General features: G+C 42.3%; 308 protein-coding genes, 4 tRNA genes and 10 pseudogenes (1 of these 322 only partly in view). 191 read left to right on the top strand and 131 right to left on the bottom strand.

Features of this window, described 5'->3' with window-relative positions; all coding sequences use genetic code 11:
* From CJF29_RS22555 to CJF29_RS22510, 10 genes and pseudogenes are all read left to right on the top strand, one after another.
* Positions 1 to 587, top strand: partial view of an MAC/perforin domain-containing protein gene (locus CJF29_RS22555; protein WP_099147225.1) — the 3' end only. Its footprint begins 703 nt before the window's first position; 587 of the gene's 1,290 nt are visible here — the last part of the coding sequence; the start codon falls outside the window, past its left edge; its stop codon occupies positions 585 to 587.
* A gap of 74 nt (positions 588 to 661) precedes the next feature.
* Positions 662 to 1,030: a hypothetical protein gene (locus CJF29_RS22550; protein WP_176817105.1), complete on the top strand. Its 369-nt coding sequence runs from the start codon at positions 662 to 664 to the stop codon at positions 1,028 to 1,030.
* A 1-nt stretch (position 1,031) separates the two neighbouring features.
* Positions 1,032 to 1,376, top strand: coding sequence for an IS66 family insertion sequence element accessory protein TnpB (gene tnpB / locus CJF29_RS22545; RefSeq protein ID WP_004297053.1), 345 nt, complete (start codon positions 1,032 to 1,034; stop codon positions 1,374 to 1,376).
* 87 nt (positions 1,377 to 1,463) lie between these two features.
* Positions 1,464 to 2,090, top strand: coding sequence for a hypothetical protein (locus tag CJF29_RS22540; protein ID WP_413544493.1), 627 nt, complete (start codon positions 1,464 to 1,466; stop codon positions 2,088 to 2,090).
* Positions 2,090 to 2,443 (top strand): hypothetical protein, encoded by a 354-nt coding sequence (locus CJF29_RS22535; RefSeq protein ID WP_141561043.1) that lies wholly within the window; start codon positions 2,090 to 2,092, stop codon positions 2,441 to 2,443. Before CJF29_RS22540 ends, CJF29_RS22535 begins: the two co-directional genes overlap by 1 nt.
* A gap of 10 nt (positions 2,444 to 2,453) precedes the next feature.
* Positions 2,454 to 3,719 (top strand): group II intron reverse transcriptase/maturase, encoded by a 1,266-nt coding sequence (ltrA, locus tag CJF29_RS22530; RefSeq protein ID WP_099147667.1) that lies wholly within the window; start codon positions 2,454 to 2,456, stop codon positions 3,717 to 3,719.
* On the top strand, positions 3,700 to 5,142 hold the full coding sequence (tnpC, locus tag CJF29_RS22525; protein WP_413544513.1) for an IS66 family transposase: 1,443 nt from the start codon (positions 3,700 to 3,702) through the stop codon (positions 5,140 to 5,142). The genes ltrA (CJF29_RS22530) and tnpC (CJF29_RS22525) overlap by 20 nt, the downstream gene beginning before the upstream one ends.
* Positions 5,143 to 5,221: 79 nt before the next feature.
* Complete coding sequence (locus CJF29_RS22520) at positions 5,222 to 5,437, top strand: hypothetical protein (protein WP_176553148.1); 216 nt, start codon at positions 5,222 to 5,224, stop codon at positions 5,435 to 5,437.
* A gap of 1,468 nt (positions 5,438 to 6,905) precedes the next feature.
* A complete protein-coding gene (locus CJF29_RS22515) occupies positions 6,906 to 8,105 on the top strand; it encodes an ATP-binding protein (protein WP_074558232.1) in 1,200 nt (399 codons plus the stop codon).
* A gap of 90 nt (positions 8,106 to 8,195) precedes the next feature.
* A pseudogene (locus CJF29_RS22510) lies at positions 8,196 to 8,498 on the top strand (AAA family ATPase); the annotation flags it as partial.
* A 157-nt stretch (positions 8,499 to 8,655) separates the two neighbouring features.
* On the opposite strand, the gene CJF29_RS22505 reads toward CJF29_RS22510, so the two are convergent.
* Positions 8,656 to 9,267, bottom strand: a complete 612-nt coding sequence (locus CJF29_RS22505; protein ID WP_099146876.1) for an HU family DNA-binding protein — start codon at positions 9,265 to 9,267, stop codon at positions 8,656 to 8,658.
* Positions 9,268 to 9,869: 602 nt separating this feature from the next.
* Between CJF29_RS22505 and CJF29_RS22500 the strand changes: the two genes are divergently transcribed.
* The 7 genes from CJF29_RS22500 (at position 9,870) to CJF29_RS22470 (ending at position 19,316) form a co-directional block, all read left to right on the top strand.
* Complete coding sequence (locus CJF29_RS22500) at positions 9,870 to 11,954, top strand: BT4734/BF3469 family protein (RefSeq protein WP_099146875.1); 2,085 nt, start codon at positions 9,870 to 9,872, stop codon at positions 11,952 to 11,954.
* Between the two features lie 72 nt (positions 11,955 to 12,026).
* Complete coding sequence (locus tag CJF29_RS22495) at positions 12,027 to 13,160, top strand: AAA family ATPase (RefSeq protein ID WP_008649155.1); 1,134 nt, start codon at positions 12,027 to 12,029, stop codon at positions 13,158 to 13,160.
* A gap of 120 nt (positions 13,161 to 13,280) precedes the next feature.
* Complete coding sequence (locus tag CJF29_RS22490; protein ID WP_008024069.1) at positions 13,281 to 15,116, top strand: ABC transporter ATP-binding protein; 1,836 nt, start codon at positions 13,281 to 13,283, stop codon at positions 15,114 to 15,116.
* 14 nt (positions 15,117 to 15,130) lie between these two features.
* A complete protein-coding gene (locus CJF29_RS22485) occupies positions 15,131 to 15,934 on the top strand; it encodes a polysaccharide deacetylase family protein (protein WP_074558238.1) in 804 nt (267 codons plus the stop codon).
* A complete protein-coding gene (locus CJF29_RS22480) occupies positions 15,931 to 16,887 on the top strand; it encodes a glycosyltransferase family 2 protein (protein ID WP_004309442.1) in 957 nt (318 codons plus the stop codon). Before CJF29_RS22485 ends, CJF29_RS22480 begins: the two co-directional genes overlap by 4 nt.
* Positions 16,871 to 17,290, top strand: coding sequence for a GtrA family protein (locus CJF29_RS22475; RefSeq protein ID WP_074558239.1), 420 nt, complete (start codon positions 16,871 to 16,873; stop codon positions 17,288 to 17,290). The genes CJF29_RS22480 and CJF29_RS22475 overlap by 17 nt, the downstream gene beginning before the upstream one ends.
* A gap of 46 nt (positions 17,291 to 17,336) precedes the next feature.
* Positions 17,337 to 19,316 (top strand): LTA synthase family protein, encoded by a 1,980-nt coding sequence (locus CJF29_RS22470; protein ID WP_099146874.1) that lies wholly within the window; start codon positions 17,337 to 17,339, stop codon positions 19,314 to 19,316.
* On the opposite strand, the gene CJF29_RS22465 is transcribed toward CJF29_RS22470, so the two are convergent.
* Positions 19,303 to 21,078, bottom strand: coding sequence for an ArnT family glycosyltransferase (locus CJF29_RS22465; protein ID WP_074558243.1), 1,776 nt, complete (start codon positions 21,076 to 21,078; stop codon positions 19,303 to 19,305). The two genes, CJF29_RS22470 and CJF29_RS22465, sit on opposite strands and share 14 nt — an antisense overlap.
* A gap of 29 nt (positions 21,079 to 21,107) precedes the next feature.
* The gene (locus tag CJF29_RS22460) at positions 21,108 to 21,743 is read right to left on the bottom strand and encodes a viroplasmin family protein (protein ID WP_004324363.1); all 636 of its coding nucleotides are present in this window, start codon (positions 21,741 to 21,743) and stop codon (positions 21,108 to 21,110) included.
* 140 nt (positions 21,744 to 21,883) lie between these two features.
* Between CJF29_RS22460 and CJF29_RS22455 the strand changes: the two genes are divergently transcribed.
* From CJF29_RS22455 to CJF29_RS22415, 9 genes are all read left to right on the top strand, one after another.
* Entirely contained in the window at positions 21,884 to 22,486 is a 603-nt protein-coding gene (locus CJF29_RS22455) for a nitroreductase family protein (RefSeq protein ID WP_032842880.1), read from the top strand.
* Between the two features lie 115 nt (positions 22,487 to 22,601).
* Complete coding sequence (locus CJF29_RS22450; protein WP_099146873.1) at positions 22,602 to 23,129, top strand: shikimate kinase; 528 nt, start codon at positions 22,602 to 22,604, stop codon at positions 23,127 to 23,129.
* Positions 23,130 to 23,385: 256 nt separating this feature from the next.
* A complete protein-coding gene (locus CJF29_RS22445) occupies positions 23,386 to 25,884 on the top strand; it encodes a tetratricopeptide repeat protein (protein WP_099146872.1) in 2,499 nt (832 codons plus the stop codon).
* Positions 25,885 to 25,893: 9 nt separating this feature from the next.
* Complete coding sequence (locus CJF29_RS22440; protein ID WP_074638726.1) at positions 25,894 to 27,660, top strand: HSP90 family protein; 1,767 nt, start codon at positions 25,894 to 25,896, stop codon at positions 27,658 to 27,660.
* Between the two features lie 9 nt (positions 27,661 to 27,669).
* Positions 27,670 to 28,740 carry a hypothetical protein gene (locus CJF29_RS22435; protein WP_074638725.1) on the top strand — a complete coding sequence of 357 codons (1,071 nt, stop codon included), beginning with the start codon at positions 27,670 to 27,672 and terminating at the stop codon, positions 28,738 to 28,740.
* Positions 28,741 to 28,809: 69 nt separating this feature from the next.
* Entirely contained in the window at positions 28,810 to 30,702 is a 1,893-nt protein-coding gene (gene speA / locus CJF29_RS22430; protein WP_074558252.1) for a biosynthetic arginine decarboxylase, read from the top strand.
* A gap of 56 nt (positions 30,703 to 30,758) precedes the next feature.
* The gene (gene argB, locus CJF29_RS22425; RefSeq protein WP_032852239.1) at positions 30,759 to 31,532 is read left to right on the top strand and encodes an acetylglutamate kinase; all 774 of its coding nucleotides are present in this window, start codon (positions 30,759 to 30,761) and stop codon (positions 31,530 to 31,532) included.
* Between the two features lie 61 nt (positions 31,533 to 31,593).
* Positions 31,594 to 32,103 carry an RNA polymerase sigma factor gene (locus CJF29_RS22420; protein WP_004309451.1) on the top strand — a complete coding sequence of 170 codons (510 nt, stop codon included), beginning with the start codon at positions 31,594 to 31,596 and terminating at the stop codon, positions 32,101 to 32,103.
* The gene (locus CJF29_RS22415) at positions 32,093 to 32,572 is read left to right on the top strand and encodes a hypothetical protein (RefSeq protein WP_074558254.1); all 480 of its coding nucleotides are present in this window, start codon (positions 32,093 to 32,095) and stop codon (positions 32,570 to 32,572) included. The genes CJF29_RS22420 and CJF29_RS22415 overlap by 11 nt, the downstream gene beginning before the upstream one ends.
* 182 nt (positions 32,573 to 32,754) lie before the next feature.
* Here the strand turns inward: CJF29_RS22415 and CJF29_RS22410 are convergent, their stop codons facing one another.
* The gene (locus CJF29_RS22410) at positions 32,755 to 33,537 is read right to left on the bottom strand and encodes a head GIN domain-containing protein (RefSeq protein WP_004298259.1); all 783 of its coding nucleotides are present in this window, start codon (positions 33,535 to 33,537) and stop codon (positions 32,755 to 32,757) included.
* A 129-nt stretch (positions 33,538 to 33,666) separates the two neighbouring features.
* On the opposite strand from CJF29_RS22410, the gene CJF29_RS22405 reads away from it, so the two are divergent.
* Positions 33,667 to 34,365: a SprT family zinc-dependent metalloprotease gene (locus CJF29_RS22405; RefSeq protein WP_004298258.1), complete on the top strand. Its 699-nt coding sequence runs from the start codon at positions 33,667 to 33,669 to the stop codon at positions 34,363 to 34,365.
* A 124-nt stretch (positions 34,366 to 34,489) separates the two neighbouring features.
* Here CJF29_RS22405 and CJF29_RS22400 read toward each other — a convergent pair whose 3' ends face one another.
* Entirely contained in the window at positions 34,490 to 34,885 is a 396-nt protein-coding gene (locus CJF29_RS22400; RefSeq protein ID WP_004298257.1) for a hypothetical protein, read from the bottom strand.
* Between the two features lie 172 nt (positions 34,886 to 35,057).
* On the opposite strand from CJF29_RS22400, the gene rimP reads away from it, so the two are divergent.
* From rimP to CJF29_RS22360, 8 genes are all read left to right on the top strand, one after another.
* Positions 35,058 to 35,525, top strand: coding sequence for a ribosome assembly cofactor RimP (gene rimP / locus CJF29_RS22395; protein ID WP_004298256.1), 468 nt, complete (start codon positions 35,058 to 35,060; stop codon positions 35,523 to 35,525).
* A 2-nt stretch (positions 35,526 to 35,527) separates the two neighbouring features.
* Positions 35,528 to 36,823, top strand: a complete 1,296-nt coding sequence (gene nusA, locus CJF29_RS22390; RefSeq protein ID WP_004298255.1) for a transcription termination factor NusA — start codon at positions 35,528 to 35,530, stop codon at positions 36,821 to 36,823.
* A 91-nt stretch (positions 36,824 to 36,914) separates the two neighbouring features.
* Positions 36,915 to 40,013, top strand: a complete 3,099-nt coding sequence (gene infB / locus CJF29_RS22385; RefSeq protein WP_099146871.1) for a translation initiation factor IF-2 — start codon at positions 36,915 to 36,917, stop codon at positions 40,011 to 40,013.
* Positions 40,014 to 40,116: 103 nt separating this feature from the next.
* The gene (locus tag CJF29_RS22380; protein WP_008776068.1) at positions 40,117 to 40,650 is read left to right on the top strand and encodes a CvpA family protein; all 534 of its coding nucleotides are present in this window, start codon (positions 40,117 to 40,119) and stop codon (positions 40,648 to 40,650) included.
* 1 nt (position 40,651) lies between these two features.
* The gene (gene sufB / locus CJF29_RS22375; protein ID WP_004307399.1) at positions 40,652 to 42,130 is read left to right on the top strand and encodes a Fe-S cluster assembly protein SufB; all 1,479 of its coding nucleotides are present in this window, start codon (positions 40,652 to 40,654) and stop codon (positions 42,128 to 42,130) included.
* Between the two features lie 115 nt (positions 42,131 to 42,245).
* Positions 42,246 to 42,998 (top strand): Fe-S cluster assembly ATPase SufC, encoded by a 753-nt coding sequence (sufC, locus tag CJF29_RS22370; RefSeq protein WP_004298251.1) that lies wholly within the window; start codon positions 42,246 to 42,248, stop codon positions 42,996 to 42,998.
* A gap of 97 nt (positions 42,999 to 43,095) precedes the next feature.
* Complete coding sequence (gene sufD / locus CJF29_RS22365; RefSeq protein ID WP_004298250.1) at positions 43,096 to 44,439, top strand: Fe-S cluster assembly protein SufD; 1,344 nt, start codon at positions 43,096 to 43,098, stop codon at positions 44,437 to 44,439.
* 19 nt (positions 44,440 to 44,458) lie between these two features.
* Entirely contained in the window at positions 44,459 to 45,670 is a 1,212-nt protein-coding gene (locus CJF29_RS22360; protein ID WP_099146879.1) for an aminotransferase class V-fold PLP-dependent enzyme, read from the top strand.
* 375 nt (positions 45,671 to 46,045) lie between these two features.
* Here CJF29_RS22360 and CJF29_RS22355 read toward each other — a convergent pair whose 3' ends face one another.
* Positions 46,046 to 48,235 carry an alpha-galactosidase gene (locus CJF29_RS22355; protein ID WP_099146870.1) on the bottom strand — a complete coding sequence of 730 codons (2,190 nt, stop codon included), beginning with the start codon at positions 48,233 to 48,235 and terminating at the stop codon, positions 46,046 to 46,048.
* 323 nt (positions 48,236 to 48,558) lie between these two features.
* Between CJF29_RS22355 and CJF29_RS22350 the strand changes: the two genes are divergently transcribed.
* The 3 genes from CJF29_RS22350 to CJF29_RS22340 all read left to right on the top strand — a co-directional run bounded on the left by CJF29_RS22350 (position 48,559) and on the right by CJF29_RS22340 (position 53,178).
* Complete coding sequence (locus CJF29_RS22350) at positions 48,559 to 50,763, top strand: sodium-translocating pyrophosphatase (RefSeq protein ID WP_074558258.1); 2,205 nt, start codon at positions 48,559 to 48,561, stop codon at positions 50,761 to 50,763.
* Positions 50,764 to 50,853: 90 nt separating this feature from the next.
* Entirely contained in the window at positions 50,854 to 51,456 is a 603-nt protein-coding gene (locus tag CJF29_RS22345; protein ID WP_074558286.1) for a ribonuclease HII, read from the top strand.
* A 180-nt stretch (positions 51,457 to 51,636) separates the two neighbouring features.
* Positions 51,637 to 53,178: a DUF5723 family protein gene (locus CJF29_RS22340; RefSeq protein WP_008649185.1), complete on the top strand. Its 1,542-nt coding sequence runs from the start codon at positions 51,637 to 51,639 to the stop codon at positions 53,176 to 53,178.
* A gap of 127 nt (positions 53,179 to 53,305) precedes the next feature.
* Here the strand turns inward: CJF29_RS22340 and CJF29_RS22335 are convergent, their stop codons facing one another.
* A complete protein-coding gene (locus CJF29_RS22335) occupies positions 53,306 to 54,235 on the bottom strand; it encodes a magnesium transporter CorA family protein (protein ID WP_008649186.1) in 930 nt (309 codons plus the stop codon).
* Positions 54,236 to 54,582: 347 nt separating this feature from the next.
* Between CJF29_RS22335 and gpmI the strand changes: the two genes are divergently transcribed.
* The 3 genes and pseudogenes from gpmI to CJF29_RS22320 all read left to right on the top strand — a co-directional run bounded on the left by gpmI (position 54,583) and on the right by CJF29_RS22320 (position 56,848).
* Positions 54,583 to 56,097 (top strand): 2,3-bisphosphoglycerate-independent phosphoglycerate mutase, encoded by a 1,515-nt coding sequence (gene gpmI / locus CJF29_RS22330; protein ID WP_099146869.1) that lies wholly within the window; start codon positions 54,583 to 54,585, stop codon positions 56,095 to 56,097.
* 24 nt (positions 56,098 to 56,121) lie between these two features.
* Positions 56,122 to 56,238 (top strand): annotated as a pseudogene (locus CJF29_RS22325) (four helix bundle protein); the annotation flags it as partial.
* Positions 56,239 to 56,266: 28 nt separating this feature from the next.
* Entirely contained in the window at positions 56,267 to 56,848 is a 582-nt protein-coding gene (locus CJF29_RS22320) for a DUF3109 family protein (RefSeq protein ID WP_008649198.1), read from the top strand.
* Between the two features lie 417 nt (positions 56,849 to 57,265).
* Here the strand turns inward: CJF29_RS22320 and gyrB are convergent, their stop codons facing one another.
* The 3 genes from gyrB to CJF29_RS22305 all read right to left on the bottom strand — a co-directional run bounded on the left by gyrB (position 57,266) and on the right by CJF29_RS22305 (position 59,791).
* Positions 57,266 to 59,224, bottom strand: a complete 1,959-nt coding sequence (gene gyrB / locus CJF29_RS22315) for a DNA topoisomerase (ATP-hydrolyzing) subunit B (protein WP_074558273.1) — start codon at positions 59,222 to 59,224, stop codon at positions 57,266 to 57,268.
* Between the two features lie 198 nt (positions 59,225 to 59,422).
* Positions 59,423 to 59,677, bottom strand: a complete 255-nt coding sequence (gene rpsT / locus CJF29_RS22310; RefSeq protein ID WP_004298235.1) for a 30S ribosomal protein S20 — start codon at positions 59,675 to 59,677, stop codon at positions 59,423 to 59,425.
* Positions 59,678 to 59,719: 42 nt separating this feature from the next.
* A tRNA-Glu gene (locus CJF29_RS22305) sits at positions 59,720 to 59,791 on the bottom strand.
* 421 nt (positions 59,792 to 60,212) lie between these two features.
* Here CJF29_RS22305 and recO point away from each other — a divergent pair.
* The 3 genes from recO to CJF29_RS22290 all read left to right on the top strand — a co-directional run bounded on the left by recO (position 60,213) and on the right by CJF29_RS22290 (position 63,314).
* Entirely contained in the window at positions 60,213 to 60,941 is a 729-nt protein-coding gene (recO, locus tag CJF29_RS22300; RefSeq protein ID WP_004298226.1) for a DNA repair protein RecO, read from the top strand.
* 185 nt (positions 60,942 to 61,126) lie between these two features.
* Entirely contained in the window at positions 61,127 to 62,080 is a 954-nt protein-coding gene (locus tag CJF29_RS22295) for a hypothetical protein (RefSeq protein WP_099146878.1), read from the top strand.
* Between the two features lie 7 nt (positions 62,081 to 62,087).
* Positions 62,088 to 63,314, top strand: coding sequence for an acyloxyacyl hydrolase (locus CJF29_RS22290; RefSeq protein ID WP_099146868.1), 1,227 nt, complete (start codon positions 62,088 to 62,090; stop codon positions 63,312 to 63,314).
* 43 nt (positions 63,315 to 63,357) lie between these two features.
* Here CJF29_RS22290 and CJF29_RS22285 read toward each other — a convergent pair whose 3' ends face one another.
* The 3 genes from CJF29_RS22285 to CJF29_RS22275 all read right to left on the bottom strand — a co-directional run bounded on the left by CJF29_RS22285 (position 63,358) and on the right by CJF29_RS22275 (position 65,537).
* Positions 63,358 to 64,113 (bottom strand): hypothetical protein, encoded by a 756-nt coding sequence (locus CJF29_RS22285; RefSeq protein WP_074558277.1) that lies wholly within the window; start codon positions 64,111 to 64,113, stop codon positions 63,358 to 63,360.
* Between the two features lie 80 nt (positions 64,114 to 64,193).
* Positions 64,194 to 64,919 (bottom strand): DUF5036 family protein, encoded by a 726-nt coding sequence (locus tag CJF29_RS22280; RefSeq protein ID WP_074558278.1) that lies wholly within the window; start codon positions 64,917 to 64,919, stop codon positions 64,194 to 64,196.
* 30 nt (positions 64,920 to 64,949) lie between these two features.
* A complete protein-coding gene (locus CJF29_RS22275) occupies positions 64,950 to 65,537 on the bottom strand; it encodes a hypothetical protein (protein WP_074558280.1) in 588 nt (195 codons plus the stop codon).
* Between the two features lie 346 nt (positions 65,538 to 65,883).
* Between CJF29_RS22275 and tnpC (CJF29_RS22270) the strand changes: the two genes are divergently transcribed.
* Entirely contained in the window at positions 65,884 to 67,296 is a 1,413-nt protein-coding gene (gene tnpC, locus CJF29_RS22270) for an IS66 family transposase (RefSeq protein ID WP_229112578.1), read from the top strand.
* A gap of 213 nt (positions 67,297 to 67,509) precedes the next feature.
* Here the strand turns inward: tnpC (CJF29_RS22270) and CJF29_RS22265 are convergent.
* The 16 genes and pseudogenes from CJF29_RS22265 to CJF29_RS22190 all read right to left on the bottom strand — a co-directional run bounded on the left by CJF29_RS22265 (position 67,510) and on the right by CJF29_RS22190 (position 87,398).
* Positions 67,510 to 69,206: pseudogene (locus CJF29_RS22265) on the bottom strand (tetratricopeptide repeat protein).
* Between the two features lie 751 nt (positions 69,207 to 69,957).
* Positions 69,958 to 70,407: a GatB/YqeY domain-containing protein gene (locus CJF29_RS22260; protein WP_004298215.1), complete on the bottom strand. Its 450-nt coding sequence runs from the start codon at positions 70,405 to 70,407 to the stop codon at positions 69,958 to 69,960.
* Positions 70,408 to 70,492: 85 nt separating this feature from the next.
* Positions 70,493 to 71,803: a cell division protein FtsZ gene (gene ftsZ / locus CJF29_RS22255; RefSeq protein ID WP_004307359.1), complete on the bottom strand. Its 1,311-nt coding sequence runs from the start codon at positions 71,801 to 71,803 to the stop codon at positions 70,493 to 70,495.
* A gap of 57 nt (positions 71,804 to 71,860) precedes the next feature.
* Positions 71,861 to 73,312: a cell division protein FtsA gene (ftsA, locus tag CJF29_RS22250; RefSeq protein WP_008998126.1), complete on the bottom strand. Its 1,452-nt coding sequence runs from the start codon at positions 73,310 to 73,312 to the stop codon at positions 71,861 to 71,863.
* An 80-nt stretch (positions 73,313 to 73,392) separates the two neighbouring features.
* Entirely contained in the window at positions 73,393 to 74,130 is a 738-nt protein-coding gene (locus CJF29_RS22245) for a cell division protein FtsQ/DivIB (RefSeq protein WP_099146447.1), read from the bottom strand.
* 70 nt (positions 74,131 to 74,200) lie between these two features.
* Entirely contained in the window at positions 74,201 to 75,577 is a 1,377-nt protein-coding gene (gene murC, locus CJF29_RS22240) for a UDP-N-acetylmuramate--L-alanine ligase (RefSeq protein ID WP_099146425.1), read from the bottom strand.
* Between the two features lie 88 nt (positions 75,578 to 75,665).
* Positions 75,666 to 76,787, bottom strand: a complete 1,122-nt coding sequence (gene murG / locus CJF29_RS22235) for an undecaprenyldiphospho-muramoylpentapeptide beta-N-acetylglucosaminyltransferase (RefSeq protein ID WP_004307349.1) — start codon at positions 76,785 to 76,787, stop codon at positions 75,666 to 75,668.
* 31 nt (positions 76,788 to 76,818) lie between these two features.
* A complete protein-coding gene (locus CJF29_RS22230) occupies positions 76,819 to 78,147 on the bottom strand; it encodes an FtsW/RodA/SpoVE family cell cycle protein (RefSeq protein ID WP_004298209.1) in 1,329 nt (442 codons plus the stop codon).
* Positions 78,148 to 78,179: 32 nt separating this feature from the next.
* Entirely contained in the window at positions 78,180 to 79,514 is a 1,335-nt protein-coding gene (gene murD, locus CJF29_RS22225) for a UDP-N-acetylmuramoyl-L-alanine--D-glutamate ligase (RefSeq protein ID WP_004298208.1), read from the bottom strand.
* Between the two features lie 141 nt (positions 79,515 to 79,655).
* Entirely contained in the window at positions 79,656 to 80,924 is a 1,269-nt protein-coding gene (locus tag CJF29_RS22220) for a phospho-N-acetylmuramoyl-pentapeptide-transferase (RefSeq protein WP_004298207.1), read from the bottom strand.
* Positions 80,925 to 81,014: 90 nt separating this feature from the next.
* The gene (locus CJF29_RS22215; protein ID WP_099146426.1) at positions 81,015 to 82,463 is read right to left on the bottom strand and encodes a UDP-N-acetylmuramoyl-L-alanyl-D-glutamate--2,6-diaminopimelate ligase; all 1,449 of its coding nucleotides are present in this window, start codon (positions 82,461 to 82,463) and stop codon (positions 81,015 to 81,017) included.
* A gap of 29 nt (positions 82,464 to 82,492) precedes the next feature.
* Positions 82,493 to 84,619 carry a penicillin-binding protein gene (locus CJF29_RS22210; RefSeq protein WP_074638594.1) on the bottom strand — a complete coding sequence of 709 codons (2,127 nt, stop codon included), beginning with the start codon at positions 84,617 to 84,619 and terminating at the stop codon, positions 82,493 to 82,495.
* 76 nt (positions 84,620 to 84,695) lie between these two features.
* Complete coding sequence (locus CJF29_RS22205) at positions 84,696 to 85,052, bottom strand: FtsL-like putative cell division protein (RefSeq protein ID WP_004298204.1); 357 nt, start codon at positions 85,050 to 85,052, stop codon at positions 84,696 to 84,698.
* A gap of 6 nt (positions 85,053 to 85,058) precedes the next feature.
* Entirely contained in the window at positions 85,059 to 85,973 is a 915-nt protein-coding gene (gene rsmH, locus CJF29_RS22200) for a 16S rRNA (cytosine(1402)-N(4))-methyltransferase RsmH (protein ID WP_004309512.1), read from the bottom strand.
* Complete coding sequence (gene mraZ, locus CJF29_RS22195) at positions 85,960 to 86,430, bottom strand: division/cell wall cluster transcriptional repressor MraZ (RefSeq protein WP_099146448.1); 471 nt, start codon at positions 86,428 to 86,430, stop codon at positions 85,960 to 85,962. The genes rsmH and mraZ overlap by 14 nt, the downstream gene beginning before the upstream one ends.
* Positions 86,431 to 86,894: 464 nt before the next feature.
* Entirely contained in the window at positions 86,895 to 87,398 is a 504-nt protein-coding gene (locus CJF29_RS22190; RefSeq protein WP_004298201.1) for an RNA polymerase sigma factor, read from the bottom strand.
* Positions 87,399 to 87,657: 259 nt separating this feature from the next.
* Between CJF29_RS22190 and CJF29_RS22185 the strand changes: the two genes are divergently transcribed.
* Both CJF29_RS22185 and CJF29_RS22180 read left to right on the top strand, forming a co-directional pair.
* Positions 87,658 to 88,476 (top strand): 1-acyl-sn-glycerol-3-phosphate acyltransferase, encoded by an 819-nt coding sequence (locus tag CJF29_RS22185; RefSeq protein ID WP_099146427.1) that lies wholly within the window; start codon positions 87,658 to 87,660, stop codon positions 88,474 to 88,476.
* A gap of 26 nt (positions 88,477 to 88,502) precedes the next feature.
* Positions 88,503 to 89,519, top strand: coding sequence for a GNAT family N-acetyltransferase (locus tag CJF29_RS22180; protein WP_099146428.1), 1,017 nt, complete (start codon positions 88,503 to 88,505; stop codon positions 89,517 to 89,519).
* On the opposite strand, the gene CJF29_RS22175 is transcribed toward CJF29_RS22180, so the two are convergent.
* The gene (locus tag CJF29_RS22175; protein WP_099146429.1) at positions 89,491 to 90,837 is read right to left on the bottom strand and encodes a deoxyguanosinetriphosphate triphosphohydrolase; all 1,347 of its coding nucleotides are present in this window, start codon (positions 90,835 to 90,837) and stop codon (positions 89,491 to 89,493) included. The two genes, CJF29_RS22180 and CJF29_RS22175, sit on opposite strands and share 29 nt — an antisense overlap.
* A gap of 259 nt (positions 90,838 to 91,096) precedes the next feature.
* Here CJF29_RS22175 and CJF29_RS22170 point away from each other — a divergent pair, with 259 nt between their 5' ends.
* Positions 91,097 to 95,080: a two-component regulator propeller domain-containing protein gene (locus CJF29_RS22170; protein WP_099146430.1), complete on the top strand. Its 3,984-nt coding sequence runs from the start codon at positions 91,097 to 91,099 to the stop codon at positions 95,078 to 95,080.
* Between the two features lie 3 nt (positions 95,081 to 95,083).
* Here CJF29_RS22170 and CJF29_RS22165 read toward each other — a convergent pair whose 3' ends face one another.
* Positions 95,084 to 96,187 carry a family 43 glycosylhydrolase gene (locus tag CJF29_RS22165; protein ID WP_099146431.1) on the bottom strand — a complete coding sequence of 368 codons (1,104 nt, stop codon included), beginning with the start codon at positions 96,185 to 96,187 and terminating at the stop codon, positions 95,084 to 95,086.
* 187 nt (positions 96,188 to 96,374) lie between these two features.
* On the opposite strand from CJF29_RS22165, the gene CJF29_RS22160 reads away from it, so the two are divergent.
* The 12 genes from CJF29_RS22160 (at position 96,375) to CJF29_RS22105 (ending at position 118,364) form a co-directional block, all read left to right on the top strand.
* Positions 96,375 to 97,766, top strand: coding sequence for an IPT/TIG domain-containing protein (locus CJF29_RS22160; protein WP_099146432.1), 1,392 nt, complete (start codon positions 96,375 to 96,377; stop codon positions 97,764 to 97,766).
* 18 nt (positions 97,767 to 97,784) lie between these two features.
* Positions 97,785 to 100,952 (top strand): SusC/RagA family TonB-linked outer membrane protein, encoded by a 3,168-nt coding sequence (locus CJF29_RS22155; protein WP_099146433.1) that lies wholly within the window; start codon positions 97,785 to 97,787, stop codon positions 100,950 to 100,952.
* A gap of 13 nt (positions 100,953 to 100,965) precedes the next feature.
* A complete protein-coding gene (locus CJF29_RS22150) occupies positions 100,966 to 103,071 on the top strand; it encodes a RagB/SusD family nutrient uptake outer membrane protein (protein WP_099146450.1) in 2,106 nt (701 codons plus the stop codon).
* A 19-nt stretch (positions 103,072 to 103,090) separates the two neighbouring features.
* Positions 103,091 to 104,077: a DUF4973 domain-containing protein gene (locus CJF29_RS22145; RefSeq protein ID WP_099146449.1), complete on the top strand. Its 987-nt coding sequence runs from the start codon at positions 103,091 to 103,093 to the stop codon at positions 104,075 to 104,077.
* Between the two features lie 42 nt (positions 104,078 to 104,119).
* Positions 104,120 to 106,021 (top strand): sialate O-acetylesterase, encoded by a 1,902-nt coding sequence (locus tag CJF29_RS22140; RefSeq protein WP_255299345.1) that lies wholly within the window; start codon positions 104,120 to 104,122, stop codon positions 106,019 to 106,021.
* Between the two features lie 19 nt (positions 106,022 to 106,040).
* A complete protein-coding gene (locus CJF29_RS22135) occupies positions 106,041 to 107,609 on the top strand; it encodes a hypothetical protein (protein WP_032845068.1) in 1,569 nt (522 codons plus the stop codon).
* A gap of 45 nt (positions 107,610 to 107,654) precedes the next feature.
* Complete coding sequence (gene bglX, locus CJF29_RS22130; protein WP_004309526.1) at positions 107,655 to 109,934, top strand: beta-glucosidase BglX; 2,280 nt, start codon at positions 107,655 to 107,657, stop codon at positions 109,932 to 109,934.
* Between the two features lie 294 nt (positions 109,935 to 110,228).
* Complete coding sequence (gene dut, locus CJF29_RS22125; RefSeq protein WP_004309527.1) at positions 110,229 to 110,660, top strand: dUTP diphosphatase; 432 nt, start codon at positions 110,229 to 110,231, stop codon at positions 110,658 to 110,660.
* A gap of 24 nt (positions 110,661 to 110,684) precedes the next feature.
* Positions 110,685 to 112,457: a tetratricopeptide repeat protein gene (locus tag CJF29_RS22120; protein ID WP_099146435.1), complete on the top strand. Its 1,773-nt coding sequence runs from the start codon at positions 110,685 to 110,687 to the stop codon at positions 112,455 to 112,457.
* Entirely contained in the window at positions 112,454 to 113,032 is a 579-nt protein-coding gene (locus CJF29_RS22115) for a DUF4292 domain-containing protein (RefSeq protein ID WP_004298193.1), read from the top strand. The genes CJF29_RS22120 and CJF29_RS22115 overlap by 4 nt, the downstream gene beginning before the upstream one ends.
* Positions 113,029 to 114,330, top strand: a complete 1,302-nt coding sequence (locus tag CJF29_RS22110; protein WP_099146436.1) for a murein hydrolase activator EnvC family protein — start codon at positions 113,029 to 113,031, stop codon at positions 114,328 to 114,330. The genes CJF29_RS22115 and CJF29_RS22110 overlap by 4 nt, the downstream gene beginning before the upstream one ends.
* A 20-nt stretch (positions 114,331 to 114,350) precedes the next feature.
* Positions 114,351 to 118,364 carry a two-component regulator propeller domain-containing protein gene (locus CJF29_RS22105; protein WP_099146437.1) on the top strand — a complete coding sequence of 1,338 codons (4,014 nt, stop codon included), beginning with the start codon at positions 114,351 to 114,353 and terminating at the stop codon, positions 118,362 to 118,364.
* 120 nt (positions 118,365 to 118,484) lie between these two features.
* Here CJF29_RS22105 and CJF29_RS22100 read toward each other — a convergent pair whose 3' ends face one another.
* The 6 genes from CJF29_RS22100 to CJF29_RS22075 form a co-directional block, all read right to left on the bottom strand.
* Positions 118,485 to 120,170, bottom strand: coding sequence for an arylsulfatase (locus tag CJF29_RS22100; protein WP_099146438.1), 1,686 nt, complete (start codon positions 120,168 to 120,170; stop codon positions 118,485 to 118,487).
* 37 nt (positions 120,171 to 120,207) lie between these two features.
* Positions 120,208 to 121,560, bottom strand: a complete 1,353-nt coding sequence (locus CJF29_RS22095; protein ID WP_074558431.1) for a sulfatase-like hydrolase/transferase — start codon at positions 121,558 to 121,560, stop codon at positions 120,208 to 120,210.
* A 240-nt stretch (positions 121,561 to 121,800) separates the two neighbouring features.
* Positions 121,801 to 122,742 (bottom strand): hypothetical protein, encoded by a 942-nt coding sequence (locus tag CJF29_RS22090; RefSeq protein WP_074638146.1) that lies wholly within the window; start codon positions 122,740 to 122,742, stop codon positions 121,801 to 121,803.
* Positions 122,743 to 122,777: 35 nt separating this feature from the next.
* A complete protein-coding gene (locus tag CJF29_RS22085) occupies positions 122,778 to 124,487 on the bottom strand; it encodes a RagB/SusD family nutrient uptake outer membrane protein (RefSeq protein WP_074558427.1) in 1,710 nt (569 codons plus the stop codon).
* Positions 124,488 to 124,506: 19 nt separating this feature from the next.
* Positions 124,507 to 127,623: a SusC/RagA family TonB-linked outer membrane protein gene (locus tag CJF29_RS22080; RefSeq protein ID WP_074558425.1), complete on the bottom strand. Its 3,117-nt coding sequence runs from the start codon at positions 127,621 to 127,623 to the stop codon at positions 124,507 to 124,509.
* Between the two features lie 32 nt (positions 127,624 to 127,655).
* On the bottom strand, positions 127,656 to 129,410 hold the full coding sequence (locus CJF29_RS22075; protein ID WP_099146439.1) for a RagB/SusD family nutrient uptake outer membrane protein: 1,755 nt from the start codon (positions 129,408 to 129,410) through the stop codon (positions 127,656 to 127,658).
* A gap of 142 nt (positions 129,411 to 129,552) precedes the next feature.
* Between CJF29_RS22075 and CJF29_RS22070 the strand changes: the two genes are divergently transcribed.
* From CJF29_RS22070 to CJF29_RS22015, 12 genes and pseudogenes are all read left to right on the top strand, one after another.
* The gene (locus tag CJF29_RS22070) at positions 129,553 to 130,200 is read left to right on the top strand and encodes a hypothetical protein (protein WP_371126733.1); all 648 of its coding nucleotides are present in this window, start codon (positions 129,553 to 129,555) and stop codon (positions 130,198 to 130,200) included.
* 20 nt (positions 130,201 to 130,220) lie between these two features.
* Positions 130,221 to 133,334: pseudogene (locus tag CJF29_RS22065) on the top strand (SusC/RagA family TonB-linked outer membrane protein).
* 14 nt (positions 133,335 to 133,348) lie between these two features.
* Positions 133,349 to 135,388 (top strand): annotated as a pseudogene (locus CJF29_RS22060) (RagB/SusD family nutrient uptake outer membrane protein).
* Positions 135,389 to 135,406: 18 nt separating this feature from the next.
* A complete protein-coding gene (locus tag CJF29_RS22055) occupies positions 135,407 to 136,408 on the top strand; it encodes a DUF4973 domain-containing protein (protein WP_074558422.1) in 1,002 nt (333 codons plus the stop codon).
* Positions 136,409 to 136,681: 273 nt separating this feature from the next.
* Positions 136,682 to 137,839 (top strand): ATP-binding protein, encoded by a 1,158-nt coding sequence (locus CJF29_RS22050; RefSeq protein ID WP_074558445.1) that lies wholly within the window; start codon positions 136,682 to 136,684, stop codon positions 137,837 to 137,839.
* Between the two features lie 271 nt (positions 137,840 to 138,110).
* Positions 138,111 to 138,722, top strand: a pseudogene (locus CJF29_RS22045) (glutaminase domain-containing protein); the annotation flags it as partial.
* 17 nt (positions 138,723 to 138,739) lie between these two features.
* Positions 138,740 to 140,239 carry an IPT/TIG domain-containing protein gene (locus CJF29_RS22040; RefSeq protein WP_099146440.1) on the top strand — a complete coding sequence of 500 codons (1,500 nt, stop codon included), beginning with the start codon at positions 138,740 to 138,742 and terminating at the stop codon, positions 140,237 to 140,239.
* A gap of 12 nt (positions 140,240 to 140,251) precedes the next feature.
* Positions 140,252 to 143,341 carry a SusC/RagA family TonB-linked outer membrane protein gene (locus CJF29_RS22035; protein ID WP_099146441.1) on the top strand — a complete coding sequence of 1,030 codons (3,090 nt, stop codon included), beginning with the start codon at positions 140,252 to 140,254 and terminating at the stop codon, positions 143,339 to 143,341.
* 15 nt (positions 143,342 to 143,356) lie between these two features.
* Positions 143,357 to 145,405, top strand: coding sequence for a RagB/SusD family nutrient uptake outer membrane protein (locus CJF29_RS22030; RefSeq protein WP_099146442.1), 2,049 nt, complete (start codon positions 143,357 to 143,359; stop codon positions 145,403 to 145,405).
* A gap of 20 nt (positions 145,406 to 145,425) precedes the next feature.
* The gene (locus tag CJF29_RS22025; RefSeq protein WP_099146443.1) at positions 145,426 to 146,445 is read left to right on the top strand and encodes a DUF4973 domain-containing protein; all 1,020 of its coding nucleotides are present in this window, start codon (positions 145,426 to 145,428) and stop codon (positions 146,443 to 146,445) included.
* Positions 146,446 to 146,663: 218 nt separating this feature from the next.
* On the top strand, positions 146,664 to 148,016 hold the full coding sequence (locus CJF29_RS22020) for a sulfatase (RefSeq protein WP_074558412.1): 1,353 nt from the start codon (positions 146,664 to 146,666) through the stop codon (positions 148,014 to 148,016).
* A gap of 37 nt (positions 148,017 to 148,053) precedes the next feature.
* Complete coding sequence (locus tag CJF29_RS22015) at positions 148,054 to 149,748, top strand: sulfatase-like hydrolase/transferase (RefSeq protein ID WP_099146451.1); 1,695 nt, start codon at positions 148,054 to 148,056, stop codon at positions 149,746 to 149,748.
* A gap of 135 nt (positions 149,749 to 149,883) precedes the next feature.
* Here CJF29_RS22015 and CJF29_RS22010 read toward each other — a convergent pair whose 3' ends face one another.
* Positions 149,884 to 152,448 (bottom strand): hypothetical protein, encoded by a 2,565-nt coding sequence (locus CJF29_RS22010; protein ID WP_413544512.1) that lies wholly within the window; start codon positions 152,446 to 152,448, stop codon positions 149,884 to 149,886.
* Positions 152,449 to 152,454: 6 nt separating this feature from the next.
* Positions 152,455 to 154,257 (bottom strand): glycoside hydrolase family 2 protein, encoded by a 1,803-nt coding sequence (locus tag CJF29_RS22005; RefSeq protein WP_099146444.1) that lies wholly within the window; start codon positions 154,255 to 154,257, stop codon positions 152,455 to 152,457.
* Positions 154,258 to 154,517: 260 nt separating this feature from the next.
* Between CJF29_RS22005 and CJF29_RS22000 the strand changes: the two genes are divergently transcribed.
* The 7 genes from CJF29_RS22000 to CJF29_RS21970 all read left to right on the top strand — a co-directional run bounded on the left by CJF29_RS22000 (position 154,518) and on the right by CJF29_RS21970 (position 163,529).
* Positions 154,518 to 156,110: an arylsulfatase gene (locus tag CJF29_RS22000; protein WP_176553125.1), complete on the top strand. Its 1,593-nt coding sequence runs from the start codon at positions 154,518 to 154,520 to the stop codon at positions 156,108 to 156,110.
* Between the two features lie 18 nt (positions 156,111 to 156,128).
* Positions 156,129 to 157,499, top strand: coding sequence for a sulfatase (locus tag CJF29_RS21995; protein ID WP_008998092.1), 1,371 nt, complete (start codon positions 156,129 to 156,131; stop codon positions 157,497 to 157,499).
* Between the two features lie 54 nt (positions 157,500 to 157,553).
* Positions 157,554 to 158,930 carry an arylsulfatase B gene (locus tag CJF29_RS21990; protein ID WP_008998091.1) on the top strand — a complete coding sequence of 459 codons (1,377 nt, stop codon included), beginning with the start codon at positions 157,554 to 157,556 and terminating at the stop codon, positions 158,928 to 158,930.
* A 34-nt stretch (positions 158,931 to 158,964) separates the two neighbouring features.
* Positions 158,965 to 160,344 carry a sulfatase gene (locus CJF29_RS21985; RefSeq protein WP_099146446.1) on the top strand — a complete coding sequence of 460 codons (1,380 nt, stop codon included), beginning with the start codon at positions 158,965 to 158,967 and terminating at the stop codon, positions 160,342 to 160,344.
* Positions 160,345 to 160,977: 633 nt separating this feature from the next.
* Complete coding sequence (locus tag CJF29_RS21980; protein WP_099147678.1) at positions 160,978 to 161,391, top strand: helix-turn-helix domain-containing protein; 414 nt, start codon at positions 160,978 to 160,980, stop codon at positions 161,389 to 161,391.
* Positions 161,307 to 161,990, top strand: a complete 684-nt coding sequence (locus CJF29_RS21975) for an IS630 family transposase (RefSeq protein ID WP_141561047.1) — start codon at positions 161,307 to 161,309, stop codon at positions 161,988 to 161,990. Before CJF29_RS21980 ends, CJF29_RS21975 begins: the two co-directional genes overlap by 85 nt.
* Before the next feature lie 18 nt (positions 161,991 to 162,008).
* The gene (locus CJF29_RS21970; RefSeq protein ID WP_081353400.1) at positions 162,009 to 163,529 is read left to right on the top strand and encodes a sulfatase family protein; all 1,521 of its coding nucleotides are present in this window, start codon (positions 162,009 to 162,011) and stop codon (positions 163,527 to 163,529) included.
* 98 nt (positions 163,530 to 163,627) lie between these two features.
* Here the strand turns inward: CJF29_RS21970 and CJF29_RS21965 are convergent, their stop codons facing one another.
* The gene (locus tag CJF29_RS21965) at positions 163,628 to 165,445 is read right to left on the bottom strand and encodes a glycoside hydrolase family 2 protein (protein ID WP_074559449.1); all 1,818 of its coding nucleotides are present in this window, start codon (positions 165,443 to 165,445) and stop codon (positions 163,628 to 163,630) included.
* Between the two features lie 216 nt (positions 165,446 to 165,661).
* Complete coding sequence (locus CJF29_RS21960) at positions 165,662 to 166,771, bottom strand: family 43 glycosylhydrolase (protein ID WP_176553115.1); 1,110 nt, start codon at positions 166,769 to 166,771, stop codon at positions 165,662 to 165,664.
* A gap of 166 nt (positions 166,772 to 166,937) precedes the next feature.
* On the opposite strand from CJF29_RS21960, the gene CJF29_RS21955 reads away from it, so the two are divergent.
* The 15 genes and pseudogenes from CJF29_RS21955 (at position 166,938) to CJF29_RS21885 (ending at position 191,824) form a co-directional block, all read left to right on the top strand.
* Positions 166,938 to 167,927 carry a glycoside hydrolase family 43 protein gene (locus tag CJF29_RS21955; RefSeq protein ID WP_099146301.1) on the top strand — a complete coding sequence of 330 codons (990 nt, stop codon included), beginning with the start codon at positions 166,938 to 166,940 and terminating at the stop codon, positions 167,925 to 167,927.
* 105 nt (positions 167,928 to 168,032) lie between these two features.
* Complete coding sequence (locus tag CJF29_RS21950) at positions 168,033 to 168,605, top strand: RNA polymerase sigma factor (RefSeq protein WP_099146302.1); 573 nt, start codon at positions 168,033 to 168,035, stop codon at positions 168,603 to 168,605.
* 112 nt (positions 168,606 to 168,717) lie between these two features.
* Positions 168,718 to 169,920, top strand: coding sequence for a FecR family protein (locus CJF29_RS21945; RefSeq protein WP_099146342.1), 1,203 nt, complete (start codon positions 168,718 to 168,720; stop codon positions 169,918 to 169,920).
* Between the two features lie 158 nt (positions 169,921 to 170,078).
* The gene (locus tag CJF29_RS21940; protein WP_099146343.1) at positions 170,079 to 173,510 is read left to right on the top strand and encodes a TonB-dependent receptor; all 3,432 of its coding nucleotides are present in this window, start codon (positions 170,079 to 170,081) and stop codon (positions 173,508 to 173,510) included.
* A gap of 11 nt (positions 173,511 to 173,521) precedes the next feature.
* A complete protein-coding gene (locus CJF29_RS21935) occupies positions 173,522 to 175,441 on the top strand; it encodes a RagB/SusD family nutrient uptake outer membrane protein (RefSeq protein WP_004299532.1) in 1,920 nt (639 codons plus the stop codon).
* A 23-nt stretch (positions 175,442 to 175,464) separates the two neighbouring features.
* Positions 175,465 to 176,787, top strand: coding sequence for a glycoside hydrolase family 76 protein (locus tag CJF29_RS21930; RefSeq protein ID WP_099146303.1), 1,323 nt, complete (start codon positions 175,465 to 175,467; stop codon positions 176,785 to 176,787).
* 25 nt (positions 176,788 to 176,812) lie between these two features.
* The gene (locus tag CJF29_RS21925; RefSeq protein WP_008642816.1) at positions 176,813 to 177,955 is read left to right on the top strand and encodes a DUF4972 domain-containing protein; all 1,143 of its coding nucleotides are present in this window, start codon (positions 176,813 to 176,815) and stop codon (positions 177,953 to 177,955) included.
* A gap of 22 nt (positions 177,956 to 177,977) precedes the next feature.
* The gene (locus CJF29_RS21920) at positions 177,978 to 179,444 is read left to right on the top strand and encodes a DUF4972 domain-containing protein (RefSeq protein WP_099146344.1); all 1,467 of its coding nucleotides are present in this window, start codon (positions 177,978 to 177,980) and stop codon (positions 179,442 to 179,444) included.
* Between the two features lie 232 nt (positions 179,445 to 179,676).
* Entirely contained in the window at positions 179,677 to 180,936 is a 1,260-nt protein-coding gene (locus CJF29_RS21915) for a glycoside hydrolase family 76 protein (RefSeq protein WP_099146304.1), read from the top strand.
* A gap of 55 nt (positions 180,937 to 180,991) precedes the next feature.
* Positions 180,992 to 183,469, top strand: a complete 2,478-nt coding sequence (locus tag CJF29_RS21910) for a glutaminase domain-containing protein (protein WP_099146305.1) — start codon at positions 180,992 to 180,994, stop codon at positions 183,467 to 183,469.
* 12 nt (positions 183,470 to 183,481) lie between these two features.
* Positions 183,482 to 185,773, top strand: a complete 2,292-nt coding sequence (locus CJF29_RS21905; RefSeq protein WP_099146306.1) for a GH92 family glycosyl hydrolase — start codon at positions 183,482 to 183,484, stop codon at positions 185,771 to 185,773.
* A 104-nt stretch (positions 185,774 to 185,877) separates the two neighbouring features.
* Positions 185,878 to 187,239, top strand: a pseudogene (locus CJF29_RS21900) (glycoside hydrolase family 125 protein); the annotation flags it as partial.
* Positions 187,240 to 187,382: 143 nt separating this feature from the next.
* Entirely contained in the window at positions 187,383 to 188,513 is a 1,131-nt protein-coding gene (locus tag CJF29_RS21895) for an aldose epimerase family protein (RefSeq protein WP_087322835.1), read from the top strand.
* A 141-nt stretch (positions 188,514 to 188,654) separates the two neighbouring features.
* Positions 188,655 to 190,709 (top strand): beta-L-arabinofuranosidase domain-containing protein, encoded by a 2,055-nt coding sequence (locus CJF29_RS21890; RefSeq protein WP_099146308.1) that lies wholly within the window; start codon positions 188,655 to 188,657, stop codon positions 190,707 to 190,709.
* A gap of 26 nt (positions 190,710 to 190,735) precedes the next feature.
* Complete coding sequence (locus CJF29_RS21885; RefSeq protein ID WP_074559408.1) at positions 190,736 to 191,824, top strand: acyltransferase; 1,089 nt, start codon at positions 190,736 to 190,738, stop codon at positions 191,822 to 191,824.
* Between the two features lie 231 nt (positions 191,825 to 192,055).
* On the opposite strand, the gene CJF29_RS21880 is transcribed toward CJF29_RS21885, so the two are convergent.
* Positions 192,056 to 193,399 (bottom strand): VapE domain-containing protein, encoded by a 1,344-nt coding sequence (locus tag CJF29_RS21880; RefSeq protein ID WP_099146309.1) that lies wholly within the window; start codon positions 193,397 to 193,399, stop codon positions 192,056 to 192,058.
* A gap of 333 nt (positions 193,400 to 193,732) precedes the next feature.
* On the opposite strand from CJF29_RS21880, the gene CJF29_RS21875 reads away from it, so the two are divergent.
* Positions 193,733 to 194,368 carry an HU family DNA-binding protein gene (locus CJF29_RS21875; protein ID WP_099146310.1) on the top strand — a complete coding sequence of 212 codons (636 nt, stop codon included), beginning with the start codon at positions 193,733 to 193,735 and terminating at the stop codon, positions 194,366 to 194,368.
* Between the two features lie 221 nt (positions 194,369 to 194,589).
* On the opposite strand, the gene CJF29_RS21870 is transcribed toward CJF29_RS21875, so the two are convergent.
* The gene (locus CJF29_RS21870) at positions 194,590 to 195,057 is read right to left on the bottom strand and encodes a hypothetical protein (RefSeq protein WP_004299546.1); all 468 of its coding nucleotides are present in this window, start codon (positions 195,055 to 195,057) and stop codon (positions 194,590 to 194,592) included.
* Positions 195,058 to 195,394: 337 nt separating this feature from the next.
* Here CJF29_RS21870 and CJF29_RS21865 point away from each other — a divergent pair, with 337 nt between their 5' ends.
* Positions 195,395 to 196,414 (top strand): DUF2059 domain-containing protein, encoded by a 1,020-nt coding sequence (locus tag CJF29_RS21865; RefSeq protein WP_099146311.1) that lies wholly within the window; start codon positions 195,395 to 195,397, stop codon positions 196,412 to 196,414.
* 85 nt (positions 196,415 to 196,499) lie between these two features.
* Positions 196,500 to 197,690 carry a TlpA disulfide reductase family protein gene (locus tag CJF29_RS21860; RefSeq protein ID WP_255299337.1) on the top strand — a complete coding sequence of 397 codons (1,191 nt, stop codon included), beginning with the start codon at positions 196,500 to 196,502 and terminating at the stop codon, positions 197,688 to 197,690.
* An 87-nt stretch (positions 197,691 to 197,777) separates the two neighbouring features.
* Here the strand turns inward: CJF29_RS21860 and CJF29_RS21855 are convergent, their stop codons facing one another.
* Entirely contained in the window at positions 197,778 to 198,845 is a 1,068-nt protein-coding gene (locus CJF29_RS21855; RefSeq protein ID WP_099146313.1) for a M20 family metallo-hydrolase, read from the bottom strand.
* 109 nt (positions 198,846 to 198,954) lie between these two features.
* On the opposite strand from CJF29_RS21855, the gene CJF29_RS21850 reads away from it, so the two are divergent.
* Positions 198,955 to 200,769 (top strand): AMP-dependent synthetase/ligase, encoded by a 1,815-nt coding sequence (locus tag CJF29_RS21850; RefSeq protein ID WP_004305211.1) that lies wholly within the window; start codon positions 198,955 to 198,957, stop codon positions 200,767 to 200,769.
* Between the two features lie 189 nt (positions 200,770 to 200,958).
* Here CJF29_RS21850 and CJF29_RS21845 read toward each other — a convergent pair whose 3' ends face one another.
* Positions 200,959 to 203,877, bottom strand: a complete 2,919-nt coding sequence (locus tag CJF29_RS21845; RefSeq protein ID WP_176553116.1) for a M16 family metallopeptidase — start codon at positions 203,875 to 203,877, stop codon at positions 200,959 to 200,961.
* Between the two features lie 99 nt (positions 203,878 to 203,976).
* On the opposite strand from CJF29_RS21845, the gene prfB reads away from it, so the two are divergent.
* From prfB to CJF29_RS21825, 4 genes are all read left to right on the top strand, one after another.
* A protein-coding gene (prfB, locus tag CJF29_RS21840) for a peptide chain release factor 2 (RefSeq protein WP_143256892.1) occupies positions 203,977 to 205,093 on the top strand; the annotation gives its coding sequence in 2 pieces (ribosomal slippage) (positions 203,977 to 204,039 and positions 204,041 to 205,093; 1,116 coding nt in all).
* A 454-nt stretch (positions 205,094 to 205,547) separates the two neighbouring features.
* Positions 205,548 to 206,600, top strand: a complete 1,053-nt coding sequence (locus tag CJF29_RS21835; RefSeq protein WP_099146316.1) for a porin — start codon at positions 205,548 to 205,550, stop codon at positions 206,598 to 206,600.
* A gap of 78 nt (positions 206,601 to 206,678) precedes the next feature.
* Entirely contained in the window at positions 206,679 to 207,146 is a 468-nt protein-coding gene (locus tag CJF29_RS21830) for a CYTH domain-containing protein (RefSeq protein ID WP_099146317.1), read from the top strand.
* A 59-nt stretch (positions 207,147 to 207,205) separates the two neighbouring features.
* Entirely contained in the window at positions 207,206 to 208,498 is a 1,293-nt protein-coding gene (locus CJF29_RS21825) for an MgtC/SapB family protein (RefSeq protein WP_032853303.1), read from the top strand.
* Between the two features lie 156 nt (positions 208,499 to 208,654).
* Here CJF29_RS21825 and CJF29_RS21820 read toward each other — a convergent pair whose 3' ends face one another.
* Both CJF29_RS21820 and CJF29_RS21815 read right to left on the bottom strand, forming a co-directional pair.
* A complete protein-coding gene (locus CJF29_RS21820) occupies positions 208,655 to 209,800 on the bottom strand; it encodes a DNA/RNA non-specific endonuclease (protein ID WP_009039757.1) in 1,146 nt (381 codons plus the stop codon).
* Positions 209,797 to 210,822, bottom strand: coding sequence for an endonuclease/exonuclease/phosphatase family protein (locus CJF29_RS21815; protein WP_004299560.1), 1,026 nt, complete (start codon positions 210,820 to 210,822; stop codon positions 209,797 to 209,799). The genes CJF29_RS21820 and CJF29_RS21815 overlap by 4 nt, the downstream gene beginning before the upstream one ends.
* Before the next feature lie 200 nt (positions 210,823 to 211,022).
* Here CJF29_RS21815 and CJF29_RS21810 point away from each other — a divergent pair, with 200 nt between their 5' ends.
* From CJF29_RS21810 to CJF29_RS21795, 4 genes are all read left to right on the top strand, one after another.
* Entirely contained in the window at positions 211,023 to 213,551 is a 2,529-nt protein-coding gene (locus CJF29_RS21810; RefSeq protein WP_004299561.1) for a TonB-dependent receptor, read from the top strand.
* Between the two features lie 47 nt (positions 213,552 to 213,598).
* On the top strand, positions 213,599 to 214,441 hold the full coding sequence (locus CJF29_RS21805; RefSeq protein ID WP_008776004.1) for a DUF5689 domain-containing protein: 843 nt from the start codon (positions 213,599 to 213,601) through the stop codon (positions 214,439 to 214,441).
* A gap of 20 nt (positions 214,442 to 214,461) precedes the next feature.
* Positions 214,462 to 216,453 carry a DUF6359 domain-containing protein gene (locus CJF29_RS21800; RefSeq protein ID WP_099146318.1) on the top strand — a complete coding sequence of 664 codons (1,992 nt, stop codon included), beginning with the start codon at positions 214,462 to 214,464 and terminating at the stop codon, positions 216,451 to 216,453.
* A 97-nt stretch (positions 216,454 to 216,550) separates the two neighbouring features.
* Positions 216,551 to 217,402: a DNA/RNA non-specific endonuclease gene (locus tag CJF29_RS21795; RefSeq protein ID WP_099146319.1), complete on the top strand. Its 852-nt coding sequence runs from the start codon at positions 216,551 to 216,553 to the stop codon at positions 217,400 to 217,402.
* 47 nt (positions 217,403 to 217,449) lie between these two features.
* Here the strand turns inward: CJF29_RS21795 and CJF29_RS21790 are convergent, their stop codons facing one another.
* A complete protein-coding gene (locus CJF29_RS21790; protein WP_004322320.1) occupies positions 217,450 to 219,003 on the bottom strand; it encodes an ATP-binding protein in 1,554 nt (517 codons plus the stop codon).
* A gap of 978 nt (positions 219,004 to 219,981) precedes the next feature.
* Here CJF29_RS21790 and CJF29_RS21785 point away from each other — a divergent pair.
* Positions 219,982 to 220,431, top strand: coding sequence for a hypothetical protein (locus CJF29_RS21785; protein ID WP_099146320.1), 450 nt, complete (start codon positions 219,982 to 219,984; stop codon positions 220,429 to 220,431).
* A 233-nt stretch (positions 220,432 to 220,664) separates the two neighbouring features.
* Complete coding sequence (locus tag CJF29_RS21780; protein WP_099146321.1) at positions 220,665 to 223,223, top strand: outer membrane beta-barrel family protein; 2,559 nt, start codon at positions 220,665 to 220,667, stop codon at positions 223,221 to 223,223.
* Between the two features lie 27 nt (positions 223,224 to 223,250).
* On the opposite strand, the gene CJF29_RS21775 is transcribed toward CJF29_RS21780, so the two are convergent.
* The 25 genes from CJF29_RS21775 to CJF29_RS21655 form a co-directional block, all read right to left on the bottom strand.
* Positions 223,251 to 224,654, bottom strand: a complete 1,404-nt coding sequence (locus CJF29_RS21775; protein ID WP_099146345.1) for a glucoamylase family protein — start codon at positions 224,652 to 224,654, stop codon at positions 223,251 to 223,253.
* Positions 224,655 to 224,765: 111 nt separating this feature from the next.
* Positions 224,766 to 227,075 (bottom strand): beta-glucosidase BglX, encoded by a 2,310-nt coding sequence (gene bglX, locus CJF29_RS21770; RefSeq protein WP_099146322.1) that lies wholly within the window; start codon positions 227,073 to 227,075, stop codon positions 224,766 to 224,768.
* 142 nt (positions 227,076 to 227,217) lie between these two features.
* Positions 227,218 to 228,750, bottom strand: a complete 1,533-nt coding sequence (locus CJF29_RS21765; protein WP_099146323.1) for a RagB/SusD family nutrient uptake outer membrane protein — start codon at positions 228,748 to 228,750, stop codon at positions 227,218 to 227,220.
* Positions 228,751 to 228,814: 64 nt separating this feature from the next.
* Positions 228,815 to 231,880: a SusC/RagA family TonB-linked outer membrane protein gene (locus tag CJF29_RS21760; protein WP_099146324.1), complete on the bottom strand. Its 3,066-nt coding sequence runs from the start codon at positions 231,878 to 231,880 to the stop codon at positions 228,815 to 228,817.
* Positions 231,881 to 232,127: 247 nt separating this feature from the next.
* Positions 232,128 to 233,018 (bottom strand): carbohydrate kinase family protein, encoded by an 891-nt coding sequence (locus tag CJF29_RS21755; protein WP_099146325.1) that lies wholly within the window; start codon positions 233,016 to 233,018, stop codon positions 232,128 to 232,130.
* Positions 233,019 to 233,077: 59 nt separating this feature from the next.
* Positions 233,078 to 233,159 (bottom strand) — tRNA-Leu (locus CJF29_RS21750).
* A 73-nt stretch (positions 233,160 to 233,232) separates the two neighbouring features.
* A complete protein-coding gene (locus CJF29_RS21745; protein WP_176553117.1) occupies positions 233,233 to 234,327 on the bottom strand; it encodes a S41 family peptidase in 1,095 nt (364 codons plus the stop codon).
* A 14-nt stretch (positions 234,328 to 234,341) separates the two neighbouring features.
* Positions 234,342 to 235,202 (bottom strand): DUF3316 domain-containing protein, encoded by an 861-nt coding sequence (locus CJF29_RS21740; RefSeq protein WP_004299583.1) that lies wholly within the window; start codon positions 235,200 to 235,202, stop codon positions 234,342 to 234,344.
* A complete protein-coding gene (locus tag CJF29_RS21735; RefSeq protein WP_004299586.1) occupies positions 235,202 to 237,847 on the bottom strand; it encodes a DNA gyrase/topoisomerase IV subunit A in 2,646 nt (881 codons plus the stop codon). Before CJF29_RS21735 ends, CJF29_RS21740 begins: the two co-directional genes overlap by 1 nt.
* Positions 237,848 to 238,053: 206 nt before the next feature.
* Entirely contained in the window at positions 238,054 to 239,397 is a 1,344-nt protein-coding gene (locus tag CJF29_RS21730) for a Gfo/Idh/MocA family protein (RefSeq protein ID WP_099146326.1), read from the bottom strand.
* An 87-nt stretch (positions 239,398 to 239,484) separates the two neighbouring features.
* A complete protein-coding gene (locus CJF29_RS21725) occupies positions 239,485 to 239,724 on the bottom strand; it encodes a hypothetical protein (RefSeq protein ID WP_099146327.1) in 240 nt (79 codons plus the stop codon).
* Between the two features lie 3 nt (positions 239,725 to 239,727).
* A complete protein-coding gene (locus CJF29_RS21720; protein WP_099146328.1) occupies positions 239,728 to 241,053 on the bottom strand; it encodes a Gfo/Idh/MocA family protein in 1,326 nt (441 codons plus the stop codon).
* Position 241,054: 1 nt separating this feature from the next.
* A complete protein-coding gene (locus CJF29_RS21715; RefSeq protein ID WP_099146329.1) occupies positions 241,055 to 241,825 on the bottom strand; it encodes an FAD:protein FMN transferase in 771 nt (256 codons plus the stop codon).
* Between the two features lie 51 nt (positions 241,826 to 241,876).
* A complete protein-coding gene (locus CJF29_RS21710) occupies positions 241,877 to 243,286 on the bottom strand; it encodes a putative oxidoreductase C-terminal domain-containing protein (RefSeq protein WP_099146330.1) in 1,410 nt (469 codons plus the stop codon).
* 4 nt (positions 243,287 to 243,290) lie between these two features.
* Positions 243,291 to 244,298: a Gfo/Idh/MocA family protein gene (locus CJF29_RS21705; protein WP_008642906.1), complete on the bottom strand. Its 1,008-nt coding sequence runs from the start codon at positions 244,296 to 244,298 to the stop codon at positions 243,291 to 243,293.
* A gap of 6 nt (positions 244,299 to 244,304) precedes the next feature.
* Entirely contained in the window at positions 244,305 to 245,096 is a 792-nt protein-coding gene (locus tag CJF29_RS21700) for a glucosamine-6-phosphate deaminase (RefSeq protein WP_099146331.1), read from the bottom strand.
* Entirely contained in the window at positions 245,077 to 246,264 is a 1,188-nt protein-coding gene (nagA, locus tag CJF29_RS21695) for an N-acetylglucosamine-6-phosphate deacetylase (RefSeq protein ID WP_099146332.1), read from the bottom strand. The genes CJF29_RS21700 and nagA overlap by 20 nt, the downstream gene beginning before the upstream one ends.
* Positions 246,265 to 246,281: 17 nt before the next feature.
* Positions 246,282 to 247,598: a sugar MFS transporter gene (locus tag CJF29_RS21690; RefSeq protein ID WP_099146333.1), complete on the bottom strand. Its 1,317-nt coding sequence runs from the start codon at positions 247,596 to 247,598 to the stop codon at positions 246,282 to 246,284.
* A gap of 7 nt (positions 247,599 to 247,605) precedes the next feature.
* On the bottom strand, positions 247,606 to 249,810 hold the full coding sequence (locus CJF29_RS21685; protein ID WP_099146334.1) for a beta-glucosidase family protein: 2,205 nt from the start codon (positions 249,808 to 249,810) through the stop codon (positions 247,606 to 247,608).
* Positions 249,811 to 249,833: 23 nt separating this feature from the next.
* Entirely contained in the window at positions 249,834 to 251,402 is a 1,569-nt protein-coding gene (locus CJF29_RS21680; protein ID WP_008998012.1) for a glycoside hydrolase family 26 protein, read from the bottom strand.
* Positions 251,403 to 251,443: 41 nt separating this feature from the next.
* A complete protein-coding gene (locus CJF29_RS21675) occupies positions 251,444 to 253,141 on the bottom strand; it encodes a DUF5018 domain-containing protein (protein WP_099146347.1) in 1,698 nt (565 codons plus the stop codon).
* A 19-nt stretch (positions 253,142 to 253,160) separates the two neighbouring features.
* The gene (locus CJF29_RS21670; RefSeq protein WP_004299618.1) at positions 253,161 to 254,795 is read right to left on the bottom strand and encodes a RagB/SusD family nutrient uptake outer membrane protein; all 1,635 of its coding nucleotides are present in this window, start codon (positions 254,793 to 254,795) and stop codon (positions 253,161 to 253,163) included.
* Positions 254,796 to 254,807: 12 nt separating this feature from the next.
* Complete coding sequence (locus CJF29_RS21665; RefSeq protein WP_099146335.1) at positions 254,808 to 257,957, bottom strand: SusC/RagA family TonB-linked outer membrane protein; 3,150 nt, start codon at positions 257,955 to 257,957, stop codon at positions 254,808 to 254,810.
* A gap of 168 nt (positions 257,958 to 258,125) precedes the next feature.
* Complete coding sequence (locus CJF29_RS21660) at positions 258,126 to 259,313, bottom strand: alpha/beta hydrolase family protein (RefSeq protein ID WP_099146336.1); 1,188 nt, start codon at positions 259,311 to 259,313, stop codon at positions 258,126 to 258,128.
* 108 nt (positions 259,314 to 259,421) lie between these two features.
* The gene (locus CJF29_RS21655; protein WP_099146337.1) at positions 259,422 to 260,567 is read right to left on the bottom strand and encodes a xylose operon transcription regulator XylR; all 1,146 of its coding nucleotides are present in this window, start codon (positions 260,565 to 260,567) and stop codon (positions 259,422 to 259,424) included.
* A 232-nt stretch (positions 260,568 to 260,799) separates the two neighbouring features.
* Here CJF29_RS21655 and CJF29_RS21650 point away from each other — a divergent pair, with 232 nt between their 5' ends.
* The 3 genes from CJF29_RS21650 to CJF29_RS21640 all read left to right on the top strand — a co-directional run bounded on the left by CJF29_RS21650 (position 260,800) and on the right by CJF29_RS21640 (position 263,580).
* Positions 260,800 to 261,306 carry an HU family DNA-binding protein gene (locus tag CJF29_RS21650; protein ID WP_004299627.1) on the top strand — a complete coding sequence of 169 codons (507 nt, stop codon included), beginning with the start codon at positions 260,800 to 260,802 and terminating at the stop codon, positions 261,304 to 261,306.
* A 103-nt stretch (positions 261,307 to 261,409) separates the two neighbouring features.
* Positions 261,410 to 262,951 carry a glycine--tRNA ligase gene (locus CJF29_RS21645; RefSeq protein ID WP_074559048.1) on the top strand — a complete coding sequence of 514 codons (1,542 nt, stop codon included), beginning with the start codon at positions 261,410 to 261,412 and terminating at the stop codon, positions 262,949 to 262,951.
* Positions 262,952 to 262,962: 11 nt separating this feature from the next.
* Positions 262,963 to 263,580 carry an FKBP-type peptidyl-prolyl cis-trans isomerase gene (locus CJF29_RS21640; RefSeq protein WP_099146338.1) on the top strand — a complete coding sequence of 206 codons (618 nt, stop codon included), beginning with the start codon at positions 262,963 to 262,965 and terminating at the stop codon, positions 263,578 to 263,580.
* A 67-nt stretch (positions 263,581 to 263,647) separates the two neighbouring features.
* Here CJF29_RS21640 and CJF29_RS21635 read toward each other — a convergent pair whose 3' ends face one another.
* A complete protein-coding gene (locus CJF29_RS21635) occupies positions 263,648 to 264,700 on the bottom strand; it encodes a LacI family DNA-binding transcriptional regulator (RefSeq protein WP_099146339.1) in 1,053 nt (350 codons plus the stop codon).
* A gap of 179 nt (positions 264,701 to 264,879) precedes the next feature.
* Here CJF29_RS21635 and CJF29_RS21630 point away from each other — a divergent pair, with 179 nt between their 5' ends.
* From CJF29_RS21630 to xyl3A, 6 genes are all read left to right on the top strand, one after another.
* Positions 264,880 to 265,812 (top strand): aldo/keto reductase, encoded by a 933-nt coding sequence (locus CJF29_RS21630; protein ID WP_099146340.1) that lies wholly within the window; start codon positions 264,880 to 264,882, stop codon positions 265,810 to 265,812.
* A 15-nt stretch (positions 265,813 to 265,827) separates the two neighbouring features.
* Positions 265,828 to 266,751, top strand: coding sequence for an amidohydrolase family protein (locus tag CJF29_RS21625; RefSeq protein ID WP_004314064.1), 924 nt, complete (start codon positions 265,828 to 265,830; stop codon positions 266,749 to 266,751).
* Between the two features lie 38 nt (positions 266,752 to 266,789).
* Entirely contained in the window at positions 266,790 to 268,082 is a 1,293-nt protein-coding gene (fucP, locus tag CJF29_RS21620) for an L-fucose:H+ symporter permease (RefSeq protein ID WP_074559045.1), read from the top strand.
* A gap of 24 nt (positions 268,083 to 268,106) precedes the next feature.
* Positions 268,107 to 269,123: a zinc-binding alcohol dehydrogenase family protein gene (locus tag CJF29_RS21615; RefSeq protein WP_074559044.1), complete on the top strand. Its 1,017-nt coding sequence runs from the start codon at positions 268,107 to 268,109 to the stop codon at positions 269,121 to 269,123.
* Between the two features lie 297 nt (positions 269,124 to 269,420).
* Positions 269,421 to 271,019 carry a glycoside hydrolase 43 family protein gene (locus tag CJF29_RS21610; protein ID WP_074559068.1) on the top strand — a complete coding sequence of 533 codons (1,599 nt, stop codon included), beginning with the start codon at positions 269,421 to 269,423 and terminating at the stop codon, positions 271,017 to 271,019.
* A 96-nt stretch (positions 271,020 to 271,115) separates the two neighbouring features.
* Positions 271,116 to 273,701, top strand: coding sequence for a xylan 1,4-beta-xylosidase (xyl3A, locus tag CJF29_RS21605; protein ID WP_099146341.1), 2,586 nt, complete (start codon positions 271,116 to 271,118; stop codon positions 273,699 to 273,701).
* Between the two features lie 373 nt (positions 273,702 to 274,074).
* On the opposite strand, the gene CJF29_RS21600 is transcribed toward xyl3A, so the two are convergent.
* Both CJF29_RS21600 and CJF29_RS21595 read right to left on the bottom strand, forming a co-directional pair.
* Positions 274,075 to 275,223, bottom strand: coding sequence for an IS91 family transposase (locus CJF29_RS21600; protein ID WP_413544511.1), 1,149 nt, complete (start codon positions 275,221 to 275,223; stop codon positions 274,075 to 274,077).
* The gene (locus CJF29_RS21595) at positions 275,220 to 276,122 is read right to left on the bottom strand and encodes a tyrosine-type recombinase/integrase (RefSeq protein ID WP_413544495.1); all 903 of its coding nucleotides are present in this window, start codon (positions 276,120 to 276,122) and stop codon (positions 275,220 to 275,222) included. The genes CJF29_RS21600 and CJF29_RS21595 overlap by 4 nt, the downstream gene beginning before the upstream one ends.
* A gap of 410 nt (positions 276,123 to 276,532) precedes the next feature.
* Between CJF29_RS21595 and CJF29_RS21590 the strand changes: the two genes are divergently transcribed.
* The 15 genes from CJF29_RS21590 to CJF29_RS21520 all read left to right on the top strand — a co-directional run bounded on the left by CJF29_RS21590 (position 276,533) and on the right by CJF29_RS21520 (position 305,420).
* A complete protein-coding gene (locus tag CJF29_RS21590; protein WP_099146525.1) occupies positions 276,533 to 278,260 on the top strand; it encodes a glycoside hydrolase family 43 protein in 1,728 nt (575 codons plus the stop codon).
* Positions 278,261 to 278,284: 24 nt separating this feature from the next.
* Positions 278,285 to 280,729, top strand: coding sequence for a TIM-barrel domain-containing protein (locus CJF29_RS21585; protein WP_099146526.1), 2,445 nt, complete (start codon positions 278,285 to 278,287; stop codon positions 280,727 to 280,729).
* A 20-nt stretch (positions 280,730 to 280,749) separates the two neighbouring features.
* Positions 280,750 to 282,726, top strand: coding sequence for a glycoside hydrolase family 97 protein (locus CJF29_RS21580; protein ID WP_099146550.1), 1,977 nt, complete (start codon positions 280,750 to 280,752; stop codon positions 282,724 to 282,726).
* Positions 282,727 to 282,745: 19 nt separating this feature from the next.
* On the top strand, positions 282,746 to 284,077 hold the full coding sequence (locus CJF29_RS21575; protein ID WP_099146527.1) for a glycoside hydrolase family 43 protein: 1,332 nt from the start codon (positions 282,746 to 282,748) through the stop codon (positions 284,075 to 284,077).
* A gap of 217 nt (positions 284,078 to 284,294) precedes the next feature.
* Positions 284,295 to 286,028, top strand: coding sequence for a glycoside hydrolase family 43 protein (locus CJF29_RS21570; RefSeq protein WP_099146551.1), 1,734 nt, complete (start codon positions 284,295 to 284,297; stop codon positions 286,026 to 286,028).
* A 120-nt stretch (positions 286,029 to 286,148) separates the two neighbouring features.
* The gene (locus CJF29_RS21565; protein ID WP_099146528.1) at positions 286,149 to 289,292 is read left to right on the top strand and encodes a SusC/RagA family TonB-linked outer membrane protein; all 3,144 of its coding nucleotides are present in this window, start codon (positions 286,149 to 286,151) and stop codon (positions 289,290 to 289,292) included.
* A 14-nt stretch (positions 289,293 to 289,306) separates the two neighbouring features.
* Entirely contained in the window at positions 289,307 to 291,208 is a 1,902-nt protein-coding gene (locus CJF29_RS21560) for a RagB/SusD family nutrient uptake outer membrane protein (RefSeq protein ID WP_004309631.1), read from the top strand.
* Between the two features lie 31 nt (positions 291,209 to 291,239).
* Positions 291,240 to 294,050, top strand: a complete 2,811-nt coding sequence (locus CJF29_RS21555) for a SusC/RagA family TonB-linked outer membrane protein (protein WP_004309632.1) — start codon at positions 291,240 to 291,242, stop codon at positions 294,048 to 294,050.
* A gap of 44 nt (positions 294,051 to 294,094) precedes the next feature.
* On the top strand, positions 294,095 to 295,852 hold the full coding sequence (locus tag CJF29_RS21550; protein ID WP_099146529.1) for a RagB/SusD family nutrient uptake outer membrane protein: 1,758 nt from the start codon (positions 294,095 to 294,097) through the stop codon (positions 295,850 to 295,852).
* Positions 295,853 to 295,896: 44 nt separating this feature from the next.
* Positions 295,897 to 296,964: a DUF5627 domain-containing protein gene (locus CJF29_RS21545; protein ID WP_234116451.1), complete on the top strand. Its 1,068-nt coding sequence runs from the start codon at positions 295,897 to 295,899 to the stop codon at positions 296,962 to 296,964.
* 30 nt (positions 296,965 to 296,994) lie between these two features.
* Positions 296,995 to 299,259 carry an endo-1,4-beta-xylanase gene (locus tag CJF29_RS21540; protein ID WP_255299354.1) on the top strand — a complete coding sequence of 755 codons (2,265 nt, stop codon included), beginning with the start codon at positions 296,995 to 296,997 and terminating at the stop codon, positions 299,257 to 299,259.
* 79 nt (positions 299,260 to 299,338) lie between these two features.
* Positions 299,339 to 300,076, top strand: a complete 738-nt coding sequence (locus CJF29_RS21535; RefSeq protein ID WP_008776484.1) for a hypothetical protein — start codon at positions 299,339 to 299,341, stop codon at positions 300,074 to 300,076.
* Positions 300,077 to 300,120: 44 nt separating this feature from the next.
* Entirely contained in the window at positions 300,121 to 302,079 is a 1,959-nt protein-coding gene (locus tag CJF29_RS21530; protein WP_099146530.1) for a cellulase family glycosylhydrolase, read from the top strand.
* A gap of 22 nt (positions 302,080 to 302,101) precedes the next feature.
* Positions 302,102 to 304,027 carry a sialate O-acetylesterase gene (locus CJF29_RS21525; protein ID WP_099146531.1) on the top strand — a complete coding sequence of 642 codons (1,926 nt, stop codon included), beginning with the start codon at positions 302,102 to 302,104 and terminating at the stop codon, positions 304,025 to 304,027.
* 7 nt (positions 304,028 to 304,034) lie between these two features.
* Positions 304,035 to 305,420, top strand: coding sequence for a glycoside hydrolase family 43 protein (locus tag CJF29_RS21520; protein WP_099146532.1), 1,386 nt, complete (start codon positions 304,035 to 304,037; stop codon positions 305,418 to 305,420).
* A gap of 21 nt (positions 305,421 to 305,441) precedes the next feature.
* On the opposite strand, the gene CJF29_RS21515 is transcribed toward CJF29_RS21520, so the two are convergent.
* The 20 genes from CJF29_RS21515 to CJF29_RS21420 form a co-directional block, all read right to left on the bottom strand.
* Entirely contained in the window at positions 305,442 to 309,461 is a 4,020-nt protein-coding gene (locus CJF29_RS21515) for a two-component regulator propeller domain-containing protein (RefSeq protein WP_099146533.1), read from the bottom strand.
* A 158-nt stretch (positions 309,462 to 309,619) separates the two neighbouring features.
* Positions 309,620 to 312,055, bottom strand: a complete 2,436-nt coding sequence (locus CJF29_RS21510; protein WP_099146534.1) for a glycosyl hydrolase family 95 catalytic domain-containing protein — start codon at positions 312,053 to 312,055, stop codon at positions 309,620 to 309,622.
* A gap of 565 nt (positions 312,056 to 312,620) precedes the next feature.
* Positions 312,621 to 312,854 (bottom strand): hypothetical protein, encoded by a 234-nt coding sequence (locus CJF29_RS21505; protein WP_099146535.1) that lies wholly within the window; start codon positions 312,852 to 312,854, stop codon positions 312,621 to 312,623.
* Between the two features lie 372 nt (positions 312,855 to 313,226).
* On the bottom strand, positions 313,227 to 314,042 hold the full coding sequence (gene murQ / locus CJF29_RS21500; RefSeq protein WP_099146536.1) for an N-acetylmuramic acid 6-phosphate etherase: 816 nt from the start codon (positions 314,040 to 314,042) through the stop codon (positions 313,227 to 313,229).
* A 40-nt stretch (positions 314,043 to 314,082) separates the two neighbouring features.
* On the bottom strand, positions 314,083 to 314,919 hold the full coding sequence (locus CJF29_RS21495) for an ATPase (RefSeq protein ID WP_099146537.1): 837 nt from the start codon (positions 314,917 to 314,919) through the stop codon (positions 314,083 to 314,085).
* Positions 314,920 to 314,932: 13 nt separating this feature from the next.
* Positions 314,933 to 316,216 carry an MFS transporter gene (locus tag CJF29_RS21490; protein ID WP_004309646.1) on the bottom strand — a complete coding sequence of 428 codons (1,284 nt, stop codon included), beginning with the start codon at positions 316,214 to 316,216 and terminating at the stop codon, positions 314,933 to 314,935.
* A gap of 15 nt (positions 316,217 to 316,231) precedes the next feature.
* The gene (locus CJF29_RS21485) at positions 316,232 to 317,581 is read right to left on the bottom strand and encodes a SpoIID/LytB domain-containing protein (protein WP_099146538.1); all 1,350 of its coding nucleotides are present in this window, start codon (positions 317,579 to 317,581) and stop codon (positions 316,232 to 316,234) included.
* Entirely contained in the window at positions 317,578 to 320,043 is a 2,466-nt protein-coding gene (locus tag CJF29_RS21480; RefSeq protein WP_099146539.1) for a DUF4922 domain-containing protein, read from the bottom strand. The genes CJF29_RS21485 and CJF29_RS21480 overlap by 4 nt, the downstream gene beginning before the upstream one ends.
* Complete coding sequence (locus CJF29_RS21475) at positions 320,043 to 321,536, bottom strand: sodium:solute symporter (RefSeq protein WP_074635898.1); 1,494 nt, start codon at positions 321,534 to 321,536, stop codon at positions 320,043 to 320,045. Before CJF29_RS21475 ends, CJF29_RS21480 begins: the two co-directional genes overlap by 1 nt.
* 91 nt (positions 321,537 to 321,627) lie before the next feature.
* Complete coding sequence (locus tag CJF29_RS21470; protein ID WP_099146540.1) at positions 321,628 to 322,902, bottom strand: hypothetical protein; 1,275 nt, start codon at positions 322,900 to 322,902, stop codon at positions 321,628 to 321,630.
* Positions 322,903 to 323,163: 261 nt separating this feature from the next.
* Positions 323,164 to 324,198, bottom strand: a complete 1,035-nt coding sequence (locus CJF29_RS21465; RefSeq protein ID WP_074556678.1) for a DUF4857 domain-containing protein — start codon at positions 324,196 to 324,198, stop codon at positions 323,164 to 323,166.
* 40 nt (positions 324,199 to 324,238) lie between these two features.
* Positions 324,239 to 324,907 (bottom strand): hypothetical protein, encoded by a 669-nt coding sequence (locus CJF29_RS21460; protein WP_004299700.1) that lies wholly within the window; start codon positions 324,905 to 324,907, stop codon positions 324,239 to 324,241.
* A gap of 70 nt (positions 324,908 to 324,977) precedes the next feature.
* Positions 324,978 to 325,865 (bottom strand): ABC transporter ATP-binding protein, encoded by an 888-nt coding sequence (locus CJF29_RS21455; protein WP_074635891.1) that lies wholly within the window; start codon positions 325,863 to 325,865, stop codon positions 324,978 to 324,980.
* Positions 325,866 to 325,887: 22 nt separating this feature from the next.
* Positions 325,888 to 326,454, bottom strand: coding sequence for a PepSY-associated TM helix domain-containing protein (locus tag CJF29_RS21450; protein WP_074635889.1), 567 nt, complete (start codon positions 326,452 to 326,454; stop codon positions 325,888 to 325,890).
* Positions 326,441 to 327,028 carry a hypothetical protein gene (locus CJF29_RS21445; RefSeq protein WP_074635887.1) on the bottom strand — a complete coding sequence of 196 codons (588 nt, stop codon included), beginning with the start codon at positions 327,026 to 327,028 and terminating at the stop codon, positions 326,441 to 326,443. Before CJF29_RS21445 ends, CJF29_RS21450 begins: the two co-directional genes overlap by 14 nt.
* Positions 327,029 to 327,230: 202 nt before the next feature.
* Positions 327,231 to 328,856, bottom strand: a complete 1,626-nt coding sequence (locus CJF29_RS21440; RefSeq protein ID WP_099146541.1) for a fimbrillin family protein — start codon at positions 328,854 to 328,856, stop codon at positions 327,231 to 327,233.
* Between the two features lie 35 nt (positions 328,857 to 328,891).
* On the bottom strand, positions 328,892 to 330,403 hold the full coding sequence (locus CJF29_RS21435; RefSeq protein WP_099146542.1) for a DUF6850 family outer membrane beta-barrel protein: 1,512 nt from the start codon (positions 330,401 to 330,403) through the stop codon (positions 328,892 to 328,894).
* Positions 330,396 to 331,628 carry a DUF4876 domain-containing protein gene (locus CJF29_RS21430; protein ID WP_099146553.1) on the bottom strand — a complete coding sequence of 411 codons (1,233 nt, stop codon included), beginning with the start codon at positions 331,626 to 331,628 and terminating at the stop codon, positions 330,396 to 330,398. Before CJF29_RS21430 ends, CJF29_RS21435 begins: the two co-directional genes overlap by 8 nt.
* A gap of 4 nt (positions 331,629 to 331,632) precedes the next feature.
* Complete coding sequence (locus CJF29_RS21425; RefSeq protein WP_099146543.1) at positions 331,633 to 334,470, bottom strand: TonB-dependent receptor; 2,838 nt, start codon at positions 334,468 to 334,470, stop codon at positions 331,633 to 331,635.
* A gap of 241 nt (positions 334,471 to 334,711) precedes the next feature.
* Positions 334,712 to 335,719: an aspartate-semialdehyde dehydrogenase gene (locus tag CJF29_RS21420; protein ID WP_004299708.1), complete on the bottom strand. Its 1,008-nt coding sequence runs from the start codon at positions 335,717 to 335,719 to the stop codon at positions 334,712 to 334,714.
* Positions 335,720 to 335,971: 252 nt separating this feature from the next.
* Between CJF29_RS21420 and CJF29_RS21415 the strand changes: the two genes are divergently transcribed.
* From CJF29_RS21415 to CJF29_RS21405, 3 genes are read left to right on the top strand one after another with little or no spacing between them, the layout of a single operon-like run.
* Positions 335,972 to 338,107, top strand: coding sequence for a cation:proton antiporter (locus CJF29_RS21415; protein WP_004299709.1), 2,136 nt, complete (start codon positions 335,972 to 335,974; stop codon positions 338,105 to 338,107).
* Positions 338,089 to 338,823, top strand: a complete 735-nt coding sequence (locus CJF29_RS21410; protein WP_032842925.1) for a ThiF family adenylyltransferase — start codon at positions 338,089 to 338,091, stop codon at positions 338,821 to 338,823. The genes CJF29_RS21415 and CJF29_RS21410 overlap by 19 nt, the downstream gene beginning before the upstream one ends.
* A 7-nt stretch (positions 338,824 to 338,830) precedes the next feature.
* Positions 338,831 to 339,487: an ABC transporter ATP-binding protein gene (locus CJF29_RS21405; protein ID WP_004322218.1), complete on the top strand. Its 657-nt coding sequence runs from the start codon at positions 338,831 to 338,833 to the stop codon at positions 339,485 to 339,487.
* 182 nt (positions 339,488 to 339,669) lie between these two features.
* Here the strand turns inward: CJF29_RS21405 and CJF29_RS21400 are convergent, their stop codons facing one another.
* A complete protein-coding gene (locus tag CJF29_RS21400) occupies positions 339,670 to 340,587 on the bottom strand; it encodes a helix-hairpin-helix domain-containing protein (RefSeq protein ID WP_074556682.1) in 918 nt (305 codons plus the stop codon).
* Positions 340,587 to 341,957, bottom strand: coding sequence for a sodium-dependent transporter (locus CJF29_RS21395; protein ID WP_099146544.1), 1,371 nt, complete (start codon positions 341,955 to 341,957; stop codon positions 340,587 to 340,589). The genes CJF29_RS21400 and CJF29_RS21395 overlap by 1 nt, the downstream gene beginning before the upstream one ends.
* A 103-nt stretch (positions 341,958 to 342,060) precedes the next feature.
* Here CJF29_RS21395 and CJF29_RS21390 point away from each other — a divergent pair, with 103 nt between their 5' ends.
* Positions 342,061 to 342,453, top strand: coding sequence for a VanZ family protein (locus CJF29_RS21390; RefSeq protein WP_004305084.1), 393 nt, complete (start codon positions 342,061 to 342,063; stop codon positions 342,451 to 342,453).
* 81 nt (positions 342,454 to 342,534) lie between these two features.
* Here CJF29_RS21390 and CJF29_RS21385 read toward each other — a convergent pair whose 3' ends face one another.
* Together CJF29_RS21385 and CJF29_RS21380 are read right to left on the bottom strand one after the other, a co-directional pair.
* Positions 342,535 to 343,830 carry a UDP-N-acetylmuramoyl-tripeptide--D-alanyl-D-alanine ligase gene (locus CJF29_RS21385; RefSeq protein ID WP_099146545.1) on the bottom strand — a complete coding sequence of 432 codons (1,296 nt, stop codon included), beginning with the start codon at positions 343,828 to 343,830 and terminating at the stop codon, positions 342,535 to 342,537.
* A gap of 77 nt (positions 343,831 to 343,907) precedes the next feature.
* A complete protein-coding gene (locus CJF29_RS21380) occupies positions 343,908 to 345,923 on the bottom strand; it encodes a sensor histidine kinase (RefSeq protein ID WP_099146546.1) in 2,016 nt (671 codons plus the stop codon).
* A gap of 117 nt (positions 345,924 to 346,040) precedes the next feature.
* On the opposite strand from CJF29_RS21380, the gene folP reads away from it, so the two are divergent.
* The 7 genes from folP (at position 346,041) to CJF29_RS21345 (ending at position 357,282) form a co-directional block, all read left to right on the top strand.
* Positions 346,041 to 346,907, top strand: coding sequence for a dihydropteroate synthase (gene folP, locus CJF29_RS21375; protein WP_176553129.1), 867 nt, complete (start codon positions 346,041 to 346,043; stop codon positions 346,905 to 346,907).
* A gap of 11 nt (positions 346,908 to 346,918) precedes the next feature.
* The gene (gene cdaA / locus CJF29_RS21370) at positions 346,919 to 347,683 is read left to right on the top strand and encodes a diadenylate cyclase CdaA (protein ID WP_004309664.1); all 765 of its coding nucleotides are present in this window, start codon (positions 346,919 to 346,921) and stop codon (positions 347,681 to 347,683) included.
* Positions 347,684 to 347,888: 205 nt separating this feature from the next.
* Positions 347,889 to 350,225, top strand: a complete 2,337-nt coding sequence (locus tag CJF29_RS21365) for a beta-galactosidase (RefSeq protein ID WP_055167523.1) — start codon at positions 347,889 to 347,891, stop codon at positions 350,223 to 350,225.
* 45 nt (positions 350,226 to 350,270) lie between these two features.
* The gene (locus CJF29_RS21360; protein WP_099146547.1) at positions 350,271 to 351,248 is read left to right on the top strand and encodes a glycoside hydrolase family 43 protein; all 978 of its coding nucleotides are present in this window, start codon (positions 350,271 to 350,273) and stop codon (positions 351,246 to 351,248) included.
* Positions 351,249 to 351,568: 320 nt separating this feature from the next.
* Positions 351,569 to 354,034 carry an alpha-L-arabinofuranosidase C-terminal domain-containing protein gene (locus CJF29_RS21355; protein WP_099146548.1) on the top strand — a complete coding sequence of 822 codons (2,466 nt, stop codon included), beginning with the start codon at positions 351,569 to 351,571 and terminating at the stop codon, positions 354,032 to 354,034.
* A 35-nt stretch (positions 354,035 to 354,069) separates the two neighbouring features.
* Entirely contained in the window at positions 354,070 to 356,040 is a 1,971-nt protein-coding gene (locus CJF29_RS21350; protein ID WP_074635875.1) for a glycoside hydrolase family 97 protein, read from the top strand.
* A 96-nt stretch (positions 356,041 to 356,136) separates the two neighbouring features.
* On the top strand, positions 356,137 to 357,282 hold the full coding sequence (locus CJF29_RS21345) for an AAA family ATPase (protein ID WP_074556753.1): 1,146 nt from the start codon (positions 356,137 to 356,139) through the stop codon (positions 357,280 to 357,282).
* A gap of 677 nt (positions 357,283 to 357,959) precedes the next feature.
* Here the strand turns inward: CJF29_RS21345 and CJF29_RS21340 are convergent.
* Positions 357,960 to 360,440 carry a glycoside hydrolase family 31 protein gene (locus CJF29_RS21340; RefSeq protein WP_099146549.1) on the bottom strand — a complete coding sequence of 827 codons (2,481 nt, stop codon included), beginning with the start codon at positions 360,438 to 360,440 and terminating at the stop codon, positions 357,960 to 357,962.
* Positions 360,441 to 360,710: 270 nt separating this feature from the next.
* Here CJF29_RS21340 and CJF29_RS21335 point away from each other — a divergent pair, with 270 nt between their 5' ends.
* Together CJF29_RS21335 and ltrA (CJF29_RS21330) are read left to right on the top strand one after the other, a co-directional pair.
* Positions 360,711 to 361,064 carry a hypothetical protein gene (locus tag CJF29_RS21335; protein ID WP_195402226.1) on the top strand — a complete coding sequence of 118 codons (354 nt, stop codon included), beginning with the start codon at positions 360,711 to 360,713 and terminating at the stop codon, positions 361,062 to 361,064.
* 10 nt (positions 361,065 to 361,074) lie between these two features.
* Positions 361,075 to 362,340 carry a group II intron reverse transcriptase/maturase gene (gene ltrA / locus CJF29_RS21330; protein WP_099147667.1) on the top strand — a complete coding sequence of 422 codons (1,266 nt, stop codon included), beginning with the start codon at positions 361,075 to 361,077 and terminating at the stop codon, positions 362,338 to 362,340.
* Between the two features lie 99 nt (positions 362,341 to 362,439).
* Here the strand turns inward: ltrA (CJF29_RS21330) and CJF29_RS21325 are convergent, their stop codons facing one another.
* Entirely contained in the window at positions 362,440 to 365,031 is a 2,592-nt protein-coding gene (locus CJF29_RS21325; protein ID WP_099147463.1) for a helix-turn-helix domain-containing protein, read from the bottom strand.
* Between the two features lie 205 nt (positions 365,032 to 365,236).
* Here CJF29_RS21325 and CJF29_RS21320 point away from each other — a divergent pair, with 205 nt between their 5' ends.
* The 5 genes from CJF29_RS21320 (at position 365,237) to CJF29_RS21300 (ending at position 372,726) form a co-directional block, all read left to right on the top strand.
* Positions 365,237 to 367,237, top strand: coding sequence for a DUF2264 domain-containing protein (locus CJF29_RS21320; RefSeq protein WP_099147462.1), 2,001 nt, complete (start codon positions 365,237 to 365,239; stop codon positions 367,235 to 367,237).
* A gap of 49 nt (positions 367,238 to 367,286) precedes the next feature.
* Positions 367,287 to 369,020, top strand: a complete 1,734-nt coding sequence (locus CJF29_RS21315; RefSeq protein ID WP_099147461.1) for a BNR repeat-containing protein — start codon at positions 367,287 to 367,289, stop codon at positions 369,018 to 369,020.
* Positions 369,021 to 369,242: 222 nt separating this feature from the next.
* The gene (locus CJF29_RS21310; protein WP_052587982.1) at positions 369,243 to 370,283 is read left to right on the top strand and encodes a glycoside hydrolase family 43 protein; all 1,041 of its coding nucleotides are present in this window, start codon (positions 369,243 to 369,245) and stop codon (positions 370,281 to 370,283) included.
* 9 nt (positions 370,284 to 370,292) lie between these two features.
* A complete protein-coding gene (locus CJF29_RS21305) occupies positions 370,293 to 371,588 on the top strand; it encodes a BNR repeat-containing protein (protein WP_099147460.1) in 1,296 nt (431 codons plus the stop codon).
* 4 nt (positions 371,589 to 371,592) lie between these two features.
* Positions 371,593 to 372,726, top strand: a complete 1,134-nt coding sequence (locus CJF29_RS21300; RefSeq protein WP_099147464.1) for a glycoside hydrolase family 88 protein — start codon at positions 371,593 to 371,595, stop codon at positions 372,724 to 372,726.
* A 91-nt stretch (positions 372,727 to 372,817) separates the two neighbouring features.
* Here the strand turns inward: CJF29_RS21300 and CJF29_RS21295 are convergent, their stop codons facing one another.
* Genes CJF29_RS21295 through CJF29_RS21280 form a run of 4 tightly spaced genes read right to left on the bottom strand, consistent with a single transcriptional unit; the run spans position 372,818 to position 375,957 of the window.
* The gene (locus CJF29_RS21295) at positions 372,818 to 373,834 is read right to left on the bottom strand and encodes a GNAT family N-acetyltransferase (protein ID WP_099147459.1); all 1,017 of its coding nucleotides are present in this window, start codon (positions 373,832 to 373,834) and stop codon (positions 372,818 to 372,820) included.
* Positions 373,835 to 373,847: 13 nt separating this feature from the next.
* Positions 373,848 to 374,765: a DUF2156 domain-containing protein gene (locus CJF29_RS21290; RefSeq protein WP_004324570.1), complete on the bottom strand. Its 918-nt coding sequence runs from the start codon at positions 374,763 to 374,765 to the stop codon at positions 373,848 to 373,850.
* 56 nt (positions 374,766 to 374,821) lie between these two features.
* On the bottom strand, positions 374,822 to 375,517 hold the full coding sequence (locus tag CJF29_RS21285; RefSeq protein WP_004305057.1) for an LrgB family protein: 696 nt from the start codon (positions 375,515 to 375,517) through the stop codon (positions 374,822 to 374,824).
* Positions 375,514 to 375,957 carry a CidA/LrgA family protein gene (locus CJF29_RS21280; protein WP_004305056.1) on the bottom strand — a complete coding sequence of 148 codons (444 nt, stop codon included), beginning with the start codon at positions 375,955 to 375,957 and terminating at the stop codon, positions 375,514 to 375,516. The genes CJF29_RS21285 and CJF29_RS21280 overlap by 4 nt, the downstream gene beginning before the upstream one ends.
* Before the next feature lie 196 nt (positions 375,958 to 376,153).
* On the opposite strand from CJF29_RS21280, the gene pta reads away from it, so the two are divergent.
* The 3 genes from pta (at position 376,154) to CJF29_RS21265 (ending at position 379,503) form a co-directional block, all read left to right on the top strand.
* On the top strand, positions 376,154 to 377,173 hold the full coding sequence (gene pta, locus CJF29_RS21275; RefSeq protein WP_099147458.1) for a phosphate acetyltransferase: 1,020 nt from the start codon (positions 376,154 to 376,156) through the stop codon (positions 377,171 to 377,173).
* Between the two features lie 39 nt (positions 377,174 to 377,212).
* Positions 377,213 to 378,412: an acetate kinase gene (locus CJF29_RS21270; RefSeq protein ID WP_099147457.1), complete on the top strand. Its 1,200-nt coding sequence runs from the start codon at positions 377,213 to 377,215 to the stop codon at positions 378,410 to 378,412.
* A 101-nt stretch (positions 378,413 to 378,513) separates the two neighbouring features.
* Positions 378,514 to 379,503, top strand: a complete 990-nt coding sequence (locus tag CJF29_RS21265) for a glycosyltransferase (RefSeq protein ID WP_099147456.1) — start codon at positions 378,514 to 378,516, stop codon at positions 379,501 to 379,503.
* 123 nt (positions 379,504 to 379,626) lie between these two features.
* Here CJF29_RS21265 and CJF29_RS21260 read toward each other — a convergent pair whose 3' ends face one another.
* A complete protein-coding gene (locus tag CJF29_RS21260) occupies positions 379,627 to 381,642 on the bottom strand; it encodes a family 20 glycosylhydrolase (protein WP_004310642.1) in 2,016 nt (671 codons plus the stop codon).
* Positions 381,643 to 381,786: 144 nt separating this feature from the next.
* On the opposite strand from CJF29_RS21260, the gene radC reads away from it, so the two are divergent.
* Positions 381,787 to 382,482 (top strand): RadC family protein, encoded by a 696-nt coding sequence (gene radC, locus CJF29_RS21255; protein ID WP_004299741.1) that lies wholly within the window; start codon positions 381,787 to 381,789, stop codon positions 382,480 to 382,482.
* Between the two features lie 33 nt (positions 382,483 to 382,515).
* Here the strand turns inward: radC and CJF29_RS21250 are convergent, their stop codons facing one another.
* On the bottom strand, positions 382,516 to 386,451 hold the full coding sequence (locus CJF29_RS21250) for a response regulator (protein ID WP_004305050.1): 3,936 nt from the start codon (positions 386,449 to 386,451) through the stop codon (positions 382,516 to 382,518).
* Positions 386,452 to 386,708: 257 nt separating this feature from the next.
* Here CJF29_RS21250 and CJF29_RS21245 point away from each other — a divergent pair, with 257 nt between their 5' ends.
* On the top strand, positions 386,709 to 390,035 hold the full coding sequence (locus tag CJF29_RS21245; RefSeq protein ID WP_099147455.1) for a SusC/RagA family TonB-linked outer membrane protein: 3,327 nt from the start codon (positions 386,709 to 386,711) through the stop codon (positions 390,033 to 390,035).
* A 10-nt stretch (positions 390,036 to 390,045) separates the two neighbouring features.
* Positions 390,046 to 390,672 (top strand): annotated as a pseudogene (locus CJF29_RS21240) (RagB/SusD family nutrient uptake outer membrane protein); the annotation flags it as partial.
* On the opposite strand, the gene CJF29_RS21235 reads toward CJF29_RS21240, so the two are convergent.
* Entirely contained in the window at positions 390,671 to 391,822 is a 1,152-nt protein-coding gene (locus CJF29_RS21235; RefSeq protein ID WP_099147672.1) for an ISAs1 family transposase, read from the bottom strand. The pseudogene CJF29_RS21240 and the gene CJF29_RS21235 sit on opposite strands and share 2 nt — an antisense overlap.
* Before the next feature lie 124 nt (positions 391,823 to 391,946).
* Between CJF29_RS21235 and CJF29_RS21230 the strand changes: the two genes are divergently transcribed.
* The 10 genes and pseudogenes from CJF29_RS21230 (at position 391,947) to CJF29_RS21185 (ending at position 405,476) form a co-directional block, all read left to right on the top strand.
* The gene (locus CJF29_RS21230; RefSeq protein WP_413544510.1) at positions 391,947 to 393,227 is read left to right on the top strand and encodes a RagB/SusD family nutrient uptake outer membrane protein; all 1,281 of its coding nucleotides are present in this window, start codon (positions 391,947 to 391,949) and stop codon (positions 393,225 to 393,227) included.
* Complete coding sequence (locus CJF29_RS21225; protein WP_141561043.1) at positions 393,227 to 393,580, top strand: hypothetical protein; 354 nt, start codon at positions 393,227 to 393,229, stop codon at positions 393,578 to 393,580. The genes CJF29_RS21230 and CJF29_RS21225 overlap by 1 nt, the downstream gene beginning before the upstream one ends.
* Positions 393,581 to 393,590: 10 nt before the next feature.
* On the top strand, positions 393,591 to 394,856 hold the full coding sequence (gene ltrA, locus CJF29_RS21220) for a group II intron reverse transcriptase/maturase (RefSeq protein ID WP_195359667.1): 1,266 nt from the start codon (positions 393,591 to 393,593) through the stop codon (positions 394,854 to 394,856).
* 88 nt (positions 394,857 to 394,944) lie between these two features.
* Positions 394,945 to 395,064: pseudogene (locus CJF29_RS21215) on the top strand (RagB/SusD family nutrient uptake outer membrane protein); the annotation flags it as partial.
* Between the two features lie 29 nt (positions 395,065 to 395,093).
* The gene (locus CJF29_RS21210) at positions 395,094 to 397,046 is read left to right on the top strand and encodes a DUF5006 domain-containing protein (RefSeq protein ID WP_008649571.1); all 1,953 of its coding nucleotides are present in this window, start codon (positions 395,094 to 395,096) and stop codon (positions 397,044 to 397,046) included.
* Positions 397,047 to 397,093: 47 nt separating this feature from the next.
* Positions 397,094 to 399,289, top strand: coding sequence for a peptidase M26 (locus tag CJF29_RS21205; protein WP_229092025.1), 2,196 nt, complete (start codon positions 397,094 to 397,096; stop codon positions 399,287 to 399,289).
* Positions 399,290 to 399,316: 27 nt separating this feature from the next.
* Complete coding sequence (locus CJF29_RS21200) at positions 399,317 to 401,356, top strand: GLUG motif-containing protein (RefSeq protein WP_099146971.1); 2,040 nt, start codon at positions 399,317 to 399,319, stop codon at positions 401,354 to 401,356.
* 165 nt (positions 401,357 to 401,521) lie between these two features.
* Complete coding sequence (locus tag CJF29_RS21195; protein WP_099146970.1) at positions 401,522 to 404,161, top strand: glycoside hydrolase family 2 protein; 2,640 nt, start codon at positions 401,522 to 401,524, stop codon at positions 404,159 to 404,161.
* Between the two features lie 166 nt (positions 404,162 to 404,327).
* Complete coding sequence (locus CJF29_RS21190; protein ID WP_074556709.1) at positions 404,328 to 404,639, top strand: metal-sulfur cluster assembly factor; 312 nt, start codon at positions 404,328 to 404,330, stop codon at positions 404,637 to 404,639.
* A gap of 72 nt (positions 404,640 to 404,711) precedes the next feature.
* Positions 404,712 to 405,476, top strand: a complete 765-nt coding sequence (locus CJF29_RS21185) for a UDP-2,3-diacylglucosamine diphosphatase (RefSeq protein ID WP_004299751.1) — start codon at positions 404,712 to 404,714, stop codon at positions 405,474 to 405,476.
* A gap of 165 nt (positions 405,477 to 405,641) precedes the next feature.
* On the opposite strand, the gene CJF29_RS21180 is transcribed toward CJF29_RS21185, so the two are convergent.
* From CJF29_RS21180 to CJF29_RS21150, 7 genes are all read right to left on the bottom strand, one after another.
* Positions 405,642 to 407,918: an alpha-amylase family glycosyl hydrolase gene (locus tag CJF29_RS21180; protein ID WP_099146969.1), complete on the bottom strand. Its 2,277-nt coding sequence runs from the start codon at positions 407,916 to 407,918 to the stop codon at positions 405,642 to 405,644.
* Between the two features lie 163 nt (positions 407,919 to 408,081).
* Entirely contained in the window at positions 408,082 to 409,566 is a 1,485-nt protein-coding gene (locus tag CJF29_RS21175; RefSeq protein WP_099146968.1) for a DUF5115 domain-containing protein, read from the bottom strand.
* 25 nt (positions 409,567 to 409,591) lie between these two features.
* Positions 409,592 to 410,764, bottom strand: coding sequence for a SusF/SusE family outer membrane protein (locus CJF29_RS21170; RefSeq protein WP_074556712.1), 1,173 nt, complete (start codon positions 410,762 to 410,764; stop codon positions 409,592 to 409,594).
* A 35-nt stretch (positions 410,765 to 410,799) separates the two neighbouring features.
* Positions 410,800 to 412,410: a starch-binding outer membrane lipoprotein SusD gene (susD, locus tag CJF29_RS21165; RefSeq protein WP_074637306.1), complete on the bottom strand. Its 1,611-nt coding sequence runs from the start codon at positions 412,408 to 412,410 to the stop codon at positions 410,800 to 410,802.
* 29 nt (positions 412,411 to 412,439) lie between these two features.
* Positions 412,440 to 415,487, bottom strand: a complete 3,048-nt coding sequence (locus tag CJF29_RS21160; protein ID WP_074556713.1) for a SusC/RagA family TonB-linked outer membrane protein — start codon at positions 415,485 to 415,487, stop codon at positions 412,440 to 412,442.
* 105 nt (positions 415,488 to 415,592) lie between these two features.
* Positions 415,593 to 417,809, bottom strand: coding sequence for a glycoside hydrolase family 97 protein (locus CJF29_RS21155; protein WP_074556714.1), 2,217 nt, complete (start codon positions 417,807 to 417,809; stop codon positions 415,593 to 415,595).
* A gap of 198 nt (positions 417,810 to 418,007) precedes the next feature.
* Entirely contained in the window at positions 418,008 to 419,861 is a 1,854-nt protein-coding gene (locus CJF29_RS21150) for a glycoside hydrolase family 13 protein (protein ID WP_074556715.1), read from the bottom strand.
* A gap of 244 nt (positions 419,862 to 420,105) precedes the next feature.
* Between CJF29_RS21150 and CJF29_RS21145 the strand changes: the two genes are divergently transcribed.
* Positions 420,106 to 421,701 carry a DUF6377 domain-containing protein gene (locus CJF29_RS21145; RefSeq protein WP_074556716.1) on the top strand — a complete coding sequence of 532 codons (1,596 nt, stop codon included), beginning with the start codon at positions 420,106 to 420,108 and terminating at the stop codon, positions 421,699 to 421,701.
* 162 nt (positions 421,702 to 421,863) lie between these two features.
* Positions 421,864 to 423,264, top strand: coding sequence for an alkaline phosphatase (locus tag CJF29_RS21140; protein ID WP_074556717.1), 1,401 nt, complete (start codon positions 421,864 to 421,866; stop codon positions 423,262 to 423,264).
* Between the two features lie 72 nt (positions 423,265 to 423,336).
* On the opposite strand, the gene efp is transcribed toward CJF29_RS21140, so the two are convergent.
* Entirely contained in the window at positions 423,337 to 423,903 is a 567-nt protein-coding gene (gene efp / locus CJF29_RS21135; protein ID WP_004299761.1) for an elongation factor P, read from the bottom strand.
* Between the two features lie 192 nt (positions 423,904 to 424,095).
* Here efp and rpmH point away from each other — a divergent pair, with 192 nt between their 5' ends.
* From rpmH to CJF29_RS21100, 7 genes are all read left to right on the top strand, one after another.
* Entirely contained in the window at positions 424,096 to 424,254 is a 159-nt protein-coding gene (gene rpmH, locus CJF29_RS21130) for a 50S ribosomal protein L34 (RefSeq protein ID WP_004299762.1), read from the top strand.
* Between the two features lie 370 nt (positions 424,255 to 424,624).
* The gene (locus tag CJF29_RS21125) at positions 424,625 to 425,278 is read left to right on the top strand and encodes a PASTA domain-containing protein (RefSeq protein WP_008776429.1); all 654 of its coding nucleotides are present in this window, start codon (positions 424,625 to 424,627) and stop codon (positions 425,276 to 425,278) included.
* A gap of 26 nt (positions 425,279 to 425,304) precedes the next feature.
* Positions 425,305 to 426,378: an RluA family pseudouridine synthase gene (locus tag CJF29_RS21120; RefSeq protein WP_004299766.1), complete on the top strand. Its 1,074-nt coding sequence runs from the start codon at positions 425,305 to 425,307 to the stop codon at positions 426,376 to 426,378.
* Positions 426,375 to 427,349, top strand: coding sequence for a D-alanine--D-alanine ligase (locus CJF29_RS21115; protein ID WP_004299767.1), 975 nt, complete (start codon positions 426,375 to 426,377; stop codon positions 427,347 to 427,349). The genes CJF29_RS21120 and CJF29_RS21115 overlap by 4 nt, the downstream gene beginning before the upstream one ends.
* Before the next feature lie 100 nt (positions 427,350 to 427,449).
* Positions 427,450 to 428,598 (top strand): 1-acyl-sn-glycerol-3-phosphate acyltransferase, encoded by a 1,149-nt coding sequence (locus tag CJF29_RS21110; protein ID WP_004299768.1) that lies wholly within the window; start codon positions 427,450 to 427,452, stop codon positions 428,596 to 428,598.
* Entirely contained in the window at positions 428,595 to 429,296 is a 702-nt protein-coding gene (locus CJF29_RS21105; RefSeq protein WP_074637320.1) for a hypothetical protein, read from the top strand. Before CJF29_RS21110 ends, CJF29_RS21105 begins: the two co-directional genes overlap by 4 nt.
* 14 nt (positions 429,297 to 429,310) lie before the next feature.
* Positions 429,311 to 429,703, top strand: a complete 393-nt coding sequence (locus CJF29_RS21100; RefSeq protein ID WP_074637323.1) for a rhodanese-like domain-containing protein — start codon at positions 429,311 to 429,313, stop codon at positions 429,701 to 429,703.
* A 33-nt stretch (positions 429,704 to 429,736) separates the two neighbouring features.
* Here CJF29_RS21100 and CJF29_RS21095 read toward each other — a convergent pair whose 3' ends face one another.
* The 5 genes from CJF29_RS21095 to proB form a co-directional block, all read right to left on the bottom strand.
* A complete protein-coding gene (locus CJF29_RS21095; RefSeq protein ID WP_004324587.1) occupies positions 429,737 to 430,693 on the bottom strand; it encodes an acetylornithine carbamoyltransferase in 957 nt (318 codons plus the stop codon).
* A gap of 33 nt (positions 430,694 to 430,726) precedes the next feature.
* Complete coding sequence (locus CJF29_RS21090) at positions 430,727 to 431,983, bottom strand: glutamate-5-semialdehyde dehydrogenase (protein WP_074637325.1); 1,257 nt, start codon at positions 431,981 to 431,983, stop codon at positions 430,727 to 430,729.
* Between the two features lie 226 nt (positions 431,984 to 432,209).
* Positions 432,210 to 433,256, bottom strand: coding sequence for a hypothetical protein (locus CJF29_RS21085; protein ID WP_074637327.1), 1,047 nt, complete (start codon positions 433,254 to 433,256; stop codon positions 432,210 to 432,212).
* 34 nt (positions 433,257 to 433,290) lie between these two features.
* A complete protein-coding gene (locus CJF29_RS21080) occupies positions 433,291 to 434,316 on the bottom strand; it encodes a hypothetical protein (RefSeq protein WP_074637329.1) in 1,026 nt (341 codons plus the stop codon).
* 470 nt (positions 434,317 to 434,786) lie between these two features.
* Entirely contained in the window at positions 434,787 to 435,869 is a 1,083-nt protein-coding gene (gene proB, locus CJF29_RS21075; protein WP_004305033.1) for a glutamate 5-kinase, read from the bottom strand.
* Positions 435,870 to 435,974: 105 nt separating this feature from the next.
* Between proB and CJF29_RS21070 the strand changes: the two genes are divergently transcribed.
* Positions 435,975 to 437,123, top strand: a complete 1,149-nt coding sequence (locus tag CJF29_RS21070) for a pyridoxal phosphate-dependent aminotransferase (RefSeq protein ID WP_004305032.1) — start codon at positions 435,975 to 435,977, stop codon at positions 437,121 to 437,123.
* Here the strand turns inward: CJF29_RS21070 and CJF29_RS21065 are convergent.
* The 8 genes from CJF29_RS21065 to ribD all read right to left on the bottom strand — a co-directional run bounded on the left by CJF29_RS21065 (position 437,092) and on the right by ribD (position 445,616).
* Positions 437,092 to 437,325 carry a DUF2007-related protein gene (locus CJF29_RS21065; RefSeq protein ID WP_004299777.1) on the bottom strand — a complete coding sequence of 78 codons (234 nt, stop codon included), beginning with the start codon at positions 437,323 to 437,325 and terminating at the stop codon, positions 437,092 to 437,094. The genes CJF29_RS21070 and CJF29_RS21065 overlap by 32 nt on opposite strands.
* 76 nt (positions 437,326 to 437,401) lie before the next feature.
* Positions 437,402 to 438,244 (bottom strand): glutamate racemase, encoded by an 843-nt coding sequence (gene murI, locus CJF29_RS21060; RefSeq protein WP_004310502.1) that lies wholly within the window; start codon positions 438,242 to 438,244, stop codon positions 437,402 to 437,404.
* A gap of 108 nt (positions 438,245 to 438,352) precedes the next feature.
* Positions 438,353 to 438,868 carry an OmpH family outer membrane protein gene (locus tag CJF29_RS21055; RefSeq protein WP_008997929.1) on the bottom strand — a complete coding sequence of 172 codons (516 nt, stop codon included), beginning with the start codon at positions 438,866 to 438,868 and terminating at the stop codon, positions 438,353 to 438,355.
* Positions 438,869 to 438,924: 56 nt separating this feature from the next.
* Complete coding sequence (locus tag CJF29_RS21050) at positions 438,925 to 439,440, bottom strand: OmpH family outer membrane protein (protein WP_004310500.1); 516 nt, start codon at positions 439,438 to 439,440, stop codon at positions 438,925 to 438,927.
* 23 nt (positions 439,441 to 439,463) lie between these two features.
* The gene (gene bamA / locus CJF29_RS21045) at positions 439,464 to 442,118 is read right to left on the bottom strand and encodes an outer membrane protein assembly factor BamA (RefSeq protein WP_008997928.1); all 2,655 of its coding nucleotides are present in this window, start codon (positions 442,116 to 442,118) and stop codon (positions 439,464 to 439,466) included.
* A 30-nt stretch (positions 442,119 to 442,148) separates the two neighbouring features.
* Positions 442,149 to 442,883, bottom strand: coding sequence for an isoprenyl transferase (locus CJF29_RS21040; RefSeq protein ID WP_004299782.1), 735 nt, complete (start codon positions 442,881 to 442,883; stop codon positions 442,149 to 442,151).
* Positions 442,884 to 442,909: 26 nt separating this feature from the next.
* Positions 442,910 to 444,418, bottom strand: a complete 1,509-nt coding sequence (locus CJF29_RS21035; protein ID WP_099146967.1) for a DUF6242 domain-containing protein — start codon at positions 444,416 to 444,418, stop codon at positions 442,910 to 442,912.
* A gap of 142 nt (positions 444,419 to 444,560) precedes the next feature.
* Positions 444,561 to 445,616 carry a bifunctional diaminohydroxyphosphoribosylaminopyrimidine deaminase/5-amino-6-(5-phosphoribosylamino)uracil reductase RibD gene (gene ribD, locus CJF29_RS21030; protein WP_099146966.1) on the bottom strand — a complete coding sequence of 352 codons (1,056 nt, stop codon included), beginning with the start codon at positions 445,614 to 445,616 and terminating at the stop codon, positions 444,561 to 444,563.
* A gap of 36 nt (positions 445,617 to 445,652) precedes the next feature.
* Between ribD and prmC the strand changes: the two genes are divergently transcribed.
* The 10 genes and pseudogenes from prmC to CJF29_RS20980 all read left to right on the top strand — a co-directional run.
* The gene (gene prmC, locus CJF29_RS21025) at positions 445,653 to 446,489 is read left to right on the top strand and encodes a peptide chain release factor N(5)-glutamine methyltransferase (protein WP_008997924.1); all 837 of its coding nucleotides are present in this window, start codon (positions 445,653 to 445,655) and stop codon (positions 446,487 to 446,489) included.
* Positions 446,486 to 446,968 (top strand): regulatory protein RecX, encoded by a 483-nt coding sequence (locus tag CJF29_RS21020; protein ID WP_099146965.1) that lies wholly within the window; start codon positions 446,486 to 446,488, stop codon positions 446,966 to 446,968. The genes prmC and CJF29_RS21020 overlap by 4 nt, the downstream gene beginning before the upstream one ends.
* Positions 446,969 to 447,046: 78 nt before the next feature.
* Positions 447,047 to 447,685, top strand: coding sequence for an orotate phosphoribosyltransferase (pyrE, locus tag CJF29_RS21015; protein WP_004299787.1), 639 nt, complete (start codon positions 447,047 to 447,049; stop codon positions 447,683 to 447,685).
* Positions 447,686 to 447,780: 95 nt separating this feature from the next.
* Positions 447,781 to 448,191 (top strand): SRPBCC family protein, encoded by a 411-nt coding sequence (locus CJF29_RS21010; protein ID WP_099146964.1) that lies wholly within the window; start codon positions 447,781 to 447,783, stop codon positions 448,189 to 448,191.
* Positions 448,192 to 448,200: 9 nt separating this feature from the next.
* Positions 448,201 to 449,541, top strand: a complete 1,341-nt coding sequence (gene argH, locus CJF29_RS21005; RefSeq protein WP_099146963.1) for an argininosuccinate lyase — start codon at positions 448,201 to 448,203, stop codon at positions 449,539 to 449,541.
* Between the two features lie 93 nt (positions 449,542 to 449,634).
* Positions 449,635 to 449,707 (top strand) — tRNA-Gly (locus tag CJF29_RS21000).
* Positions 449,708 to 449,723: 16 nt separating this feature from the next.
* Positions 449,724 to 449,807: transfer RNA gene (locus CJF29_RS20995), tRNA-Leu, on the top strand.
* Between the two features lie 258 nt (positions 449,808 to 450,065).
* Positions 450,066 to 450,608 (top strand): RNA polymerase sigma-70 factor, encoded by a 543-nt coding sequence (locus CJF29_RS20990; RefSeq protein ID WP_099146973.1) that lies wholly within the window; start codon positions 450,066 to 450,068, stop codon positions 450,606 to 450,608.
* Between the two features lie 224 nt (positions 450,609 to 450,832).
* Positions 450,833 to 451,807, top strand: a complete 975-nt coding sequence (locus CJF29_RS20985) for a FecR family protein (protein WP_099146962.1) — start codon at positions 450,833 to 450,835, stop codon at positions 451,805 to 451,807.
* A gap of 188 nt (positions 451,808 to 451,995) precedes the next feature.
* Positions 451,996 to 452,358 (top strand): annotated as a pseudogene (locus CJF29_RS20980) (STN domain-containing protein); the annotation flags it as partial.
* 6 nt (positions 452,359 to 452,364) lie between these two features.
* Here the strand turns inward: CJF29_RS20980 and CJF29_RS20975 are convergent.
* On the bottom strand, positions 452,365 to 453,297 hold the full coding sequence (locus CJF29_RS20975) for an IS982 family transposase (RefSeq protein ID WP_175486891.1): 933 nt from the start codon (positions 453,295 to 453,297) through the stop codon (positions 452,365 to 452,367).
* A 109-nt stretch (positions 453,298 to 453,406) separates the two neighbouring features.
* Between CJF29_RS20975 and CJF29_RS20970 the strand changes: the two genes are divergently transcribed.
* The 5 genes from CJF29_RS20970 (at position 453,407) to CJF29_RS20950 (ending at position 461,313) form a co-directional block, all read left to right on the top strand.
* Positions 453,407 to 456,391, top strand: a complete 2,985-nt coding sequence (locus CJF29_RS20970) for a SusC/RagA family TonB-linked outer membrane protein (protein ID WP_099145971.1) — start codon at positions 453,407 to 453,409, stop codon at positions 456,389 to 456,391.
* A gap of 11 nt (positions 456,392 to 456,402) precedes the next feature.
* Complete coding sequence (locus tag CJF29_RS20965; protein ID WP_099145972.1) at positions 456,403 to 458,007, top strand: SusD/RagB family nutrient-binding outer membrane lipoprotein; 1,605 nt, start codon at positions 456,403 to 456,405, stop codon at positions 458,005 to 458,007.
* A 26-nt stretch (positions 458,008 to 458,033) separates the two neighbouring features.
* On the top strand, positions 458,034 to 459,032 hold the full coding sequence (locus CJF29_RS20960; protein ID WP_099145942.1) for a glycoside hydrolase family 18: 999 nt from the start codon (positions 458,034 to 458,036) through the stop codon (positions 459,030 to 459,032).
* Positions 459,033 to 459,143: 111 nt separating this feature from the next.
* The gene (locus tag CJF29_RS20955; protein WP_099145943.1) at positions 459,144 to 460,256 is read left to right on the top strand and encodes a DUF1735 and LamG domain-containing protein; all 1,113 of its coding nucleotides are present in this window, start codon (positions 459,144 to 459,146) and stop codon (positions 460,254 to 460,256) included.
* 34 nt (positions 460,257 to 460,290) lie between these two features.
* Positions 460,291 to 461,313 (top strand): BT_3987 domain-containing protein, encoded by a 1,023-nt coding sequence (locus tag CJF29_RS20950; protein WP_099145944.1) that lies wholly within the window; start codon positions 460,291 to 460,293, stop codon positions 461,311 to 461,313.
* Positions 461,314 to 461,373 lie beyond the last annotated feature (60 nt).

The following is a 461,373-nucleotide window of genomic DNA, read 5'->3' as shown; positions in this document are numbered from 1 at the left end:
CAAAAACGAGTATAGGAATCTTTGGTGCCAGTGGAAATGGTTCACATGAAACAACGGAAGTTAAAAATCTTAATAAAAAAAACTCAAATTGGGATGTTCAAATCAGTTATCATGGAGGTACTAATAGTGGACTTAATTATTCGTTAACTTCAACTGAAGGTTTGACGAGCATACAATTTAACAAGACACAATGGGAAGAATCTGTAAATGATAAAAATGCAGCATTAGTAGATATTAATTGGAATAAAACATTTCCTATATATGAATTTATATCAGATGTCACAAAGAAGCAGCAAATAAAAAAGGCGGTTGAAAACTACTTGGAAGGTAAAAAACTTCAGACAATGAATCTCATTCCAATGTATACACTATATGACATGAATGTATATGACTGTCTTTATACAACAAATCTAAAAGAATATATTAGCTATTCAACTAATAATGTGGCTAAAAACGGAGCTTGCTTTTATGTACATAAGACTCAAGAACCTAATACAATTCCAATTTATAGAGTTTATGACTCGAATGGACACAATCATATATATTTGGCTAGAGGAGGAGAAGCTGAACTTAATCAATATTTGTAACCATTCTATTTTCCGCCTTGACATAAGTTGTTAGCCGCCATATCTTTGCGCCGTAACCTTTAACAAAAATGATTATGGCAAAAGAAAAAGTAAACTATCAGGAGGTATATGACCTCTACCAGTTATGCAGCGAGACCAAGGATCTTCGGGAGTTCTGTGCTGATTATGGGGTAAATTACGACAAGTTCATGAACTGGCAGCGTCACCAACTGTGGAGTGAGAAGTTAGGCAAGACAGTCCAGGTTGAGCAGCCCAAGGTTGCCAAAGTCCAGATAACCGGGAAACCATGCAATAGTCCAACTGTGAAGTTGGAAGTGAAACAGCCTGAAGGTGAACCACCAATAAAATGGATTAAGTTACAGTTGGTGTCTGGCGCAACACTGTTCCTGAGAAACACCACCGTTCTTGATTTGAGCCTGTTGCTTAATAAAATGATAGGATGATATGCTTGGTCTGAGTGCTAACCTGAACTATTACCTGTTTAACGGTAATGTTGATTTGCGGAAAGGCATTTTCCGTCTGTGTGAGAGTATAAGGGAAGAAATGTCACTTGACCCGAGCGATGCGTCCAATGTATATATGTTCATGTCCCGGAACCGAAAGGTCGTGAAGATACTTCATTACGAACGCGGTTTTTATGTGCTTTACGAAAAACGTCCTGTTATGGGCAAATTCAAGAAACCTGTATTTGATGAAGTCTCCAGATGCTACCGGATACAATGGTCGGACATGGCTTATCTTACGGAAAGCATTGTAGTTGACAAGATGTACGTTAGTCCGAAAGGTTAATATTAACATGTTGATTATCAATAGAATAGTATAAAAATAAACGATAAAAAGTTTGCGTAACTGCCTGATTTTTCGTACCTTTATATCATGATTGATGAAAGAGCATACGAGTTACTTTGCTGTCAGCTGGGTCTGGCGAATGAGGAAAAGGCAGGGCTTCGCAAACAGGTAAACGAACTGATTGCGAGGCTTAAAGCAATTGAAGAATCCAACAAGGAGAACTCCAAGGCTCTGATGGAGACAATCAATGAGTTATCCGCAACAGTCGAGAACTATCGAAAGGAAATGGAACTTATGAGAAAGCAGCTTGGGGCAAAAGACGAGGTGAACAGAATGCTGGCAAACGAGATTTCCAATCTCAAGCTACAGCTTGATGACAGCAGGAAACACCGTTTCGGCCGTACCTCCGAGCAAAGAAGGCTGCTGAACAACCGTAACCTTGACAAGTCTGCAATGGAGAAGTCCGAGTATGACGGTTATGACAAGAAGGATGATGATAATAATAAGGCCGGTGTGTCACGAGGGCATTATAACATGATGCTATTGGCTGGTATCATGGAAATTTTGTCTGCAACTATCAAAGAGATGAGGGTAGGTCCCTCGCAATCGGTTTACAGGAACAGGTTGCAAACCATCACAAGCTGCGTTTTGAGCAATCAAAAAGTGGTGAACGTTGTGTGTAATAAGTCAGAAGATATGGTAAGGTATGTATAATGGAGTTGAATGTAAATGAACCGTTGATGAAGCATCGTTATTGTTATCAGATTACATCAGAAATAGGGCTTCTGCTACGCTCTATGATAAGAAGGGAGGTTACCTGTTTACTGTCCCTTTGGTGTACGGTGTGTAGGCGGCAAGACCATTATATAGGCTCTTTGATGGAACGTGAGAAGCAGATTGAGAATGTCAAGAGAAAATGCCAAAGACGCATGACACGTAAGGCAGAAAGTATCAAAGTCTCAATTTGTGGCGGATTTCTCCGTAGTAGTGTTGAAGTTCTTGTAATGAGAAGGGAGCGAAGGGGGAAACGTATTCAGCGGACTGTATTGTGCAACTTGATAAACTAAGGAGGACACAATGCAAGAAGCAAAACCATTTCAAATAGACAAAAGAATAATCTTTGAATCCTTTAAGAAAGTAAAGTTTAATAGAGGTAGTTCAGGCATTGATGGTATAGAGATGACCACTTATGAGCAAAACCTAGGTTCCAACCTTTATCGTCTATGGAATCGCATGAGCTCCGGCAGTTATATGCCTAAAGCAGTAAAACTTGTAGAAATACCGAAATCAAATGGTGGTAAAAGACCTTTAGGGATTCCCACTATTGAAGACCGTATTGCACAAATGGCTGTTGTTAATGTAATTGAGCCTCTCATCGAACCCTGTTTTCATGAAGATTCATTTGGTTATCGTCCGCATCGCTCTGCTCATGATGCCATAGCCAAGGCAGAAAGACGGTGTTGGAAGTATGCATGGGTTTTAGATATAGATATATCCAAATTCTTTGATACAATCGACCATGGCTTATTAATGAAAGCGGTGGAGAAGCATATCAATATAAAATGGATACTTCTCTATATAAAACGTTGGTTGACTGTCCCTTATCAGAGAAGTGATGGAGAAATTGTAAAGAGGGACATGGGAGTACCGCAGGGTTCAGTCATAGGTCCAATTTTAGCAAACCTGTTCCTACACTATACCTTTGATAAATGGATGTCTTATAAATATCCTCACATACCTTTTGAGAGATATGCTGATGATTGTGTTTGTCATTGCAGTACATTGGCTCAAGCTGAATACATAAAGGAAAGGCTTGGAGAACGCTTTACTGAATGTAAATTGAAATTTAATGAGGAAAAGACAAAAATAGTATTCTGTAAAATGAGCAGTCGTTCATCAAAGCACTATCATTGTACTTCTTTTGATTATTTAGGCTTTACTTTTAGATCAAGAGCAGCAAAAGATAAACGCAACAACGTCTTATTCACAAGTTATTTGCCTGCTATAAGCAAGAAATCGGTAAGCAGAATACATGAAACAATAAAATCATGGAATCTCAAACGTCTCCATAATCGAAGTCTACGATTTGTGGCAGCATATATTAATGATGTCGTAAGAGGATGGATAAACTATTATGAGAAATTTGGTAAAACAGAATTTTGGAAAGTTATGTGCCATCTGAATCGCTCTATTGCTTATTGGGCAAAGACGAAATATAAAAGACTTCGTCGTCGAGGTGTCATATCTGCTCATTATTGGTTAGCCTATATAGCTCAGAAAGAACCCAATCTGTTTTATCATTGGCAAGTAGGATATGTACCCTATGCACGTCAAAAGAAATGATTTGAATGCGAAGAGCCGTATGAAGGGAGACTTTCACGTACGGTTCCGAGAGAGGCTGAGGGTGAAATTCCCTTGGTCTACTCGACATGGTAACGAAACCAGTGGCAATACCTCTTCCGATAACGTGCCTGAACAGAACAGCAAACCTTCAAGAAGAAAGGAAACCGCCCCACGTGCAGAAAAGAGCAGGCTGAAGGTGGATAAGGTAGTTGTTCATGAAATAGAAGACTATTACCAACTCCCGGATGGTGCAAGGTTTATGAACCGTAACGGTATGCCTGATGTTTGGGAATACAGGGTCATAGAACATGTAAGGGCTCATAACGTGGAGCATGTTTACAAGGTGGCAAGGGTAAAGCTTACAGACGGCACTTTCACAAGCACCATGGAGCATCCGCTGAAAAATCTTGGAGGTATCTTCTCTCCTGAACTGCTTGCCCGCCTGCTCTGCCTAAAATATGACTTCAGCATGCCAGAAAACAGAGAGATAAGACTGCTTGCAAGAGAGGGCATCCACATAAGCAATACCACGCTGAACAGCTATATACATAACGGAATCGCCAAGCTAAAGGAGTTCATAGAAGATGTATTCAAGGAGTTTGTACAGAGAGCTAAATACCTTATGGTTGATGAGACCACCGAACTCGTAGGAGTGGAGACAAAGGAAGGGAAGGCTTACAGGAGAAAGTACTTATGGGCTTTCTTTGCCAAGCATATTAAGATGGTCTATTATCACTATAATAACGGCAGCAGGTCATCCGATGCGGCAAAGTCATTCCTGGAATATTTTATGGGAACCATATCCACTGACGGATATACGGTTTACAGGATGTACGATGGTGAAGACTCAAAGGTGCTTCATATAGGATGCTGGACGCACTGTAGAAGGTTGTGGGTTGATGCCCTGCCTTCAGACAGAACAGCGATGGACATAATAGATCCTATTGGTGAGATGTTCAGAAATGAAGACCTGTTCCGTATGATGAAACTCAGCGGTGAGCAGATTAAGGAAAGAAGGCTTAAGCTTACAGGACCGATTCTTGAACGTATCCATCATAAGGTGGTCATTATGATGCAGGATGCGAAGATTATGGCTAACGAACTGATGAGAAAGGCCGTGAACTATACGATACACCAGTGGAAATCCTTGAGAAATATCCTCAAGGACGGTTCAGCGGAAATCTCGAACAACCTCTGTGAGCAAAGGATGAAACCTGTAAAGCTGCTGCTCAAGAACTGTATGAACATAGGCAGTGAGGATGCGGCAGAAAACTCAGCATTCATCTTCTCTTTGATAGAGAGTTGTAAGTTAAATGACATAGCCTCTCAGGACTACCTGAAACACTTGTTTGAATGTATTCTTTATGGTAAGGACTGCGACAAGAAGGCGCTTCTGCCATGTTTCTATAAACCGGAATGTTAAAACAAAAATATTTTCTTACGGGCATTTTTATTTTATCGGCTGAAAGACAGCCGATAAAATTGTCGTGGCGGAAAATAGTATGGTTACTCAATATTTATCATGGACTCAGTATGAAGGAATTGAAGGATATGTATATAGCCCTTATCAAACACCTCCTGCTGGTACAATTCCTATTTATGCTTTCTATGCTGAAGAAAGTATAAACTGTATATTGGTAATGAATGAAAAAGAAGTGCCATCTTATTCAGAGTGGTGCACATATAATGGCATTGCATTCTATGCATATCCGCAGTAGGTAAAAGAAAGGGCTCGATTTCGAGCCCTTTCTTTTTATCATAAAAATAGAGGTTTACAAAATTGGCAATAAATTTGCTACTTATTAGATGTCATAATTAGGGATATTCTCAAAATAAAAAATATAAGGCAACTACTTCATTGCGAATTAGGGACATTTACAGAATATTTCTAAAAAATATAGCAGATGTAGGCTTGATTGCCGAATGAAAATTGGGTCCATGTAGTGTTGGAAAAACAACCATGTTCTTGCAACATACATATCTAGTTGTATGGTAATATGGACGAAGTCTTGTTTGTGATAGTTGATGACTTGTGTTTTGTAGAACATAAACTGACTGATCTGGCAATGGACTTCTATCAGTACGGTGGAAAGAAACTCTCATATTGGATTGGGAAATTCTTTTCAGCTTATATAAATGTTCAATGTTAAATAATCGCTACTATTTCTTTTTTGCATATACTGTTCCAATTCTGATAAGAAATAGCTGCATCATATAAATATCCAAATCGCTCATTTTCCTTCTATTGTTATTTCTAGAGGTAAAAGCGCATAAAAAGCTTCCATATCCTTCAAATTGCCATTAAGTTTGATTGAGAAACAGCTTCTATCCATGTTCTTTGCGATCATTTTCATATACAAATTCCGTGGTTGGGTTTCTTGTCGATTCTAAAGTCAAAATCATAGCTGTCGTGTTTTTACAGCTCATCTTCCATGTCGATGACAGACCAGAAGTAGTCGTTACCGGCATTAAATAAATCCAAAGGAAACCATCTTTTTTGAAAGTTCTCATCTAAGGAAGCGATTGGTGTTTGTTTTAGTAAATATCTGTTTACTTTATAGTATTTACTAAATGTATTAAGCTGTTTTTCATCTAGTGTTTTAGTAAAATCCAGTATAATATCGAAATGGATGGATTTAGTGAAATTGTAGGAGACAATATGACTTTTCTCTGTTTTAACAGTTAACAACAAAGATAAGTTATCACTGGATAAAGCATATGGTATCTTGATAAAAGACAAGCTGCTCCCGATATTTCCGTTTTTTTCTGCAACATAGTAAAAACTGATAGGATATTCTGTAAAATTAGCGAACTCACGCCGGATGGTACAAAATGGCGGAGTAAGTAAATGAATGTCGGATAATTTCAGTCTCTGTGTGGAGGGGCTGTTTAATCCGAATATAATGCCGTTGGCTATGGGATTTGTTTCCTTTCTTGATCCTTTAACGATTTGAGAGTTGTAAGACTCTTACATCCCCATTCCATTATGGAACGAAAGGTTTCAGGAATTCTCCGTGAGTATTGTATCAGCAGGTAGAATATTATATGGTAGATATAGGCTTGAGACACCTTTTGTTGAGAACGTGTTCATTTGCTGTTTGCAAACAGCAAAAAGTACGAGAAAATGCTGTTTGCAAACAGCAAATGATTATCTTTGTATCTCATAATACTAAGATATAGGAATATATGGAAACTCTTTTTGCAAAACAAGACCGTTTGTTGTCATTGACATCGACTGAGATTATAAGGACATTGATGCATCGAATCAATTGGGATGCTCAGTTGGTGGCTATTAGAGGACCTCGAGGAGTGGGGAAAACAACTTTAATGTTACAGTATATGAAACTGCATTATGAGGTTTATAGTAGGGACGTGCTCTATTGTACATTGGATTCTGTTTATTTCTCTAATCATACTTTGCTGGAATTGGCGGATGTATTCGTAAAGAATGGAGGAAAGCATCTCTTTCTGGATGAGGTACATAAATATCCGACTTGGAGTAAGGAGATAAAAGAAGTATATGACATGTATCCCGATTTGAAGGTTGTGTTCAGCGCGTCCTCTTTACTCAATATATTAAATGCTGATGCCGACTTATCCAGACGCTGTATCCCTTATGAGATGCAGGGGCTCTCTTTCCGAGAATTTTTATTGTTCTATAAACAAATGAGCTTTCCCGTATGTACGCTGGAAGAAGTCTTGACCTCGCCCGAAAAGATTTGTTCGGAAGTGAATAAAGTGTGTCGCCCTTTACCTCTTTTTAAGGAATATCTGCAATATGGATATTATCCGTTTTATTTGAAAAATCAGATAGATTATTATACAAGTATAGAACAGGTTGTTAATTTTATTGTAGAAACGGAATTGCCCCAGTTGTGTGGAATTGATGTGGGTAATGTGCGTAAGATAAAGGCCTTGTTGGGCATTCTTGCAACTTCTGTTCCTTTTGAGGTAGATATTTCCAAATTGTCAACAACTATAGGCGTTCATCGTAATACTGTCATCGAATATCTGAATAGCTTGGAAAAGGCGAAATTGCTCCATTTGCTATACGCGGATCTGTTGTCTGTCAAGAAGATGCAAAAGCCGGATAAGATTTTCCTGGATAATCCTAATCTGCTATATGCTTTAGCTTCTCATCCTGTGAAAATAGGAACGGCACGTGAAACGTTTGTGGTCAATCAACTTTCGTGTGACAATGAAGTGGAGTACGGGAAGAAAACCGGAGATTTTAGGGTCAATGGAAGATATATTTTGGAAGTTGGTGGTGAAGGTAAAACGTATGATCAGATTGCAGATGTGCCTGATTCTTATATTTTAGCTGATGGAATAGAAACGCCTTACAGGTGTAAATTGCCGATTTGGATTGTCGGCTTCCTGTATTGACGGGGAACCTGCAGGAAATATTCTTTCTTATAATGTCTGGGGCGTAAATAAGCGTGCATAAGCGGTTGATGGTAAGGTTAGAGTAGAGTTGCCGAATCTACCAATCCTATCCCGGTGATTTATCAGAGCGGATACCTCACCATTAAGGGGTATGATGAGCGTTTTGGAATATATCGTTTAGGTTTTCCTAATCGTGAAGTGGAGGAAGGATTTATCCGTTTTCTCCTTCCTTATTATGCGAATGTCAATAAGGTGGAGTCTCCTTTTGAAATTCTGAAATTTGTTCGTGAAGTGCGTGCCGGTGATTATGAATCTTTTTTCCGTCGCTTGCAAAGTTTCTTTTCGGATATTCCCTATGAGCTTGCACGCGAGCTGGAGTTACATTGTCAGAATGGATATAAAATATTTGTTTCTCATATTCTCATAAATATGATCTAAGTGTCAGATAATTAATAGAATAGACTATGAGAAATGTTTTGAAAATCGGTATTTATCATAGTTTTATTCACGAATTAGCCTTCATTTGGCTTATTTCTCATACCCGTTGAACTCATTTCTCATAATGCCCCGGGGTCGGTATATAAATAGGCTGTGTGGGCTTGCTTATATTCTGTAAGTAGCCCTGTGCCTTTAAGCGACGGATTTGTCTGCTGGCCATACTTTGAGTGAAACAGCAGAGTGACTGCATATTGGAACGGGTCAATACGGGGTGATTTGCAAAATATCCAGTGAGCTTCTTGTCGATCTCTTCTTCAGAAAGAGAAGCGGAATGTGGTTTGTATTTCGAACGTCGTAAATGAGTACTCATGCACAAACTTTTTAAATCTCTGTCAGCTTGGAAGTTAATGGACTTTAATCTTACTTTGTCTGCACGGGTGGTAAGTGAGTGCACGGGTTCGGTAGCCTGTAATGTAACCTGGAAATAGCCGATCCCATCCAGGTGTACTCGTTCTCCCTCGCACAGATGGTTGCCCATGCATCTGCTCAATTCCATTAGCATGGCTTCTACTTCCGCTTTCCCGAAAGTAGTTGCCATGTGGATTTCTCTCGCCAGCTTTTGAGTGGTTACATGTTGAAAATTAACCACCCGTGGGTGATAACTAGGTTCTTCCCCTTCTTTTTCCGGTTGGGGATTCTTATAAAACTCGAATTGTATTGCCATCTTTGTTTTAATTTAATGGTTATTTATATGTTATGTATTGATGCTCTTGGTGTATCTCGCTTTTATTCTTTTATTATTCAACCGCTATCCTGATTGTTCCACTACAGTGAACGGTCCTTTTCACTCTAGTAGACAGAACTTTTTACTGTAGTGAACAGGCCTATGTACTGTAGTGGAACGATTGGGATGCTCTTTCAAAGATACGACATTATTAGGTGAAAAACAAGTAATTAACTAGTTGTTTACATGAAAGAAATAGCTAGATGTTTTGTAAGATAAGCTTGGTGGGTAAATAGGAGAATAGCTGTATCTGACTATGAGAAATAACCTGAAAGAGTATGAGAAATAGCGGTTTTTTGAAGGAAATTGATGAGGAAAGTATGAGAAATACCTGTTTTAAAAATGTTTCTCATAATGTAATTATTTGATTACGCGTGCTTTATCTGGAATCTATGAGAATATGAGAAATGAAATTGAAAAATCTTTTCTAGTAGAGAGATTGAATAAGTATCCCCGGAAAAGTTGCTTGTCTGTAATATTTACAGTATATTTGTATCGTAATAATCGCCCTACAAACACATGCAGGACAAATAAATGAAGTAATGAGAATAACACTGGTGAGAGACGATGGCAAGGTGAACACTATGCGTACGTTGAGAATTGAACAGCTCGTGGAGCAAATGAAAGTGGAAACCAAAACACAGCCTGTCTCAAAAATGAGAGAAGTCCTGCCTTTTATGCTTCCGGGTGATAAAAATGACTATGTACAGAAAGTGCCGAAGCTGATACCTGCAGCTGCTTTTTTTCGCAAAGGCGGCATAACGACGATGAGTGAATACAACGGAATTGTGATGATTCAGGTCAACAACTTGTCCGGACACATGGAAGCGGATGAGGTGAAAGAACGGGTAAAGGAGCTTCCGCAGACTTACTTAGCTTTCACCGGTTCTTCCGGAAAGTCTGTGAAAGTATGGGTACGCTTTACTTATCCCAATGATCGTTTGCCGACAACTACTGAAGAAGCGGAGCTTTTTCATGCGCATGCCTATCGGTTGGCGGTGAAATTTTATCAGCCACAACTTCCTTATGATATCGAGCTGAAAGTACCTTCGTTGGAGCAATATTGTCGTTTAACTTTTGACCCGCACTTGTATTTTAATCCCGAAGCAATGCCTATTTATATGAAGCAGCCTGCCGCTATGCCGGGTGAGGTGACTTATCGCGAACGGGTACAAACGGAAACTTCGCCGTTGCAACGGCTTGCGCCGGGATATGAAAAGTGTAATGCACTTTCTGTTCTTTTCGAAGCTGCTTTTGCACGTGCGTTGGATGAAGAGACTGATTATCAACCGGAAGGAGACAAACAATCGCTGTTGATTAACCTAGCAGGACATTGTTTCCGTGCCGGTATTCCGGAGGAAGATACAGTGCGATGGTCTCGTGCTCATTATCGCTTGCCGAAGGACGATACATTGGTTCGGGGAACCGTGCGGAATGTATACCGCACTTGTGAGGGATTTGCGAGTAAAAGTAGTCTGTTGCCGGAACAATTATTTGTCATGCAGATGGATGAGTTTATGAAACGGCGTTATGATTTTCGTTTCAACCAGTTGACATCACAAGTGGAATGTCGCGAACGGAACAGCTTTAATTTTTATTTTCGTCCGGTGGATAAGCGGTTGATGGCAAGTATTGCAATGAATGCACATTATGAAGGGCTTAAGTTGTGGGATAAAGACGTGGTACGTTACTTGAATTCGGATCATGTGCCGGTTTATCAGCCTATCGAGGAATTCCTTTATGACCTTCCTCATTGGGATGGTAAGGATCATATTGGCGATCTTGCCAAACGAGTTCCTTGTGATCATCCTCATTGGGCGCAATTGTTTCGTCGTTGGTTTCTTAGTATGATAGCGCATTGGCGTGGAATGGGAAAGAATCATGCAAATAGCACTTCTCCTATATTGATAGGTCCACAGGCTTATCGTAAGTCTACATTTTGCCGGTTGATTTTGCCTCCATGCTTGCAGGCTTATTATACGGATAGTATTGATTTCAGCCGGAAGCGGGATGCCGAGCTATACTTGAATCGTTTTTTATTGATTAATATGGATGAGTTCGATCAGATTGGCATCAATCAGCAGTCTTTCCTCAAGCATATTCTGCAAAAGCCCGTTGTCAACACACGACGTCCGAATGCTTCGGCTGTGGAGGAACTTCGTCGGTATGCCTCTTTTATAGGAACGAGTAATCATAAGGATCTGTTGACGGATACTTCCGGCAGTCGCCGTTTTATCGGTGTTGAGGTGACTGGAGTGATTGATGTGGTCTGCCCTATTGACTATGAGCAATTGTATGCGCAGGCAATGGCACTGCTGCGTAGTAATGAACGTTACTGGTTTGATGAGAAGGAAGAGGCTATTATGACGGAGGCGAACCGGGAGTTTGAGCAGTCGCCGGCAATCGAGCAGTTGTTCCAGGTGTATTACCGGGTAGCGGAAGAGGAAGAAGAGGGAGAATGGTTACTTGCTGCAGATATACTTCAGCGGATACAAAAGGCAAGTAAAATGAAGATTTCTTCCGGACAGGTTAATTATTTCGGGCGTATTTTGCAGAAGCTGGGAGTAAAGTCATTCAGGAAAACACGTGGAGTTTATTATCATGTGGTGGCTGTTGGGCAAGGGTGATGATGAAATAATGCATGAGATGTGCATTTTATTATTTTATAATAATTATCTTTGCGTAATAACGTGAGATATATGAAGGCTATGATAAGAAATCCTTTTATAACAAGTGGATATGTGTCTGCTGATTATTTTTGCGATCGCCGTTTTGAGAGCGAACAGTTGGTACGCGAAGTGATGAATGGGAATAACCTGGCTCTTGTCTCTACCCGACGAATGGGAAAGACGGGGCTGATCCGTCATTGTTTTCAGTTTCCTGAAATTAAGCAGGGCTATTACACCTTCTTTATTGATATATATGACAGTCGGTCATTGCGCGACTTGGTATTTGCACTTAGTAAAGAGATTCTGGAAGTACTGAAACCTGTGGGGAAGAAAGCTTTGCAGAGCTTTTGGGAATGTGTGAAATCTTTGCAAGCCAGTATCTCTTTTGATGTGAATGGTATGCCTTCTTTGAATTTGGGATTAGGAGATATACAAGCTCCGGCTACTACGCTCGATGAAATCTTCCGGTATTTAGAGCAAGCGGATAAGCCTTGTTTGATTGCCATTGATGAATTTCAGCAGATTACCGGGTATGCAGAGAAAAATGTAGAGGCTACTCTCCGGACTTATGTGCAGCATTGTAATAATGCGCATTTCATTTTTGCCGGGAGCCAGCGGCATGTGATGGGGAATATGTTTTTGACGCCTTCCAGACCTTTTTATCAAAGTGTGTCAATGATGCATTTGGAAAGTATTCCTTTAGAAGAATACATTCGTTTTGCAGGTATGCATTTCAAACGTGCAGGCAAAGAAATAGAGGAAAGTGCTGTTATCACAGTTTATCAACAGTTTGAAGGAATCACATGGTATATACAAAAAGTGTTGAATACACTTTATGATATGACCCCGGAGTACGGAGTCTGTAAAGTGGAAATGGTGTCAGAGGCTATTCGGCAGATTATTGATTCATTCAGATATACTTATTCGGAAATCCTTTTTCGTTTGCCGGAAAAGCAAAAGGAGTTACTGATTGCTATCACTAAAGAGGGAAAGGCTAAAGCTGTTACTTCCGGTGCTTTCATTAGAAAATACAGACTGGCTTCTGCTAGTTCAGTCCAGGCAGCACTAAAAGGGTTACTGGAAAAGGATTTCGTGACTCAGGAAATGGGAATCTGTCAGATATATGATCGTTTTTTGGGGATTTGGCTGAAAGAGAATTATTAAGTCATTTTTCATTTATTGAAGAACGCTTTTCGATAAATCGCGTTAATAATTAGCTGAAACTACTGTCTGTTAATCAGTTTTATTGTATCTTTGCGGTCTTAACTTTTTTAATGGTAAATAATGAAGGAATTTCTACAACTAATGCGACGTTTCGTGTCGCCTTATAAGAAGTATATCGGCTGGGCTATTTTGCTGAATATTTTGTCTGCTGTATTCAACGTATTTTCGTTCACTTTCTTGATTCCTATTCTGAGTATTCTGTTTAAAACAGAAGGAGCGGATAAAGTATACCATTTTATGGAATGGGGTAGTGGTGATTTAGCAGATGTTGCCAAGAATAACTTCTATTATTACATATCTCAAATGATAATGGATAATGGTCCTACTATAGCCCTTATCTTTTTAGGATTGTTCCTGATGATAATGACATTGTTTAAAACAGGTTGTTACTTTGCTTCTTCAGCTGTAATGATTCCATTGCGTACGGGAGTGGTACGTGATATTCGTATTATGGTATATGCAAAAGTAATGCGCTTGCCAATGTCTTTTTTCTCTGAAGAAAGAAAGGGAGATATCATAGCTCGCATGAGTGGTGACGTGGGAGAGGTTGAAAACTCCATTACTAGTTCGTTGGATATGTTGATGAAGAGTCCGATTCTGATTCTTCTTTATTTTATCACTTTGGTTATAACTAGTTGGCAGTTGACGCTTTTTACCATCGTCGTATTGCCGGGAATGGGCTGGCTGATGGGAGCGGTCGGAAGAAAACTGAAACGCCAGTCATTGGAGGCACAGAGCAAATGGAGTGATACGATGTCGCAATTGGAAGAAACATTGGGTGGATTGCGTATTATCAAAGCTTTTATTGCAGAAGATAAGATGATTAATCGTTTTACCAAATGTAGTAATGAATTGCGTGATGCTTCGAATAAAGTTGCTATACGTCAGGCATTAGCACATCCGATGAGTGAGTTTTTGGGAACTATTCTGATTGTAGCCGTACTGTGGTTTGGTGGTACATTGATTTTGGGACAGAATGCAACCATCGATGCTCCGACATTTATCTTCTATATGGTTATCCTGTATAGTGTAATCAATCCGTTGAAAGACTTTGCTAAAGCGGGATACAACATTCCGAAAGGTTTGGCTTCTATGGAACGTGTGGATAAAATCCTGAAAGCAGAGAATAAGATTAAGGAGATTCCGAATCCGAAACCGTTGAAAGGTTTGAATGACAAGATTGAATTTAAAGATATTTCTTTCAGCTACGATGGTAAGAGAGAGGTGCTGAAACATGTAAATCTGACAGTTCCTAAAGGAAAAACGATTGCACTGGTTGGACAGTCAGGTTCCGGTAAATCTACCTTAGTCGATTTGTTGCCACGTTACCATGATGTACAGGAAGGTGATATTACCATTGACGGAACGAGTATCCGCGACGTCCGTATTGCTGATTTGCGTAGCCTGATTGGTAATGTAAACCAGGAGGCTATTCTGTTTAATGATACATTCTTCAATAACATTGCTTTTGGTGTGGAGAATGCGACAATGGAACAAGTAGTAGAGGCGGCGAAGATTGCCAATGCGCATGATTTCATTATGGAGAAACCTGAAGGATATAATATGAATATCGGTGACCGTGGCGGAAAATTGTCCGGTGGTCAGCGTCAGCGTATCAGTATTGCGCGTGCTATTTTGAAGAATCCTCCGATTCTGATTCTTGATGAGGCTACTTCTGCTTTGGATACCGAATCAGAACGTCTTGTACAGGAAGCGTTGGAACGTTTGATGAAAACACGTACGACGATTGCTATTGCCCACCGTCTTTCTACGATTAAGAATGCAGATGAAATCTGTGTACTGTATGAGGGTGAGATTGTGGAACGTGGTAAGCATGAAGAACTCATTGAGTTAAACGGTTACTATAAACGTCTGCATGATATGCAGCAGTTGTAATTCTTGATATTGCAATGATATTATTAAGTTTTGATACAGAAGAATTTGATGTACCTCGCGAGCATGGTGTAGACTTTCCGCTGGATGAAGCAATGAAAGTATCAGTCTATGGTACGAACAAGATACTGGACTGCCTGAAAAAAAACGGGGTGAAAGCTACTTTCTTCTGTACAAGCAATTTTGCAGAAAATGCGCCGGAGGTGATGCGGCGCATTATGGACGAAGGACATGAAGTTGCTGCGCATGGATGTGACCATTGGCAGCCACAGGCTTCGGACGTCAGTCGTTCAAAAGAAATTCTGGAACGCCTTACCGGCAGGACGATACAAGGTTATCGCCAACCGCGTATGTTCCCCGTATCAGATACGGGACTTGAACGGATGGGGTATGTATATAACTCCTCATTGAATCCCGCATTTATCCCCGGAAGATATATGCATTTGTCGGAGCCCCGTACCTGCTTTATGACGGGTAAGTTACTTCAGATTCCGGCTTCTGTAACTCCGTGGATTCGTTTCCCGCTATTCTGGTTGTCTTGTCATAATCTGCCGATGTGGCTGTATCAACTCCTGGTAAACCGGGTATTGAAGCATGACGGATATTTTGTGACTTATTTCCACCCGTGGGAATTCTACCCGTTGGGTGAACATCCTGAATTTAAGATGCCTTTTATTATCCGCAATCATTCCGGTAAAGGAATGGAGGAACGTCTGGATATGCTTATCCGCAAACTGAAAGAAAAAGGATATGCTTTTATGACTTACTCGGAATTTGCACAGATAAAACTGGCTGAACTAAATAAACCGGACGAAAAATGATAAAATTGGCTATTGTATCCCCCTGCTATAATGAGGAGGAAGTGTTGGAAGATTCGGCCGCCCGTTTGACAGCCTTGTTTGATGAGTTGGTGGCGAAAGAAAAGATCAGTGCCGACAGCTTTGTGCTCTTTGTGAATGATGGCAGCAAAGATCGTACATGGAGCATCATTAAGAAACTGCACGGAACGAATCCTTATATAAAAGGAATGAATCTGGCAAGAAACGTGGGACATCAGTATGCAATCATGGCCGGTATGATGACCGCTAAAGACTGGAGTGATGCCGTTATTACCATTGATGCCGATTTGCAGGATGATCTGAATGCGATTGAGGAGATGATCGATGCCTATACGCAAGGATATGATGTTGTATATGGAGTGAAAGTATCTCGTCAGGCAGACCCCGTGTTGAAACGTCTTTCTGCAACAGCCTTTTATAAATTACAGCACAGGATGGGAGTGGAGACTATCTACAATCATGCGGATTTTCGTTTTCTAAGCCGGAGAGTGCTGGAACAGTTGTCTCATTATCAGGAACGTAATGTCTATCTGCGTGGTATTATCCCGTTGCTGGGTTTCCCTTCTACTACGGTAGATGATGTGATCCGGGAACGGACAGCCGGAACTTCCAAATATACAGTGAGAAAGATGTTCAGTCTGGCTTTGGACGGAATAACCTCTTTCTCGGTAAAGCCCATTTACGGAATCGTTTATCTGGGAGGTATCTTTGTTTTTATCAGTATTTTGATTGGAATCTATGTTCTTTACGCATTGATTTCGGGTACTGCGGAACATGGCTGGGCCTCTTTGATGTTGTCTATCTGGTTTGTTGGCGGGGTTGTTTTATTATCCATAGGAGCTGTCGGACTGTATATTGGCAAGATTTATAAAGAGGTAAAACGTCGTCCGCTCTATAATGTGGAAGAAGTGTTGTACGATGATCAGAATAAGTAAGGCTATACTTGAGAAGCACCCGGATTGGCGGGATAAGTTCTGGCAGTTTGTTCGTTTTGGAGTTGTCGGCACTATATCTTCAGCCATTCACTACGGCGTATATTGCCTGGTCTTGTTGGTTGCGAATGCCAATATCTCCTTTACGACCGGTTATGCTGTGGGATTTGTCTGCAACTACTTCCTGACTACTTTCTTTACCTTTCGTTCCAAGCCATCCTCGCATAATGCGATTGGCTTTGGTTTTAGTCATCTGATTAATTACCTGCTTGAGATCGGTTTGCTGAATCTCTTCCTTTGGATAGGCGCGGGTGAACTGCTTGCACCGATACTGGTAATGATTATCGTGGTGCCTGTCAATTTCCTGATTCTTCATTTCGTTTATATCTATAAAGGGAGGAAATAACACTATTCAACCTCTTTTATTTAATTCATAAAAAGAAAAGGCTATTATGAAACGTTTTCTAAATCTTGTTGTATATATACTTACCATACATGTTTCGGCTTTGCTGGTCGCAGGACTGTTTCGCCTGGTACTTTTCATCTCATCTTATCATCAGTTGACCTCTGAAGCCTTGTCGGATAAGACACTTCCGATGCTTGCTTTTGTGCATGGTGTCTGGTTTGACAATGTGATAGGCTGTTACATCCTTCTGTTGCCTCTGGTGGTTGCGGTAGTGTGTGGAGTTTGCAACTATTATGGGAAAGCGTTGTTTCGTTTCTTTACGTTCTTTTTCAGTGTCTTTTATGGATTGGTTTATTTAATCAGTGCGTCGGACATTCCTTATTTTGCCTATTTCTTTAAACATATCAACTCTTCCATATTCGAATGGTTCGGTTATGCGGGAACTACCGCCGGAATGATATTGGGGGAAAGTGCCTATTATCTGTCCATCGGATTATTCCTTCTCTTTCTGGCCGGATTCGTAGTTTGGCTTATCTATCTGGCGCGTTATTTCCATCATCGTAGCCTTGCCATTTCCGCTCCGTTTCCATCTTGGAAGCGAGGAGGGGCGGTTCTGATCGGTGCTTGCTTAATCGGACTCTGCATCTTTGGAATCCGGGGGCGTACAGGCTATAACCCGATCAAAGTAAGTGCGGCATATTTCTGTCAGGATGCTTTTCTCAATCAACTGGGAGTAAGTCCTACTTTTAACCTGCTGACGAGTGTGATGGATGATATGAGACCTGAAAATAAATACTTGCATCTGATGGATGAACAGGAAGCCATCACCAAGGCGCAAGCTCTGCTCAACCGGCCGGGGGAAGCGAATGTGTCACCGCTGGCTGTTTATAGGCATCCTTCGATGACGGATAGCGTACAACGGCACCGTCCTAATGTTGTATTGATTATGATGGAGTCTATGTCCTGCAAGTTTATGAAGCATTTCGGGCAATCGGAGACCTTGACTCCTTTCCTGGATAGCCTGTATACCCGTTCTATCAGTTTCCGCAATTTCTATTCCGCAGGAATCCATACGAACCACGGTTTGTATGCTACCTTGTATTCTTTTCCCGCTATGATGAAACGGAACCTGATGAAAGGCTCTGTCATTCCCCGCTATTCGGGACTGCCTACCGTATTGAAAGAAAACGGCTATTACAACCTTTTCTTTATGACGCATGAAGGGCAGTATGATAATATGAACGCTTTCTTCCGGACAAACGGCTATGATGAAGTGTTCTCACAAGAAAACTATCCGGCTGATAAGGTGGTGAATAGCTTTGGAGTGCAGGATGATTTCTTGTATGACTACGCAATTCCGGTATTGAATCAGCGGGCTGCCACCGGACAACCGTTTTTTGCTACGTTACTGTCCATCAGTAATCATCCGCCGTATGTGATACCTCCTTTCTTCCATCCGAAAACAAGTGAACCGGAGACACAGATCGTTGAGTATGCGGATTGGGCTTTGCGCCAGTTCTTTGAAGAGGCGCGTAAACAACCCTGGTTTGATAATACGATATTCGTATTGGAAGGGGATCATGGCAAACTGGTGGGAGACGCCGAATGTGAATTGCCGGAGTCTTATAACCATATTCCGCTGATGATTTACTCCAGCCGTATTCAGCCGGAAGAGAAAACTACATTTGGCGGTCAGGTAGATATACAGCCAACGATATTAGGGTTGTTGAATATTGATTATTTACAGAATAATTTTGGGGTAGACTTGTTGAAGGAAGAACGTCCCTGTATGTTCTATACTGCTGACAATATGGTGGTGGGACGCAATGATACGTTACTCTATCTTTATAATTACGAGACTCAGCAGGAACTTACTTATCATATAGGTAACGGCAAATTGAATGCTGTTCCGATGGATGATAGCTTTTTGCCTTTGAAAGAATATAGTTTTTCCATGCTCCAATCGGCGGAGTTCCTTGTGAAGCATGGAAAAACGCTTAATTCTATACCTTTCACTCAACAATAGGAGTAGTCGTTTCGGTATTTTCAGGCTGTTGTTTTTTAACGAACTTGTATATCTTGGCTATTTGCCGGAGTACTCGTTTAGGGGATTCATATACCTCCTCAAACTGATACCCTTCTTTCTCGAATTCGGGAAGATATTTCTCTGCATCATTCGTGCCGATTAACAAGAAACCTTCCGAAGGACGTTTCTCATAGAAGTTGTCGAGACGATTGTGCAGATAGAAATTGAGTTCGAAATAATGTACGGGGTCACCTGCTGCATGCAGACTTTCTTCAATGAATTCGTACATCGTTCCTTCGCTTTCCGGCGCAACCTTTTCTATTTCTGTAGCGATGAATTTGACCGACTTCGAATTTAATGCTGCCGGCTGATAAGCACCGTCCAATGCAAGGTATAATCCCATTGTAAGCACAACGAGAGCGTATAGGAAACGGTTGTTCAATGCATTTTTCCGTTGATAGAACCACCAGTAGATACCGAGAATGGTAGGAATGGCAATCAGGAATAAGGCCCCTGCTCCGCTGATATTCTGTATTGCACGCATGAAATTAATATTGTCCTGCGCGTGACGACCCTGGAAAATAGTTTCAGGGATGAGTCCGCATTTTAATACGATGAAGCAGGTGAACAGTAGCAGGCTGATTACTGCAAGAATACTTCCGTATACCTTGATGACTTTAGATTGCTTCTTGACCAGATAGAATAGATATTTGGCAAGGAAATAAGCAATGAAAGGATAGATCGGCATCAGATATACACTACGTTTGCTCTGCGGAATACAGTAGAAGACGAAGATTACAACGATACTGGTGAAAGAGAATAAATCCACCGGGTCCATATTCTTTATCCATGTGGTGAAGCGTTTCCACCAGGCTGCCGGTTGGATGCTGAATTTATGGTAAGTCAGGCTGAACAGGGAGAGCACGACTAACAGTGTCCAGGGAACGTATCCGGCAAATAGGGTCACAAAATTATAATGCCAGGGGTTCACGCATGAATTGTAACTCATGGTATTAGTCATACGACCGAAGTTTTCTTCCATAACTAATGCCAGGAACTCTTCTCCACCTTGTTGGTAAGCAGCGACATACCAGCAGAAAGGCAGGATGAGTGAAAGAATGGCCCAGGCGGAAAGTAACAAGAATGCTTTGAAGAAGTTGACACCCCGGAGTAACAAGAAGATGCCTACCACTAAACATGGAATGATAGTACCTACCGGTCCTTTAGTCAGTGTTCCGCAACTCATCAGGAGAATGGCCAGCCAGGGAATACCTTTGAGTCCCTTCTCATACCATTTGTAGAGACAATACAGAGCGCCAACGGTGAGTGCTGTCAATACCATATCCACCCGGCAGTTTGCTCCGGCCCGGTGCAACTCAAAATTAGTCAGGGTAATAAAGGCGGCCAACAACGCCAGTTCCACTCCTTTTCTTTTGGCAAAGAACAGAAAGCCGCAGAGGGTCATGGCGATCAGGGCGATGGCAGACGGCAAGCGGGAGGTCATTTCTGTGACTTGCCCTCCGTTTACTGCTGCCGAAACAGCGGCTATGCTCCAGTGGAAGAAAGGCGGTTTGTAAGCCATTTCTCCTCCGTTGTTTCTGGGTAAAATCCAGTTTCCGCTATCCAGCATGGAGTAGGAGACAATAGATTCGCGAGGCTCCCCTTTGGTGTGGTACTCCGATAAACCGAGGAAAGGCAGGATAGTAACTACGCAAATGACTAGTAACAGCCAGAAAGCTTTGTTTGAAGTCAATGTTTTCATCTTTATCTTATATTGAAATTTATGTTCTTTTATTTTCTGCCGAAGTCGGCCGGAATTTCTCCCCATTCTTTCGTTTCCCATTTCAGAATAGGGGTGGTATAGGTGTTTCCCTGCAACCATTTTTCTGCCCGTTCAATCAACAGAAAGAGTTCTTCTGTTTCCGGGGTCCGGGGGAGCTTGGTCTTGCACTTCTTCTGTCGTACCCAGCTGATGGCATTCGCGCTGTCACTGTAAATGGGCATATCGAAACCTTTCTTTTTCAACAACGCCAACCCGTGTACGATGGCTAGAAACTCGCCGATATTATTCGTGCCTTTCATCGGGCCGAAATGAAAAATCTCCTGACGGCTGGCAATGTGTACGCCGCGATATTCCATTGGTCCCGGATTACCGCTACAGGCTGCATCGACAGCCAGGCTATTGTCGATCACACAAGAGGGTAAAGTATCCGAAGAAGGTTTGGGACCTCCTGATTTAGCCTTTGCATTCTTGCCGATATAAGCATAGGGAGACATTGTCAACGCGCGTTCCGCTTCTTCGCGCGTGTCAAATGATTTGTATTTGGCAGCTTCATATCCTTTGATTTGAAGCTGGCAGTCTGTCCAGGAAGTATAAACTCCGGGGGTGACGCCTTCCCATACTACATAAAATTTCTGTTTAGCCATTTTTTCTGACGATAATTTTAGATAGTCAATGAATTGACGCTGCGAAGGTACAAATATATTCTCTAACTGAACAAGTTAGGGGGGCTACTTGTTATAAAAAAAAGAGAGTTTTAAGAATATAAAATAAGAAAGGAACTATGATGGAAAGATCTTTTAGTGAAGCTTTGAAACAACGTCGAACTTACTATTCAATTACTAATCAGTCACCTATATCCGATCAGGAAATCGAATGTATCGTTAATATGACCGTGCGCCATGTGCCGTCGGCATTCAATTCGCAATCTACCCGTGTGGTACTTCTATTGGGAGAATCGCATAAGAAATTGTGGCAGATTGTGAAGGACGCATTAAAGAAGATTGTACCGGCTGAAGCGTTTGTCAAGACAGAAGAGAAGATAGATCATTCCTTTGCCTGTGGTTATGGAACTGTACTGTTCTTTGAGGATCAAAAAGTGGTGAAAGGACTTCAGGAGGCTTTCCCGTCTTATCAGGAGAATTTCCCGGGATGGTCATTGCAGACTTCTGCCATGCACCAGTTAGCTATCTGGGTGATGCTCGAAGATGTAGGTTTCGGAGCGTCGCTGCAACACTATAACCCGTTGATTGATGAAGAAGTGCGCCGTGCATGGGATTTGCCGGAACATTGGCATCTGATTGCGGAAATGCCGTTCGGACTTCCTGTCGGCAAACCGGGTGAAAAAGAATTCCAGCCGCTTGAAGAACGGGTGAGAATCTTTAAATAAATCGGGAATGAAGAATGAATAATGAAGAATTGGATGGCATAATGGCTAAAATTCTTTATTCTTCATTCTTCATTCTTCATTAAATGATTAATTTTGTGAGCAAAATTAATCATTTATGGTTCGTATCTTCCTTACCGGCTATATGGGTGCCGGAAAAACGACGTTGGGTAAGGCTTTTGCCCGGCATATGAATATACCGTTCATCGATCTGGACTGGTATATTGAAGAGCGTTTTCACAAAACCGTTGGAGAATTATTCATTGAACGAGGCGAAACAGGATTCAGGGAGCTGGAGAGAAATATGCTCCATGAAGTAGCCGAGTTTGAGAATGTGGTAATTTCGACGGGGGGGGGAGCGCCTTGTTTTTATGATAATATGGATTTTATGAACCGGACCGGAAAGACTGTTTTTCTGGAGGTGCATCCGGATGTGTTGTTCAGGCGCTTGCGTGTGGCTAAACAACAACGTCCTATTCTTCAGGGTAAAGAGGATGAAGAACTGAAAGCGTTCATTGTTCAGGCACTCGAGAAGCGTGCTCCTTTTTATCATCAGGCACAATATATCTTTAATGCAGACGAATTGGAAGATCGTTGGCAGATTGAAACATCGGTGCAATGTTTGCGACAACTTTTGGGATTGTAGAAGTAACAGTCGTTATATTTTGTGTAATCGTTATTTGGAAAGCTGTGGAATGTGTGTAATTTGTGCCTGATAATGAATGATTATTGGGAGGAATTTTGCTGTATTCAGAAATCAGGTAGTTGTGATGTTCTCTTTTTGTTGGAACTTCGTTTTTTTTGAGACTCTTGTTTGTGCATTCGGTCAATATTTGTACCTTGCACTCGTTATGAGATTTTTTATTGACTAGTAACACAAAATTAAGGTAAAGTTCTATATCATGAAAACTTTAAAAGAGAAATTTGGGGAGTTATCCGCTAAAATTAAAGCATCCGGACAGCCTGCAAGGGTATGGTTTCCGCAGTATACACCGGCTTCATTGTTAAGTGCGGAAAACTGGTGGGAAGCATTGGCTGTATGTGAATATGCTTTGGACACAAAAGAAGACGAGAAATTAACAGAAGATTTTTTTGAACTGATATTCAGTGCTTTTGACTGTAACGTAGAGGTGGAACTCAACGCGGAAGAATATGAATTCTGGTGGGAAAAGGTGATGCAGGTATGCGACCGTGTGGCAGAGTTTAGCGGTGCGGGATGGGCGCAGAAGGGTGCACAATATTCCGAAGCCCGTTATGGAAAGCGGGACATGAGTTATTTGTTTCCATACTACGAGAAGGCCGCCGATATGGGTTGGGCTGAAGCGGAAGCAACTGTTGCCTATTGGCGATACATGGGATTCTATTGTGAACAAGATAAAGAAGAGGGTGAACGGCGTTTTGCAGCTCTCACTTCTCCCGAAGCTATTTTATGGGGAAAGCATTATCGTGCTTTTGCCGAAGAATTTACAGGGGATAAAGCAAAGGCATTACAGATACGGAATGAACTGCTTGCCGAACTGCCTGAAGGAGAGCGTTTGCGTGCTCATGTATATGCAGCGTTGGGGGATGCACTCGACAGGGCGGAAGGTAACGTGGCAGAGGAAGCTGCTTATTACGAAAAAGCCCTGGAAATAGTTCCCAATCTTTATAGTCTTAAAAATCTGGCTACGCTTTATTTCCGTTATCCGGAACTGAATAAACCGAAAGAACTGTGCTTTGAACTTTGGGAAAAGGCTTGGCATGCCGGTGTGTGGTCTGCCGCCAATTTCCTGGGATATAACTATCAGGAGGAGGAATGGCTGGATATGCCTAAGGCGATTGAATGGCTGGAAAAGGGCATGCTTTATTGTGAACCATACAGTGCGTATGAACTGGCATTGATCTACCTGTATAATGATGAATATAAGAACGTGGAACGTGGACTGATGTGTCTGAACCGTTGCGTGGAAGATAACTATATACAAGGTATCGAAGGACTGGCCAATGTCTATTTCAACGGTGACTTGGTGCCGGAAGACATGAATCGCGCGAAGGAGTTGCTGGAGAAAGCCATTGAGTTGGGTTCGGGAAGTGCAGCTTATCGTTTGGGCTGGATGTATGAACGTGGCTTCTTGTCTGAAGAACCGGATTATGTGAAGGCTTTAGAGTTTTATGAAAAAGCGGCTTCACTGAATAATGCCGATGGGTATTGCCGTGTAGCTCTTTATCTGGCTAATGGATATAGCGGTGTGAAGGACCCTGTAAAATCAAGGGAATATTATGAAAAAGCGGCCGAACTGGGTGCTTGCTTTGCCCTTGTGGAACTGGCATTCTTATATGAGAATGGCGATGTAGTGGAGAAGAATTATGAAAAGTCATTTGAACTGATTAGCAAGGCGGCCGAACAGGGTTATCCTTATGCAATGTTCCGTGTAGGACTTTATATGGAAAAGGGTGTTCTTGGCGAAGTGAAACCGGAAGAGGCTTTCGCTTGGTATACAAAGGCGGCTGAAGCGGACGATAATGATGCGATCTTTGCTTTGGGACGTTGCTATAGAGAAGGTATCGGAACGGAAGAAAACTGGGATAAGGCACTCGAATGGTTTAGTAAAGGGGCGGAAAAGAATGAAGCCCGTTGTCTGACGGAACTGGGGATGGCTTATGAGAACGGCAATGGCGTGGAAGAGAATCCTCAAAAGGCAGTGGAATATATGATGAAGGCTGCCGAGCAGGACTATGGTTATGCGCAGTTTAAGATGGGAGATTATTATTTCTTCGGTTGCGGTCCCTGTCTGGAAGATAATAAAACGGCTGTGGAATGGTATGACAAGGCGGTGGCTAATGAGATTCCGATGGCTATGTTGCGTATGGGTGAGTATTATCTGTATGATTATGACAGCCTGAATGAGTCGGAAAAGGCTTTTGCTTATTTCAAGAAAGCTGCCGAGTATGAATGGTACAGTGAAGGACTGGGTATCTGTTATGAAATGGGTATCGGAGTGGAAGATAATGAAACGGAGGCTTTTAAATATTATACACTGGCTGCGGATAATGGGAATACGATGAGTATGTATCGTACCGGACTTTGCTATTATAACGGAGTAGGTGTGAAGCAGAATTATGCCGAAGCTTATCGCTGGTTTACGGATGCGGCGGGGCATGAGAATATCGCTGCGACTTATTATCTGGGTAAGATGATGATGTATGGCGAAGGTTGTAACCCTGATCCGGAAGCTGCGGTGCAATGGTTGCTGAAAGCTGCCGAGAAAAACAACGATAAAGCGCAATTTGAACTTGGAAATGCCTATCTGACAGGAAATGGTGTGGAAGAAAACGATGAAATAGCCATGGAGTGGTTCGAAAAGGCCGCAGAGAATGGCAATGAGAAAGCTCTTAAAATCACCGGAAGGAGGAGGAAGTAGAAGAGGAACATGGAAAAAGAAGGAAATAATCTGTTTCAGGTCAATCTTAAAGGTATGATTGCCCTGTTGTCAGAGCACATTTATAGTAACCCGAATACTTTTGTTCGCGAACTGTTGCAGAATTGCGTAGATGCCATCACGGCACTACGCAATATTGACGAGAATTACAAAGGTCGCATCGATGTCTTTCTGAATGAGGACAAGACAGTGGTATTCCGGGATAATGGTATCGGACTGAAAGAGGAGGAAGTTTATCGTTTTCTGACTGTTATCGGGGAGAGTTCAAAGCGGGATACTCCCGATGCGGACGATTTTATCGGAAGGTTCGGTATCGGATTGTTGTCTTGTTTTGTGGTGACTAATGAAATCACCGTAGAGAGCCGTTCGGCAATGGGCGGACAACCTGTTTGCTGGTGTGGAAAAGTGGATGGGACGTATCAGCTGACTTTATCAGACGAAGAACGGCCCATCGGGTCGCAGGTGGTATTGCACCCGAAAGGAGACTGGATGCATCTTTTTGAATATGAAACGTTTAAGAAGATACTGGTGAGTTACGGGGAAGTGTTGCCGTATCCTATCTATCTGCATTATCAGGGGGAGGAGGAGTTGGTAAATACGCCTTCACCTGTATGGCTTGACCCGAAGGCGACTCGTAAGGAGTTGCTGGATTATGGGGCGAAAGTGTTTCAGTCGTCTGCTCTCGATGCTTTCCGGATCTATACTGAAAGCGGCAAAGTGGAAGGGGTGCTTTATGTCCTGCCTTTCCGTACGCAATTTTCAGTGCGCAACTCTCATAAGGTCTATCTCAAGCGTATGCTGTTGAGCGAGGATGATTGCAATCTGTTGCCGTCGTGGGCTTTCTTTATCCGTTGTCTGGTGAATGCGGACGGGTTGCTGTCTACTGCTTCCCGGGAGTCTTTGGTGAGTAATGACCAGCTGAAGGATGCCCGAAAAGAAATCGGGGTGGCTATCAAGGATTATCTGCGGGGATTGGTGCAGAATGACCGTGCCATGTTCAACCGGATTCTGGATGTTCATCACTTTCATATCAAGGCGATTGCTTCGGAGGATAATGAATTGCTCCGTTTGTTTATGGATTACCTTCCTTTTGAAACCAATAAGGGGTTGCGTAGCTTTGGAAATATTCGTTCGGCAAGCAATGTGATATGCTATACCAAGAATCTGGAGGATTTCCGGCAAGTGCGGCGTATAGCCGGAGCACAGGGTTGGCTGGTCGTGAATGCTGCTTATACGTTTGATGAAACTTTGTTGAAAAAGTATGTCCGTCTGAATCCGGAACTTACTTTGGATGAAATATCTCCTTCACGGTTGCTGGAGCAGTTTGGTGAAGTGGAGGCGAACCAGGAATCTCAGGCTTTTGAGGTGAAAGCGAACGAACTGTTGAAACGGTTTGGCTGTATCTGTCGTCTGAAGCATTTTACTCCGGTAGATATTCCGGTTATTTTTGTGGCGGAGGAAAAGGAGAATGCCGCTAAAAGTGCTAATAACCCGTTGGCGGCTGTGTTGGGGGCTGTGAATACTGCAAAGCTGATTCCGCCGACACTCACTTTCAATGCGGATAATGAAATGGTGCAGACCTTATTGCAAATACAAGGAGACAATAAACTGTTTCGGCATGTGGTGCATATATTGTATGTACAGTCGCTTCTGCAAGGTAAATATCCGGTAAACAGCGAAGAAATGGAGCTTTTCAACCATTCGCTAAGTGAACTGATGACTTCGAAAATGAATGATTTTATAAATTTCCTGAATTAAAGAAAGAGAATGAGATACACACTTGAAATACAAAAATTGCTGTTGCAGACACAGAATAAGAACCTGCATCCCCGCGAAAAAGCCAATCTGTTGAAAGAAGCCATCCGTATCGCTGATGAGAACGAGGATGTGGAATGGGCTACGGAGATGAGACTGGATCTTATTTATGAACTGAATCTTCTCTCGGCGGATGCTGAGGAGATTACCGTGTTCTCTAAAATTCTGGATGATTACGAGAATCACAAGGATGTGATCAAGGAAGATGACTTGTTGTGGAAATATAAGTGGATATGGGCTTGTACGTTCGATCTTCCGGAGATTCCGATGGAACAGGTGCAGGCAGTCGGGGAGGATTATAAAAAACGTATCCTCCGGAACGGATATTCTTTGCGGAGCTATTATCACCGCTGGTCTGTGGAATGTGTCTGGATGCGGCAGTATGACAAGGCGAAAGAATACATTGATAAAATGTTGAATGAGAAGATAGACGATCAGTCGTGTGAGGCTTGTGAATTGAACTTTATGCTGGATTATTATCTGGAAACAGGACAGTTTGATGAGGCTTACAGCCGCGCGCAACCGTTGATTAATAAGCAGGTCACTTGTTATGAGGCTAATCTGCGGGCCTACTTGAAACTTTCTTATTATGCGCAGAAAGCAGGTAAACCGGAAATTGCCGCTGATATGTGTGCACGTGCCGAAGAAGCGTTGGTAGGAAGGGAGAAGGATGAATATCTTTTGCTCTATCTGGGATTGTTTATTGCCTATTATATGATGACGAAGCCGGAAAGGGCTTGGGAATATGTCGAACGGTGTATCGGTTGGAGTTTGCGTACGAATACGTTGAAGAGTTATCGTTTCTCCTGTGATATGGTAGAGGCTTTGAAGTATGAAACTCGTCCGGAAGTCTCGTTGTCTTTGCCGGAAGAGTTTCCTCTTTATCGTCCGGATGGAATTTATCAGGTAAACGAACTTCGCAATTATTTCTATCAACAGGCAGAGGAGCTGGCACATCGCTATGACGCCCGTAACGGAAATAGTGGTTATCTGGACCGTTTGAAAGATTTAATGTCTAATTAATTGCCAACATGTAGATTAATCCGTATTTTTGCCGTCCAATTATTTACTAAAAACACTGAATAACAGAAAATGAGAAAGTGGCGTATTGAAGATTCTGAGGAACTCTACAACATCACAGGTTGGGGCACCTCGTACTTTGGTATTAATGACAAGGGTCATGTTGTTGTTACACCTCGTAGAGACGGGGTGTCTGTCGATTTGAAAGAACTGGTCGATGAGTTACAATTGCGTGATGTGGCAGCTCCCATGCTGGTGCGTTTTCCGGATATTTTGGACAACCGTATTGAGAAGATGTCGTCCTGCTTTAAACAGGCAGCCGAGGAGTATGGTTATAAAGCCGAGAACTTTATTATCTATCCGATTAAAGTCAACCAGATGCGCCCCGTGGTGGAAGAGATTATCAGCCATGGAAAGAAGTTCAATCTCGGACTGGAAGCCGGTTCCAAACCGGAACTCCATGCGGTGATTGCTGTCAATACGGATTCTGACTCATTAATTGTATGTAACGGATATAAAGACGAAAGCTATATTGAACTGGCTTTGCTTGCCCAGAAAATGGGTAAACGTATTTTCCTCGTTGTAGAGAAGATGAACGAACTGAAGCTGATTGCAAAGATGGCAAAACAGCTGAATGTGCAGCCTAACATCGGCATACGTATCAAACTCGCTTCTTCCGGGAGCGGAAAGTGGGAAGAGTCGGGAGGGGATGCCAGCAAATTCGGTTTGACTTCCAGTGAACTTCTCGAAGCGCTCGACTTTCTGGATAGCAAAGGGTTGAAGGATTGTCTGAAACTGATTCATTTCCATATCGGCAGTCAAGTGACAAAGATACGTCGTATCAAAACGGCTTTGCGTGAGGCTTCACAATTCTATGTGCAGCTGCATTCGATGGGATTCAACGTCGAATTTGTCGATATTGGTGGTGGACTGGGAGTGGATTATGACGGAACCCGTTCGTCTAATAGTGAAGGTAGCGTGAATTATTCCATTCAGGAATATGTAAACGACTCTATTTCTACTCTGGTGGACGTGAGCGATAAAAATGGCATCCCACACCCGAATATCATAACGGAGAGTGGACGTGCACTGACGGCACATCATTCCGTTCTTATCTTTGAGGTACTTGAAACTGCTACCTTGCCCGAATGGGATGACGAGGAAGAGATTGCTCCGGATGCTCATGAACTGGTGCAGGAACTGTATGGTATCTGGGATACACTGAATCAGAACAAGATGTTGGAAGCATGGCATGATGCGCAGCAGATCAGGGAGGAAGCGCTGGACTTGTTCAGTCATGGAATCGTAGATCTGAAAACCCGTGCACAAATTGAGCGTCTGTATTGGTCTATTACGCGTGAGATTAATCAGATTGCCGGTGGTTTGAAGCACGCGCCCGATGAATTCCGCGGACTGTCTAAATTGCTTGCCGATAAATATTTCTGTAACTTCTCGCTCTTTCAGTCGCTTCCCGACTCTTGGGCGATCGACCAGATATTCCCGATCATGCCTATCCAGCGACTGGATGAGAAACCGGAACGTTCGGCTACTTTGCAGGATATTACCTGTGATTCGGACGGTAAAATTGCTAATTTTATTTCTACCCGTAACGTTTCCCATTATCTGCCCGTACATACACTGAAAAAAACGGAGCCCTACTATGTAGCTGTGTTCCTGGTCGGTGCTTATCAGGAGATTCTGGGAGATATGCACAATTTGTTCGGTGATACGAATGCCGTGCATGTTTCGGTGAACGAGAAAGGATATAATATCGAACAGATTATTGATGGAGAAACGGTAGCGGAGGTGTTGGACTATGTACAGTACAATCCGAAGAAGCTGGTACGTACACTCGAAACCTGGGTGACGAAGTCGGTGAAAGAAGGAAAGATCTCTTTGGAAGAAGGAAAAGAATTCCTTTCCAACTATCGTTCAGGGCTTTACGGATATACTTATTTGGAATAACCGGCAAGGTGCCGGAGCCGGATTCTCCATTCGGTGAACTTATTAGAAATCAAGAAATGAGAGAAAAACTAACAGTTATTAAGGTGGGTGGCAAAATCGTAGAAGAGGAAGCCACCCTTCGTCAGTTGTTAAATGACTTTGCCGCTATCGCCGGACATAAAGTATTGGTTCACGGTGGTGGTCGTTCGGCTACAAAGATTGCCGCGCAACTGGGTATTGAAAGCAAAATGGTAAATGGTCGTCGGATTACCGATGCCGAAACTTTGAAGGTCGTAACGATGGTATACGGCGGATTAGTGAATAAAAATATTGTGGCAGGTCTGCAAGCACGCGGAGTCAATGCACTCGGATTGACCGGGGCGGATATGAACGTGATCCGTTCGGTGAAACGTCCGGTGAAAGAGGTAGACTACGGTTTTGTGGGTGATGTGGAAAAGGTGGACGCTACTTTGTTATCCGATTTGATACATAAGGGAGTGGTTCCGGTAATGGCTCCATTGACGCATGACGGACACGGCAATATGCTGAACACGAATGCAGATACCATTGCCGGAGAAACGGCGAAAGCGTTGTCGGCCCTGTTTGATGTGACATTGGTATATTGTTTTGAGAAGAAAGGCGTGTTGCGTGACGAGAATGATGACGACAGTGTGATTCCCCAAATCACCCGTGCCGAATTTGAACAATATGTAGCTGATGGCGTTATTCAGGGAGGTATGATTCCCAAGTTGGAGAATTCTTTTGAAGCAATAAATGCAGGAGTATCTGAAGTGGTAATCACCTTAGCATCAGCGATTAATAACTCTGGTGGAACAAGAATAAAAAAATAATTCAAAAAAAAGTAGTGGGCGACTGTAACTTTTCATATCCTAGCCCGTCATTATTATAGAGATGCAAGAAATCAGCTTCCGAAACGATATTTTGCCGTTGAAGGATAAACTCTTTCGATTGGCTCTCAGAATCACCCTGGATAGGGCCGAAGCCGAGGATGTCGTTCAGGACACCATGATAAGAGTGTGGAATAAGCGTGATGAGTGGTCTCAATTTGAATCGGTCGAAGCCTATTGCCTGACAGTGGCAAAGAATCTGGCGATAGATCGAAGTCAAAAGAAAGAAGCTCAAAACGTGGAACTCACCCCCGAAATGGAGGAAGAACCTGATGCAAACAGTCCGTATGACCAGATGATTCATGATGAAAGAATGAACATTATTAATAGACTGGTAAACGAACTTCCCGAAAAACAGCGGCTTATCATGCAACTGAGGGACATTGAAGGTGAAAGCTATAAGAAAATTGCAGGGTTGCTGAATCTGACAGAGGAACAAGTGAAAGTGAACCTCTTCAGAGCCAGACAAAAAGTAAAACAAAGGTATTTAAAAATTGACGAATATGGATTATAAGGATATAGAACAGCTTCTGGAGCGATACTGGCAATGCGAAACTTCCGTTGAGGAGGAAGCAACATTGCGCGACTTCTTCGCAAAGGAGGAAGTTCCGGCTCATTTGCTTCGCTATAAAAACCTGTTTGTTTATCAACAGGTTCAGCAGGAAGTAGGACTGGGCGAAGACTTTGATACACGTATTCTGGCAGAGGTGGAGCCTACGGTCGTAAAAGCGAAACGCTTGACACTGATCGGTCGTTTTATTCCTCTATTCAAAGCCGCTGCCGTGATTGCAATCATCCTTTCTTTGGGGAATGTGGCACAACATTCTTTCTCCGGAGATGACGGAAGTGTATTGGCAACGGATACCATTGGTAAACAAGTAACAGCACCATCGGTCGCTATCTCAAATGATGTGAAAGCGGAACAGGTTCTGGCTGATAGCCTGGCGAAGATCAACCATAAGGTGCAAGTTATAAACGAATAGACATTTTCATTTGCTTTAAACATATAATATAGTTAGTGTGCTTAATTAAAACAACAACGAAGGCGAAACTGTGAAGTTTTCAATTCTCTCAAATTTTTATAATGAAACTAACTAAATAAATGGGCTACCGCGTGATGCAGTAGCCCTTTTATGCTTTTAGACTGTATTTGTTCAAATTGTCTTTATTTGATCTGCCGTATGTTTTTCCGTGGAGCATCCACTTCTTGTGGATTGCCTTTATAAGCAATATCGCCACTTCCTTTCACGCGGGCAACCAGTTTTTGACTTGCATAACAACTGATGTTTCCGGATCCACTGATACTTGCATCCGTATTCTCTGCTTCTAAATCTGCGGCCTGAATGTTTCCCGATCCGGCAATAGCATATTTTGCTTGAATGGCTTTACCTTTAAGATTAATATTACCCGAACCTGAAATTCCTGCCTGACATTCCTGGCTCTCTATTTGTTGCAGTCTAACATCTCCCGATCCGTTAATTGAAACAGCCATTCTTCGGCAATTAAGCCCTTCTCCCTGAATGTTCCCCGAACCATTTATATGGAACTCGATATCTTTAGAGGTTTGTATTCCATTGATTAATTTTATATTTCCCGATCCGTTGATTGACAGCTTATTCAGTTCCGGAGCAAAAACTTTTATTTCCAGTTTTCCTTTCCATATACTGACATTCTTCTTGAATTTTATCATTAATGTATTACCGTCTACATACGTTTCTACAAGTGGTATAATGTTGTCGGAACCATGTATCTCCACGTGACTGCGTGTGTCTTGGTGATAACTGATATTGGCACTTCCCAATAGTTTGATTTCATTGAAATGATCGGCTTTTACTTCTTGGGAGATGTAGTTTTTGCTGCCTACTACGTGTTTTCCCTGCAAGCAAGAGCCGGCAGTAAGTACTAGAGACAATCCGGTGACTAATACGAGCAATAAACTTGTTTTCATAATTATGTTTTTCTATGATTGATATGACAGTTAGACGGAAGAAACTGATATAAAGTTGCATCTTCCGCGAAGTTTTTCATTGGAATCTTCTTTTTTATTACTTTTGTGGCTGTTGATAGGAGGATTATAATGGATAAGATCGTAGAAGATGACGAATTAGGACGTCTGATAGTGCGTGTCAATTCACGTGCGAGGAGTCTTGTGTTTCGTACAAAGAGTGATGCTGTTTATGTTTCAGTTCCTCCCGGCACTACATTGAAAGAAGTGAAGCAGGCAATCGAGAATCTGCGTGGTAAACTTCTGGCCTCCCGTCAAAAATTAGCCCGGCCATTGATTGATTTGGACTATAAAATTGATGCGGAACACTTTAAGTTGTCCTTGGTGTCCGGTGAAAAGGATCAGTTTCTGGCTAATTCCCGGTTGGGGGTTATGGAAATTGTTTGTCCGCCTCATGCGGATTTTACGGACGAGAAACTGCAAAGCTGGTTGCATAAGGTGATTGAAGAATCGTTGAGGCGGAATGCGAAAAGTATCCTTCCTTCACGTTTGGCTTCCTTGTCCAAGCAATGCGGACTTCCTTATTCGAGTGTGAAAATAAACTCCAGTCAGGGCAGATGGGGCAGTTGCTCGGCTCGAAAGGATATTAATTTGTCCTATTACCTGGTTCTGTTACCTTCTCATTTGATAGACTACGTGTTGCTGCACGAATTATGTCATACTCGCGAGATGAATCATAGCGAACGATTTTGGGTATTGCTCAATCAATTTACAGAAGGAAAAGCATTGGCTTTGCGGGGGGAATTGAGAAAGTATCGTACGGAGATTTAGAATACTTTATTGCCAGGATAGTGCTATCGTGTTGGCACACTTGTGTCAACACGCTGGCACAGTCGTGACAATGCGATGGCATGGTTGTGCCAATATGGTGGCACAGACTTAGTTAATACCTTTATTACTTGGCTAATTGTTTAATCCCGTCTGATTCTTTTTCGAACTGATAAGTTCCTCCTTTTTCACTAAGATCAAACGTAGACACTAATTCTGTGTTATTATCTACAATCAACAAGGCGCTCTGTTCGGCAAAACGTCCTATTTCTACAGTGTAAGGTTCTTCCGACATGGTTTTGTTGGAGATCAGACTGTCGTTGACAAATAAAGAGATAGAATCTCCGGCAAAACCTTTTACCAGACTGATCGTATAGCTTTCGATGAAATGACGTTCTTCCTGCTTTTCCCGTTGTAGCCGCATGCTCATATAGACAAAAATAACCACGACAAAAATGACGGCAAAAGCAAGAATTCCGTTACCTACCATAAACTGTTTATTTGTGTTGAGACGATGTGCCATAGTCGTTATTTTTTGAATTACGGCGTAAAGATACGAATATAGCACTGTTAATTCATACTTTTTTTCTTTAATGTTTTGTAGTCGAACAGATTATTTATATCTTTGCAACCGAAAACGGATGAAAGGTGGAGGGGCAATTAAGCTCCTTTTTTTGTTCTTATATAGCTAATAAATGATAGAAAAGAAAACTGTTTGTCAGATTGTAGAAGAGTGGCTGGAAGGAAAAGACTACTTTTTAGTAGAGGTAACCGTGAGCCCGGATGACAAGATTGTGGTTGAAATAGACCATGCAGAAGGTGTTTGGATTGAAGATTGCGTGGAGCTTAGCCGCTTCATAGAGTCGAAACTGAACCGCGAAGAGGAAGATTATGAACTGGAAGTAGGGTCGGCTGGGATCGGACAACCCTTTAAAGTTCTGCAACAGTATTATATCCACATCGGACAAGAGGTGGAAGTGCTGACCGGAGACGGACGGAAGCTGGCCGGTATACTGAAAGATGCCGATGAAGAGAAGTTTACGGTAGGCGTACAAAAGAAAGTAAAAACCGAAGGATCAAAGCGCCCGAAATTGGTAGAAGAGGACGAAACCTTCACTTATGAGCAAATAAAATATACTAAATACTTAATTAGCTTTAAATAGTTATGGCCAAAAAAGAAGAAACAATCAGCTTGATTGATACATTTTCGGAATTTAAGGAACTGAAGAATATCGATAGAACGACGATGGTTAGCGTACTCGAAGAGTCGTTCCGTAGCGTAATCGCGAAAATGTTTGGCACCGATGAAAATTACGACGTAATCGTGAACCCGGACAAGGGTGACTTCGAGATATGGCGTAACCGTGAAGTTGTGGCCGATGAAGATTTGACTAACCCGAATATGCAGATTTCGTTGAGCGAAGCACAGAAAATTGATGCTTCTTACGAAGAAGGTGAAGAGGTGACTGACGAGGTTATCTTTGCCAAGTTCGGACGTCGTGCGATCCTGAATCTTCGCCAGACACTGGCTTCCAAGATTCTGGAACTCGAAAAAGACAGTATTTATAATAAATATATAGATAAGGTAGGTACTATCATCAATGCAGAAGTATATCAGATCTGGAAAAAAGAGATGTTGCTTTTAGACGATGAAGGAAACGAATTGCTGTTACCTAAGACCGAACAAATCCCGAGCGACTTTTATCGTAAAGGTGAAACGGCTCGTGCAGTAGTTGCCCGCGTGGATAACAAGAATAATAATCCTAAGATTATCTTGTCACGTACTTCTCCCGTTTTCCTGCAACGCCTGTTCGAGATGGAAGTACCCGAAATTAATGATGGTTTGATTACCATCAAGAAGATTGCCCGTATCCCCGGCGAACGTGCCAAGATCGCGGTGGAATCTTACGATGACAGAATCGACCCTGTAGGAGCCTGTGTAGGTGTAAAGGGAAGTCGTATTCATGGCATTGTTCGTGAACTTCGCAATGAGAACATCGACGTAATCAATTATACATCGAACATCTCATTGTTTATACAGCGCGCTTTAAGCCCGGCTAAGATTTCTTCTATTCGTCTGAACGAGGAAGAGAAGAAAGCAGAGGTATTCCTCAAACCGGAAGAAGTTTCGCTGGCTATCGGTAAAGGCGGTTTGAATATCAAACTGGCCAGTATGTTAACTGAGTACACTATCGACGTGTTCCGTGAGTTGGATGAGAATGTAGCTGACGAAGATATCTATCTCGACGAGTTTAGAGACGAAATCGACGGATGGGTGATCGACGCTATCAAAGCTATCGGCATCGATACAGCGAAGGCTGTGTTGAATGCTCCTCGTGAGATGTTGATTGAAAAGACGGACTTGGAAGAAGAGACAGTGGACGAGGTAATACGCATTTTGAAATCGGAGTTTGAAGAAGAAGATCCTTCAATTGAAAATAAAGATGAAATTAAAGATTAAAAGTTGCGATACAATATAATGCAGCAGACTTTTATTTCTTAATTCTCAATTTTCAATTAAACAAGCTCCATTTATTCATTAATTTTAAAATATGACGATAAGGTTAAACAAAGTTACAAGAGATTTGAACGTAGGAATCGCGACGGTAGTTGAGTTCCTGCAAAAGAAAGGGCATACCGTTGAGGCTAATCCTAATACTAAAATTAGCGAGGAGCAATATGCTATACTCGTAAAGGAGTTTAGTACAGATAAGAACCTTAGACTTGAATCGGAGCGTTTCATACAGGAACGTCAGAATAAGGAACGTAATAAGGCATCGGTATCGATTGAGGGCTTCGAAAAGCAGCCCGAAAAACCGAAGTCGGAAGATGTGATTAAGACAGTCGTACCTGAGGATGCACGTCCGAAGTTTAAACCTGTCGGAAAAATAGATTTGGATAAATTGAACGGTCGTAAACCTGAAAAGGTAGAGAAAGAACCGGAACAGAAACAGGAAGAACCGGTTGTGGAACGGCCTGTCGTTAAACCCGAAGTGAAAAAGGAGCCCGAGAAGAGAGAACCCGAGGTGAAGAAGGAAGAGGTGGTGACACCTCCTGTTTCTGTAGTAGAGCCTACTCCAGTGGTGGTTGAACCCGTAGTAGTGCCGGAACCTGTAGTGGAGACGAAGCCGGTAGAAGTTGAAAAAGTAGTAGAAGAAGTGAAAAAAGAAGAGCCGAAGGTAGTAGTAGCTGCACCTGTGAAGGCGGAAGAACATAAAGAAGAAGAAAAGGTGGAAACTGCACAGGCTGAAGTAACCCCGGTAGCGGAAAAGGCTCCGGAGGATGATGGTGTTTTCAAAATCCGTCAACCGGAATTAGGCGCAAAGATTAATGTGATCGGTCAGATCGACTTGGCTGCATTGAATCAGTCTACTCGTCCCAAGAAGAAATCGAAGGAAGAGAAACGTCGCGAACGTGAAGAAAAGGAAAAAATCCGTCAGGATCAGAAGAAGTTGATGAAGGAAGCTATCATCAAGGAAATCCGTAAGGATGATTCTAAATTGGCGAAGAGCGGACCTAAGGACAGTGCGGAAGCGGCTGCTAACAAGAAGAAACGTAACCGTATCAATAAAGAGAAGGTGGACGTTAACAATGTTGCAACTTCCAACTTTGCTGCTCCAAGACCTAATGTACAGGGTAAAGGCGGCAATGGTAACGGTCAGGGCGGTCAGGCCAACGGACAGGGAAATAACAACAGAAGAAATAACAACAATAAAGATCGCTTCAAGAAGCCGGTTATCAAACAGGAAGTGAGCGAGGAAGACGTAGCAAAACAGGTAAAAGAAACCCTTGCACGTCTGACAACCAAAGGTAAGAATAAAACGTCCAAATACCGTAAAGAGAAACGTGAAATGGCTTCCAACCGTATGCAGGAACTGGAAGATCAGGAAATGGCAGACAGCAAGGTATTGAAGTTGACCGAGTTCGTTACGGCTAACGAATTGGCAACGATGATGGATGTTTCGGTTAATCAGGTTATCGCTACTTGTATGAGTATTGGTATCATGGTTTCCATCAACCAGCGTTTGGATGCGGAAACCATCAATCTGGTGGCTGAAGAATTCGGATTCAAGACTGAATATGTAAGTGCGGAAGTGGCACAAGCTATTGTTGAAGAAGAAGATGCTCCGGAAGATTTGCAACCGCGTGCTCCGATTGTAACGGTGATGGGACACGTTGACCACGGTAAGACTTCTTTGCTCGACTATATCCGTAAGGCGAATGTAATTGCCGGTGAGGCTGGAGGTATTACCCAGCATATCGGTGCTTATAACGTGCAACTGGAAGACGGTCGTCGTATTACATTCCTCGATACTCCGGGTCACGAAGCGTTTACCGCTATGCGTGCTCGTGGTGCCAAAGTAACGGATATTGCTATCATTATTGTGGCTGCCGATGATAACGTGATGCCACAAACGAAAGAAGCGATCAATCACGCGATGGCTGCCGGTGTACCTATTGTATTTGCAATCAATAAGGTCGATAAACCGACTGCAAATCCGGATAAGATTAAAGAAGAACTGGCTGCGATGAATTACCTTGTTGAAGAATGGGGTGGTAAATATCAGTCACAAGATATCTCTGCCAAGAAAGGTATGGGTGTGGAAGACTTGCTGGAAAAAGTATTGCTCGAAGCAGAAATGCTCGACCTGAAGGCAAATCCGAACCGTAATGCTACGGGGTCCATCATCGAATCTTCACTGGATAAGGGACGTGGATATGTAGCTACTGTATTGGTATCTAACGGTACTCTGAAAGTGGGAGACATCGTATTGGCGGGAACCAGCTATGGACGTGTGAAGGCTATGTTCAACGAACGTAACCAACGCGTCAAGGAAGCAGGACCTTCCGAACCGGCATTGATCCTGGGATTGAATGGTGCTCCTGCTGCAGGTGATACATTCCATGTAGTCGAAAGCGATCAGGAAGCTCGTGAAATCACTAATAAACGTGAGCAGCTGGCTCGTGAACAAGGTTTGCGTACGCAGAAGATCCTTACATTGGATGAGTTGGGTCGTCGTATTGCTTTGGGTAACTTCCAGGAATTGAACATCATCGTTAAGGGTGACGTGGATGGTTCTGTGGAAGCGTTGAGCGATTCGTTGATTAAGTTGTCTACGGAACAAATTCAGGTAAATGTTATCCATAAGGGTGTGGGAGCAATTTCTGAATCTGATGTTTCTCTGGCTGCTGCTTCGGATGCGATTATTGTCGGATTCCAGGTACGTCCTTCGGGTGCTGCCGGTAAGATGGCCGACCAAGAGGGCGTTGACATCCGTAAGTATTCTGTCATCTACGATGCAATCGAAGAGGTAAAGGCTGCTATGGAAGGTATGTTGGCTCCGGAAGTAAAGGAACAGATTACTGCAACCATCGAAATCCGCGAAGTATTCAATATTACGAAAGTCGGTCTTGTAGCCGGAGCAATGGTGAAGACCGGAAAGGTGAAACGCAGCGACAAGGCTCGTTTGATCCGCGATGGTATCGTAATCTTTACCGGAAACATCAACGCATTGAAACGTTTCAAGGACGATGTGAAGGAAGTAGGTACAAACTTCGAGTGTGGTATCAGTCTGGTGAACTGCAACGACATGAAGGTAGGCGATATGATCGAGACATTCGAAGAAATAGAAGTGAAACAGACACTGTAATAGGCAGTGCTGAATCAATATCAGGCACGGATTACGCGGATTTCACGGTTCTTTAATAAATCCGTGAAATCCGTGCCTGAATTATATCATAGAATAGAAGAATGTGGCAACGATTGATATAATTATCCTTATTGTAATAGGCGCCGGAGCGATTGTAGGTTTTGTAAAAGGCTTCATTCGTCAGTTGGCTTCTATTTTGGGATTGATAGTCGGTCTGTTGGCAGCGAAAGCTTTGTATGCCTCTTTGGCGGAAAAGCTTTGCCCGACGGTGACGGATTCAATGACAGTTGCGCAAGTGTTGGCTTTTATCATGATCTGGATTGCCGTACCATTGATCTTTGTATTAATTGCCTCGCTATTGACAAAAGCAATGCAGGCTATTTCGCTGAACTGGCTGAACCGCTGGTTAGGAAGTGGGCTGGGAGCACTTAAGTTTCTGTTGTTAACGAGTGTAGTGATTGGTGCGATAGAGTTTGTGGACAGCGATAATAAGTTAATTAGTGCAACAAAAAAGGAAGAATCTTTGTTATATTATCCGATGGAAACGTTTGCGGGGATCTTTTTCCCTGCTGCGAAGAATATGACGCAACAATATATATTAGAGAATAAAGATAAAGATGCAACAAGAACCCAATAAAATGAAACCCAATCAGAAAGACGAACTTGAAAAGAAGACTGATAATGAGTTTGTCCGGAAATTTGCGGAGGAGAAATATAAATACGGTTTCACCACAGAGGTGCATACGGACATCATTGAGCGTGGACTTAATGAAGATGTCATTCGTCTGATTTCATCGAAAAAGGACGAACCGGAGTGGTTGCTGGAGTTTCGACTGAAAGCGTATCGCCATTGGCTGACGCTGGAAATGCCTACCTGGGCACATCTCCGTATCCCTGAAATTGATTATCAGGCAATTTCTTATTATGCCGATCCGACAAAGAAGAAAGAAGGACCGAAGAGCATGGAGGAAGTCGATCCTGAACTGATAAAGACGTTTAATAAACTGGGAATTCCTTTGGAAGAGCAAATGGCTCTTAGTGGAATGGCAGTGGATGCCGTTATGGATTCTGTTTCCGTAAAGACTACCTTCAAGGAAACGCTGATGGAGAAAGGAATTATATTCTGTTCGTTCAGTGAAGCCGTGCGGGAGCATCCGGATCTGGTGAAGAAATATATGGGCTCGGTAGTAGGTTATCGGGACAATTTCTTTGCAGCGTTGAATTCCGCAGTGTTCTCTGACGGCTCTTTCGTGTATATTCCGAAAGGAGTGCGTTGCCCGATGGAGCTTTCCACTTATTTCCGTATCAATGCCCGTAATACGGGACAGTTTGAGCGTACGCTGATTGTAGCGGATGATGATTCGTATGTTTCTTATCTGGAAGGATGTACGGCTCCGATGCGGGATGAAAATCAGTTGCATGCCGCTATCGTTGAGATCATTGTGCACGACCGTGCAGAGGTAAAATACAGTACCGTTCAGAACTGGTATCCGGGAGATGCGGAAGGCAAGGGCGGTGTATACAACTTTGTGACCAAACGCGGTAACTGTAAAGGAGTGGACAGTAAATTATCCTGGACACAAGTGGAAACCGGTTCGGCAATCACCTGGAAATATCCTTCCTGTATCCTGACGGGCGATAACTCGACTGCTGAATTCTATTCCGTAGCTGTAACGAATAACTATCAGCAGGCAGATACCGGAACGAAGATGATTCATCTGGGTAAGAACACCCGTAGTACGATTGTAAGTAAAGGTATTTCTGCCGGACATAGTGAGAACTCCTATCGTGGGTTGGTACGCGTGGCCGAGAAAGCGGATAATGCCCGTAATTATAGCCAGTGTGACTCTCTGTTGCTGGGAGATAAGTGTGGTGCACATACCTTCCCGTATATGGATATTCACAATGAGACGGCAGTGGTAGAGCATGAAGCTACGACGAGCAAGATCAGTGAAGACCAGATATTCTATTGCAACCAGCGCGGTATTCCGACAGAAGATGCTATCGGACTTATTGTGAACGGATATGCAAAGGAAGTGTTGAATAAACTTCCGATGGAGTTTGCGGTAGAAGCACAGAAGCTGCTTACCATCTCATTGGAAGGAAGCGTGGGGTGATTTACTATTTGACAATTTACGATTTACTATTTGGCTGTGTGCTTATTGGAGGTAAATTGTCGGTAGTATAGGTTTTTAATAGTAAATAGTAAATGAAAAAATAGTAAATATAATCATGTTAGAAATAAAAGACCTGCATGCCAGTATTAATGGCAAAGAGATATTGAAAGGTATTAACCTGACGGTGAATCCCGGTGAGGTGCACGCTATTATGGGACCGAATGGTTCCGGTAAAAGTACGCTTTCCTCCGTATTGGTGGGTAATCCGGCTTTTGAGGTAACAAAAGGTTCGGTCACTTTTTATGGAAAGGATCTATTGGAGTTGAGCCCCGAAGATCGTAGCCATGAAGGAATCTTCCTTAGTTTCCAGTATCCCGTAGAAATTCCGGGTGTGAGCATGGTGAACTTTATGCGTGCTGCTGTGAATGAGCAACGCAAATATAAAGGTCTGCCTGCACTGACCGCCAGTGAGTTCCTGAAGCTGATGCGTGAGAAACGTGCGGTGGTGGAGTTGGATAATAAACTGGCTAATCGTTCGGTGAATGAAGGCTTTTCCGGTGGTGAGAAGAAACGGAACGAGATTTTCCAGATGGCTATGCTGGAACCGCGTTTGAGCATCCTCGATGAGACAGATTCCGGTTTGGATATTGATGCACTCCGTATTGTTGCGGAAGGGGTGAACAAGCTGAAAACTCCTGAAACAAGTACAATCGTTATTACCCACTACCAACGTTTGCTCGATTATATCAAGCCTGATATTGTGCATGTCCTTTATAAAGGTCGTATCGTAAAAACTGCCGGACCGGAACTTGCTCTGGAATTGGAAGAAAAAGGATATGATTGGATCAAGAAAGAAGTAGGAGAATAATTTTAGGCACGGATTACACGGATAACGCGGTTTTGCTCATGTATTTTAAACTGTGAAATCCGTGTAATCCGTGCCTGTAAATAAAAAAATATAAGCTATGATGGTTGAACAACAATATATAGAACTTTTCTCACAGACGGAAGCGATGATCTGCAAGCATAGTGCCGAAGTGCTGAATGCGCCTCGTGCATCAGCATTTGCCGATTTTGAGCGACTCGGATTTCCGACCCGTAAGATGGAGAAGTACAAATATACGGATGTGAGCAAGTACTTTGAACCGGATTTCGGTTTGAACTTGAATCGTTTGGCTATTCCGGTCAATCCGTATGAGGTGTTTAAGTGTGATGTGCCGAATATGAGTACCTCCTTGTATTTTGTGGTAAATGACACATTTTATAATAGAGCACTTCCCACAGGAAATCTGCCGGAAGGTGTGATTTTCGGCAGCCTGAAAGAAGTGGCCGAGCAACATCCGGAGTTGGTGAAGAAGTATTACGGTCAACTGGCAGATACCTCCAAGGATGGTGTGACTGCTTTCAATACCGCTTTTGCACAAGATGGCGTTGTCTTCTATGTGCCGAAGAACGTGGTGGTGGAAAAAACAATCCAGTTGGTAAATATCCTGCGTGCAGATGTTAACTTTATGGTGAACCGTCGCGTACTGATTATTCTGGAGGATGGCGCGCAAGCCCGTTTGCTGATTTGTGACCATGCAATGGATAATGTGAACTTCCTGGCGACACAAGTCATTGAAGTGTTTGCAGGTGAGAATGCGGTATTCGATATGTATGAACTGGAAGAAACACATACAAGCACAGTTCGTATCAGTAACCTGTATGTAAAGCAAGAGGCCAACAGCAATGTATTGCTCAACGGAATGACTTTGCATAATGGTACTACCCGCAACACGACCGAAGTGTTGTTGGCAGGAGAAGGAGCCGAAATAAATCTTTGTGGTATGGCGATTGCCGACAAGAACCAGCACGTAGACAATCATACAAGTATTGACCATGCCGTACCGAACTGTACCAGCAATGAGCTGTTCAAGTATGTGCTCGACGACCAGTCGGTAGGTGCGTTTGCCGGATTGGTACTCGTGCGTCCCGATGCACAACATACGAATTCCCAACAGACTAACCGGAATCTGTGTGCTACGCGTGATGCAAGAATGTATACACAACCTCAATTGGAGATTTATGCGGATGATGTGAAATGTTCGCATGGAGCAACAGTAGGCCAGTTGGATGAAGGTGCATTATTCTACATGCGTTCGCGTGGTATTGCAGAGAAAGAAGCCCGTCTGCTGCTGATGTTCGCATTTGTCAACGAAGTGATCGATACCATCCGTCTGGAAGCGCTGAAAGATCGTTTGCATCTATTGGTAGAGAAACGTTTCCGTGGCGAGTTGAATAGATGTCAGGGTTGTGCTATTTGTAAGTAACCACTAAAAAATAATGAACGTGGATATTCAAAAGATACGTGAAGATTTTCCGATATTGAGCCGTACGGTTTACGGTAAACCTTTGGTTTATTTCGACAACGGTGCGACGACACAGAAACCCCGTTTGGTGGTTGATGCGTTGGTGGATGAATATTATTCCGTCAATGCCAATGTGCATCGCGGCGTACATTATCTTTCCCAGCAAGCTACGGAACTGCATGAAGCTTCCCGTGAAACGGTACGTCAGTTCATCAATGCCCGTAGCACGAATGAAGTTGTCTTCACACGCGGAACAACAGAAAGTATCAACCTGCTTGTTTCCAGCTTTGGCGACGAGTTTATGGAAGAAGGGGATGAAGTGATTGTTTCCGTGATGGAACATCATAGTAACATCGTTCCCTGGCAACTGTTGGCTGCCCGCAAAGGAATTGCCATTAAAGTGATTCCGATGAACGACAAAGGTGAACTTCTGCTGGATGAATATGAAAAACTATTTTCCGAACGTACGAAAATAGTCAGTGTGGTTCATGTATCGAACGTACTGGGTACAGTGAATCCGGTGAAGGAGATGATCGCAACAGCTCATGCGCATGGTGTACCTTGCCTGATAGATGCTGCACAGTCTATTCCTCACATGAAAGTAGATGTACAGGAGTTGGATGCCGATTTTCTGGTATTCTCCGCCCATAAGATATATGGTCCGACAGGTGTCGGAGTGCTTTATGGAAAAGAAGAATGGTTAGATCGCCTTCCACCTTATCAGGGAGGAGGAGAGATGATTCAGCATGTCTCTTTCGAGAAGACCACTTTTAATGAACTTCCTTTCAAGTTTGAAGCCGGTACGCCCGACTATATTGGAACTACCGGACTGGCAAAAGCCCTTGATTATGTGAACGGACATGGCATTGAACAGATAGCCGCCCATGAGCATGAACTGACAACTTACGCTTTGCAACGCTTGAAAGAAATCCCCCATATGCGTATATTCGGTGAAGCAGCCGAACGGGGAGCGGTCATTTCCTTTCTGGTGGGAGATATCCATCATTTCGATCTTGGCACGTTGCTGGATCGTTTAGGTATTGCCGTGAGAACGGGGCATCATTGTGCACAACCTCTCATGCAACGTCTTGGCATAGAGGGAACTGTACGTGCTTCGTTTGCCATGTACAATACCAAATCGGAAATAGACACATTGGTGGCAGGGATTGAACGTGTCAGCAAGATGTTTTAAAGATATGAGCTGCTATTCCTGCGGAGTAGCGGCTTTTTTATTCTTTAACTAAAAAAAGATGCAGTCAAGTGCAGTGATTGGGACTTTCGTGCGTCTAATAAGTAAAGAAACAAAATGTTCATTGAATATCAGGAGGGTCGTGAGACCATGCTTATATTATATAAATTCTCTCTCTTTAACATTAATCGCAGCTATATCGTAAAAAATACGGTGTAGCTGCAACTTTTTTAGGGGACTTCCCCGTCTAATGGAATAGTTGTAACCATTGAAACAGCTGTTACGATTGAAGATGAATTGAATATTATTGTGTGTAAAAAGAAAGGGGAAACGCTCATAACAGCGAATCCCCTTTTTTATTGATTACTTCATTTCTTTTTATTCGGCAGTCAGCTCAATTACGCGGCTGAAAGCCTGATTTGTCGTGAAAGCATTGATCCCCACTTTCATCAGATAATCTCCTGAATAAGTATTCTCATTGGCAGCCAGATTCGATTTGGAATTCGGCATCAGGTTGATTTCTTTCACCTTATACATTTTCTTCACATCCAGTCCCTGAAGTTTTACCGGGAGCAGTTTCTCACCGAAACGTGGGTGGATATCATAGGTATAAAGTACAGCTTTGTTCTTATCCGGTGAGGTATACATGAGGGACATGTGGTTGCCATCGTAGGGAGAAACCAGTCTGTATTGATCGCCGTCCAGAATCACTTTTTTCAGACGCGTCCAGTTGGCAACCGCATTCTGGCAATAAGTCTGTTCATCTGCATTCAGTTCCTTCAGTCCGAGGTCAAAGCCCAGTTTGCACATACTTGCCACATCCGTACGGAACTTCACGCTTGTCTTCTTGTTCCAGCTGGTTACGTGTGCACACATGGCCTTTGCCGGGAAGATTTGTGAGAATCCCCACTGGATAAACAGACGTTCTATCGGGTCTGTGTTGTCGCTGCACCAGAATTCTGTGTAATATTTCAGAGCTTCGTAGTCGCAACGGGCGCCACCGCCGGAGCAGAGCATCATTGGCACGTTCGGATATTTGTCTTTGACACGTTTCAATACATTGTATATACCACGTACATGGTCGATATAAAGTTGTCCCTGTTTATTTTTTAAATATGGAGAATAAACATTCGTAATTGGAGAGTTACAGTCCCATTTAAAGAAAGCCACTTCCGGATTCTCTGTCAGGATCTTATCCACTACGCCATATACAAAGTCCTGTACTTTCGGATTGCTAAGATCGAGTACCAGCTGGTTACGGTAATAGTATGTTTCGCGGTTAGGCAGCTGGATAGCCCAGTCGGGATGCTTTTCGAACAACTCACTTTTAGGGTTGACCATTTCGGGCTCAATCCAGATACCAAATTTCACTCCGGCTTTTTTGGCAGACTGTACAAGGGCAGGAATACCGCCCGGCAGTTTGGATCTCATCACTTCCCAGTCACCCAGTCCGGCATTGTCACTGTTGCGTGGGTGCTTGTTGCCAAACCAGCCGTCATCCAACAAGAACATATCTACACCAAGATGTTTAGCTTCTTTCATCAATTCGGCAAGCAGTTCCTCATTGAATTTGAAGTAAGTATTTTCCCAGTTGTTTAATAAAGTCATACGGTCGCCTTGTCCGTCTTTCAGCTGATAGTTGCGTGCCCATGCGTGAAGGTTGCGGCTGGCTTCGCCCGTACCGTTGTTGCTGAAAGTAAAGATGAATTCAGGAGTTGTAAACACTTCATTCGGCTTCAGTTCATAATCAGATGCATAAGGATTGATGGCGGGGATTACACGGAGGTTACCTACGTTGTCCACTTCGAAAGTGAACTGGAAGTTTCCTGTCCATCCGATAGTACCTAGCATGGCACGTCCCTGCCCTTCCTGTGCCGGTTGTTCAAAACCAAGCTCAAAGAACGGGTGGGTGTGCATGGCAGCACGGCTTCCCAGTTTGGTGTCGATCACCTTTTTACCGAACAACAGAGGTTGTGTGCTCATTTGTGCTTCTTTTGCCCAATCGCTGCTGAATTCTGTCAGGTAATATTCGTTTCCGGAGAAATAAAGCATGGTGGAAGCATAACGCCATAAGGTCACAGGCTTCTTTTCAGCATGTTTGATTTCACTCCACGTCTTGATGACGTTTTCTTTCGGATAAGCGATGTAATGCAGTGTGACTTCCACCGGGTATTGATCGTCTTTTAGTTGAATGATCGTTTCCGTTCCGCCCGCCACTGCCTTCTGCTCGGATGATATATAGCGGAGAATCGTACTCGGGTTCCCGTCATTGTGCGTGATGGCTACAGCCGGTTCAAAATAATCTTCGGCGCCGGAGCCCGGATATACTTCCCATCCGCGGGTGGATACGCTACCGTCACTTCCTCCTTTTACGTAAGGAGAAAAGTTGTTGATGTCTTTCTCGTTCAGTAACTTATCGCCCAGATAAGCCTGATAGAGTCGTCCGTTAGGAGCTACTTGGAGAATTAAGTCAGTGTTGTCCGTTGCGATGCGGATAACGTTCTTTTCTTGGGCGTCCACTTGCGCCAGGGTAAACAATGCCATAAGTAATACGAAAAGTTTCTTCATGGTTTTTTAATAATTAATTAGGTATTAGTTAGTTTGTGGGCATAGAATGCCGCAAAGATAATTATAATGGCATAGAAATGAATCATTTCACCACAGATTATTTCTTTCCTCTGTATACTCGGTGTCCTCTGTGGTGAAATAGAAATGTTCATAACCAGTGCAGAAATAAGGGATAAAGTAAATAACCACAGCATGTTCATTTGTTTAAAGAGATGTATAAAAGATAGAATGATTCAGCTTTATAAATTCTTTCTTTTTTTACTTGCTTATTTCGTTTGATTTCCATACTTTTAGCCTTCGTAAACCCTTTAAAAATTGATCCTATGGACAACATTCTTTTCTGGCTGGTTCCAGTCGCTTCCGTGTTAGCCCTCTGCTTTGCTTGTTACTTTCATAAGCAAATGATGAAAGAGAGCGAAGGTACACCCCAAATGATAAAGATAGCTGCTGCTGTGCGCAAAGGAGCTATGTCTTATCTGAAACAGCAATACAAAATAGTAGGCTGGGTATTCTTGGGGTTGGTTATTCTGTTTTCAATTATGGCCTATGGCTTTCATGTACAGAATGCATGGGTTCCCATTGCTTTTCTTACAGGCGGATTTTTCTCCGGACTTTCCGGATTTCTAGGGATGAAGACGGCGACTTATGCATCGGCTCGTACCGCTAATGCTGCCCGCACTTCTCTGAATGCAGGGTTGAGGATTGCTTTCCGAAGCGGCGCGGTGATGGGATTAGTTGTAGTTGGTCTGGGATTGCTCGATATATCTTTCTGGTATCTGTTGTTGAATGCAGTGATTCCTGCTGATGCGCTGACACCTACTCATAAACTCTGTGTAATTACTACTACCATGCTGACTTTCGGTATGGGTGCTTCTACGCAAGCACTCTTTGCCCGTGTAGGTGGTGGTATCTATACGAAGGCAGCCGATGTTGGAGCCGACTTGGTAGGTAAAGTAGAAGCCGGAATTCCGGAAGATGACCCTCGTAATCCTGCCACCATTGCCGATAATGTCGGTGACAATGTCGGTGACGTAGCCGGTATGGGAGCCGACTTATATGAATCTTACTGTGGCTCGATTCTGGCAACAGCTGCACTGGGTGCTGCTGCTTTTATCCATTCGGCAGATACAGTGATGCAATTCAAGGCGGTTATTGCTCCGATGTTGATTGCAGCTGTTGGTATTATCCTTTCTATTATAGGTATATTTGCTGTCCGTACTAAAGAGAATGCAACTATGAAAGATTTGCTCGGTTCGTTGGCTTTCGGTACGAACCTTAGCTCCGTGCTTATTGTTGCAGCTACATTCTTAATCCTGTGGTTCTTGCAGCTTGATAACTGGATTTTGATTTCTTGTGCCGTAGTAGTCGGATTGTTGGTAGGTATTGTCATCGGACGTTCTACGGAATATTACACTTCCCAATCCTATCGCCCTACCCAAAAACTAAGTGAAAGCGGTAAGACTGGACCTGCTACCGTTATTATTTCCGGTATTGGTTTGGGTATGCTTTCAACGGCTATTCCTGTGATCGCAGTGGTTGTCGGTATCATAGCTTCCTATTTGTTAGCTTCCGCAGGTGATTTTGCCAATGTCGGTATGGGACTGTATGGCATCGGTATTGCAGCTGTTGGTATGCTTTCTACCTTAGGTATCACATTGGCAACGGATGCTTACGGTCCGATTGCGGATAATGCGGGAGGTAATGCGGAAATGTCCGGCCTGGGTGCTGAAGTTCGCAAACGTACTGATGCGCTCGATTCATTGGGTAACACAACTGCCGCCACGGGAAAAGGTTTTGCTATAGGTTCCGCTGCACTGACAGGTTTGGCTTTGCTGGCTTCTTATATTGAAGAAATCCGAATCGGTCTGACACGTCTTGGTAATGTGGACCTGACTTTTGCAGATGGAAGTTCTATCAGCGTAGCAAATGCCACTTTTATCGACTTCATGGATTATTACGAAGTACACTTGATGAATCCGAAAGTACTTTCGGGCATGTTCCTCGGTTCAATGATGGCTTTCCTGTTTTGTGGTTTGACAATGAATGCAGTAGGGCGTGCGGCAGGACACATGGTTGACGAAGTGCGCCGCCAGTTCCGTGACATAAAGGGTATTCTGACTGGAGAAGCCGAGCCGGATTACGAACGTTGTGTTGAAATATCGACAAAGGGTGCGCAGCGTGAGATGGTTATTCCTTCCTTGATTGCTATTGTTGCTCCGATTCTTACAGGATTTATCTTTGGTGTTCCCGGCGTACTCGGTCTGCTGATTGGTGGCTTGAGCAGTGGTTTCGTATTGGCTATCTTTATGGCTAACGCCGGAGGTGCATGGGATAACGCAAAGAAATATGTGGAAGAAGGTAACTTTGGTGGAAAAGGCGGTGAAGTGCATAAAGCAACCGTAGTAGGAGATACAGTAGGTGATCCGTTTAAAGATACCTCCGGTCCGAGCTTGAATATTTTGATAAAGCTTATGAGTATGGTCGCCATTGTGATGGCAGGACTTACTGTTGCTTGGAGTTTATTCTAAAAAAGCAGAAGAGAAATAAGAAAAAGGAGACAAAACAAGTCTCCTTTTTCTTATTTGAATTACCTTTGTGTCAAAATAGAAGCAATAAATATGTTATTACCTTATTTGAACGAGAATCTGATTGAGGCCGGATGTGATGAGGCCGGTCGTGGGTGTTTGGCGGGAGCGGTATATGCTGCTGCAGTTATTCTTCCGAAGGATTTTAAGAATGAACTGTTGAATGATTCCAAACAACTGACGGAAAAGCAACGTTATGCATTACGTGAGGTAATAGAGAAAGAAGCGATTGCTTGGGCGGTTGGCATTGTGTCACCGGAAGAAATTGATGAAATAAATATCCTGCGGGCTTCTTTTCTGGCGATGCATCGTGCAGTGGACCAGTTGTCCACCCGTCCCCAACATTTACTGATCGACGGTAATCGTTTCACTAAATACCCCGGTGTTCCTCATACTACAGTAGTGAAAGGAGACGGGAAATATCTTTCAATAGCAGCAGCTTCTATTTTAGCCAAAACATATCGAGACGATTATATGAACCGCCTTCACGAAGAATTTCCGTATTATGATTGGGACCACAATAAAGGTTATCCAACTAAGAAACATCGTGCCGCCATTGCCGAACGTGGCACTACTCCTTACCATCGCATGACGTTCAACCTGTTGGGAGATGGACAGTTGACTTTGAACTTCTAAGGTCGCTTTATTTCATTTTGCACATATTTTCTACATTTTTTTGCAGAATAAGCACGATTTTGTTACGGATAACCGTGAAATTGTTCCGTTTAGGCTAAAAAAGTGTTGCCTAGTGCTTTTATTTGTTATTGAAATGCTATATCTTTGCGAACAATAATAAGAATTAAAAAGTTTAAAATCATGGCAACGAACAAGCTATTATGGTCTTCTAAGCTCATTGGGGTATTTTTTATTATGTTGGTTTGCACTCTTTCTGCAAATGCACAGTTTTTACGTACTTCCTATTTCATGGAAGGTACTCACTATCGTCAACAACTGAATCCGGCTTTAACACCGACTAAAGGTTACTTCAATCTTCCGGTGATCGGTGCTGTCAATGCAACGGTTGGTTCTACTTCGTTAGGTTATCAGGATATCATTGACATTATTGATGATGGCGATGATTTCTACACTAAACCGGATTTCATGAATCGTCTGAAAGATAATAATAAACTGAATGTAAACTTCAGTACAGAAATTCTTTCTGCAGGATGGTATAAAGGAAAAAACTTCTGGTCATTCAATATTGGTCTTCGTACAGATATTGGTGCTAACCTGACAAAGAATATGTTTACCTTCTTGAATGAGATGGAAACAGTTGAAGAAAACTGGAGAAATAGTAACTATGATATTAGTGGTCAGCAATTGAATATCAATGCTTATACTGAAGTTGGTTTAGGACTTTCACGTCAGATTAATAACCGTTTGACGGTTGGTGCTAGAGTGAAAGCTTTATTGGGTATTGGCAACATGGAGTTGAAACTTAATAAAGTTGCGATGAATGCTAATTTGCCTAGTGATGCCCGTATTAATCAATTACAGGATCCAGCATATTTATCTAGTTTGGGTGTTGACGATATTACGAAGTTAAGAAGTGAAATTGAGGGCTACCATGCTAATCTGGCAGTAGATGCTCATTTGGAAAGTTCTTTCAAAGGATTGAATTTGAAAAAGGAAGATGGACAGGATTATATTAGTGATTTCGAATTTGAGAGCAAAGACATGGGAATCGCAGGTTACGGCTTCGGTATTGACTTGGGAGCGTCTTACAAGATTATGGATAATCTGACTGTATCTGCTTCTATTTTGGACTTGGGGTTTATATCATGGTCGAAAAGTAGCACTCAAATAGCTAATGCTAAAGCAGCAGGCATTGATATGAAGGGAAGTGACTACACATCAGGTATTGATCCTAATAATATCCCTGGAAGTATTACTGCTATTGAAAATAACATAAAGGATTTGCAGACGGATGCTAATGGATATATGGAGCGTGTTAGTGGCGGTGACGTACTTGACTATGAAATGTTGCAACTTAGAACGGAAGAAGCAAGCAAGTCCCGTAAATCTCGTCTTGCTTCTACCCTAGTATTAGGTGCAGAATATGGATTCTTCAATAACAAATTAGCAGTAGGTGTATTGTCAACAACTCGTTTTGTACAGCCTGATGCTCTTACAGAATTAACATTCTCTGCAAACTACCGTCCGAAAAGCTGGTTCAATGTAGCACTTAGCTACTCAGCTATCCAGTCAGCAGGTAAATCTTTCGGTCTGGGTCTGAAATTAGGTCCTCTGTTTGTCGGAACTGACTATATGTTCTTAGGTAAGAACTCTAACTCTGTGAACGGATTCGTTGGAGTTTCTATTCCGTTGGGCGGAAGAAAAGCAAATAAAGAAGGATAAGATATTTTAATTTCTCTCTCTAAACATTCTCTTTTAATTAATTCTCTATCGAATAAAAAACGTATAATTTACAGTTTACCGTCTTAGAGTCCTCTAAAGGATCACAGATGGTGAGCTGTTTTTTGTATTAGAACCATTTTATCTTCCGGAATATCACAAATGCAAGAGTTGACAATCCAATGGAGAAGAGTACAATCAAAGAGAAAGCGAAGGGTACCTCTTCCAGATGAATATCCACATTCATACCATAGAAACTGGCAATCAATGTCGGGAGCATCAGGACGATGGATAAACTTGTCATACGTTTCATGATCGTATTCACGTTATTGGAGATAATAGAGGCAAAAGCATCCATTGTTCCCGTGAGAATATCACTGTAAATATTCACCGTGTTAAGTGCCTGTTTCAATTCGATAATAACATCCTCCACAAGTTCTGTGTCCAGATAATCCGTATCCTGGAAGATAGTTCTTAACTTTCCTATCATTACTTCATTTCCGCGGATGGAAGTGTTGAAGTAGACAAGTGTTTTCTGCAGTCTCATCAGCCGGAGCAGGTCCTCGTTGCGGATGCTTCGCTCCAGTTCCTTTTCTGCGGCGCTGATGTCTATGTTTATCTGCTTTAGATACTTCAGGAACCACACGGCAGAAGAATAGATGATCCGGAGAATCAGATCCAGTTTGTTGCGCACAACAATCCCTTTTCGGCGGGTGTGTTCAATAAAATCCGGTAATAGATCAGTGTTATGATAACAGACGGACACAATGATCTCATTGTTGGTGATGATACCAATTGGTACGGTGCTGAAAGGCAGAGTGCTGTTTTGCGCAATCTGTACAGGGATACGAAGAATGGTCAATAGCCAGTTACCTTCCGTATCCGTACGCGGACGTTCGTCCGTATCGGCTATGTCATTAAGAAATGATTCGGGTACGTTGAGAGTTTGAGTTAGAAATTCAAAGTCATCGTTATTCGGGCATACTACATTTACCCAGCTGTTAGGAAGCCATTGAGCTTTTTCCACAAAGCCAGCTTCACAATAAAGATACGTTCTCATCTTATTGCCTCCTTTCGTTTGTTTGACACGAGCAGAGGCATCAGGTTTCAATGACTCTGTTCGCTTTAATTAATACTAGTTGTGCACGTTCGCGGGTTTGAATCGTCCATATTTCTATGATTTTATTTTTAAAGCGATGCAAAGGTACGGAAAAATGAAGTAGGTTCCGCCTTTTGTATCGTGTTTTTCGATCAATATATTGAAAGTACTTTTACAAAGTAAGAAAAACATCCATAGCCTGGTGCACTTCTGCCCTGTAACTTAACATAGATTAAACGTTTACGTAACCATCTTTTTTGTACCTTTGCGCCCGAAAATCAGAGTGATAATTTAAATATTGAAATATTATGAGTAAGAAAGCCCTTTTAATGATCCTCGATGGTTGGGGATTAGGTGACCAAAAGAAAGACGACGTAATCTTCAACACGCCCACTCCTTACTGGGATTATCTGATGACTACTTATCCTCACTCTCAACTTCAGGCAAGCGGTGAAAACGTAGGTTTGCCCGACGGACAGATGGGTAACTCGGAAGTAGGTCACTTGAATATCGGTGCCGGACGCGTGGTTTATCAGGATTTGGTAAAAATCAATCGTGCATGTGCTGATAATAGCATCCTGAAAAATCCTGAAGTCGTTTCTGCTTTCTCTTATGCAAAAGAAAACGGAAAGAGTGTTCACTTTATGGGGCTGACTTCTAACGGTGGCGTACACAGCTCACTCGTTCATCTCTTCAAACTTTGCGATATCGCTAAAGAATATAACATCGACAATACATTTATCCACTGCTTCATGGATGGTCGTGACACTGACCCGAAGAGCGGTAAAGGCTTTATCGAAGAACTTTCTTCACACTGTGAGAAATCTGCAGGCAAGATTGCTTCTATCATCGGCCGTTATTACGCTATGGACCGTGACAAACGCTGGGAACGTGTAAAAGAAGCTTATGACCTGCTTGTAAACGGCATAGGTGAGAAAGCTACCGATATGGTTCAGGCCATGCAGGACTCTTATAATGCAGGTGTTACAGATGAATTCATCAAACCGATTGTGAATGCCAACTGCGACGGAACAATCAAAGAAGGTGATGTGGTTATCTTCTTCAACTACCGTAATGACCGTGCCAAAGAGTTGACTGTTGTATTGACTCAACAAGATATGCCGGAAGCCGGTATGCACACTATCCCGGGCCTGCAATATTACTGTATGACTCCGTACGATGCTTCTTTCAAGGGTGTTCATATCCTGTTTGACAAAGATAATGTATCTAATACATTGGGCGAATATCTTGCTTCTAAAGGCTTGAGCCAACTTCATATCGCTGAAACAGAAAAGTATGCACACGTAACATTCTTCTTCAATGGTGGACGTGAAACTCCGTTTGACAAAGAAGATCGTATTCTTGTTCCTTCTCCCAAAGTGGCTACTTATGACTTGAAGCCGGAAATGAGCGCTTTCGAAGTAAAAGACAAACTGGTGGCTGCCATCAACGAGAACAAATATGATTTCATCGTAGTGAACTTCGCTAATGGTGACATGGTAGGTCATACCGGTATTTATGAAGCAATCGAGAAAGCTGTTATTGCTGTAGATGCTTGCGTGAAAGATGTAATTGAAGCTGCCAAAGCACAGGATTACGAAGCAATTATCATTGCTGATCATGGTAACGCTGACCACGCTTTGAACGAAGACGGCACTCCGAACACTGCTCACTCTTTGAACCCTGTTCCTTGTGTTTACGTAACTGAGAACAAAGCTGCGAAAGTAGAAAACGGTCGTCTGGCAGATGTTGCTCCGACTATTCTCAAGATTATGGGGCTGGCTGTTCCGGCTGAAATGGACGGAAAAGTGTTGATAAATTGAGAATTGAGAATTAAAAATTAAAAAATGATAGCTAAGAATAATGCTATTCATGTTAAATCGTATGCGTTTGCTATTCGTATAGTAAACGCATACAAGTTTTTAGTAGGATCTGAAAAAGAGTTTGTTTTATCAAAACAATTATTTCTCAATTTTTAATTCTCAATTTAAGATGATACAAATAGGTGATGTAGTAGTATCTCTTGATGTATTTCAGGAGAAGTTTCTTTGCGATCTGGGTGCCTGTAAGGGTGCTTGTTGCATTGAAGGTGATGCCGGTGCTCCGGTAGAGCTGGATGAGGTGATGGAGTTGGAAGAAGTTTTGCCGGTTATCTGGGACGAACTGGCTCCGGAGGCACGTGCGGTGATTGAAAAGCAAGGGGTGGTATATACGGATCAGGAAGGTGATTTGGTGACTTCTATTGTCAATAATAAGGACTGTGTGTTTACTTGTTATGATGAGAACGGTTGTTGTTATTGCGCAATCGAAAAGGCCTATCGAGCGGGAAAGACTGCTTTCTATAAACCGGTGTCCTGCCATCTTTACCCTATCCGGATTGGAGATTACGGACCTTATAAAGCGGTGAATTATAATCGTTGGGACATATGCAAAGCAGCGGTTTTGCTGGGAAAAAAAGAGAATCTTCCCGTATATCAGTTTCTGAAAGAGCCTTTAATCCGTAAGTTCGGTGAAGAATGGTACAAAGAACTGGTTACTGTTGCCGAAGAACTGAAAAAGCAACAATATATTTAAATTCTCTTCCGGTTCTTGCGTATGCAATATACTTGATATAGTAAAATACACAATGCGATTATTATTCCGCATGCCGGTATCATCCATACTTCCGGATGAATAATAATCAAGAAGATACAAGTGGCGATCACACAGGAAGTCAATACAATAAGAAACAACCTGATCTTTGCAAATAACGGATTAGGAGCAGTAGTTTTCATTTTCATAGTTATGTTTTCTTTGCTTTTTATGCAAGATAGTGATTTTGTATGGAAAACGTTTCTGCTGTTAGCTTTTATTAAGAGATAGGCAGTTGAACTATTCGAGCATAAAGACCCTTTGGGCAAAAGAAAAACGCCGATCGAAGGATGTTCCTTCGCCATCGGCGTTTCCTCGTTGTAAGATGTGAGGTTGGTTTATAAAACGTAATTATTTAAATTATGTGTCGATATTTGCATACGTTGCATTTTCTTCAATAAACTCGCGGCGTGGTCCTACATCTTCACCCATTAACATAGAGAAGATATAATCGGCTTCTGCAGCGTTGTCAATATTTACTTGTTTCAACATACGGTTTTCGGGGTCCATAGTTGTTTCCCACAATTGCTGTGCGTTCATTTCACCCAAACCTTTGTAGCGCTGTGTATGAACAGCACTTTCCGAACCGCCACCGTAAGTATCGATAAACTTCTGGCGTTGTGCATCTGTCCAGCAATACTCTTCTACTTTACCTTTTTTGCAGAGGTAGAGCGGGGGAGTAGCGATGTACAAATAGCCATTCTGAATAATCTGTGGCATATAGCGGAAGAAGAACGTCATGATCAGTGTGTCGATGTGAGAACCATCGACGTCGGCATCGGTCATGATGATGATCTTGTGATAGCGCAGCTTTTGGATATTCGCTTCTTTGCTGTCCTCGTCAGTTCCGATAGTAACACCGAGGGCTGTGTAGATGTTACGGATTTCATCACTTTCCAAAGCCTTGTGATACATGGCTTTCTCTACGTTCAGAATCTTACCGCGCAATGGGAGGATAGCCTGGAACATACGGTTACGTCCCTGCTTGGCAGTACCACCTGCCGAATCTCCCTCGACGAGGAATAATTCACATTTCGTTGCATCCTTATCCGAACAGTCGGCCAATTTACCTGGTAGACCGCCTCCTGACATTGGGGACTTGCGTTGTACCATTTCACGGGCTTTTCTTGCTGCATGACGTGCGGTAGCGGCGAGAATCACCTTGTCTACAATCGTTTTTGCTTCCTTCGGATGCTCTTCCAGATAATATGCCAATACTTCCCCCACTGCCTGGTCGACAGCGCCCATCACTTCGTTGTTACCCAACTTCGTTTTAGTCTGTCCTTCAAACTGTGGTTCTTGCACTTTTACGGAGATAACGGCAGTCAAACCCTCGCGGAAGTCATCTCCCGAGATTTCAACCTTCACTTTTTCCAGCATCTTGCTGTCTTCGGCATATTTCTTCAACGTACGGGTCAGCGCACGGCGGAAACCTGCCAGGTGTGTACCACCTTCAATGGTGTTGATATTGTTAACGTATGAGTGAACGTTTTCGGAGAATCCGGTATTGTACATGATAGCCACTTCAATAGGGATTCCCTGTTTTTCCGAGTTCAGATAGATAACGTCGTTAATCAAGTGCTCGCGTGAAGACTCGATAAAACGTACAAACTCTCTCAAGCCTTCTTCTGAATAGAACTGCTCACCCTTGAAGCTTCCGTCTTCGTTCACAACTCGACGGTCGGTCAGGGAAATACGGAGACCAGCGTTCAGATAAGCTAATTCACGCAGGCGTGAAGCCAGAATCTTGTAATCGTATACCGTTTCTGTAAAGATGGTATTGTCCGGCCAGAATTGTTGGCGGGTTCCCGTGATGTCGGCTGTACCGACTTCTTTTACAGAGTAAAGCGGTTTACCGATCTCGTACTCCTGCTGGTAGATTTTGCCATTACGGAATACTTGCGTAGTCATGTGGGTAGACAGCGCATTTACGCAAGACATACCTACACCGTGCAAACCTCCGGATACCTTGTAAGATCCTTTGTCGAATTTACCTCCGGCGTGCAGTACAGTCATGGCAACTTCCAGTGCCGACTTCTTTTCTTTCTCGTGATAGTCCACCGGAATACCGCGTCCGTTGTCCTGTACTGTGATTGAATTGTCTTCGTTGATTATTACTTCGATATGGTCGCAATATCCGGCCAATGCTTCGTCGATAGAGTTGTCAACGATTTCGTATACCAAATGGTGAAGTCCCTTGACGCTGATGTCACCAATGTACATCGCAGGGCGTTTTCTTACTGCTTCAAGACCTTCCAATACCTGGATACTATCCGCAGAATAAGACCCGTTATTGGGAGTGATTTGTTCTTCGCTCATAATTGCCTTTCTAACTTTAATAACAGAGCAAATATAGTGAAAATTGTCGACTTGACGAAGAATAATCAGTGAAAAATAAAGAATGTGAGTGGATTCTCCGCTATCTTGATAAGTTTGATATTCAATGGGTTATAAACAAGAAAGGCCGAACTTAAAAGTTCAGCCTGGATGCTATGTAGAATTATAAAATTCTTTCTATTAAGCGAGCTTGTTGATGTAAAGAGCTAACTTAGATTTCAGATTGCTAGCTTTGTTCTTGTGAATAATATTCACCTTAGCCAACTTATCCAACATCTTTGTAATGCCTGGGTACATTGCAACTGCTTCTGCTTTATCAGTAGTTGCACGAAGCTTTCTAACAGCATTTCTCATGGTCTTGCCATAATATCTGTTGTGAAGTCTTCTAGTCTCTTCTTGTCTGATTCTTTTCAGTGATGATTTATGATTTGCCATCTCGACTAATCTATTTTTTTAGTTCTTTATTCTTTTAACTTGTAGCCCGTGGGGGAATCGAACCCCCCTTTCAAGAATGAAAATCTTGCGTCCTAACCGATAGACGAACGGGCCATCCTATTGTTGCATTTCTGCGTTTTGCTTTCTCGAATCTGTGTTTGTTTCTCGATTGCGGATGCAAAGGTAGGAACTTTTTTGAAACTGACAAATGATTCATGGGAAAATTTTCGTGGAATATGTATTTTTTTTCAAAGTAACCTTCGTTTTGCGTTGATATTCAATGGGATATAAGCTTTTGCTTTTTGTAAAAAAGCGTCTTTATTATGTAAAACCTTCGAGGAACTGTTTTTGAATATACCTTATTATATATAATGAAATACAATCTATGTGCTTATGACTCTTTTTATAGCTGGCTATAATAATGTATTGTTGAAGCATGATTTCTTTTTTTTTGTTGTTAATGCCTTTAAAAACTCTCTGATTACTATCTATTTTTTGTAGTTTTGCTTCGGATTGGAAACGAGGTTATTTGGTTATGTTGCAAAAAACGAAAGGAATAGTTCTTCATACATTAAAATACAATGATACTTCTATCATTGTAGATATGTATACAGAGTTGTCCGGCAGGGCTTCTTTCCTTGTAACAGTACCCCGTTCACGGAAGGCGGCTGTAAAATCCGTACTTTTCCAACCGTTGTCTTTTATCGAGTTCGAGGCCGACTATCGGCCCAATGCAACACTCTATCGTGTGAAGGAAGCGAAATCCTTTTATCCATTTTCTTCCATACCTTATGATCCGTATAAGTCTTCGATGGCACTTTTCTTGTCGGAGTTTCTTTACAGGGCTATCCGGGAGGAGGCGGAGAACCGTCCGTTATTCGCCTATCTGCAACATTCTATCATTTGGCTGGACGAGTGTGGAGAGGGATTTGCCAATTTCCATCTGGTTTTCCTGATGCGTCTTTCGCGTTTTCTGGGGCTTTACCCGAATCTGGAAGATTATCATACCGGCGATTACTTCGATTTATTGAATGCCTGTTTCACTTCCATTCGTCCCCAGCTACATTCTTCTTATATCAATCCTGAAGAGGCCGCCCGTCTCCGTCAGTTGATGCGCATGAACTATGAGACCATGCATCTTTTCGGTATGAGCCGTGCGGAGCGTACTCGCTGCCTGACGATCATGAATGATTATTATCGTTTGCATCTGCCGGACTTTCCGGCATTGAAATCACTGGAGGTATTGAAAGAACTGTTTGATTAATTAGTAACTTCTCTCCATCTGCTTGCTATATATTGTTTTAGCTCCGTTTTAGCGTCCGCCACTGTATATGGTAATTAATCAGGTGATAATAACACTTCTTAATGTGGGTTTGTATGCTGTTCCTGAAAATATATGTTACTTTTGTCCGTAGAGAATAAAAGAGCATGAACAAGAGAGAAAACAATATGAAAAGATTCCTATACCTGACAATCTGTCTTCTCATCCTGGGGGAGTTTTATGGTTGTAACGGAGACGTGTTTGTCGATGACTTCCGTCCTTCCGATTCCGAACTGATGCTGGACGGGAACGGGGATGTTGCCACTATTCAATTTGCAGCTGCCAATTGGGATTGGTTAGCAATGTATACAGCTTCCGGTCTTCCCATTCAATATAAAGTATATGATGCGGACAATCGCCTGGTAACAAATGATCAAGGTCCATTGCTGAACGGATTAGGCAAGATTGTGTGTGTCGGGGAGATGATTGATTTCACCATCGAACGTGTTCATCCCGAAGAAGTGAAGATAACGGTGGGCGAGAATGCCCTTTCCGCTCCTTTTCAATTTCAGCTCACGGCAAGCAACGAGTATGAGTGGCAGGAGATACACGTCGAGATCTCTCCGGCAGACAGATATGTAATGGATAGTATTATTTATTCTTTGGATGCATATTCCTACGATCCGGAAAACAAGATAGAGAAAAAAGAAGGTGTCTCCTTTCATAACTTAACAGATGTTTCGTCTACATACACGTTTTTTCCTTTCGAGTCTTTTTACCATTTTATGAGATTCAAAAGCGATGTGCCCGAAGCTTTTCAACTACTGGGTGAAGCTGGTCTGACAGTGGAAATACCAAGCATGAAAGAGGGGTATTTAGTGATGAACGGCAAACGGGTGCCATTTATTTCTGAGCAACAAATGTTGCCTTGCCCCAATACAGAACAGAAAGAAGACATAATTCCTCCCCGAACTTCTCGATATTACACCTTATCGATGGTGTATGATTGGCTGGAAACGAGATATACCCTCTATGTTTCTCACTCCAAAACCAAGAAACAACGAATCATAACCGGCACGTTACAAAGCAGAATGCCTGTAAAATATAACATAACACACAAGGATATCCCTTTCAATAACTAGCATATCAATGATTAGAAATAGGAACTCCGTACGGTTGCTGTGCATCCTTTGCCTCCTGGTACATCCGGCAATCAACGCAAATCTGGAAGCCCAGACAATCATCGGACAACGGAACGATAGCGTCAGCCATCCCCTGATCCGCCATCAACTCGGCTTCGACATTCGCCCGGGCTATATCGTCTCCACCCATAGTTTTCTGCAAGGAGACAATGTGCAACAAAAGAAAATCGACCAATCGCTTTCCTTCCATTTCAAGTACGCTTTCAGATTCAGCAAAGAATCCAATCTCGGCAGGCTCTTTCCTCATACTTATCAGGGTATTGGCGTTTCCTACCATACCTTCTTTAGTCCCGTTGAATTGGGAAATCCGGTGTCGGTATACGCTTTTCAAGGGTCACGTATCGCGCAACTGTTGCCCCGCCTATCGCTCGATTATGAATGGAACTTCGGAGCTTCTTTTGGCTGGAAGAAATATGACGAACTATCCAATCCGCAAAACGTGTTGGTTGGCTCCAAGATCAATGCATACATCAATCTCGGCTTTTTGCTGAACTGGCAAGTTCACAGGTATTGGAAACTGGCGGCAGGCGTAGATCTCACCCATTTCTCCAATGGAAACACGCATTATCCTAATGGCGGTCTTAATGTTATTGGAGGAAGAATCGGCATCGTACGTGCTTTGGGCGCGGATGAGGCGCCCGGTTCCATCACTCCCGGATGGCTCTTTATAAAGCCTCACGTCAGCTATGACTTGGTGATTTACGGAGCCACCCGCAAAAGAGGACTGATTGGAGACGATGTGTCGAGTCTGATTCCCGGTTCGTTCGGAGTGGCGGGCGTCAATTTCGCCCCGATGTATAATTTCAATAACTATTTTCGGGCAGGGCTTTCTGCAGATGCGCAATATGATGAGAGTGCCAATCTTAAGGAGTATAGAGTGGGCGAGTTCTACTCGGGTGATTTGAAGTTTCATCGTCCTCCTTTCCGTAAGCAATTTGCCATGGGGTTATCTCTTCGGGCAGAACTGGTGATGCCTGTTTTCTCTATCAATGTCGGCGTCGGTCGGAACCTGATATACAGTGGGGATGATACAAAAGGGTTCTACCAGATTCTGGCTCTCAAAACTTATGTCACCCGGCATTTGTTTTTGCACGTGGGATATCAGTTGAGCAAGTTTAAAGACCCCAGCAATCTGATGCTGGGACTTGGATATAGATTCCATGACAAACGATGAAAGGGCAATCTTCGTTTGTTAATAACCTCCTTTTTCAATTTGATTAAAATGTAAGTCCTCCTAATTGGATTATTCCATTATCTTTCCAAATATAATTAACTTTTACTTCTGTGATACCGGCGTCAGGATATCGTTGCTGATATTCTGCTGTTTTATCACTCTGTAGGATATATCCGTATCCCAATGATATTCCTGTAGCAAATTTAAAACCGAACTTCTCTGCTTTATCGTCATACATTAAGGTTAAAAAGGTAATATTCCATTCGTATGTGCCTTCTCTGAATATTCCCGAATCAGTTTTCATTGTGAACTTTTTGGTTTCCTGGTTGAATGTATAAGTAGCACCAATGAATGGTTTATCTTTTTCTCGTAACTCAATTTCTATCTCTGGGGGGATTCTTAGATCCACTGCTTTTATTATTACTCCCGGATAATCAGGGTTACCTTTTAGCGGAATTCCCCAGTTGACAATTTCCGGACTGTTGAAGTATTTGACATATACGGAGATTTCACATGCTATCTTATTATTGTCGGTATCGATAAGTCGTATCATGGTGTTCCCACTTTTGTAGGTAGTGATATATACGCTCATTTCGTCAAGAGTTGCAGTCGCAATTTCTTGATTTTCTGATTCTAACCTATAGTTGTGCTCTGTTAAGTCTGTTTCTATAATGACATGCCATGTGTCTCCTTCCCATATAGAGACTGATTTCTTTTCGACTTCGTATGGCTCCTCTTCAGAGCAACCATACGAAGATGCCAGTAATAATACAATTAGCAAAAGTCTATTGATTCTCATACTTTTAAATATTTTTTATAAATATATGCTAATATGGGAGATAATCCCTTTGTTTTACCGGGTAATAAAGTCTTTATTGCTTATTCCACGTAGACTTCTACGACCGTAAAGACATTGTTTGAACGGATATAAAGGTCAAATGTTCCATAAGGTCCGTTGACTATGTCAGGTGCTTTAGTTAGGGTTATTCTTAATTTGTTATTGGCAGATGTTACATTTAAGCCTTTTTTCCCTGCGCTATGTTCTTTCAAGAAAAACTCAATATTTTGGGGTAATGCTAATTCAACCGTTTCACCTATACGGTGAAGACTTCCAATACCATACCTATATGCAGGCAACCCATTATTGTTAGGGAAAACAGATATATATTTTACAATTGCACCGATAGTCATGTCACTATTTACTATTTTAGATACAACATAGGCTTGATAATAACTTGCTTCTACTTGAATAGCGTGATTGCCTGACGGGAAATCTATAAGTGTATTTTTATCAAAAATCTGATAAATATGTCCGGGCGTAACCGCTACTTCGTGTGTGAGGTTGGTTAATGAGGGTAGAATATCTGCTCCAACTCCTGCGCCATTTCCTACGTCAGAAATGAAATTAGAAGATGTGACGAAGTTATTAGCTTCATTGATATAAGTTTTTGATTCACCTAAATCGGTTTTTCCATTATGCTCATTAAGCATATTGAGTGTGATGGTATCTGCCGGATCATCTGGCGTGTCATCATCACTACAATTAACGAAACACATAGTACAAAGGGATAACAAGAAAATCCCAACTATTTTTTTTGTATTCATTTCTTTTTAATTTTTTGATTTATCAGGAACTTAGTTTGACTTGGTGCTTACAAATATTTTATCGATATAATAGTCAATACTCTTTGAAGCATTGCGGAATAATAGTTGAAGCTTGTATTTCCCTTTAGGATATTCTTCTTGAGAAGGTAAAAAGAATCTTATTTTGACACTTTCATGAGAAGGTATTAAATATCCAAGATCATTTTTTACATAATTATCCGGATAAACTAAAGGAATCCATGAATTATTACTTTCTCTATAGTGCAAGAAAGTATTGCTAATATAGATAATTGTATCGTTTGTATTATTAGTAATTTCTGTTTTCAAGAATCCGTCTTTTGAGCAGGGGTCTTTTAATAAAAAGCACACTTTTATATGCTCATTTTCTCTTGTAATAAATTCTTTCCCTTGCATTTGTTTTTCTTCTACAATCGTTTCTCCTGGCTCGATGGAATTAATGAAATGTGATATATCCATTTTATATGAATTAAGAGAGTCGATACTATTCTCATAATCAAGGTTCACAGTATTTCTTGAATTACTTGTTTTATTATGACAACTGATTAACATGAATAAAACGATTCCATTGGTTATCAAAATAGATATTAATTTGAGCATAAGTTAAATATGAAATGAACTAGATAAGTTACTTATCCAACCCATTTGTGAATATTATTTAAAATGGGCGTTTAATTTTGATGCTATATTATCAACCTTAACAAATATAGATGTAAAAGTTATACTTCCTTTAGATCTATACTCTGATAGATTGTTAGCTTTCATTGTCATGAATGAAATACTAATTAATACTAATTAACAATAGTGCAATACTTAGTAACTACTCAGGTATCTTTTCCTGAAAATTGAAAAAGTAATCCAAACTCTCTTACCTGTTGAAATGTATCTGATAACTTTATGCCAATCCCCTTTCTCTATTATCCCCTAGATATTACTTTTGCATTCAATGATTGAGCAGGTAACAGACATATCTAAGTTCTTATCGGAGATGAACGAGAAATTCTCTTCGATGGAGCAAACTATATCTGAGCAAGGTGCTGATATTAGCCGTCTTTATCGTATTATTGATCAGAAGGATAAAGAGATTCATGTATTAAAGAAACGTTTATCCAAATATGAAGGACCTGATAAGGATAGTCATAATAGTAGTATTCCTCCTTCCCAAGAATCGCTTCCTGCCAAAGTCCTCCGTCGGACACAGTCTTTGCGCAAGAAGTCAGACCGTAAGAACGGTGGTCAATTTGGTCATCCCGGCTCTACTTTAGAAACGAGCACTTCTCCTGATTTTATCGAAGAACATAAATCTGACTATTGTGAATGTTGCGGCAGTTCTTTGACTGGGGCTGAGTCTATTTGTAGCGGAGTCTCCCAAGTGGTTGATATACCTTTACCCCGTCCCCAAGTAAAAGAACATCGCTCTTTTGATGTGACTTGTTCTTGCGGCCACATTAATAAATGCCCGCTCCCCAAAGAATGTAGTAAACGGATTTCATACGGCAAGACTATTCAGTCTCTGGTGTCTTTTCTTAGCCATGTTCAATGTGTTTCATTTGAACGTATCTGTGAAATACTCAAAGAAATTTTCTCTTTGTCTATTAGTCAAGGTACAGTGCGGAACATGCTTACTAAAATAGGGACTAAATCAAAAACTGTTTGTGACCAAATTCGCAGGCGCATAGCCGAATCCACAGTTGTTGGCGCTGATGAAACGGGACTATATGTCAATAGTGCACTTAATTGGGCATGGATATTCCAAACGGATCAGTTAACCTATGTATACCAAGACAAGTCCAGAGGAATGAAGGCTATAAACAACCATTTTCCTGATGGATTGCCCAATGCTGTATTAGTCACAGATCGACATGGTAGCTATTTCAATATGGAAGTAAAGAATCATCAGGTATGCATTGCACATCTGTTAAGGAACATTCAATACCTTACTGAACTTGACCCTAAGCAGAACTGGTCTAAAAAAGTGAGTACACTTCTTAGAGAGGCGATACACATCCGTAAGACTACAAGCTTTGAAGTAATACCAATAACCACTATAAAAGACAGATTGGACCGATTGCTAAATGAAAGCGTAGCACATCTGCATGAGGATTTCCAGAAGTTCAAAAATGGTCTCTTCAAATGTAAGGATTATCTTTTTACCTTCCTGCAAAACCCAGATGTTCCTTATGATAATAATGCCAGCGAAAGAGGTATTCGAAAAATAAAGGTAAAGCAAAAAGTCAGCGGATGTTTTCGTACAGAAAAAGGGGCTAACACTTTTATGAACGTCCACTCCGTTGCTGAAACCGCTAAGAAAAACGGAAATTCTAAATACAAGGCTATTCTTGCTGTTCTTGAACAGTGAGAAGTATCAATATGACTTTATACCTGAGTAGTTACAATACTTAGTTTTCTCATATCTTTAATTGTTTTTTGCAAATTTACGGAGAAATGAGGGGGGAAGCAAGTAAAGTACGTTTTTGAACGTGGACAAACAGACTTTGATAATCAGTTGTTTATGGCTTTTTACGTGGACATTATCTTATGCTATAGATTGTTTCTACTGAAAACATGATTATTAGTGTATATTTTCGATTAAGTATTCATATAATGTAGCATTATTATCCGGTAATGTGATATCTAGTTTTCTTCTAAGTCTAAGACGTCTTTTTCTTACTGAATCAACTGTTATATTTAATAATTTTGCTTCAGTGTTAGTGTCGAACCCATACATGTAAAGACAGCAATATTGAAAGTCTTGTTCTGATAAATCCGGACATAGACTATATATGTATTTATAAAGACTTGGATAGATCTGTGTTATTTCATCTGTGATAAGTTTCCATTGTTTTTCTGTTATTAATGGCTTATCATTTCTTGGTTTATTTTTATTTGCCAGGTATGTTAGCTCCTTGAATAGTGGTGAGTTCTCTAGAGATTTATTTTGTAATTCCTTGTAATTGGCACTTAGAAGATTTATTTCTTCCTGCATTTTATTATAGTTCTCATTTTTCTCTTTGAGTGTGTCTGACAATCTTTTTTTCTTTTCCAATTCTAATGACACATAGAACAAATTCTCTTTTATCTGGTTTAATTCATCCCGTTGTCTTTGAATTTTTTCTTTTGCTTTTTTGCGATATAATAGGTATCCTACCATTATAAACAGTAACGTTACAATGCAGATAATTGAAATTATAATGTAGCTTTGTTGCTTAATTTTTAATCTATCGACTTCTTTGCTGATTTTTAGGTGATTATATTTGGATTCTATATCTAGTATTTTGGATTGGCTATCTGCATATACAATAGAATCTACCATATTAACATATTCTTCCAGATTGACAAGAGCTTCTTTATCGTTTTCTTCTGCATTATAAATTTGATAATATAGATATTTAATGCTACATGTATATTGGGGGTTATCCTGTGGAATCTTGGATAATAATTCTTTAGCTTTATTAATGGAACCTGATGTCGTATATAAGTCAATCAATGCTACATAGTCGGGCATTTTCTCTCTTCCTGTCAATAATGCTTTGAGGAGATATTTTTCGGCTTTATCATATTTATTTTGCATTGCATAGATGTTTCCTAAAGCATTGTTGATTGATGCAGTAACTTCGATATTTTTAGTTTTATTTGCTACAGAATCAGCTATAATTAGAATATGTAGAGCATGTGATAATGAATCCATTTCTGCATATTCACGTCCTACATCTCTTAATGCGCAAGCATAGCTATCTGTATTCTTTTCTTTTTTGAAGCATTCGGCAGCAGCCTTATATTTTTTGATAGCTTCTGTCCGCATGAATTTTTCTCTGTACAAATCGCCTATATAGTCGTATATATATCCGGTGAGGTTATTAAGCTTATTCTTTTCTGCAATATCCAAAGCATTAGTATATATTGACATTGCTTTATCATAATCTCCATCAGCAAAATAGGAACGACCTAAATAAATCAAAATTTGCACTTGTTCGTCAGGGCTACCATATGAGGAATACCATTCATAGGCTCTTTCTAATTGGTAAGTTGGTAGGATGCTATTAAAAATTTCGTCTGTAATCTTTCCTGACAACATACACCAGCGTGCAAAAGTTTTGTCGTCTAGTTTTCAGGAGATGATATGCTGTTTAGTAGGTTGGATGCGCTGTCAGGATTTATGGCAATGGCTTTTTCTACTTCATTTAGCAGTCTGTCAAATACGGATTGTTGTTTATTGCATCCTGATAGCACTAATATAGATGTTATAATTATAGCAATACTCTTTCTCATTTGTCTGTCGTGGTTTAGTTTCGTTGTAAAAGTAATCTTTATTTTCTATATTATGCTCTTTTATAGGGAGATTATTTTAGTTCGGGAAATAATAATTAGTACTGTCTATATCATACATTATATTAATTTCAAATGTGCTTTTACTTTATTAAGTTCATGTGATCTAATTTGATTATTTTCCAGCTGTTAATAGACTCTTTCTTATTTATAGTGAGAAAAGTTCCTTTCTATTAATACCTAAATTACTTTACTATAATTCTAAACTTGTTTTTCATTAATCGCAATCTATAATTGCAACTTGCAATTATATAAATGAAGCTTTTGATTTTATAAATGAAAGCTTTGTTTATAAAAACAAAAGCTTCATTTAGAGATTGCCTTTAATGTTAGTAATCTTTTCTATTAGTGAAAAGGAAGTTTGGCATCAATAGAGAATAAGTTTATATCTAATAGATTGGAATCAGTCTATTAATCAAAATTCGGCAGAAAGGTATAGTGAATCGGGTGAAACCTATGTGAAAGGCAGCCCTTCACCCGAAATCCCTTTATTCATCGATGTTTCAGAGTGGTGAAGGAGGTGAATGTCGTATTTAAAGAAAAGTTGCAGATGTGTGTAAGATAAAACATCTTGCACGCATCTGCAACGGTATCTTGCACAGGTTTATACTGCTATTAATCAAATAGATAAACTCTGGTTATTGTAGGGTGCAAGATAAAATCGAAATAAAATCTTCTGTGGAAATCCCGGAAGTTATCCCAAAAGCTCTTTCACTTTTGCAGAAATGGCACGCCCTTCTGCAAGACCAGCTAATTTCTTGGAGGCAACTCCCATTACTTTACCCATATCTTTACCGCTTGTAGCACCTGTTTCAGCGATAATTTCCTTCAATGCAGCTTCCAGTTCTTCGGCGGTCATTTGTTTCGGCAGGTATTTCTCCATAACGGCTACCTGGCCTAATTCTACGTCAGCCAAATCCTGACGACCCTGTCCGATATAGATTTCAGCAGAATCTTTTCCTTGTTTCACAAGTTTCTGGATAATCTTCAGAGCAGCATCATCTGTCAATATATCGTTAGCTCCCGGGGCAGTCTTAGCTTCCAGGAAGAACTTCTTTATATTTCTCAAAGTTTCAAGGGCTACTTTGTCTTTCGCCTTCATTGCGGTTTTAATGTCTTCGCTGACTTGATCGAATAAATCCATACTATTATAGTTAAAAATTAAAGATTAAAAATTAGATCTGAAGCCTGATTTTGCGAGTTTATAATTTTCGTTCTTAGTTCTTTGTTTAGAACGTAATCACGCCGTTGTCATCTGTAGCTTCTTCCGTGGCTACTTCCTCTTCCAGAGCGGCTTTCGTCCGGATTTTGGTAAGAGTAGTCTTATCACGCATATAAGTGGGAGAATCTTCTACCATGGCGATGATGTCGTCGTTGTCCAGATCTTCCGTGTTGAAAAGATAGATGTGGCGGCGTTTGCGGAGGCTCTTGCTTCCGATATTGCTGGCGCTTTCGCCGTATGCCTTGCGGATACGTTCTTTGTTCTTCTCTTTCTCTTCTTCCAGTTGCAGTTGACGTTCTTCCTCTTCCTGGCTGCGTGCAGCATGCAAGCTGTCCATTCCGGGAACGTCTTCCACACCGAATCCGGTTGCCAATACGGTGATTTTTACTCTTGTTTCCAGTGAGTTGTCGATGGCAACACCCCAAATCACTTCCACCCCTTCGCGGAATTTGCTCATGAACTCGTGTATCTCGTTCATTTCCTCCATCATCAGTTCCGACGACGGGCAGAAAGATACGTTCAACATTACTTTCTTGGCATTGAAGATATCATTGTTGTTGAGCAACGGAGAATGCAGGGCATCGTCGATTGCTTTCGTCACACGATTTTCTCCTTCGCCGAATCCGGTACTCATGATTGCTACTCCACCATCTTTCAGGATGGTTTTCACATCGGCAAAGTCAAGATTGACTGTACCCCGCATGGTAATAATCTCGGCAATGCTCTTGGCAGCAATGGAAAGAGTATCATCGGCTTTGCCGAAGGCGTTCATAAAAGTAAGGTCGGCGTATATTTCGCGCAGGCGTTCGTTGTTGATAACCAGCAAGGCATCAACATGCTGGGCGATACGCTCTACGCCGTCCAGTGCCTGGATAATTTTCTTTTCTCCTTCGAAGATAAAGGGGATGGTGACGATACCGACAGTCAGAATATCCATTTCCTTCGCAATGCGGGCGATGACCGGTGCAGCTCCTGTTCCGGTTCCTCCTCCCATTCCGGCGGTGATGAATACCATCTTGGTGCCGTCGTTCAGCTGGTTTCTGATATCTTCTATACTTTCTTCGGCGGCGTCGCGTGCCCGTTCGGGACGGTTGCCGGCTCCAAGCCCTTGCGTGATGCTACGGCCCAGTTGCAGTTTCACCGGGACAGGTGATTCGGCTAATGCCTGGTTGTCCGTGTTACAAAGAACGAACGTTACATCATGGATGCCTTCCCGGTACATGTGGTTTACAGCGTTACCACCACCACCACCTACACCAATCACTTTGATGATCTTCGGTGAATCTGTCGGGAAATCGAATTGTACTATCTCGTCCATATCTTGATTGAATTATGAATTACGAATTATGAATATTGATTAACAAGCTGCTGAAGGTTACTTCATATCGTCGTCGGAAAAGATTTCTTTCGTCAACGAATCGATCTTGCGTTGAATCCAACTCGGACCTGCTTCTCTTTTCCGTCTTTCTTTCTCTTCCTTTTCCTTTTGCTTGCGAAGTTTTTCCGCTTCTTTGGCGGCTAGCTTGGCTTCCCGCTCTTCTTCTTCTTTCTTGAGACGGGCGATGCGGGCCTGTTCTTTCAGTTCCTGATCGTCCTCAAACATATCCACTGTCTTATGCACTTCCGGCTCCGGTTTGGAGACTGATGGTGCAGGAGCAGCTTGCGGAGCAGTTTCCGTCAGGCAGCAGTTCTGGTTACCTTCAAACAGGAGCCCGAACAAAGTGTTCTGCGAACCGTCTTTCTTCAGTATGTTGTTGGGCGCATGAACCGTATTGCGTGGGAGTTTCGCCATCCGTATCTTTTCTATCTTGCTGCGTTTGCGCAAGGTTTCGTCCAGATTCTTCAGGTTGGCGGCCCCTCCTGTCAAGATGATTCCTGCCAGCAATTTGTCCTCGTAGCTCGATAGTTGTATCTGGTTCCATACGTTGGCAACGATTTCCTCGGCACGGGCTTCGATGATATTGTTAAGATCCGCCACTTTGATGATACGGTTGTCATCATCCAGTTTGCAGGTTGCTTCTTCCTGTTCGGGGTCCTCTTCATAGAGGGCGTCACCGTAGGCTTTTTTCAGGCGTTCGGCTTCTTCCTCCTCCATTTGCAGGGTGGTGATGTCACGCGTGATGCTGTTGCCTCCCAAAGGCAATACAGTCAGGAAACGGAGAATGTTATTCTTATATACAGAGATGGTAGTTGTGTCTGCTCCGAAGTCGATCAGTGCACAACCCGAACGGCGTTCGCTTTCTGTCAGTACGGCATTTGCGGTTACTAACGGAGCGATCAGTTGGTCGGCAATATCAATTTTAGCCTGTTGGAAACAGTGCTCCAAGTTCTTACGTACGGAAGCACGGGCAACGATATTGAGGAAACGTCCTTCGATGTGGCTTCCTACCAGACCTACCGGATTGGCTTGCAGGTTATTACCTACCTTATATTCTTGCGGAGCTACGTCCAATATATCCATATCAACCACCGGGATGGCAATGTTCTCATCACCGATAGCGCTTACAAGTTCTTCGGATATGATAGCTTCTTCCTCCAGATCGCGGCTTACTACATTGCGAACTGTGCGGAGTGATTGTCCGCCGATGCCTACATATACCTTGGCAATTGAGTTTTTCAACTCACCTTCCAGTCTGTTGATGATCGAGGTCAGGCTTTGCGCTGTCTTGTCCAGGTTGAAGATGACTCCTTTACGAATGAACGTAGAAGAGTCTTCCTGAGCATACGCTAACACCTGCATGCTTCCGTCACTGTTCTTTCTTCCGGCCACACCGGTTATCTTCGATGAACCAAGTTCAATAGCGGCGATAAATTCTGTTGTTGCCATAGGGTTATTTAATTTACTATTTTACTATTTACAATTTACTATATAGAGAGACTGTTTACTTATCATCTATCACTTATCAACTACTCTCGTTTTGTGCAGATAATCTGGTTGCTGAATTCGAGATTGATACGTGAATATTTGTTCCAGCCTACCCGGTTGAGTCCTTTTTTGTAGAACTCCTTCAAACGTGCCAGTTTATCTTCAAAGTTCTCCAGTTTTCCGAGATAGACCAGATGGTCTCCCACACGCGGCACCAATTCGATGTTCTGGTCGGGCAACACATGGATCTGCTCTATCTGGGCGTCCCAGAATTTATTATTATGCAAAAATACACCAAACTTATATAAATCCTTCATTGCAAACGACTTTTCTACGTTTCCGGTGACAATTACCCGGTGAGCGACGCATTTTGCTTCCGGTGGCATGACGGTTCCTTTGTTGTCAAGGTAGTAGTTTTGGCCGTTGGCGCTCATGACCCGGAGGATAGGAATACGTTGTGTCACTTCCACGCACACTTTGCCGCTGGGTGTTTTGTAGCATTCGGCTTCGTCAATCAACGGATGTTTGCTTAGTTCCCGTTCCAGTGACTTGGTGGAGATGCGTTCCATCTTCTTCCCGATGGGGTAGATCCCTTTCTGCTGAAGGATACCTTTCAGCTCTTCTTTGGTGATGAAGCCAGCGTATGCGGTATCCTTGATAACCAATTCCATGTCACGGCAGGTCTGGTCGGCAGGCTTGCGGTTGAAAGCGGTGATAGCTACGGCAAGGTAAGCTATGAGCACCAGCATGACGATGGATAGAAGGATTCTTTTAATCATAATCAAAAATTAAAGATTAAAAATTAAAATGCTTGCACTGTTTCGGACAGGCTGCCGGATGATTATTCATTTATCTTTTTTCTAATAGTTCCTTTATTTCGGGGACATAGTTATCGATGTCTCCGGCTCCTAAAGTAATTAATACTTCAATGTTTTTATCTTTCAGAATGTTCAGTATCTCTTCCTTTTTGCACATACTTTTTTCGATACCCGGACGGAGATTATCATAAATCAGTTTGCTGGTGACACCCGGAATTGGTGCTTCGCGTGCCGGGTAGATGTCTACCAGAATCACTTCGTCGAGTAACGACAGACTATCGGCAAAATCCTGATAGAAGTCGCGGGTGCGGGTATAGAGATGAGGCTGGAAGATGGCTGTGATCTTCTTGTCCTTGTAAAGTTCGCGCATAGACAACACGCTCTGTTTGATTTCAGAGGGGTGGTGTGCGTAGTCACTTAGAAAGACAATCCGGTCGTTCTTGAGTTTGAAGTCGAACCGGCGGTCTACTCCTCGGAAACTTGCCATACCTCTTTTAATTTCTTCATCGGTCACCCCGTTGAGGTGTGCCAATGCCATGGCGGCTACGCCGTTCTCTATGTTGATGCTTACCGGAATTCCCAGTTGGATGTCGTTGATACGGGTGTCCGGAGCAACAAAGTCGATGAATATCTCCCCGTTTCCGATACGGATGTTTTCTGCATGGAAGTCGCCTTCGTCACGTGAGTAAGTGTAGACACGAACGTCCGGCTGCACTTTGGGTTGCAGAGAGATGCCTTTACGGATAATCAGTGCGCCACCCGGTTGGATTAGCGTGGTGTAATGTTCGAAACTTTCCAGGTAGGCTTGCTCTGTTCCGTAGATGTCCAGATGATCGGGGTCGGTAGACGTGATTACGGTCATATAGGGTGACAGCCAGTGGAAAGAACGGTCGAATTCATCCGCTTCAATCACAGTGTAAGGGCTTGCTTGAGAGAGTAGCAGGTTGGTGCCGTAATTCTTTGAGATTCCTCCGAGAAAAGCGGTACATTCCACGTGCGACTGGTGGAACAGATGAGCTGTCATAGTCGATGTGGTTGTTTTCCCGTGGGTACCTGCCACACACAGACCTTTACTCGAGTGGGTAATCGTTCCCAATACTTGGGCGCGTTTCTGTATTTCGAATCCGTTGTTGCAGAAATAAACGAGTTCTTCGTGTTCCTGCGGAACGGCCGGAGTGTATATGACTAACGTACTTTCCTTGTCTTTGCAGGCTTCGGGAATCAGGTCGACGTTTTCTTCATAATGTATTTGTGCGCCTTCGGAGATTAGCGTTTCAGTCAATGGAGTAGGAGTACGGTCATATCCTGCCACTACCTTTCCTTTGAAAAGGAAGTAGCGTACAAGTGCGCTCATGCCGATGCCGCCGGCACCTACGAAATAGACTGATTTTATCGTTTCTATATTCATTTCTTCTGTCTTTTTATTTTAGTGCAGATTACGTTGTTTGATACGGGCATTGTGTCGTTACTTCAATCTGCGTAATCCGATCGTCCATTTATCTGTTCTTTGCTTCCGCCAGCTTAATGACCTCTTGTGCGATGATTCTCGCTGAATCGGGTAAAGCCAGTTTGGCGATATTCTCTGTTAGTTCTTTCAGTTTCTGCTCGTCGTTGACAGTGGACAGGGCTACGTCCATCAAAGTGGTTTCCGCTTCACTGTCTTTGACGTAGATAGCTGCCTGCTTGTTTACCAACGCCAAGGCGTTCTTGGTCTGGTGGTCTTCCGCCACGTTGGGCGAGGGCACTAAGATAACAGGCTTGTGCAGCAAACAGAATTCAGAAATGGAACCTGCTCCCGCACGGGAAATAACCAGATCGGCTGCTGCATAAGCGGCTGCCATATCTTTGATGAAATCCGTTACATATAAATTCGGAAGTGCTCCTGCCGCTTTTACGGCTTCTGTCACTTGCGGATAATAGTATTTGCCCGTTTGCCAGATAAACTGCACGTCCGTGTTTTCCTTGATGGTTGTCAGACTGGCTGTCAGCGTGTTGTTGATGGTGCGTGCACCCAAGCTGCCACCTACAATCAGGATTGTCTTTTTGCCGGGCTGTAAGTGGAAAGAACCTAGCGCTTCTTCTTTTGACGGCATATCCTTTGTCAGGTTCTGGCGGACGGGATTACCCGTCATGATAATCTTGTCGGCAGGGAAGAACTTTTCCATTCCGTCATAAGCTACACAAATCTTACGAGCTTTCTGTGCCAGGAGTTTATTGGTAACTCCGGCATACGAGTTTTGTTCCTGGATTAATGTGGGGACTCCCATCATTCCGGCAGTCTTTAGTGTCGGCCCGCTTGCATATCCGCCTACACCTACCGCCACTTGCGGGCGGAAGTTTTTGATTACTTTGCGCGCTTTCCATTGGCTGCGCATCAGTTTAATCAATACGGATACATTTTTCCATAAATGTTTGCGGTCGAATCCGGCTATCGGAAGTCCGATAATCCGGTAGCCTGCATCGGGAACCCGTTGCATTTCCATACGTCCTTCAGCGCCTACAAAGAGAATTTCTGCGTCGGGGCGTAGCTCTATTATAGCGTTTGCGATAGAGACGGCAGGAAAGATATGTCCTCCTGTTCCTCCACCGCTGATGATAATTCTAAGTTCTTTTTCCATCATACTGTTTTCTTCTGTCCTTTCTCAACATTTACCGTTCGTTGTTTCTGCTATCATGCTCATCTTCAAATTTGGCGTCGCTGTTCAGAATCTGCGCTGTCGGTTCGGCTGCGGCCTGTGCTTCGGAATTGGCTGCGGCATCCGCCTCTATTTGCAGTTGGATCTGTGCATCGTGCGCTTTCTGTTCTTCCAGATGAGCGGTATATCGGCTTACGCTTAATATCATTCCGATATAAGCGCAGTTGATTAACGTACTTGTACCTCCTTTGCTGACCAGAGGCAGGGGCTGTCCTGTGACGGGGAATAACCCGACGGCAACCATCATATTCAGTATTGCCTGTGATACCAACAACAGCGCAATACCCATGACGAGAAAGGCGGGGAAGGTTCGCTCGCACTTCTGGGCGATTCGTCCGGCTCGCATCAGCAACCATAAATAGAGGAACACCACAAATATTCCTCCTACCAGTCCCATTTCTTCAATCACAATCGCGAAGATAAAATCGGAGAATGCCTGGCTAAGGAAGTCACGTTGTATCGAGTTTCCCGGACCTTTGCCTACTACATGGCTGGTTGCAATGGCGATTCGCGCGTGTGCAATCTGTGCGTCTTTGTCAATATCAAATTTGGCTGCCGGCACTTCTTCTTTCTCAAAGAAACCGGAAACACGATTCTGCCACGTTTCGAAACGGTGAAGTCCCGGAGTGTTGTGCAGTGTTTTGGCGGGAATAGCCATCAGTATGCCTACGGCAACACCGCCTACAAGCCCCAATATCCCCAACATCCCGAACAGTTTCTTGGAAGATACCCGTCCGATGAACATCATCATACATACCACTCCGAACAGCAGCATTGCTGTTGAAAGGTTTTCCGGTGCGATGAGCAGGAATACCAGTCCGGTGAGGATCATGATATATTTAAATGCATTCGGATTGGCCCCATATTCGTCCTGCCTTTTGGACAGGATGAATGAGACGGCAATGATTACCGCCATCTTTGCCAATTCCGATGGCTGGAATTGCAATCCCATAAAGGTCATCCAGCGGGCTGCCCCGTTGACACGGTCGCCTGTGATGATACCCATCAGCGTGACAAACGCCAGTAGGACCAGAGATACCGGATATAGAAAGACCGGAAATACCTGGAACCATTTGTAGGGAACATTATGCAGAAATACGACTACCACAGCTCCCACCATCAGGATGATGGAGTGTTGCGTAATCGGCCCCCAATGGTCGCCACTTTTGTAAGTCAGCGTCGACGCTGCCGAAAACACCTCGATGATCGAGATGAGGCAGAGACAGAGGAAGATAATCCAGATTACCTTGTCACCTTTGAATATGTTCTTTAATAAATCCAATCTTGCAGAATTTAAAAATTAATAATTAGAAATTAAAGGGCACGGACACATTCTTTAAATTGGTCGCCACGGTCTTCGTAACTCTTGAAGAGGTCGAAAGAAGCGCAGCAAGGGCTTAATAATACCGTTTCACCTTTCTTTGCCAGTTTATAGGCTGCTTCTACGGCATCTTTCATGCCGGTTTGCACATCGGCTACCGGCAGACCGAAACGGTCGAAGAATTCGTGAAGCTTTTCGTTATGAAGTCCCAGATATACCAGTGCTGAACACTTTTCGCGTACCAGGTCTTCAATTTCAGTATAGTCGTTTCCTTTATCTTTACCACCGAGAATCAATACCGTTTTGGTAGTCATGCTTTGCAGGGCATACCAGCAGGAGTTGACATTCGTGGCTTTAGAGTCGTTAATAAAATCAATTCCGCGCACACGTGCCACCTTTTCCAACCGATGTTCCACTCCCTTGAAATCGGAGAGGGCTTTCCGGATGTTTTCTTTGGCGATGCCGGCAAGGTTTGCCGAGATACCGGCGGCTAAAGAGTTGTACAGGTTGTGTTGTCCTGTCAGGGCCAGTTCCTCTTGCTCCATGTTGAAGGCAATCGGTTCGGTGATTTTCACTTCGTGATCTTCTACGTATGCAATCGCTCCATCCTCTTTTACAGCGGCAAAAGGATACAAGTGAGCTTTCAGACCATGTTTTGCCAGTTCCTGTCTGATGATAGGGTCATCGTTCCAGAAGATGAAAGCATCGTCCGGTGTTTGGTTTTGGGTGATGCGGAATTTAGCGTCGATGTAATTCTGCATACAATGGTCGTAGCGATCAAGATGGTCCGGAGTGATGTTCATCAATACGGCGATGTTCGCACGGAAGTTATACATATTATCCAGCTGGAAAGAGCTAAGTTCGATAATATAGTAATCGTGGTAATCTTCGGCTACCTGCAAAGCAAGGCTTTTGCCGATGTTGCCTGCCAAACCTACGTTCAGACCTGCGCTTTTGAAAATATGGTAGATCAGGGAAGTCGTTGTGGTCTTCCCGTTAGAACCTGTAATACAGATCATTTTGGCATCAGTATAGCGTCCGGCAAACTCTATCTCGGAGATCACCGGTGTACCTTGAGCTTTCAGTTTCAGGATGATCGGGGCGTCATTCGGGATACCGGGGCTTTTGATTACCTCGTCGGCATTCAGAATGAGTTCTTCGGTATGGTGTCCTTCTTCCCAGGCAATCTGATGGCTGTCGAGAAGTTCCTTATACTTGTCCTTGATAGCGGACATGTCCGAAACAAACGTCTCAAATCCTTTGACTTTAGCGAGTACGGCTGCACCTGCGCCGCTTTCGCCAGCTCCTAAAATTACTATTCTTTTCATCTACAATAATGTGCCCTTATTTTCTAATTGATTGATTTATCTATTAGCTGTGCACATCTTTAAAAGTTAATAATCGGGTTAATACTCTCTATCTATAAAACTTGTTTTCCGTATGGAAACTTGGCTCCGGCACCTTGCCGGTTATCTTATTTTAAGCGTTATAATCGTTATTGCTGCCAATACAATCGTTACAATCCAGAACCGGACGGTAATCTTTGATTCATGAAACAGTTGGTCGGGTTTGGTGAATTTCACCGTGCATCCCGGTTCAATCAGGCTCATCGAAGTGCGGAAGTGATCGTGAATCGGTGTACGCTTGAACAATCGCTGTTTCACACCTTTTCGTTTTCCCGCCTTATAATAAGCCCGTTGCAGGATTACCGACAGGTTTTCTACCAGGAATACACCGCAAAGAATCGGTATCAGCAACTCTTTGTGGATGATGATGGCAAACACTGCGATAATACCGCCAATAGTAAGACTGCCTGTATCTCCCATAAATACTTGTGCCGGATAGGCGTTGTACCATAAGAAACCTATCAGTGCACCGATAAAGGCGCAGATATAGATTACGAGTTCTTCCGAGCCCGGAATATACATGATGTTCAGGTAGCCTGCAAATTCGATATGCGATGATACATAGGCCAGTACCCCCAACGTTGCACCGATAATTGCCGAGTTCCCGGCTGCCATTCCGTCCATACCGTCATTCAGATTGGCGCCGTTTGATACGGCGGTAACCACAATGATTGTGACAATGACGAACAATATCCATCCGGCTGTTTGCGCATGTTCTCCCATGAACGAAACCAGATCAGCATAATCAAGGTTGTTGCTCTTGAAAAAAGGAATCGTTGTCTGGGTAGATTTCAGATCATTCGTTCCGTGTATCACTTCCATCTCCCGTCCCGGATTATGCACTTCGATATTCTCACGGATCACTACGTCCGGACTTAAATACAAGGTCATTCCGACAATTAAACCTAAACCGACCTGACCGATAATCTTGAACTTGCCATGCAAACCCTCTTTGTCTCTTTTGAAGATTTTGATATAGTCGTCTGCGAATCCGAGCGATCCCAACCATACGGTAGTGATCAGCATCAGTATCATGTATATGTTATGCAGTTTACCTAACAATAAACATGGGATCAGGATGGCTACAATGATGATGACACCTCCCATGCTCGGCACGCCTACTTTATTGACGCCGAACGGGTCGGTTTTAGCATCACGCTGCGTTTCTGTGATTTGTTTCCTTTTGAGTAGGTTGATGAACTTATCTCCCCAGATACTTGAAATAAGTAATGCGAGGATAACCGCCATCAAAGCACGGAATGAAGTATATCCGAACATTCCCGCTCCTGGAAAATTGAGCTTATGTAGCCATTCAAATAGATAGTATAACATAAATAATTTGCCAATTTATTGATGTGTTGTTATGCCGGTTGCTGTCGGATAGATAACGAAGCCGGTCGGCATATTAGCACAGTCTATTCATTATTTAAAAATTTCTTTGAGTACTTCTTTGTCATCAAAATGATGTTTCACTCCTTTTATCTCCTGGTAATTCTCATGTCCTTTTCCGGCAACGAGAATTACATCTCCTTTCTCCGCCAGCATGCAAGCCGTGCGAATCGCTTCTTTACGGTCGGCAATGCTTAGTGTTTTCTTCATATCTTCCGCATCCAGTCCGGCAAGCATGTCATTGATGATGTCTTGCGGCTCTTCAAAGCGCGGATTGTCGGAAGTGATGATGACGCGGTCACTCGCTTTGGCAGCTTCCTTTGCCATGATGGGGCGTTTGCCCTTGTCGCGGTTACCGCCGGCGCCTACCACGGTAATCACTTTTCCTTTTCCTTCAAGCACTCCATGAATAGCGTTCAGTACATTAATGAGAGCATCCGGGGTATGTGCATAATCAACAATCGCCGTAATTCCCTGCGGTGAGCGGACCGCATCGAAGCGTCCGGTTACCGGATGAAGTGTGCTAAGAGCTACAAGCACCTCTTCCTCTTTCTTGCCTAACAGAACTGCCGCCCCGAATACCGCCAACAAATTGGAAGCATTGAACTTTCCGATAAACTGAACTGCCAGTTCATGATTGTTGAAGTCGAGCAGCATCCCTTCGAAATGAGACTCTAATACCCGTCCTTTAAAGTCGCTGAGACTTCTCAATGAATAAGTATAGACCTTCGAACGTGTGTTCTGCGTCATTACCAGTCCGTTTTTATCGTCCAGATTGGTCAGGCTGAATGCATTTTTCGGCAGATCGTCAAAGAATTTCTTCTTCGCTTTCAGATAATTCTCTACTGTTTTATGATAGTCGAGATGGTCGCGGGTCAGATTGGTAAAGATCCCTCCTGCAAACTTTAGTCCACTGATACGTTTCTGTGCAATCGAGTGGGAGCTGACTTCCATGAACACATATTTGCATCCTTCATCTGCCATCCGTCCCAACAGACAGTTCAACGTGATTGGATCAGGAGTAGTATGTTCTGTCGGAATCGGTTCATCATCGATGTAATTGCAAACGGTAGAAATCAATCCCACCTTATAGCCGAAATAACGGAATGTATTATATAATAAGGTAGCGATCGTTGTTTTTCCGTTCGTTCCGGTAACGCCGACCAGTTCCAACTTGGAAGTCGGGTCTCCGTAGAAGGTAGTGGCAATTTTTCCTACCGCATCTTCGCTGTCTTTTACTCGTACATAGGTGATCCCCGCTACAGGTTCTTCCGGCATATCCTCGCAAAGGATGGCGATTGCTCCTTTTGCGATGGCAGCAGGTATATAAGCATGGCCGTCGGCTTGTGTGCCACGCATTGCCATGAATAGCTGTCCGGCTTCCACTAGACGGGAGTCTATGTTGACACCGGTGATTTCTATGTTTGAATCTCCGGCTACCTCTACCGGTTGGATTGCTTTCAGTAACTCATTTAATAACATCACTCTATTCAATTTTTAATCTTTAATTTTTAATTAAGCGTAAGCGTCACCGTCTGTCCCTTCTTGACAATCGTTCCGTTGGCTATCGACTGGCTTTTTACTTTGCCTACGCCGACCAGATTGACTTTCAATCCTTTGCTTTCCAACAAGTACACAGCGTCTTTCGCTCCCATACCTATCACACTCGGTACAAAATTCTGCATATTGCTCCGGCTCTCAAGAACCACAGCTTGTGGGGCAGAATGGGTATTTCCCCAAACCTCTTTGCCCGAATCAGCGATTTTGCCTTGTACGTTAATCTGCAGCTCTTCCAATACTCGTTGCGCTTCGCGCATCTCTCCGGCTTTTACATTCGGAATGACTACGGAATTAGTATCAATCGCATTGGTCAGCGGTAACCGCAAGTCTTTGGCATACACCCTTTCTGCAATCTTGCTGAACACACTACCTGCCATTAAACCTCCCGAAGCCGGTAATCCCGGTTTCTGGATAGAGACAATCATGCTATATTTAGGTGCTTCTGACGGGAAATACCCGCAGAAACTAACCAGATAATTTGTTCTTCCCGTTTTGTATCCGGCTGCTCCCTGTGAAATCTGCGCCGTTCCTGTTTTTCCTGAAACGTGGAACTGCTTGCTTCCCGCAGGTTTGGCAAGTCCTTCACCAACCACTTTTCGGAGAATCTCACGGATCTGTGCCAAAGTCTTATCCGAACAAATCTTGGGATTGATTACCTCTGTCGGATATTCTTTCACTACTTCCCCGTCCTTCATGGCAGCTTTGACAAACTTCGGACGCACGGTGACTCCGTTGTTGGCTATCCCATTATAGAATGTGAGAATATTGATCGGTGGAACCTGTGTCTCGTAGCCGATACTCATCCACGGCAATGTTGTCTTTGCAAAATAACGTTCTTTCGGGCCGCGTATATTCGGTTTTCCTTCTCCCGCAATCTGCAGGTGTAACGGCTGGTCGATGCTCATCCGTTTCAACCCGTCTACAAATTTCTGCGGGTTGCTGCTGTAGAAATGGTCTATAATATAAGAGGTACCCACATTGGACGAAACCCCTAGAATTTCTGTAACAGTCAGCTTTCCATATCCTCCGCGATGCCAGTTATGGTCTTTCATGACACGTCCATACATCGGCATCTGGCCGTTGCCGGTATCTACCACATAGTCCGGCGTGATCTTTCCGTCTTCAAGAGCTACCATGATAGAGGCCGTTTTGAAAGTAGACCCCGGCTCGAGCATATCACTAATAGCATTGTTGCGCATTTCGTAGTACTCACCGTCTTTGCCTTGCATCATGTTGACGATGGCTTTCACTTCTCCGGTACTTACCTCCATCAATACCACCACACCCACGCTCGCATTCAGCTCTTTCAGCTTATCCACCAACGCCTTCTCGCAAATATCCTGCATACCTACATCGATAGTACTAATCAGATCGCAACCATCAACTGGTGGCACATCGACAATGTTCAGGTATTTGTTCATCACCTTCTGACGGTGTGTCAATCCGTCCCGTCCTTTCAGGATGGTGTCGAAAGCAAGCTCGATACCATTTCTCGCTCCTTTGGCTGTGTCTGCATACACATCTCCCAGTGTACGGGCAGCCAGTGAACCGAACGGTTTCTTACGCTGATTGTAAGCCTGTTCTTTGAATCCGCCTTTATAACGGTTCAAACAGAACACAGGCAATCTCTTTACCTCTTTATATTGTATATAGGAGATACGTTTCGGATAAATCAGATAATTGCGGCTTTTTGCCTGGCGTCCTTTTTTGAGATGTGCCTTGAATTGTGCCGCGCTCTTGTCCGGGAATATCTTGTGAAGTCCGATACAGATAGAATCCATGTTTGCATTGAGGATAGAATCTCGTCGTGCCTGATCTTTCTGCCTGCGTTTTTCGTCCTTTTCACCGGACATAAAGTCCATATATATTCTGTACTCGGGCAGAGAGCTGGCCATCAGTTTACCGTCAGAAGAAATAATGTTTCCACGATTAGGTTTCACCGTCACATTTTCTTTTACGAAACGATCAGCCACATCCTGCCAGTATTGTCGTTCGGCAAACATGGTGATGCCTGCTTTTACAACAATAGCTACTCCTATCAACGCCATCAACAGGATGACGAAGAAGTAACGGGTCATTATGTTCTTTTTATTAACTGCCACAGTATTTGTCTTTTAAACGCTTAACTATCATTTATCAACTATCCACTATCATCTATTTAATAAGGTAAGGAGGATTGGTTGATGTTTGCAAATCGCTTTCCTTACTCGATATATAATCTTCAATGCGTGACTGGCGGCTCTTTTCCATCAGCTCTGAGCTGCGAGTCAGTGCATCGTATTTAATGTCTGTCAATTCCTTTTTCAGCCGGTCTATTTCGATCTGTTGCTGTTGACTGGCATAACGATTGTGAATGTAGAAGATGATGAATACCATGATAAGTACCAGCAACTTCGTTTGACGGCGGAAAAAATCGGTAGCCAGAATGTCTCCACCCAGAATACTCTTCAGAGAGGTGCGTTTTTTCTTCTTGTCCTCTTCTGCTTTCTTGTTTACTACTTCTTCTTCCATATCTTTTTATTTCTTTTCTGCAATTCGTAATTTGGCGCTTCTCGACCGCGGGTTTCGTTCTATTTCTGCCTCGTCGGGAACGATTACCTTATTGTTGACAAGGCGGAAAGGCGTTTGCAGATTGCCGAAGAAGTCGGTTTCCGCTTTTCCTTCTACATTGCCTGTCTTCATGATGTTTTTCACCATTCGGTCTTCCAGCGAATGATAGGTGATAACTACCAGTCTGCCGCCCGGCTTTAATGCCTCCGTAGCAGCCAGCAACATCTCCTTCAACGCCTCCATCTCTTGGTTTACTTCAATTCGTAGTGCCTGGAACACCTTTGCCAGCTCTTTCTTTTCGCGTTCACGACCGAAAAGCGGTTTGATGATTTCCAAAAACTCACCGATGGTCCGGATATTCTGTCCGCTTCTGGCTTTAACGATGACAGAAGCCAGTTTGCGGCTATTCTTTAGTTCCCCGTACAGGTAGAGGATGTTTGCAAGACGTTCTTCATCATAAGTATTCACGATATCTGCTGCTGTCATACCGGCACGCTTGTTCATACGCATATCCAGTGCCCCGTCAAAACGGAAGGAGAAGCCACGTTCGCTATCATCGAAATGATGGGAAGATACGCCGAGGTCGGCCAGGATCGCGTCTACCTGTTCGATGTCGTGATAACGCAGGAAGTTGTGCAGATAGCGGAAGTTACTGCGCACGAAGATGAAATGAGTATCGTTGACAATGTTCCGTTCAGCATCCTCGTCCTGGTCGAATCCCAGCAGACGTCCGCCTTCTCCGAGCCGTGAAAGGATCTCGCGCGAATGTCCCGCTCCTCCGAATGTAACGTCTACATACGTTCCATCCGGTTGGATATTCATACCGTCAACGCTTTCTTTCAGCAATACAGGTACGTGATATGTCAATTCATCTTTCTCCATCTTGTCTATTATCATCGTTCATAATTTCTTCTAATGCTGCACCGAACTCTTCGGGTGACATGAAAGGCTGTTCTGTCCGTTCTTTCGCCCAGATCTCTATCTTGTTATCGATGCCGATAAAGCGAATATCCCCATGGATACTGCAAATCTGTAAATACCGTTTCGGAATTAATATGCGCCCGTTGCTATCAGGTGTCACTATTTCAACGTCGCTCACGAATTGCCTGAAAATAAGTTGGTGTTTGCTATTCCATTTGTTAAGTCTACTACGTAGCTCGTTCAACTCCTCGTTCCACACGCTCTCGGGGTATAGGGTTAAACAGTCTTGAAATACGTCTTTACGCATAATAAGCCTCTCTTCGGAAGCGGCTTGTAATTGCTTCCTGAAGGTGGCGGGTATGAACACCCTTCCTTTGGCGTCCGCCCTGGCTTCAATATTTCCTAAAAAACGTATCATTACCTTATTATAATAAGCGACCGTAAAAGTATGAAATTCCCCACAATTCCCCACAACTTTCCATAAAAAACTTTCAGAGAAGTTTTCAACAGAATGTTAAATGTCTATTTGCTTGAAAATGATATGCCTTCGAGAATGCTTTACTGGTGGGGAGCCCGTGGGCGTAGAACGGAAAAAATGTCTGTATAGGTAAAATTTAAATAATGTGGTGGGAGAGATTCTTTTTCATGCAATAGAGGTTTATCTGACACCCGGGTCTCAGTGCACCCGACACCCGGGTGTCAGATAGGTTGAGACCCGGGTGTTGTATGTGCTGACACCCGGGTGTCGGACAACTAATCTTCGCAATAAAAGAAAAGGCAGAATATACCGGAGTATTTCTGCCTTTTAATCATTATCAAAACTAAAAATCTGCATTAAAGAAATATGTGATTCAAAATCACTAAGTTTTATATAGTTAAGGTCTAGCGGAAGTCTTTCAATTCTTCCTGTAATTTCTGGCGCGTGAAGAAAATACGGCTTTTTACTGTACCCAACGGAAGGTTCAGCTTTTCCGCAATTTCACGGTATTTGAATCCTGAAACGTGCATCGCAAACGGAACTCTGTATTCTTTGGGGAGTTTGTTGACTACACGGTGCATCTCTTTCAGGTCGTATGCTCTTTCTGTATTTTCAGAACTTCCGTCCTGTGGCAAATTCAGATGATAAAGGTTATCAGTCTGGTCGATGAATGTCTGGTCGCGGACTACCTTGCGGTAGTTGTTTATGAATATATTACGCATGATGGTATACATCCATCCTTTGAAATTTGTATCAGGGGTATATTTATCTTCATTATCTAATGCTTTTAATGATGTCTCCTGCAACAAATCGTTTGCTTCTTCACGGTCAGTTGTCAGTTTATAAGCGAAGCGTAGTAATTCATCCTGTACTCCTACTAAATCTTTTCTGAAGCTTAAACTTTTCATAATGTGTTGCTTTTTAAAGGTGAATATTCGTTTGTTATTTTCGATGCTGCAAGTTTACGTGAAATTAAGAAATCCGGTAGGGGGAAATCAGACGTTTTTTGTCCGAAAACTATCCGCGGATAGTTTTTAGGTCATTTTTGATAGTTTTTGGGTGGTGTTTTTTATATGTTCTGAACTTAAATCCTGCATTTTCTACCAAATTATTGCGATTAATAAAAAAGAACCGTTAATTTTGTGCCATCATTTTTATTTGAAAAGAATGACTGATGACTCTTTATTTTTGATCGATGTCGATAAGATACTTCGGGCAAAGGCTCCGAAGCATTATAAGTACATCCCTAAGTTCGTGATTTCTTATCTGAAGAAAATTGTTCATCAGGATGAAATTAATGTATTCCTGAATGAGTCGAAGGATAAACTGGGAGTGGACTTTCTGGAGGCGTGTATGGATTTTCTGGATGCGAAAGTGGACGTGAAAGGCATTGAGAATTTGCCAAAGGATGGTCTGTACACTTTTGTTTCCAATCATCCGTTGGGCGGACAGGATGGTGTTGCGCTTGGTTATGTGTTAGGAAAGCACTATGAGGGGAAGGTGAAATACCTGGTGAATGATCTATTGATGAATCTACGCGGGTTGGCTCCCCTTTGCATACCTATTAATAAAACCGGCAAGCAGGCAAAGGACTTCCCGAAGATGGTGGAAGCCGGATTCCAGTCCGACGATCAGCTGATTATGTTTCCTGCCGGACTGTGCTCGCGCCGTCGGAATGGAGTGATTCGCGATCTGGAATGGAAAAAGACATTTGTAGTAAAGAGCATACAAGCAAAACGTGATGTAATACCCGTGCATTTTGGGGGCAGGAATTCTGATTTCTTTTACAATCTGGCAAATGTTTGCAAGGCACTGGGTATCAAGTTTAACATTGCTATGTTGTATCTTGCGGATGAAATGTTTAAGAATCGCCACAAAACTTTTACTGTCACTTTTGGCAAACCCATACCCTGGCAGACTTTTGATAAATCGAAAACTCCTGCGCAGTGGGCTGAATACGTAAAGGATATTGTTTATAAACTGTAACTGATAGAACAACTATAACAAGGAATATGGAAGAGATTATTAAACCGGTAAGCAAAGAACTGCTAAAAGCAGAATTGACGGAAGACAGACGCTTACGAATGACGAATAAGAGTAATAATCAGATTTATATTATTACTCATCAGAATGCTCCTAATGTGATGAGAGAGATTGGTCGTTTGCGTGAGATAGCTTTCCGTGCTGCTGGTGGAGGTACAGGTTTGTCAATGGATATTGATGAATACGACACGATGGAAAACCCCTACAAGCAGTTGATCGTATGGAATCCGGAAGCGGAAGAAATTCTGGGCGGTTACCGGTATCTGCTTGGTACGGACGTGCGTTTTGATGAAAAAGGCGCGCCAATTCTGGCTACTTCCCACATGTTTCATTTTTCTGATGCTTTTATTAAAGAATACCTGCCGCAGACAATTGAGCTGGGGCGTTCGTTTGTTACGCTTGAATATCAGTCTACCCGTGCCGGAAGCAAAGGATTGTTCGCTTTGGATAATCTGTGGGATGGGTTGGGAGCGTTGACCGTGGTTATGCCGAATGTGAAGTATTTCTTTGGCAAGGTGACCATGTATCCTAGCTACCATCGTCGTGGCCGTGATATGATTCTTCATTTCCTCAAGAAACATTTTTATGACCAAGAGAAGCTTGTTACTCCGATTGAACCTCTGCAACTTGAGACTTCCGAAGAAGAGTTGAACGCATTGTTCTGCAAGAATACTTTTAAAGAGGACTATAAGATATTGAATTGTGAAATCCGTAAGTTGGGCTATAATATTCCTCCGTTGGTAAATGCGTATATGAGCTTAAGCCCTACGATGCGTATGTTCGGAACAGCTGTCAATTACGAGTTCGGTGATGTGGAAGAAACCGGTATCCTGATTGCTGTAGACGAAATTCTTGAAGATAAACGAATTCGACACATCCAGACGTTTATTGAAAGCCATCCGGATGCGTTGAGATTGTCTTCTTGTGAAGGGGAAGAAGTGTTTACTCCTAAAGTGGTTACACCGCAGGCAGACTGTTCCCGTTAATTTTACGATAAAGATCAAGAGCAAAGACGTCGGTCATTCCCGATATATAGTCAAGTACCGCCTGTATTCTTTTATAGAGTACGGGCGCTTTTATATTGTATTGACTGGAAACCCGGTCGATCAGGAGTTTGGAATAAGTCTTTTCGGGTGAGGTTACGGCATCTATCATCAATTCGAGCAGGGTGCTGATGATGCGGAATCCCGCCAGTTCAACATCCAGTACGTCCCGTGAACGGTAGATTTTATTGATAGATACTTCGACGCTGTGTTTATAGGCTGCTGCCGGACGCTCGGCTATGCGCTTGATTAGTGATCCTTCGAACGTGCCGGACAGTATTTCTTGTTCATGATCTAAAAAGACACGGGTACACTCCCGGATCAATAAACCGATGACGGAAGAACGCAGGTAAGCGATTTGCTCGTTGACATCGTTGACGATCAGGAATGTTTTCCGGAGATGTCCTTGCCGTTCTTCGCTGAAATAGGCCATTAATAGCTCCTTAGTCTCTTCTATGGTGAGGATTTTCAGTTTATATGCATCCTCAATATCCATCATCTGATAGCAGATGTCGTCTGCCGCTTCAACCAAATAAACTAACGGGTGGCGTGCATACTTCAAAGGATGTTCGTTGAGCAATATCAGTCCTAATTCTGTTGCAATTTTGCGGAAGCTTTCTTCTTCGCTGACGAAAAAACCAAACTTGGATTTTGTTCCTGCAAGGCTCGATGAAAAGGGGTATTTTACGATAGAAGCCAGGGTGGTGTATGTTAGAACGAATCCGCCTTTGCGACGTCCCTCGAACTGATGTGTAAGTATCCGGAAGGCATTTGCATTTCCTTCGAAATGTGTCAAATCTTCCCATTCCATCGGAGAAAGTTGCTCTCCGTTGGGCTGTTTCTCTTTCAGACGAACTCCTTTCCCTTCAGAGAAAAAAGTGGAAATGGCCTTTTCGCCTGAATGACCGAAAGGCGGATTACCCAAATCGTGTGCCAGGCAAGCAGCCGAAACGATAGAACCGATCTCCGGCAGGAAAGAATCCTGAAGTTCCGGATGACGTTCCAGAAGTGCTTTGGCAACATCGTCCCCGAGTGAACGGCCAACGCTGGCGACTTCGAGACTGTGCGTAAGTCGGTTGTGTACAAAAACGCTGCCCGGTAGAGGGAATACTTGCGTTTTGTTCTGTAATCTGCGGAAAGGAGCCGAAAAAATAAGACGGTCATAGTCCCGTTGGAATTCGGATCGGTTTTCCTGTCGTTCCTCATGGAATTCTTCCATTCCGAAACGTTTCGCTGATATTAATTGGTTCCAATTCATCATTTTTATTTACGATTTAACGATTTGCGATTTGATGATTGATGAATGTGTCAATTGACAGTTGGTACATTAGCACCTTGCCTTATTAGCACATTATTTATTATTTAACTGCAAACTTAACTATTTTTCAGTTCAAAATGTGTATTTTCGCTTGTTAAATCTGCTGTCCGAGATATTTGTCGTTAAAGATAAAATAGGTTCGGGGGTTTGACTGAATCGGCGGTAGACTTGATCTGTATTAATCTTTTTACTTCTTATTTATATGAAAAAACAGGTTACAGCCTTTATCTGTATAATCGTTTTCAATTTTGAAGCCATATTCGCTTCTACTGATTTCTCTTTTAAAAGGTATCAGGTGGAAGACGGACTTTCGCACAATACGACTTGGTGTTCGATTCAAGATAGCTATGGCTTTTTGTGGATTGGCACAAGTGATGGACTGAATTGTTATGATGGTTGTGGCAACAGGGTGTATCGGAATGCTTTGAATAATAAATATTCTTTGGGTAATAATTTCGTCAGTTCCCTTTTGGAAGAAGGGGAAAATATCTGGGTAGGAACAAATTCGGGACTTTATATCTATGACCGTTCTACTGACCGCTTTTCTTATTTTAATGAAACAACACGGTATGGCGTATTTGTCAGTAGTGAGGTGAAGAAAATCATAAAAACTCAAAGCGGTTTGATTTGGATTGCTACGTTGGGGCAAGGTGTGTTTATTTATGAACCAGTGACAGGTGTGCTGACACAGAATAGTATTCATACTTCTTTTGTTTGGGATATCTGTCAGAGTTCAGATTCCCGTATTTATGTTTCTTCAATGCAGGAAGGACTATTTTGTTTTGATGAGAAGGGAACCTTTCTGCAAAATTATCCGGTTCTGTCAGATTCAAACATAGGCAGTCAGAGAATCAATTGTCTCTATAGTATTAAGAATGAAATATGGTTTGGCGTAGGTACTAATTTATTAGGTTGTTATCAGGAAGGAAGCTCGGATTTGAAAACTTATGATACGTCTGCACAGAATTTTGGTGCTATTCTCTGTTTGATGGATTATAACGAAAAAGAATTGTTAGTTGGTACGGATAATGGATTGTATCTGTTCAATCGCGACCTTAAAACATTTCGTAGAGTCGATTCTCCCTTTGGCTTGCGGGCATTGGGCGATCCAACTGTTAATGCAATGATGTGGGATGCCGAAGGTACACTTTGGGTGATGACTAACTCCGGCGGAGTGAGTTACATGACTAAGCAATTGAAGCGTTTTGATTACTATTCCCCTATCTCATTATCAGGTACATTAGAGTCTGGCAGGGAGATCGGTCCTCTTTGTGAAGACCAGAATGGAAATATCTGGGTGGGGACCCGGAACGGGTTATGTTTTTTCAATACACAAACTTGTTCACTTTCGGAGTATACTTTAAAGACTGTGGATGCGAGATATGACATTCGTAGCTTGCTGCTAGATGGCGACCGCCTTTGGATAGGAACCTATGCGGAAGGGTTGCATGTGCTAAACCTGAAAACTGGAGCAGTAAAGAGTTATGTCCATTCTCGCGATATTCCCTATACAATTTGTAGTAATGATGTCTTGAGTCTCTTTAAAGACCGAAAAGGAGATGTTTTTGTTGGAACAAGTTGGGGGTTATGTCGTTACAATTCGCAATTGGATAATTTTGTGACAATCATTCATGTCGGCTCTATGGCTTCTGTAACTGATATTTATGAGGATATGTACAATAGTCTTTGGGTTGCGACCTCAAATAGTGGTGTCTTTCGTTATAATACAGTGAACGATCGTTGGGAACATTTTGAACATATACGTGAAGATACAACAACTATTACCAGTAATTCTGTGATTACATTGTTTGAAGATATGAAAGGAACAATGTGGTTTGGAACCAATGGAGGAGGATTATGCTCATTCTCCAAAGATACGGAGACTTTCATTGACTTCGACCCGGAAAATACATTGTTGCCTAATAAGGTTATTTTCTCTATAGAACAGGATCGGACCGGTGATTTTTGGATTTCCTGTAATGCCGGATTATGCCGCATTAATCCCGTGTCTCAAAAGAACTTTCACTTATTTACCGTAAATGATGGTTTGCAAGGTAATCAGTTTACTGCACAGTCTTCATTGAGATCGTCCACAGGGAAGTTCTATTTTGGAGGAATCAATGGTTTCAATGTATTTGAACCGGGGCAGTTTACGGATAATACCTATCTTCCCCCTGTTTATGTTACTGATATTAGTTTCCCTTATTTGACAGATGAACAAGAAGTGAAACGGCTGCTTCGTTTAGATAAGCCCTTCTATAAAGCAGATAAGATCCAATTACCCTATACAAATAATAGTTTTACAGTACGTTTTGTAGCACTTAGTTATGAAGATCCACACAGAAATCGTTATACTTATATGTTGAAAGGTATTGATAAGGAGTGGATACATTCATCTAATAATACGGCCTCATACACCAATCTTCCAGCTGGGGAATATGAGTTTTTAGTTTGTGGCTCTAACAATGACCATCACTGGAATGAGAAAGCGGCTTCCTTATGGATTGTGATAACTCCGCCCTGGTGGCGGACTAGTGTCGCTTATTTTATGTATATACTATTATTTCTGTGTACAGCTTGCTATATTGGTTGGCGTTGGAATCTCTATGTCAAGCGTAAATATAAACGTCGTATGGAGGATTATCAGGTTGCCAAGGAAAAAGAGATGTATAAATCGAAAATCAATTTTTTTATCAGTCTGGTACATGAAATACGTACTCCTCTTAGTCTGATTCGGATCCCTCTGGAAAAGTTGAGGGAAGAGGAAAAAGAAGAAAGAAAAGAAAAATACCTTTCGGTGATGGATAAGAATGTAAATTATCTGTTGGGAATAACGAATCAGTTACTTGATTTTCAGAAGATGGAGAGTGGAGCATTGCAACTTAGCATGAAGGAGTGTAGTATTAATGCGTTGGTGAGTGATATATTCAATCAGTTCAATGGTTCTGCAGATTTGCAAGAGTTAACAATCTGTCTTAGTTTACCTCCTGAAGAAATTAGTATGATGATTGATTCGGAGAAAGTTAGTAAAATTTTGGTAAACTTGGTAGGAAATGCTATTAAATATGCAAAATCTCAAGTCGAGATGCGGCTAATATTATTGGGCGATAGGGTAAATATAATAGTGAGTGATGATGGCCCCGGAGTCCCTGAAGGTCAGCAAAATAAGATATTTCAGGCTTTCTATCAATTGCCGGATGATCCGGTGGCAACGTCTACAGGTACAGGGATTGGTTTGGCATTTGCCAGATCTTTGGCAGAAGCTCATCATGGAACTTTATCATTAGAAAATAGGATGGAAGGTGGTTCCTCATTTATATTGTCTTTGCCGTTGGAAACAGTAGTAACGGAAAGTATTCCGAATGAATTTGCTGAAATGCAGATGATAGATGTGGAAGGAAAAAAAATGCCGGATTCGGAGTTTGGAAATAAGAGATTCATTGTTTTGTTGGTGGAAGATAATGTCGAGTTATTAAATTTGACCAGAGAATCTCTAAGTGATTGGTTTAAAGTTTTTTCTGCCTGCAATGGAAAAGAAGCACTGGAAATACTTTCACGTGAGAGTATTGATGTCATTGTAAGTGATATTATGATGCCCGAAATGAATGGTCTTGAACTATGCAACTATATAAAATCAGATCTAGTTTACTCTCATATTCCCGTTATCTTGTTGACAGCGAAGACAACGTTAGACTCAAAAGCGGAAGGTTTTGAAAATGGTGCTGATGCATATATTGAGAAACCATTCTCTATTAAGCAGCTCCATAAACAAATCGAAAACTTATTAAAACTGCGACTGGCCTTCCATAAGTTGATGATTAATCTTTCTGGAAGTCCGACTTCTTCATTGGCGGATTTTGCTCTTTCACAAAAAGATGTAGAATTTATAGAGAGGGTAAATACGATTTTGTCGGAACTGCTTGCTGATGAGAGTTGCTCGATAGATTTGTTAGCAGAGCAGATGAATATGAGTCGTTCTAATTTTTCCCGGAAGATAAAGGCTCTGTCTGGTATGCCGCCTCATGATTATATAAAGAACTTTCGGTTGAATAAGTCGACTGAACTAATCATGAGTGGTATACGAATAGCTGAAGTTGCCGAACAGTTAGGGTTTACTACTTCTTCGTATTTTGCAAAGTGTTTTAAAGAAAAGTTTGGGGTATTACCGAAAGATTATAAAGGATAACAGCTAGTTCCTATCACTCGTGGGGGTGCCAGACGGCTTTTGAAGCAGGGTGCTTTCCTTTTGGGGGATTCCTAAAATGGGAATTCCATTTTCATCCCATTCTATCTTTTGTATGCGTGTTGTCCGACCGTCCAAAACGAACATGTCACGAAGGGCGTTTCGAGCGTGGTAAAGTATATACCATTCTTTCTTGTCGGGTGAAGGTATGAAACACAGGCTACCGGGGCCATACACATGATTCTCTGGTGCTTGTTTGAATACAGGTTCCAGAGATTTCTTCCATGAATTCGGGTTGAGAAGATCGCTGTTAGCATCAGCTGTTAATAACCCTACACAATAATAAGGTGTCCAGTTACCGCTTGCAGAGTAATATATTAATAATTTGTCTTTGTTTTTGGAACGGAAAAATTGTGGAGCTTCATTCACATGAATAGGATAACCGGTTTTATTGCCATCTATACTGATCCATTGACATTCCCATTCGTATTCAGGTTTGGATATTAATATACGGTCTGAGGCTAGTGTCCATGGATTTTTCATTTCAGCGATATAGATACATTGGGTTTCTTGATAAATTCTTCTGGTTTCCCATCCGCACCAGATTAGATAACGTTTGCCATTATGCTCGAAAGGATTAGCATGAATAGCCAAGTTATTATTTTTATCGGTCGATATTCTTCCTTTCATGACAAACTCTCCTTTCATGGGATCGGGAGATTCATTTTCTAGCACATATATCTGACGATTGTCTATATTACCATCATCAGCAGCGCAATAGATATACCATTTATTGTCCATATAGTGTATCTCTGGTCCCCAAAGATGAGATATACCCGAGGCATTTTGGGGCGAATATACGTTTTTTTTTGCTGCTTTTGCCAGTTGTGTAATATCGTCAGTTTCCCATAATATGATACAGTCTGCTAAACTTTGAGTATAGTAATATTTTCCTTCATGAAAGATGGCCCATGGCTCGGATCCTCCACCTATGACAGGATTTGTGTAGAAAAGTGTAGAGTCAATGCCTGTTTGTTTATCAGTCTTTTTGCTTTGGCATGATAGACAAACGATAAGCAATATTAAAAATAAGCAATTTTGAAATTTCATAGTGCTTTCTTTACTAAGATACTTGCAAAGAAAGCACAAATTATTTAATTCTGGAGCTGTTTGATTAGTTTTTATTGTTTGTTAGTTAGGAATTAGCCTATAATTAATACCCTCCTTTCTATATTTGCAATTAATAAACCTTTGGATCCATTGGCTATTAAATCTTATATTAACTAAATTTATTATTATGATGAACAGGAAAGGAAAAAGAATGAATGTTGTTAAGGCATTTTGTTTATTTACTTTGCTTGGGTGCTTCATTGGCTGTAAAGACGATGAAAAGAAGAAAGAGCAAGCTTTTAATAACGATTTGCCTATTGAAATTGTGGGTTTTGAACCTCAAGAAGTTACTTCGCGCACGCAACTCCTTATCTATGGAAAAAATTTCGGAAATGACCCCTCTTTGATTCACTTGAAATTAGGAGGTGTGGATACAAAAGTGGTGGGTTGTAACAATGAATGTCTATATTGTATGATTCCTCGTAATTCGAATAAGGGAACTATCGAGATTTCTATTGGTGATCAGACCGCTATGGCTAACGATCGATTTACTTATATCTCGAATACACAGGTTACTACATTGTGTGGCTATGTAGACGAGACTGGACGTTATGAAGTAAAAGACGGTTCGTTCGACGAATGTGGCTTGAAGTGCCCGGCTTGGCTAAGTATTGATCCTCAAAATCCGAACCATATTTATATGATTGAAGAGAATAATAGTATCCGTTTGATAGATGTGGAAGCGGAAAAAATGTCTACTGTTATAACGGTAGGGCAGATGAATATAACGAGTCCGCGTACTTTGAGTTGGAGTCTGACCGGTGATACTCTATTTGTGAATAACTGGGCAAATTCGGAAGCAGCTCCGGCTATTGTTATGCTTTTGAGAAAAGACGAATTTAAGAAGCCACATGTACTTCTTTCTGGTCGTAAATTTATTATTGCGGCAATTACCCATCCAAAAACTGGTGATATATACTTTACTCAAGAATCTAATGGTAGCGTTTATCAGTATAGTATATCAACGGGAGAGGTGAAACAAATGTTTACGGTAGGAGGATCTTGGAAATGGATATATCCTTATTTTCATCCGTCGGGCGACTTTGCCTATATCGTTCGGCCGCGTGAAGGTACTATTTTAAAATCTAAGTTTGATAAAGAAACCAATCAGTTGGAAGCTCCCTCTGTTTTTGCGGGAAACTGGCATTGGGGGCATAGAGAAGGGGTAGGAACCAATGCTAATATGGGAGTTTTGTGGCAAGGAGCTTTTGTGAAAAATGAGGAATATGCGAATCAACATAAGGAGGACATATATGACTTTTATGTAGCTGACGGAGAGTTATGGGGCACACATCCGGGTGATTTGATATGGCGGGTCACTCCTACAGCTGAAGTTATCCGCTATGCCGGTCGTGGAAGCACGGCCATGGATGGTAACCATTGGGGCTATGTGGACGGTGATTTGCTTAAGGAAGTTCGGTTCAATGGTCCGCACAGTATTGCATTCGATGAAGAAAATAAAATCTTTTATATAGGTGATCAGTATAACCACCGTATTCGTCAGATTATTGTTGAATAATAAAATATCCTGTAAATTATGAAACAAAAACTATGGGCTATCATAGCTTTTCTATATTGTTTTATGTTAGGAATAACTGCCCAGCAGAATAACCAAAAACAAATTGTGGTGTCCGGTGTAGTGACCGATGCCAATAATGAACCGTTGATTGGTGCTAATGTGACGGTGAAGAATGTGCCGGGATTAGGTGTTATCACTAATATTGATGGAAAATATACCATTAAGATGCAACCCTACAACCGCTTGGTGTTCTCCTACATCGGTTATGAGACTCAAGAGATTTTAGTGAAAGAGGAACATACTGTCAATGTGGTGATGAAAGAGAATAAGGAGACAGCCTTGGATGAGGTAGTCATCACTGCTACCGGTGCGCAGAAGAAGTTGACAGTGACGGGTGCAGTTACTACCGTCAATGTAGACCGGTTGAAGGCGTCACCTTCGGGTAGCATTTCCAACTCACTGGCAGGAAACGTAGCGGGTGTGATAGCCCGTCAGACTACTGGCCAGCCGGGAAAGAATGTTTCTGAATTTTGGATTCGCGGTATCTCTACCTTTGGGGCTGGGGCAGGTGCATTAGTTCTGGTGGACGGATTTGAACGTGACATGAATGAACTGAACTACGAAGATATTGAATCGTTCACCGTGTTGAAAGATGCTTCCGAAACTGCCATTTACGGTTCGCGCGGTGCTAACGGTGTGGTATTGATTACCACTCGCCGTGGTAAGGTAGACAAGATTACCATTGATGCCAAGGTAGAGACCATGTACAACACCCGTACTTTTACGCCTGACTTTGTGGATGGCATTACCTACGCCTATATGGCGAACGAGGCACGCCGTACGCGCAATCTCGAACCTATCTACACCGGCAACGAGCTGCAAATCTTGAAACAGGGTCTCGACCCCGACTTGCTACCCAATGTAGACTGGATGGACGAATTGCTGAAGAAAGGCGCTATGAGTTATCGTGCCTCGTTGAATTTGAGTGGTGGTGGACAGAATGCACGCTATTTCGTTTCTGCCAGTTATCTCGATGAAGGCGGTATGTATAAGGTGGACAAGTCTTTGAAAGACTATAACACCAACAGTAACGCCAAACGTTGGAACTATCGTATGAATGCGGATATCAATATTACCAAGACTACCCTTTTGCAGGTGGGTATCGGTGGTGCGTTGAAGAAGATGAACGAATCGGGCTTGACTTCGGATCAAATTTGGACCAGTCTGTTGTTTCAGACTCCCACTAGTATGCCCAAAATGTATTCCAACGGTTACGTGCCAACTGATGCGGGTGGTAACCTTAATCCTTGGGTGGCATCTACTCAATGTGGATACAACGAACAGTGGTGGAACAATATTCAGACCAACGTCACTTTGAATCAAAAATTGGACTTCATCACCAAAGGATTGAATTTTGTGGGACGTTTCGGCTTTGATACAGATAACTACAATTATATCCGCCGTTTCAAATGTCCTGAGTTATGGAGTGCTGACCGTTATAGAAAGGATGACGGTTCCATCAACTTCACCCGCCAAAAGAAAGAGCAGGTGATGGATCAGACTTCAGGCAATAGTGGAGAGCGCAAAGAATATTTTGAAGCGGAACTTCAGTATGCCCGCAATTTCAAGGGACATATGCTGAACGGAACATTGAAATACTCGCAAGACTCCAAAGTGAGAACACAGGAAATCGGTAAAGAAATCGTCAATTCGCTTCCTTTCCGTCATCAAGGGTTGGCCGGTCGTATTGCCTACAACTGGAACTATCGTTATTTCTTGAACTTTAACTTTGGCTATACTGGTTCAGAAAACTTTGCTTCTGGTCATCAGTTTGGTTTCTTTCCCGCCTATTCGACTGCCTGGAACATCGCCGAAGAACCTTTTGTCAAGAAGAACCTGAAGTGGATGAATATGTTTAAAGTGCGCTATTCGTGGGGTAAAGTAGGCAACGATAAAATGTATGAGCCCAATGGTGTACAGATACGTTTCCCTTATCTCTACACAATAGGTTATGGCGGTGCCCCTGCTAATTTTTGGGGAGATCATAACGGATATTATTCTGCGTTTGGAGGATATAACTGGGCGGATTATGGTTATGGAAGTCCTGGTACTACTATTTTTCAAGGTTTGCGCTATACATCGTATGCTAACCCGGGTGTGACTTGGGAGATCGCCACCAAACATGATGTAGGTTTGGACATGAGCATCTTTGATGACAAATTCATGCTGACTGTGGATTATTTCCAGGAAAAGCGTAAAGGCATCTTTATGTATCGTAAATTCTTGCCTGCTACCGCCGGTATTGAGGGCGGGATGACCAATCCGAGAGCTAATGTGGGCGCAGTATCCTCTAAAGGTGTCGACGGTAACATGACCTACAAGCAACAAATTGGCAAAGTGCTTTTGACTGCACGTGCTAATGCCACGCTCTCAAAGAACGAAGTGAAGGAAAAAGATGAACAAGAGAACATTTATCCTTATAGGATGGAGCGTGGCTACCGTGTCAACCAGGCTAAGGGATTTGTTGCATTGGGCTTGTTCAAGGATTACGATGACATCCGTAATAGCCCCAAACAGACTTTTGGCAATTATATGCCGGGCGACATCAAGTATAAGGATGTCAATGGCGATGGTATCATCGACAATCAAGATCAAGTGGCTGTGGGGGCTACTACCGTACCCAACTTGGTATATGGTATAGGTGTCTCCGCACAGTGGAAAGGTTTGGATGTGAATGTCCATTTCCAAGGAGCCGGGAAGTCTTCTTTCTTTATTGATGGAGAGGGGGTGCGTCCTTTTGCTAGTGGCAACCGGGGTAATTTCTATCAGGAAGTAATAGGCGGACGTTGGATTTCAAAAGAAGAATCGGGTACAATAGCTACGGAAAATCCGCATGCCAAATATCCTCGCTTGAGCTATGGCTACAACGGCAACAACAACCGCAACTCATCTTACTGGTTGCGCAATGGGTCTTATCTGCGTTTGAAAACGCTGGAAGTGGGCTACACACTGCCCAAAAAGATCGTAAATAGAATCCACTTCAACAACATTCGTATCTACATGATTGGCACCAACCTGATTACGTGGTCGAAGTTCAAGATGTGGGATCCGGAAATGAACAGCAGTAATGGTGCAACCTATCCGTTGGCCAAGTCTGTCACTGTGGGATTAAATGTTAACTTATAACAAAATGAAAGATATGAAATGGTTATATAATATGGTTATCACGTTTTTTGCTGCTGGCTGTTTGACGGCATGTAGTGATTATTTGGAGGTAGATTCCAATTTCAAAGACCGCTTGACAATTGAAAAAGTATTTACTGATAAGGATTATACGGATGCGTGGCTTTCCAATACTTATTCTTATTTGCGAGGCCAAAATCAAGATGTGGGTGGAAAAGAGAGCGTGCCTACGAATTTTGCCGATGACATTTATTGGGCGGATTGGAATAATGCGGGAAATGGTAAAAATACCAATGGTAGTTATTATTCTTTTTTCAGAAATGTGGAATACAATGAAAATTGGTATCAGGATTCTTATAAAGCGAGTTATTTAGGAATCAACAAGGCCTGTGTTTTCTTGAATAATATCCACATGAACCAACAACTCACAGACGAAGAACGGGCTGATTATGCGGCACAGGCGCGTTTTGTCCGCGCCTATTACTATTGGTTGCTGTTACGCAAATACGGTCCAATCCCTTTGATTCCTGATGAAGGTGAAGACTATATGCAGGACTATGATGGCTTGGCTCGTCCGCGCAACACCTACGATGAGTGTGTGGAATATATCACTTCCGAATTGGTGAAAGCGGCACAAGATCTTCCGTTGGAACGTGGAACCAACAACATCGCACGTCCCACCCGGGGCGCTGCTTTGGCTGCTCGTGCTAAAGTCCTCTTGTATGCCGCCAGTCCGCTAATGAATGGCAATACTGGCTCTTATGCGCAGCAAATGGTAGATGACAAAGGTAACAGACTTCTTGCTGCTGAATACGATGAATCGAAATGGGCTAAAGCTGCCGCTGCCGCCCGAGACGTAATGGAATTACCGGGAAATAATGATGGTCATCGCTACCAATTGTATGTAAAGAGCCGCATTACAAGTGGAACCGAAGATTATCCGGAAACAATAGAACCGTTTAAGGATAGAAATTTCTCGGAAAACAACTGGCCATACGGATATGCGGACATTGATCCGTTTGAGTCATATCGTTCCGTCTTCAATGGCGAACTCTCTGCTTCTGAAAATCCGGAGTTGATCTTTTCGCGTGTGGATAATATAGCTGTTAATAATACATCAGCAGGAATCACTTCACCGGATGCTATTGCAAATATGGTGCTTCACCAATTGCCTACACTGGCCGGAGGTTGGGGTGTTCACGGAATGACTCAAAAGCAGTGTGACGCGTATTATATGAATGATGGTACGGATTGTCCGGGTAAGGATAAAGAGATTGGAAGAGGAGATGGAAGCAGCCGGCTAACCGGTTACGTGACTTCTGATGATGTGGATGCCGGTCGTTTCAAACCGCTGCGTGCAGGTGTGTCTTTGCAATATGCTAACCGTGAGCCTCGTTTCTATGCGTCAGTTGGTTTTAATGGCAGTGTATGGAATATGACTTCATTCGGTGGCAAGCAAGGAGCTCCCCAGCCTAATCAGCAAGTCTGGTACTATCGAGGGACTTCAGAAGGATATAATGGTGGTAATCGTATATTTACAGGTATCGGCATCAAGAAATATGTGAATCCTTATGATGCCAAATATCAGAATGAGCTTTTGTACAGACAAAAAGCAGAACCGGCTATTCGTTATGCAGAAATTTTATTGATTTATGCCGAAGCGTTGAATGAATTGGGAGAGGGAGCAAGCTACGACATCCCTTCTTGGGATGGAAGTATTACCTATACAGTTAGACGTGATGTGGAAGAGATGAAGAAAGGTATTCAGCCTGTTCGTATTCGGGCCGGTGTTCCTGATTATTCACCTACAGAATATCAGAATCAGGATGTTTTCCGAAAGAAGCTGAAACGCGAACGTCAGATTGAGTTGATGGGCGAGAATCATCGTTATTATGATTTGAGACGCTGGAAGATAGACACTCCTTTAGAGGAAGAAACGTTGATTTACGGATGTAATATGCTGATGGATGACGGTCATAAAGATCTATTCCATACACCTGTGGCTATTATGTCATTGCCTGTTCGCTTTGTGGAGAAAAGCTATTTCTGGCCATTTAGTCATGAACAGTTGCAACGTAACAAGCGTCTGACGCAAAACCCGGGATGGACTTATTATGATTAATCTTTATATGACAATGAATATGAAAGAAAAAATATATTATCTGTTATTTGCCGTGTTGATGGCTTTGTTTTGCACGGCTTGTAATGAAGAATGGACCGATGAACAATATGAGCATTATGTTTCGTTTAAGGCACCGATGGATTATACGAGAGGTGTAACTGATATTTATGTGAAATACAAGCTGAATGGTGCGGTGACTTATCAACTGCCGGTTATTATGAGTGGCTCTACATTGCCCGGACACGATACAGAAGTGCAGATAGCGATAGACTCGGACACGTTGAAAAGTATCAATTGGGAGTATTTTCACAATCGGACAGATCTATATTATAAGGAGCTTACCTCCGATTATTATGAGGTGGAGAACATGAATGTGGTAATTCCGGCAGATGATTGTATGGGATTGTTGAATGTCAATTTTAAATTAGGTGGGATAGACTTGGTAGATAAGTGGGTATTGCCGTTTACGATTAGAGAAAGTCCTACCGGCAGTTATACTCCTCATCCTAGAAAGAACTACAAGAAAGCATTGTTGCGTGTTGTTCCTTTTAATGAATATTCCGGTATTTATTCAACAACCACAATGGAAGTCGGTTTTACTGATTCGGGGACTAAAATGACTACTAATACGCGTACGGCATTTGTAGTGGACGAACATTCTGTTTTCTTCTATGCAGGCTTGATGAATGAAGAAGAACTGGAACGTGGAAAGTATAAGATAATCTTCAGGTTTAACGATGACGGGACGGTTACGCTTTCTGCACCTGATCCGGACATTCGTTTCAATCCGATAAAAAATCCAACTTGGAAATTGGCGGAAAAAATGGACGTTTCGTTGCCATATCTAAAACATAAAACGATTACTATAGAAGGATTTAAATATGAATTTGATGATGTCACATCTGTTCCTGGTACTCCTATAAGATATGTAGTTGAAGGGACTGTGAATATGGAACGTAAAATTAATATTCAGATTCCGGATGAAGATCAAGCAATCGAATGGTAATAATTTGTAAGTCGGAGTGATATGTATAAATGGATTATATTAATGTTGGGATTATTTGCGTCACTGACCGCTTGTGCCAAAGTTAAGTTATCTCCTTTATTTTCCGATAATATGGTACTTCAGCAAGAGGCTGAAGTACCTGTTTGGGGAAAAGCATCTCCAGAAATGCGAGTTATAGTGATTCCTTCATGGAGTGGGGAGAAATATGAGAATATAGCTGACAGGACGGGTAATTGGAAAGTAAACATCAAAACCCCAAAAGCCGGGGGACCTTATCATTTAGAAATAACGGATGGAGAAAAAGTAAGATTGGAGAATGTAATGATTGGTGAAGTATGGCTTTGTTCCGGTCAGTCGAATATGCAAATGCCAGTAGAAGGATGGGGCAAAGTGAAAAACTATCAACAAGAGGTGGCACAGGCCAATTACCCGGATATACGCTTGATGACTGTGAGTAATACTATTAGTCTAAGTCCGTCGCAGGAGTTTACTGCTGTCGGAGGAGGATGGCAAGTGTGTTCATCGGTTACTATCCGGGAGTTTTCAGCAACAGCCTATTTTTTCGGTAGGGAAATAGCACGCACGCAGCAGGTACCGGTAGGACTTATCTGTGCCCATTGGGGCGGTACTAATATAGAGTCGTGGATAAGTGCTCAAGCATTGGGCGAAGTTCCCGATTTTGTTGAGCAATTGAAGCTTATCCGAAGGTTGGGAAACAAGGATTGTGATTTACAGGCGGAGGAAGAACAAAGGCAGGCAAAGATTTTGTCGTTAGATAAAGGAATGAGAAATGGAAAGCCTTTTTGGAATACTCTTTCTTATAATGATGAAGGATGGATATCTCATTCTTTCCCCGGAAATATCGAAAAGACTTTTTCAGATTTTGATGGTATTGTTTGGGGGCGAAAGACGGTGGATATTCCAGAACAATGGGAGGGAAAAACGTTGAGTTTACACATGGGGTATGTGGATGACGAGGATATTACTTATTTTAACGGAATCGAGATAGGGAGCACGAAAGGATATACTCGTTCCCGTACTTATGAAATACCGGGTAATTTAGTAAAAGCGGGCAAAGCTGTAATTACTGTTCGTATCGTGGATACTGGAGGAGGGTGTGGCATCGGAGGTGAAATGAAGTTGAGCAAAGATGTCGGAGACTGGATTCTTATATCTGGTGAATGGAAGTGTAAAGTTGCCGCTCAATCTCATATTGACCCAGTGTTTGAGATGAATCCGAATGTGCAAACTGTGCTTTATAATGGGATGATTCATCCATTGGCACCTTACAAATTTCGTGGGGTTATTTGGTATCAGGGAGAGAATAATGTAGGGCGTGCTACACAATATAGGATATTGCTTCCATTACTTATTCAGAGCTGGCGTGAGGAATGGGGGAATGATTTTCCTTTCTACCTTGTGCAATTGGCTAATTATTTAGAGAGAGCAGATGAACCGGGAGACTCACAGTGGGCTGAATTACGAGAAGCGCAGCGTCAGACAGCTTTGTATTATGACAATGTGGGTATGGCCGTTACCATAGACATCGGCGATATGAATGATATTCATCCCAAAAACAAACAGGAAGTAGGGCGTAGACTTGCCTTATTAGCACGTGCCGATACCTATGGTGAGCGGATTGTTTGTAGTGGTCCGGTTTATCAGACTTACCGTGTGAAAGGAGACAGGGTTATTCTCTCTTTTGAGTGTGCAGACGGAGGATTAAAAACGTCTGATGGAAAAAAAATGACAGGGTTTGCCATAGCAGGGATAGACGGAAAATATCATTGGGCGGAAGCTGAAATCTGTGGAAATGAAATCATTGTATCATCGGAAATGGTAAAACATCCTTTGACTGTTCGCTATGGATGGGGAGATAATCCTACATGTAACTTAATTAACGGTGCAGGATTACCGGCCTCTTCATTTCAAACTTTACGTTAAACTTAAAAAAACAAGAAAAATGAAGAAACTTAACTTTTTATTTTTAGGCTTATTATCTTTTATGCCAATCTGGGGATGTAACGATGATGATTCATTACCGGAGGCTGTTGTTGAAGTCAAGGAAGGGCATAATGAAGATATTGTATCAGTCATTGATTATGATATTAAGAATGATGGAACACTGATTGGTTCTCAACTTAATAATTTGGTCGGTCAGTCTTATGGGAAAACGCTTTATTTTCCTGCCGGAACTTATAACTTGACGGAGCCTATCGTTCTGCCATTGGAATATACCAAAAATGTAAACCTTATTTTTGATAAGAATGCAACGGTTAAAAGTGATGTCCATTTGGAAGCATTGATTAAAGTAGGTTATTCAGAAACCTATTTTACCGATGTTTCACATCGGCGATTCTCTTATATCGAAGGAGGAATACTAGACTGTTATAATGCAGATAATGGAATTCTAGTAAACGGAAGGAAGCAGTTGGTGCAGATACGTACGATGAGTCTGGTGCGAGGACGTAATACACATATCCGCATACACGTTCCTGAAGGTATTGGAACTGGTGGAACGGGTAGCTCGGATACAAAGATAGATAATGTAACAATTCAAGGCATCTCTTCGAATGATAATGTATACGGTATCTATATAGATGAATCTTGTTGTGATTGTAAGATATCTGACACTTTTATTTATTGTACAAAAGAAGCTTTAGTTACGAAATCTGCCGGTCATATATTGAACAATGTACATATTCTTTCTTGGGATACTACCGGAGGGACCCATCTTGAGGATGGTAAGAATTACCGTTCAACAGTCGGAATACGTATAGCTAGTGGCGGATTTTTTGTTTTCAATCAAGTCTATTATGATACGATTGATAGAGGAATCGTCGTGAATGAGGGTTATAGTCCGGATTTGATGCTGGACCAACAGATTTCTTTTTCATATTTGAATAATTTTGGAACCAGCTTTATTCAGGCAGAAGGGAATAACCCCAATTTGAAAGTGAAGTTGTCCAATTCTACTTTTACTGTATTAAATGATAATTTTAAGATTCTAGATTGTCCTGTTGATTTGGTGGGATGGGATATTGCGGATAAGTTTTCTTTCCTGAATTGTGTAGTTGCTAATTCACAGCGTTTGTATCCTTACGAAACGACTTTGATGCAGAAGCTTAGAGGGGTAAGTTCTGACGGGATAATATGGACAACTTTAGCTAATTATGATATGAATTGGAATGTATTAGGGGCTGTCATTTCTTCTCCAATGCGGAATACCCTTGAGATAGATTTAGCCGATAATTTGACTGTAAAACTTAATTTTATGTTTAAAGGCGTTGAACCTCTCTTGCAAGGTTATGAAGTGCTGGGAGAGGGAGTAGAGGATATTGAATTTGGATATGCTGTTTCCGGTCAGTTCTGTGTGTTGCTGTTCAGGGCAAAAAGGAATGCTTCTTTCAATCCAATCATTTACGATACATTAGGTTCCGGGCGGTTTATGCCGACTCCGTATAAAGGCAAAAAATATACGCTTGTTGATTATGGGTTAAGTGATTCGGATATTAAGATTTTATCTCATTAATGTAAGTATCTAAATAATGAAGTGATTATATAATAAGTAATAAACATGAAATATCAATACTTGTTATTAGGCGTTCTATATGGGTTGTTATTGTCTTCCTGTTCATTGTCGGCTGAAGAAGGAGATAAAGAGATGGATCGATATATTGCCAATCTGATGGGAAAGATGACACTGCACGAGAAGTTGGGCCAATTGAATCTTCCTTCCGGGGGTGATTTGGTTACTGGTAATGTAAATAGTGCCGAACTTACGAAAATGGTTCGTAACCAGGAGATTGGAGGATTTTTTAATGTGAAAGGAATAAGAAAAATTGTTGATTTGCAGCGTATAGCCATTGATTCTACCCGTTTGGGAATTCCTTTGCTGGTAGGAGCTGATGTTATCCACGGTTATGAAACCATTTTCCCGATTCCTTTAGCGCTTTCTTGTAGCTGGGACACACTAGCTGTTGAACGTATGGCACGCATTTCTGCTGTAGAAGCCAGTGCGGATGGTATTTGCTGGACATTCAGCCCGATGGTTGACATTTGTCGTGACAGTCGTTGGGGGCGTATTGCAGAAGGTAGTGGTGAAGACCCTTATTTGGGTTCCCTGTTAGCAAAAGCCTATGTACGCGGTTATCAGGGAAATAATATGCAGGGAAAAAACGAAATTCTTTCCTGTGTAAAACACTTTGCATTATATGGCGCATCCGAATCAGGGAAGGACTATAATGTGGTTGATATGAGTCGCCAACGTATGTATAATGAATATCTTGCCCCATACAAGGCAGCTGTTGAGGCAGGTGTGGGTAGTGTGATGAGTTCTTTCAATTTGGTGGACGGCATTCCGGCTACGGCTAATAAATGGTTACTGACCGATTTGCTCCGGAATGAATGGGGCTTTTGTGGGTTGTTAGTGACGGATTATAATTCTATCGCCGAAATGTCCTCACATGGGGTTGCTCCTTTGAAAGAGGCTTCTGTACGTGCTTTACAGGCGGGTACGGATATGGATATGGTTTCTTGCGGTTTTCTGAATACATTGGAAGAATCTCTGAAAGAAGGGAAAGTTACGGAAGAACAGATTAATGCCGCTTGTCGCCGTGTATTGGAAGCAAAATATAAATTGGGCTTGTTCTCTGACCCGTATAAATACTGTGATACCCTGCGTGTGGAAAAAGAACTTTATACGACTGCTCATCGCGCGGTGGCGCGTGAAATCGCAGCTGAAACATTTGTTCTGTTGAAGAATGAGGATCATCTGCTTCCGCTCGAACGGAAAGGTAAGATTGCTTTAATTGGTCCTATGGCTGATGCCCGTAATAATATGTGTGGGATGTGGAGTATGACATGTACTCCTTCCTGTCACGGGACATTATTGGAGGGAATTCGTTCGGCAGCAGGTGATAAGGCTGAAATACTGTATGCGAGAGGTAGTAATATATATCATGATGCGGAACTTGAAAAAGGAGGAGCTGGTATCCGTCCGTTAGAACGCGGCAATGAACTGCAATTGTTGGATGAAGCTTTGCATACGGCTGCCCGTGCAGATGTGATTGTTGCGGCTTTGGGAGAATGTGCTGAAATGAGTGGTGAATCGGCTTCACGTACGGAACTAGGGATTCCTGATGCTCAACAGGATTTGTTGAAGGCGCTGGTGAAGACGGGTAAACCCGTAGTGTTGCTTCTTTTTACAGGGCGTCCGTTAGTTCTGAACTGGGAGGATGCCAATGTTCATTCTATCTTGAATGTCTGGTTCGGTGGAAGTGAAACAGGCGATGCTATTGCTGATGTATTGTTCGGTAAAGTGACTCCGGGCGGCAAGCTGACTACGACTTTTCCCCGTTCAGTGGGACAGCTTCCTCTGTACTATAATCATTTGAATACAGGTCGTCCCGATCCTGACAGTCATTCTTTTAACCGTTACTCCAGTAACTATCTGGATATGAGTAACGAACCTCTTTATCCTTTTGGGTACGGTTTGAGTTATACAAATTTCTCTTATGGGAATTTACAACTTAGTTCGGATGTACTGTCCAGAAATGGGGAGTTGACAGTGTCTGTGACTGTAACCAATGACGGAGATTTTGACGGATATGAGATCGTACAAATGTATCTGCATGATATTTACGCTGAAATATCTCGTCCAGTGAAAGAGCTGAAAGGCTTTGAACGTATCTTCTTGAAAAAAGGAGAGAGTCGTGAAGTTAAGTTTGTTATCACGGAAGACGATTTGAGATTTTATAATTCAGGATTACAATACGTTTATGAACCGGGAGAATTTGATGTCATGGTAGGAGCAAACTCTCGTGATGTGCAGACTGAACGTTTTAGGGCAGATTGATCGTATATAAACTTTCTTTTTCTAAGATGTAAATATTCTTTTGATTATAACTAAATTATGGTTGCCGCTTTGGACTACAAAACAGAAACTTTCGGTTGTAGCTAAAGGCGGCAACGTTGTGATTGGAAGTTCCGTTTATCATTTGAACTTAAAGATGCTTGACTTATCTTTTTATTTAGGATTTAGTTGTTTACCATTCGCAATTTGGTTGCAGGTACATTATTTAACTGCAAACTTAACTATTTTTCAGTTCAAAATGTGTATTTTCGCCCGTTAAATAGTAAACATGCATTTATGAATATTCAAGTTATCAATAAATCGAAGCATCCGCTTCCGGCTTATGCCACCGAATTGTCCGCAGGAATGGATATCCGTGCTAATCTTTCTGAACCTATCACACTGGAACCGTTGCAACGTTGTCTGGTGCCGACAGGATTGTATATCGCTCTGCCGAAGGGATTTGAGGCGCAAGTTCGTCCACGTAGCGGGCTGGCGATAAAGAAAGGTATCACGGTACTTAATTCTCCGGGTACGATTGATGCGGATTATCGTGGAGAAGTTTGTGTCATTTTAGTCAATCTCTCGTCCGAGGCTTTTGTTATTGAAGATGGCGAACGTATCGCGCAGATGGTGATAGCAAAGCACGAACAGCCTGTATGGCAGGAAGTGGAGGTGCTGGATGAAACAGAACGGGGAGCCGGTGGTTTCGGACATACCGGAGTATGATGAATGCTTAATGGAGAAAATAGAATGAAGATAAAAATAGGATGGCTGTTCGTGACGGTATTGATGCTCACTTCATGTGGGGGAATCCAGTCTGTGCGTACAGCAAAAACAACAGCGAAAGCAGATGGAGCTTCTTTAATGAAGGAAACATTGCTTTCTGCTGAACAACAGCGTAAATATGACTACTTCTTCTTGGAAGCCATGCGGATGAAAGGAAAGAATGAGTATGATGCGGCATTTGGATTGCTACAGCATTGTCTGGATATCAACCCCACTGCTTCTTCTGCGCTTTATGAAATATCGCAATATTATATGTTCCTTCGCCAGGTGCCGCAAGGTCAGGTTGCTTTGGAGCAGGCAGTGGCTTTTGCGCCTGATAACTATTGGTATAGTCAGGGATTGGTCAGTTTGTACCAGCAACAAAATGAATTGGATAAGGCTGCGGCTTTGCTTGAGAAGATGGTGACCCGTTTCCCGTCGAAACAGGACCCTTTGTTCAGCCTTCTTGATATTTACAGTCGCCAGGAGAAGTATAATGATGTCATTTCTACATTGAATCGTTTAGAGAAACGTTTGGGTAAGAATGAGCAGCTGTCTATGGAGAAATTCCGGATTTATCTTCAGATGAAAGATGATAAGAAGGCATTTCAGGAAATAGAAAGTCTGGTACAGGAATATCCGATGGATATGCGTTATCAGGTGATACTGGGAGATGTATATCTTCAGAACGGGAAAAAGCAGGAAGCTTATGATGCATACCAGAAGGTACTGGCTGTAGAGCCTGATAATCCGATGGCTCTCTTCTCGATGGCTTCTTACTATGAACAGACCGGGCAGAAAGAATTGTATCAACAGCAACTGGATACGTTGTTATTGAACAAAAAGGTGACTTCTGATACTAAAATCAGTGTCATGAGACAGGTGATTGCGGAAAATGAACAGTCGTCCGCTAAAGATAGCACTCAGGTGATTGCCTTGTTTGACCGGATGATGAAGCAGGATATGGATGATCCGCAGATACCGATGCTTTATTCTCAATACCTGTTGTCGAAGAATATGGAACAAGAGGCTGTGCCGGTATTGGAGCAGGTGGTTGATCTGGATCCTACCAATAAGGCGGCCCGTTTGATGCTGGTTAGTGCGGCGGTGAAGAAGGAAGATTACAAGCAAATTATCAAGGTCTGCGAACCGGGCATTGAAGCTACTCCGGATGCGTTGGAACTTTATTATTATCTGGCTATCGCTTATCATCAGGCAGAACAGGGAGATAGTGTATTGAGTGTTTGTAATAGAGCATTGGAACATATAACTCCCGATACCAGAAAAGAAGTCATTTCAGATTTTTATTCTATCATGGGGGATATTTATCATACCAAGAAACAAATGACGGAGGCTTATGCTGCTTACGATTCGGCTTTGGTATATAATCCTTCCAATATTGGCGCATTAAATAATTATGCTTATTATCTGTCTGTGGAACGTCGTGACTTGGACAAGGCGGAGGAGATGAGTTACAAAACGGTGAAAGCCGAACCTAATAATTCGACCTATCTCGATACTTATGCATGGATTCTTTTTGAAAAGGGAAACTATGCCGAAGCCCGTATCTATATTGACAATGCAATGAAGAACGACGGCGAGAAGAGTGATGTGATTGTGGAGCATTGCGGAGATATTTATTTTATGACCGGCGATGCGGAAGGTGCGTTGAAATATTGGAAGAAGGCACTGGAAATGGGTAGCGAGTCGAAAACGTTGAAACAGAAAATAGAGAAGAAGAAATATATTGCGGAATGAAAAGAATCATTTATCTACTGTTGTTGGTGGTAGTGGTGTTGGCCGGCTGTAAGAGTTCGAAGCACTTGGCAACTTCGGAAACTAAGACTTCGACAAAGGCTCCGACATCCAGTTACCTGGCTTCCAAGCTTCAGTTGACTATTCCCGGCAAGAAAGGAAGTATGTCTGTAGGGGGAACCATGAAGATGAAAACTCATGAGCGGGTACAAATCTCCTTATTGATGCCTATTCTGCGTACGGAAGTGGCACGTATAGAAGTTACTCCCGACGAAGTTTTATTGGTAGACAGGATGAATAAACGCTTTGTTCGTGCCACTAAAGCTGAATTGAAAAATGTATTGTCGAAGAATGTGGAGTTTTCCCGTTTGGAAAAGATATTGATGGATGCCTCTCTTCCTGGTGGAAAGACAGAGCTGACAGGAAAAGATATAGGAATTCCTTCATTAGAAAAGGCAAAAGTCCAACTTTATGAGTTCTCCACACAAGAGTTTTCGATAACTCCGACGGAACTGACGTCCAAATACAACCAGATTCCCTTGGAAGAATTAGTAAAAATGCTGGTAGCTTTATTATGATGAAACGTTTCTTTGTTATTCTAATCAGTTGCCTTTGGTTGGCAGTTCCTCTTTTCGCTCAATCGAACAAGTTGATTCGTGAGCTGGAAAGTAAACGCGGTGCGCTGCAAAAACAGATTGCCGAATCGGAATCTATATTGAAGGATACAAAGAAAGATGTGGGAAGCCAGTTGAATAGTCTGGCTGTGTTGACCGGACAGATTGAAGAGCGGAAACGCTATATCATGGCTATCAACAATGATGTGGAGGCTATCCAGCGTGAGTTGGCTTCATTGGAGCGCCAGTTGCACGGGTTGGAGAAGGATTTGAAAGATAAAAAGAAGAAATATGAAGCTTCTGTCCAGTACTTGTATAAGAATAAGTCGATAGAGGAGAAGCTCATGTTTATTTTTTCGGCAAAGAATTTGGGGCAGACTTATCGGCGTATGCGATATGTCCGTGAATATGCCACTTATCAACGTCTGCAAGGGGAAGAAATCCTAAAGAAACAGGAGCAGATACGCAAGAAGAAAGCGGAACGTCAGCAAGTGAAAGCCGCCAAAGAGAACCTGCTGCAAGAACGTGAGAGCGAAAAGGTGAAGTTGGAAGAGCAGGAAAAAGAGAAGCGTACGTTGGTGACTAATCTGCAAAAGAAGCAGAAAGGATTGCAGAATGAGATAAATAAAAAACGCAGGGAAGCCAATCAGCTGAATGCCCGCATCGATAAATTAATTGCGGAAGAAATAGAGCGTGCCCGTAAGCGTGCGCAGGAAGAGGCTCGTCGTGAAGCGGCTGCCCGTAAGAAAGAAGAAAGCAAGGAGGGAAAATCTGTTGCAACGGAAACGACCGCTAAATCGAAACCTCTTGAGGCTTATACCATGAGTAAGGCGGATCGGGAATTGTCGGGTAACTTTGCCGCGAATCGCGGGAAATTGCCAATGCCTATATCCGGCGCTTATATTATCACCAGCCGTTACGGACAATATGCCGTAGAGGGTTTGCGCAACGTGAAACTGGATAACAAGGGTATTGATATTCAGGGAAAACCGAGTGCACAGGCACGTGCCATTTTTGATGGAAAGGTGGCGGCTGTATTCCAATTGAACGGATTATTTAATGTCCTCATTCGTCATGGCAATTATATTTCTGTTTATTGCAATCTTTCTTCTGCATCCGTCAAAGCCGGTGACACGGTGAAGACGAAGCAATCCATCGGTCAGGTCTTTTCTGACGGTACGGATAATGGACGGACGGTATTGCACTTCCAGTTGCGTAGGGAGAAAGAAAAGTTGAATCCTGAACCTTGGCTGAACCGATAATTGAATAAAAAACACGTAGAATGAAGTTAACTAAAATACTAATATGCTTGCTGATCTTCTGGACCGGAACACTATCCGCGTCTCCTTATTTTTCGTTCAAGAAATATCAGGTAGAAGATGGATTGTCTCATAATACCGTGTGGTGCGCCCTTCAAGATAGTTATGGCTTTATCTGGTTGGGTACCAGTGACGGACTGAACCGTTATGACGGGCGGGGCAATAAAGTGTACCGGAATGTTCTCAACGAAAAGTTCTCATTAGAAAACAATTTTGTAGAAGCCTTGATAGAGGTGGACAAGAATCTCTGGGTTGGAACAAACTCCGGACTTTATATTTATGACCGGGATACCGATCGTTTCTCTTACTTTGATAAAACGACACAGTATAATGTGTATATCAGCAGTGAGATTAAAAAGATTATCAAGACGGAAAATGGTCTTATCTGGATTGCGACTTTGGGACAGGGATTTTTTATTTATGATCCGAAAACAGAGGTGTTGACTCAAAATAGTGTTCAGACATCTTTTGTATGGGACCTCTGTCAGAGTGCTGATCGGAAGAGGGTCTATATATCTTCCTTACAGGAAGGACTTTTGTGCTTTGACGAAAACGGCAAGTTTCTCCGGACGTATGAAATCTCATTAGATATAAATGCTTCCGATAGTTATAAAGTGAACTGTATTCAGAATATCGATGGAGATATTTGGATTGGTGCGGGAAGTAATCTATTGAGCCGTTTGGATGAACGAACTGAAGCTATAGACAATTACAGTGGTTCGGCATTTAATTTCGGAGCTGTTCATTGTTTGTTGAAGTATACGGATAAAGAGCTGTTGGTAGGAACGGATAACGGGCTTTATCTGTTCGATCAAAATACAAACACATTCCAGCGGGCGGATAATCCCGCCGATCCGAGAAGTTTGAGCGACCAGACTATCAATGGAATGATGTGGGATGCCGAAGGAGCTCTTTGGGTGTTGACCAATTTGGGTGGAATCAACTATATGTCCAAGCAGACTAAACGTTTTGATTATTATTCGCCTGCCTATCTGTCCGGAGTGCCGGGAGCGGGGGAGGTCGTTGCTCCTTTCTGTGAGAATAAAGATGGGAATATCTGGATTGGAACTCAAAGCGGTTTGTATTTCTTCAATGTTGCCACCCGGGAACTTTCTCCTTATGCAATAGGAACTAAAAATCAAAAGTATGACATTCGTTCTCTAATGCTGGATGGTGACTATTTATGGATCGGTACTTATGCCGGGGGAATACGAGTTATCAATTTACGCACAGGGGCAGTGAAAGCCTATACTCATTCTCGTGGAATCCCCAATACGATTTGTAGCAACGATGTGTTGTGTATTTATAAAGGACGAAAAGGAGAAATTTATGTAGGAACGAGTTGGGGATTGTGTCGTTATGACGCTGCTCGAGATAACTTTATGACCATCACCAGTGTTGGTTCAATGGTTTCTGTTGTCGATATCTATGAGGATATGTACAATCATCTCTGGATTGCGACTTCCAATAGTGGTGTGTTTTCTTACAATACAATGAATGCTCATTGGAAACATTATCAGCATGAACGGGAAGATTCGACTACGATCACCAGTAATTCGGTCATTACTTTATTTGAAGATGCGAAAGGAACCATGTGGTTTGGAACGAATGGGGGAGGACTGTGTTCTTTTGATGCTAAAGAGAAAAGATTCATTGAGTTTGACCCGCATAATACTTTATTACCTAACAAGGTTATTTATGCGATTGAGCAAGATCAGGGAGGTGATTTCTGGGTATCCAGCAATGCCGGAATCTTTAAGATTAATCCTGTTACCAAAGATCATTTCCGCCAGTTCACGATTAATGACGGCTTGCAAGGGAATCAGTTTATAGCTCGATCTTCATTGAAATCATCCGAAGGAAAATTGTATTTTGGTGGGATCAATGGCTTTAATGTATTCCAGCCGGAACAGTTTGTAGATAACAAATATATTCCTCCGGTTTATGTGACCGATATTCGGTTACCTTATCAAACCGATGAGCAGGAGGTGAAGAAACTGCTTCAGTTGGATAAACCGCTTTATATGGCTGATAAGGTGACTTTATCTTATGAAAACAATAGCTTCTCTATTCGTTTTGTCGCTCTTAGTTTTGAAGACCCGGGGAAGAACCGGTATTCTTACATACTTCGGGGAGTGGACAAGGAGTGGATTCTGAATACCGATAACAATATGGCTTCTTACACCAATTTGCCTCCCGGTGAGTATTTGTTCGAAGTCAGAGGCTCTAATAATGATCGTCAGTGGAACGAGAATACTACCACTTTAAAGGTGGTGATTACTCCTCCCTGGTGGCGTAGTACCTTTGCTTACTTCGTTTATGTGCTCATGCTGTTGGGATGGATCGGCTGGATGGCTTGGCGATGGAACCTCCGTGTTAAACGCAAATATAAACGGCGGATGGAAAAATACCAGACTGCCAAGGAACAGGAAGTTTATAAGTCGAAGATTAGCTTTTTCATCAATCTGGTACATGAGATACGTACTCCGCTTAGTTTGATACGGCTTCCTTTGGAGAAATTATTAGAGAAAGAGCATGAAGGAAAAGATCTCAAGTATTTGTCTGTGATAGATAAAAATGTAAATTATCTGTTGGGGATTACTAATGAATTGCTTGATTTTCAGAAAATGGAGAGTGGTACGCTGCATCTGAATTTGAAAAAGAGTGATATTAAAGAACTTGTCAGTGACGTTTATAATCAGTTTACAAGTCCTGCTGAATTAAAAGGTATTGATTTGCAACTGACTGTGCCTGAACAAGAACTGGTGTCTACGGTGGATAGGGACAAATTAAGTAAGATTCTTGTCAATTTGATGGGAAATGCCATCAAATATGCACATGCGCGTATTGACTTGAAGCTGCTTGTCACTGATGGGGGATATGAGATACAAGTGAACGATGATGGTCCCGGAATACCAAATGAACAGAAACAAAAGATATTTGAGGCTTTCTATCAACTGCCTGACGATAAGGTGGCCACAGCAGTAGGCACTGGCATCGGGTTGGCTTTTGCGAAGTCTTTGGCAGAAGCTCATCAGGGAGATTTGCGTCTGGAAGATAATGTTGGAGGTGGTTCTTCGTTTATACTGTCTCTTCCGGTCAAAGAGTGGGAGACGGAAAAAACGAGTGATATTGTAGAAATATCCCCGGAGCATGCGGATGCTTCTGAAACGATTTCTTCGGAGTATTCAGGGAAGAAGTTTACAGTTCTGTTGGTTGAGGATAATGTTGATTTGCTGAATCTGACTCGTGAGTCATTGGCAGAGTGGTTCCGTGTGTTGAGGGCTTCCAACGGTCGTGAAGCGCTTGAAGTGCTTGCGCAGGAAAACGTGGATGTTATAGTGAGTGACGTTATGATGCCGGAGATGGATGGGCTGGAACTTTGCAGTAAGGTGAAGTCTGAAATCTCTTATTCACATATTCCGGTTATTTTGTTGACGGCGAAAACCACTTTGGAGTCTAAAGTCGAAGGACTTGAATGTGGAGCGGATGTATATGTTGAGAAACCATTCTCTGTTAAACAGCTCCATATGCAGATCGAGAATCTGTTGAAGTTGAGGCAGTCTTTCCATAAATTGATGGTGAGCTTGGCAGGAGATACGGTTGCTGTTTCGACAACGGATTTTGCGATGTCTCAAAAGGATTGTGAGTTTATAGCTAAGATACAGGGAGTAATAGCCGAACAGTTGGCGGATGAGAACTTCTCGATAGATACTTTGGCGGAACAGATGAATATGAGCCGTTCTAATTTCTATCGGAAGATAAAGGCTTTGTCCGGAATGTCTCCTAATGATTATTTGAAGACACTTCGTATGAATAGAGCTGCTGAACTGATTGTGAGCGGTACCCGGATTTCTGAAGTGGCAGCGCAGGTAGGATTTACTTCTTCCTCTTATTTTGCGAAATGTTTTAAAGCGCAATATGGTGTACTGCCTAAGGAATATACAGGTCAGCCTCCGATTTCAGGTGAGGCTTGATAAAGAAGGGATAAAAGCATATAAAAAAACTCCTGTCGTGCAATATCATTGGATATTTTCCGACAGGAGTCAAATATAAAATAATTAATCGAGTACTCTTTCTAATTAATTGAGTAGGCTTTATTTCTTTTTTTGTCCCGGGTAAGGTTCTACCATGCAACGTTTAGCCCATGCTTCGTAAGCCTTTGTCATTTCAGCTACTTTTTCAGGGTATTGTGCTGCCAGATTATGCATTTCGCTCCGGTCCTCATTCAGGTTGTATAATTCCCATTTAGCGTTTTCTCCCGGACGAACCAGTTTCCAACCGTCATTAGAGAGGAATGCACGTTCATTGTAATGTTCGAATCCAAGGTAGTCATGTCCTTCACGATGTCCGGTCTTGAAGATAGGAACCAGACTCTTGCCTTCCAATGGAATGATGTCATTTCCTTTATATTTGGTAGGATAAGTGGCGCCTGCCATATCGATACAAGTAGCCATGATGTCCATCACATGTCCGATTTCAGGGGTCATCTTGCCGACATTCTTCTTGATACCTTTCGGCCAATGAGCAATCATCGGAGTACAGATACCTCCTTCATAAGATTTGGCTTTCCAAAAACGGAACGGTGTGTTGGCTACGTTTGCCCAGCGTGCTCCCAATGAAGCATAAGTTGTTTCCGGTCCAGGCAGTACTTCTTTGTTATGAGGGTAAACCATTTTCTCTCCTTTACGTGTCATATCAGGACGGTCATTTTCTCCTGGAGAGTAGTTCTGGCAATCTTCATTACTGCATCCGTTATCGGAAAGAAATAGAATCAGCGTATTTTCAAGTTGTCCTGTCTTTTCCAGGGCGTCGATAACTTGTCCTATTCCCTGGTCCATACGGTCGATCATGGCAGCATGAACAGCCATGGCACGAGCATCCCATTCAGCATGTGGGTTATCTTCCCATTTATCTTTGAACTGTCTATCAGACAGGAAATTATCCATGTTAGGGAATATACCAAGCTGTTTCTGACGTTCGTAACGTGCATTACGAATGGCTTCCCAACCTACTTTATAGGTATCCTTGTATTTTTCAATATCTTCCGGCAGTGCATGCAACGGCCAGTGTGGTGCTGTGTAAGCCAGGTACATAAAGAATGGTTTATCGTCTTTGGCATACTCTTTCACTTCTTTCACTGCACGGTCTGAAAGCGCCTGTGTGATGTAATATCCGTCGGGTACTTCTTTCACGGGTACTTCACCTTCTACCAGACTGAATGGGTCAAAATAGTCTACTACTCCGTAGATAGTACCATAGTGGGTATCAAATCCGCGATTCACCGGATAATGACAAAGATCAGAATAGGTTTCGTGGTATACGTGATGTGCGAGCCATTCGCGTTGGTCTTTGCGTAGTGGAGTTTCTGCGATGTGCCATTTACCTACCATGCTGGTAGCATATCCTGATTCTTTCAATACCTCTGCGATAGTAACGGCATTGCGTGAGAGTGTTCCCCGGTAACCCGGCAGGTGGTCATCGAAGGTCATACGTCCGATTCCTGCCTGATGTTGATAAAGTCCTGTCAACAGGGAAGCACGCGTCGGACAACTCCGGCTGGTGTTATAGAAATGATTGAAACGTACTCCTTGTTTTGCCAGTTTGTCCAGATTAGGTGTGTGAATTTCACTACCGTAGCATCCCAGGTCGGAATAGCCTAGGTCATCTGCAAGAATTACCAGGATATTGGGTCTTTGATCGGACTTTTTTCCTTTGGCCTCTGCTGCAGAATGTCCTGCAACCATCAAGGCGGTTGGTAATAGTAAAAAATTAGAATTCATAAGTTTAATGTTGGTTTATAATTTGTTTTTCACTGTATTACTCTTTTCCTTTGTCTTTGTTTTCCTCATACCATTTACATACTTTCTTGCTCAACTTGGCAACCAAATCAGGATGCTCATTTGCGATATTATTCTTTTCGAACTTATCCTTTTCCATATCATATAATTGCGCATCGCTTCCGTCACCGTTCACTAATAATTTCCATTTTCCACTGCGTATAGCTAAATGGGGGCTTCTGTCATAAGGGTTCCCTGGAAAGCCAAAATGTTTGTTTCGTCCGAAGTCCCACATTAAATCGGTCTTGCGTTTGGCTTCCGATTTACCGAGAAGAACTTTTGAATAGTTCTGTCCATCGCCTTTGTAACCTTTTTCTGTTTTGATTCCGGCTATAGAACACAAAGTCGGATATAAATCTACTGCGCATAATACAGACTCGTTATTTACTTGTCCGGCTTTAATTTTCTTTGGATATCTAACGATGAACGGCATGCGGATTCCCCCTTCATAAAGACTATTTTTAGTTCCTCTCAAATAAGCGGAACGTACAGATTTAAAGCTGGGTGCAGGACCATTGTCGCTAGTGAAAATAATGATTGTATTTTCTCCCACTCCCAACTCATCCAGGGTTTTGATGAAACGTCCGAGTTGTTTGTCCATCTCCGCTAGTACAGGAGCAAATGCTTCTTGTGTTTCCCAGCTTTTTCTTTCCTTTTGTTTGAATTCCGGTACCCAAGGGGTATGCATATCATCCGGCCATAGATTCAGGAAAAAGGGTTCGTCTTTATGCTTTTTTACAAACTCAATACTTTTATCTACAAAGTATTCGGTACGTCTCCAACGTTTTACACTGTCTTTATCCGACCATATCCACTTGGTTGCAGTGATTGTTGGATCCGGATCCGGACTTTCGTAGGTTGATATGTATTCGTCAAAACCGTAATTCTTAATAGAAGGAGCGTTATGTACGTCACGTCCGCCTCCCATGTGCCATTTTCCGATGTGTCCTGTTGAGTAACCTGCATTTTGGAAAGCACGCGCCATTGAAGGCAACTTATCATCCAGGAAATTACGTTGTTCGCATCTCTTATTAGCAGCTTTGTCATTCAGAAAAGTGTTGATTCCCACTTCAAGAGGAAAGAGACCTGTGGTTAATCCACAGCGGGATGGAGAGCTAACCGGCGCAGAAGAGTAATATTGGTTGAATAATAGTCCGTCCTGTGCCAACTTGTCAATATTGGGGGTAGGGACGAATTTACCTCCATAACAACCTATGTCACCGATACCCATATCATCGATATAAATAATTACTACATTAGGTTTTGTTTCTGCTTGTGTATTAGCAATGGGGAGTAGGGCTCCCAGCCAGGGTAAATGTTTTTTCAGATTCATAATTATTGTGATTTAATTAACTTCAGTTTTTCATGATGACTTTTCGCAAAAGTAGGGAAGATATCAGAGAAGGAAGGAAAAATACTAATCAATAAAGGAAAAAAAATGGTAGAATGATAGATTTCTTCTTTCTTCTATTGAGAAAACAGGAATAGAGAAGCTCGTAGAAACCGAGAACTTCTCTATTCTTCTAATTATTCTATGATACGATCATTGGAGAAGGTATCTTGAATGGGAGCTTTACTTCGCCACGGTTTTAGTCAGTAATTGTACCCATGAGTATTTAGTGTTTTCTACCCAATTATCCGGTGAGACTTCGATAGTACCAGTTTTTGCTGTTATTTTTTGTATGCAAATCAATCCTTTCTTTCCATTGGCAGTTTTGAACAGGTAAACTTTATCTGCCTGAATAGCTAAGACTTCGGAGGTTGGATCTGCCAGATTTTCTATCGGGGTTGCATCTACTTGGGAGATTGCATTAAATTCTGATTGTGATAAAGAGGTTTCAGCAAATAATGTGTGTTGTAAACCATTAATTGTCATCAAGCCATAATCACTTCTTTTAGCAGGTGAAACAAGAGCTGGTACAGCTTCGCTTCCTGAAGGCAAGATAATATCTCCGAGTGAGAAATCGACTTCGTTTGTATATTTCATGGCATCAGCAGCCATATAGGTGCGTCCAAGAAGCCATGTTGCATAATAACAACCATAATAAGCTGAAGCTGTCTCTACTATTTCTCCATCTTTTCCGTAATCCGGATCGGAGAATAAAACAGAAGGAGTAATCTCTACCAATAAGTTACGTTGGTACGTATGGCCGTCGGTACCTAGAACGACTACTGTAATACAGGCATTCTCTTTTAAAGAAGTAAACTTGTAAGTTGTTTCGTAATTAGTCGTTCCGTCTGCAAATGACTGGGCAGTTTCTTCTATCAGACTTCCCTGCATTCCGGTTTTGGAGTCTGCCTGATAAATTTCAAAACTCATGATTTCTCCCTGTACTTTGACGGTTGCCGTGTATTCAGCAATCCCTTTCGTTAATGATATTCTATTATTCTGATCGACACCCGCAAATTCGATTTTGACAGGTGCTTCATAATCAACTTCATATTTATCTGCACAACCGAATAATCCAAATAAACTGATTGACAGAATTAATGCAATTATACTATTTGTTTTCATGACTTTATTTTTTTTAAGTAAACATTCTATTTAGATTAGTATCCTGGATTCTGGTAGATATTCGGGCAGTTATTAACTTCATCCTGTGGTATTGGAGCCAAGTTCATGCGCTCGTTATAGTTTCGTGTATCTAAAGTTACCCGTTGATATTCACCGTTAATTTTCTTTATTCCGACAGCCGGTAATCTCATTACATCTTTTGCTATCAGCCATCTTCTTATATCAAAGAATCGATGATCTTCAAAACAAAGTTCTACACGGCGTTCTTTGCGTATGCGTTCCCGAAGGGTTGCCTGATTATAATCTGCGGCCAGTAAGTCTGTCGTGATACCGGCACGGCGACGTATCCTGTTAAGCTGGGCTATTGCTTTTTCTCTGGCTGTATTCGTATCTTCAGCCTCATTCTCGGCTTCTGCATAATCGAGCAGGATTTCTGCATATCTCATCATTGGAAAGTCCATGTAAGTGGTACCACCTTTTCGATGATCGATACGGTCATCCAGGAACTTTGTCAGGAAGTATCCGCTTCCCCATCTATATGATTTTGACAGGTCTATTGCAGCTGGCTTACCGTTGACTAAAGGCCAGGTAGCACCATCACATAGAATACTCTGCGCCAAACGAGGATCCCTGTTAGCATAAGGAGAATTTACATTGTAACCGGAGTTTGGGTTGATGATGGCTTTCGTATTTGATTCGTAACCGAGAATGGGCTGTGATCCGTCGAGCATATCATAACAGTCTACCAGCCATTGGTTCGGGCAAGTCAGTAACTCTTTATTTACATTCCAGGGGTCAAAGGCAGGCATCATTCCGTAAAGGTCATTTGCCGGTGCACGGAGAAATCCCATGATTACCTCACCATTGGCACGGGTATTGAATAATCGTGTGTAGCTCTTTTCAGGAGTGGTCGGATCTTCATATAAACGATAGAAATCTCCATTGTCAGCATATTCAATCATATCGTAGGCAGCATCAGCCGCTTCTCTCCAAGTTACTCCGGACGCATTGTGTAAGGGACTTGCTGCATAAAGTAATGTGCGTGCCAGATAGCCTAGGGCTGCTCCCCGGGTAGCTCTTCCGTAATCTGCTGCATCGTATTTGTCGGGCAATACTCCCGGCTCTGCAAGTTCTTTGAATTCATTAGCAATCCAACGGACTGTGGTTTCTAACGATTCACGTTTGATTTCGTCATAAAGTAACGGATCGAGTTCTTTGTCTCCGATTACTAATGCTCCGTAGAAACTAAACAGCTCGTGGTGATACAATGCACGCAGAAAGCGTACTTGGTTTTTCAGGGAAATCTTCTCTGCATCCTCCAATGGTGAACGGTCTACGTTGTTCAGGAATGTGTTTGCAGAACGGATGGCCTTATAGTAGAATATCCATGGATGGTCACCGCCAATCAAACCTTTGGAAGCATCAATTCCCCCTTTGATAAATTTCTCGAGTTCGGGAATAACTGCCCCTCCGGCACGGGTTGTATTTCCGGCTCCATCGTCTGTTGCGTTGTCAAGCATACAAGGCGAACCACCAATGTTTGCCAAAAAAACAAAACTGCCAAGGCGGTCTCTCCCCATGCGCATACGTGCATACAAGTCGTATGCAACTTTGCGGGTCAATGTAATGTCCGAATAAACTTTCTCTGTATCCGTCAGATCCAGTTCGGTTTCTTTCATCAGGCTATCTGCACTACAACTTGCAAGCAGGACAGCCGTTACAAAGGATATAAATAGTTTTCTCATAAATTATTCATTTCAAACATTAGAAATTCAGGTTGATACCAAAATTTATTACTTTTTGTTGTGGATAGAATTGTCCATTACTATTGTTCGATGATTCAGGGTCTACCTTCTTTACGTTGTCCCATGTAAAGAGATTGTAGGCATTCGCATATACTCTAAGTGAACGTACTCCGAATTTTTTCAATAGTTTGCGAGGTATAGTGTAACCTAACTGAATGTTTTTCAAACGTAAGTATTTGGAGTCTTTCAACCAATAGTCAGATTTATAATAATTAGGATGCGCGGCAGTGGCTGCCTTAGTGAAACGTGGGTACGTTGCTGTTGCTGCTGTTTCCGGTGTCCATCTTCCGATATGCTCTTCGTAATAATTACCCCAGAAATTATCCCATGCAATATCCTGTTGCAGATAGATGGATGAACGGGCAGCTCCCTGAAGCAATATACTAAAATCAATTCCTTTCCAGTTCAAACCGGCAGCAAGAGAGAAAGTCATTTCGGGTACCGGATTATAGCCGATAGGAGCTTGGTCGTTAGAATCGATCACTCCATCATGATTCAAGTCTTTATATTTAATATCTCCAGGTCGGCTTACTTGTCCGAATTGAACGGGAGAACTTGCTATATCTTCATAAGAGCTAAAGAAACCGTCGGAAATATAGCCGATAAACTGTCCGATAGGATTTCCCGTTTGTGACATATAGGCATAGGGCTTTACAGATTCACTTTTCTCTACAATTTCATTGTGTGCATATCCATAAATCCCTTTTATGGAATATCCAAAATCTCCTTTTTGATCTTGATAGCCTATTTCCAGATCATATCCCTGATTTGTTACGACACCATAGTTTATGGGAGCCAATCCGTTTGAACCGGCTGCTTGAGAATATCTTTCCGGTTCACATAGGATATTACTACGACGTTCTTTAAAAAAGTCGATACTGGCAGATATTTTGTCTTTCAACCATTTGGTCTCAAGTCCTAAGTTGTATTTCCGTGCAACTTCCCATGTGATATTTTCATTGGCGCTTTTTCCTTGAATCAGACCTTTAATCGCAGGATTATGTGTCTCTCCAAAAGTGTAGCCTAGTCCTTCATCGTATCCTGAACGATAATAGTAAGAGAAACCTCCCAGCTTGTCATTACCAACTTCACCATAAGAGAAGCGTAGTTTAGTAAAACTTAAGATAGGGTTTTCTTTAAAGAAAGGTTCGTTAGTCAGTACCCATCCCACTGATGCTGCAGGAAAGAGCTGATAACGGTGTCCTTCCGCGAAACGGTTTGAGCCGTTATAGCCTGCGTTAACTTCGAATAGATAGCGATTCTCATAATCATAGTTAACACGTCCTACTAAAGCCTGATAGATATGAGGTACATAAGAATAGCGTCCACCGGGAGTGGAAGTGTAACTCATATTATAAAGTACCAATCCAGATATATTATGTCCGGAGAAGGATTGCTTATAACGAACTGCCGCTTCAGCATACTTCCGATGTGTAGCTGCCGTTTTATTGGTGGCTTTTGTTGGCAACACCATTTCAAGTCCTTGTTTATAAGTCCCGTTTACAGGATTATATTGATAGATATTGGGACGCTGCTGTATGCTTCGGTTATTGCTCCAGCCTGCATCGTAAGAGAATTTTCCGTCTATACTTAATCCTTTTAACAGTTTCCTTAGGTTATATTTAAAAGCAAAATCTGTCTCAAGTTTGTTATTGAAATTAAGAAAAAATCCTGAATAGCATAATGTCACGAGTGGATTCTGTCTCCATATACCATCGGCGGCGGCATAAGTTCCATTCGCATTTAAGATTGGGAATGCTTGAGGAGAATTGCGGTAGAACATGCCGAACAGACGCAGTGCTTCCTGTCCGTCAGCATCATAGCCATAGGGGCGGTTCTGACTTCCGAAACGATAAGCAAGATTCACGGATACCTTGAAATCTTCAGTTAGGTTGATATCGATATTCGAACGAGTGGTGAGCCTACTGTACTTATATTCCGAATTAGAACCTTCTTTGTATAAGCCTTTTGCTACATCGGGTGAGGCTGCTAAAAGAGCTTGTATTGTCTCATGTTCTTTAATTTTGTCTACGTCTGTCTCAAACATACCGGTTTGAGTGAAGTATCCAACGGAAACGAAGTAACGTACTGTTTTATTTCCGCCGGATAGGTTTACATTGTATTTCTGTTGGAGACCATTTTTCGTAAACATATCTACAAAGTCATTGTCCGGGTGTGTAAACGGGCTTTTCTTGGTACGATAGAGATAGTTGTCATATTCTGACAGGAAAAGACCGCGAGTATTACCTGTATCGGAAGGGTCAAAGCCATCATTGATAGCCCCCTCACGCATGAATCTTGAAACGGATTCTGCATTTAGGGTTTGAGATATACGATTGAAGGAAGTGACACCGAATTCAGATGAGAAGGATATTCGAGTCTCTCCTTCACGACCTCGGCGGGTAGTTACCAATATCACACCATTTGCTCCTCGTACACCGTATACGGCAGTTGCAGAAGCGTCTTTTAATACAGAAATGGTTTCAATATCATCAGGGTCGATTTGCGCCATAGGTCGTTCTACCCCGTCAATCAATACTAAAGGGCTAGAGTCGTTCAATGAAGCACGACCACGAACGAACATCGTAGCCTGATCACCGCCGGGACGTCCGCTCTCTTGTCGGGTTACTAGTCCCGGGATGCGGCCACCTAAAGCGTTTGTGACACTTGATACAGGCATACTTTTCAAATCTTCGGTCCCGACATTAGAAATAGAACCGGTCAGAGATACTTTTTTCTGTGTTCCATATCCCACCACAACAACTTCATCTAATTGTGCAATGTCTTCTTCCAAAGTGATATTGATAAAAGGATGATTCTTTTTTATGGCAATAGATTGTTCTATAAAGCCGATCATTGAGATAAGAAGTGTTTGCTCTGCTTTGTTGGACAATGTAAGAGTAAATTTGCCATCCAAACCAGTCACTATTCCATTATTAGTCCCTTTCTGAAGGACAGTAGCGCCAATCATCTCCATTCCTTGGGCATCTTTAACAATTCCGCTAACTTTGGTTTGGGTACAGACATGCCAGATGGAGGAGGTTAAGCATATGAATAATATTATTATCTTTTTCATGTTTTCTATCTATTAAATAGTTTTGATGCCCGTTACCAACCTGGATTCTGTTGGATGGAAGGGCTTTCCTTGATTACTTTCAGAGGAATAGGATGATAATACATGTAATCTTTAAAATTGCGTGCTTCATCTACTGTAATGCGTGTATAATGAAGCCCGGAAGCATTTTCTTCTACTTTCATTCCGATAATAGGTTCTCTAAGTTGATTGCCATCCATCCAACGTCGCAAATCGAAGTAACGATGTTCTTCAAAACAGAGTTCGATACGGCGTTCTTGCTTCACTTTTTCCATAAAGTTGTTATCTGTCACCCCATTAAGAAATTTATCATTTGTTCCGAATCCTGCTCTGGTACGTATTTTTTGTACGGCTTCTATTGCTGTCAAACCATAGCCTTCTGGATCCGCACTCATGCCGTAAGCGTGATGCATGGCTTCTGCGTAGGAAAGTAGGATATCAGATAAGCGAATCATCGGGAATAAGTGGAAAACGGTACCCACATTGGCCTGTCCGAAGTTCAGTGTTTTGTCCAGGAATTTAGCTAAATAATATCCCGTATTGGTCGAACGGTTCTTCACTTGGTTGAGTCCGTCTATGGTTGTGTTATCACTAATTCGCGTATAAATGGTATTCTTTCCATAAACCGAACCGTCATATCCGATAATTGCTGCCAAACGCGGGTCTCTGTTAGTATACATGCTTGCACCGTCAGAAGAATGGGTATAATCGCTTCCATCTTTCATGGTAAATGCATCGATCAATTGCTGTGAAGGTACTGTACCTCCTCCCTGATCTTTTGAGATTGTAGGGGGATAATGTCTGTTTTCCAGACCATTGTCCTTAGCAGCCGTATAGAATAGGATATATTCCGGATTAGGATTGGCATTGATAAAGATCTTGTCGTACGTTTTAGCAGCAGTAAGAGCTATCAGATTATATTTTTTATTTCCATTCGGAGATATTGTTCCGTCTGCATTTAGATTGATTACATCTGCACAAGCTTTGGCTGCAAGTTTCCAACGTTCCGTCACATCCGAGCCGTCAGTATAGCCTAGTAGTGGATCGTTATTATCCGTTCTGTTGTAGAGTGGGCTTGCGGCATAGAGTAATGTCTTGGCTTTAATAGCAAGTGCCATTCCTTTAGTCATACGGCCATAAGAACCATTTCCACCTTCCGGATCAACTTTCAACACAGCGGCAGCACTCTCACATAACTGTACGATGTGATTGACGCAGTCTTTGAAAGAGTCTCTTGCCTTTGTCTGCAGTTCAGGATCGTCGACTTCGTAAATACGATCGACAATAGGAAAGCCTCCGTAGTGTCTTAACAGGTTAAACTCGAATAAGGCTTGTAAACATTCAGTTTCCGCACAATAGGTATCTTTAAATGTCTGGATGTCTTCTTCTGTCTTATTTTGTAACACCAAGTCAGCCTCACGCAAATATTTGCGGGCAAAAATGGCCTGTTGAATTCCCTTGTATGACTTATTCCAACATTCTTCAATCGGATTTGAAGAAGTGACATACCCACGAGACAACTTATGAATATCCGAATCTATGATTGTACTTATTCCATCATTGGTGGCTGCATCTAAAAAGGCATTTCTTACGTGGTTGAAGCCTTCGGGAATATATGCATACACCTGATTAATCGGTTTCAGATAGTTCTGTTCATTCGTAAAAATATCATCAGGCTGGGCCCAGTCATAGGGCATGTCATCCAGATAATCACAACCGGAAAATGTTAGTGTTGCGCTTATTGCCAAATAAATTATCGATTTTTTCATGCTATCAGAATTTTAAGGAACAACCTATACTCATGTTTCTCGTCAAAGGAGCTGCCAGTGAAGGAGCTTCAGGATCAACCCATTTATATTTTGTCCAGGTAATCAGATTCGTTCCGCTAAGGAAAAGTCTCAATCACTTAAGATGGATTTTCTGTATCATTTTTGTAACCAATGGGGGGCAAATGATAATAAAGCTCATGCAGAAGAACTGTTTACGATTCAGGATGCCAACTGGGAATTTAACTTTATCGTTCATCCATCTGGTGATTATGTTTATATGATGGTACAGAATCAGCACTATATTCTCCGTTCAAATTATGACAGAGTTAACAAGCGGCTTACAACTCCGTATATCGTTTGTGGACAACCCGGACAAGCGGATTATAAAGATTTGGCAGGAACAAAAGCACGCTTGAATAAACCCGGACAGGGAGTCTTCGTATTTAACAAAGAGTATGAGGATGCGAATAAAGAGGATTGTTATGACTTCTATTTTACAGATCGTAATAATCACTGTATACGTAAATTGACTCCGGATGGAGTAGTCTCTACTTTTGCCGGAAGAGGAAGCACAGGAATGAATGTACATGCTAATGGATATGTGGATGGCCATTTACGTGATGAAGCACGTTTTAATTATCCTTATGCTTTAGCTTATGATGAAGATACAGAAACTTTTTATGTGGGTGATGTGAACAATCATCGTATCCGGAAGATAGCATTAGAAAAGATTCCTGAAGCGACAGAAGAACATCCGAAAGAGAGTCAACCGGAAGAGGGAGAACAATAACCGAATAAAAGAAAAAACACATGAAAATAAAGAATTTTATCACCATTTGTTTGTTACTGGTTTCTGTTGCCACTTTTGCGCAGAAAAAAATTGAAGTAACGGGAGTAGTGACGGATACGAATAAAGAGCCACTGGTCGGTGTCAATGTAACAGTAAAAGATCAGGCTGGCTTAGGAGCAATTACGGATATTAACGGACGTTATAAAATTAGTATTGAAGAGTTTTCAAGACTAGTATTCTCGTACATAGGTTTTGATAAACAGGAAGTATTAGTGAAAAGGCAGTAGGTAGTCAATGTAATTATGAAGGAATCTGAAGCAAGTGAGCTTGATGAAGTCGTTATTACAGGAACCGGTGCACAAAAGAAGTTAACTGTGACTGGAGCGGTGACTACCGTTAATGTAAATGATCTGAAAGCAAATCCGACAGCAAATCTTTCAAATGCTTTGGCTGGTAATGTGGCAGGTGTTTTAGCTATGCAGACATCCGGTCAGCCTGGAAAAAATACTTCGGAATTCTGGATTCGTGGTATTTCCACTTTCGGAGCTGATAACTCGGCTTTAGTGTTAGTAGATGGATTTGAGCGTAGTCTCGATGAAATTAATATTGAGGATGTTGAATCGTTTACTGTTTTAAAGGATGCTTCTACTACAGCAATTTACGGTCCTCGTGGTGCTAATGGTGTAGTATTGATTACAACAAAACATGGTAAAGCTGGTAAAACCAATATCAGTGCTAAAGTGGAAACATCTTATAACACACGGACTATCACACCGGAATTTGTAGATGGGTACACTCATGCTAGAATGATGAATGAAGCACGTATTACTCGTAATCAAGAACCGATCTATCAGAATGATGAATTGGAAATTCTACGTTTAGGACTTGACCCGGATTTATATCCGAATGTAGACTGGAAAGATGTATTATTGAAAGATGGAGCAATGACTTATCGTGCTAATGTGAATATGAATGGTGGTGGTAGTACAGCACGTTATTTTGTTTCGCTTAGCTATATTAGTGAAGAAGGTATGTATAAGACAGATGAAGCAGTTCGTAAAGATTATAATACCAATCCCGGTAGTCAACGATGGAATTATCGTTTGAATACCGATATTGACATCACAAAAACAACTCTTGTGAAAGTCGGTGTTTCCGGTTCTTTAAAGAAACGTAATGCCCCTGGACAAGGTGGAAATGTATGGGCATCGTTAATAAATCAAAGTCCGATTAGTATTCCAGTAATGTATTCCAATGGTTATGTACCAGCATTTGGAAAAGAAGATGATCGTTCCAATCCATGGGTATTGGCAACACAAACTGGATATTTTGAAATCTGGGAAAATAAGGTTCAGACTAATATTTCTTTAGAACAGAAGCTGGATTTTATTACTAAAGGCTTGCGTTTTGAAGGTCGTTTTGGTTTCGACACTAACAACACAAACGAAATTAGCCGTAAAAAAATGCCTCAAACATGGCGCGCAGAACGTTTTCGAAATACTGATGGGGAAATTACTTTTAAAGAACAGCGAACCGAAGAAAAAATGACTCAAAGCTCTATTTCAACAGGTAACCGGACTGAATTCTTAGAAGCAATTTTACACTACAATCGTGCATTCAAAGCGCATCACGTAGGTGGTACTTTAAAATATAGCCAAGATGCTTATCGAACCACAGTAGATATTGGTACAGATATAAAGAATGGCATTGCCAAACGTCATATGGGCTTGGCAGGACGTGCTAGTTATAACTGGAATTATCGTTACTTCATAGATTTTAACTTTGGTTATAACGGATCAGAAAACTTTGCCGATGGACATCGATTCGGATTCTTCCCCGCTTTTTCTCTGGCTTGGAATATTGCAGAAGAGAAATTCATTAAGAAACATCTGGAATGGATGAATATGTTCAAGCTACGTTACTCTTATGGTAAAGTTGGTAATGATAAATTAGGTGAACGTTTTCCTTATCTATATACAATTGCTAAGTCATATAAAGAAAATAATAAAGACGTGAACTTTCTTGGATGGAATTGGGGTGATTATGGTTATGGCAATTCTTATGATGGTATGGCATATACTCAATTAGCTTCTGAAAACGTTACTTGGGAAATTGCGACAAAGCACGATATAGGTGTAGACCTTTCTTTGTTTAATGATAAGTTTACAGCCACTGTAGACTATTTCCATGAACAACGCGATGGTATCTATATGGAACGTAAATATCTACCTGGCATAGTAGGAATTGTGAGAAGTAACCCCAAAGCAAATGTGGGTAGCGTACGTTCCCAAGGCTTTGATGGTCATTTTGCCTACAAACAGAAAATAAACAGAGTGAACCTCACGGTTCGTGGTAATTTTACTTATAGTAAAAATGAGATATTGGAGAAGGATGAAGAAAATACTGTTTATCCTTACCAGACAGAAGCGGGTTACCGTGTAAACCAAGCTAAAGGTTTGATTGCATTAGGTCTTTTTAAAGATTATGATGATATTCGTAACAGTCCTCAACAGACAGCATGGGGAAAAGTACAACCGGGTGATATTAAATATAAAGATGTTAATGGAGATGGTGTAATCAATGATGGTGACAAAGTAGCTATCGGTGCGACTACCAAACCGAATCTGATTTACGGATTTGGTATCTCTGCACAATGGAAAGGATTTGATTTCAATGTCCATTTTCAAGGAGCAGGAAAGTCTTCATTCTTCATTAATGGTTCTACGGTATTTGCCTTCAAGGATAGTCAGTGGGGAAATGTTTTGGGAAATTTAGTAGCTAATCGTTGGGTTGATGCAGACACAGCAGCTAAACTTGGAATTCCTGCTAATGAAGATCCGAATGCTTCTTATCCACGTCTTAGCTATGGTGGAAATGATAATAATCAACAAAAGTCCACTTTCTGGCTAAAAAATGGTTCATATTTACGTTTGAAGACTTTAGAAGTAGGGTATACATTGCCTAAATCAATTGTAAATAAGATTAAGTTCAATAATATACGTGTATTCTTTATTGGTACCAATTTATTGACATTCGCTAAATTTAAAGAATGGGATCCGGAATTAGGAAGTTCCACAGGGGCGGAATACCCACTGTCTAGGGTAATGACTTTAGGATTGACTGTTAATATCTAATCAATATGTGTGAAATGAAAAAGATATATAAGTTTTGTATAGGTGCCCTGTTAGGGGCAATCACCGTTTCGTGTGTAGACCAGCTGGATTCGGATAAAAATTTTAAAGACCGTATGACGCTGGAAGATGTATTTACTAATGAAAAATACTCGGAAGAATGGTTAGCTCATGCTTATTCCTATCTTAAAGGAGAGAATATGGATGTTGGAACCAAAGATAATATACTGTGGTGTTTTGCCGATGATATTTATTTTGGTGACCGTGATATTTATAACACCTTTAAAACAGGGACTTATAGTGAAGGAGACCGACAATCATGGGGAGCCAGTTATAAAGGCATTCGTCAGGCATCCATTTTCATTCAAAATATCGACATGAATATGGAGTTTACAGAAGCTGAAAGAGCTGACCTGAAAGCACAAGCCCGTTTTGTACGCGCTTACTATTATTGGTTATTACTCCGTAAATATGGCCCTGTTCCTTTATTGCCGGAGGAAGGACTCGATTATACAGCCAGCTATGATGATTTGGCTTGTCAACGCAATTCCTATGATGAATGCGTAGAATATATCGAATCAGAAATGCGCTTGGCGGCTAAGGACTTACCTTTGGACAGGGGAGCGAATCATACCTCTCGTCCTACTAGAGGAGCCGCATTAGCAGCACGCGCAAAAGTTCTATTATACGCGGCGAGTCCTATTAATAACCCTCGTCCTGAAGATACCGAAAGATTTACAGATTTGGTAGATCATGACGGAAGATGTTTGTTAGCACAGGAATATAATGAATACAAATGGGCCAAAGCCGCTGCAGCAGCAAGAGACGTTATGGAACTCCCGGGAAGCAATTATGGACACCGTTATGTGTTACACACTGTGAAGAAAAGAGATGAAGCCGCTGCAGGTTATCCGAAGACACTTCCTCCTTATTCTGATAATGATTTTGAAAATGCTGATTGGCCAAATGGATATCGGGACATTGACCCCTTTGAATCCTATCGACAAGTTTTTAATGGAGCCCTGTCTATGTTTGATAATCCTGAACTTATTTTTAGTCGTGGACAAAATCAGGGTGACCGCAATCTTGCAGATATGGTATTACATCAATTGCCTACCAGTGCCAATGGCTGGAATACACATGGTATGACACAAAAGATGTGTGATGCTTACTATATGTATAATGGCTCTGAGTTTAACAGACAGACATTTTTGGACACTTGCCAAGTTGAGAACCGTTTTGTGTCTGAAAAGGAAGGGAAGGCAGGAACATATCCTTATTTAAAGAAAGGAGTATGGAAAGAGTATGCATGGCGTGAACCACGCTTCTATGCTTCAGTTGCTTTTAATGGTTGTGTATGGCCTCTATTGAATAATTCAACGCTTAAAGATCCTAAACCCGTAGAGCAACAGGTATTTTATTATCGTGGTAATGGTAATGGATATACTAACTCCAATTTTTGGCTTCGCACTGGTATTGGAATCATGAAATTTGTTCATCCGGACGATACCTCTGCGGCAAAAGGTAATAAGGACTATGTCAAACTAAAAACGGAACCTGCTATTCGTTTTGCTGAAATCTTATTGATTTACGCTGAAGCTTTGAATGAGTTGGAAGATGGCTCTTCATACGACATTCCATCTTGGGATGGCTCTGCCAGTTATTCTGTCAAACGTGACATAAATGAAATGAAAAAAGGTATTCGTCCTGTTCGTTGCCGTGCAGGGGTTCCCGATTATACATTGCCAGAGTATCAAGACCGGAATGTATTCCGTAAGAAATTGAAGCATGAGCGACAGATAGAGCTCATGGGAGAAGGACATCGTTATTTTGATCTCCGCAGATGAAAAGACGCTCCGATTGAAGAGTCAATGGAAATATATGGTTGTGATGCTCTTATGACTGAAGAAAATAGAGCAGCGTTTCATTCACCAATTGTAGTCAATGAACTTCCAACTGCTTTTTCTCGCAAATTATATTTCTGGCCTATCAGTCATGAGGAGTTGAAACGCAATAAGCTGTTGACACAAAATCCGGGTTGGACATACAATGATTAATTTTAAAATGATATAAGTATGAAAATTATATATAATTGTTGGTTTGCATTATGTATGTTGCTCTTGATCACTTCTTGTAATGATGAGTGGAAAGATGAGCAGTATCGGCAATATATTTCTTTTAAAGCACCTATAAAAGATAAAGATAATGGGGTAACTCCAATATATGTGAGATACAACCCTGATGGAAAAGTACGCTATCAGTTACCGGTTATAGTTAGTGGGTCAACTACGAACGAACAAGATATAGATGTCCATGTAGCACTATATGAGGATACCTTGGAAATATTAAATAGAGAACGTTTCAGCGGGCGTACAGATTTATGGTATACGCTATTGGAGGAAGATAAATATGAATTCCCGGAAATAGTTCATATTCCTGCAGGAACATGTGTGGAACAACTAAATATTGATTTTGATTTGAGAGGAATCAATATGACAGATAAATGGGTGTTGCCTCTAACTATCGTTGATGATGCTTCTTATAATTATCAAGGTCATCCACGTAAAAACTATGCAAAAGCATTATTGCGTGTAATTCCTTTTAACGATTATTCCGGTTCATATAGTACAAGTACAATGGAAGTGTATATTCGAAATGCAAATGGAAGTACTGATAATAAACCGATGGTAACCAATAATCGTACAGCATATGTGGTAGATAATAATACTATTTTCTTTTATGCCGGTTTAATGAGCGAAGATTTATCAAGAGATGAACGGGAGCTCTATAAAATATATATACGCTTCAATGAAGACAAATCATTGAGTATGTGGGCAGATGATGAAGAAAAGATTGGATTTAAGCTATACGGTACTCCTGCTTACAGTATAACGGAAACTATGGATGCTACACGACCTTATCTAAAACATCGTTATGTTTCATTTACTATTGAATATGATTTTAAAGATGTAACTTCTCGAAATCAAGAAGTTCTTTACAAAGTTAAAGGTACAATGCTACTTGAACGAAACCTTAATACCCAGATTCCTGATGAGGATCAACAAATTGAATGGTAAACAATAAAAATTGTCTAACAATGAAATTGTAATCGACTTACAGATTAAATCACCACAATAATTTATATTCAATATAAGATCAATAATAAACAGCCTGCCATTGTCTGAATCCAGTTCAATGACAGGCTGTTTAAATTATAATTACTTACAGCATGTTGCGGATATGATTATAAAGAATCTGATATAAATAAAAGAATTCAAGTTAAAAGAAAAAGGAATTTTGCAAATTCACTTTTAAAGATTAAATTTGCAAATAATAAAATGAAAGCAGCAATGATAGAACGAATATTGAAATCCAAGCTAATTGAAATGGCAAATAAATATCCGATTGTCACATTGACAGGACCTAGACAGTCTGGAAAATCAACATTATTGAAGAATTCCTTTCAGGACTATGAGTATGTGTCTTTGGAAGATCCTGATATGAGATTATTTGCTACAGATGATCCGAGAGGATTTCTTTCCACCTATCCGGATAAAACAATTATCGACGAAGTTCAAAGAGTTCCGTCACTTTTCTCTTATATCCAAACGCATACCGATAAAGAGAATAAAGAAGGTATGTATATGCTAGCTGGATCTCATAACTTCTTATTAATGGAAAGCGTGAATCAATCATTAGCTGGACGTACGGCAGTACTCAAGCTACTACCGTTTTCGCATTATGAAATGGAAAAAGGAGGAATATTGTCATCCAGTGTAAATGAAGAAATTTTTAAGGGAGCTTATCCACGTATTTATGACAAAGCTATAAATCCGGATGATTATTATCCTTTCTATATACAAACATATGTAGAAAGAGATGTGAGATTATTACGTAATATTGGGGATCTAAGTAAATTTATTAAATTCCTCAAATTATGTGCAGGTCGCATAGGGCAATTATTAAATCTTTCATCATTAGCAAATGAATGTGGAATTTCTGTCACAGCAGCTACTAACTGGTTATCTATATTAGAAGCAAGTTATATCTGTTATTTACTGAAACCAGATTATAACAATTATGCCAAACGATTGGTAAAAACTCCTAAGTTATATTTTTATGATACAGGGCTAGCCTGTTCTTTACTCGACATACAAAATGCAGAACAAATAACTACTCATTTTTTACGTGGAGGATTGTTTGAAAATCTTGTCATCAATGAATTTGTAAAAGAATCCTATAATAGAGGCGTCGAACCGGGATTATCATTTTGGCGTGATAGTACTGGCAACGAGGTTGATTTATTAAGAATGGTTGGCGGAAAACAGTATGCATATGAAATCAAATCAGGAGCAACCTATTCACCTGATTTCTTTAAAGGTGTTTCAAAATGGGCTAAACTATCCAATACTCCAACGGAACAATGTTTCGCGATTTATAATGGGGATAGGGATATAAAAACATCTGTCGGTCAAGTGAATAGATGGAATCATTTTAGTCTGTTTTAAATCGCCACTAATATACCATGTTCTTATTCCATCTTATTTAAAATTCCTGAAACTACATTTGGGGGTATATCATTTTTTATCATACATGAATTGTTGATATTTTATTCTAGAATTAGAATTCGTTGAAACAATCTGGGATACCTCAAATACAAGAAATAAATCATTTTTATAGACTACAAAAACACTTGAAAAACCAACTAATTACAACACAAAAACAAGACATGTTAGCTATACACATCTGATAATAAGCAAAATAACTAAAAAGTCTTAGTTTGGACAGGACCCAGAGAATCAACTTTGCACAGATGACTTCGCCGGACATTGGGCTCATAATGCCAATCTTTCAGTGAAAGCTATCATGGGCGTAGCCGGATACAGCGAAATGGCTCGTATGCTCGGTTTGAATGATGTCGCAGATAAATATGCAGCTACAGCCAAGCAAATGGCAACAAAGTGGGAGGAAATGGCAAATGAAGGCGACCATTACCGTTTGGCTTTTGACCGTAAAAACACTTGGAACCAAAAATACAATATGGTTTGGGATAAGTTGTGGGATCTGAAATTATTCCCTAACAATGTAATCGGGAAAGAAATTAATTATTACTTGACAAAACAGAATCCTTATGGACTTCCTTTGGATTCCCGCAAAGAATACACAAAATCCGATTGGATTATGTGGACAGCAGCTATGTCCTCAGATAAGGAGACCTTCCAGAAACTCTCTGATCCTGTCTATAAATATATCAATGAAACAGTATCTCGTGTACCTATCAGTGACTGGCATCATACTGACAGAGGCAGATGGGTAGGCTTTAGAGCGCGTTCGGTAATCGGAGGATACTGGATGAAGGTATTAATGGATAAAGTTCAGAATAATCAATAATTTAAATCTAGTGTATTATGAAATGTAAAACTATGAAACATGGGAGCATAGGGCTACAGTGCATGATGTTGGCATTCTTCTTTGCAGTCTGTTTTAGCAGCTGTAAAGATAGTAAAGATGAGACATCAGCGCCTTATGACCCGAATCAACCAGTAGAGGTAACGGATTTCACACCCAAGTCGGGAGGTGGAAAGAAGAAGATGATTATCTATGGCAGTAACTTTGGAATAGATCGTTCTATTATTTCTGTTAAGGTGGGTGGGAAAGAAGCTATTGTTGTCAGTGCTAAAGGCAGCACTATCTACTGTTCTACACCGGAAAGCTGTTTCGAAGGAACTATTGAAGTAAAAGTCGGTGAGCAAACTGTGATAGCGTCAGAAAAATATAAGTATGATCCACAAACGGTAGTAACAGACTTATGTGGTGATGTAGATGAATTAGGGCAGGGAGATATTGTAGACGTTGGCCCGTTCGACGATTGCGGAAAGATAGATTACCCTTTCTGGTTCTCTTTTGATCCCCAACATTCTAACATCCTATATTTGTCTCAAAATAATGGGCTTTTGAGGGTACTGGATCTGGAACAGGAAATGATCTATACCAAGAAACTGGATAATATTAACCGTGCAACTACTATTACATGGACTAATGATGGTGATATGATATTGGCCGCTCCTCAGAATGGTGGTCCTGAGAATAGAAACAATATTATTTTAAAACGTGGCAGTAGTGCAGATAGACAGGATTTCAAAGAGTCCAGCTGGATAGCCTTGGCACGTGGTAATGCTTGTAATGGATCTATGGTTCTTCCACAAACGGGAGAGCTCTACTTCAATCACCGTGCTACAGGCAATGTATACAGATATAATTTTGAAGAGAACGGTTATAATAACAATCCAAAAGTTCCCGGTGGAGAAGGGTTGAATGATCTTCTGGCATTTAGTGTACCTAATCAGACGGTCGACTTTAGTATGGTTCCTCATCCGACTGGTAAATATATTTATATTATCATGCATGAGTCACATTATATACTTCGCTCCAATTATGATGAAGAAACTAAAAAATTGGTAACTCCGTATATCGTATGCGGACAATCCGGTCAGGCTGATTATAAGGATCTTGTAGGTATTAATGCACGTATCAATGCACCAGGGCAAGGTGTCTTTGTGTTTAATGAAGAGTATGCGCGTCAAAAGAAAGATGATTGTTATGACTTTTATTTCGCAGACAGAGAGAATCATTGTATTCGAATGTTGACCCCAGATGGAGTGGTTTCTACGTTTGCGGGACGCGGTTCCGCTTCCGCGAGTAGCTATAAATGGGGCAAGCAAAATGGAGAAGTGCGCGAGAGAGCTCGTTTTAACAAACCGGTAGCTTTGGCCTATAATGAGGAAACAAAGACTTTCTATGTAGGTGATTGGGGAAATAATAAGATTCGGAAGATTGCTAAAGAACAGGCACCTGAAGATTTAGATGGAGAAGAATCCAATGATAATCAGAACCAAGAAAATCAATAAAAAGAAGAACACATGAGAATAAAAGAATTTATTACGATTTGTCTGTTATTAGTCTCTGTTTCCCTTTTTGCTCAAGAAAAGACTATTGAGGTAACAGGAGTCGTAACGGACACGAATAAAGAACCATTGGTTGGTGTCAATGTGACAGTAAAGGATAAGCCAGGCTTAGGAGCGATAACAGATATCAACGGGCGTTACAAAATTAATATTGAAGAATTTTCTCGTTTGGTATTTTCGTACATTGGTTTCGATGCGCAAGAGATATTGGTGAAACGCCAGAATCTGGTCAATGTATCGATGAAAGAATCGGATGCCAGAGAAATTGACGAAGTCGTAATCACGGGAACAGGTGCACAGAAGAAATTGACTGTGACTGGTGCGGTGACGAATGTAGATGTAGAGGTCTTGAAATCAAATCCTTCGGCAAATCTTTCTAACGCGCTGGCCGGAAATGTGTCAGGTGTCCTTGCCATGCAAACTTCCGGACAACCGGGCGTGAATACTTCTGAATTCTGGATTCGAGGTATCTCCACTTTTGGTGCCAATAGCTCTGCATTAGTACTGGTTGATGGCTTTGAACGCGATTTGGATGAAATCAATATTGAAGATATCGAATCTTTTACAGTATTGAAAGATGCTTCTACGACGGCAATTTATGGTCCTCGTGGTGCAAATGGTGTAGTATTAATCACCACTAAACATGGTAAGGAAGGTAAGATTACGATTAATGCCAAAGTGGAGACCTCTTATAATGCGCGTACTATTACACCGGAATTTGCAGATGGCTATAGTTATGCCATGTTGATGAATGAGGCACGAATTACTCGTAATCAAGAGAGAATCTATCAAGATGACGAAATGGAACTTCTGCGATTGGGACTTGATCCGGATTTATATCCGAATGTAGATTGGATGGATGTATTGTTAAAAGATGGAGCCATGACCTATCGTGCCAATCTGAATATGAGTGGTGGTGGAAGTACTGCACGTTACTTTGTATCTCTTAGCTATATTAATGAGGAAGGGATGTACAAAACGGATGAATCCATGCGTAAGGACTACAATACTAATCCTAGTAGTCAACGTTGGAATTACCGTTTGAATACAGATATTGATGTAACAAAGACTACTCTTGTAAAAGTAGGTGTATCCGGTTCTTTAAAGAAACGCAATGCACCGGGACAAGGTTCTAATGTATGGACTTCATTAATGGGACAGAACCCAGTTAGTATTCCTGTCATGTATTCTAATGGTTACATTCCTGCACATGGAGTAGAAGATAATCGCAAGAATCCTTGGGTACTTGTTACACAGACTGGATATAAAGAAATCTGGAATAATAAGATTCAAACAAACATTTCTTTAGAGCAAAAACTGGATTTTATTACCAAAGGTTTGCGTTTTGAAGGCCGTTTCGGGTTTGATACGAATAACCAAAGCGAAATTAACCGGATAAGAATGCCGGAAACATGGCGTGCTCAAAGAGAACGCGATGATGACGGAAACCTGATTTTCAAGCAACAAAGTGCCGAGCAACCGATGGAACAGACAAGTTCCTCTACCGGTGAGCGTCGTGAATTTTTAGAAGCCTATTTACAATATAATCGTGCATTCCATGCACATCATGTGGGCGGAACATTGAAATATAGTCAGGATGCTTATCGGACCACGGTTGATATTGGAACAGATGTGAAAAATGGTATTGCCAAACGTCACATGGGATTGGCCGGACGTGCCAGCTATAACTGGAATTATCGCTACTTTGCCGATTTCAATTTTGGCTATAATGGTTCGGAGAATTTTGCTGACGGACATCGTTTCGGCTTTTTCCCAGCCTTTTCTTTGGCTTGGAACATAGCGGAAGAGAAGCTTGTTAAAAAATATCTGAAATGGATGAATATGTTCAAATTACGTTACTCTTATGGTAAGGTTGGTAATGATAAAATGGACGTACGTTTCCCCTATTTGTACACTATCAAGGATGATGGAAATGGTTGGACTTGGAGTGATTACGGTTCGCCGGACAATGTGTATACGGGAATGCAGTATACGCAGCTCGCCTCTAACAATGTCACTTGGGAAATTGCAACCAAACACGATGCGGGTGTGGACTTATCCTTATTCAATGATAAGTTTACGGCTACTGTAGATTACTTCCATGAACAGCGTGATGGAATCTATATGGAACGTAAATATCTACCTGGCATTGTGGGTGTGAATAGTAATCCGAAAGCGAATGTGGGAAGTGTCCAGTCGAAAGGTTTCGATGGAAACTTTGCTTATAAGCAAAAAATAGGAAAAGTCAATCTGACTGTTCGTGGTAATTTTACTTACAGCAAAAATGAGATTCTGGAGAAAGATGAAATGAACGCAGTTTATCCTTATCAGAATGAGGCTGGCTACAGAGTTAATCAGGCGAAAGGGTTGATCGCTTTGGGATTATTTAAGGATTATGATGATATACGCAATAGTCCGCAGCAAACTAACTGGGGAAAGGTACAACCGGGTGACATCAAATATAAAGATGTCAATGGAGACGGAATTATTAATGCCAGTGATGAGGTGGCAATCGGTGCGACAACGAAGCCTAATCTGATATATGGTTTTGGTGTCTCTGCACAGTGGAAAGGGTTCGATTTTAATGCACACTTTCAAGGGGCAGGTAAGTCTTCGTTCTTCATTAATGGTTCTACTGTATATGCCTTTAAAAATAGCCAGTGGGGAAATATCCTGACGAACTTAGTGAAAGACCGCTATGTCGATGCGGAGACAGCTGCCACATTGGGTATTCCGGCCAATGAGAATCCCAATGCTTCATATCCCAGGCTTAGTTATGGAGGAAACGATAACAATTATAGAGCTTCTACCTATTGGCTCAGAGATGGCTCTTATTTACGCTTGAAAACATTGGAAGTAGGTTATACATTACCGAAATCGATTGTGAACAAGATGCGGTTTAACAAGATACGTGTATTTTTCATAGGTACCAATATCTTGACGTTTGCTAAATTTAAAGAATGGGATCCGGAAATGGGAGTCTCTAACGGAGAGAAATATCCGCTTGCTAAGACATTTACTTTGGGATTAACTGTGAATATCTAATTAAATGCATGAAAAATGAGAAAGATATATAAACTGTATATTGGTATTATATTGAGTGTGATTGCCGTCGCTTGTTCGGATAACCTCGACTCAGACAAATATTTTAAAGACCGTCGTTCTTTGGAGGATGTTTTCACTGACAAGGAAAACACGGAAGAATGGTTAGCGCATGCCTATTCCTTTTTAGGTGGATACAATCTGGAAGTATCCAACATGCTTAATACAATCACTAATTTTGCCGATGATATCTACTTCGGTGGTAACAGTCTTGATGCGTATAAGACATTCAAAACAGGTACTTATGATGAGAGTTACCGACATTCGTGGAATGATAGTTATAAAGGAATTCGTCAAGCATCTATCTTCATTCAAAATATTGATATGAATACGAAGTATACGGAAGAAGAGAGAGCTGATATGAAAGCACAGGCACGTTTCGTTCGCGCTTACTATTACTGGCTGTTGCTTCGTAAATACGGTCCTGTACCCTTGTTGCCTGATGAAGGACTTGATTACACTGCTGATTATGATGATTTGGAAATTCAACGTAATTCGTATGATGAATGTGTGGAATACATCGAATCGGAGATGCGCCTGGCAGCTAAAGACCTTCCTCTGACGCGGCCCATCAATCAGGTAGCGCGTCCTACTCGGGGAGCAGCATTGGCGGCTCGTGCCAGAGCATTGTTGTATTCAGCGAGCCCTATCAATAATCCCCGTCCGGGAGATCCGGATAAGTTCTCGGATTTGGTAGACTACGAAGGAAATTGCCTGATGTCTCAGGAATACAATGAATATAAGTGGGCTAGGGCAGCGGCTGCGGCAAGAGATGTAATGGAACTCCCCGGAGAAAATAACGGTCGCCGTTATGAACTCTATCACAAAAAGGCTACTAATATTGCTGAACCCGGATATCCTGCTACTATTGCCCCTTATCAGGATGGCGACTTCTCGACAAAGACATGGAACGAAGGTGGATATAGTGATATAGACCCTTACGAATCTTACCGGGCAGTTTTCAACGGTTCGTTAGCGATGTATCAGAATCCGGAGTTGATTTTCAGTCGTGGACGTAACCAGGGAGCAAACAGTATTGCTGAAATGGTGAAACTCCAGATGCCGAAGACTTTAGGTGGAGGAAGTAATGCTTATGGTATGACACAAAAGATGTGTGATGCTTATTATATGGTAAACGGAGACGAATTCAGCAGAGAACATTTTAAAGAAGAGTATCCTTCCGGCACGCGTTTTGTTACCAAAAAGGAGGTTGAAGCAGGTACATATCCTCAACTAAAAGAAGGTGTATATAAGGAATATGCGAATAGAGAACCGCGCTTCTATGCTTCTGTTTCTTTCAATGGTTGTGTGTGGGCTTTACTGAAAAATGCAGAGACGACAGACTATAAGAATGACGTAGAGAAACAAGTCAACTATTATTATGGTATCAATACTGACGGTTTCTCCGGTACAGGTATTTATCTGCGATCCGGCATCGGTATCATAAAGTACGTACATCCGGACGATACCAACCGTAAAGAGGTAAAAGCGAAAGCAGAACCTGCCATTCGTTTTGCTGAAATCCTGCTAATCTATGCCGAAGCCTTGAATGAACTGGAAGATGGATCCTCATACGACATTCCATCATGGGACGGATCTACCAGTTATTCCGTCAGACGTGACATTGATGAAATGAAAAAAGGGATCAGACAAGTACGTCGCCGTGCAGGTGTTCCTGATTATACAACACCGGAGTATCAAGACCGGGAAGTATTCCGCAAGAAGCTGAAACGTGAACGTCAGATTGAACTCATGGCCGAAGGGCAACGTTATTTCGATTTGCGTAGATGGAAAGATGCAGAAGTGGAAGAATCTAAGAAGAATTACGGATGTAATTTCTATATGTCGGATACAGAGGAGCAGAGAGAGCAATTCTATACTCCGATTGAAATTGCGGACTTACCTACTGCCTTCTCGCGTAAGCTCTATTTCTGGCCTATCAGCCACGATGAGCTAAAACGTAATAAACGGTTGACGCAGAATCCGGGATGGACATACAATGATTAATCTCCTAATAAGAATATGATATGAAGAATATATATATTTATTTAAGTTTATTGGCTGTCATCGTCTTGGGAACCGCTTGCAATAATGAGTGGGAAGATGAGCAGTATGAACAATACGTATCTTTCAAAGCGCCTATCGCTTCAGGAGGCGATGGTGTTACTACCATCTACGTCAGATATAAGGATAATGGAAAAGTGACCTATCAGTTGCCTGTCATTGTCAGTGGCTCTACAGTAAATGGACAAGACAGAGATATACATATAGCAGTGGATATGGACACATTGAAAACGTTGAATATCGAGCGCTTTAGTCTTTATCGTCCGGAATTGTGGTATACGGAAATGGAGGAAGATAAATATGAATTTCCCGAAACGGTACATATTCCTGCCGGTTCGTGCGTAGAACAATTAAATATTGATTTTAATCTACAAGGCATTGATATGTTGGAGAAATGGGTTTTACCGTTAACCATTGTTGATGATGGAGCCTATGATTATCAAAGTCATCCACGTAAGAACTATGCAAAAGCTTTGTTGAAGGTAGTACCTTTTAATGATTATTCCGGTTCGTACACGGCTTCTTCCATGAAAGTGTACACTTATATAAATGGTAAGCCTGATACGAATGCAAGAACGACGAACAAGCGTACAGGATATGTGATAGATAACAATTCCGTATTCTTTTATGCCGGTCTGATTAATGAGGATATGGATAAAGACATACGTAAGAAGTATAAAATCAATGTACACTTCAGAGAAGATGGAACATTGGATATGGAACCGGACGATCCAAGTAACGAAATGGAATTCAAACTGATAGGAACACCTATCTATAGTAGTACATCGATTATGGATGCTACACGTCCTTATCTGGAACGTCGTTATGTTCAAATCATGTTTGAATATGATTTCCAGGATTTTACCTATGGTGGAAGTGCAACGGAAGTGATTCCCATCAAATATAGAGTGGAAGGAAGCATGACGCTTCAGCGGAATATCAATACCCAGATTCCGGATGAAGATCAGCAGATTGAATGGTAATCCTATAAATAAATAGTAATAGGGAAGATATAGGAAATTATATCTTCCCTATTCGCTTATAATAGATTATGATTAGCTGCTCCCACCTTTGTTTACCTGTTTTTTTCCTTTATTGATTTGTATTTTTCCCTCTCTCTTAAAAAACTTCCCTACTTTTGCTCTGTAGGTCAGTCACACAAAAACCGACAAAAAATACAGTTAATTAAATCAGAATAATTATGAACATCAAGAAACATTTGCCTTGGCTCGGAGCTTTGCTACCTGTGGCCAGTATGCAGGCAGAAACAAAACCGAATGTTGTCATCATCTACGTAGATGATATGGGAATCGGAGATATCGGTTGTTATGGAGGTAAGTTTGTTCCTACTCCGAATATTGATAAGATAGCGCAGGATGGATTGTTATTCAATCAGTATTATTCATCCGCACCAGTCAGCTCACCTTCACGTTGCGGATTAACGACAGGCAAATTTCCTATTGAAGTAGGAATTAATACCTTTTTAAATAATAAAGCTAGCAATAAGAAGTGTGAACAGCGTAACTTTTTGAGTGACGAGAATCCTTCCATGGCACGTGCTTTTCAAAGTGCAGGTTATGCTACCGGGCATATAGGTAAATGGCACATGGGAGGCGGACGCGACGTACATAACGCTCCTTCTATTAAGAATTATGGTTTCGACGAATATATATCGACGTATGAAAGCCCGGAACCGGACCCGGCAATCACTGCTACCAATTGGATCTGGTCGGCTAAAGACAGCGTGAAACGCTGGAGACGTACCGAATACTTCGTAAATAAGAGCATTGACTTTGTCAAACGTCATAAAGACCAACCCTTCTTCCTGAATCTGTGGCCGGATGATATGCATACTCCTTGGGTACCGGAATTTAAGCAAAAGGAAAACAAAAGCTGGAATACGGAAGAAGCCTTCATTCCTGTTCTTGCTGAAATGGATAAACAGATCGGACGTTTTATCAAAGCACTGGAAGAACTGGGATTATCAGAAAATACAATCGTGATTTTCACCAGTGACAATGGACCGGCTCCTAGCTTCCAATCCGCTCGTGCTGCATATATGAGAGGAACAAAGAACAGTCTTTACGAGGGTGGTATCCGTATGCCGTTCCTGATTAAATATCCCAAGAAGATAAAGGCAGGACAAGTGAATAACGAAAGCGTGCTGTGTGCAGTCGATTTATATCCGTCTTTATGTGCGATAGCCGGAATTGGAACAGAGAAAGGTTATCAGGGAGACGGACAAAATTATGATAAAGTTCTTTTAGGTAAGTCGAAAGCTAAACGTAAAACGGATTTGATGTGGGATTTTGGCAGAAATGAATTCTTTAAAAAACCGGGAAACCCACATGACAGAAGTCCTCATCTAGCTATCCGCAGTGGCAACTGGAAACTGCTGATAAATAGCGATGGAAGTGATGCGCAGCTATACGATATAGAGAAAGACAAATTCGAAAAGAATGATATAGCGAAGTCACACCCGGAAGTAGTCGCTAAGTTGGGTGAAAAAGTTTGTAAGTGGTTCGATGCGAACAAAGACAAAGGAAAAGAGTGATACAATGAAAAACAAATTAAAAATAGACATTAAACTTATGAATTCAAAATTATTTCTATTACCAACAGCCCTGATGGTTGCCGGTCATTCTGCGGCAGAAGCAAAGGGCAAGAAATCTGATAAGAAGCCTAATATCCTGGTGATTCTGGCAGACGACCTTGGTTATTCCGATTTGGGATGCTATGGTAGTGAAATCCACACCCCTAATCTGGACAGACTGGCAAAAGAGGGCGTACGTTTCAACCATTTCTATAATGCCAGTCGTAGTTGTCCTACACGTGCCTCTTTATTGACAGGTCTTTATCAGCATCAGGCAGGTATCGGCCGTATGACCTTTGACGGGCATTTGCCGGGATATCGCGGTACACTTTCACGTAATGCCGTTACTATTGCCGAAGTATTGAAAGAATCGGGCTATACCACCAGTATGGTTGGAAAATGGCACATTGCCGAAACACCGTTGCGTGACGATCAGCGTGAATGGCTGGCCCATCACGTCGTTCATGAGACATTCTCTGATTTATGTCATTATCCCGTAAACCGTGGCTTTGACTCTCATTACGGAACAATTTATGGAGTGGTGGACTATTTCGACCCGTTCAGTCTGGTAGAGGGCGAAGTGCCTGTGAAAGAAGTACCGGAAGGGTATTATATCACACAGGCTCTTTCAGACCGTGCCGTAAAAGAAGTGAAAGAGTATGCGAAAGATGACAAACCGTTCTTCATGTATCTTGCCTACACTTCACCTCACTGGCCACTTCACGCACTTCCGGAAGATATTGAAAAATATAAGGATACCTATAAAGTAGGTTGGGAAGCCATCCGTAATGCCCGTTACGAACGTCAGAAGCAGTTAGGTATTTTCCCGGGAATGGATGATTTCCTGTCCGAGCGTCAGTTTAACGACAAATGGGAAGATAATCCGAATGCCGAATGGGATGCCCGTGCTATGGCTGTTCATGCTGCTATGATTGATCGTATGGACCAGGGAATCGGTCAGGTTATCGATGCGCTTGAAAAGACCGGCCAGTTGGACAATACATTGATCCTTTTCCTGTCTGACAATGGTTGCAGTAATGAAGAATGTCAGAATATGAGTGGAGGAGAAAATGACCGTCCGGATATGACTCGTAAGGGAGAGAAGATTATATACCCACGTAATAAAAAGGTATTGCCTGGCCCGGAGACGACTTATGCTTCATTGGGAGCTCGCTGGTCAAATGTAGCCAATACTCCGTTCCGTTTCTGGAAAGCGAAAGCCTATGAAGGAGGTATCTGTACTCCGATGATTGCGCACTGGCCGAAAGGAATCAAAAAGAATGTGGGAGGAATGACTCCTGAAATCGGACATGTGATGGATATTATGGCAACCTGTATCGATATGGCGGGAGCTACTTATCCTACTAAATACAAAGGAAATGATATCATCCCGATGGAAGGAAAGAGCCTGCTTCCTATCTTCAAAAACGGACATCGTGAAGGGCATGATTATCTTGGTTTCGAACACTTCAACGAACGCGCTTTCCTTTCTAACGATGGCTGGAAACTGGTTCGTCCGAAAGATCGTGAACAATGGGAATTATATAACCTGAATAAAGATCGCAGCGAGAAGCATAACTTGGCTGCCCAATATCCTGAAAAAGTAGCGGAAATGGCTAAGGCATACGAAGCATGGGCGAAACGCTGCATGGTAGAACCTTACCCGGGACAGAAAAAACAGAAAAAGAACTAATAGCTATTGTTTGAGTACAAGCATTTATAATCATTAAATGAATAATGGGGATGAAGGATTCCGAATCGGGAATAACTTCATCCCCATTCATTTTATAGGGGAATTAAATAACTAATTCAGTAAGAAACAGATGGACTATTGCTCTATTTTCCCAATGGTAGAATACCTCATACTTCCTATCTGTCCATCTTTACCCAGCGTTTCCGCTTGAATAATCAACGGAGTGGAATATTGGTTATTATAACATTCAATCACCGCTTTCCCATTTCCATCAGCTTGTACGGATGGATTCCAGTATAACGTCCGTCTTTTATCTACTTTATCCATGTATAGCTCCTTGGTAGGGTAGGCAGGAGAATAATATTCCAATGGACGGGTATATCCCTGAATAACAGTTTGCCGGGTACCTAATACAGCACTTTGGCTCTTATTCAACACATCGCGTCTGGGCAGGGGAATCAGGTAGAAAACACTATATCTGTCCAGTTTGCTTATGTCGACTCCCGTGCTATCGGTCACCTCGGACATCTTTGTATTTTGGATAATGTCGTCATCAATACCTCCGGTGCCTTTGCTAATGATGATAGAAGCCAATCCGTCCACCTCGGTCAGCATCATTTGAGTTTCTGTTTCAGACAAAATGTGATTATCCATAATATAGCAGATCGGTTTCTGACGATACGTATGCTTGTCATTGGTGCGATCCCAATAAAATTGCGGACTCAACTTTTCCATTAATTCGGGAATGGTGGTGACAATCTTTCCATTATCGCGTAATACATCCACCGAACGGCGTACATCGTAATAAGCATCAATACTCTTCTCGCTGATCTTGGTAGCCATGTTGCTTCCTTGCCGGCGTTTACTTTTTATTTCCACCTCATCCAATACATAAAGTCCTTCTACCTTCCGGATAGAATCCATGTATAGAGAATCAAAACTCTCGGCTTTCTGTTGCCAGTAGGCCAGGTCTTTCCATTCTGGATGAAGCTCCTTATAGCCGTAAGCCCGCGGAGCGGGGGAGAAATTACGGTCGATCAGGATAGAAGCATCCTTATTACGTTCTTTACCGACTTTCCGGGTTTGGATCACCGCTTCTGTTGTTCCTTCAAAATCTTCCACCGGAATGGTGAAACGGCCGTTTTCATCGGTCACGGTTCCTCCGGTTATGAATTGATCGTCCTTCTTCACTATCACGCTAAGTGCAATATCTTTCAACTTATTCTTGAGAATGGTTGATTTCACTTGCCCGTTCAGTACCAATTGCGCTTCCGGCAATTGAAGCGGAGTGAAAGGAGCGGTAGAGATGGCCTGGCTCATGTCGTATTTACGCCATCCGTGCACCATCAATAAAACATCCAGTTCGGTTTGCTTTCGCGGAGACGGGGATGCGAAGTAATAACCGGGTTGATGGATATATCCTTTCAAATCGGAGGTTAACAGCAGATCCGTGAAAATATTGTTGTCATACTCCAGATAATCCGACCGGACACCGTCTCGAATACTGACCGACAATTCTCCGGATACAGGTTCTCCCTTAGCATTCTTTACTTGCAATTCGCAACGAATGGGAGCGTAGGGGGCGTACACCTCTTTCAGTCCTTCCGTTGATATTTGCAGGGGAGCACGCGGATTGGCAAAGACAAAACGTTCGCACAATGTATTACCTGCCCGGTTGATGAGGCTGACCTGCAGTACACCTGCCGGTAGTTTACGGGTGGGCAGAATAAACTCCTGCGGAGCATCCGCCCGGCAACTAATCAGCTGGTGGATAGATGGACGCCCTTGATGACTGATAAATACAGCCAATGTGTCTTGAGGAGTGGCGGCATTACAGGATACTCTCACCAAAAGAGCACCGGCATTACTGACAGTACTCAAAACATACCCGTTAGGCAATGCCTGTGGAAGTGTGAATTCATATTTCTTTCCTTGAAAACTGACTTTAGCAATTGCGGGTTGATCGGAAGGGGTATATTCAAAATGTCCCATTCCATCGTGCAAAGTCTCGAAAGAGGTGATCTCTGTTCCTTCTTTGGTATAGATCGTCCCCGATAATTCAATATTCCCTCCATTCTTACTCTCCGCCTTGAAAGCGACCTGCGAAGTCACCCCCTCTACTAATTGTCCTCCTTCGGGGAAAAAACGCACATTTAACTTCTCCTCCGTTTCAGACGGGCGGTTCTCCATCGACGAACTTAATTCGTAAGTCGTGATACTACGTTCCAGTTTATCGCTATTGGAAAGCTGATAAATAGGAAAAGTGCGCGAAAAATATTGTGGTTCATTAAAAGCAAGCATCCAGCGCGTATAAGCGCGTACCTCATAGTAACCGGATAGCATTGAATGAGGAAGAATGAATTGTCCGTTCCCTTCTCCCTGCGTCAGCTTGATAATTTGTTTATCTGCTATATGCCCTGTCTGGTCTACTAACTCCACATACAGAGGGCGGCTGATTAGACTGAAAGTCTGTTTTTCGGCAAGGGTGACATAAGCTTTGAACCAAATTGTGTCACCGACATAATAACTCGTATTATCAAAATGTAAATACGCTTTCTCCCGTGGAAAGTTGTTGGCGAATGTTTGTGCCTGGTTCATGTATTGTTGGAATACAACCTTGGCGGGAGGTACTTCTCCTGACACATACGCGGTCAGGAGAGTACACAATACGGATATCACTAAGATTCGCTTTTTTATCATGATAGCTTATTCTTTAATTTTCAAAGATCTGTTACTTGGGATCTTTTCGAAAATAGTTTTAATTCGTTTCATTTCCAGCTTGGGACGACGATCATAGTAGTAGATACCATTCTTTTCCTGCTCAATATCTGTCAGTTGAGTATAGCAGAATCCGGTCACCTCTTTAGCATTTGCTATCGCATCCATAAATCCCTCCAATCGTTCGTAGAAACCTTCTTCACTTGTAATCGTTTTGCCATATCCCCATGAAGCCTTGTCTTTATGTTCCCCGGTCCAAAGCATTCCGCCAAACTCTCCGATGAAGAACGGTTGATGATTGTAGAATGCTTGTTTTTCATTAGGTTTTAAGTAGCGTGCGAAACGCGCAGTATCGGACTCATAATTACGGATTCCCCAGATATCCGTCAGGAAATGGGTATCGCCGGCAATGCCGTTGACTAATCGTGTGGGGTCAATAGCTTTCGTCAGGCGGTATGTATCAATGATTAAACGCGGCATCTTGCCGGATATAAGAGTATAAGGATTTTCGAGCGGCTGATTGAAGGGAACCCATGCGATGATGGATGGATGATTATAGTCCCGCATAAGTATCTCCGACCATTCCGTCAGGAAATAGCGGGCTGCCTCTTCTTCTTTATAATCCATTCCCCAGTTGGCAGATTCTCCCCAAGTAATAAATCCCAGTTTGTCGGCCCAGTAATGGAACCTTTCTTCAAATACTTTTTGATGAAGACGGGCGCCGTTGAATCCGGCCTCTTTGCTAAGCAGAATATCATTCTTTAGTGCTTCATCAGTGGGAGCGGTCCAGATACCGTCCGGGTAGTATCCTTGGTTTAGCACAAGCCGTTGGAAGTAAGGTTCGTTATTCAGATAAATCTGTCCGTTGGAAGTGTGTACTTTGCGCATTCCCACGCGCATTCCCACGTATGATTTTACCTCATCGATAACCTCCCCATTGGCATTTTTTATACGGTAGGTTATGTCGTATAGGTAAGGGTTTTCCGGACTCCAGAGTTTCATGTCCTTAACCGGGAGAACAACGCTGGAACCGTTATTACATTTCACCACTTTGCGACTTACCTGACGACTGTTGTCATATAAAGTAATTTCCAGTGTCTCATCGTTCGAAGAACGATAAAATTCCGGTGTGACGATTAATTGTTGTTGATCGATATCCGGATTCGTCCGGGCAGATCTCAAACCATACGGAGAAACGGCTTCTAGCCATACCGTCTGCCAGATTCCGGTGACACGGGTATAAAAGCAACCGTATGAATTATACTGGGTAGATTGTTTGCCCACTGCTTGAAGCCCTGAACGGGTCTTGTCAGCAACAAAAACGACCAAGCTATGCGTATTTCCCGGTTCTACAGCCGGAGTGATGTCCAGCGAGAAAGAAGAACTGCCCCCGTCATGATTGCCGAGATAGTTTCCGTCGATGTATATTTCTGCGTGATAATCTACTGCACCAAAGTTCAACATGATTTTCTTATTTTTCCAATTTTCAGGTATGGAAATAGAACGTTGATACCACATTTGTTCGATGAAATCCGTGTGATTTACTCCTGATAGTTTACTTTCGGGACAGAAGGGGACGGTGATTGTGTTGCTTAACTGCTTTGCGGTAGTTAATTGTCGGTTCTTTCCAGAATTCGACAAATCGAATTCATAGGTCCATGTTCCGTTTAAATTAATCCATTCGGCTCTTTCGAACTGCGGACGTGGATATTCCGGACGGGGAATATCATTGGTCGCATTTACTGTAAAGGATAGTAGTAAACCGACCAAAACAAGCTGTGTCTTTCTCATTTTGTTACTTTTTAGTTTTGCGTTTCTGAGTGATATCTTCAACGTATTGATTTGATACAAAGGTAACGAGATTGAAATTTAGAACAGGAAACTATTTGTTCAATAAAGGACAAAAACTGTTCATTGTTAAAATAAATGCTGATCGAGTAATTATGTGTTTTTTTTGTGGATATACCTGATTTTGTTCTTTATTGATTAGCATTTTTCCTTCCTTTTGCATAAACTTCTCTACTTTTGTTTTCCAGATAATTGATAATACTATGGTAAAGAAGAATTTCTTAATGACTGCCCCCTTACTGATGGCATCGTTTTGTTCGGCACAGGAAAAGCCGAACGTCGTACTGATTATGGTAGATGATATGGGTTATTCCGATATCGGCTGCTACGGTGGAGAAATACTGACCCCTAATATTGATGCATTGGCATCCAAAGGAGTACGCTTCACCCAATTCTACAACACTTCACGTTCTTGCCCCGCCCGAGCCAGTTTAATGACAGGACTGTATCAGCATCAGGCAGGTATCGGGCAAATGTCCGAAGATCCGTTTAAGCAAGAGAATCAAAAGAGCCCGAACGACTGGGGAGTGCCGGGATATAAAGGATTCCTCAACCGGAACTGTGTCACAATAGCCGAGGTATTGAAAGAAGGAGGCTACCATACTTATATGGCAGGTAAATGGCATCTGGGAATGCATGGAGAAGAAAAATGGCCCTTGCAACGGGGATTTGAACGTTTCTACGGCATTCTGGCAGGAGCTTGCAGCTACCTTCGTCCATCAGGAGGACGCGGGTTGACGCTGGATAACACCAAACTTCCGGAACCGGAAGCACCTTATTATACAACAGACGCATTTACCGATTATGCAATCCGCTTCGTTGACGAACAAAAAGACGACAAACCTTTCTTCCTTTACCTGGCATTTAACGCTCCTCACTGGCCCTTGCAGGCAAAAGAGGAAGACATTCAGAAATTCACCAAAATCTATCGTGAGAAAGGATGGAATGAGATTCGCGAAGCAAGACGGAAACGAATGGCTAAGTTGGGAATTATCGACTCGAACACAGAATTCGCCGAATGGGAAAACCGGAATTGGGACGAACTGACGGAGAAAGAAAAAGATGAAGTAGCCTACCGGATGGCAGTTTATGCAGCACAGGTGCATTGTGTAGATTATAATGTAGGAAAATTGCTGGATTACCTGAAGAAGAATCATAAACTGGACAATACGCTTGTCATGTTCCTGTCCGACAATGGTGCTTGTGCCGAACCTTATGCAGAATTGGGAGGCGGCAAGGTGTCGGAGATCAACGATCCGTCTCACAGTGGGATGCCTTCTTACGGAAGAGCATGGGCGCAGGTTTCCAATACTCCGTTCCGCAAATACAAATGCCGTTCTTATGAAGGAGGCATTTCTACCCCTCTTATCGTGTCGTGGAAAAACAATCTGAATAATAAAAAAGGGGAATGGTGCCGTGTTCCCGGTTATCTGCCGGACATTATGCCGACTATTCTGGAAGCAACAGGAGCTGCTTACCCGGAAACTTATCACGGTGGAAACAAAATACATCCATTGGTAGGCAGCAGCCTTCTCCCCGCTATTCATAAGAAAACAGACTCTTTACACGAATATATGTACTGGGAACATCAAAACAACAGAGCAATCCGTTGGGGTAACTGGAAAGCGATCCGCGACGAAAAAGGAAAAGAATGGGAACTGTATGATGTGGTTAAAGACCGCACCGAACGTAACAATCTGGCAGAACAACACCCCGAAGTACTGACGAAACTGGTTACCGAATGGGAGAAATGGGCGAATGCTAACTTTGTATTGCCTAAACATCCGAAGAAATAAATAAGGGAGGAACACGAAATGAATAAATTACTATTGAGTGCATCCGTTGCATTGGGTGCTACCAGCCTGTCTTTTGCGCAGCAAACGGAAAAACCGAATTTTCTGTTGTTCATAGCCGACGACTGTTCTCATTATGACCTGGGTTGTTATGGAAGCGTTGATTCGAAAACTCCGAATATCGACCGTTTCGCTACACAGGGAGTACGTTTCACGCAAGCTTATCAGGCTGTTCCGATGTCGTCACCTACCCGTCATAATTTATATACCGGTCTGTGGCCAGTACGTAGCGGCGCTTACCCCAATCATACTTGTGCCGATAAAGGAACATTGAGTGTCGTGCATCATCTGCAACCACTGGGCTATAAAGTTGCATTGATTGGAAAATCGCATATCGCTCCGAAATCAGTATTTCCTTTCGACCTTTATGTACCTCCTCTGAAAGGAGGGGAATTGAACTTTGAAGCAATTCAGAAATTTATCTCCGACTGCAAAGCAAACGGAGAACCCTTCTGTCTGTTTGTCGCTTCCAATCAGCCGCATACCCCCTGGAATAAGGGAGACGCTTCGCAATTTAATGCAGATAAGCTAACCTTGCCCCCTATGTATGTGGACATTCCCCAGACACGCGAATTGTTGACTCATTATCTGGCAGAAATCAATTTCATGGACCAGGAGTTTGGCAACGTCCTTTCTATCCTGGATAAAGAAAAGATGACAGATAAATCTGTTGTCGTATATTTGAGCGAGCAAGGCAACAGCCTGCCTTTTGCCAAATGGACTTGTTATGATGCAGGAGTACATTCTGCCTGTATCGTTCGCTGGCCGGGAGTGATTAAGCCGGGAAGTGTGAGTGATGCATTGGTAGAATACGTCGATATTGTTCCTACTTTTGTCGACATAGCAGGAGGAAAGCCACAGGCGAAAGTGGATGGAGAAAGCTTCAAACCGGTGTTGACAGGTAAAAAGAAAGAGCACAAAAAATATTCTTTCTCCCTTCAGACCACGAGAGGTATCAATGCCGGATCGCCTTATTACGGAATCCGTTCGGTATACGATGGCCGATACAGATATATTGTCAATCTCACTCCGGAAGCTACTTTCAAGAATGTTGAAACCAATTCTCCTTTGTTTAAAGAGTGGGAGAGCCTGGCGGAGACAGATGCTCATGCAAAAGCAATGACGACTAAATACCAGCATCGTCCTGCTATCGAACTGTACGATGTGAAGAATGACCCGTATTGCATGAAAAACCTGGCGGAAGATGCGACACAAACCGCTACCATCAGCCGATTGGATAAAGAATTGAAACGTTGGATGAAGGATTGTGGAGACGAAGGGCAAGCTACCGAGATGCGTGCCTTCGAACACATGCCGGGAAAGAAAAAATAAGCCGTCACACATCAAACGAATAAAACACAGAATGTTATTTATAAATCGTATATCATGAAAAAAGAATTTTTTGGTTTGCTTTGTGGATGTACTCTGCTTCCGGCATTTCTTCATGCACAGACAGAGCGTCCTAATATTGTGATTGTATTGGCCGACGATTTGGGTTGGGGAGATGTCGGATTTCATGGAAGTGAAATCAAAACTCCCTGTCTGGATGCTCTGGTTGGAGAAGGAGTGGAGCTCGAACGTTTTTATACCTCTCCTATCAGTACACCTACCCGTGCGGGACTGATGACGGGACGTTACCCGAACCGTTTTGGTGTCCGTTCGGCTGTTATTCCGCCTTGGCGTGAAGACGGTCTGGACGAGAATGAAGAAACGATGGCCGATATGCTGGCACGCAACGGATATAAGAACAGAGCCATTATCGGTAAATGGCATCTGGGACATACGAAGAAAGTGCATTATCCGATGAATAGGGGCTTTTCACATTTCTACGGCCACCTGAACGGTGCAATAGATTATTTCGACCTCACGCGTGAGGGTGAATTAGACTGGCACAATGATTGGGAAACTTGCCATGACAAGGGATATTCTACCGAACTGATTACCAAAGAAGCCATCCGCTGTATCGATGCTTACGAGAAAGAAGGTCCGTTTATGCTGTATGTAGCTTATAATGCACCTCACACTCCGCTGCAAGCACAGGAAAAAGATATTAAACTTTATTGTGATAACTTCGACAGCCTGACACCGAAAGAACAGAAAAAAGTGACTTACAGTGCAATGGTTTCCTGTATGGACAGAGGAATCGGAGCTATTGTAGATGCCTTGAAGAAGAAAGGAATAATGGACAACACTTTCTTTATCTTCTTTAGCGATAACGGTTCTGCCGGTGTTCCGGGATCCTCATCAGGACCATTGCGCGGACATAAATTCGACGAGTGGGACGGAGGTGTACACGCACCGGCTGTTCTCTGTTGGAAGAAAGCGGAGAAACAATATAAGAACTTGAGCTCACAAGTGACAGGTTTTGTTGACCTTGTTCCTACATTGAAAGAACTGGTAGGAGATCACAGTCGTCCGAAACGTGAATATGACGGTATCAGCATACTCCCTGTATTGAATGGTAAGAAGAGCTGCATCGACCGCGATTTTTATCTGGGACACGGAGCCGTAGTCAATAAAGACTATAAACTGATAAGAAAAGGCATGAAACCGGGACTTGATTTGAAACAGGATTTTCTGGTTGAGTATAAAACAGATCCTTACGAAAAGAAAAATGCCAGCATAGGAAACGAGAAGATTGTGAAAGCATTGTATCAGGTTGCAGTGAAATACGACACCATTACTCCTTGTCTGCCGGAAGTACCCTATGGCAAAGGCCGTGACGGATTCAAAGCTCCCAAAGAATGGAAAGTAGTACGTTAATGATGTTGACCCAATAAATTGAAAATAATACAAGATGGAAAAATCAATGATTAGTATGTGCCTCCTAGGCGGATTGGCGATAGGAAACGGGTTTGCCCAAACTCCTTCGAAGCCTAATATTCTATTAATCATAGCCGACGACTGCTCCTATTATGATATAGGTTGTTTCGGGGCTGTAAACAACAAGACTCCTCATATAGACGCACTGGCGGAGCAGGGGATAAAATTCAACAATGCGTATAACTCCGTTTCGATGAGTACGCCTACCCGTCATTGTGTTTATACGGGGATGTATCCGATGCATCATGGTGGTTATGCAAACCATAGTTCGGTCAATGCCGATGTAAAATCTCTTCCCACTTACCTGGGAAATCTGGGCTACCGGGTTGGATTAGCCGGAAAATGGCATATCAAACCTTTGGCTAACTTCCCGTTCGAAGATGTACCGGGATTCCCCAAAGGATGTACAAGCACAAATACAGATTATCATACCAAAGGTATTGAGAAGTTTATGGAACGCGATTCTTCCCAACCTTTCTGCCTGGTATTGGCTTCTATCAACTCGCATGCTCCCTGGACGGGTGGTGACGCTTCCGTCTTCGACCGGAAGAAACTTCAGTTGCCGCCTCAATTTGTCGATACGGAAGTAACGCGTGAATACTATGCCAGATATTTGGCAGAAGTCGGTCTGCTCGACCAGCAGGTGGGCGACGCCATGCAGATTCTGAAAGATAAGAATTTGTTGCAGAACACGCTCGTTATTTTCATCTCCGAACAAGGTACGCAATTTGCCGGAGCTAAATGGACGAATTGGAGTGCAGGTGTCAAGTCGGCGATGGTTGCTTCCTGGCCAGGTGTCATTAAACCGGGTGTGGAAACTTCTGCCATCGTGCAATATGAAGATCTTCTTCCTACGTTCATTGACGTTGCAGGCGGAGAAATTCCTGACGTGATAGACGGAAAGAGTCTGCTGGGCGTATTCCAGGGAAAAACAAAGACACATCATAAGTATGCTTATCATGTTCACAACAATGTTCCCGAAGGTCCGGCCTATCCGATTCGCTCCATTTCAGACGGACACTATCGTTTGATCTGGAACCTGACTCCGGAAGAAACATACGTGGAAAAACATATTGAAAAGGCAGAATGGTATCTCTCCTGGAAAGCACAGGATTCGGATCGGGCACATAAAATATTGAACCGTTACAAGAATCGTCCCGAATTCGAGCTATATGACATCAAGAAAGATCCGTTCGAGATGAATAATCTGGCGGATGTGAAGAAATATAGTAAGAAGAAAGCCGAACTGACGATGGAACTGCAAAAATGGATGAAGCAGCAAAATGACACCGGAGCTGATAAAGACCAGCCACGCACCCCTAAGAACAAGCAGAAGAAAGCAGCCAATGCATAGCATTCCACAATTCTATCGTTATTTGCTCTCTGAAAGAGATTTTATTTTTTTATTTCTCATTTCTCATAAAATCTCGATAATTGGCTTGTAATCAAATGTATATAGTATGAGAGATGTTTTTAAAACAGGCATCTCTCATACTTTTTATAGATATTTTAACGGAAAAAGGGCTTTCTCTCATGCATTTTTCAGTGATTTCTCATACACTTCTCATAGTTCTATCGTGCATTTCTCATGCACTTCTCATCGAAATTGCACGGATGATGGGGACTGTAAACGCTTACATTGAAAACAGATGAAGAGCATTCTCCGTTCAAACAACCTGATATCCTCCTGTTTTCCATTCGTTCTTGCCTTGTTATTGATAAAGCATCTATATCGTTCCACTGGAGTGGCACGATCTGTTCACTAGAGTGCACAGGCCTGTTCACTGGAGTGAAAGGAACCGTTCACTGGAGTGGAACGAAAGAGATGGCAGTAGGATAATACGGGCATGCCGCTTGGAAAACATGAAGGCATAGGCGATATCACCTATTAACTACGGTTTTAATACATTAAATAAGTAGTTATTCATAATTATTTCACATATGTCGAAATTGCATTATCTTTGTCTCGAACCAAACCGCAAGACAAATGAAAATCAAGAAATTGACGTTGAGCGATTCCGAACGTCGGGAACTTACCACCGGTTTCCGTACAGGCGAAAGCCATTGTTTTCGTATGCGTTGCCGCGCCATATTGCTCAAAGCAGAGGGCTTGAGTGCGCCCCAAGTGGGAGCACAAACGGAAATGACCGCCCAAACCGTTGGCAGTTGGGTCAAACGTTTCGAAAACCAAGGAATCCAAGGATTATATACACGTCCGGGACAAGGTCGCAAAGCCATCATGGACTGTTCGGACGAGGAAGCTGTGCGCAAAGCCATCGAGTCGGACCGACAGAGTGTGCGTGCAGCCAAAGAAGCCTGGCAGAATGCTTCGGGCAAGGAAGCGAGCGAATCGACGTTCAAACGTTTTTTATCCGCATTGGCGCAAGATATAGACGTATAAGAAAACGTCCTAAGGGTAAGCCCTCGCCGCAGCTCTATGCGTATAAGACCGAGAAGCTGCAAGAACTTGAAGTACTTTTTGAAAAAGGCTCCATCGACCTCTTCTATGGTGACGAATCTCATATCTGCACGGAAGGCTATGTCCCTTACGGGTGGCAGTTTTCCGGAGAAGACGTTTACATTCCTGTCGAAAAAGCCAAACGGCTCAACATCTTTGGTATGATTGACAGGAATAACCGCTTTGAAGGTTTCTGCACCTGCGATTCTGTTGATGCAGAGAAAGTCGTGGATTTCCTCGACAGGTTCTCTTTCAAGCTCAACAGAAAGACATTTGTTGTGCTTGACAATGCAAGTGTACACCGTAATGAGAAAATAAAGCGAATGCGTCCAATATGGGAAAAACGGGGACTTTTTCTTTTCTACATTCCCCCATACTCTCCTCATTTGAACATTGTGGAGACCCTTTGGCGTATTATGAAAGGGAAATGGCTCCGACCGCAAGATTATGTCACTACAGAATCGCTGTTTTATGCCACAAATAGGGCTTTGGCGGCGATAGGAACACAACTGAATATTAACTTTAGTCATTATGCTGCTTAATTTTGATTAGTTACTTATATGAATAAACTAATCACAATCTCTTCTGCACTTCTTGCAGTAACTGTTGCAAAAGCGCAAACACCCAATATCGTGTTTATATTGGCTGACGACTTAGGCTACGGAGACATCTCCGCCTTTAATCCCGAATCTAAAATTCATACTCCTAACATCGACAAGCTGGCCGAGCACGGAATTGCCTTTACGGATGCCCATGCTTCCTCCGCTTTATCCACTCCTTCCAGATATTCTCTCCTGACCGGAAGATATCCGTGGCGTACCAAACTGAAACGAGGCGGTCTTGATGGTGATTCGCCTGCTATGATCGACCCTGAACGTCGCACAATCGCACAAATGTTTTCAGCCAACGGATACAATACTGCTTGTATCGGCAAATGGCATTTAGGCTGGGACTGGGGATATACGGACAATGGCAGAAGCATGAAAGATATTGATTTCTCGCTTCCAATCAAGAACGGACCTACCGACAGAGGATTTGATTACTACTTCGGCATCCCTGCATCACTGGATATTTCTCCCTATGTTTATGTGGAAAACAATAAAGCAACCTCTATCCCCGATCATGTAATAGAACCCCAGAAAAAGAACCTGGCTTTACTGATGCACGGAGGAATGGCAGGGGCCGACTTCAAACCGGAAGAATGTTTTCCCAACATCATCCGTCACAGCCTGAACTATATCAATGAGCAGAAAGGCAGTAAGAAACCGTTCTTTTTATATTTGCCTATTACTGCTCCTCACACACCTATATTGCCTTCGAAAGAATTTCAGGGTAAAACCAGTATCGGCCCTTATGGTGATTTTGTAGTCATGATAGACGACATGGTGCGCCAAATTGTAGAAACATTGAAGAAGAATAAACAACTAGATAACACCATCATCGTATTTGCTTCGGACAATGGCTGTGCTGCTTATATAGGCGTAAAAGATATGGAAAAACAGGGACATTTCCCCAGTTATATCTACAAAGGTTATAAGAGCGATATTTATGAAGGCGGTCACAGAATCCCGCTCATTGTCTCCTGGAAAGGAAAATACGGGAAAGAGACAAACAATTCTTTGGTTTCATTGATTGACTTTTATGCTACCTTTGCCCAAATGCTCAATCACAATTTGGAGACGGAAGAAGCCGTTGACAGTTATAGTATGTGGCCGATATTGAGTAAGAAAGGCACTTCCGCCCGTAAAGACCTGGTACATGAAGCAGGAGAGGGGTATTTGTCTTTACGCACTCCCCAACTGAAATTGGTATTTTACGGAGGTTCCGGTGGTTGGACATATCCCGTTAAACCTGTTGATGTGGCTAAATTCCCCCCGATGCAATTGTTTGATATCGTGAAAGATCCTTCGGAAAAAGAAAACATCATCGGTGACAAACGTTATGAGAATGAGGTGAAAGAGATGAAACGGACTATGAAGAAATATCTGGAAGAAGGACGCTCTACACCCGGTGAGAAAGTTTCGAATGATACGGAGAATAGCTGGAATCAGGTAAAGATCTTCATGCAGGAAGAAGAGTAAACCCATCGGAAAAAATAAAAATATAAAAAACAGCACCCTGAATATAGACCTTCAGAGGTGCTGTTTTAAATTCAACAAGGAAAAGAGTATTGTGCTAATTATTCTTTATTCAGAGAGTTACAGATTTTTTGATTGATTTCTCTGATTTTAGCTTCATCCATTTTGATTACTTTACGGTCGTAAGTGAGCAGACCGTTGATTTCACCTTCTACGTCTGTTGTCTGAGTATATACGGCAGCAGAGAATCCTTTCTGGATCAATTCCAACAGATGTCTGCCATATTTAATGTATTCGTTTGTTACTTCGTCCGATGTATTGAACTTCACATAACCCCAGTTTTTCTTGTCATTCACCCAAGTGTTTCCTTCTACTACAAGGCCGATACCTCCGTACTCACCCAATACGGTAGCACGTCTCGGATCGTAAAGGAACATGTTTGGTCCCGGATAGTGGTGAAGGTCGAGAATATCGCCACAAGTGTAGTGATTACCACCACTGGCAGGATTCACCAGTCGGCTAGGATCGTATTCTTTGGTCCAAGCTACGATTTCCGGAGTTTTGAATTGTCCCCATGCTTCGTTGAAAGGTACCCATACAGCGATACTTGGATAAGAGTACAGACAGTCGATGATTTCTTTCCACTCTTTGCGGTAGTTAGCTTCGGAAGCAGCAGAACGGATTACTTCTGTACCGTTGAAATAGTTGCGTGCCTGCCACTGTGGGCTAGGGCCACCGTTCGGCATATCTTGCCATACGATCAATCCCAACTGGTCGCAATGAGTGTACCAGCGTGCAGGTTCTACCTTGACGTGCTTACGTACCATGTTGTAGCCGAAGTCTTTTGTCTTTTTCAAGTCATAAACCAATGCTTCATCTGTTGGTGCAGTATATAAACCATCAGGCCACCATCCCTGGTCGAGCGGACCGAACTGGAAGTAGTCTTTGTTGTTCAATTGCAGGCGAGTGATGCCATTCGGACTCTTGCGAACAGAGTATTTACGCATAGCAGTATAGCTCTTTACTTGGTCTATTGCTTTTCCGTCTTTATACAGGGTCACTTCCATATTGTAAAGGAAAGGAGAGTCTGGCGACCATAGTTTAGCATTAGCAGGCATTGCCAGTTCAACGGGTACTCCGTTCAACGCTGCACCTTTGGCTACAAGATTCTTGCCATCGAATACTTTTACTTCCACTTTGTCTGCAGAAGTTGTGTTGGCAGCCACTTCTACCTTAACAGAGTTATTATCAATATCAGGAGTAGTTTTCAGATTAGCAATGTATTGTGTTGCCACCGGTTCCAACCACACTGTTTGCCAGATACCTGTAACCGGAGTGTACCAAATGCCATGAGGGTTTGCTATTTGTTTTCCTCTGGGTTGTTCGCCACGATCTGAAGGGTCCCATACTTTTACTACCAGGTCATTATTTCCTTTATTAAGTACGGAAGTAATATCGAAATAGAAAGGAGTAAATCCACCTGTGTGTTCACCTACCTTTACGTCATTCACCCAAACCTCTGCTTTCCAGTCTACTGCTCCGAAGTGCAACAGGACTTGTTTGCCACGCCAGTTGGAAGGAACGTCGAAAGTGCGTTGGTACCACAATTCTTCTTTCTCGTTTATCATTTTGCCTACGCCTGATAAAGACGATTCTACGGCAAAAGGAACAAGAATATCACCCTGGTAAGCAGCAGGAGTAGGATCACCCTTTTTGGTGATTGCATATTTCCAAAGCCCGTTCAGGTTTTTCCAGTCACTGCGTTCCATGATAGGACGCGGATATTCCGGCAATACGTTTTTAGGATCAAGCTGTTCTCCCCACGATGTCTTGATTTTGTCACCGGCAGGTTTCCATTGAGCAAAAGTCGAACTGCATAGAGCCAATGCTAGTAGCATTGTTAGAAAATTCTTTTTCATGTTCATGGTATACATTATAATTAGTTATTGAATTGATATCCCATAAGAAGGAACATTGCAAAGAAAGTGGAATTAAAAGAAAATAAAGGAAATTTGCCGTTCAAAAAACAGCAAAATCTCTTCTTTTTCTATATAAAATCCCGTATAAAGTTACTTTTGATGATAAATACCGGAAAGAGTGGTCAGTTTTTATTCTTTGTTGAATAATTGTTTTTATTATTTGTCAGCAGTTTTTGTTCCTGATGGTTTGGGAAGTTTCGTTCCGGCCTTGTCCGGAACACCCAATACAGGCATTCCGTCTTTGTCCCATTCTATTTTTTGTAGGCGGGGAGAACGTGAGTCCATTGCACCCGGAGCATCATTCGGTATCTGACGGGCATGATACACCATATAACATTCTTTTCCATCCGGTGAGGGAACGAAAGAACTTCCACCGGGGCCAAAAACTTCATTCTTCGGTTCCTGTTGGAATACGGGTGTCGGATGTTTCTTCCAGGAAGCGGGGTCCAGCAGGTTGGCATTTGCATCTGCTGTCAGTAATCCTACACAATAGTAAGGCGTCCAGCTACCACTGGCGGAATAAAAAATGCATACTTTGTCTTTATTCTTCGGTTGGAAAAAGTGAGGTGCCTCGTTCACATGAATCGGATAGGCCGTTTTACTGCCATCGGGATTGACCCATTGACATTCCCACTCATATTCAGGTTTGGAAATCAGGACTCTGTCGGAGGAAAGTGTCCATGGATTTTCCATGGAAGCAATGTAAATACATTGTGTTTCGCTGTCAATCCTGCGTTTTTGCCATCCGCACCAAATCATGTAACGTTGTCCGTTGTGCTCGAAGGTACTTGCATGAATCGCCCAGTTGTTATTTTTGTCGGTCGGTATACGACCCTTCATGACAAACTTACCCTCTGTGGGAATAGCAGCCTCGTTCTCAATCACATATATCTGGTGATTGTCCATATTGCCATCGTCTGCGGCGAAGTAAATATACCATTTGTTGTTGATACGATGTATTTCGGGAGCCCATAGGTGATGCGAATTACTAGGGTCGTTCGGTATCCATACCGGCTTTTTAAGACTGTCATTCAAGTTGGTTATATCACTCGTTTCCCAAAGTACGATTCTGCTTTCGGAACCTTGTGTGTAGTAATATTTTCCTTCGTGAAAAACACCCCATGGTTCTGCTCCTTTTTCGCGCAACGGATTCGTATAGGTATCTCCTGTTATTGTTTCCTTTTCCGGCTCTGTTTTCTTCTTGGGTTGGCAAGATGCACAAATAATGATTAAAAGTACAGTTAGTAATGAGATTCCGCTTTTCATGGTATTTTTCATTTTATAATGACACTGCAAAGAAAGCACAAAATCTTGATAAATCATCTTTTTTTTTGCAGATTGGTTAGTATTTATCCTTAATTGGCTCATAATTATTGAATTTTCTATTTGTTTTTTCTCATCTTTGTAGCACGAACTTTAAAATTGATATTATATGAAACTAAAACATCTTATTCTTTTCAGTATTATTTGTTGTTCCCAGTCTGTATTTGGACAAAAAGCCGGTCAGCAACCAAAGACAAGTGGCAATCCTGTATTTCCGGGCTGGTATGCCGATCCGGAAGGAATTGTGTTCGGAGACGAATACTGGATTTACCCTACGTATTCGGCGCCTTATGACGAACAAACTTTCATGGATGCCTTCTCGTCTAAAGACCTGGTGAACTGGACAAAACACCCGAAAGTGTTATCGAAAGAGAATATAAGTTGGTTTAAACGTGCTTTATGGGCACCTGCTGTGATTCATGCGAATGACAAATATTATATATTCTTCGGTGCGAATGATATTCAAAGTAATAACGAGCTGGGAGGTATTGGTGTGGCTGTGGCCGACAATCCTGCCGGACCATTTAAGGATGCACTGGGCAAACCTCTGATTGATAAATTTGTAAATGGTGCACAACCGATCGATCAGTTTGTTTACAAAGATGATGACGGACAGTATTATATGTATTATGGTGGCTGGGGACATTGCAATATGGTGAAGCTGGCTCCGGACTTGTTGAGTATCGTACCGTTTGAGGATGGTACCATCTATAAGGAAGTAACTCCCGAAAAATATGTAGAGGGACCTTTCATGTTGAAACGTAACGGTAAATACTATTTTATGTGGTCGGAAGGCGGTTGGACCGGACCGGATTATTGCGTAGCCTATGCGATTGCCGACTCACCATTCGGACCTTTTAAAAGAGAAGCAAAAATATTGGAACGCGATCCTAATATTGGAACGGGTGCCGGTCATCATTCTGTTGTGAAAGGTCCGGGAGCAGACGAATGGTACATCATTTATCATCGCCATCCATTGGGTGAAACGGATGGAAACGCTCGTGTGACCTGCATTGATCGCATGATTTTTGATAAGGACGGAAAAATAAAACCTATAAAGATGACTTTCGAGGGAGTAGAGGCTAGCCCATTGAAGTAAAATCTGAAAAGTTCAGCCCATCGGTAATTAATATTTTAATAAAGATGGGCTTTTTTTGATTTATTGTTTTATTTTTGTCCTTATAAATCTAATATACTTATTATAATGAAATCGGATATACATACTCTCTCTGATTCCCTTTTGTGGAAAAGGTTTCTCGAAGGAGACTCGAGTGCGTATACCCAAATATATAATCAAACAGTACAAGATCTGTTTCGATTCGGATTATTATATACTTCGGATAAAGAATTAATTAAAGACTGCATACATGATGTGTTTTTGAAAATTCACATGAATCGTGCAAAGTTGGCTCCAACAGATAATATTGCCGCCTATTTGACAGTGGCGTTGAAAAACACTCTTTTTAATGCGCTGAAAAAAACAACAGATTCTCTCCCGTTTGATGAAATAGGTGAGAGAGAAGATACGGTTGACGACTCTCCTTCCACTCCGGAAACTATATATATTAATAATGAACAGGAAAAACAAGTTCAGACAACCGTACATTCTATGATGTCTGTATTGACGGACAGACAGCGCGAAATTATTTATTATCGGTATATCAAAGAGATGAGTATCGATGAAATCAGTAAGGTGACAGATATGAATAATCAGTCTGTTTCTAATTCTATTCAACGGGCTTTGGGACGTATCCGCGACTTATTTAAGAGAAAATAAGAGAGAATAACCAGCCCATTTTTCCTGCCTATCAAAAAAAGTGGAAAAAACTTCGAAAAAGGTGAGTATAAAATGAAAGTACAACTGTTATTCATACGTAAAGACAATGAAAATGATGAACTCTGAACAAGAACATACAGATTTTTCCCTATATACTTTTGAAGAATTTCTTCAGAATGATTTCTTTGTTTCTTCTATGAACTATCCTACGGAAGAAACACAGAAGTTCTGGGATGAATTTGAACAGATGAATCCTTCTAATATAGATGAATATATCGCTGCAAAAAGATATTTGGAAGTTTTTTCGAAAGAGAAGGGTGAGGTACTTTCAAACCAGGAAACGGATGATTTATGGATTCGTATTCAAGCGACTAATATAAATAAGGAGAAAGCGAGACGCAAGAACTATTTCTTAATAGGATTGAGTGCGGCTGCCAGTGTGGCTATTCTTGTGGGATGTTTCTTCTTTTTGAAGAACTATTCTTCGGCTCTGGATCCGGACATTGCCACATTTGCTGTGAATACGAAAGCCGATTTGCCTTTGACGGAAGAAACACTGTTGATTTTGGCAGAAGATAATGTCGTGAGTTTGAAGGAAAAAGAAACAGAGATCACGTATGATTCCGTAGAAATCAAAACGAATCAGGAAAGTATACAAAAGGAGAAATCGGCAACTTATAACCAATTGGTTATTCCACGTGGAAAACGTTCGGTATTGACGTTTGCCGATGGATCTAAAGTCTGGGTGAATGCCGGTACAAGGGTGGTTTATCCGGTGGAGTTTGAACAAGACAAACGTGAAATCTATGTGGATGGTGAAATCTACATAGAAGTGGCCAGAGATGAAAATCGTCCTTTCTATGTGCGGACCAAAGATATGAATGTCAGAGTGCTTGGTACTAAATTTAATGTAACTGCGTATGAATCGGAAGCAATTAGAAGTGTAGTGCTGGCACAAGGATGTGTTCAGGTGGAGACAGACCGGACTCCTAAAGCCATTCTGGCTCCTAATCAGATGTTCAGTTCTGCCGATGGAAAGGAAAATATAACACAGGTAGATGTAGAAGAAGCTATATCATGGGTGAATGGACTCTATTATTTCCAAAGTGCTGATTTGGGAATCGTTTTGAAACGTCTGTCTACCTATTATGGCATTAACGTAGAATTTGACCCAGCGCTAAGTAAAATAAAATGTTCTGGAAAAATCGATTTGAAAGACAACTTTGAAACAGTAATTAATGGATTAACCTTTGTTGCACCAATCTCTTATGCCTATGATGAACAATATAAGACGTATCGAGTCGTAACGAAATAGATATGAAAAAATAAGATAAAGAATAAATCTAATTCCTGAATTTTATGGTAATTTTTGTAGAAAGTGGATGATACACGCTATCATCCAACTGGGACGTGTGTACCCAATAATGTTTAGATACAGAAATAATATTATGAGAAAATTTTAACATGTTTAATATGAAAAATGCAATTAGAGAACGAAAGAGTAAGGTTCTCGGGCTATTCCTTTGCTTTTTACTTCTCGGAATAGACTACTCTTTCGCAAGTTACAACAATTATTCTCAATTTAAGACCCTCTCGGTCAGCGTTAATAACTCGACGTTGAGAGAAGTGCTTAAAACGATAGAGAAAAGTAGTCAATTTGTTTTCTTCTACTTAGATGATGCTGTGAACTTAGAACGTAAGGTATCTATCGACAGTAAGAATAAGAAGATAGAAGAAATTCTTTCTGAACTTTTCGAGGGTACTTCATGTACTTATCGGATCTCTGACAGACAAATCTTTATTTCCGGAAATGCATCGGCTCCTAATGAACAGCAACAGAATAAACGGAAAATAACCGGACGTGTTACTGATGTAAAAGGGGAACCGCTTATTGGAGTGAACGTTACCGTGGATGGAGATGCAAACGGTTCGATTACCAATATGGATGGTTTGTATGAGATATTCGTAACCAAAAAAAGCGTAGTGCTTAAATTTACTTATATAGGTTTTAAAACTTCAGAAATACGGACGAATGCATCTACTAATATTTACGACGTGGCCTTGGAAGAACAGGTGAACGAGTTGGAAGAGACTGTGATTGTTGGTTATGGTACCCAGCGTAAAATAAGTAATATCGGCGCACAATCTTCTATGAAGATGGAGGATATTAAAACACCTTCTGCCAGTTTAACTACAACGCTGGCAGGTCGTTTGGCCGGTGTTGTAGCCGTGCAACGTACGGGAGAACCGGGTAAAGATGCCGCTGATATCTGGATTCGTGGTATTTCTACTCCCAACACTTCTTCTCCGCTGGTATTGGTGGATGGAGTGGAACGTTCGTTCAATGACATCGATCCGGAAGACATTGAATCGTTGACAACACTGAAAGATGCATCGGCAACGGCTGTGTATGGTGTGCGAGGTGCTAATGGTGTGATCCTGATTAAAACCAAACCGGGAAAGGTGGGAAAACCGACAGTGAGCGCGGATTATTATGAATCGTTTACCCGTTTCACGAAGATGGTTGATCTGGAAGACGGTATCACTTATATGAATGCAGCCAACGAGGCAATGCGTAATGACGGTATTGCTACAAAATATACGGAGGACCAGATACGTAACACGATTGCGGGAAAAGATTCTTATTTGTACCCGAACGTGGATTGGTTGAAGGAAATCTTTAATGATTGGGGACACAATCGTCGTGTGAATGTAAACGTGCGGGGTGGTAGTGAAAAGGTCGCTTATTATGCGTCAGTCAGCTACTTCAATGAAACTGGTATGACGGTGACTGATAAGAATATCAACACCTATGATTCCAAAATGAAATATAGCCGTTATAACTTTACCACTAATCTGAATATCGATGTGACTCCTACTACTAAAGTGGAGATCGGTGCACAAGGTTATTTGGGAGAAGGAAACTATCCGGCCATCTCTTCTGCTGATTTGTATAATGCGGCAATGTCAATTTCACCGGTTGAATATCCGAAGATGTTCTTTGTCAACGGACAAGCCTATGTGCCCGGAACTTCAACTAACAATAACTTTAATAACCCTTATTCACAAGCTACCCGTCGCGGATATGATAACCTGACGAAAAATCAGATCTATTCCAATCTGCGTATCACACAGGATTTGGATATGCTTACTAAAGGACTGAAATTGACTGCCATGTATGCGTTCGATGTATACAATGAGATACATGTACATCAAGACCGTGCAGAGTCTACTTATAACTTCCTGGATACAAGTGTTCCTTACGATATGGACGGACAACCCATTCTGCAACGTATTTATGAAGGAAGTAACGTGTTGAGTTATAAACAGGAAACAAGTGGTAATAAGAAAACTTATCTGGAAGCTTCCCTGAACTATGACCGGACATTCAATGACGATCATCGTGTCAGTGCACTGTTCCTGTTCAACCAGCAATCCAAACTGTTGTATCCGAAAGGTACACTGGAAGATGCGATTCCTTATCGTATGATGGGTATTGCCGGTCGTGCCACTTATTCATGGAAAGACCGTTATTTTGCAGAATTCAACATCGGTTATAACGGCGCCGAGAACTTCTCACCCAAACATCGTTTCGGAACTTTCCCTGCATTTGGTGTAGGTTGGGTTATCTCGAACGAGAAATTCTGGCAACCGCTGTCAAAAACTGTTTCTTTCCTGAAGATACGCTATACGGATGGTAAAGTAGGTAATAGTGAAGTTTCCGACCGTCGTTTTATGTATCTGGACCAGATGAAAGAGAACGGTGATTATGGTTATAAATTCGGACCGAACGGAACAAAATGGTCTGGTTATGAAACAGTAAATATGGCTGTTGACTTAATTTGGGAAGAATCTCGTAAACAAGACTTGGGTATTGATATAAAACTGTTTAATGACGATCTGTCTATTGTATTCGACTTGTTTAAGGAACGTCGTGAGAACATCCTGTTGAAGCGTGAGCATTCTATACCTTCATTCCTGGGCTACAATACATCTGCTCCTTATGGAAATATTGGTATCATAGAAAATAAAGGATTCGATGGAACGATAGAGTATAACAAGCGTATAAATAAAGACTGGGTACTTGCGCTTCGTGGTAATATCACCTTTAATAAGGATAAATGGATTCAGGGAGAATTGCCGGAACAAAAATACGAATGGATGAACCAGTATGGACGTAACATCAATGGAGTTAAAGGATATGTGGCCGAAGGACTGTTCACTCAAGCTGAAATAGATGATATGGCACGTTGGGAATCGTTGTCGGATGCCAATAAAGCAATCACTCCCAAACCTTTTGCTTCACAGTTTGGTACAGTAAAGGCGGGAGATATCAAATACAAGGATTTAAACAATGACGGTCAGATTGATGCGTACGACCAGACTTACATTTCCCGTGGGGATGTGCCGACAACTGTTTATGGTTTCGGATTTACCGTAGGTTGGAAAGATTTGTCGGTAGGTATGATGTTCCAAGGTGTAGCAGGAGCCGAACGTGTTTTGAATGGTAGCAGTATTAATCCGTTTAACGGCGGTGGTGGTAGCGGTAACCTCTACTCTAACATTGGCGACCGTTGGACAGAGGAAAATCCGGATCAGAATGCCTTTTATCCGCGTCTGTCTTATGGAAGCGAAACAACCAGTAATATTAATAACTTCCAGAAGAGCACATGGTGGGTGCGTAACATGAACTTCCTGCGTCTGAAGACATTGCAGGTATCTTATAACCTGCCGAAACCTTGGGTGAATAAAGTTCATCTGAAGAATGCGGCTGTATATGTAATGGGAACTAACCTGTTCACCTTGAGTCGTTTCAAATTGTGGGATCCGGAGTTGAATACCGATAATGGTGCTTCTTATCCAAATACGACTTCTTATTCAGTTGGTATTAATTTCACATTCTAAACAAAAAGATAATGAAAAAATATAATTATATAATCGTTAGTTTGCTGGCGTGTCTCTTGACGACATCTTGTAATGACTATTTTGACCAGGTGCCTGATGACCGTTTATCACTCAAGGAGATTTTCACAACCAGAGATGGAGCCTTGCGGTATCTTTCGAACGTATACACATTCTTACCGGATGAATTTAACCAACGTCAGGTGCATGAAACAAGTCTGTACCGTACTCCCGGTCCCTGGACAGGTTCCAGCGACGAAGCAGAGTGGACAAATGACAATAAAGGGAAATTGATAAATAACAACTCAATCGATGCTACCGAAGGAACGATGGTATTGTATCGCTGGAAGAGCTGGTTTTCAGGTATTCATGAAGCGGCAGTATTTACAGAAAATGTAGATCAGGCACCGCTGACTGTTACAGAAAGAAATCAATGGAAAGCGGAAGCAAGAGCTTTGCGGGCGATCTACTATTTTTATTTAGTACGTACTTATGGTCCGGTTCCTTTGCTTGAAAAGGACTTCCCGATGGATACTCCGAGCGATGAGTTGCAACTCCCGCGTAATACGGTAGACGAGTGTTTCGATTTTATCGTATCAGAACTGAAAGGTGCGCAAAACGATGGTTTACTGGATGATGCTTCTACCGACAAAGTGTCCGGATATGGCCGTATTGATAAGGCGATTGCACAGGCGTTTATCATCGAGGCATTGACTTATCGTGCTAGCTGGTTGTTTAATGGTGAGTGCAATTACTATTCAGACTTGGCTAATACGGACGGAACAAAACTGTTCCCTAACAAACCGGACGAAGCTACCAAACGTGCCAATTGGCAGAAAGTGATTAATGAATGTAACACTTTCTTCTCTAATTACGGAAGTCGTTATCATTTGATGTATACCAATAAGGACGGTGTTTCTGTTTCCGGTCCGGACTCGGAAGGCTTCAGCCCGACGGAATCTTATCGCCGTGCAGTAAGAACCCTGTTTTCTGAAATGGGTAACAATAAAGAAATGATTTTCTATCGTTTGGATAATGCTGCCGGAACCATGCAGTACGACCGTATGCCGAATAGATCCGGTAATACGACCAACTATAGAGGCGGTAGCTTGTTGGGAGCAACCCAAGAAATGGTAGATGCCTATTTCATGTCAAACGGAGAATCTCCTATTTCCGGTTATAGTGCTGACGGAGTCACTCCGATTATCAACGAAAAATCCGATTATGTAGAAGAGGGAGTTTCTACAACAGAATACAAGGGAACAGACGGTACCTTATATGCACCGACAGGAACCAGAATGATGTATGTTAATCGTGAACCTCGTTTTTATGTAGACATTACCTTTAGTAATTCAAAATGGTTTGATGGAACAGAAGGCGATTATATAGTAGATTTCACTTATAGCGGAAGTTGTGGTAAAGAACAAGGTAGCAATGACTATACAAGTACAGGTTATTTGGTGCGCAAAGGAATGGATTCCGGCGATCGTAACCAGAACTTGGTTTGTGTGCTCTTGCGTCTGACTAATATTTATTTTGACTATATCGAAGCGCTTGCGCATGTCAGCCCGACTCATGAAGACATCTGGACGTATATGAACATGATCCGTAAGCGTGCGGGTATTCCGGGATACGGTGAAACAGTCAATCTGCCTAAACCGACTACAACGGAAGAAGTCATGGAGCTGATTCGTAAAGAGAAGCGCATTGAGTTGAGTTTCGAAAACTGCCGTTATTTTGATGTACGTCGCTGGGGATTGGTAAATGAGTATTTCAACAAGGCAATTCACGGTATGAATGTCAATTATGACGGAAATGAATTCTTCAAACGTACGGAGATTGTGAAGCGTATTTTTGACCGTCAGTACTTCTTCCCTATACCACAGGGCGAAATTGATATTGATAAAAACTTGGTTCAGAATACAGGATTCTAAATACTGATTATAAAATAGAAATTATGATGAAACAATATATTTTCTCTGCAGTTTGTCTCATGTCCGGTGTCCTTTGTATGTCCTCTTGCAATGAGGATAAACAGGCAAAGCCATATACCCCGGATTACGAGATTGTACCGGAGTATACCAATGCGGATACCTGGACTGCCTATGAAGCATTTAATGATAACTTGCTGGATACCGATAAGAACATTTATAAAACAAGTACCGCTTATACCGCTGCTACCGACCGTAATAACGGAGCTGCCGCTATCTGGTGCCAGCCGATCTATTGGGATATGGCCATGAACGCATATAAACGTGCAAAAGCGGAAGGAGATACGGAAAGAGAAAACAAATACAAGCAGTTGTGTGATGATTTGTTTGCCGGAAATAAAGCACATTATGTAAACTTTGATTTCGACAATAATAATGAGAATACCGGCTGGTTTATCTATGATGATATACAGTGGTGGACCATTACTTTGGCACGTGCTTACGAATTATTTAAAGTGGAAGAGTATCGCAGTCTGGCAGAAGCAAGTTTTGCACGTGTATGGTACGGTTCTCCCCGTGTAGGTGATACGGGTTCTTATGCAGATCCTGAAAAGAATTTGGGTGGAGGTATGTTCTGGCAATGGCAGCCTATCGGCAATCCGAATGAAAATGCTGCCGGTGATGGTAAGATGGCTTGTATCAATTTCCCGACTGTGGTAGCTGCATTGACCCTTTACAATAACGTTCCTGCCGATCGTGTGGCTGATCCGAATCCGGAAAGCTGGAGTAATAAGTACGGTGATTTTACCCGTCCGCATTATGAAACGAAGGAAGCTTATCTGGCAAAAGGAAAAGAAATCTATGAATGGGCTGTGAAGAATCTGGTAGACAGCAATACCGGAGAGGTTGCCGACAGCAAGCATGGTGAAGGCAATCCGGCATGGTCGGACCATGTGTACAATCAGGCCACTTTTATCGGAGCTTCGTTATTGCTTTATAAAGCTACCGGTGAGAAAACATATTTGGACAATGCAATTTTGGGAGCTGACTATACAATGAATACCATGTCCGGAACGTATGATTTACTGCCGTTCGAGAGTGGCGTGGAACAGGGTATTTATACCGCTATCTTTGCGGAATACATGGCCATGCTGGTGAATGATTGTGGCCAGACCCAGTACGTACCGTTCTTGAAACGTAACATTAATTACGGCTGGGCTAATCGTGACCGGACACGTAATTTGTGTGGTGGCGAATATCATAAGGCACAGATAGAAGGCGCTACTATTGACAGCTATAGTGCATCCGGAATACCGGCATTGATGTTGTTGTTTCCGGCAGATAAATAATTGTAACCCATAAAAAAGAAGAATAATGAATACGAAATATTCAAATTGGAAAATGTGGTATTATGTGTTATGCATGGTACTGACACTTCAATTGGCGGCTTGTTCTGAAGAAACGCATGACGAGTATACTGCGGCTCCTGAAATAGAAGATACCTATATCGACCAACTGGATGCATTGATTGCTGAAATGACCGATTTGCAGCAAAATTCAGACTACGGAGATAAGAAAGGACAGTACCCCACCGAAAGCCGGGCAATTCTGACAGATGCGATAGATGATGCCAATCGTGCGGTACTTTTAATCAAATATCAGCAACCCTCTCCGTCGGAAAGTGAGAAACAACGCTATGTGGCAGAAGCCAAGGCGTCTATAGAACAGTTCAAGAGTACGATCCGTACAGAAGACGCTGAAACAACACCGGCTGAACTGTTTGTGGACGGACGTGGTGATGGTGGTTCTTATATCGATTTCGGACGTAGCGAAGAATATGTCAATTTCGGAACCGAAGGAAACCAAGCCTTTACTGTTGAGTTTTGGGTGAAAGTAACCAAAGGTGGTGGAAAAGACCAGAATGTGTTCCTGTCAACTTATATGGGCGGTGACGGATGGCGTAATGGCTGGATGATGTACTGGCGTAATGCAGACGGTGGTATTTATCGTGCAACTTGGGGCGAAACAGGAGGAAATATCTGTGAACCGTCACTAAAGGCACCGGAAGATGGAGAATGGCAACATTTCTTGTTTGTGTACAGTGATAAAGGCTTGCCGGGCAGTCCGGAGCTTCGTGCGAAATTGTATGTGAACGGAGAAGTGAAAACAACCGAGGGAAGCGTGGGTAACAGGTTCTATAATTCGAGCAACTATGCCAACTATAATGCACCGATGACCGCTTTCGGACGTTATATGCGTACCAGTGATAATCTGTTTGAAGAAGGCTTTGCCGGTTATATGAAGAAAATCCGTATCTGGAAAAGCGCAAAGGATAACGAATATGTTCAGAATTCTTATAATGGAACGGCTGAAGTGACGGGTAAAGAAGCAGACTTGGCGGCAGCATGGGATTTCATGACCAAACCTTCCGGTTCGGGTAATGAAGTAATAGACCTGACAGGCCGTCATACTGCTAAGATTATCGGTACTTACGAGTGGCAACGTATTGTTGAATAATAATGTAAAAACGATGAAAAACATGAAATGTTTAACTAATAAATGGAGAGAGGGAGCAATGCTCCTCTCTTTCCTCCTGATTTCTAGTCTGGCAGGGATATTTACCGCTTGTGACGATATTGAAGACGAGTATATAACAGATACACAGTTGAGTATCTTGCAGGAAAATCGTGCGTCATTGAACTATTTATTGAAGAATTCAACTTACGGAACTGCTCCCGGGACATATCCTGAAACCGGAAAGGATATATTAAATGCCGCTATTACCGAGTTGGATGCACTGATAACACGGGTAGAAGCTGGTGAGGAACTGGATGAAACAACTTTGGAAGCTGCTGTAGCAAAGGTAAATCAAGCGATTGACGAGTTTAAAAATTCAAAATATTATAATCTGTCTCCGGAAGCACAGCAATATATCAATAATTTACTGGCTAAGGCAGATGAAATACTTGCAATCGTTAATGATGAAACGAGGTGGGGAAATCATCAGGGACAATATCCGGTAGAAAATAAGTCGGTTTTGGAGAGTGCAGCTAAAGACTTGGAAAGTCTGGCTGAAAGAATCAAATCCGGTTCCATCACAGATATGACGCAGGAGATTTATGATGAGGCTATTGCTGCTGCCGATAAGAAAGTAGAAGAAGTCGAAGATTCTGCATGGCCGGATAACAGTCAGATTACCTGGAATCTGTTTGTAGATGGAAATGCCGGTTCTTATATAGACTTTGGTTATAGCGAGGATTATGTGAAGTTTGGAGAGGATGACAATCAGGCATTTACGATTGAACTTTGGGTGAATATTAAAGAATATTGCAATAAGCAGGGAGAAGACAACTGTACTTTCCTTTCTACCATGACCAACGATCCTTATTGGAGCGGATGGCGTGCCCAGGATCGTACAAAGGGATTGTTGAGAACAATGGTTGCTCACTGGCAAGATAATAATCACACAAATCCACAAGAATGGGAACCGGGATGGAAAAAGTCGGACAACTGGACCAAAGATCGTTGGACGCATTATGCATTCCTCTTCAGGGATAAGGGATTGCCGGGATTTGATACTCCGACAGATGTGAAGTGCTATTCCATGATTGATGGTACGAGACAAGGTGAAGTCATTCGTGTGGGTGAGTCCTGGAGAACGTATATCAATAAACAATCCATAGCCAATCAGATTAAAATGACCGGATTCTGTATGATGGACAATAATGGAAATCGTAACGAATGGTTCTCCGGTTACATAAAGAAGATCCGTATCTGGAAAACAAACCGGACAGAAAATCAGGTATATGCTTCTTATATGGGGAATGAAGAAGGTGTAAGTGCCGATAATCCGAATTTGGTAGAAGCCTGGGATTTTGAAGTGAAAGGTGATCAGCCTACTCAAAGTGCTACCAGCACAATAACAGGTTTGAAAGGCCATACGGCAACATTGGTTGGTGATAACTGGCAATGGATTGAATCCACAGACATTACAGATAACAAATAATTGTTTACCGGAATGAGTTTTCAATAGGTAGATTAAATATTCCCCTTATCTCTGTCATAAGGACAGAGTAAGGGGAAATTATTCTCCAATAACCCTTTATTAATCCTTTATTTTTATTGTAGAAAAGTGTTTTGGTCTGTATTTGTTCTTTATTGAATAAATATTATCGTTTTTTTTCAGCTATTTCTGCAATCTTTGTAACAGGAAAAATACTATAAACTTATAAACTATCATGAAAAGCAAAATTCTTTTGGCTCTGACACTACTATTGGGAGCATCAACTACTATATGGGCAGTCGGCAATTCAGGAAAAGCAAACCAGAAGAAGCACGCATATACGAACGAAGATGTATGGGCAGCTTATGAAGGATTTAATAATACACTACTAGACTCCAATAAATATATTTACAAGACAAATTCGTCCTATCCAAGTGCTGTTGACCGTGGCAATGGAGCAGCGGCTATCTGGTGTCAGCCTATTTATTGGGATATGGCAATGAATGCCTATAAACTGGCAAAGGCACAGAAAGACAGAAAGAAGACAAGTTATTATAAAACACTCTGCGAGAAAATATTCGCAGGGAACAAAGCGCAATATTGTCAGTTTGATTTTGATGATAACAATGAAAATACCGGCTGGTTCATCTACGATGACATCATGTGGTGGACTATCAGCCTGGCACGTGGCTACGAACTTTTTGGAGTGGATGAATATCTGAAACTCTCGGAAGCCAGTTTCAAACGGGTATGGTATGGCTCGGAAAAAGTGGGTGATACAGGTTCGTATGACAAAGAAAACGGAGGTATGTTCTGGCAATGGCAACCCATTCAAAATCCGAAACCGAATAAATTCGGTGATGGAAAGATGGCATGTATCAACTTTCCGACAGTTGTTGCAGCATTAACCCTCTACAATAACGTGCCTGAAAATAGAAAAGAATCGACCGACAAACGGCCGGATTATCAGACGAAAGCTCAATATCTTGCCAAAGGTAAAGAAATCTATGAATGGGGAGTGGAAAATCTCTTGGATAAAGCAACAGGAAAGATTGCCGATAGCCGTCATGGAAATGGCAATCCTGCCTGGAAAGCACATGTATACAACCAGGCAACCTTTATCGGAGCGTCCATACTGCTTTATAAGGCGACCGGAGAGAAACGTTATCTGGACAATGCTATTCTGGCGGCAGACTATACAGTGAAAGATATGTCTGCAGAACATAAAGTGCTACCTTTCGAAGGTGGTATTGAACAGGGTATCTATACTGCCATCTTTGCGGAATATATGGCATGGTTGGTGTATGATTGCGGACAAACCCAATATCTCCCGTTCCTGAAACGTACCATCAAAACAGGTTGGGCAAACAGAGATAAGACACGGAACGTATGTGGAGGCGAATATTATAAAAAGTTGCCGGAAGGTGCGGAAATCGACAGTTATTCTGCTTCCGGTATACCGGCATTGATGCTTTTGTTTCCGGCTAAGAAATAAATAGAAAACGACGGAATTTGCGTAAAATAGATTAAATAAACAGGTGATTTAAATTATGAAACAACAACTGATGATGCTGTTACTGGGAACAGCTTCTGTATTTTGTAGCTGTGAGACCCAGGTAGAACAGCACGAGAAGAATGAATTACGTGCTCCGGCATATCCGCTGGTGACAATTGATCCTTATACTAGTGCATGGTCTACTACGGACAATCTATACGACAGTCCTGTAAAACATTGGACAGGCAAGGACTTTCCTTTGCTTGGCGTTGCGAAAGTAGACGGACAAACCTACCGTTTCATGGGAACGGAAGAACTGGAACTACGTCCTTTGGTAAAGACATCCGAACAAGGTAGCTGGACAGGAAAGTATACCACTCAACAGCCTGCTGACGGATGGCAGAATGCCGGATTCAATGATAAAGCCTGGAAAGAAGGCGAAGCTGCCTTCGGAACCATGGAGAATGAACATACAGCCAAAACCCAATGGGGTGAAGAATTTATCTGGGTACGCCGGGTAGCTGATATTCAGGAGGACTTGACAGGAAAGAATGTATATCTTGAATTCTCTCATGACGATGATGCTATTATTTATATCAACGGCATCAAAGTGGTAGATACAGGTAATGCTTGTAAAAAGAACGAACGGGTGAAACTGTCGGAAGAAGTGGTAGCTTCTTTGAAACCGGGTGAGAATCTGATTGCAGGCTATTGTCATAACCGGGTAGGAAACGGACTGCTGGATTTCGGATTATTGGTAGAATTGGACGGTTATCGTTCTTTCCATCAAACAGCACAACAAACTTCTGTAGACGTACAACCTATGCAGACTTATTATACATTTACTTGCGGTCCGGTAGATTTGAAACTGACATTTACCGCTCCTATGTTCATGGATAATCTGGACTTGTTGTCACGTCCGGTCAACTATATTTCTTATGAAGTAGCCTCCAATGACGGAAAGAAACATCAGGTTGAGCTGTATTTCGAAGCATCTCCGCAATGGGCAATCGACCAACCTCACCAGGAATCTGTTGCCGACAGCTTTACTGACGGCGATTTGTTATTCCTTCGTACCGGAAGCCGCAATCAGGATATTCTGAAGAAAAAGGGTGATGATGTTCGTATCGACTGGGGACATTTCTATCTGGCAGCTGAAAAGGAAAACAGCACATCTGCAATCGGTGACGGCAGAGAGCTGCGCAAGAACTTCGTAGCCAATAAACTGGAAGCTCCTACCACAAACGGTTATGATAAACTGGCTTTGGTACGTTCATTGGGCGAAACACAAAAGGCTGATGGCCATCTGTTGATCGGGTATGATGATATTTATTCTATCCAATACTTTGGTGATAACCTGCGTCCTTACTGGAACCGTGAGGGCAATGAAACGATTGTTTCCCAATTCCAGAAAGCGGAGAAAGAATACAAGACACAAATGAAGAACAGTGCTGCTTTTGACAAGAAACTGATGGAAGAAGCTACTGCTGCCGGTGGACGTAAATATGCCGAACTTTGTGCATTGGCTTATCGTCAGGCATTGGCTGCACATAAACTGGTACAGGCTCCGAACGGCGACTTGGTATTCCTTTCTAAGGAGAACTTCAGTAATGGTTCCATCGGAACAGTCGACCTGACTTATCCGGGAGCTCCGCTGCTTTTATACTACAATCCGGAATTGGTGAAAGCTACCATGAACCATATCTTCTATTATAGTGAAAGCGGAAAATGGACGAAACCATTTGCTGCGCATGATGTCGGTACTTATCCATTGGCTAACGGCCAGACTTATGGCGGTGATATGCCGGTAGAAGAATCGGGTAATATGGTAGTATTGGCTGCTGCCATTGCAAAGGTAGAAGGTAATGCAGATTACGCACAGAAACACTGGGAAACCCTGACTACGTGGACAGACTATCTGGTAGAGAACGGACTTGATCCGGCCAACCAACTTTGTACCGATGACTTTGCAGGTCACTTTGCACACAATGCCAACCTTTCTATCAAAGCAATCATGGGTGTTGCCTCATACGGTTATCTGGCAGATATGCTGGGCAAAAAAGATGTGGCTGAAAAGTACACACAGAAAGCGAAAGAAATGGCTGCCGAATGGGTGAAAATGGCTGATGATGGTGACCACTATCGTCTCACATTTGACAAACCGGGAACATGGAGCCAGAAGTATAACTTGGTGTGGGATAAACTGTTGAATCTGCAAATCTTCCCTAAAAATGTTGCAGAAACGGAAATAGCTTACTATCTTTCGAAGCAAAATAAATATGGTCTTCCGTTGGATAACCGTGAAACATACACAAAGACCGACTGGATCATGTGGACAGCTACATTGGCAAATGACAAAGCTACCTTTGAGAAATTTATCGAACCCGTATATCTGTTTATGAACGTTACACCTAACCGTGTTCCGATGTCCGACTGGGTATTTACAGACGAACCGAATCAAAGAGGCTTCCAGGCACGTTCCGTTGTAGGTGGATATTATATCAAAATGCTTGAAGGAAAACTGATTAAATAAAACAAAAATACCATGAAGAAACTAGCTCTATTCGCTTTTACGTTACTTAGTGCATGGGCTATGACTGCAAAAACAATTACCGGACCGGTGGACTATGTTAGTCCGCTGGTTGGTACGCAGTCAAAGCACGCATTATCTACCGGAAATACTTACCCTGCCATTGCGCTGCCTTGGGGAATGAACTTTTGGGTTCCGCAGACTGGTAAAATGGGCGATGGATGGGCGTATACGTATGACGCTGACAAGATCAGAGGATTCAAACAAACCCATCAGCCAAGTCCCTGGATCAATGATTACGGTCAATTTGCCATCATGCCGGTAACCGGTAAGGCAGTATTTAATCAGGATGAGCGTGCCAGTTGGTTCTCTCACAAAGCTGAAACGGCTACTCCTTATTATTACAAGGTATATCTTGCCGATCATGATGTAGTGACCGAAATTGCTCCGACAGAGAGAGCAGCTGCTTTCCGTTTCACTTTCCCCGAAAACGACCACTCTTATGTAGTGGTAGACGCCTTTGATAAAGGTTCGTTTGTGAAAGTAATCCCTTCGGAGAACAAGATTATCGGTTATACCACTAAAAACAGCGGTGGTGTTCCTGCCAACTTTAAGAACTACTTTGTACTGGTATTCGACAAACCGTTTACTTATACGGCTGCCGTAACCAGTGGTGTGATTGACACCAACAAACTGGAAGCGACAGACAATCATGCCGGTGCACTGATCGGTTTCAAAACCCGCAAGGGCGAACAGGTAAATGTGCGTGTGGCTTCCTCTTTTATCAGCCCTGAACAGGCGGAACTGAACTTGAAAGAGCTGGGTACGGACAACATTGAACAGATTGCAGCGAAAGGCCGCAAGGTATGGAACGATGTTTTAGGACGTATTGAAGTGAAAGACGATGATATCGATCATTTGCGTACCTTCTACTCTTGTCTGTATCGTTCAGTATTATTTCCCAGAAGTTTCTACGAGATAGATGCTAAAGGAAACGTGATGCACTACAGCCCTTATAATGGTGAAGTGCTTCCGGGATATATGTTTACCGATACCGGTTTCTGGGATACGTTCCGTTGTCTGTTCCCATTCCTTAACCTGATGTATCCATCCATGAACACAAAGATGCAGGAAGGATTGGTGAACACTTATAAAGAAAGCGGATTCCTGCCGGAATGGGCAAGTCCGGGACACAGAGGTTGTATGGTTGGAAACAACTCCGCTTCCGTAGTTGCCGATGCTTACCTGAAAGGATTGAAAGGATACGATATTGAGACATTGTGGGAAGCCGTGAAACATGGAGCGAATGCAGTACATCCGAATGTTCGTTCTACCGGACGATTAGGACATGAGTATTATAATAAATTGGGATATGTACCTTATAATGTAGGTATTAACGAGAATGCAGCCCGTACACTGGAATATGCATACGATGACTGGTGTATCTATCAATTGGGTAAAGCCTTGAAGAAACCGAAAAAAGAGATTGAAATCTTTGCAAAGCGTGCAATGAATTATAAGAATCTCTACGATCCCGAACACAAACTGATGCGTGGTAAGAATGAAGACGGTACGTTCCAGTCTCCGTTCAATCCGTTGAAGTGGGGGGATGCCTTTACGGAAGGTAATAGCTGGCATTATACCTGGTCGGTATTCCACGATCCTCAAGGTCTGATCGATTTGATGGGTGGTAAAGACGGATTCAACCAGATGATGGATTCTGTATTTATCCTGCCTCCGATTTTCGATGAAAGTTATTATCGAGCCGTTATTCATGAAATCCGTGAAATGCAGATTATGAACATGGGCAACTATGCACATGGCAACCAGCCGATTCAGCACATGCTCTATATGTACAACTATTCCGGCCAACCCTGGAAAGCGCAACATTGGATTCGTGAAGTGATGGACAAACTTTATACTCCTGCTCCCGACGGTTATTGCGGTGATGAGGACAACGGCCAGACTTCTGCCTGGTATGTATTCTCGGCAATGGGATTCTATCCGGTATGTCCGGGTACGGATGAATATGTCTTGGGTACTCCCTACTTCAAGGAGATGAAGCTGCATCTGGAAAACGGAAAGACGGTGACTATCTCCGCTCCGAATAACGGAGACGACAAGCGTTACATTTCATCAATGACATTGAACGGTAAAGAATATACCAAAAACTATCTGACCCATCAGGACCTGTTGAATGGCGCTAGCATTTCTTACAAAATGGATGCGAAACCCAATCAGCAACGTGGTACCAAAGAGTCCGATTTCCCTTATTCTTTCTCTAACGAATTTAAAAAGAAGAAGTAATCATGAAGAAACAGATTAAATATATCAGTGCAGGTATGCTGGCAGGTATGCTTCTCTGTGGCGGGCAGTTACAAGCCTCCAACCGTATGACGGAAATGCATGTATGTCTGGCGGATGCTATTCAGAAAGATAACCGCCCGGAAATATCCAATCGTTTGTTCCGTTCCAATGCGGTAGAGAAGGAGATTCTCCGTGTACAGAAACTTTTGAAGAATGCGAAGTTGGCATGGATGTTTACCAACTGTTTCCCGAATACACTGGATACAACCGTACATTTCCGTAAAGGAAGCGATGGCAAACCGGATACGTTCGTATATACGGGTGATATTCATGCTATGTGGCTACGCGACTCCGGTGCACAGGTATGGCCTTATGTGCAATTAGCTAATGCGGACCCTGAACTGAAAGAAATGCTGGCAGGTGTTATTCTCCGCCAGTTCAAATGTATCAATATCGATCCGTACGCGAATGCTTTTAATGACGGCGCTATTCCTGATGGTCATTGGATGAGTGACCTTACAGACATGAAACCGGAGTTGCACGAACGTAAATGGGAAATTGATTCCTTGTGTTATCCGTTGCGCTTGGCCTATCATTACTGGAAGACTACCGGAGATGCAAGCATATTCAACGAAGAATGGATTCAGGCAATCACTAATGTACTGAAAACATTCAAAGAGCAACAACGCAAAGACGGAGTAGGTCCTTATAAATTCCAACGTAAGACGGAACGTGCACTGGATACTGTGAGCAATGACGGTCTGGGAGCACCGGTGAAACCAGTCGGTTTGATTGTTTCCAGTTTCCGTCCTTCGGACGATGCTACTACGCTTCAATTCCTGGTTCCTTCCAATTTCTTTGCCGTATCTTCTTTGCGTAAGGCAGCCGAGATCCTGGAGAAGGTAAACAAGAAGACAGCTTTGTCTAAAGAATGTAAGGACTTGGCGCAGGAGGTGGAAACAGCTTTAAAGAAATATGCGGTGTATAATCATCCTAAATATGGTAAAATCTATGCATTCGAGGTAGATGGTTTTGGAAATCATCATCTGATGGATGATGCCAATGTGCCGAGTTTGCTTGCGATGCCTTATTTGGGTGATGTGAATGTGAACGATCCGATTTATCAGAATACCCGCCGTTTTGTGTGGAGTGAGGACAATCCTTATTTCTTTAAAGGCAAGGCAGGCGAAGGAATCGGCGGACCGCATATCGGTTACGATATGGTATGGCCGATGAGTATTATGATGAAAGCCTTCACAAGTCAGAATGATGCCGAAATCAAGACTTGCATTAAGATGTTGATGGACACGGATGCTGACACCGGCTTTATGCACGAATCTTTCCATAAGGATAATCCGAAGAAATTTACCCGCGCATGGTTTGCCTGGCAGAATACTCTTTTCGGTGAGTTGATTTTGAAGTTGGTTAATGAAGGAAAGGTAGATTTATTGAATAGTATACAGTAATATGCTGACATAGTAATTTGAACGCGGATAACGCGGGTGATGCGACTCTTTTTCTGATGCAAAATTAGAAAAAACGCGTTATCCGCGTCGTCTGCATCTAAATATGAATAGCTGAAAACTAATATTTAAAAAACAATTGTATCATGAAAAAGTTATGTGTATGGGCAGTTGCCGCCCTTTTAATGGCAGCTTGTACTCCGAAAGCTGAAAAGGCTACAGATTCCGGTTTATTGCAGAGTAAATTCCAGACAGAAGTAGATGGAAAGAAGACTGATTTGTTCACTCTGCGTAACAAGAACAACATGGAAGTTTGTATCACGAACTTCGGTGGACGTATTGTTTCAGTGATGGTTCCCGACAAGGACGGAGTAATGCAGGACGTAGTGCTTGGCTTCGATTCTATTCAGGACTATATCAGCAAACCTTCGGATTTCGGTGCGACTATCGGACGTTATGCCAATCGTATCAATCAGGGACAGTTCACCTTGGATGGGGTAGAATATCAGCTTCCCCGCAATAACTACGGTCATTGTCTGCACGGCGGACCGCAAGGATTCCAATACCGGGTGTTTGATGCAGCATTGTTGAATCCGCAGGAATTACAGTTGACTTACCGTGCAGAAGACGGTGAAGAAGGTTTTCCGGGAAACATCACTTGTAAAGTGTTGATGAAACTGACGGACGATAATGCCATCGATATTCAATACGAAGCGGAAACAGACAAACCGACGATTGTAAATATGACCAACCACTCTTATTTTAATCTTGAAGGCGATGCCGGCAACAACTCCGGTCATTTGTTGATGGTGGATGCGGACTATTATACTCCGGTGGACAGTACCTTCATGACAACTGGCGAGATCGTTCCGGTAGAAGGAACTCCGATGGATTTCCGCACCCCGACTCCGGTAGGCGAACGTATCAACGACTATGATTTCGTACAGCTGAAAAATGGCAATGGTTACGATCACAACTGGGTATTGAACACGAAAGGCGACGTAACTCGTAAATGCGCTTCTTTGAAATCACCGAAGACTGGTATCGTACTCGACGTTTATACTAACGAACCGGGTATTCAGGTATATGCAGGTAACTTCCTCGATGGTTCGCTGACAGGAAAGAAAGGCATTACTTACAACCAACGTGCTTCCGTATGTCTCGAAACACAGAAATATCCGGATACTCCGAACAAACCGGAATGGCCGTCGGCTGTACTTCGCCCGGGCGAAAAGTATACAAGCCAATGTATCTTCAAATTCTCTGTTGATAAATAGGTTATAAAGGCAGTTCATGTCATTGAAGAACGGGTTGTCTGATTAGAGATTATCCGTTCTTTATTTTAATGTAATTTGTTGGTGCTCAATAGGGCTCATAGGGAAATTAGGATGATTTCCGGAAGTAGTAGAATAGACGAAATGAAGAAAAATAAAACGAAAGGACTTTTTGCATCGATAGTGCTTGGAGTGGCGGTTACAGCTTGTGCGTCTGCTTCTTCTAGTGGTACGGTGACGGTAGTGGACCGACCGGACATACAGTCCGTCAATACCAATTATATCGGGTATCGCGCTCCGCTTCGACCGTTGAATTTTATAAAGTTGCCGGTAGGTAGTATTCAGCCTGAAGGCTGGGTGAAGAAGTATCTGGAGTTGCAACGTGACGGTCTGACCGGACATTTGGGAGAAATCAGTGCTTGGCTGGAAAAGGATAATAATGCCTGGTTGACAACCGGTGGCGATCACGGCTGGGAGGAAGTCCCTTACTGGCTCAAAGGGTATGGCAATCTAGCATATATCCTGAATGACCCGAAGATGATTGAAGAAACCAAATATTGGATTGAAGGTGTATTTGCCAGTCGCCAGCCGGATGGCTATTTCGGTCCGGTCAATGAACGTAACGGCAAACGCGAACTTTGGGCACAGATGATTATGCTCTGGTGTCTGCAATCTTATTATGAGTATTCTCAAGATCAGCGTGTCATTGACCTGATGACGAATTACTTCAAGTGGCAGATGACTGTTCCCGATGACCAGCTTCTGGAAGATTATTGGGAGAAAAGCCGTGGCGGTGATAACCTCATCAGTATCTACTGGCTTTACAACCATACTGGGGATGCTTTCCTACTCGAATTAGCCGAGAAGATTCACCGTAACACAGCCGACTGGACGAAATCCACCTCCTTACCTAACTGGCACAATGTAAATATCGCCCAATGTTTCTGTGAACCTGCCACTTATTATATGCAGACCGGAGATTCAGCGATGCTGAAAGCCTCTTATAATGTCCATCATCTGATTCGGCGTACTTTTGGTCAGGTTCCCGGAGGTATGTTCGGTGCGGACGAAAATGCTCGTCTGGGATATATCGATCCCCGACAGGGAGTGGAAACCTGCGGCTTGGTAGAACAAATGGCTTCTGATGAAATCATGCTTTGCATGACAGGAGATCCCATGTGGGCGGAACACTGTGAAGAAGTAGCGTTCAACTCTTATCCGGCTGCCGTGATGCCGGACTTCAAGGCATTGCGTTATATCACTTGTCCGAACCATGCCATCAGTGATTCGAAGAATCATCATCCGGGCATTGACAATCGTGGCCCGTTCCTTTCGATGAATCCTTTCAGCAGTCGTTGCTGCCAACACAACCATGCACAAGGCTGGCCTTACTTCATCGAACATCTGGTATTGGCAACTCCCGATAACGGAGTGGCAACAGCTATTTATGCAGCTTGTAAAGCTACAGTGAAAGTGGGTGACGGCAAGGAAATCACTCTTCACGAAGAGACAAATTATCCTTTTGAAGAAGCTATTGCCTTTACTGTTTCTACCGGTGAAAAGGTCGCTTTTCCGTTCTATCTTCGTATTCCTTCATGGACTCAAAAGGCGGAAGTGCGGGTGAATGGCAAGAAAGTAAGTGCAGCTCCTGTAGCGGGAAAATATCTTTGCATCAATCGTGAGTGGGCGAATGGTGATCGTGTGGAATTGACTCTTCCGATGTCTTTGTCTATGCGTACCTGGCAGGTTAATAAAAACAGCGTAAGCGTAGATTACGGACCTTTGACTTTGTCTCTTAAGATTGCAGAGAAATATGTAGAGAAAGACAGTCGGGAGACAGCTATCGGTGATTCAAAATGGCAGAAAGGTGCTGATTCGAAAAAATGGCCTACTACTGAAATCTATCCGGATAGCCCCTGGAATTATTCATTGGTATTGGATAAGAAAGAACCTTTGAAGAATTTCAAGGTAATCCGTAAATCCTGGCCGACTGACAACTATCCTTTCACGGTAGCCAGTGTACCTTTAGAAGTAAAAGCTATCGGTCGTCCGGTACCTGAATGGAAGATAGACGAAACAGGACTGTGTGGCGTATTGCCGGAAGAAGATGCGGTGAAAGGTGATAAAGAAGAAATAACATTGATCCCCATGGGTGCAGCACGGTTGAGAATCTCTGCGTTCCCGAACACAAAAGAATAAATTAATAACTAGAAAACTTAGAATAAATGAAACGTATTGTTTTTTTAGATTACATCCGTGTGTTTGCATGCTTTCTTGTCATCCTTGTTCATGCCAGTGAGAATTTCTACGGTGCTCCCGGATCCACCGATATGGCAGGCCCGCAGTCTTTTCTAGCGAATGAAGCAGACCGGCTATGGGTATCAGTATACGATGGCTTTTCACGTATGGCAGTACCCCTGTTCATGATAGTTTCCGCCTTCCTGCTTGCACCGATGAAGGAAGAGCAGTCTATGTGGCAATTCTATCGCCAGCGCTGTCTTCGCATCCTTCCACCGTTTTTCATATTCATGATATTGTACAGCACTCTACCTATGTTGTGGGGACAGATAGACGGAGAAACATCTATGAAGGACTTGTCGCGGATATTCCTGAATTTCCCGACGCTAGCCGGACACTTGTGGTTTATGTATCCTCTGATAAGCCTTTATTTGTTTATCCCAATTATATCCCCCTGGTTGAGAAAAGCCACGGCTAAAGAAGAACGTTTCTTTATAGGGCTGTTCGTGTTGTCAACCTGTATGCCTTATCTCAATCGTTGGTGCGGTGAAGTGTGGGGACAATGTTTCTGGAATGAATACCACATGTTGTGGTACTTCTCCGGTTATCTGGGCTATCTTGTTCTGGCACATTACATTCGTGTACACCTTACCTGGAACCGTTCCAAACGTTTCACTATAGGAACTATTTTAATGGTGATCGGTGCTGTATGGACTATTTATTCATTCTATGTGCAGGCTATACCCGGCGAACTCCATTCCACACCTGTAATAGAAATAGGATGGGCTTTCTGTACGATTAACTGTGTGCTTCTCACAACGGGTACATTCCTTATGTTTACATGTATCAAACGTCCGAAAGCTCCCAAGTTGGTGACGGAAACATCGAAACTTAGCTATGGTATGTATCTTATGCACATATTCTGGCTCGGACTGTGGGTGACTGTGTTCAAAGATACATTGGCGCTTCCCACTGTTGCCGCTATACCATGTATCGCAGTGGTTACGTTTATCTGTTGTTTTGTAACAACCAAGATCATTTCGTTTATACCGGGCAGTAAATGGATAGTAGGATAAATATCCGGAAACAAAGTAGCATATACTACTGACTTCAAGCAGATGATCCTAGGCTATAAACAGTAAGATTTTGAATAGAAAATCAGGAATAACTTGGTTATCTATTCAAAATCTTACTGTTTATAGCTTATTTTCCTCTTAATATCCTCTTTCTCTTTTCACCTCTTTCACTCCTTTGTAAACACTTCTTTACCAGTTTTTTACGGGTGAACCCTCCCTCTGTTTGGAGCTTTATGCCGCTTTCATCGGTTTCACCAAATATACATTCCCATATTTGGTATGTTTGCGGGTGACACCTGCCGCAAGCAAAACTTGCGCGAACGTAGCCGGATTACTTCCACGCATGGCAGCGGGGTTATACATTTTCAGTCTTCTGAATATGTCCGAAGCCGAGAGCCGTTCGCTTCCCTCTTCATCATCTTTAGCTATCCGGAAGCAGGCATGAAAGACTTCCTCTGCCGGACACGGATGATAAAAAGCGGCGTTGTGGCGTTGCAGTTCCCGTTCCTCTTCTTTTGTGAACCAGTAGCGGATGCCGGAGAGCAGTTCAGCTTTCAGTTGGGCATAGATCTGATCGTGCATGATACCTTCGCAGTCGATCAAATGTTCTGCTTCAATGCAGATGAATCGCCGGCTACCGGTGGGATCGGTGAGCAAGTCAAAACGGTTGCTTGTACCGATGAAAGAAGCGATGCGCGGCAAGTTGCGGAAATTCTTTTGATAAGCTTTGCAGATATTCAGGTTTGCCATTTGCATCAGATTCTTCAATAATGGCATTTGCTGCGTTCCGTATTTGTCAAATTCATCCATGTTCAGAAGTCCCATTTCGGCAAGTAACCTTTCCGGTTTTCCTTGTGCAGACAGTTTCAGGTTGTCCATGTAATAACGTGACAATGCCGGCGGCATCAGTGCCTTGCAAAATGTGGATTTTTGTCGTCCCTGCTCGCTGCTGACAAGTATGGGGGCTACGCTGTTGGCATGTATTCCCGTCATGCCTAACCATTGGGCGGTGAGTCCCAGCATCCAGGTATGAAAGCTTTTTATCCAGAGCTGATTGTCAGAGACACGCTGCGCCAAAGCCTCCAGTCTGTCTGTCCCATCCCAGCCGGGCAGTTCTTCCATGTAAAGCCGGAAAGGATGGTATTCAGGAATACAAGTGGAATAAATGTAACGGCTCAAGTCTTTATCCCAGCAGGATATGCCCTGGTCGTGTGCTTCCATGCAGAAAGTGTTCAGTTCCCGCTTACTTACAGGTTCGAAAGGAACGGCACGTTTGTTGGCAGGACGATATTCCGTTTCTTCCGTCAATAGGTTGTAACGAAAATCATACTGTTTTTGCAGGAATGTACGTACCTCTTGGGTTAATCGGACCGGTTGTTTGCGTTCTGTCTCTTTCTCCCTTCCAGTAGGTGGTGCAGTGTCCGGCAGGGGAACGGTATATTTAGTTTCATGACATTTTAGCGTTTTCTGTAGCTCTTTGTCTGTTTTCTCAACTGCATCTTCTTTGTTTTCCTTCATTTGAAACAATTTTAGTTCCTTCAATACCTGTCTCCATATCAATGTTATTGCATTCATTATTTTTTCTATTTTTAAGTGATTAAAATCGGTTTATTGTTCAGCGCTGATACTGCGAATGTACTATCGGATGATATCGGTTTGCAAGTATTTCTCCGGAAAAAATATAAATTTCTACTTGACTGAAGAAGGCGGCTTCTTATCGTCCTTTTCTCTATTTTTTATCGTATCTTTGACGAAGAGTTATTGTAGATTCACTTTCGTGGTCCAATCAAATGACAAGAGTGATTTAATTGGATAACGAGTGTGATTTAAATGAACCACGGTAGTGGTTTGATAATAAACTTAAAGTTTTTACATGAAATATATTCACTATCAAAACGTTAACTACTAATGGCTATACTTTACGATTGGTATGAGAATCCCGGTGAGTCCGACGATTCGGAAGAGAAAGGTTTGCATCCCCGCATTTTTTTGAATGGTAAGGTGGGAACGGATAAACTGTGCCGGATGATTCACGGACGCAGTTCGCTTTCCGTAGGTGATGTAAAAAATGCGTTCGAGATGCTTGCCCAGATTTGTGGTGAAGAACTGCGCGAGGGGCGTGAGGTGCATATTGAAGGACTTGGCTATTTTGCTCCAATCTTGCGGAGTACACAAAAAGTGACTCGCAGCACTAAGAACAAATGGTTGAAAATGGAGTTGAAAACAATCGGTTTTCGTCCTGATGCCCGTTTGCGGGGAGAACTTAGAGGTGCCAAAGTCAGCCGGAGCAAGTATGCACGCCATTCGGAATCCTTGTCGGCAGTAGAGATAGATATGCGGCTGAAGGAATATTTCGCAGATCATGACGTAATGCTTCGCTACGATTTTCAGGAGGTATGCTGCATGACACGGACTACGGCGAATCGTCATCTCCGGCGATTGCTGGAAGAAGGTAAATTGAAAAATATCGGCAAACGTATGCAGCCGATTTATGTGGCTTCAGCAGGTTATTACGGGGTGTCTCGTGATGTGCTCCGGCGGTAAGCGGAACTATTTGAAGTGTGTAGGTGAAACCTTTGAAAGTAGGATGGAAGGGCTTTTCATGGTCGCTTTCACCCGCTTTCCTGCTTTGGGTGGAGGTTTCAGGAAGAAGGTGAAAGCGGTGAAGGATGTAGTCTTATAGATGATTTACTTTCATTGTTTGATTGAATAGTAAGGCTTTTTTAGTTATCTGTTAAATTGATAATATATCTGCTTAGAGGGGATTATTTAATAGCATCGAACTTCAGTGTCCCGTTTACGTCGATAATTTTCAAAGTACGGTTACCCTTTATTCCCATATCAATGAAATTGACCTTGTATAAACCATTTCCCAATGCAGTTACTGATGTTACTTTAGATATGTCGCTTGGTCCGTCTTGCATACCTGTTCGGAAGTTCCATATCGCATATCCTTCGCCGTCATACTCGTAGTTATCTTTCAGCTGCTTTTGCAATTTGGCTGTACAATGCTTTTTTACTGCCGGAACATAATTCTTTGCTCCAAAAACGTAGTTTGCGTAGAAATCTTTGATGAACTGAATGGTTTTGGTATTGTCCACTTTAGGTGATTGTAGAATAATGGCAGTCCCATTGGCGAGAACAGCCTCATTGTCGAGACAACAAGCTTGAATTTGTATGGGTTGTAGGGCAAATCCTAGATGAATGATATATAAAAATAAAATCTTTTTCATATTCGTATATTATGTATTTTAAAAGTCTTATGTAGATTTAGCGACCTATTGCAAAGATAGCGTTAATTACGAAAAATGAACGAAGTATGTGAGAAAAAGATAATAATATCATATCAAAAGATGAAATGAATTGTTCAAAGCCATTTTGATAAGAGAGGGGGATGAATGTTATAATTAGGGATGAATAGGGGATATTTCGTTTATCTATACATTGCAGGGCAGCCGGATAGTAGCCTCATTGATTGTACTATTCTATTAAATGATATAGATTTAATGTGTATCTTTGTAGGAAATGCAAAATAAAATATGGAATCAAAATAAATAAAATCAGATAATTATGAAAAACATTTTCCTTCCCAAAGTAATGATGTGCATAATTGCACTGTTTACTTTAATTTTACCAGCTTCTGCACAAAAAACAAATGCGACAGATGAGTACAAAGAAACGTTGAAAAAGATTATGGTACTTTCCGGTGCTTCGGCTACTACGGATGACTTTCTCCAGAGATTATCATCTATAATGAAATTGAATGCGCCGAAAAAGGATGAGGCTTATTGGAATGAGTTCTCTAAGAACTGGAAAGAGAAAGTAGAAAATAAGGTGTTTGAAATGTATATGCCTGTTTATGAGAAGCATTTAACATTGGAAGAATTAAAAGCTGTTGCTGCATTTTATGAATCTCCCGTAGGTAAAAAATATAAAGAGGCTTCATTGGTTGTTATGCGTGAGACAACGCCGTTGTTAGTGCAGCAACTCCATACAGAGATGTCCAAAGAGGTAATGCCGGAGAAAAGTGAACGAGTAAAAAGAGGTGAACAGCGGTTGAAAGAATATGAGCAAAAGCAGAAGCGTGATAAAGAATTATATGCACAAGCCTATATGCTTCCAAGCGATAGTCTAGTTATAGTTCCTGAAGAAGTGTATGAGAAAGCGTATGAGAATGGGAGGTCTACAACTCCTTCTTTATATTCGATTGAAAGGAGAAAGAATGATACTAAAGTGACATTCATACAACCTATTTATTGGGACTGGCAATGGTTGTATTATAGTCCGGGATTTAAGATTATCGATAAGAAAAGTGGCGATGAGTATAATGTACGAGGATATGATGGTGGAGCTCCGATGGGTAGGCTGTTGGCTGTCAAAGGATTTAATCATAAATATATTTATATCAGTCTTTTATTCCCGAAACTGAAGAAGAGTGTGAAAGAAATAGATATTCTTGAGTTGCCGCACAAAAAAGATAAAGAACAGTTGCCTTCTAATGATGATGGAAAGTCTAAATCATATTTTAATGTAAAGGTGAAGGATTATCAGGTCGTTTCCGATAAGAAAAATAAGAAGATCTATTATTAGTTCAAATGATTATTAGAATTTGAAATGACAATAGCGGGTATTGAACATGAGTGTGAACTGTTTTTTTGATATAAACTTATTCCGTATGAGAAAACGAATTATGATTTTATGCACGTTTTGTGCTATTGCTATATTTTCTTCTGCCCAAGAGAAATTCTCTATCCGAGGTATTGCTGATGAGGAATTGAATAATCAATTGTTGTATTTATGCCTGATGGGAGATGGAGAGCAAGCTAAAGAAGTCGTTTGGGACAGTACAACAGTGGAAAAAGGTAAGTTCTCTTTTTCTGGTGTACATCAGATGCCGGATATTGCAATCATCAAGGATATGGATGGAGAAACCTATCCGTTGATTTTCGAAAAAGGAGAAATATCAGTAAATATTGCTGCGAATAAGAGAGGGGGAACGCCTCTAAATGATTCATTGAATATAGCTTTAAATCGTATGCAGCTAATAATGGATAATATGTTGAAAACATCAGATAGTATTTATAAGTTAATGACTGGAATGAAATCTGAAGAATTTGCTGATAAGATGGTGAATGATACTGCATTTAGAGCAAGATATGATAAAATAGAGAAGAAATTTCTTGCACAAATGGATTCAGTATCACATTGTATAAAGGATTATAAGAATAGTATAGTGGGGGTATATCTTTTCTCCGTTGGAGGTATGATGATGCCTTTTGATGATATGAAGATTCTGATGAAAGAAGCTTCGCCTATGTTTTCACAAAATAATTTGGTGAGAAATATTGTGGAAAAGAAGAACCAAGCAGAGCTCCGAATGAAGGCGGAACTTGAAAATAAAATGACTCCGGAACAGCGTGAAGAACAAAAGAAACGGCAGGAGATGGATGCCAAGATAAAGATTGGCGAACGTTTTCCGGATGCTAAAGTGAAAGACAATGCTGGCAACATGAAGCTCTTGTCTGATTATGTGGGTAAGGGAAAATATGTCTTGATTGACTTTTGGGCTTCATGGTGTGGACCTTGCCGGCATGAAATGCCCAATGTGAAAGCTGCTTATGAAAAATATGCTTCTAAGGGATTTGAGGTGATTAGCATATCCACAGATCGGAAACTGAAACCTTGGCGGGCTGCTGTTGAAGAACTTGGAATGAATTGGGTACAATTGTTGGATGTGGATGCTTCTGATATATATGGTATCTATGCTATACCCAGAACTTTCCTTGTAGATCCTACGGGAATTGTTATAGACAAAAATTTAAGGGGTGAAAAACTGGAGGAAGCTTTATCGAAGTTGTTTGAATAATCGTTGCTTTGTTTTTATTGTATGGGTGAATTGATAGTTGAGAACTATATAATAGGATAACAATTATCAATTCACCAATGACTTTTATTAAATCAGAAGTCCGTCCAATAACTCTAAATAAAGTCCGATAGCTTCTTCTATTTCTTTTAACATGATATATTCTTCTGCCGTGTGTGAACGTGACGAACGGCCCGGACCAATTTTTACCGATGGGAAGGACATTAGTGCCTGGTCGGACAATGTTGGAGAACCCAAAGGAACGCGTCCTAACTTCATAGCTTTCTGTACAAATGGGTGCTTTTCGTCAATTCGTGAAGAATTGAGGCGGAATGAACGAGCTTGGGCTTCACAGGAAATATGCTTTTTGATTTCAGCAAACAATTCTTCATTTGAGTAAAGCTCGTTACTCCGGACATCGACGATGAAAGTACATTTATCGGGAATCACATTGTGTTGTGTACCGGCATTGATAACAGTGACACTCATCTTCACGGGACCCAACAAGGGTGACTCTTTCTCAAAACGATAGTCACGGAACCAGGCAATATCATCTAATACTTTGTAAATAGCATTGTCTCCTTCATTACGCGCTGCGTGTCCCGCCTTACCTGTGGCAGTAACATCTAGTACCATTAATCCCTTCTCGGCAATGGCAGGTTGCATCTCTGTAGGTTCACCTACTATGGCGAACGAAACAGGAGGGAGCCCCTGTAATACACTCTCAATTCCATCTTTACCTGAAACTTCTTCTTCGCAAGAGGCCAGATAAATCAGATTATATTTCTGTGAAGTGCGACATAGTTGCAGGAACACCTGTAATAACGAAACAACGCTGGCACCGGCATCGTTACTTCCTAATCCATATAACTTACCGTTTTCTTCACGTGGAGTGAACGGATCTTTCCGCCAACCGTTAACAGGTTTCACTGTGTCTATGTGGGAGTTAAGTAAAATAGTCGGCTTCTTCAGATCAAACATCGGACTAAAGCACCATACATTGTTTCCTTTACGTCCCGTCTGCATACCTGCCATTTCAATATAGTTTTGCAGGAAATCCGCAGCTTGGGTTTCTTCCCGGCTGATTGAAGGAATACTAATCAGTGATTTAAGCAGGCTTACAGCCTCTGTTGTCATATACGGAATATCATATTTCATAGTGCAAATCTTTTATCTATACCTTAATATTTGCACAAAGATAGTCGTTTTGAGCAATAGTTTCAAATAAAACTAATACCTTTGTACCATATTTACTAATACAAAGAGTATGACTTATCATCATTTATCTGTCCTGGTCCATCGTCAGGCCGAAAAATATGGCGACAAGGTAGCCTTAAAATACCGTGACTATGAGACAGCTCAATGGATTCCTATTTCATGGAAGCAGTTCTCCGGAACAGTACGGCAAGCAGCTAATGCTTTCGTGGCATTGGGAGTGGAAGAACAAGAGAATATCGGTATATTTTCACAGAATAAACCCGAATGGTTCTATGTAGACTTTGGTGCATTTGCCAACCGGGCGGTTACCATTCCGTTTTATGCAACGAGTTCACCTGCGCAGGCGCAATATATCATTAATGATGCGCAGATTCGTTTTCTTTTTGTCGGTGAGCAATACCAGTATGATGCCGCTTTCAGTATCTTTGGTTTCTGTTCTTCTTTGCAACAACTGATAATCTTTGACCGTTCGGTGGTAAAAGACCCTCGTGACGTATCATCTATCTATTTTGATGAATTTATGGCGACGGGAGAGGGATTGCCTCATAATGATACGGTAGAAGAACGTACGGAGCGGGCTTCTTATGATGACTTGGCAAATATTCTCTATACTTCCGGCACAACGGGGGAACCGAAAGGGGTTATGCTTCATCATTCTTGTTATCTGGAACAGTTTCATACACATGATGACCGTTTGACGACGATGTCGGATAAGGATGTATCGATGAACTTCCTTCCATTAACACACGTGTTTGAGAAAGCATGGTGTTATCTCTGTATTCATAAAGGAGTGCAGATTTGTATCAATCTCCGTCCGGCAGATATACAAACAACCATTAAGGAAATTCGCCCGACACTGATGTGCAGTGTTCCCCGTTTTTGGGAGAAGGTGTATGCAGGGGTACAGGAAAAAATAAACGAAACAACCGGGTTGAAGAAGGCACTGATGCTGGATGCTATCCGGGTAGGTAGAATCCATAATCTGGATTATCTGCGTCTGGGAAAGACTCCTCCGGTGATGAATCAACTGAAATATAAGTTTTACGAAAAGACTATCTATTCTTTGCTGAAAAAAACAATCGGTATTGAGAATGGTAACTTTTTCCCGACTGCCGGTGCTGCCGTTCCCGATGAGATTAATGAATTCGTTCATTCGGTAGGAATCAATATGGTGGTAGGATATGGACTGACGGAATCTACGGCTACTGTATCTTGTACACTGCCGGTTGGCTATGATATCGGTTCGGTAGGTGTTGTACTGCCGGGGATTGAAGTGAAAATCGGTGAAGACAATGAAATCCTGCTTCGGGGTAAGACGATCACAAAAGGCTATTACAAAAAAGCGGAAGCCACAGCTGCCGCTATTGAGCCGGATGGCTGGTTCCATACAGGTGATGCCGGTTACTTTAAAAATGGACAGCTTTTCCTGACGGAACGTATTAAAGATTTATTCAAAACATCAAACGGCAAATACGTCGCTCCGCAAGCTTTGGAAACGAAGTTGGTCATTGACCGTTATATCGACCAGATTGCCATTATCGCCGATCAACGTAAGTTTGTCTCGGCTCTGATTGTTCCTGTATATGGATTTGTGAAAGAGTATGCCAAAGAAAAGGGTATTGAATATAAGGATATGACGGAACTGTTGCAGCATCCGAAGATTGTAGGATTGTTCCGTGCCCGGATCGATACACTTCAGCAACAATTTGCGCACTATGAACAAATCAAACGTTTCACTTTACTGCCTGAGCCATTCAGCATGGAACGTGGAGAATTGACTAATACACTGAAACTGAAACGGGCGGTGGTTGCCAAGAATTATAGTGAGCAGATAGAGAAGATGTACGAAGAAAGTGAGAAATAGGCGATAAGCGGTTTATCGTTAAAAATGAAACGATAAACCGTAAATGATAAATCGGAAACAATAAAGAGTGTATTGGAGCTCTCTTTAAAAGTATTACCCCTGTTACAGTTCAATTTGTAACAGGGGTAAACTTTGTGTTTAGGGGGGGCTTTGACACCTGCTAATTATTTATGGCCGGTTCGTTTCTTTTTAGTATCCGAAAATCTGTTCTTGGGTCAATTCTTCAATAGGACCTACAGCTTTCAATTTATCCAGCTCCAAATCTTTCTTATCTCCCAGGATGCAATAAACATACGTACGTCCTTTTACCCATTGCTTTTGGAAATCGACAATATCTTTTAGCGACATGTTCTGTATGTCGTTGTAGAGCTTGATGCGCGGGTCTACGTTTTGCCCTAAATCTTGTGCATTGATATAACTCCAGATAATGTCACCTTTGATGATACGTTCGGTGCGCAGACGGTTGGTTAATCCGTCTTTAGCCAGTTTGAAAGCAGCTTCGGATTCCGGCATATTATTGATGATGTCATTAAATGTAGTGACGGCATCAATCATTTTGTCGTTTTGCGTGGCAATCTGTGTACGTAGTACATAGGGATACTTCAAGTAGCTCGGCGGCATTATGCTAGCCCAGGCGGAATAAGCCAATCCACGTGTTTCACGCATTTCCTGGAAGACGATAGAGTTCATGCCCCCTCCGAAGTATTCATCATATAATGCGCGGATAGGTTCAATGGCAGGATCATACTTCTTATCGAGATTGGATATCTGTGCCATGTATATTTGCTTGGCGTCATAAGGAGCTACTAGAACTTTAGTAACGGGAGTTTCGAGATAAGCATACTCGTTTCCGGCAGGAATATCCTTCAGGGCTGCCGGAACCTGATGATATTGGTTGATGGTAGCCAGTAAATCTTTGCTGCTGCTTGGGCCGTAGTATAAAATACGGTGCTTGTAGCTGTTCTGATTGTGAATCCGGTCTACCAGTTCCTGTGGATTCATATTTGTCAGTTCCGCCTCCGTCAGTAGATTGGTGGCAGGGGATTTGGGACCGTACATGGCAAAGCTCATCAAACGGGAGAAGTTCTGTCCCTGATTCAGTTTGGCGTCCGAACGGGCTTTCAGTATATCGCTGGTCATATTAGTATAGGCTTCCTTATTAACCTGCGCATCTGCCAGTAGCTTTTCGAATAATTGTACGGCAGCAGGCATATTCTCATTCAGTCCGGAAAGTACGACATACGTGCGTTCGTTACCCGGAGAAACATAGAAAGTACAAGCCAGGCGATAGAATTCACTTTTCAGTTCTTCCGGTGTCATGTCCGAAGTACCGAGATATTCGAGATAATCGAATGCTGTTCCCAAAGCTTTGTCATGGTTGTTTCCCATATCAAAGACATAAATCAATTGGAACAGGTCATTGGCTACATTCTGCTTGTAAAGAACCGGAATATCCGATTTTGCCTTTAATTGGCTCATATCCTTTTGATAGTCGAGGAACACAGGCTCAATCGGTTTAACTGCGCTTTCCTGTACCTCCACAAGGAACGGACTGGCTACATCACGATTGGTTATGATAGGAGTAATCTCCGGTTTCGTCATCTTCTTTTCGTTCGGGTCTTTTCCTTGCTTTTTGTAGATAACGGCATAATTATCTTCTTTCAGGTATTTGTTGGCGAACGCTACGATGTCTTCTTTGGTCAGTTTGGCCATGCGGTCGATGGCAGTAACTTCATTTTTCCAGTCTGTGCCGTTAATAAATGAGTTGACAAACATATCGGCACGTCCTTCGTTGCTTTCCATGTTTTGCAGTTCACCGAGTTTGAAATTGTTGATGTTCGCTTCCAGCATTTTCTCGTCGAACTCTCCGGCACGGAGCTTCTTGATTTCGCTGAGTAGCAAGTCTTTTACCTCTTCCAGTGTTTGTCCTTGTTTGGGAAGTCCTCCTAACAGCAATGCAGAGTAATCTGCCAGTCCCATCGGGTAACCGTAGCTATTCAACACTTTCTGCTGCTGGTTCAGGTCAAGGTCGATAAGTCCTGCCTTTCCATTGTATAATACTTGCGAAACGACTTGCAGGATTTCAAAGTCTTTGTCGGATACACCGGGGAATCTCCAAGCCAGTGCAACGCTTTCGGCATCCGGACCTAACACCTCTTTTACAACAGGTTGCGTGATTGGCGCCTCTTTCGGCAAGTCCAGTTTCGGAAGTTCCGGATTGGGTTTCAATCCACCAAAATATTTATCGATTAATGCAATCGTTGCATCCGGGTCTAAATCGCCGGACATACAGATTGCCATATTATTAGGCACGTACCATTGTTTATAGTAGTTCTTAATGTTCGTGATAGAAGGATTCTTCAGGTTCTCCTGTGTACCTAACACAGTCTGCGTTCCATAAGGATGCTTGGGGAAAAGAGAAGAAAAAATAGCTTCCTGCACTTTGCTGTTGTCACGGGTGAGTGACATATTTTTCTCTTCATATACAGCTTCCAATTCAGTATGGAAACCACGAATCACATTGTTTTCAAAACGATCTGCCTGAATCTTCGCCCAGTTTTCTATCTGGTTGGAAGGAATGTCTTCCTGATAGACCGTCTGGTCATACCAGGTATAAGCATTGCTGCCGGTAGATCCGATGGCTGCCATTAATTTGTCATATTCATTAGGGATAGCATACTTGGAAGCTTCGTAAGAAAGGCTGTCGATGGTGTGGTAGATCGCCTTACGTTCCGCTTCATCTGTAGTCTTACGATAAATTTCGAACTGTTGTTCGATTGCATCCAGCAGAGGCTTTTCGGTCGCGTAGTCTTGTGTGCCAAACTTGTCGGTGCCTTTAAACATCAGATGTTCGAAATAATGGGCAAGTCCCGTCGTTTCTGCCGGGTCATTCTTCCCGCCCACTCTTACTGCGATAAATGTTTGTATGCGCGGAGTTTCCTTGTTTACGGTGAGGTAAACCTTTAGTCCGTTGTCCAGTGTGTAAATGCGGGCTTTTAGCGGGTCATTGGGCACTGTTTCGTAGCTATACTTCTTTTGTGAGCTACAGCTGCAAATCACTAATGCCAGGAAGAGTGATAAGCAAGAAAGTTTCAATCGTTTGTTCATGATATGACAACATTTTAATAACAAAAACAAAGGTAGCAGAATTTTGCTTATCTTTGTCCCCGATATCTGAAATTTGTAAATAATAAAATTGTAAATCAAATGATTACTATTGAACAACTTAAAGACGTGAAAGAGCGCACTGATGCGCTGAGGAGGTATCTTTGACATCGACGGGAAGAAAATTCAAGTCGAAGAAGAGCAATTAAGAACACAAGCTCCGGGATTCTGGGATGACCAGAAGAGAGCCGAAGCTCAAATGAAACTGGTGAAAGACCTGCAAAAGTGGATTGAGGGTTACAACGAACTCAAAACGCTGGCAGACGAACTCGAACTGGCATTTGATTTCTATAAAGAAGAACTGGTGACTGAGGAAGATGTAGATGCTGCTTATGCAAAAGCCAGTGAGGCGGTAGAGGCACTCGAACTCAAAAATATGCTTCGTGATGAAGCCGACCAGATGGATTGTGTGCTGAAAATCAATTCAGGTGCCGGTGGTACGGAAAGTCAGGACTGGGCTTCCATGCTGATGCGTATGTATCTGCGTTATGCCGAGACGAACGGTTATAAAGCTACCATTGCCAACCTTCAGGAAGGGGATGAAGCCGGAATCAAGACCTGTACTATCAATATCGAAGGTGACTTTGCTTATGGTTATTTGAAAGGAGAGAACGGTGTGCACCGTTTGGTCCGTGTTTCTCCCTACAATGCGCAGGGTAAACGTATGACCTCTTTTGCTTCTGTGTTTGTTACTCCGTTGGTAGATGACAGTATTGAAGTTAATATTTTGCCTGCCAATATCTCTTGGGATACGTTCCGAAGCGGTGGTGCCGGTGGACAGAATGTGAATAAGGTGGAGTCCGGTGTCCGTTTGCGTTATCAGTATAAAGACCCTTATACCGGTGAGGAAGAAGAAATCCTGATCGAGAATACCGAAACCCGTGACCAACCGAAGAACCGTGAGAATGCAATGCGTCAGTTACGTTCTATCTTATATGATAAGGAACTGCAGCACCGTATGGCAGAACAGGCGAAGGTGGAAGCCGGTAAGAAGAAAATCGAATGGGGTTCTCAAATCCGAAGCTACGTATTTGATGACCGTCGTGTGAAAGACCACCGTACCAACTATCAAACCTCGGATGTGAACGGCGTGATGGATGGCAAAATAGATGGTTTTATCAAAGCTTATTTGATGGAGTTTTCTTCACAAGAATCATAAAAAATAAAATTAGCAAGAGTTATTTTTGGAAAGTTAATAGATTTGTACTTACTTTGTTAGCGTTGAACTTTAAAGCTAACTATTATGGGTAAGGTGAAGAAAAAAGTAGCAATTAGTAAGAAAGAAGAAGAACAAGCCCAGAAGGTTGTCAAAATAGTGTTCGTCTCATTAATTATTTTGGCATTGATTATGCTGATCGCATTTTCCTTTTTCGGCTGATAAGTTCGCCACAAATTATACGGTTAACCCAGATTGTTTGGTTATTGATAGGATAAATATCAAATCCGATCTGTGTTAATCTGCGTAATTTGTGGCGAACTCTTTGTTTTGTAATGCATTTGTGTTCTCTGTAATATAAATGTAACTTTTTTGTCATTTTCCCGTAGTTAATTTGTCATCTCCGTGTATCCTCACAGTTGTACTTTTGCCGTGAATTTAGTAGCAGACAACTGAAATGAGTAGAATCACAACAACCGTCGTTATGCTTTTGCTGGCGACAATGGCCTTTGGACAGGCAAAAGAAGATGCAGGGGATGGTAAGATGCTGGATAAGCAGACCATGGAGTTTAAGGATTATCTGCCGGAGATTCACGGAACAATCCGGGGAAAGTACGAATACCAGACAGAAACAAGTGAAAGCCGTTTTGAAGTACGTAATGCACGCTTCAGTGTTTCGGGAAATGTGCATCCGATAGTTGCTTATAAAGCGGAAATCGACCTTTCCGATGAAGGCTCTATCAAGATGCTCGATGCGTATGCACGTATTTTTCCGGTGAAAGACCTGAATTTTACGATTGGTCAGATGCGCGTTCCTTTCACAATAGACGCTCACCGTTCACCACATCAACAGTATTTTGCAAATCGCTCATTCATAGCTAAACAAGTAGGAAATGTGCGTGACGTTGGTTTTACGGCTGGCTATACGAATAAAGGTGGCTTCCCTTTTATCCTTGAAGGAGGATTATTTAACGGCTCCGGTTTGACCAATCAAAAGGAATGGCACAAAACGCTGAATTATTCCATAAAAGCACAGCTATTACCTAATAAGAACTGGAATCTGACACTCAGCACCCAAATGATAAAACCGGAAAATGTGCGTATTAATATGTATGATGCCGGTATTTATTATCAGAATGATCGTTTTCATATTGAAGCGGAATATTTATATAAAATGTACGGGCATGAAACATTCAAAGATGTTCATGCAGTGAATAGCTTTATTAATTACGATTTGCCATTGAAAAAGGTATTCAATAAAATTTCTTTCCTGGCTCGCTATGATATGATGACCGACCATAGTGATGGCAAAATGGATGAAACGACAAAAGCCCTGATTATAAATGATTATGCTCGCCATCGTGTGACAGGTGGAATCACATTAAGTCTTTCCAAAGCCTTCATTGCCGACCTCCGGCTGAATTTCGAAAAATATTTCTATAAGAACTCCGGAATCCCTAAAGAATCGGAACGGGATAAAATCGTGATTGAATTCATGACGAGATTCTAAATGATAGTTGATAGATACTGACTAATAACTATCAACTATCATTTATCAACTATCAACTATTTTAATTATCTTTGTGTCATGGCACAAGAAATAGAACGTAAATTTTTGGTTACCGGTGAATTCAAATCTTTGGCTTTTGCGCAGAGTCGCATTGTACAAGGGTATATCAGTAGTGCTCGTGGGCGTACTGTTCGGGTTCGTGTTCGGGATGATAAGGGGTATTTGACGATAAAGGGAGCCTCTAATGCTTCCGGTACCAGCCGTTATGAGTGGGAAAAGGAACTGCCTTTATCAGAAGCGGAAGAATTGATGAAACTTTGCGAACCGGGGATCATTGACAAGACCCGTTATTTGGTGCGCAGTGGCAAGCATATATTTGAAGTCGACGAATTTTATGGTGAGAATGAAGGTCTTATCGTGGCTGAAGTAGAGCTTGAGTCAGAAGATGAGGTTTTTGTGAAACCCGGTTTTATTGGTGAGGAGGTAACCGGAGATATACGCTACTATAACTCACAGCTAATGAAAAAACCGTATAAAACGTGGTGAACGTTAACAAATAAACCGTATATTTGTTCTTAGTATAAAAAAGAGAGCAGTGTATGGATATGGAACAGTTATACGGTTATGTGCCGCGTGAATTGGTTACTTTTGTTTTAGTTACTTTGTTTTCATTACTAATCGGACTTTCGCAGCGTCGAATCAGTCTGAAACGTGAGGGTGAGACTACTCTTTTCGGAACCGACCGTACTTTTACTTTTATCGGTATACTGGGTTACTTGCTTTATATACTCGACCCTACGGATATGCGTTTATTTATGGGAGGCGGAGCCGTGTTGGGATTACTATTGGGATTAAACTACTATGTAAAGCAATCGCAATTTCACGTCTTTGGCGTGACTACCATTATTATAGCTCTGATTACTTATTGTATGGCGCCTATCGTAGCTACCCAACCTTCCTGGTTTTATGTCATGGTGGTCGTGACAGTGCTTCTGCTGACCGAGCTCAAACATACTTTTACGGAATTTGCGCAACGAATGAAGAATGATGAAATGATTACGTTGGCAAAGTTCCTAGCTATCAGTGGTATTATCTTGCCGATGCTTCCACATAAGAATTTGATCCCGGATGTAAATCTCACTCCTTATTCTATCTGGCTGGCAACAGTGGTGGTATCCGGTATTTCTTATCTTTCTTATTTATTAAAGCGATATGTATTCCATGAATCCGGAACATTAGTCTCCGGTATTATCGGCGGATTATATAGCAGTACGGCTACTATCTCGGTGCTTGCCCGTAAAAGCCGGAAAGCCTCGGAGCAAGAAGCCACTGATTATGTTGCTGCCATGTTATTGGCTATCAGCATGATGTTTCTGCGCTTTATGATATTGATACTTATTTTCAGTCGAGAAATCTTCTTGTCTATTTATCCGTATCTATTGACTATGGCAGTGGTGGCAGCTATTGTGGCCTGGTTTATTCATTCCCGTCAAAAGCGTTCCAACGACCAGCCTGTTGAAGAGGAAGAGGATGATAGCAGCAATCCGTTGGAATTTAAAGTTGCTTTGATTTTTGCCGTACTCTTTGTTATATTTACTTTCTTAACTCATTATACACTTGTTTATGCAGGTACAGGCGGATTGAATCTCCTTTCTTTTGTATCCGGTTTTAGTGATATCACTCCTTTCATATTAAACTTATTGCAAAATACGGGTAGCGTTGCTGCATTGATAATTACTGCTTGTAGTATGCAGGCTATCATCAGTAATATAATGGTAAACATGTTCTATGCTTTATTCTTTGCTGGGAAGGGAAGTAAACTTCGTCCTTGGATTCTGGGAGGATTTGGTGTAGTGATTGCTTGTAATCTCGTGTTGTTGCTGTTCTTCTATATTTAAAGAGGCTTTTAGGTATAAAACAACTGTTATTTGTATGGACGAGATAGATTCTTAGATTTATTTTAGAATAAAATGCTCATGTATATAATTCCATAAAAATATCCCTATCTATTTTTACTTGATATTAATAGATAGGGATATTTGTAGAAAGAGCCTTTACCAAGACCAGTCGCTCTCTTTGTAATTTGCTTCTACTGCTGTCTCGATCTCATCAGGTAGATTATGATAGAAATCAAGCCCGGTTATGGATTCTAACTCATCGATAGATTTTGCACATGCTTTAATATTTTTTGATTTGTCGCTTTTGTGCTCTATATAAAATCCAATAGCTTTGTACTGTCCATTCTTGTAAGATAAGATTGTACTGAAGTAATATTTAGGTATCTTGACACCATACGTACCTGTTTCCAGTATTGCATAATCTATGGATGTTCCTTTCACAATGTAAGTTGTATCTTGAGGATTTGACACCTTTGCCCACTCCTGTACTTTGTTCTCTATCGCATCCCAAGTACTTCCACCTTGGTTGAATCCGGTTATTAGTTGCGGACTGATATTAGAATAATAGAATGTCTGACTATTTGCTTCACGGCTATATAATCTGTCACTTGAAGCTACCATGTGTCCTCTATTATACGGTGAATAGTAGTCTTGTTTGTCAGTCCTGTATTGTGCCGGAATATTAGTATCTGGTTTATAATCGTCTTTACGATCCACATTCTTTTGAGAAGTCACATTGTCAAAAGTCAATGCTACCCAACGTACATGTTTTTTCGTACAATCGTATTCATAACTGTAAGTGACAGTCTTTTTTCCATTCTCTGTAGTTGTCCAGGTATGAAAAATGTTCATGCTTCCACCTTTCAGTTTAGGAATTTCGATTCTTCCTGCATACCCTGATGGATTAGGGTCCGGATCAGGATCAGGATTTGAACCATTGCCTGCTAATTGTTTGAGTGTGAATTTGGCCTCCTCTTTTCCGGCTGTGATTGTAATAATGACACTTCGTTCAGCTCCGGTATTTGCTTTCATATATCCACTGATAGAGCCATTTCCATTGCCGGATGTTCTACTCAATGTACACCAAGTCTCACTACTTGAAGCCTGCCATGTGCCATCAGCTTTTACACGAATGATAAATCCGCCTCCATTGGCATTGATTTGTGTTTGGTCAATAGAGGCAATTCCTTGATTGGTATTGCCTGAGTTGTCTGGAAGTTCAGGCGAATCCTGTTCACTACATGAGATTGCAGTGCTACAAGTTATGAACAGGATGAATAGTTTAAATAATGCTTTTGTCATTTCACTTCTTTAATTAGATAAATAATAGTAGGCAAGTGATCGCTATATCCGTTTAGCCATACACCACCTGCCTGTGTCCGTTTAGGATATCCTTTATATTTTCCTTCTTTTTGGAACATAAAATCACGGCTGAAGATTTCATGTTTATAGAATTTCAGTGTACTGCGGTCAGTGCCCAACAAATTTCCGGTGAATACAATTTGATCGAACAAATTCCATTTACCTTTGTACATCAGAGTTCCATATCCTTTCTTCAAAGTATCCCACCATGGATTGTACAAGTCTGTAGGACCTGCATCAACAGGTTTCCGTTTAGCTCCAAGTGCTACAGCCATACTTTTATCCATCGGGTCATCGTTCATATCCCCCATGATAACAATTTTGGCTGCGGAGTCTTCCCTTAACAGTGAATCTTTGATAGCTCTAACTTGTTCTCCTGCGCGTTCACGTGCTGGAGAAGCGGCAGCTCTCGAAGGCCAGTGATTGACGATAAAGTGCATTTTCTCATCTGCGATATTGCCGCTGGCAATCAGGAAGCCACGTGTCTTATGCACTGTATCATTGATATATACATAAGGTACGAGTTTACTATTTGTCAGTTCAAACAATTTGGGATTATAGAAGAAAGCACAGTCCACACCACGTTGATCTTCTCCTTCGTAGTGAACATATCGGTACCCTCTGTCTGCTAAAGCCGGTTGCTTCAGTATGTCTTCCAATACTCTGTAATTTTCGATTTCAGAAACGCCGATAATGGCGGGACCCATTGGCAACTTGTCGGTACTTAACAGGCTTAATATTTCCGACATGTTTTTCAGCTTAGCCTTATACTTCATCGTATTCCACTGATTAGTACCGTTAGGAAGATACTCGTAGTCATTCTTACCTTCATCGTGAATGGTATCAAACAAATTCTCCATATTGTAGAACGCTACACTGTAGAGGGCAAATTTCTTTTCCTGTCCATAGGCCATGAGGACGAAAAGAGCGAGTACACCTAAAGTCATTAAGCTTTTTTTCATCTTTGAAATTGATTTTAAAAGTGGGTAATTTGTCATTTGTATGACAAATATCTAAAAAGAAAACGAAAAACCCACCCTTACGAGTTACTTTTTTTGTAAAAAACATTGTTATTTATAAAATTCTTTGTTATTTTGCGTAACAGCTTATTTCATTTGTATTGCAAAGCGAAAGACCAATTAACATTAATATAAATTAAATTATGAAACAACGACTAGGGTTAGCGATCGTGCTATTTTGCTTAATGCCAGCACTTTTTGCTCAGCAAAAGGCAAAGCAAAACGCCCGTGAGGACAATGCTTCTTTCATGTTTACAGAATCACAATTGAATGAGGATGATGATGCAGCACAGAGCACATCTGCATTGGTCACTTCTAACAATGATGTTTATCTGTCAAATGTAGGTTATCTGTTTAGCCCAATGAGATTTCGTGTGAGGGGATATGATTCCCAGTATAGTGACATGTATATCAATGGGGTACAGTTTAATGATGCAGAAACAGGACGTTTCAGTTACGGATTAATAGGAGGATTAAACGATGCTACCCGTAATAAGGAGGGGATCGGTCCTTTTGAAATTAACAACTTTACTTTCGGAGCCATAGGGGGAGCTTCCAATATCAATTTACGTGCCAGCCAATATGCGGCCGGTTCAAAACTCACCTTATCAGGTAGTAACCGCAACTATATCTTGCGTGGAATGTATACTTATTCTACAGGTCTGATGAATAATGGATGGGCCTTTACCGGTTCATTGGGATATCGTTGGGGTAACGAGGGAAATATTGAAGGAATCAAGTACAACTCTTTTTCTTACTTCCTCGGTGCAGAGAAAGTATTCAATGATCGCCATAGTCTTTCTTTGGCAACTTGGGGAACACCTACAGAGAGAGGGCAGCAAATGGCGGCAACTGAAGAAGCCTATTATTTAGCAAACAGTCATTATTATAATCCGAACTGGGGATATCAGAATGGAGAAAAAAGAAATGCGCGTATTGTACGCCAGTTCGAGCCATCAGCCATCGCTTCATGGAATTTCACCATTGATGATAATAAGAAACTGGTGACGAGTGCCGGATTCAAATATTCCAATTATGGTAAAAGTGCTTTAGGCTGGAATGGTAATGCAGCCGATCCGCGTCCGGATTATTATAAAAAATTGCCTAGCTCTATCTTCGACGTGTGGGAATCCGTTCCTACTGCCGATGAACTGCAGCAGTTTAATGAGGTTACTGATAATTGGAAGAATAATAAAGCTTATCGTCAGTTGGATTGGGATGCTCTTTATTTTGCCAATAAACAAGCGAATGCATTAGGTAAAGAGACGCTTTATTATGTGGAAGAACGTCACGACGACCAGTTAGCTTTCAACTTAAGTTCTGTATTCAATCATCAATGGAATGAGCGCAATAGCTATGTTGCCGGAATTGCAGTGAATACAACCAAAGGTATGCATTATAAGAAAATGAAAGACTTGCTGGGTGGACAACTTTATACGGATGTCGACAAGTTCGCAGTACGTGACCATGGCGCTAGTTCCAGCATGGTGCAGAATGACCTCGATAATCCTAACCGTCGTATTGGTGAAGGTGATAAATTTGGTTATGACTATAACATCTATGTGAATAAGCAGAGCGCATGGGTACGTTATCAGGGTAATAATGGTGGATCATTAAATTATTTTGCTTCCGGTAAAATCGGATCTACACAAATGTTCCGTGATGGCTTGATGAGAAACGGACGTGCGCCATTGAAATCACTAGGTAGTAGCGGTACGGCGAAGTTCCTAGAAGGCGGTATAAAAGCTGGTCTGAATTGGGCTATCAATGGCAATCATTCCTTTACGTTGAATGCCGGATATGAAGAACGTGCACCGCTGGCTTACAATTCTTTCATCGCTCCGCGTATTAAGAACGATTTTGTGAGAGATTTGAAAACAGAGCGTATCATTGGTGGTGATTTGACTTACAACTTCAATACTCCTTGGGTGATGGGACGTTTGACGGGTTATTACACTCGTTTCCAGAATCAAGTAGAAATGGATGCTTTCTATAACGATAGCGAAGCACGTTTCACTTATCTTTCTATGAACGGTATTGAAAAGGAACATTGGGGAATAGAAGCTGCTGCTACCTTTAAATTGACAAGTGAGCTGTCATTAACAGCTATCGGTACTTGGAGCGAAGCTAAGTATACCAATAATCCGGATGCTGTGTTGACGTATGAAAGTGAGAATGAGTCAAACCTCGACCGTGTTTATGCTAAAGGTATGCGTGCCAATGGCACTCCGCTTTCTGCTTATAGTCTTGCTTTGGATTATAACGTAAAAGGTTGGTTCTTCAATTTGACAGGAAATTATTATGATCGTGTATATATCGATTTCTCAAGCTATCGTCGTCTTGGCAGTGTATTGGATAAGAATGGTGCTGGTGTAGATGCTAACGGAAATCCGGTTCTCAATGTACCGGGTCAGGAGAAACTGGATGGCGGATTTATGTTGGATGCTTCTATTGGAAAATATATCCGTTTGCGCAATGGAAAGAGCATTAGTCTCAATTTAAGTTTGACTAATATCCTGAACAATACAGATTTGCGTACAGGTGGTTTCGAACAAAACCGTGATGATAATTACAAAGACGGTGACGCACGTGTTTACAAGTTTTCCAAGAATTCTAAGTATTTCTACGCATTCCCGTTCAATGCTTTCTTGAACATTGGTTATAGATTTTAAGAATGTGTAGTTATCAATCCAAAACAAAAAGAAAGGAAGAAACAATTATGAAGAAATTACTATCTATATTATGTACCGGATTACTGCTATGTGGCGCAGGCCTCACTTCCTGTGAGAACTATGATAATCCGGTGACGGGAAATGCTTATGGCAATAACTCGATCCCGGAAGGACGTACGATTTCAATAGCGGCGTTGAAAGAGAAATACAATGATTTCATCGATACAAGCAAAGATACTTATACGACTATCGAAGGTGAAACGCGTATTGAAGGGGTAATTACCTGCGATGATGAAAGTGGAAACTTGTATAAGAAGCTCGTGGTGGCAGATGAAACAGGAGCGATCGTTATTGGTGTTAATGCAACCGGATTGTATGCATTCTGCCCGGTAGGTCAGAAAGTAGTGATTGACTGTAAGGGTTTGCAGATAGGTAGCTATCGTAAACAGGCGCAGATCGGAACTGTTTATAATAATGCAGTAGGACGTATGCCGGAATATGTATGGAAACAACATGTACGTTTGATAAACGAACCTAAGTTATACTATTCGGAATTGACACCGATTGAAATTACTACTCCTGCCGAACTTGCTGCTATAAACTTGAAAGAAGCTCCGGTATTGGTTACCTTCAAAAATGTGAAACTTACCGAAGCAGATGGAATTGCGACTTACGCTCCGGGTGATGAGGGATCGGTAAAACGTTATTTTACTTATGCCGATGGTACGGAGAGTGGAAGTAACTTATTCCTTTATACCAGCGCTTATGCTAATTTTTCAATGGAAGTGATGCCACAGGGCAGTGTAAATATTACAGGTATTTTATTGCGTTACAATAACCAATGGGAGGTTGTTGTTCGTACTTTAAACGATATCAAACGAAATAATTAATTCAATTAACACATATAATTATGAAAAAGATTCTAAATGCTTTATTCTTGACGCTGCTTACAGTGTTCACATTTAGTTCATGTAGTGATGTACCGGCTCCTTATGATATATTGGGAGAAGGTGATGTTCCGGGACTGACGGGTGATGGTACGAAAGAGAATCCATATAATATAGAAGCTGCACAACAGAAACAAGACGGTTCCATAGCTTGGGTGCAAGGATATATTGTGGGTGCTATAGAAAATTATGAAGATCCTTCTGGAAGTGCGAAATTCGGAGCACCATTTACAGCGAAAAATAATTTGTTGATAGCCGCTAGTGCAACAGAAACAAATGTAAAGAATTGTGTTTGTGTGCAATTAAGTTCTGGAACAGAGCTGTATTCGAAATTAAACCTTGCAGAAAATGCCACTAATTTGGGACATATTCTTGCTATCCAGGGTTCATTGGAAAAATTCTATGGATTTCCGGGAGTGAAGAGTACAACTGCAGCGACATTAGATGGTAAAGATGTTGGTGGAAGTGGTGAAACAGATCCGGATAATCCTCTCGGACTGGATGATTCTAATCCTGTGAATTCATTCTCTGCTACTTTCGATGATGCAGTAAATAATAACGATTATCTTTTGGCAAATTGGTATAATGTAGCTGTTATTGGTGGCAGACGTTGGCAAGGAAAAGTCTTTAATGCAGATAAATATATTCAAGCAACTTCTTACAATGCTTCAGGTAGTAGTTTTGAATGTTGGTTTGTAACCCCAGCTTTCAAGGTTGATGAAATTGCAGATAAGACAGTTTCTTTCAAGTGTGCAGTTTATAATTATGCAACAGCAGCTGCTAACTCTAATTTGGAAGTTTACTTCTTGAAATTAGTAAACGGTAAGATGGAATCTAATAAGTTGACAATTGATGGTATGCCTACAACTGATAATACGTGGGTATCATTGGAAGCTAAGTTGGATAGTTATGCAGGTCAAACAGGTTTTGTTGGATTCAAATATACCAGCACGAGTAGTACAGACGCTTTAAGTTATCGTTTGGATGATATTCAAGCAGGAAAAGGCCAAGGTGGTGGAGAGGTTCCTGAACCTGATCCGGAAGAGAATTCTGTTTTTACAGAGACCTTTGGTGCAGTTGTTGGTGCGAATACAAATGTTGCTGATTTTACGGGATGGGATAATGCTAATTTTACTTTTACAGTAGCTGATCCAAAATGTAATATTCGGGCTAAAGCACATATGACAGAAGCTAATCGTACAGAACAAACTAAAGTTAATAGTATATGGTTTCCTGCCAAATTTGATCATACGTTCACTATTTCAGGAATAGATGCATCAAAATATAGTAAATTTATTGTTAAGTATGAATTGGGAGCCAATGTGTTTAGTGCAGGAAACTCTATTGATTTGAATGTATTGAAGGTTTCACTGGATGGTGTAGAAGGTACAGCTGCAAGTAAAGTCGTAAGTAAAGACAATAATGATGCGAATGTCTTTTTCGACATGCAGGTGGAATTAAGTGTGCAAGGTACGGCAAATTCTACATTAAAATTCTCAGCGACTGGAACTGATAATACTATGGGATTACTTCTTTATAATGTTAGATTAATTGGTGTTAAAGGAGAAGGTGGAGATCCTGAACCGGGTGATGCTGATGGAACAGAAGCACATCCATATTCTGCTGCAGATGTAATAACACTTAATAGTACTCAGAAAGGTCCTTTTTATGTGAAGGCTTATATTGTTGGTGCTGCAGATGGTGCGATGAGTAAAATTCAAACATCTAATTTTAGTGTAGATACTAATATTGTAATTGCTGACAAACAAGGTGAGACAGAAGTTAGTAAACTGGTTCCTGTACAGCTGCCTTCTGGGGCTATCCGTACAGCGTGGGCATTGAAAACTAATCCAGACAAGCTTGGAAAACAGGTTATTATTCAGGCTAATTTGGAAAACTATTTTAGTACTCCTGGATTGAAATCTCCAACTAGTATTACAGAGGTGGGGAAATAAAAAATAGTTGTAAGATACAAGAAAGCTGCCCTCCACAAGAGTGGCAGCTTTTCATCTTTTAATGATTAATTATAATTTAATGTTTAGGAAGAAGGAAATGAAGTATAGAGGAATTAATGTGTGGGTAGCTTGTTTGTGTTTGCTTTTAGCTGCTTGTGATAAAGATGATAATAACGACTCCAATAATTTTGCCACCGGCATCGTAGAACTTCCTGCTCTCCGCAATGGTGCAAACGATGTGTTTGTAACACACTACACCACTTTCAATGGGCAGAAAGTAACCTCTTTCAGTATGGAATACGATAAGAGTAAGAAGCATTCCCGTTGGGTTGCTTTTCGATTCGATAATCAAACTAGACTGCAAGGGGCAACTCGTGGCGATAATTTTATTCCGGACCCTTCTCTTGATACGGAATATCAGCGTACTCAAGTAGATTTTGGGAAAAAAGGTTATGATAGAGGGCATCTTTGTGCTTCTGCCGACAGACTTTATCGACAAGAAGCTAACGACCAAACCTTTTATTACACGAATATGAGTCCGCAACGGAACAATTTTAATACAGGTGTTTGGTTGGCATTGGAAGGGCAAGTACAGTCATGGGGGCGTAGCTGTACAGCTTCAGATACCTTGTATGTAGTAAAAGGCGGAACGATTGATAAGGAAGAACAAGTCAAAGAATATATAGGTGGCGACCGTAGCAAGCCTGTTCCTAAATATTATTATATGGCTTTGTTGTTTAAAAAGGGAGATTCTTTCAAAGCAATTGCTTTCTGGATGGAACATACGGACAGCAAACCGTCAAAAACAATAAAACTTGTTGACTATGCGTTATCAATAGACGAACTGGAAGAAAAGACAGGAATCGATTTCTTCCCAAATCTGAATGATAATCTGGAAAATGCACTTGAGGCTACGTATTCAACAAAAGCGTGGCCGGGATTGGAATAAGATCACCACGTTAATAATAACAGTCTCTTTTCAAGGCGGGGTATACTTCAGGATTCTACCACCCATTTTTCGATATTACGGGTTTTCTCACTGAAGTTAATTCCTATCTTGAATAGTTTCCGTCCATCCGCTTCGAAAGGTAGCGCATAGCGTTTGTCATTAATTTGCTGCAAAGCCTCTTCTGCTGTTCCGTTTAGCTTGAATTCCATTATATAAATGAACTTCTCTGTCTGTAGCACGAGATCTATACGCCCGTCATTAGTGTGGTATTCCACCTTGGTATAGAAGCCAACCAGCTTGAAAACGATGAAAAGTACGTTCTCATAATGTAGTTCCTGCTCCCGGATTACTTCGTAAGTCGTATCGGCAAAGAAACTCTGCAGGCGGTGGAAGAAAGAATCATAATCTCCCGTTTCTACTTCACGGACGAATTTTTGAACTTCAAATGGGGATTCCACCTTATTCACATTCGCGTAAAAAGGAAGCAGAAAGCGAATGAATCCTTCTTCTACTTCACGGTTGGGGAAACCTAAACGGTATATGCCAAAACGTTCGTCATATCCTTTAATGGTGAGGTATCCGCTTTGGTAAATCACTGGAATCGGGTTGGTTGATTCGGAGTCGATGCTATTCAGTACTTGTGCATCAGTTTCTTCGTGTGCCATCCGTTCCAGATCATAATGATGCTTTTTTAGTAACTTAACCAGATAGGTAGGTGTGCCCGTTTCAAACCAATAGCTACCGAACTCTTTATATTTGAAAGCATTGAGCAGACTAAACGGATTATATATGCCGATAGAATTATGCGTAAAGTGATAACCGTCATAACAGTCTTTTAATTCTGTACAGAGCCTATCATATGTTATTCCGCGTGCATCTGCGAATTCATGAAGTTCTGTTTCCAGATTTTCGTGAATTTCCTGGTCGCTGACACCGCAGATTTCAACATAATCCTTCCGCATTGATATGTCATCCAGATTATTCAAGTCGCTGAACACGCTGACTTTGCCGAACTTGGTGACACCGGTCAAGAACGCGAACTTTATGCACCCATCCATTGTTTTAAGTGCCCCATAAAAAGGTTTTAAAGTATCCCGGAATTTCTTTTGTAGCTCTTCGTTACCGATGGCTTGCAGCATAGGTTTATCATATTCATCTACCAGAATGACTACGCGCTGTCCTGCCTGCTTGCAGGCGCGTTCAATGATGCCGGCGAAACGCAGGGAAAATGACCGTTCGGATGGCTCGGCTCCATAGAGCTTTTCCCAAGCAGTCAGCGATTTTTCGAGTATATTATCTAGGCTCTCCAGAGTGTCATATTTCTCGATATTAAGGTCCAGATGTAGTATCGGATATTTAATCCAATCCTTTTCCAACCTTTCTACAGCCAGTCCTGCAAACAGTTCTTTTTTTCCTTGAAAATAGGCTTCAAGAGTAGAGATGAGCAGACTCTTTCCGAAGCGGCGCGGGCGGCTTAAGAAATAATAACTACCGGTTTTTACCATTTGATACATCAATGCCGTTTTATCAATATAGAAATAACCGTCATTACGAATCTTTTCGAAATTCTGTATACCAATGGGATAAATTTTAGTGCTCATATACTCCGGTTTTATAAATCAATTACACAAAGGTAATAAATTTCCGGGTACTTCATAGCTTTTAAAAAAAGGAAAGTATAAGTATAGTTGCTTTTAACTGAATGAGGTGTAGAAAACAGTACGTACTGTTTGTGCAGAAACGAGTTAAACGGTACGCTAATGAATGGGTCAAGGGTGAGGGATGGTGAGGGTAGATTTATAACCTTTTATTTTATTATTTTCTATACTATCTCCTTTTTTATCTATAAAAAAAAATACGAAAGTTATAAATCTACCCTCACCATCCCTCACCTTTGACCCATATCTTATAATAAAAAGATAACGGGGAATCTTAAAAACTCAATCGTCTTTTTCAGATTTATCACAACGTTTTCAGAATACTCCATTATTTTATTCAAAACAGTCTGGAATGAATCAAATTTCAGGGATATGGCTGTCCTGAACCAAATCTCCCAGGAATTACAATTGGGCCGGTTTGCTGAATATACATAACTTCTAGCATTTATTCCCATATTTCCACCACATTAAAAAAATATGTATATCTTTGTCGTACGCTTTCTGCTCATCAGCGTGATGAAACTAGTAGAAGGCGCTATATATTACTTAATTGAGTATATGTGTATTATCTCTCTCTTCCTAAAATTAGCAACTTTTGTACGGAGAGATGATTCGACAGATACTCCACGTTAACGACTGTATATCAACATATCCGGTAAAGATGTGTTATATATAAACGATTGACGTGGGTGTCTGTTGTTATCATTGTCTAGTACAAGGGTATTGCTAGCCTTAGGAGGTAGATAATGGTGCAACAGCATCCACGTCTTTTTTGTGTCCGGTCGGTTATGATTACCCCAAAAAGTCTAACCTAAACAATTTCCCGTCCGCCCGAAATACAGAAAACGTGAATGCCCGTTGCTCCATATAAACAAAATAATATTCAATCTTTATTGTGGAACACATTAAAACAAAAGCATTATGCCAAAATGGATTAGCGTAGAAGAAGCGGCGGCCAAGTATGGAATCAACAAAGAAGTAATCTGGCTTTGGGCGGATATGAAAAGATTCCCGATGTCGTATGAGAAAGGTATCACCACTGTTGATGAAGAAAGCCTTATCGGGTTCCTGCATCAGAATAAGGATCGAGTTACAGCCGAGTATATCGATACATTGGAAGACCTATGTATTGGAAAAGCAAATATCTGTAACTTATATGCTGAAATTATTGGCTGTCAAGACAAGGAACTCTTGTATCAAAGGGAGCAAATAGCTCGAATGAAAGAGATACAAACAGCTATGAAAAGGCAAAACAGCCGGCTCCGGGATTGTGAGAAAGTGTTCACGAAATATGAAGAGAACTTTAGTACCTGCTGGATTGGAAGAATCTGCGCTCACTTAAGGCGGCTGATACGGTTGATGCGACGGTAAATACCATTCTATCTCATTTTAAACCCTGAATAGATATATTTAAAGAAATCCCTAAACAGAAATGTTTAAAAATACTAGAAATATACTGTAGTAAGATTTTTTATCCATTCGTTTTATATTCTTAACTCCGAAAAATTCGTAAGTGTAGATAAACCAACTACTTTTGGCTCTCGAATTTGCAGCATTTTTGAATGTCTTGCGTCTAATAAACATAAACTAATATATTTCTAGTCATGAAACACAGACTGTTACTACTAATTCTATTCGTATTCGCTACCTCCGTGGCGGGGTGGGCACAAAAATCCACGGCTCCTTCTTATACAGTCAAAGGAGTACTTATTGATTCTTTAACACAAGAGGGAGAACCGTATGCTACCATCAAAATAGCAAAGAAAAATGCTCCGGATAAAGCAGTCAAGATGGCGGTGACTGGGGCGAATGGTAAATTTCAGGAGAAACTGAATGTCGCTGCGGGTAATTACATCATCACTATTTCTTCGATTGGTAAAGCGCCGATAGTAAAGGAATTTACTTTAAAACCGTCCGTGAAGGAGGTTGACTTGGGCACAATGATTTCTTCAGAAGCCAATAACGTATTGAAAGGAGTGGAGGTAATTGCACAAAAACCTTTGGTAAAGGTAGATGTGGATAAGATTGAATATAATATTGAAGATGACCCGGACTCAAAATCGAACAGTATATTGGAGATGCTTCGGAAAGTGCCTTTGGTAACGGTGGATGGAGAAGACAATGTACAGGTGAACGGCAGTAGCAGTTTCAAGATACATGTGAATGGAAAGCCCAATAATATGATGAGCAATAATCCGAAGGAAGTACTGAAAAGTATGCCGGCAAACACAATCAAATATATTGAGGTGATCACTTCACCGGGAGCTAAATATGATGCGGAAGGTATCGGAGGTATTCTGAATATCGTCACAGTGGGTACCGGATTTGAAGGATATACGGCTACTTTCAGAGGAAATGCCAGCAATAATGGGGTAGGTGCCGGCACTTATGCAATGGTAAAACAGGGCAAACTGACGGTTTCTGCCAATTACAACTATAATTATAATAATAGTCCGCGCAGCTATTCCGACAGTTACCGGGAGAATTATGAACCTGATAAAGAGAATGAAAAGTTCTTGGAGTCGGAAAGCAGTTCCAAATCGAAGGGTAATTTCCAATATGGCAATTTGGAAGCCAGTTACGAGATTGATACGTTGAGGTTGCTGACCGTGGCTTTCGGAATGTACGGTAGCAGTGACAAAAGTAACAGTGGCGGAAATACGATTATGCACGGAGCTGACCGACAGGATTTTGCGTACCGTTATAGGACCGACAATCATGGAAAAGGGTCATGGTATTCTATCAACGGAAATATAGACTATCAGCGTACTTCCCGAAAGAATAAAGAACGAATGATTACGCTTTCTTATAAAATCAATTCCCAACCCCAAACGAATGATTCATATAATACTTATCTGGATATCGAGCCTGATGAGAATAAACTGGATATCATCAAAGAACTGTCATTGAAGAATTTCCATTCGGACGGAAAGACGAATACGATGGAACAAACCTTCCAGGTGGACTATACTACTCCGATTGGAAAGTTGCATACACTTGAAACCGGTGCTAAATATATTTTCCGGCGCAACTCCAGTGATAATCGGTTTTATGACACCGAAGGGGAAAGTGAAAACTATGCATATAATGAGAAACGCAGTAGCGAGTACCGCCATCTGAATCATATCATTTCCGCTTATGCCGGATATACGCTGAAATACAAGGATTTTACTTTCAAACCGGGACTTCGTTATGAGCAAACCATACAGGAAGTGAAGTATCTGGTCGGTGCAGGCGAGAATTTTAACTCGAACTTTAGCGATCTGGTTCCTTCCGTCTCTTTGGGAATAAAACTAGGCAAGACGCAAAACCTCCGCGGTGGATATAATATGCGTATCTGGCGTCCGGGCATTTGGAACTTGAATCCTTATTTCGATAATCAGGATCCGATGTTTATCAATCAGGGAAATCCGAACCTGAAAAGTGAAAAGAGCCATTCGTTTGATTTGTCTTACAGCAGTTTTACGGCCAAGTTCAACATCAACCTCTCTTTGCGCCATTCTTTCAATAACAATGGAATTGAAAGAGTCAGTCGCTTAATAACCGATAAAGACGGAGAAATATTTGAAGGTGGTCATAAAGCTCCTTATGGTGCTTTGTATAGCACGTATGATAATATTGGTAAAAGCCGGGAAACAGGATTGAATTTTTATTTGAACTGGAATGCTTCTCCCAAAACGAGGATTTATATCAATGGGCGTGGAAATTACAGTGATTTGCGGAGTCCTGCTCAAGAGTTGCATAATTATGGATGGAATGCTTCTGCGTATGGAGGAATTCAGCAGACTTTACCGGGAAAAGTCCGTTTGAGCTTGAACGGAGGTGGAAGTACACCGCGTATCAGTTTGCAGGGGAGAGGTTCGGGATACAATTATTATAGCTTGGGATTGAGCCGTTCTTTCCTGAAAGAGGAACGTCTTTCTTTGAATATTTATTGTAGCAATATCGTAGAGAAATACAGAACTTACAATAATCACACGGAAGGAGTTAACTTTATCTCGAAAAGTTCGAGCAAGTATCCAAGCCGGTATTTTGGCTTTAGCGTCAGCTATCGGATTGGAGAGTTGAAAGCCAGTGTGAAGAAAGCTGCACGCAGCATCGACAATGATGATGTGAAAGGTGGCGGAGGAGGTGGAAACACTGGTGGCGGAGGTGGTCAGTAGACCACTTCCACGCACCGTGGTTCCCACTTATTTCTGTCTCACATCTTGCTTGTTGGTGTTAAAACCAAGTTTGGTCAATCCGGCTTGTACGTCAGGATGGCTCATGAAAAGGTTCCATAACAACCCTGTCCGGTAATTTTCGATCATTACAGCGATAGGTCCCTGATCGATAGCCAGATACCGTTGCGGATACCAATTATCCGTTTCGCTGAAAGCATCATAGAATCCGAAAGGACCGAACACTTTATCTCCCATACCATACAAATGGCGCATTACCTGCATGGAATACTCCGGTGTATAGACAATCGATGAAAGTGCGGCGGTAGGAGAGATGACTCCTTTGTCGTCCTGCTCGTTGGGTGAATGAGCTGCATATCCATCAACGGAGTAGCTGGCAGTCAGTCCCCAACAATCCGGTCCGAAACCTTTGTAATGTTTGGGGTTGCGGATGCAGTAGGCACGGTTGACTAATGTCAGGTTGCGCATTTCGTGGAAGTAGCTGGGGCAGTATTCATCTTTCAATCCTACCGGATCGAGTCCGAGGAAAGAATATTGAGCCCAGAAAAGCGGTCCGGCTTCCGTGCCCTGATAGCGGAGATGCAATTCGATTCCTTCTACTTTATGGGGAGAGACGATGGCTCCGTTCTGTGCCCAACCGTCATGATAAACGGCTGCAGGTACTCCATGTGTAGGAGAAGCGGCGGCAAGAATATACATAATCATACATTCGTTGTAACCATGTACGGGGAAATTCATTTCCCAGCCATACGTCGGACTCCAATGCCAGTAAAGGACATTTCGCCCGCCTTTCCGGTACCAGTCCCAGTCGACATCCCGCCAAATCCGGTCGATACGTTGAGCGAGTGCTTTCTCTTTCTCATTTCCGTTGACGTAATATTGGTGTACGGCAAGCAGACCTTGTATGAGGAAAGCTGTCTCTACGAGGTCACCTCCGTTGTCTTTCTGGCCAAACGGTTTCACCTTTCCGGTGTCACCATACCACCAGTGGGGGTAGGCTCCGTGGAAACGGTCTGCTTTTTCGAGGAAAGAAACGATGCGTTCCATGCGCGTCCGTCCTTCTTCGCGGGTGACATAACCGCAGTCGATTCCCGCAAGGATAGCCATGATGCCGAAACCGCTACCGCCGGAAGTGACTACATTGGCATCATTTTCAGGATATACGCCGTCCACATGATACCGTTCGGGAGCCAGACCGCTATTCGGTTCGGCACCTTCCCAGAAATAGAGGAAAGTCCGTCGCTGAACGGTGTCCATCAGGGCGTCGTCCGACAGGGAGTCGGTGGCGGCAGTAAGGTTGTCATTCTTGCTTTTCCCTTTACAGCTTTGGAAAGTCAGGGCGATGGCGGATAGAAACAGTAACATGAGCGGAAGTGCGCTCATCACTGCGATTCTTTTATATTTATCGTTCATAATCAAGGTCATAATTTATAGGATTAGGCACGGATTACACGGATTTCACGGTTTTAGGAATTGTGGTTACATAAAACAACAGCGTAATCCGTGTAATCCGTGCCTAAAAGTTTAGTTCAATGTAAATTTCGCAGTTTTCACATCCCGGCTGTTCGTGCCGATCATCACTTCAAAGTCGCCCGGTTCGGCAACCAGTTGCAGGTCATAATTATAATACCGTAGCATTTCCGGTGCAATCTTGAAACGGACAATCTTCATCTCTCCCGGTTCCAGGAATATTTTCTGAAAGCCTTTCAATTCTTTGACGGGACGGGTGCTGCTGCCTACAACGTCACGGATATAAAGCTGTACTACTTCCGTGCCGGGCCATGTGCCGGTATTGGTAACTTCCACTGCTGCGGTCAATGATCCGGTCATGTCCATGCTGGAATGGCTCAAGTCGATATCACTGTAAGAGAAAGTAGTATAAGAAAGACCGTAACCGAACGGATAAAGCGGATCATTATCCACGTCGAGATAGTTACTGCGGAATTTCTCAAACCATTTACCTTCTTTCAAAGGACGTCCGGTATTCTTGTGCGCATAATAAAGAGGTATCTGGCCGACGTTCTTCGGGAAAGTCATAGTCAGTTTACCACCCGGATTGACATAACCGAAGAGGGCGTCGCCAATGGCGTAAGCTGCTTGACTACCTCCAAACCATACATTCAGAATGGCGGGCACGTGTTCCTGTTCCCAAGTCAACGTAAGCGGACGACCTGTAAATAATACCAGTACTACCGGTTTGCCTGTCTTTAAAAGCTCTTTCAACAGATTCTGCTGTACATCGGGAATGTTTAAATCCGTGCGGCTGCTACTTTCACCACTCATTTCGGAAGATTCGCCTAAGGCAGCGATGATAATGTCCGACCGGCGGGCTACGTTCAACGCTTCATCCAACAATTGTTGGTCGGTGCGGTTATCGCGGTTCAGGGAACGGCCGAACATCGTTGCCCGTTCTTCGTAACTAGCATCACTAATCAGATTACTTCCTTTGGCGTACATGATATTCGCTTTTCCGGCAGTCATCTCTTTCAGTCCTTCCACGAGAGAAGGGCAGCGGTCGAGCACGGCTGCTACGCTCCATGTACCCGGCATATTACTCCGGCTGTTTGCCAACGGACCGATCACTGCAATATTTCCTTTCGGATTGAAAGGCAGTAACGGATTTCCGTTCGGATTGCCGTCGGGACTGTCGTTTTTCAGAAGAACGAAACTTTCTGCTGCAATACTGCGGGCTGCGTCGCGATGCGCTTTGGTAAAGATATCGCGTGCCGGACGTTTCGGATCGCAATATTTATAAGGATTATCAAACAATCCCAGTTTATATTTGGCTTCCAGAATACGGTGGCAAGCCGTATTTAGCGTTTCCATAGAGACTTTTCCTTCCTGAACGGATTTCTTCAATGTCCCCACAAAGCCTTCGCTTACCATATCCATATCCACTCCGGCATTGATGGCACGGGCGGATACCGTTTGAAGATCACCGATACCATGGTCGATCATTTCTGAAATACCCGTATAATCGGTTACCACAAAACCGTTGAATCCCCACTGTCCGCGGAGAATGTCTGTCATCAGCCATTTGTTGGCAGTGGCCGGAATACCATCCACTTCATTAAAAGAAGCCATCACGCTACCTACACCTGCTTCAACGGCTGCTTCATACGGCAGCATATAATCATTGAACATCCGCTGCCGGCTCATATCTACGGTGTTATAGTCACGTCCTGCTTCTCCCGCACCATATAGTGCAAAATGCTTTACACAGGCCATGATTTCATCATTCCGTTCCATGTTCTTCCCCTGATAGCCGCGCACCATCGCTTCGGCAATCATAGCTCCGAGAAACGGGTCTTCGCCGCTGCCTTCGGACACACGTCCCCAACGAGGGTCGCGTGAAATATCCACCATCGGGCTGAAAGTCCATGAAATGCCGTCGGCACTGGCTTCTACGGCTGCAATGCGGGCCGATTCCTCAATGGCTGTCATGTCCCAAGTGCAAGACAGGCCGAGTGGGATAGGGAACATCGTTTCGTATCCGTGAATGACGTCCATACCGAACAGCAATGGAATTCCTAAACGGGATTGTTCCACAGACTGCTTCTGTACTTCACGTATTTTCTCCACTCCTTTCAGGTTGAACAACCCTCCCACTTCGCCTTTCTTGATTTTAGCGGCAATATCGCTGCTTTTGGCTTGTCCCGTGGTAATCTCTCCGGTGACGGGGAGGTTCAACTGTCCGATCTTTTCTTCCAAAGTCATTTTGTTCATCAATACGTCGATGAAGCGATCCATATCCTGTGGCGACTTCTGTGCCGATGCGGTCAGAAAACCTGCGGCAAACAACAGGACGGATAGACTTAACTTTTTGTATATCATGCTATTATTTCTACTTTTATATCCATTCATATAAAGTCCTCCCTATATGTTGAATGTCCGGCACCGAGGAGGACATTGTTCGACACCGAGGAACAGTAGTTTCGGCACCGAGGAAACAACCGTTCGGCACCGAGGAACTTTCTTATTGGTAGTCGGGGTTCTGTACTAACACTCCCTTAGACTTGTCGATCTCTGTCTGTGGCAGTGGAAGCAGTGCGTTTTTGTCCTGATAATTGGTTTTACCGGCTGCGTGCAACACTTCTTTTGCAATGCCCCAACGAACGAGGTCATAGAAACGGTCGAATTCCAATCCTAATTCCACACGGCGTTCGTGGCGGATGGCCTCACGCAATTCTCCCTGATCGGTAGTCGTCACTTTAGGCAATATATTGCTATTGGTGCCTCTGGCGCGTGCGCGTACTTGTTCCAAATAGTCGATTGCTTCACCCGGAATACCTTTTTCATTAGCTGATTCGGCTCCCATCAGCAGTACATCTGCGTAGCGGATCAGACGAATGTTTACCCAGAATCCTTTGTTGGTATATTCTTTACGCAATGCCGGGTCGGTATAGGCTTTCTTATTGAAATAAGCACCCATTGCCGGGGAAACCGGAGACTCGCCGTATGGTTCGTTGGTGTTTTCCGGTGTGATAGGATCGCTGTCCGAGTGGCGGAAGTAGAGTAGGGTAGAGTTTTTGCGTGGATCACCCTGTTCGTATGCTTGCGCCATATACTCTGTTGCCATGTGCCATCCCCATCCCAAGTCCCATTGACCTGCTCCGCGTACACCTTGTACTTCACAGAACTGGCTACCGATAACGGTACTTTGAGGAAGAGCGGCAGTAGCTGTACATTGCAACTCGAATATAGAACCTCCGTTATTTTCACCATCATCCGTGAAAATCTCATTATACGGAGTCTTTAAGTTGTAGAGCCCCTTTTTGATGACGTCGGTGGAGGCTGTGTACATATTGTTCCAGTCGTTGCGCATCATATAAGTACGCGCGTGTAAGGAACGGGCAGCTCCCCAAGTCAGTCGTCCGGTGTATTCGCTGCTCCATGTTTCCGGCAATGACTCTTCTGCTGTTTTCAGGTCCTTGTCGATTTGCTCATAGATTTTATCAGCACTTGTCTTCGGGATATTGGCTTCCGAAGCATCGTTGATTTTATAAGTCACCAAAGGAACTTCGCCGAAAGCTCTTACCAGATTGAAGTAGCAATAAGCACGGAAGAAAGAGGCCTCTCCCTTATTGATGATGTCTTCAGTTTCTGTTTGTCCGGCTGTTTCTTTTTCTGCAATGGCATCAAGAATCTCATTACATTGGTAGATGATGGCATAATTCTGTCCCCAATAAGCACCCAGTAGGCCGTTGGTCGGTGTATACACAAAATCATCATACATTTCGGCTACATCAGAGCCATCGCTGGCAATACTTCCTTTTTCCGAATCTTCCGAACGGAAACAGTGGATGGCAAAAGCAGGAGGGCCGGCTGTCACATTATAGTTACGCATCATCGTATAGACATTATAAATCTTCCCGTTGACCAGAGCGTTCGGATTATCATCTTCCGTAAACTGTCCTTGTGGACTACGATCCAGAAAGTCACTACAGCTGCCTAGAAATAATGTAGTTGAAGTAATAAGGGTTGCAAATATATATTTATTCAGTTTCATATAATGATAGTTTTAAAGATTAAAGTTGTGTTCCGCATGGAAAACTGGCAGTGGCACCTTGTCACTAGAATGTTAGGTTGATACCGAAGGTATAGACTGCAGGTACAGGATAACTGCCGTTATCTACTCCGAATGCGGTGGCAGTTCCTCCAAGTTCGGGAGTATATCCGGTGTTATGTTTCCATGTCTTCAAGTTCTGTATGTTGACATAGACTTTCAGAGCTTGCAGACGTATTTTGGCAATTAAGCTCTTGTCGAACGTATACGCTAACTGTACGTTGCGGATACGGAAGAATTTGCCGTCCTCAATGTAATAGTCGGAGTTGAGGTTGTTGATGGAATGTTTGGTGTTCAGCAACGGTTGGGTGTTGGACGTACCTTCTCCGTGCCAGCGGTCCAAGCGTTGTTCCAGGTAGTTGAACTGGGCAAAATTGTAGTTATCCCATGTACGGAAAATCTTGTTTCCACCTTGTCCCATCATGTCGATGCCTAACGACCAATTCTTGTAGTCTACTCTGAGAGAAAAACCGTAAGTGACCTTTGGAGTCGGGTTGCCTATCATGGTACGGTCTTCCGGGGTGATTTCTCCGTCACCGTTCACATCGGCGAATTTCAGGTCACCGGGGGTAACGGTAGCCAGTGTATTTTTGGGTGATGCGTCAATATCCGCTTGTGACTGATAAACGCCTGCCACTTTGTAACCGTAGAAATATCCGATAGGATAACCTGCCATTGTGTAACTTTGCTGCTTATCTCCGGCAATGATGGAATATCCTTCCTGAACAAGACTTTTTACCTCATTCTTGATAGTAGTCAGGTTGGCACTGACGGAATATCCCCAATCACCAATCTGATCGCGCCAGGTTACAGCCATTTCCACTCCTTTATTCTGAATCTCTCCCAAGTTTCCGATACCGGGGATAGTTCCGGAAATTCCGGGAACTTCGGCTAACAAATCTTTGGTATTCTTCTTATAGTAAACACCCTCAAAATGCAAGCGGTTGCGAAGCAGGTTCGTTTCAAATCCGGCTTCCCAGGCTTCTACTTTTTCCCAACGCAGGTTAGGATTAGGAAGATAGGCAAGCTGGTATCCGGGATAAATGATGGACGGTTTACCGAATACGGCCGAATAAGCATTGGTCAATAAGGGTTCGGCAGGATAGGCTTTATCCAGGTTCTGGTTTCCTAACGTACCGTAAGATGCTTTGATTTTCAACATATCCAGCCATTTGATGTCTTTCATAAATTCTTCTTCGGACATCAACCAACCTCCACCCAGTGAGAAGAAGTTCTGCCATTCATTGCCTGTGTAGGAGAAAGCGGAAGAACCATCCCGGCGGAAAGAACCGTTGAACAAGTATTTGCCTTTATAGTTGTAGATCACGCGTGCAAGTACGGATAATGTACTGCGTTCCCATTGAGTACTTCCATTGGTAGCGGTAGCTGCATCGCCGATGCTGACAAACCATTTGTCCGGATTATCCGGAATAACCAGTCCGACCCCCTGCTTGCGTGCTCCGTCCAATCGGCTCAACGAATTGTAGTAAGTAGTAAAACCGGCGGTAGCTGTCAGGTTATGGTTGCCGTTGTCGAAGCTGTTGGTGTATGTCAGCAGGTAGTCACTCTGCACTTTCGTTTCATTCTCTTTGAACTGGCTGACCTCGGTCTTTCCTGTTCCCAAAGTAGAAACACCTCCGTTGACAGTGGCATCATATACTTTCACAATCGGCGTATACGTACGCCCGTTGTTCGATGCATAGTCCATGGAGAACATGGCTTTGAAAGTGAAATGTTTCAGGAAGTCTACCTCACCGTAAATGTTACCGGATGCCCGGTAGTTCTCTGCTTTGGTAGTATTCGCTTTCAATTCGACGTCTACCATCGGATTGTTGATCTGCGCTTTCTGGAATTCGGGCAGAGCCGTATATAATCCATATTCTTCGTTATATACCGGAGCGATAGGAGCCGAACGAAGAGCGTTCAATACCTGTTTGGAATCTGCAGGAAGCATACGTGCTCCGTTAAACTGGAATCCGACTTTCAAAAAGTCTGTAATCTTATAATCATTACTGGCATTGATGGTCACCTTGCTGAATTTCTCATGCTCGATGTTTCCTTGTTCGTAAGAGTAGCCTACGCCCAGATAGAAACTATGTTTGGGGGAAGCTCCTGTAATACTGATGTTGTTGTTGGTAATGAAGGCAGTTTGGAAAATCTCGTCTTGCCAGTCTGTATTGGCATCCCAACCGCTATAATCGAAAGGGTCATCTTTCTGATTGGCGAGCTGTTCGTTATATAGTTCCTTGAATTGTGAACCATTCACCAATTTCACTTTATCTACCACTTTCTTGAAACCGAAAGAAGTATTGATATTGACCAGTGTCTGTCCCTCTTTGGCTTTCTTTGTGGTAATGATGATAACACCATTCGCACCGCGAACACCGAAGATAGCCAGAGATGACGGGTCTTTCAGGATTTCCATGGATTCGATGTCCTCCGGATTCAGGAAATTGATGTTGTCATTGAATAATCCGTCGACAATGTACAGCGGTTTATATCCGTTGATGGAGTTTGTTCCGCGAATACGGATTTCCGGGTCCGATCCGGCTCGTCCGGAGTTTACAATCTGCACACCTGCCACTTTCCCCTGAAGGGAAGATAGCGGATTCATTGCCGGTTTGTTGGCTAACTCTTCTCCTTTGATATTGGTGATAGAACCTGTCAAGTCTCTTTTCTTTGCACTACCGTATCCGATAACGACTGTTTCGGCTAGTACTTGTGAATCTTCTTTTAAAGTGACATTGATGACGTTCTGTGTCCCCACTTTAATGGTTTGCGAAGTCATCCCCACGTATGAAAATGCCAGTACGTCCTCCGGAGTGACAGAGATTGAATATTTACCGTCCATGTCCGTGATGGTTCCGGTGGAAGTTCCTTGTACGAGTACCGATGCGCCGATTAATGGTTCATTGGCAGCGTCCGTCACTGTTCCTGTCACCGTCTTTGTCTGTGCAAAGGCTGATGCAGAGGCCAGTAGCAGGCAAACAAGCGTCATGATGCTCTTTGACCTGATGGCTTTTTTCTGAAGATGTTGTAAAAGTCTAGTCCTCATTGCATTAAATTTTTCCATTTGTTATTATTTAGGTTGAAGTCTTTTTTCTGCCGTCTTTTGGCAAGAGTAACAAAGGAAACAAACGAAATTCAAAAAAGATTTTGGAAAAAAGAGGGAATGGTTGATTTTAACACTAAAAGAGAGGTGACTGTTGAAAAAAGTCAGGCACGAACAACACCGGTTCGTGCCTGAATAATGAGATGAGGATTACCCGTTGGGGGAGGTATATCCTATATATACGCTGTTCGTTTTATGATTCCCTGTTTTAAAACATCTGTTCCGCAGTGGTCATACATTGAATGACATCTTCTTTGCTGCCATTGAAAGGACCTGATTTCTCTATTTTTAAAGTTGACATGGCTGCTGCAAAACGTCCGGCTTCTTCGATGCCGGCACCCGATACCCGTTGGTATAGATACCCGATAGTGTAAGTGTCTCCACACCCTGTTGCATCTACCACTTCTTTGGGTTTATAAGCCGGAATACGATAGAAGTCTTTTCCGTCGAAAATAAGTGATCCCATGCTTCCCAAGGTGACAAGCACTTCTTTCACGCCCCATTCATATAATTGACGGGCAGCTTCATGTGGATCGGAAAGACCTGTCAGCACTTCCATCTCGTGCTCGTTGACTTTCAGGAAATGGATATATTGCAGAGCCTCCCGCTTATCTGTCCAATCCACCGGATAGACGTGAGTGTCACGCACTTCACGTAAATAGCCTTGTGAGTCTACTGCAATCAACCCTTTTTGAGATAGTTCTTTGATTACTTCCAACGAGAAGTCGTCTGCCAGCAGAGAGCCGAGATGGTAGATTTGCGCATCTATATCTTTCAGCTGACCGGCAGTGAACGGATCGGCTTTCGCTAATACACGTTGAGTACGGTCGTCCGGATTGGCGCCATAGATATTCTCGAAGTATACGGAATATTTGCTTGGCAGGGCGGTTACATGAATACCCATTTCACGTAGTTGCTCCACGACGTTCATTTCAGTGGCACCAACTGCTGTTACTAAAGCGTAATCGATGTCGTTAAAATGGCGGATGGCATGTGAACAATAAAAAGCCGTTCCTCCCGGCATATAGACAGTGTTTTGGGGAGTGACTACTTTGTCTAATGTGATGTGACCGATGCAGCAAAGTTGATGTTTATTCATGTCTAACCAATTAAAAAGCCTCCAAGATAGTATCTTGAAGGCTTCTAGTTTATTTTTAGTGCGGCTGATAGGACTCGAACCTACACGTCTCACGACACCAGATCCTAAGTCTGGCGCGGCTACCAATTACGCCACAGCCGCATGCGTAGCTTTTTTGTTTAGCGGTGCAAAGATAGGAAGATTTTCTGATTTGGCAAATAATTCGGCAATAAAGTTATTCACTTAAGATTTCGAATGCCTTTTCAATCAGTGGATCTTTCTTTTGTGATTCTATGTCACCCTGCTCTATCCCTTCTTCCAGAATCTTATCCATGTTTACGTATACATCAGGTTTTATTCCATCTTCCAATGACTTTCCATACTTATCAAAGTGGGGGCTGGCAGAGAAGCGGACGCTCCAGCCATTGGGTAATTCTGATGAAAATGGTAGTCCTGATCCACCACCGGTCTGATCGCCCAGCTGGATGATTCTTTTATCCTCGTTATCATTGTTTAAACTGCGCATTATGTTAACAAAATCATTTGTGGCACTATAACATCGACGATTGGTTAGTATCACGACCTTTTTTTGCCAACGAATACTGTTGGAGGGTTCTAAATAAATGGGTTCCATCTCTGAGAAATCATTGTGTCCCGGACCTGTCTTATGTTGGATATATCCTGTTAATGCCAGTTTTTCAGTGAACCGGGCAGCTATGCGTGAAGAATTGGTTAGATTACCTCCTCCGTTATCACGGACATCGATAATTAGTCCATTGCAGATTTGTAAATAGTAAAGGACCTCATCCAAATTGCCATCTCCAACTCCGGCACTGAAACTTTCATAACGTATGTATCCTATGTTATTGTCGAATATTTTATATTTAAGACCAGCGGATGTGCGATAGCCTGAATTGGCACTACCCAGATAATAGTTATAAAGAATATCTTCTCTATAATTCCAAGGGTAGCCCTGATACCATGCATCGTAATAAGAAATACGACTGGCAGAAGATAGATTGACATGCCCGTCTTTCAAGATATAAAGCATTTGGCTTAGGATGTCGAACAGGTCATCATTAGACATTGACGGAATAATCAGTTTGCTGTATTCGTCATGAACAGCATCCCAGTCAATACCTTTCGTATCCAGGAAACAATACTGTTCGTCAATGATCTTCCATAGTTGTTCGAAATTACCTCTGGGATCATTGGCGTAGTCATCTTCCCCAATGCAACCAGTCAGCACCGGAAGGCAGCAGAGCAGCCAAAGTATTTGTCTAATCTTATTTCTCATCATTAATTGATCTCTCACTTGAAGTTTCAACATTAAATTTTGTTCTCTTAGTAAGCTCTAACCGATGAAGGAAGAGCGGTTCCTTTCTTATTTCGGATACGGTATAGGTCTTTCACAAATCCTACCATGAATACGTGTGAGTAGGTATGTGTCTTGATATTGTTAACGTTGGATTGCTGCAAATCAGCCAGGTAGCTGAAGCGCATTTTGGTATATCCTATCGGCAGGTCGACGGAGAGCATCTGTCGCAACGAAGGTTGATTGTGCAGGGAGGTAAATTTTATTACTCCACTCGAATTTCCCAAAGAGAATATCTCGTAATAAGATTGTCCGTAGTGGGGAGAGAACATCACTCCCATAACCGGCAGATTGACCTGATAACGAAGCACCATCGGATACCGTTTGATTTTCAGGTGCCAAATAGCCATTCCGGAGGCATCCAGATTGACGTATGCCCGTGCGGATGCCGGATTGTTGGTGTTCCGGAGATTATAGACAAAGCCTCCGTTGACATCTATCAATCCTCCGGCTAATAATTTGAAATTATCTGTCAGGCGGAACTGGTAATGTAATCCATAGTTCCAGTTGACTAATCCGGAGAAAGTGTTATTGTTATCGGCCCGGTTGTGCGTATAGCTGATGTTTGCCTGAAAGAAGTTCTGCACAGATACATTTCCATCAAACAACTTGGTCATCCGAATCAATTCACGGGAAACACGGAAGTCGATTCCTTTGTATTCCTGCGGTGAAAGATAGGTGTCGAAAACGTTAGTAAATCCGACACCATACATGGTGGCACGTGTTACATACCGATGGGCTTGCAGACTGTCGATCTGCGCTTGTAATCTTGTGCAAAGGGCGAACAGGATGCAACCTGTCAGCCCCAGGTATATTAGTTTTTTCTTCATCAGAATAATTTCATCTGCCCGGTGATTTCATCAATAATATCGCCTTCGCTCTTGCCGCTGTCCGGATCCAGATTTTCCGGCTCCTCTTCAGGAACTTCCTGTTGTTCTTGTGAGGGTTCGGGGAAGCGAGTTGGTTCAAGCTCATTGATCGTCTCCACTGCATAGGTAGTAATACGTTTTCCCTTGGCTTTGAAACCTTTGACAGCAATGAATTCATCCGCATCGATATTCAACGGATCACGGAAATTGTCGTGTCCGCCAAATATGACTTCCAGACGAGGATAGTACTCGTCGGTCAGCAGGATCAGACGGTTGTTCTTATTTTCTCCCAAGTAGTTTTGTTTACGGTTGGAGGCCTCAAAACAGAAACGTTTCAGATACGGATAATTCTGTTGGTCGGCATCGTAAAGCGCGGCAGTCCATATCTTGTTAGGATCAAACTTCTCCACGATGCTTACATTATCTTCATAGTGGTTGCTCAAGTCGAAGTTGGTAGTATAGAAATCACCGTTGTTCAGAACAATCAATATGCTGTCGTCGCTTTGGAATTCACCCAGATATTCACCTCGTCCGTCATAGTTGAGGCGGAGTATGTCACGGTCAAACCATACTTTACGTCCACCGAGCGTGGAACCTCCTTTTTGTTTCAGGGATATCTTATGTACCGGCAAGCGGGTAAGAATCACGCCTCGTGCCTGACGTCCCTTGATGCTGACCTCACTGAAGTCATGCTCGAAAATGATACGACGTACACGCGGATTCGGTTTCAGTGTCACCTTGATGATTTCGGCTTCTCCATTCGGATTGGCGCTGAAATAGGTAATCCGTGATTCGGGAGTTCCCTGTGTGACATCATATTCGCGGTCGCGAACTACAGAGGTCACGGCGAAACGTTTTACGTATGTCGTTCCTTCTTTTCCGTCGCGGTAGGCTACATTGTAGATCGTACGTTTATCGTTCTTCTTAAATACATTGACATAGAGAACGTTTTTGCCGACGAATTTCTTGTCGGCAACAGGAGTAACGATATACTTACCGTCGCGGAAGAAGATAATGACATCATCGATATCCGAACAACATGCCACGAACTCGTCTTTTTTCAAGGCTGTTCCGATAAATCCTTCTTCGCGGTTGATATAAAGTTTCTCGTTTGCTTCTACTACTTTGGCAGCTTCGATGGTGTCGAAGTTACGCAGTTCTGTACGGCGCGGGAAGTTCTTGCCGTATTTGTTTTTTAACATCTGATACCAGTTGACGGTATAATCTACGATGTGAGCCAGATGATTATCAATCTCGGCCACTTCTTCTTTCATCTTGGCAATCAGTTCATCCGCTTTGTCCGAGTTGAATTTCAGAATACGCCCCATTTTGATTTCCATCAGTTTGAGAATATCCTCTTTGGTGACTTCACGGATAAATTTCGGATAATAAGGTGTCAGGCGTTCGTCAATATGAGCACAAGCTGCGTCCATATCTTTGGATTGCTCGAACTCTTTGTCCTTATAGATGCGTTCTTCGATAAATATCTTTTCGAGCGAAGCAAAGTGCAATGCTTCCAGTATTTCGTTTTTCTTGATTTCCAGCTCCTGCTTTAGCAAATCCAGCGTGTTGTCTGCCGACTTTCTCAAGACTTTGCTGACAGTGAGGAAATGAGGTTTGCTGTCATCAATCACGCAGCAGTTGGGTGAGATACTTACTTCGCAATCGGTGAATGCGTACAATGCATCGATTGTTTTGTCCGATGATGTACCTGGTGCCAGATGCACTAATATTTCTACGTTGGCAGCTGTGTTGTCATCTACCTTGCGAATTTTGATTTTTCCTTTATCAACAGCTTTCAGGATAGAGTCGATCACTGTTGAAGTGGTTTTCCCATAAGGGATCTCTGTGATTGCAAGTGTTTTGTTATCAATCTTGTTGATCTTGGCACGTACTTTCACTGCTCCGCCACGTTCTCCGTCGTTGTATTTGGCTACATCAATCGAGCCGCCTGTCTGGAAATCGGGATACAGTTGGAATTCTTCCCCACGCAGATAGCTGATGGAAGCATCACAAAGTTCGTTGAAGTTATGCGGCAATATCTTGGAAGAAAGTCCAACGGCGATACCTTCCACTCCCTGCGCCAGTAATAACGGGAATTTCACAGGAAGAGTGACTGGTTCCTTATTTCGTCCGTCGTATGACAATTTCCATTCGGTAGTTTTGGGATTGAAGACAACATCCAGCGCAAACTTGGATAAACGCGCCTCGATATAACGGGGAGCAGCCGCACCGTCTCCGGTGAGGATATTACCCCAGTTACCCTGGCAGTCAATCAACAGGTCTTTCTGTCCCAACTGTACCAAGGCATCCCCGATAGAAGCATCCCCATGCGGGTGGAACTGCATGGTGTGTCCCACAATATTTGCCACTTTGTTATACCGCCCGTCATCCAGACGTTTCATAGAATGCAGGATACGACGTTGCACAGGCTTTAAACCGTCATTGATGTGAGGTACGGCACGTTCCAGAATAACATATGAAGCATAGTCCAGAAACCAATTCTGGTACATGCCTGTTAACTGATGTTTTACGCTTTCGTCCCGCGCGTCCGCCGGTTTGTAGTCTGAATGTTCTTCCGTTATCTCGTTGATTTCGTCACTCATAAAATTCGTATATACTATAATTTTAACGCATACGCACGCAAAAATACAAAAATAAAAGAGATTTCGATGAAAAACGGTGAATATTCCGTGTGTTAAAAGGGTATAAATCAGCTTTACGGAAGGAAAATAGAAAGGCATATCCTATCAAAGACATGCCTTTCTGTAAAATTATAACCTAATGAAAAAACGAGAAATGGGTACATGCTTTAAACCCGTATTTCCCAACCTTTTTCGTACTCTCTTCCCCAAAGTTTATTAGCTTCCAAATCGTTAAGAATTCGTCCGCTTCCCGGATCAATCTGTAATGAATGTCCGACACGTTGGGCAATATTACCTAATTGTACCAACTGGGTACTGATACAGGCATCTACAATTCCGGAATTTAACTTTGTTCCTTTACGAATGGCATCAAACCAGTTTCGGAAGTGGAAGGCATCCAACTTTTCGGATGGATTCAACAGATTGCCGGTCTCAAATTTTAAATCACTTTTTACCTCTTTAATCGTTTTACCTTTTATATCTGCAATTTTATATTCATTGCCACCGCCAATGAAGAGAGTTCCGTTTTCTCCATAAAATGCGGTTCCTACTCCATATCCGTCTACCGGCATCGTATTACAACTACGTCCTTCCCATGAAAAAGATGCTTCGTCGCCAAATTGGAAGGTGATAAGTTGTGTGTCAGGAGTTTGCCAGTCGTCTTGAAAACGATACCGACCTCCGATAGAATCAACCTTTGTAGGATAATCTACGCCCAATCCCCAGCGGAGTATATCAACAAAGTGGGTTCCATTGTTGAGCGCTTCACCTGTTCCCCAATTCCAGAACCAATGCCAGTTATAATGGATGAAATTATCTTTGAAATCTGCAACACGTGGGGCAGGACCTTGCCATAAATCCCAATCCAGATAATCAGGTACAGGTACAACTTTCCCTGTTCCAATGGAAGGGCGATTATTGACATACCAAGATTTGGCATATCTCACTTTTCCGATAGAACCGGATTTGATTTCTTCCATAGCTTTAATTACATTGGGAAAGGAGCGGCGTTGGTTACCCACTTGAACAATCCGGTTATATTTCAAAGCGGCTCGAACCAACATTTCATTTTCTGCCGGATTATGACTGGTCGGTTTTTCCAGATAAACATGCTTTCCGGCCTGCATAGCCATAATGGCTGCTTTGGCATGCCAATGGTCAGGGGTAGCAATCACCACTGCTTCAAAATCGTTCGACTCTAACATCTTACGAATGTCTTTTTCTCCTTTGGGAGTACGTCCGGTTATTTTGTGGATAGCAGCCTGGCATTTTTCTAATGCTCTAGAGTCTACATCGCAAATGTAAGTTACTTCACAATCTGGAAGTTTGGCAAATCCTTGCGCCAGGGCCTTACCTCTCGAATTCACTCCAATGACTCCGATACGTATTTTTTCGTTAGCTCCCAGAATATCTTGATAACGGCTTGAACCGAATCCTGGAAGTATGCTTCCTAATGAAAGTGCAGCTGTGCTTGCTACTGTTTTTTTGATAAAATCTCTTCTTGTTGTCATAGTATCTATTTTTCTCCAAAATTAGGTTGTTATTAGAATATGTGAATGAGCTTTTCCGTCAATTCTCCTTCAAAAAACGTAAATCTCTTATTTTTTTCTTCGGAAAAGGTGGATTGAGAATGTTATGATTCCTCGAGGAATCCATAAGATAAGATAGATGAAAAAACTAATCACGATGACATACCCGATTTGGGATATTATTTCAATCCATGGGCGGGAATAGATAATGATTGCAATTACGTTGATGATAAATGCAAGCAGGAAACTTAGAAGAAAGATATTCCTTTCTTGTTTCAACTTTTTTGAGGTGATAATAATATCTTTCATAGTTTAGAATTTCATATAGGGTATTTTATATTCGTCGGGGAAGAGGATATGGCGTTGTTTATCCATTGCTTGATTCCCAAGTAAGCAAAGGACCGTAGAACAATAAGCCTCTTCTACTACATTCTGTGCTTTCTCTCCAGTGATACAAGATTGGCAGAAAGAGGATAGAATGATATCTGATCCGTCTTTATCTGCTCCGATCATACTTAAACCACTGTTAACGTGAATATCTCCGTCAATGATAAAATGTGGAGTGTATTCCATTTTTGTTTCCGGTCGCCAACTAGGTCCCGCTGTTGGTATAGCGGCAAAAGCTTTGTCTTTTACCTGGTCAATCAGTTGGCGGATGCCCGAAGTAGAATGGTCTTCTTCCAGGTAATAAATACCTTTGGCCATATCCATCGTACCTTTACTTCCCAGAATTTGGTCTTCCATTCCGTTGAACTTGTTGGCGATTAATGATTCGTAGGCAATCTTGGTTCCGTCGGAATATCGATAAGTCACATTTACACTATCGTATACTTCACGACCGTCTTTCCAGTAAACAATATCACCCATCCCCATGATACTTACCGGCATTCTTTTAGCTGCCCAATTGCATACTTCCAGCTGGTGACAGGCCAGTTCGGTCATTAATCCGCCTGAGCTTTCTTTGTACAATCGCCAGTTGATTTTATGTTCCAGTTCTGGTGAGGGGACGGGACGGCGCCAGTCTGCATTTCTGAACCAATGGCAACGCATTCCTACCACATCTCCGATCAATCCGGAATGAATCATTTGCATCCCTTTGATATACTTCTCGTCATACATTCGTTGCATACAAAAGTAGAGTACTTGATTGGTCTCTTGATATGCATCGTAAATTGCCTTGCATTCTTCTAAAGTACGTGCCATTGCTTTTTCGCAGAAAACATGTTTGCCTGTAGCCAAAGCATCCAATACAATAGGAGCGTGCCAGTTTAGTGGTGTGGATATGATGACTCCATCGATATCTTTCGATTCCAGCAGCTTACGGTAGTCTGTATAGGACTTGGCATCCGGGCAAAGCTCCAATGCCTGCTGAAGATTGGGAGCATAATTATCACATACGGCAACAATTTGCGCGTGTGGAATTTCTTTGAGGTTATGAATGTGGTATTGTCCTCTGGAACCAGTGCCAATTAAAGCGATTCGTGCTTTTTCATGCTTGATCTCTTTTAGCTTTTCAGGGGTACAGGAAGTAAGCCAGGGAGTGGTAGCTAATAAAGCAGTTCCTCCGGCAACATATCCCAGGCTTTTTATAAATTGTCTGAGTTCTAAGTCTACTCCTTTTTCTTTATGTTCTTTCATATCATAAATTGTATAGGGTTGCTTGTATATTATTGAACTTTTCTGAAATCTTTCTTTGTTCTTGTTCATTGGCAATCATCCAGACCGTACTGAGAACTTCGGCTTCCAACGGATCGGAGGACAGGATAGAACTTGCTTTTCGTTGTTCATTAAATATGCCTGTAAGCGGATTCATAATGTGTCCGGTATATTGTAACGTATTGCCGGAAGTGGATAATGTTGTATCCTGTAGATCGAATTCTTTTAGAAGAGACTGATTGTACGGGTTCAGAAAGCTGACTTTCCAACAATCTCCATAAGGATGATGTCCTATGCCTAGGATCGAACTGTTTCCAAAATTAGCAAATGCATCACTAACATTCTCTTGTTCTATGAATTTTTTTATTTTTTTTAAAGCATATCCTTTGGCAAAACCTCCAAAATCAAGTGAAATATTAGGAGATATGAAGGAGATGCATGAATGTTCATGAAGTTGTATTCTGGAGAAGTCTTTTAATGTAATGTCGAATAAGTGCGAAGTGGTTTCATAATAGTATGAGCAAAGTTGCAAGATTGATTCCATCTCTTTGCTGATTTGAATCTTGTTTTGAGAAGTATGATTATTAATCTTGGAAACTTCACTATGAGGATCAAAACGATTTAATATTTTGTCCAATCGCTCCAGTTCATAGGTAATATCTGCCCAAAGTGTATTCACTCGGTCGATATCGGAATGAATGAGCAGGATATCGAATCGGGTCCCCATGATATGAGGAATGAAGCCATGAAACATGGCTTCATTTTCATAATATTTGCATCTTGTTTCTAACACCTATTGTTTTGTTTATTTGTTTCCTTTCTTTGCCATTTCTACAGCAGTAGTAGTAATGTAATATTTAGCTAGTGTATTTTCATTTTCCCATTCCGGCATATCCTGATTGTGTACATAATGCAGGAAAGCCTTTGCCACTTTGCTGAAATGTTCTTCGTGTCCTAATCGTTTTTCCTGTGGTATGTCAATCAGATAAGTTCCATTCTTTTTGTTTTTGACAGATAAGAACGGATAAGTTATTTGAAGCTGTTCCACTGTTTTTTGCAATTGAGCTTCAAATGTCCGATTGTCAATGTCCGGTTCTTTCTGTATATATAGCTCTTTTACAAATCCATTTTTTTCATCCTGAACGATTTTTAAAGTGGCTTTACTTCCTTTCTTTATGGAAGTAAATGTATCTCCTCCGTTAGTGGGTGGAGTATAATTCCATGTGACTTTCATTCCTATACAAATCCCTTTAACGGTATAGTTGAGACTTCCGTTTGCCATCACCTCCAATACATCGTTTTTTATGTATCGGTTAAGATAAGCGGGAAAAGAATCGATTTGTGTCGATTGACTGAACTCTGCTAATGTAATTGGAGTTGGCCAGTGTTTGGCGGCATTCACGGTGACATCCGATTGATAATGAATCGTTTCATCAGGAAAACATTGCCAGTTGATGAGGTCGATCAGATGTGTTGTAACATCTGCAATGCCTTCTCCTTGTTGCTCTACATCGTAATACCATGCCGGGCGAATTAATGGCTTGCCAGAAACTGTCTTGAAAAAATGATGCACGCTTTCCATTATGACAGATGGATTGTCCGGTGAACCTTTTTGTAAATCTCCGAATAATTCCGTCTGATGCAAAAGCTCTTTTTCTATGATATTGAGGATATCATAACGTTCCGTCATCAGATCGTATAAAAGAAGATTCTTTTCTTTGGCGAGTTGATAGGCTTCTGTCAATAACTTGAAATCCTGTGGATTGATAGCCAGTGGCTTATCGGCAAGGACATGATATCCGGCTTTGATAGACTCCATGATATAGCGCGTCTTTTTCTGATTGTTTCCAGCCAATACTACTACATTACCTTTATGATCGGCAAGCATTTTCTGGAGATAATCATCTCCGGTATATACTTGTTTTTTCCATGTCGTAGGAGATTCCGCCCGCTGGTTATAAGAATCAATGCTTTCCAGATATTGATTGACGCCTGTTCCTTCGGGGGCATATATCCGGATGGTGTCACTGACATCTGTCAATTTCTCTTTTTGAAGCAGGCTGGCATGGAAATGTCCGGGATCGAGTACTACTATTTCCAATTGGGGTAGATCATTTGTCTCCATCCTATTCGCAGCTTGCTTTTTCGAGAAAGAACAAGAAACGACTATAAATAAAATTGCTATAATGGCAGTCCCTTTATATATAGATTTCATTCTCTTACTTTTTATAAGTTTTGATTAGTTTTCGGGCATCTTTCCAACCTTTTTGATAAGCTTCTTCCAATGTGACAATTCTTCCATTCTCTGTTTTACTCATATTGGATGCTTTCATGAAAGTGAATATTTCGATTGTCTCTTCTTTGGAGATAGGTGAAATTCCTGTTTGAAAGTATTTAAGAATCTGCTCAAGAAGCGCTTTATAACCTTGGTAACCTCCTGCGGCTACTGCTCCTTTTGAAGTATAGGCAGTTCCACCATAAATTTGCGGTCCTTTTATAATCGCTCTGAAAGTTCCGATTCTACCATCTTTCCATCGTCCTACTACTATATCCCCTCTATCTGAAGACATCCGGTTGACTGATTCGCATCCTGTCCCCATAATTGTGTATAATGTTTCTACTCCATGAATACCATAGAAACCGAAATCCGGATGCGTTGGTTCCACTTTGTGAGGAGAATAACAATCGGCTCCAAGGATTTTGCCAAATTCTCCATTTCTTAATTTCTGGTTTTGAGGAGTAAATCTAAGAGCAGAAGAGGAAAAAACAGGCGCATTGTATTTTTCTGCCATTTCATAAATAGCGATTGCATCTCCTAAAGTAGCTCCGATAGGTTTGTCAATATAGCATATCTTACCTGATTTGAATACCTCGACGGCTTGTTCCAAATGTAGTCTGCCGTCATTGGTTTCCAAAAGGACACAGTCTACTTTTTCCAGTAAATCTGCTATTGATGAGGTGATTTCCACGCCATTTGCTTTGACCTTTTCAATGTATCCGGGGATTCGTTCGTAACTGGATTGAATAGTCTTTGAACCGTACGGATACGCTGCTACTACCCTAAAACCTTTGGAAAAGGTCTCATCCGAACCACTATTAATCAGTTCGGTGAAAGCGGTGGAATGGGATGTGTCCAGACCAATAATTCCGATCCGCATAACTTTTTGTGCGTGTATACTGAAGCTGATAGCCAGTAGTATAAGAAGAAGTGAGATTCTGTTTTTCATAATCCTTTATAAATTAATTCTTTCTGCACTTTCCGGGTCCAAATATAATGAAGAATTTTCTTTTCTTCGCAATATGCTGGCCGGACATTTTTCTGAAACTTCACCATAAACAGTCTGATAGACTGCTTGAGCTTTATTTTTGAACGGGACGATACAAAACATCCATTCAGCTCTTAGCAAAGCCGGTATCGTGAGTGTTAAAGCTTCTTTGGGTACTAAGTCTAGTGTCATGAAGCATTTTTCATTGACTTGCTGTTGGCGACATATTGGATCCAGCTCAACTACTTTCACAAGTTTGGGATCATTAAAGTCTGCTACATCCGGATCATTGAAAGCAATATGCCCATTTTCTCCAATTCCCAGACAAACGATGTCAACCGGATGCTTAGTCAGCAAGTCTGCATATCGCTGACATTCCTCTTCAAGGTTTTCCGCCAGACCATTCAGATAGTTGACTTTCTTGAAAGGAACTTTGTCAAAGATACGAATTCTAAGGAAATGTCCAAAACTTTGTGGGGCTTCCGGATGTATACCGATGTATTCATCCATATGAAAAGCGTTTATTCTGGTCCAGTCGATGCGTTTGTCATGAATCAGATGACTCAAAAACTCATTTTGTGAGGGGGCAGCGGCGAAAATCATATTTATTTCCGGTTTGCTTTCCAATAAGCGACAAATTTGGTCGCCGACTTCTTTTGCGGCTGCACTGCCCATCTCTTGAATGGACGGGAAAATTCGAACTGTTAATTGTTCCTGCTGAAAAACTTTGGTCTTCGTTTCATTTAGTATAGATAACATGGCCTTTTAATATTGTATTATTTATATTTATTTGATTATCAAAAATGACTATGTCGGCATCCTTACCGATTTCTAAAGAACCTTTTTCTTTGTCAATATGAAGAATACGGGCGGGCGTCAGGCTCATCATACGGACGGCGTCAATGAGAGGAACACCGGCTAAATATATCATGGTTCGAACCAGTCGGTCGGTTGTTGCAACACTACCGGCAAAAGCTTTCCGATCCGGCATTTTGGCCACTCCGTCTTCGATAATGACTTTCTGACCGTTGTTGAGGCTACCTAATATCGATTCACCGTCCGGCATACCCGCTCCTCTCATGGCATCAGTGCAGAGGGCTGTTTTATCAACTCCTTTGAACTTGTATACGAATTGGAGCAGGGGTTTCGGAAGATGTATGCCATCGGCAATAATCTCCACTGTCATATCTTCAATCAAGTAGGTGGCTTCTACTACTCCGGCATAGCGGAAAGCATTTTTGCGGGTCACTGATGACATGGCCGAATAAAGGTGGGTCACATGTGTATAACCTGCTGTAAAGGCTTTCTCAACTTCTTCATAAATCGCGTCGGTATGAGCGATGGAGGGGAGAATATGATGTTGTTGCAGAGTTTGCCCTAGTGCTAGAGCACCCTCCAACTCAGGAGCTACGCTCCAACGGATAATATCTTTTGAGGCTTCCAGAATGGCATTATATTCTTCTGCTTGCGGCTTTTTCAGGAAGTTCGGGTCTTGCGCACCACATTGTTTCGGTGAAAAGTAAGGTCCTTCCAAATGTAAACCGATAAACTGCGAACCATTGATATTCATTTCTTTGGCTTTCCGATATACGGTAAACGTCGTCATTAACTCCTCAATAGTGCTGGTGAGTGTGGTGGGAACCATTGCGGTAGTACCATACTTGGCATGTGTCTCGGCCACTCCGAGAAAAGCCTCAACAGTACCATCCATGAAGTCATGTCCTCCTCCTCCGTGGATATGCATGTCGATGAATCCTGGTGAAACATAATTCTGACGGGCGTCTATTACCTTGTCACCGACGAGCGGTTGATAGCTTTCATTGGGAATAATCTGCTCAATTTTTCCATTTTCGCATATCAATGTTTGGCCCATTTCTATGCCTGTTGGCAGAATGAGTTTTCCATTTGTTATGATGAGTCTTTCCATATTATTTCGTTTTTAATTTATTTCCAGGAGTCTATTTTATGACCTTTAACTGCAAAGAAAACCAAATATAAAAAGCAGGGAATCAATACCCAATAACCGAAACGCAGACTATACATATCTGCCAGATGACCATATATCAGAGGCAGAATGGCATTGCCGCATAATCCCATGATAAGAAGAGAGGAACCGGTTTTGGTGAATTTCCCCAGTCCATGAATGGAAAGTGGCCAGATACCTGCGTAGATTAAAGCATTCGGGAAACCCAATGCATTCAGAAAGAAAATGGAGGCATTGGCATGATGACCGAACAGGGTTACTTCAAAATCTGCAAATACAACTCCGAATGAAAGGAGTAATCCGGTGATGGTACACCCTATAAGTGCATTTTTTTGTGAAACATATTTGGGTATTAACAGAATCCCCAGCAGATAACCAATCATAGTGCAGGCCAATGTATATGAGGGAAATGTTTTAGCTTCGAGCAGGTCCATACCCATCGAATTGGCATAATTAATGATTGTATCAATTGCGATAACTTGTGTTCCTACATGAAGAAATATAGCCACTGCTCCCAAGATAAGGTAAGGAAAGTCGAAAATACTTTTTCTGGTGTGATGGTGGCTACCTGTATCTTCCGTGCTGTTTTCTTCGTCTGTGTTGATTTCAGGCAGAATGGAGTAACGGATACCGATACCGGTAAACAGTAAAATAACGCCTAGAACAGCATAAGGCACAATGACGCGTTGTATTAATTCGTCAAGCATAGCGTTCTTTGTGACTATGTCTAAAGTCCCCGATTCTATAGTGGCAAAAAGCTCCTTGTCGGTAACATTTAATATCAATGCAGCAAATATGAGTGGTGAGATGATACCTGCGAATTTATTGCATATTCCCATAATACTGATTCGTCTGGCGGCACTATCAATAGGACCGATAATAGTGACATAAGGATTAGCGGCAGTTTGCAATATGGCTAATCCGGTGCCGATGGAAAACAGACCGGCCAGGAATATCTCGAACTGACGGGCTAATGCTGCCGGAACAAATAAGAAAGCTCCTAAGGCGGTAAGCATAAAACCATACATAATACCTCGCTTGAATCCCACTTTCTTGAGAAGTACTCCCGAGGGGATAGCCATTACAAAGTAGGCGATATAAAATGCAAAGGCGACAAAATAGGATTCGAAATGTGTCAGTTCACAGGATATGCGGAAGTATGGAATCAGTATGGCATTGACCCACGACACAAATCCGAAGATAAAGAACATCCCTGCCAGAATTGCAATTGATATGTAGTATGTCTTTTTGCTGCTTATAAGGTTATTGTTTCCCATGTGTTTTTTATTTTTTCAGTTCGAAATCTTTCTGTAATTTGATGTCCCGTGACGATGCGCCTATTAATACTGTAAACATACCTGGTTCGTCTTTCCAGCGTTTACTTTCAGTATCGTAGTATTGTAAGGCGCGGCGCGGTAACTTGATAGTGACTTGTTTGGATTCACCCGGTTTTAAGCCAACCTTAGTGAACCCTTTTAATTCTTTAAACGGGCGTTCTACAGAACATTTGTTTTGATGCAAATATAACTGTGCAATTTCCTGGCCATATCGTTTTCTTGTGTTAGTAATGGTGAATGATACGGCAAACTCTGTGTCCGAGTCTTTCCATACAGGTTTCATCTTTATGTCTGAATAAGTAAAAGTGGTATAGGATAATCCATAACCGAATTCAAATTGGGGGACTACACGGTAAGTATCGAAGTAGCGGTAGCCGACCATAAGCCCTTCCTTGAAACGGACGGTGTCGTTTATACCCGGATATTCTCCAAATACGTGATCAGGCATATCTTCCAGATGCTTACACCAGGTAGTAGTCAGTTTTCCCGAAGGATTGACTTCTCCAAACAATGTACGTGCCAGTGCATTTCCTCCTTCCATCCCTAGAAAACTGCCGTGCAGTAATGCCGTAGCATCATTATACCATTCTCCTATTTCGACGGGGCCACCGGAGATTAGTACCACTACAGTGTTGGGATTAACCTCCAGGATACCTTTTAATAATCTGTCCTGTTGGTAAGGAAGCTTTAAATTCGGCTTATCGTACCCTTCACAGTCAGAACCATGTTCGTGGGAGGTTCCACCTATATAGATAACCAATTCTGCTTGGGCAGCTGTATTGATTGCTTTCTTATATAGCTCTTCATCGGATTTATCAAATTCGTTCGTGAACCAATGACCAACCTTATACGCCTTTTTACTCAATTGATAACCGGGTGCATATTCGATCCGGGCTTTTCCATCTAAAAGATTTTGTAGCCCTTCCAAAGGAGTAACTTCATATTTAGCTTTAAGTTTTGTACTGCCACCTCCTGCTGCAAATACTTCGGTCGCATTTGCGCCAATCACTGCGACATTCTTGTATTGTGCAGGGTCTAGTGGTAGCATATCTTTGGAATTCTTCAATAATACCAATGATTCCTCCGCTATTTCTCTGGCAGCCTTAGTATGGGCAGGTATTGCAAGTTTGGCTGCCATACCTGTAGTGTCATAAGGAACTTGTCCTATTAAATCAAGTCGAATCATCAATTTCAGAATATTGCGTACTTTTTTGTTGACGGCTTCTTCCGGAATCTCTCCATTACGTACTTTCTTCAATAAAGGATCGGCTAAATAATATTTATTGAAAGCATATTTCCCATTTTCTTTGATGCTTGTTCCCATTTCGACATCCATACCGCACAGAGCTGTTCGCTCTGTGTTATGGACTGCATTCCAGTCCGATACGACTAATCCGTCAAATCCTAGTTCATCACGAAGTAAAGTATCAAGAAGATAAGGACTTTCCGTACACCACAACCCTCGAACCTTGTTATATGCCGCCATGGCTGCCATGGCTCCACCTCGTTGTATGGCAGCTTCAAAAGCCGGAAGATAAATTTCGTGTAAGGTGCGTTCGTCTACTTCTACACTCACTTTGTACTGGTTGTATGCCTGGCTATTCAGAGCAAAATGCTTCACACAAGAGGCTACTCCCTGTGACTGTACTCCTTGTATATATGGAACAGCCAGTTCACCGGAGAAGAAAGGATCCTCGCTGAAATATTCCCAATTACGTCCATTGAGTAAGGAACGGTGAATGTTGACTCCCGGAGCCAGGCTCACATGCTTACCGCGTGCTTTACATTCAGCTCCAAGAACTTCTCCATATAGCTGTGCCAGATCACGGTTCCAAGTAGATGCTAAGGCGCTTAATGCAGGTAGATAGCTACATGCGTCGTTATCCCATCGGGCGGATTCCCACCCATTGGCTACTCCCTCAAATCTTACTCCGTGAGGTCCGTCGGAGTAGTGCAGGTCGGGGATGCCAAGCCTTGGAACACCGGTACTTGAAAACATCGTGTTACTGTGCAACATTCCAATTTTCTCTTCCAAAGTCATTTGTGATAATAAACTTTCTATCTGTTTATCAGTACTTGCTACTTTATTACCAGTCAGACAGGAGGAGAATATAATCAGAATCAGCCAGCTATATGGAGTCAGTCTTTTCATACTAGAATACTTGTTGTCTTTGATTATTTTGAATTATTCTTTCTTGTTTCAATTTCACTGTACACAGCATCCGGGATCAAATCAAGCCAGTAAGGATCCTGGACGAGTTCCTTGTACAGTTCAAGTGCCAGAGGGTCACTTTGCAGACGGCGGTCACCATTCTCTGCATTTTCGTGATTCTCCCATACGACGGCCTTGACACGTGGCTCTTCATCCTTCAGCTTAAACCATTCTCTTACCCATCTCTGGTGGTCGCATGTGCTGGAGTATCCTCCTTCACTAATCATGATAGGCTTGTCTGCCGATACCTGCTTGATTCCTTGCATCAGTGTGAGCGGATATCTTCTTTCTTCCGGATAAGTAGCACTAAGCGATGGTGGATAACAGCTTACTCCCAGCCAATCTACATACATATCTCCTGGATAATAGTTTTTCATTGCGTTTGCTTCTGTACCTGGCATGCTTACACTGTTGGGTGACCATACGAAGACATTGTAGGCAGTGACACCCAACTGTTCTGCAATGTTATACATACGTCTCCAAGCCTTGACATAGTTTGTGGGATCTCCGTAATACGGAGTCCAGCTTCCATTCATTTCGTTGGCTGGTCTGAACCAGATAGGTCCCATGTCACGTACTTTTTGGGCAGCTACTTCGGCGAAGTATGATTTGTGAAAATCGTCGAGTTCGCCATTTGCCATTTGTTGGGTGGGAATGACGGGCAGCCATCCGTAAAGGAAGAATCGGTATTTGCCCTGATAGTTTTTTCCCCAGTATTTCTCACGTACTGTTTGCATTTCGCTGAAATTTCGTCCCGGTTCCATATTCTGATACCATAAGATCATAGATAGTTGCTTTCCCACCAATTTTTCAAATAAGGCAACGGCACACTGGTCAGTACTTCCTTCGCGGTCTTCCGGATCGAATCCGTATAATGGTGGGAATGCTCCATGATAACACCCTTTTTCGGGGACGTACTTCATGTCATTATGAAATTCTCCCATTACCTTGATTTCGTCGATGAGCATCATCGTACTGGTGGAAGCTGAAGATTTGAGAGTCGCTTTCACATATCTGCATGCTACATTACTAAAGTCTGTTTTTCCCCAAGCGTCCGACTTTCCGTTGCTGTCGGAATAGGTAATTGGTGAGGCTGCTTTTTCCCATTGGCTTTTGTCCTTGCTGGTTGATACTTCTATTTGAGCAGGGAATACAATTTGTGATGTCGGATCGGAAATAGCATGTACTGATACTTCTGTGATATTGCGTAATGATCCCAAATCAATTATTACTTCTACAGTTTGTGCATCCCAACCGACTCCTCTGTTTTTAGTCGAGAGGGTACCGGTCTCCTCATCCGTCAGTTTGGTGCCGGATGTCCAGGGATCGAGAGGGGCTTTATCAGCATAGGCACTGTTGGCTACAACATTCATTTTATAGAATTTGCCTGCCGCCACATTAATAATGCTTTGTTCATTTGGATCTTTGGGCTTATTTGGATCAAAAGTAACTTCCCATGATCTCGTTTCTTCTGCATTGCAAGCGTATATGAGTATTGCAACTGCTATTAACCATAAATTTTTTAATTTCATATTTAGTGGTATATTATAAGGTTGATTACTGGTTGTTTGTATTACATATCAATACAGTCATATTGGTAGCAGGCGATGCCTCCATTAGAGAATACGAGATAAACGTATAGATAATAACCATTTTTGGCAACTTTAAATACGACATCTCCGGTTCCTTCGGTGTTTTGACCGGAATTCTCGAGACCTCCATATATCTTGTCCGGACATACTATTATTTGGTTGTCGAACGAGCCGCTACTAAGATCATACATACGGACAGCATCAGAACCAGTTACGGCATAGTTGAAACTATTTACATGATTGTAAATGATATAAGGTACTTTGTTGAACACGGCATAGTCTACGGCATTGATCATTGTGTTACCCGGAGCACCCGTATTTGCCGCTTTTATGCTATTGTCTGTTCCTTTAAACCAGTAGAAATAGCGTTTGGCAGAAGTATCTGTGACATGGCTGGCCAAGAAATAGTCACTTTGAGTATCAGTGTCATCAGCATAAATCACATCCGCCCATTTAATCCAGTTTGAAGTCAGTAGAGAGGAACTCATAATGACAAATTCCGGACTTTGTGATTGTAAAGTACCATTTATGACACGCCAACGGGCGAATTGCACTTTACTATCCTTTTGGAATACCGGAGTTGTGATAAGGGCATTGGCATCCAAATCTCCTTGGATAGAGATCTTCCAACCAAATCTTATGTTAGTGCCAGTTTTATATTCAATATATTTCTGTGGTTTCTCATTCACTCCATTAGCTTTCCATACAGTGAAAGTACCTCCTGATGGAGTATAGCTGCAGAATAAAATATTATTTCCCCGATCTGCTGTTGCATGGAAGTTTGAATTATCACCGGCAAATTGGCTGATATCCATAGAACCTGCTATTTCTCCGGTCTGGCTATTTAAGTAAATGGCACGATCATTGGCACGTTCGTTGATGACAACATATTTGTCGACTACTGCAAGTCCGGTTACTTTACCCGGTAGCAGAATACCGCTTATTTCAGATAGTCTTTTAGACCATAATAGCTTACCGCTTCCTTGGCGAATACCTGCAACAGTTTTTTGCGGAATATCTTTTTTTACCGTATATGTTGCTTTATCTATGCCATTCTGTGCTGTGACGACGATGGTCTGTTCTTGTTCATAGTCTAGTGCTTCTGTTTCGGGGTTGGGACTGCATGTTGCTCCATGTGAGATATCAATGTTAGCTATCTGCTCCCCTACATTATCTATGGTTACTAATGAAATTGTTTTTTCGTTTTCATTAATGACTCCCAATAGCCCTATGGCAGGAATATCGAATTTGGTGATGCTACATTCGTTGCTCTTACGGATTTCACCTATTACTTTGAATTCGGTACTAGTCCCGGAAGTCTGATCTTTCACTGTGATATAGTTGTCTTGGGTAAGATCCATATAAAGTAATGGTGGAGTTACACTGACATTATTCGCTAAACTGGCACTCAATCTTACCCGTTTTAGTGCAGAGGTCGGCAATACATTATCCGACAATTTGGGATAATTGTATGGGAAAACAAATGTGATTGAATGATTGGTATAATCTATCTCACCTTTGAAACTATTTTCGCTGCTGTCATCGTTCGGAAACGATGCAGTGATGCTGTTGATACCTTCGCGTTGAATGTCAGAACCCAACTCTTCAGGACTGTGACAACTAGTTACTCCCCATAGAAGAACTAATGCCTGGATGATTGATATAATTTTGTTTTTCATTGTTCTAAGAGTTTTATTGTTATTTCCATTCATCATATTGCTCAATCAATGAGTTATTCTTCAATTCTTCAGACGGTACAGGAAGGACATATAATTTCTTTATAAACTTGCGGTCCTGCCCGTCGCAATCAACATATTCGTATGTATTGGTAGCGCCAATGATTTTGAAGCCATGTGTGCGATAGTTGTTGTATTCAATATGGGCTAATTCCCAACGACGCATATCCCAGAATAAATGACCTTCATAGGCTAGTTCAACCTTTCTTTCATTTCTGTAATCTTTGAACCAAGCCTCGCCTGTAGAGGATTTACCCGGTAAATTCACTTTTACTCTGGCGCGTACCTCATTCATTGCACTTTGGGCTTCCCCGATCTTATTGAGTCGATAAGCTGCTTCTGCTTTGTTCAATAAAACTTCTGCATAGCGAATTTCAACCCACGGTTGGGCGCTTTTCCCATTTTTGACGTCTGTCAGCGTTTCATCTAACAATTTCCTTAAAAAATAACCGGTTGTGGTTTTGCCGTATGAAGTACCCTGTTCCCGGTAAGGCATAAACACACCATTCTTTCCGTCAAGGCTGCAATCCATCTTTTTCCCTTTCCAGGTACATCCTCTATAGATTACAGTTGCGGCGAAGCGAGGTTCCAGTTGGTCGTATGGAGGAGTTTCATCAGTAATGCCATGCCAGGGTGTCCAGTCTATCTTTTCTCCATTTTTGCTTTCATAACATTCTACCATTTCCTGGGTAGGAGTTCCTGTTGAACCATTGTCATAACCATCACATTGTGGTACATAATACCGGTCGAAAAGATGATTAGGCCCGTTGGCAGCATCATAATCAAACTCCAGAATCGCTTCTTTATTATTCCCTTTCCATGCATCTTCATATTTGTCCGTCAGACCATATAATTTGAGTGCAATTACATTATTAGCAGCATCATAGGCATCCTGCCAACGTTTGGCATATAACATTGCTCTCGATTTCAGTGCATAGGCTGCTCCTTTGGTGATACGCCCTTTATTTGCCGCATCCCATTCCTTGGGTAAATTATTGGCTGCAAAATCAAGATCGTCGGCTATGAATTGCCAGGTTTCTTCAGCACTGCTGCGGGCTTTATTAGTTGATACCGGCAGATCGTCATACAAGATGACACCTCCATGCCTTTTGGCTAACTGGAAATATACAAATGCACGGAAAAAGCGTACTTGAGCTTCCCAAAGCTTATTTCTGTCTGCTGAAAATTCGGAATATTTTCTTTGTAGAGATAGAAATTGGTTTGTTTCTCGGATCTGTTTGTATGCTGTTGAACGTAGCCAGATACTGTATAGACAGTTATCCGGAGAGATAGCATCCGGTGTTAGTACATAAAGATTAGGATGGCCGGCTCTGTGTCCCAGCGTATATGAACCATACTTAAATGCGTCAGTCAGACTTTCTGTAAAACTTCCGTAGAATTGGGCCTCCCCAAATTGACCGTAATCATGCAGGAGGGGATAGAAACTATTCACATATTTGTCAACCTGGGTTTCATCTTGCCAGATGATTTCATCACTAACGGTAGTCGTTTGTTTTACTTCATCCAGCCAGTCGTTGCACGAACTTAAAGTCAGCAACATAAAGAAGAGTGATATATTAATACATAACTTTTTCATATAGCGTATATTTTAGAATGTGATTTTAGCTCCAAGTGTATAAGTCCTTTGTTGCGGATAATATCCATTGTTTACAGCTGGAGATTCCGGGTCGATGTTGTACTTGGACACAGCGCTGAAAGTCAGAAGGTTGTATCCCTCAACATAGAGGCGAAGAGCTTCCACTCCCAATGGACTCAACCATTTTTTAGGGAAATTGTATCCTATTTGCGCTGTTTTTATTCTCAAATAGTTTCCGTTACGATACCAGAATGTGGAGGCCAGCCCGTTATTCAAACTTCTCGGATTGATTTCCAGACAAGGGAACTCTGCATTTGTATTTTCGGGTGTCCAGGAGTTTGCCACCAGATAGACTGGTGCATTGCCATTCTGATAGAATGGACGCGTGAAGGCCGTAGCGCTTTGGATTCCGGATGAACCGGTTGCCGTATATACTCCGGTTAATGCAACATCGCTGCCAAGCCCCCATGATGCCAAAATATCAAAATCGAATCCTTTCCAGTTACCAAATAAATTGAAAGAACCTGTGTGGGTCGGTCTTGAACTTTTACCTACATACCCCTGATCTTGATTGACGGTTATAATACCGTCTCCATTTCTATCCATATACTTGATATATCCGGGATAAGCCGGTCGGTCGGGCATGGTAGCGGAGTTGGCTATCTCTTCCTCACTCTGGAACAATCCTTGGGCAATGAATCCCATTTTCGAACCGATTTGCTTTCCGGTCAGTCGTCTGTATTCCGGTGTATTTTCAGAGTCACCTGCATATTTGAGCCATCTTCCGTATGCGTATGACCAGATTAATTTGGCTCCATAACTGAAACTTCCAATTCTGTTCTGATGTGTAAAAGTGACATCAAAACCCTTATAATCTGCTTTGTTTACGTTTGCAGTTGAAAAATAATAGCCTCCCATGGAAGGAGTGTGCGAACCGGTTACGGAAGATAATTTGTCATATTCATATTTATAAAAAGCATCCAGTTCCATTCCTAATAATCCATTCCATAAAGTTACATCTACTCCGATATTATAGTTGAGGCATTGCGCCCATGTCAAATTGGGATTTCCCAATACGGACGGATAGATAGCTGTTTGACTGGCTCCGCCTATTACTACAGAATTGGGGGATGTGCTCATCGTATTTCTCCATTGGAAAGGCTGGATGCCGCTGGTTGCAGTTTTTCCAATACCTGCTCTTAATTTCAGATTGTCTACCCAAGTAGCATGAAACCATTTTTCATTATTGATTCTCCAGGCAAGAGAGAGACCGGGCAGGGTGACCCAGCGTTTGTTCATACCACCAAACAGATAACTACCATCGTGGCGTAGTGAAGCCTCCAAATAATATTTGTCAGCGTAATTGTAGTTCAAACGACCTACAAAACCGGCTACACGTGTCTGGCTGCTGCTCCCCGAAGGTATAGCAGGTTGCTCTTTCCCCTCTTTGGTGAATCCTGTGATTTGGTTCAACTCATCCAACTGAATGAAATCTAATCCGGTTCCCGTTACACCGAGATTGTTGCTATTACGTTCCCGTGTTTCGGCCAGCAATAATACTCCGATCGAGTGATCTCCAAATTTGTTATCATACGTGATACTGGTTTGCGTAGTGAACTCTTGGGCGCGTGATGCCGATTCGGATAATATAGGTGTATCTTTCAACACACTGTAGTCCTTATGGTAGGTGAGTGTGGTAGTGGCTGCATTAGGTAAATCCATAATCATGACTTCATTCGGCTTGGTCAACTGTTTAGTCATCCCATGAACTAAGTCGTACGCTCCCTGAAATTTTAAACTTAATCCTTTAAGCCAAGGTGTGTCGTATTTCAGACTGAAATTAGACTGCATATATGATTGGTTGGACCTGTTATATCCTGAATCGTATATGGATGCGATAGGAGCTACCGGAGAACCGGAAGTCGGGGTTGAAACATCGTATATTTTCCCATTATATTCATAAGTGTCCTGTACATATGGCAAAGCGTAGCATACCTGTTGGGGAATATTCATCCAATCATCCGGATCGGCAGAAAATTTGGGAGCATCCCGTTTTTCTATACGCCCCGAAACACCTAATGACAGACTAAGTCCTTTAGCTAGCTGTGCGTCGATATTAGAACGAAGATTCATTCGACGGTATTTGAACTTATCTATATTTCCTTTTTCCTCCAGATAACCGATAGATGTGAAGAAACGAATCTTTTCACTTCCTCCTGATGCTGAAATATTATGATGTTGGCGAACACCGGTTCCATATACTTTATCGTACCAATTGGTATTTCCCCATCCGTCGACACCCTCGCGCATTTTGCGCACCATGTCGACAGTAAACACTTCCGTATCACCTTGTAGAAGACGGGCTTTATTGTACCAATAAGCATATCCCGGTCCGTCGAGCCATTCTTGTTCTTCTGCATTCTGGCTGATACCCACAGTACCTGTATAGCTAATGGTGACTTTATCTGTTTGTCCCTTTTTGGTTGTGACAATGAATGTTCCATTTGCGTCCAGACCATAAACGGCTACGGCTGATGCATCCTTTAATACAGACACAGATTCTATTTCATTCGGATCGAGTCCGTTGAAGTCACTTGCGCTTCTTCTGATGCCGTCAATAACATAGATGATACCACTTTGCCCGCGTATGGACAAGGAGGCATTATCCGCACCGGGTTGTCCACTGGCTTGTACGGCGGAAATACCGGCAACACGTGCACCGATGATATTACTGATTCCCATGGTTGGGGCTTTAAGGATTTCTTTATCGGAGACAGTAGATATGGCGGCGGTCAGACTACCGCGCTTTTGAGTTCCATAGCCTACCACTACGATTTCATCCAGCGAGGAAACATCTTCTTTAAGAGTGATATTGATATTCGTCTTATTACCTACTTTGACTTCCTGGCTGACCATTCCGATATAGGAGAATACCAATACGTCATTCTTATGGGCATTAATGCTATATTTTCCGTCAACATTTGTAATGGTACCGACATTCGTTGCACCTTTGACAGCTACAGATACGCCAGGTAATGGTTCATCATTACCATCTTTCACAAACCCTTTTATTACTTCTTGTGCAAGACAATCGAGAGTGCACATTAAAAGAGTAATAAACAACGAGGTTACTAACCTTGGATTCCATCTGATTTTCTTCATTGCATGATAAGTTTTTAAATATTAGATCGTCGATTTGAAATTTTAATTTCTAACAATAGTCTCTTTAGACCGGTTAACTAGTTAATGATACAAAAGTATTCTGTTTCAAAGACATGTGCGGTGGCAAAAACGAAAAACTATCTTCAAAAAACGAAGAATAATGCATTGTTAATCTTCTTTTGGCGTTTTTCTTTTTAAGAACCATTCGAAGAACTTATATATAGTTTCGTTTGATTCGGGAGTAGGATCATGTTTGGGCCTGTTCGTCATTGCCACTCGATGATGATAACCCAAAAGCCGGTTGACTGCGACAGAGTGATTTAATGGAATCCATCTGTCTACATTATCAGAATAACCTCCTGATACGAGAAATGGGCGAGGAGCCAATAAAGAATGGAGTTCATGTAAATCATGCCCCTCTTTACATAGCCTGGCATAGACACTTGTTGAAGAGTTATTGCCGTTGTTGCTCCAGATCTTTTTCCAGGGTGGGGGATAATACCCCAAGTACCAAGGTTCCCAATAATTGATATAATTATCTTTGGTTTCATCAAAGACGATACCCGGATCACTCCAGGCGGTGCAGGCAAACTTTTCGTATAAACAAGAAGCAAACATAGCCCATTTAGCACCGTAGGAGTGTCCCATGATACCAATTCGGGTAGAGTCGACACTTTCGACTCTGGCTAATACTTCCCATGCATTGGCTGCCGCATAAGCAAGTACTGAAAGAGGTTGCATAGTGGAGTTGTTAATAGTCGGGTAATAGAGAGAGTAAGTCTTATCTTTGGTGGTCTGTTTAGTTCCTATTGAGAGAGTAACGAATCCTCTTTTGGTTAATTGGTAGGCGAAATCTCTATTAGCTTTTCCTCCCCATCCGATAGCTGTTTCCGGTTCGTAGAATACTGTGATAACGGCAGGATGTTTCCCTTTCTTATTTGGTTCCAGTAAATAGCCGTAAGTCTGTTCCAGAGGAGTCCAATAAAAACGCACTAAATGTTGTTTGAAATCTTCGCGTTCTGTGGTTTTTATAATCTCCAGTTTTTGATTGGTGATGATAGCCGGCCAATGACCGATCAGGTTCAACCATTTGTCTTTTATTTCTTTTCTTCGTTTTAGCCAGTCGTCTGCGTTTTTGACTGTATCTCCATTGTAAAATAAAAGAGGATTGCGGTAAGTTCCAAATTTCTCCTGATACAGTGGTGGTGGGGTAAAGTAGGCGGATAGCTTCTTCCAGTTTCTTTTTGTCTGGTTAATCTCTAATCTTTTGCACCCCATTATTGAGGTGACCCCCAAATAAATAATAATAGGATAGATAATCGTTCTTATTTTTCCTCTTATAGTATGTTTTTGCATAGTATTAATATCTAAAATGTATTTCGAAAGGTATGAAAACAAAGGTAGGTCATTCTCATGAATGATCTTAATGTCAAAACGAAAAACAGTCTTCAGAAAGCGTTTATTTTATCTTTGTCTAGTCTTTTTCTGCCGGTATTCAATAGGTGAACATCCTTTGAATTTCTTGAAAATCCGGGCAATGTTATTATAGTCTGTAAAGCCTACTTCCATTGCTAAATCGGCCAATGGACGGTCGGTTGTGAGCAGTAGATCTGCAAGATGATTACACCGGCAATTCAGAATATATTGGTATATAGAGGTATTCAGTGCGTTTTTGAATTTCACTTCGAAGTTTCTGCGGGATAGCGGAATGTTTGCAAGCAGAGACTCTATGGTCAAATCGGAGTTGTAATGTGCATCTATATATTTCACTACTTCGAGAATATAAGGGTCTTTAATATTGTGTTTCTCCGTCGATTGGCGTAGTTCGATGCGGATGGGGTTGATAACAATATTGAAAGTGCCTTCATGTTCCTTCTTTATTTGTTGGTGGATGAGTCTGCCGATAGAATATCCGCCTCTTTCTACTTCGAGCTCTATGGATGAAATGGGAGGGTCGGAAATATTACACATCAGTTCGTCATTGTCCACGCCTAATAAAGCAATTTCTTCCGGAATAGGAATATTCGTCATTTTGCAAGTTTCAGAAATGAACAGGGCGTGCGCATCGTCACAACAAAATAGAGCGACTGGCTTTGGGAGTTCCTGCAACCACTGGCTTACCTCCATTCTTATCTCATCTTCCTGCTTATCCGATTCGAAACTGAAAAATTCGCCTCCGATACGTTTTACCTCCTGCCGATAGCCTTCGCAGCGTTCGTCAGACCAAACCACTCCTTTAACACCGAAATAAGCAAAGTTGCGAAACATTCTTTTGGCAAAAAACTGGGCTGCCATTCTTCCCGTACCTTTATAATCACCTGTCAGATTAGAGTAAGTGACGCTCCGGTGATGGTAGTTTTGTAGTACTACCGGAATATTCAGCTCCTTCTGCAAATCGATCGTATCGTTATTCCACTGGCCGATAATGGCGTCGGCTTTCCATTCTTTGGCCCATTTCAAAATGCCTTGTTCGCCATGCATTGCGCTATAATAAGAAGGTAGCCGGTAAAAGAGCCAGGGACCGTTTTCTTTGGAGTATTGGACAAGTCCCCGTAGCAGTTTCCTGTCAAATTCGCTTGAATAGTCTATCAATAGAAGAATCTTAATCATAGTTCTATGTTTTTCTTTAGTATAATGTAGGGATGCACAAATATAGAAGAATTCTTTTGTTCTCTCGCAATAAAGACTTAATTTTGTTGCAGCCAACACTTATCTGACACCCGGGTCTCATGAGCACTGACACCCGGGTGTTGGTATGTTTGACACCCGGGTCTCAATGGTGTTGACACCCGGGTGTCAGATAGAACACGAGTATAAACGAAAAAAGAAAGGAGTATAGACGATGGCAGTGCCTTATGTAGTGAGAAAAAAAGCCGATTTAACATCGGGAGAAAGAAAAGAATTATGGTATGGTGTACCCAAAAAACTGATAGATCCGATTCGGAATAGAGAATTTGCTGAGTACATGGAAAAACGGAGTGGATTTCATCGCGGGCAGATAGATGGTATATTGACGGAAATGGTTGATGCTATCCGTAGTCTGTTGTCTATCGGACAGCCGGTTACTATCGAAGGACTTGGCACCTTCCATACGTCACTGACCAGTCCGGGATTTGAACGCCCCGAACAGGTAACTCCGGGAAAGGTGTCTGTTTCACGTGTCTATTTCGTGGCTTGTCCTGAATTTAGCCGGGAAGTGAAAAAGATGAAATGCATGCGTATTCCTTTTAATCTGTATATGCCCGAAGAGATGCTGACCAAAGAAATGAAGAAAGCGGACCGGGAGCAGGAGCGGGAAGAATATGACCGTATGGTGGCACCGGAAATCGATGAAGAAGTTCAGGAATAAGATAAATTAATACCCTCCCTGTCTTATTTATGAGATAAATCCCTATCTTTGTGGCACTTTTTACGAAAAAAGCAAATTCAAATTAATAGATATAGAAAAGAAAATGGCACAAGAAGACGTTTTTAAGAAGCTTGTATCGCATTGCAAAGAGTATGGTTTCGTATTCCCTTCGAGCGATATCTACGACGGACTAGGCGCTGTGTATGACTACGGTCAGATGGGCGTTGAATTGAAAAATAACATCAAGAAATACTGGTGGGACAGCATGGTGCTGTTGCACGAGAACATTGTCGGTATCGACTCTGCCATCTTTATGCATCCTACTATCTGGAAGGCTTCCGGACACGTAGACGCATTCAATGACCCTTTGATTGACAATAAAGACTCTAAGAAACGTTATCGTGCTGACGTGTTGATCGAAGATCAGCTGGCTAAGTATGACGATAAAATCAATAAAGAAGTAGCGAAAGCTGCCAAGAGATTCGGCGAATCTTTTGATGAGGCTCAATTCCGTTCTACCAACGGACGTGTATTGGAGCATCAGGCAAAACGTGACGCACTTCACACTCGTTTTGCTAAAGCTCTGAACGACGGTAATCTGGAAGAATTGCGTCAGATCATTATTGATGAAGAAATCGTATGCCCGATCTCCGGTACAAAGAACTGGACAGAAGTTCGTCAGTTCAATCTGATGTTCTCTACTGAAATGGGTTCTACTTCCGACGGAGCCATGAAAATTTATCTTCGTCCGGAAACTGCACAGGGTATTTTTGTAAACTACCTCAATGTACAGAAAACGGGTCGTATGAAAGTTCCTTTCGGTATCGCACAGATTGGTAAGGCTTTCCGTAACGAGATCGTTGCCCGTCAGTTCATCTTCCGTATGCGTGAGTTCGAACAGATGGAAATGCAGTTCTTTGTAAAACCGGGAACTGAACTTGACTGGTTCAAGAAATGGAAAGAAATCCGTCTGAAATGGCATAAAGCTCTTGGATTCGGCGATGCAAGCTATCGTTATCACGACCACGATAAACTGGCTCACTACGCAAATGCAGCTACTGATATTGAGTTCCTGATGCCGTTCGGATTCAAAGAAGTGGAAGGTATCCACTCTCGTACTAACTTCGACTTGTCTCAACATGAGAAGTTCTCCGGCAAGAGCATCAAATACTTCGATCCGGAACTGAACGAATCTTATACTCCGTACGTAATCGAAACTTCTATCGGTGTTGACCGTATGTTCCTTAGCATCATGAGCGCGTCTTATTGCGAAGAACAGCTGGAAAATGGTGAAAGCCGTGTGGTTCTGAAATTGCCTGCTGCTTTGGCTCCGGTGAAACTGGCAGTTATGCCGTTGGTAAAGAAAGACGGTCTGCCTGAAAAAGCCCGTGAAGTTATTGACAGCCTGAAGTTCCACTTCCATTGCCAATATGACGAAAAGGATAGTATCGGTAAGCGTTATCGCCGCCAGGATGCTATTGGTACTCCGTACTGTGTGACAGTCGATCATCAAACATTAGAAGATAACTGCGTGACATTGCGTAACCGTGATACCATGCAACAAGAGCGTGTCGCTATCTCTGAACTGAATAACATTATTGCAGACAGAGTAAGCATCACTTCTCTATTGAAAACTTTACAATAAACCTTTAACGAATGAGTAAAAAGATCTATTTATTCTCCTTAGTATTGCTGGCTTTGGCGTTCACTGCTTGTAGTGAAACGGAAACAGTAGACAAGTATGATAATTGGCGTTCACGCAATGAATCATTTATTGATTCTTTGGCAAATGTGTTTGAAGCGGGAACTGACCCTCTGTTACTACGGATTAAAGTGGAACAAGGCAATGATTATATTTATTATAAGACGAAAACTCCGATCACTGTGAATAGCGTACATACGGAAGTTCTCGGAGAGAAGCCGACATCCACAGCGGTTGTGAAGGCTTTCTATAAAGGTACGAATATATTGGGTGAACGTTTCGATGGTTTTGAGGGAGCTGATCCGGTGGATGGAGATTCGAATGCCTCTCAACCGGATACCCCTCCAGTGTCATTCGATTTGTCAGGTAGTGTAATAGAAGGCTGGAAAGAAGCAATACCTCATATGAAAGTTGGTGAACGTTGGTTGATATATATACCTTGGAAATATTGTTATGGCAGTGCTGGAAATAGTAATACAACTCTCATTCCTGGTTATTCAGCTTTGATTTTTGATATTCAACTGCTTGATGCAGATAGTATTCAGAAGAAGTCGGAGCCGTCAAAAGATTAAAAAATATATTGTTATTTAAGAAAAAGTTATTTGATTGTTTATAGAACGTCAAATAACTTTTTCTTTTTTAGGTATAAATCGCGTCTCGTTTTTCTTTTTTCTTATCGTATTTTATACTACTCTCCCTAATCTGCAAATGTGTCGGAATCGTTACCTGCTTGATTGTCTTATCTCCTTTTATCTGATCGATAAGTAGTTGGCAGGCAGTTTCTCCCATTTTATAAGTTTGATGTGATACAGCAGATAATTTCGGTTCCACATAATTAGCATGCTGCTCGTCTGTATACCCGATGATTGCCACATCATTCGGAATCCGGAGGCCATGGTTTTTGACGACTTCCATTGCTGCGAAAGCCAATGTGTCATTCATGGCAAGAATAGCATCCGGAGGCTGTGGAAGTGACAGTAAAGTTTCTGTGGCAATCTTGCCTTCCTCATAATCAATCTTCCGGCAGACTACCAGCTCTTTTTCGATGGGAATATGATTCTCACGCAAGGCTTCCAGATAGCCATGTTTTCTTCTCTTTACAATATCCAGATGATTAGCTCCTCCGATAAAAGCTACCCGTTTACTTCCATTATCCAGGAGATGTTGTGTAGCCATCTGTGCGGATTGTGCCCCGTCTGCTATCACCGATGAAAATTGGTCGGTCAGGCAAACACGGTCGAACAGGATAAGTGGCATATTAATGTCTTTCAAGGCGGAGATGTGGGAGAAATCGGTTGTTTCTTGAGACAAACAGGCGATGATACCTTCCACGCGCATATTGACCAGATTCTCAATATTTCTTTTTTCGTGCTCGTAAGACTCATGCGAGGTCGTGATAATCACAAAATATCCGTTGGCAATAGCCATATTCTCTATTCCATTCAGAATTGATGCAAAGAAATGAGTGACAATATCCGGAACGATCACTCCGATGATACGTGGTGCATTCTTCCGCAGGCTCATGGCAAAAGGATTGGGACGGTAGTTCATCTCTTTAGCCAGTGCCTTTGCTTTAGCACAAAGTTCACGGCTGATTTCCGGACTATCTTTTAGTGCCCTGGATACAGTAGGAATTGATACCCCCAATGCTTGGGCGAGATCTTTGAGTGAAGTATGTTTCCGGTTTTCCATTTGAAAGTCTGCAACTTAGATTCTTTTTACAAAGAAAGCACATTCCCGGAAAATTAAGAGCATCTGAAGCAATATTTTTTACGTAAACCGTTACGTTGGTTTTTCGACCGCTCTCTGCTGCACTGAAACTATTACTGACCTATTTTTGTCGCATACAAAATGATTTAAAACCTAAAAGTATGCAATACCATGAAATCGGAAAGACAGGGATGAAAGTATCATCTCTTAGTTTTGGAGCTTCTTCTTTAGGAGGAGTTTTCCATGATTTGAAAGAAAAGGAAGGAATTCAAGCAGTGTTTACTGCTGTTGAGGCAGGAATGAACTTTATCGATGTGTCTCCTTATTACGGACATTATAAAGCGGAAACTGTTTTAGGGAAGGCGCTTAAAGATCTTCCTCGCGACCGTTATTACCTTTCTACCAAAGTGGGACGTTATGGAAAAGATGGAGTGAACCTGTGGGATTACTCTGCAAAGCGTGCTACCGAAAGTGTGTATGAGAGTATGGAGCGTCTGAATATAGATTTTATCGATCTGATAAATGTACACGATGTGGAATTTGCCGATTTGAACCAGGTAGTTAATGAAACTCTGCCTGCTTTGGTTGAGCTGCGTGAAAAAGGAGTGGTAGGACACGTTGGAATTACCGACTTGCAACTCGAAAACTTGAAATGGGTAATCGACCATTCACCAAGCGGTACGATTGAATCTGTGCTTAGTTTCTGCCATTATTGCTTGTGTGATGATAAATTAGCAGACTTCCTGGACTACTTCGAATCCAAAGAAATCGGCGTGATTAATGCTTCTCCCCTTTCAATGGGACTGTTGAGTGAACGTGGCGTGCCTGCCTGGCATCCGGCTCCCAAACCTTTGGTAGAGGCTTGCCGTAAAGCAATGGAACATTGCAAAGCTAAGAATTATCCGGTTGAGAAGCTGGCTATGCAGTTCTCCGTCAGCAATCCCCGTATAGCAACGACTTTGTTTAGTACGACTAATCCGGAGAATGTGAAAAAGAACATCGCTTTCATCGAAGAACCTATTGACTGGGAACTCGTTCGGGAAGTGCAGGAGATTATCGGAGAGCAGAAACGTGTAAGTTGGGCAAACTCATAAAACAGCGTCATTCGTATGGACTATACAATTATTGATGCGCACGCCCATCTGTGGTTACGACAGGATACTGTTGTGGACGGATTGCCTATCCGGACTTTGGAAAATGGCCGTTCGGAATTTATGGGAGAAATCCGGCAAATGGTTCCGCCCTTTATGATAGACGGAGTGAATAGCGCGGAAGTCTTTCTTTCGAATATGGACTATGCGCAAGTGGCTGCGGCTGTCATTACCCAAGAGTTTATTGACGGTATTCAGAATGATTATTTGTCGGAAGTCGTTTCCCATTATCCCAACCGTTTCTTTGTTTGCGGAATGTGTGAGTTCCGCAAACCTGGATTTCTGGAGCAGGCGAAAGAGCTTATAGCCAAAGGTTTTAAGGCTATAAAAATACCTGCCCAACGCTTGTTGTTAAAAGAGGGACGGGTAATGCTGAATAATGAGGAAATGATGCAGATGTTTCATTCTATGGAAGAACGGAATGTCATGCTCTCCATCGATTTGGCTGACGGAGCAACACAGGTTCCCGAAGTGGAAGAGATTATTCAGGAATGTCCCCGCCTAAAAATAGCTGTCGGGCACTTCGGAATGGTGACACGTCCGGACTGGAAAGAACAAATCCGCCTGGCACGTCATCCCAATGTGATGATTGAATCCGGCGGAATCACCTGGCTTTTCAATGATGAATTTTATCCTTTCAAAGGAGCAGTGAAAGCCATTCGGGAAGCGGCGGATTTAGTTGGCATGGAGAAACTGATGTGGGGATCGGACTATCCGCGCACCATTACAGCAATCACTTACAAGATGTCATACGATTTTGTGGTGAAGTCTTCCGAGTTGACGGAAGAGGACAAAAGACTCTTTTTGGGAGAAAATGCCCGGAACTTCTATGGATTCACGGATCTCCCCGTACTTCCTTACATCAAGAACATGTCCGAATGATGGAGAAAACATCCTTATCGTAAAACTAGATTTATACCATGAAAAAGAATACATATACAATACCTTTAGCGTTGGTTTTCTGCCTTTTCTTTCTGTGGGCGATAAGCAGCAATCTGCTTCCCACGATGATCCGGCAATTGATGAAGACATGTGAACTGAACACCTTTGAAGCCTCTTTTACCGAGACTGCCTACTGGCTGGCTTATTTTATTTTCCCCATCCCCATAGCGATGTTTATGAAACGTTACAGCTATAAGGCGGGAATTATTTTCGGACTGGTATTGGCTGCAATCGGAGGCCTGCTTTTCTTTCCTGCTGCCATTTTAAAAGAATATTGGGCTTACCTCTGTATCTTCTTTATTATCGCTACGGGAATGTGCTTTCTGGAGACAGCTGCCAATCCGTATGTGACGGTTTTAGGAGCACCCGAAACAGCTCCCCGCCGATTGAATCTGGCGCAGTCTTTCAATGGACTCGGAGCTTTTATCGCTGCCATGTTTTTGAGTAAGCTCATCCTTAGCGGAACTCATTACACACGCGATACCCTACCTGTTGATTATCCGGGAGGCTGGCAGACCTATATCCAATTGGAAACGGATGCCATGAAACTCCCTTATCTGATATTGGCTATACTGTTGATTGCCATAGCTGTTGTCTTCATCTTTTCAAAATTGCCGAAGATTGGGGACGAAGGAGGAACGGCTTCTTCCGATAAAACGACTTCTTCGAGTAAAACGAAAGAGGGCAGCCAGAAAGAAAAATTGATAGACTTCGGTGTATTGAAGCACTCACACTTGCGGTGGGGAGTGATTGCGCAATTCTTCTATAACGGCGGACAGACGGCGATAAACAGTCTGTTCCTGGTTTACTGTTGTACTTATGCCGGATTGCCGGAAGATACAGCGACTACTTTCTTCGGATTGTATATGCTCGCATTTCTTTTGGGGCGTTGGATCGGTACCGGATTGATGGTGAAATTCCGTCCACAGGATATGCTACTGGTTTACGCCTTGATGAATATTCTTTTGTGCGGGGTAGTGATGATATGGGGAGGTATGATCGGGCTATACGCAATGTTGGCTATCTCTTTCTTTATGTCTATAATGTACCCCACGCAGTTCTCATTGGCGCTAAAAGGACTGGGGAGTCAGACAAAGAGCGGTTCGGCATTTCTGGTAATGGCTATTGTCGGCAATGCCTGCCTGCCACAGTTGACGGCTTATTTCATGCATGCCAATGAGCATATCTATTATATGGCCTATTGTGTGCCGATGATTTGTTTTGTCTTCTGTGCATATTACGGCTGGAAAGGTTATAAAGTAATCGATTAATAAACTTATTATCAAACATATCCAATGAAAGCAGTTCAAATTGTCAATCCCTCCGAAATGAAGGTGGTTGAACTGGAAAAACCGACCGTTGGTGCCGGTGAAGTATTAGTAAGAATCAAGTATGTGGGTTTCTGTGGCTCTGACCTGAATACCTTTTTGGGACGTAACCCAATGGTGAAGTTACCGGTAATCCCGGGACATGAGGTAGGAGCGGTGATTGAGGAGATCGGTCCGGATGTTCCGGCCGGCTTTGAAAAAGGGATGAACGTGACATTGAATCCATATACCAACTGTGGTAAATGTGCTTCTTGTCGTAATGGTCGTGTCAATGCTTGTGAGCATAATGAAACGTTAGGGGTACAGCGCAATGGAGTGATGTGCGAATATGCAGTTTTACCTTGGACGAAGATTATTCCGGCTGGTAATATCTCTCCTCGCGATTGTGCGTTGATTGAGCCGATGAGTGTCGGATTCCATGCGGTATCTCGTGCGCAGGTAATCGATAATGAGTTTGTGATGGTTATTGGCTGCGGTATGATTGGTATCGGTGCCATTGTACGTGCTGCTTTGAGAGGGGCAACGGTCATTGCTGTCGACTTGGATGACGAGAAACTGGAACTGGCGAAAAGGGTAGGTGCTTCTCATGTGATTAACTCCAAGACAGAAAATGTACACGAACGGATGCAACAGATAACGGAGGGCTTCGGTGCCGATGTGGTGATTGAAGCTGTCGGCAGTCCGGTCACTTATGTGATGGCGGTGGATGAAGTCGGTTTTACAGGACGGGTCGTTTGCATTGGCTATGCCAAAAGCGAAGTAGCTTTCCAAACGAAATATTTCGTTCAGAAAGAACTGGATATCCGTGGTTCCAGAAATGCGTTACCTGCCGATTTCCGTGCGGTTATTAATTATATGAAAGAAGGCAACTGTCCGGTGGAAGAACTGATTTCGAAGATTGCCAAACCGGAAGGAGCTTTGGAAGCTATGCAGGAATGGACGGCTAATCCGGGAAAGGTGTTCCGTATACTGGTTGAGTTCTGATAAGTTCTTGTAATAAGAATAGTTGTTGATGCCTGTTGTTTCGGGTATGTAATAAGTGAGAGGAGGCTGAATACAGTCTCCTCTCTTTGGGAGATAGGGTGATGTAACATGAGTAAATATAGATGTAACATTCTTCATTCGATATGTAGCATCACAAAGAAATCATGTAGCATACTTTGGGCAATATATCTGTTTGCATTTTCTATTTTTGTGATGTGGAAGATAACAAGAAACATTTTAAATAATTAGCTTTCAAATAATAGATAATGTAGCCAGTTAATAAAAAAAACGATGATTATGCTGAAAACAAAAATCAACACTATTCTACTGTGTACTCTTTTTACATTGTTCTTCCCGCTATCAGCCGGAGCACAATACCGTAATCCTATTCTTTATGCTGACGTGCCCGATATGTCGGTATGTCGTGCAGGTGATTACTTTTACATGGTTTCCACTACTATGCACCTGATGCCGGGAGCGCCTATCATGCGTTCGCCGGACATGAAACATTGGGAAACTATCAGCTACGTATTTCCCCGCATTGACGATGGTCCCCGTTATGATCTGCTCGAAGGCACTGCTTACGGGCAAGGACAATGGGCATCATCTATCCGCTATCATGACGGTAAATTCTATGTATGGTTTACAGCCAATGGCGCGCCCGGACGTGGGTTTGTTTATACTGCGACAGATCCGGCCGGTCCCTGGAAACTTCTTTCGCGTCCCCCGCATTTTCATGACGGTTCGCTTCTGTTTGATGATGACGGGCGGGTGTATCTCTTTCACAGTACGGGACATCTTACGGAGTTGAAACCCGATTTGACCGATGTACTTCCCGGTGGCATCAATCAGCAAATATTTGAGCGGGATGCTGACGAACAAGGGCTGTTGGAAGGTAGTTCCGTCATCAAGCATAATGGAAAATATTATTTGCTGATGATTTCTATGGATTGGAGTATTCCCGGCCGTCTGCGTCGTGAAGTATGCTATCGTGCCGATAAGATTACCGGACCTTACGAAAAGCGTGTCATTCTTGAAACGGAGTTCGACGGGCATGGCGGTGTTGGTCAGGGATGCATCGTAGACGGGAAAAACGGTGAATGGTACGGACTGATTTTTCAGGATCGTGGTGGCGTAGGGCGTGTGCCGTGTCTCATGCCTTGTACATGGACGGAAGATGGTTGGCCTATGCTGGGAGACAAGGATGGGCGCATTCCGAATGATACCACTTTATCGTATATGTCAATGGATGGTATCTGCGGTTCGGATGATTTTTCCGCTTCCGGGCTTTCCCTCTATTGGCAGTGGAATCATAACCCCGTCGATCAGGCATGGAGCCTTACCGACCGTCCCGGATTTCTGCGTTTGAAAACCTCCCGTGTGGTAGATAACCTGTTTGTTGCTCCCAATACGTTGACTCAACGTATGGTAGGACCGAAATGCATGGGCACTGTCAGTCTCTCTCTGGGGGGTATGAAAGATGGTGACCGTGCAGGATTATCGGCTTTTAATGGTGACAGCGGTGTGCTTACGATTGAAAAGAACGGAAATAAACTGTCTCTTGTGATGAGTGAACAGAAAAGTGTATTTGAGAAAACGAAGCGTGCCATTAGCCGTGTGGATATGACCGAACAAGCCCGTATACCTCTTAACAAAGAGCTTGTCTACTTGCGTGTGGAAGGTGACTTTACCAATGGACGGGATGAGGCTCGTTTTTCTTATAGTCTTGATGGGAAAGCATGGATACCTGTTGGTCTGCCTGTCAAGATGAAATTTGACTACACCCGTATGTTTATGGGCAGTAAGTTTGCCATATTTAACTATGCTACACGTTCTGTAGGCGGTTATGTAGATGTGGACTCTTTTGATTATTCGTTCTGTGATGCGTCAATGTAACAAACAAATATGTATTTGTAACCAATGAAACATTGTTTTATTGGAAAATAGGCTATTTTTGTTTCCAAATTAATCATAACTAATAAGTATAATATTATGAAAAGAGGTTGGATACCGATTATGGGTGTTTGTTTGGTGTTATCGTTTTCGGCATGTAAGCAATTGCTGCCTTACCAGGACACTTCTTTAGCGGCGGAACAACGGGCGGAGGATTTGTTGCCTCGGTTGACTTTGGAAGAAAAAGTATCATTAATGCAAAATGCGTCACCTGCTATCCCCCGACTGGGAATTAAAGAATATGAGTGGTGGAATGAAGCGTTGCACGGTGTGGGGCGTGCCGGATTGGCTACTGTTTTTCCCCAGTCTATCGGTATGGGAGCTTCTTTTAATGATTCATTATTATATGAAGTGTTCAATGCCACTTCTGATGAGGCTCGCGTAAAATCGCGTATTTTCGGTGAAAGCGGCGTGCTGAAACGCTATCAGGGATTAACATTCTGGACACCGAATGTCAATATATTCCGTGACCCTCGTTGGGGACGCGGTCAGGAAACATACGGTGAAGACCCTTATCTGACAGGACAAATGGGAATGGCTGTAGTCCGTGGTTTGCAAGGACCGGAAGATGCCAGGTATGATAAGCTGCACGCATGTGCCAAGCACTTTGCTGTTCATTCAGGTCCGGAGTGGAACCGGCATAGTTTTGATGCGGAGAATATAGATCCCCGGGATTTATGGGAAACCTATCTGCCTGCTTTTAAAGATTTGGTACAGAAAGCGCATGTAAAGGAAGTGATGTGTGCCTACAATCGTTTTGAGGGAGAGCCTTGTTGTGGCAGCAATCGCCTGTTGATGCAAATATTGCGGGATGAATGGGGATACAAAGGCATTGTAGTCTCTGACTGTGGAGCGATCTCCGATTTCTATAGACCGGGAACGCATGGGACTCACCCGGACAAGGAACACGCTTCGGCCGCTGCTGTGCGGACAGGTACAGACCTTGAATGTGGAAGTGAATATGCATCACTGGCGGATGCTGTAAAAGCTGGTTTGATTGACGAAAAAGAAATAGATATTTCATTGAAACGTTTGTTGACGGCACGTTTTGAACTGGGAGAAATGGACGAACAACCGGCTTGGTCGGAAATTCCAGCCTCTGTGTTGAATAGTAAGGAACATCAGGCATTGGCTTTGCGTATGGCCCGTGAATCATTGGTGCTCTTGCAGAATAAAAACAATATCCTGCCTCTGAATACCCATCTGAAAGTAGCTGTTATGGGACCTAATGCCAATGACTCCGTGATGCAGTGGGGAAATTATAACGGTATTCCGGCACATACGGTTACCTTATTGGAAGCTGTCCGTGCCAAACTACCGGAAGGACAAATCATATACGAACCGGGTTGTGACCGTGTGGACGGAAAGACACTCCAAAGCCTGTTTGATGAATGTAGCATAAATGGTAAACCCGGTTTCTTGGCAGAATATTGGAATAATCGTGATCGTGAAGGGGAAGTGGTCACTACTGACCAGATTTCCACTCCGTTCCATTTTGCAACAACAGGGGCTACTACGTTTGCGCCCGGTGTGGAAATTACTAATTTCTCGGCTCGTTATGAATCTGTCTTTCGTCCTTCGCAGTCCGGTGATGTTGCTTTCCGTTTTCAATTGGATGGTGAAGTGACTCTTATTATAAATGGTGAGCAAGTGGCTCGGAAAATATATGTTAAGAATCCGACGAACCTCTATACGTTACAGGCGAAAGCTGGAAAAGAGTATCATATCGAGATTTTATTCAAACAACGGAATGAAAGGGCTACACTTGATTTTGATTTGGGCAAAGAGGTCGGGATCGACTTGAACCTCGCAGTGAAGAGAGTAATGGATGCTGATGTGATTCTTTTTGCTGGTGGAATTTCTCCAAGTCTGGAAGGTGAGGAAATGCCGGTAGAGGTTCCCGGATTTAAGGGTGGTGACCGTACGGATATTGAACTTCCGGACGTTCAACGTGATTTGTTGAAAGCTTTGAAGAAGGCTGGTAAAAAGGTTGTCTTTATCAATTATTCCGGTTCAGCTATCGGACTAGTGCCCGAAACGACTACTTGTGAAGCGATTCTGCAGGCATGGTATCCGGGACAGGCGGGTGGTACAGCTATCGTTGATGCTCTTTGGGGAGAGTATAATCCCGGTGGACGCCTGCCGGTCACTTTCTATAAGGATGTGAATCAATTGCCGGACTTTGAAGACTATTCCATGAAGGGGCGTACCTATCGATATATGCAACAGCAACCACTTTTCCCATTCGGTCATGGGTTGAGTTATACTACGTTTACTTATGGAGAAGCTAAATTGAGCAAGAATACAATCGCCAAAAGTGAAAATGTAGTATTGACTATTCCGGTAAGCAATGTCGGGCAACGTGATGGAGAAGAGGTGGTTCAGGTTTATTTGAGACGTCCGGGTGATAAGGAAGGTCCCCGTTATACCTTGCGTGCTTTCAAACGCGTTCATATTCCGGCAGGGAAAACTGAATCAGTAGCTATTCCTCTTACTGGTGTGAACTTTGAATGGTTTGATGTAGAGTCGAATACGATGCGTCCGTTGGAAGGTACTTATGAATTACTGTATGGAGGAACTTCTGATAGAAATAAGTTGAAAACGATTGTAATGAACGTACAGTAATACCGCTTTGGAATTTTGTTTATTTTTACAGATAGACAATCCGGATTTATTTATTGAATGAATAAAGAAAGAACGACCTTGTTCCTTTAAAAGGAACGAAATAGGGCTTCGTGTGCCCCTTAGGGCATATGGAGCCTTTGTTGTACGTTTTCTATTTTTTATGGGGGTTACTTCTGTATCTGTATTTTTTTTCAGCAGTTTCCTAATGTCCTGTGCTTGCTTTTATACTTGTTTTTTCAGCCTTTCTTGATTCCAATCTCCCTTTTTTCCTCCTTTTTCTTTCTATCCGGTGTTTTTACCGTGTTTTCCGTTATGTATATCCACAGAGCCTCTCTCCCAGGACTTCATTCTTCCTGTGAATATATTTTCTTCTTCAAAAAGTACCGTTCAGCGGTTTGGAACTTCCTCTTCCGGGTGGCGACCTGGCTGGTCTGAAAACTTCAATTGTAATCATCTGCGCCCCTCCGCAATGCTTGCATAAGTTATACTCCCTCCATTTGTCTTGGCAGAGTTCTTTCCACTTGGCTCTTTTCCTTTTAAGTGGTGCCGGTGGTACTTTCATCCTTATCTGTATGCTTGTCAACTTCCTTCTGTTGCATGCTGCCAGGAATCCGTAATGCCTGATACGTACAAATCCTGCCGGCAATATATGCCTACTGAACCTGTGTACGAACTCTTCTCCCGTGAGTGTCATCATCTTATGTTTTCCCCCATCCCTGTAATCCTTATAGTCAAACATGACGGCTGTATCTGTAATTCCCTTAATCCTGGCATTACTGATGGCTGCCCTGTGTGAGTAACGCCCTAAGTATTCTATGACCCTTTCCACGCCTTTGAACGGTGCTTTGCTATATACCACCCATTCTTTTTCAAACAGCTTCTTTCTTGTTGCCTGGGGTACTTTCACATGTTTGCTCCACTCTTGCATGAACTTGGCTCTGAACACCCTGCCCATGGCCCTGACCGGGAATAGAAAAGGACTGTCCTGATTTGCCCCTGAGATCTTCCTCCATTCCCCCTTGTCATCTATCCCTCCTTCGGGCACTACACAGTGCAGGTGGGGGTGGTAGTGCAGGTTACTTCCCCATGTATGCAGGATGGCTACCATTCCCGCCTGGGCGCCTTTATTGGCAGCGAAGGCTGCGAGTGTCTTCCAGGCAGCGGCAAACAGGCATGAACAGGTGTGTCTCATATTACCCAGTGCCAGTGAATGCAAGTCGGCCGGCAAGGTAAATACCACATGGAAGTATTTCACGGGCAACATATCCTCTTTGCGTGCCTGTATCCATACCTCACGTTCGGCTCCCTGGCATTTGGGACAATGCCGGTCCCGGCAGCTGTTGTAACTAACACGTACGACTCCACACTGGGGACAGGCATCCACATGCCCTCCCAAAGCGGAGGTACGGCACTGTTCCAGGCGTGAGAGGACCTGGAGAACCCTGCCGCAGGGATGATGTTGGCTGATAAAGGATGATTTGAAGCGGGAAATAATCTGACCGACCTCAAACTCCGTCCTCATGGCTGCGTATTGTTATATCCCACTCCCTCAAGACGGTCCAGTGGACTGAAGGCGTAACCTCCGGCAGGAAGATTGACAAGGTGAAGATAAACCAGGGTTGTCTTTATATCGGCATGTCCCAGAAGGTCACGGATGCGAAGTATATTTTCGCCCATCTCCAGCAGGTGCGTGGCGTAACTGTGACGAAGGGTATGAAGCGTGCAGGGTTTAAGGATGCAGGACGAATGAACCGCTTGTTTAAAAAGATAGCGGATCTCGGAATCTTCGATTTGTCCGCCGAAACAATTGTTGAAAAGATATACCGCGGGTCTGTACTGGATGAAATACTCCCTGAGAAGAAGCAACAGGTTGCCGGAAAGGGGGACGTACCTGTCTTTTCTACCTTTGCCCTGGCGGATGAAAACCTGCATGCGCTTGCTGTCAATATCACAAATTTGCATATTGACCAGTTCACGTAAACGCAGCCCGCAAGAATAAATCAGAGACAGCAGGGATTGGCTGCGGATATTCCCGCAGTGCCGCAAAAGGCTGATCACTTCGGACTGGGAAAGAACAACCGGAAGTTTCTTCGTGCTACGGATACGGGGGAGAGAAAAATTAAGTTCGCTAAGATGCATCGTCTTACGATAACAGCGGAGACTGTAAACCGTGTGCTTGAAATAGCTCAAACCCGGTGAAGGAGTGCGAGAGAGCAACATGCTGAAATAATCGCGGCAATCATCTTCGCTTAAGTGTTCAGGAAGTTTTTTGAAGTGAAAGCTGATAGCAGCCAACTTATGGCCATAACTTTTTATACTACCAGGAGAATACTGCTCAATAAGAAGTTGTTTGGAAAATTTTTCGTAACTTTGACCAAACCCCGAGATGGAGTCACTGGCACGCTGAATAAAATTTGCCATAGTGGAGAATGTTTATTGGTTGAACATTGGAAATATCACCACTAAAATCAGCAAAAAAAAAGGAATCCCGCATACAGATAGCAAACTTTAGCTATTACGTATGCGGGATTTAGTACAACGGGGGCTTTCCTTTAAAGGAAAATGAATATTTGCTAATTCTTGATATTCAGCATTTTATATGATGGGAAATAAAAGTGCTGAAATAATAGGTAATGTAGTTATTTATCTTACCATTTTTCTGTTTTGGGGCTTTTTGTTACATCAGAAAAGAATCATGTTACATGTCTGTGATAAATGTAACCTGTATATAGATGCCTGTATCATGATTGTACATATATGATAAAACCGAATCGATACATTTGCAAACACTACTATGGAACAGAAAATTATAGAAAATAAAAAGTGATAATATGAGAACATTAAAATTGATTTTGTCGGGCTGGCAATCTGTGGGTCTTGTCGTATTTATTGTGCTGTTTTTTAATATGGAGGTGAGTGGCAAGGGTAAAATAACAAAAAATACTCCTGTCTTTACGCAATTTATTTATCAGGGGGAGGATGCTATTTATCAAAACAATCCTTTAAAGCCAGGTGAGTTCTATAATCCTATTTTGCAGGGTTGCTATCCCGATCCGAGTATAACGCGGAAAGGTAATGATTATTATTTAGTATGCTCATCTTTTGCTATGTTTCCCGGGGTACCTATTTTCCATTCTAATGATTTGGTCAACTGGAAACAAATCGGTCATGTGCTGGACAGAACGTCACAATTAAAGGTTGAAGATTGTGGTATTAGTGCTGGTGTATATGCTCCTGCTATAAGATATAATCCCAATAATGATACGTTTTATATGATAACCACTCAATTTTCCGGTGGCTTTGGAAATATGGTGGTAAAGACAAAGAATCCGGAGAATGGCTGGAGTGATCCGGTCAAACTTCAATTTGAAGGCATTGATCCTTCTCTTTTCTTTGATGATAATGGCAAGGCATACGTGGTACATAATGATGCTCCTGCTAAAGCAAACGAGCGTTATTCGGGACACCGTGTCATAAAAATATGGGATTATGATGTGGAGAATGATAAAGTGGTTCCGGGAACGGACCGGATCATAGTAAACGGTGGCGTTAATATAGAAGAAAAGCCGATATGGATTGAAGCTCCTCATATCTATAAGAAAGATGGACGTTATTATTTAATGTGTGCGGAAGGAGGAACCGGAGGCTGGCATAGCGAAGTCATTTTTGTAAGTGATCATCCGAAAGGACCTTATTTTCCGTCAAATAATAATCCTATTTTAACTCAACGCTATTTTCCTGCAAATCGGGCGAATAAAGTAGACTGGGCTGGTCATGCAGACTTAGTGGAGGGACCCGACGGAAAATATTATGGTGTATTTTTAGGAATACGCCCCAATGAGAAGAACAGAGTGAATACCGGACGCGAAACTTTTATTCTTCCGGTGGACTGGAGCGGAACATTTCCCGTTTTCGAGAATGGGCTTATCCCTATGAAACCTACATTGAAGATGCCTTCGGGAGTTGAGAACCAAACAGGGAAAAACGGTTATTTGCCTAGTGGCAACTTTGTCTTTAAGGATGATTTCTCCGATAAGACATTAGACCTTAGATGGATCGGTCTTAGAGGTCCTCGTGAAGATTTCGTTGATATGACCGATAAAGGGTTGCGGATCATCCCTTTTACCTCAAATATCAATGAAGTGAAACCTACTTCTACCTTGTTCTACCGTCAGCAGCATAATCAATTTACAGCGGCAGCAACCATGGAGTACAAACCGAAAAATGAGAAAGATTTTGCCGGTATAACATGTTATCAGAATGAAAGATATCACTATGTTTTCGGTATCACTAAAAAGGGGAAAGACTATTACCTGATACTGCAAAGAACCGAAAAAGGACAAGCGAGTGTCCTGGGTGAGGTGAAGATAGAAACAGAGAAACCTGTGACACTGCAAGTAACAGCCAATGGAGATGATTATCGTTTTAATTATTCGATTGATGGCAAGGGTTTCCTAAATTTAGGAGGAACCGTTTCCGGCGATATTCTTTCTACTAATGAGGCTGGTGGCTTTACAGGAGCAATGATCGGACTGTATGCAACATCTGTTGGTTATTAATTAGAAACCTTATCATTCCAAATTATGAAAATACATCATCTATTTTGGGGTATATGTTTATGCTTCAGCACAAATATTTTATTCGCACAGAACTATCAGAAAACATCGTCCGGCATCAAAACCACTGTAAATGCAGTGGATATAGAAGTACAATTCTTTGCGCCTGCTGTGGCGAGAGTAATAAAATCGCCGGAAGGTGTTGCCTATGAAAAACAGAGTCTTTCTGTAATTGCCAAACCCGAAAAGGTAAGTTTCAAGGCTGATATACAAGATAATAAGATTGTATTGAACACCAGCGAACTAAGTGTCAGTGTGGACACCGGGACGGGAATTGTTTCTTATTTCTCAAAGGATGGCAAGTCGTTATTGGCAGAGAAATCCGGTATGCAGTTTATCAATTTCGATGATGCCGGGACAAAAACTTATCAGGTTTATCAACCTTTTATATTAGATAAGGAGGAAGCTATTTATGGTTTGGGACAATTGCAAAATGGAAAGATGATTCAGCGGAACATGACTAAAAATCTGATACAGGGAAATGTGGAAGATGTGTCACCTTTCTTCCAGTCTACTAAAGGATATGGTGTGTTTTGGGATAACTATTCGCCGACTCTTTTTACGGATAACGAAGTTGAAACATCTTTCCGTTCTGAAGTAGGTGACTGTGTGGATTATTACTTCATGTATGGGAAAAATGCCGACGGTGTTATAGCACAGGTACGCAGCTTGACCGGGCAAGCACCGATGTTTCCTTTATGGACTTATGGTTACTGGCAAAGTAAAGAAAGATATAAGAGCCAGGAGGAAGTGGTAGACGTTGTTCGTAAATATCGTGAATTGGGTGTTCCCTTGGATGGTATTATTCAGGATTGGCAATATTGGGGGCATAACTATTTGTGGAATGCGATGGATTTCCAGAATCCGACTTTCAATAATCCTCAAAAGATGATTGAGGATGTCCATGCGATGAACGCACACATGGCTATATCTATCTGGTCGTCATTCGGACCGATGACTAAACCTTATAGAGAATTGGACAAAAAAGGGATGTTGTTTAACTTCACTACCTGGCCGCAATCGGGATTGGAGTCATGGCCCCCCAATATGGAATATCCTTCCGGTGTAAGGGTGTATGATGCTTACAATCCCGAAGCACGTGATATTTATTGGAAATATCTGAATGATGGAATTTTCAAGCTGGGAATGGATGCCTGGTGGATGGACTCTACCGAACCCGATCATCTGGATTGGAAGCCGGAGGATATGGATACCAAAACCTATCTGGGCTCGTTCCGTAAGGTGCGCAATGCTTATCCGTTGATGACTGTCGGAGGGGTTTACGACCATCAGCGTGCAGTGACTTCGGACAAACGCGTGTTTATTTTAACCCGTTCCGGATTCTTGGGGCAGCAACGTTATGGTGCAAATGTATGGAGTGGTGATGTCGCTTCCACATGGGAGAGTTTTAGAAATCAGATTCCTGCCGGATTAAACTTTTCTTTGTGTGGTATGCCTCACTGGAATAGTGATATTGGTGGCTTTTTTGCAGGACATTATAATAAAAGCTGGAATGATGATAGTGCTTCAAAAAATCCATTGTATCAGGAGCTTTATGTGCGTTGGTTGCAGTTTGGAACGTTCAATCCGATGATGCGTTCGCACGGGACGGATGTTTATAGGGAAATCTATAAGTTCGGAAAGAAGGGTGAGCCTGTATATGATGCTATCGAGAAAATGATAGGTTTGCGTTACTCTCTGTTGCCTTATATTTATTCTACTTCTTGGGAGGTGAGCAATCGCCAATCGAGTTTTATGCGCGCTTTGATGATGGATTTTGTAGATGACAGAAAGGTGTGGGATATCAATGACGAATATATGTTTGGAAAATCGCTCCTTGTGGCTCCGATTGCTCATGCACAATATACACCGGAAGCTGTGGTAAAAGTCTCCGAAGAAGAAGGATGGAACAGAGATGGAGCGAAAAAAACAAAAACTGACGTTGCTGTGGATTTCATGGAAACGAAATCTACCAAAATATACTTACCGGCAGGAACGCTATGGTATGACTTCTGGACGAACGAGAAACACGAAGGCGGAAAGGAAATTGCCAAAGAGACTACACTGGATGTTATTCCATTGTATGTAAAAGCGGGTAGTATTATTCCTGTCGGTCCACAAGTTCAGTATGCAACTGAAAAACCGTGGGATCATCTTGAATTGAAGGTGTATGCGGGTGCGAATGGAAACTTCATTTTATATGAAGATGAATTTGATAATTACAATTACGAAAAAGGAGCTTATACGGAAATTCCAATTTCTTGGAATAATGCATCTCGTAAATTGACGATAGGGGCAAGAAAAGGTGCGTATGAGGGAATGTTGAAGAACCGTAAGTTTACTGTAACTCTCCAGGACGGGACTCAAAAAAAAGTCGATTATAATGGAAAGGCTATTTCTGTAAAGTTTTGATTGTAATAGAATGTGTGATTATGCCAATAGAGAAGAATCTAAAAAGTAGAAATATGGTGAAGTTTTTTATAGTAATGGCTATGTTATTGGGTAGTAGCGTTGCAAGTGCAGAAAATAAACAGATAACAAGTCCTGATGGAAAGCTGGTAGTAACAGTCGCAGATATGGATGGAAGGCCCTCTTATTCTGTTAGTTATGACAATGTTCTCTTTTTGAAACCATCTCCATTGGGGATGATTGCAAATATAGGAGATTTCTCATCGGGGATGTCGCTGGAGAAGAATGTTTCAACAAATAAAATAGATGAAACATACGAGTTAGCTTCTATTAAGCAGAGCAAGGTTCGTTATGTGGCAAATGAAGCTGTATTTTCGTTTACACAACAAGGGAAAACAATTTATGATGTTATATTCCGCATAAGTAATAACGATGTTGCTTTTAAATATAAGATGTATCCGCAAGGTGAGACACTAAGTTGCGTGGTTAAGCAAGAAGCCACAGGATTTGCGTTTCCTGACGGAACCACCACTTTCCTTTGTCCGCAAAGTAAACCGATGGGGGGATTTGCCCGTACTTCTCCAAGTTATGAGACGTCTTATACGGCAGATGATGTCGCAGGCAAAAATGGCTGGGGAGAAGGGTATACATTTCCCTGCCTATTCCGTAATGGAGATAATGGTTGGGTGCTTGTTTCCGAAACGGGAGTAAATGGTGGATATTGTGCGAGCCGTCTGTTGGGACACAAAGGAGGAGTGTATACCATTGGATTTCCGCAAGAAGGTGAAGCAAATGGGAATGGTACGGTTTCTCCGGGGATAGCATTACCGGGCGAGACGCCTTGGCGTACTATTACTGTGGGCAAGACTTTGGCTCCAATAGTGGAGACAACGGTTCCTTTTGATGTTGTAAAACCGCTTTATCCGGCAAAAGGAGAGTATACGTATGGACGGGGTTCATGGAGCTGGATTATCGGTATGGATGGAAGTACTAATTATAAAGAGCAACTCCGGTATATTGATTTTTCGGCAGTAATGGGGTATCAGTCCGTGTTGGTGGATGCCTTGTGGGATAAACAAATAGGACGTGATAAAATTGAAGAATTGGCTAAATATGGGAAGGACAAAGGGGTAGCTCTTTATTTGTGGTATAATTCGAATGGGTATTGGAATGATGCTCCGCAAACTCCGAGAGGTATTATGGATAATGCGATAGCCAGACGTAAGGAGATGAAATGGATGCAAAGCATTGGTATCCGTGGAATAAAAGTTGACTTTTTCGGAGGTGACAAGCAAATGACTATGCAGTTGTATGAGGATATCTTGTCGGATGCAAACGAGTACGGTCTTTTAGTTATTTTCCATGGATGTACTTTGCCTCGTGGCTGGGAACGTATGTATCCTAACTTCGCATCGAGTGAGGCTGTATTGGCTAGTGAAAATCTTCATTTCTCTCAAGGCAGCTGTGATCATGAGGCCTTTAATGCTACTTTGCACCCGTTTATTCGTAATACTGTGGGTAGCATGGATTTTGGAGGTAGTGCATTGAACAAATATTATAATGTGGATAATGCTCCACGGGGAAGCCGGCGGGTGACATCAGATGTCTACGCACTGGCTACGGCGGTTCTATTTCAAAGTCCGGTACAGCATTTTGCTCTGGCACCGAATAACCTGACCGATTCTCCGTCGTGGGCTATTGATTTTATGAAAGAGGTTCCAACGACTTGGGATGAGGTACGTTTCATTGACGGTTATCCTGGCAAATACGTTATTCTTGCCCGTCGTCATGGAGACAAATGGTATATTGCCGGAGTAAATGCGCAGAAGGAAACACTGAAACTTAAAGTTAATTTGCCGATGTTCTCCAATGGAGAAAAGGTGAGACTGTTTAGTGATGATAAGGCATTACAGGGTGGTGTGAAACAAATAGAAATAGGGAAGAAACAAGAATTACAATTGGCTATTCCTTGCAATGGTGGAGTATTAATAACCAAATAACCATTTTAAATAAAAGAATATGAGAAACTTTAAATTTTTAGGCGTGTCGTTTTTGTTGGCAATCACTGCCGCTACTTCAGGAACTGCACAAAATCCTATTATACAAACAAAATATACTGCCGATCCGGCTCCGATGGTATATAACGATACCGTTTTCCTTTATACAACCCATGATGAGGATGATGCCGAAGGATTCAAAATGTTGGACTGGTTGCTTTATACCTCCACTGATATGGTGAATTGGACCGATCACGGAGCGGTCGCTTCTCTGAAGAGTTTTGATTGGGTGAAACGTGATAATGGTGCCTGGGCAGAACAGGTCATCGAACGTAATGGCAAGTTTTACATGTATTGCCCGATTCACGGTAATGGTATTGGCGTATTGGTATCCGACTCTCCTTACGGTCCTTTTAAAGACCCTTTGAATAAACCATTAGTTTGGCAAAAAGAGCATTGGGATGATATTGACCCTACCGTATTTATTGATGATGACGGACAAGCGTATATGTATTGGGGCAATCCGAATGTTTATTATGTGAAACTGAATGAAGATATGATTTCATATTCGGGGGAAATAGTCAAATTGGCTGATAAACCGGAACATTATCAGGAAGGTCCGTGGGTATATAAACGTAACGGTCATTATTATATGGCTTTTGCTTCTACTTGTTGTCCGGAAGGGATTGGCTATGCTATGAGCGACAAAGCTACCGGACCATGGAGTACAAAAGGATATATTATGCGTCCAACGGAAAGAACCAGAGGAAATCATCCCGGAATTATTGATTATAAAGGCAGTTCTTATGTGTTCGGCCTAAATTATGATTTGCTTCATCTGGAGACTTTCGACCATAAAGAACGTCGTTCGGTATCTGTTGCAAAAATGCATTATAATCCGGATGGAACCATTAAGGAAGTTCCTTATTGGCAGGAGACGAAACTGGAACAGATTGAAAACTTTAATCCTTACCGTAGAGTGGAAGCCGAAACGATGGCTTGGGGATATGGTCTGAAAGCTGAAAATCATAAGAATGGTGGTTTGTATATAACCGATATTGATGATAATGAATATCTGTGTGTGCGTGGTGTCGACTTTGGCAAGAAGGGAGCAAAGAAATTCAGTGTAAGCGCAGCTTGTGTTGAAAAAGGCGGAATGATAGAAATTCGTCTGGACAGCACGGAAGGTCCGGTAATAGGCTGTGTCAGTATATCACCAACAGGAGGACTGGATATATATAAACAGATGTCATGCCGGATAAAGAATGCAAAGGGTGTACATGATCTTTATTTCTGCTTTAAAGGAGAGAAAGGAAACAAACTTTTCAATCTGGATTATTGGGAATTTGAATAGCTTTTATTCAAAAAAAATAAGATTGTAATGTGCTTATAATCAGTGTAATTGTTTGGGTGTGCTACAAGGGGAAAGATAGATGTAACATTGAAAATGAAGATGTTATTTAGGAAAAGAAGCCCGTAACATAATTATGTTTGTAGTTTTATAAGCTGGCATATCTTTGCAGAAAAAGATCAGTAATTCATATTTGATTATAAAGAAAATAAGAGGTATTATGAAGAATACACAGGTAATACAATTAATGTCAATCGTCCGGCTCTCCATATTTATGTTGGGGATAACAATGATGTCATGTAACTCAAAGAAAGAACAACAATTACCGGCTATTGGAAAATCTGTGGCTCTCTTTGATTATTTTTCTTATAAAGGAAATGATGATTTTTATATTTCCAATCCTCTGTCAGATGAAGACTATTTCTATAATCCTATTTTGCCGGGATGGTATTCTGATCCTAGTGTTTGCACAAATGGAGAAGGTGATTATTTCCTGGTAACATCTACATTCACTTATTTCCCCGGTGTTCCTATTTTTCACAGCAAAGACTTGGTGAATTGGAAACAGATAGGGCATGTGTTGAACCGTGCTTCGCAATTAGTGAATATGGAAGGACAGAAAGTGAGTGGCGGTATTTTTGCTCCGGCTATTTCTTATAATCCGTATAACAAGACATATTATATGGTAACAACCAATGTCGGAGCCGGGAATTTCTTTGTTAAGACGCAAGACCCGTTTGGTGAATGGTCGGAACCCGTCATGTTGCCGGAGGTCGGAGGTATTGATCCTTCTTTCTTTTTTGATGAAGATGGTAAGGCATATATTGTTAATAATGATGAGGCTCCGGATAATAAACCTGAATATAGCGGACACCGTACTATACGCATACAAGAGTTTGATGTGAAAACAGATAAGACGATCGGTCCCCGTAAAATTCTTGTAAACAAAGGAGCTCAACCGGCAGACAAACCAATTTGGATAGAAGGCCCTCATTTATATAAGATAAATGGAAAGTACTTCTTGATGTCCGCCGAAGGTGGAACGGGAAACTGGCATTCGGAAGTGATTTTCCGTGGTGATTCTCCGATGGGTAAATTTCTTCCATGGAAAAACAATCCGATTCTGACGCAAAGACATTTGAATTCTGACCGTCCTAATTCGGTAACCTGTGCTGGTCATGCAGACTTGATTCAAACAAAAGAGGGAGATTGGTGGGCTGTTTTTCTGGCTTGTCGTCCTATTAATAATCAGTTTGAGAATTTGGGACGTGAAACATTTATGATGCCGGTGAAATGGAGTGAAGACGGATTCCCGTACATGACACAAGGAGATGATTTAGTACCTATGATTGTAAAACGTGAAGGTGCGAAACGCGATACGATAGTTACTTATGGTAACTTCGAGTTAATAGAGAACTTTGATTCTCCTGTACTTGATATGCCATGGATGACTTTAAGAGCTTCTGCTTCCGATTTATATTCATTGACGGAAACGCCCGGATATCTGACCTTGAAGTGTGCAGATATTAGCGCTACGGAAAAGAAAACTCCGGCATTTGTCTGCCGTCGGTTACAACATCATAAATTTGAATGTACTACCCGTATGTTGTTCAATCCTTCTAACGATAAGGAAACAGCTGGAATGTTATTGTTTAAAGATGAGGCGCATCAATATTTCTTCTGCTTGAATAAAGTGGGTGAGAATAAAAATATTTCTCTGAAACAAATCGGTGAAAAGGAACAGACATTGGCTTCAGATGAAATAGACGCAGATACAAATGAGGTATATTTGAAATTAGTATCTCAAGGAATTGGTTACGACTTCTATTATTCTATTGATGGTGAAAAAAGCTGGAAACTGCTTTGTAAAGATGTAGATCCCAGTTATCTCTCTACTACAACGGCTGGTGGATTTACCGGTACTACAATTGGATTATACGCTACTTGCAAATAATTGTTTTTTTTATATAAATCTAATACTAGCAACTATGAGTGATATTTATAATGATAGCTAATGCAATTAAAAAAAGAATGATGATTAGAAAACAATGTAGTTAATTAACATCTTAAACTAATGGTAATGAAAAATGTAACGAAGAAAATTCAAAAAATTCCTTACCTGTTTCTCCTTATGTTGTTTAGTTTTGTAACAGCATCAGCACAGAAAGGGATAACGGTGAGGGGAGCGGTTCTTGACAGTAATGGTGAGACAATCATTGGAGCCTCGGTAACTTTAAAAGGTAATAATTCAATAGGTACAATTACAGATATAGATGGCAATTTTGTATTGACTGTGCCCAGTGAGAAGTCTATCCTTATTGTTTCGTATGTAGGAATGAAACCACAGGAAGTAAAAGTCGTTTCTAAAGGTCTTATTAAAGTAACATTGGAAGATGACACCAAGCAACTGGAAGAAGTGGTTGTGGTGGGTTACGGACAACAAAAGAAAGCGTCTGTGGTAGGTGCTATTGCACAAACCACTGGTGAGACATTACAGCGTGCAGGTGGTGTGTCGAATGTGGGTGCGGCATTGACGGGTAATTTGCCGGGTGTGGTGACTTCTGCCTCTACTGGTATGCCGGGTGACGAAGACCCGAAAATTGTAATTCGTAGCGTTAGCTCGTGGAATAATAGCGAACCGCTTATCCTTGTGGACGGTATCGAACGTCCGATGAGCAGTGTGGACATGAGTTCTGTACAGTCTATATCTGTATTGAAGGATGCGTCGGCAACTGCTGTTTATGGTGTGAAGGGTGCCAATGGTGTCATTCTTGTAACCACTAAGCGCGGTAACGAAGGTCGGGCCAAGATTGACGTAAGTATGAACATGACGGCTAAAGTGGTTTCTGCTCTGCCGGGAAGAATGGAGTCGGCGGATGCGTTGTATGTGCGTAATCAGGCTGCCGAATATGAGTTAGGCTTGAATCCTGCTTCTTGGAATAAAATATTGCCGATGGAGACGATTGACAAATATCGCCATCCTGCTAATTTGGAAGAGGCCGAACGTTATCCGAACGTTGACTGGCAGAAAGAGCTTTTCAAAGATTATGCCATGTCATACAATCCGAGCATCAACCTGTCGGGTGGTACACGCCACGTCAAATATTTCGCTGCGGTAGACTTTCTGCATGAAGGTGACTTGTTCCGCGAATGGGACAATAACCGTGGTTATCAGGCAGGTTACGGATTCAACCGTATTAATGCACGTAGTAATTTGGACTTCAAGATTACCAAAACTACCGTATTGAAAGCCAATATTTTCGGTTCTTACGGTGTGAAGAAATCACCGTGGGGAGTTGCCGACGATTCATTTGGTGCCTCGCAGTTGTGGCAGGCTGCCTACAGTTCTCCGTCAGACGCTTTCTTGCCCCGTTATTCCGACGGTACGTGGGGATACTACAAGCCCAATTCGCAAGGTGCGCCGAACTCTGTGTTGAATCTCGCCAATGCAGGCTATGAAATGCTTACTACTACCCGCGTCAATACTGACTTTGTATTGGAACAGGATTTGAGTTTCCTCGTAAAAGGATTACGTGCAAGTGCCATGATTTCGTGGGACAACGTGTTTGTGGAAGCCGGTCGTGGTGTCAATGACTTGAATCACGGGACGCAGACCAAATGGATAGATCCGGAAACAGGTGAGGTGCATTATAGCAACGCGCAAACCGACTCTAAAACCGGACTCGATTTTCAGGAAGGTATCTTGTGGTCTACAGCAGGTGGTGCTGTGCGGGACTGGTCTACTCAACGCAATCTTTTTTATCAAGGACAATTGTCATGGAGCGGCAAGTTCGGTGACCACGATGTCAGCGCCATGGGAGTGTTCAACCGTACCGAACGAAGCACTGGTAGCGAATTCCCTCACTATCGTGAAGACTGGGCGTTCCGCGCCACTTATAGTTATGGCAACCGTTATTTCTTGGAATACAACGGTGCATACAACGGTTCCGAGAAGTTTAGTCCCGACTATCGTTTCGAGTTGTTTAACTCAGGTGCGTTGGGCTGGATGATAAGCGAAGAAAAATTCTTCAAGCCTCTCCGTAAGTGGGTAGATATGTTGAAAGTACGTTATTCTATCGGTGAGGTAGGTGACGATAATCTTGGTATTCGTTTTCTATATGCTACACAGTGGGCTTACGGAGGTAAGTCTTTCCACGGTTTGAACAATCGAACCGAGTCTCCTTACACTTGGTACAAGGAAGCTACGGTAGGTAATCCCGATGTACATTGGGAAACAGCTTTGAAGCAGAATATCGGTGTTGATTACGCTTTCTTCGATGGTTTGCTTGCCGGTAGTTTGGAATTTTTCTATGACAAGCGTTCGGACATTCTTGTAGCCGGCGACAAACGTGCCACTCCCGGTTATTTAGGAATTTCCGCCCCGGCTGCCAACTTAGGACGCGTGCGTACGAAAGGATACGAATTGGAACTTCGTGTAAATAAAACATTGAACAACGGTCTTCGTCTGTGGGGTAACTTCAATATGACTCATGCTGAAAACAAGATTCTCAAATACGATGACCCTGTGTTGCGTCCCGCATACCAGAAGTCGGAAGGATTTGCCATCGGACAAGACCACGCTCATCTTACGGCAGGATTTGCCAACACGTGGGACGAAGTATTCGCCATGCCTACACACAATACGATGAACGATCAGAAATTGCCCGGACAGTATATCACTATGGACTATAATGGTGATGGCGTGATAGATGCCAACGACAGCGCTCCTTACGGCTATACGGGTACTCCCGAAAATACGTACAACGCTACTATCGGATTCGATTACAAGGGATTCAGCTGCTTTGTACAGTTCTATGGAGTGACCAACGTCAACCGTTATGTGGGTTTTACTTCCTTGCACAATAACGTGAATACTGTATTCGACGAAGGAGTATTCTGGTCGAAAGATCGTTTTGATGCAGATGCTCCCATGCCTCGTATCAATTCTACTCCGAGTTATTATGAAGGTACTCGCTTCCATTACGACGGTTCGTTTATTCGTCTGAAGAATGCTGAAGTGGCTTACACTTTTACACAACCTTGGGTAAAGAAAATTGGATTGAACAGATTTAAAATATTCCTGAACGGAAACAACCTTTGGGTATGGTCGCGTATGCCGGATGACCGCGAATCGAACTTTGCAGGTACGGGATTGGCTTCGCAAGGTGCTTATCCTACTGTACGTCGTTTCAATCTGGGTATTAAATTTGACCTTTAAAACATCATCGAATTATGAAAAAATACATTATAAAATATGCTGTAATGGCTTGTTTGAGTCTCGGATTGACGGGTACGACTGCTTCGTGTACCGACTATCTGGACAAGGCACCCGAATCGGATGTCACTCCGGAAAATGCCTTTAAGGACTTCCACAATTTTCAGGGATTTGTAGAAGAGCTTTATGCTTGTATTCCCGACATGGCCAAACAATACTGGTCAAACTCTTGGAACTGGGGTGAAGACGAAGTGATTGGTGTAGACTGCAATTATCACATGGGCTATAAAGTGGACCAAGGCGACTTTTGGGGGTGGCAGGCTGAACACGACGGCTGGGGGGCCGGATTTATGGATTGCAAAACTCTGAATCTGGACTTTACTACTCCGAACGACGGATTCAGATGGAACCGCGACTTGTGGCCCGCTTCTTGGTACGGAATCCGTAAATGTAATACGGGATTAGCAAATCTGGACCTGCTTACCGATGCAACGCAGGAACAGAAGAACGCCATTGCCGGACAGCTTTATTTCTTCCGCGGGTGGTTTCATTTCATGCTGATACAATATTTCGGCGGATTGCCTTATATAGATAAGGTGTTGCCTCCCAACGAAACATTCAACGAGCCGCGACTCAGCTATCACGAATGTGCCGACAAGGCTGCCGATGATTTCCGGATGGCTGCCGATCTGCTGCCTATTGATTGGGACAAGACATCTATCAGCCCGAGCACGAAAGGATACAACCAACTGCGCATCAACAAAATCATGGCACTGGGCTATTTAGGTAAAAACTACTTGTGGGCAGGAAGTCCGTTGATGAACAAGGTGTCCACAGGAAGTGAATCCTACAATCAGGAATATTGCCGGAAGGCTGCCGAAGCGTTCGGGGAGTTGCTTACGCTGGTAGAGAACCGACAGACGCAATATAGCTTGGTGGACTTTGAGGACTATTCCGACCTCTTCTACACATACGGAAAGAATGCCCAAATGCCGGGTTCTACAGAAGCATTGTTCAGAGGATTGGTGGCAGATGGCTGGCAAAACTCAACTTTTGGTTTAGCTCTTCAGTTTGTGCCTGCCAGCTATAAGAAAGATAACAATCCGCAACTCTCGCCCACAGCCAACTATGTACACTATTACGGTATGGCAAATGGATTGCCGCTCGACGACCAGGAATCCAAGTGGGACAAGACTCATCCTTGGAAAGGACGCGACCCACGTTTCTATCATGATATTCGCTTCGACGGTTCGCCTATGGTATCTGATGCAAAAAAAGATTCGGAGGAGGTCGGTGACTTAGCCGTTGCATCCCTCTACACAGGCGGAAACGCCCGTGACGACCAGTTCGGAAGCCGTACCGGATTCCTGCTTGGCAAGTTTATTCCGGTGACAGCCAATAAATGGGATGATGGCTGGGGATGGAGTCCGCAGATGCATATCTATTGCAGCTATATGCGTCTGGCAGACATTTATCTGATGTATGCTGAAGCTGCGGCAAATGCTACCGGCTCGTCTACAGGAAAGTCAACCAACTGTACACTTACGGCACTGGCCGCAGTCAACACCATCCGCAAACGTGCGAGAGTAGAAGGTGTCAATGCCAAATATACCGGTTCAATCGATCTGTTCAACAGTGAGATTCGCCGCGAACGTGCGGTAGAACTTGCATACGAAGGACACCGTTTCACTGACTTGCGTCGCTGGTTGCTTATCGACAAGAAACCTTATACCGAAAAGACTGCTGTCGATTTCCAACGGGTAGGCGACCTTGCCGAGAACCCTCAGGAAACAGCTGTAAGCGGCTATACATATCGGGTAATCGTGACGCGTAATTTCACGGAGAAGCATTACTGGTTGCCTCTGAAATTGTCTGACGTGACCTTGTATCCGGAGTTCTATCAGAATCCGGGATGGTAAACAAGTGACTTATTAAACGAAATAGAATATCATGAAACAAATTCATAAAAATATAATTCTTAGCGCCGGACTATTGTTTGCTTCTGCCGGGCTGATGGCTCAGACGGATGTGGAGAAGACTGATACATTGGCTCAGAAAGTGAATGTGGCTTTCCGCACAGTGGACCGGGCGGATTTGATGGGTGGTGTCTCGTCCGTCAATGTAGAGGAACTGACTAATAAAAGTTATTCGCTGTACAGTCTCGACAATATGCAATCTTTAGTGGGAGGTTACAACGGACAATTATGGAACATGGGCGAAGCGTTGGTATTGGTAGACGGAGTCCCTCGTGAGGCAAACAACATTCGTCCTACCGAAATAGCCCAAATCACATTCCTCAAAGCAGCGCAAGCCGTGGTGCTTTACGGCAGCCGTGGTGCGAAGGGAGTCATTCTTATCACCACGAAGCGCGGATGCGATAAAGACTTGCGGGTGAGTGCGCGTGCCAATGCCGGTATCAATGTGCCTAAAAGCTATCCTAAATATCTGGCTTCTGCCGAATACATGACGTTGTATAACGAGGCGTTGCGTAACGACGGGTTGGATCCCGCTTTCTCGGATGAGCAGATTTACAACTATGCAAGCGGAAGTAACCCTTACCGTTATCCGAACATCAACTTCTTTTCCGATGACTATATTCGGAAGACAAGTCAGGACTATAACGGAGTGGCCGAGTTTTCGGGCGGCGGACGCTACGCCAACTTCTATACGAACATCGGTTACGAGAGTTCCAACGACTTGCTCAACTTCGGTGAAAGTAAGAACAACCGCAATTCGCGCCTGAATATCCGCGGTAATGTGGATTTGCGTATGAACGATTGGATCAGCGGTTGGGTAAATGCAAATGCTATCTTCTACGATTCCCGTCACGATAAGGCAGACTACTGGGCTAACTCGGCTACGTTACGTCCGACTGCTCCCGGTTCGGCGCCTCTTGTACCTTTCATTCCCATTGAGTTTGTCGATAAAAACGATGCTGCTTCGTGGACGTTGATCAATAATAGCAATTACCTTATTGACGGCAAATATCTATTGGGAGGTACGCAGTTGAACATGACTAATCCTTTTGCTGCCATGTATGCGTCCGGTTATCAGAAAGCTACTTCACGTCGTTTCCAGTTTGATGCGGGAATCAACCTCGATTTGTATAAAGTACTGAAAGGATTGTCATTCCGTACACAGTTCTCCGTAGACTACGGAACTTCTTACATCACTTCTATCGACGACGACTATGCAGTGTATGAAGCCTCTTGGAACAATGCTTTCGGAGGCGACCGTATTACTTCATTGACTAAGTACAATATGGACAAGCATACCGGTACGCAAAACGTATCGGGCAGTACGGCGTATCAGACCATTTATTTCTCTGCACAGTTCGGCTATCAGAACACTTTTGCCGACAATCATCATGTGAATGCATTGTTGTTGGCTCAAGGCAGCCAGCAGACCTATTCGGGTACCTACCATCGCACTAGCAATTCCAACTTGGGTTTGCAACTCGATTATAACTATGCCGGTAAGTATTACGCCGATTTCAGCATGGCAGCGGTTCATTCCGCCAAATTGCCCGAAGGCAACCGGATAGGGCTTTCGCCTTCGTTTACGTTGGGATGGCGTCTTTCCGAAGAGGGTTTCCTCAAAGATGCCGATTGGCTCGATAACCTGAAACTGATGGCAGGCTATAGTGTGCTCAATCAGGATTTGGATATCAGTGATTACTACATGTATGCTACCAAGTTTACACAGGCAGGTACGTGGTGGGGATGGAGCGAGGTAAACAACTCGATGCAGACCACCGACTTCCTGCAAGGTGGAAACCCCGACCTCGGCTACATCAAGCGTAAGGAATTTACGGTAGGATTGGACGCTTCTCTTTGGAAGGGATTGGTGAGACTCAATGCCAATTACTTCGTAACCAATACCGAAGGATTGCTGGCGCAGCCCCAAAATTATCCGTCTTATTTCCAGACTTATTATCCGAAGTCCGATATGCGTCCTTATATTAACATGAACAACCAACGTCGTACGGGTGTGGACTTGAGTGTAAATGTGGGCAAAAAGCACGGTGACTTTGAATGGAATGTGGGGCTTGTGGGTATGTACTACACCTCCAAGAACACCAAATGGGACGAGAATGTGAAATATGACTGGCTGAAAGCCGAAGGTGAGGCGATTGATGCTTTGCGCGGATATCAATGCATCGGATTCTTCAAAGACGCTGCCGATGTGGAAAGCTCGGCAAAGGTGAATGCTAATACCAAACCCGGTGATTTGAAGTATGTAGACCAAAACAACGACGGTGTCATCAATGAGCAAGACCAGGTGGTATTGGGCAAGTGGGGTGCTTCCTGGGTGATGGGTCTCAACCTGACTGCCAAGTACAAAGGCTTCACATTGTTTGTGGCAGGCACCGGATCGTTTGGTGGCAAAGGACTGAAGAATAATAGTTATATGCACGTGTATGGCGATCGCAAATATTCTGAAGTGGTTCGCGGACGCTGGACGGAAGAGACGGCAGATATCGCCACATACCCGCGTCTCACAACACAAGGTGGCGACCTGAACTTTGTGGCTTCCGACTTCTGGTTGTACGACACTTCACGTTTCGATTTGAACCGTGTTCAATTGTCTTACGACTTCCCGGCTGCTATGCTGAAAGGCAAACTTGTGAAAGGTTTACAAATCTATGCCAACGGAACAAGCCTGTTGACCTTGGCGAAGGAGCGTAAATATATGGAGATGAATGTAGGGACTTCTCCCCAATGCCGTTCGTACGCACTGGGTGTAAAGGTAGACTTTTGATGGGTCTCTCGTTGTAGAATATAAAAATATAGAATAAATAAGTCATGAAGAAAATTATAACAATATGTGCCTTTGCCGCTTGTCTGACCGGATGCGATGACTTGTTCGAACCGGCTATCGAGAACAACCTCGGACTGGAATATATGTACGAGAATTCGCAATATGCCGAAGGAATACTGGCAAATGCCTATACACGCATACCCTGCGCAGGCTATTCTTTCAACGACGTGGCTACCGATGACGCTGTGAGCAATGATGCGGAAAACAGCTGGCGTAAAATAGCCTCCGGCATGTGGACGGCAAACAACAATCCTGCCGACCGTTGGACTTCCTGCCGTTCCGCCATACAGTACATCAATCTTTTCCTTGCCAATGCCGACAAGGTGAAATGGGCGAAAGACGAAGTGGTGGCGCAGATGTTCTGCGACCGTGAGAAAGCGGAAGCCTATGGCTTGCGTGCCATGTATATGTATTACCTCCTCGAAGCCCATGCGGGCTATACCGAAGACGGTGTGTTGATGGGGGTGCCCATCCTGACCGAACCGGAAGCAGCCGGATCCAATTTCAATGTGCCCCGCAGCACATTTGTAGATTGCATGAAGGCGTTGAAAGAAGACGCCCGGTTGGCACTCGAAGGATTGCCTTGGGAATATGGTGACGCAGCGGAAATGCAACGCTTGTCTGCTAAATATGCAGGAGCAGACCAAGGCAAAGTCACCCGTGTGTTTGGCGCAAACTTTATCGGCCGTATGTCCGGAAAGGTGGTGGAAGCGTTTGTGGCAAAAGCGGATTTGCTCGCTGCCAGTCCGGCATATAGTGACCAGTCAGGCGTTGATTGGAAAACGGCTGCTGCTAGTGCTGCAAAGGTGCTGAATCATATCGGAGGGGTAGACGGTATGGATCCTACCGGATGGACATGGTATTGCAATGTAGATGATATTGAAAAACTTAGCCCAACCGAATCACCTGCTGAAATTCTGTGGCGTGGTGAACGTGCCAAATCCCTCTCGCTCGAAGAAGATAACTTCCCGCCCACACTCTACGGTAACGGACGTATCAACCCAACTCAAAATCTGGTGGATGCATTCCCGATGCTGAACGGTTATCCGGTGTCTCATCTGTCCGGCGAATATGATGAAAATCTTCCGTACGCCAACCGTGACCCGCGCTTGGCAGCATACATTCTCTATAATGGTGGCAAGGCAGGCAATACGAATAAGGAAATCTTTACGGCAGCCGACGGAACTACCAATGATGCGCTGAACAAGGTGGTAGGACGTTCTACCCGTACCGGATACTATCTGCGCAAACTGTTGCGTCAGGACATCAGCCTCGACCCGAATGCGAAAGCCGACCAGTATCATTACACACCGCGCATCCGCTACACCGAGATATTCTTGGCGTATGCCGAAGCGGCAAATCAGGCGTACGGTCCGCAAAATAAGGGCGGCAACAGCTATTCTGCTTATGACGTGATGAAAAAGTTGCGCTCCCGTGCCGGCATTGGTCGCGACAATGGTGATGCTTACTTGGAATCCATCAAGAACGATCAGGCGAAGATGGCGGAACTTATCCGCAACGAACGTCGCATCGAACTTTGTTTCGAAGGTTTCCGTTTCTGGGATTTGCGCCGTTGGAAGAGCAATCTGACCGAAGCTGCCAAAGGGATGAATATCAGTGGAACCCGTTATACTCCGATGGAGGTAGACAAACGCTCGTTCAGTGAGTATATGTATTACGGTCCTATTCCTTATTCGGAAGTTCTTAAGTATGACGAACTGAAACAGAATCAGGGTTGGTAAACCGATAGTGTAAATTTAATAAAATGCTAAAGCATACAATGATTATGAATAAGACAATAATGAAATGCATGGTCCTTGGCTTGTTGTTTGCCGGCTGTGAAAACGGAGACAAAGAATTCGACGATTACGAATATCAGACCATCAGTTTTGCTACTCAGACTCCTATACGCACCATCACATTGGGCGAAGATGTATATCCTACCGAACAAGACAATGAATATCGGATGCAGATCATCGCTACATTGGGCGGTGTGTGGTCAAACCGCAAAGAGCGCACAGCACAGATTGTTATCGATGAAAGTTTGTGTACCAATGCTTATTTCGACAATGGCAAGCCGATACTTCCTATGCCTAAGGAATATTATACTTATTCTTCGGAACAGGTGGTATTTCCCAAAGGAGACATTTATGGACGTATGGACATACAGTTGACCGATGCTTTCTTCAATGATCCTCTCACGCCCGAACTCACCTATGTCATTCCGGTACGGTTAGCACAGGCTGCAGACTCTATCTTGGCGGGCAAACCTAAAGTTGAGTCTCCCAATCGCTTGAATGTGGCAGACTGGGACGTGCTTCCCAAAGACTATGCGCTTTATGGGGTGACCTACAAAAACAAGTATGAGGGCGTTTGGTTGAGTCGTGGCACAGACCAGCTCGACATCAATGGCAACACTTCTACGCTCAACCGTAACCCGCAGAATATAGAGAAAGCAGACCAACGTACATTAGGAACTATTGCCCTCAACAAAGTGCGTTATCCTCTTTCGCTTTCGGTGGATGTGGTGAATGAGAAAGGCGAATCTTCCAAGCAAACGTTGACAATGGACTTGGTGATAACGGTTGACGACAACGGCAATTGCTCCATCACTACCGACACACCGGGGGCTCAGGCAAGCGGTTCGGGCAAGTGGACCTATCATGGTGCCAAGAAAGCGTGGGGCGACAAAGACCGCGACCTGTTCGAACTGACCTATGAAGTGACTTATGCGCCTTATGTGTTGAATGCTGTGACCGGTGAAACGGGCACTGCCAAATGTAGCAGCACGGACGCGCTGGTGTCACGCGACAGACAGAGCAAATTTGAAACTTTTAACGTGAAGTTGAAGTGAACCGCAATCTAAACAATTTAAGAAAACTACATGAAGATGAATAGAAAAAATAATATGGTATGGGGCACGCTGGTAGCAGCTTTGCTGGCTTCTTGCGTGGATACCGAGATTGCCGATGTCACGGTGACAAAACCGGAGTCGATAGCGCAATACGAGTATCTGAATGATTATGCCCCGCTGAAATCGTACATAGACCGTGCAGCTAATCCCGATTTTAAATTGGGATTAGCGTTGGCAGCCAACGAATTTATCGAAGTAGGATTGGTATTTCGTTTAGCGGAAGCCAACTTCGACGAAGTGACCGCAGGCAATGCGATGAAATATGCTTCGTGTGTGAACGATAAAGGGGAGATGAATTTCGAAACTGTGGATAAATTTGTCACTGCCGCCCAAGCTGCCGGAATTACTATATATGGACATACATTGGCTTGGCATGCACAGCAGAATAATAAGTATTTGAATTCTTTGATTAAAGACAAAGAATTGCCGCCCTCTGTAGGAGAAGGAAATTGTTTGCATATCAATACTTCTGAAGCGAAGGCGAATCCATGGGATTGGCAAAATTACTATGATTTGGAATCTCCTCTTTTACAAGGGAAATCTTATGTATTCTCTATGAGAACCAAGGCTTCATCAGCTGTGACATTTCCGCTTTGGATAGAAACACCGAATGCTGGTAATACACATTATGGCATACCACAGATTTCAGCAGGAACTACATGGAGCACAATAAGCATTGAATTTACACCTAATAGTGATTGTTCTCGTTTGTTATTCAATTTCGGACAGTTTGGAGGAGATCTTTGGTTTGATGACATGGTGCTGGTTGAAAAAGGTTCTGAGCAAAATATGATAAAGAACGGAACTTTTGAAGAAGGAAATCTGCCTTCTAATTGGTCTAAACCAAGTTGGCATGCGCATTCTTATTCAATTATACCTACACCGGGAGATGCGGCAGTAGAGATTTTAACTGACATCATTACTAATGGTGATGCGCAAGGCAGTGAAACTACCAATTTTGTTTCTACTCATGTGGGAGGAGCTAATGCTGCTTGCGATATTGTTGATGGAGTAGGTAAAGACGGTAGTCGTGCTTTCGTTGTTACTTCTGCTGGTGGAGGAACAAACAGTTGGGATACTCAATTCTTTTTGTATGCTGACCGTCCGTTGGTGGAAAATGATGTTGTACGTATCTCTTTCGATTATCGTGCAGATACACCCAATAATTCTGAGTCTCAGGCTCATGCTGCCCCTGGAGCTTATATTCATTATGATGGTGGGTGTGCTGTTAGTTTCACTACGGAATGGCAACACTTTGAAAAAACTATTACTATTAACACTACCCTTTCTCCTGAGGGAAACATGCAGACTTTTGCATGGAACTTGGATGTAGGCGCGCCCAATACACCTGCTAATAAATATTATTTTGATAATATCAAATTGCAAATAGTTACTAAAGGTAACACTATTCCTCTTACTCCCGAAGAGAAAAAAGAAGCGCTTACTCGGGCAATGAACAATTGGATTGAAGGAATGATGAAAGCTACTGGTGGTTACGTGACTACTTGGGATGTAGTGAACGAAGCTATTTCAGGTGGTGGCAACGACGGTGAAGGTTTCTATGTCTTGCAATCTGCATCTAATGCCGGTGCTGACGCTGCCAATAATTTCTACTGGCAAGATTACTTGGGTAGTGAAGATTATGTTCGTATTGTTGTAGCTGCCGCCCGTAAATATTATGCAGAAAACGGTGGTGTTAAACCTCTCAAACTTTTCATCAACGATTACAATCTGGAATCCACTTGGGATAACAATCAGAAAGCCAAGAGCTTGGTACACTGGATAGAGAAGTGGGAATCTGACGGTGTGACAAAGATTGACGGTATCGGTACACAGATGCACGTGGCTTATCGCGCCAATGCTGCTGACCAGCAGAAGCAAGAAGAACATGTAGTGAAAATGTTTGAAATCTTAGCCAAGAGTGGCAAACTCGTGAAAGTATCTGAGCTGGATATGGGATATGTGGATGAAAGCGGCACTACGGTGTTGACAAAGGATATGACAGAAGAACAACATAAAGCGATGGCTGAATATTATAAGTTTATCGTGAAGAAATACTTCGAGATTATTCCTGTGGCACAGCAATACGGCATCACGCAGTGGTGTGCTACCGATGCTCCCGGTGCCCCCGGTGATTCTAACTGGCGTGGCGGTGAACCTGTAGGTTTATGGGATTCCAACTACAACCGTAAGCATACTTATGCCGGTTTTGCTGACGGATTGGCTGGTAAATAATAGAGATTGATAAGAAAAGGCAGCGGGGCATATAACATGAATCCGCTGCCTTTATTGTTTCAATAAAAGTCGGATAATAATGAAAAACATATTATTTATTTTAAGTTTGATTATTTGGTGTAGCTGTAGTAATGAAATTCTGTTTGATATAGATAAAGTAGGAGATATAGTTACAAGGGCTGCAAATTCGGATAGTACATATTGTTTTGGGGCTTCAGATTCGGATGTAGTGGAGGACTTTGTTATTAGTCCGAAGGATGACTCACAACCTCTTAGTAGAACTTTATGTTCCTATGTAGAGGTTAATGGAACAAAAACATTATTGCAACCTGAAATAGTGAGTGGTCCTTCATGGTTGGATTATCTTATATGTTTTCAGTATTATGATATATATGTTCTATCGGTAGTAGCCCAGGACAATACTTCCTCTCTCAGAAGTGGAAAAATTGTATTGAAACAGCCGGGATCTAATAAAACATTAACAGTTGGTATTACTCAAAATGGAATTGATAATCGCATAATGATTTCAATGAAAGAACTGTATTCCAATCATCCTATTTTTACTGCCACGACAACTTATCCCGTAAAAAAAGATATAAGTTGCAGAATCCCATACGAAGCATACAATGATGGTGGAAAGTATGAGAGTAGTGCATCAATCACTATTCCTAAAGGGGAAACGAAAGGAACTTACGAAATGGATTATAACGGCTCTCCGTTAGTTTTTTATCATGGTGATATAAAAGGCTATAAATTGTATGAAGGAACTATCAGTGGTGACGGTATTTACAACTATAGTTTTTATCGCTATTGGTAGTATTGTTATTTTTGCAACAACTATTATGTAACATCAACATCATTATGAAAAAGATAATTTATTTGCTGGTGTGGATAGGCATGACTTTGGCGTCTTGCTCAGACGAAAGCTCTCTTCCTATACAACCGGAGATTCCTGCCGAACCGGAAACACCTAAGGACGAACCGGCTCCGGAGAAAGACTATCATCAGTTGCCGGTGTTGCACGTAGAGGGGCGCTACCTTAAAAACGAAAAGGGCGAGACGGTCAATCTTCATGGATTTACACAGACCTACAGCCCCTTTTTTAACGATAACGCATGGACTAACTATGACGTGCAGTCGTGTCTCAGCTATAACAAACGTATGGTAGACGGAATTGTGGCTGCCGGATGGAAGTTCAACTTCGTGCGGATGCATCTCGACCCTTATTGGAGCGATGATACTTCAAAGCCGTTTGTACGATACGAAGGGCACGAACGCTTTTCCGAGACCCGTTTCCGCAAGTATCTCGACGAACTGTTTGTGCCGATGGCGGAGTATTTTGTATCTAAGGGAATGTATGTGGTGATGCGCCCGCCCGGGGTATGCCCCAACGAAGCTCCTTATCAGGGAATAGAGGTGGGCGATAGCTATCAGCAGTTCCTGCTTAACGTGTGGGACATCGTTTCGCAACATCCTAAAGTGAAGAACAATACGGACATCATGTTCGAACTTGCCAATGAACCGGTCAACATCAAAGGGACCGACGGCGCCTATGGTAGCACCTCCGATGCCTGCTTTGCCAATGCAAAGATTTACTTCCAGTCCATTGTAGACAAGATAAGGAGCCATTGCCGTAATATCATTTGGGTGCCAGGCTTGGCCTACCAGTCGCAGTATGCCGGGTATGCCACCCACCGCATCGAGGGCGATAACATCGGCTTTGCCGTGCACTGCTATCCCGGATGGTATGGCAGCGATGCCGAAAAAGACAGTGGCGAGGGAATCGGCTCTTCCACCGGTGGCGGCTACGAGCCCTTCCAGCGCGGATGGGATACGCAAGTAGGTCCGGTGGCGGCGATTGCCCCCATCATGGTGACGGAAATAGACTGGGCACCTTTGAAATACGATGCCACTTGGGGAAAAAGCATCACAGGCGAAGCCGGTGGCAAGGGCTTCGGCGCCAACTTCAAATATATAGCCGACAATGCGGGAAATGTGTCGTGGCTCTTTTTCACTACAAGAAGCCACGAGCTGGCAGCGTTTAAGGACGTGCCGGGTACAGAGGGCAACTATACGTTCCTCAACGATCCCGAAGCCTGTCCGTGGGCAATGTATCATTGGTTCAAGGAGTATGCCGAGGGAGTGACCGTCAATGGCGAGCCCGAGAGACTGGAACTGATGGGCGAGCAGGCGACACGCTCGTTGCAGATGGGAGGAGTGCACTACCTGAAAGTGAAGGCGGTGTATAAAGATGGCACCTCGCGAATGGTGACTGCCGAGGCGACTATCAATAGCTCGGACGAACAAGTGCTGAAGGTGGAGCCGACTGGCAAACTGGTGGCAGTGGTACCAGGCAATGCTACGGTAACGGTGACTTACCGCACAGCAGCGGGAAACAGCATGCAACAGACATTGCAGGTGACGGTGGTTTCGCCTTTTGTGCTGACGGAAGACGTGTTTGACCCTTCGATATGGGAAGAAGGCACCTTTGACGAAACGACCCGCATCTTGGTGACAGGCAAATATGGCTTTGGCGGATGGAAATACCCCGGCGGACTTGACTTGTCGGGCTACCGGAGGCTGACCGTGGAATTGGGCAACGACAACGAGTGCGGTGTCTCTTTCCGCCTTTTTGACAAGAACGACTACTGGACGAAGCCCGCCACCTACGATTTCGGACAGACACGCAGAGTGGTGGTAGATTTGCAGCAGATGAAAGATACTGACGGCAATAGGGTAGACCCGTCGCACCTCTACATTGTCGGGTTCTGGTCGACTGGTGGCAAGCCGATTGTGATAAGCAGCATGAAGTTGGAATAAATATAATATAGAAAGATAGTAAATGAAGAAGTTATTATTGTTGAGTTGTTTGTTGTGTGCAAGCCTTTGCGCGGTTGCACAGGATGCAAACTTTTACATTTATCTGTGCCTAGGGCAGTCTAACATGGAAGGCAATGCCCGCTATGAAGCACAAGATACGCTGGTGGATGCACGCTTCCAAGTGTTGGCGGCGGTAGACAATAAAGAGTTGGGACGCGTGAAAGGCGAATGGTATCCCGCCCGCGCTCCGCTGTGCCGTCCGAACACCGGGCTGACACCGGCTGATTATTTCGGACGGACCTTGGTAGAAAACTTGCCCCCGCATGTGCGCATCGGAGTGGTGCACGTGGCGATAGGCGGGTGCCGGATCGAGTTTTTCCAGAAAGACAAATGCGAGGAGTATATCAAAACAGCTCCCGACTGGATGGTGAATACGCTGAAAGAGTATGACAACGACCCGTATACCCGTTTGGTGAAGATGGCACGCATTGCACAGAAAAGCGGTGTGATAAAAGGGATACTTCTACATCAGGGCGAGTCGAACACCGGTGACAAGGAGTGGCCCCAAAAGGTGAAGAGCGTATACGACAACCTGCTTGCTGACCTTCATCTGCAGGCTGACGAGGTGCCCCTGATTGCCGGTGAAGTGGTGAATGCCGACCACGGTGGTGTTTGTGCAGGCATGAACGAGGTAATTGCTATGTTGCCGCAGGTGATAAAGAACTGCGCTATTGTCTCCTCCAAGGGGTTGAGCTGCGCTCCCGACCATCTTCACTTCGATGCTGCCGGTTACCGGGTGCTGGGACGCCGCTATGCGGCACAGGCACTCCACCTGATGGGCATTGAACTTCCTTCGCCCGATGATGTGTGGAAGCACACAGTGGCAGCCCCCACCAATATGCACGGCAGCGACTTCCCTCGTATCGACAAGGACAACCGTGCTTATTTCCGTTGCTACGCTCCCGATGTGAAACGCTTGCAGGCAGACGTCTGCGGCAAGAAGTATGAGATGGCCATGGACGAGCACGGCTGGTGGAGCGTGAAGACCGACCCGCTGCCGGTGGGATTCCACTATTATTTCCTGTTGGTAGACGGATTCAGGGTGGTAGATCCCTCTTCGTGCACCTTCTTCGGTTGTTGCCGCATGGCGAGCGGCATCGAGATACCCGAAGGGGCAGAGGGCGATTACTATCGCCCGCAGCAAGTGTCGCATGGGCAAGTGCGCTCCTGCACCTATTATTCGGAAGCGAAGAAAGAGTTTCGTCGTTGCATGGTGTACACACCGGCAGAGTATGAGTCTCACCCCAAAAAACGCTATCCGGTGCTCTACTTGCAGCACGGCATGGGAGAAGATGAAACCGGCTGGAGCACCCAGGGATATATGCACTACATCATGGACAACCTGATAGCCACCGGCAAGTGCGTGCCCATGCTCGTGGTGATGGATAGCGGAGATGTGGAGACTCCCTTCGTGCCGCGTCCGGGGAAAGATGTGAACGAAGAGCGTGCGCTTTACGGCGCTTCTTTCTATGATGTCATTTTGAAAGACCTCATTCCGATGATAGACCGTACATTCCGCACCAAGACCGACCGCGAACACCGTGCAATGGCAGGCTTGTCGTGGGGAGGACACCAGACGTTCCAAACAGCGTTGCCGCGTCTCGACATGTTCTCCTACATTGGCGGGTTCAGCGGGGCGATTTTCGGGCTGGACGTGAAAACGTGCTTCGACGGTGTGTTTGCCGATGCAGGTAAGTTCAACAAGAAAGTGCATTATCTCTTCCTCGGCTGCGGCACGGACGAACAGATGGGCACGAAGCAGTTGGTGGAGTCTCTCCGCAAACTGGGCATCAACGTGGCTTATTATGAATCGCAAGGCACCGGCCACGAATGGCTCACATGGAGACGCTGTCTGAAAGAGTTTGTTCCACACTTGTTTAAACATTGAAAATGATATGAATCTGAAAGCAAAACTTGTGGCGGCATTATTGCTGCTTGGAGGTGCTCTACCCCATGAGGCAGGAGCGCAAAATCCGTTTGTGCAAACCTGTTATACGTCAGACCCTGCTCCTATGGTGCATGATGGCACATTGTATGTCTATACGGGACATGATGAAGATAAGGCTGATTTTTTCTGGATGCAGGAATGGCGCGTGTATTCTACCAAAGATATGGTGAACTGGACCGATCACGGCTCTCCTCTTGCCATCGAATCATTCGACTGGGCGGACGACCGTGCCTGGGCAGCACAGTGCATCGAACGTAATGGTAAGTTTTATTGGTATGTCTGCCTGCATTCCAAACTTTCCAATACGATGGCAATCGGTGTTGCGGTAGGCGATTCGCCTGTCGGTCCTTTTAAAGATGCCATCGGCAAACCGCTTCATGACGGGAGCTGGGATTATATAGATCCTACCGTATATATAGATGATGACGGTCGTGCTTATCTGTATTGGGGAAATCCGAATATCTATTATGCAGAATTGAATGAAGATATGATTTCTTTGAAAGGTGGAGTGGGCAAACTGGAACAGACTGTTGAGAGCTTTGGTGCACCTAATCCGGAAAAGCGTGTCAAAGGTGTTAAGTATAAAGATACTTATACAGAAGGTCCATGGCTTCATAAACGGGAAGGAAAATACTATCTTCTTTATGCTGCCGGAGGTGTACCCGAACATATTGCCTATTCCATGAGTGACGGACCTCTTGGTCCGTGGAAGTATATGGGAGAAATCATGCCTTTACAAGATACGGGTTCGTTTACTAACCATTGTGGAGTGATAGACTATAAAGGCAATTCTTATTTCTTCTATCATACGGGTAAGCTGCCGGGTGGTGGAGGCTTCGGGCGAAGTGCGGCGGTGGAGCAATTTAAGTATAATGCTGACGGTACTTTCCCGATTATTAATGCTACCCGGGAAGGGGTGTCACCGGTAGGTATGCTCAATCCTTACGAAAGGGTGGAAGCTGAAACTATTGCGTTTTCTGAAGGTGTGAAGTCTGAACCCAATGCGAAAACCGGTATATATATATCTGAAATTCATAATGGAGATTATATAAAGGTACGTGAAGTGGATTTCGGCAAAAAATCCCCCAAATGGTTTACTGCTACCGTTGCCAGTGCCCTTCGTGGCGGGACACTTGAAGTACGTACAGACAGTATAAGCGGACCATTAATTGCGGAACTGACTATTCCTTCAACGGGAGGTTGGGAATGCTGGAAAACATTGCAGACTGATATTGTAAAACCGGTCACAGGAATACAAGATATTTATTTTGTATTCAAAGGACGTAAAGGCTGCAAACTGTTTAACTTTGATTGGTATAAGTTTAACAGATAAACATGCTAGAGAGCAGTTGGGTTACTCTTCCTTTTTACTCAACTGCTCTTTCATATACATTGAAGGCGGCATTCCATACAATTCTTTGAATGTTGTCGAGAAATTATTAGGATCAGTGAATCCTGTTAACATGGCTATCTCGGATATGGTATGCTGTTTTTCGGACAATAAACGAGCGGCTTCTTTTAAACGTATATTACGTATAAAGTCACGGGTTGTCTGGTTGGTGAGCTCTTTGAGTTTCCTGTGAAGATGTACGCGGCTGATACCTACCTCGGTGGTGATTGTCTCTATTGTCAAGTTAGGGTTACTGATGTTTTCATTGATCACTTTCATAATACGTTCCATCAATTTCTCATCGGGTGATTTCACTTCCAGTTTCTGAACCTTGTTCTCCAGGTTTTGCTGGCCTGTAAATACTTTGCGTAACTGCTGCCGTGTATTAATCAGATTTTCTACCGTCTTTTGCAGAATTTCGATATTGAATGGCTTCATGATATAGGCGTCGGCTCCTGTATTCAGACCTTCAAGGTTGTCTTCTTCCCTCGTTTTCGCGGTAAGCAAAATGACTGGGATATGGTTGAGGTTTACATTCTGCTTGATCTTCCGGCATAAGGTGAGTCCGTCCATTTCGGGCATCATGATGTCACTAATGACTAAATCCGGAGTCTTCTTAAATATTTGCTCTAATGCTTCTTTACCATTACGGCTTTCCATGATATGAAATTTGTCCCCAAACTCCTTCGCTATATAATTTCGGATTTCTTCATCGTCTTCTACAATTAATACGTGATATTTAGTTTTTACCCTGACTTTCTTTTCTTCCTCATTTTCTATAATGGGAGAGATGACAGGAACAGTTGGTACGGCTACTGTTACCTTTTGCTCATTGTTGTCAACTTCTTCAGGTCGTAGATGCTTGTTACCCAACGGTAATCGGATAATAAAACGGCAACCCGGTTGTTCTTTATTATTTTCTACATAGATAATTCCATGATGTAATTCCACTAATGAACGAGTAAGATGTAATCCTATTCCTGTTCCGCCTTTCGGATTCTGTTGGCTGTTACGGATCTGATAGAAACGTTCGAAGATATGTTCTTTTTCCTGTTCATCGATGCCTGTTCCGGTATCCGCGATAATTATTTCGGCATATTGTTTCAAGGGATCGGGCAGTGTATTATCTTCTCCCGTACGGATGGTAATATCTATGTTTCCTTTTTCAGGAGTAAACTTGAAGGCATTAGACAGAATATTCAGGATAATCTTATCAAAATTACCTGTGTCTACCCATACATTCAGTTCCCGGAGCGTACTGTGAAGTTGTAGTTGGATATTTTTTGTATTTGCCTGTTGACCGAAAGTTGTACATAAATCTTCTATAAAAGGAATAATATTGGTCTCCCGGAACATCAGGAACATTTGTCCTTTATCAATTTTCCGAATATCCATTAGTTGATTGACAAGATTCAGAATACGTTCCGCATTTCTGTAGATAATATGATATATTTTCAGGCGTTCATTGTCCTCCTCATTCTTAATCAGTTTCTGTAGAGGGCTGATGATTAGAGACATCGGAGTGCGTATCTCGTGAGAGATGTTGATAAAGAACTGCAATTTTGCTTCATTGATTTGTTCGGTATGGATATGTTGCAGCATTTCCTGATGCATTCTGTACCGATGTCTGATCTGAAGAATAATGATAAATATAATGGTCAGTAGTAATAAGGAGTAGATAACTTTGGCCCACCATGAAGCATACCATGCAGGAGATATAAAGATGGTAATTTCTTTTATATTTGAATACACAGTGTTGTCTTTTGCTCTGATTTTAAAGTTATAGGTACCGGGTTTCAGATTGCTGAATGAGATACGGTTTACACCTTTGGGCAAACTAATCCATTTTTCATCGTTGATAGAATAAAGGTAGTTGATGTGTTCGGGGGCATTTAATTCCAGAGTGGCAAACTCGATACTGAACACATTGTCTTTATGGGATAGATAAAACTCTTTTGCGTTGAATACAGGGCAGTTGATAATATTGTGAATACCGGATTTCATTCCTTTTCTAACCGGATTGTTATGCAGGAAAAAGTCGGTAATCCGGATATTCCATGTTTTTGCCGGATTGATAATGTCTTGCGGATTGAAATAGGTGATACCATTCATTCCGCCAAACCAGATAATACCTTGTTTATCTTTGAAGGAGGCATTCTTGTAGAACTCATTTCCCTGTAATCCGTCGCTGACATAATAATTGATAAATTTGTTGTTTTTCTTTTGGAATTGGGAAATTCCGGCATTGGTGCTTATCCAAAGAAAATCTTTTCCATCTCCTTGTATGGCATATATTGTATTACTGGGCAATCCGTCTGCAGTAGTATAAGTGGTTAGTTCTTTCGTTTTTTTATTCCAACCGGATAATCCTTCGGAACTGCCCAACCAGACAACTCCGTCGGCATCTTCAAAGATTGAATAAATAACATTTTGTGAGAGTATCTTATGACTTTGAAAATCAGGACTGTCAAGGTCTATACAGTTGACGCCGTCATAAGTTCCGACATACAGTTTATTATCATCGGAATAGTGTAGGCAACCTATCCATTCGTTGATTAGAGATGTCTGAGATTGTACGGATGTAAATTCTTTCGTTTTCAGGTCATAGTAGAACAAACCGAATCCCATTGTCGCAATCCAGAGACGCTTGTTTTTATCTTCTGCGAAATCATATACACGTTGTATATAGTTGTTGTTCTTATCTACCAGTTTGTACTGGTAATCGCATAATCCTGTCTGTTTGTTCAGTTTTCCCATACCGTTGATAAATGAACCAATCCACATATTGTGTTCGGAGTCTTCATACAATTTAATAACAGTTGAGGGTACTGAATGAGGATGGGTGGTGTGTGAGAAATGTTTTGCCGGCTCCAATTTTTCTGTAAGGGCATAAATACCGTCGTTATCCGTTCCCACCCATAGAGTCCCGTTATTATCTTTGCAGAACGAAGTAATGCAACAGGAGCCTATGCAATTTTTATCTGTTGATTTATGTCCGATATACTTAAAGCTGTTGGTGCGGGCTGGGATTAATATAACTCCTTTCTGGTAAACAGCTAACCATAAGTTACCCGAATTGTCCTTTAGGATGGAGTGTATTTTCGAGTTCCCCGAATCGAAATAATTATTGTCAAACTTGTATTCGGAGATTTCGTGTGTTCGGATATTATAAATGGCTACTCCCTTGCCGTCAGTGCCGATATACAATTCATTGGGTATACCGGAATAAAGGAAGCAAACAGGAAGTTCTCCTTTCTCTTTCAAATCGACCGGAACAAAGGTTTTACGTTCTTTATCGTAAATGAATAGTCCTTTTCGTATACTTCCTACATAAATGTTGCCTCGTTGATCCTCACATATACTTTTGACGTATCCGTTGTCTTTAGACAAGTGTAACGTAAGCTGATTGTCGGGAGTGAGTTGATATACTCCTTCTTCCCCTTTTGCCATCCATACATTTTGTTTTTTATCTTCAAACAGGCTTCCGGGTGAAGTGACTGCAATATCGACTTTCCGGACAGTCAACAGATGGTCTTTGATGTCCAGCTTGCACAACACATTTCCAGATACCCATATCTCTCCGTTTTTTCGCTCGATGAAAGAATTAATGTTGCTTTCAAGCGTTTCTCCGGTATCTTCCAATTTGGCAAGTGGAGTAAAATTGTCCGTGGCCGGATCATACATTTGAATTCCTATATATGTGCCGATAAGCAAATGACCTTTACTGTCTTCAAAAACAGTACGAACAAAATTGTGGGCTAACGAATGTTCGTTATTGGGCTCATGTTTGTATATGGTAAATTTAGCACCGTCATAACGGTTCAGACCATCTTCTGTTGCAATCCAAATGAAGCCGTTCCGGTCTTGATATATTTGATTAATCAGACTACTGGAGAGCTCTTTGTCAGTAGTGAATAACTTAGGAGATTGCCCGTTGCATAACAAAGAAAACAATAATAATAGAAAAGTGAATACATTTTTCATAGTTATAGATCGTTGTTTGTTGTACAAAGAAAACTAAAAACCTAAATATAACCTAATAAAAAATGAATATTTTCATTAGGCTCCGGGAGTACAATCGGATGTTGTAACATCGTTTGTAAATAATGTAACATGAGAAAAGATTTATCCCTTCTTCTGTATTATTGTTTTCCTTCGATTGTATTTACAATATAGGTTTTACCCGCCTTTGTTTCGATGTCATATTCATAAACCTTCTGCAGTTTGGGAGATTGCGCACTTACCCCTTTGGCTACAAGAGGTCGTTTGATAGGAGTGGTGGCGAATAATCTATTTGAGCACTCTTTCCCGTTTACTTGTTTTAAGCCTTTCCCTTTCAGTGGGACATAAGACCGGATGCGGAGCGTACCGCCTATATTCGATCGGATGATCGCTTTATTTAACACATTGTTTTTCCAGTCCATATCGACAGTAAAGTTTCCACGTGCCACCAGCCCCTTCACACTTCCTTCTTCCCATGCATCAGGCAATGCTGGCAATAAATGCACGGCACCGTCATGACTTTGGAGCAACATTTCCGCTACTCCGGCTGTATAACCGAAATTACCGTCAATCTGGAAAGGCGGATGGGCATCCAGCATATTGGGGTAGGTACGCCCGTTCGGATATTCTTTAGCCAAGTGATCGTTGGGCAATAGTTGAATCATATTTTTGATGATCTGGAAGGCATGGTTTCCATCCAGCATGCGTGCCCAGAAATTGACTTTCCAGCCGATACTCCAACCGGTAGCCTTATCACCGCGTTGAAGCAATGTGTTTCTTGCTGCCTGGAATAACTCGGGATTTGAGTATGGAGAAATTTGATTACTCGGATATAGCCCGTACAAATGTGAAATATGACGGTGCTCGTCCTTGGAATTGTCAATATCTTCAAGCCATTCTTGTAGTTGGTTATGTTTTCCTATTTGCATAGGTGGCAATTTCTCTAGTGTTTGTTTGAGGGAGTCTTGGAAAGAGGGGGCTTCACCTGCGATGTATGAAGCCAATAAGGTATTATGCAGTGCATCAAAGGCAATCTGGTTATCCATGGTGCAACCTGCCGTGATAGGACCGTGTTCCGGTGACACAGAAGGAGACACTACCAACCATTTATACACTGGATGTTCTACCAAGAAATCCATGTAGAACTGCGCTGTTCCTTTCAGGATGGGATAGTACTCTTTCAGGAACTCTTTATTTCCTGTAAAGAGGTAATGTTGCCAGATATGTTGTGCTAACCAGGCTCCCCCACTAGGCCACATTCCGGCTGCAGCAAAGTCTACAACTCCGCAAATTCGCCATAAATCAGTATTATGATGCGCCATCCATCCCCTACAATCATACATAGTTCGGGCTGTTTCTGCTCCTGTGACAGATAAATCTTTCAACATAGAGAATAGCGGACTATGTGTTTCACTTAAATTAGTGACTTCTGCCGGCCAATAGTTCATTTCTGTATTAATGTTGATGGTGTATTTACTATCCCAAGGTGCATGAGTACTGTTGTTCCATATACCTTGCAGATTAGCCGGTTGCCCACCCGGTTGCGAAGAAGAAATCAGCAGATAACGTCCATAATGGAAAAGTAGAGCTGCCATTGCCATGTCTTCCCCATTTCCGAAGTTTTCAATTCGTTTGGGAGTCTCCAGTTGGGAAGCTTTGCCTGCCGGTAATGTAAGGCGTACACGGTCAAATTGTTTTTTATAATAAGCGATATGGCTTTTGAGAGCTTTTTCGTAAGGTATTTGCATTGCTCTTTTCAGATATTCGCTGGTCCGGTGGGATTCATTGGCGCTGACATTCTGGTAGTTTACGTAGTTGGTTGCTGCCGATATATAAAGGGTTGCTTCTGTTCCTTCATTTATTTGGAGCGTATTTCCTGCCGGGCGGAGAGTGCCATTCGTTTTTACCTGGATTTGACATTCTGCCCGTAGTGCGGCTTTCAAACCTTCCTGCTCTTTCCCTTGACAGGTGACGGTCAGCTTATCATTCTGAACATTCACCTTATGTACTAGAGGGAAGTTATATGCAATAGTAAAGTTCAGTGCGTTTGCTTTACTTGCTTTGATATGCATAATAATGACATTATCAGTAAATGAAGCAAAAGTGGTGCGGGTATAAGTGACGTCATCCACTTGATAACGGGTAGTTGTCGTTGCATTCTCCAAGTTCAGATCGCGGTAAAAGCCGGATGCGTTTTGGTGTTCCGGAAATTCCAGATAAAGGCTACCTAATGTCAGATAGCTCATTCCGTGTTGCCGGGTTAAGAAGTTGGCGTCAATGAGTCTTTGCGCTTCCTTGTTTCTCCCTTCAAAAATCAGTTTGCGTACAACCGGTAGCACATGTATGGCATTCGGGTTATTATTATTGTATGGAGAGCCTGCCCAAAATGTTTCTTCGTTGAGTTGTAATTCTTCGCGTTCGATTCCGCCATATACCATGGCTCCAAGACGGGAGTTGCCAATAGGGAGAGCTTCCGACCAATTTTGTGCAGGTTGACTATACCACAGTTTCAGGTCCTGTCCTGAAACAAGGTTGCTTATTAATAGGAATAATACAAAAAAAGTGTTTCTGTTCATATTGTATGGATTTGTAGCAAAGGTAGCTCATTTCCCAATACAAAAGGCAAAATACTGTTTCTGAAATCTACCTTGGAAGTAACTTCTTTCCATATTTATGTTACTAATATATATGGTGTATGTTCCACAGGGTAAAATAATAACTGCTGTTTTCTTTTTGATTTATTATCAGCCTTGCCCTCTTGTCATATAGCTTATTTGCAGGCTGATTAAGTGGGAGGTATAAGAAGGGAAGCTGGTATAGTTGCGTTGGGATGCCGGTATTGTTCCATTAAAGTACCGGTATCATTAATTTCCCACGGCCGTGACAAGATCTTCCCACGGCCGTGGTAGGAACTCGTCACGGCTGTGGGAAGAAGCTACCACGGCCGTGAAGAATTAAGTATACCGGCATCCTGATCGAACAATAGTTATTGAATGATATAAGTATGCCGGTTGTATGACGGATGTTTAATGGAGGCTTTTCTTGAAAAGTAAGTAAAGCTGGATAGGAGATATGGGAGAGCAAAATCATAAAACAATAGGCTGACAATAAAACTTATAAAATGTTATTGTCAGCCTATTGTCAGGGCTTATTGTCAGCGTCTAATGTGCTGGAAATCATTTGTCTAATGAATAGAAATGACGGCTGACAATAAGAACTGCAAAATTTATATGTAAATACAATCAGTGTGAGTAATTGACTTGTCTCTACATTGATCTTACGTTTCACTGTAACCGGATATTCTACTTTGCAGATAATTGGTAATTGAAAAGTATATAAAAGCAGGCTCAAAATGATGCAAATATCCTTCTTCATAAATACTATATTTAATGAAATTATCTTCTTTGTGTCTTAAATTCCAAGAATGGTTTATTTTTTGTCTGTACTGTGACACGATGCAAAGATAGTTGGTATTGATAAGAACGGGCTTTGGGTATGTTTCAATTATTTATACTGTTGATACCAATCTACTTTTTCTTGAAGTTTTTTCTTCGGAGATAAAATGAAGAAGTGTGAACAAACTGCTTTGTTCAATAAATGTTTTTGATTTTGTTTCAAAATCTTTTTGTATTGTATCTATGAGGCTGTCGGATGAATAATGATGGTTAATGTGTCATATTCCGTATTAATAAGATTGGTATGTGATGCGTATAATATAAGTTGGTTAAACAAGAGTAAGTAGAGATTTTAATGATCTTGAGAATATCGGTAAGCGTCAATTGCATTCTTAACCGAACCGTGTAACAGTAACAATTTTTGTGCATGGTCATGATTTAATCCTAGTTCCTCCATAATCATCCTGGTGCCTCTTTCTATCAGTTTATGATTACTAAGCTGCATGTTTACCATCTTATTTCCTTTCACCCGTCCGAGTTGAATCATCACCGACGTACTAATCATATTCAGAATCATTTTCTGTCCGGTACCCGATTTCATCCGGGAACTGCCTGTCACATATTCCGGCCCTACAATCATTTCGATGGCGACATTTGCCTCTGCCGCCATTGGAGAATCGGGATTACTGGTGATACAACCTGTCAGGATACCGTGTTTACGGGCTTCCCGTAAAGCACCGATTACGTACGGGGTAGTGCCGGAAGCGGCAATGCCGATAACGGTGTCTTTTTCGTTGATCTGGTGTTCGACGAGTTCTTCCCAACCTCGATTTTTCTCATCTTCGGCTCCTTCTACCGGATTGCGCAAGGCTGTATCGCCTCCTGCAATCAATCCGATAATCCAGTTGGGAGACATTCCGAAAGTAGGAGGAATTTCGGAAGCATCCAATACTCCCAGGCGACCGCTTGTGCCGGCCCCCATATAAAAGATGCGTCCGCCTTGTTTCATGCGGGGCACAATCTGATTGACAAGCTCTTCAATTTGTGGAATAGCCTTTTGTACGGCTAACGCTACTTTCTGATCTTCCTGGTTGATATCTTCTAAGATCTCTCGCACAGATTTCTTTTCCAGATGATCGTAAAAGGACGGTTGTTCGGTTATCTGCATTTTTATAATTACTAGTTATAAATTACAATAGGTAAAAGAATTATTGTTGATGGTATTGAATCAGCCCTTCCATCGGACTTTGAAGAATCTTACCGATCTGAATACCTGTTGTTTGCGCAGCCTCCTGCAAAATCTCCTTGTAACAGTGAGCTACGGAACCAATAAAATGTACCGGATATTGCTTATAATCATATTGCATCACGTTTCTGCGGAGAAAAGCGATAAAGCTGTTGAGTACTAGTGAACGGATAGCCGGTTCTTCCAAGTGCTGTGCAAGGAAGGGAGAGAGACTAGCCAGAAAACGGTTCGGGAAAGGCTGGCGATAAACACGGTCGATGATTTCGGGGGCCGTCAGGTCGAACTGTTTTAAGAAAGCTTCTTTGATGGCGGGTGGAAGCTGGTTTTTCAGTACATCGCCTACCAGTAGTTTTCCTAGGACTGCGCCGCTTCCTTCATCTCCCAGGATGAATCCAAGAGGGGAGATGTTGTTGACAATCTCTTCACCGTTATAGAAACAGGAATTGGAACCTGTGCCGAGGATGCAGGCAATCCCAGCTTCATGTCCGCATAGTCCGCGGGCAGCGGCAAGCATATCCGAGTAGGCTTTGATGTTCCCGATGACGGGCAGGCTGTCGGCAATAGCCCGCCGGAGGACGGGAGCCTTTTCGGGAGTGCATCCTGCACCATAAAAAAAGACGGAGTTGATCGTTCCTTCCGGTAGTTGTGGCAGGAGGGAATGTGTCAGCTCTTGTTGAATTTCTTCTTCTGATTGGAAGAAGGGATTAATTCCCTTCGTTCCCATTCGTTTGATTGGGGTGTCGTTGAAAACGATGCACCAGTCGGTTTTTGTAGAACCACTATCTGCAATGAGTATCATATCTTTGAGTTTTTTATTGTTTCTTTCCGAAAGAATCCTCCAGTCGGTTGCGAATCATTAATGAGGCGACGATACCGGGTAGGGTACAAATACAAACCCAGATAAAGAAGTTTGTGTATCCGAGATGTTCCTGTATCCATCCGGCAGGCATACCGGGAATCATCATGCCTAGTGCCATAAATCCGGTTCCGATAGCATAGTGCGCCGTTTTGTGTTCACCTTCTGCTATATAAATCAGATATAGCATATAAGCGGTAAAACCGAAACCATACCCCAACTGTTCGATCGCTACACAAATGGCTATAAATATAGGATTGTCCGGGGTGGCGGCAGCCATCCATACATATAATAGATCGGGAATGTTGATGGCTAATGCCATGGGTAATATCCATTTCTTGAATCCGTCACGGGAAACGAGGAAACCACTAATGATTCCACCGAGCAATAAAGCTATGACACCTATCGTGCCGTAGATCATTCCGACAGTTGCTGTGGATAAACCCAGTCCACCTTTATCGGTCGTGTCGAGCAGGAAAGGAGAAGCTATTTTGGCTAACTGTGATTCTCCCAACCGGTAGGTGAGGAGGAAAAAGAACATGAGACCGAGGTTCTTTTTCTGAAAGAATGTGACAAAGGTCAGGAGGAAATCTCCCAACAACTTACCCGGTGTGAGTCCGGGACGTTTAATGTCCGAATCAGGATGGGGGAGGATAAGCCGATGATAGATAGTAAGAGCCAGAAATAATCCGGCAAGGAGGTAGAATGTAATACTCCATGCCAGGGGAATATTGTTCTGTGACGTTTCCAGCCATCCTGCCAGCATGACTAGAATTCCCTGCCCGAAAATATTGGCAAGCCGATAGAAAGTATTCCGGATACCGACAAAGAAAGATTGTTCCTTATTATTGAGTCCGAGCATATAGAAACCGTCTGCTGCGATGTCATGCGTAGCGGAACTGAACGCCAACAGCCAGAAAAAAGCAAGAGTCAACTGTACATAATGAGCAGTCGGAATAAAGAAGGCTATTCCTGCAAATCCGGCAGCGATGAAACCTTGCATGGCAATAATCCAGGCACGCTTCGTTTTCACCAGGTCGACGAATGGACTCCATAGCGGTTTGATAGTCCAGGGAAGATAGAGCCAGGAAGTGTATAAGGCTATTTCCGTATTGGATAATCCTAAACGCTTGTACATGATAACAGCAATCGTCATTACCGCTACGTATGGCAGCCCTTCTGCGAAGTAGAGGGTGGGTATCCAGCTCCAGGGATTTCTTTTTATAGTGGGGGTTGTCATGGTATTATTCTTTTTTTATTGATATTGTTTCTCGAGCGTACTGCCGGGGTAATAGTGAGACAGTATTTCTTCATATTTGTAACCTTGCTCTCCCATTACGGCAGCACCAATCTGGCAAAGTCCTACTCCATGCCCCCATCCGGCTCCGGTAAGGATGAATCGTGAAGGGATTTTATCCTCTTTATGTCCTTTTTCCTCATATTCCTTGTCTACTACGAAGGCGGAACTATACAGATGAGAAGTAGATAAGGTACGGCGTATTTCCAACTCTTTTCCAATGATGAGTGTCCGTAAGGTTCCTACAATCTTTAGTCGGACAAGACGTCCGGATGTTCCCCGTTCTACAGGAATTAAATCAATGATTTGTCCGAAATCAATCCCTGAACGTTGATGAATCAGTTCTGAAAGCTCCTGCTGCGAATAACTGACTTTCCAACGATAGAAGTCTGCTGTTTCCTGATCGTAGTTGTTTAGTACTTGGCTTAGAATTTTCTTATCCTGCGTATTACAAAAAGCAACAGGTGAGGTACGTATCCATTTATCAGCTTCCGCCTCTATGTTCAAATCGGGAAGTTGTTTTTCAGTCTTGCTATCCCGTTGTCTGATTAGATAAGGATGCTTTACGTTTTCCCAACAATTTTGGAACTCTTCAAAAGCTCCGCCACAACATTTAGAGAAACGGGCATCACAAATCGCTCCTTTATACATCAGCACTTCCCCCCGCGTGGCGGAGACTGCTTCGATGGCTTGTGGTGTTGAGGCTCGTGTAATTCCCTGATAACGCTGGCAATGATCATCGGCACATACATCGAAATTTCTATGTGCTTCATGGTCATACCATTTTATAAATTGAGAATGGAGAGTGGAGAGTGGAGAGTGGGCTGCGCTATCCGGCTGCACAGTAACTCTCCACTCTCCATTCTCAACTCTCAACTTATTAAGTAACCAGCTTCGGGAGATGACGGCGTGAGCCTTTAGTAGTTCTAAAGAAGCTGTTGCGCTCATTTCGGATGAAATTACACTGGTAAGATATTCTTCAATGGAAATCACATTGATGGCGGTTAGTTGTTCTCCTTCGATGATAATCTTTAATTCCCCTTTGAATTTCTGGACTTCTTTGCGTTCCCAATGGAAGTTGATTCCGATGGTCACATCTTTCAGTTCAAAGAAAGCATGTGCATTTTGTGGAGGAATGAAGGATAATTCGTCGTACTCTTTCCCTTGCCAATGAATCTTCCCATCCTGATAAATAACTTTCTGTGTCCCGGAAATTTCCGTTCCGACAGAAGAACTAAATTTCACCGGGAAAGAGAATTCAATCTCTTTCCCGGAAAGGATACCAACTGTTATTTGAGGTTGAGTCATAATACAGCCTTAATACGTTCTAATATTTTTTGCAGTTTTTCTTTGGATATAGATATTTCCCGATAGATCTCATATACCTTTTCAGGAGTCAGTTTCTCCATATCCTCTTCACGTACTATAGGGAATATGCCGTTCATTTCAGCAATAGCAGGACTGATGATAATTTGTTCGTCCCCTTTTGCGTAATAGCAGTCAGGACGATGTTTGCTGCGTAAGAAGATAATACAATTGTAAGGGTGTTCGGCCACTGACTCAAATTCATCGTCATAGTTCTTTCCAAAATCCTCTTTGGTGCGTTCCAAACCATACCAGGCAAGAATATTCATCATTGGTTCTTTTCCGTTATTATTGGCAGCTAAAATGTCGTAAATCAGATGAAAGGTTTTCGACATTGTTGTCTTGTTTTTCGCCTGAATCCTGATGAAACTGTACGGGAAATCTTCATAACTAATTTGCACCTTGTCGTTATCTATTAAATCTATGTGATCGCAATATGGTCCTTGCATTCTTTCCTCTTTACTGCAAGCTTGAAAATGGGCATGATCGGGAGCGGAAGCTCCACATTCCGGTCCATTATACAAAAGGAAGTATTCTCTCATTATGTCGGTGAATTCTATCATATCTTTAAAACGCCCGACTATGGATTGCGACTTGTGTTCCTTATCTACAATTGTAAAGTGGTGTTTGAATATGGGATAGGGATTAACCAGTATCTGATAATTCCTATAACTGATGAACTCTTGTTCCTGCGGTCGGTTTGTTTGGCAGAGGAAGCAAGGTCGTGAATGAATGGAGGCAGTGTTTGTCTGTGCGGTAGCCGAAAGAATACGTTTCGGATTAAGGAATAGGTTCGCAGCTAAACCTTGATTACCAAACCATTTGGATATTTCTTTTGTTCGTGACCGATACTGTTCCAATGCTTGGTAATTCTCTTTGGCTAGTTCCCAAGAAAGAGTTTGCTTTTGGAATAACTGTTCGATTTTTTGCTGAATTTTCTCTAATGTCGTTTCTTGTTGCAGGATGCGCTGTTCCAATTCCCACGTACGAAGTCGGTCTTTATATAGATTATTCTGGTTGATTTTCTCAACAGGCAGTGCAGCATCCGAGTTGCCTTCCCAACGGCGGCAAAGGTAAATCACGTCGTATATTCTGCCTATCTGATAATCGTGTGAAATTTTCAATCCAAGAGCATAATCTTCTCCATAGCTTGTGTTCGGGACTTTGATTTCCCGAAGAATGGGAGTGTAGAATGCACGGGGAGCTCCCAGACCGTTGATACGTAATGCATTATTTCGTCCGTTGTCGGGCGTCCATTCCTTATGATCGATGATGCCGGGGGCAATTTCCTGCATATCAAAGTTAGTCATCATATAAGTGCCGATTACCATTGCACATTTCTGTTTATAGAAAGTATCAATGATGATTTGCAGGCTATGTTCGTCTTTATACACGTCATCGCTATCAAGTTGGACGGCAAACTTTCCGCATTTCTCGTGATGGATACCTATGTTCCAACATCCGCCTATACCGAGGTCATCTCTTTCGGGAATGACGTGAATCAGCCGCTTGTCCGAACTAAGTTCATGGAGAACTTCACTGGTCCCGTCTGTTGAATGATTGTCGATGACAATGACATTGAACGGAAAGGTCGTTTGCTGGTTCAGAGCCGAGCGTACGGCATCTTTGACTGTGCGAATACGGTTGCGTACGGGTATAATGACAGAAGCTTCATATTCAAAAGTGTGGGAAGAAAAGTCTACAGGACGGAAGATAGGATAAAGATATCCGCCAATTTCCTTCAAATGGTTGGTGCATGCCTGTTCCATTTCAATCTGTACCTGACGGTTTTTAGGGTCTACATAATCGAACTGCTTCTCACCGCTTTTCCGCTTGTCACTTTCTACTTCGGTATATAGATACTCGTTGATATGTACCAGTTTGCTCTTTTGGGATATTTTGAGTCTCAAATCATACAAACCTGCATATTGATATTCCTCTACCGTATTTTCTATAACTTCCTTGAATGCGTTGGCATTGAACAGTAAAACCGAGCCGAAATTGAAGTCGTCACGCAGGCTACCGGGTTGGTAATCAATGACCGGAGCTGTTTTTTGCACACCGTCTATCTGTTGGTAATGGTCTGCATATACCATGCCAGCTTGGGTCATTTCCATTACTTGAACCATTCTTTCAAGAGCGAACATGCCTATTTTTAGTGCAGTGTATTTGGTATAGAGCAAGGTATATGTTTTATCAGAATGTTCTGCAATAGCTCGCATCGCTTGTGTAGACTGCATTTTCTCTACAGAGATGAGTTCGCATCCGGGAATACAGACATTGGTAATTGGCGATGCCAATAAATAAATTTTGTCTACCAGCGTCGATGCACGTAACTCCTTAACTGTTTGCACAGTTTCTTCCAACCGGCTGAAAGGAAGAAAACAGTTGATTGTTGTTTTCATTATTTTACTTCTTGTTTTGTAGTATGAGTTGTGTAAGATGTTTCTTTGTCTTGTCTTTTGATGAACAAACAAAGTCCAAGGAATGTGAACAGGGCATTGATTATCAACAACTCGTAACTAATTTGGTAACCGTTGAGCCATGCTTCCGAATTTCTTTGCAGGATATAGCAAAGAATAGGAGAAGCGATAGCTACCAACGGAATATATTTATCATAAACTTGTTTCTTGGTGAAGATGCCGAAAGCGAACAGTCCTAAGATAGGGCCATACGTATAACTGGCCAATGTGTAAATCGCATCAATCACACTGGTGTTGTTCAGCAAATTGAATACGAAAATGACTGCTCCCATCACAACTGCCATACCGATATGTACATGTTTGCGTATTTGGCTAAGTGCCGCCTCTCCTTTTTTCTGTGCATGTAAAATATCTACAGTAAAGGAAGTGGTCAGTGCCGTCAAGGCAGAACCCGCTGCAGAATAGGCGGAGGCTATCAGCCCGATAATGAATAATATTCCGACTATGCCGGGAAAATAATTTCCGGTAGCGATCATCGGAAACAACTCGTCGCTTTTTCCCGGATTCTCAATGCCTTGCTGTGCTGTGAACGTATATAGCAGTACTCCCAGCATCAGAAAAAGCAGAATGACAAAGAACTGTGAGATTCCACTGGTAATCATATTTTTCTGCGAGTCCCGGAAGTTCTTGCAGCTAAGATTGCGCTGCATCATATCCTGGTCGAGCCCGTTCATGGCAATAACGGTGAATACACCTGCCAGGAATTGTTTGAAGAAATATCGTTTGTCGTTGACATCGTCAAAAAAGAATGTCTTGGAAAAGTCACTGTCTGAAATCGTACTAATCAAACCACTGAAATTCAGATGCAGGCTGGAAGCAATATAATAGATGCAAAGTACAACCGACACTACGAGGCAGAATGTTTTTAGAACATCCGTCCATATCAATGATTTCACTCCACCGCGGAAAGTGTAAAGCCATACGATAAATACAGTAAGAATTACGTTCAACAGGAATGGAAGATGGAAAGGATCGAAGATAAGAAACTGCAATGTCAGGCACACGAGAAAGAGCCGGACGGCTGCCCCTAACATCTTTGAAATAAAAAAGAACCATGCTCCCGTCTTGTAGGAGGAGCTTCCGAACCTGTTCTCCAGATATTCATAAATGGAAACCAGGTTCATACGATAAAAGAGAGGAACGAGTACAAATGCAATGATAATTTGTCCTACTATGAATCCCAGCACCATTTGCAGGTAAGAAAAGCTGCTTGCCTGTACCATACCCGGAACGGAAACGAAGGTGACCCCGGAAATGGTGGAACCGATCATGGCAAAGGCAACGATATACCAAGCTGATTTACGGTTTCCTACAAAGAATCCTTCATTGTCGGCTTTGCGTCCTGCTATATAAGAGATAGTGAACAGGATTATAAAGTATGCCACAATAGTAATAGATATAACGGCTGGACTCATATCTGCTGTTTAAATTCGTTTGAGGATGAATATCCGGAACTTGTTTACTTTGCCTACAAATGTAGGGAATTTATCATAGATATACATACTCTTACATATTTTTTATTCCGGGTGTGCCTCCGGTGGCATGTTTGGAGGAACGCCAGTTTTTGTTGAGCGAGGACAACTCCGGAGATTTCTTTTCAAGCGAAACGCCGGTTATTTTATCAATGGTGTGCATTTCATCTCTAAAACAACAAGTGTCAAAAGTATGTCCTGGTGCAGTCTCTTTACTACTTGAAAGTGCCAGATACCCGCCATTATTGTTCAGTGCCGGGAAGTTCGGTATAATTATTATATTTTCTCCACCGACTTTATGTTTCTGAACGATTCTGTTGAAGTATTTCGTGAAGCAAAGATATGCTTTGGCAGGAATGGTTAGGGGAGTAGAAGGACTTTCATTTTGAAGGATGGTAGTATTGTATATTGTTCCGTCTTTATACATCTTATATAGATAAAGTGCCGGTAAAATGATAGCCTGTTCAGTCGGATTGTAGATTTCTATATATTCTGCACCATCAGTAGCATTGTTATACATGATTTCGTTGAAAAGAAGCATACCTCTTACATCTTCCGGTAATTCGGGGGTGTCCGGATTGTCCGGAATGTCTGTTCCGGGATGATCGGGTGTTTCATCAGGTGTAGTGTCCGTTTCTACGTTATTAGATAGCTGTATGTGATGAAATGTAAATCCTTTACAGCGGGTTTTGGTGTAAATGCAGTATATACCGCAGTAGCGGGAAGTTTGTATATCGGTATCTTTTATTTGTTTTTCTTTTACGTATTCATTCTCGGATTCACGTCGTGTCCAAAAAGTCCAGTAACCATTATTGTCACGTTCTACTTTTATATATAGTTTCGGTGAAGAGTCTCCTTTCATCAACTCTCTTCCCGAAGCCAGTAGTTTAGATTGGTCTCCGTTTTGACGATAAAGAGTTACATTATCTTTGGCTCCTCCTATCTGAATATAATAACCGTTTAAATTCTCGGAAAGAATGTTTGAGGAAGAAGTCAGATAAAATCGTGCATAATTGTTAGCGGAAGGATTAAAGGTGAGGTGAACTCCAAATTCCCAACGGGTATTTTTTACAGAGGTGGAAGGAATGGTGACATAAGCTGTTCCGGCGTCTTCGTATGGATCATTCAGATGGATTCCTTCTTTAGAATTGATGGTGAATTTGTCCATCTCTCCTTCCCAGGGAAGTTCGGAGGTAACTGTATCCTCTCCCTCTGAATCTCCTTTTTCTTCGTCATCAGTAGGGAGCGAACAATTATAGAACAATATGATGAAGATACTTAGGAAAGCAAATGCTTTGTAAACTTTCATACGGTTTTTAATTTGAGTTTTTTCGTTTTACCGTATTTGTTTGTGTATAATGCAGAAGCAATTGCGGTCTGAATATTTGAATGAGTCGGCAAAGATAAACTTTCTTGCCGGAAAAAGCCCATACTTACAGAAGAAAAGATTGTAATTCTTTTTGTTTCCTATACACGCATGGGAAGAAAACAGTAAGGGACTACCCTAAGTCATATTTAATAGATTGACTTTTGATAGTCCCTTACAACTGTTACATTCAATATGGGAATACTATTCGAAACGTGGTATTACATATTTATCAGTATAAGATGTGAAAGTAATACCGGGCATGGAATGAGTAGACGATGCGTTCTCTAATTTTTTAATCAATGAATAATCGTCGGCATTCAATGCGTAATAATTATCAGAGGTCGGAGTAGTCACACGTACCGTCCAATCGAACATATTACCGATGATGGTTAATGCATCCGTTTCGGGATTGAATACCGGGATTCCTGTTTTTACGATTTCATACGTCCGATTCTGCAACACATAGAAGGCGTTGTTGACATCGGTCATAAAAGCAAGCGTCTTTTTGTTTCTGAACTCGGTCAGATACAGATGCTTTAACGTCAGTCCTTCAGGCAAGGTGATGGCACGGACATACGGACGCCCTTTCACCTGTTTCAGATGAAACAGACGGCGGTCGGCATCCAATAGAAGGTAACCTTCGTCATACTCCTTTTTCACCGTCGGATTTCCTACAATCTCCGTTGCCGGGAAACGAAAATCTTTCTTAGTCATAGCTTCGGTAAACTGAAGGCTTTTATCTTCCTTCACGCTGTTGGTAGCCATGTCGATGAATTCGATCCCTTTGGAGGTGATGCGGAATACATCATCCGGCATTTTTAAATCCACACGTCCTGACATGGATTCCATTAGCGGGTAAAGTCCGATAGAAGGCGCATTGATATCCGAAGGAACGCTGCGGAAGTTGAAGTTTTCCGTCTGCACCATTTTGGGAGTCACTGCGATTCCTTGAATGGTATCTGGAAAACGCTCGTCAGACATCAACTGGCGGAAGTAAAACATAGGCAGGATGCTGTCGAAAGCAGCTTCCGAATAAATGTTTCCTGCCAAGTCGCGACGCACGCTTCCCTTTCCCTCTTCCTGTCCCATCTGTGCGAAATCGCCAATGACGAAACTATATAGGGTAAAGGGAGTCTTCTCCGGCTTTACGACAAAGAAATTGTAACACCAAGGCAACTGCCAAAGAAGCAGGAAAGCGATGGTTACATATAATAGTATGGTACTGAAACGTCTCATTTCTCAATCTTTTAATTTTTAATCTTTAATTTTTAATTGTTTAGTCCTGCTTTCCGGCCTTAAATCGTACGATAGAAAGCCACGAGAAAGAAGCTGTCAACAAAGTATAAACCACTAAATAAGGGAGGAACTTGTTGTATGCTTCCGGTGTGGGCGACAGAAAGAAGATCCGGAGTAACAATACAGCGATAATGAGATTCAGAATACGACGTTTCCATGCCGGTTCAAGGCAGATCCATGCGACGAGCAGGTAGCCGGAAATCCCGGCAAGATACCACGTTAAAGCGGTGAGCAATATGTGGTTCTTCAGTTCATGGGCAAGTATTCCGTTCAGGTATACTTCCATCAACAGGAAATTAGAAGCAAAACAGACAAGAATCAATATGAGTCCGGAGAGTAACATATTGCCCGTCATTTTTAGTTCCGGATAAGGCAGATGGAGAGTCAGTTTCAAACATTTGCGTTGCATCTCGGGGACAAACTGCACGATTGCCATCAGGATTCCGGCAATCAGGGGGATATATTGCAACATATCAATGAAGATAACATCGCGTTGCAGCATGACTTCCCATACATGAGCAGCCCCTTTCATTTCTACCACCCGGTTGATGCGAAGCATACAATAGCCTGTAAAACCGAGTGTGGCGAGCACGGCAAGCAGAAAATACCACCGTGTCTTTATCCATTCTTTATAAAATATAGCGTACATTTTTGAGGATTTATGATTTATGAATTATGATTTGTGGGTTACGAGTAGCCAATTTTTATTCTTAATTTAATCAGTATTTGCCTGTCAGGCCGATAAATGCATCCTCCAAATTTACCTGTTCACTATGAAAATTAGTGTAAGGCACTGACATTGATTTCAGTTTTGCTTCTGTCTCTGTCGGTTGCAGGAAGGAGAAGGTCTCCAACTGGTTTCGCATGACAGAAGGATGGTAGAAATCATCAGACGCAGGAAGTTCATAACCTTCGGGAATAGTGAAAGTGTAGCGATGTCCTTTTTCCAGTAATTCGACGATTGGTTTCTGAATCAGTATCTTTCCGTAGTCCATGATAATACAGTCATCAACGAGTCGTTCCATATCCTGAATGATATGTGAGGTCAGGAAGACGGTTTTCCCTTCCGAGCGGGCATAGTCACGGAGATAGTCGACAAACAAGCGGCGGTAACCGGGATCGAGTCCGAGTGAGAAGTCGTCCAATACTAGAAGTTCCGGGTTTTGTGCAAGGATAAGTCCGAGGGCAACTTGTGAGCGCTGTCCGCATGACATACGTGAGATACGTTGTCCGGGAGCGACTTTCAACTTATTCATCAGTTCATAGTACGCTTCCTTTTTCCATTGACCGGGGTAGAAAGCTGCGTAGAATTTCTCTATCTCGGTGATGGTCATGAATTGATATTGCACATGACCTTCGATGAGCAGTCCGATATTGCGACGCAGAGCCGGTGCCATTGTCTGTATCTCCTGTCCGAAGATGCGACATTCTCCCGAACGGGGTTTCAGGTAACCGCTCAAGATATTGATAGTGGTGGTCTTGCCCGTACCGTTCTTTCCCAACAGTCCCAGGATGCGTCCTTTGGGTACTGTGAAACTAAGATTTTCGTAAATCAACCGTTTGCCGTAATAGTGCGTCAGATTGTTACATTCGATAATATGTTCCATTTGATTTTATCTGTTATTCTATTCAAAAGAAGAAAAGGAAAAGAATGGGAATCAAGATTCCGACAATGACTTCAATTCCTCCTCTGCCGATAATACCCTTATTTCCTTTCAGCATGATGATGCCGGAGAGAGTAATGATAATAAGAGCGATGGCGAAAATATCAGCAAAGTAAGTCCACCATTGTCCCGGGTTGTAATGTAAACGGGACATTGCTCCGATAAGCGGGCGGCGGGTGACGGATTCATATACCGCTTCTCCTGTCTTCACGTTTACCAGGAGATTGGAGCCGCCTTTCAGGAAGACTTTCATTACGTCCGTTTTCGGGAAGTAAAATTTGGTATAGTTGCCGGTTTCTCCCAAAGGTTCCAGGAGAGTGAGCACTTTCTCCTTATTCATTCCTGCTTTATCCGGTAGCTTTTCTGCTATCTTATACTCTTTCCGTGTGATGGAGAAGTTCGGATTAATAGTGTCACGGTGATTCATTACAATTCCGGAAATGGCATATATCAATACCATTCCGGAAAAGAAAAATGATAAGTCACGGTGTATGAGCCGACTCCACTTACGGATGTTACTACTCCACTTCATACGAGTCAGCTTCCATGAAATAGAAAGATAAATACTCTTTTCCTGTTTCTGCCTTGCGGTCGGCTATTTTTGCACGGAAATCTGCAATGCGGGCTTCAGGGCTGTTGGCTGTTTCACCACGTGCTTTCTTTTCAGAGTCGCATCCGGCTTCACCGGTTCCGTGTTTCTCGGCAGCCTGTGCTTTGAGTTGCGCTTCCCAGTTCTGGAGGTAGGCTTCGTCAATGCGTTGTTCTTTCAGTGTTCCGGTAACACGAACGATGGAGTTCACGCATTTAGGATCGAATGCTCCCAAAGTGCCCGCTTCTACACGGATCACTTGGGTATCGTCGCTACCCATCAGGAAGATTTTCTTTGCGCCATGTTTGCAGGTATGTGTGCAGACGCCTTCAATGGTCACTTCTTGTCCTGCAAGGCTTTCGGCATTGGCAAGAAGAGAATCAATTTCCAAGGCGGAAGATGCAGACTGTTCTGTAGTCGCTTCTGATGCGCTTTTCTGTTGTTTGTTACCACATGAAGTTCCGATAAAAGTCATTGCCACGATGGCAATTGCGATTGTTAGCTTTTTTGTTTTCATTGTTATTGCTTCGTTTTTATATAGTTTGTAATCTGTTTTTCGTTTGTTTATAGCTTATCGTAGTTCGCCTTACGGGCGAGGGGAGTAGCCTTACTTGAAACTTTTAGTTTCCCAGTGTGAAACTGGTAGTTTCAAACCTTGAAACTGTTGGTTTCTCACCGAGAAACTAAAGGTTTCAAGGCATGAAACAAATATTAGTCTTTTAGTTGCCGGCTTGATCCCTTATGCAACGAACTTGCATACCGGCTTTAATGCTAACATAAGATAATGATAATCTGCCTTCCGGATACTTGGTTGCATTGATTGTACTCATTAATCCAAAGAACTGTATATTGGTTAGTAGGCCGCTGGTACTATTGTATATGGGTTTGTAGGCGGTCGAAGTCATGAGATAATTCATTGCCGGTTTTCCATGCCACGCAGCTTGAATCTTGGCGTCATCTGCTATTGCAGTTTTTTGGTAGCTGCCGGCGCCTGTAAGACTTGTTGCCATACGAACACCGGAGAATTGGTAATTGAATCCTGCATCCATCAGTGATGATATTTTGGCTCCATCATAAGCTGTATCATAAAAAAGAGCTTTATCACCATCAGCCGGTACCTTGCCGTCGGCATCATTCGTTGTTTTTCCTACCAGATTAAAGTACTCCAGACGTGTCGGTATGTGCCATCCTTTCGGGCAGATTCCTTGTGCTCCTTCAAAGGAGGTCAGATTACTATCAGTAATTTCTTTACCACCCAGTGCAGCCTGGAAATCATATAGATAACCTAATTCTTTTATGGCACTTTCTTTTGTTGTAGCTACGGTTGCACCGTCGGCTGTGATTTCATACGGATACCAAACATGGCTATCAGCAGTTGGATCACTTGAAGGAGTATACCCTTTCGGTAAATAAATAAGCGGTTCAGCCATCCATGTCGTACCGTTTGAGAGAGTTACAGTCTTATATTTTACATTATCATACAGGAAATAGTTCTGATCGAGATGTTCCTCGAAAGGAATCTCATTATCAGCTCCAATTTCACCCTCATCTGTCCAGTTTTCAATGTCACCACTAAGTTTGACTTCTATATCGTCAGGTAACACGCGAATGTTCACACTGTATTGTCCTCCTTGTGCCAAAGTGGTAGATGTGAGCTTCTGTGACAAGGTCTTGCCGTCGGATGTTGCTACTTCAAGCGTCAAGGCTACTGTTTGGGGAACGATAATAGCTCGGTATGTCTCATTCGCTTTAACGGCTTGTGCAACAATGCTTGTAGCAGAGGCATTTGCATCAGCAGTCACTGTGAGAGCACTCAAATCAAGAGTTGCAGTCGGGATAGAACCTTTCAATGCAATGGACGAGATGTTAGCTTCTACTTCCTTTGTTACATTAATCACTAATTTAGTAAACATGTGTTTGAAGTTCATGCTTATAACGTTGGTAGTCGGAAGTACATCCGATTTCTTTGCTGCCATAAAATCTGACGCTCCATATCCGCTAGTCTGATCGGTTTCTACAGTAAATGAAGCCGGAGTATTGCCCTCTTTATAGGGATAATAGGCTACTATTTGCGATTTGTCATTTCCTTCCGGATACCAAAGTAAATCACCGGCAAATACTCCGTCATTGTATGTCATCAGTTTATTTTCCGCATATACGAAGTCACCGTTTTGGGTGATTGTAACACCGATTTTATCTCCGGTCTCAAAGTTAACTTCCGTAGCACGTGTAATAATAGGAGAGATAGTAATACGACTGTTTGCAGGAGTCGTAGCTTCGTTCTCCTCTTGTTGGCAAGATACCAAAAGTGCTGCTGCGAAGATAAATGTCAAACTCTTTTTCATTGCTTAATAATTTAGTTTATATATATTCATTGTTTTCAAAAAGTATATCCTAATTTGACAGCCTCGTTCCAACGGTTCGAACCATCTATATATTGCAGGTTGAAACCGTGCGTATAACTACCCTGTACTTCCGCATAAATTCCATAGTTGAAATGGTAGCGCAATCCGAGATGAAATGTCGCCTGCGGGGCGGTTGCATATTCATTTTTCAGATGGTAATAATCAGTCAGCCGATAAGGCGGATCACCCGGTTCCGTATCTGTTGTCATAGTCCTGTTTTTCCCGGTAAAGTTTCCTATGGCAAAGGATGCAGCCGCTTTCAGGTCGAGTTTCCCCAGATGAAATACACTGGAGATATAAGTCCGGCTGCAAAGCATCTTTTCCGAAGCCACATAAGGATACATCTGTGTGGTCAGTCGCCTGAATGTTGATATATTCGTTCCCAAACGAAGTTCCGTGCGGGGACTTATGAATTCATATTCAGGATGGACGGAGAAAATATCCTGCTCAAAAATACGATTGGAACCGTGTACGTAAGTGGACGTTATCCCGTTCACCGTTTCTTTAGTTATCACATTCTCGTTGTTGGCCAGATGTGACCATTGCAGGTTCAGTCGCAGAAAATGCTCTTTCTTTCCCTGTTTGAAATGATAACTCAAATGGGAGGTAATCCGGTGGGTGGGAAATTTAAACCAGATAGCATCTCTTTCACCGGCAGAACCTGAAGAATATGTGTATTCAGCATCTCCGTAAAATCCTTTCCATTGAAGTTGCAAGGCTACCCCGTTCGACAATTCTTTGATGGGAAAACCGTTGACACCCGATTCACTAAGATGGATTCCGCTACCGTCCCATGCCTCGTAAGCTCCATACATAAGTCCTTTATCCAGAAAAGCATTGTAAGAGTTTTCGGCTGTACCGATGACTTCTGCTTTCACTGATTCGCTGTTTTTACCGAGAATATAGGAAAAACCGATTGCCATATCTCCCGAATGATACATGACGCTGGGGGCTACTTTCAAATCCAGTCGGTAATTGGTATGCCGCAAGTCTTTTCGTTTGGAATAGTTGGAGGCGGCAAAGTCAATCTTTCCTCCTAATCGCCAGTTGGGTGCAATATCAGTTGCAATACCACCCATGAAAGCGTAGGTTTGCAAGTCTTTGCGTCCGGGCGTGAACTCCAAGAGATCTACGGGATAAAATCCTGGGTGGATGAACATCGAACCGCTCATATCCTTGCCGGAAGTATGGTCGAAGGAGAATGAACCCGTCAACGAATAACCTTTCAGATGAGTGATGGACTTTGCTACCGCTCCGGTACTCCATGCTTCTTTTGCTTCGTAATAGTTGCGGAAATCACCGTGATTATTCTTTCCGTACAGTTCGGCATAGGAAGCAGAAATACTGTCCGTCATGATACCTGTGACATTTGTCCCGGCATTCCAGGAGTTACGCCGTTCGATGATGTCATAAGTCTGTGCCGAAACTCCGGATGCCAGACATAGGACCCAAAGGCCTGTTATATATATTTTCTTCATCTCACTCATGCAAAGATTGTTTTTCCCGTTCATAAAAATCGGTAGAAGAATTGTTCGTATCTACCAGTACTTCATAACCCGCTTCCTGTGTCGCTTCTTCATCCACATGACGGTATAAACTGCGTCCGTTGTACGTGGCACTTTGAATGACATATCCCGCATCAATGGATGGGGAAATGCGCTTTTTATTGTTGGAGGAACCCCCATAATACACTTCCGTCCCATCAATCACCCAGTCGAGCGGTACCGCTATCACCCGTTCGGTGGTGCTTCCCGGCTTCTGTATGACGCTGCCTTCTTTAAGAACGAAGTCCTGTATCGTGGTATCTTTGGCTTTAAAAATAATCGTGGCCGGAGAAAAGATGGAGAATGTATAAGCGTTCGCCTGTCCTGTTTTCAACACTACGTTCAGGTAATGGTCCGGTGTAATCTGATCGCCGGGAGCCGGATGATATTGCGTGTTCGGGAAATAAACATTGTTGTAACATACAAAATATCCGGGTTTGTTCAGATTAACAGATTGCGGATATTGTGTCGCATGGTCAACTGCTCCGTTGATGGCAATCACCGCATCTTCTCCCGGTTGAAGCGGAAAAGTTTTGCCGGTACCGCCAAACTGCCAGATACACTGTGCGATAGGAGCGAAGTTGGGGAAGATGGTTGCTCCGGTTGCTTCGTCCTGTGTCACCCATACATTGGTGGCTTGTGAATTGTAAGGGTCGAGAGCTCCGAAACACAAGCTATCCAGATATTGCACTTCCGAGTCGTTATTATGCAGGATAATGTACTTGTCGGACTGATAATTTCCTTCCAGCGGTAACTTGGTACATCCTCCGCAGTAAATCTCTTTAATAATGATCGTTCCAGCTCTGGAGTGAATCAGCGGGAGATTAAATGATATATCACTACTGGTCAGCTTTACATTATCAGCTAACCCGTTGAAAATATCCTGTCCGTCTTTGTCACTGATTTGCACACGGTATATACCTTTGGTCAGAGAGAATTGTGCCACTCCATTCTTGTTGGTTTTAGCCTTATAAGAATTTCCACGGTCGACATCTTCAATCTTTACGGTCACTCCTTCCCTGAGATGCTCCGTGTATCCGTCCGGATATACGGCGGTAACCTGCAGGTTGTGCAATTGGTTGTCATACGGATTCTCTTTATCGATATCCGTGCATCCTGCAAAGATGCCGGTCACTGTCAGTAATAATATGTAGATGGATTGCTTCATATAGTTAGAATTTGATACGGCAAGTAAGTCCATAATAGAAATCCGGGGTGAAAAGAGCGCTTACACCCGTTGCATGAGATTTTACATAAGGCCGTGAGTTGGTGAAATTAATCGCATTGAGAGAAAGAGATACATAGTCTCCAATCTCTTTGGTGATATTGATATTGGCAGAAAAATAAGGATCATATCCGTCTGCAGCAAATGTATAAGCATTGCCCGATTTACGTATCAGGTAGGAGAATTCCGGATTTGCGGCTTCCGCTGACGTGAAAGGATGCATCTCATTATTCAGGTCGAGGTATGCCACCGGCCAGATTGCAGTATAAGAGTCGCCGTCATAGATACTTCCTCCGGTTTGGGTATTGCTGCTTTCGCTCACATTGAAAGCATATTCTTTTCCTTGGTATTCGGAGATATTCTGCGAACGCTTCACAAGCGAAGCTTCCAGTCGGCACGAGATAATCAGTCTGGCTTTCGGAATACGGGTGATGGCTGTGATATTGGCATCCAGCGAGTGGGTACGCTTGCCGTTGGCAGTACTCGATAAGTTGTCGCCGTTGGCGTAGATACCTACATATTGGTAAGAACGATTGGCAAGACTGGTGTGCGACCATCCATTCTGATAATAATATGATAAAGAGTTGTCGATGTATTTCGTATAAGTATAAGCGGCATCTATCCGGAATTGCGTGCGAATCGGGGTAATTTCCGGGAAATCAACGATCATTTCCGCTCCGCGACGAATCACGTCCATTCCATTGTCGGGAGAAGTTGACTTTACAAAAGTCTGGTCGGTCACTTTGACATCCATAGGAGTCCAGTAACTGGATGCATTGTCGCGTATGTAAACCATACCTGTCTGGTTGTCCACATTGATTTGCGGATTAGTAGGCATAGTGAATCCTTCCGGCAATTGGAGAACATCGTAGGAGAACGGAGTATAGGTATTTGTGTATTTATACGGCAACTTGGTACGGTTGAAATAACCGACTAATGAAATTCTGGTACGGGCGATGTTGACGTCCAGACCGATTTCAGCGTTCTGATTCCGTTGCCACCGAAGGTTCTCATTGTGCAATAACGTGTAGGGCTGACTATAATATATATAAGATGATTCAATCTTATTATAGGAAAAGCCGAAGGTCTGTATGTCTCGATATTCCTGTTTGGGATACAAGGTATAAAAAGAGGGAAGTTTTTCGGTAATCCCCCAACCGCCACGGATAGCGATATATTCGTTCAACTGCCATCTGGCATTGAAACGCGGAGATAGAGTATTCAGATTTTTATAGTTCGTTCCCTTGATAAACAAGTGTTCCCAACGTACCCCTGCCATCAGTCTAAGCATGGTATTTCCCACAGGAAATGAGAGACTTTCTTCTGCATAAAGCGAAACATTATGCATATATGGGTAAGTAGTGTAAGGACGGGGACGATAACCGTTCGGAGCCAATGCTGGGTCTTTGTAATATTCTCCTTCGCCCACATTGCCTGTTGCTTTCCATTGAACACCCGCTTTCAGGTTACTGTTTACAGTCTTAAAGCGTCTGTTCCATTCATATTTTAACGATGCGGCATAATCCAGTTCTTTGGAGTCGATGATTTGATCGGCAAAGTAAGTATATGGCAGTTTGTTTGCCATAAAATATCCTTCCTCCGTGGCATGAACAGCCGGTTGCTCCGATGCATACGAGTAGAACGTATGCGCGTGGGAGTTGTTATCATTATAATATATCGATGCATCGAACTTGAGGTTGGTTATCCACGATTTATTGAGCAGCCAAGCGAGTGACGTGTTTGCCCGGAATACGTTGTCTCTCACTTTGTTGTATTCTCCCGAATAGGCATCGGGATCATCTTTGGTATTCATTCCTCCGATATTGCCTGTAACACCGATGTCGAATCTCAATACGTTGTGGAATGTGTTGCTATATCCGGCAGAGAATCCCCTTCTTGTATAAGAAGAATAGGGAGATACCAACTTTTGAGTAGCTTTGGTCCACTCACCGTTTATGTTGATGACTCCTTTATCGTTTCCTAAATCCAATCCTTTAGAGAATGACACCTGTTCGGTGCGAGGATTGATAGACAGCAATATGTTCCAAGGTGTTTTCCCTTTTCGGGTGTGAATTTTGACCATACCACTATTCAAGTCTCCATATTCTGCCGAGGGCACTCCCGTAATGACTTCCACCGATTCAATATCCGCAACAGTGATATTCCGGGTATCCGCTCCGCTCATATTGCCAAACGAACCATTGTTTCCAATACGCACCCCATCCACTTCCACTGCAGTTCCGAATGCGGCATTACCGGCTGTTGACCCTCCGTCACGTAATGAGAAGATATGGTTGGCGGTGAGATCCGGTACTTTGGTCTTTCCCCCCGGAAGAAGAGCGGAGATATCGCTCACGTTGGACACCTGTAGATGTTCCAATGCATGATTTCCGATAGTGAGCGTCGTGTTTAATTCATTTTTGGGTGCTTGTGCAGTGACGACTACATCATCCAGTGCAAGTGTATTTTCTTTGAGTATGATAGGAAGGTTATTGATATTGCTGCGTACATTTACGGGAATTGTTGCCGGTACATAACCAAGAAAAGAAACCTCCAGATTATATTTTCCCTCCTGTACTCCTTGTATCGTAAATTCTCCTTTCTGATTGGATACGGCCCACAAATAGGTACCTTTAATGAGGATAGAAGCACCAGGCAAAGGGGAATTCGTTTTTGCCTCGGTCACACGTCCCGAGATTGTATAGATGTTTGAATTAGCTGCGGCCTCAAATAAATTGAAAAATAGTAGCCCCCAGAATGCTATATTAAAAAGACAATATTTCATAGATAAGTTTTGCGCAAAATTCGATAAAAAGTGACTTTCTATCAATCACTATAAATAGTTATTTTGGTAAATGCTGATACCTATAACTAGTGACTTCTTACCTACGAATAGGTATTTTCTCTCTAATTACGGCTTGGAGAATAAAAAAACCGGCTTGCATTGTGATCACTATCACATTGCAAACCGGCTGATTTATTGGGCTTATCTATAGTTGTCCGGATATTATATCCAGTCTGTTATATTAGATATTTTTTACTTTAATCAAATATTCGGCAATCTGAACAGCATTCAGGGCAGCCCCTTTCTTAATCTGGTCACCTACAATCCAGAAAGTCAATCCGTTTTCGTTTGTCAGGTCTTTGCGGATACGGCCTACGTATACCGGATCTTTACCTGCCAGGAACAACGGCATCGGATATTCTTTTTCGGCAGGATTGTCCTGCAGAACCAGACCTTCACCGTTAGCGAATGCTTCACGAGCCTCTTCTACGGAAATCGGACGTTCAGTTTCTACCCAAATACTTTCAGAGTGAGCACGTAATGCAGGAACACGTACGCAAGTTGCGCTAACTTTTACGTCAGAATGCATGATCTTGCGTGTTTCATTATACATCTTCATCTCTTCTTTCGTATAACCGTTTTCTGTAAACACGTCGATCTGCGGAATCAGGTTGAAAGCCAACTGATAGGCAAACTTCTCTACAGTCACAGGTTCGTTTGCCAATACCTGACGATATTGTTCGTACAATTCGTCCATGGCAGCGGCACCCGCACCACTTGCTGCCTGATAGGTAGACACGTGCACAGTTTTTATATGAGAAAGCTTTTCGATGGCTTTCAGTGCAACTACCATCTGGATAGTCGTACAATTCGGGTTGGCGATAACGCCGCGCGGACGTTCCAATGCATCCTCTGCATTTACTTCAGGCACCACCAAAGGCACATCGGCATCCATACGGAAAGCGCTGGAGTTGTCGATCATCACAGCACCATACTTGGTGATTGTTTTCTCGAACTCCTTAGATGTTCCTGCACCGGCAGAAGTGAAAGCAATGTCTACCCCTTTAAAGTCATCGTTGTGTTGTAAGAGTTTCACCTCGATCTGTTTACCGCGGAAAGTATATGTTGTTCCGGCACTACGTTTAGAACCGAACAAAACTAACTCGTCCATCGGGAAGTTTCTCTCATCGAGCACGCGCAGGAACTCTTGTCCTACGGCTCCGCTTACGCCAACAATAGCTACTTTCATCTTTTTCTTTTGTTAAATTGTGAATATTGAATTTCTCTCCTTATCCTGTCGAATAGAAAAGATTTGGCTGCAAAATTATAACAATTTAGCATATAAACATCGATTTTGAGAGAAATATTTCAGTTTTTCGGTGGATTACTCATGCTTCCGTATAGTTGGACGTGGTTATTGGAGTGAAATGACCATTAGACATTCATTGGATTCTGCAAACTTTTTTGTTCCTTTGCAGAAAATTCCTAAAAAACACAGCCTATGAACCTGTTTGATCTCAATTTAACGCTGCCGATTTCTGATCCGACCTGGGTGTTCTTTTTGGTACTAATTATCATTCTTTTTGCTCCGATGATTTTGGGGCGTCTCCATATACCTCATATTATAGGCATGATTCTGGCGGGTGTCTTGATTGGCGAACACGGCTTTCATGTGCTCGACCGCGACAGTAGTTTTGAACTGTTTGGTAAAGTAGGACTCTATTACATCATGTTCCTTGCCGGTCTTGAGATGGATATGGAGGACTTTAAGAAGAACCGGACGAAAAGTTTCGTGTTCGGCTGGCTCACTTTTCTGATTCCTATGGCGTTGGGAATATGGAGTAGTATGAGTATGCTGGGATATGGTTTTCTCACGGCGGTGCTGTTGGCAAGTATGTATGCTTCCCATACCTTAATTGCTTATCCTATTATTAGCCGTTACGGACTGTCTCGTTTGCGCAGTGTCAATATCACCATTGGTGGTACTGCTGTCACCGTCACCCTTGCTTTGATTATTCTTGCTGTCATAGGAGGCATGTTTAAGGGAACTGTCGATGGCTGGTTCTGGGTATTTCTTGTGGCAAAAGTGGCTTTCCTCGGATTTCTGATTGTGTTCTTTTTCCCCCGTATCGGACGCTGGTTCTTCCGGAAGTACGATGACAGCGTGATGCAGTTTGTATTTGTGCTGGCGATGGTTTTCCTCGGAGGAGGATTGATGGAATTTGTAGGAATGGAAGGAATCTTAGGAGCTTTCCTGGCGGGCTTGGTATTGAATCGCCTGATTCCTCATGTATCTCCTTTGATGAACCGGTTGGAATTTGTGGGAAATGCACTGTTTATTCCCTATTTTCTGATTGGTGTCGGAATGATTATTGATGTAAGAAGCCTGTTTACCGGAGGTGAAGCATTGAAAGTGGCTATTGTGATGACAGTGGTGGCAACCTTTAGTAAATGGCTGGCTGCCTGGATCACACAAAAGATCTATCGGATGCAGTCGAATGAACGGAGCATGATATTCGGTTTAAGTAATGCGCAGGCCGCAGCTACACTGGCAGCAGTGTTGATCGGTCATGAAATCATTATGGAGAATGGAGAACGGTTGCTGAATGATGATGTATTGAACGGTACGGTAGTGATGATACTTTTCACTTGTGTCATCAGTTCTTTGGTAACTGAACGTTCGGCACGTCGTTTTGCTCTGGATGAAAATGTGCAGGCGGAAGAAGAAGCTAAGAAAGTAAATACGGAACAAATCTTGATTCCGGTGGCTAACCCGGAGACGATTGAAGATTTGATTAATCTGGCTTTAGTAATAAAGGATGCTAAGCAGAAAAATGCATTGGTGGCATTGAACGTTATCAATGACAATAATAGTTCGGAGAAGAAAGAGCAGCAGGGTAAACGTAATCTGGAGAAGGCGGCTATGATTGCCGCTGCCGCTGATGTGCCTGTTACGATGGTGAGTCGCTATGACTTGAATATTGCTTCGGGGATTATCCATACAATCAAGGAGTATGAAGCTACGGATATTGTGATCGGTCTGCACCGGAAAGCAAATATTGTCGACTCTTTCTTCGGACATCTGGCCGAAAGTCTGTTGAAAGGTACGCATCGTGAAGTGATGATTGCCAAATTCCTGATGCCTGTTAATACCCTGCGTCGAATCAATATTGCCGTTCCGCCAAAGGCTGAATATGAATCGGGATTCTCTAAATGGGTGGAACACTTCTGCCGTATGGGAAGTATCCTGGGCTGTCGGGTGCATTTTTTTGCCAATGAGCGTACATTGATGCGTGTTCAGCAACTTGTGAAAAAGCGACATGCAGGTACTCCGACGGAATTCTCCATATTGGAGGAGTGGGAGGATCTCTTGCTGTTGACAGGGCAGGTGAATTATGACCATTTATTGGTAGTTATCTCTGCCCGTCGCGGATCTATCTCTTATGATCCCTCTTTTGAACGTCTCCCGGCACAATTAGGAAAATATTTCTCTAATAATAGTTTGATAATCCTGTATCCCGACCAGTTTGGCGAACCGCAGGAAATTGTGTCATTCTCCGATCCTCGTGGACATAATGAGTCTCAACATTATGAGAAGGTCGGCAAATGGTTCTATAAATGGTTAAAGAAAAACTAATGGAAAGATACGACTGGCAACAGAGAACGGAACTCCTGTTAGGAGAGGAAAAGATGGAACGCATCCGGAACGCGCACGTATTGGTCGTGGGACTGGGTGGAGTAGGTGCTTATGCCGCCGAGATGATTTGCCGTGCAGGTGTCGGGCGGATGACGATTGTAGATGCCGATACAGTGCAGCCTACTAATATGAATCGTCAGTTGCCGGCCATGCATTCCACGCTGGGGAGGACGAAAGCGGAAGTGTTGGCAGCCCGTTATAAAGATATAAATCCGGCGATTGAGCTGACTGTCCTTCCTGTTTACCTGAAGGATGAAAATATACCGGAACTGCTGGATGCCGATAAATATGATTTTATAGTAGATGCTATTGATACGATCAGTCCGAAATGCTTTCTGATTTATGAAGCGATGAAACGTCGTATAAAGATAGTTTCCAGTATGGGAGCAGGGGCGAAGAGTGACATTACTCAGGTTCGTTTTGCCGATCTTTGGGAGACGTATCATTGTGGTTTGAGTAAGGCTGTGCGAAAGCGTTTGCAGAAGATGGGAATGAAACGGAAACTTCCGGTGGTATTCAGTACGGAGCAAGCCGATCCGAAAGCGGTATTGCTGACGGAGGATGAACAGAATAAGAAATCGACATGTGGAACAGTTAGTTATATGCCGGCCGTGTTTGGGTGTTATCTGGCTGAATATGTCATTAAACGATTATAAGGCTATTATGATAAAACTAGAAGGGATTACGAAGAGTTTCGGCTCATTACAGGTGTTGAAAGGCATTGATCTGGAAATCAACAAAGGAGAAATTATTAGTATTGTAGGCCCGAGCGGTGCGGGTAAAACTACGTTATTGCAGATAATGGGCACTTTAGATGAACCGGACGCAGGTGTGGTACAGATTGACGGAACAGTGGTGAGTCGGATGAAGGAGAAAGAACTATCTGCATTTCGTAATAAGAATATTGGTTTTGTTTTCCAGTTTCACCAACTACTGCCGGAGTTCACGGCATTGGAAAATGTGATGATTCCCGCTTTAATCGCCGGGGTATCTTCGAAGGAGGCGCACGAACGCGCTATGAAGATTCTGGATTTTATGGGACTGGTTGACAGGGCTTCTCATAAACCGAATGAATTGTCGGGAGGCGAGAAACAACGGGTGGCGGTAGCGAGGGCTTTAATCAACGATCCGGCAGTTATTCTGGCAGACGAACCATCCGGTAGTCTGGATACACATAATAAAGAAGATTTACATCAACTGTTCTTCGATTTGAGAGACCGGCTGGGGCAGACTTTTGTCATTGTGACGCATGACGAGGGGCTTGCCAAAATTACGGACCGGACCGTTCATATAGTGGATGGTATGATTAAAAAAGATTAATTAGAGAACCTAATTCCTAAAAATGTATACCAAAAAGGTAGAGCCTTGCAAGTGTTCTATCTTTTAGCTATATATTTATAGTCGCTTCTCTACGGAAGTCTGTGAAGATGATAGTAGAGTGTTTGTTTTGTTTGTGTGTGATGCATTCTTGTCTGGTGTGATAGGAATGCATCTTTTTTTTATTAATTATAACAAATGTAGGGCTCTAGCCGTTCAAGATCAATAGGAGTGAACTCCTCATAGAGAGATAATTGCTTCAGACTTTTTAAGAATCCTTTCTTTTTCCGATATTCTATGATAACCTTTGCTTGGTAGTAGTTTATGTATGGATGATGCATCATTCGTTCCATACCGGCTTTATTTACATTGATGCGGCGTGTCTGATGGGTGTCAATGGAAAACCACGGACGGAGTTTCTCTGCCTTTAGATGAATCTCCTGTAACTGCTCTATTCGGAAAAAGCCTCCCAGCCGTTCGCGGTAATTCACAATCATCCGGGCAATGCTGCTTCCGATTCCCGGAATCTTCTTCAGTTCGGTGGTATCTGCGGAGTTGAGGCTGATGATAGTTCCCGGGAGATATTTCACAATGGTGTCCCGTTGTATGCTTGGTGTGGTTAACAATCGTACCGTGTCTTTATTTGTCGAACTGAAATCTTCTGTAATTTGTATATAAGGACGAAGAGTCTGGTATTGTTCTTCCGTGAGTCCATATATCTTTCGGAAATCTTCTGGGTGGCGGAATTTACCTTGTTTATAGCGATAGTGCAGGATATTCTTTATCATCCAGGATGGTAACCCAAGCGAAAGAAAAGTAGTAGAGTCTGCGATGTTCGGATCGAACACCGCAAGTTTGATTTCCCTTTGAGGGGATGATTGAAAAGAATGACCGGACTTTTGGTGAGGTTGGGTTTCCCGGAGGGAGGAAATAAAGTCGTTGTATTCCTTATCGAACTTCTCGTTCTCTCTGCAGTCGGTATCTTCAGCGTGTGTGAAAAAGGAGAAGAGTTTAGGGGCGGCATATACTCCTAAAATAAGAACGACAAGGACGATAATGCCTTGTCGTTCAGTTTTAGTATAATAAAGGAAGTCTTTCCACATTATAGCTTGATTAATCCCAGTTCATTGATAAATATCAGTGAGATGGCGATTGGGGCGATATATTTTAATATAAAGATAATGAGTTTGTATACCGGTACCTTTAATGAACCGTCATTGGTAATCTCCGACCATACAATCTTCTTGTCCAGATACCATCCGGTAAAGAGGGAGATGCACAATCCGCCCAGTGGTAACATGATTTTAGCTGTTACAAAGTCGAAGAGGTCGAACATGCCCAGTCCGAAAACGGTAAATCCTTTCATGACTCCCAGTGATAATGAACAGAATATTCCGAGGAAGACACAACCGCCGGTGACTAACCTTGCTGCTTTTCCACGGGAGAGGTTGAACTCCTCATGTAAATAAGCGGTTACTACTTCGTGCAAGGAAATAGTAGAAGTTAAAGCAGCCATTGCCAACAACGCGTAGAACATGACAGAGAATATATATGCCAGTATGGGAACTCCGCTAAATGCCTGTTGGAATACATTAGGCAGGGTGATAAAGATCAGACTCGGACCAGAATCAGGTTGTATGCCTACGGAAAAAGCTGCCGGGAAAATGATAAATCCGGCTAGTATCGCCACAAAGGTATCAATGATTCCTACGCTGAAAGCTGTTTTAGTCAGGTTGGTTTCTTTGCTGAAATAGGAGGCGTACGTGCAAAGGCATCCCATTCCCAAACTCAATGAGAAGAACGCCTGTCCCATGGCACTCAAAAATACATTTCCGTCCACTTTGCTAAAGTCGGGCTTGAGCAGGAATTCGATACCTGCACCGGCTCCCGGCAGAGTGACCGAGCAAACAACCAGTATGAGGATAATGATAAACAGGGTAGGCATCATGATCTTGGAGGACTTTTCGATTCCTTTTTCTACCCCTTTCACAATGATGAAATGAGTAATCAACAAGAATGCCACCAACCATACAACCGGTCTCCATGGGCTGCTGGAGAATTGTTGAAAAGAGGATATGAACTCTCCGGAGGTTTTTCCGGCAAAGCCATTAGTAGCAGCTTCAAAAATATATTCGAGTGTCCATCCTGCTACTACAGCATAATAACTAAGTATCAGGAAGCCTGCCAATACTCCCATGCGTCCTACCCAACGCCAATGTGTTCCAGGTGCTAATTTCTGATATGCTCTCGCTGTGTTAGCTCTCGAACGGCGTCCTATCAGGAACTCGGCAATCATAATAGGCAATCCCAGAAGAAGAATGCAGCCTAAATAGATCAATATAAAAGCAGCGCCTCCATGGTTTCCTGTTTCATAGGGAAATCTCCATATATTACCCAATCCGACTGCAGAGCCGGCAGAAGCGAGTATGACTCCTAATTTACTGCCGAAGTTTGCTCTATCATTTTTTGCCATAAATCTTGTTTTATCTTACAAATCGTTATAAAATATACGTATTAGAGCGCAAATATAGAAAATGATACTTATATTTGCACGAAAATTGTAACATTATTTAGATATGCTATCTTATATTAAGAAATATCCAATCTCGCTTTTTATCATTCTGACAGTGATTTATCTGTCGTTCTTTAAACCGCCTAAGACGGATTTAGATGAAATTCCTAACCTCGACAAACTGGTTCATGTTTGTATGTATTTGGGTATGTCGGGGATGCTGTGGCTGGAATTTTTGCGTGCACATCGCAGGGACAATGCTCCGATATGGCATGCATGGGTAGGCGCATTCCTTTGCCCTGTACTTTTTAGTGGTTGTGTGGAATTGTTGCAGGAATATTGCACTACTTACCGGGGTGGAGACTGGTTGGACTTTGCAGCTAATACTACGGGAGCGATTCTGGCTAGTTTAATAGCCTATTATGTCGTACGCCCCAGAATGATGAATAAGCAGTGAATGAAAAATAGAAACGGTGAATAATGGTTGCATCCAATATTCACCGTTTATAATTTACTGTTCACTCGTTTATTTTTCCGTTTACAAATACTCTACCGTTGAGCTAAGTTTGATCCCGTTAGAGCCTTTGATAAGAATAGTATGCCCTTTGGGTTTGTTAGCTTGCAGATCCTTTATAACTTCTTGCGCATTGGCGTAAGTCTTGAAAGAGTGTTCGCTTGCGGCAAACAGTTCTCCTACGAGCCATACTTTCTCAAAGCCACTTTCCTTTATGTAATCAACGATTTTCTGATGTTCGGTCGGGCTTTCAGCACCCAGTTCGCGCATATCTCCTAATATGAGCATCTTGTGGGGAACTGTCATGTTCCGGAAGTTTTGCAAAGCAGCCATCATGCTGGTTGGATTTGCATTATATGCGTCGATGATAAGCGTGTTATCTTCTGTCTTTTTAAGTTGGGAGCGATTGTTCTGTGGCGTATAGCTTGCCAGAGCCTCATCAATCTTCTTCGCTTCCACTCCAAAGAAACGTCCGATAGTGATGGCAGCCAGGGCATTCGGGAAATTATATTCTCCGATCAACTGTGTGCGAACTTGATGGCGTTCACCGTCCTTACCGGCTTTCCATTCGAAAGCGAGATAAGGCGAATTGTCAGTAATCTGTCCGTTGACATAGAGATCATCTTCAGTTCCATAAGAAATCAGGTTCAATCCTTGTGCGATATTCATCAAATAAGCGTTATCGTGATGAATAAAAGTGATGGCATCTTTCTTACGGAGGAAATCATATAACTCTCCTTTAGTCTTAATCACTCCTTCGAAAGAACCGAATCCTTCCAGGTGAGCTTTACCTACATTGGTGATAATGCCATAATCCGGTTCGGCTATTTCACAAAGAAACTTGATTTCTCCCGGATGATTGGCACCCATCTCGATAACAGCAAGGTCATGCTCCGATTTCAAACGCAATAGGGTGGTCGGTACACCGATGTGGTTGTTGAGATTACCTAAAGTATAAAGCACGTTATGGGCTTGGCAGAGAACACTGGATATTAATTCTTTGGTGGTCGTTTTCCCATTAGTGCCCGTAATACCGATCACACGCGTTCCGAGTTGGCGGCGATGATAGTTGGCAAGTTGCTGCATTGTCTGCAAGCAGTTGTCTACAAGTATATATCGTTTATCACCTTCTACGGCATATTCGGCTTCATCAATAATGGCAAATGCGCATCCGGAGTCTAGCGCTAGTTTTGCAAATGCATTACCGTTGAACGACTCACCTTTCAAGGCGATAAACAAAGAACCGTCCGGGCAGTTCCGGCTATCAGTAGTTACTGATTGGCAATCCAGAAAAATCTGGTAAAGAGCAGAAAGTTTCATAACCTGATCTTTTATTTAAAACGCTGCAAAGATAGGCTATTCTTTCGGATTTGATGGGAGTTCGGACAGATTTTTACTTAGGCATATACCAAAGGAAGAGTCAGTATCATCCGGCATCCGTCCGTATAGGAAGAGTCGATCCGGAGGCTGCCTCCTAACTTCTCGGCAATGCTCCGGCATATCGGCAGTCCGAGACCGGTGCCCTGTGTGAAAGAATTCATTTTGTAGAAACGCTCAAATACCGCCTCCTGCTGATCTTTCGGAATACCAGTTCCTGTATCGGTGACACTGATTTCAATTTTCTTTTCAGCTTCCAGTACGGAATAAGCTATGCGGATACTGCCATGAGTTGTAAATTTGGCGGCATTATGCGCCAAGTTGTTCAACACCTGTGATATGCGTTCCGAATTACTGCGTATGAGCAGGTTTTCTTTTGTAGGTTCGAACAGAACTTCCACATCCTTTTGCCTGTTGTCTTTGGCCACTTCAGAGGCAAGTTGACAGATCGTATTCATATCTGTTTCATCATCTGTGGGCAGTTGCTCATATTGATCCAGTTCCGACAGAGCGAGCACGTCAGTGACCAGTCGGAGCAAGTCGTTACTGTTGCTCTTGATAATATTGACAAACTCCTGTGTTTCCGGACTATTGCTGTAGTGATCGCTTAACACCTGCGAGAAGCCTACAATAGAGTTGAGCGGTGTACGGATTTCATGGGTCATGCTCTGGATGAACGTTGTCTTCATCCGGCTGCTCGCTTCCGCTATGTCTTTGGCTTTACGTAATTCTTCCCTCGACACCGTAAGTTCCTCATTCTTTGTTTTGAGTTCTGCTTCCGAAACTTTCAGTTTGCGTTTCAGGAAGTTTTCTCTATAAAGGAATAAGAATAGAATACCTAATAAAATAATCAATGAGATAATCAATGTTGTTTTATTATGCAACTCCTTTTCCTGTGCCTGGAGCATTAGTTCTTTCTTTTCGGCATTGAGTTTCTCAACGTTTAGCAAGGTGGCAAATTCGCTGCTGGCTACTTGCTCATTGGCTATTTTTAAGGAGTCATCGGTGTTGATATACATTTGCAGATATTTGACTGCCATGTTCATATTCCCCATCTTCTGGTAGATTTCTCCCTGTGTACGATAGTGACTGCTGCTAAGTATACTTTCACTTAAACGGTGCTCTTCCTTTTCTTGCATCTCTGCAGCTTCCAGTGCTTTTTGATATTGCCTGGTCTGCTGATAGTACAAACATTCTATATTGTACAGTCTCTTTTTGATCGATTCCAGTCTTTTATCCTGTTCGAATGCAATCTGACATTCTTTCAATATTTTTTCGGCTGCCTGAAAGTCACCGAACTTGCTGTAGTAGTTAACGTACTCCAACTTGGCAGATATTTGCTGTGTAGAAGAATTGGCTGTTGAAATGGCCTTTTCCACAGCTCTCAATGCTTCTTTTTGCTTTTTCTGGCTGATGTAATAGTTGGCTATCTGGGCATACGTCTGGGAAATATTATAGTTTTCGATATTGTATTTTTCAGTTAGTTCGATTTCCTTCAACCGCCATTCGAAGGCCATCGAATCGAATCTTTTGATAGTGTAGATTTGCGACATAATGTTGTAGCAACGGGACAAATCGGTTTTGTCATCCTCTTCCTGAGCTTCTTTTAACATATTTTGCACTTCATAAAGTGCTATGTTTGTTCTGCTTGTTTTTAAGTAATAGGTAACTAGCCTGTTGGCCCATGCAAAATAATAATATTTAGGCTGATGAGTGGCTTTGGCGAATTCTTTTACTTTGTTGGTATAGTGGATGACACTATCTTCATTGGTTCCCTGAAAATAATAGTAATCCAGTCGGGTGGCTATGGCTACTGCCTGCATTCGTTCATCATGCCGTTCACCGGCCATTCTGAACAATGTGTCGGACATGCTAAGCACAACAGGCTTTAATAAGTATTCTTGACAACGTTGATAATATTCATAGAGAGTAGAGTCAACATTGAAAGTTTCAGCCTCTTTTTGAGCTTTAGCAGTAGTGGTAAAGAACAAAATGAGGAAAAGAAATTCTACGTGAAATAGGGTTAATCGGCTCATGGTATGAATTTTTCGGTTTCTTCTATAGTTTGCAAATATACGTTTATTTCTTCTTTTTAGTACGAATACTTGCTTTTTTTATCTACATTTGTAGGCGATCTAAAAGGAATGTTGTCAATGATGAAACCTATATCTCCTATTTATATAAATGTAAAAGGGCGGTTGCTCGATCTTGCTACTCCGCAGGTGATGGGAATATTGAATGTAACTCCCGATTCTTTTTATTCCGGCAGCCGGATGCAGACCAAAGAGGACATTGCTGCCCGGGCCCGTCAGATACTTGATGAAGGTGCTTCGATAATTGATATAGGCGCCTATTCTTCACGGCCGAATGCCGAACATATTTCTGCTGAAGAAGAGATGAACAGACTGCGTACCGGTCTGGAAATCCTGAACCATAATCATCCGGAAGCTATTATCTCTGTTGATACTTTCCGGGCTGATGTAGCCGAAGAATGTGTGAAAGAATATGGAGTTGCTATGATTAATGACATAGCTGCCGGTGAAATGGATCACCGGATGTTTCAGACAGTAGCCGACTTGGGAGTGCCCTATATTATGATGCATATGAAGGGAACACCCCAAAGTATGCAGAAAGAACCGTCTTATGATAACCTGATTAAAGATGTTTTCCTGTATTTCGCTCGTAAAGTGCAGCAACTTCGCGACTTGGGAGTGAAAGATATCATTCTCGATCCGGGATTCGGATTCGGAAAAACATTGGAGCATAATTATGAACTGATGGCGCATCTGGAAGAATTCCACATATTCGAACTTCCCGTTTTAGTGGGAGTTTCGCGGAAATCAATGATTTATAAATTATTGGGAGGAACCCCGCAAGATTCATTAAACGGGACAACCGTATTGGACACTGTTGCGTTGATGAAAGGAGCGCACATCCTGCGTGTACATGATGTGCGTGAGGCGGTGGAAGCTGTCCGGATCACAGAGAAATTAAAAATAGAGAGTGGATATGACAAATAAGAGGAGGGTGCATGTTTTTTGAGTTTGGCATAAAAGATTTTATCGATATCCTGCTGGTAGCTTTTGTTTTGTACTATACCTACAAACTGATGAAAGCTTCCGGCTCCATCAAGGTATTCACCGGAATTTTGGTTTTTATTCTGATCTGGCTGGTGGTGACACAAGTGCTGGAGATGAAACTGTTGGGGTCTATTTTCGACACATTGATGAATGTGGGTGTAATAGCGTTGATTGTGCTTTTCCAAGATGAGATACGCCGTTTCCTTTTGACTTTGGGATCTCACCGGCATGTCAGTGCATTGGCCCGTCTCTTTAGCGGATCGAAGAAAGAATCGTTGAAGCACGATGATATCATGCCCGTGGTAATGGCCTGTTTAAGCATGGGAAAACAAAAAGTCGGCGCATTGATTGTCATTGAGCATAATACTCCTTTAGATGAAGTCGTTCGTACAGGCGAATTGATTGATGCGGCAATCAATCAGCGTTTAATCGAGAATATCTTTTTCAAGAATAGCCCATTGCACGATGGAGCGATGGTTATCAGCAAAAAACGTATCAAGGCGGCGGGATGTATCCTTCCTGTTTCCCATGATTTGAATATACCGAAGGAACTTGGTTTGCGGCATCGCGCAGCGATGGGAATCTCTCAACAGTCGGACGCACATGCCATTATTGTTTCAGAGGAGACGGGCGCTATCTCCGTAGCCTATCGCGGACAATTCTATCTCCGCCTGAATGCGGAAGAACTGGAAAGTCTATTGACAAAAGAAAACTGATTTTATTGTAATCACATACCGGACAAATGGTCGGAAGATGAGCATGGTAAAATGCCTCTCATCTTCCGACCATTGTTGTTTTATCTGCTATTTGGCGCTATTTTGCTTTATTTCCAACCCTTTTTGAATGATAATTATGCCCTCCTTTTTAGGTGAATCGCCTACCTTTGCCGTATACTATTAAAATTCTATTTTTGAATAAACCATGAAAAACAGATTGATTGCTTTACTGGTACTTTTTACAGTTATTTTCTTTAGTACTGCACAGGCGCAAACTACTGCACGGAAGTTTGAGGCAGGCAAGAACACATTCTTGCTGGATGGAAAACCGTTTGTGGTGAAGGCTGCCGAGTTGCATTACACCCGCATCCCGCAAGCTTATTGGGAACATCGCATTGAGATGTGCAAGGCATTAGGCATGAATACTATTTGTATTTATATTTTCTGGAATATCCATGAACAGGAAGAAGGAAAGTTTGATTTTTCCGGTCAGAATGATATTGCAGCTTTCTGCCGTGCGGCACAGAAACACGGTATGTATGTCATTGTCCGTCCTGGTCCGTATGTATGTGCGGAGTGGGAGATGGGGGGACTTCCCTGGTGGCTGTTGAAGAAAAAAGATATAGCCTTGCGTACGCTCGATCCCTATTATATGGAACGGGTAGGCATCTTTATGAAAGAGGTCGGTAAGCAACTGGCTCCGCTGCAAGTGAATAAAGGGGGAAATATCATCATGGTACAGGTAGAGAATGAATACGGTTCTTATGGAATCGACAAACCTTATGTCTCTGCCGTGCGCGACCTGGTTCGTGAATCCGGTTTTTCCGATGTACCTCTGTTTCAATGTGACTGGAGCAGTAACTTCACCAATAACGCGCTCGATGACCTGATTTGGACGGTGAACTTTGGAACAGGTGCCAATATCGACCAGCAATTTAAAAAACTCAAAGAACTTCGTCCTGAAACTCCGTTGATGTGTAGCGAGTTCTGGAGCGGATGGTTCGACCACTGGGGACGCAAACATGAGACACGTCCTGCAAAAGATATGGTACAGGGCATCAAGGATATGCTCGACCGGAACATCTCTTTCAGTCTGTATATGACTCACGGAGGAACGACTTTCGGACATTGGGGAGGTGCGAACAACCCGGCTTATTCCGCCATGTGCAGCTCATACGATTATGATGCTCCGATTAGCGAACCCGGATGGACGACCGACAAGTTTTTCTTGCTTCGTGACTTGTTGAAAAACTATCTTCCGGCAGGTGAGACGTTGCCCGCAGTGCCCGCAGCTCTGCCTGTTATTGAAATCCCCGAGTTTCACTTCCATAAAGTGGCTCCGCTTTTCTCAAATCTGCCGGAGGCAAAACAAACGGTGGATATTCAACCGATGGAACAATTCAACCAGGGATGGGGAACGATTCTGTATCGTACCACATTGCCCGAAACGACTCTTGCAGGCACCACTTTGAAAATTACGGAAGTGCACGACTGGGCGCAGATATATGCCGACGGTAAACTGCTGGCACGCTTGGACCGTCGTAAGGGAGAATTTACAACGACCCTGCCCGCGCTGAAAAAAGGCACACAACTGGATATTCTTGTGGAAGCAATGGGACGTGTTAACTTTGACAAATCCATCCACGACCGCAAAGGAATCACTGAAAAGGTGGAACTTATTTCGGGTAACCAGACTAAGGAATTGAAAAACTGGACTGTATATAACTTCCCGGTAGATTATTCCTTTATAAAAGATAAGAAATATAGCGATACAAAGATATTACCGACTATGCCTGCCTATTATAAGAGCACCTTTACACTGGATAAAGTAGGAGATACTTTCCTGGATATGAGTACATGGGGAAAAGGTATGGTCTGGGTGAACGGTCATGCAATGGGGCGTTTCTGGGAAATCGGTCCGCAGCAGACTCTCTTTATGCCGGGGTGCTGGCTGAAAGAAGGAGAGAATGAAATCCTCGTTCTGGATTTGAAAGGTCCTACCCGGGCTTCCATCAAAGGTTTGAAGAAACCAATTCTCGATGTGCTTCGTGAAAAAGCTCCCGAAACACACCGCAAGGATGGAGAAAAACTGAAACTGACGGGTGAGAAAGTGGGCCATGAAGGAGCTTTCACTCCGGGTAACGGCTGGCAGGAAGTGCGATTTGCCACTCCGGTGAAAGGACGTTATTTCTGTCTGGAAGCACTTTCTCCACAAGCAAATGATAACATCGCAGCGATAGCAGAGTTTGATGTCCTGGGAGCTGATGGTAAACCGGTATCCCGCGAACATTGGAAGATTCGTTATGCCGATAGTGAAGAAACGCGTAGTGGCAACCGTACAGCCGACAAGATATTCGACTTGCAGGAATCCACTTTCTGGATGACAGTGGACAATGTTCCTTATCCTCATCAATTGGTAATTGACTTGAGCAAAGTGGAAAATGTGACCGGTTTCCGCTATCTGCCTCGTGCCGAAAAAGGGTATCCGGGTATGATTAAGGAATATCGTGTATATGTGAAACCTGCTGATTTCAACTACTAAACAGTGAATGAACAAGAATAAAACAATGGATGAAAAAGCATTGAAATGATGATGAATATGAAGAAAAATATAATTCTTTTCGCATTCCTATTTATAGGAGTGCTGACTGGGTATTGCCAGCAATCTGCTTACCTGTTTGTTTACTTTACCGGCAATCGCATGAGTGAGGAAGCCGTCCGGATGGCTGTTAGTCTTGATGGATATAATTATAAAGCCTTGAATGGAAATCAGCCGGTACTTGATTCCCGTGTGATTAGTTCGACAGGTGGAGTGCGTGATCCCCATATTCTGCGTTGTGAAGATGGGAAGACGTTTTATATGGTGGTTACGGATATGGTATCCGGAAATGGATGGAGTTCTAACCGTGCCATGGTACTTTTGAAATCAAAAGACCTTGTACACTGGACTTCCAATGTCGTGAATATCCAAAAGAAATATCCAGATCAGGAGGATCTGAAACGTGTGTGGGCACCACAAACTATTTATGATAAGGAAGCTGGGAAGTACATGGTTTACTGGTCTATGCAACATGGCAATGGTCCCGATATCATTTATTATGCTTATGCCAACAAAGATTTTACAGATATAGAAGGAGAACCGAAGCCACTGTTTCTTCCGAAAAACAGAAAATCATGTATTGATGGCGACATTATTTATAAAGATGGACTCTATCATTTGTTCTACAAAACGGAAGGGAATGGAAATGGAATTAAAAAAGCGACTACTTCCTCTCTGACCTCCGGACAGTGGGCGGAATCGGATGATTATAAGCAGCAGACGAAGGATGCGGTAGAAGGTGCAGGTATTTTCCCGCTGGTTGGTTCCGATAAGTATATTTTGATGTATGATGTATATACGAAAGGTAAATACCAGTTTACCGAAAGTTCCGATCTGGAACATTTCAAAGTGATTGACCATGCTATCAGTATGGATTTCCATCCGCGCCATGGCACTGTCATGCCGATTACCCCAAAAGAGTTGAAACGCCTCTTCAAGGTCTATGGTAAACCCGAAGGTTTCTGAACTAAAATATCTCGTGGGACAGGAGAAAAATACCTGTCCCTGATTTGTTAAACCAATTGTTTTTCAGGCGGGTAATCTTCGCTTCCCAGTGAGTATTCCCATCCTTTTGTTTTCTTTTGAGTTATTCTGATAAGATGGATTCAACTAGTTGTAATCCAGGAAAACAGTATACGATATGGGGAAAAGTGTATATTTTACCCTTGTTTACTTGTTTCTTATATATTTTTAAGTGTATAATTACCAATTATTATATGAAACACGCTTGTTAGAATGATGAAAATCTTAACTTTGCGATTGATAATCTTAATGCAATATATACCATGAGAAAATTATTCCTCTTTTTAGTTGTCTTGTTTTTGTCGTTCCAGCAGCTCACTTTAGCTGCAATCAAAGAAATGACGAGTACACCCGATTCGGTTTATCTGTTTTCTTTTGCAACTTCCGGAGACGACGGACGCAGCGGACTCCGTTTTGCCTGGAGTACAGATAAAGAAAACTGGTTTGAAATTGGCCGGAACTACGGATATCTCCGGTGCGATTATAGCCGCTGGGGATCACAGAAGAAAATGCTCGATCCTTATTTGAAACAATCGCCCGATGGCGAATGGATTTGTACCTGGAAACTGAATGACCATGATGGATACGGCCAGGCTACTTCCAAGGATTTAATCAACTGGACCAGTCAGAAATATCCCCGTACTACGCCGGATTTTGACGGAGTGAGAGTGAAAGCTATTGTTGCCGGAGAAGAGCAGAAAGGAAATATCAACCGGGTAGTTTGGACCTTGGTGGATGGATTGGATAAAAATTATGGCTGGAATCAATATCGGAACTCATTACATGGAGAACGTCCGATACAGGATGGAGAACGTTTTGCCGGTTTGAAGCCTGTAAAAGCAACGGTCACTGTACAACCGGAAGGTGCAAAGGCCATTAGTGATGTATTGCTGGGCGCTTTTTTTGAAGACATCAATTATTCGGCAGACGGAGGACTCTACGCAGAACTTATCCAAAACCGCGACTTCGAGTACGACCCTTCGGACAGGGAAGGAGATAAGAACTGGAACAGCACTCATTCCTGGGCACTGAAAGGAGAGAAAACGACTTTCACTATTGATACTACCGACCCTATTCATATCAATAACCCACATTATGCCGTGCTGAATGTAGAACAACCGGGAGCTGCATTAGAAAATACAGGTTTTGATGGAATCGCACTGAACACCGGAGAGAAATATGATTTTTCCATCTTCGCCCGGGTTCCGCAGGGTAAATCAAATAAATTGCAGGTTCGTCTGGTAGATGGAAAAGGAAATGTGTGTGGAGAAACTTCTCTAACAGTATCTTCCCGTCAATGGAAAACATATAAAGCAGTGATAGCTGCTAAAGCTACTGCGGACACTCATCTCGAAATCATCCCTCAATCTGTTGGTGAATTGAATCTGGACATGATTTCCTTATTCCCGCAAAGTACATTTAAAGGACGTAAGAACGGGCTTCGCAAAGATCTGGCTCAAGTGTTGGCTGATATTCATCCCCGTTTCATCCGTTTCCCCGGTGGTTGTGTGGCTCACGGTGATGGTTTGAAGAATATTTATCAATGGAAAAATACAGTAGGCCCGTTGGAAGCAAGAAAAGCGCAGCGTAACCTTTGGGGATACCATCAAAGCATGGGATTGGGTTATTTTGAATATTTCCAGTTTTGCGAAGATATTGGTGCGGAACCGCTTCCAGTGCTGGCGGCTGGTGTTCCTTGCCAGAACTCTGCCTGTCACGGCGACTTGAGAGGAGGGCAGCAAGGCGGTATTCCAATGAGCGAAATGGGAGCCTATATTCAGGATATTCTTGATCTGATAGAATGGGCAAACGGTGACGCAAAGAAGACAAAGTGGGGAAAGGTACGTGCCGAAGCCGGGCATCCGAAACCATTCAATTTGAAATACATCGGTATCGGAAATGAAGATCTTATCACTGATATCTTCGAAGAACGCTTCACGATGATCTTCAATGCCATCAAAGAAAAATATCCAGAAATGATTGTTGTCGGTACAGTGGGACCATTCAATGAGGGTACAGACTACGTGGAAGGATGGAAGTTGGCGGACAAACTGGGTATTCCGATGGTCGACGAACATTATTACCAGACTCCGGGATGGTTCCTGAACAACCAGGATTTCTACGACAAATACGATCGTTCGAAAAAGACAAAAGTATACTTGGGCGAATATGCAACTCACATACCGGGACGAAAGGCGAATATCGAAACAGCACTGACAGAAGCTCTTTATCTTGCAGCCTTGGAACGTAATGGCGATGTTGTCCACATGACTTCCTATGCCCCTCTTCTCGCTAAAGAAGGACATACCCAGTGGAATCCGGATTTGATTTACTTCAATAACCGGGAAGTGAAACCTACCACCGGATATTATGTTCAGAAACTCTATGGGCAGAATGCCGGGAACGAATATTTTCCGTCGCAGATCACTCTTGATAATAGAGACGATCAAGTGCGGAAACGCATTGCTTCTTCTATTGTCCGTGACTCGGCAAGTGGTGATGTGATTGTGAAACTGGTCAATTTACTTCCCGTAGAAGTGAATACGAATATCGATCTTTCCGGAATCGGTGCTATACAGTCTTCTGCAAAAAGAACCATACTGACCGGCAAACCGGCTGATACCCCGCTACCTGTTGAAGACACGATGGAAGTAGCAGAAATGTTTGACTATCAATTACCTGCCTATTCTTTTACGGTGATCCGTATAAAGAAGGCAAATGAGAAATAACAGAAAAAAGTGAAGATAATAACGACATAGATAATATGAAGAAGATAATAAGTACCCTGCTGGCTAGTTGCTGTCTGACTTCTCTGATAGCACAGGAAGTGGTAGTGAAAGGGCCGGATGAAAAACTGCAATTGGTTGTATCTGCTTCTCCAGCCGAAAAGTCAAGTTATTCGATTACCTACAATGGAAAGACAATGTTGGAGAAATCTCCTTTGGGTATGAATACGAATATCGGTGATTTTGCAAAAGGGATGAAACTGACAGGACACGCTGTTACTCCGATTGATACTGTCTATCATCAGGATCGTATTAAAACCTCCAAAGTGCATTATCAGGCAAACGAACTGATTTGTAATTTTGAGAATCCGAAAGGGCAGAAAATAGATGTAGTCTTTCGTGTCAGCAATCACGATGTAGCTTTCCGTTATACTCTTCCGCGTCAGGATGGAAAAGGAAGTGTAACGGTAACTGCCGAAGAAACCGGCTTTCGCTTTCCGCAACAAACAACTACTTTCTTATGTCCGCAAAGCGATGCCATGATAGGTTGGAAACGTACCAAACCCAGTTATGAGGAAGAGTACAAGGCAGATGCTCCCATGAGTAACCGTTCGCAGTACGGGCATGGCTACACGTTCCCTTGTCTGTTCCGTATCGGTGACGATGGTTGGGTATTAGTCAGCGAAACAGGTGTAGACAGTCGTTATTGCGGTTCTCGTTTGAGCGATGTAAGCGAAGGCAATCTGTATACGGTTGCTTTCCCGATGGCTGAAGAAAATAACGGTAACGGAACTTCTGCTCCGGCATTTGCCCTTCCCGGTGCTACTCCCTGGCGTACCATAACTGTTGGCGAAACCTTGAAACCGATTGTGGAAACAACCGTTATCTGGGATGTCGTACGTCCTCTTTATGAAACGAAGCATGACTACCGTTTCGGACGCGGCACATGGAGCTGGATTCTCTGGCAGGATGGTAGTATCAACTGTGACGATCAGGTGCGCTATATTGATTTTGCAGCTGCAATGGGGTATGAGTATGCCTTGATCGATAACTGGTGGGATACGAACATCGGCCGTGACCGTATGAAATCTTTGATAGAATACGCACGAAGCAAAGGAGTGGAACTCTTCTTATGGTATAGCTCTTCCGGCTATTGGAATGATATTGAGCAGGGGCCGGTGAATCACATGGACAATGCCATTATCCGCAAACGTGAAATGAAATGGTTGCAAAGCCTTGGAGTGAAAGGAATCAAAGTTGATTTCTTTGGTGGCGACAAGCAGGAAACGATGCGCCTGTATGAAGATATTTTGAGTGATGCTGACGACCACGGTCTGATGGTAATCTTCCACGGTTGCACCATCCCTCGAGGATGGGAACGTATGTACCCGAATTATGTAGGCAGCGAGGCTGTACTGGCCTCCGAAAATATGGTTTTCGGCCAGCACTTCTGTGATGAAGAGGCTTTCAATGCCTGTCTGCATCCGTTTATCCGCAACGCGGTGGGTTGCATGGAATTCGGTGGTTGTTTTCTGAACAAACGGCTGAATCGCAACAATGACGGAGGAACTACCCGCCGTACTACTGATATATTTCAATTAGCCACTACCGTATTATTCCAGAATCCGGTACAGAATTTTGCGCTTGCTCCCAACAACCTGAAAGATGTTTCCCCTGTTTGTATGGACTATATGAAAACGGTTCCTACCACATGGGATGAGACACGTTTTATTGACGGATATCCGGGGAAATATGTAGTTTTGGCGCGTCGCCACGGTGACACCTGGTATCTGGCAGCAGTGAATGCCGGGAAAGAAATCGTAAAGTTGAAACTGGATTTAGATATGTTTGCCGGAAAAACTGTTTCTCTGTATAAGGATGATAAAAAAGGAGAACCGCAGCTTCTGCCGTTGAAAGTGAAAGAAAACGGAAAAGTGCAACTGGAAATCCTTCCACAGGGAGGTGTTCTATTGGTGAATAGAAGCGTGGCGGGATCATATGGGAAATGATTGTTCGGCAAAAGTTTGGTAGAATCATTATTTATAGCGTAATTTGTGTAGCATAAAAAGTACTACAATAATTACGCTATAAATAATTGCTTGAATATGAATGACGTAAATAATCCTTTTTTGATTTATGCCTATGCTGGTCCTAAGTATTTCTGTGATCGGATAGAAGAAACGGAACATTTGATTTCCGCTTTACGGAATGGAAGAAATGTGACCTTAATGAGTCCTCGCCGTATGGGTAAGACCGGATTAATACAGAACGTCTTTCATCAGATACGACGGGAGTATCCGGAGGCAGCTTGTTTTTACATGGATATTTTTTCTACGACATGTCTGGATGATTTTATCATTCAGTTCGGGCAGACTGTGATTGGTAAATTAGATAATTTATCGCAGAAGACGCTGGCGACAATCAGTGGCTTTTTTAGAAGTTGTCGTTTAGTGTTTTCCCCCGATGTCTTAACGGGAGTGCCACAAGCAACTCTTGATTTTCAACCTTCCCAGGCACAGGCAACATTAAAAGAGATTTTTGATTACCTGGAACATTCGGGAAAAGAATGTTATATCGCTATTGATGAATTTCAGCAGATCACTGAATATCCGGAAAAAGGAGTAGAAGGCTTGTTGCGTTCTTACATTCAATTTTTACCTCATGTACATTTTATTTTTTCAGGAAGTAAACAACATCTGATGGCAGAAATGTTTGGTTCAGCGAAACGTCCTTTTTACCGGAGTACGGAAAAGATGAATCTGGCATCCATCCCTTTAGAGCATTATTCTCTTTTTGCCATACGTTGGATGCAGGCCGGAGGAAAGGAATTGAGTGATGAACTCTTTCAGATGATTTATCGACGTTTTAATGGGCATACATGGTATGTACAGTATGTGCTGAACCGACTTTATGAACAAAAGGAGCCCGTCTTGAATGAAACCATATTTGAGAAATGTTTGGCAGATATAGTTCGTTCCGAGGTGGATGAATACCAGCGTTTATATGGTATGTTGACCGAAAATCAGTCAACTTTGTTGCGCGCTATCGCCCGGGAGCAATTCGTAACGGCTATTAATAGTTCTATATTTATTAAGAAATATGGATTGAAAGGTTCGAGTAGTATTAATGCAGCCCTTAAATTCCTGATTAATAAAGAATATGTATTTAAGGCGGAAGAGGGATATTGTGTATACGACCGTTTTATGGAATTGTGGTTGCAGACATTACCTTACGCTGGTATACTAAAATAATCATATTCAAGAAAATACCCTTCACCTTTCACAATGCCCTATTCATCGGCATTAGCGGGTGAAGGGCAGGCTTTCACCTTTCTACCCTGACTTTCACAGATTGTCTAGTTTGCTAAATCCTTCATCTATAGTTGGCAGAAGAAGTGTTAGCAGATAGCTTCCGGACTATTATAGGAAAACTTCTTTTCTATAAAGGATAAACTTCTTTTGTATAGGAACCAAACTTTCTTTGCCTTATAAGAAAACTATAAATGCAAGCTTTGATTATATAAATGAAACTTGCATTTGTATAATCAAAGCTTTTGTTTTTATAAACGCAACTTGCAATTATAGATTGCATTTAATGAAAAGCAAGTTTACATACTGGTAATAAGAAGTTTACCAGTAATCAAAAGAAAGTTTGTTATTAATGAAAAAGAAGTTAGTTAGTAATGAGTAGGAAACAGGTTAGATATGTCTTTAGAAGTAACAGGTGGAGAAGAATTATGCAGGGGTAAGAAAACGGAGGGTGAAAGGCGGATGAAAGAGTAACCTTCACCCGCAAATGCCGATGAATAGGGCATTGTGAAAGGTGAAGGCTGTATTTGTGAAATTAAAAAATAGGTGTTAGGGGGAAATCTACCGATTGGTTACTGTTTATTTCCCCAGTGTGAGATGGTGGGAATTAAGTTGAAACTTTATAATTTTAAGTTTACTCTCTTTCCCTTATAAGAAACTGATTGATCGAACGTCGTAGCATCACCGTCACCACAACCTTTTCCCGGTTCTACAATGATAATATTGAATTTACGATTTTTCAGCATTCCTTTGTAATTACCTTGGCGGTCGTTAATCGTCAGGGTGCGGTCTTTATCATTCCATTTCATGGCAATGGTAGTGTATGCTCCCTTTTCGTAATTGTAGTTGTCGAACTCATCTTCGTAAAGAGTAAATTCAGCGTCGGCGCCCGGATAAATGCGAAGTGTCAGATTATCCCATTTCTTTTCGGTGGAATATTGTACAGCCGGTCCCCAAGGTAGGATAGAACCTGCACGGACATAGACAGGCATGATGTCGATAGGCACTTCACGCTGGATGGTTTGTCCGCCTTTCAGGCTTTTTCCGGTCCAGAAATCAACCCATTGGGCACCTGCGGGTAGATAAACATCTGTCTTTCCTATCTTATTCATATTCTTCTGATAGCCGTTCTGTTTGTCGTCCTGCCATGTATAAAGCGAATCAGTTACGGGGCGGACAAGGAAATTACGGCCAAACATATACTCTGTATCCATCTCAAGTACTTTCTTATCTTTAGGAAAATCCATCATGAGTGGTCGGATGATGCTGCCCGCTTTGTTGGTAACTTCCCATGAAGTGCTGTAGAGATAGGGCAAAAGGCGATAGCGCAGGTGAGTATATTTTTCGAGTGCGTCATAAGCCCAGTCTCCTTTCTTGCCGAACTGGTATATTTCCACAGCTACCGGACTGGAATTGTGTGAACGCATGATCGGCTGGAATGCTCCCCACTGATACCAGCGCACGTGCAATTCATGATAAGCGATATTGTGTACATTATTGTTATATTTCCATGCGAAGAAGCCGCCCAGGTCGGTATTCCAGTATGGTATGCCGCATAGTGAGTAATTTAGTCCTGCCGCCAGTTGTTTCTTCATCACTTCCCAGGTAGAGACTACATCGCCGCTCCATGAATGTGACGCATAACGTTGCTGTCCTAGGAAAGACGAACGTGTGAGCAGGAATACCCGCTTGTCGGAAGTGGTGGCACGTTGATGTTCGTATACACCCTTGTTGGACATCAAAGGAAAAGCGTTGTGCACTCTGCGGAATGAACCCAGATAAGTGGGGGTATCAAAATCTTTGTCCTTGATTTCCAGATGATCCGGCTCGGTAGAGTCGAGCCACCAGCCATCCATTCCGAGATCGAAGATATTCTTTTTCATTTCTGCCCAATACATATCGCGTGCTGTCGGATTGAACGGGTCGTAAGGTTTTACTCCGGCTTTGGGAGGCCATGTCTCGAAGTGAAGCAATGCTTTCAGGCTATCCATTTTCTGGTACATCTCTGTCCACGGACCGAACGAGGCCCATACTGAAATCATGATATGTGCATTCTGTTTATGTACATAGTCGATCATTTCTTTCGGACTTTTGATGCGTGGCGTTCCATAATTAGCATTTCTGTCTTCTCCGTTCGGGAGGAATTTCATGTATTCCGGATCACCCATTTTGTTGATATAGCGTGGGTTTTGGAATTTCATCGAGTTCCAGTTTTCGTTGCATCCCCAATATTGCCAGTCTTGGATGATACCGTCCAGAGGTACTTTCAGTTCACGGTACTTGTCTACTACTTTGCAGAGTTCGTCCGGACTTTTATAGCGTTCGCGGCATTGCCAGAATCCCAGTGTCCAGAGCGGATAGAGCGGGGCCTGACCGGTCAGCTCGCGCACTCCGGCTATTACACCGTCCGCATTGCCACCGTAAATGAAATAATAATCAGCGCAGTCGCCTACTTCCGAGTCGAACGACATCTCTTGCGGATTGTCGAGGAAAGTAGTGGGAGAGTAATTATCCCAATAAAGGGCATATCCTTTGACGGAATGAATAAACGGAATACAGATACTCATATTTTGATTGCGGAGAAACAGTTTCTGATTGCGTTGGTTCACTTTACCCGTCTGCTGCTGTCCCAATCCGTAGATTACTTCGTCTTTATCCAGCAAAAAAGCCTGGCGGACATTGAAAGACGGAACACCTGCATCATTGAAAGGAGTGAATTGCGTTCCGTAATCTTTGTCCGTCAACAGACATTGGCCGGACGAATCGAAAAAATGGATACCCCCAGTCTTCGGGTTCACTTCCACTTGGATAAGACGACTGCTTAATGTCACATTTTTCCCCTTTTCACCGAAAGAAACAGGAGTTGTCTCAGGCGTTTTGACAATGACCAGACTTTCTTTATTGCAAGATTTCTGACTGGGCGTCTTATAAACCCTGACAATGGAGGGTGAATAAAACTCAATGTTGACATCCATCCCCTGTGTGGCACACTTGATGCCTTGTGAGGTACGTTGTACATTTTGTGCTGTACCATTGCCTGCTGCAACCATTGTTGCACATACCAGCAAGAAACCGGCTTTTCTAATAAGATTCATTTTCATGGTTTTTAGTGCTTTATGATGCAGCAAAAGTAGGGCAGAGGCAAGTAAAACGGACAATAATCAGGTTGGTGTGTCACGAGGGCATTATAACATGATGCTATTGGCTGGTATCATGGAAATTTTGTCTGCAACTATCAAAGAGATGAGGGTAGGTCCCTCGCAATCGGTTTACAGGAACAGGTTGCAAACCATCACAAGCTGCGTTTTGAGCAATCAAAAAGTGGTGAACGTTGTGTGTAATAAGTCAGAAGATATGGTAAGGTATGTATAATGGAGTTGAATGTAAATGAACCGTTGATGAAGCATCGTTATTGTTATCAGATTACATCAGAAATAGGGCTTCGGCTACGCTCTATGATAAGAAGGGAGGTTACCTGTTTACTGTCCCTTTGGTGTACGGTGTGTAGGCGGCAAGACCATTATATAGGCTCTTTGATGGAACGTGAGAAGCAGATTGAGAATGTCAAGAGAAAATGCCAAAGACGCATGACACGTAAGGCAGAAAGTATCAAAGTCTCAATTTGTGGCGGATTTCTCCGTAGTAGTGTTGAAGTTCTTGTAATGAGAAGGGAGCGAAGGGGGAAACGTATTCAGCGGACTGTATTGTGCAACTTGATAAACTAAGGAGGACACAATGCAAGAAGCAAAACCATTTCAAATAGACAAAAGAATAATCTTTGAATCCTTTAAGAAAGTAAAGTTTAATAGAGGTAGTTCAGGCATTGATGGTATAGAGATGACCACTTATGAGCAAAACCTAGGTTCCAACCTTTATCGTCTATGGAATCGCATGAGCTCCGGCAGTTATATGCCTAAAGCAGTAAAACTTGTAGAAATACCGAAATCAAATGGTGGTAAAAGACCTTTAGGGATTCCCACTATTGAAGACCGTATTGCACAAATGGCTGTTGTTAATGTAATTGAGCCTCTCATCGAACCCTGTTTTCATGAAGATTCATTTGGTTATCGTCCGCATCGCTCTGCTCATGATGCCATAGCCAAGGCAGAAAGACGGTGTTGGAAGTATGCATGGGTTTTAGATATAGATATATCCAAATTCTTTGATACAATCGACCATGGCTTATTAATGAAAGCGGTGGAGAAGCATATCAATATAAAATGGATACTTCTCTATATAAAACGTTGGTTGACTGTCCCTTATCAGAGAAGTGATGGAGAAATTGTAAAGAGGGACATGGGAGTACCGCAGGGTTCAGTCATAGGTCCAATTTTAGCAAACCTGTTCCTACACTATACCTTTGATAAATGGATGTCTTATAAATATCCTCACATACCTTTTGAGAGATATGCTGATGATTGTGTTTGTCATTGCAGTACATTGGCTCAAGCTGAATACATAAAGGAAAGGCTTGGAGAACGCTTTACTGAATGTAAATTGAAATTTAATGAGGAAAAGACAAAAATAGTATTCTGTAAAATGAGCAGTCGTTCATCAAAGCACTATCATTGTACTTCTTTTGATTATTTAGGCTTTACTTTTAGATCAAGAGCGGCAAAAGATAAACGCAACAACGTCTTATTCACAAGTTATTTGCCTGCTATAAGCAAGAAATCGGTAAGCAGAATACATGAAACAATAAAATCATGGAATCTCAAACGTCTCCATAATCGAAGTCTACGATTTGTGGCAGCATATATTAATGATGTCGTAAGAGGATGGATAAACTATTATGAGAAATTTGGTAAAACAGAATTTTGGAAAGTTATGTGCCATCTGAATCGCTCTATTGCTTATTGGGCAAAGACGAAATATAAAAGACTTCGTCGTCGAGGTGTCATATCTGCTCATTATTGGTTAGCCTATATAGCTCAGAAAGAACCCAATCTGTTTTATCATTGGCAAGTAGGATATGTACCCTATGCACGTCAAAAGAAATGATTTGAATGCGAAGAGCCGTATGAAGGGAGACTTTCACGTACGGTTCCGAGAGAGGCTGAGGGTGAAATTCCCTTGGTCTACTCGACAAACAAACAGTAATCACGTTGATTTCTTCACTTTTTCGGCATATTCTGACGGGCGGCATCCGTACATTTCCTGAAAGCATTTGCTTAAATAACTGGAACTGCTAAAACCTGTGTGTTCCGCAATTTCTGTAATACTTAGCTTGCCCTCTGTTATTAGTTGTGCTGCCCGTTGCAGACGAATGTTGCGGATAAAGAGGCTGGGAGACTGATCGAGCATAGTCACCAGTTTGCGGTATAATCCCGTTCGCTCCATACAGAGGTCGCGGCTTAGTTGCTCCACCGAATAGCCATTGACGTGCAGATTCTGTTCCACCAGTTTGATGGCTTGTGCCAGAAATGCAGATTCTTCCGTGTCCTGTTGCTGATGGTCGGGAGACGTTTCTTCTATGCTACAGGTTAGAGAATTATTTTGTTCGATCAGGTTGCGTATACGGAGTAATAGAATCTCTTCTTTATGCTTGCGTTCCATTTCCTTTCTGCTCCAATAGATATACAATCGGATACCGGTGAAAACAATCAGTAATAAAATGACTGCATACAGGATATAAGCCGTGGTTGTTTTCCACCACGGTGCATGGATGGTTAATTTTATTGCTGTCACTTTGCCGTTCCACTGAAGAGGATTGTCCGAAGCCATGACTTTGAATGTATAATCTCCCGGTGGTAAATTGGTGTAAACAGCTTGAAGAAGACCTTTCCCCACAGTCGCATTTCCCTGTCTTCCTGCAAATGTACTCATCCATTGCGGGTCGATACCTTCCAGTTGATAACGGTAGTATGTGCGTTCATGATTGATATAATTCAATGCCGAAAATTCGAAAGTCAGGAAGTTTTGGTTATAGTCCAGTTCGATTTCGGTTGTATAAGGAGCAACCTTGGACAGGATGATGCGGTTGCCATATTCTTTTCCAGTATTCACCTTTTCTCCATACAAGCGTAAGGCTGTGAAAACCGGCGGATCAGGAAGCATCGGATGAATGGAGTCCTTGTCGGGATGGAATATGTTAAAGCCATCAATACCACCCAAATAGAGAGTGCCGTCGGAAGAACTGAATACGGCATCTTTTATGTATTCGCCGTCCAAAGCACCGTCCAACTGATTGAACCGGGTGAAACTGATGTTCTTATTCTCCGGATTTATGTGGATGCGTGTGACACCATTACTAGTCGTTACCCAGATGTCTCGATATTTATCCTCAATGATACTCTGGATAAAGTTATTGCTTAATCCGTTTTCGCGATAGAAGGTACGTGGGATAGAGTCGTTTTCGCTGGTGAAAAGTTCCAGTCCGTCAGGAGTTCCTGCCCATGTCCAGCCGCGTGTGTCGGTATATAATGTATGATATACTTTGTTTCTGAAATAACAGTTCCTTGGGGTGTTCAACCGGTTCAGGATTTCAGGAGAAATTGTAGGGATAGCTGCCGATTTCAATACATGGGATTTCTGCTCATTGACTGTCAGTCGATAAACTCGGGAATGAGCTTTTAGATAGATATTTCCATCTTTATCTTCGGCGAAAGATTCAATATTGATTTCTTCTTCCGGGGAGACGGGAAATGCATTGCGACCTATATTAGTCAGTTTATGCATGGACGGGTGATGATATAATAATCCCCGATTGAAAGTTCCGAGCCATAACCCTCCTTGCCGGTCTTGAAAGACAGTGCTGATTTCGGTAGAAACAATCTGTCTGTTTCCGGTTTCCAATAGGGGGATGTATTTTTGTGTTCCTGTGTGGAGGTCAATAATCCAAAACCCGTGAACGCAACTAATATAGGCTTTCTCACCATTAGGGGTAATGATAAGGGTATTGAGAGTATAGTTCTGTTCGAAGAGTTTTTTCCATGTGCGCTTGTGGCTATTGAAATAGAATAAACCGCCTTTACGCCCGTTGCGTAGTTGATAGAAGCCGTCTGCGCTTTTGACGACGAGAGAAGTATTTTGATATTCAGCCTGTTCGGATGCAGGATAAGCGGCTATGTTGTATACGGTTTTTTGGTCGGCTATGTGGTAACAGGACACTTCGCCTGTGTCATAGAATAAATATAGGGAGGTACTGTCGGCATTCAGGTCCTGCAATTTTCCGGAATACTTGTCGGGCAAGGTTATACGGGTCTTGTTGTTTAATTCCAGTAATTCGTTAGCTATGAGTAGCCAGATGTGTCCTGAATCGTCTACAAAAAGGTCTTCTACGGGGGCTTGTATCTCTCTATTCTTAAAGTAAGCATCTAAATCAGGAATGTATTCCTCTCTGTACAGGTCAATGCACATCAGTTTGTGAGTATCTTTAATCCATAAAAGAGAATCCCCACTCTGGTAAATGCGGTAATGCCCGTTATATTGGTTTAATGGATATACGTATTCCGTGGTGCGGTGAAGATAGCTGAAATGTACACCGTCGTATAAATTTACATTACCGCTGGTGGTGAATACCATTCTTCCGTCGGGCAACTGGAGGATATAACGTATTTGGTTATCACTCAATCCTTGCGACGCATTGATGGTGGTGAACAGGAATTCACCGGCATATATGAACGGTGTCATCCTGAAACAGAAAAATAAGCAGAGCAGAATCCGTATGTTTCTCAAACTATTGGTGGTCATGGCTATGTTTCAAGATTACAAAGATAAAAAAAGTCGGCTTATGAAGCACGACTTTTCTATCTGTTAAAGGCAGTTATTTATCATTCAGCTGAAAAAAGTGGCATTTTGACTTAAATTTGGGCTTTTATGAATGATATTCAGACGAATGTTTGTATATAAAGCTTTACTTTTGCGATGAATCTGACATTATAAACATATCATTACCATGAAAGCAAGATTTGCATTATTTTTATTGTTTGCTATTTTATCATTAAAACTCTCTGTGGTCTTTGCGCAGGAAAACATATTCACCGTCCGGCAGCCGGATTATCAGAAAAGCCCTTATACGGGAATGACTCGTCAGCACTGGATACAGGCGGGCGAGTATTTATTAAAAGGTGCATTTAACTATATACACACATTAGACGATCAAATGTACTTTCCGAAGCAGCTGGATAAAACATATCCGAGAAATACGGGAGAAATTCCGGTAGCAAAGCTGGAAGGTTTGGCACGGACTCTATTTGTAGCTGCTCCTCTTTTGAAAGATAATCCAGAACTGGAGATGAACGGGATAAAAGTGGCAGACTATTATCGTTATCAACTGATAAATATCTCTAACCCTGAAAGTAAAAGTTATATTCCGCATCGTACGGGAGGTCCCAGTCAGACATTGTTGGAACTGGGCTCTTTGGCAATCTCGATGAAAGCTGCACAGGAAGTATTATGGAATCCTCTCACTAAGAAACAGAAAGATTCACTGGCTGCTACCATGTTGAGTTATGGAGAGGGACCGACTATTGGTTCCAACTGGATGTTTTTCAATGTCTTTATCTTGAGTTTTCTGAAAGATCAGGGATATGCCGTGAATGAAAGCTACCTGGAGTCGAACCTGCAAAAACTTCTTGCACGCTATCGGGGCGAAGGCTGGTACAATGATGCTCCGGCTTATGACTATTATAGTGCGTGGGCTTATCAGACTTACGGACCTATTTGGGCGGAAATGTTCGGGAAGAAACAATATCCTCAATATGCAAGGCAGTTTATGGAAAATCAGCATGACATGGTTGATAATTATCCATTTCTGTTCAGCCGTGATGGCAGGATGAATATGTGGGGGCGGAGTATCTGTTATCGTTTTGCCGTTACTGCTCCTTTGTCTTTGTATGAATATGACAAAAGTGGTAATGTGAATTATGGATGGATGAGAAGGATAGCTTCTTCTACGTTGTTGCAATTTTTAGAACGTCCGGAATTTCTGGAAGATGGTGTTCCGACAATGGGTTTCTACGGACCTTTTGCTCCTGCTGTTCAGATTTATAGTTGCCGGGGTAGTGTTTATTGGTGCGGAAAAGCTTTTCTTAGTTTGTTGTTGCCGGAAAACTCTAACTATTGGTCGGCTACAGAAAATAACGGTCCTTGGGAGAAAGAACTGAAAAAAGGGGAAGTGTATAATAAGTTCCAGCAGGGAACTAATCTATTGATAACCAATTACCCGAATTGTGGCGGATCTGAAATGCGTTCATGGTGTCATGAGACTGTGGCAAAAGATTGGCAGAAATTCCGCAGTACCGAACATTATAATAAACTGGCTTACCATACAGAGTTCCCCTGGATGGCAGATGGGAAGAATGGGGAGATTTCCATGAATTATGGAACAAGGAATAAAAAAGGGGAATGGGAAGTGTTGCGGTTGTATACGTTCAAAAGTTTCGAAAATGGAATTTATCGTCGTGACGCTGTGCTCGAAACGGATAGCACTGTGAAGTATCAGTTGGCGGATATTCCTCTGCCGGATGGAATTCTGCGGGTAGATAAGGTGACTGTTTCAGAACCGGCGGAGATTTGTTTGGGACATTATTCCCTGCCTCGCCTGGATTCCGATATAAAGGAAACATGTTGTAAGGTGGGTAAACAGAATATTCCGGTACTCTCTAACGGAAAATATGAATTGGCAATGATACCATTGACAGGTTGGGAGAAAACATATACGGTATATCCGGAGGGAGTGCATCCTGTAAGTGAGAAATGTGCATTAAATATGGTTTCCGATCAGTTATCCGGTGAAAAAATATATGTGACACTTCAATTATGGAAGAAGAATGAGAAAAGAGGTTTTACTTCAAAAGAGCTGACACCGGTGAAATCTGTCCATGTGTCAGAGGATAAGAAACAGGTGACGGTTTGTTTATCAAACGGTGAAATAAAAACTATTTCGTTTGAGTAATGAATCCCATTCAAGTAACTGATATTTAATTAAGAAACATATTGCTATCATGAAAGAGAAGATTGTTTGGATTTTTGTCGTTTTATATCTATGTAGCTTTCATTTGAATGCCCAAAATGCAGAAAATAATCCTACTGGCGGTGGGTATCAAGTTGCAGCTGAAGGAGCTTGGTGTTGGTTTGCCGATCCGAGAGCCTTGCATTATGAAAACAAGGAGGGAACTATAAATAAGACATATATCGGTTACATCGATATTCATGGTAATATAAAGGCGATGCAGTATGACTTTCAAAAGAAGGAACAGGAAGAGGTATTGATCCGTTCGTATTTTCAGCCGGACGATCATAACAATCCCACTTTTCTTGTATTGCCCGATGAAAGAATCATGATTTTCTATTCAAGACATACGGATGAACCTTGTTTTTATTACAGAGTCTCCCGAATCCCGGGGGATATTACTACTTTAGGTGAAGAAAAGAGGATTGAAACAAAAAATAATACGACTTATCCTTCTCCGTTTATTCTGTCGGATGATCCTGAACATATTTATTTATGCTGGCGTGGAATCGGTTGGCATCCGACTATTGCCAAGCTTTCATTACCGGACGACAAAGATGAGGTGGATGTAGTATGGGGACCGTATCAAATCGTACAATCTACCGGCGCCCGTCCGTATGCGAAATACATGTCTAACGGGAAAGATAAGATTTATTTGACTTACACCACGGGACATCCGGATAATGAACTTCCCAACTTCCTTTATTTTAATTATATCGATATCAAAACATTGCAGTTGACTGATGTCAGGGGAACCGTACTTTCTACTATTGCCGACGGCACATTTAAGGTGAACAAGACAGGTGATTATGCGAAACAGTACCCGTCTACGGTAGTGGATAATCCTTCTGAACGTGACTGGGTATGGCAAATAGCTTCGGACAGGAACGGAAATCCGGTGATAGCAATGGTACGTATCAGCGATAATAAAGAATCTCATGATTATTACTATGCAAAATGGAACGGACACGAGTGGAAAAAGACTTTTCTTATTAATGCCGGTGGACATTTTCATCAGACGCCGAATTTAGAAAAGTGTTATAGTGCCGGTATGGCTATCGATCCGTCGAATGTTAATGAGGTATATTGCTCATTACCGGTAGAGGGAAAATATGGTAAGGTGTATGAGATTGTAAGATTTATCATGAGTGAAGATGGAGAGGTTATTTCTAAGGAGGCAGTCACAAAAGACTCGCAACTGAATAATGTCCGTCCTTATATGATACCGGCTTCGGAGGGTACCCCTTTGCGGCTGACTTGGATGTATGGCAACTATTATGATTGGATTGTCAGTTTACAACATCCACAAGGCTATTCTACAGGAATAGCCTGCGACTTCAAAGGATTCCCCGATAAAATAAAGAAGAAGATGATAGCGGCATCCGGCAAAGAAATACGATTTAATCCTGAAAAGCCTTTTGTGCTGGAACAGACGATTACTCTTGACGCAGAAAATTATCAAGGTAGCTTGTTGCAACTCGGTGATCTGGAATATTATCTAAACGGAGAAACGATGAAACCTGAAATCAGATATAAAGGGAAGGTATATACCAGCACAAATGTATTGGGAACATCGGATTGTTGGAAAACACAGGCTCGTGGAACCGGTGGCAAGTGGTATACTCCGCAGAAATATGGAGAGGTTCGTTTGAGGATGGAATATAAGAAAGGTGTTTTATGTGTATATATAAATGACTTGCTCGATCAGAGAATTGACTTTGATTGAAAGCGAGCGAACTTTTTTATGGAGTGGGCTAATAAGTGGAATCCTCGTTTATATCGTATTATATAATAAATGAGGACTAAGTTCGAAGTACAAATTCTCCATAATATCATACATTTAATAGAGAATGATTGTTTTTAGCCCTTTTTTGACATATAAGTAGACCTTTATATTTTATGTATCATCTATCTTTGTAGACAAGAAATCTTATTTAATATCATGAATATGAATAGACATTGTGGAATAATTAAGTTTATATTATTAGGGGTGGTTTGTATATCATTACTGCCTGTATCAGTGCATGCACAGAAGTATACGGAGTTTATCCCCGGTGAAGTTTGGAAAGATACGGACGGGAATCCGATCAATGCCCATGGTGGTGGACTTCTATATCATAACGGCACTTACTATTGGTATGGCGAATACAAGAAAGGGAAAACCATTTTGCCTGACTGGGCTACGTGGGAGTGTTATCGTACGGATGTGACCGGAGTAGGTTGTTACTCTTCTAAAGACTTGCTGAATTGGAAATTTGAGGGTATTGTACTTCCGGCAGTTAAAGACGATCCGAATCATGACCTGCATCCCTCCAAAGTATTGGAACGTCCGAAAGTGGTTTATAATAAGAAAACGGGCAAATTTGTAATGTGGGCCCATGTGGAAAGTGCTGATTACAGTAAGGCTTGTGCTGGAGTGGCAGTTTCCGATTCTCCTGTCGGTCCGTTCGTTTATCAGGGAAGTTTTCGTCCGAACAATGCGATGAGTCGCGATCAGACTGTTTTTGTGGATGATGATGGACGTGCTTATCAGTTTTATTCTTCAGAAAATAATGAAACGATGTATATCAGCCTTCTGACTGATGATTATCTGAAACCGAGCGGACGTTTTACACGCAATTTCGTAAAAGAATCGAGAGAGGCTCCGGCAGTATTTAAATATAATGGTAAATATTATATGTTAAGCTCCGGTTGTACTGGCTGGGATCCTAATATAGCCGAGATCGCAGTAGCCGATTCTATTATGGGAACATGGAAGACAATCGGAAACCCTTGTACGGGACCGGATGCGGATAAAACGTTTTATGCCCAGAGTACTTATGTCCAGCCCGTTGTCGGAAAGAAGGATGCATATATTGCCATGTTCGACCGTTGGAAGAAGAAGGATTTGGAAGATTCCCGTTATGTATGGCTGCCTGTGTTGGTAAAAGATGGGAAAATAACTATCCCTTGGCATGAAAAATGGAACCTTTCTATCTTTGACAAATAAAAAATAAATATGAAACGGATACTGCTACTACTTTGCGGAATAATGCTCGTCCCCGTTATTGCCTGTTCCCAGCATCTGGTTGAAGTGGGAAAGGGGTATAGCTGTACTTCGGTCAATACGACGGCCTTTCGGAATAACTCGCTGGTTACACACGGTGATGAACAATATATCAGTTATTACGATAACGATGGCTATCTGGTACTTGGAAAGCGGAAACTGGATTCGGAACAATGGACATTACATCGCACCCAATATCAGGGAAATGTGAAGGATGCTCATAATATAATTAGCATGATGATAGATGGAGAAGGATACATACACGTATCTTTTGACCATCACGGACATCCATTGAATTACTGCCGGAGCATTGCTCCCGGTTCTCTGGAACTGGGGGATAAAATGCCCATGACCGGAGTTGACGAAGGAAATGTCACCTATCCGGAGTTCTATCCTTTATCCGGAGGAGATTTATTGTTTGTTTACCGCTCCGGTTCTTCGGGTCGTGGAAATCTGGTAATGAACCGTTATTCGCTGAAAGAACATAAATGGACTCGTGTGCAGGATATATTGATCGACGGGGAAAATAAACGGAATGCCTATTGGCAGTTATATGTTGATGAGAAAGGGACGATTCATCTTTCATGGGTATGGCGCGAGACTTGGCATGTGGAAACAAACCATGATATTTGTTATGCCCGTTCTTTTGATAATGGGGTAACTTGGTATAAGACGAGTGGAGAACGATATGAACTCCCGATCAAATTGTCCAATGCGGAGTATGCCTGTCGGTTACCTCAAAACTGTGAGTTGATAAATCAGACGAGTATGAGTGCCGATGCGGGAGGAAATCCGTATATAGCTACTTATTGGCGGGAACCCGATAGTGATGTTCCTCAATACCGCATCGTCTGGAATGATGGGAAGATGTGGCATCAACGGCAGATAACCGATCGCCGGACACCTTTTACCTTGAAGGGCGGAGGTACGAAAATGATCCCTATTGCCCGTCCGCGTATTGTGGTAGAAGGTGGAGAAGTCTTTTATATTTTCCGTGATGAGGAACGGGGAAGCCGTGTGTCGATGGCACATACGACTGATGTGGGTACCAGTAAGTGGACGATAACGGATCTGACGGATTTTTCGGTGGATGCCTGGGAACCCTCTCATGATACGGAACTTTGGAAAAAGCAGCGGAAACTGCATCTCTTTGTACAACACAGCCGTCAGGGAGACGGTGAACGCACAGCGGAAATTGAGCCTCAAATGATATATGTATTGGAAACGAATATGGATACAAATAAATAAAGATATGAAGAAACTATATGCAACTCTTTTTTCTGCACTCTTTCTAGGCAGTGCAATCTGTGCAAGTTGTACGGATAAGAAGGATGCTTCTGCTGAAGAAGTGATAAACACTATTCATAAAGTGAATAATTATTGGCAGACGAATCATCCGGAACACGGACGTTCTTTTTGGGATAATGCTGCCTATCACACCGGAAATATGGAAGCTTATTTTTTGACTAAGCAGCCGGAGTATTTGGAATACTCGAAAGCCTGGGCGGAACATAATGAATGGAAAGGGGCAAAATCAGATCATAAGGAAAACTGGAAGTACAGTTACGGTGAAAGTGATGATTATGTGCTTTTCGGTGACTATCAGATTTGTTTTCAGACGTATGCCGATCTCTATAATATGGAACCGGATACACAGAAAATAGCCCGTGCCCGCGAAGTGATGGAATATCAGATGAGTACCCCCAATCATGATTATTGGTGGTGGGCAGATGGCTTATATATGGTCATGCCGGTCATGACAAAGATGTATAACATTACTAAGAATCCGCTCTATTTGGAGAAACTGCATGAATACCTCGCCTATGCTGATAGTATTATGTATGATGAAGAGGCCGGACTTTATTACCGGGATGGAAAATACGTGTATCCTAAACACAAAAGTGTGAACGGCAAAAAGGATTTTTGGGCACGTGGAGACGGCTGGGTATTGGCCGGATTGGCAAAAGTCTTGAAAGAACTTCCTGAAACAGATAAGTATCGTCCGGAATATATAGATCGTTTCCGTACCCTGGCTAAGTCGGTTGCTGCTTGTCAACAGCCGGAAGGTTACTGGACACGCAGTATGCTCGATCCATTGCATGCACCGGGACCGGAAACCAGTGGAACGGCTTTCTTTACCTATGGTTTACAATGGGGAATCAATAACGGTTTCCTAGATGCTGCAGAATATCAGCCGGTGGTTGAAAAAGCATGGAAATATCTCTCAACAGTTGCTTTGCAGCCTGATGGCAAGATTGGTTATGTGCAACCGATTGGTGAGAAAGCGATACCCGGTCAGGTGGTAGACGCAAACTCAACTTCGAATTTTGGAGTAGGTGCGTTTCTATTGGCAGCCTGTGAACGGGTTCGTTATTTGAATAAATAAATACAGGCACGGATTACACGGGTTTCACAGCTCTTAGAGGCATGCCTTAATATAAGTCAACAGCGTAATCCGTGTAATCCGTGCCTAAAATTTAATTCAGCATCAAGCTCATATATGGCTTTAACGGCTGAAGTATTCTATTGGTTAATTCGCTAATATTCATTTGTATATGTGCACCGGGCAGTCGCTCGGTATTATACATACACTTTCCTTTGCACAGGTAATAATAGCCGTTGTTTACAGACAATTGTTTGTCCGATAATTCCAGCTGCATTTCATCTTCAGGAAAAGCCGCGGCATAGATTTGCAGCACTTCTTTGGCATTGATGATACGTGCCATGCCTAGCGGATGTTGAGACTGTTTATCTTCAGGAGGCAGTAGTTGAACCATGCGCTTGCAGCCGGTGTGCTGCCTGATCGCATACAATAAACTATATTCCACATCCTTATCATCAGCGCAAAGCTCATTGATAATGATATGTTTGTCTCCTTTATATATAATGGTTATTCCTTTGATTTCGTTTTCCTGTCTGGCTACAAATAAATAACCTCCACTAATGGCAAGATCGGTCATAATAACCTGAAAGTCTTCCGATGTGTGCTGAATACAGCAAGCCCGTTCGGAAAGCTTCTTATTCAAATAGGAATAGACCTCCTCCTGAAATTCTGAAACAACACTGACCGCTATCTCTTTAGAAGGGATAAACTCGGGCAAAACGATCTCTTTAGTTGAATACTTGAATACCGAAGCATATCCCATACGGGCATAATAATCAAACAACCAGGGTTCTGCCGGTATTAATGTGCTGAAGTGTACTCCATTCCGTAACATCCGGGCGAAAGACTGTGATAAAAGCTCGCGCATGACCCCTTTGCTTCGGAAATCGGGATGCGTACAGGCTCCTGAAATATAGGAGGTCTGTACAGTCTCTCCACCAAAAGTCATCGGATAAGGAAGCATCTGAAGCGCAGAGATTACCTCATCGCCACTTTGGATGGCGACATTCACCTCTGTTTTATAGCGCAGTCTGAAGTACATTTCAACGAATTCTTCACTATCGTCAAAACAGATTTTCCACAATGCTTTTACTTGCTCCTTTATCATCATATTTATAATGGATTTACCATTTTACCATATTCATGGGATGCTCTTTGAGGCAAGCCATATATTTTTCCAGAATCGTTGCCGGCTGGTAAGACAGTTTGGCTTTGCGTAAACCCTCAATACCTAAATCCTCTTCCCGGTTGATATAGATATATTGTTCGGGAATCCGGTTGGCAAATTTATAATTAATCATGGCATACGCACCTTCAATACTGGTATCCGCTTTTTCTACATGTACGCCGAATGTTTCATGATTGATAGGCATACCGAATGTGAATGCGACAATTTTACCGTTCACATGCAAGATACCTCCCGTCAGTCCGAGTGCCTCGAAGTTGTGGAGAGCATAAATCAGGGCGCGACGTTCGTTGCCTGTCCCCTCCTGTTGGTCACAGTTATTCACTTTACACCACTCTGCTTCCAGATCCAGACATTCCTGAATACGGTCCGGGGTAATCGGTGTGTATTCGTAATCCGGATAAGTGTTGCGGAACCGGTTGATATGATTTCTTTTCGCTTGGAATTTCTTCCCTTTCAGCGTAGATAGATCACTTCTCAAATAAATATAATCCGCATAGTCGCGGTCTTCTGTGAAAGTGAACTGTTCCGGAAGGATAGCTTCGAGATCAGCGCGCATATTGCTGCACACTCCCAGCATACAGAAATGCTGGTTCTCTTTGCGGGCATCTTCTATCAGTTCCCACAATACTGCTTTCAAATCTCCTGTGCCTACGGGCATCATATAAGCAAGTTGTTCTCCCGCCCAGAACTTGAATACCAAAAAGTTGTCGACCACTGCGAATTGAGTGTCATATAAGAACCTCCAACTGCAAAGATTGGAGAATGAAAGATCGCAATTGCGGCGATCACTTTTCATCGTGAATGAGGTGATTGTGTCTTTGTCTGCTAATGTGATATCTTTAAATGGAATCATAAAATTGCTTTTTGCGTTTAACTCTTTATATAACGGAAAATCAAGAGATTTTGTTTTTACAAGACACCTAATAATCGAAGGATCGTAGGTGTGAGCAGTGCAGTGAAGATTCCATTCAGTGTCAGTCCCAGACTGGCGTATGCTCCATATTTGCTGCTGATATCCATTGCGGTGGAAGTTCCGACAGCATGAGCGGCTGTCCCCATCGAAAGCCCTTGGGCGATCGGACTGCCTACACGCATGATTTTCATGGTCTTAAAACCACAGATCGCTCCTAATAAACCTACTGCCACAACAACTGCCGCCGTCAGTGACGGAATACCGCCAATGGCTTTGGTTACTTCCATCGCAATCGGAGTCGTAACCGATTTGGGAGCCAGAGACAGGATTACTTCTTGGGAAGCTCCCATGAACTTCGCAATCAGCACTACTGAAATAACTCCGACAATGCAGCCTGCCAGTTGAGACAGAAGGATAGGCAGTAACTGCTTTTTTATCATTTCCAATTGAAGATATAAAGGTACGCCTAAAGCAACAACAGCCGGGCGGAGCCAGAACTCGATCAAATGTCCTCCTTTATTATAGGTCTCGTATGAGATATTTGTCATTTTAAGGAAGATGATTAATAGGGCGATGGTCAGCAATATAGGATTTAATAATACCAGTCCTGTTTTCTTCTGAAGCAATTTGGCAAAGAAGAAAATCCCGAAGGTGATAGCCAACAGGAAGAAATTATTCTCTAAGAAGCTCATTTGTCTTTATTCGTTAAGTTGATTTTATCTTTAAGGTGCAGTTTCTCCGACAGATGGAAATCCGTCAGGTGAAGTTTGCGCGCCAGCTTAATCTGACGTGCCAGCCTGAACTTGCGGACGATTTGATGTACCCATCCCGTAACGACAAGTACAAGCGCGGTGCTGATAATGGTCGCTGTCACTATCGGCCAGAACTCTGCCGCAATGACATCAAAGTATAGCATAAGAGCCACACCGGGCGGAACGAAAAAGAATCCTAAGTTGGCAACCAGAAAGTCGGACAATCCCTGTACCCAGTGTAACTTAATCCAACCTAATTTTAAAAAGAGGGTGAGCAGCAGCATACCGATGATGCTGGAGGGGAGCTTGATACCCGTAAGATAAACTATTAATTCACCCAAAGCCAAACAGCCAAATAAAATGGCGCACTGACGTATCATAACTAATAACCTATTGATTTTGTTTGAAAACGCTGCAAAGGTATGAAAAATAGGAGTACAGTGTTAAATATTACAATATTTTAGACTTGGAAGAGAAAAATAGGCGAAATTGTAATGTGGATATTGCAAAATTGAGTACTTTTGCACCGCAAATTACAAATTGTAAGGACGTTTTATAATAATATTCAATATATCTATGCTCAATTTAATCAACCAAATCGTGGCGCGTGCGAAAGCAAATCGCCAAAGTATTGTTCTTCCGGAAGGAACTGAAGAACGCACATTGAAAGCTGCCAATATGATTTTGACAGACGAAGTAGCCGATCTAATTTTACTGGGTAAACCGGCAGAAATTAATGAACTTGCTGCAAAATGGGGATTGGGAAACATCGGTAAAGCTACTATCATTGATCCTGAAACTTCTCCGAAACACGAAGAATATGCGCAGTTGTTGTGTGAACTTCGTAAAAAGAAGGGGATGACTATCGAAGAAGCCCGCAAGTTAACGAATGATCCTTTATTCTTTGGTTGTTTAATGATTAAGAGCGGTGATGCTGACGGTCAGTTGGCTGGTGCCCGTAACACTACTGGTAATGTATTGCGTCCTGCTTTGCAGATTATCAAGACTGCGCCGGGAATCACTTGCGTGTCTGGTGCTATGTTGCTTTTGACTCATGCTCCTGAATACGGAAAGAATGGCATTTTGGTCATGGGTGACGTTGCTGTAACTCCGGTTCCGGACGCTAATCAGCTGGCACAGATTGCTATTTGTACTGCGCAGACTGCGAAAGCCGTTGCCGGTATTGAAAATCCGAAAGTAGCTCTGTTGAGCTTTTCAACCAAGGGTTCCGCTAAACACGAAGTAGTGGATAAAGTGGTAGAAGCTACTAAGATTGCAAAAGAGATGGCTCCTACTCTTGATTTGGATGGTGAAATGCAGGCTGACGCTGCTCTTGTACCGGAAGTGGGTGCTAGCAAAGCGCCGGGTTCTCCAGTAGCCGGAGAAGCAAATGTGCTGATCGTTCCAAGTTTGGAAGTTGGTAATATTTCTTATAAATTAGTTCAACGTCTGGGACATGCTGACGCTGTTGGTCCGATTCTTCAGGGTATTGCCTGTCCGGTAAACGACTTGTCTCGTGGTTGTTCTATCGAAGATGTATATCGCATGATTGCTATCACAGCTAATCAGGCCATTGCAGCAAAAGCGAATAAATAAGTATTAGATATAAACTATTAAGTATAAATCGACAACGACATGAAGATTCTGGTATTGAACTGCGGAAGTTCATCTATTAAATATAAATTGTTCGATATGACCACCAAAGAGGTGATTGCACAAGGTGGTATCGAAAAAATCGGTCTGAAAGGATCATTCTTGAAACTTACTTTGCCGAATGGTGAAAAGAAAATATTGGAGAAAGATATTCCTGAACATACAGTAGGAGTAGAGTTTATCCTGAACACGCTGATTAATCCTGAATACGGCGCTATTAAATCTTTGGATGAGATCAATGCAGTAGGTCACCGTATGGTACACGGAGGCGAGCGTTTCAGCGAATCTGTATTGCTGAACAAGGAAGTGCTGGAAGCTTTCGCTGCTTGCAATGACTTGGCTCCGCTTCACAATCCTGCTAACTTGAAAGGGGTAAATGCAGTTTCTGCTATTCTTCCTAACATTTCGCAGGTAGGTGTATTCGATACGGCTTTCCATCAGACAATGCCGGATTATGCTTACATGTATGCTATTCCTCACGAACTGTATGAAAAGTATGGTGTACGTCGTTATGGCTTCCACGGAACTTCTCATCGTTATGTGTCAAAACGTGTATGTGAATTCTTGGGTGTAAATCCGGTAGGACAGAAAATTATCACTTGCCACATTGGTAACGGTGGTTCTATCGCTGCTATCAAAGATGGTAAATGTATGGATACTACTATGGGCTTGACTCCATTGGAAGGCTTGATGATGGGTACTCGTAGCGGTGATATTGATGCCGGTGCAGTAACATTTATCATGGAAAAAGAAGGCTTGAACACAACCGGTGTTTCCAATCTGTTGAACAAGAAGAGCGGTGTACTGGGCATTTCGGGTGTATCAAGCGATATGCGTGAACTCTTGGCTGCTTGTGCGGCTGGCAATGAGAAAGCTATCCTTGCAGAGAAGATGTACTATTACCGTATTAAGAAATATATCGGTGCTTATGCTGCTGCATTGGGCGGTGTGGATATTATCCTGTTTACTGGTGGTGTAGGTGAGAACCAGATGGAATGTCGTCGTGAAGTTTGTAAGGATATGGAATTCATGGGTATCGAACTTGATAACGAAGTAAATGCTAAGGTTCGCGGTGAAGAAGCAATCATTTCTACTCCTGCTTCTAAAGTGAAAGTAGTAGTGATCCCAACAGATGAAGAACTGTTGATCGCATCGGATACAATGGATATCCTGAATAAGTAATAATTTTATTGCTGATATACAAAAAAAAGATGGACTCGATTTCGAGTCCATCTTTTTTTTGTCTTACTTTGCATATCAAATAGTTATATCCCGTTTTTGATATGCGTTACTCCGTCATAATTCCCGTTTATAATCGTCCCGATGAAGTGGATGAATTATTGCAAAGTCTTACTGTACAACACTTTAAGGGTCTTGAGGTTGTTGTTGTTGAAGATGGTTCTTCCATTCCCTGTAAAGGAGTAGTAGACCGGTATGCAGATCGGTTGAATATAAAATATTTCTCTAAACCCAATTCCGGTCCGGGACAAACCCGTAATTACGGAGCAGAACGTAGCGAAGGCGAATACCTTATTATATTGGATTCTGATGTCATCCTTCCCGAAGGCTACTTCGATGGGGTAGAGAAGGAGCTCACCACTTCTCCTGCCGATGCTTTTGGTGGCCCCGACCGTGCACACGATTCTTTCACTGATATTCAGAAGGCAATTAACTATTCCATGACCTCTTTCTTCACGACCGGAGGTATCCGTGGCGGAAAAAAGAAGATGGACAAATTCTATCCCCGTAGTTTTAATATGGGAGTTCGCCGGGCAGTGTACGAGGCTTTGGGAGGTTTTTCAAAGATGCGTTTTGGGGAGGATATTGATTTCAGTATCCGTATCTTTAAGAATGGGTACACTTGTCGTCTTTTTCCTGATGCCTGGGTATATCATAAACGTCGGACTGACTTGAAAAAATTCTTCAAGCAGGTGCATAACTCCGGCATTGCCCGTATTAATCTTTATAAGAAATATCCGGATTCTCTGAAACTGGTGCATTTGCTTCCAGCCGTATTTACATTGGGAGTGGCGCTTCTATTATTAGGAACCCCCTTCTGCCTCTTCAGTTTCACGCCTATCATTCTCTATGCATTACTCGTATGCATTGATTCTACTATTCAGAATAAAAGTCTGTCTATTGGCGTTTATTCCATTGCCGCCGCATTTATACAGCTTATCGGCTATGGTACAGGCTTTTGGCGCGCATGGTGGCAGCGTTGTATCAGAGGGAAGGATGAGTTTGAGGCTTTCCAAAAGAATTTTTATAAGTAATCCATTTTTTATTTGCCTATTACCATTCCTATTTTTGTTTAAAAGGAATGTTGTCTGACACCCGGGTGTCAGACAAGTTATACTTTCATGGAAAAAAAGTAATGGATGCAATCGAAGAAATTTTTATAGGCTATATCTTTTTTCATTTAGTGGAGTGCAAATCACATTTCTTATTCTTCCCTTAAACCCCAGCAATTTGTCGCCTATCTGTTTCAATGGGAAGATAAGTGTTTCCTGATACCAAATGCTGTCTTTACGCAGGCTTTTCTGATTGTAAACTACACCGATTCGTCCTTCCAAACGTTCTTGTAGCTCTCCGTTTATGTAAAGTGAGGTCCCTTTGGCATCTCCCTCTACACGAACCTTTGTCCATTTTTCCACAGGCAAACGATAGGAATGGAAGATGAATTCATAGCCGTCGCGCGAGAATGCGAATTTACCCGTATTTTGCCAGTTCGCGGTGAAAACAGAATGGGGACCTTTGAATAAGACCGCATCGATATTGGGCTTTGGATCTGCGTAGATTTCAAATTCCACACTATATGGATAACCGATTTCGGGTATAGAGGTAAGAACCGAGTCGTTACCTTGCAGGATAATTTCCTGGCCGGAAAGCGTTAGGTCTTTTCTGTCATCTATGCTGGCCTGTAGATTTACGCCCGGTGCTTCCGGTGTTGTCCTGCACCACGTTTCGAAGGTTTCAAACGGTATGTTTCTTGTGTTTTCTCCTTTCCAAAGTTTCTCGCTCATAACCTGCATGGCAGGAAAGGTGCGTATATGTACATCCTGTTGGCTGATTCCATTTCCGACACGGTCGTTCCATACAGCAAACATGGCTCCTAATAAATTAGTAGACTGCTCTATCATTTCTCCCTCTTGCATCATTCGTGGTGACCAACTCTCATATATCCATTGATGATCCAGAAAGTTATGGTAGTAATTCACGGCTGGTACGATATATAGAAATGCATCGCATGTATTAATCGCTTTGGCTCCTTCCTGCAGTGCGGTTTCTAAGTCTAGCCAGCTATAATTCCATGCATTGACCGTTTTTCCTTTCAGATTTACGGGGGTATTTCCTTTCATGTGTTTCAGACTTCCCCATAATCGCGGATTTTTTCCATATTTGGTGATATACTTCAGATAGTATTCAGTGAAATAGCGGAATTGTTCCGCTTCTTTGAGGTTGTACTCATCAGTGCCGATATGTACGTCCGGTCCGACAAATATCGGGTGATCTCCCGAGAGATATTCGTCAAACAAAGTATCAAGGAAATCATATACCTCTTTTTTATAGAGGTCGAGATGATCCATACCATATTCTTTTTTGTCGGCTGCCAGTATCGGATTGTAATGAGTGAAAGCGAGTGAGTGTGCCGGAACATCAATTTCTGGGATGATATTGATTCCATATCGTGCGGCCATTTGCTGGAAGTTGCGGAATTCTTCTTTGGTGTAGGAACCATCTTTGGATGTGAGTCCCGGAAAACGGTCGCTTTCCAATCTGAAGGCGGCGTATGTTTTGTTCCAGTCATTATCGAAAAACTCAACGAAACCATTATCATTCAGATGTATTTGCAGTTCATTCATTTTATAGAACGAGAGAATTTTTACGTAATCCTGCAAATAGTCCATTGTGAAAAATTTCCTGGCTACGTCAATCATCAGTCCGCGGTGAGCATACTGCGGATAATCCAATGCTTTTCCTTTCATGAGTCCAAAAGGCTGGTTATGGATCATTTGCAACAGTGTGCGAGTTCCCCAGAATACTCCTTTTACGGTGGAGGCTTCGATGGTTACATGGTTGCGTATATCCAGTTCATAGCTTTCTTCTCCCAATGATGAAGGCGATTTTTTCACTGACAGATAGATAGAATGATTTTTCGGTTTTCCGGAGGTTACCTGATAATTCCAGCCGAACATATCTTTTAAGTCTTTTGCCATTATTTCCGCAGTTTCTTTCAACAGGCTTTCTGCTTCCGGAGCGATTATAATCTTTCCTGTTTCCGGTAGTGTCAGTTTGCCTTTTGCCCCATTCCAATGTTGTAAGGAGGGAATCACCTGCGGGATATCCGTTTGAGCGTATACTGTCATTCCTAATAGTAGTAAGATGGATAAGATGCTTATTCTCTTTTTCATATTTATTAGATGTTTATATATTAATCTTGATAGCGCAAAACTACGATATTTGGAAGTAAAGGGATTCTAAAAATAGACTTATAGCTTCCAAAATTCATTTTTTCAGTTATATAGGAGTATCTTTGTGACTTAATTTGATTAATAATGGAAAGTAAACACAAACTATCCATCAACCAGTGGGCACTGGAAGACCGCCCACGGGAAAAAATGATGGAGAAGGGAGCAGCCGCATTGAGTGATGCCGAACTACTCGCTATATTGATTGGCTCCGGAAATACGGAAGAAAGTGCTGTCGAATTGATGAGACGCCTGCTCCTGTCTTGTGATAACAATCTGAATTCATTGGCAAAATGGGAAGTGTGTGACTATTCCTCTTTCAAAGGTATGGGACCCGCAAAGAGCATTACAGTGATGGCAGCCTTGGAATTAGGCAAACGAAGAAAGCTGCAAGAAACCAAAGAGAGACTTCGAATCACTTGCTCAAAAGATATCTATGATATTTTCCAACCGATCATGTGTGACTTGGAACAGGAAGAATTCTGGGTGCTCCTATTGAACCAGGCAACCAAACTAATTGATAAGGTACGTATAAGTACTGGTGGCATAGACGGAACTTATACCGATGTGCGCACCATTCTCCGGGAAGCATTGCTGCAAAGAGCTACACAAATCGCGGTGGTGCATAACCATCCTTCGGGAAATATTCATCCCAGCCAACCGGACAGGAGTTTGACAGAGCATATCCATAAAGCGGCGGAAACGATGAATATCCGTCTGATAGATCACGTCATCGTTTGTGAAGACGGATTTTTCAGCTTTGCAGATGAGGGCCTACTCTAATTAGTAATACTACCTTATTTAAGTGAGAATATCTTATTTATTCTCACTCCTGCATTCATTTTTATACTGCGTGGGCGTCAAGCCTGTGTACTGTTTGAATGCAGTACTGAAATAACGTAAAGTAGTGAAACCTATCTGATCTGATATTTCAGTAAATGTCAGATCGGTGGTTTTTATCAGAGTAATGGCTTGCTCCAACCTGAATTTGTTGATATAGTCATTTGCCCCCATATCGGTGATAGCCTTCAACTTGTTGTAAAGAGATGTTTTACTCATTCCGATCTCTCTGCAGATAAAAGGAATATCTAAAGACGGATTGCTGATATTCTCGGAAATGAGCTTGTTAAACTTTAACAAGAACGTTTCATCCGCCTGGCTGAAAGTACTCTCCAGCGGTTGAGGGAAGTTGCCTATATGTTGATAGTGCTCTTTCGTTTGCTCCCGGTTGTATAGCCGGTTCTGTATAATCTTAACAAGAGTGTCTATCTCAAAAGGTTTTCCCAGATAAGCGTCCGCCCCGATTTTATACCCATACAGTCGGCTCTGTTCATCATTGCGTGCCGTGAGCAGAATCACAGGAATATGACTGATGCCGATATTCTCTTTTACCGCTTTGCACAGTTCGTATCCATTCATAACCGGCATCATCACATCGCTCACTATAATATCCGGAACTTGCTTTTGCGCTATTTCGAAAGCTTCCCGGCCATCATGTGCTATATAAATTGCTTTGAATAAGGATTTCAATTCTTTGGAGAGGAAATCTGTCAGGTTATGATTGTCGTCTACCAATAGCACTGTGTAATTCTGCGTAGAGAAGTCGAGTGTCTCGGGAGCGTTGATCTCATGATCTACGTCCGGTGTAATCAATTCATTGATGTAAGGTTTCGGCTGGCAGATGACTTCGCCCGACTCCAATCCCAAAGGTAAGTCGAAGAAGAAAGTGGCTCCTCCCGCTTCGTTGTTCATGGCTCCGATTTTACCTTTATGCAATTCCACCAGCATCTTGGCGTATGAAAGTCCGACTCCGCTACCGCCAATTTCCTGCTTGCCTTGATAGAAACGGATGAATACTTTCTCCATGTCTTCCTCTTGCATACCTTCTCCCTGATCCAAAACGGAAACACGGACGTATGAGTCATTTTTGCTGGTACGGATAGTGACGGTTGTGTTTTTAGGACTGTGTTTCAGTGCGTTCGTCAATAAGTTTGTGACTACGATTGTACACATACCCTTGTCAAATACCACCTCTTTTATGCTGTCGTCGAGCTGATAATCTATTTGCACTTCCTGGGCAGCTCCCTCGTCCGTAAAATCGGCACCAATCTCCTTTATCCATGAGTTAAATGGATAGGCTTGGAGTTTCAACTTGGTTTCTCCTACTTCCATCTTACGTACGTCCAGCACCATGTTGATAAGATCTTTCATCCGTTGAGCCTGTTTATGTATATTCTTCAACGGTGGATAAATGGCATCTGTAGAAGGAAGTGTCTTTAATATGCGGCTTAGCGGGGCATATATGAGTGTGAGCGGAGTTCGCAGTTCATGGCTGATATTAATCAGAAAACGAACTTTTTCTTCATACACATTCTGCTCGTGTTCTTTCATCATCCATTTCATCTTGTTTTCTTTGCGTCGAAGCAGAACGAAAACAATTTGTACCACAATGCCTATGCAAGCAATGATGCAGAGAGAAACGAACCACCAGCTTCTGTACCAGGGTGGCAGTACGTTTAATGTGAAAAGAAACTGGGGAGTTGTTTCATTTCCTTCCTGTGTGTTACAGCTCACCATGATGGGATAACTTCCCGGAGCAAGAGATGGGATCATCAATTCAGGGTTGTAGCCTTCGGTTTTAAGGTCTCCCATTTGGAAATGATAGACTTTGAGCCGGAGAATGTCCGCACCATAAGTCATGACACGGATCTTAATGTTTTTACTGTTCCAGGGGATGGATATCTTGTCTTGATTGAGCTGATACATCCTGTTCTCTCCGTTTATGGTCAGTTCGGCAAGGCGTATTTCCGGAGAGTCACTACTCTTTTCTATTTGAGTGTCTGCATTGATACATAGTAAGCCTTTTACACCTCCCATATAGATGTTGCCTTTGGGGGAAATGAGACGGGGCTCGGCCAAGTATTCATTGGGGGAAATTCCATCCGCTTCTCCGAACCATACAAAACGTTTGGTATCGGTGAGCCATATAAAGAGTTTCTGTTCAGCTCCTATCCACACTTTTCCTTTATTGTCGCATAACACGGTATTTACTTCATTAAATAAGGTGGTAGGAATTCTTTCGAATTTGCGGGTATCAGGGTGATAGGTGTACAGGCCACGGGTGCCTGCAATCCAGAATACGCCCTTGTCATCCCTGGATACAGCATTGAAGAATCCCTGTGGAGCACTTGCAAATATCTCCACTGTGTCTTTTTTACGATCCAGTCTATATATATTATAAGGATCGTTCAGGTAAATGGCAGTGGAATCATATCCAATGGAACTCAACAAGCCTTTTATTTTCACTTCTTTGGCACAAGGGACAGGAGTGAGTTGCCGGGTGGAAGTATGGTAGCGGTAAGGAGGCGAACTTAATATTAAGATCGAATTGGGAGTATCCCGGTATAAGTTGATTGGCTGTCCGCTATAGCGGATGTGATGCTCTAATGAAGGGCTCATAATAGCGAAAGGACGCTTCTTTCCTGTCTTTTTATCGAATATGAAGATACCTTTGGAAAAGGCAGATACTAACAATTCGTTGGGTGTGAAGCCGGTGATGGAGACCATCTTGTCTCCCCAAGTGTCGGGATAGTGCACAAATGTTTCTGTAGAAGGAATGAATTTATTGATACCTCCTCCGTCCGTAGCGATCCAGAGTTCTTCGGAAGCCGGTTCCTGATATAGTTGTAATACCGTACTTTGACTTAATCCTTTGTTGTGCCCTAACACAACATTAGTGTAAGTTCTCATGGATACTTCACGAATGTTGATAACCCCTTCACGTTTACTTCCCGCCCATATATTTCCGGCAGAGTCGCTATGCAGGCAGAGTATTGTATTTGTGGGAAGGGAATGATTATCTCCGGAGATATGTTCGAGTACGGTAATATTGCCGGTTGTGGGATCGAGGATATTGATACCTCCCCCGTCTGTTCCCATCCATATTTTTTGTTTGAATTCGGTCATGCACAATACGATGTCACTGCTCAAACGGGAGTTTTGAGTGGTATAGCTGGCTATCAATTTTCCCTGGGCGGAGAAACACTTGACGCCATTGTTGTAGGTTGACAGCCATATTCTTTGTTGGGAGTCTATGATGATTCCTACGTTGTCGTTCCCGTATTGGAAAGGAAATGGGGTTATCTCGAAATTCTTGAGGTTCATTTGCAGTATTCCCTGTTGCCAGCTTAGACACAATATGGTATCGGGTTTCCACATTTGTATGGATCGTATAATGAACGGCTCGTCGGTCTTGAATTCCCGTATGAGAGAAATCGTGTTGGTGGCATAAGAATATTTATATATCTTGTTGATCCCTCCGAACAGAAGCCCGTCTGCTATTTTGCAGATCGATTTGGCAATGATGGGCTGATTATTTAGTTTGGGGATAAAGAAGTTGTCGTGAATAAGAGAATAACGGGCGATTCCTGTGGTGGTCAGTATCCAGGTTGTCTGCTGATTATCTTCAATAATTTGCAGGATACTGTCGTTAGGCAGGGAATTTTCATTATCAGGTTGTGCGGTGTACTTTTTGAGTTCCGTTCCATCAAATCTGATTAGTCCTGTCGGAGTACCGATCCAGATGAATCCCTTTTGTTCGGTATAGATACAGCTGATGATAGACGGCATTCCGTTTTGGGAACCAATCAGTTTAAAGTCGTAATGGTTACCTATACTTATTGCTGGAAATGTGCCTACGATAAGAAAAGCCAGTAAGCAGAAAAAGTGTTTTATCCAAATACTTTTTTTCATCAGTCAAGATTATTAAGGGGAGATTAGTGAAACAAAAGTATGATTAATTCCGCTAAAACAAAAGAAATATTTCCAAAAACCGCCACAAAGACGTTCAAAAACGGAATATGGATGTTTTTGGAAACATTTTGGCGATTTTATGAACTCGCCATTCTGCCAATCAATCTATTTTTGTGGTGTATTTCAATGCCGGATAGTGTGGGCTATTGGCAAATGGAACTCAAAAAAACTTTTAGTATTAACTTTAATATAATGTTATGAAGAAAATGCAGATTAGGATGCAACTGGTGTGTCTCTTTTCAATGCTTTTACTGTTCTTCCCTGTGGAGCTCTTTGCTCAACAGGGCACTATCACTGGTAAGGTGGTAGACGAACGTGGCGAGTCCGTAATCGGAGCAACCGTTATGGTGAAAGGTTCTACTGATGGTACCATTACCGATTTGGATGGAAACTTTAAAATTAACGGTAAAGTAGGTACAACGATAACTGTCAGCTATGTGGGCTATGCTCCTTTGGAAGTGAAAATCACTAAGCTAACAGGAAATCGGTTCGTGATGAAGGAAGACTCCAAAACTTTAGATGAAGTGGTGGTAGTCGGTATGGGAACACAGAAACGTAATACTATTACAGCGGCTGTAGCAACAGTTAATGCGGATGCAATCGCTACCCGTCCTGTGACGGATGTAACCAGCGCCTTACAAGGTAATGTGGCTGGTTTGAACTTTGCTTCGGATGCTTCTGAAAGCGGTACCGGTGGTGAAGTTGGCGGAGAAATCAAATTTAATATTCGCGGTATCGGTTCTATTAATGGTGGAGAGCCTTATGTATTGGTGGATGGTGTGGAACAGAGCTTGCAGAATGTAAATCCTGCCGATATAGAAAGTATCAGTGTATTGAAAGATGCTTCTGCAGCAGCCGTGTATGGTGCTCGTGCTGCGTATGGTGTGGTGTTAGTAACGACCAAGAGCGGTAAACAGGATAAAGCCCGGGTGACTTATCGCGGTTCTGTGGGTATGAGTGCACCTATCAACATGCCCGAGATGATGAACTCTGTAGAGTTTGCCAATTATAAAAATGCGTACCGTTCGGCAATTGGTGAGTCTCCATACTTCTCACAGGAGACTATTGATTTGATGAATCAGTTTTTGCAGAACCCCTATGGTGAAGGTCTGCCCGGTATTACCGCCAATCAGGAGAATACCGGTTGGCGTGGCGGTGAATCGCAGTATGCCAATACCGACTGGTTTGATTATTTCTATAAAAACAAATCTTTGCGTCATTCACACAATCTAAGTATCTCCGGTGGATCGGACAAAGTGACTTATTATGTCGGTCTGGGTTATACTTACCAGGGTGGTTTGCTGGATCGTGTAGAAGACTCTCTGGATAAATACAACGTGAATACCAAATTTCAGATCAAGCCGAATGACTGGTTGAAGTTTAACTTCAATAACAATATCACGTTGAATCTGATTTCCCGCCCGCTCCCCGATATGTCTATTCTTTATCATCAGATAGCTCGTTCGCAGCCTAATATGGTGACTGAAGTTCCTATTTCCGGGCTTTATAATCTTCCTTCATGGAATGAAGCTTTGTATCTGGACAATGTGGGCTATTCGCAGAACCGCATTTCTGATGCCATGACTTTTGCAGCTACTGTTACGCCTCTGAAAGGCTGGGACATTATCGGAGAGATGAAAGTTCGTTTTGATGTGCAGAATGATGAATTCTTGCAGAAGCAGCCCCGTACCACACGGCCCGACGGAACCATAGAGAATGTTACCGCTCCCCGGCAGGGATATTCTTATCCCGGTATCGAATATTCGAATTCTTTGTGGGGATCAATGACTCGTGGAAATCAATTCAACTATTATTTGTCTCCCAGTGTGTCGTCTTCATATACGAATCAATGGGGTGACCATTTCTTTAAGGCAATGGCCGGTTTCCAGATGGAAGTGCAGCAAAACTCAAGCATGTATGCGTATAAAGACGGAGTGATGAGCGATGATACATTCTCTTTTGACAATGCAAACGGAAAAGCCTATAATAGTGAAGCGCGTGACCATTGGGCAACCATGGGATTCTATACCCGTTTGAACTGGAACTACCAGAATGTCTATTTTCTGGAATTTAGCGGACGTTATGATGGTTCGTCACGTTTCGCTTCCGGCAATCGTTGGGGATTTTTCCCTTCTTTCTCTGCCGGTTATGACATTGCCCGTACCGACTACTTCAAGCAATGGAGCTTGCCTGTTTCACAGTTGAAAGTGCGTTTGTCTTACGGACGTTTAGGCAATCAGAATGGAGCCGGACTATATGATTATCTGAACTTCATGACATTGAGACCGGACTATTCAAATGCATGGTTGCTTTCCGGTGTCACTTCGGCTACTCCGGTACGTGGTACAGTCGCTTTAACACCTTCTATGGTAAGCCCGTACATTACATGGGAAAAAGTGGATAATGCCAACTTAGGTTTCGACCTGACTTTGCTTAACAATCGTTTGACGATTACGGCGGATATTTACCAACGTACGACCAAAGACATGATTGGCCCGGCTGAAGCAATTCCTGATATTGGCGGTATTGCTGTTGACCAACGTGCTAAAGTAAATAATGCAACGCTACGTAACCGTGGATGGGAATTGTCGGTTAACTGGTCTGACCAGCTGAAGAATGGTTTCAGTTATGGAATCGGTTTCAATATCTTTGACTACAAAGCAGTGGTAACCAAATACAATAATCCGGAAGGATTGATTTATAACAACCACACCGGTCTGGTTCGTAACAAAGGTTATTACCAGGGAATGGATTTAGGTGAAATCTGGGGATATGAAGCAAATGATCTGTTTCTCACCAACCAGGAAGTGGATGAATATCTGAGAGGAGTAGACATGTCTTTCTTCAAACCGAATAAGGATTGGCAACGTGGTGATTTGAAATATATCGATTCGAACCGTGATGGTAAAATTGATCCGGGTTCGGGTACATTGAAAGATCACGGTGATTTGAAAATTATCGGTAATACGACTCCTCGTTACTCCTTCGGTCTGAACTTACATGCCGGTTATAAAGGTTTTGAAGTTTCCGCATTGTTCCAGGGAGTCATGAAACGTGATTTCCCGATGGCTGCAAGTACTTATCTGTTTAGCGGTGATTCCAACTTCTTTAAAGAACATTTGGATTATTATAATGTGTACAACCCGGGGGCTTACCTGCCGCGTCTGACAAAACCCGACAGTCCTGAATATAATGCGAACGTAGGTTACAACACTTCACGTTATTTATTGAACGCAGCTTATATGCGACTCAAAAACTTGATGATTTCTTATAACTTCCAGCCTAAACTGGTTAAGAAGATGGGATTGGAGAACTTGAAAGTGTATTTCACTTGTGATAATCTCTTCACGATTGACAATTTGCCGGACGTATTCGACCCTGAAACCTTGAATCAGGTAAATACATGGGCTGGGGGTAGTAACGAAACTGCTCCGGGATTGACTTCCCCAATGAAACAAAATGGTAACGGAAAGGTATATCCGTTGAATAAAAACTACGTATTTGGTATTGAATTTACCTTTTAAACCATAAGATATGAAAAGAATATATATAATGGCTTTTGTAGCCGCTTCAATATTACCATTTTCATCCTGTTCAGATTTTCTGGATAGAGAACCGATAACCAAGCCGGAAGCCGGTAATTTTCTGACAGGTGCCATACAGGTTGAAAACTATATTAACGGACTATATATGACGTTGCCGTCTTTTAGTAAGTTCGGTTTGGGAGTTCGCAGTGAAGAAAAGAATAGTGACAATATTATTGCAGAAAAGTATGATGCCCGTTTGCATGGACAGAATAACCAGTTTAGCAGAGCTTCCGATTGGCAGACTGGTTATCAGAACCTGCGTAAAGTGAACTATTTTTTCCATAATTATAAAGTACCCGAAGCACAGGAAAACGAAGATGTACTGTCGTTGAAAGGGGAGGCTTACTTTTTACGTGCCTATTGGCATTTCGATTTATTGAAGAAATTCGGTTCTATTCCGGTAATGGATGCTTTTTGGGATGAGAATGCGACAATCGCAGGATTACAGATTCCCGCAAAGACACGTAATGAGGTAGCCCGATTTATTTTGAGTGATTTGGTTGAGGCGAAGAATCTGTTGCATTCGCGCGGTAAATATTCCGGAATTCGTATCAATAAACAGGGCAGACGCATTAAAAATCATTATCCTGTAAAAGTTTTGATAAATATTTTTCATCCCACCCAGCTTTTAGCCTTTTTAGATTCATACTTCCTTTAGTTGTTTTATCCTTCTTCAGGATAGTAAGTGCCATTTTTGTTGCTGCGGAAAAGTTTCTGGCTGCATTTTTGACCTTTTTACTATAGTCTTCTCGAAAGGTAACATCCAGTTGCCAATGCAGATTATTTTCAATAGACCAATGCTGTCTGATGGCAGAGGAAATTTCGTCCGGTTTGGTATTATCCATTGAAGTTACATAGTATCTTACCTCTTGTGTATATTCTCCTGTTGCCACTATTGTTCTTTCCGATTTTATCCCAACAACAGACTTCAGTCCCACAAGTTTCTTTTTAAACATTTTTTCCATTATAGGTCCATAACTAACTACAGTACAAGTTCTTGTCTCTATCCTTCCATGTCCGGTATTTTGGGACACATGCCTGGTGACTCTATTGATTATTTCGTCTTTATCCTGATAATCTTCAATGATCTGTTTGGCCAGTTGATAGTTTTTCTTCTTGTTATCCTTTATAGCTATAATATAATTTGCGTCACGCTCAATGATGGTCCGTGTTATATCTGTCTGGCAGCCCATCGCGTCAATTGTGACAATGCAATCATTGAGATCCAAAGAGTTTAGTAACAATGGAATAGCGGTAATTTCATTACTTTTATCATCCACCTTCACTTGTCCTAAAGAAATTCCATTGGCAGCGGACCATGCGGAAACCATCCATAATTTGAATCCTTCCTTTCCCGTCGTATGTTCTCCGTCACATTTACTTGGACCACGCATAAGTTTGCCATCTATAGCTATAACCCCTTTCACCTCCTGACAGACTTGTTTGACCCAATTACGGAAGATCAATTCAAAATATTCGGGCTTTATGATGCTAAAGAATCTATTAAAAGTATCATGGCTGGGGATGAACTCCAGATTAGGTATGCGACTTTTGAAAAAAGCAATTTTGGCATTGCCAAATTCCTCAATCTCATTCCAGGATTGGGCACCACAAATTACAGCAGCAATGGATATATAGACGATGGTTTCCATTTTATGGACCTTTTTACGGTTCATTCTAGGATCTTCTATTTGTTTACAAAGGTCAATTATCCCTATTTTCATGTTAGTTTATGTTTTATAATATCTTATAAAGATAAGGAAAATAGTCGAAATAAGAAAGAATTAATAAGTTAATAATCAATTATATAAATAGAATGAAAACAGGAGTAGGATAGTAAAAAATATAATGCGTCTGCCCTGTATCAATAAAGAAGCTGCCATGGTTTTGGCAATGAATGTGGCGTTGTATGAAGGAACTTGGGAAAAGTATCACAGCAGCGATGATTTTGCATCTTCCACTAACGAATCAAATTATTTCTTGGGTGAAGTTATTAACTGGGGAAATGAACTGTTCGGTTGTGGCATTGATCTGTATAAAACCGGGCAAAATCCGGGAGATGCTTTTGCGGCATTGTTCAATAGCAAAGATTTGTCAGGAATGGGCGAAGTGCTATTGTGGAGGAAATATTCGAGTGATGAAGGAGTCTTTCATGATGTCAACGGTAATCTGAAGGTAGGTGTTGTCGACTCGGAAGGAGCTGCCGGAATTACTCAAAGCCTGGTGGATAATTATCTGAATGCCGATGGAACATTTATTGATCCGACAAATGAGAAATTTAAGGATTTTAAGGAAACATTTGAAGGCCGTGACCCTAGATTGATTCAAACGGTGATGAATGAAGGTGGCAAATTTGCTTCTGCCACTACTGCGACCCCAATGCATCTGGAAGAATATACGGATGAGAAGAAGAATACTATTAGTCCTCCTAAATTGGCAGGAGATGGAAACACACGTTCTTTGACGGGTTATCACATCCGTTTGGGAATAGATACCACCTTTGTAAGTGGTAATGGTGAGACTGCTTTACCTATTATTCGTTATGCCGAAGGTCTTTTGGCTTATGCAGAAGCTGCTGCTGAACTGGAAATGTGGAGCGATGATATAGCGAATAAGACATTGAAAGCGCTTCGTGAACGTGCAGGAGTGAAATATCTGGCACCGGCAAAGGATGCTAATTTCACCGATTTCGGTTATACATTGACTCCTGTTTTACAGGAAATCCGTCGTGAACGCCGTTCTGAACTTGCTTTGCAAGGTTTCCGGCTGGATGATCTCATGCGTTGGAAAGCCGATAAACTGATTGTTGGAAAGCGTGGTAAAGGTGCTTATGTAGGTGATGAATCTATTTTATTCAAATCTTACAGTCCGGATAATCAGAAAAGAATCAGAGAGCGTCTGACCCTTGATGATAACAAATGGGCGGGTGTGTCACGAGGGCATTATAACATGATGCTATTGGCTGGTATCATGGAAATTTTGTCTGCAACTATCAAAGAGATGAGGGTAGGTCCCTCGCAATCGGTTTACAGGAACAGGTTGCAAACCATCACAAGCTGCGTTTTGAGCAATCAAAAAGTGGTGAACGTTGTGTGTAATAAGTCAGAAGATATGGTAAGGTATGTATAATGGAGTTGAATGTAAATGAACCGTTGATGAAGCATCGTTATTGTTATCAGATTACATCAGAAATAGGGCTTCTGCTACGCTCTATGATAAGAAGGGAGGTTACCTGTTTACTGTCCCTTTGGTGTACGGTGTGTAGGCGGCAAGACCATTATATAGGCTCTTTGATGGAACGTGAGAAGCAGATTGAGAATGTCAAGAGAAAATGCCAAAGACGCATGACACGTAAGGCAGAAAGTATCAAAGTCTCAATTTGTGGCGGATTTCTCCGTAGTAGTGTTGAAGTTCTTGTAATGAGAAGGGAGCGAAGGGGGAAACGTATTCAGCGGACTGTATTGTGCAACTTGATAAACTAAGGAGGACACAATGCAAGAAGCAAAACCATTTCAAATAGACAAAAGAATAATCTTTGAAGCCTTTAAGAAAGTAAAGTTTAATAGAGGTAGTTCAGGCATTGATGGTATAGAGATGACCACTTATGAGCAAAACCTAGGTTCCAACCTTTATCGTCTATGGAATCGCATGAGCTCCGGCAGTTATATGCCTAAAGCAGTAAAACTTGTAGAAATACCGAAATCAAATGGTGGTAAAAGACCTTTAGGGATTCCCACTATTGAAGACCGTATTGCACAAATGGCTGTTGTTAATGTAATTGAGCCTCTCATCGAACCCTGTTTTCATGAAGATTCATTTGGTTATCGTCCGCATCGCTCTGCTCATGATGCCATAGCCAAGGCAGAAAGACGGTGTTGGAAGTATGCATGGGTTTTAGATATAGATATATCCAAATTCTTTGATACAATCGACCATGGCTTATTAATGAAAGCGGTGGAGAAGCATATCAATATAAAATGGATACTTCTCTATATAAAACGTTGGTTGACTGTCCCTTATCAGAGAAGTGATGGAGAAATTGTAAAGAGGGACATGGGAGTACCGCAGGGTTCAGTCATAGGTCCAATTTTAGCAAACCTGTTCCTACACTATACCTTTGATAAATGGATGTCTTATAAATATCCTCACATACCTTTTGAGAGATATGCTGATGATTGTGTTTGTCATTGCAGTACATTGGCTCAAGCTGAATACATAAAGGAAAGGCTTGGAGAACGCTTTACTGAATGTAAATTGAAATTTAATGAGGAAAAGACAAAAATAGTATTCTGTAAAATGAGCAGTCGTTCATCAAAACACTATCATTGTACTTCTTTTGATTATTTAGGCTTTACTTTTAGATCAAGAGCGGCAAAAGATAAACGCAACAACGTCTTATTCACAAGTTATTTGCCTGCTATAAGCAAGAAATCGGTAAGCAGAATACATGAAACAATAAAATCATGGAATCTCAAACGTCTCCATAATCGAAGTCTACGATTTGTGGCAGCATATATTAATGATGTCGTAAGAGGATGGATAAACTATTATGAGAAATTTGGTAAAACAGAATTTTGGAAAGTTATGTGCCATCTGAATCGCTCTATTGCTTATTGGGCAAAGACGAAATATAAAAGACTTCGTCGTCGAGGTGTCATATCTGCTCATTATTGGTTAGCCTATATAGCTCAGAAAGAACCCAATCTGTTTTATCATTGGCAAGTAGGATATGTACCCTATGCACGTCAAAAGAAATGATTTGAATGCGAAGAGCCGTATGAAGGGAGACTTTCACGTACGGTTCCGAGAGAGGCTGAGGGTGAAATTCCCTTGGTCTACTCGACATCCGATGGCCGGGACTCTGCCAAGCGGATATCAATTCCATGCAGATAGGGATTATCTGTTACCGATCCCTCCTTCAGAATTGGAATTGAACAAAAAGTTGAAACAAAACCCGAAATGGTAATCATTAATAATGATATAATAGGATAGATTATGAAGAAATATTTCTATAGATTATTACCAATTTGCCTGTTTATCCTTGTAATGACAGGCTGTAATGACACCGAGACGGTTATCTCTATCGGAGAAGCCCGGAATCTGGTGGCCGAAATCAGTACTCAAAGTGCTGCTATCGGAGATAATGTGACCTTTACTGTGAAGGTAGATCAGCAAGACAATCAGTTGGCACTCGAAGAAGATATAGACGTTGTTCTGACTTTTGCAGGTAAGAATGTAGAAGGAAAGGATGTCCCTGTATCTGATGTCTTTGAAGGCTTTGCCGGTCATCTTTTTATGAAGAAAGGTGAGAAACAGGGATTTACCGAATTTAAGGTAAAGAACGATCTGGCTAAATATCCTATATCGGGTACTATCACCGCTTATGTCAGAGGATACAAGATCAATGCGGCTGAACGTCCGATTGTGGTATCTGATAAACACTACACCATCTTGTCATTGAAGAACAATTCGGACAATACGGTGAAAGAGTATGGCTCATTTATTCTGGTCGCTACGGTAGGAGCGTCAGCTAAGGAAGATGTAGTCGTTCATATTGATGCGGGTGAAGATGCGGATAAATATGAGAATCTGCCGAGCGAATTGGTGGTGAAAGCCGGGTATAAAACAGCTGAATCTGAACTTATATGGGTGAAAGGAGAGAAAGGACCGAATACTTTCACTTCTGTGTCTATGTCTTTTGCTACCGATTCTGAAATTCATCCGGTATATGGGGACGAGTTGGAAATTAAGGTTACTGATACGGATGCAGGTTTGACTCCGGGCACCGAGTTAACCAATGAGCAATGGGTTTATACAGATCCGGATCAGATATTTGTATCAGCCAGCAATAAAAAGGCTGTAGAAAAATGGGATGAGGTCAGAGCTGCGTCAGCACTATTGATAAAGGAGGGTGATCCGCATCCGAATGAAGCGTTAGCTGCTGAAGGATGGACATTCCTGAATTCTTATGAGTTCCATCCGATTGATGCTTTGACAGAAGGTACCGGACTCCCCAATCAGTATGGTAATCGTCCTCCACGTTTTATGGCGGCACAGAATGTGGCTAACACACAGAAAGTACAAGCGGTTGTAAATGAGAAATATGCAACGATGACTCAAGATGGATATTTGAAAATGTGGTGTGCGTATGATCCGGGAATCAGTGTGACAGGGGAAATTACGGGAACAAGAGATTTTGGAGTTTCCTCCCTCTATGCAAGTAAGTTTGATGGTGTGCCTACGGGTGCTGATTCTTGGGAATCCAGCAATGTACGCGTTTTGCCGGGCACTCGTGTGGAAGTTAGAATCCGTGTGCGTGGAAAGAAACACTCTTTCAACTCGGCAGTCTGGTTCCAAGGAAATATCAGAGGTGTGCAATGGTCTACCTATGGTGAGGTTGATCTTCTGGAAAATCCGGCTACCAATGCGAATCCGAATGGCGCTTGGCAGACTTTCCACTGGAATGATATATCCACTTCATCCGGTGATAAGTATAAACCGTCTTCAGGACAGTTGATAATATCGGATATGGATGAATTCGATATCTATTGGATGGAATGGAGAGATAATAACGAGATTGCTTTAGGTATTAATGGTAAAGAGAATGTACGCATGAGGACTGACGGCAGCTATACCGGAATAGCTAATGGAACGGCTTCATGGAACTCGTCTACACATTGGCCGTTTACGGACAAATACAATACGGAAGGGTTACATTTACTATTGACATTTGCCGGATGTAATGAATGGGCGCTTGGTGACGCTGCGGCAGAACAGGCTGCTAAAGATGGTAGTTGGGCAAACGACTTTAAGCATATTTCTTATCAGGAAAGTAAGTCTAGCAATGATACGCCACGTATGGAAATCGACTGGATACGTTTCTATAAGAAGCCAACCTACGACTATTTTGGAAGTGGTACTCCAACGCGTAACAAACCAATGTATTAATGGTTGTTGAAATAAAGATATTTAATCGAACAAACTTTTATATAGTTATGAAAAAGGTTTATCACTTATTGAGCGTTGCACTGCTGGGCGCAATGGCACTAACCTCTTGCGAAGAGGACAAGATAGTGAATGAAAATAACGGTGAAGGGAACGAAACCGACAAGAATCTGACTGATTATTCATTTATAGCTTCTATTAAACAGTCCGCCCCTTTGGGTCGCAGCAATTTGCAGAATGGAGTGTATACATGGAATAAAGGAGATGCTGTTACATTATGGAATCGCAACTTCGGAGCCGGCTATGATTTCTCTATCACCCCGGGGTATAATGACAACCAACCTGACAAATCTGCTGAATTCACAGGAAAAGCTGCTGTAGAAAATGGCCATAAGCTGATTGCGGTATTTCCACGGAAAGAAGCAAAAACATTTAATGACCTGGCTACCTTTTCTATGCCGGAGACATTTACTCAGACTGGAAAAACAGCAGAACTGGCAGCCACTACCTATATGGTTGCCACCGGGGATGTGACTGATAATAAGATTCCTGCATTAACGTTTTCACCATTGACTGCATTGATACAGTTTGGTTTGAAAAACACGTCGGACCGGGAACTGAAGATTCGCTATATTACGCTGGAGAGTGATGATGATGTATTTCCCGCAGAGTTGAAGATCGACGAAGACGGAGTGGTACAGAGTCTTTCAGGTATGCGTAACAAACTGACACTTGACATGAGTGGACAAGCATTGGCGCAGAATGAAACATTAAACGGGTATTTGAATATATTACCTACAACCTATGGTGATACCCGGTTGATGAAAAGTACGACCGAACTGAATATTACAGTAAGCGTTTTGAATAATGAAGTGGAACAGGATATTATCCTGCTGAAAAAAGTAAAAGTCAAAGATTTGGAGGATAACATCGGACTTGATATGGATGCTACTGCCAATCAGTTTGCAGCCGGCAAGCATTATAAAATGGATTTTGAGGTAGATTATCGTTTCAGAATTCCTGATGAGGGCTATATGATCGATGATGATGGAAATATTCATATCTATAATAAGACTGGATTATTCGGATGGAATAAAATTGCGGATGAATACCGTAAGGCAACTGTTACTTTAGAAAAAGAATATATCGATGAACCGGCAGGGGATGGAATAAAAGTGATTGATATGGGTAATGAACTTTGGGAACCTATTAGTGCGTTTGGAGGTGTATTTGAAGGTAATGGTGTTACCATCCGCAATTTGCAAATAGCTAATAAAGGTTTTATTGCTACCAATACGGGAACTATCCGGAATTTGACTTTGGAAAATGTAAGTTTCTCTGCTGATATCACAGAGGGAGCAGGAGCATTGGCTGCCGAAAGTTCAACGAGTGTCATTCAGAATTGTACAGTCAAGGGAGTGACTGCAACCGTTATAAAACCGGTAGTTTTTGGTGGTTTGATCGGTCGAAACTCCGAAGGAAGAATAGAAGGTTGTCAAGTTATCAGTGGAACTATTAACCTTAATTTGAGTGGTGCTGGTAATTCTAATTATGGTGGCTTGGTTGGTGAGCATTTTAATGGAACGGCTCTTATTATAAATTCGTATGTCGGTGCAGATGTAACAATCAAGCATCCTAGTAACTCTAGTGGTGCATCCTGTGTCGGCGGACTTGTTGGCTGGAACAACTCCGGTAAAGTCAAAGGTTGTTACTCATTAGCCAAACTTGAGGTTTCTTGTTCCGGACAAGTAGGAGGACTTATAGGGGCTAATAGTAACGGTACGGTTCTGGCCTGTTATGTAGCCGGTTCAATTAGTGGAACTATCCATAATAATACTGGCGGTTTCATTGCACAGAATACCATTAATAATGCTGATGCTACTGTGACGGCTTGCTACTCGACCACGCAGATAAATGTGACTAATAATGCCGGAAGTAATAAATTGGGAGCTTTCGTCGCTTCGAATTCAACAGGAATCAACCAGTGTTATTTCGTAGGCGAAACGGTGACTAATCCTGTAGGAAGCGGATCGGCAAATGGAATTAGTAAGGTAACAGCCACTCAGCTCAAGGATAAGAAGCGTCAGATGAATCTGGCAATAGAAGCCAAGGATCCTGAATTTGGTTTTAGCTTTAAAGTGAATGAGGATGCCGGAACTAATATATACTGTCCGTTGATTCTACAGGGGGCTGTGAAAGAACCTGGCTTCGGTGGATCAGATTTTGGAGATGGTGGTGATATTTAAATAACTGATAACAGAAAAAAATAAATCATGAATAAAATCTATTCTTTATTAGGAATCGGGCTGCTAAGTGCAGCCACCCTAAGCTCTTGTAAAGAAGATGTTTTCATTGAAGGTGGGGATGAATTGCAACGGGGAGAATCACAGACTTATGTGGCTGTTGCTTCTATCCGGGGGTATGAAAATACGGACAGAGAATCATCTACACGTGCCAACGTACAAGATGACGGTAGTTCCTTTATGTGGAATGCCGATGATAAGGTTACACTTTGGAATGGAACAAATGGCTATGATTTCACAACCATAAATTATGATGAGAGTGAACCGTCGGGAAATGTGGAATTCACAGGGAATGGTAACTTTGAAGAGGGAGCTACTGTTTGGGGAATCTATCCGAAAAAAGATGCTCCGACTCCAGGGAATGTTTTCACTTTTACGTTGGGAGATGCTACGCAAAGTGCCCAAAAAGCAGAGCTGCAGAATACGATGCACATGCTTGCTAAAGGCACGGTGAATGGGACTACCGTCACCAATCTTAAGTTTGAACATTTGACAGCTCTTTATCAGTTTAAATTCACCAATCGAAGACCGGATGCCTATAAAGTGACAAAGGTGGTTGTTTCGGCTGATGCTGCTATTTTCCCAAAAACGTTGACAGTTTCGAGAGAAGAGAAAACGTATGGTGATAAAAGTAATAGTCTGACTTTGTCTATGACAAGTTTGGAAATGGCAAAGAATGAAGTTGCATACGGTTATTTGAGTTTCTTCCCGATGGCAGACATGACAAAGGATACAGAATTAACCTTTACTGCTACGATAGAAAAAGTGGGAGATTCTTCCTCTACGGAAACAATAGAGAAAAAAGGAAAGATCAGTGAACTTTATAATGCCGAATCGGTGGTAGCAGGAGATGAATATAAATATGTGGCTGGAAAGCGATATGGTATATCATTTATGCTGGTGGCAGACTTGGGATATGAGGAGACTGAAGCGGGTAAGTATTTAGTCAAGAAAGAAGACGGGTTGATAAATTTGGCAAGTGAACCTACTGTTATGACGAATGCTGCTACGGTAATTACATTAGATGCTGATCTTGATATGTCGACTAAAGAGGCATGGGTACCGGTTACGGAGTTTAAAGGTACATTGGACGGCAATGGCAAGACTATTTCCGGTCTTACAATTGAAGCAACAGGAAACGATACCGGTTTGTTTATAACTAATAATGGTATCATTAAAAATTTAACCCTTAAAGATGTAACAGTGAAACAAGTGTCAGGCGCAGCTGGAGCATTTGCAGCAATAAATACTGGAACGATTCAGAATTGCGTTATTGATGGAGGAGCGTTGACTGTCAATGGAGCAGATGCTAAGTTGGGGGCTATTACCGGACATAATCAGACTGGTGCGTCAATGATAAAGGATTGTAAGGTAAAAGGCAATGTGGTACTGACTGTTGCCGGTGGTAAAGTAAATGCCGGTGGATTGGCCGGTGTGAACGGATGGTGGTCTAAGGCACAAATACAAGGTTCTTCGATTGACAAGGAGGTATCCTTTGTATATAGAGGTAATGGTGAAGGTGCCATCGGAGGACTTGTGGGTTGGAATGTTCAGGGAACCATAACTGGTTGTTATTCTTTGATGACTATCACTGCATTTACAGCTGTGAATGCCGGTGGTCTGGTGGGAGGAAACGAAGGACCTGTAACCGCTTCGTTTGCTGCTGGTGAAATAGTGGCCAAAGCGTCCGGAAATATTGGTGGTTTGGTGAAAAATGGTGGAACTTTGACAGGATGTTATTCAACTTCTGTGCTTTCTGGCACTGCTTCTGTTACCATTTGTGGAATATCAACGGGATCAGTGACAGCAAACGAATGTTATTTTATGTCCGACGGAGTTTCGAATCCGGGTGGAAACTTACCAACTTCAACTAAGGTAAGCGATGCTGCTGCCCTTATTGATAAAATAGTATCCATGAATCAAGCGGTGGCTGGCTCTGGTTACAAGTATGTTGAAAATACAGGAACCGATAGTGCCAGTGTACCTTTACTCATTCAACCGGATGAATAATAACTGACAGGTATTAGTTTGAATCCCCTTATTTATCCTTGTTTTGTATATGAAGAGGACAAATAGGGGGATTCGTATCTGGAATATACTATCTTTGTATGTCGAAGACATCTTTGGGTTGATTGCGACAGACAACATGACATTCATTATAAAATAAAACTTTATATGAGACGAATCTTTGTTAGCTTACTGCTTTTATCTCTGTTTTTTATGGGTTATGCCCATGAGCCGGAATTTTCAACAGCCGGTTTCTTCCGGTTACCGGATACCGGGCGTGATGTGTACTCGATGAATCCTGCCTGGCGCTTTTATAAAGGAAGTGCGGTGGGTGCCGAAGCAAAAGAATTTAACGACAAAGCCTGGCAGGTGGTGTCTTTACCTAATGGTATCGAGTATCTTCCTACTGAGGCTAGTGGTTGCATCAATTATCAGGGGGAAGTATGGTATCGTAAACACTTTACTCCATCCGAAGCATTGAAAGGGAAGAAACTGTTTCTGCACTTTGAAGCCATTATGGGTAAAAGTAAGATTTATGTAAACGGTAAATTATTGGCAGAGCACTTTGGAGGCTATCTTCCCGTATCGGTAGATGTGACTGATGCATTGAAGTGGAGAGAGGACAACGTGATTGCGGTGTGGGCTGATAATAGCGACGATCCGACCTATGCGCCTGGAAAACCACAAGATGTGTTAGATTACGCCTACTTGGGAGGCATTTATCGGGATTGCTGGCTGATTGCACATAATTATGTGTTTATCACGGATCCGAATTACGAGAACAAAATAGCAGGAGGCGGACTGTTTATTACCACTGATCGTGTATCGGAGCAATCGGCAGATATTCTCTTGAAAGCGCATATACGTAATGAAGACAAACAGGGCTTTGCAGGAAAAATTTCCTATTCTTTAGTAGACCGTGAAGGAAAAGAAGTGGCATCGTCAGATGTGAAACTGAATATCCGTAAAGGGACTGCGACAAGTCATAATGGAAAGATGAAAGTGGAGCAGCCGCATTTATGGACTCCTGAATCACCTTATCTGTATAATCTGTGTGTGCGTATTTATGATAAGAATGGAAATGTAGTAGACGGTTATCGTCGTCGCGTCGGTATCCGTAGTATCGAATTTAAGGGAAAAGATGGCTTCTGGCTGAATGGAAAACCTTATGGTAAACCTTTGATGGGAGCTAATCGGCATCAGGATTTTGCAGTTGTAGGAAATGCGGTTGCCAATAGTATTCACTGGCGTGATGCCAAGAAACTGAAAGATTTGGGGCTGGAAGTAATCCGTAATGCACATTGTCCGCAAGACCCAGCTTTTATGGATGCTTGTGATGAACTTGGCCTGTTTGTTATCGTGAATACTCCGGGATGGCAATTCTGGAATGACGAACCCATTTTTGCCAAACGGGTTTATAATGATATACGTAATATGGTTCGCCGTGACCGTAATCATCCTTGTGTATGGCTGTGGGAACCGATCTTGAATGAGACATGGTATCCGGAAGATTTTGCCGGGTGTGTGAAAGGGATTGTTGATGAGGAATATCCTTATCCATCCTGCTATTCCGGTTGTGATGTGCAAGCCAAAGGCTCGCAATATTTTCCGGTGCAGTTTGCCCATCCGATGGATCTTTCAAAACGTGATCCTAAAATTACTTACTTTACACGCGAGTGGGGAGATAATGTCGATGATTGGAGTTCGCACAATTCTCCAAGTCGCACAGCCCGTAACTGGGGAGAACAGCCCATGCTTATACAGGCTGCTCATTACGCTTCTCCTTATTATAATTACATTTGCTATGATGGTTTGTATAAAGAGTCTCCCTGGCATGTGGGCGGATGCTTGTGGCATTCGTTCGATCATCAGCGGGGATATCATCCGGACCCGTTCTATGGTGGATTGATGGATGTATTCCGTCAGCCTAAGTATTCTTATTATATGTTTAAGGCGCAACGTCCGGCTGTCGTTTCCGAGAGTTTGGCAGAAAGCGGACCGATGGTTTATATCGCTCACGAGATGACACCGTTCTCAAGCAGAGATGTAACGGTGTATTCCAACTGCGATGAAGTTCGTTTGACTGTGAATAAAGAGGGGCAAACTTATATCTATAAAAAAGACAAGACGCGAAAAGGAATGCCTTCTCCGGTAATAACTTTCCCCGGGGTATTTGACTTTATGGTTGATAAGAAGATGACTCGTGAAAAGCATGATGCGGACGTCTATTTCCTGGCAGAGGGACTGATGGATGGTAAGGTGGTGGCTACACATAAAGTAATGCCAGCCCGCCGTGCAGAACAGATTCGTTTGAGAGTAGACAACGAAGGAATCGGACTGCGTGCTGATGGATCTGATTTTGTTACTGTTGTGGCAGAAATCACAGATAAGAATGGAAATGTAAAGCGTTTGAATAATTATTATATCAAATTCTTTGTAGAAGGAGAGGGACGTATTTTGGGCGGAGCTAATGTATTGGCAAATCCTGCTCCGGTGAAATGGGGCAGTGCTCCCGTATTGATCCAGTCGACCACGACTCCCGGAAAGATTAAGGTAAGAGCCAGTGTTTTGTTTGAGGGATCACAGATGCCCGTAAGCGGTGAACTGGAACTAACATCTTCCGCTCCAATGTATCCATTGATATTTGATAAGAAAGAAGAAGCGTTGCTTAAGCCATCCGAATCGTTCTCCATGGACAAGAAGAATGATGCTGAACTGGAGTTGGAACGCCTCCGTCGTGAACTGAATGAATTAAAACTGAAAGAAGTGGAGCAACAACAGACAGATTTCGGTGAGAAATTGGATTAAGACGACTCATTGCAACAATTTACTACTCCGGTACGTTTTCTTAATGAACCGGTGGTAGAGAATAAATGTAATATTCTTTAGGCACGGGGACACTCATTCCGTGCCTAATTTTTTATGTTTCATTTTTTATCTCTATCTTTGCGATACACAATTAATTGAAGACGTTATGGAAAAAATAGAAATAGAAGAAAAGATTGTAGCCATGCTGAAAACGGTGTACGACCCGGAGATTCCGGTGAACGTATACGATCTTGGACTGATTTATAAGATAGATGTTGCCGATAATGGAGAGACAGTGCTGGACATGACACTGACAGCTCCTAATTGTCCAGCGGCTGATTTTATCATGGAAGATATCCGTCAGAAAGTAGAATCGGTGGAAGGTGTAACGACGGCTACTATTAATCTGGTCTTTGAACCGGAGTGGGACAAAGACATGATGAGTGAAGAAGCTAAATTGGAATTAGGTTTTCTTTAATCGTTCTATGTCAGGCAGTGCTCTGATTTTATAAGTTGTAATTCGTTATTAGATCTCGTAACTGGTAATTAAATGAAGAACATTTATTTTCTTTCCGATGCACATCTTGGTTCTCGTGCTATTGAGCACGGGCGTACTCAAGAACGGCGTTTGGTGAACTTCCTCGATAGTATAAAGCATAAGGCTTCCGCCATTTATCTACTGGGAGATATGTTCGACTTCTGGTATGAATTCCGGCTGGTAGTTCCTAAGGGGTACACCCGTTTCTTGGGGAAGCTCTCCGAACTAACAGATATGGGTGTAGAGGTGCATTTTTTTATAGGTAATCATGACATCTGGTGTGGAGACTATCTCACCAAAGAGTGTGGTGTCATCATGCATCGCGAACCATTGACTACTGAAATCTACGGAAAGGAGTTTTATCTTGCTCATGGTGACGGCTTGGGTGATCCGGATAAGAAGTTCAAGCTACTTCGTTCGATGTTCCACAGCAAAACTTTGCAAACGATGTTTTCTGCTATTCATCCCCGCTGGAGTGTTGAATTGGGTTTAACATGGGCTAAGCACAGCCGACAAAAACGGGCGGACGGAAAGGAACCGGATTATATGGGAGAAAACAAGGAACACTTGGTACTATATACCAAAGACTACTTGAAAAGCCATCCCAATATCAACTTCTTTATTTACGGACATCGTCACATTGAACTGGATTTGATGTTGAGCGCCACCTCCCGTGTGTTGATTTTGGGAGACTGGATTAACTTCTTCTCTTATGCCGTGTTTGACGGAGAGAATCTCTTTTTGGAAGAGTATATCGAGGGAGAGACACAGGTCTAATTATGTTTCAACAAAATAAAAGGTCAGGCATAATACGGAACAAAATATAAAACAAGGGCACAAAGAAGTAGCAGAAAAATAACCTGCCATCTTTGTGCCTTTGTCGTTAGAGAATCTTCAATGCTTATTAGTTAAATCTTCCTTTCTGCTCAAAACACCCGCTCGTTATTCGGCAAAGTTGGTGTATAAGCGGAACTCGTGTGCAGGAACACTGATCTTTTTTTCTCCCTCCACGGGATTCCCATTTTCCAGATATAGATACCATGTACCTTCAGGAATAGTATAATCGATAGATGCATTGGTGAAATTCGCATACACATGAAGTTGTTTCCCATTCACAGCTTTCAATGTCAGTGTACGTCCATTATCCCAATCATTATAACTGACTTTCCAGGTAAATTGAGAAGAAGCGTTGAATAAATCGGAGTGTGTTGTCCGTAGAGTGATTAGTTTTGTATAAATATCTACCAAGCTTTTACGCTCTGTCTGATATTCCCAAAGGACTGGTTTCTTTCCGGTACGTCCATTTTCGTCTATTGAAATATCATACCCCATTTCGCCGAATTGCCAAAGCATTTTCGGACCTGGAACCGTAAAGAAGAATGCGGCGTTGGATGATAACTGTTTGAGCCGTTCGGACAGGTTGGTTTTTAAGGCTCCATTTCCGTATTCAATCTGTTTATAGGCACACCGCTCTTCGTCATGACTTTCCATATAGCCCACAAATTGATTCGGACGGGTGGTGTCATATAATCCGGAGAAATCACTATTATCTTTCCAGCCCATAGCCGACTGACAATAAGAATGGTTCATATTCCTCCAAAAATGAATTCCTTCTGTGGCTAAAGTTGTTTCTTCATTTGCACAGAAATGTTCCATGATAACCATTGCATCTTCTTTGACAGCTTTTACGGCTTCGTAGTATTCTTTCAGTACTGATACACGAGCAGGGTCGGTTGCCGCCAAATCATCATCACCTGTTGTCTGTTTCTGTGTGAAACCTTTGGTGAAATCGAAACGGAAACCGTCGATGTGGTAAGTATCTAACAGATATTTCAGGTTGCGTTTGACAAAAGCTTTTGTTTGTTCTGAAGTGTGATTGAAATCATCCGGTGAAAAAACATACTTCTGATGCGGTGTTACAGTATTCAGCCATGGATTCTTAGTGGAAGGGCGGTTATTAAACGTATCCCAGTACATACGGGCAAACGGATTATCATTGTTCGTATGGTTGTAGACTACATCGAAAATAACGGCGATTCCATTCTGATGGCAGGCGTCAATAAAAGCTTTATATTCATTTTGAGTTCCATACGAGGCATCCAGTGCAAAGTATAGTCCGGTGTTGTATCCCCAACTGTCATTACCTGCAAATTCTTGTACAGGCATCAGTTCGATAGCATCTATTCCCAGTTCTTTTAAGTAAGGCAGCTTTTCCATTGCTCCTGCCAGATTTCCACTGGAAGTAAAATCCCGCAACAAGAGCTCATAGATAACCGGATTTTCTTTATTCTTCATCTCAAATTCTCCGGCACTCCATTGATAGGGTTGTGGGTTTGTGCTTACGACTGATACGTAAGGTGCTTGTGCGTCGGTGGGAAAGTTGGTATCCACTCCCTTTTCCAATGCTTGCTCACAATAAGGATCGCACAAGTAAGTACCGCCATCCGAAGCACTGTACACAAAGTACTGGAACTGTGTTTCACCGGCAGTCAATCCCTCCAGAGTGATCCACCAGCAATGGTTTGTTTCGTCATATTTCATCATGTAGCGACTATCCAGTTTCCATTTGTTGAAATTACCTGTTACAAATACACAATCTTTATGACCGCCCTGACTGTCTTTATCATATAATACAAGCGTTATCGAAGTGGCCGAATGAATATGAATACCCTCTTTCTCTTCTCCGGATACGGGGAGAGGGGCTTTTTGCGGTTCTTCCCAGATAAATCCGTTTTGACTATCTTCTACTAAAGTTGCGTAATCGTAGGTTTGCTGACTGCCTTCCGCATTACGTACAATCAGGTTAATGGTCTGTAAGGGAGTAGATGGAGCAACAGAATAGAAATGGCGGATAGATGAGGAAAGGGTGATACTCCACACATTGTCCTTTGCCTTTTTCAGTCTGTATTTATTCTGATTATCTCCCCATGTAGGTGCACCTGTCCAGTTTGCTCCTGTTCCGGAGTGTAAGTACAAGTCGTCAGCGTAACCATAGAAGTTACTTCCTTCGGGTGCTTTGAAGGTGATAGTCAGTGGTTCATCCGCTTTAGGAATAACTGGATCAAAATTGAATCCGTCGTGGAGAACTTGTTCTTCCGGGGCAGGATCAGTTCCGGACGAAGGACGCTCGCCCGGCATCAACGGATCATCATCTGAACAAGCTCCAAAGCTGTTGAGTATCAGCAATAAAAGGAGCCAAATATATTTAAAGTCTTTCATAAGCCTTATTTTAGAATTCTTCTTCCAATGTAGTGGTACTATATTTAGCTTTGAGTGTGTCAGATTTCGATCATATCTCAAATCTCCTCTTTCCCGAAGAGGGAGACTTGAGATATGATCGTAATTGATTCTACTCGTTGCGCTGTTTAAGAGTGTCTGATAGTTATTCGACTTTACCTTTGCCTGTCGTAAAGTTAATATGGACTTTCTGACCGGCTTTTACATTACATTCGTAGCCAAGTTCGCTTAGATTATCCGATACGTTCTTATTCTCACGATAAACGATAGTACCATCGCCTTCATTAGCCAGATCAAGTGTAAATTCGCTCTTCCACCAGCCTCCGGCATCTACAGCCGTAGTAGAAATACGTGCCATGCCTGTAACGGTTGCTGCCGGTGATATGAAGTCGCTTGTTTTATCGGTCGGAATCCTGAACAAGGTCGTTCCATCGCAATTCCACGAATTGTTAATCACGCCTCCCAACAGGTAAACTTCCGGCAAACGGAATGAAATTGTTTTTCCTTCTGCAGTTACTGTGACAACTACCAGATACCATCCGGATTTACCAATGCTAATATTGTCAGTTCCGGAAAGAGTTAATCCGGCAAATTCTATTGTTTCCGGAGATAAGAAATCTTCGTTGTAGCCGAAGCCACCTTCCCAATTTCTAGCCGGAGCAAATTTGATTTGATCTCCCGCTGTGTAATATTGTATACTCCAGAACATTCCGGGAGTTTGTGTCACAGGAACCATTTCAGGAGCTACTGCCCAATCCCATCCTGCACTGTACGGAAATCCATTGATGTACATGTGTTCAGGCAAATCCTCCTTGATTGTGTATGTATAATCTTCTACATTAATCGTAATTTTCATTTTCTTTCCGCCGGTGCAGGTGAGATTATCCGGGTCGGTTCCTTCTTTATCCCTGAAAGCCAATAATCCCGGATCCGGATCTTCTATTACTTTGGAAGCACCCAAGGCTCTTTGCCAGGCATCCGGAGCTTCTATCGCACTTCCCGGGACAATCTTGAAATCAAACTTCTCTTCCGGCTCGACGACTACCGAAAAGAGATACTGATTATCTTGGTCTGCTTCGAACTTCGTAGCTGTCGCTTTGTCCATCTGCCAGCCGTTTAGCCCACCTACCATATAATACTCCGTATCTACAGCCGGAGTTGCAACAGGTGTGAACACTGATTTCATTTCCGGATAATCAGTCAGTGAAGTTGCTTCACCATTGGTTGTCGTGACCATCGGTGTGAGTTTTAAAGTGACTTCGCGCTCTACAGATTTTTGTGACTTATACAAACTTGCCACTTTTTGGTCAAGTTCTGTCAACCTGACTTTTATATTCCCATCTTTTACTTTTGACGGTAGATTTAATATCTGCCCTTCGGCAACTAATTCTATATTACAAGCTGTGAGTGAGAAGTTTTCTGCAATCGAAGAAACAGAGGCGATTACCACAGAATCGCCCGGCTGTTCTTCAAGTTTCATACTGGCAACCGGAGTTATATCTACCATTGCGGTTATAGCTTCTTCCTGAGGATTGGACTGGGGATCAGCCCAGTCCTTAAAATCTTCATCGCAAGCGGTGAAAGCTGCCGAAGCAAGCAACAGACACGCCATATATGATAATCTTTTCATGATATTCAATTATTAAAGTTAACGATTATTGAGTAACGGAACCGGTCATCTGAACAAAGTTCAGATTTATTTTCTGCCCTGCCTTAACGTTTATCGCATATTCAGGACCTATTTCCGACCAACTGTCAATCACACTTTTGTTTTCACGGAACACGATCTTTCCATTAGGAATAGCGAACTCCGTACGCCACCAGTCTTCTCCCGGAACTTTGACGGACATACGCAATTCTCCGCCTCCGGTGCATACCGGTGAAACAAAGTCGGCATCTGCTGTTGTTGGTGCCTGGAATTTACCTTTATCGCCGAATGTCCAATCTCCTATAGCATTGCCTATCAGATAAACTTCGCCCGGAGCAATATCCAGTGTAAAGGCATAATCAGTCCCTTTGATGCTTACAGACATGACCACTGTATACCAGCCTGTGACATTAACGCTGATATTTTGTCCGCCAAATCCATCATCCGATCCGGTGAATGCATCCGAGGTTATTGTCAGACGTGGATCGTTGAATCCGATGTATTCTCCTTCTTTAGTACCGAACTTGAACATATCAGTGCCTCCGAAATAGAATAAACCGAAGAACTTGGACATTCCGTTCACTGCTGCCAACGGCACCCAATTGCTCCAACTGCTACCTGCCATCGAGCCATTGATAAATATACTGGAAGGTAATTCGAGAGGCGGTACCGCTTTATATCCCAATACTTTGGGAAGTGCAATTACATTCGAAAAAGCGATGCCACGACCGCTATTGGTCAGTTCCGCTTTCAGGCGTACATAAACGGGTATGGGAGTGATCGGAAATTCTTCATCGGAAGATGCACTCCACAAGTCTCCCAGTGCCAATGCAAATTCTAAAGCTTTTACTTCCATTTTGGCAGAAGAATGGGTAGTACCCAAAGTTATATAATTAGCTTCCGTATTTGTCTCTGCATGAGCGTCAACGAAATTTTCTTCCAGTGAAATTTGTACTGAATAAGTGGTTGCCATCGGAATCCCGTAATCCGGTTGTGTACAGGTCAATTCCAATGATTCGGAGTTTTTAAGGTCGTACACGTTGTTGGAAGCAAAAGCTGGCACATTCAGTACGAACGTATCCGGTTCGTTCAACACAGGGTTGCTGTCACGGTCTGCTTCACAGGCGGACAGAGCTAGTAGCCCCATTGTCAATGTAAATAGTTTATATAGGTTTTTCATTGTTTTCAGTCTTTAAAACGTGAATAAAGGTTCTATCAATATCCCGGATTCTGAGTCATATTTGTATTCGTCAGCGTTTCTGTTTTCGGTATCGGATAGAGATTATAGATCGAACTCACACCGTTTCCTTCAAAGGAACCGCCTTTCCAATCCCAGAGGTAGGTGCTTGAGGTGAAATAGCCATAACGGATCAAATCTGTGCGTCTGAATCCTTCCAGATACAATTCGCGGGCACGTTCATCCAGAATATAATCTAATGTCAGGTTATTGGCAGAGGGTATTTCTGTTGCTTTGGCACGGTCTCTGAGGGCTTTGATATCCAACCAGGCATTTTGTTGTGCATTTGCGTCGCCTGCTCTCAAATAGGCTTCCGCGCGAATCAGATAAGCTTCGGCCAAACGGAAGAACGGAATGTCCGTATCAGGAATTTTAGCATCGTGAGCGGGTTGTCCGTCCGAGCGCAGATTACTCCATTTCATAAATGAAAGTCCGTCGGTGAATTTACCTACACTTTCCAGTTCGGCTTTGCGACCGGTTGTATAGAACAAGGCGCGTTCATCTTTTGCAGCAGCCTGCACATCTCTCACATTCTGCCATTTATTATCGGTATATTCGGTGAAAGGAATATCCTCACTGTTTGCGAAGAACTTGTCAACCAGTGCTTTGCGTGTACGGATACATTCCCAGGGGTCATTTGTCCCGCGATTCGGCATGTCGCTCTTTTGCGTTGCAGCAATCAGGAAGTAACTTCCTCCGTAACTCTTCGCTTGTACACCATCCTGACGGATAGAAAGGATGATTTCTTTTTTAGCATCAGGATTTTCATCATTGTCTGCCATAAAAAGTTGTTCGTAATTTCCACACAATCCGTATCCATTGGAGGGATCGAGCACTTTGCCGGCATAGGTGATAGCATCATTCCAACGCGGTTGTCCGGTGTATACTTCGGCATTGAGATACAAACGGGCACGCAGCAACCAGCAAGCAGCTTTGTCGGCACGTCCGAAAGGAGCTTGACGCGGTTCGCTCATATCATTTTCGATGCTTTCCAGTTCGCTTTCAATATAAGCGAACAGTTCGGAGGCCGTCTTTTGAGGAGGATTCTCTTTGGAGAAGTGTTCGGTGAAAGGAGCTTTTCCGAAGGTGTCCATCAGGTAATAGTAAAATAAGGAACGGAGAAAACGGGCTTCGGCACGTTGCTGAACGGAGGTAGCATCCTCTTTTCCGGCGATCTGATCCAGGAAGAAATTGCAGAGTGTGATATTATATGCTAAACGATTATATAATATTTCTGTCTGCTGATGAGAGGAGTTCCAACGCATATAGGTTAGTTCGGGAATACCGGCATTTTCTTGCCAGGTCCATATCATCTCATCAGTGCCATATTCATTGTTAGTGAAAAGAGCGCGATAGAAACAGGATTGACCTTCGTCCTTTACTGCGATATCCGGATCTTCGCTCAATTTTTGTCCGGTAAGTCCCAGTGAAGCGTATAGTTTGGTAAAGTACATATCTTGGTCGAAGGTGGCAGTCATCTGAGGATCGATTGGAGATATATCCAGGTCATTGATACAGGAGGTCATTCCGGTGGTCAGGCTAAGGAACAACGCTGCTGAAACTATTGATTTTATATATTTGAACTTCATAATAGTCTACTTTTTAATAAATTACAATCTTAGAACTGAAGACTTAGCCCGAACAGGATAGTGATCGGATGAGGATAAATGTTCCTGTCAATACCTGCTACTCCGGCATCATTTCCTGAACTGATAACCGATTCAGGATCGAGTCCTGTGTACTTGGTGATAACAAACGGATTCTGTACAGTACCGTAAATACGACCGTTGATACCTTTATAAGCCTGTGACTTCAGTAAATTTTTGAAGCTATAACCTACTGTTATATTATCACAACGCAAGAATGAAGCATTCTCAACGAAACGATCGGACAGATAATAGTCTCCCTTTCCTTCAAATCCCAGATTCACGGCAGCTGTCGGGCGATTGGAATAGTAGCCATGATTAAAGATTCCTCCCTTGCCGACACTGGATTTACTGGCCAGTACGTCATTGTACACATAGTTATTCAGGCTGGCACGGAGGGCAAAGCTTAAATCCCAATTTTTATAAGTGAATTTGGAAGTCAGTCCCATCAATACGTCAGCGGCAGGTTTTTTATAGATATATTTGTCCGAAGCGTTGATGACACCATCTCCGTTACGGTCTACGAACATGTTTTCAATCGGTTTTCCATCCTTATCATACACTTGTTGGTAAACGAAGAATGAGTTCATCGGATAACCTACTTTCTGTACCTGGCAGGTTGCGCCGCTAATACCAGTAGATACACCTCCGGTTTCTACATAGTAATTAGAATCATCTCCTCCGGTCAGTTTAGTGATTTCATTTTTGTTCCAAGTGATGTTATATCCCAAGTCCCAGACAAAATCTTTGGTTACAATAGGTTTGGCATTGATGGTGAATTCAAGCCCCGTATTTTTTAATGAACCGATGTTGCTGATCAGTTGGGTATTAAAGTTAGTCCCCGCCGCAATCTTTACGGTATTGATTAAATCGTCGGTTTTCCGGTAATAGTAATCCATCGAGCCGGAGATACGTCCGTTCAGGAAAGCAAAGTCGAAACCTGCGTTATAAGTCGTTGTCTCTTCCCATTTCAGGTCTTCGTTATAAGCTTTAGGACGCATAGTGCCATAATAGGTATCCCCGAAAGGATAATAACCTCCGGCTGCGTTGACGCGGTACAGTGCCATATAAGGGAAATCATAATCGTCGCCTAAGTTCTGCTGACCCGTGATACCCCATCCGAGGCGGAGTTTCAGATCTGACAATACTTCTACGTTTTTCAGGAAATTTTCTTCTTTCAGTTTCCATCCCAAAGCAACAGAAGGGAAGCTACTCCAACGGTTGTCTTTAGAGAAACGGGAAGAACCGTCCTGGCGGAAAGTGGCTGTCAGCAAATAACGGCTAAGTAATGTATAATTTACGCGGGCAAAATAAGAAACTAATGTACTGTGATGTCCCCAGGCTGTTTGTGAGCGCAGATTCGGATTGTAGGCTTCGCCTGTTAACGGATTTGTTCCTTGTCCGACTTTATATCCGGTATAGTGGAAATGTTGCTCTTCACCACCCAGCATTACGTCGACATAATGATCCCCGATTTCTTTGGAATATTGTGCATAGGCATTCACCGACAGGTTATATTTGTAGCCGTAGTCAGTCCCGTTCCAACCATAGTAATAAGAGCCCGGGGCATAAGGTGAATTTACATTCTTTTCCTTACCTTCCGAGTAGTCACCGCCTACGTTAGCATGGATATGCAGGTCAGGGAGGAAGTGGAATTTATAGTCTACTTCTACATTGCTGATAAAACTGGTGTTTCTGGAAGTATGTTTCTTTAGTTTCAGTAGGGAAACAGGGTTGGCGGTTGAATTACTTTCCAGTGTAAGCGGCCATTCCGGATCGTTATATGAACTACCGTCACTGGTCGGTTGGTAGAATCCACCGAAGTTTTTGTACATGTCCGAAGAGTCATATACAGGTTGGGTCGGGTCCATGGTCAAAGCTGCGCCGATAGCCCCGTCGTCAGCATAACGTTGGTTGGCCCACATCATTTTAGCATTGATATTGAACTTCAGGTGATCTTTAAAGAAAGAGGGTGCCAGATTGACGGAGGCGGTATAACGCTCGAAATTAGATGTCATCAGGATCCCATTCTGATTGGTGTAACCGAAAGAAACACGATAAGGCATATTTTTCAAACCACCGCTTACAGTCACGTTATGGTCTGTACTAACGGCTGTCTGGAAAATTTCTTTCTGCCAGTCAGTGTTTGCTTCACCGAAGGGGCTTGGAGCATTTCCTTCACCATAAAGTTTGGATACGTATCCTTTGAATTCATTGGCATCCATTACGTCTATTGTCTTTTGCAGTATACCGGCGGAAACGTTACCTTCATAGTTCACCTGTGGTTTGCTGCCTGCTTTCCCTTTCTTTGTAGTGATGATAATCACACCATTAGAAGCACGTGAACCATAGATGGCGGTGGCCGAAGCATCTTTCAAAACAGTGAAAGTTTCGATGTCATTCGGGTTTACCATTGCCAAAGGATTAGTCAAACCTTGCACACCGCTATTATCCATTGCCAGTCCGTCGATAACGATCAACGGATCGTTTTTGGCGTTCAATGATGAACCACCGCGAATACGAATCGTAGCTCCTCCACCCGGAGTACCGCTGGAAATTACATTCACACCGGCTATTTTACCTGTTATCATATCCTGTGCGCTGGTGGTTACTCCTTTGCTGATTTTATCCGGCTTGATGGCAGTAACTGATCCCGTCAAGTCGTTTTTCTTTACTGTTCCGTAACCTACAACGACTACGGCGTCCAATACTTGAGAGTCATCTTCCAGTGTGACCATTACCGAAGGAGCTGCTTTAATTTCTGCTGCTTTGTAACCGACGAATGTAATGGACAGAATAGAATTTTGAGGAACATTCAATGTGAAGTTACCGTCAAAGTCAGTGATGGTACCCGTTGTGGTACCCTTGGCAATGACATTGGCGCCAATCACGGGTTCGCCCATAGCATCTTTCACATGTCCTTTGACTGTGATTTGCTGTGCATAAGCGCCCAGTGATAAAAACATCCCTATTAACAAGGGGAGAATCGTTTGAACAATTCTAAATTTAACTTGCTTCATGCATTTAAAAAATTAAAGTTAACAATATAGTAATATTATTTCTCTCTCTTAAAAGTTTCTTTAAAAATACCTATTGAAAACACTTTTTTTAAGACTATCCTTTATTTATAGTCTTTTCAATCCCTTAACCTCTGATTTGTCTTTCACCTCTTTGATACTGATTGCGTATCCACCGCCATTGGCAGCGTGCAGATTCAGTTTGCTTTTATTATTCAAGATACCTTTTTTGATGGTGTATGCCTGCGGGTTATCTTTCCAGTCGGCATCTTTGGCATCTGCGTATACGGTAGCGACGTATTGTTTTCCCGGTTCCAGGAAATCGAACGTTAATTGGGAGTCGTGGCCGTTTTCACCGGCTGTGCAGCCTATGTACCAGTCGTCCGTTCCTTTTGCTTTGCGGGCAATTGTGATGTATTCTCCCGGTTCTGCTTCCAGATAGATTGTTTTGTCCCAGTCGAGAGCGACGTCTTTGATAAACTGGAAAGCATCCATAAAGCGTTCGTAGTTTTCCGGAATATCGGCAGCCATCTGCAAAGGGCTATACATGGTGACATACAATGCCAGTTGGCGTGCAATGGTTGAACGTACCTGGGAGTTGTTTGCCGGATTCATCTGGTTACAGTGAGTCTCGAAGATGCCGGGAGTGTAATCCATCGGACCACCGACCAGGCGTGTGAAAGGCAGAATCGTCGTGTGGTATACTTTATTTCCTCCAAATGATTCATATTCTGTTCCACGTGCGGATTCATTACCGATCAGATTGGGATATGTACGGCAGATACCGGTTGGACGGGTTGCTTCGTGTGCATTGACCATGATTTTATAATCGGCGGCTTTTTTCACGGCATACAGGTAATGATTATTCATCCATTGACCGTAATGATGTTCTCCGCGTGGAATGATATTACCCACATAACCGCTTTTAACCGAGTTATATCCATTGTCTACCATGAATTGGTAAGCTTTATCCAGGTGACGTTCGTAGTTGCGAACAGATGCAGAAGTCTCATGGTGCATCATCATTTTAATTCCTTTGCTTGCAGCATAACGATGGATTTCCTGTACGTCGAAATCAGGATATGCAGTCAGGAAGTCAAATACATAGTCTTTGCTGTTGCCGAACCAGTCTTCCCATCCTTCATTCCAACCTTCTACCAGCACTGCATCAAATCCGTTGGCTGCGGCAAAGTCGATGTAACGTTTCACGTTAGCTGTATTGGCAGAATGTTTGCCGTTCGGTTTGGTTTTGGAGTAGTCTGTAACGCCAAGTTTCACGCTGGTCAGTTCATCTGTATAAGCCCAGGAACCTTTTCCGGTAATCATGTCCCACCATACGCCTATATATTTCACCGGTTTAATCCAGGAGGCGGCGTCTGCAATCTTACAAGGTTCGTTCAGGTTGAGGGTGATGCGGGAGGCGAGAATGTTACGTGCATCATCACTGACGATGATCGTACGCCACGGAGAGTTGTACGGAGTCTGCATGTAACCTTTATCCCCTTTTGCATCCGGTGTCAGCCAGGATTCGAATATCATGTTTTTGTCGTCCAGATTGAGGTGCATACAAGAATAATCAATCAAAGCGGCTTCGTGCAGATTGATGTATAAACCATCATCTGTTTTCATCATCAGTGCCGTCTGTACACCTGTCGGTGAAAATGGGGTTTGAGAAGAATTTGGAGTGATCGCCTGTTGCATCAAACCTCTGATTTCCGATAGACGGGAGATGGTGTAGTCGTACTCTTGAGTATCGTAATCACCTGGTATCCAGTATGCGATATGGTTGCCTGCCATGGCAAATTGGGAATGTTCTTCCTTGATAACGAAGTAGTTCAGTGATTTCTGTTGCGGAAATTCATAACGGAATCCCAAACCATCATTGAACAGGCGGAAGCGAACAACGATGGAACGGTCGTTCATTGGCTGAAACAGATTGACTGCCAGTTCGTTATACTGATTGCGGATTTCCTTTTCTTCTCCCCAGACCGGTTGCCAGGTTTCGTCAAAGGTAGTCGTTTGCGCATCTTTCAGCTTGAAGCCATTATAAAGATTGGATTTAGAATCGAGCTTAGTGAGGTCTCTGCGGTCTACCCAGTCAAAGTCGGTTCTGGTATTATCTTCTTTTTTCAATTCCAGTCCGAGAGTGCTCGGCTTAATTACCACCTTGCCTTTGTAAGTCAAGTCGTAGGTTGGTGCGCCTTCTTTGTTAACCTGAAAGGTTAGAACCAGATTGCCATCCGGTGAGGTCAGTTTCTGTTGTGCATTCGCAATGAATGAGATGCAAAGGAATGCGATGATCGAAAAAAACTTTTTCTTTTTCATTCTATTTATGGTATTAAATTGTAAGCTAACCGATATTTCTATTCCTGTTTGTTTCGGATATTGCAAATGTAGCAACCACCTTCACCTTTTTTGCTTGATTAGAATAAAAATACAAGTTAGTATAAAGGCTAGTATCTTGTTTTATAATTGTTTATCTATCAGATTTCATTGGATAAATATAAGTCGTAGTGAACTAGCTTAGAAGGATAAAAGGTATATCCCACGGCTTGGAAGTGTTAATTCATTTCTTAATTCAATCTTTTTGTCTGTGAGCAAATCATGAGCAGACGAGGTGGGGAGTATTTCCTGATAAGGATGTAAGTCAATAGTCTGTTCCCGGTCGTTTCCATTCAGAAAGACAACGACTGATTGGTTACCGTATTTGCGTTCATAAACATAAATGCCTTTATTGGGTGCGAAATGTTTTAGTTTGCCTTTGGCGATGACTTCATTTCCTTTTCTCCATTGGAGCAGTTTTTGCATAAAAGAGAAGGCTTCATTTTGTTGCGGAGTACGGTTGGTTGCTTCAAAACAGTTTTTGGCGTCATTCTGCCAACCTCCCGGAAAGTCACATCGGAGTAATCCGTCTCCATTTGCTTTGTCGGCTGCCATCAGGATTTCAGTTCCATAATATATTTGTGGAATTCCACGGGTAGTCAGTAAGAATGTCAAGGCTTGTTTATATCGGTTCAGGTTCTTGGTATCTTCCTCCGAACGGTAGAAACGGGAAGTATCGTGATTATCGAGGAAGGTCAGCAGACTCATTGGATCGGCGTAGACAATATCCTGTGAGAGGTATTCGTAGAGTCTGAAAAGTCCTCCGTTCCATTCGGTGGTTTCTTCGTCGAAAGCTTTATTTATTTCTTCCATCAGTGGGAAATCCATGACAGTAGGAAGATAACTGTTTTTCGGATAAGCAAGTTTACTGTTTTTCTGCCAGTAGGAGATCAGTACATTGCTGCCCAGCCATGTCTCACCGACAATGTTGAATGAAGGATATTCATCATTGACCGCTTTGCACCAATGCGCCATCATTTCAAAGTCGGCGTAAGGATGTGTATCCTGGCGAATTCCGTTGATACCCGCATATTCTATCCACCAGATACTACTCTGTATCAGGTAAGTGGCTACGTGACGGTTTCGTTGGTTGAAGTCCGGCATAGTCAGTGTGAACCAACCGTCGATGGCCAGCTTTTTATCATAATCGGAAGTATAAGGGTCCATTTGGGTGGCAGTTTTGAAACTGGTCTGCATGTAGTTTCCCTCAAAGTTGAACCAATCTTTGGCAGGCATGTCTTTGAATAGATAATTGTTCGAACCGCAATGGTTGAAAATCATGTCCATGACTACCTTTAGCCCTTTAGTATTGGCTGCTTTTACGAGATTGCGAAACTCTTCATTGCTTCCGAGGCGACGGTCTACCTGGTAGTAATCGGTGATGGCATATCCATGATAAGAGCCTTCCTTCATGTCATTCTCTTGAATCGGGTTAAGCCATATACTCGTAACTCCGAGGTCTGCAATATAATCCAAATGTTTCTCTATTCCTTTTAAATCACCGCCATGACGGGCGAAAGGTTCGTTGCGGTCTATGTTTGCTTCCAACATTCCGGGAATTATATCATTGGAGGGATTGCCGTTGGCAAAGCGGTCCGGCATAATGAGATAAAGTACATCACTGGAGTTGAAGCCTTCTACTGCTGAAGCATTCTCTTTGCGCTGTCTAAGTTCATAGGGTATTTTAGTCTGTTTTTTACCTTGTTTCAGGAGAATGTCGAAGTTTTGGGGAACAGCTTTTGAAAGATCTAAATATAAGATCAGATAATTAGGATTTTCCTGTTTCACCACGTCCTGCAGGGTGATGTCATTAGAAGAAATACTTACCTCTGCGGATGATATGCCATCGCCGTATAGAAGTATTTGTAGTTCGGGATTCTTCATTCCTGCCCACCAAAAGGTAGGAGCCACTTTCTTTATATTGGTTGCGGCGAATGCTTGATGATAACCCGATAGAAGTAATAGTAAAATAGCAAATAACAAATTTCGTTTCATGGTAGCTAGATTTTTAACTGTTTGCTCGGAGAACCGATGATGCAAATGTAGGGGGATGCTGTGCACCTTTGTGAGATTAGAATGGAAATATAAACCTGTTATCTGACTATGTTGCTGATAATTAGTTGGATATTCTAATACCTTATGCCGAAAAATACAAGTGAAAATGAAAATAGTTATACCCATATTTTTCGTTTTCATTACTATATTTCTTATATTTGTAACATCTTTAAAAAGGAACCTTATGAAAAATCTAACCCTTTATATGCTATTTCTTCTTTTGCTCTTTCCTTTTTCGTTGTGTGCAATGCATACGGATAATGCGGCTGCTCTTAAAAAGCTGGATGAAGTTATAAGCAAGAAAGAGACTTTCCAGATTCGGAAAGAGAAAGAGATTAATAACTTGAAATTAGAACTTGCCCATTCTACTGATCCTGTTCGAAAATATGAATTATATGCCTCTCTTTTTGGTGCTTATTTGCATTATCAGGCAGACTCGTCCTTATATTATATTAACCGTGAGATGGAAATCCTTCCATTGTTGAACCGCCCGGAATTGGAGTATGAGATCATCATTAATCGTGCTACGGTAATGGGAGTAATGGGAATGTATATAGAAGCCATTGAACAGTTGGAGAGAATTGATTCTAAGAAATTGAATGAGTGGACTCGGTTATCTTATTATCAGACGTATCGTGCCTGCTACGGGTGGTTAGCAGATTATACGACCAATAAGAATGAAAAAGAGAAGTATTTGAAGAAAACCGATTTATATAGAGATTCCATTATTGCTGCGATGCCTCCAGAGGCAAACAAAACGATTGTTTTAGCCGAAAAATGCATAATGAACGGGAAAGCCGATGTCGCTGTGGATATGCTGAACAATGCTTTGAAAGAAATTCAGGATGAACGTCAGAAAGTATATATTTATTATACTCTTTCCGAAGCTTATAGTATGAAGAAAGATATCGAAAAAGAAGTTTACTATCTGATTCTGACTGCCATTGCGGATCTGGAAACTCCGGTGAGGGAATATGCCTCATTGCAAAAGCTCGCGCATCTGATGTATGAATCAGGAGATATTGACCGTGCGTACAAATACTTGAGTTGCTCGATGGAAGATGCTGTGGCATGTAATGCTCGTTTGCGGTTTATTGAGGTGACGGAGTTTTTCCCGATTATCGATAAGGCATATAAACTAAAGGAAGAAAAAGAGCGTGCTATTTCCCGTATGATGCTAATCAGTGTAAGTTTGTTATCTTTGTTTCTTCTGATTGCTATTTTCTATCTATATCGTTGGATGAAGAAGTTGTCTGTTATGCAGCGGAATCTTAGTCTGGCTAACAAACAAATGTCTGCGGTCAACGCGGAGCTGGAGCAAACCGGAAAAATAAAAGAAGTCTATATCGCCCGCTATCTGGACAGATGTGTTAACTATCTGGACAAACTGGAAACTTATCGTCGTTCGTTGGCAAAATTGGCAATGGCATCGCGTATCGAAGATTTGTTTAAAGCTATCAAGTCCGAACAGTTTATCCGGGATGAGCGGGATGAATTCTATAATGAGTTCGACAGGTCTTTTCTGAAACTTTTCCCGAACTTTATTTCAGCTTTCAATAATTTGCTGGTAGAAGAAGGAAGAGTGTATCCTAAATCCGATGAACTTCTGACAACGGAACTTCGTATTTTTGCCCTGATCCGTCTGGGGGTGGTAGACAGTAACAAGATTGCTCATTTTCTCGGATATTCTTTGGCCACTATTTATAATTATCGTAGCCGGATGCGTAATAAAGCTGCCGGAGACAAGGATCAGTTCGAGCAGAATGTAATGAACCTATAATGTTATTCATAGATAGCTATGTGTTATTGCTTCGTAATATGCGAGGCAATAATGCCTGTATATAAAGCAAATATCTACTTTTAGTGTCCAATAATCCACCGTATATCTCTCTTTTTTTCCTACCTTTGTAGACAACTAATCTAAAAATAAATATACTAGAGAATGAAAAAGTTAGTCTACACACTGTTCTTTGTCCTTATCTCCGTTGTAGCCAACGGGCAGGCAAAGTACGTATTCTATTTCATCGGAGATGGAATGGGAGTCAATCAAGTAAATGGTACGGAGATGTATCAGGCGGAAATTCAAAATGGTCGTATTGGAGTCGAGCCTTTGTTATTTACTCAATTTCCGGTTGCTACCGTAGCAACCACTTTTTCTGCTAAAAATTCAGTAACAGACTCTGCAGCTGCAGGTACTGCATTGGCAACAGGAAAGAAAACTTATAATGGCGCTATTTCTGTAGGAGAAGATAAAAATGCTATTCAGACTGTCGCAGAAAAAGCAAAGAAAGCAGGAAAAAAGGTGGGCGTAACGACTTCTGTCAGTGTGGATCATGCTACTCCTGCCGCATTTTATGCACATCAACCCGATCGTAATATGAATTATGAAATTGCTCTTGATTTGCCGAAAGCCAATTTCGATTTTTATGCAGGCGGTGGTTTCTTGAAACCTACCACCACTTATGACAAGAAAGAAGCTCCGAGCATTTTCCCTATTTTTGAAGAGGCAGGATATACAGTAGCACGTGGCTACAATGACTATAAGGCAAAAGCTGCAAAAGCAGAAAAGATGATCTTGATTCAGGAAGAAGGAGCCAATCCTTCTTGTCTGCCTTATGCTATTGACCGCAAAGAGAATGATTTGACATTGGCACAAATTACGGAAAGTGCTATTGACTTCCTTACTAAAGGCAATAATAAAGGCTTTTTCCTGATGGTAGAAGGAGGCAAGATAGACTGGGCATGCCACGCTAATGACGCTGCTACTGTGTTCAACGAAGTGAAAGACATGGATAATGCTATCAAAGTAGCTTATGAATTCTATAAGAAACATCCGAAAGAAACGCTGATTGTGATTACCGCAGACCATGAAACTGGTGGTATCGTGCTCGGTACGGGAAAATATGCGTTGAACCTGAAAGCATTGCAATATCAGAAAAATTCTACCGACGGACTCTCACAACGTATCAGTGAATTGAGAAAATCAAAAGGCAATAAAGTCACTTGGGAGGACATGAAAACATTCCTCGGCGAAGAAATGGGCTTCTGGAAACAATTCCCTATTTCTTGGGAACAGGAAAAAACGTTGCGTGATGAGTTTGAGAAATCATTCGTGAAAAATAAAGTTGTATTTGCTGAAAGTCTGTATTCTAAGAGCGAGCCGATGGCTGCACGTGCGAAAGAAGTGATGGATGAAATAGCTATGATAGGATGGGTAAGTGGCGGACACTCTGCCGGTTATGTTCCTGTATTTGCTATTGGCACAGGTTCTCAACTGTTTGGTGAGAAGATTGATAATACAGAAATTCCTAAAAGAATTGCGAAAGCTGCAGGATATAAATAATAGAACTGTATGAATATAAAAAATAGCCGGAAGTCCTTGGACTCCCGGCTATTTTTTATATGTTCTTGCAAATTATGCTTTCACACGTCCTACGTAAGAACCGTCACGAGTATCGATTTCGATTGTTTCACCCTCGCTGATGAACAAAGGAACACGTACTGTTGCACCTGATTCCACAGTTGCAGGTTTCAGTGTGTTAGTAGCTGTATCACCTTTCATGCCCGGTTCTGTGTACGTCACCTTCATCTGAACCTTGATCGGCATGTCTGCATAAAGTACAGTTTCAGTAGAAGCATCAGAAACAACTTCCAATACTGAACCTTCGAGCAGGAAGTCAACACCATTAATCAGATCGTGAGCGATAGGATGTTGATCGAATGTTTCCTGGTTCATAAAGATATAATCTTCTCCTTCTTTATACAAAAATTGGTATGGACGACGTTCTACACGTACATCTTCCAACTTTTCACCGATGTTGAAACGGCGTTCGAGAACGTATCCGCTAACTACATCTTTCAGTTTAGTACGCATAAAAGTGTTACCTTTACCTGGTTTTACATGCAGGAATTCTACACAGAAATAGAGCTTTCCGTCCATACGGATACAAGTTCCGTTTTTGATGTCTTGAGCATTAATCATACTGCTATTTTTCTTAATCTATTATTGTTATTTAATTGTTTTCGCAGGAATTCGACTGCAAAAGTAATCTAAATCGGTAAAAAACACAAAAACTTTTGAGCAAAAATGAGTTATCTCTTGGTTAATTTAAAAAAAGTGCCTATTTTTGCAGCCCGATTACGTAGAATAATAACATAAAAACAAGATACAGTAATGAAAAGAACATTTCAACCCTCTAACAGAAAGAGAAAGAACAAACACGGTTTCCGTGAGAGAATGGCATCGGCTAATGGTCGTAGAGTATTAGCTGCTCGTCGTGCGAAAGGCAGAAAGAAACTGACTGTTTCTGATGAGTACAACGGACAAAAGTGATAATCACTTGTCATCAGGAAACAAAAAAGGCGGAGAATTTAATCTTCGCCTTTTTTGTTTCTCTGTTTTTCAAGGGGATAGTATGTTAAAAAGCGGTATTGTTTGCTCTTATTTATGACTTTTTGCTTTTCTTTGTGAGATTAAATAAAACTCATAAACGAATATACGCGATGGTAGAGTATATCCGGGACTTGAAAACCCGTATCATTATAATAAGGTTGTTGAAATCTATAGGAGTGGGGATTATAGTTGCAGCAATTCTGGCGATGATAAGCGTCTTTGCATAATAGGTAGGGACATTTTTCATCGCCTACTTTTTAAAAGTTCAACTATTTTGTCGTATCTTTGGCGCATATTAACAGCAATGCGTATGACTATTAAAGAATTCTTTTCTTTTAAAACCAATAAATATTTCTGGGTGAATATTATCGCCATGATTGTGGTGATGGTAGTGATGATATTTGGTGTGTTGAAATGGCTTGATATACATACACATCATGGTGAAAGCGTGGTAGTTCCCGATGTGAAGGGAATGACAGTGGAAGAAGCTACGAAGATGTTTCGGAATCACGGTTTGGTATATGTGATTTCTGATACCAAATATGTCAAAGATAAAGCAGCGGGTATCATTCTTGAACTGAAACCGGGAGCCGGTGAAAAAGTGAAGGAAGGACGTACAGTATACCTGACAGTCAATACGCTGGATGTTCCTTTACGTGCCATTCCCGATGTGGCGGACAACAGCTCGCTTCGCCAGGCACAGGCCAAGTTACTGAATGCCGGTTTTAAACTGAATCAGATTCAATTGGTAAATGGTGAGAAAGACTGGGTGTACGGCGTGAAGTATCAGGGACGTCAGTTGGCTGCCGGAGAAAAGATTCCTTTGGGAGCTTCTTTGACATTGATGGTGGGAGACGGCTCCGGTGATATGTCGGAAGAAGAGGACTCGGTTGATGTTTCCGTGGATACGGAGAAACCGGTTACGTCGGAATCATCACCTGCTCAAGATGATAGTTGGTTTTAATAGATAAATAACAGAAACGGACTCGCATGATAGAGGAAGAACTTCCGGATGAACTGGAGAATGATTTGGATGATATAGAACCTGTCGGTGACGAATCCCAGCTTTACGAACACTTCCGCGTGGTTGTAGACAAGGGACAGGCGATGGTCAGAGTCGACAAATATCTGTTCGAACGTATTGTCAATGCTTCGCGCAACCGTATTCAGAAGGCTGCCGAAGACGGATTCGTTATGGCCAATGGCAAACCGGTGAAGAGTAGCTACAAAGTGAAACCGCTGGATGTCATTACGGTGATGATGGACCGTCCCCGTTATGAAAATGAAATTATTCCTGAAAATATTCCCCTTACTATCGTTTATGAAGACCCTTATCTGATGGTTGTGAATAAACCGGCGGGATTGGTCGTGCATCCGGGACACGGAAACTATCACGGCACGCTGGTCAATGCGCTGGCTTGGCACATGAAGGATATACCGGATTATGATGCCAATGACCCGCACGTGGGACTTGTTCATCGCATCGATAAAGATACTTCAGGCTTACTGGTGATTGCCAAGACACCGGATGCCAAAACAAATCTGGGAATTCAATTTTTTAATAAGACTACCAAACGCAAATATCGTGCTTTGGTGTGGGGTGTTATGGAACAGGATGAAGGAACGATTGTCGGTAATATTGCCCGTAATCCGAGAGACCGGATGCAAATGGCGGTGATGTCCGATCCGACAGTGGGCAAACATGCCGTTACACACTACCGCGTACTGGAAAGATTGGGATACGTAACCCTTGTGGAATGTATACTTGAGACAGGACGTACTCATCAGATTCGTGTCCACATGAAACATATCGGTCATGTGCTGTTCAATGACGAACGCTATGGCGGTCATGAGATACTGAAAGGAACCCATTTTAGTAAATACAAACAGTTTGTAAATAATTGCTTTGACACTTGTCCCCGACAGGCTTTGCATGCTATGACGTTGGGGTTTGTGCATCCCGTCACAGGTGAAGAGATGTATTTTACTTCCGAACTTCCGGATGACATGACCCGGCTTATCGAGAAGTGGAGAGGCTATATAAGTAATAGAGAATTAGAATGAAACGCAACATCGCTATCGTAGCAGGAGGAGATACCTCTGAAATCGTAGTTTCCCTGCGTAGCGCACAGGGTATTTATTCCTTTATTGATAAGGAAAAGTATAATTTGTATATCGTGGAGATGGAAGGCCGTCGCTGGGAAGTACAATTACCGGACGGAAACAAAGTGCCGGTGGATAGAAACGACTTTAGTTTTACGAACGGAACGGAGAAGGTTGTGTTCGACTTTGCTTATATCACCATCCACGGTACGCCGGGTGAGGATGGCAGGCTGCAAGGCTATTTTGATATGATGCGTATTCCGTATTCCTGTTGTGGAGTGTTGGCGGCTGCCATTACTTATGACAAGTTTACCTGCAATCAATATCTGAAAGCTTTTGGAGTGCGCATTGCCGAATCATTGTTGTTGCGCCAGGGACAATCGGTTTCTGACGAGGAAGTAGTGGAAAAGATTGGCCTGCCTTGTTTTATCAAGCCTAGTCTGGGAGGTTCGAGTTTCGGAGTTACGAAAGTGAAGACAAAAGAACAAATACAACCGGCCATTGTTAAAGCTTTCGGAGAAGCGGAAGAGGTGATTGTTGAAGCGTTTATGGACGGAACGGAACTGACTTGCGGCTGTTATAAGACAAAAGAGAAGTCGGTCATCTTTCCACCTACGGAAGTAGTGACGCACAATGAGTTCTTTGATTATGATGCTAAATATAATGGACAGGTAGATGAAATCACTCCTGCGCGTATCTCGGATGAATTGACCAAACGCGTACAGATGCTGACTTCAGCTATCTATGATATATTAGGTTGTTCCGGCATTATCCGTGTAGATTACATTATAACTGCCGGTGAAAAACTGAATCTTCTCGAAGTAAACACTACTCCGGGAATGACTACTACCAGTTTTATTCCCCAGCAAGTGCGTGCAGCCGGACTGGATATAAAGGATGTGATGACTGATATTATTGAAAACAAGTTTTAAGTATTAAGTATCAAGTATAAAGTATTAACCATGCGGTTTGTACGCAGTCTAATACTTTATACTTATTACTTAATACTTGAGCACATAATACTTGAGACTTATGGATCTGACAGAGTTTAATGAAATTCGTCCTTACAATGATGAGGAACTTCCTCAAATCTTTGAGGAGCTGATTGCCGATCCGGCTTTTCAGAAAGCTGCTACCGGTGCTATACCGAACGTTCCATTTGAACTTCTGGCGCAAAAAATGCGTGCCTGTAAGACTAAGCTTGATTTTCAGGAGGCATTTTGTTATGGCATTTTGTGGAAGATAGCGGCAGATCATACCGCCGGGCTGACACTGGATCATACCGCCATACCGGATAAAAGCAAAGCTTATACGTATATATCGAATCATAGAGATATTATTCTTGATTCGGGCTTTCTCTCTATTTTGTTGATTGACCAGGGAATGGATACGGTAGAAATTGCGATTGGCGACAATTTGCTTATTTATCCCTGGATTAAGAAACTGGTGCGTGTCAATAAATCATTTATTGTACAGCGGGCGTTGACCATGCGGCAAATGTTGGAATCTTCAGCGCGTATGTCCCGTTATATGCATTACACCATTTCAGAGAAGAATCAGTCTATTTGGATTGCGCAGCGTGAAGGACGTGCAAAAGATTCGAATGACCGTACACAAGACAGTGTATTGAAAATGTTGGCAATGGGAGGTGAAGGCGATTTGATAGACCGCCTGATGGAAATGAATATTGCTCCGCTTGCTATTTCATACGAATATGATCCGTGTGATTTTCTGAAAGCGCAAGAGTTTCAGCTGAAGAGAGACATCGAAGGATATAAAAAGACGACACAGGACGATTTGATTAATATGCAGACAGGTCTTTTCGGATATAAAGGCAGGGTACATTTTCAGGTTGCTCCTTGTTTGAATGATGACTTGCAAGGCTTGGACCGTTCGTTGCCGAAACCGGATTTGTTTGCCCGTATTTCTGCCTGTCTTGATCGCCGCATCCATCGTAATTACCGGATATATCCGGGAAATTATGTGGCGTATGATTGGCTGAATGGCACAACGGAATTCGTGTCCAATTACACGGAAGAAGAGAAACAGCAGTTTATGAACTATATTGAACAACAATTGGCAAAGATCAAGATTCCGAATAAGGATGAAGACTTTTTGCGTGAGAAGTTGTTATTAATGTATTCCAATCCGTTAGTTAATTATTTAGCAGCTTGCCGATGAAAAGAAGAAAATTACATGTTGTTTGGTTGTGGGGATTGCTTTTCCTGATGACTGCCTGTGGAGATGATGACTATTATTATCCTTCGGTGAAACTGGAATTTGTGACTGTAGAGGCCGGAGAAGACGGTCGCATACAAACGCTTATTCCTGATAAGGGAGAAGTCTTGACTGTTTCGGAAGACCGTACGGGTTCTACTATCTCTCCAAACACTTCCAGACGTGTAATGAGTAACTATGAGGTGCTTTCCGGTGAGAACACTGCTACTATATATTCTTTGCAATCGCTCATAACGCCGGTACCTAAACCGGAAGATGATCCGGTTTACAAGGACGGTATAAAGCTAGATCCGGTAGAGATGGTCAGTATCTGGCTTGGAAGGGATTATCTGAATATGATTTTGAATCTCAAGGTCAGTACGGGCAAGGGACATGTTTTCGGTATAGTGGAAGATGTGTCCGAACTTAAAACAAATGGCATTGTGAATATGTTGTTATACCATGATGCGAACAGTGATGGAGAATACTATAATCGGCGTGCTTACATTTCTGTTCCTTTGGCGCAATATATAGATGAAGAGAATCCGGGTCGGGCGATAAAGGTAAAGTTTAAATATTATACGTACGATAAGGATGGTTCTCCGATAGAATCTGATAAGTACTGTGATCCTGGGTTTGACTATACTCCGGGACAGAATTGAATAATGGAGTGTATATGTTTAAATTGAATCAATTAATCGTGGGAATATTTTTATTTCTCTCTTCCCTTTTCTCTTGTCAGCAGAAAGGGGATTTTCAATCAATGAATGTAGAGGAGTTTGATTCTCTTATTCAGAATGAGGATATACAACGTCTGGATGTTCGCACGCTTGCGGAATATTCGGAGGGGCATATCACGAAGACGATCAACATCAATGTGATGGATGACTCTTTTGCTTCAATGGCTGATTCTTTGTTGCAAAAAGACAAATCGGTGGCTGTATATTGCCGCAGTGGAAAACGAAGCAAGAAGGCTGCGGCCATTTTGAGCGAGAAGGGATATAAAGTCTTTGAGCTTGATAAGGGATTTAATTCCTGGGAGGAAGCAGGTAAAGAAATAGAAAAATAAAGTGCTGATTTATCAGCACTTTATTTTTTGGGGTTATTTTAGTCCTTCCAATAATCTTTTCAGAACGACAGTTGCCGAGATTTCACGGTTGGCAGCTTCCGGAATCACAATAGATTGCGGACTTTCAATGACATCGTCTGTCACAATCATATTTCTACGAACCGGAAGACAATGCATGAAATAAGCATTGTTGGTAACTGCCATTTGGCGGTCGCTGACAGTCCAATCACGATCTTTGCTTAATATCTGTCCATAGTTGTCGCCAGAATAAGCAGCCCAGTTCTTGGCATATATGAAGTCGGCTCCTTCGAAAGCCTTCATCTGGTCATATTCTACTTTTGCATTACCTACAAATTGCGGATCAAGCTCATAACCTTCAGGATGAGTGATGACAAATTCGTAATCCGTTGCATTCATCCATTCGGCAAAGGAATTAGGAACAGCCTGTGGCAATGGACGTGGATGCGGAGCCCAGGTCATAACTACTTTGGGACGTGCTGTTTTCTTGTATTCCTCGATGGTAATCAGGTCGGCAAAGCTCTGCAATGGGTGGCGTGTTGCCGCTTCCATCGAAAAGACAGGACGTCCGGAGTATTGGATGAATTGATTGATAATAGTTTCCTGATAGTCAAAGTCACGGTCTTCAAAACGGGCAAAAGAGCGTACTCCAATGATATCACAATAGCATCCCATAACCGGAATGGCTTCTAATATATGTTCCGGTTTATCACCATCCATAATTACGCCACGTTCAGTTTCCAATTTCCATGCACCTTGATTGATATCCAGTACCATTACATTCATTCCCAAATTGATGGCAGCTTTCTGTGTGCTGAGGCGGGTACGTAAACTAGAGTTGAAGAAGATCATCATTAAAGTCTTGTTTCGTCCCAGTTCTACATATTTGAAGCGCTCTTTTTTGATTTCGAATGCTTCTGCAAGGGCTGATTTTAAATCGCCAATGTCCTGTACACAAGTAAATTTCTTCATATCATTTATTTTTTAATTCTTAATTCTCAATTTTCAATTTCTTCTCGTTTGTCCATCTCCTTCAATGACCCATTTGTAAGAAGTGATTTCCTCCAGTCCCATCGGACCGCGTGCGTGTAGCTTTTGCGTGCTGATTCCGATTTCGGCTCCTAATCCGAATTGTGCCCCGTCAGTGAAAGCGGTAGACACATTGGTGTATACGCAAGCTGCGTCCACGATTCTGGTGAATAAAGCTGCACGTTCCCCGTTCTCGGTAACAATACACTCGCTATGTTTAGAACTGTTTTCCTGAATATGTCCTAAGGCATCTTCGAAGCTCTTTACAGTCTTGACAGCCATTTTATAATCCAGAAACTCCGTGCCGAAGCTTTCTGCTTTTGCATGTTCCAAGAGCTCGGCAGGATAGCGGCCTTCCAATGCCTGGTAAGCTTGCGGATCAGCATAAATAATGACATGGCTGTCTTTTAGTTTCTCGCAAAGCAGAGGGAGGTCGGCCAGTCTCTTCTCATGTATAATGGTGCAGTCCAATGCATTACATACGCTAACTCTACGTGTCTTAGCATTATGAATAATGTTTGCTCCCTTGTTTGTATCCCCAAATTCATCGAAGTAAGTGTGACAGATACCTGCCCCTGTTTCAATGACAGGAATCCTTGCATTCTCGCGTACGAAATGAATAAGACTGCTGCTGCCTCTGGGGATAATCAAGTCTACGTAGCCCACAGCATTCAGTAACGCTGCCGTAGCCTCTCTATCAGCCGGAAGTAATTCTACAATGTGCGGATTGATTTTGAACTTCTTCAATACTTTGTGAATCACACAGATGATGGCCCGGTTGGAACAATCGGCGTCACTTCCTCCTTTCAATATGCAGGCATTTCCGCTCTTCAGACAAAGGGAGAAAACATCAAAGCTAACATTAGGGCGCGCTTCATAAATGATTCCTATGACTCCGAAAGGAACGCTGACTTTCGTCAGCTTCATTCCATTGGGACGAACACTCTCTTTCAACACTTTACCCAAAGGAGAGGGGAGTGTTGCTACATTGCGTGTATCTGCGGCAATACCTTTCAAACGTTCTTCCGTCAGTTTCAACCGATCGTACTTCGGATCATTTTTGTCCATCCGTGCGAGGTCTTTTTCGTTCTCTGAAAGAATGAAAGGTGTTTCTGCAATTGCTGCGTCAGCTACTGCATTTAAAATCTGATTGATGACATCATCATTCAGCAGGGCTAATTCCCGACTTGCTACTTGTACAGCGGCAAAGGTCTCGTTTAAATTTGTAGTCATTTGCTCCTTTTTTGCATTAAATGGAAAGATAAACTATGCAAATATAGTGAATGATGTGAATAAAACTTGTTGAAAATAGAAATAAATGTCCCTCTTTACTTATTCACTGGGTTTTTTACAAGCTTAATACTAAAAAAATACGAGACTCAATTCTGAATCTCGTATTTTTCATTTATGTACTATATTGGTATAGTGCTTGTTATTCGAACTCCTATTTGGCATTATCTCATTGCCATGGAATGTCTTGTTCAATATCTTCTCCCATTTCTCCTGATTCGACTTCAATTCCTATGTCACTAGGTGTTCCTATATGTTCGATATTGGTTAGTGCGATAGAATGGGTATAGTTTCTCTTGAATGTGATACTGCTACTGATGATTGTCTTTTCTTCTGCTCCTGGAGTCTCTTCCCAAAATACTTCCACTTTTACATTCTCTGTTAAATGTTGATTATCACCAGTAGGTATATTGGCAGTGAGATTTCTCATGCTGACCATTTTTAATTCAGATTCAACAGTCTTATGAATATCTGCATTAGCATTCAAATAGATGCTTGGTGCGTCTTCAAGTTTTATTCTAAGACATCCTTTCTCTAAACCTGTTTGTTTGAATTTTACTCCGAAAAAACGGCGATAGAGCATGATGTGATTTTGCATACCATCTGTTACTTCCACTTTATCGTTTAATCCATGATAACGTTCGATGAACGGACGGTTGCAGGCGTCTTGTGATCCGTTCCTCGTTTGTATTCTCGGGTTTTCAATATTGTATAAGAATTTGATTCCATCTGCTTGTTCGGCAGTCAGGAATTTGTTCAGGCATTCCCCTTTGATCTTTCCGCTACGTTCCAAATCGAAAGGGGCTCCGAAGAAGCCTTTTTCGTCTTTTATGATTGAGTCCTTTGCATTTGCAATCATAGAGCAAGAGATGCGATAAGTGTATCCATCAATAACTTTTATTTTTAGGTTATTGGGATCTTTCGCCTTGTCTAACTGGAAAATACCATAAGCGTATGGTTTTGAAGATGGATTCTGTCCCTCTTTGGGTGTCATGGTAATGGCGATTCCCACTAATGTTTCACTTTCATTAATTTTGGTTGGAGTTGTAGCGCGTGCCATGGGCAGTTCGGTTGAGAGATAGTCTCCATCCAGTTGTAAGTTAAGTTCGGAATACGTAGTAGGAGGTGCCTGATACAGATCTTTCTCCTTAATACATGATTGTAGAGTAAAAGCTGTGAATAGACAGCCTGCGATCATAAGATGTTTGATTTTCATATGAATCTTTTTTAGTAGTTGTTGAGTATGATAATTATTTCCCTATTTCTTGTTCTGATTCTTCCATTTCTGCTTCTTCACCAAAAGAGATAGTAGCATCCCCTATATGCTCATCTATCTTGACTATTTTGACTATGTTCTTTTTGTTTCTTTTCATTTTAATACTCTGATTGGTATATAGAGAATACCATTTCTCTTCATTCGCCGGGCGGTAGGAAATAGTGAAAGCGATTGTTTCTTCTTCCTTAAGTTTGGCCGTATAATAGTCGGATATATCGTACATAGAGATAATTCGTTCCTCCGTCCGGGATGTTCCATCTTTGGAATATAGTAGATAAAATGGAGCAACGTCCGCTGCTTTAATTTTGATGGAGTCACCCGGTGCAAGTTCGTCTGTAACGAATTGTATAGAATAATAAGCACGTTTCAATGTCATTGAAACGGAGGTATTCATATTGGGATTTGAAAAGTCCAATTGCTCACTGCCGAAAAAGCGTTTGACGGTAGGGTGAGTACTAATACTATCGCATTTTATATGCATTTCTCCTTTGTAAATATGTTGGTGAAATGCCCCATTGATATTCAGGGGATTGATTGAAATCTTTAGATCGTTGTTGACTAACCCGTTCACCTCTTTCTGCAGAGTAGATGAAAAAGGAAGTCCATAAAGTATGCTGTCACTTTGTATTGTATAATATGGGCGGTCTTTATATCCCAGGAAGCTGCAGTCAAAGCGATACACATATCCTTCGATTAACCCGATTTCTACTCGATATGGATTATCGAAAAGGCCTGAAGCATAGGGCTGAAAAGAAGTCAGTCCTTTTCCTTTCCAAAAAACATTAACTGCATATATTCCGTCAGCCACCGTGGAGGTGGAACGGCTTAAAGGTTGTTCGGCTACTTCAAGAAAAGGAGCTATATTTAAACTGACATTAAACTCTCTGCCGACAGGAAATGACGGTGTACTGTTTACTTCAGGTTCATTCTTACTGCTCTCACAAGATATAATTGAGAATGTTAAAAATATGAGTATAAGGTTCCAATGTTTTAGTAGCATGGGGATTATATTGTTTGTTTAGAGGGCAAATATACTGCTATTAATAGTTTTTTGCAAATAAAGTCCCTGTATTTATGTTGCAGATGTCTATCTATAATACATTATATAACTGAAAATAAAAGCGCTTATCTTCACTAAAGAAGCTTATATTCTACCTGAATAAGAGCTTCATTTGGGTGCAGAAATGAGGTAAACTCATACAATTATAATTCAAAAAAACTTCCGTAAACATTCTCAACTATACTTATCCCTATGAGAAAAAATACTCATAGGGATGAGAAGAAATACTCATTACAATGAGAACTTTTTCTCATTGCAGTGAGAATATCCCCTTGCTAGAATAGGATGAAACAGTTTATTACCGTGCAGTCATGAACAAGATTCACCTCTGTGTACTCTGTGGTGAAAACCGTACAGAAACAAGCTAATTTTAGTCTAAAATCGGATAAAACAGAAATTCTTATTATTAATTATTCAATGTATAGATAGTCATAATGTACTACTGGTTTCTTTCCATGCTTGCCAATCGCTTCTTGTGCCTGTTTGGAGTCACAGTTCACTTTTCCAACGCCAACCTGGTTTCCTTGAAAGTCCATGATACGTACAATGTCATCTTTCTCAAATTCACCTTCAATATGAGTGATTCCAATCGGGAGGATGCTGACAGCTTTTTCAGAGTTTAGAACTTCTGTAGCGCATTCATTTATGTGAATTTCCCCTTTGGCAAAACCTTCGCTATGGGCAATCCACTTTTTGACGCTGGATACCGGTTCGTTTGATGGTATAAAACGTGTACAAAGAGTTTCTTCAGGATGCTGTAATAAATCTACCAGAATATTATCCCGCTTCCCGTTGGCAATAATCACTGTAATTCCTTCATCAGCAACTTTGCGGGCAATATTGGTTTTCGTCAACATCCCCCCCCGTCCGAAACTGGACTTAGTTGTCTGAATATAGTTGGATAAGTCTTTGCCGTGACCGATCTCCCGGATAACAGAAGAGTTTGGATCGGAAGGAGAACCATTGTAAATCCCATCAATATTACTTAGGATAATGAGTGCCTGCGTATCCATCATCGAAGCGATGAGTCCGGACAATTCATCATTATCGGTGAACATCAGCTCACTGACGGAAATCGTATCGTTTTCGTTGACAATAGGAATGACATTATTTTCAAGCATTACCGTCATGCAATTTTTCTGATTCAGATAATGGCGGCGAGTTCCAAAACTTTCCTTCGTTGTCAGTACCTGGCCGACAGGTATATTGTGCTCACGGAAAAGTTCGTAGTAACGGTTGATTAGTTTGGCCTGACCCACAGCAGAAAATAATTGGCGCTGATCTACACTATCGAGTTTTTTCTGCGGATGCACTTCACTGCGTCCGGAAGCAACAGCTCCCGAAGAAATCAAAATGATTTCTACCCCGGACTTATGTAATTCCGCTATCTGGTCAACAAGTGCCGACATACGGGTAACGTCCAGCGTTCCGTCGCGGCGTGTCAATACATTGCTTCCTACTTTTACTGCGATTCGTGTAAATTCCTGTTTCATCCTTACTAACGATTTGAAAGCACAAATATAGAGCTTTTTGCCGATATGCTACCTAAACAGGCTAAAAAGAATTATCTTTGCAGCCAGATAGAGAAAAGATAAACAATGAAACATACAAATCCACAAGTAGAACAGATGACCTCCTTCATCGTAATGGATGTGTTGGAGAGGGCAAACGAATTACAGAAACAAGGTGTTGATATTATTCATTTGGAAGTTGGTGAACCCGATTTTGATGTACCGTCTTGTGTGTCGGAAGCAGCAAAAGCGGCTTATGATCGTCATCTTACTCACTATACACATTCTTTGGGGGACCCGGAACTCCGGCGGGAAATTGCTGCTTTTTATCTACGGGAATATGGAGTGACGGTAGATCCGGATTGCATTGTGGTGACTTCCGGCTCTTCTCCATCCATTCTTCTTGCGTTGATGTTGCTCTGTAATACGGATAGTGAAGTGATTCTTTCCAATCCGGGATACGCTTGTTACCGTAATTTTGTGTTGGCTACCCAGGCTAAACCCGTTTTGGTTCCTTTGTCTAAAGAATATCTGCAATACGACATAGAAGCTATTCGTAAATGTGTGAATCCACATACAGCGGCTATCTTTATTAATTCTCCGATGAATCCGACCGGAATGTTGCTGGATGAAAAATTCTTGAGAGAAGTGGCAGCACTGGGAGTTCCTGTTATTTCGGATGAGATTTATCATGGACTTGTCTATGAAGGACGTGCGCACAGCATTCTTGAATATACCGATCAGGCTTTTGTCTTGAACGGATTTTCTAAACGTTTTGCGATGACAGGTCTTCGGCTGGGTTATTTGATTGCACCTAAATCTTGTATGCGTTCTTTGCAGAAGTTGCAGCAAAATCTATTTATTTGTGCGTCCAGCGTTGCCCAACAGGCTGGGATTGCTGCATTGCGGCAGGCTGATTCGGATGTGGAACGGATGAAACAGATTTATGATGAGCGTCGCCGGTACATGATTACTCGTCTTCGGGAAATGGGGTTTGAGATTAAAGTAGAACCTCAAGGAGCATTTTACATTTTTGCCAACGCACACAAATTTACTACCGACTCTTATCGCTTTGCATTCGATGTACTCGAACATGCGCATGTCGGCATTACTCCCGGGGTGGACTTTGGTACGGGAGGTGAAGGATATGTACGCTTCTCCTATGCAAACTCATTGGAGAATATCAAAGAAGGATTGGACCGTATCAATCGCTACCTTTCTCGTCCCGACTTCTGATTAGCTCGGTGGCTGCTTCGTATTCTTCCTCTGTCACGAGGACGGATACGGAAGGAGCGATATAGGGTGCTAATGTCCCCATAATTCCATCTTTGATTACACAACGGATATTATTGCTTTCTAATAACCCTTTAATGATCTCGGCTTCCCAGGGGGATCCGGAGAATACTTCTATTGCCTTGCTATAATCTTCTTCTTTCATGATCTTACTTATTAGGGGTTGTTATCTACAAATATAAAAAAAAAGAGAGAGAAATGGTTATTTATTTTCTTAAAAATTATTCGAGTGTGATATGTTTTACGCTAATCTGCTGTTTCAGGAAAGTAGAGGCCGATTCTGAAAACTTTTCTTCCGCTTCGGTCGTGTAAAACTGGCAGTTGCCATTCTTGGTACATTTGGCATCCATTTCGGGATGTCTTTTCAGATAGTCTTTCAGGCTTTCTGCAACATACTCTCCTTGTGCAATTACACTGATATGATCCGGGATGTATTGCCGGATTTTAGGTAGGAGTATAGGGAAATGGGTACATCCGAGGATGACAGTATCTATTTGAGGATCCTTTGACAGTAATTGGTCGATGTACTTCCGGATAAAATAGTCTGCTCCTTCGTCTTGTGATTCGTTATTCTCAACTAAGGATACCCACATCGGACATGCTGTCCCGCTGACTTGAATTTCAGGAAATAGTTTATGTATTTCTAATGGATACGATTCGGATTTGATGGTGCCTGCTGTTGCCAGTACACCGATATGCTGATTCTTGCTAATCTCTCCAACACATTCTACAGTGGGGCGGATGACTCCGAGCACACGGCGGGCAGGATCAATTTGGGGTAAATCATTCATCTGAATGCTGCGCAAAGCTTTGGCGGAAGCAGTATTGCAAGCTAATATAACCAGATGGCATCCCATATCAAACAGTTTGTTGACGGCTTGCCGGGTAAATTCGTATACGACTTCGAAAGAACGTGTCCCATAGGGGGCACGTGCATTATCTCCCAAATAGATATAATCATATTCCGGTAATACTTCTCTAATCTTGTCTAAGATGGTCAGACCTCCGTAGCCGGAGTCGAATACTCCGATTGGGCCGGGCGTATGGGATAGATGTTGCTTCATGACAAACTTGATTTATATACGCAAATGTACACCAAAAAAAGGGAAAGAGAAAGAAGATGATCCTTCTTTCTCTTTCCCTTTTGGTATTTCTTTATTCTTGGTCAGGTCTTATTTGATACCAAGATTTGCTTTTACCTTGTTAGTCAAGTTGATGCTCTGTGATTCGTTCACGTAAGGAATCGAAGTTCTTGCCAGGTCGAAGATATAGACCACGCCTTCAGCAGCACCTACTGCTTTGATAGCATTGTCCAACTTCTGGTAGATAGGAGCCATTGCATCATTTTGAGCTTTCTGCATTTGTTGTTGAGCATCCTGTTGGAATTGCTCTTGTCTCTGCATCATATCCTGCAACTCTTTCTGTCTTCTTTCAGCGATGTTAGGAGGAAGAGAATCTTTAGCGATAGCTTGTTGGAATTCCTGATATTTCTTGTTGAATTCTTCCTGCGTTCTCTGTAGTTCGGCAGTAAGTTGTTTTTCTAAAGTCTGAATATCATTTTGAGCTTTGGTGAATTCCGGCATCACAGTGATGATTTCCTGTGCATTAATGTGGCCGAATTTCAGGTTCTGTGCAAATACACCCATTGGGAGTGCAAGCAACATTACAAGTGCAATTTTTTTTAGCATAGTTCTATAATTTATTTGAATGATTTTTAGTTATTTCCAGCTGCAAATGTATGAAATTAATTTGAATATCCTAATTTTCTTAGGATTTCATCACTAATATCTATGCGTGGATTTGCAAATATTATACCTGTAGCAGAGGCTCTGTCAATTACCATATCATATCCATGTTGCTGTGATATAGCTTTCACTGCTTCATAAATATCATCCTGAATCGGAGTAATCAACTTGTCTCTCATCTTGGCTAATTCGCCTTCCGGACCGAAGTAGTTACGCTTCAGCTCGGCTGCTTCTTTTTCCTTCGCTACGATTGCATCTTCTGTCTTTGTTTTTTGTGCGGCAGAAAGAGTGGAAGATTTTGCCTGGTAATCCTGGAACATCTTCTGTGCTTCTTTAGCCAGAGCTTCTACTTCACTCTGGTATTTCTTCGTAGCTTCTTGCATTTGCTCGTTAGCGCTTTGAGCTGCCGGAATATTCTTCATAATATATTCCGTATCGATCAGTGCAAATTTCTGTGCATTTGCTGCCATGCTGACAGCAAATAGCATCATGATTAATAGAACAGACTTTCTCATAACGTTTAGTTTTTGATGATACATTAGAATTCTTGTCCTAAGATAAAGTGGAACTGGCTTCCTCCATATTGTTTAGAACCAAATACTTTGTCGAAACCGTAACCCCAGTCAATACCCATCATACCAATCATCGGAAGGAAGATACGAACACCGACACCGGCAGAACGTTTCAACTCGAATGGATTGAATTTCTTGATATCATGCCATGCGTTACCTGCTTCAAGGAAACCTAACACATAAATGTTAGTACTTGTTTCCAGCATCAACGGATATCTCAATTCGATACCGAGACGTGCATAGGCATAACCTTCAGAACCGTATGGTGTTAATGAGCTGTTTTCGTAACCACGCAAAGCGATGCTTTCAGTTGCATAAGTTGAATAACCGGTCATACCGTCACCACCTACATCGAATGTACCGAACGGAGATTTCTTGTATTGGTTATAGTGACCTAACAGACCGAATTCCGTACGTGTCATTAATACCAGACATTTAGGATGAGCAACCGGATCCATCAGCGGAGTATATGTTTTGCCTTTGAATTTCCATTTGTGGTATTCTATCCATTTATGAAGCTTATTCATGTTGTCCTGGGTAATGCTACCTGTTTCAGGGTTGCTGTAATATCCCTTATAGTCTTTACCGTCCATCAACGAGTAAGGCGGTGTGAACTGAACTGACAGTGAGAAATCTGAACCCGAACGAGGGAAGATTGGGTTGTCAATAGAGTTACGAGCCAAAGTCAATGAAATGCTAAGGTCATTACATTTACCGTTGGTGACCGGGAAGTATTGCCAGTCGCTCAAGTTATAACGTTGGTAAGCTAATTCTGCGGAAAGAGTGAAATAGTCATCCGGCCATTTCAGACGTTTACCCCAACCTACGGAAAGTCCCCACATCTTGATAGATTTATCAGGGTCATAATAGTTTTCGTAGTTGTTATAGTTACCATAATTGTACATACCATAACCACCGTAGCCACTATACATACTGTTGTAGTAGTTGTTGAAGTAGCTGGAGTTGTAGTAACGGCTACTGATATCTGTCTGTACAGAGAAGAATGCCGATACAGAGAATGAATTCGGACGTTTACCGCCAAACCATGGGTCGAAGAATGAAATACTATATGATTGGTAGTATTTAGCATTCGTCTGTCCGCTGATAGTCAATGTCTGACCATCACCTTGAGGAAGTATACCACGGTAGTTTTCACCTGGGTGCAACAAGTTGGCTACAGAGAAGTTGGTAAACTTCAAGCTCAACTTACCGATAATACCCGTCTGTCCCCAACCAGCAGAGAATTCCACCTGGTCGTTGGCTTTGGAAGTCAAAGGCAAACCTATGTCAACAGTTCCGTTCATCGGATCCGGTTGAATATCCGGTTGCAGTTTTTCCGGGTCAAAGTGTCCCATCTGCTGGATTTCACGCAAAGAACGCATCAAGTCTTCTTTGCTGAATAATTGTCCCGGACGAATACGAAGCTCACGACGAACAACGTTTTCATATAAACGGTCATTACCACTGATCTTGATCTTATTGATAGTAGCCTGACGGCCTTCATAGATTCTCATTTCGAGGTCGATAGAGTCGCCAACGATATTTACTTCTACCGGGTCGAGGTTATAGAACAGGTAACCATTGTTGTAATACAAGTTACCGATAGCGTCATCATCTGTAGAAACACGTTCGTTCAATAACTTCTGGTTGTATACGTCACCTTTCTTCATGCGGAGCAGGAAGTTCAACTGTTCTGACGGATAGAGAGTGTTACCTACCCATGTAACGTTACGCAGATAATATTTTTGTCCCTCGTCTATATTCAAATAAACGTTTACAGTCTTTTCGTCATACTGTGAAACGCTGTCTTTTACAATCATTGCATCACGGTATCCCAACTCATTATATTTGTCGATAATCAGTTGCTTATCTGCCTCGAAGTTCTCCGGCACGAATTTCTTGGTGCGGAACAGGTTACGAAGTTTACCTTTCTCATTGGTTTTCTTCATTACTTTCTTCAGCTTGGAAGCCTTGATTGCATGATTACCAACGATTTGTATTTCGTGTACTTTGATTTTTTCTTTTTTGTCGATATCAATGTCAACGATCACCTGATTTTCGCTGGATGGATCGTCTTTCTGCGAGATGATTACTTCTGCATTTTTGAATCCCTTATCGTCGAAATAACGTTTGATTAATGTCTTGGCACGGTCTACGGTATTTGGAGTAATCTGCATACCTTTTACCATTCCCAGCTTGCTTTCAAGATCGGTACGTTCCGACTTCTTCACACCATGATAGCGCACATCTGCGATACGCGGGCGTTGTGTCAGACTGATTTTTAACCAGATTTTGTCGCCTTCAATTTTCTCGGCTGTGATTTGTACATTTGAGAACAAACCATGACGCCAATAACGTTTGATTGCTCCAGTAATTTCGTCACCCGGCACAGTAATTGTCTGTCCTACCGATAGTCCGGATAGTCCAATCAATACATAGTCTTCATAATTCTTTACGCCTTCGACTTTAATATCTGCTATCTCATACTTTTTAGGTGTTCCGGAGTATAAGATGACAGGTTTCGAGTCTTCATCAGTGTTAGCATTTTGCGCAATGCCTGTTGTCGCAAAGCAGCACAGGCAGACAAACGTTATGAATATAAAGGAAATACGATAATGCATTTATGTTATAATTTGATGTTTCGAGTTATATTAGCTGATCTGTTCACTGGTTTTGCCGAATCGGCGTTCCCTTTGTTGATATTCCCAAATGGCCTTGTAGAGTTCTTCTTTATCGAAGTCGGGCCAAAAGGTGTCACAAAAATAAAGCTCCGAATAAGCGCATTGCCATAGGAGGTAATTGCTTAGCCGGATTTCTCCTCCCGTGCGGATCAGTAGATCCGGATCGGGCATAAATTTAGTATCCAGATGAGATGAGATACATTCATCCGTTATCTGTTCGGGAGACATTTCTCCTGCTTTTATCAGTGTTGCTATTTGCCGTACAGCTTCGGTTATTTCCCAACGGGATGAGTAACTAAGAGCTAATACCATATACATACCACTATTTTTGGATGTACGTTCTATGCATGATGCCAAACTTTTCTGGACTTCAACAGGTAACTTTTTGAAATCACCGATTACATTGAAGCGAATATTGTTTTTCATCAATGTCTCTTCTTCAATAGATTCTAGCAATAGATTCATCAGAGCCGCAATCTCGTCTTGCGGCCGATTCCAGTTCTCGGTTGAGAAGGTGTACAGTGTCAGGTACTTGATTCCCAAACGGGCGGCATCTTCGGTAATATTCTGTACCGTTTCTGCGCCAGCACGGTGACCGTAAGTACGTTCTTCTCCTCGTTGTTTTGCCCATCGTCCGTTCCCATCCATAATGATGGCCACGTGTTGTGGTATCCGAGTTTTGTCTATTTGTTCTATATAGGACATCTTTTTATTTTAAACGTATACGTTTTTTATTTGCCAGCTTTTGCCAAATCAAACCATAGTTGATTAAGACGACCACGCCATACCTCTGAATCATGATTATAAGTACGTGTTTCAGTTGTGGTAGACTTAGTACTTTCTGCTTTTTCTACCTCTTCTTCGAAACTGGCGCTTCCTTTACTAAATATAATCCATAGATTTTGAGTCGCAGGGTCTAGTACCATTGAGTAATTCGTTTTACCTCTGAATTCAGGATCTACGCTAGGGTTTGGAGTTCCTCCTTTGCTCCAATCTCTATGAGGAAATGCAAACTTGGAGTTAGCTTTTCTCCAGAATAACCCTTGATTGGAAACATAAATAGAACTGAAATTTTGGCCAAATATATATACTAAGTCATTGTAATATATGATAGATGGTTGAGTATATTTGGGACAGTATGCAACGGAGGAAGTTGTTGAGAACTCAACCCATTTACTTCCGTCATATGCCCATACAATGGTCGTTTCTAATTCGCTGTCATCAGCCAAAGTCGCCGTCTCTGTATCTCCCACTAAAAGGACAGATTTAATATTTGTCGCAGACTCATATACTGTGTAGGATATGTTTTTAGTTGGGAAATTAGCAGGTACTTTTCCTTCGTCGTAAGTTTCAAGAGTCTCTATTTGTTTATCATTTGTCTGATAATAGAAATAGCGTTGGTTGTCTGCTTCTTTCTTTATATAACAAATTCTGCTGATTTGGTTATTTGTCAGTGTCGCTAAGAGTAACTCCACTTTGTCTCCAAACTTTTTAGATACTTCCCAATTTATTCCATCTTCAGATTCATACACTTTATAATCATCGGAGGTCGCATATAACATGGCGTTGCTTCCGTCAAATTTGAAAGTTATGATAGAAGTCGGAAGTTTACCTTCCGGTAATCCTACAGTTTCTTGTGGGGTCCCACTGCCGAAATTAGTTAAAGAATTCTTATACACATATAACCTGCTATTAACTACAGAGTATGTGAATACTTCGCTTCCAAAAATAATGGATTTTTGTTCTCCTGTAATTTGGATTTGGTTATTAATTTTATCCATATACTTCCATCTCAACGAATCCGGATCATGCTGATGCACATTTACCTTAATAGTATATTCCTTAGTTTGATTAGGAGATATTCCCGCTAACGCTTCTGTTGACCACACTTTAATAGTGAGATCTTCCCGAAGATCGATAGAATCATTGATGTTTATGACAGAATCGTTACCGCTTTTGTCTTTCATTGTTACGACGCCTGATGCCGTAGTTAATGTTTTGATTAAAATCTTGTCAATGATGGTATCGGCATGAACAGGAAGAGAGTCCTCGTTATAAATTTCACGTGATAATTGATCAATAGTGAATTTATAACTCCCAAGGCCTGCTGTGTCAAGTGCAAACGCATGGATAGTTGCATCCGGGCTATATTCGATGTTATTATCGTCATCAAGACATGACGTTATAACAAATGACACCATGAAAAAACTCGCAATGAATGATAAAAACTTTATTTTCATTTGAAAGATTGTGTTTATTTACAAGTTGCAAAAATAGAAACATTTTTTCCGATAATGAACATTACAGGTAAGTTTTATATAAAATTATAGATAATAACACTGTTTTTATCGACGTAAAACCCCCTGAATAGAACTATCTTAGCTATATCCGATGAACATAATGCCAAAATTGTCTTTCGAAGTGTTCTTCTATCGAATAACTAAAATTATTGTTCATTTGGGGTGCTTTAACACCGGAATGTAGCCTGCTGGGGCACTTCTCGATATACGCCTCGTCCCATAGCTCATCATTAATGAATGATTGCAGCAATTGGCTGCCTCCTTCTACCAGTAAGGATTGTATTTTCCGTTGATACAGTACTTCCATAATCTGCTCCAGTGGGTTATGATTGAAGTCGATGGAGATATATGTGATGTTGGTTCTTGCTGGCTGTTTCTTTTCAGTAAAGACTAATGTTGGCACATTTCCATCGAATATTTGTAAATCATTCGGAAGAGATAATGTGCGGTCTAATACGACACGTATTGGATTATGTCCATACCAGTTGCGTACCGTTAGCGACGGATTATCCAATAAAGCTGTTCGTCTGCCTACCATAATAGCATCAGCCTCCGCTCTTTTTTTATGTACTAGCATTGAAGTGAGAGGAGAGGAGAGTTTCACAGGCATTCCACTTGTACGTTCCATATCAATAAAATGATCGGCTGACTCTGCCCATTTTAACGTGATAAAAGGCCGATGAAGTGTATTGAAAGTAATAAAACGACGAATCAGTGATTGACATTCTTCCTCTAATACGCCGACTATTACTTCCCGTCCGGCATCCCGCAATTTCTGAATTCCCCGTCCGGCTACTTCAGAAAAGGGATCCTGGCATCCGATAACAATGCGCGGAATCTGTTTCTCTATAATTAGATCCGCACAAGGAGGTGTTTTCCCGTAGTGGGAGCAAGGTTCCAAACTGACATAAATCGTAGAATGCTTCAATAAAGACTCATCTTTGACAGAACGGATTGCATTGACTTCCGCATGTGCCTCTCCGCAACGAATGTGATAACCTTCACCGATAATACGTCCGTTACATACGATAACAGCTCCTACCATCGGGTTTGGAGGCACATTGCATAACCCGTTCTTTGCAAGCTCAATGCAACGCCTCATGTATTTTTCTTCTTCCATTTTGGTGCTCTTCGCCATATTATTCTTACTTTTGCACTCCGAAATTGTGAAAATATGAATCGTATCACCGCTTACATTCGCCAGTCTTTGCAGGAAATCTATCCGCAGGAAGAGATAAAAGCTCTTTCAATGCTGATTTGTTGCGACATGTTAGGCTTAGATGCGCTCGATATTTACATGGGCAAAGATATAATTTTATCCGAATGCAAACAGCGTGAATTAGAAAACATTATATTCCGTTTACAGAAAAATGAACCGATACAGTACATTCGCGGTTTTGCGGAGTTTTGCGGAAGGAATTTTAAGGTTGCTTCCGGCGTGTTAATCCCTCGACCGGAGACCGCAGAACTCGTAGAGCTAATAGTAAAGGAGAATCCGAATGCCCGTCATCTGTTAGATATAGGTACGGGAAGTGGATGCATTGCGATCTCTCTGGATAAAAAACTTCCGGATGTAGACGTAGAGGCGTGGGATATTTCGGAAGAAGCGTTGGCTATTGCCCGTAAAAACAATGAAGATTTGGAAGCCGGGGTGAGATTTCTGCAAAGAGATGTATTGTCTGATGACTGGGAAAAGGTGCCGTCTTTTGATGTGATCGTCAGTAATCCGCCTTATGTGACTGAAACGGAAAAGAACGAAATGGACGCTAATGTCCTTGATTGGGAACCGGGGTTGGCCTTGTTCGTTCCTGACGAGGATCCTTTACGGTTTTATAATCGTATAGCCTGTCTGGGAAGTGATTTGCTATTGCCGGGCGGAAAACTTTATTTTGAAATCAACCAGGCTTATGGCCGGGAAACAGCACACATACTTGAAATGAACCAATATCGTGATGTTCGTGTTATAAAAGACATATTTGGAAAAGATAGAATAGTTACAGCTAACCGATGAGTGCACAATTAACTGATGAAGAGGCTTTAAATCGCGTAGCCTCTTACTGCTCCACTGCCGAGCATTGCCGGGCAGAAATAAATGAGAAGTTACAACGTTGGGGAATTGCCTATGATACCATTGCGCGTATTCTTGACCGACTGGAATCAGAGAAGTTCATTGATGATGAACGTTTCTGCAGGGCTTTTGTGAATGACAAGTTCCGCTTTGCCAAGTGGGGGAAAATGAAAATAGCCCAGGGGCTTTACATGAAGAAGATCCCTTCTGATGTGGCATGGCGTTATCTGAATGAAATTGATGAAGAAGAATACCTTTCTATTCTGCGTGACCTGCTGGCTTCCAAACGGAAAAGTATCCATGCGGCAGACGATTATGAATTGAATGGAAAGCTGATGCGATTTGCCATGAGTCGTGGATTTGAACTGAAAGATATTAAGCGTTGTATCGACATTCCCAATGAAGAGGAACAAATTGACTGAAAAAATAAACGGATTCTTCTTTTTATTCTCGTTCAATTTCTGTACTTTTGCGGCAAATAATTAATAGTTAGTTTAGTTATGAAAAACTTAGAGAGACTATTTGCGGAGAAACTGTTGAAGATTAAAGCTATTAAACTTCAACCCGCTAACCCTTTTACATGGGCTTCTGGATGGAAATCCCCCTTTTACTGTGACAACCGTAAAACTCTGTCCTATCCTTCTCTTCGTAATTTTGTGAAGATTGAAATTACACGTCTGATATTAGAACGATTCGGACAGGTGGATGCGATTGCTGGTGTGGCTACAGGCGCTATTCCGCAGGGAGCTTTGGTGGCTGATGCATTGAATTTGCCGTTCGTGTATGTTCGTTCTACCCCCAAAGATCATGGATTAGAAAACCTGATTGAAGGTGAACTTCGTCCGGGTATGAAAGTCGTAGTCGTAGAGGACTTGATTTCTACTGGTGGTAGTAGTTTGAAGGCTGTTGAAGCAATTCGTCGCGATGGTTGTGAAGTGATCGGTATGGTTGCAGCGTATACATACGGATTCCCGGTAGCTGAAGAGGCGTTCAAAAATGCGAAGGTGACTTTGGTAACGTTGACCAATTATGAAGCAGTACTTGATGTTGCTCTTCGTACAGGTTATATTGAAGAAGAAGACATACAGACATTGAACGAATGGCGTAAAGACCCTGCTCATTGGGATGCTGGAAAATAAGATTCATTTTTTGATCAAACATATTTGGTGAAAAGAACTGTTCGGACAATACTTGGCCGGATTGTTCTTTTTTTGTTTTATACTAATAGAAATTTATGAGTAATTTTGAGAGTAGTGTCAAGGTAATACCTTACAGTCAGGAACGCGTATATAATAAACTTTCGGATTTGAGTAATCTGGAAGCTGTCAAAGATCGTTTACCGAAAGATAAGGTACAGGATTTGAGTTTTGATTCGGACACGTTAAGCTTTAGTGTCTCTCCTGTTGGGCAACTAACTTTGCAAATTGTAGAGCGTGATCCATGTAAATGTATAAAGTTGGCAACAACTAACTCTCCACTTCCCTTTAATATGTGGATTCAACTGGTTGAAACTGCAGAAGAAGAGTGCAAGGTGAAGGTGACTATCGGAATGGATCTTAATCCATTTATGAAAGCAATGGCGCAGAAACCTCTCCAGGAAGGTTTGGAAAAGATGGTTGATATGTTGGCAGTTATTGAATATTAATTTTTTTTTATGACACAGAAACTTTGGGAGAAGTCCGTACAGGTAAATAAGGATATTGAACGTTTCACGGTAGGTCGTGATCGTGAAATGGATCTTTATTTGGCCAAGCATGATGTGCTTGGTTCTATGGCTCATATTACGATGCTTGAAAGCATTGGGTTGTTGACAAAAGAAGAACTGGACCAGTTGCTGGTGGAATTGAAGAATATTTATGCCTCGGCTGAAAAAGGCGAATTTGTGATAGAAGACGGGGTGGAAGATGTACATTCGCAGGTAGAATTGATGTTGACCCGTCGTTTGGGAGATATTGGAAAGAAAATACATAGTGGCCGTTCCAGAAATGATCAGGTTTTGTTGGACTTGAAACTTTTTACCCGTACGCAAATAAAAGAGGTTGCCGAAGCGGTAGAACAACTATTTCATGTCTTGATCCGTCAGAGCGAACGATATAAAAACGTTTTGATGCCGGGATATACACACCTGCAGATTGCAATGCCTTCTTCTTTTGGCTTGTGGTTTGGTGCCTACGCCGAGAGTCTTATGGACGATATGCTGTTTTTGCAGGCAGCATTTAAAATGTGCAATCGTAATCCATTAGGTTCAGCAGCCGGATATGGTTCGTCTTTTCCTCTGAACCGTACCATGACGACTGACCTGCTGGGCTTTGATTCAATGAATTACAATGTTGTGTATGCTCAAATGGGGCGTGGGAAAATGGAACGTAATGTTGCTTTTGCATTGGCTACGATTGCCGGAACCATTTCTAAGTTAGCTTTTGATGCTTGCATGTTTAATAGCCAGAACTTTGGTTTCGTGAAATTACCTGATGACTGTACCACGGGGTCCAGCATTATGCCTCATAAGAAGAATCCCGATGTCTTTGAACTGACACGTGCTAAATGTAATAAACTGCAATCGCTTCCCCAACAGATCATGATGATTGCGAATAATTTGCCTTCCGGCTATTTCCGTGATTTACAGATTATAAAAGAAGTTTTCCTGCCTGCTTTTCAGGAATTGAAAGACTGTTTGCAGATGACAACTTACATCATGAATGAAATAAAGGTCAACGAGCATATCCTTGACGATGATAAATACCTCCTTATTTTTAGCGTGGAAGAAGTGAATCGTTTGGCACGTGAAGGTATGCCTTTCCGTGATGCATATAAGAAGGTTGGCTTGGATATTGAAGCTGGAAAATTCTCTCATACAAAAGAAGTACACCATACTCATGAAGGTAGTATTGGCAATCTTTGCAATGCGGAAATCTCTGCATTGATGCAGCAAGTGATCGATGGATTCAACTTTTGCGGAATGGAGAGAGCAGAGAAAGCACTGCTTGGGAGATAAAATAGACTTTCGGAGGATGGTTTTTTAAACTTTCCTTCGAAAAGATTTGGCAGAAACAAGTAAACTACTTATCTTTGCACCCGTTGAAAAAATGCGGAAATAGCTCAGTTGGTAGAGCATAACCTTGCCAAGGTTAGGGTCGCGAGTTCGAGTCTCGTTTTCCGCTCTTTCTTTGAAAGGATGCTCGAATGGTGGAATGGTAGACACGAAGGACTTAAAATCCTTTGGCCATTGCGGCTGTGCGGGTTCAAGTCCCGCTTCGAGTACGAGTATTCTTTAATAGGGCTTTATGAATTTAGATTCATGAAGCCTTTTTTGTTTTTAGGGGTGTGTTGGTTCGCATTGATCCCCGGAATAAATCAGTATCAAGCTAAAAGCTTGTTCGGGGAGGCTGTTTCCATCGGATAGATGCCTCTCTATCGGGGTGCACTTTTAGTCAAGTTTGAAAATTTATCTCTAAAAGTTTCATTTTATTCTTTAAAATGTATTTCTTTGCAACACTTAATACTTCTGAATATGCAGGGATGGCTCAAATAAACTTCAATTCGATATATACCGCTTATTATAGGAAATCTTTTCTGTTTGCCTTGTCGTATGTTCATAATGAACAAGTTGCAGAGGATATAGTCTCTGAAGCCATCATACATTTGTGGGAACAAGGTAAAGAGCACGAAATCGTAAGCGTGGAAGCTATGCTGATCACCTATATTCGCAGCAAGGCACTGAATCACCTGAAGCATATACAGGTGCAGGAGAACGCTTTTCAGACTTTACTCGATAGGGGACAGCGTGAATTGGAAATCCGTATATCGACCTTGGAGGCCTGTGATCCCAACGAAATATTATCGGAAGAATTGCGGACGAAAGTGTATGCCTTATTGAAGGGCATGCCCGAGAAGACCCGTATCGCTTTCATTCGTGACCGCCTGGAAGGAAAATCCCATAAGGAAATAGCCGAAGAGCTGGGCATCAGTGTAAAGGGGGTGGAATATCATATCAGTAGGGCGGTTAAAATGCTACGTGACAATCTGAAAGATTATGCCCCGTTCTTGATTTTTTTCATCTAATTGCGTGTCTACTATATTCACTTATCTATTAATAGTCTAGATGTAAAGTAGCACTAGAACCTGGAAGAAGTAATGGAGAACAAGCAAAAAGACACTGTTCCCGTGTTTTTTTGCGGAAAAACAAAAAAATCACTTTTCCTACTAGGGATTTTTTTCCATCAGTGGTATTATTAATGAAAGGGACATAATACCCCTGTCACCGTTACTTATAAACAGTTCATTGTATGAATCAGGAATTACTATTAAAATATATTGCCGGCAAAGCGTCCCAACAGGAAAAGGAAGAAGTTGCTACATGGATTGATGCAGACGCAGCCAATCTTAAAGAATTCATATCTCTTCGTAAGAGTTATGATGCATTTCTTTGGCAAGACACAGATGAATTTTCTAAGAAAACAAAGAGTACTTTCTCATTGAGCCCTGTTACACAAAGAATATTGCGGATTGCAGCAGTCTTTGTTCTAACCTTCGGATTGAGTTATATGATGTTGCAGTTCCTTTCGAAAGAAGATATAGAAATGCAGACCGTCTACGTACCAGCCGGACAACGTACATTGGTGACACTTGCCGATGGGACTACGGTATGGGTGAATGGACAAAGTACATTGACTTTCCCTAGCCGTTTTTCCTCCAGCGTACGTAATGTCGAACTGGATGGAGAAGCTTATTTTGATGTCCGGAAAGATGCGAGGAAACAATTCATTGTGTCTACCGCCCATCAATCTGCCATCAAGGTTCTGGGCACCAAATTCAATGTAAAGGCCTATAAAGAGTCGGACGAAGTGGTAACCACTTTGATTGAAGGAAAAGTCAATTTCGAGTTTAACGGTGCCAGCTCACAACCGCAGTATATAATCATGGCTCCAGGACAGAAATTGATCTATTATTCACAGAATGGAAAGACGGAACTCTATGCCACTTCCGGCGAGAGAGAACTGTCGTGGAAAGATGGCAAGGTGATATTCCACCAAACATCCTTGCGGGAAGCACTGAACATTTTAGCCGAACGGTTCAACGCCGAATTTGTCATTCGGGGGAAAGTGCCTTCTGACGACTCATTCTCTGGGACATTCACCAATCGGAATTTGGAGCAAATACTAAACTTTATTGAAGTCTCCTCCAAAGTTCGTTGGCGTTATTTGAATAATGACGGAGAAGCCGGTGGTAAAGAGAAGATAAAGATAGAGATATTCATTTAGTACTAAAAGATAAAACCTTAATTCCCTAAAAACTGATTACCATGAAAAACAAAGACCCTTGAACTTATCCAAAAAAAATACGGGATGATATTGGCCGTATCTTCCCGTATGAGCTTCAGTAATTGTGAACCTACTTGTTTGCAGACAAGTATAACTACCAATTTTCTAATTAAACTCGTTACAAATTTATGCAAAATTATTGTATCGTCCAATTTCTTGGAGGATTAAAGTCGCTTAGACGAACCTTAAAGGAAATATCATTGGCTATGAAATTATTACTTATCTTACTTATCTGTTCAGCCGGACTGACGTATGCATCAGATGGATATGCGCAAAAAACTTCTATTACTCTGCGAGTTAACAATTGTACTATAGAAGAAGTGCTGCACAAGATTGAACGTGAATCAGGATTCAGCTTTTTCATAAACAGCAAGAATCTTAATCTTAATCGCCGGGTATCGGTTTCAGCTTCCGAGAAGAATATTTTTCAGGTGTTGGAACAGGTCTTTGCAGGTACAAATGTCGAATATAAAATATTGGATAACCCGTTGGCGGAATTAAATTAGTGCATATTTAATTTGTCCAATGGGTTTGTTATTAATCTTGTTTATATATTGAAGGATTGTAAGTGCACTAATTTTCCCCGTAATTCTGGTAAACAATCCTTCTGTTTGTTTTGCGTAATTTCTGATTATCATAAATTGATCGCATAATTGTGCAAAAAGCGTTTCAACCCTTTTCCTTGCTTTAGCAAATGGACTAAATACAGGTTTCCAATCTTTTTGATTTGACCGATATGGAACTTCCAACTTGATATTAGCTTTTTCAAATAAATCAAGTTGTATGGCTGCTCCAATATATCCACGATCACCGATGATGGTGCAATTCTGAAAGTTACACTTTACGTCTTTCAAATAATGAATGTCGTGAACACTCGCCTTTGTCAGGTCAAAAGAGTGTATGACACCGCTCAACCCACAGAGAGAATGTAATTTATATCCGTAATAATGTTTACCCTGTGAAGCACAATAGCCATAATTGGGAGCTTTATCATAATTATTCTTTCCCATTTTACAACGTTTTGACCTTATGGGACGACAAACTTCAATTGGCATAGAATCAATACAGAAAATAGCTTCTCCACCATCAACTTTTGATGCAATTCTTTCACGCACCTGATTACATAAGCCGATAGTGAGCTTCCTGCGATCATTATATTGACGACGGGATATGAGAGAAGAAAAATCATCTTTGTATTCATTTAATTTAGAAAACAAAAAGCTTTCACTATCTATACCTATTGATTCGGCAGCAAGGCTTAAACTGATCACTTCTAAGTCAGAGAACTTCGGGACGACTCCTCTGCGAGGTATATTCCCTTTTTCGTTTACTAAATCAGCAGAAAACATCTTGCATATATCAAGAAATTTAGCGAATATTGCATATAAGTTGTGCATAATTGAGCTGTATATTAATAGTTTGATCACCATTAAAATACTAATAATCAATGATATGCACAACTTATTTCCTGACATTTTTTAGTGAATTAATTCCGCCAACGGGTTATTGGATAATAAGATTGTACTGACGGCTAAAGAAATGAAAGTCGCCCAACAGAAAGCAATATCCGTCTCCGGTACGGTGAAAGACAAACAGGGTGAACCGCTTATCGGTGTTTCTATTATAGAAAAAGGTACATCCAATGGTACCGTGACCGATATTGACGGAAACTACAAATTTACTACACAGACAACCCATCCTGTATTGGTGTTTTCTTATGTAGGTTATCAGAAAAAGGAACAGCCGGTTTTCGGATCTGTGCTGAACGTGACTTTGGAAGATGATTCACAAGTGCTGAATGAAGTTGTAGTTACAGCTTTAGGCATCAAGAAAGAATCGAAAGCACTTTCTTATAATGTACAGGAGGTCTCTTCCAGCGAAATTGTAGGGGTGAAGGATGCTAATTTTGTGAACAGCTTGTCCGGTAAGATTGCCGGTGTTGTCATCAATTCCAGTTCATCCGGTATCGGTGGTGGCGCGAAGGTGGTGATGCGTGGAGCGAAATCCATCTCTGGTAACAATAACGCATTGTATGTGATTGATGGTATACCAATGCCTTCGCTAGAAACGACTCAACCTACAAATTTCTATTCCGGTCAAGGACAATCGGGCGATGGAGCTTCCATGATTAATCCCGAAGACATAGAGTCCATGTCTGTCCTTAGTGGCGCTGCAGCCTCTGCCCTGTATGGTAGTGAAGCTCAAAATGGTGTAATAATGATCCGTACAAAGAAAGGCAAAGAAGGTAGAACGAGTCTTACTTATGCCAATAATACAAGCTTCATGTCTCCTTTGGTTACACCGGAATTCCAGAATACTTACGGTGCAACTACCGGTGATTTTTCTAGCTGGGGAGGGAAATTGACTACTCCAAGTAGCTATGATCCGCTTGATTTCTATCAAACCGGTTATAATGTAGGTCATTCCATTTCACTTTCTACCGGCACGGACAAAAATCAGACTTTCGTTTCAGCTTCAGCGACAAATGCCGAAGGAATTGTTAAAAACAATATGCTTGACCGTTATAACTTCTCCATTAGAAACACGTCTACATTCTTGAACGATAAAATGCATCTAGACTTGTCTGCGATGTATATGAATGTGCGTGAGAATAATATGGTTTCTGAAGGTCAATACATGAATCCTATCGTACCGGTATATTTGTTATCTCCAAGCTATAATCTTGAAACTTATCAGATTTTCGAAATGTATAATGAAAGCCGTAATTTCAAAACGCAATATTGGCCATGGGGTAACCAGGGAATTGGTATGCAAAACCCTTATTGGATTACACAACGTGATAATCTGACCAATCATAAGAGCCGTTTCTTGATCAGTGCAGGACTTAGCTATGATATTGCAAAAGGTTTCACACTGAGCGCACGAGGAAAAATGGATGAAACATCTGCCTTATACGAAAAGAAATACAGTGCTTCTACGGATGCTATTTTTGCTGAGAAATATGGATATTATGCAAAGAATGATGAGAGTACTCGTCAATTTTATGGCGATGTGATGCTTAATGTAGATAAATATTTTGGTGATTGGTCTCTGACAGGTGCTGTCGGAACTAGTATTCAAGATATTGACTATAAATATTATGCAATTGGCGCCAACTTGAATGCGGTAGCTAATAAGTTCTCTCTTGCTAATATGAATATTTCAAGCATTGAACCTAGTCAAGAAAACTATCATGATCAGACACAATCCATTTTTGCTACGGCTCAAATAGGCTGGAAGAGTAAATTATATCTTGATTTGACCGGACGTGTTGATTGGGCTTCGGCTTTGGCTTGGACTGATAGTAAGTCTGTTGCATATCCTTCCGTTGGTGTGACAGCTATTTTGACCGATCTTATCCCGGGACTGAAAAGTAATACCGTTTCATTCTTAAAGTTACGTGGTTCATATAGTGAAGTCGGCAATGCTCCTCGTCGATATACGGCTTATCAGACCTATTCGTTTAAGTCGCAATTTCCTGTTACGTCTACCACATATCCCAATAATGACATAAAGCCAGAACGGACGAAAGCTTGGGAGCTGGGTCTGGAATCTCATTTCTTTGGCGACAAGTTGAATTTGAATGTGTCCTTGTATAAGACATCCACTTACAACCAGTTGTTCAACCCCACATTATCTAGTACATCTGGTTATCGTTCTATTTATATTAATGGTGGGCAGATAGACAATAAGGGATTGGAAGTTAGCTTAACCTTGAAACAACCGATTGGACCTGTCGACTGGTCGTCTACCTTTACTTATTCTCTCAATCGTAACAAGGTAGTCAAACTTTTGAAACCGACCACGTTGTCAAATGACCTTACGATTTCTCAAGACCATCTTGATTTAATCAATCTGGGTAATGTGAAAAGTATGATTAAAGAGGATGGTTCTATGGGCGACTTGTATGTCACTTCACTGCTTACCGACAATCAAGGATATATCTATGTAGACTATCAGACCAATGACGTGATGGTAGACAAGAATGCAGGTCCTTATAATGACGGATTCATTTATGCCGGCAATTCTGCCGCTAAATACCACATGGGATGGCGTAATAATTTCAGTTGGAAGGGACTTTCTCTAGGATTCCTTATTAATGCGCGTGTTGGTGGAGTGGGCGTTTCTATGACGCAAGCTTTGATGGATATAAACGGTGTGTCTAAGGCTACTGCCGATGCACGTGATGCCGGTGGCGTGTCATTAAATGGAGGATTAGTCCCAGCTGTTCAGAAATACTATCAGACTATTGGCTCTGGGGCAGGTTCTATGTATGTTTATAGTGCAACGAATGTACGACTTGGAGAGTTGTCTTTGGGATATGATGTTCCGGTTAACAAATGGGTATCTTGGATTAAGAGTCTGAATGTGTCATTTGTTGGACGTAACTTGTTGATGTTCTATTGTAAGGCACCTTACGACCCGGAGCTCACGGCTAGTACAGGAACAGGCTTCGAAGGAATGGACTACTTTATGCTTCCGAGTCTGCGTAATTTAGGATTTTCAGTAAGAGTTAATTTCTAATGAATCGAGATATGAAAAAGAAATCAAAATATACAGCAGTGCTTATCTGCGGACTTTGGGCAGGTGGTATGACCTTCAACTCCTGTACCGATAAGTTCGACAATTGGAATATTAATCCCAATGAAGCGACACGGGAAGAAATGAGCAGGGATAACTTGCTGACAGGTGCCTATTTTGCTCAAATGGAGAGAGGCGTGTTTAGAGTTGGAGAACAATTGTCTGGAAGGTATCAAATTACACAGGCATTGGAGGGTGACCTCTTTGCAAGTTACTTTGCTACCATCACAAAATGGACATACACAACCTATCATAACGATCATTATGCGTTATACTCTGATTGGTATGATTATCCTTTTAATGATGCTTATGTAGAGATTATGCAACCATGGAAAGAAATATGTGATGTGACTAATGCCGTTTCTCCGGCTCGTGCAATGGCCACAGTTATCAAGGTGTTTGGTATGAGCCGTATTACGGATATGTATGGTCCTATTCCTTACAGTAAATATGGCACGGCGGTGGAAGTCGCTTATGATTCACAGAAAGATGTCTATTATCAGTTCTTTACCGAATTGGCCGACGCCATAGAAGTACTGACAGAATATGCCAATCACAACGTAGACCCTTATTTGGCTGATTATGATAATATTTATTCCGGTAATGTTGGCAAATGGGTACAATTTGCCAATACATTGCGTTTGCGTCTTGCCATGCGAATCTCTTACGTAGAAGAAGCTAAAGCAAAAACGGAAGCGGAAGCCGCGATAAACAACAGTTATGGGCTGATGGCTTCTGCCTCGGATGACGCTATTCTGCATCAAAGCTCCTCGCTTACTTTCAGACACCCTCTATGGGAAATAGGTGTAAGTTGGGATGATGAACATATGAGTGCTACAATGGACTGTTACCTTAATGGTTACGGTGATCCTCGTATTTCTGAATATTTTCAGCCTACAACGAAAAATGGGGATTATAAAGGTGCTCGTAATGGTATGGTAAGTCCGGCAAAAGAAAAGTATTCGGGTGTAACATCTCGTCCTAATTTCGCTCAAGGATCAGATATGAACTGGATGCATGCCGCTGAAGCTTATTTCCTCATGGCGGAGGCTAATTTGCGTTGGGGCTTGGGCACGGGAACCGCTCAATCTTATTACGAAGAGGGAATCCGAACATCTTTCTCTTCCGCTGGTGTTTCACAACCAGCGGATGGATATATTTCTAACCAAGAGAAACGTCCGCTCTCTACTTATGTAGACCCTAATACAGCTAGTTCTGTGGATGTAAGTTCGATGCTATCTCAGCTTCCGGTGGCATGGGAGGTAACCGCAAGTCTGGAAAAGAATTTGGAACGTATCATGATTCAAAAGTGGATTGCCCTCTATCCTGACGGTCAGGAAGCTTGGAGTGAAATGCGCCGTACCGGTTATCCGGGGTGGGTGCGTATTCAGTCTTATAATTATCAGACAGAAGTTTCTGACAACCAAATGATTAGTCGACTTCGATTTCCAACAACGGAATATTCTTCGAATAACAAGAATACGGAGGCGGCAATCCAACTCTTAGGCGGAGGACGGGACGCTGCGGGAACACGACTTTGGTGGGACGTGAAAAGATAATTAGTAATTTTAAAACATAGAAGAATATGAAAGTTCTAAAATATATATTCGCTTTGATGATGGTTGGAGCAATAATGGCGGCTTGTGATACCGACATTGAGAATATATCCATCCAAAATCCAAAGACCTATAGTGATTTGTATTATCAGAATTTGCGCGACTATAAAGCCAGTGACCATGAAATCTCTTTTATGTGGTTTGCGCAATGGGGAGCCACAAACTCTATGGCTGTTCGCTTTACGGGACTGCCGGATAGTCTTGATATCTGCTCTATTTGGGGTGGTGGTATACCACCAAAAGAGAACACCCAACTTTGGGAAGACTTGCGTTTCGCACAGAAGGTGAAGGGAACAAAAATGCTCTATGTCGCAATAGTACGTCTGGGAGCAGAAGACGATTCTCATGATTTCAAGCAAGTGCTGAATGAAGGTCTTGCCATGGAAGAGGGTGAAGCACGTGAGGCTAAACTGAATGAAGCGATAGATATGTATGGTGATTACTATGCTGACATGGTGTTTGAAAACGATCTCGACGGCTTCGACGCTGATTACGAGCCTGAAGGTGATTTTCTGCAAGGCAAATATTTTGTGCGTTTCATCAAACATTTAGCTCTTTATATGGGACCGAATCCCGATCAAACTAAGGAAGAACGTCTTGCTTTTATCCAGCAACGTTACGGCACTGGTACGACTGATGTAAATAAGATGCTCTGTGTAGATGGACGTAATCATCTCGAATTGGAACCTTATGAGGACTATTACTTTTTGCAGAATTACGGTGGAGGAACCAATGTGGAAAGCGGATTCCCTATATCAAAAGCGGTATTTTGCTGCAATTTTGGTGATGATTGGAATGGAACGGGGCAGGCGATGTACAATCAAGCCAGCTATAAACCGGCAACAGGACGTAAAGGTGGATTCGGTGCTTTTTATGGTCAGCGTGACTATTTTGTACATCAGTATAATTCGGAACCATACAAACGTTTCCGTGAATGCATCCAGATTCAGAATCCGGCTGTTCATTAACCATTTAATTTAGATAAGATATGACAATGAAAAAATATTTATTTTTCGCTGGCTTTATCGCTCGCACTTGCAGGTTGCAAGAGTGAACCTGATTTCGGGGATGCGATTTTCATGACTGGTACTCTTACTACGAGTAATGTCCGGTTCCTTGTCGATGGAACTTCGAGCATCGGTCTCACCGTTTCGTCTAGTGCAAAAGCAGAAGAGAATGTAAATGTGGAAGTCGCTGTGGCTCCTGACCTGTTGGAAGGTTATAACGCTTCCACAGGGCGTAGCTATCAGCTTCCTCCGGAAGGTAGTTATTCTTTGGTAGGACAACAAGTGACGATAGAAACCGGAAAGTCCGTATCAACTCCAGTGGAGATTACCGCTGAAGCGGGTAAACTTCAAGATGGAGTAAGTTACTGTCTGCCGGTCACAATCTCTAAAGTTGACGGTGGTAGTTTGGGAATACTACAGTCTTCACGCACCGCATATGTGACGTTCAACAAGGTCATCACCTCAAAGGTGGCTCAATTGGGCGGTGGATCTTATTTTGATATCCCGACTTTTAAAGGGGAGGAAAGTCCCGTATGGGCACTTGGCAAGATGACTTTGGAGATAAAGGTGCGTCCTTCCGCTTTGACATCGGCCATATCGGAAAGTTATATCAACCCGATATTGGGTAGTCATGAGAGTTTGCTTTTGCGTTTTGGCGATGGTTCCAATATTCCTTCCAACAAGCTGAATTTTGCGAAGGTCTCTATCGGTTCTGATTATCATCCGGACAACAAGCCTCATTATGAAACAACTCTGGAAACTGTATTTGAAAACGACAAATGGTATCATATTGCCGTGGTTTATGATGGCTCTAAGGTGAAGTTCTATTTGAATGGAGAACTTTCAGTTGAGAAATCTACCGAAGGAGGTCAGATCAATCTGGCAATGTCTTATGGCGGTCATGGATGGGACGACACTTTTGCCATTGGTCGTAGCTATGGCACAAGATGGACATACAAAGGCTGTTTGAGTGAATGTCGTGTTTGGAACGTGGATCGTTCGCAATCACAACTTCAAGATGGTATGTGCTATGTGAATCCTACATCCGAAGGTCTGATAGCCTCTTGGCGCTTTAATGGCGAATTGCAGGAAGATGGTACTGTGTTAGACGAGACAGGACATGGGCATAACGCTCATCCTAATGGAACTGTAAACTGGCCTGACAATCAGAAGTGCCCATTCTAATTCAAAACGATAACGACTTAAAATTTTGAATGACATGAAATTAAATAATATTATGATAGCTTGTGGAGTCTTGTTCTTAGGAACGACTGTATTTACAGGTTGTAGCGGTGATGAAGAATACGATGTGGATGGTATCTCTTACACACGTGTATTTCTTGAGAGGGCAGGTTCGGTTTCTGACGGCACTGTCTTGGCAACTCCTGTAGGTACTGTTGTCTCATTTAGTGATGCCATGTTGTTGGCTAAAGTGACCTCTCCGGTTGCAACCAATATTCAAGTAACTTTTTCTGTGGATAATAGTCTTGTAAAAACGTACAATGATAGCCATAATACGAACTACAGCCAATTGCCCGATGGAGTATTGAAAATGGATAAGACTACACTCACCATCCCGGCGAATGCATATTCGTCAGAAGAGTCTCTGGTTTTGTCTGTGGATGAAGAGGCTGCGAAAGCTTTGGATAACCTGGATGGCTATTTGGCTCCTATTGTTATCTCTTCTGTGGACAACGGAAGTGTTCGTCCAAGTTCAGACGCTTTCGTTCGTTATGTGCACATTAATTATGCAAAGACAAATTCGTTGATAAATGATGAAGCCGATGCTTTTGCAGGAACCAAAGCGGATATAGCTTCCTTGTCGTGTATTGCGGCTACTGATTTGAATCCGGAAGAATTCTCTGGTTTGGCAGCTGGTGGTTATTACGCACGATGGAATTTTATATCAGATGTAGATAAAGATGCTTCTTTCATCGTTGATTTTGGTGGTACTCATAAGGTTGCAGGTTTTTATATTGATAGTTATGTAATCAGTAATGCCTATGTGGAAATAAGCATGGATAATTCTAAGTGGGTTGAATTGGGCAATACATCAGAACATGATGAATTGGCCGAGTATGACTATACTACTTATGAATATAAACAGGAATTTGTCTTGTATGCGCCTGTTCAAGCACGTTATATGAGGGCAACGCTAAAATTGGACGATTCTCAATATGGTGGCTATTATTGGCAAAAAGATCGTTGTATCAGAGGATTGTCAATTTATTATGCTGATTAAAAGTAAGGTTCCCTCATCTATAAAAAGAAATGGTAAGATGATTGTTCCCGGTATGTCATA

The organism is Bacteroides celer (genome assembly GCF_002632415.2).
Lineage (GTDB): Bacteria > Bacteroidota > Bacteroidia > Bacteroidales > Bacteroidaceae > Bacteroides.
Note: the sequence above shows the minus strand (reverse complement) of the source record. Positions and strands in the feature narration are given on the sequence as shown.

Excerpts from the sequence above, each read along its gene's own strand:
- CJF29_RS22295 (WP_099146878.1), top strand. The coding sequence starts at position 61,127 with ATGAAAAGATTCCTATACCTGACAATCTGTCTTCTCATCCTGGGGGAG.
- gpmI (WP_099146869.1), top strand. The coding sequence starts at position 54,583 with ATGAGTAAGAAAGCCCTTTTAATGATCCTCGATGGTTGGGGATTAGGT.
- CJF29_RS21815 (WP_004299560.1), bottom strand. The coding sequence starts at position 210,822 with ATGAAAAAAAGCTTAATGACTTTAGGTGTACTCGCTCTTTTCGTCCTC.
- CJF29_RS21965 (WP_074559449.1), bottom strand. The coding sequence starts at position 165,445 with ATGAAAAAGAATTTTCTAACAATGCTACTAGCATTGGCTCTATGCAGT.
- CJF29_RS21575 (WP_099146527.1), top strand. The coding sequence starts at position 282,746 with ATGAGAAACTTTAAATTTTTAGGCGTGTCGTTTTTGTTGGCAATCACT.
- CJF29_RS22110 (WP_099146436.1), top strand. The coding sequence starts at position 113,029 with ATGATGAAACGTTTCTTTGTTATTCTAATCAGTTGCCTTTGGTTGGCA.
- CJF29_RS21385 (WP_099146545.1), bottom strand. The coding sequence starts at position 343,830 with ATGAAACTTTCTGCTCTTTACCAGATTTTTCTGGATTGCCAATCAGTA.
- CJF29_RS21515 (WP_099146533.1), bottom strand. The coding sequence starts at position 309,461 with ATGAAAAATGTATTCACTTTTCTATTATTATTGTTTTCTTTGTTATGC.
- CJF29_RS22050 (WP_074558445.1), top strand. The coding sequence starts at position 136,682 with ATGATAGAACGAATATTGAAATCCAAGCTAATTGAAATGGCAAATAAA.
- CJF29_RS22075 (WP_099146439.1), bottom strand. The coding sequence starts at position 129,410 with ATGAAAAAATCGATAATTTATTTGGCAATAAGCGCAACACTAACATTT.
- CJF29_RS21745 (WP_176553117.1), bottom strand. The coding sequence starts at position 234,327 with ATGTTGAAACTTCAAGTGAGAGATCAATTAATGATGAGAAATAAGATT.
- CJF29_RS22020 (WP_074558412.1), top strand. The coding sequence starts at position 146,664 with ATGAACATCAAGAAACATTTGCCTTGGCTCGGAGCTTTGCTACCTGTG.
- CJF29_RS21210 (WP_008649571.1), top strand. The coding sequence starts at position 395,094 with ATGAAGAAATATTTCTATAGATTATTACCAATTTGCCTGTTTATCCTT.
- CJF29_RS21955 (WP_099146301.1), top strand. The coding sequence starts at position 166,938 with ATGAAACTAAAACATCTTATTCTTTTCAGTATTATTTGTTGTTCCCAG.
- CJF29_RS22450 (WP_099146873.1), top strand. The coding sequence starts at position 22,602 with ATGGTTCGTATCTTCCTTACCGGCTATATGGGTGCCGGAAAAACGACG.
- CJF29_RS21960 (WP_176553115.1), bottom strand. The coding sequence starts at position 166,771 with ATGAAAAGCGGAATCTCATTACTAACTGTACTTTTAATCATTATTTGT.
- CJF29_RS21530 (WP_099146530.1), top strand. The coding sequence starts at position 300,121 with ATGAAAAAGATAATTTATTTGCTGGTGTGGATAGGCATGACTTTGGCG.
- CJF29_RS21765 (WP_099146323.1), bottom strand. The coding sequence starts at position 228,750 with ATGAAACTGAATAAATATATATTTGCAACCCTTATTACTTCAACTACA.
- CJF29_RS22005 (WP_099146444.1), bottom strand. The coding sequence starts at position 154,257 with ATGAGAAAGACACAGCTTGTTTTGGTCGGTTTACTACTATCCTTTACA.
- murD (WP_004298208.1), bottom strand. The coding sequence starts at position 79,514 with ATGAAAAGAATAGTAATTTTAGGAGCTGGCGAAAGCGGCGCAGGTGCA.
- CJF29_RS21580 (WP_099146550.1), top strand. The coding sequence starts at position 280,750 with ATGCCAATAGAGAAGAATCTAAAAAGTAGAAATATGGTGAAGTTTTTT.
- CJF29_RS21445 (WP_074635887.1), bottom strand. The coding sequence starts at position 327,028 with ATGAAAACAAAAAAGCTAACAATCGCAATTGCCATCGTGGCAATGACT.
- CJF29_RS21335 (WP_195402226.1), top strand. The coding sequence starts at position 360,711 with ATGGAGTTGAATGTAAATGAACCGTTGATGAAGCATCGTTATTGTTAT.
- tnpB (WP_004297053.1), top strand. The coding sequence starts at position 1,032 with ATGCTTGGTCTGAGTGCTAACCTGAACTATTACCTGTTTAACGGTAAT.
- CJF29_RS21475 (WP_074635898.1), bottom strand. The coding sequence starts at position 321,536 with ATGAGTCCAGCCGTTATATCTATTACTATTGTGGCATACTTTATAATC.
- CJF29_RS22535 (WP_141561043.1), top strand. The coding sequence starts at position 2,090 with ATGGAGTTGAATGTAAATGAACCGTTGATGAAGCATCGTTATTGTTAT.
- CJF29_RS21280 (WP_004305056.1), bottom strand. The coding sequence starts at position 375,957 with ATGATACGTCAGTGCGCCATTTTATTTGGCTGTTTGGCTTTGGGTGAA.
- CJF29_RS22335 (WP_008649186.1), bottom strand. The coding sequence starts at position 54,235 with ATGAGAACGTATCTTTATTGTGAAGCTGGCTTTGTGGAAAAAGCTCAA.
- nusA (WP_004298255.1), top strand. The coding sequence starts at position 35,528 with ATGGCCAAAAAAGAAGAAACAATCAGCTTGATTGATACATTTTCGGAA.
- murI (WP_004310502.1), bottom strand. The coding sequence starts at position 438,244 with ATGAAGCAACATCTATCCCATACGCCCGGCCCAATCGGAGTATTCGAC.
- CJF29_RS21195 (WP_099146970.1), top strand. The coding sequence starts at position 401,522 with ATGAGACGAATCTTTGTTAGCTTACTGCTTTTATCTCTGTTTTTTATG.
- CJF29_RS21785 (WP_099146320.1), top strand. The coding sequence starts at position 219,982 with ATGCCAAAATGGATTAGCGTAGAAGAAGCGGCGGCCAAGTATGGAATC.
- folP (WP_176553129.1), top strand. The coding sequence starts at position 346,041 with ATGATGAAACCTATATCTCCTATTTATATAAATGTAAAAGGGCGGTTG.
- CJF29_RS22210 (WP_074638594.1), bottom strand. The coding sequence starts at position 84,619 with ATGACCCGTTACTTCTTCGTCATCCTGTTGATGGCGTTGATAGGAGTA.
- CJF29_RS21790 (WP_004322320.1), bottom strand. The coding sequence starts at position 219,003 with ATGAGCACTAAAATTTATCCCATTGGTATACAGAATTTCGAAAAGATT.
- CJF29_RS21715 (WP_099146329.1), bottom strand. The coding sequence starts at position 241,825 with ATGTTTCATGGCTTCATTCCTCATATCATGGGGACCCGATTCGATATC.
- CJF29_RS22215 (WP_099146426.1), bottom strand. The coding sequence starts at position 82,463 with ATGTTATTAAATGAGTTACTGAAAGCAATCCAACCGGTAGAGGTAGCC.
- CJF29_RS22405 (WP_004298258.1), top strand. The coding sequence starts at position 33,667 with ATGGATAAGATCGTAGAAGATGACGAATTAGGACGTCTGATAGTGCGT.
- rimP (WP_004298256.1), top strand. The coding sequence starts at position 35,058 with ATGATAGAAAAGAAAACTGTTTGTCAGATTGTAGAAGAGTGGCTGGAA.
- CJF29_RS21555 (WP_004309632.1), top strand. The coding sequence starts at position 291,240 with ATGAAACAAATTCATAAAAATATAATTCTTAGCGCCGGACTATTGTTT.
- speA (WP_074558252.1), top strand. The coding sequence starts at position 28,810 with ATGAGAAAGTGGCGTATTGAAGATTCTGAGGAACTCTACAACATCACA.
- CJF29_RS22190 (WP_004298201.1), bottom strand. The coding sequence starts at position 87,398 with ATGAAAAGTTTAAGCTTCAGAAAAGATTTAGTAGGAGTACAGGATGAA.
- CJF29_RS21185 (WP_004299751.1), top strand. The coding sequence starts at position 404,712 with ATGAAGAACATTTATTTTCTTTCCGATGCACATCTTGGTTCTCGTGCT.
- CJF29_RS21465 (WP_074556678.1), bottom strand. The coding sequence starts at position 324,198 with ATGAGACGTTTCAGTACCATACTATTATATGTAACCATCGCTTTCCTG.
- CJF29_RS21730 (WP_099146326.1), bottom strand. The coding sequence starts at position 239,397 with ATGACAACAAGAAGAGATTTTATCAAAAAAACAGTAGCAAGCACAGCT.
- CJF29_RS21305 (WP_099147460.1), top strand. The coding sequence starts at position 370,293 with ATGAAACGGATACTGCTACTACTTTGCGGAATAATGCTCGTCCCCGTT.
- CJF29_RS21200 (WP_099146971.1), top strand. The coding sequence starts at position 399,317 with ATGAATAAAATCTATTCTTTATTAGGAATCGGGCTGCTAAGTGCAGCC.
- CJF29_RS21160 (WP_074556713.1), bottom strand. The coding sequence starts at position 415,487 with ATGAAGCAAGTTAAATTTAGAATTGTTCAAACGATTCTCCCCTTGTTA.
- CJF29_RS21550 (WP_099146529.1), top strand. The coding sequence starts at position 294,095 with ATGAAGAAAATTATAACAATATGTGCCTTTGCCGCTTGTCTGACCGGA.
- CJF29_RS21755 (WP_099146325.1), bottom strand. The coding sequence starts at position 233,018 with ATGAATAAACATCAACTTTGCTGCATCGGTCACATCACATTAGACAAA.
- CJF29_RS22185 (WP_099146427.1), top strand. The coding sequence starts at position 87,658 with ATGACTGATGACTCTTTATTTTTGATCGATGTCGATAAGATACTTCGG.
- sufC (WP_004298251.1), top strand. The coding sequence starts at position 42,246 with ATGTTAGAAATAAAAGACCTGCATGCCAGTATTAATGGCAAAGAGATA.
- CJF29_RS21485 (WP_099146538.1), bottom strand. The coding sequence starts at position 317,581 with ATGACTCAACCTCAAATAACAGTTGGTATCCTTTCCGGGAAAGAGATT.
- CJF29_RS21705 (WP_008642906.1), bottom strand. The coding sequence starts at position 244,298 with ATGAAAAACAGAATCTCACTTCTTCTTATACTACTGGCTATCAGCTTC.
- CJF29_RS21860 (WP_255299337.1), top strand. The coding sequence starts at position 196,500 with ATGAGAAAACGAATTATGATTTTATGCACGTTTTGTGCTATTGCTATA.
- CJF29_RS22035 (WP_099146441.1), top strand. The coding sequence starts at position 140,252 with ATGAGAATAAAAGAATTTATTACGATTTGTCTGTTATTAGTCTCTGTT.
- CJF29_RS21260 (WP_004310642.1), bottom strand. The coding sequence starts at position 381,642 with ATGAAAAAGAGAATAAGCATCTTATCCATCTTACTACTATTAGGAATG.
- CJF29_RS21435 (WP_099146542.1), bottom strand. The coding sequence starts at position 330,403 with ATGAGTGAGATGAAGAAAATATATATAACAGGCCTTTGGGTCCTATGT.
- CJF29_RS21155 (WP_074556714.1), bottom strand. The coding sequence starts at position 417,809 with ATGAAAAAGAAAAAGTTTTTTTCGATCATCGCATTCCTTTGCATCTCA.
- CJF29_RS21430 (WP_099146553.1), bottom strand. The coding sequence starts at position 331,628 with ATGAAGCAATCCATCTACATATTATTACTGACAGTGACCGGCATCTTT.
- argH (WP_099146963.1), top strand. The coding sequence starts at position 448,201 with ATGACACAGAAACTTTGGGAGAAGTCCGTACAGGTAAATAAGGATATT.
- CJF29_RS22460 (WP_004324363.1), bottom strand. The coding sequence starts at position 21,743 with ATGGCTAAACAGAAATTTTATGTAGTATGGGAAGGCGTCACCCCCGGA.
- bamA (WP_008997928.1), bottom strand. The coding sequence starts at position 442,118 with ATGCATTATCGTATTTCCTTTATATTCATAACGTTTGTCTGCCTGTGC.
- CJF29_RS21360 (WP_099146547.1), top strand. The coding sequence starts at position 350,271 with ATGATGATGAATATGAAGAAAAATATAATTCTTTTCGCATTCCTATTT.
- CJF29_RS20990 (WP_099146973.1), top strand. The coding sequence starts at position 450,066 with ATGGCTCAAATAAACTTCAATTCGATATATACCGCTTATTATAGGAAA.
- ltrA (WP_099147667.1), top strand. The coding sequence starts at position 361,075 with ATGCAAGAAGCAAAACCATTTCAAATAGACAAAAGAATAATCTTTGAA.
- CJF29_RS21105 (WP_074637320.1), top strand. The coding sequence starts at position 428,595 with ATGAAAAGAAGAAAATTACATGTTGTTTGGTTGTGGGGATTGCTTTTC.
- CJF29_RS22260 (WP_004298215.1), bottom strand. The coding sequence starts at position 70,407 with ATGGATTTATTCGATCAAGTCAGCGAAGACATTAAAACCGCAATGAAG.
- CJF29_RS21725 (WP_099146327.1), bottom strand. The coding sequence starts at position 239,724 with ATGAAAGATATTATTATCACCTCAAAAAAGTTGAAACAAGAAAGGAAT.
- CJF29_RS22485 (WP_074558238.1), top strand. The coding sequence starts at position 15,131 with ATGATATTATTAAGTTTTGATACAGAAGAATTTGATGTACCTCGCGAG.
- CJF29_RS21990 (WP_008998091.1), top strand. The coding sequence starts at position 157,554 with ATGAAAAAAGAATTTTTTGGTTTGCTTTGTGGATGTACTCTGCTTCCG.
- CJF29_RS21660 (WP_099146336.1), bottom strand. The coding sequence starts at position 259,313 with ATGCAAAAACATACTATAAGAGGAAAAATAAGAACGATTATCTATCCT.
- CJF29_RS21710 (WP_099146330.1), bottom strand. The coding sequence starts at position 243,286 with ATGAAATCTATATATAAAGGGACTGCCATTATAGCAATTTTATTTATA.
- CJF29_RS21940 (WP_099146343.1), top strand. The coding sequence starts at position 170,079 with ATGAAAAATGCAATTAGAGAACGAAAGAGTAAGGTTCTCGGGCTATTC.
- CJF29_RS21055 (WP_008997929.1), bottom strand. The coding sequence starts at position 438,868 with ATGCTAAAAAAAATTGCACTTGTAATGTTGCTTGCACTCCCAATGGGT.
- CJF29_RS21630 (WP_099146340.1), top strand. The coding sequence starts at position 264,880 with ATGCAATACCATGAAATCGGAAAGACAGGGATGAAAGTATCATCTCTT.
- CJF29_RS21245 (WP_099147455.1), top strand. The coding sequence starts at position 386,709 with ATGAAGAAAATGCAGATTAGGATGCAACTGGTGTGTCTCTTTTCAATG.
- CJF29_RS21945 (WP_099146342.1), top strand. The coding sequence starts at position 168,718 with ATGATGAACTCTGAACAAGAACATACAGATTTTTCCCTATATACTTTT.
- CJF29_RS21875 (WP_099146310.1), top strand. The coding sequence starts at position 193,733 with ATGGCTATACTTTACGATTGGTATGAGAATCCCGGTGAGTCCGACGAT.
- CJF29_RS21235 (WP_099147672.1), bottom strand. The coding sequence starts at position 391,822 with ATGAAAATAGGGATAATTGACCTTTGTAAACAAATAGAAGATCCTAGA.
- CJF29_RS21680 (WP_008998012.1), bottom strand. The coding sequence starts at position 251,402 with ATGAAATTAAAAAATTTATGGTTAATAGCAGTTGCAATACTCATATAC.
- CJF29_RS21405 (WP_004322218.1), top strand. The coding sequence starts at position 338,831 with ATGATAAAACTAGAAGGGATTACGAAGAGTTTCGGCTCATTACAGGTG.
- CJF29_RS21080 (WP_074637329.1), bottom strand. The coding sequence starts at position 434,316 with ATGCTACTAAAACATTGGAACCTTATACTCATATTTTTAACATTCTCA.
- CJF29_RS20975 (WP_175486891.1), bottom strand. The coding sequence starts at position 453,297 with ATGGTGATCAAACTATTAATATACAGCTCAATTATGCACAACTTATAT.
- CJF29_RS20985 (WP_099146962.1), top strand. The coding sequence starts at position 450,833 with ATGAATCAGGAATTACTATTAAAATATATTGCCGGCAAAGCGTCCCAA.
- CJF29_RS21100 (WP_074637323.1), top strand. The coding sequence starts at position 429,311 with ATGTTTAAATTGAATCAATTAATCGTGGGAATATTTTTATTTCTCTCT.
- CJF29_RS22030 (WP_099146442.1), top strand. The coding sequence starts at position 143,357 with ATGAGAAAGATATATAAACTGTATATTGGTATTATATTGAGTGTGATT.
- CJF29_RS21140 (WP_074556717.1), top strand. The coding sequence starts at position 421,864 with ATGAAAAAGTTAGTCTACACACTGTTCTTTGTCCTTATCTCCGTTGTA.
- sufD (WP_004298250.1), top strand. The coding sequence starts at position 43,096 with ATGATGGTTGAACAACAATATATAGAACTTTTCTCACAGACGGAAGCG.
- CJF29_RS22115 (WP_004298193.1), top strand. The coding sequence starts at position 112,454 with ATGAAAAGAATCATTTATCTACTGTTGTTGGTGGTAGTGGTGTTGGCC.
- CJF29_RS22135 (WP_032845068.1), top strand. The coding sequence starts at position 106,041 with ATGAAGAAACTTAACTTTTTATTTTTAGGCTTATTATCTTTTATGCCA.
- CJF29_RS22175 (WP_099146429.1), bottom strand. The coding sequence starts at position 90,837 with ATGATGAATTGGAACCAATTAATATCAGCGAAACGTTTCGGAATGGAA.
- CJF29_RS21615 (WP_074559044.1), top strand. The coding sequence starts at position 268,107 with ATGAAAGCAGTTCAAATTGTCAATCCCTCCGAAATGAAGGTGGTTGAA.
- CJF29_RS21205 (WP_229092025.1), top strand. The coding sequence starts at position 397,094 with ATGAAAAAGGTTTATCACTTATTGAGCGTTGCACTGCTGGGCGCAATG.
- argB (WP_032852239.1), top strand. The coding sequence starts at position 30,759 with ATGAGAGAAAAACTAACAGTTATTAAGGTGGGTGGCAAAATCGTAGAA.
- CJF29_RS21535 (WP_008776484.1), top strand. The coding sequence starts at position 299,339 with ATGAAAAACATATTATTTATTTTAAGTTTGATTATTTGGTGTAGCTGT.
- CJF29_RS21170 (WP_074556712.1), bottom strand. The coding sequence starts at position 410,764 with ATGAAAAACCTATATAAACTATTTACATTGACAATGGGGCTACTAGCT.
- CJF29_RS22025 (WP_099146443.1), top strand. The coding sequence starts at position 145,426 with ATGAAGAATATATATATTTATTTAAGTTTATTGGCTGTCATCGTCTTG.
- CJF29_RS22220 (WP_004298207.1), bottom strand. The coding sequence starts at position 80,924 with ATGTTATACTATCTATTTGAATGGCTACATAAGCTCAATTTTCCAGGA.
- CJF29_RS21230 (WP_413544510.1), top strand. The coding sequence starts at position 391,947 with ATGCGTCTGCCCTGTATCAATAAAGAAGCTGCCATGGTTTTGGCAATG.
- bglX (WP_004309526.1), top strand. The coding sequence starts at position 107,655 with ATGAAATATCAATACTTGTTATTAGGCGTTCTATATGGGTTGTTATTG.
- CJF29_RS22105 (WP_099146437.1), top strand. The coding sequence starts at position 114,351 with ATGAAGTTAACTAAAATACTAATATGCTTGCTGATCTTCTGGACCGGA.
- CJF29_RS21470 (WP_099146540.1), bottom strand. The coding sequence starts at position 322,902 with ATGAAAGTTTACAAAGCATTTGCTTTCCTAAGTATCTTCATCATATTG.
- CJF29_RS22095 (WP_074558431.1), bottom strand. The coding sequence starts at position 121,560 with ATGAATCTGAAAAAACATTTACCCTGGCTGGGAGCCCTACTCCCCATT.
- recO (WP_004298226.1), top strand. The coding sequence starts at position 60,213 with ATGTTGCAAAAAACGAAAGGAATAGTTCTTCATACATTAAAATACAAT.
- CJF29_RS21650 (WP_004299627.1), top strand. The coding sequence starts at position 260,800 with ATGGCAGTGCCTTATGTAGTGAGAAAAAAAGCCGATTTAACATCGGGA.
- prmC (WP_008997924.1), top strand. The coding sequence starts at position 445,653 with ATGAATCGTATCACCGCTTACATTCGCCAGTCTTTGCAGGAAATCTAT.
- gyrB (WP_074558273.1), bottom strand. The coding sequence starts at position 59,224 with ATGAGCGAAGAACAAATCACTCCCAATAACGGGTCTTATTCTGCGGAT.
- CJF29_RS21600 (WP_413544511.1), bottom strand. The coding sequence starts at position 275,223 with ATGAGGACGGAGTTTGAGGTCGGTCAGATTATTTCCCGCTTCAAATCA.
- CJF29_RS22350 (WP_074558258.1), top strand. The coding sequence starts at position 48,559 with ATGGACAACATTCTTTTCTGGCTGGTTCCAGTCGCTTCCGTGTTAGCC.
- CJF29_RS21085 (WP_074637327.1), bottom strand. The coding sequence starts at position 433,256 with ATGAAAATCAAACATCTTATGATCGCAGGCTGTCTATTCACAGCTTTT.
- CJF29_RS21180 (WP_099146969.1), bottom strand. The coding sequence starts at position 407,918 with ATGAAAGACTTTAAATATATTTGGCTCCTTTTATTGCTGATACTCAAC.
- CJF29_RS21625 (WP_004314064.1), top strand. The coding sequence starts at position 265,828 with ATGGACTATACAATTATTGATGCGCACGCCCATCTGTGGTTACGACAG.
- CJF29_RS22475 (WP_074558239.1), top strand. The coding sequence starts at position 16,871 with ATGATCAGAATAAGTAAGGCTATACTTGAGAAGCACCCGGATTGGCGG.
- CJF29_RS21035 (WP_099146967.1), bottom strand. The coding sequence starts at position 444,418 with ATGAAAATAAAGTTTTTATCATTCATTGCGAGTTTTTTCATGGTGTCA.
- CJF29_RS21480 (WP_099146539.1), bottom strand. The coding sequence starts at position 320,043 with ATGAAAACAACAATCAACTGTTTTCTTCCTTTCAGCCGGTTGGAAGAA.
- CJF29_RS21760 (WP_099146324.1), bottom strand. The coding sequence starts at position 231,880 with ATGGAAAAATTTAATGCAATGAGGACTAGACTTTTACAACATCTTCAG.
- CJF29_RS21910 (WP_099146305.1), top strand. The coding sequence starts at position 180,992 with ATGAAACAACAACTGATGATGCTGTTACTGGGAACAGCTTCTGTATTT.
- murQ (WP_099146536.1), bottom strand. The coding sequence starts at position 314,042 with ATGCAGATAACCGAACAACCGTCCTTTTACGATCATCTGGAAAAGAAA.
- CJF29_RS21040 (WP_004299782.1), bottom strand. The coding sequence starts at position 442,883 with ATGTCCTATATAGAACAAATAGACAAAACTCGGATACCACAACACGTG.
- CJF29_RS22205 (WP_004298204.1), bottom strand. The coding sequence starts at position 85,052 with ATGGAAGAAGAAGTAGTAAACAAGAAAGCAGAAGAGGACAAGAAGAAA.
- CJF29_RS21690 (WP_099146333.1), bottom strand. The coding sequence starts at position 247,598 with ATGGGAAACAATAACCTTATAAGCAGCAAAAAGACATACTACATATCA.
- CJF29_RS20955 (WP_099145943.1), top strand. The coding sequence starts at position 459,144 with ATGACTGGTACTCTTACTACGAGTAATGTCCGGTTCCTTGTCGATGGA.
- CJF29_RS21970 (WP_081353400.1), top strand. The coding sequence starts at position 162,009 with ATGAATAAACTAATCACAATCTCTTCTGCACTTCTTGCAGTAACTGTT.
- CJF29_RS21410 (WP_032842925.1), top strand. The coding sequence starts at position 338,089 with ATGGTTAAAGAAAAACTAATGGAAAGATACGACTGGCAACAGAGAACG.
- CJF29_RS21350 (WP_074635875.1), top strand. The coding sequence starts at position 354,070 with ATGAAGAAGATAATAAGTACCCTGCTGGCTAGTTGCTGTCTGACTTCT.
- CJF29_RS22290 (WP_099146868.1), top strand. The coding sequence starts at position 62,088 with ATGATTAGAAATAGGAACTCCGTACGGTTGCTGTGCATCCTTTGCCTC.
- CJF29_RS22055 (WP_074558422.1), top strand. The coding sequence starts at position 135,407 with ATGAAAATTATATATAATTGTTGGTTTGCATTATGTATGTTGCTCTTG.
- CJF29_RS22070 (WP_371126733.1), top strand. The coding sequence starts at position 129,553 with ATGGATTTTCTGTATCATTTTTGTAACCAATGGGGGGCAAATGATAAT.
- CJF29_RS22465 (WP_074558243.1), bottom strand. The coding sequence starts at position 21,078 with ATGAAAACATTGACTTCAAACAAAGCTTTCTGGCTGTTACTAGTCATT.
- CJF29_RS21125 (WP_008776429.1), top strand. The coding sequence starts at position 424,625 with ATGACTATTAAAGAATTCTTTTCTTTTAAAACCAATAAATATTTCTGG.
- CJF29_RS21110 (WP_004299768.1), top strand. The coding sequence starts at position 427,450 with ATGGATCTGACAGAGTTTAATGAAATTCGTCCTTACAATGATGAGGAA.
- CJF29_RS21120 (WP_004299766.1), top strand. The coding sequence starts at position 425,305 with ATGATAGAGGAAGAACTTCCGGATGAACTGGAGAATGATTTGGATGAT.
- CJF29_RS21415 (WP_004299709.1), top strand. The coding sequence starts at position 335,972 with ATGAACCTGTTTGATCTCAATTTAACGCTGCCGATTTCTGATCCGACC.
- CJF29_RS21290 (WP_004324570.1), bottom strand. The coding sequence starts at position 374,765 with ATGATTCCATTTAAAGATATCACATTAGCAGACAAAGACACAATCACC.
- CJF29_RS21380 (WP_099146546.1), bottom strand. The coding sequence starts at position 345,923 with ATGAGCCGATTAACCCTATTTCACGTAGAATTTCTTTTCCTCATTTTG.
- CJF29_RS21890 (WP_099146308.1), top strand. The coding sequence starts at position 188,655 with ATGAAGAAAAATAAAACGAAAGGACTTTTTGCATCGATAGTGCTTGGA.
- CJF29_RS22180 (WP_099146428.1), top strand. The coding sequence starts at position 88,503 with ATGGAAGAGATTATTAAACCGGTAAGCAAAGAACTGCTAAAAGCAGAA.
- CJF29_RS21880 (WP_099146309.1), bottom strand. The coding sequence starts at position 193,399 with ATGAATGCAATAACATTGATATGGAGACAGGTATTGAAGGAACTAAAA.
- CJF29_RS21740 (WP_004299583.1), bottom strand. The coding sequence starts at position 235,202 with ATGAAGAAAAAACTAATATACCTGGGGCTGACAGGTTGCATCCTGTTC.
- murG (WP_004307349.1), bottom strand. The coding sequence starts at position 76,787 with ATGGAAAAAGAACTTAGAATTATCATCAGCGGTGGAGGAACAGGAGGA.
- mraZ (WP_099146448.1), bottom strand. The coding sequence starts at position 86,430 with ATGATACGTTTTTTAGGAAATATTGAAGCCAGGGCGGACGCCAAAGGA.
- CJF29_RS21675 (WP_099146347.1), bottom strand. The coding sequence starts at position 253,141 with ATGAAAAACAAAATTATATCAATCATCCAGGCATTAGTTCTTCTATGG.
- CJF29_RS21925 (WP_008642816.1), top strand. The coding sequence starts at position 176,813 with ATGAATACGAAATATTCAAATTGGAAAATGTGGTATTATGTGTTATGC.
- CJF29_RS21640 (WP_099146338.1), top strand. The coding sequence starts at position 262,963 with ATGAGTAAAAAGATCTATTTATTCTCCTTAGTATTGCTGGCTTTGGCG.
- CJF29_RS21325 (WP_099147463.1), bottom strand. The coding sequence starts at position 365,031 with ATGACCACCAATAGTTTGAGAAACATACGGATTCTGCTCTGCTTATTT.
- CJF29_RS22540 (WP_413544493.1), top strand. The coding sequence starts at position 1,464 with ATGATTGATGAAAGAGCATACGAGTTACTTTGCTGTCAGCTGGGTCTG.
- CJF29_RS21400 (WP_074556682.1), bottom strand. The coding sequence starts at position 340,587 with ATGTGGAAAGACTTCCTTTATTATACTAAAACTGAACGACAAGGCATT.
- CJF29_RS21915 (WP_099146304.1), top strand. The coding sequence starts at position 179,677 with ATGAAAAGCAAAATTCTTTTGGCTCTGACACTACTATTGGGAGCATCA.
- proB (WP_004305033.1), bottom strand. The coding sequence starts at position 435,869 with ATGAAACAGGAATTTACACGAATCGCAGTAAAAGTAGGAAGCAATGTA.
- CJF29_RS22500 (WP_099146875.1), top strand. The coding sequence starts at position 9,870 with ATGAGAATAACACTGGTGAGAGACGATGGCAAGGTGAACACTATGCGT.
- CJF29_RS21300 (WP_099147464.1), top strand. The coding sequence starts at position 371,593 with ATGAAGAAACTATATGCAACTCTTTTTTCTGCACTCTTTCTAGGCAGT.
- ltrA (WP_195359667.1), top strand. The coding sequence starts at position 393,591 with ATGCAAGAAGCAAAACCATTTCAAATAGACAAAAGAATAATCTTTGAA.
- CJF29_RS21525 (WP_099146531.1), top strand. The coding sequence starts at position 302,102 with ATGAAGAAGTTATTATTGTTGAGTTGTTTGTTGTGTGCAAGCCTTTGC.
- CJF29_RS21145 (WP_074556716.1), top strand. The coding sequence starts at position 420,106 with ATGAAAAATCTAACCCTTTATATGCTATTTCTTCTTTTGCTCTTTCCT.
- CJF29_RS21700 (WP_099146331.1), bottom strand. The coding sequence starts at position 245,096 with ATGTTATCTATACTAAATGAAACGAAGACCAAAGTTTTTCAGCAGGAA.
- CJF29_RS21460 (WP_004299700.1), bottom strand. The coding sequence starts at position 324,907 with ATGTACGCTATATTTTATAAAGAATGGATAAAGACACGGTGGTATTTT.
- CJF29_RS22470 (WP_099146874.1), top strand. The coding sequence starts at position 17,337 with ATGAAACGTTTTCTAAATCTTGTTGTATATATACTTACCATACATGTT.
- CJF29_RS21270 (WP_099147457.1), top strand. The coding sequence starts at position 377,213 with ATGAAGATTCTGGTATTGAACTGCGGAAGTTCATCTATTAAATATAAA.
- murC (WP_099146425.1), bottom strand. The coding sequence starts at position 75,577 with ATGAATATAGAAACGATAAAATCAGTCTATTTCGTAGGTGCCGGCGGC.
- CJF29_RS22515 (WP_074558232.1), top strand. The coding sequence starts at position 6,906 with ATGGAAACTCTTTTTGCAAAACAAGACCGTTTGTTGTCATTGACATCG.
- tnpC (WP_413544513.1), top strand. The coding sequence starts at position 3,700 with ATGCACGTCAAAAGAAATGATTTGAATGCGAAGAGCCGTATGAAGGGA.
- CJF29_RS22280 (WP_074558278.1), bottom strand. The coding sequence starts at position 64,919 with ATGAATACAAAAAAAATAGTTGGGATTTTCTTGTTATCCCTTTGTACT.
- CJF29_RS21935 (WP_004299532.1), top strand. The coding sequence starts at position 173,522 with ATGAAAAAATATAATTATATAATCGTTAGTTTGCTGGCGTGTCTCTTG.
- CJF29_RS21050 (WP_004310500.1), bottom strand. The coding sequence starts at position 439,440 with ATGAGAAAGTCTGTTCTATTAATCATGATGCTATTTGCTGTCAGCATG.
- CJF29_RS21905 (WP_099146306.1), top strand. The coding sequence starts at position 183,482 with ATGAAGAAACTAGCTCTATTCGCTTTTACGTTACTTAGTGCATGGGCT.
- CJF29_RS22440 (WP_074638726.1), top strand. The coding sequence starts at position 25,894 with ATGGAAAAAGAAGGAAATAATCTGTTTCAGGTCAATCTTAAAGGTATG.
- CJF29_RS22285 (WP_074558277.1), bottom strand. The coding sequence starts at position 64,113 with ATGAGAATCAATAGACTTTTGCTAATTGTATTATTACTGGCATCTTCG.
- CJF29_RS22090 (WP_074638146.1), bottom strand. The coding sequence starts at position 122,742 with ATGAAAACAAATAGTATAATTGCATTAATTCTGTCAATCAGTTTATTT.
- CJF29_RS22015 (WP_099146451.1), top strand. The coding sequence starts at position 148,054 with ATGAATTCAAAATTATTTCTATTACCAACAGCCCTGATGGTTGCCGGT.
- CJF29_RS22550 (WP_176817105.1), top strand. The coding sequence starts at position 662 with ATGGCAAAAGAAAAAGTAAACTATCAGGAGGTATATGACCTCTACCAG.
- CJF29_RS22345 (WP_074558286.1), top strand. The coding sequence starts at position 50,854 with ATGTTATTACCTTATTTGAACGAGAATCTGATTGAGGCCGGATGTGAT.
- CJF29_RS21365 (WP_055167523.1), top strand. The coding sequence starts at position 347,889 with ATGAAAAACAGATTGATTGCTTTACTGGTACTTTTTACAGTTATTTTC.
- CJF29_RS21985 (WP_099146446.1), top strand. The coding sequence starts at position 158,965 with ATGGAAAAATCAATGATTAGTATGTGCCTCCTAGGCGGATTGGCGATA.
- CJF29_RS21395 (WP_099146544.1), bottom strand. The coding sequence starts at position 341,957 with ATGGCAAAAAATGATAGAGCAAACTTCGGCAGTAAATTAGGAGTCATA.
- CJF29_RS20960 (WP_099145942.1), top strand. The coding sequence starts at position 458,034 with ATGAAAGTTCTAAAATATATATTCGCTTTGATGATGGTTGGAGCAATA.
- CJF29_RS21560 (WP_004309631.1), top strand. The coding sequence starts at position 289,307 with ATGAAAAAATACATTATAAAATATGCTGTAATGGCTTGTTTGAGTCTC.
- CJF29_RS21835 (WP_099146316.1), top strand. The coding sequence starts at position 205,548 with ATGAGTAGAATCACAACAACCGTCGTTATGCTTTTGCTGGCGACAATG.
- CJF29_RS21980 (WP_099147678.1), top strand. The coding sequence starts at position 160,978 with ATGAAAATCAAGAAATTGACGTTGAGCGATTCCGAACGTCGGGAACTT.
- CJF29_RS21865 (WP_099146311.1), top strand. The coding sequence starts at position 195,395 with ATGAAAAACATTTTCCTTCCCAAAGTAATGATGTGCATAATTGCACTG.
- CJF29_RS21250 (WP_004305050.1), bottom strand. The coding sequence starts at position 386,451 with ATGAAAAAAAGTATTTGGATAAAACACTTTTTCTGCTTACTGGCTTTT.
- CJF29_RS21610 (WP_074559068.1), top strand. The coding sequence starts at position 269,421 with ATGCTGAAAACAAAAATCAACACTATTCTACTGTGTACTCTTTTTACA.
- CJF29_RS21635 (WP_099146339.1), bottom strand. The coding sequence starts at position 264,700 with ATGGAAAACCGGAAACATACTTCACTCAAAGATCTCGCCCAAGCATTG.
- fucP (WP_074559045.1), top strand. The coding sequence starts at position 266,790 with ATGAAAAAGAATACATATACAATACCTTTAGCGTTGGTTTTCTGCCTT.
- CJF29_RS21870 (WP_004299546.1), bottom strand. The coding sequence starts at position 195,057 with ATGAAAAAGATTTTATTTTTATATATCATTCATCTAGGATTTGCCCTA.
- CJF29_RS21735 (WP_004299586.1), bottom strand. The coding sequence starts at position 237,847 with ATGAGTGACGAAATCAACGAGATAACGGAAGAACATTCAGACTACAAA.
- CJF29_RS21425 (WP_099146543.1), bottom strand. The coding sequence starts at position 334,470 with ATGAAATATTGTCTTTTTAATATAGCATTCTGGGGGCTACTATTTTTC.
- rsmH (WP_004309512.1), bottom strand. The coding sequence starts at position 85,973 with ATGGAGAAAGATGAATTGACATATCACGTACCTGTATTGCTGAAAGAA.
- CJF29_RS20965 (WP_099145972.1), top strand. The coding sequence starts at position 456,403 with ATGAAAAAGAAATCAAAATATACAGCAGTGCTTATCTGCGGACTTTGG.
- CJF29_RS22085 (WP_074558427.1), bottom strand. The coding sequence starts at position 124,487 with ATGAGAAAACTATTTATATCCTTTGTAACGGCTGTCCTGCTTGCAAGT.
- CJF29_RS22120 (WP_099146435.1), top strand. The coding sequence starts at position 110,685 with ATGAAGATAAAAATAGGATGGCTGTTCGTGACGGTATTGATGCTCACT.
- CJF29_RS22100 (WP_099146438.1), bottom strand. The coding sequence starts at position 120,170 with ATGAATTCTAATTTTTTACTATTACCAACCGCCTTGATGGTTGCAGGA.
- CJF29_RS21565 (WP_099146528.1), top strand. The coding sequence starts at position 286,149 with ATGGTAATGAAAAATGTAACGAAGAAAATTCAAAAAATTCCTTACCTG.
- CJF29_RS22490 (WP_008024069.1), top strand. The coding sequence starts at position 13,281 with ATGAAGGAATTTCTACAACTAATGCGACGTTTCGTGTCGCCTTATAAG.
- CJF29_RS22400 (WP_004298257.1), bottom strand. The coding sequence starts at position 34,885 with ATGGCACATCGTCTCAACACAAATAAACAGTTTATGGTAGGTAACGGA.
- CJF29_RS21655 (WP_099146337.1), bottom strand. The coding sequence starts at position 260,567 with ATGATTAAGATTCTTCTATTGATAGACTATTCAAGCGAATTTGACAGG.
- radC (WP_004299741.1), top strand. The coding sequence starts at position 381,787 with ATGGAAAGTAAACACAAACTATCCATCAACCAGTGGGCACTGGAAGAC.
- CJF29_RS21930 (WP_099146303.1), top strand. The coding sequence starts at position 175,465 with ATGATGAAACAATATATTTTCTCTGCAGTTTGTCTCATGTCCGGTGTC.
- CJF29_RS21820 (WP_009039757.1), bottom strand. The coding sequence starts at position 209,800 with ATGACAAAAGCATTATTTAAACTATTCATCCTGTTCATAACTTGTAGC.
- CJF29_RS22355 (WP_099146870.1), bottom strand. The coding sequence starts at position 48,235 with ATGAAGAAACTTTTCGTATTACTTATGGCATTGTTTACCCTGGCGCAA.
- CJF29_RS22165 (WP_099146431.1), bottom strand. The coding sequence starts at position 96,187 with ATGAAATTTCAAAATTGCTTATTTTTAATATTGCTTATCGTTTGTCTA.
- dut (WP_004309527.1), top strand. The coding sequence starts at position 110,229 with ATGAATATTCAAGTTATCAATAAATCGAAGCATCCGCTTCCGGCTTAT.
- CJF29_RS21645 (WP_074559048.1), top strand. The coding sequence starts at position 261,410 with ATGGCACAAGAAGACGTTTTTAAGAAGCTTGTATCGCATTGCAAAGAG.
- CJF29_RS21950 (WP_099146302.1), top strand. The coding sequence starts at position 168,033 with ATGAAATCGGATATACATACTCTCTCTGATTCCCTTTTGTGGAAAAGG.
- CJF29_RS21175 (WP_099146968.1), bottom strand. The coding sequence starts at position 409,566 with ATGAAAAGATTATCATATATGGCGTGTCTGTTGCTTGCTTCGGCAGCT.
- CJF29_RS21320 (WP_099147462.1), top strand. The coding sequence starts at position 365,237 with ATGAAAGCAAGATTTGCATTATTTTTATTGTTTGCTATTTTATCATTA.
- CJF29_RS22000 (WP_176553125.1), top strand. The coding sequence starts at position 154,518 with ATGGTAAAGAAGAATTTCTTAATGACTGCCCCCTTACTGATGGCATCG.
- bglX (WP_099146322.1), bottom strand. The coding sequence starts at position 227,075 with ATGATATACAAAAAGTTAAGTCTATCCGTCCTGTTGTTTGCCGCAGGT.
- CJF29_RS21190 (WP_074556709.1), top strand. The coding sequence starts at position 404,328 with ATGGAAAAAATAGAAATAGAAGAAAAGATTGTAGCCATGCTGAAAACG.
- CJF29_RS21455 (WP_074635891.1), bottom strand. The coding sequence starts at position 325,865 with ATGGAACATATTATCGAATGTAACAATCTGACGCACTATTACGGCAAA.
- CJF29_RS22415 (WP_074558254.1), top strand. The coding sequence starts at position 32,093 with ATGGATTATAAGGATATAGAACAGCTTCTGGAGCGATACTGGCAATGC.
- CJF29_RS21090 (WP_074637325.1), bottom strand. The coding sequence starts at position 431,983 with ATGACTACAAATTTAAACGAGACCTTTGCCGCTGTACAAGTAGCAAGT.
- CJF29_RS22245 (WP_099146447.1), bottom strand. The coding sequence starts at position 74,130 with ATGATTAAAAGAATCCTTCTATCCATCGTCATGCTGGTGCTCATAGCT.
- CJF29_RS21855 (WP_099146313.1), bottom strand. The coding sequence starts at position 198,845 with ATGAAATATGATATTCCGTATATGACAACAGAGGCTGTAAGCCTGCTT.
- CJF29_RS21720 (WP_099146328.1), bottom strand. The coding sequence starts at position 241,053 with ATGAAAGAACATAAAGAAAAAGGAGTAGACTTAGAACTCAGACAATTT.
- CJF29_RS22455 (WP_032842880.1), top strand. The coding sequence starts at position 21,884 with ATGGAAAGATCTTTTAGTGAAGCTTTGAAACAACGTCGAACTTACTAT.
- CJF29_RS20950 (WP_099145944.1), top strand. The coding sequence starts at position 460,291 with ATGAAATTAAATAATATTATGATAGCTTGTGGAGTCTTGTTCTTAGGA.
- CJF29_RS22140 (WP_255299345.1), top strand. The coding sequence starts at position 104,120 with ATGTTGGGATTATTTGCGTCACTGACCGCTTGTGCCAAAGTTAAGTTA.
- CJF29_RS21390 (WP_004305084.1), top strand. The coding sequence starts at position 342,061 with ATGCTATCTTATATTAAGAAATATCCAATCTCGCTTTTTATCATTCTG.
- CJF29_RS21265 (WP_099147456.1), top strand. The coding sequence starts at position 378,514 with ATGCGTTACTCCGTCATAATTCCCGTTTATAATCGTCCCGATGAAGTG.
- CJF29_RS21450 (WP_074635889.1), bottom strand. The coding sequence starts at position 326,454 with ATGAAGTGGAGTAGTAACATCCGTAAGTGGAGTCGGCTCATACACCGT.
- CJF29_RS21995 (WP_008998092.1), top strand. The coding sequence starts at position 156,129 with ATGAATAAATTACTATTGAGTGCATCCGTTGCATTGGGTGCTACCAGC.
- CJF29_RS21340 (WP_099146549.1), bottom strand. The coding sequence starts at position 360,440 with ATGAAAATGAATCTTATTAGAAAAGCCGGTTTCTTGCTGGTATGTGCA.
- ltrA (WP_099147667.1), top strand. The coding sequence starts at position 2,454 with ATGCAAGAAGCAAAACCATTTCAAATAGACAAAAGAATAATCTTTGAA.
- CJF29_RS21310 (WP_052587982.1), top strand. The coding sequence starts at position 369,243 with ATGAATAGACATTGTGGAATAATTAAGTTTATATTATTAGGGGTGGTT.
- CJF29_RS21595 (WP_413544495.1), bottom strand. The coding sequence starts at position 276,122 with ATGGCAAATTTTATTCAGCGTGCCAGTGACTCCATCTCGGGGTTTGGT.
- CJF29_RS21345 (WP_074556753.1), top strand. The coding sequence starts at position 356,137 with ATGAATGACGTAAATAATCCTTTTTTGATTTATGCCTATGCTGGTCCT.
- CJF29_RS21115 (WP_004299767.1), top strand. The coding sequence starts at position 426,375 with ATGAAACGCAACATCGCTATCGTAGCAGGAGGAGATACCTCTGAAATC.
- cdaA (WP_004309664.1), top strand. The coding sequence starts at position 346,919 with ATGTTTTTTGAGTTTGGCATAAAAGATTTTATCGATATCCTGCTGGTA.
- CJF29_RS21545 (WP_234116451.1), top strand. The coding sequence starts at position 295,897 with ATGAATAAGACAATAATGAAATGCATGGTCCTTGGCTTGTTGTTTGCC.
- CJF29_RS21850 (WP_004305211.1), top strand. The coding sequence starts at position 198,955 with ATGACTTATCATCATTTATCTGTCCTGGTCCATCGTCAGGCCGAAAAA.
- ftsA (WP_008998126.1), bottom strand. The coding sequence starts at position 73,312 with ATGGCAACAACAGAATTTATCGCCGCTATTGAACTTGGTTCATCGAAG.
- CJF29_RS22145 (WP_099146449.1), top strand. The coding sequence starts at position 103,091 with ATGAAAGAAAAAATATATTATCTGTTATTTGCCGTGTTGATGGCTTTG.
- CJF29_RS22520 (WP_176553148.1), top strand. The coding sequence starts at position 5,222 with ATGGTTACTCAATATTTATCATGGACTCAGTATGAAGGAATTGAAGGA.
- pyrE (WP_004299787.1), top strand. The coding sequence starts at position 447,047 with ATGAAAAACTTAGAGAGACTATTTGCGGAGAAACTGTTGAAGATTAAA.
- CJF29_RS21585 (WP_099146526.1), top strand. The coding sequence starts at position 278,285 with ATGAAAATACATCATCTATTTTGGGGTATATGTTTATGCTTCAGCACA.
- CJF29_RS21440 (WP_099146541.1), bottom strand. The coding sequence starts at position 328,856 with ATGAAAAAGAGTTTGACATTTATCTTCGCAGCAGCACTTTTGGTATCT.
- ribD (WP_099146966.1), bottom strand. The coding sequence starts at position 445,616 with ATGGCGAAGAGCACCAAAATGGAAGAAGAAAAATACATGAGGCGTTGC.
- tnpC (WP_229112578.1), top strand. The coding sequence starts at position 65,884 with ATGATTGAGCAGGTAACAGACATATCTAAGTTCTTATCGGAGATGAAC.
- CJF29_RS21670 (WP_004299618.1), bottom strand. The coding sequence starts at position 254,795 with ATGAAAAAGTTATGTATTAATATATCACTCTTCTTTATGTTGCTGACT.
- CJF29_RS21920 (WP_099146344.1), top strand. The coding sequence starts at position 177,978 with ATGAAATGTTTAACTAATAAATGGAGAGAGGGAGCAATGCTCCTCTCT.
- CJF29_RS22420 (WP_004309451.1), top strand. The coding sequence starts at position 31,594 with ATGCAAGAAATCAGCTTCCGAAACGATATTTTGCCGTTGAAGGATAAA.
- CJF29_RS21795 (WP_099146319.1), top strand. The coding sequence starts at position 216,551 with ATGAAGTATAGAGGAATTAATGTGTGGGTAGCTTGTTTGTGTTTGCTT.
- CJF29_RS22010 (WP_413544512.1), bottom strand. The coding sequence starts at position 152,448 with ATGATAAAAAAGCGAATCTTAGTGATATCCGTATTGTGTACTCTCCTG.
- CJF29_RS21020 (WP_099146965.1), top strand. The coding sequence starts at position 446,486 with ATGAGTGCACAATTAACTGATGAAGAGGCTTTAAATCGCGTAGCCTCT.
- CJF29_RS21830 (WP_099146317.1), top strand. The coding sequence starts at position 206,679 with ATGGCACAAGAAATAGAACGTAAATTTTTGGTTACCGGTGAATTCAAA.
- CJF29_RS21070 (WP_004305032.1), top strand. The coding sequence starts at position 435,975 with ATGAAACATACAAATCCACAAGTAGAACAGATGACCTCCTTCATCGTA.
- ftsZ (WP_004307359.1), bottom strand. The coding sequence starts at position 71,803 with ATGGACGAGATAGTACAATTCGATTTCCCGACAGATTCACCGAAGATC.
- CJF29_RS22160 (WP_099146432.1), top strand. The coding sequence starts at position 96,375 with ATGATGAACAGGAAAGGAAAAAGAATGAATGTTGTTAAGGCATTTTGT.
- CJF29_RS21845 (WP_176553116.1), bottom strand. The coding sequence starts at position 203,877 with ATGAACAAACGATTGAAACTTTCTTGCTTATCACTCTTCCTGGCATTA.
- CJF29_RS21495 (WP_099146537.1), bottom strand. The coding sequence starts at position 314,919 with ATGATACTCATTGCAGATAGTGGTTCTACAAAAACCGACTGGTGCATC.
- CJF29_RS21520 (WP_099146532.1), top strand. The coding sequence starts at position 304,035 with ATGAATCTGAAAGCAAAACTTGTGGCGGCATTATTGCTGCTTGGAGGT.
- rpsT (WP_004298235.1), bottom strand. The coding sequence starts at position 59,677 with ATGGCAAATCATAAATCATCACTGAAAAGAATCAGACAAGAAGAGACT.
- CJF29_RS22040 (WP_099146440.1), top strand. The coding sequence starts at position 138,740 with ATGAAATGTAAAACTATGAAACATGGGAGCATAGGGCTACAGTGCATG.
- CJF29_RS22320 (WP_008649198.1), top strand. The coding sequence starts at position 56,267 with ATGATACAAATAGGTGATGTAGTAGTATCTCTTGATGTATTTCAGGAG.
- CJF29_RS21810 (WP_004299561.1), top strand. The coding sequence starts at position 211,023 with ATGAAACAACGACTAGGGTTAGCGATCGTGCTATTTTGCTTAATGCCA.
- CJF29_RS21225 (WP_141561043.1), top strand. The coding sequence starts at position 393,227 with ATGGAGTTGAATGTAAATGAACCGTTGATGAAGCATCGTTATTGTTAT.
- CJF29_RS22495 (WP_008649155.1), top strand. The coding sequence starts at position 12,027 with ATGAAGGCTATGATAAGAAATCCTTTTATAACAAGTGGATATGTGTCT.
- xyl3A (WP_099146341.1), top strand. The coding sequence starts at position 271,116 with ATGAAAAGAGGTTGGATACCGATTATGGGTGTTTGTTTGGTGTTATCG.
- CJF29_RS22080 (WP_074558425.1), bottom strand. The coding sequence starts at position 127,623 with ATGAAAAAGATAATAATATTATTCATATGCTTAACCTCCTCCATCTGG.
- pta (WP_099147458.1), top strand. The coding sequence starts at position 376,154 with ATGCTCAATTTAATCAACCAAATCGTGGCGCGTGCGAAAGCAAATCGC.
- CJF29_RS21590 (WP_099146525.1), top strand. The coding sequence starts at position 276,533 with ATGAGAACATTAAAATTGATTTTGTCGGGCTGGCAATCTGTGGGTCTT.
- sufB (WP_004307399.1), top strand. The coding sequence starts at position 40,652 with ATGAAACCCAATCAGAAAGACGAACTTGAAAAGAAGACTGATAATGAG.
- CJF29_RS22435 (WP_074638725.1), top strand. The coding sequence starts at position 27,670 with ATGAGATACACACTTGAAATACAAAAATTGCTGTTGCAGACACAGAAT.
- rpmH (WP_004299762.1), top strand. The coding sequence starts at position 424,096 with ATGAAAAGAACATTTCAACCCTCTAACAGAAAGAGAAAGAACAAACAC.
- CJF29_RS22275 (WP_074558280.1), bottom strand. The coding sequence starts at position 65,537 with ATGCTCAAATTAATATCTATTTTGATAACCAATGGAATCGTTTTATTC.
- CJF29_RS21355 (WP_099146548.1), top strand. The coding sequence starts at position 351,569 with ATGAGAAAATTATTCCTCTTTTTAGTTGTCTTGTTTTTGTCGTTCCAG.
- CJF29_RS21420 (WP_004299708.1), bottom strand. The coding sequence starts at position 335,719 with ATGAAAGTAGCTATTGTTGGCGTAAGCGGAGCCGTAGGACAAGAGTTC.
- CJF29_RS22445 (WP_099146872.1), top strand. The coding sequence starts at position 23,386 with ATGAAAACTTTAAAAGAGAAATTTGGGGAGTTATCCGCTAAAATTAAA.
- CJF29_RS21805 (WP_008776004.1), top strand. The coding sequence starts at position 213,599 with ATGAAGAAATTACTATCTATATTATGTACCGGATTACTGCTATGTGGC.
- CJF29_RS22480 (WP_004309442.1), top strand. The coding sequence starts at position 15,931 with ATGATAAAATTGGCTATTGTATCCCCCTGCTATAATGAGGAGGAAGTG.
- CJF29_RS20970 (WP_099145971.1), top strand. The coding sequence starts at position 453,407 with ATGAAAGTCGCCCAACAGAAAGCAATATCCGTCTCCGGTACGGTGAAA.
- CJF29_RS21490 (WP_004309646.1), bottom strand. The coding sequence starts at position 316,216 with ATGACAACCCCCACTATAAAAAGAAATCCCTGGAGCTGGATACCCACC.
- CJF29_RS21780 (WP_099146321.1), top strand. The coding sequence starts at position 220,665 with ATGAAACACAGACTGTTACTACTAATTCTATTCGTATTCGCTACCTCC.
- CJF29_RS22340 (WP_008649185.1), top strand. The coding sequence starts at position 51,637 with ATGGCAACGAACAAGCTATTATGGTCTTCTAAGCTCATTGGGGTATTT.
- CJF29_RS21665 (WP_099146335.1), bottom strand. The coding sequence starts at position 257,957 with ATGAAGAAAATCAGATGGAATCCAAGGTTAGTAACCTCGTTGTTTATT.
- CJF29_RS21505 (WP_099146535.1), bottom strand. The coding sequence starts at position 312,854 with ATGAAGAAGGATATTTGCATCATTTTGAGCCTGCTTTTATATACTTTT.
- CJF29_RS21825 (WP_032853303.1), top strand. The coding sequence starts at position 207,206 with ATGGAACAGTTATACGGTTATGTGCCGCGTGAATTGGTTACTTTTGTT.
- CJF29_RS21895 (WP_087322835.1), top strand. The coding sequence starts at position 187,383 with ATGAAAAAGTTATGTGTATGGGCAGTTGCCGCCCTTTTAATGGCAGCT.
- infB (WP_099146871.1), top strand. The coding sequence starts at position 36,915 with ATGACGATAAGGTTAAACAAAGTTACAAGAGATTTGAACGTAGGAATC.
- nagA (WP_099146332.1), bottom strand. The coding sequence starts at position 246,264 with ATGGAAAGACTCATCATAACAAATGGAAAACTCATTCTGCCAACAGGC.
- CJF29_RS21285 (WP_004305057.1), bottom strand. The coding sequence starts at position 375,517 with ATGAGCTTCTTAGAGAATAATTTCTTCCTGTTGGCTATCACCTTCGGG.
- CJF29_RS21095 (WP_004324587.1), bottom strand. The coding sequence starts at position 430,693 with ATGAAGAAATTTACTTGTGTACAGGACATTGGCGATTTAAAATCAGCC.
- CJF29_RS22170 (WP_099146430.1), top strand. The coding sequence starts at position 91,097 with ATGAAAAAACAGGTTACAGCCTTTATCTGTATAATCGTTTTCAATTTT.
- CJF29_RS21315 (WP_099147461.1), top strand. The coding sequence starts at position 367,287 with ATGAAAGAGAAGATTGTTTGGATTTTTGTCGTTTTATATCTATGTAGC.
- CJF29_RS22150 (WP_099146450.1), top strand. The coding sequence starts at position 100,966 with ATGAAATGGTTATATAATATGGTTATCACGTTTTTTGCTGCTGGCTGT.
- CJF29_RS21570 (WP_099146551.1), top strand. The coding sequence starts at position 284,295 with ATGAAGAATACACAGGTAATACAATTAATGTCAATCGTCCGGCTCTCC.
- CJF29_RS21800 (WP_099146318.1), top strand. The coding sequence starts at position 214,462 with ATGAAAAAGATTCTAAATGCTTTATTCTTGACGCTGCTTACAGTGTTC.
- CJF29_RS21885 (WP_074559408.1), top strand. The coding sequence starts at position 190,736 with ATGAAACGTATTGTTTTTTTAGATTACATCCGTGTGTTTGCATGCTTT.
- CJF29_RS21010 (WP_099146964.1), top strand. The coding sequence starts at position 447,781 with ATGAGTAATTTTGAGAGTAGTGTCAAGGTAATACCTTACAGTCAGGAA.
- CJF29_RS21295 (WP_099147459.1), bottom strand. The coding sequence starts at position 373,834 with ATGATGATAAAGGAGCAAGTAAAAGCATTGTGGAAAATCTGTTTTGAC.
- CJF29_RS22410 (WP_004298259.1), bottom strand. The coding sequence starts at position 33,537 with ATGAAAACAAGTTTATTGCTCGTATTAGTCACCGGATTGTCTCTAGTA.
- CJF29_RS21685 (WP_099146334.1), bottom strand. The coding sequence starts at position 249,810 with ATGAAAAGACTGACTCCATATAGCTGGCTGATTCTGATTATATTCTCC.
- CJF29_RS21150 (WP_074556715.1), bottom strand. The coding sequence starts at position 419,861 with ATGAAACGAAATTTGTTATTTGCTATTTTACTATTACTTCTATCGGGT.
- efp (WP_004299761.1), bottom strand. The coding sequence starts at position 423,903 with ATGATTAATGCTCAAGACATCAAAAACGGAACTTGTATCCGTATGGAC.
- CJF29_RS21510 (WP_099146534.1), bottom strand. The coding sequence starts at position 312,055 with ATGAACAGAAACACTTTTTTTGTATTATTCCTATTAATAAGCAACCTT.
- CJF29_RS22155 (WP_099146433.1), top strand. The coding sequence starts at position 97,785 with ATGAAACAAAAACTATGGGCTATCATAGCTTTTCTATATTGTTTTATG.
- CJF29_RS22505 (WP_099146876.1), bottom strand. The coding sequence starts at position 9,267 with ATGGCAATACAATTCGAGTTTTATAAGAATCCCCAACCGGAAAAAGAA.
- CJF29_RS21065 (WP_004299777.1), bottom strand. The coding sequence starts at position 437,325 with ATGAAAGAAGAAGATTATAGCAAGGCAATAGAAGTATTCTCCGGATCC.
- CJF29_RS21775 (WP_099146345.1), bottom strand. The coding sequence starts at position 224,654 with ATGAACGATAAATATAAAAGAATCGCAGTGATGAGCGCACTTCCGCTC.
- CJF29_RS21540 (WP_255299354.1), top strand. The coding sequence starts at position 296,995 with ATGAAGATGAATAGAAAAAATAATATGGTATGGGGCACGCTGGTAGCA.
- susD (WP_074637306.1), bottom strand. The coding sequence starts at position 412,410 with ATGAAGTTCAAATATATAAAATCAATAGTTTCAGCAGCGTTGTTCCTT.